Annotated in this window: 435 protein-coding genes, 17 tRNA genes, 5 rRNA genes, 1 other RNA gene, 3 pseudogenes, 2 riboswitches and 1 other annotated feature (2 of these 464 cut by a window edge); of the genes and pseudogenes, 122 read left to right on the forward strand and 339 right to left on the reverse strand. The window is 37.8% G+C overall.

Going from position 1 to position 461,373, the window contains the following annotated elements:
* The 3 genes from MHB42_RS14780 to MHB42_RS14790 form a co-directional block, all read right to left on the reverse strand.
* Nucleotides 1-520, reverse strand: a 23S ribosomal RNA gene (locus MHB42_RS14780) (it extends 2,409 nt beyond the left edge of the window).
* A gap of 364 nt (nucleotides 521-884) precedes the next feature.
* Nucleotides 885-2,435 (reverse strand): 16S ribosomal RNA (locus MHB42_RS14785).
* The 16S and 23S rRNA genes sit together here, the layout of an rRNA operon.
* 277 nt (nucleotides 2,436-2,712) lie before the next feature.
* Nucleotides 2,713-3,612: a DMT family transporter gene (locus tag MHB42_RS14790; protein WP_340807091.1), complete on the reverse strand. Its 900-nt coding sequence runs from the start codon at nucleotides 3,610-3,612 to the stop codon at nucleotides 2,713-2,715.
* Nucleotides 3,613-3,744: 132 nt separating this feature from the next.
* Here MHB42_RS14790 and MHB42_RS14795 point away from each other — a divergent pair, with 132 nt between their 5' ends.
* Both MHB42_RS14795 and MHB42_RS14800 read left to right on the forward strand, forming a co-directional pair.
* Entirely contained in the window at nucleotides 3,745-4,467 is a 723-nt protein-coding gene (locus MHB42_RS14795) for an MgtC/SapB family protein (protein ID WP_340807092.1), read from the forward strand.
* Nucleotides 4,468-4,480: 13 nt separating this feature from the next.
* Nucleotides 4,481-5,452 carry a cation diffusion facilitator family transporter gene (locus MHB42_RS14800; protein ID WP_340807094.1) on the forward strand — a complete coding sequence of 324 codons (972 nt, stop codon included), beginning with the start codon at nucleotides 4,481-4,483 and terminating at the stop codon, nucleotides 5,450-5,452.
* Nucleotides 5,453-5,498: 46 nt separating this feature from the next.
* Here the strand turns inward: MHB42_RS14800 and MHB42_RS14805 are convergent, their stop codons facing one another.
* The 13 genes from MHB42_RS14805 to pruA all read right to left on the reverse strand — a co-directional run bounded on the left by MHB42_RS14805 (nucleotide 5,499) and on the right by pruA (nucleotide 26,048).
* The gene (locus MHB42_RS14805) at nucleotides 5,499-6,239 is read right to left on the reverse strand and encodes a hypothetical protein (protein ID WP_340807096.1); all 741 of its coding nucleotides are present in this window, start codon (nucleotides 6,237-6,239) and stop codon (nucleotides 5,499-5,501) included.
* A gap of 293 nt (nucleotides 6,240-6,532) precedes the next feature.
* The gene (locus MHB42_RS14810; protein ID WP_340807097.1) at nucleotides 6,533-7,696 is read right to left on the reverse strand and encodes an iron-containing alcohol dehydrogenase; all 1,164 of its coding nucleotides are present in this window, start codon (nucleotides 7,694-7,696) and stop codon (nucleotides 6,533-6,535) included.
* Nucleotides 7,697-7,760: 64 nt separating this feature from the next.
* Entirely contained in the window at nucleotides 7,761-8,876 is a 1,116-nt protein-coding gene (locus MHB42_RS14815; protein WP_340807099.1) for a response regulator, read from the reverse strand.
* Nucleotides 8,877-8,958: 82 nt separating this feature from the next.
* On the reverse strand, nucleotides 8,959-11,934 hold the full coding sequence (locus MHB42_RS14820) for a sensor histidine kinase (protein WP_340807102.1): 2,976 nt from the start codon (nucleotides 11,932-11,934) through the stop codon (nucleotides 8,959-8,961).
* A 146-nt stretch (nucleotides 11,935-12,080) separates the two neighbouring features.
* Entirely contained in the window at nucleotides 12,081-17,000 is a 4,920-nt protein-coding gene (locus MHB42_RS14825; RefSeq protein ID WP_340807103.1) for an S-layer homology domain-containing protein, read from the reverse strand.
* Nucleotides 17,001-17,050: 50 nt separating this feature from the next.
* A complete protein-coding gene (locus MHB42_RS14830) occupies nucleotides 17,051-17,575 on the reverse strand; it encodes a phage tail protein (RefSeq protein WP_340807105.1) in 525 nt (174 codons plus the stop codon).
* 21 nt (nucleotides 17,576-17,596) lie between these two features.
* Nucleotides 17,597-18,097, reverse strand: a complete 501-nt coding sequence (locus MHB42_RS14835; protein ID WP_340807106.1) for a phage tail protein — start codon at nucleotides 18,095-18,097, stop codon at nucleotides 17,597-17,599.
* Nucleotides 18,098-18,294: 197 nt separating this feature from the next.
* Nucleotides 18,295-19,749, reverse strand: coding sequence for an IS1182 family transposase (locus MHB42_RS14840; protein WP_340805685.1), 1,455 nt, complete (start codon nucleotides 19,747-19,749; stop codon nucleotides 18,295-18,297).
* Nucleotides 19,750-19,961: 212 nt separating this feature from the next.
* The gene (locus MHB42_RS14845; RefSeq protein ID WP_340807108.1) at nucleotides 19,962-20,495 is read right to left on the reverse strand and encodes a phage tail protein; all 534 of its coding nucleotides are present in this window, start codon (nucleotides 20,493-20,495) and stop codon (nucleotides 19,962-19,964) included.
* A gap of 66 nt (nucleotides 20,496-20,561) precedes the next feature.
* Nucleotides 20,562-21,191, reverse strand: coding sequence for a hypothetical protein (locus tag MHB42_RS14850; RefSeq protein WP_340807109.1), 630 nt, complete (start codon nucleotides 21,189-21,191; stop codon nucleotides 20,562-20,564).
* Nucleotides 21,192-21,729: 538 nt separating this feature from the next.
* On the reverse strand, nucleotides 21,730-22,974 hold the full coding sequence (locus MHB42_RS14855; RefSeq protein WP_340807110.1) for a Glu/Leu/Phe/Val family dehydrogenase: 1,245 nt from the start codon (nucleotides 22,972-22,974) through the stop codon (nucleotides 21,730-21,732).
* An 83-nt stretch (nucleotides 22,975-23,057) separates the two neighbouring features.
* Nucleotides 23,058-24,251 carry an ornithine--oxo-acid transaminase gene (locus tag MHB42_RS14860; protein ID WP_340807111.1) on the reverse strand — a complete coding sequence of 398 codons (1,194 nt, stop codon included), beginning with the start codon at nucleotides 24,249-24,251 and terminating at the stop codon, nucleotides 23,058-23,060.
* A 252-nt stretch (nucleotides 24,252-24,503) separates the two neighbouring features.
* Nucleotides 24,504-26,048: an L-glutamate gamma-semialdehyde dehydrogenase gene (pruA, locus tag MHB42_RS14865; protein WP_340807112.1), complete on the reverse strand. Its 1,545-nt coding sequence runs from the start codon at nucleotides 26,046-26,048 to the stop codon at nucleotides 24,504-24,506.
* A 143-nt stretch (nucleotides 26,049-26,191) separates the two neighbouring features.
* Between pruA and MHB42_RS14870 the strand changes: the two genes are divergently transcribed.
* Nucleotides 26,192-27,514, forward strand: coding sequence for a sigma 54-interacting transcriptional regulator (locus tag MHB42_RS14870; protein ID WP_340807113.1), 1,323 nt, complete (start codon nucleotides 26,192-26,194; stop codon nucleotides 27,512-27,514).
* An 88-nt stretch (nucleotides 27,515-27,602) separates the two neighbouring features.
* On the opposite strand, the gene yugI is transcribed toward MHB42_RS14870, so the two are convergent.
* The 3 genes from yugI to MHB42_RS14885 all read right to left on the reverse strand — a co-directional run bounded on the left by yugI (nucleotide 27,603) and on the right by MHB42_RS14885 (nucleotide 30,264).
* Nucleotides 27,603-27,980, reverse strand: coding sequence for a S1 domain-containing post-transcriptional regulator GSP13 (gene yugI, locus MHB42_RS14875; RefSeq protein ID WP_340807115.1), 378 nt, complete (start codon nucleotides 27,978-27,980; stop codon nucleotides 27,603-27,605).
* A gap of 87 nt (nucleotides 27,981-28,067) precedes the next feature.
* Nucleotides 28,068-29,720, reverse strand: a complete 1,653-nt coding sequence (locus tag MHB42_RS14880; protein ID WP_340807116.1) for a hypothetical protein — start codon at nucleotides 29,718-29,720, stop codon at nucleotides 28,068-28,070.
* Nucleotides 29,713-30,264 (reverse strand): RNA polymerase sigma factor, encoded by a 552-nt coding sequence (locus MHB42_RS14885; protein WP_340807117.1) that lies wholly within the window; start codon nucleotides 30,262-30,264, stop codon nucleotides 29,713-29,715. The genes MHB42_RS14880 and MHB42_RS14885 overlap by 8 nt, the downstream gene beginning before the upstream one ends.
* Nucleotides 30,265-30,457: 193 nt before the next feature.
* On the opposite strand from MHB42_RS14885, the gene MHB42_RS14890 reads away from it, so the two are divergent.
* Nucleotides 30,458-31,798, forward strand: coding sequence for a sodium-dependent transporter (locus MHB42_RS14890; RefSeq protein ID WP_340807119.1), 1,341 nt, complete (start codon nucleotides 30,458-30,460; stop codon nucleotides 31,796-31,798).
* Between the two features lie 177 nt (nucleotides 31,799-31,975).
* Here MHB42_RS14890 and MHB42_RS14895 read toward each other — a convergent pair whose 3' ends face one another.
* On the reverse strand, nucleotides 31,976-32,236 hold the full coding sequence (locus MHB42_RS14895; protein WP_340807121.1) for a DUF1871 family protein: 261 nt from the start codon (nucleotides 32,234-32,236) through the stop codon (nucleotides 31,976-31,978).
* Between the two features lie 72 nt (nucleotides 32,237-32,308).
* Between MHB42_RS14895 and MHB42_RS14900 the strand changes: the two genes are divergently transcribed.
* Both MHB42_RS14900 and MHB42_RS14905 read left to right on the forward strand, forming a co-directional pair.
* Complete coding sequence (locus MHB42_RS14900) at nucleotides 32,309-33,481, forward strand: MalY/PatB family protein (protein ID WP_340807123.1); 1,173 nt, start codon at nucleotides 32,309-32,311, stop codon at nucleotides 33,479-33,481.
* Nucleotides 33,482-33,594: 113 nt separating this feature from the next.
* Nucleotides 33,595-35,022, forward strand: coding sequence for a hypothetical protein (locus MHB42_RS14905; RefSeq protein ID WP_340807125.1), 1,428 nt, complete (start codon nucleotides 33,595-33,597; stop codon nucleotides 35,020-35,022).
* A 45-nt stretch (nucleotides 35,023-35,067) separates the two neighbouring features.
* Here MHB42_RS14905 and MHB42_RS14910 read toward each other — a convergent pair whose 3' ends face one another.
* Entirely contained in the window at nucleotides 35,068-35,280 is a 213-nt protein-coding gene (locus MHB42_RS14910; RefSeq protein ID WP_340807127.1) for a hypothetical protein, read from the reverse strand.
* 22 nt (nucleotides 35,281-35,302) lie between these two features.
* Nucleotides 35,303-35,890 (reverse strand): peptidylprolyl isomerase, encoded by a 588-nt coding sequence (locus MHB42_RS14915; RefSeq protein WP_340807128.1) that lies wholly within the window; start codon nucleotides 35,888-35,890, stop codon nucleotides 35,303-35,305.
* Nucleotides 35,891-36,262: 372 nt separating this feature from the next.
* Here MHB42_RS14915 and MHB42_RS14920 point away from each other — a divergent pair, with 372 nt between their 5' ends.
* The 4 genes from MHB42_RS14920 (at nucleotide 36,263) to MHB42_RS14935 (ending at nucleotide 40,061) form a co-directional block, all read left to right on the forward strand.
* On the forward strand, nucleotides 36,263-38,113 hold the full coding sequence (locus MHB42_RS14920) for a transglycosylase domain-containing protein (protein ID WP_340807129.1): 1,851 nt from the start codon (nucleotides 36,263-36,265) through the stop codon (nucleotides 38,111-38,113).
* A gap of 429 nt (nucleotides 38,114-38,542) precedes the next feature.
* Nucleotides 38,543-38,698: a hypothetical protein gene (locus tag MHB42_RS14925; protein ID WP_340807130.1), complete on the forward strand. Its 156-nt coding sequence runs from the start codon at nucleotides 38,543-38,545 to the stop codon at nucleotides 38,696-38,698.
* A 17-nt stretch (nucleotides 38,699-38,715) separates the two neighbouring features.
* Complete coding sequence (locus tag MHB42_RS14930) at nucleotides 38,716-39,261, forward strand: hypothetical protein (RefSeq protein WP_340807132.1); 546 nt, start codon at nucleotides 38,716-38,718, stop codon at nucleotides 39,259-39,261.
* Between the two features lie 326 nt (nucleotides 39,262-39,587).
* Nucleotides 39,588-40,061, forward strand: coding sequence for a hypothetical protein (locus MHB42_RS14935; protein WP_340807135.1), 474 nt, complete (start codon nucleotides 39,588-39,590; stop codon nucleotides 40,059-40,061).
* 184 nt (nucleotides 40,062-40,245) lie between these two features.
* On the opposite strand, the gene MHB42_RS14940 is transcribed toward MHB42_RS14935, so the two are convergent.
* Complete coding sequence (locus tag MHB42_RS14940; protein ID WP_340807136.1) at nucleotides 40,246-40,809, reverse strand: DUF5366 family protein; 564 nt, start codon at nucleotides 40,807-40,809, stop codon at nucleotides 40,246-40,248.
* Nucleotides 40,810-40,964: 155 nt separating this feature from the next.
* Here MHB42_RS14940 and MHB42_RS14945 point away from each other — a divergent pair, with 155 nt between their 5' ends.
* The 7 genes from MHB42_RS14945 to mnhG are packed head-to-tail and all read left to right on the forward strand — an operon-like array spanning nucleotide 40,965 to nucleotide 46,724.
* Nucleotides 40,965-43,379, forward strand: a complete 2,415-nt coding sequence (locus MHB42_RS14945) for a Na+/H+ antiporter subunit A (protein ID WP_340807138.1) — start codon at nucleotides 40,965-40,967, stop codon at nucleotides 43,377-43,379.
* Nucleotides 43,366-43,788, forward strand: a complete 423-nt coding sequence (locus MHB42_RS14950) for a Na(+)/H(+) antiporter subunit B (RefSeq protein ID WP_340807139.1) — start codon at nucleotides 43,366-43,368, stop codon at nucleotides 43,786-43,788. Before MHB42_RS14945 ends, MHB42_RS14950 begins: the two co-directional genes overlap by 14 nt.
* Complete coding sequence (locus MHB42_RS14955; RefSeq protein WP_340807140.1) at nucleotides 43,788-44,129, forward strand: Na(+)/H(+) antiporter subunit C; 342 nt, start codon at nucleotides 43,788-43,790, stop codon at nucleotides 44,127-44,129. Before MHB42_RS14950 ends, MHB42_RS14955 begins: the two co-directional genes overlap by 1 nt.
* Nucleotides 44,122-45,609 (forward strand): Na+/H+ antiporter subunit D, encoded by a 1,488-nt coding sequence (locus tag MHB42_RS14960; protein WP_340807141.1) that lies wholly within the window; start codon nucleotides 44,122-44,124, stop codon nucleotides 45,607-45,609. Before MHB42_RS14955 ends, MHB42_RS14960 begins: the two co-directional genes overlap by 8 nt.
* Nucleotides 45,610-45,614: 5 nt before the next feature.
* Nucleotides 45,615-46,094, forward strand: coding sequence for a Na+/H+ antiporter subunit E (locus tag MHB42_RS14965; protein ID WP_340807142.1), 480 nt, complete (start codon nucleotides 45,615-45,617; stop codon nucleotides 46,092-46,094).
* Complete coding sequence (locus MHB42_RS14970; RefSeq protein WP_340807144.1) at nucleotides 46,091-46,372, forward strand: Na(+)/H(+) antiporter subunit F1; 282 nt, start codon at nucleotides 46,091-46,093, stop codon at nucleotides 46,370-46,372. Before MHB42_RS14965 ends, MHB42_RS14970 begins: the two co-directional genes overlap by 4 nt.
* Nucleotides 46,356-46,724 carry a monovalent cation/H(+) antiporter subunit G gene (gene mnhG / locus MHB42_RS14975; protein WP_340807145.1) on the forward strand — a complete coding sequence of 123 codons (369 nt, stop codon included), beginning with the start codon at nucleotides 46,356-46,358 and terminating at the stop codon, nucleotides 46,722-46,724. Before MHB42_RS14970 ends, mnhG begins: the two co-directional genes overlap by 17 nt.
* Nucleotides 46,725-46,769: 45 nt before the next feature.
* Here mnhG and cysC read toward each other — a convergent pair whose 3' ends face one another.
* The 4 genes from cysC to MHB42_RS14995 are packed head-to-tail and all read right to left on the reverse strand — an operon-like array spanning nucleotide 46,770 to nucleotide 50,323.
* The gene (cysC, locus tag MHB42_RS14980) at nucleotides 46,770-47,363 is read right to left on the reverse strand and encodes an adenylyl-sulfate kinase (protein WP_340807146.1); all 594 of its coding nucleotides are present in this window, start codon (nucleotides 47,361-47,363) and stop codon (nucleotides 46,770-46,772) included.
* A complete protein-coding gene (sat, locus tag MHB42_RS14985; protein WP_340807147.1) occupies nucleotides 47,360-48,499 on the reverse strand; it encodes a sulfate adenylyltransferase in 1,140 nt (379 codons plus the stop codon). The genes cysC and sat overlap by 4 nt, the downstream gene beginning before the upstream one ends.
* Before the next feature lie 45 nt (nucleotides 48,500-48,544).
* Nucleotides 48,545-49,609 carry an inorganic phosphate transporter gene (locus tag MHB42_RS14990; protein WP_340807148.1) on the reverse strand — a complete coding sequence of 355 codons (1,065 nt, stop codon included), beginning with the start codon at nucleotides 49,607-49,609 and terminating at the stop codon, nucleotides 48,545-48,547.
* A 12-nt stretch (nucleotides 49,610-49,621) separates the two neighbouring features.
* Nucleotides 49,622-50,323, reverse strand: a complete 702-nt coding sequence (locus MHB42_RS14995; protein WP_340807150.1) for a phosphoadenylyl-sulfate reductase — start codon at nucleotides 50,321-50,323, stop codon at nucleotides 49,622-49,624.
* Between the two features lie 442 nt (nucleotides 50,324-50,765).
* On the opposite strand from MHB42_RS14995, the gene MHB42_RS15000 reads away from it, so the two are divergent.
* The 4 genes from MHB42_RS15000 to MHB42_RS15015 are packed head-to-tail and all read left to right on the forward strand — an operon-like array spanning nucleotide 50,766 to nucleotide 54,596.
* Nucleotides 50,766-51,812 carry a sulfate ABC transporter substrate-binding protein gene (locus MHB42_RS15000; RefSeq protein WP_340807152.1) on the forward strand — a complete coding sequence of 349 codons (1,047 nt, stop codon included), beginning with the start codon at nucleotides 50,766-50,768 and terminating at the stop codon, nucleotides 51,810-51,812.
* A gap of 11 nt (nucleotides 51,813-51,823) precedes the next feature.
* On the forward strand, nucleotides 51,824-52,657 hold the full coding sequence (gene cysT, locus MHB42_RS15005) for a sulfate ABC transporter permease subunit CysT (protein ID WP_340807153.1): 834 nt from the start codon (nucleotides 51,824-51,826) through the stop codon (nucleotides 52,655-52,657).
* Nucleotides 52,658-52,667: 10 nt separating this feature from the next.
* Nucleotides 52,668-53,510, forward strand: coding sequence for a sulfate ABC transporter permease subunit CysW (cysW, locus tag MHB42_RS15010; RefSeq protein WP_340807154.1), 843 nt, complete (start codon nucleotides 52,668-52,670; stop codon nucleotides 53,508-53,510).
* Nucleotides 53,511-53,525: 15 nt separating this feature from the next.
* Nucleotides 53,526-54,596, forward strand: coding sequence for a sulfate/molybdate ABC transporter ATP-binding protein (locus MHB42_RS15015; protein WP_340807155.1), 1,071 nt, complete (start codon nucleotides 53,526-53,528; stop codon nucleotides 54,594-54,596).
* A 58-nt stretch (nucleotides 54,597-54,654) separates the two neighbouring features.
* Here the strand turns inward: MHB42_RS15015 and MHB42_RS15020 are convergent, their stop codons facing one another.
* From MHB42_RS15020 to MHB42_RS15045, 6 genes are all read right to left on the reverse strand, one after another.
* Nucleotides 54,655-55,293 carry a hypothetical protein gene (locus MHB42_RS15020; RefSeq protein ID WP_340807156.1) on the reverse strand — a complete coding sequence of 213 codons (639 nt, stop codon included), beginning with the start codon at nucleotides 55,291-55,293 and terminating at the stop codon, nucleotides 54,655-54,657.
* Nucleotides 55,283-56,161, reverse strand: a complete 879-nt coding sequence (locus MHB42_RS15025) for an ATP-binding cassette domain-containing protein (RefSeq protein WP_340807158.1) — start codon at nucleotides 56,159-56,161, stop codon at nucleotides 55,283-55,285. Before MHB42_RS15025 ends, MHB42_RS15020 begins: the two co-directional genes overlap by 11 nt.
* Nucleotides 56,145-58,163, reverse strand: a complete 2,019-nt coding sequence (locus MHB42_RS15030; protein WP_340807159.1) for an ABC transporter permease — start codon at nucleotides 58,161-58,163, stop codon at nucleotides 56,145-56,147. The genes MHB42_RS15025 and MHB42_RS15030 overlap by 17 nt, the downstream gene beginning before the upstream one ends.
* Nucleotides 58,164-58,229: 66 nt before the next feature.
* Nucleotides 58,230-58,628, reverse strand: coding sequence for a hypothetical protein (locus tag MHB42_RS15035; protein WP_340807160.1), 399 nt, complete (start codon nucleotides 58,626-58,628; stop codon nucleotides 58,230-58,232).
* A complete protein-coding gene (locus MHB42_RS15040) occupies nucleotides 58,615-59,241 on the reverse strand; it encodes an ABC transporter ATP-binding protein (protein ID WP_340807161.1) in 627 nt (208 codons plus the stop codon). The genes MHB42_RS15035 and MHB42_RS15040 overlap by 14 nt, the downstream gene beginning before the upstream one ends.
* Nucleotides 59,242-59,254: 13 nt before the next feature.
* On the reverse strand, nucleotides 59,255-60,985 hold the full coding sequence (locus tag MHB42_RS15045) for a hypothetical protein (protein ID WP_340807163.1): 1,731 nt from the start codon (nucleotides 60,983-60,985) through the stop codon (nucleotides 59,255-59,257).
* A 281-nt stretch (nucleotides 60,986-61,266) separates the two neighbouring features.
* On the opposite strand from MHB42_RS15045, the gene MHB42_RS15050 reads away from it, so the two are divergent.
* Together MHB42_RS15050 and MHB42_RS15055 are read left to right on the forward strand one after the other, a co-directional pair.
* On the forward strand, nucleotides 61,267-61,389 hold the full coding sequence (locus MHB42_RS15050; protein WP_340807165.1) for a hypothetical protein: 123 nt from the start codon (nucleotides 61,267-61,269) through the stop codon (nucleotides 61,387-61,389).
* A gap of 422 nt (nucleotides 61,390-61,811) precedes the next feature.
* Nucleotides 61,812-62,414, forward strand: a complete 603-nt coding sequence (locus MHB42_RS15055) for a response regulator transcription factor (RefSeq protein ID WP_340807166.1) — start codon at nucleotides 61,812-61,814, stop codon at nucleotides 62,412-62,414.
* A 47-nt stretch (nucleotides 62,415-62,461) separates the two neighbouring features.
* Here the strand turns inward: MHB42_RS15055 and cysI are convergent, their stop codons facing one another.
* The 7 genes from cysI to MHB42_RS15090 all read right to left on the reverse strand — a co-directional run bounded on the left by cysI (nucleotide 62,462) and on the right by MHB42_RS15090 (nucleotide 69,857).
* Complete coding sequence (gene cysI, locus MHB42_RS15060; protein ID WP_340807167.1) at nucleotides 62,462-64,219, reverse strand: assimilatory sulfite reductase (NADPH) hemoprotein subunit; 1,758 nt, start codon at nucleotides 64,217-64,219, stop codon at nucleotides 62,462-62,464.
* A gap of 25 nt (nucleotides 64,220-64,244) precedes the next feature.
* On the reverse strand, nucleotides 64,245-66,038 hold the full coding sequence (locus MHB42_RS15065) for an assimilatory sulfite reductase (NADPH) flavoprotein subunit (protein ID WP_340807168.1): 1,794 nt from the start codon (nucleotides 66,036-66,038) through the stop codon (nucleotides 64,245-64,247).
* Nucleotides 66,039-66,073: 35 nt separating this feature from the next.
* Nucleotides 66,074-66,223 (reverse strand): YezD family protein, encoded by a 150-nt coding sequence (locus tag MHB42_RS15070; RefSeq protein ID WP_340807169.1) that lies wholly within the window; start codon nucleotides 66,221-66,223, stop codon nucleotides 66,074-66,076.
* Nucleotides 66,223-66,963, reverse strand: coding sequence for a sirohydrochlorin chelatase (locus MHB42_RS15075; RefSeq protein WP_402896032.1), 741 nt, complete (start codon nucleotides 66,961-66,963; stop codon nucleotides 66,223-66,225). Before MHB42_RS15075 ends, MHB42_RS15070 begins: the two co-directional genes overlap by 1 nt.
* Before the next feature lie 12 nt (nucleotides 66,964-66,975).
* On the reverse strand, nucleotides 66,976-67,749 hold the full coding sequence (cobA, locus tag MHB42_RS15080; RefSeq protein WP_340807172.1) for a uroporphyrinogen-III C-methyltransferase: 774 nt from the start codon (nucleotides 67,747-67,749) through the stop codon (nucleotides 66,976-66,978).
* Between the two features lie 251 nt (nucleotides 67,750-68,000).
* Nucleotides 68,001-68,213, reverse strand: coding sequence for a uroporphyrin-III methyltransferase (locus MHB42_RS15085; RefSeq protein ID WP_340807174.1), 213 nt, complete (start codon nucleotides 68,211-68,213; stop codon nucleotides 68,001-68,003).
* A gap of 138 nt (nucleotides 68,214-68,351) precedes the next feature.
* Nucleotides 68,352-69,857 (reverse strand): leucyl aminopeptidase, encoded by a 1,506-nt coding sequence (locus MHB42_RS15090; RefSeq protein WP_340807175.1) that lies wholly within the window; start codon nucleotides 69,855-69,857, stop codon nucleotides 68,352-68,354.
* A 123-nt stretch (nucleotides 69,858-69,980) separates the two neighbouring features.
* Here MHB42_RS15090 and MHB42_RS15095 point away from each other — a divergent pair, with 123 nt between their 5' ends.
* The gene (locus MHB42_RS15095; protein WP_340808609.1) at nucleotides 69,981-70,463 is read left to right on the forward strand and encodes a divergent PAP2 family protein; all 483 of its coding nucleotides are present in this window, start codon (nucleotides 69,981-69,983) and stop codon (nucleotides 70,461-70,463) included.
* 114 nt (nucleotides 70,464-70,577) lie between these two features.
* On the opposite strand, the gene MHB42_RS15100 is transcribed toward MHB42_RS15095, so the two are convergent.
* The 6 genes from MHB42_RS15100 to MHB42_RS15125 all read right to left on the reverse strand — a co-directional run bounded on the left by MHB42_RS15100 (nucleotide 70,578) and on the right by MHB42_RS15125 (nucleotide 77,612).
* The gene (locus tag MHB42_RS15100; protein WP_340807176.1) at nucleotides 70,578-70,907 is read right to left on the reverse strand and encodes a YuiB family protein; all 330 of its coding nucleotides are present in this window, start codon (nucleotides 70,905-70,907) and stop codon (nucleotides 70,578-70,580) included.
* Nucleotides 70,908-71,671: 764 nt separating this feature from the next.
* Nucleotides 71,672-73,465 carry a carbon starvation protein CstA gene (gene cstA / locus MHB42_RS15105; protein WP_340807177.1) on the reverse strand — a complete coding sequence of 598 codons (1,794 nt, stop codon included), beginning with the start codon at nucleotides 73,463-73,465 and terminating at the stop codon, nucleotides 71,672-71,674.
* Nucleotides 73,466-73,584: 119 nt separating this feature from the next.
* Nucleotides 73,585-74,328, reverse strand: coding sequence for a LytR/AlgR family response regulator transcription factor (locus tag MHB42_RS15110; RefSeq protein ID WP_340807179.1), 744 nt, complete (start codon nucleotides 74,326-74,328; stop codon nucleotides 73,585-73,587).
* Between the two features lie 6 nt (nucleotides 74,329-74,334).
* On the reverse strand, nucleotides 74,335-76,086 hold the full coding sequence (locus MHB42_RS15115) for a sensor histidine kinase (protein WP_340808610.1): 1,752 nt from the start codon (nucleotides 76,084-76,086) through the stop codon (nucleotides 74,335-74,337).
* A gap of 24 nt (nucleotides 76,087-76,110) precedes the next feature.
* A complete protein-coding gene (locus tag MHB42_RS15120; RefSeq protein WP_340807180.1) occupies nucleotides 76,111-76,608 on the reverse strand; it encodes an NUDIX hydrolase in 498 nt (165 codons plus the stop codon).
* Between the two features lie 629 nt (nucleotides 76,609-77,237).
* Nucleotides 77,238-77,612 (reverse strand): HesB/IscA family protein, encoded by a 375-nt coding sequence (locus MHB42_RS15125; RefSeq protein ID WP_340807182.1) that lies wholly within the window; start codon nucleotides 77,610-77,612, stop codon nucleotides 77,238-77,240.
* Between the two features lie 185 nt (nucleotides 77,613-77,797).
* Here MHB42_RS15125 and MHB42_RS15130 point away from each other — a divergent pair, with 185 nt between their 5' ends.
* The gene (locus MHB42_RS15130) at nucleotides 77,798-78,490 is read left to right on the forward strand and encodes a DUF2225 domain-containing protein (RefSeq protein WP_340807183.1); all 693 of its coding nucleotides are present in this window, start codon (nucleotides 77,798-77,800) and stop codon (nucleotides 78,488-78,490) included.
* 167 nt (nucleotides 78,491-78,657) lie between these two features.
* On the opposite strand, the gene MHB42_RS15135 is transcribed toward MHB42_RS15130, so the two are convergent.
* From MHB42_RS15135 to MHB42_RS15150, 4 genes are all read right to left on the reverse strand, one after another.
* Nucleotides 78,658-79,566, reverse strand: a complete 909-nt coding sequence (locus MHB42_RS15135; RefSeq protein ID WP_340807185.1) for a diguanylate cyclase domain-containing protein — start codon at nucleotides 79,564-79,566, stop codon at nucleotides 78,658-78,660.
* Nucleotides 79,559-80,191 carry a hypothetical protein gene (locus MHB42_RS15140; RefSeq protein WP_340807186.1) on the reverse strand — a complete coding sequence of 211 codons (633 nt, stop codon included), beginning with the start codon at nucleotides 80,189-80,191 and terminating at the stop codon, nucleotides 79,559-79,561. Before MHB42_RS15140 ends, MHB42_RS15135 begins: the two co-directional genes overlap by 8 nt.
* 5 nt (nucleotides 80,192-80,196) lie before the next feature.
* Complete coding sequence (locus MHB42_RS15145) at nucleotides 80,197-80,556, reverse strand: response regulator (protein ID WP_340807187.1); 360 nt, start codon at nucleotides 80,554-80,556, stop codon at nucleotides 80,197-80,199.
* A gap of 347 nt (nucleotides 80,557-80,903) precedes the next feature.
* Nucleotides 80,904-81,140: a NifU family protein gene (locus tag MHB42_RS15150; protein ID WP_340807188.1), complete on the reverse strand. Its 237-nt coding sequence runs from the start codon at nucleotides 81,138-81,140 to the stop codon at nucleotides 80,904-80,906.
* 83 nt (nucleotides 81,141-81,223) lie between these two features.
* Between MHB42_RS15150 and MHB42_RS15155 the strand changes: the two genes are divergently transcribed.
* Entirely contained in the window at nucleotides 81,224-81,559 is a 336-nt protein-coding gene (locus MHB42_RS15155) for a YuzD family protein (RefSeq protein WP_340807189.1), read from the forward strand.
* 53 nt (nucleotides 81,560-81,612) lie between these two features.
* Here MHB42_RS15155 and MHB42_RS15160 read toward each other — a convergent pair whose 3' ends face one another.
* Nucleotides 81,613-82,677 (reverse strand): NAD(P)/FAD-dependent oxidoreductase, encoded by a 1,065-nt coding sequence (locus tag MHB42_RS15160; RefSeq protein ID WP_340807190.1) that lies wholly within the window; start codon nucleotides 82,675-82,677, stop codon nucleotides 81,613-81,615.
* Nucleotides 82,678-82,954: 277 nt separating this feature from the next.
* Between MHB42_RS15160 and MHB42_RS15165 the strand changes: the two genes are divergently transcribed.
* Nucleotides 82,955-83,191 (forward strand): YuzB family protein, encoded by a 237-nt coding sequence (locus tag MHB42_RS15165; protein WP_053995016.1) that lies wholly within the window; start codon nucleotides 82,955-82,957, stop codon nucleotides 83,189-83,191.
* A 56-nt stretch (nucleotides 83,192-83,247) separates the two neighbouring features.
* Here MHB42_RS15165 and MHB42_RS15170 read toward each other — a convergent pair whose 3' ends face one another.
* Together MHB42_RS15170 and MHB42_RS15175 are read right to left on the reverse strand one after the other, a co-directional pair.
* Nucleotides 83,248-83,997 (reverse strand): TIGR01457 family HAD-type hydrolase, encoded by a 750-nt coding sequence (locus tag MHB42_RS15170; RefSeq protein WP_340807192.1) that lies wholly within the window; start codon nucleotides 83,995-83,997, stop codon nucleotides 83,248-83,250.
* Nucleotides 83,994-84,446: a DUF86 domain-containing protein gene (locus tag MHB42_RS15175; protein WP_340807193.1), complete on the reverse strand. Its 453-nt coding sequence runs from the start codon at nucleotides 84,444-84,446 to the stop codon at nucleotides 83,994-83,996. The genes MHB42_RS15170 and MHB42_RS15175 overlap by 4 nt, the downstream gene beginning before the upstream one ends.
* An 88-nt stretch (nucleotides 84,447-84,534) precedes the next feature.
* Here MHB42_RS15175 and MHB42_RS15180 point away from each other — a divergent pair, with 88 nt between their 5' ends.
* A complete protein-coding gene (locus tag MHB42_RS15180; RefSeq protein WP_322605515.1) occupies nucleotides 84,535-84,801 on the forward strand; it encodes a DUF3055 domain-containing protein in 267 nt (88 codons plus the stop codon).
* Nucleotides 84,802-84,870: 69 nt separating this feature from the next.
* On the opposite strand, the gene MHB42_RS15185 is transcribed toward MHB42_RS15180, so the two are convergent.
* The 14 genes from MHB42_RS15185 to sufC form a co-directional block, all read right to left on the reverse strand.
* Complete coding sequence (locus MHB42_RS15185) at nucleotides 84,871-85,059, reverse strand: hypothetical protein (protein WP_340807194.1); 189 nt, start codon at nucleotides 85,057-85,059, stop codon at nucleotides 84,871-84,873.
* 32 nt (nucleotides 85,060-85,091) lie between these two features.
* Nucleotides 85,092-85,622 (reverse strand): D-glycero-alpha-D-manno-heptose-1,7-bisphosphate 7-phosphatase, encoded by a 531-nt coding sequence (locus MHB42_RS15190; protein WP_340807196.1) that lies wholly within the window; start codon nucleotides 85,620-85,622, stop codon nucleotides 85,092-85,094.
* Nucleotides 85,623-85,829: 207 nt separating this feature from the next.
* The gene (locus MHB42_RS15195) at nucleotides 85,830-86,159 is read right to left on the reverse strand and encodes a YutD family protein (protein ID WP_340807198.1); all 330 of its coding nucleotides are present in this window, start codon (nucleotides 86,157-86,159) and stop codon (nucleotides 85,830-85,832) included.
* A 20-nt stretch (nucleotides 86,160-86,179) separates the two neighbouring features.
* The gene (gene lipA / locus MHB42_RS15200; protein ID WP_340807200.1) at nucleotides 86,180-87,097 is read right to left on the reverse strand and encodes a lipoyl synthase; all 918 of its coding nucleotides are present in this window, start codon (nucleotides 87,095-87,097) and stop codon (nucleotides 86,180-86,182) included.
* Between the two features lie 107 nt (nucleotides 87,098-87,204).
* A complete protein-coding gene (yunB, locus tag MHB42_RS15205) occupies nucleotides 87,205-88,002 on the reverse strand; it encodes a sporulation protein YunB (RefSeq protein WP_340807202.1) in 798 nt (265 codons plus the stop codon).
* Between the two features lie 23 nt (nucleotides 88,003-88,025).
* Nucleotides 88,026-89,135: an HD-GYP domain-containing protein gene (locus MHB42_RS15210; RefSeq protein WP_340807204.1), complete on the reverse strand. Its 1,110-nt coding sequence runs from the start codon at nucleotides 89,133-89,135 to the stop codon at nucleotides 88,026-88,028.
* A 33-nt stretch (nucleotides 89,136-89,168) separates the two neighbouring features.
* Entirely contained in the window at nucleotides 89,169-90,536 is a 1,368-nt protein-coding gene (locus MHB42_RS15215) for a bifunctional metallophosphatase/5'-nucleotidase (protein WP_340807206.1), read from the reverse strand.
* A 19-nt stretch (nucleotides 90,537-90,555) separates the two neighbouring features.
* On the reverse strand, nucleotides 90,556-91,386 hold the full coding sequence (locus tag MHB42_RS15220; RefSeq protein WP_340807208.1) for a sulfite exporter TauE/SafE family protein: 831 nt from the start codon (nucleotides 91,384-91,386) through the stop codon (nucleotides 90,556-90,558).
* A complete protein-coding gene (locus MHB42_RS15225; protein ID WP_340807209.1) occupies nucleotides 91,386-92,243 on the reverse strand; it encodes a DUF72 domain-containing protein in 858 nt (285 codons plus the stop codon). Before MHB42_RS15225 ends, MHB42_RS15220 begins: the two co-directional genes overlap by 1 nt.
* Nucleotides 92,244-92,660: 417 nt before the next feature.
* On the reverse strand, nucleotides 92,661-94,058 hold the full coding sequence (sufB, locus tag MHB42_RS15230; RefSeq protein WP_340807211.1) for a Fe-S cluster assembly protein SufB: 1,398 nt from the start codon (nucleotides 94,056-94,058) through the stop codon (nucleotides 92,661-92,663).
* Between the two features lie 94 nt (nucleotides 94,059-94,152).
* Entirely contained in the window at nucleotides 94,153-94,578 is a 426-nt protein-coding gene (sufU, locus tag MHB42_RS15235; protein ID WP_340807212.1) for a Fe-S cluster assembly sulfur transfer protein SufU, read from the reverse strand.
* The gene (locus MHB42_RS15240) at nucleotides 94,568-95,797 is read right to left on the reverse strand and encodes a cysteine desulfurase (RefSeq protein WP_340807213.1); all 1,230 of its coding nucleotides are present in this window, start codon (nucleotides 95,795-95,797) and stop codon (nucleotides 94,568-94,570) included. Before MHB42_RS15240 ends, sufU begins: the two co-directional genes overlap by 11 nt.
* Complete coding sequence (sufD, locus tag MHB42_RS15245) at nucleotides 95,797-97,104, reverse strand: Fe-S cluster assembly protein SufD (RefSeq protein ID WP_340807215.1); 1,308 nt, start codon at nucleotides 97,102-97,104, stop codon at nucleotides 95,797-95,799. The genes MHB42_RS15240 and sufD overlap by 1 nt, the downstream gene beginning before the upstream one ends.
* A gap of 18 nt (nucleotides 97,105-97,122) precedes the next feature.
* A complete protein-coding gene (sufC, locus tag MHB42_RS15250; protein WP_053995035.1) occupies nucleotides 97,123-97,902 on the reverse strand; it encodes a Fe-S cluster assembly ATPase SufC in 780 nt (259 codons plus the stop codon).
* A 477-nt stretch (nucleotides 97,903-98,379) separates the two neighbouring features.
* Between sufC and MHB42_RS15255 the strand changes: the two genes are divergently transcribed.
* On the forward strand, nucleotides 98,380-99,282 hold the full coding sequence (locus tag MHB42_RS15255) for a LysR family transcriptional regulator (protein ID WP_340807217.1): 903 nt from the start codon (nucleotides 98,380-98,382) through the stop codon (nucleotides 99,280-99,282).
* Nucleotides 99,283-99,897: 615 nt separating this feature from the next.
* Here MHB42_RS15255 and MHB42_RS15260 read toward each other — a convergent pair.
* From MHB42_RS15260 to MHB42_RS15305, 10 genes are all read right to left on the reverse strand, one after another.
* Nucleotides 99,898-100,749, reverse strand: a complete 852-nt coding sequence (locus MHB42_RS15260) for a MetQ/NlpA family ABC transporter substrate-binding protein (protein WP_340807219.1) — start codon at nucleotides 100,747-100,749, stop codon at nucleotides 99,898-99,900.
* 61 nt (nucleotides 100,750-100,810) lie between these two features.
* Nucleotides 100,811-101,479: a methionine ABC transporter permease gene (locus MHB42_RS15265; RefSeq protein ID WP_340807221.1), complete on the reverse strand. Its 669-nt coding sequence runs from the start codon at nucleotides 101,477-101,479 to the stop codon at nucleotides 100,811-100,813.
* On the reverse strand, nucleotides 101,469-102,497 hold the full coding sequence (locus tag MHB42_RS15270) for a methionine ABC transporter ATP-binding protein (RefSeq protein WP_340807223.1): 1,029 nt from the start codon (nucleotides 102,495-102,497) through the stop codon (nucleotides 101,469-101,471). Before MHB42_RS15270 ends, MHB42_RS15265 begins: the two co-directional genes overlap by 11 nt.
* Before the next feature lie 86 nt (nucleotides 102,498-102,583).
* Nucleotides 102,584-102,687: riboswitch (SAM riboswitch) on the reverse strand.
* Nucleotides 102,688-102,743: 56 nt separating this feature from the next.
* Nucleotides 102,744-103,055: a thioredoxin family protein gene (locus MHB42_RS15275; RefSeq protein ID WP_340807224.1), complete on the reverse strand. Its 312-nt coding sequence runs from the start codon at nucleotides 103,053-103,055 to the stop codon at nucleotides 102,744-102,746.
* A 17-nt stretch (nucleotides 103,056-103,072) separates the two neighbouring features.
* On the reverse strand, nucleotides 103,073-103,414 hold the full coding sequence (locus tag MHB42_RS15280) for a hypothetical protein (RefSeq protein ID WP_004228229.1): 342 nt from the start codon (nucleotides 103,412-103,414) through the stop codon (nucleotides 103,073-103,075).
* Between the two features lie 92 nt (nucleotides 103,415-103,506).
* Nucleotides 103,507-103,887 (reverse strand): glycine cleavage system protein GcvH, encoded by a 381-nt coding sequence (gcvH, locus tag MHB42_RS15285; RefSeq protein ID WP_340807231.1) that lies wholly within the window; start codon nucleotides 103,885-103,887, stop codon nucleotides 103,507-103,509.
* 81 nt (nucleotides 103,888-103,968) lie between these two features.
* Complete coding sequence (locus tag MHB42_RS15290) at nucleotides 103,969-104,325, reverse strand: arsenate reductase family protein (RefSeq protein WP_340807233.1); 357 nt, start codon at nucleotides 104,323-104,325, stop codon at nucleotides 103,969-103,971.
* Between the two features lie 182 nt (nucleotides 104,326-104,507).
* The gene (locus MHB42_RS15295) at nucleotides 104,508-106,292 is read right to left on the reverse strand and encodes an acyl-CoA dehydrogenase family protein (RefSeq protein WP_340807234.1); all 1,785 of its coding nucleotides are present in this window, start codon (nucleotides 106,290-106,292) and stop codon (nucleotides 104,508-104,510) included.
* Between the two features lie 109 nt (nucleotides 106,293-106,401).
* Nucleotides 106,402-107,574 carry an acetyl-CoA C-acetyltransferase gene (locus tag MHB42_RS15300; protein WP_340807235.1) on the reverse strand — a complete coding sequence of 391 codons (1,173 nt, stop codon included), beginning with the start codon at nucleotides 107,572-107,574 and terminating at the stop codon, nucleotides 106,402-106,404.
* 49 nt (nucleotides 107,575-107,623) lie between these two features.
* On the reverse strand, nucleotides 107,624-110,008 hold the full coding sequence (locus MHB42_RS15305; RefSeq protein WP_340807236.1) for a 3-hydroxyacyl-CoA dehydrogenase/enoyl-CoA hydratase family protein: 2,385 nt from the start codon (nucleotides 110,006-110,008) through the stop codon (nucleotides 107,624-107,626).
* A 356-nt stretch (nucleotides 110,009-110,364) separates the two neighbouring features.
* Between MHB42_RS15305 and MHB42_RS15310 the strand changes: the two genes are divergently transcribed.
* A complete protein-coding gene (locus MHB42_RS15310; RefSeq protein WP_340807237.1) occupies nucleotides 110,365-110,682 on the forward strand; it encodes a thioredoxin family protein in 318 nt (105 codons plus the stop codon).
* A gap of 56 nt (nucleotides 110,683-110,738) precedes the next feature.
* Complete coding sequence (locus MHB42_RS15315; RefSeq protein WP_340807239.1) at nucleotides 110,739-111,266, forward strand: C39 family peptidase; 528 nt, start codon at nucleotides 110,739-110,741, stop codon at nucleotides 111,264-111,266.
* Here MHB42_RS15315 and MHB42_RS15320 read toward each other — a convergent pair.
* From MHB42_RS15320 to MHB42_RS15350, 7 genes are all read right to left on the reverse strand, one after another.
* Nucleotides 111,229-112,113 carry a 5'-3' exonuclease gene (locus MHB42_RS15320; protein ID WP_340807241.1) on the reverse strand — a complete coding sequence of 295 codons (885 nt, stop codon included), beginning with the start codon at nucleotides 112,111-112,113 and terminating at the stop codon, nucleotides 111,229-111,231. The two genes, MHB42_RS15315 and MHB42_RS15320, sit on opposite strands and share 38 nt — an antisense overlap.
* A gap of 86 nt (nucleotides 112,114-112,199) precedes the next feature.
* Nucleotides 112,200-113,186 (reverse strand): agmatinase family protein, encoded by a 987-nt coding sequence (locus MHB42_RS15325; protein ID WP_445299981.1) that lies wholly within the window; start codon nucleotides 113,184-113,186, stop codon nucleotides 112,200-112,202.
* Nucleotides 113,187-113,380: 194 nt separating this feature from the next.
* A complete protein-coding gene (locus MHB42_RS15330; RefSeq protein ID WP_340807243.1) occupies nucleotides 113,381-114,370 on the reverse strand; it encodes a polysaccharide deacetylase family protein in 990 nt (329 codons plus the stop codon).
* Nucleotides 114,371-114,374: 4 nt separating this feature from the next.
* Entirely contained in the window at nucleotides 114,375-115,079 is a 705-nt protein-coding gene (locus MHB42_RS15335; RefSeq protein WP_340807244.1) for a hypothetical protein, read from the reverse strand.
* A 22-nt stretch (nucleotides 115,080-115,101) separates the two neighbouring features.
* Nucleotides 115,102-116,742, reverse strand: a complete 1,641-nt coding sequence (locus MHB42_RS15340) for a GNAT family N-acetyltransferase (protein WP_340807246.1) — start codon at nucleotides 116,740-116,742, stop codon at nucleotides 115,102-115,104.
* Between the two features lie 133 nt (nucleotides 116,743-116,875).
* Nucleotides 116,876-117,325: an SACOL1771 family peroxiredoxin gene (locus MHB42_RS15345; RefSeq protein WP_340807247.1), complete on the reverse strand. Its 450-nt coding sequence runs from the start codon at nucleotides 117,323-117,325 to the stop codon at nucleotides 116,876-116,878.
* Between the two features lie 72 nt (nucleotides 117,326-117,397).
* On the reverse strand, nucleotides 117,398-119,002 hold the full coding sequence (locus MHB42_RS15350; protein ID WP_340808611.1) for a Na/Pi cotransporter family protein: 1,605 nt from the start codon (nucleotides 119,000-119,002) through the stop codon (nucleotides 117,398-117,400).
* 468 nt (nucleotides 119,003-119,470) lie between these two features.
* Here MHB42_RS15350 and MHB42_RS15355 point away from each other — a divergent pair, with 468 nt between their 5' ends.
* Nucleotides 119,471-120,157, forward strand: coding sequence for a zinc transporter family protein (locus MHB42_RS15355; protein ID WP_340808612.1), 687 nt, complete (start codon nucleotides 119,471-119,473; stop codon nucleotides 120,155-120,157).
* A gap of 209 nt (nucleotides 120,158-120,366) precedes the next feature.
* On the forward strand, nucleotides 120,367-121,266 hold the full coding sequence (locus MHB42_RS15360; RefSeq protein WP_340807249.1) for a 3-hydroxyacyl-CoA dehydrogenase: 900 nt from the start codon (nucleotides 120,367-120,369) through the stop codon (nucleotides 121,264-121,266).
* Between the two features lie 49 nt (nucleotides 121,267-121,315).
* Here MHB42_RS15360 and MHB42_RS15365 read toward each other — a convergent pair whose 3' ends face one another.
* The 3 genes from MHB42_RS15365 to MHB42_RS15375 form a co-directional block, all read right to left on the reverse strand.
* Nucleotides 121,316-121,813, reverse strand: coding sequence for a GNAT family N-acetyltransferase (locus MHB42_RS15365; RefSeq protein WP_340807251.1), 498 nt, complete (start codon nucleotides 121,811-121,813; stop codon nucleotides 121,316-121,318).
* 67 nt (nucleotides 121,814-121,880) lie between these two features.
* Nucleotides 121,881-122,213 carry a CHY zinc finger protein gene (locus MHB42_RS15370; protein ID WP_340807252.1) on the reverse strand — a complete coding sequence of 111 codons (333 nt, stop codon included), beginning with the start codon at nucleotides 122,211-122,213 and terminating at the stop codon, nucleotides 121,881-121,883.
* A 31-nt stretch (nucleotides 122,214-122,244) separates the two neighbouring features.
* A complete protein-coding gene (locus tag MHB42_RS15375; RefSeq protein WP_340807253.1) occupies nucleotides 122,245-123,165 on the reverse strand; it encodes a DMT family transporter in 921 nt (306 codons plus the stop codon).
* Between the two features lie 178 nt (nucleotides 123,166-123,343).
* On the opposite strand from MHB42_RS15375, the gene MHB42_RS15380 reads away from it, so the two are divergent.
* Nucleotides 123,344-123,895: a DinB family protein gene (locus MHB42_RS15380; protein ID WP_340807255.1), complete on the forward strand. Its 552-nt coding sequence runs from the start codon at nucleotides 123,344-123,346 to the stop codon at nucleotides 123,893-123,895.
* A 144-nt stretch (nucleotides 123,896-124,039) separates the two neighbouring features.
* On the opposite strand, the gene MHB42_RS15385 is transcribed toward MHB42_RS15380, so the two are convergent.
* Nucleotides 124,040-124,888, reverse strand: a complete 849-nt coding sequence (locus MHB42_RS15385) for a pyridoxamine kinase (protein WP_340807256.1) — start codon at nucleotides 124,886-124,888, stop codon at nucleotides 124,040-124,042.
* A gap of 177 nt (nucleotides 124,889-125,065) precedes the next feature.
* On the opposite strand from MHB42_RS15385, the gene MHB42_RS15390 reads away from it, so the two are divergent.
* Together MHB42_RS15390 and MHB42_RS15395 are read left to right on the forward strand one after the other, a co-directional pair.
* Nucleotides 125,066-125,617 carry an ECF transporter S component gene (locus tag MHB42_RS15390; protein ID WP_340807257.1) on the forward strand — a complete coding sequence of 184 codons (552 nt, stop codon included), beginning with the start codon at nucleotides 125,066-125,068 and terminating at the stop codon, nucleotides 125,615-125,617.
* A gap of 96 nt (nucleotides 125,618-125,713) precedes the next feature.
* Nucleotides 125,714-126,154 (forward strand): cell wall hydrolase, encoded by a 441-nt coding sequence (locus tag MHB42_RS15395; RefSeq protein ID WP_053995061.1) that lies wholly within the window; start codon nucleotides 125,714-125,716, stop codon nucleotides 126,152-126,154.
* Between the two features lie 43 nt (nucleotides 126,155-126,197).
* On the opposite strand, the gene MHB42_RS15400 is transcribed toward MHB42_RS15395, so the two are convergent.
* The 8 genes and pseudogenes from MHB42_RS15400 to MHB42_RS15435 all read right to left on the reverse strand — a co-directional run bounded on the left by MHB42_RS15400 (nucleotide 126,198) and on the right by MHB42_RS15435 (nucleotide 136,477).
* The gene (locus MHB42_RS15400) at nucleotides 126,198-126,407 is read right to left on the reverse strand and encodes a YdbC family protein (RefSeq protein WP_340807259.1); all 210 of its coding nucleotides are present in this window, start codon (nucleotides 126,405-126,407) and stop codon (nucleotides 126,198-126,200) included.
* 63 nt (nucleotides 126,408-126,470) lie between these two features.
* Nucleotides 126,471-127,256 carry an alpha/beta hydrolase gene (locus MHB42_RS15405; protein ID WP_340807260.1) on the reverse strand — a complete coding sequence of 262 codons (786 nt, stop codon included), beginning with the start codon at nucleotides 127,254-127,256 and terminating at the stop codon, nucleotides 126,471-126,473.
* Between the two features lie 446 nt (nucleotides 127,257-127,702).
* Nucleotides 127,703-128,560 (reverse strand): transglutaminase family protein, encoded by an 858-nt coding sequence (locus tag MHB42_RS15410; RefSeq protein ID WP_340807262.1) that lies wholly within the window; start codon nucleotides 128,558-128,560, stop codon nucleotides 127,703-127,705.
* 38 nt (nucleotides 128,561-128,598) lie between these two features.
* Nucleotides 128,599-129,546, reverse strand: coding sequence for an alpha-E domain-containing protein (locus MHB42_RS15415; protein ID WP_340807264.1), 948 nt, complete (start codon nucleotides 129,544-129,546; stop codon nucleotides 128,599-128,601).
* Nucleotides 129,539-130,990, reverse strand: a pseudogene (locus MHB42_RS15420) (circularly permuted type 2 ATP-grasp protein). Before MHB42_RS15420 ends, MHB42_RS15415 begins: the two are co-directional and overlap by 8 nt.
* Nucleotides 130,991-131,221: 231 nt before the next feature.
* A complete protein-coding gene (locus tag MHB42_RS15425) occupies nucleotides 131,222-133,423 on the reverse strand; it encodes a 5'-nucleotidase C-terminal domain-containing protein (protein WP_340807266.1) in 2,202 nt (733 codons plus the stop codon).
* Between the two features lie 216 nt (nucleotides 133,424-133,639).
* Nucleotides 133,640-134,893 carry an MFS transporter gene (locus tag MHB42_RS15430; RefSeq protein ID WP_340807268.1) on the reverse strand — a complete coding sequence of 418 codons (1,254 nt, stop codon included), beginning with the start codon at nucleotides 134,891-134,893 and terminating at the stop codon, nucleotides 133,640-133,642.
* A gap of 120 nt (nucleotides 134,894-135,013) precedes the next feature.
* The gene (locus MHB42_RS15435) at nucleotides 135,014-136,477 is read right to left on the reverse strand and encodes an amidase (protein ID WP_340807270.1); all 1,464 of its coding nucleotides are present in this window, start codon (nucleotides 136,475-136,477) and stop codon (nucleotides 135,014-135,016) included.
* Nucleotides 136,478-136,601: 124 nt separating this feature from the next.
* Between MHB42_RS15435 and MHB42_RS15440 the strand changes: the two genes are divergently transcribed.
* Nucleotides 136,602-137,324 (forward strand): response regulator transcription factor, encoded by a 723-nt coding sequence (locus MHB42_RS15440; RefSeq protein ID WP_340807272.1) that lies wholly within the window; start codon nucleotides 136,602-136,604, stop codon nucleotides 137,322-137,324.
* A gap of 594 nt (nucleotides 137,325-137,918) precedes the next feature.
* Here the strand turns inward: MHB42_RS15440 and MHB42_RS15445 are convergent.
* The 9 genes from MHB42_RS15445 to MHB42_RS15485 all read right to left on the reverse strand — a co-directional run bounded on the left by MHB42_RS15445 (nucleotide 137,919) and on the right by MHB42_RS15485 (nucleotide 152,098).
* The gene (locus MHB42_RS15445) at nucleotides 137,919-139,346 is read right to left on the reverse strand and encodes a reverse transcriptase domain-containing protein (protein ID WP_340807273.1); all 1,428 of its coding nucleotides are present in this window, start codon (nucleotides 139,344-139,346) and stop codon (nucleotides 137,919-137,921) included.
* Between the two features lie 350 nt (nucleotides 139,347-139,696).
* The gene (locus MHB42_RS15450; protein WP_340807275.1) at nucleotides 139,697-140,404 is read right to left on the reverse strand and encodes a TatD family hydrolase; all 708 of its coding nucleotides are present in this window, start codon (nucleotides 140,402-140,404) and stop codon (nucleotides 139,697-139,699) included.
* The gene (locus MHB42_RS15455) at nucleotides 140,394-141,614 is read right to left on the reverse strand and encodes a hypothetical protein (protein ID WP_258860371.1); all 1,221 of its coding nucleotides are present in this window, start codon (nucleotides 141,612-141,614) and stop codon (nucleotides 140,394-140,396) included. The genes MHB42_RS15450 and MHB42_RS15455 overlap by 11 nt, the downstream gene beginning before the upstream one ends.
* The gene (locus MHB42_RS15460) at nucleotides 141,614-142,255 is read right to left on the reverse strand and encodes a hypothetical protein (protein WP_258860370.1); all 642 of its coding nucleotides are present in this window, start codon (nucleotides 142,253-142,255) and stop codon (nucleotides 141,614-141,616) included. Before MHB42_RS15460 ends, MHB42_RS15455 begins: the two co-directional genes overlap by 1 nt.
* A gap of 66 nt (nucleotides 142,256-142,321) precedes the next feature.
* A complete protein-coding gene (locus MHB42_RS15465; RefSeq protein ID WP_340807279.1) occupies nucleotides 142,322-144,304 on the reverse strand; it encodes a DUF262 domain-containing protein in 1,983 nt (660 codons plus the stop codon).
* A 208-nt stretch (nucleotides 144,305-144,512) separates the two neighbouring features.
* Entirely contained in the window at nucleotides 144,513-146,936 is a 2,424-nt protein-coding gene (locus MHB42_RS15470; RefSeq protein ID WP_340807281.1) for a CFI-box-CTERM domain-containing protein, read from the reverse strand.
* Nucleotides 146,933-148,231: a dynamin family protein gene (locus MHB42_RS15475; RefSeq protein WP_340807283.1), complete on the reverse strand. Its 1,299-nt coding sequence runs from the start codon at nucleotides 148,229-148,231 to the stop codon at nucleotides 146,933-146,935. Before MHB42_RS15475 ends, MHB42_RS15470 begins: the two co-directional genes overlap by 4 nt.
* A 10-nt stretch (nucleotides 148,232-148,241) precedes the next feature.
* Complete coding sequence (locus tag MHB42_RS15480) at nucleotides 148,242-150,425, reverse strand: dynamin family protein (RefSeq protein ID WP_340807284.1); 2,184 nt, start codon at nucleotides 150,423-150,425, stop codon at nucleotides 148,242-148,244.
* Nucleotides 150,422-152,098, reverse strand: a complete 1,677-nt coding sequence (locus tag MHB42_RS15485) for a dynamin family protein (RefSeq protein ID WP_340807285.1) — start codon at nucleotides 152,096-152,098, stop codon at nucleotides 150,422-150,424. Before MHB42_RS15485 ends, MHB42_RS15480 begins: the two co-directional genes overlap by 4 nt.
* Nucleotides 152,099-152,293: 195 nt before the next feature.
* On the opposite strand from MHB42_RS15485, the gene MHB42_RS15490 reads away from it, so the two are divergent.
* Nucleotides 152,294-153,715 (forward strand): competence protein CoiA, encoded by a 1,422-nt coding sequence (locus MHB42_RS15490; protein ID WP_340807286.1) that lies wholly within the window; start codon nucleotides 152,294-152,296, stop codon nucleotides 153,713-153,715.
* A gap of 240 nt (nucleotides 153,716-153,955) precedes the next feature.
* On the opposite strand, the gene MHB42_RS15495 is transcribed toward MHB42_RS15490, so the two are convergent.
* Nucleotides 153,956-155,019 (reverse strand): IS630 family transposase gene (locus MHB42_RS15495; protein WP_340808510.1). Its coding sequence is split into 2 segments (ribosomal slippage): nucleotides 153,956-154,495 and nucleotides 154,498-155,019, totalling 1,062 coding nucleotides; the frame shifts between segments, so codons are not numbered across the junction.
* Between the two features lie 304 nt (nucleotides 155,020-155,323).
* Between MHB42_RS15495 and istA (MHB42_RS15500) the strand changes: the two genes are divergently transcribed.
* The 4 genes from istA (MHB42_RS15500) to istB (MHB42_RS15515) all read left to right on the forward strand — a co-directional run bounded on the left by istA (MHB42_RS15500) (nucleotide 155,324) and on the right by istB (MHB42_RS15515) (nucleotide 160,564).
* The gene (gene istA / locus MHB42_RS15500) at nucleotides 155,324-156,877 is read left to right on the forward strand and encodes an IS21 family transposase (RefSeq protein ID WP_340807287.1); all 1,554 of its coding nucleotides are present in this window, start codon (nucleotides 155,324-155,326) and stop codon (nucleotides 156,875-156,877) included.
* Nucleotides 156,877-157,629 (forward strand): IS21-like element helper ATPase IstB, encoded by a 753-nt coding sequence (istB, locus tag MHB42_RS15505; protein WP_340807289.1) that lies wholly within the window; start codon nucleotides 156,877-156,879, stop codon nucleotides 157,627-157,629. The genes istA (MHB42_RS15500) and istB (MHB42_RS15505) overlap by 1 nt, the downstream gene beginning before the upstream one ends.
* 789 nt (nucleotides 157,630-158,418) lie before the next feature.
* The gene (gene istA, locus MHB42_RS15510; protein WP_258860958.1) at nucleotides 158,419-159,849 is read left to right on the forward strand and encodes an IS21 family transposase; all 1,431 of its coding nucleotides are present in this window, start codon (nucleotides 158,419-158,421) and stop codon (nucleotides 159,847-159,849) included.
* Entirely contained in the window at nucleotides 159,842-160,564 is a 723-nt protein-coding gene (istB, locus tag MHB42_RS15515; RefSeq protein WP_258860959.1) for an IS21-like element helper ATPase IstB, read from the forward strand. Before istA (MHB42_RS15510) ends, istB (MHB42_RS15515) begins: the two co-directional genes overlap by 8 nt.
* Nucleotides 160,565-160,848: 284 nt before the next feature.
* On the opposite strand, the gene MHB42_RS15520 is transcribed toward istB (MHB42_RS15515), so the two are convergent.
* The 20 genes from MHB42_RS15520 to secG form a co-directional block, all read right to left on the reverse strand.
* The gene (locus MHB42_RS15520; protein WP_340807290.1) at nucleotides 160,849-162,594 is read right to left on the reverse strand and encodes an AlwI family type II restriction endonuclease; all 1,746 of its coding nucleotides are present in this window, start codon (nucleotides 162,592-162,594) and stop codon (nucleotides 160,849-160,851) included.
* 17 nt (nucleotides 162,595-162,611) lie between these two features.
* The gene (locus MHB42_RS15525; protein WP_340807292.1) at nucleotides 162,612-164,507 is read right to left on the reverse strand and encodes a Dam family site-specific DNA-(adenine-N6)-methyltransferase; all 1,896 of its coding nucleotides are present in this window, start codon (nucleotides 164,505-164,507) and stop codon (nucleotides 162,612-162,614) included.
* A gap of 352 nt (nucleotides 164,508-164,859) precedes the next feature.
* A complete protein-coding gene (locus MHB42_RS15530) occupies nucleotides 164,860-165,150 on the reverse strand; it encodes a hypothetical protein (RefSeq protein ID WP_340807294.1) in 291 nt (96 codons plus the stop codon).
* 114 nt (nucleotides 165,151-165,264) lie between these two features.
* Nucleotides 165,265-165,620, reverse strand: a transfer-messenger RNA (tmRNA) gene (gene ssrA / locus MHB42_RS15535).
* Between the two features lie 644 nt (nucleotides 165,621-166,264).
* Nucleotides 166,265-167,182 carry a DMT family transporter gene (locus MHB42_RS15540; protein WP_340807295.1) on the reverse strand — a complete coding sequence of 306 codons (918 nt, stop codon included), beginning with the start codon at nucleotides 167,180-167,182 and terminating at the stop codon, nucleotides 166,265-166,267.
* Between the two features lie 174 nt (nucleotides 167,183-167,356).
* Nucleotides 167,357-167,665: a Zn-ribbon domain-containing OB-fold protein gene (locus tag MHB42_RS15545; protein WP_340807297.1), complete on the reverse strand. Its 309-nt coding sequence runs from the start codon at nucleotides 167,663-167,665 to the stop codon at nucleotides 167,357-167,359.
* A gap of 279 nt (nucleotides 167,666-167,944) precedes the next feature.
* Complete coding sequence (locus MHB42_RS15550; RefSeq protein WP_340807299.1) at nucleotides 167,945-169,078, reverse strand: thiolase C-terminal domain-containing protein; 1,134 nt, start codon at nucleotides 169,076-169,078, stop codon at nucleotides 167,945-167,947.
* A complete protein-coding gene (locus MHB42_RS15555) occupies nucleotides 169,075-170,556 on the reverse strand; it encodes a class I adenylate-forming enzyme family protein (RefSeq protein ID WP_340807300.1) in 1,482 nt (493 codons plus the stop codon). Before MHB42_RS15555 ends, MHB42_RS15550 begins: the two co-directional genes overlap by 4 nt.
* Before the next feature lie 11 nt (nucleotides 170,557-170,567).
* Entirely contained in the window at nucleotides 170,568-171,044 is a 477-nt protein-coding gene (locus tag MHB42_RS15560; RefSeq protein ID WP_340807302.1) for a PPC domain-containing DNA-binding protein, read from the reverse strand.
* Complete coding sequence (locus tag MHB42_RS15565; protein WP_340807303.1) at nucleotides 171,037-171,783, reverse strand: SDR family NAD(P)-dependent oxidoreductase; 747 nt, start codon at nucleotides 171,781-171,783, stop codon at nucleotides 171,037-171,039. The genes MHB42_RS15560 and MHB42_RS15565 overlap by 8 nt, the downstream gene beginning before the upstream one ends.
* Nucleotides 171,784-171,800: 17 nt before the next feature.
* Nucleotides 171,801-173,126 (reverse strand): TRAP transporter large permease, encoded by a 1,326-nt coding sequence (locus MHB42_RS15570; protein WP_340807304.1) that lies wholly within the window; start codon nucleotides 173,124-173,126, stop codon nucleotides 171,801-171,803.
* Complete coding sequence (locus MHB42_RS15575; RefSeq protein ID WP_340807305.1) at nucleotides 173,123-173,623, reverse strand: TRAP transporter small permease; 501 nt, start codon at nucleotides 173,621-173,623, stop codon at nucleotides 173,123-173,125. Before MHB42_RS15575 ends, MHB42_RS15570 begins: the two co-directional genes overlap by 4 nt.
* 8 nt (nucleotides 173,624-173,631) lie before the next feature.
* Entirely contained in the window at nucleotides 173,632-174,654 is a 1,023-nt protein-coding gene (locus MHB42_RS15580) for a DctP family TRAP transporter solute-binding subunit (protein ID WP_340807306.1), read from the reverse strand.
* A 173-nt stretch (nucleotides 174,655-174,827) separates the two neighbouring features.
* Nucleotides 174,828-175,934: a CdaR family transcriptional regulator gene (locus MHB42_RS15585; protein ID WP_340807307.1), complete on the reverse strand. Its 1,107-nt coding sequence runs from the start codon at nucleotides 175,932-175,934 to the stop codon at nucleotides 174,828-174,830.
* A gap of 54 nt (nucleotides 175,935-175,988) precedes the next feature.
* Nucleotides 175,989-177,320, reverse strand: coding sequence for a (Fe-S)-binding protein (locus tag MHB42_RS15590; RefSeq protein ID WP_340807308.1), 1,332 nt, complete (start codon nucleotides 177,318-177,320; stop codon nucleotides 175,989-175,991).
* Nucleotides 177,307-178,722, reverse strand: a complete 1,416-nt coding sequence (locus MHB42_RS15595; protein WP_445299992.1) for an FAD-linked oxidase C-terminal domain-containing protein — start codon at nucleotides 178,720-178,722, stop codon at nucleotides 177,307-177,309. Before MHB42_RS15595 ends, MHB42_RS15590 begins: the two co-directional genes overlap by 14 nt.
* A gap of 177 nt (nucleotides 178,723-178,899) precedes the next feature.
* Nucleotides 178,900-179,364, reverse strand: coding sequence for an SsrA-binding protein SmpB (smpB, locus tag MHB42_RS15600; RefSeq protein ID WP_340807309.1), 465 nt, complete (start codon nucleotides 179,362-179,364; stop codon nucleotides 178,900-178,902).
* Nucleotides 179,365-179,436: 72 nt separating this feature from the next.
* Entirely contained in the window at nucleotides 179,437-181,851 is a 2,415-nt protein-coding gene (gene rnr, locus MHB42_RS15605) for a ribonuclease R (RefSeq protein ID WP_340807312.1), read from the reverse strand.
* A 36-nt stretch (nucleotides 181,852-181,887) separates the two neighbouring features.
* Complete coding sequence (locus MHB42_RS15610) at nucleotides 181,888-182,634, reverse strand: alpha/beta hydrolase (protein ID WP_340807313.1); 747 nt, start codon at nucleotides 182,632-182,634, stop codon at nucleotides 181,888-181,890.
* A gap of 261 nt (nucleotides 182,635-182,895) precedes the next feature.
* Nucleotides 182,896-183,123 (reverse strand): preprotein translocase subunit SecG, encoded by a 228-nt coding sequence (secG, locus tag MHB42_RS15615; protein WP_340807314.1) that lies wholly within the window; start codon nucleotides 183,121-183,123, stop codon nucleotides 182,896-182,898.
* Between the two features lie 199 nt (nucleotides 183,124-183,322).
* Between secG and MHB42_RS15620 the strand changes: the two genes are divergently transcribed.
* Together MHB42_RS15620 and MHB42_RS15625 are read left to right on the forward strand one after the other, a co-directional pair.
* A complete protein-coding gene (locus MHB42_RS15620) occupies nucleotides 183,323-184,570 on the forward strand; it encodes a DUF5050 domain-containing protein (protein WP_340807316.1) in 1,248 nt (415 codons plus the stop codon).
* A 104-nt stretch (nucleotides 184,571-184,674) separates the two neighbouring features.
* Nucleotides 184,675-186,357 carry an alkaline phosphatase gene (locus tag MHB42_RS15625; RefSeq protein WP_340807317.1) on the forward strand — a complete coding sequence of 561 codons (1,683 nt, stop codon included), beginning with the start codon at nucleotides 184,675-184,677 and terminating at the stop codon, nucleotides 186,355-186,357.
* An 87-nt stretch (nucleotides 186,358-186,444) separates the two neighbouring features.
* On the opposite strand, the gene MHB42_RS15630 is transcribed toward MHB42_RS15625, so the two are convergent.
* The 15 genes and pseudogenes from MHB42_RS15630 to MHB42_RS15700 all read right to left on the reverse strand — a co-directional run bounded on the left by MHB42_RS15630 (nucleotide 186,445) and on the right by MHB42_RS15700 (nucleotide 199,165).
* Nucleotides 186,445-187,266, reverse strand: a complete 822-nt coding sequence (locus MHB42_RS15630; protein ID WP_340807318.1) for a methyl-accepting chemotaxis protein — start codon at nucleotides 187,264-187,266, stop codon at nucleotides 186,445-186,447.
* 114 nt (nucleotides 187,267-187,380) lie between these two features.
* Nucleotides 187,381-187,500 (reverse strand): annotated as a pseudogene (locus MHB42_RS15635) (hypothetical protein); the annotation flags it as partial.
* Between the two features lie 500 nt (nucleotides 187,501-188,000).
* Nucleotides 188,001-188,252, reverse strand: a complete 252-nt coding sequence (locus MHB42_RS15640) for a hypothetical protein (RefSeq protein ID WP_340807320.1) — start codon at nucleotides 188,250-188,252, stop codon at nucleotides 188,001-188,003.
* Between the two features lie 108 nt (nucleotides 188,253-188,360).
* Nucleotides 188,361-188,903: a DUF6241 domain-containing protein gene (locus tag MHB42_RS15645; RefSeq protein WP_340807321.1), complete on the reverse strand. Its 543-nt coding sequence runs from the start codon at nucleotides 188,901-188,903 to the stop codon at nucleotides 188,361-188,363.
* A gap of 452 nt (nucleotides 188,904-189,355) precedes the next feature.
* Entirely contained in the window at nucleotides 189,356-189,547 is a 192-nt protein-coding gene (locus MHB42_RS15650; RefSeq protein WP_340807322.1) for a hypothetical protein, read from the reverse strand.
* Between the two features lie 20 nt (nucleotides 189,548-189,567).
* Nucleotides 189,568-189,726, reverse strand: coding sequence for a hypothetical protein (locus tag MHB42_RS15655; RefSeq protein ID WP_340807323.1), 159 nt, complete (start codon nucleotides 189,724-189,726; stop codon nucleotides 189,568-189,570).
* A 437-nt stretch (nucleotides 189,727-190,163) separates the two neighbouring features.
* Nucleotides 190,164-191,456 carry a phosphopyruvate hydratase gene (gene eno, locus MHB42_RS15660; RefSeq protein WP_340807324.1) on the reverse strand — a complete coding sequence of 431 codons (1,293 nt, stop codon included), beginning with the start codon at nucleotides 191,454-191,456 and terminating at the stop codon, nucleotides 190,164-190,166.
* Nucleotides 191,457-191,458: 2 nt separating this feature from the next.
* Entirely contained in the window at nucleotides 191,459-193,000 is a 1,542-nt protein-coding gene (gene gpmI, locus MHB42_RS15665; protein ID WP_340807325.1) for a 2,3-bisphosphoglycerate-independent phosphoglycerate mutase, read from the reverse strand.
* Complete coding sequence (gene tpiA, locus MHB42_RS15670; protein WP_340808614.1) at nucleotides 192,993-193,754, reverse strand: triose-phosphate isomerase; 762 nt, start codon at nucleotides 193,752-193,754, stop codon at nucleotides 192,993-192,995. Before tpiA ends, gpmI begins: the two co-directional genes overlap by 8 nt.
* 19 nt (nucleotides 193,755-193,773) lie before the next feature.
* Nucleotides 193,774-194,958, reverse strand: coding sequence for a phosphoglycerate kinase (locus MHB42_RS15675; RefSeq protein ID WP_340807326.1), 1,185 nt, complete (start codon nucleotides 194,956-194,958; stop codon nucleotides 193,774-193,776).
* 287 nt (nucleotides 194,959-195,245) lie between these two features.
* Nucleotides 195,246-196,262: a type I glyceraldehyde-3-phosphate dehydrogenase gene (gene gap / locus MHB42_RS15680; protein WP_340807328.1), complete on the reverse strand. Its 1,017-nt coding sequence runs from the start codon at nucleotides 196,260-196,262 to the stop codon at nucleotides 195,246-195,248.
* Nucleotides 196,263-196,380: 118 nt separating this feature from the next.
* Nucleotides 196,381-197,433, reverse strand: coding sequence for a sugar-binding transcriptional regulator (locus MHB42_RS15685; protein WP_340807329.1), 1,053 nt, complete (start codon nucleotides 197,431-197,433; stop codon nucleotides 196,381-196,383).
* A gap of 163 nt (nucleotides 197,434-197,596) precedes the next feature.
* Nucleotides 197,597-197,719 carry a hypothetical protein gene (locus MHB42_RS15690; protein WP_340807330.1) on the reverse strand — a complete coding sequence of 41 codons (123 nt, stop codon included), beginning with the start codon at nucleotides 197,717-197,719 and terminating at the stop codon, nucleotides 197,597-197,599.
* Nucleotides 197,720-197,951: 232 nt separating this feature from the next.
* Nucleotides 197,952-198,188 (reverse strand): glutaredoxin family protein, encoded by a 237-nt coding sequence (locus MHB42_RS15695; protein WP_340807331.1) that lies wholly within the window; start codon nucleotides 198,186-198,188, stop codon nucleotides 197,952-197,954.
* A gap of 95 nt (nucleotides 198,189-198,283) precedes the next feature.
* Nucleotides 198,284-199,165, reverse strand: coding sequence for a DMT family transporter (locus MHB42_RS15700; RefSeq protein WP_340807333.1), 882 nt, complete (start codon nucleotides 199,163-199,165; stop codon nucleotides 198,284-198,286).
* Nucleotides 199,166-199,290: 125 nt separating this feature from the next.
* On the opposite strand from MHB42_RS15700, the gene MHB42_RS15705 reads away from it, so the two are divergent.
* Nucleotides 199,291-200,664 (forward strand): aminotransferase-like domain-containing protein, encoded by a 1,374-nt coding sequence (locus MHB42_RS15705; RefSeq protein ID WP_340807335.1) that lies wholly within the window; start codon nucleotides 199,291-199,293, stop codon nucleotides 200,662-200,664.
* 52 nt (nucleotides 200,665-200,716) lie between these two features.
* Here the strand turns inward: MHB42_RS15705 and MHB42_RS15710 are convergent, their stop codons facing one another.
* Entirely contained in the window at nucleotides 200,717-202,990 is a 2,274-nt protein-coding gene (locus MHB42_RS15710) for a S9 family peptidase (RefSeq protein WP_340808615.1), read from the reverse strand.
* A gap of 219 nt (nucleotides 202,991-203,209) precedes the next feature.
* Here MHB42_RS15710 and MHB42_RS15715 point away from each other — a divergent pair, with 219 nt between their 5' ends.
* The gene (locus tag MHB42_RS15715; protein WP_340807336.1) at nucleotides 203,210-203,824 is read left to right on the forward strand and encodes a spore coat protein; all 615 of its coding nucleotides are present in this window, start codon (nucleotides 203,210-203,212) and stop codon (nucleotides 203,822-203,824) included.
* 303 nt (nucleotides 203,825-204,127) lie between these two features.
* Here the strand turns inward: MHB42_RS15715 and MHB42_RS15720 are convergent.
* A tRNA-Arg gene (locus MHB42_RS15720) sits at nucleotides 204,128-204,202 on the reverse strand.
* A 309-nt stretch (nucleotides 204,203-204,511) separates the two neighbouring features.
* On the opposite strand from MHB42_RS15720, the gene clpP reads away from it, so the two are divergent.
* Nucleotides 204,512-205,099 (forward strand): ATP-dependent Clp endopeptidase proteolytic subunit ClpP, encoded by a 588-nt coding sequence (gene clpP / locus MHB42_RS15725; protein WP_340807339.1) that lies wholly within the window; start codon nucleotides 204,512-204,514, stop codon nucleotides 205,097-205,099.
* A 63-nt stretch (nucleotides 205,100-205,162) separates the two neighbouring features.
* On the opposite strand, the gene MHB42_RS15730 is transcribed toward clpP, so the two are convergent.
* From MHB42_RS15730 to MHB42_RS15795, 14 genes are all read right to left on the reverse strand, one after another.
* Nucleotides 205,163-205,420, reverse strand: a complete 258-nt coding sequence (locus MHB42_RS15730) for an HPr family phosphocarrier protein (RefSeq protein ID WP_340807340.1) — start codon at nucleotides 205,418-205,420, stop codon at nucleotides 205,163-205,165.
* A 113-nt stretch (nucleotides 205,421-205,533) separates the two neighbouring features.
* Nucleotides 205,534-206,481, reverse strand: a complete 948-nt coding sequence (gene whiA, locus MHB42_RS15735) for a DNA-binding protein WhiA (RefSeq protein ID WP_340807342.1) — start codon at nucleotides 206,479-206,481, stop codon at nucleotides 205,534-205,536.
* Nucleotides 206,482-206,554: 73 nt separating this feature from the next.
* The gene (locus MHB42_RS15740; protein WP_340807343.1) at nucleotides 206,555-207,541 is read right to left on the reverse strand and encodes a gluconeogenesis factor YvcK family protein; all 987 of its coding nucleotides are present in this window, start codon (nucleotides 207,539-207,541) and stop codon (nucleotides 206,555-206,557) included.
* A 4-nt stretch (nucleotides 207,542-207,545) separates the two neighbouring features.
* Complete coding sequence (gene rapZ, locus MHB42_RS15745) at nucleotides 207,546-208,433, reverse strand: RNase adapter RapZ (RefSeq protein WP_340807344.1); 888 nt, start codon at nucleotides 208,431-208,433, stop codon at nucleotides 207,546-207,548.
* Nucleotides 208,434-208,448: 15 nt separating this feature from the next.
* Complete coding sequence (locus MHB42_RS15750; protein WP_340807346.1) at nucleotides 208,449-208,916, reverse strand: NUDIX hydrolase; 468 nt, start codon at nucleotides 208,914-208,916, stop codon at nucleotides 208,449-208,451.
* Between the two features lie 269 nt (nucleotides 208,917-209,185).
* Nucleotides 209,186-210,130 carry a thioredoxin-disulfide reductase gene (gene trxB / locus MHB42_RS15755; RefSeq protein ID WP_340807347.1) on the reverse strand — a complete coding sequence of 315 codons (945 nt, stop codon included), beginning with the start codon at nucleotides 210,128-210,130 and terminating at the stop codon, nucleotides 209,186-209,188.
* A 143-nt stretch (nucleotides 210,131-210,273) separates the two neighbouring features.
* A complete protein-coding gene (locus MHB42_RS15760) occupies nucleotides 210,274-211,806 on the reverse strand; it encodes a tetratricopeptide repeat protein (protein ID WP_340807348.1) in 1,533 nt (510 codons plus the stop codon).
* Between the two features lie 90 nt (nucleotides 211,807-211,896).
* Nucleotides 211,897-212,514 carry a bifunctional phosphoribosyl-AMP cyclohydrolase/phosphoribosyl-ATP diphosphatase HisIE gene (hisIE, locus tag MHB42_RS15765; RefSeq protein ID WP_340807349.1) on the reverse strand — a complete coding sequence of 206 codons (618 nt, stop codon included), beginning with the start codon at nucleotides 212,512-212,514 and terminating at the stop codon, nucleotides 211,897-211,899.
* Entirely contained in the window at nucleotides 212,511-213,272 is a 762-nt protein-coding gene (hisF, locus tag MHB42_RS15770) for an imidazole glycerol phosphate synthase subunit HisF (RefSeq protein ID WP_340807350.1), read from the reverse strand. Before hisF ends, hisIE begins: the two co-directional genes overlap by 4 nt.
* Nucleotides 213,266-213,901, reverse strand: coding sequence for an imidazole glycerol phosphate synthase subunit HisH (gene hisH / locus MHB42_RS15775; protein WP_340807352.1), 636 nt, complete (start codon nucleotides 213,899-213,901; stop codon nucleotides 213,266-213,268). The genes hisF and hisH overlap by 7 nt, the downstream gene beginning before the upstream one ends.
* Before the next feature lie 63 nt (nucleotides 213,902-213,964).
* Nucleotides 213,965-214,564 (reverse strand): imidazoleglycerol-phosphate dehydratase HisB, encoded by a 600-nt coding sequence (hisB, locus tag MHB42_RS15780; protein WP_340807353.1) that lies wholly within the window; start codon nucleotides 214,562-214,564, stop codon nucleotides 213,965-213,967.
* A 4-nt stretch (nucleotides 214,565-214,568) separates the two neighbouring features.
* Nucleotides 214,569-215,843 (reverse strand): histidinol dehydrogenase, encoded by a 1,275-nt coding sequence (hisD, locus tag MHB42_RS15785; RefSeq protein ID WP_340807355.1) that lies wholly within the window; start codon nucleotides 215,841-215,843, stop codon nucleotides 214,569-214,571.
* 25 nt (nucleotides 215,844-215,868) lie between these two features.
* Nucleotides 215,869-216,513 (reverse strand): ATP phosphoribosyltransferase, encoded by a 645-nt coding sequence (hisG, locus tag MHB42_RS15790; RefSeq protein ID WP_340807356.1) that lies wholly within the window; start codon nucleotides 216,511-216,513, stop codon nucleotides 215,869-215,871.
* Nucleotides 216,506-217,678, reverse strand: coding sequence for an ATP phosphoribosyltransferase regulatory subunit (locus MHB42_RS15795; RefSeq protein ID WP_340807357.1), 1,173 nt, complete (start codon nucleotides 217,676-217,678; stop codon nucleotides 216,506-216,508). The genes hisG and MHB42_RS15795 overlap by 8 nt, the downstream gene beginning before the upstream one ends.
* Before the next feature lie 643 nt (nucleotides 217,679-218,321).
* Here MHB42_RS15795 and MHB42_RS15800 point away from each other — a divergent pair.
* Nucleotides 218,322-218,525, forward strand: a complete 204-nt coding sequence (locus MHB42_RS15800; protein WP_340807358.1) for a hypothetical protein — start codon at nucleotides 218,322-218,324, stop codon at nucleotides 218,523-218,525.
* 99 nt (nucleotides 218,526-218,624) lie between these two features.
* On the opposite strand, the gene MHB42_RS15805 is transcribed toward MHB42_RS15800, so the two are convergent.
* The 7 genes from MHB42_RS15805 to MHB42_RS15835 form a co-directional block, all read right to left on the reverse strand.
* Nucleotides 218,625-219,167 (reverse strand): acyltransferase, encoded by a 543-nt coding sequence (locus MHB42_RS15805; RefSeq protein ID WP_340807360.1) that lies wholly within the window; start codon nucleotides 219,165-219,167, stop codon nucleotides 218,625-218,627.
* Between the two features lie 6 nt (nucleotides 219,168-219,173).
* Nucleotides 219,174-219,815, reverse strand: a complete 642-nt coding sequence (ppaX, locus tag MHB42_RS15810; RefSeq protein ID WP_340807361.1) for a pyrophosphatase PpaX — start codon at nucleotides 219,813-219,815, stop codon at nucleotides 219,174-219,176.
* A gap of 12 nt (nucleotides 219,816-219,827) precedes the next feature.
* Complete coding sequence (gene lgt / locus MHB42_RS15815; RefSeq protein ID WP_340807362.1) at nucleotides 219,828-220,649, reverse strand: prolipoprotein diacylglyceryl transferase; 822 nt, start codon at nucleotides 220,647-220,649, stop codon at nucleotides 219,828-219,830.
* Between the two features lie 43 nt (nucleotides 220,650-220,692).
* Nucleotides 220,693-221,628, reverse strand: coding sequence for an HPr(Ser) kinase/phosphatase (gene hprK, locus MHB42_RS15820; protein ID WP_340807364.1), 936 nt, complete (start codon nucleotides 221,626-221,628; stop codon nucleotides 220,693-220,695).
* A 135-nt stretch (nucleotides 221,629-221,763) separates the two neighbouring features.
* Complete coding sequence (cccB, locus tag MHB42_RS15825; RefSeq protein WP_340807365.1) at nucleotides 221,764-222,084, reverse strand: cytochrome c551; 321 nt, start codon at nucleotides 222,082-222,084, stop codon at nucleotides 221,764-221,766.
* A 52-nt stretch (nucleotides 222,085-222,136) separates the two neighbouring features.
* On the reverse strand, nucleotides 222,137-222,979 hold the full coding sequence (locus MHB42_RS15830) for a YitT family protein (RefSeq protein ID WP_340807367.1): 843 nt from the start codon (nucleotides 222,977-222,979) through the stop codon (nucleotides 222,137-222,139).
* 176 nt (nucleotides 222,980-223,155) lie between these two features.
* Nucleotides 223,156-224,385: an EAL and HDOD domain-containing protein gene (locus tag MHB42_RS15835; protein WP_340807369.1), complete on the reverse strand. Its 1,230-nt coding sequence runs from the start codon at nucleotides 224,383-224,385 to the stop codon at nucleotides 223,156-223,158.
* Nucleotides 224,386-224,763: 378 nt separating this feature from the next.
* On the opposite strand from MHB42_RS15835, the gene MHB42_RS15840 reads away from it, so the two are divergent.
* The 4 genes from MHB42_RS15840 to MHB42_RS15855 are packed head-to-tail and all read left to right on the forward strand — an operon-like array spanning nucleotide 224,764 to nucleotide 227,432.
* Nucleotides 224,764-225,132: a GntR family transcriptional regulator gene (locus MHB42_RS15840; RefSeq protein ID WP_340807370.1), complete on the forward strand. Its 369-nt coding sequence runs from the start codon at nucleotides 224,764-224,766 to the stop codon at nucleotides 225,130-225,132.
* 2 nt (nucleotides 225,133-225,134) lie between these two features.
* On the forward strand, nucleotides 225,135-226,028 hold the full coding sequence (locus MHB42_RS15845; RefSeq protein ID WP_340807371.1) for an ABC transporter ATP-binding protein: 894 nt from the start codon (nucleotides 225,135-225,137) through the stop codon (nucleotides 226,026-226,028).
* Nucleotides 226,012-226,737, forward strand: a complete 726-nt coding sequence (locus MHB42_RS15850) for a hypothetical protein (RefSeq protein ID WP_340807372.1) — start codon at nucleotides 226,012-226,014, stop codon at nucleotides 226,735-226,737. Before MHB42_RS15845 ends, MHB42_RS15850 begins: the two co-directional genes overlap by 17 nt.
* On the forward strand, nucleotides 226,737-227,432 hold the full coding sequence (locus tag MHB42_RS15855) for a hypothetical protein (protein ID WP_340807373.1): 696 nt from the start codon (nucleotides 226,737-226,739) through the stop codon (nucleotides 227,430-227,432). The genes MHB42_RS15850 and MHB42_RS15855 overlap by 1 nt, the downstream gene beginning before the upstream one ends.
* Before the next feature lie 49 nt (nucleotides 227,433-227,481).
* Here the strand turns inward: MHB42_RS15855 and MHB42_RS15860 are convergent, their stop codons facing one another.
* The 8 genes from MHB42_RS15860 to MHB42_RS15895 form a co-directional block, all read right to left on the reverse strand.
* Nucleotides 227,482-228,129, reverse strand: a complete 648-nt coding sequence (locus MHB42_RS15860; protein WP_402894630.1) for a VTT domain-containing protein — start codon at nucleotides 228,127-228,129, stop codon at nucleotides 227,482-227,484.
* A gap of 418 nt (nucleotides 228,130-228,547) precedes the next feature.
* Nucleotides 228,548-230,095 carry a fatty acid--CoA ligase family protein gene (locus MHB42_RS15865; RefSeq protein WP_340807375.1) on the reverse strand — a complete coding sequence of 516 codons (1,548 nt, stop codon included), beginning with the start codon at nucleotides 230,093-230,095 and terminating at the stop codon, nucleotides 228,548-228,550.
* A gap of 142 nt (nucleotides 230,096-230,237) precedes the next feature.
* Complete coding sequence (locus MHB42_RS15870) at nucleotides 230,238-232,172, reverse strand: ABC transporter permease (RefSeq protein ID WP_340807376.1); 1,935 nt, start codon at nucleotides 232,170-232,172, stop codon at nucleotides 230,238-230,240.
* A complete protein-coding gene (locus MHB42_RS15875) occupies nucleotides 232,144-232,920 on the reverse strand; it encodes an ABC transporter ATP-binding protein (RefSeq protein WP_340807377.1) in 777 nt (258 codons plus the stop codon). Before MHB42_RS15875 ends, MHB42_RS15870 begins: the two co-directional genes overlap by 29 nt.
* A 13-nt stretch (nucleotides 232,921-232,933) precedes the next feature.
* Nucleotides 232,934-233,341: a hypothetical protein gene (locus tag MHB42_RS15880; RefSeq protein ID WP_340807378.1), complete on the reverse strand. Its 408-nt coding sequence runs from the start codon at nucleotides 233,339-233,341 to the stop codon at nucleotides 232,934-232,936.
* 11 nt (nucleotides 233,342-233,352) lie between these two features.
* The gene (locus MHB42_RS15885; protein ID WP_340807379.1) at nucleotides 233,353-234,336 is read right to left on the reverse strand and encodes a sensor histidine kinase; all 984 of its coding nucleotides are present in this window, start codon (nucleotides 234,334-234,336) and stop codon (nucleotides 233,353-233,355) included.
* Complete coding sequence (locus tag MHB42_RS15890) at nucleotides 234,336-235,040, reverse strand: response regulator transcription factor (protein WP_340807380.1); 705 nt, start codon at nucleotides 235,038-235,040, stop codon at nucleotides 234,336-234,338. Before MHB42_RS15890 ends, MHB42_RS15885 begins: the two co-directional genes overlap by 1 nt.
* A gap of 91 nt (nucleotides 235,041-235,131) precedes the next feature.
* A complete protein-coding gene (locus tag MHB42_RS15895) occupies nucleotides 235,132-236,124 on the reverse strand; it encodes a lipoate--protein ligase (RefSeq protein ID WP_340807381.1) in 993 nt (330 codons plus the stop codon).
* A gap of 144 nt (nucleotides 236,125-236,268) precedes the next feature.
* Between MHB42_RS15895 and yhfH the strand changes: the two genes are divergently transcribed.
* The gene (yhfH, locus tag MHB42_RS15900) at nucleotides 236,269-236,394 is read left to right on the forward strand and encodes a protein YhfH (protein WP_340807382.1); all 126 of its coding nucleotides are present in this window, start codon (nucleotides 236,269-236,271) and stop codon (nucleotides 236,392-236,394) included.
* Between the two features lie 239 nt (nucleotides 236,395-236,633).
* Here the strand turns inward: yhfH and MHB42_RS15905 are convergent, their stop codons facing one another.
* From MHB42_RS15905 to MHB42_RS15930, 6 genes are all read right to left on the reverse strand, one after another.
* Complete coding sequence (locus MHB42_RS15905) at nucleotides 236,634-238,823, reverse strand: YhgE/Pip domain-containing protein (RefSeq protein WP_340807383.1); 2,190 nt, start codon at nucleotides 238,821-238,823, stop codon at nucleotides 236,634-236,636.
* 127 nt (nucleotides 238,824-238,950) lie between these two features.
* Entirely contained in the window at nucleotides 238,951-239,523 is a 573-nt protein-coding gene (locus MHB42_RS15910) for a TetR/AcrR family transcriptional regulator (RefSeq protein ID WP_340807385.1), read from the reverse strand.
* 121 nt (nucleotides 239,524-239,644) lie between these two features.
* Nucleotides 239,645-240,166 carry a FixH family protein gene (locus MHB42_RS15915; protein ID WP_340807386.1) on the reverse strand — a complete coding sequence of 174 codons (522 nt, stop codon included), beginning with the start codon at nucleotides 240,164-240,166 and terminating at the stop codon, nucleotides 239,645-239,647.
* A 3-nt stretch (nucleotides 240,167-240,169) separates the two neighbouring features.
* The gene (locus MHB42_RS15920; protein WP_340807388.1) at nucleotides 240,170-241,558 is read right to left on the reverse strand and encodes a sensor histidine kinase; all 1,389 of its coding nucleotides are present in this window, start codon (nucleotides 241,556-241,558) and stop codon (nucleotides 240,170-240,172) included.
* A complete protein-coding gene (locus MHB42_RS15925) occupies nucleotides 241,555-242,238 on the reverse strand; it encodes a response regulator transcription factor (protein WP_340807389.1) in 684 nt (227 codons plus the stop codon). The genes MHB42_RS15920 and MHB42_RS15925 overlap by 4 nt, the downstream gene beginning before the upstream one ends.
* Nucleotides 242,238-243,206, reverse strand: a complete 969-nt coding sequence (locus MHB42_RS15930; protein WP_402894619.1) for a YncE family protein — start codon at nucleotides 243,204-243,206, stop codon at nucleotides 242,238-242,240. The genes MHB42_RS15925 and MHB42_RS15930 overlap by 1 nt, the downstream gene beginning before the upstream one ends.
* A gap of 159 nt (nucleotides 243,207-243,365) precedes the next feature.
* Here MHB42_RS15930 and MHB42_RS15935 point away from each other — a divergent pair, with 159 nt between their 5' ends.
* Together MHB42_RS15935 and MHB42_RS15940 are read left to right on the forward strand one after the other, a co-directional pair.
* The gene (locus tag MHB42_RS15935; protein WP_340807392.1) at nucleotides 243,366-244,451 is read left to right on the forward strand and encodes a glycosyltransferase; all 1,086 of its coding nucleotides are present in this window, start codon (nucleotides 243,366-243,368) and stop codon (nucleotides 244,449-244,451) included.
* A 142-nt stretch (nucleotides 244,452-244,593) separates the two neighbouring features.
* Entirely contained in the window at nucleotides 244,594-245,934 is a 1,341-nt protein-coding gene (locus tag MHB42_RS15940; RefSeq protein ID WP_340807394.1) for a hypothetical protein, read from the forward strand.
* A gap of 114 nt (nucleotides 245,935-246,048) precedes the next feature.
* On the opposite strand, the gene MHB42_RS15945 is transcribed toward MHB42_RS15940, so the two are convergent.
* The 5 genes from MHB42_RS15945 to hemE form a co-directional block, all read right to left on the reverse strand.
* Entirely contained in the window at nucleotides 246,049-247,566 is a 1,518-nt protein-coding gene (locus MHB42_RS15945; RefSeq protein ID WP_340807396.1) for a succinate CoA transferase, read from the reverse strand.
* A gap of 188 nt (nucleotides 247,567-247,754) precedes the next feature.
* Entirely contained in the window at nucleotides 247,755-248,678 is a 924-nt protein-coding gene (locus MHB42_RS15950) for a LysR family transcriptional regulator (protein ID WP_340807397.1), read from the reverse strand.
* A gap of 245 nt (nucleotides 248,679-248,923) precedes the next feature.
* Complete coding sequence (gene hemY, locus MHB42_RS15955; protein ID WP_340808617.1) at nucleotides 248,924-250,345, reverse strand: protoporphyrinogen oxidase; 1,422 nt, start codon at nucleotides 250,343-250,345, stop codon at nucleotides 248,924-248,926.
* Between the two features lie 14 nt (nucleotides 250,346-250,359).
* Entirely contained in the window at nucleotides 250,360-251,280 is a 921-nt protein-coding gene (gene hemH / locus MHB42_RS15960) for a ferrochelatase (protein WP_340807398.1), read from the reverse strand.
* Nucleotides 251,281-251,404: 124 nt separating this feature from the next.
* On the reverse strand, nucleotides 251,405-252,454 hold the full coding sequence (gene hemE / locus MHB42_RS15965) for a uroporphyrinogen decarboxylase (RefSeq protein ID WP_340807400.1): 1,050 nt from the start codon (nucleotides 252,452-252,454) through the stop codon (nucleotides 251,405-251,407).
* 234 nt (nucleotides 252,455-252,688) lie between these two features.
* Between hemE and MHB42_RS15970 the strand changes: the two genes are divergently transcribed.
* Nucleotides 252,689-253,207 (forward strand): antibiotic biosynthesis monooxygenase family protein, encoded by a 519-nt coding sequence (locus MHB42_RS15970; RefSeq protein WP_340807401.1) that lies wholly within the window; start codon nucleotides 252,689-252,691, stop codon nucleotides 253,205-253,207.
* Nucleotides 253,208-253,357: 150 nt separating this feature from the next.
* On the opposite strand, the gene MHB42_RS15975 is transcribed toward MHB42_RS15970, so the two are convergent.
* From MHB42_RS15975 to MHB42_RS15985, 3 genes are all read right to left on the reverse strand, one after another.
* A complete protein-coding gene (locus tag MHB42_RS15975; RefSeq protein ID WP_340805685.1) occupies nucleotides 253,358-254,812 on the reverse strand; it encodes an IS1182 family transposase in 1,455 nt (484 codons plus the stop codon).
* Between the two features lie 384 nt (nucleotides 254,813-255,196).
* The gene (locus MHB42_RS15980; RefSeq protein ID WP_340807402.1) at nucleotides 255,197-256,378 is read right to left on the reverse strand and encodes an ABC transporter permease; all 1,182 of its coding nucleotides are present in this window, start codon (nucleotides 256,376-256,378) and stop codon (nucleotides 255,197-255,199) included.
* Nucleotides 256,362-257,111: an ABC transporter ATP-binding protein gene (locus tag MHB42_RS15985; RefSeq protein ID WP_340807403.1), complete on the reverse strand. Its 750-nt coding sequence runs from the start codon at nucleotides 257,109-257,111 to the stop codon at nucleotides 256,362-256,364. The genes MHB42_RS15980 and MHB42_RS15985 overlap by 17 nt, the downstream gene beginning before the upstream one ends.
* Before the next feature lie 213 nt (nucleotides 257,112-257,324).
* Between MHB42_RS15985 and MHB42_RS15990 the strand changes: the two genes are divergently transcribed.
* The 6 genes from MHB42_RS15990 (at nucleotide 257,325) to MHB42_RS16015 (ending at nucleotide 260,642) form a co-directional block, all read left to right on the forward strand.
* Nucleotides 257,325-257,738, forward strand: coding sequence for an HIT family protein (locus tag MHB42_RS15990; protein ID WP_340807405.1), 414 nt, complete (start codon nucleotides 257,325-257,327; stop codon nucleotides 257,736-257,738).
* 130 nt (nucleotides 257,739-257,868) lie between these two features.
* On the forward strand, nucleotides 257,869-258,405 hold the full coding sequence (locus MHB42_RS15995; RefSeq protein ID WP_340807407.1) for a tryptophan transporter: 537 nt from the start codon (nucleotides 257,869-257,871) through the stop codon (nucleotides 258,403-258,405).
* 191 nt (nucleotides 258,406-258,596) lie between these two features.
* Nucleotides 258,597-258,992 (forward strand): YtxH domain-containing protein, encoded by a 396-nt coding sequence (locus MHB42_RS16000; protein WP_340807409.1) that lies wholly within the window; start codon nucleotides 258,597-258,599, stop codon nucleotides 258,990-258,992.
* 156 nt (nucleotides 258,993-259,148) lie between these two features.
* Nucleotides 259,149-259,709 carry an HTH-type transcriptional regulator Hpr gene (locus tag MHB42_RS16005; protein WP_340808618.1) on the forward strand — a complete coding sequence of 187 codons (561 nt, stop codon included), beginning with the start codon at nucleotides 259,149-259,151 and terminating at the stop codon, nucleotides 259,707-259,709.
* Between the two features lie 131 nt (nucleotides 259,710-259,840).
* Complete coding sequence (locus MHB42_RS16010) at nucleotides 259,841-260,386, forward strand: DUF3267 domain-containing protein (protein ID WP_340807411.1); 546 nt, start codon at nucleotides 259,841-259,843, stop codon at nucleotides 260,384-260,386.
* Between the two features lie 70 nt (nucleotides 260,387-260,456).
* Nucleotides 260,457-260,642: a hypothetical protein gene (locus MHB42_RS16015; RefSeq protein ID WP_340807413.1), complete on the forward strand. Its 186-nt coding sequence runs from the start codon at nucleotides 260,457-260,459 to the stop codon at nucleotides 260,640-260,642.
* A 148-nt stretch (nucleotides 260,643-260,790) separates the two neighbouring features.
* Here MHB42_RS16015 and MHB42_RS16020 read toward each other — a convergent pair whose 3' ends face one another.
* Nucleotides 260,791-260,895 carry a YjcZ family sporulation protein gene (locus tag MHB42_RS16020; RefSeq protein ID WP_004230765.1) on the reverse strand — a complete coding sequence of 35 codons (105 nt, stop codon included), beginning with the start codon at nucleotides 260,893-260,895 and terminating at the stop codon, nucleotides 260,791-260,793.
* Nucleotides 260,896-261,038: 143 nt separating this feature from the next.
* On the opposite strand from MHB42_RS16020, the gene MHB42_RS16025 reads away from it, so the two are divergent.
* Nucleotides 261,039-262,013 carry a peptidylprolyl isomerase gene (locus tag MHB42_RS16025; protein WP_340807420.1) on the forward strand — a complete coding sequence of 325 codons (975 nt, stop codon included), beginning with the start codon at nucleotides 261,039-261,041 and terminating at the stop codon, nucleotides 262,011-262,013.
* Between the two features lie 64 nt (nucleotides 262,014-262,077).
* On the opposite strand, the gene MHB42_RS16030 is transcribed toward MHB42_RS16025, so the two are convergent.
* The 3 genes from MHB42_RS16030 to MHB42_RS16040 form a co-directional block, all read right to left on the reverse strand.
* Nucleotides 262,078-263,382 carry a methyl-accepting chemotaxis protein gene (locus tag MHB42_RS16030; RefSeq protein ID WP_340807421.1) on the reverse strand — a complete coding sequence of 435 codons (1,305 nt, stop codon included), beginning with the start codon at nucleotides 263,380-263,382 and terminating at the stop codon, nucleotides 262,078-262,080.
* 171 nt (nucleotides 263,383-263,553) lie between these two features.
* Nucleotides 263,554-263,847: a hypothetical protein gene (locus tag MHB42_RS16035; protein WP_445299982.1), complete on the reverse strand. Its 294-nt coding sequence runs from the start codon at nucleotides 263,845-263,847 to the stop codon at nucleotides 263,554-263,556.
* Nucleotides 263,828-264,331 carry a DeoR/GlpR family DNA-binding transcription regulator gene (locus tag MHB42_RS16040; RefSeq protein ID WP_340807424.1) on the reverse strand — a complete coding sequence of 168 codons (504 nt, stop codon included), beginning with the start codon at nucleotides 264,329-264,331 and terminating at the stop codon, nucleotides 263,828-263,830. The genes MHB42_RS16035 and MHB42_RS16040 overlap by 20 nt, the downstream gene beginning before the upstream one ends.
* A 156-nt stretch (nucleotides 264,332-264,487) precedes the next feature.
* Between MHB42_RS16040 and MHB42_RS16045 the strand changes: the two genes are divergently transcribed.
* Together MHB42_RS16045 and MHB42_RS16050 are read left to right on the forward strand one after the other, a co-directional pair.
* A complete protein-coding gene (locus MHB42_RS16045) occupies nucleotides 264,488-264,670 on the forward strand; it encodes a hypothetical protein (protein ID WP_340807425.1) in 183 nt (60 codons plus the stop codon).
* A complete protein-coding gene (locus MHB42_RS16050; RefSeq protein ID WP_340807426.1) occupies nucleotides 264,667-265,368 on the forward strand; it encodes an HAD family hydrolase in 702 nt (233 codons plus the stop codon). The genes MHB42_RS16045 and MHB42_RS16050 overlap by 4 nt, the downstream gene beginning before the upstream one ends.
* A gap of 94 nt (nucleotides 265,369-265,462) precedes the next feature.
* Here MHB42_RS16050 and yhaM read toward each other — a convergent pair whose 3' ends face one another.
* The 3 genes from yhaM to MHB42_RS16065 are packed head-to-tail and all read right to left on the reverse strand — an operon-like array spanning nucleotide 265,463 to nucleotide 270,503.
* Nucleotides 265,463-266,398 (reverse strand): 3'-5' exoribonuclease YhaM, encoded by a 936-nt coding sequence (yhaM, locus tag MHB42_RS16055; RefSeq protein WP_340807427.1) that lies wholly within the window; start codon nucleotides 266,396-266,398, stop codon nucleotides 265,463-265,465.
* Nucleotides 266,395-269,283 carry an ATP-binding protein gene (locus MHB42_RS16060; RefSeq protein WP_340807428.1) on the reverse strand — a complete coding sequence of 963 codons (2,889 nt, stop codon included), beginning with the start codon at nucleotides 269,281-269,283 and terminating at the stop codon, nucleotides 266,395-266,397. Before MHB42_RS16060 ends, yhaM begins: the two co-directional genes overlap by 4 nt.
* Nucleotides 269,284-269,288: 5 nt before the next feature.
* Nucleotides 269,289-270,503, reverse strand: a complete 1,215-nt coding sequence (locus tag MHB42_RS16065; protein WP_340807430.1) for a metallophosphoesterase family protein — start codon at nucleotides 270,501-270,503, stop codon at nucleotides 269,289-269,291.
* Nucleotides 270,504-270,758: 255 nt separating this feature from the next.
* On the opposite strand from MHB42_RS16065, the gene MHB42_RS16070 reads away from it, so the two are divergent.
* Nucleotides 270,759-270,944: a YhzD family protein gene (locus tag MHB42_RS16070; protein WP_340807432.1), complete on the forward strand. Its 186-nt coding sequence runs from the start codon at nucleotides 270,759-270,761 to the stop codon at nucleotides 270,942-270,944.
* 50 nt (nucleotides 270,945-270,994) lie between these two features.
* On the opposite strand, the gene MHB42_RS16075 is transcribed toward MHB42_RS16070, so the two are convergent.
* On the reverse strand, nucleotides 270,995-271,777 hold the full coding sequence (locus MHB42_RS16075; RefSeq protein WP_340807433.1) for an enoyl-CoA hydratase: 783 nt from the start codon (nucleotides 271,775-271,777) through the stop codon (nucleotides 270,995-270,997).
* A 140-nt stretch (nucleotides 271,778-271,917) separates the two neighbouring features.
* Between MHB42_RS16075 and trhO the strand changes: the two genes are divergently transcribed.
* The 5 genes from trhO (at nucleotide 271,918) to MHB42_RS16100 (ending at nucleotide 277,326) form a co-directional block, all read left to right on the forward strand.
* Nucleotides 271,918-272,889: an oxygen-dependent tRNA uridine(34) hydroxylase TrhO gene (gene trhO, locus MHB42_RS16080; RefSeq protein ID WP_340807434.1), complete on the forward strand. Its 972-nt coding sequence runs from the start codon at nucleotides 271,918-271,920 to the stop codon at nucleotides 272,887-272,889.
* A 425-nt stretch (nucleotides 272,890-273,314) separates the two neighbouring features.
* Nucleotides 273,315-273,558 (forward strand) — a binding site (T-box leader).
* Between the two features lie 154 nt (nucleotides 273,559-273,712).
* Nucleotides 273,713-275,320 (forward strand): phosphoglycerate dehydrogenase, encoded by a 1,608-nt coding sequence (serA, locus tag MHB42_RS16085; protein WP_340807436.1) that lies wholly within the window; start codon nucleotides 273,713-273,715, stop codon nucleotides 275,318-275,320.
* 100 nt (nucleotides 275,321-275,420) lie between these two features.
* The gene (locus MHB42_RS16090) at nucleotides 275,421-275,924 is read left to right on the forward strand and encodes an RNA polymerase sigma factor (RefSeq protein WP_340807437.1); all 504 of its coding nucleotides are present in this window, start codon (nucleotides 275,421-275,423) and stop codon (nucleotides 275,922-275,924) included.
* On the forward strand, nucleotides 275,914-276,834 hold the full coding sequence (locus tag MHB42_RS16095) for a hypothetical protein (RefSeq protein ID WP_340807438.1): 921 nt from the start codon (nucleotides 275,914-275,916) through the stop codon (nucleotides 276,832-276,834). Before MHB42_RS16090 ends, MHB42_RS16095 begins: the two co-directional genes overlap by 11 nt.
* A gap of 24 nt (nucleotides 276,835-276,858) precedes the next feature.
* On the forward strand, nucleotides 276,859-277,326 hold the full coding sequence (locus MHB42_RS16100) for an 8-oxo-dGTP diphosphatase (RefSeq protein ID WP_340807439.1): 468 nt from the start codon (nucleotides 276,859-276,861) through the stop codon (nucleotides 277,324-277,326).
* 53 nt (nucleotides 277,327-277,379) lie between these two features.
* Here MHB42_RS16100 and MHB42_RS16105 read toward each other — a convergent pair whose 3' ends face one another.
* From MHB42_RS16105 to MHB42_RS16130, 6 genes are all read right to left on the reverse strand, one after another.
* Nucleotides 277,380-278,168, reverse strand: coding sequence for an HAD family hydrolase (locus MHB42_RS16105; RefSeq protein WP_340807441.1), 789 nt, complete (start codon nucleotides 278,166-278,168; stop codon nucleotides 277,380-277,382).
* Nucleotides 278,169-278,278: 110 nt separating this feature from the next.
* A complete protein-coding gene (locus MHB42_RS16110; RefSeq protein WP_340807442.1) occupies nucleotides 278,279-279,361 on the reverse strand; it encodes an ABC transporter ATP-binding protein in 1,083 nt (360 codons plus the stop codon).
* A 49-nt stretch (nucleotides 279,362-279,410) separates the two neighbouring features.
* Nucleotides 279,411-279,665 (reverse strand): DUF3006 domain-containing protein, encoded by a 255-nt coding sequence (locus MHB42_RS16115; protein WP_340807443.1) that lies wholly within the window; start codon nucleotides 279,663-279,665, stop codon nucleotides 279,411-279,413.
* Entirely contained in the window at nucleotides 279,652-280,821 is a 1,170-nt protein-coding gene (locus MHB42_RS16120) for an MBL fold metallo-hydrolase (RefSeq protein WP_340807445.1), read from the reverse strand. The genes MHB42_RS16115 and MHB42_RS16120 overlap by 14 nt, the downstream gene beginning before the upstream one ends.
* Before the next feature lie 140 nt (nucleotides 280,822-280,961).
* Nucleotides 280,962-282,308: a GntP family permease gene (locus tag MHB42_RS16125; protein ID WP_340807447.1), complete on the reverse strand. Its 1,347-nt coding sequence runs from the start codon at nucleotides 282,306-282,308 to the stop codon at nucleotides 280,962-280,964.
* On the reverse strand, nucleotides 282,309-283,448 hold the full coding sequence (locus tag MHB42_RS16130) for a glycerate kinase (RefSeq protein ID WP_340807448.1): 1,140 nt from the start codon (nucleotides 283,446-283,448) through the stop codon (nucleotides 282,309-282,311).
* A 141-nt stretch (nucleotides 283,449-283,589) separates the two neighbouring features.
* Between MHB42_RS16130 and MHB42_RS16135 the strand changes: the two genes are divergently transcribed.
* On the forward strand, nucleotides 283,590-284,708 hold the full coding sequence (locus MHB42_RS16135; protein ID WP_340807449.1) for a CdaR family transcriptional regulator: 1,119 nt from the start codon (nucleotides 283,590-283,592) through the stop codon (nucleotides 284,706-284,708).
* Nucleotides 284,709-284,811: 103 nt separating this feature from the next.
* Here the strand turns inward: MHB42_RS16135 and MHB42_RS16140 are convergent, their stop codons facing one another.
* Nucleotides 284,812-286,317: a coproporphyrinogen III oxidase gene (locus MHB42_RS16140; RefSeq protein ID WP_340807450.1), complete on the reverse strand. Its 1,506-nt coding sequence runs from the start codon at nucleotides 286,315-286,317 to the stop codon at nucleotides 284,812-284,814.
* 163 nt (nucleotides 286,318-286,480) lie between these two features.
* Here MHB42_RS16140 and MHB42_RS16145 point away from each other — a divergent pair, with 163 nt between their 5' ends.
* Nucleotides 286,481-286,864 carry a hypothetical protein gene (locus MHB42_RS16145; RefSeq protein ID WP_340807452.1) on the forward strand — a complete coding sequence of 128 codons (384 nt, stop codon included), beginning with the start codon at nucleotides 286,481-286,483 and terminating at the stop codon, nucleotides 286,862-286,864.
* A 376-nt stretch (nucleotides 286,865-287,240) separates the two neighbouring features.
* Here MHB42_RS16145 and MHB42_RS16150 read toward each other — a convergent pair whose 3' ends face one another.
* A complete protein-coding gene (locus tag MHB42_RS16150; RefSeq protein ID WP_340807453.1) occupies nucleotides 287,241-288,146 on the reverse strand; it encodes a copper amine oxidase N-terminal domain-containing protein in 906 nt (301 codons plus the stop codon).
* Between the two features lie 171 nt (nucleotides 288,147-288,317).
* On the opposite strand from MHB42_RS16150, the gene MHB42_RS16155 reads away from it, so the two are divergent.
* Nucleotides 288,318-289,397, forward strand: coding sequence for a hypothetical protein (locus MHB42_RS16155; protein ID WP_340807454.1), 1,080 nt, complete (start codon nucleotides 288,318-288,320; stop codon nucleotides 289,395-289,397).
* A gap of 74 nt (nucleotides 289,398-289,471) precedes the next feature.
* Here the strand turns inward: MHB42_RS16155 and MHB42_RS16160 are convergent, their stop codons facing one another.
* From MHB42_RS16160 to MHB42_RS16170, 3 genes are all read right to left on the reverse strand, one after another.
* Nucleotides 289,472-290,134 (reverse strand): ribonuclease H family protein, encoded by a 663-nt coding sequence (locus MHB42_RS16160; protein WP_340807455.1) that lies wholly within the window; start codon nucleotides 290,132-290,134, stop codon nucleotides 289,472-289,474.
* 282 nt (nucleotides 290,135-290,416) lie between these two features.
* Nucleotides 290,417-290,764, reverse strand: a complete 348-nt coding sequence (locus MHB42_RS16165) for a YlbF family regulator (RefSeq protein WP_340807456.1) — start codon at nucleotides 290,762-290,764, stop codon at nucleotides 290,417-290,419.
* 16 nt (nucleotides 290,765-290,780) lie between these two features.
* Nucleotides 290,781-291,923 (reverse strand): DUF445 domain-containing protein, encoded by a 1,143-nt coding sequence (locus MHB42_RS16170; RefSeq protein WP_340807457.1) that lies wholly within the window; start codon nucleotides 291,921-291,923, stop codon nucleotides 290,781-290,783.
* 186 nt (nucleotides 291,924-292,109) lie between these two features.
* Here MHB42_RS16170 and MHB42_RS16175 point away from each other — a divergent pair, with 186 nt between their 5' ends.
* The 3 genes from MHB42_RS16175 (at nucleotide 292,110) to MHB42_RS16185 (ending at nucleotide 295,179) form a co-directional block, all read left to right on the forward strand.
* On the forward strand, nucleotides 292,110-292,313 hold the full coding sequence (locus tag MHB42_RS16175; protein ID WP_340808619.1) for a YheE family protein: 204 nt from the start codon (nucleotides 292,110-292,112) through the stop codon (nucleotides 292,311-292,313).
* A gap of 445 nt (nucleotides 292,314-292,758) precedes the next feature.
* On the forward strand, nucleotides 292,759-294,078 hold the full coding sequence (locus MHB42_RS16180) for a hemolysin family protein (RefSeq protein WP_340808620.1): 1,320 nt from the start codon (nucleotides 292,759-292,761) through the stop codon (nucleotides 294,076-294,078).
* A gap of 192 nt (nucleotides 294,079-294,270) precedes the next feature.
* Nucleotides 294,271-295,179: a cation diffusion facilitator family transporter gene (locus MHB42_RS16185; protein WP_340807458.1), complete on the forward strand. Its 909-nt coding sequence runs from the start codon at nucleotides 294,271-294,273 to the stop codon at nucleotides 295,177-295,179.
* 18 nt (nucleotides 295,180-295,197) lie between these two features.
* Here MHB42_RS16185 and MHB42_RS16190 read toward each other — a convergent pair whose 3' ends face one another.
* Both MHB42_RS16190 and MHB42_RS16195 read right to left on the reverse strand, forming a co-directional pair.
* Nucleotides 295,198-295,941: an effector binding domain-containing protein gene (locus MHB42_RS16190; protein ID WP_340807460.1), complete on the reverse strand. Its 744-nt coding sequence runs from the start codon at nucleotides 295,939-295,941 to the stop codon at nucleotides 295,198-295,200.
* 60 nt (nucleotides 295,942-296,001) lie between these two features.
* The gene (locus MHB42_RS16195; RefSeq protein ID WP_340807461.1) at nucleotides 296,002-296,931 is read right to left on the reverse strand and encodes a helix-turn-helix transcriptional regulator; all 930 of its coding nucleotides are present in this window, start codon (nucleotides 296,929-296,931) and stop codon (nucleotides 296,002-296,004) included.
* 521 nt (nucleotides 296,932-297,452) lie between these two features.
* On the opposite strand from MHB42_RS16195, the gene MHB42_RS16200 reads away from it, so the two are divergent.
* Nucleotides 297,453-298,574, forward strand: a complete 1,122-nt coding sequence (locus MHB42_RS16200) for a response regulator (protein WP_340807462.1) — start codon at nucleotides 297,453-297,455, stop codon at nucleotides 298,572-298,574.
* Nucleotides 298,575-298,629: 55 nt separating this feature from the next.
* On the opposite strand, the gene MHB42_RS16205 is transcribed toward MHB42_RS16200, so the two are convergent.
* Nucleotides 298,630-299,277, reverse strand: a complete 648-nt coding sequence (locus tag MHB42_RS16205; RefSeq protein ID WP_340807463.1) for a response regulator transcription factor — start codon at nucleotides 299,275-299,277, stop codon at nucleotides 298,630-298,632.
* A gap of 12 nt (nucleotides 299,278-299,289) precedes the next feature.
* Complete coding sequence (locus MHB42_RS16210) at nucleotides 299,290-300,405, reverse strand: GAF domain-containing sensor histidine kinase (protein WP_340807464.1); 1,116 nt, start codon at nucleotides 300,403-300,405, stop codon at nucleotides 299,290-299,292.
* Nucleotides 300,406-300,601: 196 nt separating this feature from the next.
* Here MHB42_RS16210 and MHB42_RS16215 point away from each other — a divergent pair, with 196 nt between their 5' ends.
* Together MHB42_RS16215 and MHB42_RS16220 are read left to right on the forward strand one after the other, a co-directional pair.
* Nucleotides 300,602-301,027 (forward strand): disulfide oxidoreductase, encoded by a 426-nt coding sequence (locus tag MHB42_RS16215; protein WP_340807466.1) that lies wholly within the window; start codon nucleotides 300,602-300,604, stop codon nucleotides 301,025-301,027.
* 54 nt (nucleotides 301,028-301,081) lie between these two features.
* A complete protein-coding gene (locus tag MHB42_RS16220; protein WP_340807467.1) occupies nucleotides 301,082-301,921 on the forward strand; it encodes an RluA family pseudouridine synthase in 840 nt (279 codons plus the stop codon).
* Between the two features lie 44 nt (nucleotides 301,922-301,965).
* Here the strand turns inward: MHB42_RS16220 and MHB42_RS16225 are convergent, their stop codons facing one another.
* Both MHB42_RS16225 and MHB42_RS16230 read right to left on the reverse strand, forming a co-directional pair.
* The gene (locus MHB42_RS16225) at nucleotides 301,966-302,796 is read right to left on the reverse strand and encodes an aldo/keto reductase (RefSeq protein ID WP_340807469.1); all 831 of its coding nucleotides are present in this window, start codon (nucleotides 302,794-302,796) and stop codon (nucleotides 301,966-301,968) included.
* 71 nt (nucleotides 302,797-302,867) lie between these two features.
* Nucleotides 302,868-303,047 (reverse strand): hypothetical protein, encoded by a 180-nt coding sequence (locus tag MHB42_RS16230; protein WP_340808654.1) that lies wholly within the window; start codon nucleotides 303,045-303,047, stop codon nucleotides 302,868-302,870.
* A 389-nt stretch (nucleotides 303,048-303,436) separates the two neighbouring features.
* Between MHB42_RS16230 and MHB42_RS16235 the strand changes: the two genes are divergently transcribed.
* A complete protein-coding gene (locus MHB42_RS16235; RefSeq protein ID WP_340807470.1) occupies nucleotides 303,437-304,282 on the forward strand; it encodes a VOC family protein in 846 nt (281 codons plus the stop codon).
* A gap of 39 nt (nucleotides 304,283-304,321) precedes the next feature.
* On the opposite strand, the gene trmL is transcribed toward MHB42_RS16235, so the two are convergent.
* Both trmL and queG read right to left on the reverse strand, forming a co-directional pair.
* Nucleotides 304,322-304,840: a tRNA (uridine(34)/cytosine(34)/5-carboxymethylaminomethyluridine(34)-2'-O)-methyltransferase TrmL gene (trmL, locus tag MHB42_RS16240; RefSeq protein WP_402894563.1), complete on the reverse strand. Its 519-nt coding sequence runs from the start codon at nucleotides 304,838-304,840 to the stop codon at nucleotides 304,322-304,324.
* 7 nt (nucleotides 304,841-304,847) lie between these two features.
* Nucleotides 304,848-306,020, reverse strand: coding sequence for a tRNA epoxyqueuosine(34) reductase QueG (gene queG, locus MHB42_RS16245; RefSeq protein WP_340807473.1), 1,173 nt, complete (start codon nucleotides 306,018-306,020; stop codon nucleotides 304,848-304,850).
* 58 nt (nucleotides 306,021-306,078) lie between these two features.
* Here queG and MHB42_RS16250 point away from each other — a divergent pair, with 58 nt between their 5' ends.
* The 3 genes from MHB42_RS16250 to MHB42_RS16260 all read left to right on the forward strand — a co-directional run bounded on the left by MHB42_RS16250 (nucleotide 306,079) and on the right by MHB42_RS16260 (nucleotide 309,149).
* Nucleotides 306,079-306,768, forward strand: a complete 690-nt coding sequence (locus MHB42_RS16250; protein WP_340807474.1) for a B3/B4 domain-containing protein — start codon at nucleotides 306,079-306,081, stop codon at nucleotides 306,766-306,768.
* 14 nt (nucleotides 306,769-306,782) lie between these two features.
* Nucleotides 306,783-307,292: a hypothetical protein gene (locus MHB42_RS16255; protein WP_340807475.1), complete on the forward strand. Its 510-nt coding sequence runs from the start codon at nucleotides 306,783-306,785 to the stop codon at nucleotides 307,290-307,292.
* 270 nt (nucleotides 307,293-307,562) lie between these two features.
* Nucleotides 307,563-309,149 (forward strand): catalase, encoded by a 1,587-nt coding sequence (locus tag MHB42_RS16260; RefSeq protein WP_340807476.1) that lies wholly within the window; start codon nucleotides 307,563-307,565, stop codon nucleotides 309,147-309,149.
* Nucleotides 309,150-309,268: 119 nt separating this feature from the next.
* On the opposite strand, the gene MHB42_RS16265 is transcribed toward MHB42_RS16260, so the two are convergent.
* Both MHB42_RS16265 and nagB read right to left on the reverse strand, forming a co-directional pair.
* Entirely contained in the window at nucleotides 309,269-310,174 is a 906-nt protein-coding gene (locus tag MHB42_RS16265; protein ID WP_340807477.1) for a S66 peptidase family protein, read from the reverse strand.
* A gap of 76 nt (nucleotides 310,175-310,250) precedes the next feature.
* On the reverse strand, nucleotides 310,251-310,964 hold the full coding sequence (gene nagB, locus MHB42_RS16270) for a glucosamine-6-phosphate deaminase (protein WP_340808621.1): 714 nt from the start codon (nucleotides 310,962-310,964) through the stop codon (nucleotides 310,251-310,253).
* Between the two features lie 177 nt (nucleotides 310,965-311,141).
* On the opposite strand from nagB, the gene MHB42_RS16275 reads away from it, so the two are divergent.
* On the forward strand, nucleotides 311,142-311,888 hold the full coding sequence (locus tag MHB42_RS16275; protein ID WP_340807478.1) for an arylamine N-acetyltransferase family protein: 747 nt from the start codon (nucleotides 311,142-311,144) through the stop codon (nucleotides 311,886-311,888).
* A 38-nt stretch (nucleotides 311,889-311,926) separates the two neighbouring features.
* Here the strand turns inward: MHB42_RS16275 and MHB42_RS16280 are convergent, their stop codons facing one another.
* From MHB42_RS16280 to MHB42_RS16290, 3 genes are all read right to left on the reverse strand, one after another.
* A complete protein-coding gene (locus tag MHB42_RS16280) occupies nucleotides 311,927-313,021 on the reverse strand; it encodes an S-layer homology domain-containing protein (protein WP_340807479.1) in 1,095 nt (364 codons plus the stop codon).
* Between the two features lie 90 nt (nucleotides 313,022-313,111).
* Nucleotides 313,112-313,801, reverse strand: a complete 690-nt coding sequence (locus MHB42_RS16285) for an ABC transporter ATP-binding protein (protein ID WP_340808622.1) — start codon at nucleotides 313,799-313,801, stop codon at nucleotides 313,112-313,114.
* A gap of 2 nt (nucleotides 313,802-313,803) precedes the next feature.
* The gene (locus MHB42_RS16290; protein ID WP_340807480.1) at nucleotides 313,804-314,835 is read right to left on the reverse strand and encodes an ABC transporter permease; all 1,032 of its coding nucleotides are present in this window, start codon (nucleotides 314,833-314,835) and stop codon (nucleotides 313,804-313,806) included.
* Nucleotides 314,836-315,220: 385 nt separating this feature from the next.
* On the opposite strand from MHB42_RS16290, the gene MHB42_RS16295 reads away from it, so the two are divergent.
* The 3 genes from MHB42_RS16295 (at nucleotide 315,221) to MHB42_RS16305 (ending at nucleotide 318,872) form a co-directional block, all read left to right on the forward strand.
* Complete coding sequence (locus tag MHB42_RS16295) at nucleotides 315,221-315,385, forward strand: hypothetical protein (protein ID WP_340807481.1); 165 nt, start codon at nucleotides 315,221-315,223, stop codon at nucleotides 315,383-315,385.
* 437 nt (nucleotides 315,386-315,822) lie between these two features.
* Entirely contained in the window at nucleotides 315,823-317,277 is a 1,455-nt protein-coding gene (locus MHB42_RS16300; RefSeq protein WP_340805685.1) for an IS1182 family transposase, read from the forward strand.
* A 224-nt stretch (nucleotides 317,278-317,501) separates the two neighbouring features.
* Nucleotides 317,502-318,872: a catalase gene (locus MHB42_RS16305; protein WP_340807482.1), complete on the forward strand. Its 1,371-nt coding sequence runs from the start codon at nucleotides 317,502-317,504 to the stop codon at nucleotides 318,870-318,872.
* A 333-nt stretch (nucleotides 318,873-319,205) separates the two neighbouring features.
* On the opposite strand, the gene MHB42_RS16310 is transcribed toward MHB42_RS16305, so the two are convergent.
* From MHB42_RS16310 to MHB42_RS16405, 20 genes are all read right to left on the reverse strand, one after another.
* Nucleotides 319,206-319,287: transfer RNA gene (locus MHB42_RS16310), tRNA-Leu, on the reverse strand.
* Nucleotides 319,288-319,334: 47 nt separating this feature from the next.
* A tRNA-Cys gene (locus tag MHB42_RS16315) sits at nucleotides 319,335-319,408 on the reverse strand.
* A gap of 8 nt (nucleotides 319,409-319,416) precedes the next feature.
* Nucleotides 319,417-319,491, reverse strand: a tRNA-Gly gene (locus MHB42_RS16320).
* Nucleotides 319,492-319,497: 6 nt separating this feature from the next.
* Nucleotides 319,498-319,572: transfer RNA gene (locus MHB42_RS16325), tRNA-Gln, on the reverse strand.
* A gap of 9 nt (nucleotides 319,573-319,581) precedes the next feature.
* Nucleotides 319,582-319,657 (reverse strand) — tRNA-His (locus MHB42_RS16330).
* Between the two features lie 33 nt (nucleotides 319,658-319,690).
* A tRNA-His gene (locus MHB42_RS16335) sits at nucleotides 319,691-319,766 on the reverse strand.
* Nucleotides 319,767-319,778: 12 nt separating this feature from the next.
* A tRNA-Trp gene (locus tag MHB42_RS16340) sits at nucleotides 319,779-319,852 on the reverse strand.
* 14 nt (nucleotides 319,853-319,866) lie between these two features.
* Nucleotides 319,867-319,950 (reverse strand) — tRNA-Tyr (locus MHB42_RS16345).
* A 7-nt stretch (nucleotides 319,951-319,957) separates the two neighbouring features.
* Nucleotides 319,958-320,033 (reverse strand) — tRNA-Thr (locus MHB42_RS16350).
* Nucleotides 320,034-320,043: 10 nt separating this feature from the next.
* A tRNA-Phe gene (locus MHB42_RS16355) sits at nucleotides 320,044-320,119 on the reverse strand.
* Nucleotides 320,120-320,134: 15 nt separating this feature from the next.
* A tRNA-Asp gene (locus MHB42_RS16360) sits at nucleotides 320,135-320,210 on the reverse strand.
* A gap of 27 nt (nucleotides 320,211-320,237) precedes the next feature.
* A tRNA-Met gene (locus tag MHB42_RS16365) sits at nucleotides 320,238-320,312 on the reverse strand.
* Between the two features lie 27 nt (nucleotides 320,313-320,339).
* A tRNA-Val gene (locus MHB42_RS16370) sits at nucleotides 320,340-320,415 on the reverse strand.
* Nucleotides 320,416-320,434: 19 nt separating this feature from the next.
* Nucleotides 320,435-320,509 (reverse strand) — tRNA-Glu (locus MHB42_RS16375).
* Nucleotides 320,510-320,533: 24 nt separating this feature from the next.
* Nucleotides 320,534-320,625, reverse strand: a tRNA-Ser gene (locus MHB42_RS16380).
* 5 nt (nucleotides 320,626-320,630) lie between these two features.
* A tRNA-Asn gene (locus MHB42_RS16385) sits at nucleotides 320,631-320,707 on the reverse strand.
* A gap of 16 nt (nucleotides 320,708-320,723) precedes the next feature.
* A 5S ribosomal RNA gene (gene rrf / locus MHB42_RS16390) occupies nucleotides 320,724-320,839 on the reverse strand.
* 117 nt (nucleotides 320,840-320,956) lie between these two features.
* Nucleotides 320,957-323,885: ribosomal RNA gene (locus tag MHB42_RS16395) — 23S ribosomal RNA — on the reverse strand.
* 362 nt (nucleotides 323,886-324,247) lie between these two features.
* Nucleotides 324,248-325,798, reverse strand: a 16S ribosomal RNA gene (locus MHB42_RS16400).
* Between the two features lie 357 nt (nucleotides 325,799-326,155).
* Entirely contained in the window at nucleotides 326,156-327,043 is an 888-nt protein-coding gene (locus MHB42_RS16405; RefSeq protein ID WP_340807483.1) for a nucleotidyltransferase-like protein, read from the reverse strand.
* A gap of 149 nt (nucleotides 327,044-327,192) precedes the next feature.
* Here MHB42_RS16405 and MHB42_RS16410 point away from each other — a divergent pair, with 149 nt between their 5' ends.
* Complete coding sequence (locus MHB42_RS16410) at nucleotides 327,193-327,546, forward strand: YgzB family protein (RefSeq protein ID WP_340807484.1); 354 nt, start codon at nucleotides 327,193-327,195, stop codon at nucleotides 327,544-327,546.
* A 24-nt stretch (nucleotides 327,547-327,570) separates the two neighbouring features.
* Here MHB42_RS16410 and perR read toward each other — a convergent pair whose 3' ends face one another.
* The 3 genes from perR to bcp all read right to left on the reverse strand — a co-directional run bounded on the left by perR (nucleotide 327,571) and on the right by bcp (nucleotide 329,551).
* Nucleotides 327,571-328,014, reverse strand: coding sequence for a peroxide-responsive transcriptional repressor PerR (gene perR, locus MHB42_RS16415; RefSeq protein ID WP_340807485.1), 444 nt, complete (start codon nucleotides 328,012-328,014; stop codon nucleotides 327,571-327,573).
* 119 nt (nucleotides 328,015-328,133) lie between these two features.
* Complete coding sequence (locus MHB42_RS16420) at nucleotides 328,134-329,078, reverse strand: D-2-hydroxyacid dehydrogenase (protein WP_340807486.1); 945 nt, start codon at nucleotides 329,076-329,078, stop codon at nucleotides 328,134-328,136.
* Nucleotides 329,075-329,551 (reverse strand): thioredoxin-dependent thiol peroxidase, encoded by a 477-nt coding sequence (bcp, locus tag MHB42_RS16425; RefSeq protein WP_340807487.1) that lies wholly within the window; start codon nucleotides 329,549-329,551, stop codon nucleotides 329,075-329,077. The genes MHB42_RS16420 and bcp overlap by 4 nt, the downstream gene beginning before the upstream one ends.
* A 132-nt stretch (nucleotides 329,552-329,683) precedes the next feature.
* Here bcp and MHB42_RS16430 point away from each other — a divergent pair, with 132 nt between their 5' ends.
* The 3 genes from MHB42_RS16430 to MHB42_RS16440 all read left to right on the forward strand — a co-directional run bounded on the left by MHB42_RS16430 (nucleotide 329,684) and on the right by MHB42_RS16440 (nucleotide 332,953).
* Complete coding sequence (locus MHB42_RS16430) at nucleotides 329,684-330,970, forward strand: glutamate-1-semialdehyde 2,1-aminomutase (protein WP_340807488.1); 1,287 nt, start codon at nucleotides 329,684-329,686, stop codon at nucleotides 330,968-330,970.
* Nucleotides 330,971-331,111: 141 nt separating this feature from the next.
* Nucleotides 331,112-332,200: an FUSC family protein gene (locus MHB42_RS16435; protein WP_340807489.1), complete on the forward strand. Its 1,089-nt coding sequence runs from the start codon at nucleotides 331,112-331,114 to the stop codon at nucleotides 332,198-332,200.
* A 120-nt stretch (nucleotides 332,201-332,320) separates the two neighbouring features.
* On the forward strand, nucleotides 332,321-332,953 hold the full coding sequence (locus tag MHB42_RS16440; RefSeq protein WP_340807491.1) for a TerD family protein: 633 nt from the start codon (nucleotides 332,321-332,323) through the stop codon (nucleotides 332,951-332,953).
* 66 nt (nucleotides 332,954-333,019) lie between these two features.
* Here MHB42_RS16440 and MHB42_RS16445 read toward each other — a convergent pair whose 3' ends face one another.
* The 18 genes from MHB42_RS16445 to mutY form a co-directional block, all read right to left on the reverse strand.
* Nucleotides 333,020-334,039 (reverse strand): toxic anion resistance protein, encoded by a 1,020-nt coding sequence (locus MHB42_RS16445; protein WP_340807492.1) that lies wholly within the window; start codon nucleotides 334,037-334,039, stop codon nucleotides 333,020-333,022.
* 26 nt (nucleotides 334,040-334,065) lie between these two features.
* Nucleotides 334,066-335,697, reverse strand: coding sequence for a YceG family protein (locus MHB42_RS16450; RefSeq protein ID WP_340807493.1), 1,632 nt, complete (start codon nucleotides 335,695-335,697; stop codon nucleotides 334,066-334,068).
* A gap of 71 nt (nucleotides 335,698-335,768) precedes the next feature.
* Nucleotides 335,769-336,581 (reverse strand): HAD family hydrolase, encoded by an 813-nt coding sequence (locus MHB42_RS16455; protein ID WP_340807495.1) that lies wholly within the window; start codon nucleotides 336,579-336,581, stop codon nucleotides 335,769-335,771.
* A 12-nt stretch (nucleotides 336,582-336,593) separates the two neighbouring features.
* Nucleotides 336,594-337,682 carry a cysteine protease StiP family protein gene (locus tag MHB42_RS16460; protein ID WP_340807496.1) on the reverse strand — a complete coding sequence of 363 codons (1,089 nt, stop codon included), beginning with the start codon at nucleotides 337,680-337,682 and terminating at the stop codon, nucleotides 336,594-336,596.
* Entirely contained in the window at nucleotides 337,679-339,034 is a 1,356-nt protein-coding gene (locus tag MHB42_RS16465; RefSeq protein WP_340807498.1) for a phosphoribosyltransferase family protein, read from the reverse strand. The genes MHB42_RS16460 and MHB42_RS16465 overlap by 4 nt, the downstream gene beginning before the upstream one ends.
* The gene (locus tag MHB42_RS16470; RefSeq protein WP_340807500.1) at nucleotides 339,015-340,208 is read right to left on the reverse strand and encodes an HpcH/HpaI aldolase/citrate lyase family protein; all 1,194 of its coding nucleotides are present in this window, start codon (nucleotides 340,206-340,208) and stop codon (nucleotides 339,015-339,017) included. The genes MHB42_RS16465 and MHB42_RS16470 overlap by 20 nt, the downstream gene beginning before the upstream one ends.
* Before the next feature lie 176 nt (nucleotides 340,209-340,384).
* The gene (locus MHB42_RS16475) at nucleotides 340,385-340,960 is read right to left on the reverse strand and encodes a TerD family protein (protein WP_340807502.1); all 576 of its coding nucleotides are present in this window, start codon (nucleotides 340,958-340,960) and stop codon (nucleotides 340,385-340,387) included.
* Between the two features lie 34 nt (nucleotides 340,961-340,994).
* Nucleotides 340,995-341,576 (reverse strand): TerD family protein, encoded by a 582-nt coding sequence (locus MHB42_RS16480; RefSeq protein WP_340807503.1) that lies wholly within the window; start codon nucleotides 341,574-341,576, stop codon nucleotides 340,995-340,997.
* 27 nt (nucleotides 341,577-341,603) lie between these two features.
* Nucleotides 341,604-342,221, reverse strand: coding sequence for a TerD family protein (locus MHB42_RS16485; protein ID WP_340807505.1), 618 nt, complete (start codon nucleotides 342,219-342,221; stop codon nucleotides 341,604-341,606).
* A 272-nt stretch (nucleotides 342,222-342,493) separates the two neighbouring features.
* Nucleotides 342,494-343,390 carry a nickel transporter permease gene (nikC, locus tag MHB42_RS16490; protein ID WP_340807506.1) on the reverse strand — a complete coding sequence of 299 codons (897 nt, stop codon included), beginning with the start codon at nucleotides 343,388-343,390 and terminating at the stop codon, nucleotides 342,494-342,496.
* A gap of 12 nt (nucleotides 343,391-343,402) precedes the next feature.
* A complete protein-coding gene (locus MHB42_RS16495; RefSeq protein ID WP_340808623.1) occupies nucleotides 343,403-344,407 on the reverse strand; it encodes an ABC transporter permease in 1,005 nt (334 codons plus the stop codon).
* A 224-nt stretch (nucleotides 344,408-344,631) separates the two neighbouring features.
* Nucleotides 344,632-346,248 (reverse strand): ABC transporter substrate-binding protein, encoded by a 1,617-nt coding sequence (locus tag MHB42_RS16500; RefSeq protein WP_340807507.1) that lies wholly within the window; start codon nucleotides 346,246-346,248, stop codon nucleotides 344,632-344,634.
* 30 nt (nucleotides 346,249-346,278) lie between these two features.
* The gene (locus MHB42_RS16505; protein WP_340807509.1) at nucleotides 346,279-347,259 is read right to left on the reverse strand and encodes an ABC transporter ATP-binding protein; all 981 of its coding nucleotides are present in this window, start codon (nucleotides 347,257-347,259) and stop codon (nucleotides 346,279-346,281) included.
* Nucleotides 347,234-348,247: an ABC transporter ATP-binding protein gene (locus MHB42_RS16510; protein ID WP_340807510.1), complete on the reverse strand. Its 1,014-nt coding sequence runs from the start codon at nucleotides 348,245-348,247 to the stop codon at nucleotides 347,234-347,236. Before MHB42_RS16510 ends, MHB42_RS16505 begins: the two co-directional genes overlap by 26 nt.
* A 271-nt stretch (nucleotides 348,248-348,518) precedes the next feature.
* Nucleotides 348,519-350,243 carry an ABC transporter ATP-binding protein gene (locus tag MHB42_RS16515; protein WP_402896218.1) on the reverse strand — a complete coding sequence of 575 codons (1,725 nt, stop codon included), beginning with the start codon at nucleotides 350,241-350,243 and terminating at the stop codon, nucleotides 348,519-348,521.
* A gap of 184 nt (nucleotides 350,244-350,427) precedes the next feature.
* Entirely contained in the window at nucleotides 350,428-350,976 is a 549-nt protein-coding gene (gene ntdP / locus MHB42_RS16520; protein ID WP_274794505.1) for a nucleoside tri-diphosphate phosphatase, read from the reverse strand.
* A 291-nt stretch (nucleotides 350,977-351,267) separates the two neighbouring features.
* On the reverse strand, nucleotides 351,268-351,441 hold the full coding sequence (locus MHB42_RS16525) for a gamma-type small acid-soluble spore protein (RefSeq protein ID WP_340807513.1): 174 nt from the start codon (nucleotides 351,439-351,441) through the stop codon (nucleotides 351,268-351,270).
* Between the two features lie 62 nt (nucleotides 351,442-351,503).
* Nucleotides 351,504-352,547, reverse strand: a complete 1,044-nt coding sequence (mutY, locus tag MHB42_RS16530; protein WP_340807514.1) for an A/G-specific adenine glycosylase — start codon at nucleotides 352,545-352,547, stop codon at nucleotides 351,504-351,506.
* Nucleotides 352,548-352,736: 189 nt separating this feature from the next.
* On the opposite strand from mutY, the gene MHB42_RS16535 reads away from it, so the two are divergent.
* Nucleotides 352,737-353,723 (forward strand): metal-dependent hydrolase, encoded by a 987-nt coding sequence (locus MHB42_RS16535; RefSeq protein WP_340807516.1) that lies wholly within the window; start codon nucleotides 352,737-352,739, stop codon nucleotides 353,721-353,723.
* Between the two features lie 52 nt (nucleotides 353,724-353,775).
* On the opposite strand, the gene MHB42_RS16540 is transcribed toward MHB42_RS16535, so the two are convergent.
* The 3 genes from MHB42_RS16540 to recX are packed head-to-tail and all read right to left on the reverse strand — an operon-like array spanning nucleotide 353,776 to nucleotide 355,175.
* On the reverse strand, nucleotides 353,776-354,045 hold the full coding sequence (locus tag MHB42_RS16540) for a YfhJ family protein (RefSeq protein ID WP_340807517.1): 270 nt from the start codon (nucleotides 354,043-354,045) through the stop codon (nucleotides 353,776-353,778).
* A complete protein-coding gene (locus MHB42_RS16545) occupies nucleotides 354,046-354,375 on the reverse strand; it encodes a YfhH family protein (protein ID WP_340807518.1) in 330 nt (109 codons plus the stop codon).
* Nucleotides 354,372-355,175: a recombination regulator RecX gene (recX, locus tag MHB42_RS16550; protein ID WP_340807519.1), complete on the reverse strand. Its 804-nt coding sequence runs from the start codon at nucleotides 355,173-355,175 to the stop codon at nucleotides 354,372-354,374. Before recX ends, MHB42_RS16545 begins: the two co-directional genes overlap by 4 nt.
* 243 nt (nucleotides 355,176-355,418) lie before the next feature.
* On the opposite strand from recX, the gene MHB42_RS16555 reads away from it, so the two are divergent.
* Genes MHB42_RS16555 through rlmD form a run of 3 tightly spaced genes read left to right on the forward strand, consistent with a single transcriptional unit; the run spans nucleotide 355,419 to nucleotide 358,640 of the window.
* Nucleotides 355,419-356,324, forward strand: coding sequence for a TIGR01777 family oxidoreductase (locus MHB42_RS16555; protein ID WP_340807520.1), 906 nt, complete (start codon nucleotides 355,419-355,421; stop codon nucleotides 356,322-356,324).
* Between the two features lie 56 nt (nucleotides 356,325-356,380).
* Entirely contained in the window at nucleotides 356,381-357,205 is an 825-nt protein-coding gene (locus MHB42_RS16560; RefSeq protein WP_340807522.1) for a polysaccharide deacetylase family protein, read from the forward strand.
* A 37-nt stretch (nucleotides 357,206-357,242) separates the two neighbouring features.
* Entirely contained in the window at nucleotides 357,243-358,640 is a 1,398-nt protein-coding gene (gene rlmD / locus MHB42_RS16565) for a 23S rRNA (uracil(1939)-C(5))-methyltransferase RlmD (RefSeq protein ID WP_340807523.1), read from the forward strand.
* A 274-nt stretch (nucleotides 358,641-358,914) separates the two neighbouring features.
* Here rlmD and MHB42_RS16570 read toward each other — a convergent pair whose 3' ends face one another.
* Nucleotides 358,915-359,106: a hypothetical protein gene (locus tag MHB42_RS16570; protein WP_053995525.1), complete on the reverse strand. Its 192-nt coding sequence runs from the start codon at nucleotides 359,104-359,106 to the stop codon at nucleotides 358,915-358,917.
* 412 nt (nucleotides 359,107-359,518) lie between these two features.
* Entirely contained in the window at nucleotides 359,519-360,694 is a 1,176-nt protein-coding gene (locus MHB42_RS16575; RefSeq protein ID WP_340807524.1) for an MFS transporter, read from the reverse strand.
* A gap of 370 nt (nucleotides 360,695-361,064) precedes the next feature.
* Here MHB42_RS16575 and MHB42_RS16580 point away from each other — a divergent pair, with 370 nt between their 5' ends.
* Nucleotides 361,065-361,250: an SE1561 family protein gene (locus MHB42_RS16580; protein WP_340807526.1), complete on the forward strand. Its 186-nt coding sequence runs from the start codon at nucleotides 361,065-361,067 to the stop codon at nucleotides 361,248-361,250.
* 42 nt (nucleotides 361,251-361,292) lie between these two features.
* On the opposite strand, the gene MHB42_RS16585 is transcribed toward MHB42_RS16580, so the two are convergent.
* The gene (locus MHB42_RS16585) at nucleotides 361,293-362,096 is read right to left on the reverse strand and encodes a YwqG family protein (RefSeq protein ID WP_340807527.1); all 804 of its coding nucleotides are present in this window, start codon (nucleotides 362,094-362,096) and stop codon (nucleotides 361,293-361,295) included.
* A gap of 228 nt (nucleotides 362,097-362,324) precedes the next feature.
* Between MHB42_RS16585 and MHB42_RS16590 the strand changes: the two genes are divergently transcribed.
* Both MHB42_RS16590 and MHB42_RS16595 read left to right on the forward strand, forming a co-directional pair.
* Nucleotides 362,325-363,863, forward strand: coding sequence for a fumarate hydratase (locus MHB42_RS16590; RefSeq protein WP_340807528.1), 1,539 nt, complete (start codon nucleotides 362,325-362,327; stop codon nucleotides 363,861-363,863).
* Nucleotides 363,864-364,127: 264 nt separating this feature from the next.
* Entirely contained in the window at nucleotides 364,128-366,032 is a 1,905-nt protein-coding gene (locus tag MHB42_RS16595; RefSeq protein ID WP_340807530.1) for a heavy metal translocating P-type ATPase, read from the forward strand.
* Between the two features lie 56 nt (nucleotides 366,033-366,088).
* Here the strand turns inward: MHB42_RS16595 and MHB42_RS16600 are convergent, their stop codons facing one another.
* The gene (locus tag MHB42_RS16600) at nucleotides 366,089-367,006 is read right to left on the reverse strand and encodes a YihY/virulence factor BrkB family protein (RefSeq protein ID WP_340807531.1); all 918 of its coding nucleotides are present in this window, start codon (nucleotides 367,004-367,006) and stop codon (nucleotides 366,089-366,091) included.
* Nucleotides 367,007-367,030: 24 nt separating this feature from the next.
* Nucleotides 367,031-367,357, reverse strand: coding sequence for a YtxH domain-containing protein (locus MHB42_RS16605; RefSeq protein ID WP_340807533.1), 327 nt, complete (start codon nucleotides 367,355-367,357; stop codon nucleotides 367,031-367,033).
* A gap of 177 nt (nucleotides 367,358-367,534) precedes the next feature.
* Between MHB42_RS16605 and MHB42_RS16610 the strand changes: the two genes are divergently transcribed.
* A complete protein-coding gene (locus tag MHB42_RS16610) occupies nucleotides 367,535-367,756 on the forward strand; it encodes a DUF1128 domain-containing protein (protein ID WP_340807535.1) in 222 nt (73 codons plus the stop codon).
* Between the two features lie 53 nt (nucleotides 367,757-367,809).
* On the opposite strand, the gene motB is transcribed toward MHB42_RS16610, so the two are convergent.
* Together motB and motA are read right to left on the reverse strand one after the other, a co-directional pair.
* Complete coding sequence (gene motB / locus MHB42_RS16615) at nucleotides 367,810-368,574, reverse strand: flagellar motor protein MotB (RefSeq protein ID WP_340807536.1); 765 nt, start codon at nucleotides 368,572-368,574, stop codon at nucleotides 367,810-367,812.
* Nucleotides 368,558-369,361, reverse strand: coding sequence for a flagellar motor stator protein MotA (gene motA, locus MHB42_RS16620; protein WP_340807538.1), 804 nt, complete (start codon nucleotides 369,359-369,361; stop codon nucleotides 368,558-368,560). The genes motB and motA overlap by 17 nt, the downstream gene beginning before the upstream one ends.
* 193 nt (nucleotides 369,362-369,554) lie before the next feature.
* On the opposite strand from motA, the gene MHB42_RS16625 reads away from it, so the two are divergent.
* The 3 genes from MHB42_RS16625 to MHB42_RS16635 all read left to right on the forward strand — a co-directional run bounded on the left by MHB42_RS16625 (nucleotide 369,555) and on the right by MHB42_RS16635 (nucleotide 371,878).
* Nucleotides 369,555-370,796 carry an aminopeptidase gene (locus MHB42_RS16625; protein ID WP_340807539.1) on the forward strand — a complete coding sequence of 414 codons (1,242 nt, stop codon included), beginning with the start codon at nucleotides 369,555-369,557 and terminating at the stop codon, nucleotides 370,794-370,796.
* A gap of 140 nt (nucleotides 370,797-370,936) precedes the next feature.
* Nucleotides 370,937-371,071, forward strand: a complete 135-nt coding sequence (locus tag MHB42_RS16630) for a hypothetical protein (protein ID WP_340807541.1) — start codon at nucleotides 370,937-370,939, stop codon at nucleotides 371,069-371,071.
* Between the two features lie 237 nt (nucleotides 371,072-371,308).
* Nucleotides 371,309-371,878 (forward strand): beta-class carbonic anhydrase, encoded by a 570-nt coding sequence (locus tag MHB42_RS16635; RefSeq protein WP_340807542.1) that lies wholly within the window; start codon nucleotides 371,309-371,311, stop codon nucleotides 371,876-371,878.
* Between the two features lie 50 nt (nucleotides 371,879-371,928).
* Here MHB42_RS16635 and MHB42_RS16640 read toward each other — a convergent pair whose 3' ends face one another.
* Together MHB42_RS16640 and MHB42_RS16645 are read right to left on the reverse strand one after the other, a co-directional pair.
* Nucleotides 371,929-372,516: a GNAT family N-acetyltransferase gene (locus MHB42_RS16640; RefSeq protein ID WP_340807544.1), complete on the reverse strand. Its 588-nt coding sequence runs from the start codon at nucleotides 372,514-372,516 to the stop codon at nucleotides 371,929-371,931.
* A gap of 166 nt (nucleotides 372,517-372,682) precedes the next feature.
* Nucleotides 372,683-373,498: a polyphosphate kinase 2 family protein gene (locus MHB42_RS16645; protein ID WP_340807546.1), complete on the reverse strand. Its 816-nt coding sequence runs from the start codon at nucleotides 373,496-373,498 to the stop codon at nucleotides 372,683-372,685.
* A 191-nt stretch (nucleotides 373,499-373,689) separates the two neighbouring features.
* Here MHB42_RS16645 and MHB42_RS16650 point away from each other — a divergent pair, with 191 nt between their 5' ends.
* The gene (locus MHB42_RS16650) at nucleotides 373,690-374,403 is read left to right on the forward strand and encodes a hypothetical protein (protein ID WP_340807547.1); all 714 of its coding nucleotides are present in this window, start codon (nucleotides 373,690-373,692) and stop codon (nucleotides 374,401-374,403) included.
* Nucleotides 374,404-374,431: 28 nt separating this feature from the next.
* On the opposite strand, the gene map is transcribed toward MHB42_RS16650, so the two are convergent.
* From map to thiT, 8 genes and pseudogenes are all read right to left on the reverse strand, one after another.
* The gene (map, locus tag MHB42_RS16655) at nucleotides 374,432-375,187 is read right to left on the reverse strand and encodes a type I methionyl aminopeptidase (protein WP_340807549.1); all 756 of its coding nucleotides are present in this window, start codon (nucleotides 375,185-375,187) and stop codon (nucleotides 374,432-374,434) included.
* Nucleotides 375,188-375,323: 136 nt separating this feature from the next.
* Nucleotides 375,324-375,560, reverse strand: a pseudogene (locus tag MHB42_RS16660) (DUF3169 family protein); the annotation flags it as partial.
* Between the two features lie 27 nt (nucleotides 375,561-375,587).
* Complete coding sequence (locus tag MHB42_RS16665; RefSeq protein WP_340807551.1) at nucleotides 375,588-375,773, reverse strand: hypothetical protein; 186 nt, start codon at nucleotides 375,771-375,773, stop codon at nucleotides 375,588-375,590.
* The gene (locus MHB42_RS16670; protein WP_340807553.1) at nucleotides 375,755-376,009 is read right to left on the reverse strand and encodes a hypothetical protein; all 255 of its coding nucleotides are present in this window, start codon (nucleotides 376,007-376,009) and stop codon (nucleotides 375,755-375,757) included. The genes MHB42_RS16665 and MHB42_RS16670 overlap by 19 nt, the downstream gene beginning before the upstream one ends.
* Nucleotides 376,006-376,209, reverse strand: coding sequence for a helix-turn-helix transcriptional regulator (locus MHB42_RS16675; protein WP_340807554.1), 204 nt, complete (start codon nucleotides 376,207-376,209; stop codon nucleotides 376,006-376,008). Before MHB42_RS16675 ends, MHB42_RS16670 begins: the two co-directional genes overlap by 4 nt.
* 141 nt (nucleotides 376,210-376,350) lie before the next feature.
* Nucleotides 376,351-376,782: a hypothetical protein gene (locus MHB42_RS16680; protein WP_340807556.1), complete on the reverse strand. Its 432-nt coding sequence runs from the start codon at nucleotides 376,780-376,782 to the stop codon at nucleotides 376,351-376,353.
* Between the two features lie 76 nt (nucleotides 376,783-376,858).
* Entirely contained in the window at nucleotides 376,859-377,161 is a 303-nt protein-coding gene (locus MHB42_RS16685) for a hypothetical protein (RefSeq protein ID WP_340807558.1), read from the reverse strand.
* A gap of 59 nt (nucleotides 377,162-377,220) precedes the next feature.
* The gene (gene thiT, locus MHB42_RS16690; protein WP_340807560.1) at nucleotides 377,221-377,775 is read right to left on the reverse strand and encodes an energy-coupled thiamine transporter ThiT; all 555 of its coding nucleotides are present in this window, start codon (nucleotides 377,773-377,775) and stop codon (nucleotides 377,221-377,223) included.
* Nucleotides 377,776-377,909: 134 nt separating this feature from the next.
* A riboswitch (TPP riboswitch) is annotated at nucleotides 377,910-378,017 on the reverse strand.
* Nucleotides 378,018-378,144: 127 nt separating this feature from the next.
* On the opposite strand from thiT, the gene MHB42_RS16695 reads away from it, so the two are divergent.
* The gene (locus tag MHB42_RS16695) at nucleotides 378,145-378,465 is read left to right on the forward strand and encodes a DUF4870 domain-containing protein (RefSeq protein WP_340807561.1); all 321 of its coding nucleotides are present in this window, start codon (nucleotides 378,145-378,147) and stop codon (nucleotides 378,463-378,465) included.
* A gap of 218 nt (nucleotides 378,466-378,683) precedes the next feature.
* Here the strand turns inward: MHB42_RS16695 and MHB42_RS16700 are convergent, their stop codons facing one another.
* The 9 genes from MHB42_RS16700 to MHB42_RS16740 all read right to left on the reverse strand — a co-directional run bounded on the left by MHB42_RS16700 (nucleotide 378,684) and on the right by MHB42_RS16740 (nucleotide 391,197).
* Nucleotides 378,684-381,764, reverse strand: coding sequence for an SMC family ATPase (locus MHB42_RS16700; RefSeq protein ID WP_340807563.1), 3,081 nt, complete (start codon nucleotides 381,762-381,764; stop codon nucleotides 378,684-378,686).
* On the reverse strand, nucleotides 381,761-382,918 hold the full coding sequence (locus MHB42_RS16705; RefSeq protein WP_340807564.1) for an exonuclease SbcCD subunit D: 1,158 nt from the start codon (nucleotides 382,916-382,918) through the stop codon (nucleotides 381,761-381,763). The genes MHB42_RS16700 and MHB42_RS16705 overlap by 4 nt, the downstream gene beginning before the upstream one ends.
* A gap of 150 nt (nucleotides 382,919-383,068) precedes the next feature.
* Complete coding sequence (locus tag MHB42_RS16710) at nucleotides 383,069-383,968, reverse strand: SGNH/GDSL hydrolase family protein (protein ID WP_340807565.1); 900 nt, start codon at nucleotides 383,966-383,968, stop codon at nucleotides 383,069-383,071.
* A 24-nt stretch (nucleotides 383,969-383,992) separates the two neighbouring features.
* On the reverse strand, nucleotides 383,993-385,222 hold the full coding sequence (locus MHB42_RS16715; protein WP_340807567.1) for an aminopeptidase: 1,230 nt from the start codon (nucleotides 385,220-385,222) through the stop codon (nucleotides 383,993-383,995).
* A gap of 1 nt (nucleotide 385,223) precedes the next feature.
* On the reverse strand, nucleotides 385,224-386,372 hold the full coding sequence (locus tag MHB42_RS16720; protein WP_340807569.1) for a DEAD/DEAH box helicase: 1,149 nt from the start codon (nucleotides 386,370-386,372) through the stop codon (nucleotides 385,224-385,226).
* 206 nt (nucleotides 386,373-386,578) lie between these two features.
* Nucleotides 386,579-387,283, reverse strand: a complete 705-nt coding sequence (locus tag MHB42_RS16725) for an aspartate/glutamate racemase family protein (RefSeq protein ID WP_340807571.1) — start codon at nucleotides 387,281-387,283, stop codon at nucleotides 386,579-386,581.
* Nucleotides 387,283-388,512, reverse strand: coding sequence for a carboxylate--amine ligase (locus MHB42_RS16730; RefSeq protein ID WP_340807572.1), 1,230 nt, complete (start codon nucleotides 388,510-388,512; stop codon nucleotides 387,283-387,285). The genes MHB42_RS16725 and MHB42_RS16730 overlap by 1 nt, the downstream gene beginning before the upstream one ends.
* Nucleotides 388,513-388,641: 129 nt before the next feature.
* A complete protein-coding gene (locus tag MHB42_RS16735) occupies nucleotides 388,642-389,628 on the reverse strand; it encodes a C39 family peptidase (RefSeq protein WP_340807573.1) in 987 nt (328 codons plus the stop codon).
* A gap of 72 nt (nucleotides 389,629-389,700) precedes the next feature.
* Nucleotides 389,701-391,197 carry a class I adenylate-forming enzyme family protein gene (locus MHB42_RS16740; protein WP_340807574.1) on the reverse strand — a complete coding sequence of 499 codons (1,497 nt, stop codon included), beginning with the start codon at nucleotides 391,195-391,197 and terminating at the stop codon, nucleotides 389,701-389,703.
* 212 nt (nucleotides 391,198-391,409) lie between these two features.
* Between MHB42_RS16740 and MHB42_RS16745 the strand changes: the two genes are divergently transcribed.
* Nucleotides 391,410-391,994 carry a metallophosphoesterase family protein gene (locus tag MHB42_RS16745; protein WP_340807575.1) on the forward strand — a complete coding sequence of 195 codons (585 nt, stop codon included), beginning with the start codon at nucleotides 391,410-391,412 and terminating at the stop codon, nucleotides 391,992-391,994.
* Nucleotides 391,995-392,135: 141 nt separating this feature from the next.
* On the opposite strand, the gene MHB42_RS16750 is transcribed toward MHB42_RS16745, so the two are convergent.
* The 6 genes from MHB42_RS16750 to MHB42_RS16775 all read right to left on the reverse strand — a co-directional run bounded on the left by MHB42_RS16750 (nucleotide 392,136) and on the right by MHB42_RS16775 (nucleotide 397,332).
* Complete coding sequence (locus MHB42_RS16750; RefSeq protein WP_340807576.1) at nucleotides 392,136-393,887, reverse strand: methyl-accepting chemotaxis protein; 1,752 nt, start codon at nucleotides 393,885-393,887, stop codon at nucleotides 392,136-392,138.
* 206 nt (nucleotides 393,888-394,093) lie between these two features.
* Complete coding sequence (locus MHB42_RS16755) at nucleotides 394,094-394,672, reverse strand: DUF305 domain-containing protein (protein ID WP_340807578.1); 579 nt, start codon at nucleotides 394,670-394,672, stop codon at nucleotides 394,094-394,096.
* Between the two features lie 225 nt (nucleotides 394,673-394,897).
* Complete coding sequence (locus tag MHB42_RS16760) at nucleotides 394,898-395,557, reverse strand: hypothetical protein (RefSeq protein ID WP_340807580.1); 660 nt, start codon at nucleotides 395,555-395,557, stop codon at nucleotides 394,898-394,900.
* Nucleotides 395,558-396,653: 1,096 nt separating this feature from the next.
* Nucleotides 396,654-396,833, reverse strand: a complete 180-nt coding sequence (locus MHB42_RS16765) for a cysteine-rich CWC family protein (RefSeq protein ID WP_340807582.1) — start codon at nucleotides 396,831-396,833, stop codon at nucleotides 396,654-396,656.
* Between the two features lie 83 nt (nucleotides 396,834-396,916).
* The gene (locus MHB42_RS16770; protein WP_340807584.1) at nucleotides 396,917-397,111 is read right to left on the reverse strand and encodes a gamma-type small acid-soluble spore protein; all 195 of its coding nucleotides are present in this window, start codon (nucleotides 397,109-397,111) and stop codon (nucleotides 396,917-396,919) included.
* Between the two features lie 11 nt (nucleotides 397,112-397,122).
* A complete protein-coding gene (locus MHB42_RS16775) occupies nucleotides 397,123-397,332 on the reverse strand; it encodes a hypothetical protein (RefSeq protein WP_340807586.1) in 210 nt (69 codons plus the stop codon).
* A 151-nt stretch (nucleotides 397,333-397,483) separates the two neighbouring features.
* Here MHB42_RS16775 and MHB42_RS16780 point away from each other — a divergent pair, with 151 nt between their 5' ends.
* The gene (locus MHB42_RS16780) at nucleotides 397,484-397,978 is read left to right on the forward strand and encodes a L,D-transpeptidase family protein (protein WP_340807587.1); all 495 of its coding nucleotides are present in this window, start codon (nucleotides 397,484-397,486) and stop codon (nucleotides 397,976-397,978) included.
* Nucleotides 397,979-398,054: 76 nt separating this feature from the next.
* Nucleotides 398,055-399,728, forward strand: coding sequence for a ribonuclease J (locus MHB42_RS16785; protein WP_340807589.1), 1,674 nt, complete (start codon nucleotides 398,055-398,057; stop codon nucleotides 399,726-399,728).
* A 195-nt stretch (nucleotides 399,729-399,923) separates the two neighbouring features.
* On the opposite strand, the gene MHB42_RS16790 is transcribed toward MHB42_RS16785, so the two are convergent.
* Nucleotides 399,924-400,598, reverse strand: a complete 675-nt coding sequence (locus MHB42_RS16790; protein WP_340807590.1) for a restriction endonuclease subunit S — start codon at nucleotides 400,596-400,598, stop codon at nucleotides 399,924-399,926.
* Between the two features lie 217 nt (nucleotides 400,599-400,815).
* Here MHB42_RS16790 and MHB42_RS16795 point away from each other — a divergent pair, with 217 nt between their 5' ends.
* Nucleotides 400,816-401,205 (forward strand): helix-turn-helix domain-containing protein, encoded by a 390-nt coding sequence (locus MHB42_RS16795; protein WP_340807592.1) that lies wholly within the window; start codon nucleotides 400,816-400,818, stop codon nucleotides 401,203-401,205.
* Between the two features lie 28 nt (nucleotides 401,206-401,233).
* Here the strand turns inward: MHB42_RS16795 and MHB42_RS16800 are convergent, their stop codons facing one another.
* The 4 genes from MHB42_RS16800 to MHB42_RS16815 form a co-directional block, all read right to left on the reverse strand.
* Entirely contained in the window at nucleotides 401,234-402,109 is an 876-nt protein-coding gene (locus MHB42_RS16800) for a radical SAM/SPASM domain-containing protein (RefSeq protein ID WP_340807593.1), read from the reverse strand.
* A 109-nt stretch (nucleotides 402,110-402,218) separates the two neighbouring features.
* Nucleotides 402,219-403,622: a SpoVR family protein gene (locus tag MHB42_RS16805; RefSeq protein WP_340807594.1), complete on the reverse strand. Its 1,404-nt coding sequence runs from the start codon at nucleotides 403,620-403,622 to the stop codon at nucleotides 402,219-402,221.
* 33 nt (nucleotides 403,623-403,655) lie between these two features.
* On the reverse strand, nucleotides 403,656-404,813 hold the full coding sequence (gene yhbH / locus MHB42_RS16810; protein ID WP_340807596.1) for a sporulation protein YhbH: 1,158 nt from the start codon (nucleotides 404,811-404,813) through the stop codon (nucleotides 403,656-403,658).
* 139 nt (nucleotides 404,814-404,952) lie between these two features.
* Complete coding sequence (locus MHB42_RS16815) at nucleotides 404,953-406,848, reverse strand: PrkA family serine protein kinase (protein WP_340808624.1); 1,896 nt, start codon at nucleotides 406,846-406,848, stop codon at nucleotides 404,953-404,955.
* Nucleotides 406,849-407,161: 313 nt separating this feature from the next.
* Between MHB42_RS16815 and MHB42_RS16820 the strand changes: the two genes are divergently transcribed.
* A complete protein-coding gene (locus MHB42_RS16820) occupies nucleotides 407,162-408,157 on the forward strand; it encodes a M23 family metallopeptidase (RefSeq protein ID WP_340807597.1) in 996 nt (331 codons plus the stop codon).
* Nucleotides 408,158-408,405: 248 nt separating this feature from the next.
* Entirely contained in the window at nucleotides 408,406-408,726 is a 321-nt protein-coding gene (locus MHB42_RS16825) for a hypothetical protein (protein ID WP_340807598.1), read from the forward strand.
* A 49-nt stretch (nucleotides 408,727-408,775) separates the two neighbouring features.
* Here the strand turns inward: MHB42_RS16825 and MHB42_RS16830 are convergent, their stop codons facing one another.
* The 3 genes from MHB42_RS16830 to MHB42_RS16840 all read right to left on the reverse strand — a co-directional run bounded on the left by MHB42_RS16830 (nucleotide 408,776) and on the right by MHB42_RS16840 (nucleotide 410,427).
* Nucleotides 408,776-409,438 (reverse strand): hypothetical protein, encoded by a 663-nt coding sequence (locus MHB42_RS16830; RefSeq protein ID WP_340807600.1) that lies wholly within the window; start codon nucleotides 409,436-409,438, stop codon nucleotides 408,776-408,778.
* 164 nt (nucleotides 409,439-409,602) lie between these two features.
* The gene (locus MHB42_RS16835; protein ID WP_340807601.1) at nucleotides 409,603-409,797 is read right to left on the reverse strand and encodes a hypothetical protein; all 195 of its coding nucleotides are present in this window, start codon (nucleotides 409,795-409,797) and stop codon (nucleotides 409,603-409,605) included.
* A gap of 135 nt (nucleotides 409,798-409,932) precedes the next feature.
* Nucleotides 409,933-410,427: a YehS family protein gene (locus MHB42_RS16840; protein WP_340807602.1), complete on the reverse strand. Its 495-nt coding sequence runs from the start codon at nucleotides 410,425-410,427 to the stop codon at nucleotides 409,933-409,935.
* Nucleotides 410,428-410,709: 282 nt separating this feature from the next.
* On the opposite strand from MHB42_RS16840, the gene MHB42_RS16845 reads away from it, so the two are divergent.
* The gene (locus MHB42_RS16845; RefSeq protein WP_340807604.1) at nucleotides 410,710-410,913 is read left to right on the forward strand and encodes an alpha/beta-type small acid-soluble spore protein; all 204 of its coding nucleotides are present in this window, start codon (nucleotides 410,710-410,712) and stop codon (nucleotides 410,911-410,913) included.
* A gap of 59 nt (nucleotides 410,914-410,972) precedes the next feature.
* On the opposite strand, the gene MHB42_RS16850 is transcribed toward MHB42_RS16845, so the two are convergent.
* From MHB42_RS16850 to MHB42_RS16870, 5 genes are all read right to left on the reverse strand, one after another.
* A complete protein-coding gene (locus MHB42_RS16850) occupies nucleotides 410,973-412,169 on the reverse strand; it encodes an MFS transporter (RefSeq protein ID WP_340807605.1) in 1,197 nt (398 codons plus the stop codon).
* 348 nt (nucleotides 412,170-412,517) lie between these two features.
* Nucleotides 412,518-414,014, reverse strand: a complete 1,497-nt coding sequence (glpK, locus tag MHB42_RS16855) for a glycerol kinase GlpK (RefSeq protein ID WP_340807607.1) — start codon at nucleotides 414,012-414,014, stop codon at nucleotides 412,518-412,520.
* A gap of 19 nt (nucleotides 414,015-414,033) precedes the next feature.
* The gene (locus MHB42_RS16860; RefSeq protein WP_340807608.1) at nucleotides 414,034-414,837 is read right to left on the reverse strand and encodes an MIP/aquaporin family protein; all 804 of its coding nucleotides are present in this window, start codon (nucleotides 414,835-414,837) and stop codon (nucleotides 414,034-414,036) included.
* Between the two features lie 162 nt (nucleotides 414,838-414,999).
* Entirely contained in the window at nucleotides 415,000-415,557 is a 558-nt protein-coding gene (locus MHB42_RS16865) for a glycerol-3-phosphate responsive antiterminator (RefSeq protein ID WP_340807609.1), read from the reverse strand.
* Between the two features lie 46 nt (nucleotides 415,558-415,603).
* Nucleotides 415,604-417,247: a glycerol-3-phosphate dehydrogenase/oxidase gene (locus tag MHB42_RS16870; RefSeq protein WP_340807611.1), complete on the reverse strand. Its 1,644-nt coding sequence runs from the start codon at nucleotides 417,245-417,247 to the stop codon at nucleotides 415,604-415,606.
* Nucleotides 417,248-417,548: 301 nt separating this feature from the next.
* Between MHB42_RS16870 and MHB42_RS16875 the strand changes: the two genes are divergently transcribed.
* Nucleotides 417,549-417,743, forward strand: a complete 195-nt coding sequence (locus tag MHB42_RS16875; protein ID WP_340807613.1) for a hypothetical protein — start codon at nucleotides 417,549-417,551, stop codon at nucleotides 417,741-417,743.
* 89 nt (nucleotides 417,744-417,832) lie between these two features.
* Here MHB42_RS16875 and MHB42_RS16880 read toward each other — a convergent pair whose 3' ends face one another.
* The 14 genes from MHB42_RS16880 to MHB42_RS16945 form a co-directional block, all read right to left on the reverse strand.
* Nucleotides 417,833-418,801, reverse strand: a complete 969-nt coding sequence (locus MHB42_RS16880) for a tRNA dihydrouridine synthase (protein ID WP_340807615.1) — start codon at nucleotides 418,799-418,801, stop codon at nucleotides 417,833-417,835.
* Between the two features lie 214 nt (nucleotides 418,802-419,015).
* Nucleotides 419,016-421,013, reverse strand: coding sequence for a methyl-accepting chemotaxis protein (locus MHB42_RS16885; RefSeq protein WP_340807617.1), 1,998 nt, complete (start codon nucleotides 421,011-421,013; stop codon nucleotides 419,016-419,018).
* A gap of 445 nt (nucleotides 421,014-421,458) precedes the next feature.
* A complete protein-coding gene (locus tag MHB42_RS16890; protein WP_340807618.1) occupies nucleotides 421,459-423,255 on the reverse strand; it encodes a DUF262 domain-containing protein in 1,797 nt (598 codons plus the stop codon).
* 14 nt (nucleotides 423,256-423,269) lie between these two features.
* Nucleotides 423,270-424,565 carry a DUF262 domain-containing protein gene (locus MHB42_RS16895; protein ID WP_340807620.1) on the reverse strand — a complete coding sequence of 432 codons (1,296 nt, stop codon included), beginning with the start codon at nucleotides 424,563-424,565 and terminating at the stop codon, nucleotides 423,270-423,272.
* 364 nt (nucleotides 424,566-424,929) lie between these two features.
* The gene (locus tag MHB42_RS16900; RefSeq protein ID WP_340807621.1) at nucleotides 424,930-426,822 is read right to left on the reverse strand and encodes an ABC transporter ATP-binding protein; all 1,893 of its coding nucleotides are present in this window, start codon (nucleotides 426,820-426,822) and stop codon (nucleotides 424,930-424,932) included.
* On the reverse strand, nucleotides 426,800-427,594 hold the full coding sequence (locus MHB42_RS16905; protein ID WP_340807623.1) for a MerR family transcriptional regulator: 795 nt from the start codon (nucleotides 427,592-427,594) through the stop codon (nucleotides 426,800-426,802). The genes MHB42_RS16900 and MHB42_RS16905 overlap by 23 nt, the downstream gene beginning before the upstream one ends.
* A 271-nt stretch (nucleotides 427,595-427,865) precedes the next feature.
* Entirely contained in the window at nucleotides 427,866-428,099 is a 234-nt protein-coding gene (locus MHB42_RS16910; protein ID WP_340807625.1) for a single-stranded DNA-binding protein, read from the reverse strand.
* 94 nt (nucleotides 428,100-428,193) lie between these two features.
* Complete coding sequence (locus tag MHB42_RS16915) at nucleotides 428,194-428,781, reverse strand: hypothetical protein (protein ID WP_340807626.1); 588 nt, start codon at nucleotides 428,779-428,781, stop codon at nucleotides 428,194-428,196.
* Nucleotides 428,782-428,940: 159 nt separating this feature from the next.
* Nucleotides 428,941-431,703 carry an S-layer homology domain-containing protein gene (locus MHB42_RS16920; protein WP_340807627.1) on the reverse strand — a complete coding sequence of 921 codons (2,763 nt, stop codon included), beginning with the start codon at nucleotides 431,701-431,703 and terminating at the stop codon, nucleotides 428,941-428,943.
* 153 nt (nucleotides 431,704-431,856) lie between these two features.
* Nucleotides 431,857-434,418 carry a LuxR C-terminal-related transcriptional regulator gene (locus tag MHB42_RS16925; protein WP_340807628.1) on the reverse strand — a complete coding sequence of 854 codons (2,562 nt, stop codon included), beginning with the start codon at nucleotides 434,416-434,418 and terminating at the stop codon, nucleotides 431,857-431,859.
* Between the two features lie 170 nt (nucleotides 434,419-434,588).
* A complete protein-coding gene (locus tag MHB42_RS16930; RefSeq protein ID WP_340808625.1) occupies nucleotides 434,589-434,810 on the reverse strand; it encodes an ATP-binding protein in 222 nt (73 codons plus the stop codon).
* Nucleotides 434,811-434,825: 15 nt separating this feature from the next.
* Nucleotides 434,826-435,758 (reverse strand): sensor histidine kinase, encoded by a 933-nt coding sequence (locus MHB42_RS16935; protein ID WP_340807630.1) that lies wholly within the window; start codon nucleotides 435,756-435,758, stop codon nucleotides 434,826-434,828.
* On the reverse strand, nucleotides 435,755-436,462 hold the full coding sequence (locus tag MHB42_RS16940; protein WP_340807632.1) for a response regulator transcription factor: 708 nt from the start codon (nucleotides 436,460-436,462) through the stop codon (nucleotides 435,755-435,757). Before MHB42_RS16940 ends, MHB42_RS16935 begins: the two co-directional genes overlap by 4 nt.
* A gap of 30 nt (nucleotides 436,463-436,492) precedes the next feature.
* Complete coding sequence (locus tag MHB42_RS16945; protein WP_340807633.1) at nucleotides 436,493-437,104, reverse strand: hypothetical protein; 612 nt, start codon at nucleotides 437,102-437,104, stop codon at nucleotides 436,493-436,495.
* Nucleotides 437,105-438,055: 951 nt separating this feature from the next.
* On the opposite strand from MHB42_RS16945, the gene MHB42_RS16950 reads away from it, so the two are divergent.
* From MHB42_RS16950 to MHB42_RS16965, 4 genes are read left to right on the forward strand one after another with little or no spacing between them, the layout of a single operon-like run.
* The gene (locus tag MHB42_RS16950) at nucleotides 438,056-439,522 is read left to right on the forward strand and encodes a spore germination protein (RefSeq protein ID WP_340807635.1); all 1,467 of its coding nucleotides are present in this window, start codon (nucleotides 438,056-438,058) and stop codon (nucleotides 439,520-439,522) included.
* Between the two features lie 15 nt (nucleotides 439,523-439,537).
* Nucleotides 439,538-440,722, forward strand: a complete 1,185-nt coding sequence (locus MHB42_RS16955) for a Ger(x)C family spore germination protein (protein ID WP_340807637.1) — start codon at nucleotides 439,538-439,540, stop codon at nucleotides 440,720-440,722.
* Nucleotides 440,719-441,810 carry a GerAB/ArcD/ProY family transporter gene (locus tag MHB42_RS16960; protein ID WP_340807639.1) on the forward strand — a complete coding sequence of 364 codons (1,092 nt, stop codon included), beginning with the start codon at nucleotides 440,719-440,721 and terminating at the stop codon, nucleotides 441,808-441,810. Before MHB42_RS16955 ends, MHB42_RS16960 begins: the two co-directional genes overlap by 4 nt.
* A gap of 7 nt (nucleotides 441,811-441,817) precedes the next feature.
* Complete coding sequence (locus MHB42_RS16965) at nucleotides 441,818-442,036, forward strand: hypothetical protein (RefSeq protein WP_340807641.1); 219 nt, start codon at nucleotides 441,818-441,820, stop codon at nucleotides 442,034-442,036.
* A gap of 365 nt (nucleotides 442,037-442,401) precedes the next feature.
* On the opposite strand, the gene MHB42_RS16970 is transcribed toward MHB42_RS16965, so the two are convergent.
* The 5 genes from MHB42_RS16970 to metK form a co-directional block, all read right to left on the reverse strand.
* Nucleotides 442,402-443,301 (reverse strand): amidoligase family protein, encoded by a 900-nt coding sequence (locus tag MHB42_RS16970; RefSeq protein WP_340807643.1) that lies wholly within the window; start codon nucleotides 443,299-443,301, stop codon nucleotides 442,402-442,404.
* Nucleotides 443,302-443,436: 135 nt separating this feature from the next.
* Nucleotides 443,437-443,664, reverse strand: coding sequence for a DUF4314 domain-containing protein (locus MHB42_RS16975; protein WP_019155121.1), 228 nt, complete (start codon nucleotides 443,662-443,664; stop codon nucleotides 443,437-443,439).
* A complete protein-coding gene (locus tag MHB42_RS16980) occupies nucleotides 443,664-444,452 on the reverse strand; it encodes a virulence protein (RefSeq protein WP_340807646.1) in 789 nt (262 codons plus the stop codon). Before MHB42_RS16980 ends, MHB42_RS16975 begins: the two co-directional genes overlap by 1 nt.
* 101 nt (nucleotides 444,453-444,553) lie before the next feature.
* Nucleotides 444,554-445,795, reverse strand: coding sequence for a site-specific DNA-methyltransferase (locus tag MHB42_RS16985; RefSeq protein ID WP_340807647.1), 1,242 nt, complete (start codon nucleotides 445,793-445,795; stop codon nucleotides 444,554-444,556).
* A complete protein-coding gene (gene metK / locus MHB42_RS16990) occupies nucleotides 445,776-446,654 on the reverse strand; it encodes a methionine adenosyltransferase (RefSeq protein ID WP_340807648.1) in 879 nt (292 codons plus the stop codon). Before metK ends, MHB42_RS16985 begins: the two co-directional genes overlap by 20 nt.
* 124 nt (nucleotides 446,655-446,778) lie before the next feature.
* On the opposite strand from metK, the gene MHB42_RS16995 reads away from it, so the two are divergent.
* Nucleotides 446,779-447,842 (forward strand): IS630 family transposase gene (locus MHB42_RS16995; RefSeq protein ID WP_340808510.1). Its coding sequence is split into 2 segments (ribosomal slippage): nucleotides 446,779-447,300 and nucleotides 447,303-447,842, totalling 1,062 coding nucleotides; the frame shifts between segments, so codons are not numbered across the junction.
* Here the strand turns inward: MHB42_RS16995 and MHB42_RS17000 are convergent.
* The 3 genes from MHB42_RS17000 to MHB42_RS17010 all read right to left on the reverse strand — a co-directional run bounded on the left by MHB42_RS17000 (nucleotide 447,744) and on the right by MHB42_RS17010 (nucleotide 449,190).
* Nucleotides 447,744-448,256 carry an S-adenosylmethionine synthetase N-terminal domain-containing protein gene (locus tag MHB42_RS17000; RefSeq protein WP_340807650.1) on the reverse strand — a complete coding sequence of 171 codons (513 nt, stop codon included), beginning with the start codon at nucleotides 448,254-448,256 and terminating at the stop codon, nucleotides 447,744-447,746. The two genes, MHB42_RS16995 and MHB42_RS17000, sit on opposite strands and share 99 nt — an antisense overlap.
* Nucleotides 448,145-448,696: a P27 family phage terminase small subunit gene (locus MHB42_RS17005; protein ID WP_326172803.1), complete on the reverse strand. Its 552-nt coding sequence runs from the start codon at nucleotides 448,694-448,696 to the stop codon at nucleotides 448,145-448,147. The genes MHB42_RS17000 and MHB42_RS17005 overlap by 112 nt, the downstream gene beginning before the upstream one ends.
* Nucleotides 448,697-448,809: 113 nt before the next feature.
* Nucleotides 448,810-449,190 (reverse strand): HNH endonuclease, encoded by a 381-nt coding sequence (locus tag MHB42_RS17010; RefSeq protein WP_445299983.1) that lies wholly within the window; start codon nucleotides 449,188-449,190, stop codon nucleotides 448,810-448,812.
* Between the two features lie 390 nt (nucleotides 449,191-449,580).
* Here MHB42_RS17010 and MHB42_RS17015 point away from each other — a divergent pair, with 390 nt between their 5' ends.
* The gene (locus tag MHB42_RS17015; RefSeq protein WP_340807652.1) at nucleotides 449,581-449,790 is read left to right on the forward strand and encodes a helix-turn-helix transcriptional regulator; all 210 of its coding nucleotides are present in this window, start codon (nucleotides 449,581-449,583) and stop codon (nucleotides 449,788-449,790) included.
* Complete coding sequence (locus MHB42_RS17020; RefSeq protein ID WP_340807654.1) at nucleotides 449,787-450,179, forward strand: hypothetical protein; 393 nt, start codon at nucleotides 449,787-449,789, stop codon at nucleotides 450,177-450,179. Before MHB42_RS17015 ends, MHB42_RS17020 begins: the two co-directional genes overlap by 4 nt.
* 94 nt (nucleotides 450,180-450,273) lie before the next feature.
* Here MHB42_RS17020 and MHB42_RS17025 read toward each other — a convergent pair whose 3' ends face one another.
* From MHB42_RS17025 to MHB42_RS17065, 9 genes are all read right to left on the reverse strand, one after another.
* Nucleotides 450,274-450,687 carry a DUF1492 domain-containing protein gene (locus MHB42_RS17025; RefSeq protein WP_340807655.1) on the reverse strand — a complete coding sequence of 138 codons (414 nt, stop codon included), beginning with the start codon at nucleotides 450,685-450,687 and terminating at the stop codon, nucleotides 450,274-450,276.
* The gene (locus MHB42_RS17030) at nucleotides 450,684-450,905 is read right to left on the reverse strand and encodes a hypothetical protein (RefSeq protein WP_264371224.1); all 222 of its coding nucleotides are present in this window, start codon (nucleotides 450,903-450,905) and stop codon (nucleotides 450,684-450,686) included. The genes MHB42_RS17025 and MHB42_RS17030 overlap by 4 nt, the downstream gene beginning before the upstream one ends.
* On the reverse strand, nucleotides 450,902-452,263 hold the full coding sequence (locus tag MHB42_RS17035) for a DEAD/DEAH box helicase (RefSeq protein WP_340807657.1): 1,362 nt from the start codon (nucleotides 452,261-452,263) through the stop codon (nucleotides 450,902-450,904). Before MHB42_RS17035 ends, MHB42_RS17030 begins: the two co-directional genes overlap by 4 nt.
* Complete coding sequence (locus MHB42_RS17040) at nucleotides 452,244-452,525, reverse strand: VRR-NUC domain-containing protein (RefSeq protein WP_340807659.1); 282 nt, start codon at nucleotides 452,523-452,525, stop codon at nucleotides 452,244-452,246. The genes MHB42_RS17035 and MHB42_RS17040 overlap by 20 nt, the downstream gene beginning before the upstream one ends.
* Before the next feature lie 219 nt (nucleotides 452,526-452,744).
* Nucleotides 452,745-455,111: a virulence-associated E family protein gene (locus MHB42_RS17045; RefSeq protein ID WP_340807660.1), complete on the reverse strand. Its 2,367-nt coding sequence runs from the start codon at nucleotides 455,109-455,111 to the stop codon at nucleotides 452,745-452,747.
* A complete protein-coding gene (locus tag MHB42_RS17050) occupies nucleotides 455,108-455,542 on the reverse strand; it encodes a DUF7768 domain-containing protein (protein ID WP_340807661.1) in 435 nt (144 codons plus the stop codon). Before MHB42_RS17050 ends, MHB42_RS17045 begins: the two co-directional genes overlap by 4 nt.
* Complete coding sequence (locus MHB42_RS17055; RefSeq protein WP_124763829.1) at nucleotides 455,542-456,294, reverse strand: phage antirepressor KilAC domain-containing protein; 753 nt, start codon at nucleotides 456,292-456,294, stop codon at nucleotides 455,542-455,544. Before MHB42_RS17055 ends, MHB42_RS17050 begins: the two co-directional genes overlap by 1 nt.
* Nucleotides 456,295-456,678: 384 nt before the next feature.
* On the reverse strand, nucleotides 456,679-456,897 hold the full coding sequence (locus MHB42_RS17060) for a hypothetical protein (RefSeq protein WP_000658732.1): 219 nt from the start codon (nucleotides 456,895-456,897) through the stop codon (nucleotides 456,679-456,681).
* A gap of 25 nt (nucleotides 456,898-456,922) precedes the next feature.
* Nucleotides 456,923-457,636, reverse strand: coding sequence for a GAP family protein (locus MHB42_RS17065; RefSeq protein ID WP_015926217.1), 714 nt, complete (start codon nucleotides 457,634-457,636; stop codon nucleotides 456,923-456,925).
* 103 nt (nucleotides 457,637-457,739) lie between these two features.
* On the opposite strand from MHB42_RS17065, the gene MHB42_RS17070 reads away from it, so the two are divergent.
* Entirely contained in the window at nucleotides 457,740-458,339 is a 600-nt protein-coding gene (locus MHB42_RS17070; RefSeq protein WP_340807665.1) for a TetR/AcrR family transcriptional regulator, read from the forward strand.
* Between the two features lie 284 nt (nucleotides 458,340-458,623).
* On the opposite strand, the gene MHB42_RS17075 is transcribed toward MHB42_RS17070, so the two are convergent.
* Nucleotides 458,624-460,258, reverse strand: a complete 1,635-nt coding sequence (locus tag MHB42_RS17075; protein ID WP_340807666.1) for a DNA polymerase — start codon at nucleotides 460,256-460,258, stop codon at nucleotides 458,624-458,626.
* A gap of 77 nt (nucleotides 460,259-460,335) precedes the next feature.
* Between MHB42_RS17075 and MHB42_RS17080 the strand changes: the two genes are divergently transcribed.
* Nucleotides 460,336-461,373 (forward strand): IS3 family transposase gene (locus MHB42_RS17080; protein ID WP_340804134.1). Its coding sequence is split into 2 segments (ribosomal slippage): nucleotides 460,336-460,582 and nucleotides 460,582-461,373, totalling 1,131 coding nucleotides; it runs 92 nt beyond the window's last position; the frame shifts between segments, so codons are not numbered across the junction.

A 461,373-nucleotide genomic window follows, 5' to 3' on the forward strand; every position in this document is an offset into this window, starting at 1 on the left:
CCTTTCCCTCACGGTACTGGTTCACTATCGGTCACTAGGTAGTATTTAGCCTTGGGAGATGGTCCTCCCGGATTCCGACGGAATTTCACGTGTTCCGCCGTACTCAGGATCCACTCAGGAGAGAACGAACTTTCGACTACAGGGCTATTACCTGCTCTGGCGGACCTTTCCAAGTCGCTTCATCTAACTCGCTCTTTTGTAACTCCGTATAGAGTGTCCTACAACCCCAAGAGGCAAGCCTCTTGGTTTGGGCTCTTCCCGTTTCGCTCGCCGCTACTCAGGGAATCGATTTTTCTTTCTCTTCCTCCAGGTACTTAGATGTTTCAGTTCCCTGGGTCTGCCTTCAAGACGCTATGTATTCACGTCAAGATACTACGCCATTAAACGTAGTGGGTTCCCCCATTCGGAAATCTCCGGATCAAAGCTCACTTACAGCTCCCCGAAGCATATCGGTGTTAGTGCCGTCCTTCTTCGGCTCCTAGTGCCAAGGCATTCGCCGTGCGCCCTTAATAACTTAACCGTCGGCTTTCGATATACATCGTTATCCAGCGTCAGCTTCATTCGCTCGCTCAGTCACGTACAGAGGTACGCTCCTTTACTCACTCAATCGCTTCCTTGTCTAACTCGTATCTCAAAACCCTTAAATTATTAAGCCTATAAAAAACTTAAAAAATAAATGTGTTTGTTACAATTTCAATGTCGTTTTATCCAGTTTTCAAAGAACAAAGCTACTACCTGCTTCTACTTCTTCGTAGCTTTGCGACGAAAGCGTAGCGACAGGAGCACATATATGAAGTATTTCATTCGAAAGAATGAACCTTCAAAACTGAACAGCAAAACGTAATCGTACAAACCCAAGGTTTGTATTCCGAAAATATCCTTAGAAAGGAGGTGATCCAGCCGCACCTTCCGATACGGCTACCTTGTTACGACTTCACCCCAATCATCTATCCCACCTTCGGCGGCTGGCTCCAAAAGGTTACCTCACCGACTTCGGGTGTTACAAACTCTCGTGGTGTGACGGGCGGTGTGTACAAGGCCCGGGAACGTATTCACCGCGGCATGCTGATCCGCGATTACTAGCGATTCCGGCTTCATGTAGGCGAGTTGCAGCCTACAATCCGAACTGAGAACGACTTTATCGGATTAGCTCCCTCTCGCGAGTTGGCAACCGTTTGTATCGTCCATTGTAGCACGTGTGTAGCCCAGGTCATAAGGGGCATGATGATTTGACGTCATCCCCACCTTCCTCCGGTTTGTCACCGGCAGTCACCTTAGAGTGCCCAACTAAATGATGGCAACTAAGATCAAGGGTTGCGCTCGTTGCGGGACTTAACCCAACATCTCACGACACGAGCTGACGACAACCATGCACCACCTGTCACCGTTGCCCCCGAAGGGGAAACTATATCTCTACAGTGGTCAACGGGATGTCAAGACCTGGTAAGGTTCTTCGCGTTGCTTCGAATTAAACCACATGCTCCACCGCTTGTGCGGGCCCCCGTCAATTCCTTTGAGTTTCAGTCTTGCGACCGTACTCCCCAGGCGGAGTGCTTAATGCGTTAGCTGCAGCACTAAGGGGCGGAAACCCCCTAACACTTAGCACTCATCGTTTACGGCGTGGACTACCAGGGTATCTAATCCTGTTTGCTCCCCACGCTTTCGCGCCTCAGCGTCAGTTACAGACCAGAAAGTCGCCTTCGCCACTGGTGTTCCTCCAAATCTCTACGCATTTCACCGCTACACTTGGAATTCCACTTTCCTCTTCTGCACTCAAGTCCCCCAGTTTCCAATGACCCTCCACGGTTGAGCCGTGGGCTTTCACATCAGACTTAAAGGACCGCCTGCGCGCGCTTTACGCCCAATAATTCCGGACAACGCTTGCCACCTACGTATTACCGCGGCTGCTGGCACGTAGTTAGCCGTGGCTTTCTAATAAGGTACCGTCAAGGTACAGCCAGTTACTACTGTACTTGTTCTTCCCTTACAACAGAGTTTTACGATCCGAAAACCTTCTTCACTCACGCGGCGTTGCTCCATCAGGCTTTCGCCCATTGTGGAAGATTCCCTACTGCTGCCTCCCGTAGGAGTCTGGGCCGTGTCTCAGTCCCAGTGTGGCCGATCACCCTCTCAGGTCGGCTACGCATCGTCGCCTTGGTGAGCCGTTACCTCACCAACTAGCTAATGCGCCGCGGGTCCATCCTGTAGCGATAGCAGAACCATCTTTCAACTCAGAAACATGTGTTTCCAAGTATCATTCGGTATTAGCCCCGGTTTCCCGGAGTTATCCCCAACTACAGGGTAGGTTACCCACGTGTTACTCACCCGTCCGCCGCTAACGTCAGAGGAGCAAGCTCCTCCTCTGTTCGCTCGACTTGCATGTATTAGGCACGCCGCCAGCGTTCGTCCTGAGCCAGGATCAAACTCTCCATAAAAAGAAATTTGATTTGCTCAAATTGTTTTGCTGGCATCTCATCTTCATTCGATGTCCAAAATTATTTCGTTCACTTACCAAAGTAAGCTACTAAAACTTATTGATTACGTTTTGCTTGTTCAGTTTTCAAGGTTCATAGTTTGTTTCAGTCTTTTTTAGCGACTTTATTAATATAACTTGTTTTTAACAAGAAGTCAACAACTTTTTTCAAAACTTTATTTCCAAGTGTTCCCTCTTGTTAAGGACAAGTAATAATATATAATATCGCACCTTAAAAATCAAGCATTTTTCGCAAAAAACTTAAAAATCTTTTTTATATCGATAACAAACAATAGAATACCTGCTAATACAATCATCCCACCAATGATTTGTGTTGCAATTAAATACTCTTTAAAAATAAACCATGCTAAAATAGCTGCTCCTACAGGCTCAAACAATATAGCTATTGAAACGACGTTCGTACTAACATATTTAATTGACCAATTAAACAGCGTATGGCCCAAGAAATTAGGTACTAGCGCTAATAATAAAAACCACAGCCAATCCATTGAAGAATGAGGCATTAATGATTCCCCTTTTATTAGTACATAAATCAGTAAAGTAATCGTACTAACAACATAAACAATCATTGTATAGGTCATTAAAGATAGTCGTTTACGTACATCCTGTCCCAATAAGAAATAAACTGTAACAAGCGCACAGGCAATAAGAGCCAATATATCGCCATAAAATGCAGTACCACTTACTTTAAAATCACCCCAGCTAATTAAAACACTTCCGCTAATAGCTATTGCCCCTGCTATAATTGTTTTCATCGTGATTGTTTCTTTAAAGAAAAAATATGTACCGACAAACGCAAATAATGGTTGTAATGTTACAAGCACCGTTGAGCTTGCTACTGACGTATAGTTAAGTGATTCAAACCATAAAATAAAATGAAATGCTAAAAATATTCCCGCAATTGAAGAAAAGAACCAATCACGTTTACTTAACTTTGTTAACTCCTTTGTGTACTTCCCCAAAAACAATGGTGCCATAATTAACACAGAAAATAACATTCGATAAAATGCAATAACACCAGATTCTGCTTGCGCTAATTTAACAAAAATAGCGGATAAAGATACTGAGATAACTCCTATTATAATAGGGATATATGGATGCATTTTAGGCTTATCCACTATGTCCCACCTCCATTAAAGATACTTATACTTCCTTACTTTCGTAGTGTACAATACAAAAAAGCAATGTACATATAATAATGACAGCTTACATATCTCTTAGCAATACGAAATATCTATGGAGGGTTGCGTATGAACACATTATTAGAAAATATGATTACATATGAAGTTGGCATAAAATTAGTGATTGCAGCCACATTAAGTTTAGTGATCGGTATTGAAAGGGAATTAAAAAAGAAACCTGTTGGATTAAAAACAAGCTTAGTGATTGCCACCTTTAGCTGTTTACTCACAATCATCTCTATCGAAACTGCATATTCAACCCCTGCTAGGGATGATATTAACATTACAATGGACCCTCTTCGCTTAGCTGCACAGATCGTTAGTGGAATTGGCTTTCTTGGAGCAGGCGTTATTTTAAGACGGGGCAATGATAGCATTACAGGCTTAACAACTGCTGCTATGATATGGGGAGCAGCAGGTATTGGAATTGCAGTTGGCGCAGGTTTTTATATGGATGCGACATTAGCAGTAATTATTATTGTTTTCGGCATTGAGATTTTATCACCTTTCCTTATGAAAATTGGTCCTAAACGTATTCGGATGCGAGAGATTTCATTAAAAGTTCAAATTGATGATGCCAAGAATACTGAGTCCTTTCTATTATTTTTAAAGGACAATAACATCATCATTGAAAATATTCGTATTAAAGACGTGCCTTTAAAAAATGATGATGTTTTACATGAGCTGGATTTGCGTTTGTCCTTAATTGTTTCCGATAATTTATTATCCTTTTATCATTCATTACGAGAACTATCTTATATAGAAAAAATCGAAATGGAAATTTTAAACTAGCTGGAGGATTTGTATGACAGAACTATTTAAACTACTAAAAGACGGTAACAAACCTTCCCTACTAGCAGCATGTGTAAATGCCTTTTTAGGGATTATTAAAGGCATTGCTTTTTTCTTTACAGGAAATGTTGCGATGTTTGCAGAAATGATGCACTCGCTTGGTGATGCAGCAAACCAATTATTTGTTTATATCGGCTCAGCACTTTCTAAAAAGCCACCTACCAAGCAATTCCCAAGTGGCTTTGGCCGTATTGTTAACTTAGTATGCTTATTTGCCGTTATTATTGTGGCAATTCTTTCGTATGAAACAATTAAGGAAGGATGGCATCATTTTCTACATCCTACAGGGGAATCTAGTGGGATACTAATTGCACTTGGCGTATTATTAATAGGGATTATTTTAGAAGGTGTGGTGCTTGCCAAAGCAGCTGTAGAAGTATTACATGAAGCAGGGCAAGAAAAGGCTGGTATCGCAGCGATTCCAAAAGCATTCGCTTATTTGAATCGTGCAAAGCCTGCAACAAAATTAGTTTTTATGGAAGATTTAGTAGCTACTAGCGGGAATATCCTAGCCTTTGCTGCAATTGTTATTGCTTACTTTACAGGATGGGGTAGAATAGAAGGTCTTGTGTCAATGATTATTGGAGCAATGATGTTTTATGTTGTCGGGAAAGTTTTCTTAGATAATGCTCGTGGCGTCATTGGCGAAACAGATGAAGAAATGTTAAATCATATTGCTCATCTTGTTATGGATGATCCAAATATTAAGGATATTGTGCGCCTTGAGGTGATTAAAGAAGGAGAATTTTTACATGTGGAGCTTGTCGCTGAAGCTGACCCACAGTTATCGCTAGCCTTTTTAGATGATGTTCGTGATCATTTAACAGAGGTACTATTAAGTCAAAAAGGTGTCGCCAAAGTTGCCATTTTGTTTGATGAGGATGATGGCAAAACAAGCTGGGTGCATGCTGATCGCTCTATGTAAACACGTTAAATAGCCAATTGCCATATTTCAGGCAGTTGGCTTTATTTTATACAAGTCTTAAGCGGTCTTGTTGATATGGGCTTTTCTCATTATTACTTACATATTCAGGTATATGCTCGTAGCTCATAAAAACATGATTCGTAATCATAAAAGTCAGTAATTTATGAAAAGCAATAACCTTTCTTGTACCTTGTTGCTGAATAACAATTTTTGAAAACTTTAAGGAAGCTTGTCTATTGGCTAAAGCGTATTCTTCTGCATTCTGCAGAGCTCTACCATCCACATGACACCCCAATACAAAATTTCCAGCAAAGGAATCTTTTAAAACATTCGGATGCATAGATTGATAATGCACTTCTGTAATAGCATCTTCCTCTTTCATTAAATGACGCGCTACTAAATAATGTTTTAAAGCGCCTTTCAAGTCAATAGCAATTGCCGTATCCGCTAAAATCGTACGATAATAAACAGGTATAATTTCTGTCTTTCCTAGATAAGGCTTTACTTCTACAATGATTTCTCCAGAGGGACGAACAAATAATTGTGCAATTGCCTTATTGTCACCATCTGAAAAAATAATATTTGTTTGTCCAAAATGTAAGCTTTTGAAAAATACGCTTTGATCAACAATATACCCTGCGACAATTTTATCATTTTCAATTTGTAGTGATTTCGCTTCAATTCCCAATACTTCTACACCATTTTGCATTTTATAGACATGCGGCTGAAATGGCATCTCTTTACAATTTAATGTAACAATACGGCCTTCAAGCAATTGCTTCAACATTTGACCTCTCTCCTTTGTGTTTAATCGTGTATTTATTTTAATAAAAGCCACTGAACAAATTTACAAAAAAAGCAGAAAAACGACAAAATATACTTCACATTCTATATAAGTAAAAAGAATCAATATATCATACAATTATCCCTTTTTTAAATTAACTAAATTTCTATTTATCATTATATTATAGGTCTTAAGAAACTTCTACGACAAAATACAACATAAATCGTTAATTTTTCTTAATCTTTTATCCATAAAAAAATGCGAGGCTATAGTAAATAGCCTCACATTTTTTATAATTAAAGAGAATTTTGTAGAATTGTTCGTACATCTTCATCTTGTAATTTATGAAAGTTTCCAAAAGGTCCATTTTGCATGGCATGTTCAATAATTTGCGGGAATTTTACAGCATCAATCTGATAATCAGCTAAACGATTTGGCGCACCTAATGATGTCCAAAATGCCGATAAACGATCAATGCCTTCATAAGCAATCTCTTCTACCGTCTTTCCTGTTGCATCCACACCAAACACTCGTGTGGCAATGCCAGCAAAGCGTGCTGGATTAACTGGCACATTTAAGCGCATCCAGTGTGGCTGAAGGATTGCTAAGCCTCCTGCATGCGGAATATCATAAATAGCTGATATAGCATGCTCAATATTATGAGAAGCCCAATCGCCTCGTGAACCAATTGATAGGAATCCATTTAATCCAATTGTACCTGCTAATAAAATTGTTTCACGCAATTGAATGTTTTCTAAGTCCTCTAGCAATTTCGGAGCTGTTGCTATAATTGCTCGTAATACGCCTTCACACATTTCATCCGTAACTGGTGTATTCGTTGTGTTATGGAAGTATTGTTCAAAGATATGTGACATCATATCAACAATGCCATAAACAGTGTGGTTTCTTGGTACTGTCACTGTATAGGCAGGATTTAATATTGAAAATTTTGGGAATACTGCTGGGCTGCCCCAGCTTAGCTTTTCCTCTGTAGCAGCATTTGTAATCACTGAGCCTGAGTTCATTTCAGAGCCTGTAGCAGCAAGTGTTAATACCGTACCAAGCGGCAATGCTTCTTGCACAAACACTTTACGTTGCACAATTTCCCAAGCATCAGCATCATACTTTGCACCTGCAGCGATTAATTTTGAACAATCGATTACAGAGCCTCCACCAACTGCAAGCACAAGGTCGATTCCTTCCTTTTTACAAATATCAATCCCAAGGCGTGCTGTTTCAACACGTGGATTCGGTTCAACGCCACTTAATTCAAAAATAGTTTTGTTTGCCTCTTGTAATTTCTCTATTACTGCATTATAAACACCATTTTTCTTAATGCTGCCACCGCCATATACAACTAACACCTTTTGACCATATTGCGCTAGCTCCTTTGGCAGTTTGTCTAATGCATCTTCTCCAAAGTGTAACTTTACTGGATTATAAAATGTAAATGAATCCATATTATTCGCCCCTTTCTAGTTGAATTTTCTCATAATTTTACTGTGGAACGCAAAGATTTAAGATTCATTTACTATAAACCATATAATCATTATAAATCTGCTGAATTTTCTTTGGAATTGGTACATTGATTTCTGCTAATTTTTCCTGTATATGCTTATAGTATCTAATACAATCTTGCTTTTTATTTTGCTTAATTAAAAACTCCAGTAGCAGGAACATATAATGCTCATTGAATTCATCCATTTCTAGCATCTTTTGCAAACAATTTAATTGTAAAAGTGGGTTAATAGCTGCTGTTTTTTGGACAAAGGTTTCAAGTATATGCAAGACCATTTGTTTTAAATGGAATTGAATTGATATTGCCCAAGAGTATTCCTCCTCTGCTAAAAAATCGCCCTCATAGCAATTTAAGAGCTGCTGAATAGACTGTTCATCGTGCTTTTCCCGCTCAATCAGTTGAATAAGTTCATCATAGTCACTATCAATTTCAATATTTAGTTGGTAGTGATTATTCACTAATTGAATCGGGTCCTTACCGCCATTTTCCTTTAATAGTTTACGCAGTTGATAAATGGTTGTATGTAAATGATTAGCTGCTTTCTCAAAATCTAATGTTGACCATAGCTCTTCTATAAGAATAGCATTTAGCATCGGTTTTTTATGATGAAACCATAAATATAAGAACAGCTCACGAGCTTTTTTTGTACGCCACTTCACAATCTCCTTTTGTGCATTCAATAAATAAAAACTTCCAAATGTATGAGCATATAAGAGAGATGTATGTTTCTCTGGTGTTGTGTGTGGTTGCCGTAATTGCCACTTTTGCTGTGCTTTTGTTAAAGCTTTAATAAGTCGCTTTTCATGAACAGGCTTTAATAAATAATCTGTTGCCTCTATATCAAAAGCATCCACCGCAAACTGGGTATGGGCAGTGACAAATATAATTTGTAAAGATGGTTGCTTGACCAATAATTGCTTTGCCACCTGCAAACCATGTGTATCAATCATTTCAATATCTAAAAAAACTAAATTGATAGTTTCCTTTTCAAGTAAAGCAAGCGCATCTATGACATTTGTAAATGCTCCCTGAATAGAAATTTCAAATTCCGTTAATTGTTGTAATATAATACGTAGAACATCGATCGCTATTTTTTCATCATCAATGATTATTACTTTCATGCTCCATCACCCTCTGGCAATAATATTAGTATCGTTGTTCCTTTTCCTTCCTCACTATATAAACGAAGACTTGCATTTTTCATTAATTTGAATTTTTTAATGGATTTGTAAAGCCAATACGAGAGCCCTCACCGTTCAAAAGCTGTTGTAGCTTTTCATCCGGTATTCCTACACCATTATCATAAATTTTAATGCGAACAAACTGCCCCTCTCGCTGAACACTTACCTCAATTGCTCCACCCTCCATTTTTTTAGAAATACCATGCACAACGGCATTTTCCACTAATGGCTGGATAGATAGGGCTGGAATCATTAGCTGGATGGATTCATCAATATCATATTTAACAGTTAAACGATCTACAAAGCGCATCTTTTCAATATAGAGATAAGCCTTTACAAGCTCGATCTCTTCCTCTATTGATACCATACTGTTTCGATAATGCACATTAAGCTTTGCACGGAAATAAGTGGCTAAACAATAAAGCGCCTCTCTTGTGTCATCTATATTCGTATAGCTCAAGCCAATAATCGTATTTAGTGTGTTATAAAAAAAATGCGGTGTTACTTGTGCATATAAATAATTCATTTCTACCTCAATCGCGTCAATTGATGATTGCCGAACAGCCAATAAGGATTCAATACGAATTAGTAATTCATCCATTGCTACAGGCTTTTGTAAATAATCATTAGCACCAACCTGCAATGTTAACACTAAATCAGAATGCTTCATAATAGCCGTTAATACAATAATAGGAAGCTCTAACATATCATACTGTTTACGTACCTGCTTACATAACTCATAGCCAGACATACCGTCCATCATTAAATCAATAAGCATACAATCCACTTCATTTGTTTTTAGATAAGCAACTGCATCAAAGCCATTATCTACAGCTATCACTGTATAACCTTTTAAAGCTAACACATCCGCCAATACTTTAATATTAATATGGTCATCATCGACAACAAGAATCTTTTTATCATTGCCTTTATAAAACAATGGTAAATCAAGTTGCAATACTTCATTTTCCAACTGCACAGCTGTCGTTACGAAATTCTGATCACTATTTACTAGCTCCTCTGTAGCTAACGGCATTGTAAATGTAAATGTTGTGCCTTCTCCTAGCAAGCTTGTCACATAAATAGCACCATCTAATTTTTCTACAATATTTTTAGCAATACTCAAGCCTAAACCAAGTCCCTCTTTTTGACCATGTTTCTTTACCCGATAGAAAGCAGTAAAAATATGCTCTATATCTTGAGCTGGAATACCCGCACCTGTATCATTCACTTGAATGACCATGTGTGATTGCTGAACATGTGCTGTAACAGTAATTTCACCCACTTGTGTATGTTGTAGAGCATTATGTAATAAATTATAAAGCACCTGCTTAAAGCGCAATTCATCTGTTAGCATATGTGGCAATGCCCTATCAATTTCTGCTATTAACCGCACATAACTGTTTTTAGGCATAATATTTTGGATTTCTGCTACTACTTCATTAATAATCGTTATTGGAACAGCGCGTGGTGCAACCCATATTTCTCCTGTCATATGAGTAGAGGAAAATAGTAAATCCTCCACTAAATGCCCTAAACGCTGTGTAATATTATGAATTAAAATGACCTGCTCTTGTTGGACACGCTTTAATGGTCCCTGTGCCCCCTCCATTAATGATTTGGACAAATTAACAATGCCATTTAATGGCGTACGTAATTCATGGGAGGTTTTCAGTAAAAACTCATCCTTCATTTGATTGTGTAGCATTAATTCTTCTGATAAAGCTTGTATTTTCATAAAAGCGTTATTTGTACGATAGTTTAATAATGAAGCAAAGCCGAGTAATATCATGACAAACAAGGCAATTTCACTATAATCAATCGGTATGCTTACTAAAAAATTCAGGATAAGCAAAATAGCATAACAACAAACAGCCGTAAAAACAATTAAAACATACCTCGCTCCCTCCAGCCGCTTCATCATCACCCGAATAAGCATCCATATATTGTATACAATCGCTGGCGCCGTAACAGTAATATAGAGTAAACGCCTATAAACAACCTCTGCCTTTGAAGCCGCTCTCTCATTACCAGTAAGCGGATTATAAATACTATACATTACGAAAACAATGCTCATTAAAATAATGGCAGCGTAAAGAATTCTTTTTTTCGTTAGCTGTGGATACATATAATAAATAAATAGTGTTAAACACATCAGAGCTAATGGTAAAATGCCTAGCTGCAAACGGAGCTGATTTGCTATATGTGTGATTGGCACTACTAGAAAAAACACTTTTTGATTAATAAACGACATATATAAACCTAGTAAAATTGTAAAAAGTCCAAAAAATAATTCTTCCTTACGCTTGCGGTTTTGTGCATAAGAAATAATATAAATAATGCCAATTACGATATAGCCCACACTCACTAAAACATCTGTGAACACTTTTATATGATAGTGGTATTGGACAGCCTCTGCTGTGCCAAATTCAATCGGATAGATAATGCCTGCCTTTGGTAGATGAAAATTAGCAACTTGTATAAGCACATCTATTTCTTGATGTTTGCTTTGTGTAACTACTGTATAGTTATCACTATTTTCAGATTGATAATGATTTGAAGCAGGGCTAGGATTGCCCTTTCCACCCACCTCTAAACCGTTGATAAAAATACGACTAGCATGACGAATTGTTCGAATATATAAACCATATTGCCCTTCTACTGGCACTGTCACCTTTAGATGATACGTCCCAATAGTCAGTCCCTCTTTATTAGGCTGTACATATTTTCCCCAATTTGCTGGCACTGGAATCGAAACGCGTTGTGCCTTATATGTAGCCAGCGACTCTTGCGGGGAAATTAAAATATTTGGATAGAAGGCCCACTCTCCATCTAGTTCGACCAATTGATTGTTTTGTAATTGCTCTGCCCCAATCGTTACAGCCCCATCCTCTACAATTTTAAAGTTTTGATCGAACAGATACTGCCAGTTACCAAAGAAAAACGTAATACTAAACAGCATGATAATACCAACAACTATGAAAATATTTTTCTTCATTATCATGCCTCCTTTTAAGCATACTATCATAAAACGTTTGAACAAAATCTGAACAAACAATATGGCTTCATGGATAGAGTTTCCATAAGAAAGCACATTAATTGTTGGATCATAATCTCAACAATTAATGTGCTATTCATTTTATACTATGGTTGGGCAGCAGCTTGAATGTCAAAGAAAGCCCAATGATCTGTTGGAATATCCTTAAAGATGGGTTCTGCTTGCTCAGTCGATATGGAACGATTAAAAATTCGGTTTAATACCTTTACTGCCTGAGCGCGCGTTAGCTTTTCCTCAGGCTTAAATTGTCCATTGTCAAAACCAAGCATAATTCCCATTTCACTTATGCGATCAATTTCCTGCTTCGCCCAATGCATAGAAGCTACATCACTATATTTTTTATCACTAGCCTTGCTATCGCAATAGGATGTAGTCGCAGGTTCTTTTAAGCATTGTTGATCAATCCAGCGCACAGCAATTACTGCCATCTGAGCTCTAGTCATTCCATCATTTGGTCCAAATAACTGGTTATCATACCCTTGCATCATCCCTTTTGTTCGGATATATTCAATATCATTTTTAGCCCATGAATTGGCTATATCTGTATAAAATAGCTGGGATGCTGCTGGTATATGATTATCGCTTAAATTTCTTGCCAGCATTGCTGCCATTTGTGCACGTGTAACCTTGGCATTTGGACGGAACGTACCATCGTCATAGCCTTGAATATATGGCGCGGGCTTTTTCTCTAGCTCTATTGGTTCCTGTTCTAGTTCATCTTGCTGCTTTTTATATACTAACAAAAAAGTAGAGAAATGCTGTACATCAAAGACAATACCTGCTTGTTCCCTATTAAATTCCGCTAAGTGTCCATGTAGAAATTCAGATGTATCATTACTATGCTCTACATACACTAGTATATGTTCCTGCTGTATGGATGGCAGATTTATAGGTAATGGCAGTAATAATGTAACATTACGATTTTGTAGATTTGTCGTAATTGTTATTGGTTGACCGATAAGCGCTAACTGTGAATCATTTCCTTGTTGCGCGCGTTCCTCAATAGCATTTTGTAATAGCGTATCCTTTACAGGGGTAATATAAAAATAGATAGCTTCATTAAAATCTGCTATTGAAGTAAACGGAATATCAATTTTAACCGTTCCCATCGTTATACCAAAGTTTAGTTTACCTTCAGCCAATCGTTCAACCGCTTCCTTCGCAAGAATCACTCTTGTTTCATTAGCTGATGGTTCTAAGTCTGGAATCACAATAGTAAATCTTTTATCCTCTCTGTTCATGAACTGTTGTAGCAGTTCCTCTAGATTGTTGGCAGTAACATTGATTGTATCTATCAAACTACCATTGTTATCTTCACGCGTTATGATAGCTCGTGCTAATATTTTATCTGGATTGTTTGGGTCTACGATACTCACATAAGATGGATCATTTGGTGTCATCGGGTCTGGGCTTGGAGGCGAGGTGGATGATCCACCATTATTATTTGGTACACTATTTTTCGACCATAAAGCAAACAATACTACATGCGCTTTCCCCATTTGCATTGTTTGCCCAGCTTTATACGTAGTCCCTTTACCATCCGCCTGCGTATTCCACCCTACAAAAGTATACCCTGCCTTCATCAGATTCCCTGTATTCCCTAAAACAGTAATCGTTGCTTGCGATTGATACTGTTTCGAATCAATGGGAACTGTGCCTCCCTCAGCTCCATTACCTATATACGTAATCGTGTATGTCGCCTGTGCCTTTGTCGTAAAATTCCACATCGTACGATCTACAATACCTTCATAGGCATTACCTGCTAGGTCTATAAATGCACCTGCATCAATTTCAACGCTATACATTGTCTGATGGGCAAAATCCATTGTAGGATTAATTGTTACAATATTAGCTGCTACTGAAACATTTGCCTGTGTAGCCTCAATTGTTTCAATTATTTGACTGTCTGAAGCATTGCGAATCACAATATTTTTGCCTGCTACAGGTACAACGCTCTTATCAAATGTTAATACTAGATTATCTGTAGGCTCTATATCCATTGCTTGATGTGCTGGAGAATACGTTGTTGCTTGTGGTGGATTTTTATCAATTATCACAATTGCTCCAGCAGAAACCTCTGTTACTTGTGAACCTAAATTCCCTGCCAAATCTTGAAAATCAATTGTAAAATAAACAGCACCATCAGCATCTCCTGACTGCAATGTATAGCTTGCCTGCCAAGTCTTGGCATCGCCATCATCTTGATCATGTACATTTGCAGGCTGCCCTTGAATCGTTACAAGCGGCAGTTGAATATCCTCACTTGCAACAATGTCTATTGTAATGATGTCACCTACTTTTGCAACGGCTGGATTGGCATTATTAGAGGTCATCGTTACCTGATCTAAAGCTGGCTTTGTACTATCTGCTATAACGTAGCTTCCATCCGTAACTTCTGTTACCTCTACTGCCGAATTACCGAGTAAATCTTGAAAATTCAATGTGAAAGGTACTGCTCCCTCGATATCGCCCTCTTCGATAACATATGTTGCTTGCCAATTTCGTGATGAGCCAGTGACAATTGCCGTATTTTCTGCAATCGTCACTACTGGTGCTTGGATATTTTTATCTGTTTCTACTGTTAAAGTAATTGTATCGCCTATTTTAGCCTTTGTTGGGTCTGCATGACTGGATTGAATATTGATCCCTGTTGCTTGTGGCGGTGTTTTATCAATGACAAATGTAATAGTTGTTGTGTTACCTGCGCTATCTGTTACTACTACAGTATAATTTCCAGATGTACTGATAGTCGCTCCATTTGTGAAGGTTGCTCCATTTAATGTAGCTGTTCCTTCATTAAAGCTAATTGTTACATCTGTGTTATACACACCACTATTCGTAACGCCTGTTATAACTGGTGGTGTTGTATCTAATATAATTGTATTTGATAATGTATTTGATATATTATCAGCAGTATCTTTTAGTTGCATATAAATGGTTTTACTACCATCACCATTTGTTAATGTCCAGCCTTTCGTCGATGCATATGACTCCCAACTAGACCATGTAGTACCATCATTTGAAAAGCGCATTGTAATCGCTTCTCCTTCTGTATCACTTGCCGTCATTGTTAAAATTACATTAGTAGAACTTGTATAACCTGCTCCGTTATTTATCGTAATAGAGCCTATTGGTGGATGATTTTTCGTAATTTCAATTGTCAATTCCTTCTCAAATGTATTGCCAGCCTCATCTGTTGCTCTAATCGTAATCTGATAATTATTTTTCGTATCATAGGTGAATACCGTTGTCGTTTTTAATTCATTGCCGTCAATCTCAAAGAAATTTGTATCACCTGATACTAGTGAATACGTAAAGGCTTGAGGACCTCCTGAATCCGTTGCCGTCAATGTGCCAACAGTTGTACCGATGGACTTCTTTTCCTGTACAGTGCTATTACTCAGCATAATATCTGTAGGTGGGGTACGATCAGAGATTATTTCGAACTCTATGGATGCTTGATTGAATGCACCACTGCTTGTAGTCGCAATATTTTCAGGAATCTGGATTTTTACAGTGCCATCTGCGCTCGGTACTATTTGCGCAACATATAAGGTCCCACCCCCTATAAGGGATTGAACAGTCCCATTTGTAATAACTATATCTTCCAACGTAAAACCAGTCACAGACTCACTGAAAACAATACTGATGGGAATTGGGTTGCTATTTGTTGGACTAGGTACTGCTGATGAAATTGTTACAGCAGGACGTGTACTAACAGCTAAGCTCATCGTATAAGCATCACTAGCATCCATGCCATCACTTACTGTAAATAAAAAAGATGTGGAAGAGCTGCTTTCTGTTAGATATTTTAATTTCCCCGCATCTAAATCGATTTTACTAATCGTTGCTCCATTTGCAAGAGCTTCCCCAGCATCAATTTGCTGATTGTTATTGTTATCAAGGTAAAGCTGTCCGCTATTCGGGATGGTTACAATTTGAATGTGTTGCAAAGTATCGCCAGCATCCTCATCATGAAATGCAAAGGAAGCGCTGTTAAATATATATACTTGCCCTTCGTTTACATTCACAGTTCCATTGCTGGATGTTGGCGGTCTATTTAATGGAAGCGTTGTGACCTGCTGTGTTGTATAGGCACTTTTATTGCCATCCGCATCTTGTACAATAATATTAAAATAATAGGTTGTGTTGGCTGTAAGCCCTGTCACATTAAAAGAATGAATATCTTTCGTATAGTCATTTTCTAATGGTGTCCCATTTGCTTCAATGGCCTCCACCGTATCCATATTGTTACTACTAGATTGATAGACACGATATGCTAAATTCTCTTGAGCTGTTATATCATCAAATGCCTTAGCCCAGTCCAATGTCACGCCTGTTGCAGTAATATTGGAAGCAGTAATAGCCCCTGTTGATACTGTTGGCGGATTATTAGCTGGAATATCAATCGTAAATTGTGTAAATGTTAAATCCCATAAACCCGCTTGTACAGTATCTATATATTGAACACTCACGGTAATCACAAAAGCATTAATACCTTGTAAATGAACTGGAATGTTATATACAGGACCTTGATATTTAACTGTCGAAAAGGATACTGGACTTCCCTTAGGATTTCCTGCTGTATCAAGTCCTTGAATGGATAAAGTAAAAACGCCATCTTCATTATGTTTATTTGTTGTATCAATGGTTAGCGTTTGTAAATCAAAGACACCACCCGCAAATCCTTCTCCTGCCAAAATTTTAATGGATTTTGGTGTTGCACGTTCATCTGCGTCAAAATAATAACCAGCAGGGTAATTAGGATCATTATTATAACGAAACAAACTAATACCATCATTACCATCAATTCCAGATACTTCAAATCCATTCGTTGTATCATCTTTCCAATTAGCCTGTGTTAAATCCTGCACACATACTGGATAATTAGCTGTTCCACAACTAGCTGCCTCTGCTGTTAAAGGCGAAACAAACAAGATACTTGTCAATTGGCTAGAAACAATTAATAGCAAACATAAAGTTATGATTAGTATCTTTTTTCCCATTTTTATACTGCTCCCTCTTAATGATTTCACACCTTTCATTTCAGTAATTCCTAACCTTTAGGAGGCCATTCCCCACTTAAGCAAATAATAAAGTTTAGCCCTAAATATGGCTGCATATTATTATGTGGTTGATTCCCACCAGTTACATTAATCGCTAATACATTCATTTGTGTATTTGCTTGTGTCGTATAGGCGGGAGTAGAGCCTTTCCCTTGTTGTTCTGTCCATATTGCTCCAGTGGGGTCAGTATTTGATGTCTGAGTATTGTTACAAGTAGCTAGATGGTTATGACTAGGCATTTGGGTTGTTAATAGAGTAACAGTAGCTGTACCTCCAGATGCTCCTACATTTCTTGGCGTTAGTCCTGTCCCTGCGCCTTGATGAATCGCTGCCCTACCATTTAAATTCGGTAACGCAAAGGTTGCTTTGCCATCCCCGCCGTATATTGTGCCTAAAATAGCATATAATGCCGTATTTGAGGCAATTGATAGTAGCTGACCATCACACAAAGCCCAATTTTCCGGTGCAAAATTACCACTAAATAGTCTAATTTCTCCAATATAAGCTTCTGACATTTCCTTCACCTTCTCTCTTTCTTAATTTCTTGTTGGATAAATCCCAGTAATCGCTATACAATAATTTACTACACTAAATGGCTGCATATTTTGATGTGGCTGTGAGTTACCTGTTGTTGATAAAGCTTGCATATTCATTTGTGTATTAGGCTGTGCAGCTTCATAACTATCTTTCAAAGAAGCTCCCCATACATGACCAGCAGCCGCTCTCAATGTAGCACTTTCTGAGCTACCGTTGACAACATGGGTATGAGCTGGCATTTCATGAATCGTTAATATGTGTACCTCTTCCCCAGCCTTTTGTCCAAGCGTAACGCCATTTCCTACATGGACAGGCACTCTCCCTCTTAAATCAGGTAATGCAAATGTCGAAACACCGTTCCCACCATAAGTGGCGCCTAATAATGAATACAGGGCTTGATGGGTATTAATTTGTAATATTTGTCCATCACATCTCATCCATCCACTTGGTACTCCCCCAAAGCTAAATAGTCTAATTTCTCCTAAAAATGGTTCACTCATCTGTTCCTACCTCCTATTCGATGATTGGATATATACCATAAAGCGCGATCATATAACTAATTGTCAAAAAGGGCATTACATTATTATGGAGGGCACTGAAAAACTTACATTTTTTACGATGAATTAGTTTTTCAAACAAAAATAAGGCACTTTCCATTCGTTTTTGAATGGAAGGTGCCTTATTTCTTTCTTTTTTCCTACTCTTTTTCACTCAGTAGTTTGAGTATCCGTTTCAGATTGACCGCAAAGATCGTCGTGGCTCCTTGAATTTCCATGCCAAATAAACCCGCCGATTTTGCTGTTTTAAAGCCGTGTGGGTTCTTTAATTCACTATTTTTCGCTTCGATTTTATAGCGTTTGCTGGCAAGTGCTTTGAATTCGGCTGTTTCCTGGAATGCTGCTTGTTCTTGATGTGTATCGGATTGAATCGTTACACTATACGTTTTACTTTTCGCCCCTTCCTTATAACAGCCCTCTCGCATCGGGCAAACTTTACATTTTTCAATATCAAAATGAAACGTTAAACTTTGATTCAGGGTTTTCCTGCCCGTACGTCTTTTGTGAGTTGCCATGTGCCCCGCTGGACAAACAAACATACCCGCATCCTTGTTATAATCAAATTCAATTTTCCGTTGTCCGCTGCCATTTGTGATTACTGGATTTAACTTTGAAATTAACTGAAACTGCTCCGATTTTGCATACACTAAATTCTCTTTCCAGGAATAGGCGGCATCACCAATCACCGTGTCAATTTCCATGCCGGCAGTTCTACTTTTCTCTACCAACTCTTGTAAATAGTGCCCATCACTTTTTTCACCCGTCGTCACAACCGCTGCTGTAATAATACGTTCATCACTCATCGCAATATGCGTTTTAAAACCAAAGAAAGAAGAATCTGCTGACTTATGGCCAACACGTGCATCCGGATCATTTGAATAGCTTAAATGATTCTCATAATCATCTATCACTTCTTTTAAAACATTTAATTTTTCTTTCACAGCCGGGATTTGTGCAACCTTTGATTGTGTTTCGACTGCTTCAACTACTTGACGACAGTAATCTAATTCTTCTGTGACTTCATTTGACGCAGGCTTCTCAGGGAATTTTCCGACCATGTTTTCGTCTAGTTGATACACGGCTTTACGTACATTTTTGGATTTTTCCTGTAAAAATTCTTTGGGCGTTTTCTGGTTATATCGCGCTTTTGTATGGGTAGCGTCGACAATCACCATTTTACTAAGGAGTAGTCCTTTCTCTAAAGCAATTTCAACAGTTTTCTGAATCAGTAAATCTAATAAATTCATATCTTGAAGACGGAGTCGACGGAATTTTGTCAGGGAACTGGGGTCGATCACTTCCTCTTCTGGTGCCATATCTAAAAAATATTTAAAGGACATATCGAATTTTGAACGTTCGATAAGGTCGGCATCCGACAGGTCATGAATCGCTTTTAACAGTAAATATTTAAACATGCGAATCGGTGGAATCGCGTTACGGCCATTAACTAAACAGTATTTCGATTTTAGTTCGTCTAGAATAAATGAGAAATCCACAAGTTCATTGATTTGGCGAAGCATATTGTCCTTTGGAATAATTAAATCGTACAACGCCATGTACGGGCTTAAATTGAATGTTTCCTGTTTAGAAATCATGGTCGCACCACCTTTTATTAGTCCTTTAATTATACAGGAAATTTGTGAGATTATACGAGAGGAAAACCCTTCTAGTGATGAAAGTGGTCCCAGTTGATTGGAATGGAGGCGGCGACTTCTGCGGGAACAGCACGAGCGGAAGCACCCGGACTGAGCAAAGCGAGGGAGAAGGCTGGAGCCGTGCCCGCGAAACGCGTCCGCCGCAATGGAAATCAACGGCATCGAAGAAAAAGAGAGTACAGGAACGAATATTCGTTCCTGTACTCTCTCACTTGTGCCTGAGGGACTTTTTCAGTGCCCTCATTATTATGAGGAGTATTTCCTCCAGCACTTGAAACACTAGTTGGATTCATTGTGCCAGTTGGTGGTTGAGTAGAATATTGTATACCCTTTGCCCAAACAGCATTTTCTGGACTAGGCGTTGTACCATCGAGTGAAGAAGCTGTCACTTGATGTGTGTGAGCAGGAAGTTGAGCAGATGTTACAGTGACAGTTTCTACCCCTCCTGCCTGCCCCATCACAAAATTTGTGCTAGTCGTTGGATTTTGACCTTGGTGCACCACGACCCTACTTTGAAAATTGGGCAATGCAAATGTTGTTTGTCCATTCCCACCATAAGTTGTACCAATTAAGGAATAGAGCAATTCATTTTCAGCTATCGACATTATTTGACCATTACACAAAGCCCATCCTTCTGGCGCATAATTACCTGCAAACATTCGAATTTCCCCAACATATGGCTCCATTCGTAAACCCTCCTTTAAAATGTATTGGTTTACACAGTACATTACTCCTAGAAGGTTAAAATTAGGTTAAAAATTGAAAATTTCTGCAAAATGATAAAATTTACCTACAAAAAAAAACAGGCTAAGGGTTAGCCCTAGCCTGTTCTCCTTGTAATGGTTTTGAATAGAAACGTCTTCAAGGTCAACTTTACTGCCTCCATCTATATGTATGATACTGTCGCTTACTTTAACACTCTTCCCATCAATCGTTATATTCTTTAAAGTAACTTTTGAATTACTAGTAAAATTGATTAATCTCCCAGCAAAAGCTTCATTGCGTATAAGTGACCATGTCTGTCCCTCTTTTGATGTAATCGTTATTGGTTGACCACCACTGAACATTAATGTCCCACTAATTGTAATATCGCTTAATAAAACAAGGGTTTCCGATGAACCGCTGGCATTAATACTTTCTATCACTTTTCCAATTGTTTGAAATGGGTTGGCTTCTGTTCCATCACTGATAGTATCATCTCCACTCAATGATACATAAACTGGATTTTCTTCTAACACCTGTACGTTAAGTGGAGCCCCCATAACAGTCAATGCACTGCTTATAACGAGCATCAATGATAGCAATAGCATCAATGAACGCTTCCATAAAAATAGTGGCTTACTTATCACTTCTATTTTTTTCCACCCTTTCTCATCATTCACTATATTCAGCTTCGTTATCTCCTTTTATTTCCACCATCCTTTGTCGTCTGTTGACACTTTTCAATCTACTAAAGACTGTCTAAACAAAACTTGAACATTTCTCTTAAAATGCTAATTTATTAACTAAAGTCATATATTTTATTATTTTTCACAGAAAATCAGTGCTTTTTATGGGTATTTTCATAGGAATTTTTCAAAAGAGGAAGGCTTTGAGAAGAAATATGAGTAAGGAGGATTGTTCAGATTTTGTATAGATACTATTTGTATAGTAATGCTAATACATAAAATAAAGGGATTTTGCCTATGCTTGTTTATGTCATTATTGGATGTGGAATTACCATTGGTGTATTGTGGATACTTCAAATCATTCGTATTGGAAAAAAACGACTGGAGAAAAAAAGAGCTTTGGAGCAGCGCCTCAAACAGTTAATATTTACAAATAAAAAAAGCTCCCATAAGCACCACGAAAATTAATACCATTCTTCACTAAAACAAGCCGTCCTCCCTGTTTGGAGAACGGCTTGTTGATTTTTAGTTGTTATACCCAGCCACGGAAGCGAGAAGCTTCTGCAGTGCGGCGTACACCTACCATATAAGCAGCTAAACGCATATTAATATTGCGTGTTGTTGCTGTTGTATAGACATTTTCAAATGCTTCAACCATTTTTTTGTATAAGCGTTCCTCTACTTCTTCCTCTGTCCAGTAATAACCTTGGTTATTTTGTACCCATTCAAAGTAAGAAACCGTTACACCACCAGCAGATGCTAGTACGTCTGGTACAAGTAAAATACCACGCTCTGTTAAAATCTTTGTTGCTTCAGCAGTTGTTGGACCGTTTGCTGCTTCTACAACAATGCTTGCTTTAATATTATGTGCATTATCAGCTGTAATTTGGTTTTCAATAGCAGCTGGTACTAGAATATCACAATCAAGTTCTAATAATGCTTTGTTTGAAATTGTATTTTCAAATAAAGTTGTTACTGTTCCGAAGCTATCGCGACGATCTAATAAATAGTCTATATCTAAACCTTCTGGATCATGTAGTGCACCATAAGCATCTGAAATACCGATTACCTTTGCACCTAAATCGTGCATGAATTTTGCAAGGAAGCTACCTGCGTTACCAAAGCCTTGAATAACAACACGTGCACCTTTAATATCAATGCCACGTTTTTTCGCTGCTTCTTCGATAACGATTGTAACACCTTGTGCAGTTGCACGGTCGCGACCTTGAGAACCACCAAGTACAAGTGGCTTACCAGTGATAAAGCCTGGTGAATTAAATTCATCCATACGGCTATATTCGTCCATCATCCATGCCATAATTTGTGCATTTGTAAATACATCTGGTGCAGGAATATCTTTTGTTGGTCCTACAATTTGACTCACGGCACGTACATAACCGCGACTTAAACGCTCGATTTCGCCCATGGACATTTGACGAGGGTCACAAATGACACCGCCTTTACCACCACCGTATGGTAAATCAACAATACCACATTTCAATGTCATCCACATTGAAAGCGCTTTAACCTCTTCCTCAGATACTTGAGGATGGAAGCGAACCCCACCTTTAGTTGGTCCTACAGCATCGTTATGTTGTGCACGGTAACCCGTAAATACTTTTGTTGTACCGTCATCCATTTTCACTGGAATACGTACTTGTAACATACGAAGTGGCTCTTTTAGTAATTCGTACATTGCTTCATCATAGCCTAGCTTATTTAAAGCCTCTTGAATGACGTCTTGTGTTGATGTGAATAGATTTAAGTTTTCAGACATATTAAATCGCCTCTTTGTTTTTTTTAATGATAATATATCGGCATCATTGTAACATACTTCCGAATTAAAATGTGAACATTTTGTTAATTTTTAAATACTTTTTCAATTTGTTCGATTGACCAATCTAAATCCTCTTGTGAAATAACAAGTGGTGGTGCAAAACGAATCACTGTATCATGTGTTTCTTTACATAGTAGACCTAGCTCTTTTAATTTTTCACAATATGGACGAGCTGCTTCTGTTAATTCCATACCGATAAATAAACCACGACCACGTACTTCTTTAATAACAGGATTGTTAATAGCTTGTAATTTACCTTTGAAATATTCACCAAGCTCATGTGAACGTTCAGCTAATTTTTCATCTAATAAAACTTTAAGAGATGCAATAGAAACTGCACATGCTAAAGGATTACCACCGAAAGTTGAACCATGTGAACCTGGGTTAAATACACCTAAAATATCACGGTTTGCAGCTACACAAGAAATTGGGAATACACCGCCGCCTAATGCTTTACCAAGAATATACATATCTGGCTCTACTTCTTCCCAATCACAAGCAAACATTTTACCTGTACGTGCTAAACCAGCTTGAATTTCATCCGCAATAAATAGTACGTTGTTTTCGCGACAAAGTTCACGGGCTGCTTTTAAGAAGCCTTCTGGTGGAATAACAATACCCGCTTCACCTTGAATTGGCTCCATCATAAATGCTGCTGTATTTGGTGTAATCGCTGCCTTTAATGCATCTAAATCACCGTAATCCACTAATTTGATATTTGGTAGCATCGGACCGAAGCCACGGCGATATTCTGGATCAGATGATAACGAAACCGCTAACATTGTACGACCATGGAAATTACCATTACATGCGATAAATTCAGCTTTGCCATCCTCTACGCCCTTTACATCATATGCCCAACGACGAGCTGCCTTAAATGCAGTTTCAACTGCCTCAGCACCTGTATTCATTGGTAGAACCATTTCCTTATTTGTTAATTTACCAACAAGCTCATACCATTCGCCAAGATTTTCACTGTAAAATGCACGTGAAGTTAATGTTACTTTATCCGCTTGCTCTTTTAAAGCAGCGATAATTTTTGGGTGACGGTGTCCTTGGTTAACAGCAGAGTAAGCTGATAGCATATCTAAATATTTATTGCCTTCTGGATCCTTAACCCAAGCGCCCTCAGCCTCTGAAATAACGATTGGCAGTGGATGATAGTTCGCTGCACCAAAATTTTGTGTTTGTTCAATCACTTGTTGTGTTTTTGTCATCTTCTATTCTCTCCTTCATTAAAAACATGATGAAAAAATCGCTTAAAGCAAGGACTATGTATATCTACAAGTAGAATAATTCGATATTTAGCTTCCATCAAAACAGAAGCCTGCTTACTTCTCCAAAGTAATGTACCTTGTTTGCAGTGCCTACGGTTTAGCCAGGGCAGTATTACCTGGAGAAGTCACGCAGCTTCTTGTGCTAACATTGCTTTAATTTCTACTTAATTGAATAGCCCCATCAATTGAAAATTAAAGCATTTCTGAAGTTGTTTTTGCTTGCATGTGTAATTGTAGGTAGTCTGGGCCACCTGCTTTAGAGTCTGTGCCTGACATATTGAAGCCACCGAATGGTTGGTAACCAACAATCGCACCTGTACAGCCACGGTTGAAGTACAGGTTGCCGACATGGAATTCTTCACGTGCTTTTTCGATATGCATACGGTTTTTCGTAATAACTGCACCTGTTAAGCCGTATTCTGTATCGTTTGCAATGTCAATGGCATGGTCGAAATCTTTTGCTTTCGCAATTGCCACTACTGGTCCAAAGATTTCTTCCTTCATAATGCGTGCAGAAGGGTCTACATCTGCAAATACTGTTGGTTGTACAAAGTAACCTACTGAATCGTCTGCTGTACCACCTGCTACTAGACGACCTTCACCTTTGCCGATTTCAATGTACTCTGTAATTTTATTGAACGCTGCTTGGTCGATCACTGTTGCCATAAAGTTATTGAAATCTGCTGGGTCACCTACTGTTAACGCATTTGTTAATTCGACCACACGCTCTACAACTTGGTCATAGACATCTTCAACGATCACTGCACGAGAACATGCCGAACATTTTTGACCCGAGAAGCCAAATGCTGATTTCACAATGGATTGTGCAGCTAATTCAAGGTCTGCTTCTTTATCGACAACAATTGTATCCTTACCGCCCATTTCAGCGATGACACGTTTAATCCAAATTTGTCCTTCATTGACAACAGAGGCACGTTGGTTAATGCGTAAGCCAACATCACGTGAGCCTGTGAAGCTAATGAAGCGTGTTTTTGGATGGTCTACTAGGTAGTCGCCCACTTCTGCACCAGAGCCTGGGACAAAGTTAACCACACCTGCTGGAAGACCCGCTTCCTCTAATACTTCGATAAATTTATACGCAACAATTGGTGTTGTAGAAGCAGGCTTTAATAGCACTGTGTTCCCTGTTACTAATGCTGCCACCGTTGTGCCTGCCATAATTGCAAAGGCAAAGTTCCATGGAGAAATAACGATACCAATTCCTAATGGAATATAGTCATAGCGGTTATATTCACCCGGACGGCTTTCTACTGGTTGCCCATCTTTAATGCGTAGCATTTGACGACCATAGTATTCCATAAAGTCGATCGCTTCTGCTGTATCTGCATCTGCCTCAGCCCATGGTTTTCCTGCTTCCTTTGTTAATAAAGCTGAGAATTCATGCTTACGACGACGCACAATTGCTGCTGCTTTGAAAAGTACATCTGCACGAATAGCAGGATCAACCTTTTTCCATGTTTTAAATGCTTTGTCTGCCTCTTGCATCGCTTTTTCAGCTAGCTCTTGGCTCGCTTTTGATACGCGACCCACCACTTCTGTTTTCTTAGCAGGGTTGTAGGAAACAATTTTATCCTCTGTTGTAATGCGCTCGCCACCGATAATCAGTGGGTAGTCTTGCCCTAAGTAGCCTTCTACTGTATTTAAAGCCTCTACATAAGCATTGTAGTTTGCCTCTTGTGTAAAATCTGTAAATGGTTCGTGTTTGTATGGAATCATTCTTAATCCTCCTAGTAAGATGTATTTGAGTATGCAAAAAACATTGACGCAAAATATTTTTGCGTATAAAATATTCTTACACTTATTATAATGCAAAATTTCGTTGCATATTTCAAGTAAAATTTTTCGAGGTGTTCACTTTTATGAAAAATTCTGAACCTTTACTACCTTTTTATGAGTTTATTGCAACAAATGTATCCGTTGGTATTCATGCAGTAGACTTATCTGGCAAAACGATTATTTACAATACAAAAATGAAAGAAATTGAAGGCTTCCATTTTGATGAGCTAGCGGATCGTTCCATTATCGAAATGTTTTCCTTCCGTCAGCATGAAAGTACATTAATGCGTGTTTTGCAAACAGGCAAAAAAGAAATTAACGTTAAACAAACTTATTGGAATAAAAACGGGCATGAAATCACGACCATCAATGATACTTTTCCACTCTTTGTTGAAAATAAACTTATTGGTGCGATTGAATTTGCGCGAGATATTACATCACTTGAAAAGCTTGTTTATCAACCCCTTCGCCGCTATGATGAGCCATTAACATTCGATATGATTAAAGCAGCCTCGGCATCCATGAAGCAAGTGATTGAAGATGCCAAAAAGGCAGCGGCTGTGAAATTACCTGTATTATTAATTGGCGAATCTGGCACAGGCAAGGATTTAGTTGCAGAAGGCATTCACCATGCAGCCTCTCCTGATTCTGAAGCATTTGTAACACTTGTTAGTCGACGTTCTGCTCAATCAGTGCTCGATAAATTAAAGCAGCTGTTAGAAGAAGATAAAGACTATACCTTTTTCTTTGAACGTATTGATTTTTTAAGCTTAGATATTCAGGAGCAGCTACTAGCCATGCTGCAAGCTCTGCCACAGTCCAAGTATATGCTTATTGGCAGTGTGGGCAGTGACCCTATTACATTAATTGCCGAAAAAAAGCTATCCAAGTCACTGTATTATTTCTTTGCAAAAATGGCGATTACGATTCCTAACTTAACTGATCGTAAAGAAGATATTTTACCATTTGTAGAGGATTATTTTAGCCGTCATCGAGAACGCTTTGCCTCTCAAGTGATGGAGCTTGCACCAGATGTTCAGGAATTATTTTTGCAATACGATTGGCCAGGTAATTTAAAAGAGCTTGAGCTATTGCTGGATGAAATCGTGTCATTTATGACAACTGAATCAACAGTTACATCAGATTTATTGCCATTGCATTTTCGCTTTAAAGTACAGCAGCAAAATACGAATAATCGTGAGCCAGAATTTTTTATGTTTCAACAAAATCATGATGTGATGCCACTTGATGCCTATTTACGTGAAGCCGAATCCTATTATGTGCAAAATGTCTTAAATTTATATGAGGGTAATATTACAAAAGCAGCAAATGCACTTGGAATGAGTCGTCAAAACCTACAATATCGCATTCGAAAAATCAAAAATAGTACACATCAAAAGCAATAAAGTAAACCTTCAATCAGTGGAGGTCTTACAGCCTGTTAATACGGAATAAAAATAGGGATACTTTCGTAAATGAAAGTATCCCTATCCTCTATTGCCCGGATTGTTCAATCCAGTCCTGCAATTTATCCTTTAACGAATTAAAACCATTGGCATCCGACTCATCCACACGATCCTGTAATGATTTACGTGGTGGTGCATCTTTTTTGCGTACTGTTGTTGGGCGGTCTTGAAGTGCTCTCATCGATAAACTAATTTTTTCGGCCTCTTCATCGATTTCAAGAATTTTTACTTCTACTTCTTGCCCGACAGCTAAAAACTCACTAACGTCCTTTACAAATCCGTACGTTATCTCCGAAATATGTACAAGACCCTGTGTGTTTTCATCGAGTGCAACAAATGCACCGTATGGTTGAATACCTGTCACTTTTCCGGTCAACACGTCTCCTAATTCATATTTTTTTGCCATAACCTTTGCCCACTTTCTTTTTGTTTGCTACGTATATATCGCTTAAATTATAACATACGTGTAAAATCGGGGCAAAAAATCATCTCCTTAATCCGCTATGCCAATGATTCGGTTATGACCATTATTATTTTTCATTAATTTAATAATGACTGCTTTATCATTCGAATCCTCCTTCATGCGAACAGATACTAATGGATATTTGTGAGGCGCATTAGATTCTCCTAATTGACTAATAGCTGTTAAACTGTCAAGATGGTTGAATCGACTTGTATCCATTACTGTATTGGGCATAACTAATGCTTGCTGTAAAGCTTGATCTCCAACCATAATGGCATATAAATAAAGCGCAACCATATCAATCGGGCTTAATTGATTAAGCAATGCCTCTTTGCCACCTTCTCTATATTGCTGATATAGCTTGTCAATCCGTACAGCCTCCGCTTCATCCATATAGCTAAAGTGAAACGTATCATAATTTCTAAATCCTGCTTTTTTCCCTTTTGCTTGTAAAAGGGCTTGCCAAATATCATAGGCAGCTAATCCATCTCGTGTCGTGGATGTTTGTTGCTGTGCCAGCTCCTGTAAAATCGTTGCAGCAATTTGCCTCACAACCTTGCTATGTTTACCATCTGCTACTTGCTGTAACAATGTAATATAGTCTTTGTTAATCGTGCCATCCGCTAACAATGCAGGATGCTTTGGCGTACCTCTAAGCAATGCCGCCCATGTATATTCAAATCTATCGCGCAGCATATAATAATACGTTGAACCTGAATTTTTATCCGCTAATAATGTACGTTCAAACGATGCTAATATCTCTAATGTTTCCTCAAGTGAATAGCGTACATCATCCTTATCCATTACTAAATAGCCTTTTTGTGAGTACTCAAAATAGCCTAAACTATCAGGGTGAAGATATTTAGCTTCCTCAAATGCAAATGCCCCATTAATGGGGTTCGCTTTAAAAGCATAGGAGCCATTATCATTGATAGAAAGCTCCATCCCCTGCTCGTTGGCTGTTTCGATAATAATTTGTAATTCCAATGGATACTGACTACTAGGTACTTTTTTCTTAAGTAGATGCTCATATGGTTCCAGTAAACCGCTGTAAAATGATTCCAATTGAATGGCTGGCTGCTCATATAAATCATAAATTTTATAGGATTCCTCAAACGTTAATAGTCTTTTACCGTCAATAGCCTCAAACAGTCGCTTTGGCGTTGTTAATTTTTCCAGCACGCTATCTTCCATGTGCTGTAAATTTTCTGCCATTTCCGCTGTTATTCGTTCAGCAGATTTATTGCTCGTATAACCATTAAATTCATTTTCTATGTTTTGGATATACGGAAAAGCATTGAGTTCATCTAAGGAAACCATTAATTCTTTTCTAATTTCCTCCTTTTGATGCTTATATTTCTCTGTGAGCTCCTTCACCCAATCTTGATATGTTTTCTGCTGCTCCTCCTGCTTTTCTTGCATAATTTGTTGCTCACTATTTAAAGGTTCCTCTGGTTGTTGAATTCTATAGGATGTTCCTAAAATACCTAACAAAAATACACTCGCTATGCTGACTAGCCAAACAGAAGCTTTCTTACGCTTTACAGGGATTGGTTGTGTATTGTGTACCGCATCCTCCTTATCAATTTGCTCTAGCACCTTGTTCGGGTCTAGCTGTGTGTCCAGTCGATCATAGGATTTTTTTAGCAATGCCATACGTTTCTCAAATTGTTTATCATCCATTTTCAGCACACCCCTCCTGCATTAATGCTACCTTTAGCCTTTCCTTCGCTCGTAATAATCGCACCTTCACCGTTGATAATGAAATGTTAAGCACCTCTGCAATTTCCTCGTATTTTAATTCATGAAAGTAATACAATACGAGCGGATAGCGATACTTTTCATCGAGTGCTTGAATGGCATTATGGAGCAGCCTATCCTCTTCAAATAACAGCATAAATTCTTCTGCGGAGGAAGTTGATGTGTGCTGTGGTTGCGCATGAAGCTTTTGCTCTTTTGCTTGCTGCCGTTGCTCCTTACGATAATAATCACGAGTTGCATTTAAGGTAATTTTATAGAGCCATGTTGTAAAACGATCCTGTTTAAATTGATGTAAAAAGCGATATAGCTTCACAAATACTTCCTGTGACACATCTGCTAAATCATTACTATGTACACCACATTGAAAGGCGAATTTTTCTACAGTTCGTTGATGAATTTGAATAAGCTCAATATATGCCTCTTTCTCCCCTTGCTGTGCTTTTAAGATTAGTTCAGCTTCTATCAAAATAATCCCCCCTTTTGTCTATGGAACGAGGAAACCTTTCTAATTGTTACATAATTTAATTGTTATTTATGTAAAAAGGAGGTAGATGACTCATATCTCTTTTAGAAATAGCTATCAGCAATTTTCAGATATTTGCTTGTGTTATAAAAATATTGCGGTAAAATAAAACTTTAATATAAGGAGGATTATTTTCGTGTCATCGAGAGATCAATTTACAACTAAAATTGGATTTATTTTAGCAGCCGCAGGAAGTGCCATTGGGCTAGGAGCGATTTGGAAGTTCCCCTATATGGCTGGCACAAATGGCGGTAGTGTCTTTATTTTATTATTTATTTTATGTACATTTTTTATCGGCTTACCAGTGCTCATAGCAGAGTTTATGATTGGTCGTCGAGGTCAAAAGGATGCTGTCACATCTTTTAAAGAGCAAGCGCCAGGAAAACCATGGTATCTCATCGGTTGGGGTGGGATGATTATCGCTGGTCTTATCCTATCGTTCTATAGTGTTGTAGGTGGGTGGATTTTAAGCTATCTAGGTCGTGCCATTACGTTTAAGCTTACAAATACGAATGCTGATATCAACTATGCAGATTTATTTGGCAGTATTATTTCAAGCCCCTTTGAAGCTGTTCTTGTGCAGGGTTTGTTTATGTTATTAACAGTCGTGATTGTTTCAGCAGGAATTAAAGGTGGCATTGAAAAGGCAAGCACTTGGATGATGCCTTTGCTCTTTATTTTCTTTATTGTCTTAGTTATACGCTCTTTAACATTAGATGGGGCGATGGAAGGCGTTAAATTTATGTTTGTACCTGATTGGTCTTATTTTAACGCAGAAACTTTTTTAATGGCTTTAGGACAAGCCTTTTTCTCATTAAGTGTCGGTATTGCGGTAATGATTACCTATGCTTCTTATCTCTCTAAAACAGAGAAGATTGGCAACTCAGCCATCAACGTAGCATCCATGAATATTATCATTTCACTGCTTGCAGGTCTAGTTATTTTTCCAGCGGTATTTGCGCTTGGCTATACGCCTGACCAAGGACCTGGTCTTGTCTTTATTATTTTGCCAGCTGTTTTTGAGCAGCTACCTCTTGGTGGACTATTCTTAACGATTTTCTTTATACTCCTGCTTTTTGCAACAGTCACTTCTTCCATTTCTATGCTTGAAATTGTTGTTGCCATTGCGATTGGAGAGCAGCCCGAAAAACGGAGAAAGATTGCTTGGATTGGTGGTATCATTATCTTTATCGTTGGTATTCCAAGTGCATTGTCATTCGGTATATTATCGGATGTACAAATTTTAGATCGCTCCATTTTTGACTTTGTTGATTTTCTCACTAACAGTATTGGTATGCCAATAGGCGCATTATTCATTTCGATATTTGCTGGCTATTATTACACAAAAGATATTTCGCGTAAGGAGCTTGCTGCCTCCAGTACGATGTTCAACATTTGGTATATATTAATACGCTATATCTCCCCAATTGCTATTTTTATTATTTTTATTCAGGGTGTTTTACCATTATTTAAGTAGTTTCAATAAAAAAAGAGCCGTCTGAAACGGCTCCTTTGCAACAAGGATAGTGATAGTTTATTGTGACTACTGCAGAAGCAATAATTCTAGCGAATAGCTATTATAGAAGCTAGGCTGACCAAAAAGGGATTATCTTTTTGGCCAGCCACTTTTTTATCTTAAATTATGCAAAATATATTAGATAATACATTTTGCTTCAAATTTAATGGCAATTAGTTTGTAAGAAATGGCTACACACTCTTCAAATGGTATCCATTGTTCAAACGAATGCTCATATGTTTCTTGAATAACCTTTGCAAGTGTTGATGGGTCGTCAATTCCTTGCAATGCTGCAACAACATCTGCTGTTTCTGTATCATAATGATCTGAACCTAAGTGGAATGGGTCCCACTCCTCTAATAGATGTACTGCTGCTTGATTCATTTTTATATTTTCCAAAATACTCACCTATTATCCTTTAATCATATTCGTATGATACCATAGTAAATAAAAAAGAAAAGAGTGATTTGCTTGTCTATTTTTGATCAAACGATTAAACGCCGTTACACAAACTCTATCAAATGGGATGCAATGGAAAAAGTTTATGGGCTTCAAGATGCATCAGATATTTTACCTATGTGGGTAGCCGATATGGATTTTGCTCCTCCAGCAGCCGTTACAAAGGCTTTACAGCAATATTTGGAGCACGCTGTTTTTGGCTATAGCTTGATTGGTGAAGAAGCTTTACAGTCAATCGTAGACTGGCAAAAGGCTCGTCATGATTGGCAAATTCATAAAGACTCTATTTTATTCTGTAATGGTGTTGTTGCTGCTTTAGCGAATTGCATTGTCGCATTAACAGAGCCTAATGATAAAATATTGATTTCATCACCAATCTATCCACCATTCTTTACGATACCGAAAAACAATGCTCGTGAAGTTGTTAGTTGTCCTTTGGTTGAAAAGGACGGAACATTTACCTATGATTTTGAAGCCTTTGAACAGGCTCTTGCTCAAAATATAAAAGCCTATATATTATGTAATCCTCATAATCCAGGTGGCTATGTATGGGATGAGGCAACATTAAAGGAAATTATCCGCCTTTGTGCAAAATACGATGTTTTAATTATTTCTGATGAGATTCATGCCGATCTAATGTTAAATGGTGAAAAGCATACTCCATTAGCAAAAATTGCAGGTGATGAAATAGATCGTATTATCACATGTATGGCTCCTACTAAAACGTTTAACCTAGCTGGTATTCAAGTTGCTTATATGATTGTGACAGATAAGAAAAAGCGTCTTCAATTAGAGGCAGTCAATATGGCAAGTGGACAAGGTCTATTAAATTCATTTGCCCCTGTAGCACTTCACGCGGCTTATACAGAAGGCGCTCCTTGGTTGGAGGAATTGCTTTCGTATATTTCTGCTAATATGGACTATGTAAAAGCAGAGCTAGAGAAAATTCCGGGCATTTATGTAGCAAAGCCGCAATCCACGTACTTACTATGGATTGATTATCGACAATTAGCGCTTGACGAAAAGAATGTTATGAAGCGTTTATTAGAAATTGGTAAACTGGGACTAGAGCCAGGAACAAAATACGGCGAAGAAGGTCGTGGTTTCTTACGTATGAATGTAGCTTGTTCATTTGAAACAGTTCAGGATGGCGTAGAGCGTTTTAAAAAAGCCTTTATACAATAACATATAAGGAGCTGTTAGGAATATAAAAGCTTCCTAGACAGCTCCTTGTATGTTTAAAAATATAAATTGGTGGAAAAGTTTTTAACAATTACATAATTAAAGAGGTGTTTCAAATGGATGTAGCACCATTAACGATTAAGCAATCCTATATGACATTCCTTTTTCCTTTCGCTTATCGCACAAATAATCGTCAGGAAATCTCTGCTGTCCTACTGCAAGAAGGTTTTTCCTTTTTCACATTAGACAATACAGCTCTTGAAAATGCCTTTTACGGAGATATTTCCATTGTTCATGAGGAGCTTGACCAATTTTTCTACCCCTTTCTTGAAGATAAATTATTTTCAGCCACTATAAATAGCTCAGACTTTACTCGTTTTTCAAAAGCATTTTATACACAAGGCTCCTTGCAATATCAAGAAAATCATTTGAATTATGAGGTAATGAGCATTGATATTACATTATGTCCCTTTGGCAATGGTATTTTAACAGTCCGAACAAGCATTACTGATACAGCGCACGATATAAGCGATATTCTTCATTTTATCCACTATTTTAGAGTGTTGGAGGCAAAATTAAGAGAAGAAAAAGGGGCTATTCATCACTTTCCATTTGGTGATTTTTTATCAACAAGTGAATTATTATTTAATCATTTTATTCCTTATTTACAGCCCTTCCTATTGCACCAGCAAGACGATATTTATAAAGGATTACCTTTTTTTGAAGATGAACGAATGTTTGCTGCGGCTTATTTAATTAGTGAGGAAGCTTCAGAGCTATTGCCTGAACATTTATTTCGATTAGGGCAAGTTGATGGAAGAACGCCTGAAGGTAAACCTTTTATTTCTAGCACAAATCCTAAATATATCGCTAATTACGTGCAGGAACATTCACATACACGCTGGGCACCAAATAGTTATATGGTTACTTCAGCGCAAGCACAAATAACCTTAACAAATTTGCCCATAGAAAAATGCACACATAGTATTCAAGAATTTATGGGCATTCATTATTATAATCTTTTTATTCACTACTTTTACAAAATGATGCTGCTAAAGCTTTCCTATGAATATAGTGAAATCAAATGGGGTAAGGATAAGCTAGTTGTGAATGAATTAATCGAGCTTATTACGAAGTTTTCTGCACGCTATTACTTTGAAGAAGTAGTTGTTCGCACAGAGGGCAGAGAAATTTCACAGATGCTACGCAAATTTTTTAATATTCAGGAGCATTATCTAGAAACAAAATCCACACTGGATAGTTTATATCGTATTCAAGAGGATCAATCAGATAGTCGAAGCAATAATTTATTATTTATTTTAACAGTCTTTACCGTAATATCAGGCATTTACGGGATGAATTTAGTCATTGATGGCTGGAAGGATAGCAAGGAGTTCGATAGTATTTGGAGCTATACACTATTTGAATGGATAGCCTTTATTACAGCGTTAAGCGGCATTGGCTTATCCCTTGTACTTGTCTGTTTGACTGCGTTCAAAATGCTTCAAAACAATATGCGACGTTATCGAAAGAAATATAAATAAAAAATCTGCTTCTCCTCGTGCAGAGTGAAGCAGATTCTTTTTTGGCTAAATATTTTGCTGGTGATTTGTATTGTTCTTTTCTGCTAAAATACGTGCTTCAATTTCTTTCGACTTTATTTCTTGCTTTTTAGAAATTTTACGAAGAAGCATAAAAACTCCAATACATAAAATAAGCATAATTAAAAATTCAAAAGCTGCTGGAATATAGCCTGATTTATCTTCTGGGAAATATAAAAATTGATACATTAAGTTTTCCATATACTACACGTCCTTTTGCTTATTATTCAAAGACTGTAATTGACTCAATTTTCACATCTTCTAGTGGCTTATCACGGAAGTCTTTTTCTACCTCTGCAATTTTATCCACAATATCCATACCTTCTACAACATGACCGAATACCGTATGTTTATGGTCTAACCAAGGTGTTCCTCCATTTTGTGCATAGGCTTCAATAATTTCTTCTGGGAAGCCTGCACCTTGTAATTGACGCAGCATATCGCTTGGCAGGTGCTTCATTTGTACAATAAAGAATTGAGAACCGTTTGTGTTTGGACCTGCATTTGCCATTGATAACGCACCACGTAGGTTAAATAATTCATTAGAGAACTCATCTTCAAAAGAATCGCCCCAAATAGATTCGCCACCCATACCAGTACCAGTTGGGTCACCACCTTGAATCATAAAGTCCTGAATAACACGGTGGAAAATAATGCCGTTATAATAGCCTGATTTTGCATGACCTAAAAAGTTTTCAACTGTTTTAGGCGCCTGCTCTGGAAATAATTTAATTTTGATTGTGCCTAGTGTTGTGTTCATTTCTACAAGCACTTCGCCTGCTTGTACATCTGTTGTTAATTGTGGAAACATTGAAGTCTCTCCTTTAAATGTATAATTCAGTTTCGATAAAGTGAATCTTCACTCAGTGGGGATTTTCTTTATCCCTGTTAATTGGAAGCTTCACCAACCGGGTTTTTTACAGACTATTGAACCTTTGCTTAAACGTTTTGGCTTGAACGTACATGTTGAAGCGGAGATTAGCTAGCCTGTTAATACGGGATGAAAAAGATGATGGTTCATCCTTTCTGACCTCATTTTAGTCTAACATACTTCCCGCTCGTTTTCTTCATCAAAGTATTGACGATTTTTGCACTTTTCATAATGATCGTTTAAACATGTATTTGGTGTTAAGCCAAAATATGTTATTCTATGAGGTGATTGATAGAAATTATGGAGGCACCTATGAAAAAAGCTTTTGGTTTTTTTATTATACTACTATCATTACCTGCACTATGGTGGATTAGTACAAATATTCGGGCTGAGATTCATACAGCTCAAGCACATGAGAAACAGCTTGCTCAAGCTATTCATTTACCCGAAGTGCAAACACAGCTCCCTGTAACACTAATTGATCGAGATGGACAAACATTTAGTGAGGAATATGTCGAATGGCGACAGCCACTTACATTACAAGAAATTCCACAAATTGCCCAGGAAATATTTATTGCTAGTGAGGATGCTGATTTTTATGAGCATATTGGCTTTGACTTAAGTGCCATTATTCGTGCAGTTGTAGCCAATTCTAATACAAATACAACCTCTCAAGGTGGTAGTACCATCACACAGCAACTCGTTCGTATGCGTTATTTATCAGAGGAAAAAACATATGAACGAAAATTAACAGAGCTTTTTTATGCCTATGAATTAGAAAAAGAATTTGATAAAGAAGCTATTTTAACAATGTATTTGAACGAATCCTATTTTAGCAATCAAGTGTATGGAATTGGTGGAGCAGCCACCTATTATTTTCAAAAGCCTCTCCAACAATTATCTATTGCTGAAATAGCTTTTATTGCTGCTATTCCAAACAATCCATCACTTTATAACCCATTAAAAAATTTTGACCAAACAAAAGCAAGGCAGGAACGCTTATTAGATACATTAGCAGCAAATGGCTCCATTACTAAAGAAAATGCTGAAGCATATAAGGCTGAAACAATTACATTAAACATTAAAGAGAAAATTCAAAGCTATCCTATGTACAGTACCTATGTTTTACAGGAGTTAAAATGGTTAGTAGCTGATACAGAAGGCTATACAGATCGCCTTAACTATACAAATAGTGAAGAAGAGAAGAAAACCATTAAAGCACAGCTAGATAATCGACTTCAATCATTATTGCAAAATGGACTTATTATTTACACAGCTCTCGACCCAACTAAGCAGCTTCATGATGAAAATAATATGACAGCTATCTTAGGGGCAGGTCAATTGCAAGCAGCAGGAGCTGTTATTGACAATCAATCACGAGAAGTTGTTAGCCTCTATGCGGGGAAAAGCTATGAAAAATTTGATTATCATCGTGCCTTTCAAGGTACACGTCAGCCAGGCTCTGCCTTTAAGCCACTTGCTGTTTATGCACCTTTTTTTGAAACGACAACCTATACACCTGACTCTACTGTAAATGGTGGCAATTATTGTATTGGCTCATTTTGTCCACAAAACTATGGAGGCTACACATATGGGGATGTATCTATACGCACAGCATTTCGTTATAGCTACAATACATCAGCATTACGACTGTTCCAAACAGTTGGGATTGACACAGCCTTTCATTATTTAGATCGTTTCCACTTCCGCTCCATTGTGGATAGGGATCGTAATTATGCTGCATCATTGGGTGGGCTAACATATGGAGTAACAGCATTAGAGCTAGCTGATGCTTATACAAGCTTTATTGATGGGTCTTATGCGCTTGCACATAGTATTCGAAAAGTAACAGCGCTGGATGGAACAACACTTTATAGCTGGAATACAGAGCGCGAGCAAATTTGGTCAGCAAAAACTGTCCAATATATGCATGAACTATTAGCAGATGTTGTGGCAAATGGCACAGGTCAAGGGGTTTACAGCAACAGTAGCTATATTGGGGCAAAAACAGGTACAACGAATGACTACCGAGATTACTGGCTTGCTGGTCTCAACGATCGCTACACAGCAGCAGTATGGCTAGGCTACGACAAACCCCAATCCATGCAAAGCTTAGAACAATACAAAATCCATCATCAATTATTTAATGTTTTACTAGAATAATAAATACCAGTTTTTTTATCAAGTAGAAAATCAAATAATGAAAACATTATATTAAGGAAAGCTTAGGTTATGAAATTTTAATAGACTCAAGCCCTTTAGCTTTTTTGCAATAAAAATCATAAAACACTTATACAAAAAATCTCTAGTAAGTAGTAGATGATTTTTATTTTTCATCTATCTACCTACTAGAGAACATATCATCTCTTCATAATTTTAACTTTAAAAATAATTACATTTCAAAACACCCCAACACTCTACTTTATGTATTAAAATAGCTATTAAATACAAAAAATGAAAAAATAGTAACTTATTGTTTTTTCATAAATCCCTGTTATTGTATATTTACTCGAGTAAGCTACTGGCTTAAGCCTATAAATTTATCTCCATTTCTATTAAAATACAAAAAATAAAAGGTGGTATCAATAGTTTATGAACAGTAAAGTATTAAAAGCATTTTCTGTTGGTGTATTGGCTACAAGCTTATTAGCAGGGGAATCAGTAACTACTTTTGCAGCTACCACTTTTGAAAACTCACAGCAAGAGCTAGACTCATTTTCTAAAGTAATGGATCAACAAAGAATTTAGAAAATTATATTCAGCAATTGGCTATATTTGAAGAAACTAAAAAAATTCATGCAAAATATTCAGATAAGCCTTTATACAATAACTTATTGGAAAACTCAATGACTAATACAAATAATGCAATTCCTCTAACAAATGTTGCAAACACGTATTCAGTTACACCAATAGAAACAATTGGGTCAGTAGGAACACAAGCTAATACTAATTATCTAATGCGAAAAACTGATACTGTAGTTTCAAACTATGCATATGTAACATATGGAGTAGACACAGTAATTTATAGCTCGGGATCATTTAGAGAAGTTGTATCAGTAAACTCTGGAACTGCATTTGTTTTACCAGGTGGTTCAGGCTCTTATACTTGGGCTAATGGATATCAAACAGCTTCTAAAGCTAGTAGCACTACTGTTTCCTTTAGAGCTGCTGGTAACTTAGAATATAAAGTTAACAATAGAAGCATTAGCAGTGGATTTTCAGCAGCTGGATTCAGTTTAACTGCTACAAGTGGTAATACACATACCTACAGAAAGTTCCACCAAATTAGTCATACATTTTCTTTATACTAATAAATCAATACTATATTTATAGTAAATTAATTAAAGTTTTAGAATAAAATCATATTAAAAACAGTGTCTCAGTTCACAATTTACTTGATGAACTGTAAGATACTGTTTTTCAACTTTTTTATCTTAATTATTGAGTACATCTGATAAATCTTAACTAAAACTCCCGAATATTTCGATATTTAAGCACATAACTGTACATGCGAGTTTTTGATTTTTAATACTGTACCCAATATCCAATATTCCCAAGCATATTTGTCACTCTTGCAAGATAAAAAAGACCTCTAATAGATAAGTTTAAATAGCTGTATAATAAGGAGTGCGTGATTATGAAGAGCAAGTTATCTGTCGTTTTACTTGTATTGGGGCTTTTATTAGTAGGCTGTAGTAAACAAAGCAATGAAGCGCAATTTGTAATAGAGGAAATAGCTACAATGCCTTTGGAGAATGGCAAGGATTATTTTATTGTCACACCGATTAAGTGGATAGGTAATGACAATGTCGTGATTAACGATATTACTTTCATCAACGCCGAGCCTACAATCCACTATCAATTTTATGCAGGGGCAAGTGATAAAAAGCCAGGTATTTATCAATGCAGTAAGGACGAGCTAGGTGAATTACAAAGCATTCAACAATGGGCTATTGAAAAAGAAGCAACGCTTATTTTAGCCCTTCAGCTAAATGATGTGAAGAAAAATCCTGAGCGACAACTTAAAATTTCCTATACGCTTCATGAACAACAGCAAGAACAAATCATTGATGCTGGCATGATTCAAAACCTTCATACAGTTTCACAATAAGCCTCTAAAAAACAAGGCTGGGACAAAAGAAAAAAATGTTAGACCATTTACAAGTTTGGTCTAACATTTTTTTGCGTTATTAGAACACATATACTTTAATAAATCACAAAAATAACATTCATTTTTTGATGTTTCTCAATAAAATGAGTTATGTCCCAGCCTCGTTTTTTAATAGACTACTCATCTAATGCGCAAATGGTAAGCTTGCCAAAATACCATTATATAATTTTAAGATAACATAAATCACTAATGTTAATAGGATTGCCCACATAAACAGCTCAAAAACCAACAAGCCAATTGTGCTGCCCATGGACATAAAATGGCTCATTTTGTAAATCAAATAAATAAAGTAGGCAAATATCGTTAAAATAAAGATGCCGACTAGCACATAAATAAATTGAATCGCAAAGGCTGAACACATTGCACCAATAAATAAAATAATATAGCCGCCTCTAGCTTGGTGTACTGTTGCCCCATCACTATCTTTTGAAAAGAACAGCATGCCTAGCTCATGAATCGTTTCCCCTACTAGTTTAAGCGCTGAAAAGACCATAAAAAAAGCAATGGCAAAAACAATCAATAAAAATACACGTAATTCAAAATCGGATAAAAATTCTCGCATGCCTGAATAAACACCGATTGCTTGAAAAACTTGTAACGATTTTCCCACAGCATACATGCCAAATGTTAAACTAAATAATAAAATTGTAATTAATGGTAAATAACCATAGATATATGGGTTCCTCATAAAAAATTTTTTTCCTCTATTTTTATTAATAACTTCCTATTTATAATATAGCCAAAACTCTTCTACAACTGCAAGCTAAATCCCATTCGTCCATATGCATTCGTAATGAAAGTACGTTATAATTGGTATACTTACTTGCATAAAGGAGGGTTTTTTTGTTACAAGTACTTTATATTTTCATACCAATGCTTGTTGCAATATTCGTGCCACTTTTGTATAAACGCATGAAACATATTCACACAGGCTGGTTTGTTCTTGCTGTACCTGCTACACTTGCAATTATTTATGCAACTTATATTGCTCAAGTAGCAAAAGGAGAAGTATTTACTGCAGAGCTACCTTGGATTCCATCGCTCGATATTTCAGTTATCTCTTATTTAGATGGACTTAGCTTATTATTCTCGCTGCTAATTACTGGTATTGGCTCATTAGTTGTACTTTACTCCATTTTTTACTTAGACAAGCATAAAGAAAAATTACATAATTTTTATGTTTATTTACTACTATTTATGTCTGCAATGCTAGGAGTTGTACAGTCAGACCATTTAATCACACTTTATTTCTTTTGGGAGCTAACATCAATTTCATCATTTTTACTAATTGGCTACTGGTATACACGAGATGCCTCACGCCTTGGTGCATTAAAGTCAATGATGATTACAGTTGGTGGCGGCTTAATGATGCTAGGAGGATTTGTTCTTCTTTATTTAATGGGTGGAACTTTCTCCATACGTGAGCTAATTACGATAGCACCTAATTTAGTCGAACATCCTTTCTTTACATGGTCACTAATATTATTACTATTAGGTGCGTTTACCAAATCCGCACAATTCCCATTCTACATTTGGCTGCCAGATGCAATGGAAGCGCCAACACCCGTGAGTGCCTACCTTCACTCTGCAACAATGGTGAAAGCAGGTATTTATTTAGTTGCGCGCTTTACACCAATTTTTGCTGCATCTGAGCTTTGGGTATGGCTAGTAACAGGTATCGGTATTTTAACACTTTTCTGGGGTTCCTTCTTTGCTATCAAGCAAACGGACTTAAAAGGAATTCTAGCATTTTCTACCGTCAGTCAGCTTGGGCTTATTATGTCACTGCTTGGGGCAAGTGCCGTTGCATTTCATACAAATAGCTCAGTCGATACGATTAAATATGCGGCTTTTGCTGCTATTTTCCATCTTATCAACCATGCAACATTTAAGGGTAGTCTGTTTATGATTGCAGGAATTGTGGACCATGAAACAGGTACGCGTGATATTCGAAAGCTTGGTGGCTTAATGAGCATTATGCCAATAAGCTTTACCGTTGCTGCAATTGGAAGCTTATCAATGGCTGGTCTTCCTCCATTCAATGGCTTCTTAAGTAAGGAAATGTTTTTAACAGCTATGCTGGCACTACAAAAGTTTGAATTTTTCGGCTTTGATACATGGGGAGCACTTTTCCCAATTGTCGCTTGGGTCGCTAGTATTTTCACATTTATTTATAGCTTTTATTTTGTTGCTAAAACATTTACAGGTAATTACAAACCAGAACAATTACCACACCAACCACATGAAGCACCAATTGGCATGCTTATTTCGCCAATTATTTTAGCAGTATTTGTAATCGCTATCTTTTTCGTACCAAACTTTATCGGCGATATGTTTGTAAAGCCAGCCGTGCAGGCGATTCAACCATTTTTATATACAGCACCACAAGATGTTGATATTCATGTGGCTGCTTGGCATGGACATATTACGCCTGAGCTATTAATGACGATTGGTATTGTTATTATTGGTGTTTTATTATTTGTTGCCTTACCAAAATGGCAGGGGCTCTATCAATACTTGCCACAAGCATTCACATTGAACAATGCTTATGACAAAATGATGCAAGGGTTAGATACTGGCTTAAATCGTCTATCACAACGTTATATGACAGAATCAATGCGTCACTACTTACTCTATATGTTTAGCGGCATTACGGTAATTGTGATAGGTTCTCTTTTTATCAAAGATGCCTTTCGCATTGCTTGGCAAGAAGCATCACCGATTCGACCGTATGAAATTATCATTGTGGTCGTTTTAGTAATCGGTACAGCCATTGTTATCTTAGCAAAATCACGACTTACAGCCATTATTGGGCTAGGTGCTGTAGGCTACACGGTTGCTTTATTCTTTGTTATTTTTAACGCACCTGATTTAGCCCTTACACAGCTTGTTATTGAAACCATTTCAGTAGCATTATTTTTAATGGCATTTTACCATCTACCAAGAATGGGCAAACGAGAAGAGCGTATGAAATTCCAATTACATCGTGCCATTATTTCGATTACGGTTGGTATTATGGTAACGCTTGTAGCACTATCTGCTCACTCTCAAAAGCTGATTCCATCTATTTCTAAATATTATGAGGAAACAGTTTATTCATTAGCGGGTGGAGGCAATATTGTCAATGTTATTTTAGTAGACTATCGTGGCTTTGATACATTATTTGAAATTACGGTACTAGGCATTGCTGGAATGGGTATTTTAGCTATGATTAAGTTGCGTATGAATCGAAAGGAGAAAACACATGAAAACAAATGATGTGATTATACAATTTACTGCTAAAATTGTATTCTTTATTATTTTCTTCTTCTCCATTCATATTTTTCTAGCAGGGCATTACACTCCTGGGGGTGGCTTTGTTGGTGGACTGTTAACATCAAGCGCTATTGTACTTTTAATTATAACATTTGATATTAATACAATTCGCCATATTTTACCTATCAATTATACGTATTTTACAGCTGGTGGCTTACTGCTAGCTCTTGCAACAGCAGCATACCCAATGTTTGTTGGCAAGCCGTTTTTCACACATTTCTTTGATTATTTTGATTTACCGCTGCTAGGCAAACAGTCACTCCATACGGCTATGCTGTTTGATACGGGCGTTTATTTGGTTGTTGTGGGTGTTACGATGACCATTATTCAAACGATTGGGGAGGATGAATAATGGAAATAATTATGGCCTTTGTCATTGGCTTTCTCTTTATGGCAGCAGTTTATTTAATGCTATCCAAAAGCCTATTACGTATTATTATTGGTACAGGCTTGTTAAGCCATGGGGCACATTTACTTATTTTAACAATGGGTGGTCTTGGTGGAGAGGCTCCTCCTGTTTTAAGCGATGGGGCAAAAACATTTGCTGACCCATTACCACAGGCACTTATTTTAACAGCGATTGTTATTAGCTTTGGGGTAACAGCATTTTTCCTTGTTCTTGCTTACCGCTCGTATCAGGAGCTGAAAACAGATGATATTAGTTTAATGAGAGGAAGTGATGAGGATGAATAACTTCCTACTACTACCTATTATCATCCCATTTTTCTTTGGTATTATATTAATGCTTGGTAGAAAGAATTTAACCTATCAACGAGTATTTGCATTGCTTGGTGTTGGGCTTGCTCTTATTTCAGCCATTGCCCTGCTCTTTAAAGTAAAGCATGATGGTATCCAAAAGGTAACATTTGGTGACTGGCCTGTTCCTTATGGGATTACAATGGTTTCTGATATGGTGTCTGTATTGCTTGTTACAACAACATTGCTTATTGCCTTTTTTGTTGTATGGTATGGCTTTGACTCCATTACAAAGGAGCGCGAACACTTCTTTTACTACCCAGGCATTATGTTTATTTTAACAGGAGTCAATGGGGCATTTACAACAGGTGATATTTTTAACCTTTTTGTATTCTTTGAAGTATTATTAATGGCGTCCTATTTACTCATTGTACTTGGAGGGGAAAAGGGTCAGCTCAAAGGGTCGATTAAATATATTTTAATTAATGTTATTTCATCTGCCCTGTTTGTTATTACAGTTGCCTTTTTATATTCTGTAGTTGGTACATTAAATATGGCGGATATTGCTGTTAAAATAGCAGATATTCAGCAGCCAGGCATTATTACGGTTATTGCTGTACTCTTTTTAATGGTATTTGGCTTAAAAGCAGCTATTTTCCCATTATATTTTTGGTTACCAACTTCTTATGCGGCAGCACCGATTCCTGTGCTCACACTATTTGGGGCACTACTAACAAAGGTCGGCGTTTATGCTATTACACGTACCTATACACTATTTTTTGTACATGATTTATCGTATACACATCAGTTACTAATGGTGCTAGCTATTGCCACAATTGTAGCAGGCTGCATTGGTGCACTTGCTTATTTCGATGTCAAACTTATTATTATTTATAATATTGTCATTGCAGTAGGTGTTATTTTATTTGGTGTTTCCCAAATGAACGAGGTTGCCTTAAAAGGCGCAATGTTTTATTTTATTCACGATATGCTTATTAAAGCTGCTCTCTTTATGCTAATTGGGATTGTTATGTATATTACAGGCACATCCGATTTACGTAAAATGGGTGGACTAATGAAGAAATATCCTGTTCTTGGCTGGAGCTATTTAATTGCAGCGTTTGGCTTAGCAGGTATCCCACCACTCAGTGGATTTGTTGGTAAGCTATTAATTGTTCAAGGTGGCTTTGAGGCTGGTAGTATGTGGGGCAGTATTTTTATCTTAGCTTCCTCATTGCTTGTGCTATTATCAGTGATTCGTATTTTCATCTACGCCTTTTGGGGTGAGGAAAAAGAAACAAGTGGCACTGTCAATACAAAGGTTTATAAAATGCTCTTTATCCCTACTGCCCTGTTAGTATGTATTACTGTGGCATATGGTGTTGGCTCTGAATGGATTACGCCATTTATGGATGATGCTGCAAAACTATTAAATGATCCATCTATTTATATAGATGCTGTGATGAAGGAGGAGTAACGCGGATGGCATTTCAAATTATTTTAAATGTTGTACTTGCCTTTGTCTGGATGTTCCTATCCTCTAATTACACAGCAACAGGCTTTATTATTGGATTTTTGCTAGGCATTATCTTACTGCTGATGATGCGACGCTTTTTCACTTCACGCCTTTATATTTACCGTATATGGGCAATTATCAAACTAACATTGCTATTCTTTAAAGAACTAATATTAGCCAATGTTCAGGTGTTGCGAGTTGTTTTAAAACCAGAGCTAAATATGCAGCCTGCCTTTTTTGCTTACCCTACTGTTTTAAAGGAAGAGTGGGAAATTACGCTATTATCTAGCTTAATTACATTAACACCTGGAACCGTAGTAGTACATGTATCTGATGATGCTAAAACATTGTATATCCATGCGATTGATATTAGCGATGTGGATGAAGCGATTGCTTCCATTCACGATTCATTTGAAAAAGCCATTTTGGAGGTGAGTAAATCATGACAATATTTATTATCGCTATCATTGTAGTGATTTGCTTATCAATGATTGGGGTTATTTATCGAATGATTAAAGGCCCTGCTGCATCAGACCGTGTTGTAGCACTAGATTCACTTGGTGTATCACTGATTTCACTTATCGGACTATTTTCGATCTTAGTGGAAACAAGCTTTTTCCTAGAGATTATTTTATTGTTAGCGATTTTATCGTTTATCGGCACAGTGGCTTTCTCTAAATTTATAGAGAAAGGAGATATCTTAAAACGTGACAATTCTCGCTAATAGCTTAGTTATCTTTTTTATTGCAATTGGAACACTTTTTATTGTTGTAACGGCTATTGGGCTTATTCGTTTGCCTGATTTATATACGCGCGCCCATGCCGCCTCTAAAAGTGCAACGCTTGGTGTTATGTGTGTATTGATTGGTGTATTCTTTCACTTTTGGCTAATTGAAGGTCACTTTAATCCACGCATTTTACTAGGGGTATTATTCTTGTTTATTACAGGACCTGTTGGAGGGCATATTATGACACGCTCCTCCTATATCGCTGGTGTCAAGCCATGGAAGGGAACTGTACGTGACGAGTTAGGCCCTGAAATTGAAAGAATGAAGAAGGAACAAAATATTAAGTAATCCATAAAAAAGCTGCCTGATATGTATGTATCGGGCAGCTTTTGCTTAAATATAGCCTTTATCTGTTAAAATCTGTGTAAGCTGTTGAGCACATTCTTCAATGGAATAGTGCTCTGTATCTAAAATAATTTCTGGATTTTCTGGTTCCTCATAGGGTGCACTAATCCCTGTAAAGTTAGGAATTTCTGCATTTCTCGCTTTTTTATATAAACCCTTTGGATCTCTTTGCTCACAAGTTTCCACGGAACATTTTACATACACCTCAATAAATTCACCATCCGCTACAAGCTCACGTACCACTTGACGATCCTCACGATAGGGCGAAATAAACGCTGTTAAAACGATTTGACCGCTCTCCACAAACAGCTTTGCAACTTCTCCGATACGGCGGATATTTTCCTTGCGCCCTACCTCATCAAAGCCTAAATCTTTATTTAAGCCATGGCGCACATTATCTCCATCTAATACAAAGGCCTGATTGCCGCTTTCAAATAATTGACGAGCAAATGCATTGGCTACAGATGATTTACCTGATGCCGACAAGCCCGTAAACCATAAAATAAAGCTTTGATGCTTATTTTTTGAACGGCGCTCTTCTTTTGTAACGGAGGCTTCATGCCAGACAATATTTGAACTCATTTCACTACCTCCTTACGCATGCCTTTAATTAATACATCTACTACTTCCTTACGGCTAAATGTACTTGGTGGCACTTCACCATTACGCAGCATTTCACGCACCTTTGTTCCTGATAAAATTACATGTGCAGTGCTATCATGTGGACATGTTTTTGTAGTAGCCATACCTTCACATAGCTTGCAGTAGAAGCTATGCTCAAATTTCAATGGCACAATGCCTAACTCATCCTCTGTAAATTGCTCAAAGATTTTTTGTGCATCATATGTGCCATAGTAATCACCAACACCTGCATGGTCACGACCGACAATAAAATGCGTACAGCCATAATTTTTTCGAACAAGCGCATGGAAAATGGCTTCCTTTGGTCCTGCATAGCGCATAGCGGCTGGAAATACCCCTAATTGTACACGGCTTTCAGGGTAATAGTTTTGCAGTAGCACCTCGTAACTCTCCATACGAATAGCCGCAGAAACATCATCTGATTTTGTTTCCCCAACAAGCGGATTTAAAAATAAACCATCGATTGTTTCAAGTGCTGCCTTTTGAATATATTCATGTGCACGATGCACAGGGTTACGTGTTTGGAAGCCTACAATTGTTTTCCAGCCCTTGTCTGCAAACAATTGACGTGTTTCAACTGGATCAAATGAATAGGCAGGAAACTGCTGTGCAATACGCTTTACTAATGTAATTTTTCCGCCAACATAAATTGCAGGACGATCATATAATTTTTGAACACCTGGATGTGCTAAATCCTCTGTGCCATAGACAAGTAATGCCTCTTTTCTCTTATTTGGCTCATAAATATCTGTAACTTGAATCACACCATAAACTTCATGGTTATAAACTAATTTCGCCTCATCACCTAGTTGTAGTGTTGCTGCCTTCTCCTTTGTTACAGGCAATGTAATCGGAATGCTCCAAACAACACCCGATGCTAAACGACTTTGTTCCACCACTGATTCATAGTCCTTTTGTGTTAAAAAGCCTTCAATTGGACTATAGCCACCTATTGCAATTAATTCCAAGTCACTTAATGAAATTGCATCTAGCTCAATTTCCTTATATATAGCTGTTAAATCTTTCTTAGGGTCAAATGCTTGCACAAGTAATCCGCCATGTGGTTGTAAACTCATCTTAAAATCCTCCTAATTCTAGTTAAATACTATGTTTTAATAAAATTAAATACCTTCTCCTGCATCATAAATCGATTGCTCTTCTTCACGCATAATACGCATTAAACTAATTACACCGAGTGTTCCTACAATAATGCTACCAATCAAAATAATGGCATAGAGGTCTTTCTCTAAAAATAACTGTACTAAAAAATAAGAAATCGCTAATGAAAAAATCGGTGAAACAATCCAAATTCGAAATATCTTTTTCACAATATTTTTGTTGAAAATTTGTGCTCCATTTTTCGCCATCCCCATTCCAATAATAGATGAGGATGTTACTTGTGTAAGTGGTACTGGAAGCCCAAATATTGAACTAATACCTACAAGCAGTGCACCTGTACTTGAAATTAAAATACCTTCAGCCTTCTGAAAACGCACAATTTTTTTACCATTTGTTTCAAGCACTCGCTTACCAAGCAATATTGCACCTATTGCAACAAATGCCCCACCAAGCACAATGCCTGTTGTAACATCCATCATCCCTGCACCAACAAGTGGTCCAACTGCATTGGCAACATTGTTCATCCCTGCTGAAAATGCTTCGAAAAATCCAGCTAATATTAGAAGAATGGTTAAAATTGGACGATCCTTTAATAATCCTTTGCCCTGTAATTTGTATAATAACCGACCAAATACAAGTGCAATTACAAATGCTACAATCGGAACAATTACCCAAAATGACATAATGACAAGTAAGGATTTTACAAATAACACTTTATAAGCAATTCCTACACCAACAACAGCGCCTACTGTTACTTCACTTGTTGATAATGGGATACCTAAAAGATTGGCGAAAAATAGCGAGCTTGTGGCAGAGATTAAAATAATAATAACAACCTTAACAGTAATATACTCTGTAGGCATAATACCTGAGCTAATTGTTTTCACAACTTCTCCTCCGCCTAATACAGCGCCGCTATAGACACCAATTGCGCATAATAGTAAGGCTTGCCAAGCTTTTTTAATAGCACCTGCGCCATAAGCAACCCCCATTGAAGCGGCTGCTCCACTTGCACCTATATTCATCGCAAAAAATAAGCTAATCGCTATTGCAAAATATTCAAGCATGGCATAACTCCTTTACTCATGTAATCCGCATTCTGTTTTACCAGAACCTTGCCATCTGCCTGAACGTAAATCCTCCATCGTAAAGGCTGGCTTTGTACAATGCTCACAGCCGATACTTGGATAGCCTTGATCGTGCAATGGATTGTATGGCAAATCATGCTTGGAAACATAACGCCAAACATCCTTCCAAGTCCAATGAATCAGCGGACATACTTTAATTGACTGAAATTTATCATCACGATTAAGGAAATTTGTTTTTTGGCGTGTTGGCGATTGTTCACGGCGTAAGCCTGATATCCATGCCTTTGTACCTGATAGCGCTTCATATAAAGGCTTAATTTTACGAATATCACAGCATTGATTTGGATTGGATTTCCATAGTTCATCACCATATTGAGCCGCCTGCTGTTCTAGTGTAAGTGCTGGCTTCTTCATCACAATATTTAATTGCGGATATTTTTCTTTCACACGCTGAATTGTTTCATATGTTTCTTTAAAATGAACATCTGTATCTAGAAAGACAATCGTTGCATCTGGCTTTACTTTTGAAATAAGGTCAATTAAAACAATGCCCTCAATGCCAAAGCTACATGCATAAACGATTTCATCCCCATATTCCTGATAGCTCCACCGTAAAACCTCTAGTGCAGCCTTATATGTTTCATCAATCTGAAAATCAATGGTTGGCTCCTGCCAAGTTGCATGTGTTAACATCAAATCCCCCTCATAGCGAAAAAGGCGTTCTAACATAAGACACCGCAAAACAGGTCTTTGTTAAAACGCCTCTAGTTTAACTAGTCAGCCTATTATTTGTGATTGTTCACTATTTCATGTCGCAATCACTTTTCTTATTTACAATATATAACACAGCATACCTAGTAGTCAACTAGGTTTTTTATATTTTTTGAATTTTAAAGCTTTTTTCGCTCAATTTTCTTAGTCACTCAAAATAACTATATTTTAACATTTTTCGAATAAGCATTTTTTCAAATTCCTTGTTGACTAATAAGAAATGTATGTTTAATGTATTACTAAGCGATAACGCAAACAAAAAAATGCTGATCAGAGGATCTGAAGGCCATCTATCTATGATGTTAATTCATTGTAGAAGATGGCTTTTTTGTATTCTTGAATTCAGAAAAAGGAGAGAATCAATATGAAAAAAACACATCTTTTCCGATCATTAGCACTTCTATCTGTATTCACATTAGCTTTAACAGGCTGTGGCAGTGCTTCAAATGAAACTGCAGATGCCCCAAAAACAACAAAATCTGTGGAACTATTAAATGTATCCTATGACCCTACACGTGAGCTTTACGATGAATTCAATCAAGATTTTATTAAAAAATGGAAGGATGAAACAGGTCAAGAGGTCACGATTAAGCAATCACATGGTGGCTCTGGCAAACAAGGGCGAGCAGTGATTGACGGGCTTGAAGCAGATGTTGTCACACTTGCACTAGCCTATGATATCGATGAAATTGCACAGGCTCGTGAGCTGTTAAATGAAGATTGGCAAGCAGAATTTGACCATAATTCTACCCCATACACATCAACCATTGTCTTTTTAGTACGCAAGGGCAACCCAAAAAATATTCAAGACTGGGATGATTTAACAAAGGACGATGTATCAGTCATCACACCTAATCCTAAAACATCTGGCGGGGCTCGTTGGAATTACTTAGCTGCTTGGGCTTATGCTGGGGAATTATACAATAATGACGAAGCTAAAATAAAAGAGTTTATGAATGCACTTTATAGCAATGTAGAGGTACTAGATTCTGGTGCTCGTGGTGCTACAACAACATTCGTAGAACGACAAATTGGGGATGTTCTAATTGCTTGGGAAAATGAGGCTTATCTATCGCTTCATGAGTTGGGTAAGGATGAATTTGAAATTATTACCCCTTCATTAAGTATTTTAGCAGAGCCACCTGTTGCCATTGTTGATAAAATCGTGGATAAAAAGGATACGCGTGAAGTTGCTGAGGCTTACTTACAGCATTTATATAGTGATACTGGTCAAGAAATTGCTGCAAAAAACTATTATCGACCACGTAACGAGGAGATTTTAGCTAAGTATCAGAAGCAATTCCCTCAGCTTGAGCTTGTTACCATTGATGATTTTGGCGGCTGGTCAAAAGCACAGACAACTCACTTTAAGGATGGCGGTACTTTTGATGAAATCTATGTACCACAATAAGGAGCGTTGTCATGAATAATGTAAGCTTACCGAAAAAATCACGTAGAATTATTCCCGGCTTTCATCTGTCACTTGGCTATACAATGCTCTATGTTAGTTTGCTTGTGTTGTTACCATTGTCAATGATCTTTATTCATACGATGTCCCTAAGTTGGACTGAATTTATTACGATCATTACAGACCCTCGTGCTGTTGCCTCGTATAAAATCAGCTTTGGTACAGCACTAGTCGCTGGTATTATCAATGCTATTTTCGGCACAATTATTGCTTGGGTTCTTGTACGCTATCCATTTCCATTTAAGCGAATGATTGATGGACTGGTAGACTTACCCTTTGCCTTACCTACTGCTGTAGCTGGGATTGCTTTGACTTCACTCTATGCACCAAACGGTTGGATTGGTCAATTTTTCGAGTTTAAAATTGCCTTTTCGCCTCTTGGCATTATTATCGCCTTAACATTTATTGGGCTACCATTTGTTGTTCGAACAGTACAGCCAGTCTTACAAAATATTAGCGCCGAGGTCGAGGAGGCTTCTGCAAGCCTTGGTGCAAATCGTTTACAAACCTTTCGTAAAATCATTTTGCCAGAGCTGACACCTGCTATTTTAACAGGCTTTTCTTTGGCCTTTGCCCGTGCATTAGGTGAATACGGCTCCGTTGTATTCATTGCTGGAAATATGCCGATGAAAACGGAAATTACGCCTTTAATTATTATGACAAAGCTCGAACAATATGATTATGCTGGTGCTACTGCCATTGCAGTCGTTATGCTTGTCACATCCTTTGTGTTACTATTCATGATCAATTTCATACAATGGCTAACGAATCGCCGTTTTATACATTAGGAGGTTATATATGGAATATTCAATAGCTCTATCAAAGCCTGCTGCCTTACAAGAGCCTCGCATTATTCGGTATTTATTAACGTTTATTGCTTTAGCGTTTTTAGCCTTTTTTATCGTGCTGCCTTTAGTATCTATTTTTATTACAGCATTTCAAAAAGGAGCAGAGGTATATTTTGCAGCGATTACACATCCAGATGCCTTAGCTGCTATTAAACTAACGTTAATAGTTGTTGCTATTGCTGTACCATTAAATGCTATTTTCGGTGTAATGGCTGCTTGGGTGCTTACAAAATTTAATTTTAAAGGAAAAAATCTATTGCTTACTATTGTTGATTTACCCTTTGCCGTTTCCCCTGTTATTGCTGGCTTAGTATTTATTTTATTGTTTGGCTCTCAGGGGCTATTTGGTGATTGGCTGTTCGCACATAATATTAAAATTGTTTTTGCACTGCCTGGTATTGTGCTTGCTACTATTTTTGTTACATTGCCCTTTGTAGCACGTGAGCTAATACCTTTGATGCAGGCACAGGGAACGTCTGAGGAGGAGGCATCCATTTCTCTTGGTGCTAGTGGCTTTAAAACATTTTGGTATGTCACATTACCGAATATTAAATGGGGTTTATTTTATGGGCTAATCTTATGTAATGCACGTGCCATTGGAGAATTTGGTGCTGTTTCTGTTGTGTCAGGTCATATACGTGGCATGACCAATACAATGCCGCTTCATATTGAAATTTTATATAATGAATATCAATTTTCAGCCGCCTTTGCTGTCGCCTCACTAATGAGTGTGATGGCAATCTTAACATTAGTTATAAAAGACATCATTGCATGGAAATCAAAATCCGTTTAGAAGGGGATGGTTCATATGAGTATCCACATTCACAACATATCGAAAAAATATGGCTCTTTTCAAGCATTAGAGGATATTTCAGTTAATATTCAATCTGGAGAGCTAGTAGCTTTACTTGGCCCCTCTGGCTCAGGAAAAACTTCATTATTACGTGTCATTGCAGGTCTTGAATCCTCTGATGTGGGCGACATTTTATTTGATGGGCAGTCCATGACAGATCGGCATCCAAAGGAACGCAATGTAGGCTTTGTCTTTCAACATTATGCACTTTTTCGCCATATGACTGTTTTTGATAATGTCGCTTATGGGCTAAAGGTGCGTCCTCGAAAAACGAGACCCTCTAAACAAGACATAAAAGACAAAGTAATGGAGCTGCTGCGGCTTGTTAAACTTGAAAATTTCGCGGATCGCTACCCTACACAGCTATCAGGTGGACAACGACAACGTGTAGCGCTTGCCAGAGCTCTCGCTGTAGAGCCTAAGGTGCTTTTACTGGATGAGCCCTTTGGAGCGCTGGATGCCAAAGTACGAAAGGAATTACGTCGTTGGCTACGCAAGCTGCATGATGAGTTTCATATTACAAGTATCTTTGTCACGCATGATCAGGAGGAAGCTTTAGATGTAGCAGATCGCATTGTTGTGATGAACAATGGCAAAATCGAGCAAATTGGAAGCCCTGATGAGGTCTATACAAATCCAAAAAGCCCATTTGTCTATGATTTTTTAGGCAATGTCAATCTCTTTAAGGGGCGCTTAGCGAATGGCAAGCTATTGCATGGTGCAGTTGCCCTTGATGTCCCTGATAGCCATACACATACGGAAGACAACGCCATAGGGTATGTACGTCCTCACGATATTCATATTGAGAAAACCAATATGCCGGGTACAGTCCCTGTCAAAGTCAGTCATATTCATTTACTAGGGCCGATCGTACAAATTGAGCTACGACGCGAAGACCTTGACGAATTTTTAGAGGCAGAATTATCAAAAGAACAATTTTTTCAGCTTCAGCTGACAATTGGCGATCAAGTTTATGTCAAACCAAAGCATTTAAAGGTGTTTATTCCTGAGGATTACTCTATTTAATAAAGCTGCATAAATCCCAAGCTCTAAAAATCTTAGGGTTTATGCAGTTTCTTCTCTATTAAAATAGTCGCACTTTTTTAGCTACATACATCGCCATACTAACTGTTATTAACAATAAAAATGTAAACTTCTTCGTCATCTCTGGGTCCTCTGGTAAAGGTGGAAGGAAAATAAAAATATGTGGCCATGGCAGACCCGATGTTCCTAATGTCACTACCTCAATCACGGTATAAATAAATAAAATAGCTAAGGTCACCTCAACGCTTTTCATCACAAAAAGCAGTGCAAGTCCGCCAAACAAATAAAACAACAGTAGTACAGGTAAATGGGTTAAGGTAATGCTATCAAAGACAGCAGCACCTCCCTTTATTCCGATAATTAGCAATAGCACAATTAGCAACAAACTATAGAGAATACCATAACGAGCAATATCATAAAAAAACCATTTGCGATAATAGGGAAACAATGTATCCTCGGCTCCATGCACTAATAGCTCGCTATAGCGATACACTAAATGCCAGCAGCAAAATGGCAAAAAAATACCTTGCACAATAATAAAATGGTTATAGTAATCTTTCTCCATCGAGGCATAAAATAAAATCCCTAGTAAAGCTACTCCCCACATGAAAAATGGCACATAAAATGCCCCTTTCATGCTTTTTTTATCAAATGCAAACAATAGCCTACTATTTTCCATTATCAACACCTCGTACAACTGCTAAATAGCCTTCCATTAAACGAGGAATCACCCTTGGCTGATCTAAAGCTTCCGTTGAAAAGATACGCACCTTTAAATGTTGTTCCTCTTCATTAATTTGTGTAACATCCTGTGTCATTAAAAGCTCACTTAATGCCTCTGCCTGCACATCCATATGATAGACATAACCATCCGCTCGTTGCTTTAGCTCCTCAGGTGTACCTTCAAAACGCAGCTGTCCTTGTGTCAGAATACCAATTTTAGTACAAAGAAACTCAATATCCTCCACAATATGGGAGGAGATAACAACCGTATGCTGCTTCCCTAGCTCTAATAATAAGTTACGAAAACGAATTCGTTCTTCAATATCAAGCCCTGCAGTCGGCTCATCAAACAATAAAATAGATGGCTTTCTCATTAATAATTGGGCAATACCGACTCTTCTTCGCATTCCCCCAGATAGCTCATTCATTTTTTTATGTTGCTGTCCGCTTAAATTTACAATCGCTAATGCCTCTTCTATTTGCTGCTGTCGCTCACTTTTTTTCACAATTCCCTGCAAAACAGCAATATGATCAAGCACCTCATAGACTGAAATTTCAGGATAAATCATAAAATCTTGCGGTAAATAACCGATCAAGGTATTAACAGTAATATAACTAGCATGACGATGGACATAGTGTTGATCATCAATTTTAATTGAACCAGCCGTCAACGTCTGCAATCCTGCTAATATTTTCATTAATGTTGTCTTACCTGCCCCATTTGGACCAATTAAACCATAAATCCCTTCTACTGTTAATGAAATATCATCTAATATATTGCGCTTTTTAATCGTTTTTGTTAAATTCTCAATTTCCATTCTCATGCTGAAGCACCCCCCGTACAAGTTGTTCAATTTGCTGCCAGTCATTTTGCACCTGCTCAATATTACTAAACCATGCACTTAATAGCCGATTTTGTAATGCTTCGTCTGCTTGCAACACCTGGCTATAAACAAAATCAGCCGATTGTTGATCTGTAGCTGAGAACTCGTGATAATAAAATGGGCTTGGGCGGAATAATTCAGATCCTGGTTGGTTAATTTTATGACGCGTTGCTAAAATTTGGCTTGTCAAATCCAGCCATTCCTCAGCTACTGCTGGATTGCTCAATTGCTGATTAATATGTGCAAATGCCAGCTTACTTGGCATTAAATAAGCTGTCCCATCAATAGAGTCAATAGCATAGAGAGAATCTGTTGGATATAACAGGAAATTATCATGCCATTGTACCGCTCCCCCACCTGATTGAAAAACAAGCAAATCTGGCAAAGCTCGGCTAGCAGATATTAGCTTTTGAAGGTCTTGATTAACCTGCTCCATACGTGTAATCATCACCTCAAATTGCTCTTTTGTTTCCGTCCAATCTAATGGATAAACTATTTGATAGTGCCCAATTGTTTGCTGTTGGAACGGTGCCTTGATTACTGCTAGGCCATCTACAACGCCCTCATAAATGGTTGGCTGAATTTGCGGAATATTTAAAAGCAACTCTTGCTTGCTATGCACCTGAAATTTCACTGCTGGCTCTTGAATTGGCTTCAGAATAGCTCGACCATAGCCTATAAAATCAATATACTGTATAAGCGGTTCCGCACTTCTTTTTGGATACCAGCCCACTGTAGCAGGTAATAGCCAACGATCTCGATGCACCTTAACAAAAAATTGACTCGTTAATGTATAGTCAAAAGTTAAAGCAGTTGTTGTTGGTTGAATTGTAACACTTACTGTATCTCCTTGACGTTGAAAAGACTGCTCCTTCCCATGCTCATCTACAATGCGCTGAATCGGAAAGGCATGATGGAGTTGAAAGGTCGGTGTCGTTGTTTGTACTTGCTCTAAGGCAACTGTTGTCGATAATTGATTGCCTGTATCGCTGATGTTAATTGTATAATTAGCGATATGATAACGTAAATCGGCTGGTGGTATAGTATAGTTTTTATAATAAAGACTTTCAGCTTCTTCATCTGCATAGTTAAAAACTCTTGATTCATTACGTGTCATCTGCTCAATACTTCCTATTGTTAGCCCACCTACTAGAAATATAGCAATTACAGTAGCTATACGTTGTTGACGGAACATGCTATAACGCAATAAGCTAATCAAAAGTAATAAGACCGACACCAATATCCAGCCAATTCCTTTCCACGCTGTCCCACCTGAATAACTATAGCCCATATATGATTGATAGACTTGGTAGAGACTCATTGTAGATAAATATGAAAAGCTACGCCAATCATCCGCCTGAATTTGTCGAAAATAGTTGATAAAAATTTCTGTATTTATCGGTCCTAGTAAAAACCAAATTATCAGTAAAATCACAAAACTTATCTTATGTTTGCCCACTACACTAGCAATCAACACACCAATCGCTAAACCAATCAAGGTTGGTAGCCAACAATAGAGCACAATAAATAGAGCTACTTCTAGATAAAAGTTTGACCACGGAACCGAAACAGCCCTATAAAAGCACCATACAAGCAGTGTTTGGACAATAAAAAATATACCTTGAATACTCATATGTACAACTGCCATTGCTACGATTTTCTGCCATAATATACGGTAGGCATCTGAGAAATAACGTTCCATGCCAAAAGCACGCTCTTCAGCAAATAAGCGATAAAAAAAGACCATATAAATCATAAAAAGCATTTGCCCTGGCACAAAAAGCTCCCCTAATACATTGCCATAGTCTGTTGAAGTGCCGTTATATAGTACAATATAACGAACAGAAAGCATCACTGTATAGACAAGTAAAGCCCCTACATAAAATTTACTAGTTATTAGACGTTTACTATAAAAAATGACTAAATTCATCCACCGACTCATCCGCTCCATCCTTTCCTCACATACTAGTAAAGATGCATCGCAATAAACTGCGATGCATCCTTTAGCTTACTTCACCGTAACTTTAGCGCTACCCGAAATTTGTGTTGTATTCGCCTGTGTATTTGCTTGTGCATAATACTGTTCTCCACTTGTTGTTGTAAAAGATGTGGATGTGGATGTTCCTGGATTTGCAATTAAGTTTGCCTTAATCGTATCTGGCCACCAATTTTTATATACTTTAGCATAGCCTTGTACGTAAAATACCGGACCTGATGATGTCACTGTCAAAGTTCCAGATGTTCCAGTAGCTGTTACGTTACTTCCTGTTGCACTCGAACTACCTACAGGTATGTAAGCTGTAGATGTCCCTGCTGCATAGGCTGAGCCAGCAACGCCAAGCATAACAGCCAATGCACCACATTTAAGTATTTTATTCAGCTTACCTTTTTTCTTACAAATTAGCATATTTCTCACCTCCTTTCAATGGTGTTAATGTACCATTATCTAACAAAAATGTTTGTTGTACAGATTGTGAAATATCAGGTTCCATACGATTACCTGTAATAACAAAAGATAATTTATTTTCCCATTTTTTAAGAAAATCAAAAAACTGAGATCGTTCTTCAAAATCTAGTATTTTAAAGGGTTCGTCATATAAAATAATGGGAATTCTCATCGTCATAGCAATATGTGTATAAAAGACTAACTTTAAAAACTGATTTAATTGTTGAAAATACATTCGACCATCTAATTGGTAATCTAAGCATAATCCTGATACTACAAAGGATTTTTTAGTGAACAATCTATATATCGTGTGCAATTTAAAACCATTCCATTTTAAACTAAAGTCTTCAGGGACTAAAAAAAATGCTTGTCTTTTCCCTAATACTGAATGTCCCAATGTCAGATTTTCTTGTAAGTGAATTTCACCTTCCGTCAATTTTTTCTGATAAAAAAGCATGTGGAGTAAATCTGTTTTTCCTATATTATTTCTCCCAACAATGTAGGATGTTTTTGGTATTTCAATTGTGACATCATATAAAATTTTTTTATAAGAAACATTTTGAAATATAAGCATGTTGTCTTTCTCCTTATTTATATGATTTAAGAAAATAGTGAACTTGTTCTAGCGCTCTTTCTATAGCTTCTTTAGTATCTACCCCTTGCTGTAAAAAATAATGGTAGGCAATAGATTGTAGCGATGCTTCTGTGATTCCTTCAAATAACCCCACATCGTTTATATTTTGAAATGGTGTGATCATCATATAAAGGGTATCTCCATTGATCCAAAAATCATCAATTGAGTTAGGAATATCCACTTCAAATTTAGGAACAACAACTACTTTTTTCACCTGCGAAAAGTGTTGATTCTCTAGCTGCATTCTATGGAATTGCTCTACTTGATTTAAATAGTTGCTAATTGCACTATCAGTAGCACTCCACATAATAGGCATATATACTGTATAACGCCCAACTATTTTTGTACTATATTTTCCAATAATCAATGTAGGACAGGCTGTTGATTCTATTGGTTGTAATTTAGCTAATGATGATGCCACTGTAATACTATTTTTTTCACATGTACCGTTGAAACGATTCAACGTAGGTTGCTGATTTTCATTTAACAAATAGTCGATAGGTGCTATCACTGTAGGATACCAATTAAAGTGATATGGCAAATAAATATTGCCGTCTTGAATAGGTGTTAAACCATCACCATACTTAGCTATATATTCAAATGTTATCTTATCTTGTGCTCTATCTTTTAAAACAATTAGATTACCGTGTCGTTCAAAATCGATTTCTTGATTATTAGCTGTTACTCGTTTTAAATTGAATAGCTTATTTAAAAAAAATCGAGTCTGATCAGTAGTTGATAAAAGTAACGTAGTATTAAATGCAATACTTTGATCTGGCAACTGAGATACTTCAATTTTTTCTATATTTATTTGTTGGTCATCACCTTCACTATACAACGGTGTTTTTTGCCCTAATAACTCCGTATTAAGATGAATGTACTGCTCGAAGTAAAGCTTCTGCTTTGTTGCTTGAGGAATATTTGCATATAAATATTCCACTCCTATACTCATTGCAACTACACCCAAAAGCATTATTGCTAGAAGTATTTTTGGCTGCTTTATACTCACATATACAAACCATAAAATAATAACGACTACTATACATAGTCCTTTAAACACTAATGATTCATCTGCCTGAAGTGATCCTGAGAATACAGGATAATAAGGTAGACTATTCATAATAAACAAATCATAATAGGGTCTTTTCCATTCAATTAACATACTAACTGACAAAGGAACACAAAACATTAATCCGAAGAATATTCCAAGCATTCTATGCTTTCGATAGGATATATCCGCACTAAAAATACCAAGCAATAACCCTATTAAAAACGGCATATAGTAATAATTACCATATTCTTTAATAAGATTAATCATTATTTCAACAGAAAAATCAAATAAATAGCTATAATAGCAAATAAAAAGAAATAGAAATATGCTATGTAAAGTCGTAAAGCCAATTACTATTTTCAAATACCATAGAATTAAGTTTTGGCGAAAATAATTAATGGATGTTGCGTGATAAAACATACTAGTCGAATCAACCTTCACATAAATTACCGATGCCATAACATAACCCCAATAGATGGAAGCAATAATTCCGGTTATTACCAAATATTTAGTATAAAGTAAAAATTCACCCGTATGTGGCACATATGGATTAGTAAATAGATAAATCATCGGAGCGTATAACAAGGTGATTCCTATCAATGATTTTTTGCTCAGTAGATTATTTCTAAACACGAAAAAATCACCTCTATTCTATTTTTAAGCCTCAATAAAAAATATACAATTTTTTATTTAATTTCCTAAATCATAACAAAATATAACATAAAAAAACATCCGTATATCCCGCCATTTTTTTGCAGGATATACCTATTCAATGAGATTCAATATGAATGATAATATTTTACTATCATTTATTTTTATAGTATTAATAATAGGTAAAACTTTGATTATTAGGGAGGTTTTTGAAAATAAATAAAATATTACGGAAAATCACTTAATTATTTAAAGAAAAAAGGATGTCCTTACAGGAGAGCAGGGATACGACTAGAATTAAAGGTATTTCAATTCGTCATCTAGAGGCAACAAGGGAGGAGCGTAAACAATTACCACTTTTCCTTCATGACGATGTTTTACAGTAACAATTATTAGTTGTACATAAAATACAGACTACATTTCAGCAGACATTAGTAGGTACGGTTATAACTCTTCGTGTTATATGACATGATTTGCCTCCATCATAGTGAAGGATTTTTTTAGCATCCAATCTATATGGCAAAAATATTTAATAACATGTCATTGATGTGCGAGTAACAAAGAGCTCGTCAATAATAGTAAAACATGCAGAAGCAACATAAATTTATACTGCTATTAATGATTGTAGCTGATAATGGACAAGGCTTTTATATTTTGAACATCAGATACTATTTGTACAGCAACACTTTAAATTATTCACTATTTCAGGAAAGGGTAGAGCAATTAGGAGGATAATTTACGATTGCATCTCAGCTAAGTGAGCAGACAACTATTACAATCACATTGCTATTAGAATGGAGTGAACAATATGACTATTAAGATATTATTAATAGATGACCATTTATTACTATTGGAAGGCTTGAAAGCAGTACTAGAAAACGAACCAAGTATTCATGTAGTTGGCACTATTGCTGATCCATCACAACTTTTAGAGGAACTGTTACAATTGCAGCCTGATGTGATACTAATGGATATTCGTATCAAATCTCATAATGGGCTAACCTTAACAAAATCTATCACACAACAATTTCCTCATATAAAAGTTATTATCCTATCAGGCTATGATGATGATGCCTATGTTCAAGCTGCTCAAAATGCTGGAGCTAAAGCCTTTATGACAAAGGAACAATCCAATGAAGAGCTAATTGACACAGTGAAAAAAATTTATGCGGGAGATACTGTATTTCCATCCTTTAAAAAAACACGACTTACACCAAAAGAGCTAGAAATTTTGCAGCTTATTGTAGCAGAAAAAACAAGCGAAGTGATTAGTAAAGAGCTTGCTATTAGTAAACGGACTGTAGAACATCATATTTCCTCTATTCTACGAAAACTGAGTGTTCAATCACGAGTAGGTGCTGTTGTAAAGGCACTGGAACAAGGCTTAATTCGCAACACAAAAGGGCTGTAAGGAAAAGCATCCTCTTCCTTACAGCCTCTGTTTATATAGCTACAATTCTATACATTATGAACATAGCTTTCAGTATTTTCATTTGACACAGAGTGGAATTCTCGTCCATCATAGACAGCCGTTACATAACCAGCGCGAACCACAAAATCTCCAAAATGCTCGCCCTCTAAACGATCCTTTGCAAAATGTAAAAGAATTGGGCGCAGCTCTGCTAAAATTTCCTCTTCGCCAATATTTTCACGATAAATTTTATTTAAGCGATTGCCTGTAAAACTAGCACCTAGATACATATTGTATTTACCTGGTCCTTTACCAATAAAGCCGATCTCACCCATTGCTGCACGCGAACAGCCATTTGGACAACCAGACATACGAATAACAATCTCGGTTTCATTTAAGCCTGCCTCATCAATAATAGCATCGATTTTTGTAATAAGAGAAGGTAAATAACGTTCTGCCTCAGCCATAGCTAAGCCACATGTTGGTAAAGATACGCAGGCAATTGAATTGCGACGTAATGCTGAATAGTGTGCTCCATCTGTTAGCTTGTATTGCTCGATAAGCGTATTAATTTTTCTCTTCTTCTGTGGCGTTACATTGCTAATCATTAAATTTTGATTTGGTGTTAAGCGGAAATCACCTGTATGCACCTTAGCAATTTCACGTAAGCCTGTTAATAGCTCATAATCTTCAAAGTCCTTGATACGGCCATTTTGAATAAATAATGTGTAATGCCAATTACCATCAGTGCCTTTAATCCAGCCAAACTCATCACCTGTACGCTCAAATGTATATGGGCGAGCCTCTCCGATTTCCCAGCCTAGGCGACGTGTTAGCTCCTCTTTAAACCAATCAAGCCCTCTTGCATCGATTGTATATTTAAAACGAGCATTTTTACGGACAGAACGATTACCATAATCACGCTGGATTGTAATAATTTTTTCCGCTGTTTCCAGCAGCTTATCTGGTGTAATAAAGCCAATAACACGTGCAAGCTGTGGGTAGGTAGCATTATCACCATGTGTCATACCCATTCCTCCACCAACAGCTACATTAAAGCCAACAAGCTGATTATTCTCCACAATCGCAATGAGCCCAATATCTTGTGAAAAAACATCCACATCATTGCTTGGAGGAATCGCAATACCAATTTTAAATTTACGCGGTAAATATTGTGCACCATAAATTGGCTCAATCTCTTCATCCTGACTGTCTACTACCTTTTCGCCATCCAGCCATAATTCATGATAGGCACGTGTACGAGGCAATAAATGCTCACTTAGTTTTGCGGACCAATTGTAAACCTCCTCATGCAATGCTGATTGATTAGGATTCACATTACACATTACATTACGGTTTACATCTCCACAGGCAGCAAGAGAATCTAATAGCACTTCATTAATTTCCTGCATATATTTTTTTACATTCCATTTTAAAATACCATGTACTTGGAATGCTTGACGTGTCGTTAGCTTTAAGGAACCATTACCATATTTTCTTGCCATTTCATCCATCACAAGCCATTGCGCTGGTGTTGCTGCGCCCCCAGGTGTGCGGACACGTACCATAAATTGATAAGCAGGTTCCAGTTTTTGACGCTGACGCTCATTACGAACATCACGATCATCCTGTAAGTAGCTACCGTGGAATTTCATCAGGCGGTTATCATCCTCTGGAATGCCAGAGCTTAATGGGTCATTCATTGTACGTTCAAGTGTTCCGCGAAGATAATTACTCTCAGTCTTAATACGCTCTACATCACTTGGTTTCCCAGGCTGTGGCGGTAAAACTATTTTTTCTGTCATGCTCAATCGCTCCTCTAATTAAAACTTAATAAACATCACGTTGATAACGTTTTTGCTGCTTTAATTCGTTCACAAAAGCTTTTGCTTCCTCAGGGGTTTTCTGACCCTGCTGTTCAATAATACGGTGAATGGTTGCATCTACATCAGCTGCCATTGTTTTTTCATCACCACATACATAAATAACAGCGCCCTGCTCAAGCCATTCATAAAAGCTTGCTGCATTTTCTTCCAATTTATGTTGTACATATACTTTTTTATCTGTATCGCGTGAAAAGGCTACATGCATCTGACTTAACGTACCTGCGGCAAGCCAGCGCTGCCAGTCTGTTTGATAAAGGAAATCTGTAACAAAATGCTGGTCGCCAAAAATAAGCCAAGCGTTACCCTCAATGCCTAACTCCTCTCGTTCCTCTAAAAAGGCTCGATATGGCGCAATACCTGTGCCTGCACCAATCATAATAATTGGTGTATCCTGATTTTCTGGCAATCTAAAGTTTGGATTTTTATGAACATAAATTGGCAATGTATCTCCAATTTGAAGGCGCTCCGCTACACTGCCAGAGCAAACGCCCAAACGTTGTCGTCCAGCTGTTTCATAGCTTACTTTGCCAATTGTTAAATGTACTTCATCAGGATTTGCCTTTTGACTACTCGCAATGGAATAAAGTCTAGCAGGGATTTTACGCAATATTTCAATAAATTGCTGTGCACTCCATGTAAATGGCGCAAAATCCTCTACTACATCAAGTAAATCTCTTCCCTTTGCATAGTCCTTCCATGCATTTGACTCTGCAAGAAGCCTCGAAAATTCAGGATGTTCTGTATAAACGCTAATTTTTTCAAGCAATGGCTTTGATAGTACTGTAATCTCAAGCCTTTTTTGTAATGCATCCTTCAATGACAATGTTTCATCAGCAACCGTTACCTCTGCTGCTGGATCAAGCTGCAATGCGGTTAATAATGCATCGACTAGCTTTTCATCATTCTCTGGCTGAATACCAATACTGTCACCAGGCTCAAATTGGAAATTAGCACCTTCAATTGATAATTCAAGATGGCGTGTTTCTTTATTAGAGCCACGACCATTTAGATTAATATTTTCAAGCACTTCAGCGTAAAACGGGTTTTTCTTAGAATATGTAGTAGCTGCTGGTGCTTGTGTTAGCTCATTTTGTACTACAGTTGCTGCTACCTCCGCAGGCTGTTGTAAAAACTTCTCTTGCACAGCCGAGAACCATTGTGCTGCATCATCATCATAATCCACATCACAGTCGATACGAGGAGCTATCCTTGTTGCTCCTAGTTTGGCAAATTGCTCATCAAAGTCCTTACCTGTTTTACAGAAAAATTCATAGGAGCTATCGCCTAATGCAAGCACCGAATAATGTAAATGATCTAGCTTTGGTGCTCGTTTACTATGCAAAAATTCATAAAATTGGATTGCTTGATCTGGCGGATCGCCCTCACCATGTGTACTAACAATCAGTAAAAGATTTGTTATCTTTTTTAAATTAGCCGCTTTAAATTTCCCCAATGATGCAACAGTCACATCAACATTTTGAGCTTTTAGTGTAGATGCATATTTTTCAGCTAGCCCTTGACTATTCCCTGTTTGAGAGCCATATAAAATCGTGATTGTTTGCGTAATTGGTTGTGCTGCTGGCGGTGCACTTTCAACAAGGGCATCAAGTGTTGCTTGTGGTGCGCTCAAATAGCCGTTAAGCCAAATTTTTTGTTCAACCGTTAGTTTTGGCAGAAGCTCATTCAATAGCTTTATCTGCTCTTCATTAAATGGACTGTTTATTACTTGCAGTTTCAATCTTTGCCACCTCACAAAATAATAGTTATTGATGATTATCGAAGTCTTATTTTTTCCTTTTTTTCAATTTGAACCACATAGGAATTTTGTACAATCAATGTAATAGACCCGTGGTTCACAGTATTCAACATTTGGCGGACATTTTCTAATGCTAGATTTACATTTTCAGTCTTTTTATCTACCATTACGAAACACCTTCCTCTTTAAAATGTAATAGTTCATCAATACGCTCCACTAACACCTTTTTTACATTGTCGTCATAGCCTAAGCTTTCACATAAAATAATATTCTTGCCTTCAACCCCCTGTAATCGCTTTGTAATGCTTTGCCGTAAAATACCTGTAAATAATAAATAAGGCACAATAAAAACTTGCTGCTGCTTATACTGTTCTTGTTGTAGCCATTCCTCAAAAGTTGGTCCCATTCCATATAAAAAGCATGTGTCTACAGCCTTATAGTGATATTTCGTGCGTAATCTTGTCGCAATATTAGCTAAATCTCGTTTCACCGCAGGGTCACTGCTGCCACGTCCTATCAATAAGACACGAGCATGTGGGTTAGGTTGCTGCTGTTCTAGAATTCTTGCTTGCAATGTATCAATTAGTAATTCATGAACACCAAGTGGTGCACCATATGTAAACTTTACATATGGATATTGCTTTTGAGCCTTGGCAATCTCATGTGGAATATCATGCTTAGCATGCTGAGCAGCTAACAATAAAATCGGCATCACGGCAATGGTTGTCGCACCTTTATAAATACAATTGGCAATTCCCTCCGCAATGGTTGGTGTTGCAAGCTCTAAAAAGCAGATTTCCTGAATGGGCACGTACACTTCCTGCTGTACACCCTGAAGAAATGTCACAGCTTGCTCTACTCCTGCCTTTACGCGACTGCCATGTGCAATATATAAAATGGCTTGCATCATTTCACATCCTTATTCAGAAATTTCGGCTAGCTGTGAATGACTATCCTCAAACCATTGAATAGTTTCTCTTAATGTCACAACCTTCCCGACCAATATAATGCTTGGATTTTGAATATTTTCTGTACGTACAATATCTTCTATTGTTGCTAGAGTACCTGTCACAGTTTTTTGTTGAGCAGAAAATGTGCCCCAATGAATAAGCGCAACAGGTGTTTCTGGATCACGTCCATATTTTAGTAGCTGTTGACGGACATATGGCAGATTACCAACCCCCATATAAATGGCAATCGTATCAATTCCTTTTGCAAGACTTTCCCAGCGAATTGCATCTTCCTTATCATCCTGCATATGACCTGTCACCATCGCAAAGCTTGAGCCTAAATCACGGTGTGTCACTGGAATACCCGCATAAGCTGGTGCAGCAATGCCTGATGTAATACCGGGTATAATTTCGAATGGAATATGATACTGCGCTAACACTTCAGCTTCCTCTGCACCTCTTCCAAAAACAAATGGGTCCCCCCCTTTTAATCTTGTAACAATTAACCCTTGCTGTGCGTAATTAACAAGTGTTTGGTTAATATGCTCCTGAATCATGGCATGTTGTTGAGGCAACTTACCACAAAAAATGAGCTTAGCGTCTTTTTTAGCGTAGGATAACAGCTCTTTATTAATCAGCCTGTCATATAAAATAACATCTGCACATTCAATACAGCGCAATCCTTTAACTGTAATAAGATCAATATCGCCAGGACCAGCTCCTACAATATAAACTTTTCCCATTCCACTTCACTCCTTATGTAAAGAAAAAAGGCCAATATTATCCATAGGCATACTAATGCCTAAAAACAATAAAAGCCTCTAGTTTGCTAGTCAGCTACATTATTTAATTCTTAGTAATATAATAAGAATAATATATAATCTAGGATATTCTGTCAACATAAATTTTGATACTTCATAAAATACTGATTTTTAGGCATAAAAAAACCAATTGCCGATTTGCAAATCGACAACTGGTTATGATTGTTATATTCTCACCAAGGTCTACGATATCGTGGACCCGGTCGAAAATATGGGCCTCGTGGATACGGCTGATAGCTTGGATAGTTTGGGTAATACGGATAATTTGGATATTGATTAAATTGTGAGCCAAGTAAGCTGCCTAAAAATCCACCAAAAAACGGTGCGCCAAATGGCCAAATAAAACCGCCAAAGCCTCCTCCAGGATAACCTCCAAAATTACGCATATGCTACCTCCTCTTTTTACTCTATCGTATGAAGAAGGATACATCTCTCATATGTGCAATGCCTAACCTACTGGGGTTAGCACGTATATCATAAAAAAAATCAGCGATAGCAAAGACACGCTGATTTTTTATTGTTGATTATTCCTCGCCTAAGCGTTGCACAAAATTAGCAAGTGTACGTACCATTACACCTGTACCGCCTTTAGGACCTAAATCATGTGCAGTCGTGGCATCAGATGTACCAGCAATATCTAAATGAATCCATGGTGTATCACCAACAAACTCACCAACAAAGCCTCCACCAAAAATCATATGACCATCACGTCCAGGAGAATTGTTTAAATCAGCCACATCTGATTTACGAATACGTTTTTTATCGTTTTCTGTTAAAGGCATACGCCATACAAACTCATCTGTTTCTTGTGCGGCTTCCATAAATGCGGCAAAAAATGCATCGTCGTTTGATAATGCACCTGTTTTGTCCATGCCTAGTGCAGTAATAACGCCTCCAGTTAAAGTAGCAACATCAATTAGTGCTGTAGCCCCCTGCTGTTTCGCATATGTAGTCGCATCTGCCAGCACTAAGCGCCCTTCTGCATCCGTGTTTAAGACTTCTACTGTTTTCCCGCTATAGGTTGTAATCACATCATCTGGTTTAAATGCTGTATCAGATACCATATTATCTGTAGAGCCAATCACAGCGACAACATTTTTAGCTGGACGTAACTCACCAATAATTTTCATTGCTCCCAGTACAGCAGCAGCACCGCCCATATCGCCTTTCATACCAACCATTCCATCTTTAGGTTTTAATGAATAGCCACCTGTATCATATGTTACACCTTTACCTACAAGCCCAATTGGCTCTGCAAAATCATCTGTTGCTTTGTACTTTAAGGTAATTAAACGGGGTTCTTCATAGGAGCCTTGGTTTACACTTAAAATACCACCCATACCAAGCTCCTCTAATTGGGCTTTATCTAAAATCTCTACTTCAAAATTATAGTTAACCGCAAGCGACTCTGCATAATTAGCTAAATCAGTCGCTGTTAATAAATTTGGTGGTAAATTAATTAAGCTACGTGCCTCATTCACCGCATCCGCATAAATCGCACCAACTTCAAAGCTCGCTACTACTTCATCTAAATCATCAGCTGCTGTAACAAAATGAACCGCCTCAATACGTTTATCCACCTCATTGGAAGTCGTTTTATAATGAGGAATTGAATAGTAGCCAAGCCCTGTGCCTTCACCCGCTAAAAAGGCTACATCTGCTACAGTAATGGATTCTGTTGTAAATGATTCAAGCCAAACCGAATACTCTTTCACCTTTAAAGCTCTTAGCTCTTTCCCTACTAAGCCAAATGCTGCTCGAAGATCGCCCTCTGTTAAGTTTTTACGCTCATCTAACCCAACAAACAAAAGACGTTTCAAATTGGCATGCTCTTTGACAAATGGTAATTTCGTTAGCTTTTTTAATGCAGTCGATATATCCCCTGCATTAATCCATGTATCAAGGGATTCACCGAAAAAGGATGAAAAGCTGGCCCAATCTTGCATTTGTTCACGATGTTTTGGGACTCCCACTATTAATAGCTCAGTAGAAATCGTTTCAAATGTTTTTGCTTCTTTTACAATATGCATGTAAACTCCTCCATTCCATATACTATTATAGCGAAGTTTCTGAAATGCGCGTAATATTTGCCTATAGCTTCTTTTAGAAAATAATGAATGTTATAATAAACGTAATTATTTGCAAAGGCTGTGATGAATTTGAGTTTACTTCAAAATACCCCTTTACTCGTTGCCCTCTTTGCCGTTCTCTTTGCACAATTTGTTAAAATTCCTATTCATTTTTTAATGACAAGAAAAATCAAATGGGGCCTCTTTACATCAACAGGTGGTATGCCTAGCTCCCATTCCGCTTCTGTCACTGCACTAACAACCTCTATTGCTTATGAAACGGGCTTAGACTCTCCCATTTTTGCAGTAGCTGCTATGTTCTCCTTTATCGTTATGTATGATGCAAGTGGTGTACGCTATCAAGCTGGACAACATGCGGCAGTTTTAAATCAGTTACGTAAAGATTTTCAAACATTGCTCCATGATTTAAAAAAATGGCCGCAAATGGATGGGCAAGAGAAGATGGAGGAATTAAAAACATTACTAGGTCATAAACGAAGTGAAGTATTTTTCGGAGCCCTTACAGGTATTTTTATCGCTATTATTACCTACGAGCTTTTACTATAACCATAGCAGCACATCCTCTGAACGGAGGCTGTGTTTTTTGTTTGCACAGTCGTAAGCATTCTCAGGTACTAAAAAAGTATTCCTCCCTCAGTTGAAAGAAGAATACTAAGCACATTAAAACATTCGGTATCCATTTTTTCGTAAATAAATCATCACAATCCCCGCCACAATAGCACCTGCAAAACCGCCTGATAAAATAGCAATATCAACAAATTGAAGTGCCTGCAACTTATCCATTAACGCAGGAAAGGCAGAGCCTGGATTGAAAATATAATCGAAAAAGCTTACTTCATCCACAATAAAAATCACAACAATTGGATACACAATTGCCATTAACCATGTCATGCGTAATAGCATATTTAGCAAAAAGCCGATACCAAAAAACATCACAAAAAACAGCAAAATAGAAATGATTAGCTGGACTAATGAAACTGGACCTTCCATGTATGTATAACCTCCGTTTTCCTCTCATTAGTTTACATGATTACAACAATGCTTTCAATGAACACAGCCCTGTTTTCGCCTGTTCGACATATTTAACAGCCTAAGTATTGTCTTCCCATAAGAAAAGTTCTTGCTATCATAAAAAAACTATTGAAGATAACCATATATCTTCAATAGTTTCAGACTGTAGACAAACTCAATAAATTTTGAGTTTGCCTACAGTCTTTTTTCTTTTACAATAAAATAAAGGTAAGCCGTTGATTGCCACTACGGGCGGACGCTTTCCGCGGGCGGGGTCGAGCTGCTTCCCTCGCTTCGCTCAGTCCAGGATCTCGACTTTCCCGCTTTTCCCGCAGGAGTCGCCGCCCTTCGTTCCAATCAACTTCTACATAAAGAACGCCTTATGCATATGTTGATAAAAAGTAAATTTTTGGGATGATCACCCCTGATGACAAAGCATCAAATTCATGAACCTGAACAAGTAGAAATGCTAACGATTTTTCCCAAGACCATTTAGTATGAAAATTAGAGGCTACTATTGATTTTTCATCTAACCATTAGTAGGAAATCTCTATTCATTACAAAAGAAATGATGCATCATGAACTCCTCCATGCAGACCCTCTATTTATTGATGCTACACAAAGAAATTTTTCTACAAGCATGTATATATTAAAAATAAACACTATAGAAGAAAAAATGGCAAAAGGAATCGAGAAGTTCACGCTCGATTCCTTTTGTCTACAATCTTCAATAGTTTTATAGATTATGAAGCTGATTGCGATAATAGAAATCTTGGTGATTTCCAAAGCTGTGCCCACTTTTTAAAGGCTGTAATAACAATAATTAAGCCTAATAACAACATAATAACGGATAATATACCATTTAACATATTGAAACCAGCAGCGTCTGGGTTCCAATATACATTTTTAATCATCCAATAGCCTGCAACATTAACTGTGATGTATAGATAGGCTAATGGAATAAAGCAAGTTAACGCATAGACTCGCTTGTCTGCAACCCTTAATACCATTGTCACACCACATACTAAACCAATGGCTGCCATTAGCTGATTGGACACACCGAATAATACCCAAATCGAGCTAATATCCCCTGAGTACAATAAATAACCCCACATAAAGCAAGCGAGTGCACTTGCAAAAATTGTACCTGGTATCCAATTTGTACGCTTCAATGGCTTATAGACATTGCCACCAAAATCTTGAATTAAATAACGCGCTACTCGTGTTCCTGCATCAATAGCTGTTAAAATGAACACAGCCTCAAACATAATGACAAATTGATAGAAATAAGACGATAATTCCGCAAACCAAGGAATACCTGTAAAAATATCAGTCATCCCAACGGCTAATGTTACAGCACCACCTGTTCGCCCTTCCAAATCCATGCCAATGCTTTGCGATAACGCTTGTAAATGAACAGGTTCCATTCCTAATGTTGCAAAGACAGCAGGTGCTGAGTTAATCGCAAAATAGTCTGCTGGATGAAGAGCTGTTGCAGCAATTAAAGCCATTATACCTACTAAACACTCTACTAGCATCGCGCCAAAACCAACAATACGAATATCTTCCCAACGATCAATCATTTTAGGCGTAGTTCCCGACCCTACAAATGCATGGAATCCTGAAATAGCACCGCAGGCAATTGTAATTGATACAAATGGCCATACAGGACCTGCTATAACTGGTCCACCACCATGAATAAATTCTGTAAATGGCGGGAATTGAATCGCTGGGTTGACGAAAAATACCCCAATAATTAATGCAATAAATACGCCAATTTTCATAAAGCTACTTAAATAATCACGAGGCGCTAATAGTAGCCATACAGGTAATGCAGCAGCAAAAAACGCATAAATAGGTAAAATAATTGCTAATGTATCACGATCTAACGTTAAAAAATCGCCAAATGCTGTGCCCTGAATAAGTGGTCCAATAAACACGCCAATCATTAACAATATAAAGCCTACTGTAGATGTAACAATTAAATTGCCTGTTTTTCGATAGGCAATTCCTACAAGCATGGCAATCGGAATCGTAATCCCTACCGCAAATGTTCCCCATGGATTTCGTTCTAAAGCTCCTAGCACTACCATTGATAGCCCTGCCATTGTAATGGTAATAATAAACAGCATCGCAAGTCCAGTACAAAAACCAGCAACAGGACCAAGCTCTTCCTTCATCACTTCTGATAATGACTTACCACCATGACGCATAGAGGCAAATAGCACAACTGCATCATGTACAGCCCCGCCAATAACAGCGCCGATTAGTAGCCAAAGAAGTCCTGGGAGATAACCAAATTGTGCAGCTAAAATAGGTCCAACTAAAGGTCCTGCTGCGGCAATGGCTGCAAAATGATGCCCAAAGGTTACCCATTTATTCGTTGGAACATAGTCTTTACCATCTTCCAAAGCGTGCGCTGGCGTGGGTATATCATCCTTAATTTTTAACACCTTTTTTGTAAAGAAGATACCATACAAGCGATAGCTAATCATCAATATACACATTGAGCCTATCACAATTGTAATTGCATTCATGTAAACACCCCTTTTTGCTTTTTCCACATCATAGCAAATGAATCTACTAATTATTCGTAAAATTAACTAAAATGTCAGAAATTTAAGCTGAAAGGTTATATTTTACTGTTGAAATGCAACTATTTTGATAAATCAAAGATTTTCCTTACATCCTTCATATATAATCTACTTACAGGAATTGATTGCCTATTATGCAAAATTAAATTATATTTCGAATTGCTCCAAGGCTCCAGCTCCACAATATGCTCTAAATTCACAATATACGCACGATGAACACGTACAAAGCCTTTTAAAGCAAGCTTTTTTTCCAATGCTGCCAACGACTCTGAAGCAAAAAATCTTCCTTGCTCTGTCACAATAATTGTTCTACTATCCTCAGATGTACAATATAAAATATCCTGTATTTTAATTAATAAAATTCGATCATTGGCAAAAGCTGTTAGTTTATCTAGCTTGTCTAGCTGCGAATACTTTAATTCTTCGATTGTTTTTGCCTGTGCTGCTCTTTTTTTCGCTACTAATTTTTCAACGGCTGTTTGAACCCGCTGTGCTTCAAATGGTTTTAAAATATAATCAAAAGCATTCACTTCAAATGCCTGCAGTGCATACTCGTCATAAGCCGTGGCAAAAATAATTTCTGGCCTCTGTGTATTTAACATTAGCTCCTTTGCTAAATCGACTCCATTACTTCCACCTAATTCAATATCTAAAAATATACAATCCACTTCAACAAATTTAAACTCTTGGCAAAGCTCCTCTAATCCCTCAGACTCACCACAAACTGTCACTAACCCTGTTTGCTCTAATAAATAACGTAGTTCAGCTCGTGCTAATGGTTCATCATCAACAATATAAACATTCAATTTGTTCTACTCCCATCTCGTTGCCTTTAATGGCAATTGAATCATAATTTTTGTACCTACATCCAATGTACTTGATATATGAAAATCAGCCTCTGAGCCATAAATTTCATGGATACGCTGATAAATATTCCATAAAGCTGTTCCTGTCCCTTGATCTGATTGCATAATACGTTTCCCAAGCTGTTTCACTTGCTCTTTTCTCATGCCACAGCCATTATCCTCTGTTAGCAATAATAATTTATCGTTCACGCGCTGTACCTTGACATAAATTTTGCCTTCCTTACGATTTTTGAAAGCATGAAAAATAGCATTTTCAACAAGTGGCTGTAAAGTAAATGGAGGAATCTGAATATCAAACAATGATTCATCCAGCATAAATTCAACCTTATATCGATTTGGAAATCTCGTTTGTTCAATCGCTAAATAAGCTTCAACATGGTCAATTTCATTTTTTAATGGAATTAACATTTGCCGTGCACCCTGTAAATTACTTCTAAAAAATGTACTAAGCTTAATTAATAAAGCTCTTGCCTCATCAGCATCTGTGCGAATCAAGCTTGAAATGGTATTAAGACTATTAAAAAAGAAATGCGGATGCACTTGTGCTTGCAATGCCTTAATTTCTGCATCTTTTAATAATTTCCTCTGCTGCTCAATTTCTGCATACTCAAGCTGGGAGGAAAAAAGTTTGCTTAAGCCCTCCGCAAGCTCCTTTTTCACCCCTGTTAAAGAATCTTCTTTGGTGAAATAAAGCTTTAAGCTTCCAACCGTCCGATGTTGCACTTTTAAAGGAAGGACAATTGCTGCGCATAACGGACAATCCTTATGGGGGCATTGAATCTCCTTTGCAGACGTAGCCATTAAAATTTTTCCTTCCTCCAATACCCGCTTCGTCAAAGCCGTCATAATTCCTCGATGAATTAAATGATGATCCTCACCAACCCCGACATGAGCCAAGATACCATTTCTATCAGTAATGGCAACAGCATCTACCTTTATTTCTCTTTTAATAATTTCTGCAACGGTTTGGCATGATTCCTCATTTAAGCCTTTGCGAAAATGCTCAATCGTTTGCTGAGCAATTGAAAAGGCTTGATGTGTTTGCAATGCCTTTGTTCGTTCCTCTTCATCAATAAACATTTTAATAATGATAAAAAATAAAAATATTCCAAAGGCATTCATCATAATCATTGGCATTGCAATTAACGATACTAACTGCAGTGCTTGTTCAAATGGCTTAGCAACCAACAATATTACGACCATTTGCACCGTTTCTGCACAAATGCCAATCATAACAGCCTTCTTATAGGAAAATGTTTGTCGTATTTTAAAACGTTTACTAAGCACACCTGTAATAATTCCTGCAAGAATTGTAGAAATACCGCAGGCAATTGCTGTAAAGCCCCCAAGTGTAATACGGTGAATGCCTGCAATAATGCCTACGCAAACACCAACAAACGGTCCACCAAAAATACCTGCAATGGCTACCCCAATTAATCTTGTATTGGCAATGGCTTCCTCTGCATTGATCGTACTATGTACCATCTGATTTAATGGATGAATTGTGCCACTTTCAATTTTAATACCTGTATAGCTGCTGATAATACATACACCACTGAAAATAATAATAAGCCATATTCTCTCTTTTATTCCTTGCTCATGAAACAGCTTCTCTCGAAAAAGCTTCCATCGTGACATTAAAAAGGCAAACACAATGATTAGCCCGACTCGCTCTAGCATAAATAAAAATAGCTCCATCATTGTTTTCCTCCTGAAATCCAATTACTTTTTAAAGAATAAGCGATAGGAAGTATAGCCAAAAATATCACCTGGATTGATCCCTTCTATCGCCTCTAATTGGTGCTTTTCAAATTGGTTGGACGCCATCTCCTTTAACATAACAGATGTCATTTCATCCTGTACTAGCTCCTGTGGATATAACCATTTGGCTTCTAATATTTCATTTTCCTGAACCATTATTTGCTGCTGCTCATCTTGCATATGGCAATAAAAAATAGCCATATTATCGCTAATTTCATCACGAATAACCCCTGTGCGAAAGCCGATTAATCCCGATACTTTACAGTCAATTCCCGTTTCTTCCTTTATTTCACGCATAACCGCCTCATCGACAGTTTCACCTGCTTGTACAAAACCTGCTGGCAATGACCAACGCCCTTTTAAGCCACTATACGCTTTTTTCACCACTAGCCACTGTCCACGCTGATTTACCGTCACACCTGATACACCTAGCCAAATTTTCCCTCGATCTTTTCTCATAGCTCTCACCTCTGTATAGCTATTATACCTGCTTACTTTTAGTCGCGTGAATACTCAATGGAAAAAGGAACTGCTTCAAAAGTTCTTTGAAACAGCTCCTTTTTCTATACCATCATTAAAAGTTGAACTGACCTCTAATTGCTGATCATCAGAATATCCTATAAGTATCACAATCCCAAAAATATATCTCCTTACTCTACAAATTCGTTATAAGTGGTAGAAATACCTTTTAAAGTTATAAAGAAGCATTATAGGGGAATAAATTTATAAAAAGATAGAATGGAGTTGATTGTATGAATCGTAAAGAACCGTTTGATGACGGCAATGACTTTTTAAAGCAGCATATAGGTATGCCAGACCAAGTCGATATTAAAAAGACTCCAACACCAGTGGAAATAATTAGTATTTAATGATTGGGGGAATTTGCTTATTTATCTTGTTGTTAATAGTAGCATTTTTTATATAACATTTATAAAAGCCTCTTTGATATAGCTACAAATCAAAGAGGCTTGGTATTTACAGTCCTAAATACGCTATTTAAGGGTTGTGTTTACATATTATCGGGATTGTGTACACACCTATGTTCATTGCAATTTACAATCCTTCTTCAACATTTATATCACGTTTAACTATTCACAAACCTCAGGCGTACCTTCACGTTTGGCTGTTTTAAATGACGTTCCACAGCCACATGAAGCAATGGCATTTGGATTGTCAATGGTGAAGCCTCCACCCATCAGCGATTGTTTATAGTCAATTTTTGTTCCCATTAAAATCGGCGCATCTTCACGGGAAACAAGAATTGTTAAACCGTGTTGTACATCTTCAAAGTCGTCTTCCTTTTTCTCTTTATCAAAATGCATCCCATAAGAGAGCCCGCTGCAACCACCACCATTTACAACTACACGTAAACAAGAACCTTGCTCCTCATTGTGCTCCATCATTTCTTGAATATGGAAGCCAGCAGCTTGTGTGATTTCAATTACTTGCTTTAAACTTGTCATCCCAGTCACCTTCCTTCTTATGTATTATCATATCAATTTCAGCTATTATATGACAAACATTCAGCTTCAAATCAATTTCTCATTATAATTCTTATATTTTTCACATATTTAGTATTTTTTATTCATGTTTCCATACAGGTCATTGGTATAATAGTTACAATGACTGCGATGGGGAGGCAATATCTATGGAAATTTCACCGTATTATGAAAAACAAATTCAATGTTTAAACTGTAAAAAAGAATTTTCAACATTAAAAGTGCGCTCAAAATTTATTAAAGTAGATCATACTGAAACGGACTTTCAGCCTATTTATGCAAACGATGTGAATGCTCTTTACTACAATGTTTTTGTTTGTGAGCATTGTGGCTTTTCTTTTACTGAAGACTTTAGCAAATATTTTGCGCCAGGTATTCAAGATGAAATTCGTACGCAAATTACCGAAAAATGGGTGCATCATGACTTCAAGGGAGAACGTACTATCTTCCAAGCTATTCAAGCCTATAAGCTCGCTTTTCTTTGTGGCACACTAAAAAAAGAAAAGAATGTCGCTATTGCTGGATTAGTTTTACGTCTTGCCTGGCTCTATCGTTCCCTCAGCAACAAAGGACAAGAGGAGCGATTTTTGAAACTAGCGCGCGATAAATACATGGACTCCTACTCCACAGAGGATTACAGCTCTACACAAATGTCTACAGTGCGTATTATGTATATGATTGCCGAATTATCAAGACGTATTGGCGATATTGAAAATGCTACACGTTTCTTTTCAAGAGTTATTGAAAAACAAAGTGCTGGCGGTGAAGCAAAAATTATTGATATGGCAAAAGAGCAATGGGCAATTATACGGGAAGCGAAAAAGCAAACACCTGATGCATAAATGTTAGCTTGCTATCCATTACACCACAGCGCAATTGTACCTGCTGCTAATGCTTTCGGTACATAAAACATCTGCCGCTGACGCTTCGCTTTCGATACAAAAAATTTGCTGAACAAAGATAAAATATACCCTATAGCATAGATAGCAAAATCTAGCTATAGGGTACTTTAAAATTCTTTTTTCATAGCCTTTTTTTGTACATACATTTGATAATCTGCAACATTTAATAACTGCTTTGCTGTCATTCCATCCTGTGGAAAGCGCGCATAACCAATACTTGCTGAAATGACAACTTGCTGCCCCTCAATCATAAATGGCTCCTGTAATAGCCTATTTATGTTAGCTGTACACTGTTCAACGTCATTGGTGGATATAATATTTTCAACCAATAATACAAACTCATCTCCGCCAAGTCGTGCTAGGATTCCTTGCTTTTGAACAATATGCTTGCACCGCTCCGCAAACATTTGTAATAATAAATCTCCCTGTAAGTGTCCATATTGGTCATTTACAGCCTTAAAGCCATTCAAGTCGATGAAAAATAAGGAAAATACCTTATGCTCTTCTTTAATCAAATTCTCTAAACGATCTAAGACAAATTTTCGATTCGGTAAACCTGTTAAGCTATCATAATAAACAAATCGCTCTAAGCTTCTGGAGAAATCAATAGAACTTTGTAAAGACTTATTTAAGTTTTGAATACGCTTATAATGGTTGGCTACATCATATAGCTCTATCATTAAATAGGATTGATGCTCCAATTGCAAATGCTGTATTAAAATATTTTGACGTGGCAGCCTCATATTTGCACAGTGGCTTTCGACAAAATATTGATGCATTGCTGCTGAGCAAAAGCTTTTTTGACCATCCACTAAAGCTTTCTCAAACATATAAGCATACACTTTTTTATTAAAGCGTGGAACAACTGCTGTAATTGGTAAGCCCTTCACTTCTTCCTCACTTTTACCTGTGTAGTTGACTAACCATGTATTCCATAGCTGAATATTTAATTGTTCATCCAATAAAATTATGCCATTATCTAGTTGATTGATGATTGCTGCGTATAAATCATTCATTCAAATCCCTACTAATCTCATCCACTTTTTGTATTAAAAATTCAATTGACTCTAATGAAAATTTAATTAAAATTAATCCTAGCACCTTTGAATCATCCACACCAAAGCTCACATACAGCAATAATAAATTGCTCTCCTCTGAGCTAGCAAGTGCTTTATAAAACTCCCCTGCATTGTGTAAAATTACCTGTGGTACATCGTACTCCAACTTCATTTCCATCAGGCTTCCCATACCACCCATAATGGCATTTAGGATAATGTTCCCTATTTCTTTCACAATATCGAAATCTTCATCATTAAATGAAAATTCCCCATCCTCTACAATATATTCTTCCCCTAAACAAAGCGTAGTAACATATTTAATTTGTTCAGCAGGAAAAATAAAATCCGCTCTGCCAGAAAAAACATTACCAAACTTTAAAGAAGCAGAAAGTACCGTTCCATTTAACACAGGGATGAAATTCTCTTGCTTACTAGCTTTTAATTCCTGCAATGATAGTAGCTTTATTTCTGGCACTGATAAAAAAATTCTTTTTTGAAGAATTTCTGATAATAAGTTAGCTGCCTCGCCAACAAATACATTATACAGTTCTTTTAATATATCCTCTTGTGTTGTTGTTAACAACGGAATCACCCTTCTATCAATAATTCAATCTCCTTTAGCTTTGCAGCATTTATTGGCTTATTAATAAATGCTACTGCTCCAGCAGATAAAACTTCATTACGAACTGCCAATTGTACGTCAGCTGAAAGCACGATAATTTTAGCTGTTGGGTATTGTTCGAGTATTTTTTGAACTGCCTCTTGTCCACCCATCTTGGGCATTAACAAATCCATGAATACGAGGTCAGGTTGGAAGGTTGCAAATACTTGAATACATTCAACCCCATCGTTTGCTGTTTCATAGATAGCGTCTGGATAAATGGATTTTAATGTTTTGATTGTTGTTTTTTGAGAGAACATAGAATCATCTACGACAAGTATTTTCATAAAGTTTTCCCTCCGCCTCAAAAAGCATATTTCTTGAATAAAATCATACTTGTTATTTGGTTGCAAATTGTTTTACTAGTTCTCTATAAAATGTTGTTAAAAATGATTATATTTATGGAATAACTGCCATTCATAATTTTACAAATAATATTTTATTCGTGTATCTACGGATGGATGGCTATTCTACATTATATTTTCTTAGGGTGTCCACGAATCATTATTGTTGTTTATTGACTATTCGCAGGGCAGTTACACTAAAAAAGAATGCCATCTGCAAAATACATACAGACAGCACCTTTTCTTCATTACCTATCTCCAAGGGAACAAGGATAGGCTGCTATTATCCATTAAAACACTTGCTCTACTTCTACAATACCTGGTACTTCTTCTAGCAATGCACGTTCGATACCAGCCTTTAGTGTAATTGTAGAACTTGGGCAGCTACCACATGCACCTAATAGGCGTAATTTTACAACGCCATCCTCAACATCTACTAATTCACAGTCTCCACCGTCACGTAGTAAGAATGGACGTAATTTATCTAATACCTCTTGAACTTGGTTGTTAATTGTTGCTTCTGCCATTTATCTCGACTCCTTTCCTTATAATGATTATAATGTTAGCAACAGAAAAAATCCAATATTGAATCACAAGGAGAGAAAATACAATGCTACCCTCTAAACCTGTAATTGAAATTTATGGAACAGCTGTTATCTGTGCGAGCTGTGTCAATGCCCCATCTTCCAAAGATACATACGAATGGCTACAAGCTGCCATCAATCGCAAATATCCACATCAAGCCTATGATATTCGCTATATCGATATTGAAGGCCCAATTGAGAATGAGCGAGATCAAGAATATGCAACACGTATTCAAGAAGATGAGTTTTTCTATCCACTTGTTCTTATTAATAATGAGATTGTTGGCGAAGGTTATATACAGTTAAAGCCTGTATTTACAGCGCTTGAAAAACTAGGCTTTGTGCCAGACGAAACAGTATAGCTAAGGCAAAGGGATTGTTTCAACATCATTTTGAAACAATCCCTTTCAACTAATTAATCATTTTGACGTTTGTAATACCATAATAATCCTGATTTCATTAAGCGAGCAATACGTCCTGTTACGGTTGTATCTGCTAAGTATACAAAGCCTTGTTTTTTACCAAGAGCCCCCATAAAGCCTTTTAACTTAATATCTGGCATTTTCTCTGGTAAATGCTCACCTTTCCAACGCATACGAAGCACTTTCACGATTTGCTCTGCTTGTTCCTCAGCTAACTGGGCTGTTGGAGGCAAATCTGATGCAGCACAATCCCCTACAACATAGACATGCTCATCGTCAAGTACATTAAAATACTGTGTTACAAGTGGGCGATCGTGTTTATCCTTCTCAACATCCAAGTCACGAACGATTTTGACAGGCTGCACACCTGCTGTCCATACGACAGCATCGAGTAAAATTTCATCATCATGATTAAAAATCTTACCTGGCTCCACTTTTGTAATATTAGAATTGGCAACGACATCGACATTATGCTTAACAAACCAATCCTTTACGTATTTACTTAGCTTTTCTGGAAAATCCTTTAGAATACGTGGACCACGGTCAAATAGCTTAATTTTTAAATCTGAGCGGCTTTCACGTAGCTCACTTGCAAGCTCAATACCACTTAAACCAGCCCCTACAATACCGACTGTAGAGCCTGCTGGTAAGCCACAAAGTGCTTGGTATGTTGCACGTGATTTCGCCATTGTTTGAATGCTATATGTGTGCTCTGCCGCACCTGACACACCATGATATTTATCCTCACAGCCAAGACCAATCACTAAATCATCATACTCAATACGTTGCCCATCTTCTAGAATGACTACCTTTTCTGCACGATTAATATCAACGACTTCTCCATATACAGCCGTTAAACGTTCATGCTCTGGGAAGCTTACACGAATTTCTTTATCTGTTGAAGTCCCTGCTGCTAATGCGTAAAATTCTGTTTTTAAACTATGGAAAGGGGCTCTGTCTACTAGCACGATTTCTCTGTCTAATGGAAGGTTATTTAATAGACGCAACATTACTCGCATATTGCCGTAGCCGCCACCTAAAAGTACTAATTTTCCCATAATAGTCTCCTTTATATACATCTTATAATCATTGTTCACAAAGTATCCACAAATGAGTATAACCGATTGTGAGATGTTTCACAATATAAGAATGCATTTTTGTGAAAGATTTCACAAAATAAACGAGAACTTGTTTGTTTCGATAGCTTTTAATGTGAATCATAACGACTTTCTTTAAGTTTGTCACTCAAAAATGAAAGTAATACTATTTCAAAACGTAAATTATTGACGAATATCCTAAAAGCGAGTAGCATTACTTTGGTGAGGTGACACACATATGAATCCAATGGTTGAATTTTGTATTAGCAATTTAGCAAATGGCTCTCAGGCAACCTATGAAGCGCTTGAACGTGATCCAAATATTGATGTTTTGGAGTATGGCTGCCTCAGTTATTGTACAAAGTGCTCAGAAACTTTTTATGCAATTGTCAATGGTGAATTAGTAGAGGCAGATTCTCCTGAAGCTCTAACAAAAGCTATTTATCAATTTATTGAAGAAAACCCTTTATGGTAAATTTATATGTATAAATCAAAAGGATGTTATGCTATTTTTCGCATAACATCCTTTTCTTATAATGTATCTACGATATATGTAGGCTGCTGTTCTTTCTCCAGCACAATTTTCGTTGGTGTTACACCTGTATTGACATGAATCGTATCACAGCCAAAGTTAATACCACACATAATATCCGTATCATAGTTATCACCAATCATCACCATATCCTCTTTCGAGAAGCCATGTTCTATAGCGATTACTTCTAATATGGCAGCTGATGGCTTCCCAATATAGATAGGCTCAACATCTGCAACATCACCTACTAAGCGAGCAAAAGAGCCATTGCCCGGCAAAAAGCCATATTCTGTCGGAAATTTTATATCTTGATTGGTCGCAATAAACGTCGCCCCTCGCTGAACAAAGACCGTAGCTCTTGCAAGTGCCATATAATTAAGATTACGATCAATGCCCATCACAAATACTTCAGGATTATCCTCCACAGGCTCAATTCCTTCGTCATGCAACGCCTGCCGAATACCATCCGACCCCATCATTGCTACTTTTTTGCCTGTAAAATGAAGAGCAACATATTTCGCTGTCACTAATGCACTTGAGTAAATATGGTCTAATGGCGCACTAACACCAACAGCCATTAAAGCTTCCTGCAATTGTATCCTTGTTTTAGAAGCATTATTGGTAACATAGAATGGCTCAATGCCAGCTTGCTGTAAACGATGAATAAAAGCAATGGCAGAAGGTATCCCTTCCTTACCACGATAGACTGTACCATCTAAATCAAAGCAATATGCCTTATAATCTCTCATTGATAATCCTCTGGTAAAAACGCTGAAACGGGCCCTAATTCATTTGTTAAATAATGCTGAACTGCTGGTGAGAAGTGCTTTAATGCTGTTAAATTTGTTGTTAATACATCTACAACCTCTTCACTATCTACATCGATAAATTCGCGTACAAGCATTTTACGCAAGCCAACAACTGCTTTATATGGAGCCTCCAGATCAGCAGTTATTACTTTTTCATCGATTAAAATATCAATAATATCCTCATAGCTTCCTGGGTCACGCATAATAAAACCGTCAATCATTAAATTTCCTACATCCATCATGGACTCCATAATATTATGTCCAATGCGCTCAATCGCTAATTTCTTTATATCATGTTGAAGCCAATTCTCCTCTGCTTCCAAAATAGCTAATAGCCCATCTAAATACTGTAAATTTTTTGTGATTTTATTACGATCTACAAAATACACAAGGAAAGCCCCCATTCAAATCATTAAAAGTTGATAGTTTTTTCTCTTCTATAGTACCATATCTATAGGACTGGAAGGAGATTAAAAGATGGAACGTTTTTTTTTATACGATGATGTAGAGGATACAAAAACACGCTTTGTCAGTTTTGCTGGGAAAAAGCTACGCTATGATTTAGCCATTTTACAATCAGGCCGCTTCTTTGGCAAGGTGCTTGTAATGGATATTCAATTTGGCCGCTTTGCTATTATCGGCCCTGACGATGTAGAAGAGCCTGGTTATTTAGAGCATGTCTATAATCGCACGGAAGAAGAAACTATCGAGCTTCGTGAATATTTACGTGAGCTACTGAACTAACAGCCTTTTTATATGATGCAAAAAAATTTCGCTAGCCCATAAGGAGTTGCGAAATTTTTTTGTTGCTTATTATTGATTAAGCGTTGATGGATTATCTTCATTATGTGGCTTGTCTTTATTTTCATTGTTTTGTTGCTTTTTAGCTTGCTGATTTTGCCCAATAACAGCTAAATCCTCTACGCTAATATCGTAACCATAGCCATATTCTTCACGATCTACCGTTTTTTTATTATGCTTTTCCTTTGTCAATTTTATCACCTCTGCTCATAGACTGTGCTTTTTTCAACGAACTATACAGTCTTAGCATCTTTTACAATCCAATGTGCTGCGCTTATTAAATCTGGAAACACAGCATCTGCTAATGCGTCTTGCTCACCTAAAAATACGCCCTTTGTTCCTGCTCCCTTTCCTGCCATAATATCTGTGTCTGTGTCTCCTACCATATAGGATTTCGCTAAATTCACACGATACTTCTTGCCTAAATCCACAATTAATTTACTATTTGGCTTTCTACATGCACAGCCCGACTTTGGCTTATGTGGACAATAAACAGCTTCATGGATAATAGCTCCCTTTTTCTTTAGCTCCTTGATCATATAGGCATGGATTTTTTCCAAGTCTTTTTCCTTCATAAAGCCCAAGCCAATACCACCCTGATTTGTGACAACAAAAATATAATCAAAATGTTTATTCAATATCCTAATAGCTTCAGGCACTTTCGGTAAAAAATAAAAATCCTTAGGCTTATTGACAAACTTTACACGATGGCTTAACACTTCATTAATCACACCATCGCGATCTAAAAATATAGCCCTTTTCATCAACACCACACCTTTTATCCCTAGCTTTACCCTATGTATAAAAAACAATACAGCACAGTGCTCTTTTTACTGCTATCCGTCTATTTCATGATGCTATCCGTCACTTTTCTCATTCTATCCGTCTATTCAAGCGTTCTATCCGTCACTTTTATTTATACCTATCAATAAAAACCTGATGCTTAGCACATCAGGTTTCCATCCATTTTATTATTCGGTTAATGGTTCATTATCTGTAGACTCTAACGCTTCAGGCTGCTTTGCCATTTTACCTACTTTACGCAAAACAAAATAAGCGCAGCCAAAATTGCAATACTCATATAAGTAATCCTGTAGCGTACTTATCTTTGTATCAAATGTCGATTTTTGATTTTTGTCATCAAAAAATCCTTTTAAACGTAATTGACTATAACCCCAATCACCAACAATATAATCATATCTGGCTAGTATATCAGAGTATCTTTCCTGAAAAGCTTCCGCCTGAAAGGCATCGCGATATTCTTCTATTAGCTCATATTCTATTCCGTCAACTATGATCAAAGTGACACCACCTTTTTTGCCTAAAGCTCAGCTTGTAACTGACGCTCTTTTGTGGCAGCATTTACTTGCTCATCTGCATGATAACTACTACGTACAAGCGGGCCAGCTTCGCAATGCTTAAAGCCTTTTTCCATTGCAATTTTACGTAGCTTGCCAAATTCGATTGGTGAATAATATTTTTTAACTGGTAAATGCTTTTTCGTTGGCTGTAAATATTGACCAATTGTCATAATATCCACATTATTTGCACGTAAATCATCCATTACTTCTAAAATTTCTTCATGTGTTTCGCCTAATCCAATCATTAAAGACGATTTCGTTGGAATATCTGGCTGCATCTCTTTTGCTAAACGAAGAAACTCTAAAGAGCGCTCGTATTTCGCACGCGCGCGTACTCTTGGTGTTAAACGACGTACTGTTTCAATATTATGATTTAAAATATCTGGCTTTGCATCCATTAACAATTGAAGGTTTTCCTTCACACCACCTAAATCTGATGGCAATACTTCAACAGATGTCGCTGGACTTTTGCGGCGGATGGCACGTACTGTTTCTGCTAACACTTGAGCACCGCCATCTTTTAAATCATCACGCGCTACCATTGTAATGACAACATGCTTTAAATTCATAATGGCTACTGAATCTGCTACGCGCTCTGGCTCTGCTAGGTCCAATTCATTCGGTAAACCTGTTTTTACTGCACAGAAACGGCAAGCACGTGTACAAACAGAGCCTAGAATCATCATTGTTGCTGTACGTCTTTCTCCCCAGCATTCATGGATATTTGGACAGCGAGCTTCCTCACATACTGTATGCAGGTTTTTCTCACGCATCAGCTTTTTAAGACCTTTATATTCATCATTTGTGTTTAATTTTATTTTGAGCCAGTCTGGTTTTCTTACATGTTCTTCTTTACTTGTAGGTTTACAAGATGTCATACGGATATCGCCCCTATCAAAAATATACATTTTTTTATATTAACTATCTTCACTGTTGTCAATGTAACATATTAAATGAACTCCAACAACTATCACAGCATACATTTCTACTTATAAGGAACAGGTATTTCGATGGAAGGCTGAGGCGCATCCGTGCTATTCGTATAAATATTTGGAACTGGGCCTCTTGTTAAGCCCATTGCTACAGGAATATTTTGCGATACAGTCGATGATTTACTGGCAAATGGGACAATAATTTGAACATTTACTTCCATATGAATACCAACCTCTACATAAGCACTGTTAATGCCAAATTCTTCGATAGATGCTGTAACATCACTATGGACATTCCCAATTACATGAAAGCGAATCGGAATCTTTGGTCCTAAATTACCAAGCAAAGGAATATTGGCTGCCTGACCAAGTGGTACAAAAAAGACAATACCATCTCCTTCTTGGATTCTGTTAATATCATATTCCACATTTTCTAATTCAGGTAAATGAGATAGCTCTCCTTGTTCAGCTTGCTCTAGGTACATTTTCACAAGCTCTAATGTTTCTGCTCGAACACGATTAATAATCTCTGTATTAAATTTCGTTGTCATCATATCGGAAGTACCTGGTGGAATATCTTCAATAATATCATTGACGTCTAAAACATTTGACGTACGAGAATTAATAGCTTTACTCACAACATAAGACGCAATTTTATTTGTTTGTACTTCAGCATATTGTAAGTAGGTTGGCATTAGACGTTCATTTAAATAATAGATAAATAAAATCAGACAAATAACCGTACTAACAATTAAAATCGTTAATCGATTAAGACGTGCTCCTCGTTTACCATAAGAGCGTAATTTCATTCTTTTTCGAGGGAATAACAAAAAAATCTCCTCCTGTTCCATAACGTATGAACAGGAGGAGCAATTTATTCTACTTTTGGAGGCATGATATAATCCGTTTCAACGCCTTCTATTGTCACTGTTGGGTAGTCCACTAAATTGATTTCATATGTGGCTGTTAACAATTGATTTTGCTCCTCAAAAATACGAATCCATGGCAATGCTGCATCTAATGTATTTTGCTTTGATACAATACCACGTCGGCCATCTGATAATTTTAAAATTACGCCATTTGGATAATGGACAACAGCCTTTTTTAAAGCCTTTACGATACGGGCATCGTAAAGTGTGCCGGAACCTGATTCTACAATAGCTAGCCCTTGTGAAGGCAGCATTTTTTCTCGGTACACACGATTTGTTGTCACAGCATCAAAAACATCTGCAACACCAATAATTTTCGCAAATGGGTGGATTTCAAAATCAACAAGACCTCGTGGGTAGCCACTACCATCAATACGCTCATGATGCTGGAAAGCACAGTGCGCCACAAGCAATGAAATAGAATGCAAATTTCGTAATAAATCAAAGCCATAACGGGCATGCATTTGCATTGCCTTAAACTCATCACTCGTTAAACGGCCTGGCTTTGTTAAAATTTCTTTTGGTACCATTAGCTTGCCAACATCATGCAACAAAGCGCCAATACCAATTAAGCGCAAATCCTCAGCAGAATAACCAAGCTCTTTTGCAATTGCTATTGAGTACAATGTCACTTGGAAAGAATGTTGATATAAATATTCATCAAATAAATAGGCATCTGTTAGTATCGTTAAAATTTCATCATTTCCAGCAACTACTGACAGCAGCTCATCGACAATGGACACAATTGTTTTAGACTGCTGATCTAATATATATGAAGCATTTACTGGATTACAGCCATCTAGTGACTGGAACGAACTTTTAATCGTTGAAATGGCTTTATTGCGCATAGTAGGTGGCACTGTTTCTTCAACTTCAATACCTTCAGAAATTTCATCATCAATATATAAATAATGGATATTTAACTGTTGAAGTCTTTGAATAATACGAGCATTTATAACAACATCCTTTTTTAAAAGCGGGTGACCTGCTTCATTCCAAATAGTTCTCCCTAAAACCATACCTTCTTTTAATACATCGATTGAAATTAATCGCATGACTTCTTCCCCAATCCATTCTTCCAGCTATCTTTACGGCTGAAAGAATCTTTGACCATAATCTATCATAATATTTCGTAAAAAATCAGGCAAAATATATTGTTTTTTTGCATATTTAAAACTTGGATAAAAGTAGCCAAATGTAAATAAATCTAGCGTTACAAGCTTATAAATACGATCTTGGTCTGCTGGCTTACCATTAATTAGCAGTTGCCGATTATCATTTATTGCAAAGCCATATGTTAATATTTTCCCAAAAATAACACCTCGAAAGCCTAATCCTTTTAATTCAATATAAGGCCACTCTTCATTTTTGGATTGTAGATAAATTTCCTTCATTTCAGCAACTGATAATTCAATTGTACATAAATTAATGGGATGTGGAAAAATTCGATGCAAATCTAATGCTGTCACCGTTCCTTTAGGAAGACCGTCTAAAAAAATTCCAGCGTTAAATAAAGCGCAATCTGCACCGCTTTTCTCTAAAATTGCATGTGCAAATAAATCGGAAAGCTGTGAGTAATGAAACCATTCCTTATTATAAGCTTTCGTTGTTGTAAATACTGGAGTATCCAATATTCTTTTTCCTTCATCTTCTAAAAACTGTACAATATCTTGTTCATTTTGCACAATTGGCAAATTCTTATTATGCAATAAGACATCCTTTTTTTCAACAATTTTCCTTGTTTTTTTATCGTACAAGATTGTCAAATGTCCAATATATTGCCCAAATTTGCCCCCACCTGTTAATAAGACACCATTAATATATTTACCATTTGGAAAAATATGATGTGTATGAGAACCAAATATAACATCAATTTCAGGACATTCTTCAGCAAGTAGCTCATCCTCTGTAATACCTAGATGTGATAAGCATACAACAATATCGACCTCTTTACGTAGCTGATGCGCTAGTCGTAACAGCGTACTTCGTGCCTCGTCCATTTGCCAATTTAATTCCTCATAATACACTTCAAACATAGCTGTAGCAGCAATAACTCCCAGCTTTGTTCCCTGCTCTGTTGTTAGAATAATATAAGGCTTTAACCAAGCTGGATTATTGCCATTTGTAGCATAAACATTTGCAACAATAACATCAAACTTTGCATCATCATATAGATGAAAAAGCTCTTGATGGGATAGGGTAATGCCTTCATTATTACCGATTGTTACAACATCATAACCTGCCTCATTTAGCAATTGCACATTACCCTTACCAAGCGTTGCATCTGTATAAATATTAGAGCGATCTAGATGATCTCCAATATCAAACAAATAGCTTGTTTCTCCTATTCGCTTTAGCTCTTTGCGCCGCTCTTTCACATAGCTTTGCATTCGTGGCCAATACTTAAAATGACTATGCAAATCATTTGTGTGAAAAATATGGATTTTTTCAAGCATTTAAGCCACCTCACTTCAATTAGCTACTCGCTAATATACCTTCAATAATGGAACGAATCCCTAATAATAATAAAATAATTCTCAGTGCTAGTACAAGCGTATCTGATTTAATTTTCTTATTTAATGCTGCTCCTAGCTTGGCACCAATATAAGCGCCTGGAATAACAGGAATTGTATAAAGCCATGGTACATGACCTAAATAAATATGGCTAGCAGAATTAACAATAGATGTTAAAAATACCATAAACATTGATGTTGCCACTGCAACATGTGGTGGAAATAAAAATAAAATAATCATCGCTGGCACAATCATTGAGCCACCACCTATGCCAAACAAGCCCGAAGCAAAGCCGATGCCAAATGTTAATGCAATTGCAAACCAAATAGGATAACCATATACATATGTTTTCCCTTCAGCATCTGTAAATGTTTGCTGTGTACCATTTTTAATAAACCATTTGACAGGCTTTAATTTATCTCGAATAAGTAAAATGATTGATAAAATAATTAATAAAATACCGAAATATAAATTGAATGAAGGTAAGTCTAATCCTTTATTGACCCAAGCGCCTAGAATTGTTCCCGGAATGCTGCCAATAAAAAATATAAAACCACTTTTATAATCTACCGTTTTTGATTTCATATAGCTTAATGTTGAGGCAAGCCCAGTAAAAATCATCATAATGACAGATAAACCAACGACTTTTTGTGGTGTAATATCTGGTATCATTCCTAAATTTAAGCCAATATATAATGTAGCTGGCACTAATATGGCACCGCCACCTAGCCCCACCAATGCACCCATTAGACCAGCAAGTAGTGCAATGATGATTAGTAAAATAAACTCCATTATAGTTCCCCTTCAAATATATTTAATTGCTTTGGCGCTAGCCCATCATCTTTAATATGCAAAATCTCCTGTAGCTCCTTCGCATTTTTTGCTGCATGATGCCCTGAATTATTATTAAATAAGACAAATAAATCGTCCGCCTCTGCATGAAGCTTTTCAATACTTTGTCCAAGTTGTTGTAGCTCCTCTTTATTATAATCATATAAAAAGCGAACTTTACGCCAATTTTCTGCATTTCCTGTATTGCGCCATCCATGAATATTGCGGCCATGAATACGCACAAGTGCCTTCTTGGCAGTTGCAACAGGATAAAAGGGAACTGACCCTACACCAGCCTGTGGTTCATCACAAACTGTATGAATAAATTGATGCTCTCGTAAAAAATCCATCGTCTGTTGCACTACTTTATCTGCATACCATGTTTGATTGCGAAACTCGATTGCCACCTCAAAATCCTTGAGCTGCTGTCGAATATACAATAAATATTGAACATTCTTTGCCTGACAATCAAACCATGGTGGAAATTGGGCTAAAATCATCCCTAATTTACCATAACGTTTAAATTCATTGGCACATTCAATAAATACATTAAACATATCATTTCTTGTTTCAAAAGGAATATCGCCTCGTAAATGACCTGTCATACCTTGATAGGCTTTCACAACAAAGCGGAAATGTTCTGGTGTATCCTCACACCATTTACGAACATGCTCTTTTGATGGTATGGCATAAAAAGAAGTATCCACCTCTACCGTTAAAAAATGACCTGTATAATCAAATAATTTATCTTTTGAGATAGTCACTCCACTATAAAGTGAAGGGTGATCTCCCCAACCAGTTAAGCCAACTACAATCATGTGACCCCCTCCTCTATGTACATAATCATAGCATACAGTTTCACACTACAATTAAATATCCTGTAAAAATTATCGCTTTCTTTTCATTCTAATAGGGGGAAATCATTATGTCACTTTTGACAAACAAAAAGGCATGAATTCCTCTATCATTGAACTCATACCAATCTACTTGATTTAACAAGTTTTTCTTCAATACCTTTTAAAAATTCAATACGACTATAAGCTAGTCCACCCTCCATTAATGGGTCTACAATATTGACGAATAGTTGATTATTTTACAGGCATTCATATTTTGAACAATTGGATTCTTTTTAAATCCTCAATCTACTTTAATTAACATTATTTCTTAATTAAACCTGATATTCTCGACTAAAAAACCCCTGCCACAAATTTTTATGTGACAGGGATTGAGCTTTATTAACCGATAGAACCTTCCATCTCGAATTTAATCAATCGATTCATTTCGACTGCGTATTCCATTGGTAATTCTTTTGTAAATGGCTCGATAAAGCCCATTACGATCATTTCTGTTGCTTCTTCTTCAGAAATACCACGTGACATTAAATAGAATAATTGCTCTTCAGATACTTTAGAAACTTTTGCTTCATGCTCTAAAGAAACATTATCATTAAAGATTTCATTGTATGGAATTGTATCAGACGTTGATTCATTATCCATAATGAGCGTATCACACTCAATATTGGCACGTGCACCACTTGCTTTAGGACCGAAACGAACTTGTCCCATATATGTTACCTTACCACCTTGTTTTGCAATCGATTTTGACACGATTGTTGAAGATGTATTTGGTGCCATATGGATCATTTTTGCTCCAGCATGTTGGTGTTGCCCTTTACCTGCTAATGCAATGGATAATGTCATACCACGAGCACCTTCACCTTTTAGGATACATGCTGGGTATTTCATTGTTAATTTAGAACCGATGTTACCATCAATCCATTCCATTGTTCCGTTTTCTTCAACAACTGTACGTTTTGTTACAAGGTTATAGACATTGTTTGCCCAGTTTTGAATTGTTGTGTAACGGCAATAGGCATCTTTTTTCACGATAATTTCTACAACTGCTGAGTGTAGAGAATTTGTTGTATAAACAGGCGCTGTACAGCCTTCAACATAGTGTACATGTGCACCCTCGTCCACAATAATTAAAGTACGTTCGAATTGACCCATATTTTCTGAGTTAATACGGAAGTATGCTTGTAATGGTGTTTCTACCTTTACACCTGGTGGTACATAGATAAATGAGCCACCTGACCATACTGCTGAGTTAAGTGCCGCAAATTTATTGTCAGTGTAAGGAATAACTTTACCCCAGTGTGCTTTGAAAATATCTTCGTTTTCACGTAACGCTGAGTCTGTGTCTTTAAAGACAATACCAAGGTCTTCAAGGTCTTGTTTCATATTATGATACACTACCTCTGATTCGTATTGCGCAGATACACCTGCAAGATATTTTTGTTCTGCTTCTGGAATACCTAATTTATCGAAAGTAGCTTTGATTTCATCAGGTACCTCATCCCATGATCTTTGTGTAGCTTCTGATGGTTTTACATAGTACGTAATCTCATCGAAATTTAAGTCACTAAGATCACCACCCCATTGTGGCATTGGTTTTGTATAGAATGTTTCAAGCGCTTTTAAGCGGTACTCTAACATCCACTCTGGCTCTTGCTTCATATTTGAAATTTCACGGACGATTTCTTCAGTTAAACCACGTTTTGAACGGAAAATTGATACGTCCTTGTCATGGAATCCGTATTTGTAATCGCCGATATCAGGCATTTTTTTAGCCATCGTTTCTCCTCCGTTCATTGAGTTATATTTTTCAAGATATTCAATCCTTGCTTTGAGTGAAAGTAAAGGGTACTTTCACTCAGCCACAAGGTTGTTATTTAATACCTTTCTCCATTGCTTTCCAAGCCAATGTGGCACATTTAATACGTGCAGGAAATTGTGAAACGCCTTGTAGTGCTTCAACATCCTCAAGGTCATATTTATCGCTGTATTCTTCACCCATCATCATTTTAGAAAAAATATCGGCAAGCTCCAATGCTTCCTCTACTTTTTTTCCTTTAATAAGCTGTGTCATCATGGATGCAGATGACATGGAGATAGAACAGCCTTCACCATCAAATTTTGCATCCTCTACAACGCCGTCCATCACTTTTAATGTTAAGTGAATACGATCGCCACATGTCGGATTGTTCATATCAATTGTTACGGCATCACCCTCTAAAGACCCTTTGTTACGAGGGTTTTTATAGTGATCCATAATAACAGAACGGTATAGTTGATCTAAATTATTAAAAGACATCGCCAAAATACTCCTTCGCAGAACGTAACCCTGCAACTAGACGATCAATATCTTCCTCTGTGTTATACAGGTAGAAGCTTGCACGTGCAGTTGCTACTTGCTGAAGACATTTCATTAATGGCTGTGCGCAATGATGTCCTGCACGAATAGCAATACCATTCATATCCAGAACCGTTGCTACATCATGTGGATGTACATCATCTAAGTTAAATGTTACAAGTCCACAGCGCTTCATTGGGTCACGTGGGCCGAAAATTTTCAGACCGTCAATTGTTTCAAGCTGATCCATTGCATAGCCTACAAGCTTATGCTCATGCTCTGCAATTGTATCTAGTCCAATATCCGTTAAGAAGTCGATAGCAGCACCTAAACCAATTGCACCTGCAATAATAGGTGTGCCGCCCTCAAACTTCCACGGTAATTCCTTCCACGTTGAGTCATAAAGCCCAACAAAGTCAATCATTTCGCCACCAAATTCAACTGGCTCCATTTTTTCAAGGTGTTCTTTTTTACCATATAGTACACCTATTCCAGTCGGTCCGCACATTTTATGCCCTGAGAACCCTAAAAAATCGATATCCAAATCTTGCACATCAATTTTCATATGTGGGGCTGCCTGCGCACCATCAGCTACCATAACAGCTCCATTAGCATGTGCAATTTGAGCAATTTCTTTAATTGGATTAATCGTACCAAGGACGTTTGACGCCATTGATACCGCAACAATTTTCGTTTGAGGCGTAATCGTTGCACGTACTTTTTCTAAACTAATAGTGCCATCTGCTTCTAGCTCTATATATTTCAATGTTGCATTTTTCTCTTTCGCTAGCTGCTGCCAAGGGATAATATTGGAATGGTGCTCCATTTGTGTAATAACAATTTCATCACCTTCTGCAACATTTGCACGACCATAGCTCGCTGCTACTGTATTTAAAGATGTTGTTGTACCACGTGTAAAAATAATTTCCTGTGTTGACGTTGCATTAATAAACTTACGAACCTTTTCGCGTGCACCTTCGTAGCGATCAGTAGCACGATTTCCTAATGTATGGACACCACGATGCACATTGGAATTATCAAATTCATAGTAAGATTTGATTGCTTCAATCACTTGAACAGGCTTTTGTGACGTTGCTGCGCTATCAAGATAAACAAGTCGATGACCGTTTACATCCTGATTTAAAATTGGGAAGTAGCTTTTAATATCTTTATTCATCATTAGCGCACTTTCCTTTCAATAACCTCCGTCAGTTGCTTTTGAACGCCTTCAATTGGTAATTGCGTAACAACTGGCGCAAGGAATCCATGGATAACAAGGCGCTCTGCTTCTGTTTTCGAGATACCACGACTCATTAAATAATAAAGTTGTAGTGGGTCTACTCGACCAACAGAGGCTGCGTGTCCTGCTGTTACATCATCTTCATCAATCAATAAAATAGGGTTTGCATCCCCTCGAGCTTTTTCTGATAGCATTAATACACGTGATTCTTGCTGTGCATCTGCTTTTGTTGCGCCATGCTCAATATAGCCAATACCGTTGAAAATAGATTGCGCTGCATCTTTCATAACGCCATGTTTTAGAATATGCCCGATGGAGTTTTTACCCCAATGACGAACCTCTGTAGTGAAGTTCAATTTTTGTTCGCCGCGACCAACTACTACTGTTTTTGTATCAGCATGAGAACCGTCACCAACTAAGTGTGTAATGTTTTCAGAGATTGTATCCGAGTCATTCATTAAACCAAGAGCCCAATCTACTTTTCCATCACGTGCTAGGCGTGCACGACGATTGACATATGTTGTATAGCCTTTAGCCAGTACATCCACTGCACCATATGTTACTTGTGCATTATCTTGAACAACTACCTCTGAAATAATATTCGCCTGACCTTGTGCTTCTTCAACTGTTGAAATATATGTTTCAACATATGTTACAGCAGCGTTTGCTTCTGCTACTACTAAAACATGGTTATAAAGTGAAGCTTCTGCATTATCGTTGAGGAAAATAACTTGTAATGGTTGTTCAATCACTACATTTTTTGGCACATACACAAATACGCCACCGTTAACAAGCGCTGTATGAAGTGCTGTTAATTTATGCTCATCTACTTTAACTGCCTCTGACATAAAGTACTTTTGAACAAGCTCACCATGTTCACGAACTGCTGTTAAAATATCAGTAAAAATAACACCTTTATCAGCAAGCTCTTGTGATGTTTTTAAATAAGCTGGTGTATTATTACGTTGAATATATAGGTTTTCTTGTGCTTCAAGGTCAATTAAACCTTTTGCTTCTTCAGGTAACGCATCCAATGAAGAAAATGCCTCACTCTGAACTGTATGTGTTGGGAAATTTACAAAGTCCCATTTTGTAATATTTGTTCTATCTGGTTTTGGCAAGTCTAAACCAGTTACTTTGTCTAGTGCTGCCGCACGAAGCTCTGTAAACCAAGCTGGTTCACCATTTGCTTCTGAGAACGAGCGCACGTCCTGTACTGTTACAGGCAAGTTAAGTTCCACTGTCATGCTAGTTCGTCCTCCCTCTTATGCTTCTTGTTCTTCTGTTTCTTCTTCGATGCCTAATTCTTTTTTGATCCAGTCATAGCCTTCTGCCTCTAAACGTTGTGCAAGCTCTGCACCACCTGATTTCACAATACGACCTTGCATCATTACATGTACATGATCTGGTGTAATGTAGTTTAATAGGCGTTGATAGTGTGTAATCATTAAGCAGCCAAAGCCTTCGCCACGCATTGCATTAATACCTTTTGATACAACTTTTAATGCATCAATATCAAGACCAGAGTCAATTTCATCTAAAATTGCAAATGTTGGCTTAATCATCATTAATTGAAGAATTTCATTACGTTTTTTCTCACCACCAGAAAATCCTTCATTTAAGTAACGCTGTGCCATATCTTCATCCATTTCAAGGAATTCCATGTTCTTATCTAATTCGCGAATAAATTTCATTAATGAGATTTCATCGCCTTCTTCACGTCGTGCATTAATAGCTGAACGTAAGAAATCAGCATTTGTTACACCAGCGATTTCAGATGGATATTGCATTGCTAGGAATAAACCAGCTTGAGCACGCTCGTCTACTTCCATTTCAAGCACATCTTCACCATCAAGTTCAACTGTACCTGAAGTAACTTCGTATTTTGGATGACCCATAATAGCAGATGCTAGTGTCGATTTACCAGTTCCGTTTGGTCCCATAATTGCGTGAATTTCATTTGTATTAATTGTAAGATTTACGCCTTTTAAAATCTCTTTCCCGTCGATTTCAACGTGAAGATCTTTAATTACTAAAGTTGACATGAAAATACCTCCATAGTGTTCAGTGAATGGATATCCATTCCTTAATTATCATCATTCTAATCTTAACTGAAAATTGTTCTCTATGCAAACCATTTCAATTACTTTCGGTTTTCTTAAATAAAATCTTGAAAAATAAAGACTTTGTAAGCATTTTCAGCTAGTTACTTAGCAAACTTATCAATGAGAATAACGTTTCTCCATTTTCAATAAATTACTTCTAATTGAGAATTAATTTCATCTAGCTACATAGTGGAAACCCCGTGAAAAGGGCGAATTATAGCGGTTTTCTAACAAAAATACATAGAGAGTGCTATCTATACTATAACCTTTTTCACGATAATGAAATCAATTAAGGAAACAAATATTTTAGCTATATGTTTAAAATAACCTGTAAACATTGATAGTCATTTTTCATCTTAAATACTATAATTAAAATAAAATCAATCTTATTTTTAGATTAATAGAGGTGAAAAGTTAGTGGAGTTACGTCAATTACGTTATTTTGTCGAGGTCGCTGAACGTGAACATATTTCAGAGGCTGCTGAGCATCTCCATGTTGCACAATCTGCCATTAGTCGGCAAATAGCAAATCTTGAAGATGAATTAGGCACGCCATTATTTGAACGTGTCGGTCGAAATGTAAAATTAACACCAATCGGAAAAATATTTCTTGAGCATACCATTACTGCTTTAAAAGCGATTGATTTTGCTGCCAAACAGGTAGAGGAATATCTTGATCCTGCCAAGGGCTCCATTAAAATCGGCTTTCCAACAAGTTTAGCTAGCTATGTACTGCCAACCGTTATATCTGCCTTTAAACGTGAATATCCTGATTTACAATTTCAGTTACGTCAGGGCTCCTATCGATTTTTAATCGATGCTGTTAAAAATCGAGATTTAAACCTAGCCTTTTTGGGACCACTTCCCCCAAAAGATGAATCCATTCAATCAACCATATTATTTACGGAAAATATCGCAGCCTTACTCCCAGCAAATCACCCATTAGCAAAAAGAGAAAGCATTCAACTCGCGGAATTAAGAAACGATCTCTTTGTGTTATTCCCAGACGGCTATATTTTGCATAAAGTAGCAATGGATGCTTGCCGTGCCGCAGGCTTTTTGCCAAATATCATTTCAGAGGGAGAAGACTTAGATGCATTAAAAGGTTTAGTTGCAGCAGGTATCGGCGTTAGCCTCTTGCCCGAAAGTTCACTTTATGATTCAACTGCTCGCTTTACCGTAAAGGTTCCAATTAAAGCACCTACAATCCCTAGAACTGTCGGCATTATTTCACCTGTTAATCGGGAAATTGCCCCATCTGAAATCATTTTTTTAGACTTTGTCAAAAACTTCTTCTCTCGCCTATCACAATTCCAATAAAAAAGTCGCCAATAAAGGCGATTCAGATTGTAGACAAAAGGAATCGAGCGTGAACTTCTCGATTCCTTTTGTCATTTTTTCTTCTATAGTGTTTATTTTTAATATATACATGTTTATGGGAAAATTTCTTTGTGTAGCATCAATAAATAGAGGGTCTGCATGGAGGAGTTCATGATGCATCATTTTTTTTGTGATGAATAGAGATTTCCTACTAATGGTTAGATGAAAAATCAATAGCAGCCTTTAATTTTCATACTAAATGGTCTTGGGAAAAATCGTTAGCACTTCTACTTGTTCAAGTTCATGAATTTGATGCTTTGTCATCAGGGGTGATCACCTCAAAAATTTACTTTTTATCAACATATGCATAAGGCGTTCTTTATGTAGAAGTTGATTGGAACGAAGGGCGGCGACTCCCGCGGAAAGCGTCCGCCCGTAGTGGCAATCAGCGGCTTTCCTTGATTTCATTGTAAAAGAAAAATGACTGTAGGCAAACTCAAAATTCATTGAGTTTGTCTACAGTCTGAGTCGCCAATAAAGGCGATTTTTTTATTGATTACTCACTAAAGAAAAAGAGCACATAGGTTGAAAGCCTATGTACTCTAAAATCTACTATTATTTTACGGGTACTACTGCACCTTTCCATTCCTCTAAAATAAAGTCTTGGATTTCTTGGGATGTTAGCACCTCTAATAATTTTTTAATTTCTTCTTTTGTTTCATCGCCTGCACGTACTGCAATAATATTTACATATGGAGATTCTTTATCCTCAAGAGAAATAGCATCCTCAATTGGGTTTAAGCCATTATCAATGGCAAAGTTAGAGTTAATTAAAACCGCATCTCCTTCATCGTTTTCATACATTTGTACAAGCATTTCAGGAGCTGTATTTGCATCAAATTCAAAGTTTTTAGGATTTTCTTCAATATCCTTTAATTCTGCTGCTGTTTTATCAATGCCTTCTTTTAATTTAATTAAGCCTTTAGCCTCTAATAATGATAGCATACGACCATGGTCAGATACTGAGCTAGAAAGTAAAATTGTTGCACCTTCTGGAAGCTCTTCTAAAGATTTATATTTTTTAGAGTAAATACCGATTGGCTCAATATGAACACCACCAGCATTTACAAAATCATAGCCATTATCTTTAATTTGCAACTCAAGGTAAGGAATATGTTGGAAGTAGTTTGCATCCAGCTCTTTTGATTCTAAATCTTGGTTTGGCAGTACATAATCTGTATACGTTTCAACTTCAAGATCAATACCTTGCTCAGCTAAAATCGGTTTTGCTTTTTCTAAAATGACAGCGTGTGGTGTATTAGAAGCACCTACTTTTAATGTTACATTTTCTTTACTATCTGTTTCCCCATCAGATGCTGAATTGGCATCCTCCTTTTTATCAGCACCACAAGCTGCTAAAGCTAGTACAAGTATTGATAAAAATAATCCTGCTAATAACTTCTTCATGTATAACACTCCCTTTTATTTTGTATAAAGTATGTTAGCGGTAAAAAACCGGAATAACCTGTTAACGTTTATCAATTTTTTCGGTAATCAAATCACCAATCCATTGAATAATAAATACAACCACTAATATCAAAATAGTTGCCATTAATGTCACATCTGTACGATTACGTTGGAAGCCGTCTAAGAAAGCTAAGTTACCAAGACCCCCCGCACCGATAATTCCTGCCATTGCTGTATAACCAACAAGCGCCACAGCCGTTACAGTAATACCTGAGATTAATGCTGGTAACGATTCAGGAATTAGTACCTTCCAAATAATTGTCGATGTCTTTGCACCCATTGAGCGAGCAGCTTCTATTACACCTTTATCAATTTCACGTAAAGCTATTAAAACCATGCGGGCATAAAATGGTGCTGCGCCAATAATTAATGCAGGCAATGCGGCATTGGCGCCACGAATTGTACCAAGTAAAAACTTTGTAAATGGAATTAATAAAATAATTAACACAATAAATGGAATAGAGCGGAAAATATTCACAAGTGAACCTGTTAAAAAGTTCACAATCTTATTAGCCCATAGCTGATTAGGACTTGTTAAAAAGAGCACAATTCCAATCACTAACCCTAAAACAAATGTCACAACAGTAGAGATGGCTGTCATATATAGTGTTTCATATGTAGCCTCCCACATATTTTCCCAGTCTACGTTCGGAAATAGATTAGTTAGCATTTACAATCACCTCCGTTTGTACTTCGACTGTATTTAAGTAATCAAGTGCTGCTGCTACATTTGCCTCCGAGCCATCGATTTGTACAATTAATGTACCGTATGCTCCATTTTTTGTTTGCGAAATATTACCATGAACAATACTAACTTCCACATCAAATTGTTTAACTAGATGCGAAATAACAGGCTGCTCTGTTTTTTCACCTACAAAAATCAGTTTAACAAGTTGTCCAGTTGGATAATTGGCTTTGATTTGTGCTACTGTTTCCTGTGTTTCCTTTGTATCTGTAATTTGCGCTACAAATTTTTTCGTAATAGCTGCTTGCGGTGATTGGAAAACTTGTAATACCTCGCCACGCTCTACAATTTCGCCCGCTTCCATTACAGCCACACGATGACAAATTTTACGAATTACATGCATCTCATGGGTGATGAGCACAATGGTTAAACCTAGGCGTTCATTGATATCCACAAGCAAATCTAGAATTGCATCTGTCGTTTCAGGATCAAGCGCAGATGTTGCCTCATCACATAATAGCACCTCTGGATTATTGGCTAGTGCACGCGCTATGCCAACACGTTGCTTCTGTCCACCAGAAAGCTGTGATGGGTAAGCTTTATCACGCCCTTCCAATCCTACAAGTGCAATTAATTCTTTGACACGTGCCTCACGTTGCGCCTTTGGAACACCTGCAATCTCTAATGGAAAAGCAATATTTTCTGCAACGGTTCTAGACCATAGCAAATTAAAATGCTGGAAAATCATACTTACCTTTTGTCGAGCAGCTCGAAGCTTTTGCCCTTTAATGGATGAGAACTCTTGATCGTTCACTATAACCGTTCCTGATGTCGGTTTCTCTAGTCCATTTAATAAACGAATCATCGTACTTTTACCAGCACCACTATAGCCGATAATGCCAAAAATTTCACCTTTATCGATAGAGAGGTCTACGTTTTTGACTGCCGTTAATTCGCCATTTGCTGTTTTATATTTTTTTGTAATATTATGAAGCTGGATCATCGCCAATACTCCTCTTTTCTCATATAGAAAACCCCTTCACTCACAGACAAGCAGAAGGGGTTAGCGTATTTATACGTTTAACCGTTCTCTCATCTTTCAAAGAAGAATCTTTGAGTGATTTGGCACCTTTTCACACTGTGATGGTTGCCGGGCTTCATAGGGCACTTCCCTCCGCCACTCTTTATAAGAGTTCGATATATTTAATGTTTTCGTAATCTATGTGTTACTTTACCATGCCAGCAAAGTTCAGTCAATTGCTTTTTTTAATAATTCATATAAAAATGGTACGGATTGAAATGCATAGATCTTATTTGTCACTTTTCCGTCATCACAGACAAGCAAACAAGGAACACTTTCAATTTGATGCTCACTTGCAATATGCTCTAAAAAATTAATATTCGCTTTACCTAACTGCAGCTGTGGTAGTAATTGTTCAACAATTGTCATCATTTTCGATGCCACTGCACATGTTCCACACATTGGTGTATATAAATAAAATGCAGCTTGCTCTCCCGACTGTATAGCCGCTTCCCACTGCTCTGTTGACCATTCTTTCATTATTCACGCAACCTTACTTACAAAATATATTCATTATGGATGGAGAAATGTGCACGCAATAAAATCATCGCCAACACTTTTCTAGGTGTCGTTTCCACTTCCTTATAGGTTGGCATTGTACGCAAATGCTCAGCCTCTGGATAATGTCTGTCCATTAATGCACGTAGCTTATCACCTGAAGTATCTGCATCGAAAAATGTAAAAAGCTCGCAGCCCTCATACGGATCAAGCAATTCCTCTAATTGATGTACACCAATTGTGCCATTTGTACATAGTATTGTAACATTCTCATTTAAAATAGGCTCAATCTGAAGCTTATCTGAGCGTCCTTCTACTATCAAGCATTTTCCCTCGAACATTACGCCACCTCCAGTTTAGACATCCCCACTTATAAATTATTATATAATAAAAAACGCCGGTAGTTGCCGACGTTTTTTGATTATAGCTTGTCTTATTCTGCAATCATTTCTTCGTATTGCTCTGCTGTCATAAGTTTGTCAACTTCTGATGCATCAGCAGGCTCTACAACGATCATCCATGCTTTTTCATATGGTGATTCATTTACGAATTCTGGGCTATCTTCTAAATCTGCATTCACTTCAACAACAGTGCCTGAGATTGGCGCATATAATTCAGAAACTGTTTTTACTGATTCTACGCTACCGAATGGGTCATCTGTTTTGATTTCATCGCCAACTTGTGGAAGCTCAACAAATACGATATCTCCTAGCTCAGATTGTGCAAAGTGTGTAATACCAATACGTACTTTACCGTCTTCTACTTTTACCCATTCATGCTCTTCAGAATATCGTAAATCTTTAGGTGTGCTCATGCCAAAAACCCCTCCATAAATATGTAATCGATTCACTTTCAGTGTGCCATATTTCTCCTATAAAAACAAGGAGAAATGCGGTTATTTCCAAGCTTGTTCAAAATCTGATTCTTTAAACCCTAAAGTAACGTTTTTTCCATCTGTTACAATTGGACGTTTGATTAACATGCCATCAGAAGCAAGCAATTCAAGCTGCTCCTCCTCTGTCATCTCAGCAAGCTTATCCTTTAATCCTAGCTCGCGATATTTCATGCCAGATGTATTGAAAAACTTCTTTAAAGGCAGTCCACTCGCCTGCCAAAATGCCTTGATCTCATCTTTTGTTGGCGTTTGCTCTACAATATGCACCTCTTGATAGGAAATATCATGATCATTTAACCACTTTTGTGCCTTTTTACATGTTGTACATTTTGGATAATGAATAAATTGAATCGTCATTAAAATGCTCCTCTACTGTTTTTTTATAGTATACCATCATAACTAGTTGGCTGGGCAGCTATCCGTCACCTTTACCATTCTATCCATCTATTTAGAGCTTCTATCCACCTTACCACCCTTCGCCCATAAAAAAACCTAGCTCTCCAGAAGAAATAGGAGCTAGGTTTCGCATCATCATATCATTAAACAATATATTTTTCTGCTTCAATTAATTTCACAGAAGCTTCGCGTTTTTTGGCAATTAAGTTGTATGGATTATTGCGTGTTAGCTTGCGCAATGCTGATAATGTCATACGTGCTACATCGCCATCTGCTGAAGCAAGAATTGTATCTTTTGCTTCTTTTTCGATTTCTGCGAATGCCTCCTGACAGAAAATTTGCGTATATAGCAATTTTTGATGTGCTTTTTCAGCACCATCACGAGCAATTGCCTTTTCTGTACGTAACACTGCAGATTCCATCGCAAATAATTGGTTGGCGATATTCGCAATATTCACCAAAACCTCTTGCTCTTGATCAAGCTTTGCACCAAAGCGTTGCGCTGCTAAGCCTGCTGCTAATACAGCAATTTTCTTCGCATTTTTCACTAAATATTTTTCTTGTGCTAGTGGCTCTGTGCCGATATCTTCTGGCATTAACATTAACAGCTCCTGCTGTAAGTTTTGCGCCACTTGTAATAATGGCAGCTCGCCTTTTAGTGCCTTTTTCATAAATGTGCCAGGTACAATCATACGGTTAATTTCATTTGTACCTTCGAAAATACGATTAATGCGAGAATCACGGTAAATACGCTCTACTTCATATTCAGCCATAAAGCCATAGCCACCATGTAGCTGTACCGCTTCATCCGCAATATAGTCTAAAGTTTCAGAACCAAATACTTTTGCAATGGAGCATTCAATCGCATACTCAGCAACAGCTCCTGCAATTACCTTCCCTTGCTTTTGCTCCTCAGGGCTTAGCTGGCTTAAACGATCCTCAAATAAACCTACTGTACGATAGTTTAATGATTCAGATGCATATAAATGAGAAGCCATTGTTGATAGTTTCTCTTTTGTTAAATTAAAGTCAGAAAGCTTTGTTTTAAATTGTTGACGTTGGTTGGTATATTGAATCGCAAGCTCTAATGCACGCTTAGAGCCACCAATTGTCCCAACACCTAGTTTATAACGACCAATATTTAAAATATTGAACGCAATAACATGACCACGACCAATTTCGCCTAATAGGTTTTCAACAGGTACCTCCGCATCTTCTAGCACTAATGTACGTGTAGATGAAGATTTAATCCCCATTTTCTTTTCTTCTGGTCCTACTGAAACGCCATTATAGCTTCGCTCTACGATAAATGCCGAGAATTTGTCGCCATCAATTTTCGCATAGACAACAAACACATCTGCAAAGCCTGCATTTGTAATCCATTGCTTTTCACCATTTAAAATATAATGTGTGCCTGCATCATTGAGCTTCGCAGTCGTTTTTGCACCTAACGCATCTGAACCTGAACCTGGCTCTGTTAATGCATAGGCAGCAATTAATTCACCTGAAGCAAGCTTAGGTAAGTATTTTTGCTTTTGATCTTCATTACCGAATAATACGATTGGTAATGACCCAATCCCAACGTGTGCACCGTGTGTAATAGAGAAACCGCCTGCTACAGACATTTTTTCTGCAATTAAAGCAGAGGAAACTTTGTCTAAGCCAAGCCCTTCGTATTCTTCAGGTACATCTGCTCCAAGTAAGCCTAGCTCCCCCGCGCTTTTTAGCAGTCGTACGGAGTGCTCGAATTCATGATGCTCTAAATTTTCAACGACTGGTAATACTTCGTTTGCTACATATTCTTCTGTTGTTTTTGCAATCATTTTATGCTCATCTGTGAAATCCTCAGGTGTGAATACACGATCTAATTCCACATCTTCAATAAGAAACCCGCCGCCTTTAATGAAATCCGTTGTTTTTTCTGTCATGTTATATTCCTCCCAATATATCTAATGTAGTCCCCTATTTATAGAAAAGCCTGAGGCACAATGTTCGGAGGCAACCGGAAACAGTGCACCCCAAGCTGATCTAGCAAAATTATAAAATTTCAAATACGCCAGCAGCGCCCATACCGCCACCGATACACATTGTTACAACGCCATATTTCTTCCCTTGACGCTTCAATTCATGGATCAGCTTTAATGTTAAAATCGCCCCCGTTGCGCCTAGCGGATGACCTAATGCAATCGCTCCACCATTCACATTAACCTTCTCTTGGTCGATGCCTAAATGGCGTACCACCTGTAATGATTGTGAGGCAAATGCTTCATTAATTTCCCATAAATCAATATCTTCTATTGATAGTCCTGCAATTTCTAATGCCTTCGGTACTGCCACAATTGGACCGATACCCATTACCTCAGGCGGCACACCACCTACTGCAAATCCTAGGAATTTTGCCATTGGTGTCAAACCTTGTTTTTCCGCTTCTTCACGATCCATTACTAGTACAGCTGCTGCTCCATCAGATGTTTGAGAGGCATTACCAGCTGTTACAGAGCCTTTCACATGGAAGGCTGGACGTAGCTTTGCTAAGCCCTCTACAGATGTTCCTGGACGCACACCCTCATCCATACTAAATGTAAATTTTTTCACTTGCGGTTTATTATTCTCATCTACGTAATACTGTTCCACGTCGATTGGCACAATTTCATCATTGAATTTACCTTCTTTAATTGCCTTTTCAGCAAGCTCGTGTGAGCGAACAGCAAAAGCATCTTGGTCTTCACGACTAACATTATACTGACGAGCTACTTCCTCCGCTGTATGCCCCATGCCCATATAGTATTGTGGAGCTGTTTCCGCTAACGTTGGATTTAAACGTGGTGTATTTCCCACCATCGGGACCATGCTCATCGACTCTACGCCGCCAGCAAGAATTGCCTTTGAATGACCTAGCATAATTCGCTCTGCTGCATAGGCAATGGCCTGTAAGCCTGATGAGCAAAATCTATTAATCGTTAAAGCAGGCGTTGTATCTGGTAATCCTGCAAGTGCACCAATACTGCGTGCTACATTCATCCCTTGCTCTGCTTCTGGCATCGCACAGCCTAAAATTAAATCATCAACCGGTCCTTCATAGCCCGCTCTTTTCAATGTTTCTTTGACTACGACAGCACCAAAATCATCTGGTCTTACTGTTGCTAAAGAACCTTTTTTTGCTTTTCCAATTGGAGTTCGTGCTCCTGCTACAATAACGGCTTCACGCATCGTATTAATCCCCCTTTGTTTCATGTGCAAGAATTGTCTATTCCGTCTATTAGTTACGAAGTGGTTTACCTTTTAACAGCATGTGCTGCATTCGTTGCTGAGAAAGCGGGTCTGCTACTAGGCTTAAGAATGCCTCACGCTCTAGATTTAATAAATACTGTTCATCCACTAATGTGCCGTATGGAACCTTACCACCCGCAATTACATAGGCTAGTTTTTTAGCAATTTTTAAATCATGCTCGCTAATAAAGCCTGACTCAAACAGACCTTGCGCACCAATCAGTAATGTACCGTAGCCTGATGCACCAACCACTGGCACTTTTGTTGGTACAGGTGGTTGATAGCCTGCCTCATAAAGCGCTAATGCCGCTTGCTTTGCATCATATAATTGATGATCTGGGTTCACAGAAATACCATCCGCAAAATTTAAGAAGTTATTTTCACGTGCTTCCTCACCAGAAGTTGAAACCTTTGCCATTGCAATTGTTTCAAATACTTTATTAGCAATATGCTGATAGTCTACCTCCACCCCATTTGGTAAACCTTTTAAGAACTTTTCATAAAGCGCCTTGTTGCCGCCACCGCCGGGAATTAAACCAACGCCTACTTCTACTAAGCCCATATATGTTTCCATCGTTGCCTGAATATGTGCAGCCGGTAAGCAAACCTCTGCCCCTCCACCTAATGTCATGGCAAACGGTGCTGCTACAACAGGCTTACGTGAATATTTAATTTTTTGCATAGCATCTTGGAATGCTTTAATGACGAAATCTAGCTCAAATATATTATCATCCTGTGCTTCTACTAAAATCATTCCTAGATTTGCCCCAACACAGAAGTTTTTCCCTTGATTACCGATGACTAAGCCCTTATAGTTAGCCTCTACTTCATCTACTGCAAAGTTAATCATTTGGATAATATCTAAGCCAATCGCATTTGATTGGGAATGGAATTCTAACAGCGCAATACCATCACCTAAATCTATTAAACTAGCACCTGTGTTTGATTTAATGACACCATGCTTTTTCTTATAGCGTTTTAAATTAATCTCTTTTTCATTGACTGGTACTTTTACATATTGCGAACCATTATAGTAAGCTAAATCACCATCTATTTCTGAATAGAAGGTATCAAAGCCATGTGCTAACATGTCTTTTACAAATGCTGGTACTTCTCGACCCTCTGCTTCCATTTTTGCTACAGAGTCCTTTACACCAAGAGCATCCCAAATTTCAAATGGTCCTTGCTGCCAGCCAAAGCCCCATTTCATCGCATTATCAATGGCTACGATATCATCTGCAATCTCACCATGAAGCTGTGCTGAGTAAATTAATGTTGGTGCAAAAATTCCCCATAGCAGCTCACCTGTACGATCCTTTGCATATGTTAATGCTTTTACTTTATTTGCTAATCCACGTGTTTGTTTTGCCATTTCAATAGAAGGTGTTTTTAATTTTTTTACTGGACTATATGCAAATGTTGTTGGGTCAATTTCAAGAATTTCTTTTCCTTGCTTTAAGAAGAAGCCTTGACCTGATTTCGCTCCAAGCCAACCATTTTCCACCATTTTTTGTAAAAATTCAGGTACTGCAAATACTTGCTGCTCCTCACCTGTTGTTTGATCGTAAACATTTTTCGCTACATGAATAAATGTATCTAAACCAACTACATCTAGCGTACGGAAAGTTGCAGACTTTGGACGGCCGATAAGCGGACCTGTTACAGAGTCTACCTCACCAACAGAGTAACCCCCTTTTAACATTTCCTGTAAAGTAATTAATAAACCATAAGTGCCAATGCGGTTGGCAATAAAGTTTGGTGTATCCTTTGCAAGTACAACACCTTTTCCAAGTACATCTTCACCAAATGTTTTCATAAAGCTTACAACTTCAGGTGCAGTTGTATCAGCTGGAATTACCTCTAGTAATTTTAAATAGCGAGGTGGATTGAAAAAGTGTGTTCCTAGGAAATGCTTTTTAAAATCATCTGAGCGTCCCTCTGCCATGGCATTAATGCTAATGCCTGATGTATTAGAGCTAATAATTGTGCCCGGTGTGTGAATCGCATCAATTTTTTCATACAAACTTTGTTTAATTGCTAAGTTTTCTACAACAACTTCGATAATCCAATCGACATCCTTTAATTTATCTAAATCATCCTCAAAGTTGCCGACCGTTAGTAGTGATAAATTTTTCTTAGAAGTAAGTGGTGCTGGCTTTTGCTTTAATAACTTTTGCAAGGCTCCGTTGACAATACGATTTCTAACAGCTGGATGCTCTAAAGAAAGTCCCTTTGCCTCTTCCTCTTGCGTCAGTTCCTTTGGTGCAATATCCAATAGTAGTGTCGGTATACCGATATTTGCTAAATGTGCTGCAATTCCAGAGCCCATCACTCCAGAACCTAGAACAGCTGCTTTTTGAATGTTGTAAGTCACAAGCAATTCCCCCTTATTCTCCCATCGAATGAATAGCCATTCATTTTTTGACCAAAAAAATATCAAGTGTAACCTTAGTGATTTTTTATTCTGTGTTGAATTTTTCAACCGAATACAGCTAAGGCTTATCTCCATTTGCATTAGGAAATGAAGATAAAACTACTTTTTCTGTTTTTAGTGTAGATTATTTTGTTTAATTTAGCAATCTTTTTTCACGATTTATTTTTGCACTATACAACTTTTTTCGTTTTTTACGAGCGAAAAGCACACAATAAGTAGCGAACATTACAGCGAAACAGAAAACTTTCCGACTGCACAAAAAATGTGTAGAATGGAAGGCAAGGAGCGTGAATACTATGAAAACAATTACTACTACAGAACAATTTAATGAACTAATTGCTGGTGACCAAAAGGTGCTAGTAAAATTCTATGCAGGCTGGTGTCCAGATTGCACGCGTATGAATATGTTTATCGACCCAATTATCGAGGAATACAGCCAATATGATTGGTATGAGCTAAACCGTGATGAGCTACCAGAAATCGCAGAAAAATATGATGTGATGGGCATTCCAAGCTTATTAATTTTCCAAAACGGTGAAAAGCTTGCACACTTACATAGTGCAAACGCTAAAACACCTCAGCAAGTAACTGAGTTTTTAGCTGCCCAACAATAACCAACGAGCTGCATTCTTTTCATAGAATGCAGCTCTTTTTGAAAGGACACGATAGGATGCGCCAACAATTGATTTTAACTGGAACATCACAATATGATGCATCTGTTGCACCAAGCTATCGCAACTCTGCCTGTGGGCCAGCAACAATTTATGTGATTTTAAACTACTTCAACAAATCAGCCCCTAGCATTAACGAGCTATATCAACAGCTTGGTAGCACAAAAATTGGTTTATTTAAGTGGCGGCTTATTTATTATCTTCGTCGCTTACAGCCAACTTGGGATATTCGCGGCTGTTCCTTAAAGGAAGCTTTACAGGAAATTGACGCAGGTCGTCCTGTTGCAATGCGCTTTGATCGCTATTTTAGTCTAAATTGGCGAGATCAAACCTCTACCTTTGCCTACCATTGGGTCCCCCTTATTGGCTATGAAATAAAAAATGACCAGCTATGGCTGATTTTTCATGATAATGGTGGCCCAAATCGTAATAGCAAAATTCAGCAAGCACTATTCCACAATAATGCAAAGGTGCTATCTTTTGTAAAAATTACACCGAATACAACGAACGAGCATGCTTGGCAATAAGCGTATAGCCACGCTCCTCTATCTCTTGAAACGTTTGTCGTTCATATTTTGGCAATACTAAGCTTGTAAAATCCGCTTCGATTGGTACATCTGTTTGAATGGTTGCAAGCTCATGTGATAATTGCAACATCTCTAGATTTTCTTGAATTTTTGTTCGTTGGCCAGGCTTTAATTCATCCAGTGATGCCAAAATATTATCGATAGAGCCATATGTTTGAATTAACGTAAGTGCCTGCTTAGGGCCGATGCCTTTTACACCTGGATAGCCATCACTCGTATCTCCCATAAAGGCTTTCACTTGAGCAAATTGTGCTGGCTCAATACGGTACTCCTCTTGAAAGCGCGCATGTGTATAGATATCGTATTCTGTATAGCCTTTTTTGGTAAAAGCAATCTCTGTGGATGGTCTTAAAAGCTGAAGTAAATCTTTATCGCCACTAATAACCGTAATATCCGCCTCATCCTGCCATTTGGTAATCATAGAGCCGATTAAATCATCGGCTTCCATTCCTTCTACGCCAAAATTTTGCCAGCCGATTTGCTGTGCTAAATTTTTTGCCATATCGAATTGTGGCAGCATCTCCTCTGGTGGTGCTGGACGATTTGCTTTATAGCCATCAAATAAATCATTGCGGAATGTATGTGCGCCCATATCCCAGCAAACAGCCATATGGGTTGGCTTCATAATGGATTGTGCCGTGAGTACATGGCGTACAAACCCTTGCGCACCATTTGTTGGTGTCCCATCTGCAAGTCGGATAAAATGTCCCATTGCCGCAGAGGCAAAAAAGGAGCGAAATAACAGTGCCATACCGTCAACAATTAATAGCTTTGGTTTTGTTGTCATACTAAAATCCTCTCTATTTCAATACAAGGTTTGCTCTTTCATATTATAACAAACTTTCAATTATAGGCTTTGTCCATCTAGTGCTTTTACAGCATCGCCTTTCCTTTTTTGGAAATACGATTACGATGATCCAATTGAATGCCTGTTAACCATTGTAAAAATGCTGTAACGCCTATTTTTACGGTTTCTGGTCGAAGCGTGCCTTCCTTTGGGTCTGCATAGACAAAATCAATATGCCGAACCCCTTCATTTTCGCCAATCAGCTTAAGAATATCAAATAATTCATAGGCTGTTAAACCACCTGGTGTTGCTGCTGGCACATCTCGTGCAAACATAATATCCAGTGCATCTAAATCAACAGATACATAAATTCGATCTACCTCATACATCAGCTGACGCAGCATTTCACGTATTGTTAGCTGAATGCCATCACGTCGCATTTGCTTTAAAGTAATCATATGAATACCTTGCTCTCGTGCATAATGAATCATTTCCGGGGAATTGAAAAAGCCATGTAAGCCAACATTATAGATATGCTCCCCCTTTACAATTCCTGCCGCTATTAGCTGATGAATTGGTGAATCCTGTGCTAAGCCAATCTCCTCCTGATTTCTTGCATCTAAATGTGTATCAATTTGAATCACACCAATGCGATCCTGTGGAAAAGCATTTTTTATCCCTTTTAATGAGCATGCTGTAATCGCATGGTCGCCTCCTATTAAACAAGTAAAGCTTTTTGGATAGGCGATGCTTAAATTTTCTGCTGCTGCTTCAATCGCAGACTCTGATAGCATTCTATCATTTTCATTAATTGCTACATCCCCAATATCAGCAACAGCCAGCGCACGTAAATTTATTTGCTCATCCAAATTATACGATTGAAAGCTTGGCCACACTTTCCGAAAGGCATACGGATATTGCGCTGTCATCGTCCTTTCGCTGGCATATGATAATAAAGCACCATATACAATAATATCCACATCATTTGGGTTAGGATTCGCCTGTTGCTTAATCCATTGATGTAATGCTGAACCATTTTCCTGCTTCCATTGGCATTTTGGTTGTATAAACATATTCATCTCCACCTTTATATTATTTCGCCTCAAGTCAAATTGACCTATGCCAACTTATACTCTCCTTAAAATGACCTAATAGATATTTTATTAACGTTATAGTACCATTTGTACACATATCTTCGTTATGTTTTTCTCCTACTTCTAAAAATTTTTCTTGATTGCGACTATGTATAAGCAGCAAAAAAGGCATCTCAAAGATCATTTGAGATACCTCTTTCTGAATGGAGGCATAGTGCTGCCACCTCATGCATCGAATAGCTTTTAAAATTATATTGATTGCGCAATTCCTGAAAATAACATAATAGCTCCTCTAGCATTGCTAAATTTTTATCAATATGCTTCCCAAAATTATGAGGATGCCACCATAAGTGATAAAATGCTTGTGCTTTAGCAGCCTCTAGCATCCCTTCTTTTATACGCTTGATCTTTAACCTTTCAAACACACGCAACGGACTACAGTAAGGTCGTAAAAAAGCACTTGCACGAATATTAAGCAGTGGTTCCTTTTGTATGTCTTCAAATGTCACTATATGATGACCCGTTAAATTAATATAACTATCTAACCATTGCTTTGCTCCTTGCCATCTGCTCTGTGACGCATTGTACAAGACATGATTGATTGGACCTCTATAGCAAATATAGCCCGCTTTTAAGCATGCATGAAAATAGTCTTTGTTTATTTGATGGTGTGGAAAGGTAATCGATTTTATAGGAGTAATATAGCCATCCGTAATTATTTTCATTGCATATAAATCTGCTGCAAAATCTGCTGCTGTTTGCCCTTTCTCTAAACAATAAAAATGTGAAAAGGTATGGCTTGCTATTTCCTGATAAGGTGTACGTTTAATCTCCTCGATTAAGGATTTACCAAAATGTAAAGGGTCCACTTGCTCATTATCGCCTACTTTTGCAAGCTGCGTATATGCTGCATAGCGCATTTGTTCATATTTAACGGGGATACCTCGTAAATAATGTGCCATCTCTGCCTTTGATTCTGCAAACAATAGCCCAACTGTTGCCCATGTTGCATGGATATGATAGCGCTCAAATAATGCTAATATTCGAGGCAGGGCATTGCGTACACCGTATAAGTTTTTATTGTATTGTCCATAGCGAAAAGTATCATGGACACCCCAATTTAGCTCAAAATCTAATGAAATAATCAGACCCCCGCCATTCATACTGCTACTTCCTCCATTTTTGTATGCCTAGTAGCAATGCACGTATTTTAGATGGTGCAATATAGCCCGAATACACATTGACAACCTGTCCGCCAAAGCTTTGCTTAAAGGCTTTTACATTTGGATTATCTGTTAATGCACCCATATCATATAAAATAAAACCTTGCTCTTTTAAATGAAGCAAATTGTGCCAAAGTAAAAAGCGATTGGCATAACGTAGTGGTCGTTTTAAAGCAGGTGCGATCGTTGCTGCATCACAAGTTGCTTCATAATAGGATAACGCTTTTTGGGCATGGACAATATCAAGTCGATAACATAGTGTTTGTCCACACATACTTCGAATTTCAGATAATAATAAAGCTCCCTGCTGATTTAATAAGAGGATCGTTGCCATTTGTGACTTACCAATGCCCTCAAGCTTTTTCCGTTTGGCAAACTGATTATAAAACTGTTGAAAGGCTCGTAAATTCTCCTCTGATGGCTCTTGATACAGAATCACTTGATAGCATTCCTTTTGTGCGCGTCGTAAAATTTTTCGATTGCCCTCTGACAGCGCTAAATACAATGAAAGCTCATGCTCTTGAAGTGCAATATGAACCGCCTCACTTCGTACAAGCTTGCGACTTGGTACAAGTGAATGTGTATAACCTACAACCTTCATGGATTTTCGAATATTCGCTGGCTTTTCTAACAAATAAAAATGCTGCATTGCGATATTCCATCGCTTACTTTTAATGGACAGAATGAACATCGCCCCCACTCTCTCTATATTTTTCAATACGCTGCGACTCAAAACGAGCCAATTTACAATGTTTTATTCGAGAAATAGGTTGATAGCCTAATTGTGTTAAGCGTTTTCGTTTCCGCCATTGCCAAAAGCTTGTCGCTACCCATAGCGCTTGTTCAGGTTTGATAGTGCGAAAATAAGCTGTGATAATACCAATTTGCCTAGCATCATCATAGGTTAAATAACAGGTTTCCTTTGGTAAAGCTTTGGCAATTTGCAATGTATCCATATGCCAATGTGAGGCATGTAACGCAAACGCTGGCTTATTCGTTTCTGCAAAAGAATCTTTATAAATCATATATCCCTTCTTAAAGAGAGCCATTAGCTCTTCTTGTTCTAGCTGCATCGCTTCCTGAATTGACATTTCCTCAAATAGATGACCAATGGGTTGCTGTGGAGCAACAACCGTCGATGGGGATAATTCATATAAAGTCACTTGTTGCAAACGAATAAATTTTTCTACGAATTGTTGTCCATATTCTAGCCAATCTTTTATCTTTCCATACTTTACTAAAGTTCGTGTATGTCCAAATCTAGGCTGCTGCCAATGCTGATTACCCTTTGCAAGCCTTTTTAGACGCTCCTTTAGCGCTAACAAGCCAGCCAGTAATTTTGTCCGCTTAGTAGCACTATTAGCCAGCATATCTCTTGAAAAATCAACACCAGAGCGCCACTCTAATTTATACGGCTTATAGCCAATCCCCATATCAAATAATCGATATTTGGCAGCAAGAGCTCGCTGAATCGTGTCCTGATTAGCGATGCGATCAATATGAAATAACTGAAATAAAGGTTCAATTGCTTGTGCATAAGCTATATAACGCCCACGGCAACAAAGCCCATATGTGCAGGCAATCCATTGATTTTCAAACATAAGTGCATTGACCTTTACTTGCAATGCCTCCCCTTGTAGCATTGTTAGACGCTCAAAAAAATCCCTGCTCTTGCCTCTTGTAAAGTCACTTGCGTCAAAGCCTTTACGCTGCTGACGATCAAATAATCGAAACATTTGCCAAAGCTCATCCTGCACAGGTACATGTTTTATTAATAAGCCTAAATTCCGCAGCTTGCTTTCCTGCTGATTGGTTGTTGGCAAATGACCTTGCTGCTCTGATAAAGCAAGATACGGTGTCACTACTCGAAAAATAGTAACAGGCAATTGTTTTTCCACAAAGTATTGCTCAATGACTTTAGTCGATAGCTTACTTTCTAATAAACCATGCAATGCAAAAATAATATGCTGATGCTTGGCAAGAAGCTCGTCCAATACAAAATTTGTAGCTTGCAGTAACCATTCTTTTTTAGCGATAATTTCTGTGTAATTAGCGAACTGTTCACCTGCAAAGCTATAGATTTTTATCCCCCACTGCATAGCTACAGTAAAAGGGAAAAAGGCAATAATCATCCCTTGATGTTCAACAGCATAAAGCTCTACTTGCGCTTTACGACCTAGTATTTGCCACCAATTATAAAACCAAGCAAATTCAATAAAGGGGTTATCATTGTTCTCTTGTTCTAACATATCGTCCCAAATTTCCTTGTACCACATCAGCTCATCATCTGTTCGAATACGAATTAACTGCAAGAATATCCCCTTTCCTTTCAATATTCACAATCTATTAATATTGTACATACCGTTATATATGTATATTAAAAATTTATAGAAATATGAAAAAAGAGTTATCAACACAATAGGTTGAATAACTCTTTTGATTATCTTATAGATTGGCTCCAATAATTTGCACATGACATTCAATGACTACATTGCCCTTTAATGCCTTACTAATCATACATGTTTGCTCTGCCTTTTGCGCTAAACGAGCAATTTTCCTCTCCAAACGCTCTGATAGTCCTTGAACAACAATACATGGCTTATGAACAATTTTTTCATACGTAAAAATACCATTTGTAACATCGACAAAACCCTCTGCCTGCATGGCTAGCTTATGTACAGCAATAGCTGAATTTTCGAGCAGTGCCGCCAATGTAATTAAATAGCAGGTTGCCGCAGCGCCTAACAGCATTTCATCAGGATTTGTGCCAATATCTGGTCCATTCATTTCCCGCGGAATAGAAATTTGTGTTTGTAAATGACGTGCCTTTATCGTTCCTGCTCCATTTCTTCCTTCTGCCCATGTTAAATCCATTGTAAATTTATGCTGTGTCATAGTGTGACTCCTTTCCTGAAAAAAGCTAGGGAAAATGCCCGTTCCCACGCTTTGAAGAAACGAGTATTTTTATTATTCAGCTGTAGCAGTATGTGCCTTTTCAGCTTCCGCATGACGACCTTTTTTTGTGACAGTTTGATACTCAGCTAAGCGAGCCGTTGTGCGCCAATAATGATAAACAAGACCGTCAATCCAGAGCAAGGCCTCCACCTTTGACACGGCTGTTTCTAACTCTACTACATTTTCAACAGTATGCTCGAAATAGGCATTTCGTTTATCTCGTCGTACAGCAGCCATTTCAGAGGATGTAGCTTCCAACAAATCGGCTACCTCAGGCAAGCGTTCATCTTCACCAATAATTACAAGCACCTTTTCTAGCACCTCTAGCCATTGCTGTGTTAAGGCTGCCTGCAATTGAAAGGCATTAGGGCTTTGCTCATGTAATGCCTTTGATAAGCGATACAAATGATCCAAAGCATGTAGCAAAGCAATATGCTTAGAGCGCTCCTTTTGTGAGGAGGACTGTATGGCATCCATAAACAAACGAGTCTTTTCAATCGCATCATCAATTTGAACTAATTGACCATCAATCTCAGCTGTTCGTTTTCTTCCCCGAATCAGAGAGATAATAACTGTTGTTAATTCCTTTGTAATATCCTGCAATGTATTAAAGGATACCTCTACTGCTACACCGGGTAATTTTGTGACACTATCATCTAAATTACGTGTTAAATAATTACCTTTTTCAGGAATCATTCTTTCAATAACCTTGGCAAATAGACGAACAAATGGCATAAAGATAATCGCACCAATTACGCTAAATAATGTATGGAAAATCGCAATCCCTAATGTTGCATCAAAGCTACCATTAATGGATTTTGTGATAAATTCAGTAAATGTAAAGATAAATGTTGCTCCAACTGTGACAATAAGGGCGGTTACAACATTAAATAGCACATGTGTAACAGCAGTTCGTTTTGCAGCCGTGGATGCCCCAATTGCTGCAAATAATGCCGTAGCCGTTGTACCAATGTTTTGCCCAATCACTAAATAAGCCGCCTGCTCAAAGTCAATAGCGCCCGCGTATAAAGCAGTTAACGTTGCCGCTATTGCTGCACTCGATGCCTGCATAATAACCGTCATCACAATACCTAATACAATTAAAATTAGCTTTCCACTGATCGAATTGGCATCAAATGCATCAAACGGAATTTTATCCTGTACGGCGGCCATTCCTCCCTGCAAAACATCAATGCCTAAAAATAATAGCCCGAAACCAGTAAAAAGTCCGCCCACCGCTTTATAATCACGAGGTGCAAGCAATTGTACAAAAACACCAAGTGCAATAAAGGGCAAGGACATTGTTTGCATATTGATCTTAAAGCCTATTAATGAAATAATCCATCCTGTACTGGTACTACCAATATTCGCCCCAATAATTACACCAATTGACTGTACAAATGTTAGTAGCCCTGCACTAACAAAGCCTATTGTAATCAACGTTGTAGCAGTTGAGGATTGCACAAGCATTGTCATCAATGTACCCGATAAAACAGAGCTAATGGTTCCACCAGTAAAACGATTCAACCATTTCTTTAATGCATCACCAGCAAGCTCCTTTAAACCATTTGTTAGCATTGTCATGCCAAGCAAAAATAAACCAATGCCTCCAAGCACATTAATCAATCTATAAACACACTCCCTGCTCTATTTTATTGCTGACTCACAACGAGCAAATGCCAAAATAATTATTTCTATTGTGCCTGTTCATTTACTATTGTCCTCTATAGAAAGCTAGAGTCGCCACCTTGTACATCCACCAGCTAGTAAATACCTAATATCAGCATATCTATTTTTATATAGCCCGCTCTTACTTCTTACATGAAAGTTATCATAATTATTTTTGCTCATTGAGAGTTACCTAAATATTCTTATATAGTACCATTATTGAAATTAAGAAAATAGGATGTTTTTCTTTTATGTACAAATTCAACCAATCTTTTATAAAAATACGCTATAAGCCTTAGCTCCCTTAAACAATCTGAAAGTTATAGTGCTACAAACATATTCATAGCTAGCTCGCATATATTTGATAAAACGATGTTTAATTTATTGTAGAGTGGAGGAATTTTACAGGTGAGTGCAATGATACTTGGTGGATTTTTATTTTTCAGTATAAGTGTAGGTGGCGCTATTGCCTGGGTTTTCTCAAAGCTCTTTCAGCATACAACGCAGGGACTGTCACTATTATGTGGAGGCTTTTTAATTGGCTTGCTTATATTGGATATTATCCCCTCCTCTATTTATATTTATCAATCATTAGCAATCATACTCGGCATTTTTATTGGTTATTGTATCTTTCAACTACTTGATAGCTTATTACATACATCTTCTACGAAACAGTCCTCTATTTCCTTATTAACACTTGCGATGATTATTCACACAATCCCTATTAGCCTGACTGTTGGCAATTTACTTGGCAATGCAGCATTAACGATTTCCCTTACAGCCTCTATTATCCTACATCATATTCCCGAAGGCTTTGCTTTATCAACAGCACTCATTGCTCAAGGCGAAAGACTATGGAAGCTCTTTATTTATTTCTTTATTTTCTCGATTTTCTTTAGTCTATTTATTTGGTTTGGTCAATATTGGGCATTAACAAATAAAGCGCAAGGTATTTTAATGGGCATTTCTATCGGACTAATTGCCACTGCTAGCATTTCCGAATTTATTTTACATCATCTTCGAGCGGTTAGCGCAAAATCCTTTATCATCTATCTGTTTCTAGGCTATCTATTAAGCTATAGCTTTCATATATTAGTAGAATAAAAATCCATATAGCTGTGCCGCTCCACATTATTTTTCCTTGTGATTTATAAAGAAGAGCTACTCTTCACATAGTAAACATAGCCCCTTATTTTATGCCTTAGCATCCTTATAAGGGTCATGGTTTGATTTTTAATTACTAAAAGGCGTAGTATGTAGTTGTAAACACCAAAATTATTATATCAATGTAGCATTTTAAAGGAGGAAGCTCGATGAATTATCAACATATTACAGTTGCAGGCAGTGGTGTACTAGGAAGTCAAATTGCTTATCAAACGGCTTTTAAAGGCTTTCAAGTAACTGTCTATGATATTAATGACGAAGCATTACAACATGCCCAAGACCGCATTTCAAAATTAAAGCCACTTTATCAGCAAGACTTAGGGGCAACACAAGAGGAAGTAGATGCTGCCTATGCACGGTTAACATTTAACAACGACTTAGCAGAAGCGGTTGCCAATGCAGACCTTGTAATTGAAGCTATTCCTGAGGTTGTGGCAATTAAAACAGACTTCTACACAAAGCTGGGTAAAGTAGCTCCTGCAAAAACTATTTTTGCAACGAACTCCTCTACTTTATTGCCTAGCCAATTTGCAGAGGCAACTGGCCGTCCGGCACAATTTTTAGCTTTGCATTTTGCCAATACAATTTGGAAAAACAACACGGCTGAAATTATGAAGCATGCGGATACAGATATGAAGGTATTTGATGAGGTTGTGGAATTTGCCCGTGCAATCGGTATGGTACCACTTCCATTATATAAAGAACAGCCTGGCTATATTCTAAACTCTTTATTAGTGCCATTGTTAGACGCGGCTGAATTACTGTTAATTAAAGAAGTAGCTGATCCAGAAACAATCGATAAAACATGGATGATTGGGACAGGCGCTCCACTTGGACCATTTGCCATCCTAGATGTTGTTGGCATTAACACCGCCCATAATATTGTAGAAGCTAAAGCAGCAGCAACTGATGATGAAAACATGCACAAGCTTGCCCATCTGTTAAAAACTGAGTATATTGACAAGGGCAAACTTGGCCGTGCAACAGGTGAAGGCTTCTACACATATCCAAACCCAAGCTTTGAAAAGCCGGATTTCCTAAAAGGCTAAATGATTTAACGCCAAATAGCCTCTCAAGGGCTATATTGGCGTTTATTTTTTAAAGAAATAATACCATATAATCCTCATCAAAATATTGCTGCGTTATTTTTAGTGCCTTCCGCTCTGTTCCAAATAACTCAAAGCCTAATGAAGCATATAGCCTTTTGGCAGATAGATTAGAGGATACAACTGTTAAATTAATTTGCTCAATGCCATCTAATAATTGTGCTTTATTGATGACAGCTAGCATTAAAGCTTTTCCTACACCAAGCCCTCGCTTTTGCGGAGAAACATAAACGGCAAAAACACTTGCCTTATGCTGTAGCTTTACCTTGCTTTCCCGTAGCAATGTCGCAACCCCAATCAATTCACCTTGAGCAAATGCACCTAGTGTATAGGAATACCGTGCCTCAAGTCTTTTTTCAAAAAGCTCAGGCGGCATATCCTTCTCTTCCTCAAAGCTAGAGCCAAATGCCTCTGGATTTGATTGTAGCCCCTCTAATCGTAATTTCCTATATACTACAGCATCTGCTACTGTTAAAAGCCTAATTTCCATATTTTCCACCTTCATATCACTAGCGTATGAACATACTGTTTATGAGCGTTCATTTCCTAGCCATAATTTATTGAGAACAGCTCGTTTGATCCATCTCAAAATAAATATGATAATGCTTTGCACAATTTGGATTAAACTCTGTATGGCAGTGTAGACATGTGGCATGCTGTAAATAGTCATGGATCGTTAGTTCATTTCTACATACCCCACAAAGAATAGCTTTTTTATGAAACTCTTCCTTTTGCCATACTTGTGCAGTGTGGGATTCATGCTCGCTATGACATTTATAGCAAGGATAATATTGATCACAGCACTTGAACTTGATAAGCGTTGTATCATTTTGTTGATGATAATGTTGACAACGCCCTTCATCGTCAATCGCAACATGAAGCTTTTCCATCACTTACCTCCTCCCTTGAAGAATGCTCTAACTAAGCAGCATTCCGATTTTTCTGTTCCACTATAACACTTAAAATACCAAAAATTAAAAGTAATAGCACACCTATCAATGTAATCGTTGACCATTGCAATCTTGGATCAAAAAGCTGGAAAAAGAAGGTGAAGACAGGAATAAAGCATAGCGACATCATCACTAAAAAAACCTCACAATATTGAATTCCTTTTTGTAACAGATACATTGGTATTAATACACCTATCACAGTCATCAATAAAATCCAACCAATATTTTCGAATAAATAGGCGAACAGCACATCATATGTTGCAACAAAGGATAGCCCGATAATACCGTAAAACCTTTTCGATAAAATCATCGAGCTTGTCCATCCTAGCTGACTTAGCTGTTTAGAATAGACTGTACATAGCACAGCACCAAGACCGCATAATATACTTGCGCCAACCCCTAAAATACTCGATTGATCCCATGTTTGTACGGCAGATTTTCCTGTAAAAATAGCGCCAATCAATAATAAGCTTGCTGCAAATATACCAAATGCAATACCCCATTGTGCTTTTAACACATGCCTCTTTTGCTGAATGGCTAGCACAAGTGCAAATAACGGTCCCAGTCCCATCTCCAATGAGCTAACAATTGCTGGCTCAATATACTTCAGTGCAAAGTAAAATCCCATAAAGGCTAAAATCGAAGCACCATTAAGCTTCAATAACGGCATTCTTGCTGTCTGCCAATTAGCTGTTATCTTTTGTTTACTTGCAATAAGCTGAAAAAATACCGTGGTGATAAAAAAGCTAATGCCTGTAAACAAAAATGGATGCACTGCCTGTACACGATTTGAATAATAAACCTGACTAATAGATGTTAAAATCGCTGACAGTAATAAGCTAGCTACACCTACCATATAGACATTACGTTTATGAATAATTACCGTTTCCATTGAACCCCCGCCTTTCCCTAGCTTTTTATGTCAGCTTATTTTTATGAATTCCAACTATAATACCATAAAACTATGTGAATTTTACAAATTTTTTAGTGTATGATTAAATTATCAAGCGTAATCAAAAAGTGCTAATGTATCATCTTTATAATGGCATCAATAAAGGAGTCAAAAACTTATGAAATCCCATAGTATAGCTAAGTATTTCCTCCTATTGGAGGAGCAACGGACTCGCTACCTGCCAGCTATTCGCACACTTTCGCAGGAAGAGCTATGGCATCGCCCATATGAAAACAAATGGTCTATTGGTGAGCATTTTTATCATCTTTATTTAATTTTTAAAATGCTGAATGTCGTAACGAAGTACACTTTATTTTTCACACCTATTGCCAAAATACAAAGAAACAAACCCTTCGCGACAGAAATACATGATATTTATGCAGCATATCCATTAAAAAAAGGAAAAGGTATGCCAGCCCCTAAAATATTACTACCTCCTAAAAAGATATGCTTTGTGCTTAGCGGTTGTGATATTGAACACAAACTTGTTCATGAAACCTTGACATTGCAAAAGCTGGTGAAAGATATTGAAGAGGATATTGCTGGACATATTCGCTTTCCAGACCCTGTCGCACATTATCCAAATCTTATTCAAGCGATCCAATTGCTCGCTATTCATGAGCAGCATCATTTTAACATTATGGAAAAATCGTTATCTCCTATTAAATAACTTAAAGCCAGCTTTGTGTGCAAAGACAACAAAGCTGGCTTCTATCTGCTTTTTCATTTCACATTGCGCCCTCGTCCTTCAGGTGCAATAATTTTTTATTCCTTTCAGTCATGTAACATATGAATAATTGCCGTTTCATTCTTACTACAGCAGCATATGTAAAAATTTTTCAAAATGCACGCCTGCCTCGCTCGGTATTTGTTCCTTTACTGTGGCTTCAATAGCCGTAGCTAAAAATGCTTCTGCAAGCTTCATGGACTCCACTAAATCCTGTCCACGCATCATTCCACCCATAATAATAGATGCAAATAAATCGCCTGTGCCTGAATAGCTTTGACCATTGTAGTCACGCATACTAGAAAACGAACGACTTTCATCAATATACATATTACCTACATAATGTTTATTGATAGCTGTTGCTGGTGGATGCAAGCCAGTAATCAGCACCTTTGCACCCGTTGCCTGCTGGAGCTGCTGCCCTGCCTCCTCAAGCGCCTGCATATAATCCGTTTTATTTTGATAATGCTGTAGCTTATCATAGGACACTCCTGTAAGCAAACAGCACTCCGTTACATTTGGGGTAATCAGATCAGCACTTTTCACCAGCGCCCCCATACGATCAAGCAGCTCACCTGTAAACATTTTATAAACCTCACCATGGTCGCCCATTACTGGATCAACAAGCATCGTGGTTTCTTTTGTATGAAATCTATCTAAAAAATGAAAAATATTATCAATTTGCTCCTTGCCTGTAACAAAGCCTGTATGAATGCCATCGAAGGCTGCTCCAAGCTTACTCCATTCCTCCACAAAGTAGTCCATCTTTGATGTTAAATCCTCACAATAAAAGCTAGCATATCCCGTTTGTGCTGTTAAAATCGCTGTTGGCAAAGGTACTGCCTGAACCCCCATTACAGATAGAACAGGTATTGCAGCCGTTAATGAGCACTTGCCAAACGATGACATATCCTGAATCACCGCAACTTTTTTCATTCTCCATTCCACCTAACTCATCCTATATATACTATCCTCATCGTATCACAATTACATAATTGCGAAAATAATATTCATCTGACCCCTTACTTTTTTATAAAATTGACACTTTTACAACAGTCAGTCCTTTGCTAAAGTAAAAACCACAAACTATTCATGATCGTGAGGAAGAGAAAAATGCACAGTATCCAAAGATATTCTTATACAAAACCTCGAACAAAAACATTTGACTTAGTTATTACAGCTATTTTAGCGGCACTTGTTTTTGTTGCCACAATGTTTATTAATCTCAAGCTTCCATTTGGGCAAGGCGGGCTTATTCATTTAGGGACATCCATGCTATTTATCTCCGCTATTTTATTTGGCCCTAAAAAGGGGGCACTTGCTGGCGCTATCGGGATGGGCTTATTTGATATTGTAGGCGGCTGGCTCATTTGGGCACCCACGACTATTATTTCACGTGCATTACAAGGCTTTATCGTTGGTAAAATCGCTTGGTCTAAAGGCTATAAAGGTGATAATATCGGGCTAAATATTTTAGGAGCAGTAGTATCAATGCCTATGATGATTGCGGTTTACTATGTTGGGCAAGCTATTATGTTCAATAGCTGGATTGCACCATTGGCATCGATTCCTGGAGATATTATTCAAAATATTGTTGGCTTAATCATTGCCATTCCTGTATGTATTGTACTGAAAAAAACACCATACTTTAAAAGAAACTTTTAAGAAAGCATGCCATCTCTAGTAAGGTGGCATGTTTTTATTTGCTTATTAGTGACATGAGTTCTGTCCATTTTCATACTATATGGTGGAGGTGGTAATATGCCAAGAGTAAAATATCGTGATGCTGATATTGCCTTAATGGCACGAATGATGAGAGCCGAGGCTGAGGCTGAAGGAAATCAAGGAATGCTATACGTCGGTAATGTTATCGTCAATCGTGCTATTGCGGACTGTTTAGATTTCAATGATGTGAGAACTATTGAGCAAGTAATTTTTCAAGTACAAGGTAATAATTATTCCTTTGAAGCCGTTCAAAAGGGCAATTTATTTTACCAGCGGGCTCGATCATCTGAAAAAAAGCTAGCAAAGCAAAACTTGGATTTTTGGAGAGAGCATCCAGCAAAATATGCACTTTGGTATTTCAATCCGTATGCACCATGCCCGCCAACATGGTATGGCCAGCCATTTACAGGGCAATTTAAAAATCATTGCTTTTATGAGCCTGCCGCTGGAACGTGTGAAAGTGTTTATATGGGGTAACAGTGAAAAGAGAACATCCGATAGATGGATGCTCTCTTTTCGCTTACTTTAATAGTGCTTTTAAAGCCTGTACCTCATCGTCAGACAATGTTACACCCTTGCCCATTTTCTCACGATTTGGCGCCCATTCGCGAATATCATATTTCGGTGCATGCCCATTCCAGCTAATACGATTTAGCTCCTTTTTCCAGCCCTTTGCTGATTCTGAGAGCACGCCAATATGCTCGACAATTTCGTATTTGATCTCTGCCATAATAGCCTCCATTAGTTGTTTTCATATATGTTATCATAACAGCTTATATGACAAATAGTGAAATCAATCTTCTTGATGCATGCCTATAGCATATAACCAAAGAAGCGCACGAATAAAGTGCTGACTAAAGAAACATACATCATGTGTGCCTTCAGGATTTAATTCAAATAATAGATTTCCTTCCAAATAGTCCTCCTTTGTTAATTCTTGATAAGCTTTTTTCGTAGCCTCCACCATATTCTTTTGAATGTTATCTCTATGAATGCCTTCTAACTCTCCCACATATAAATACAATTGATGATTTTGACGATTGACAGTTGGCTTTATATAGGTATTCCCTTGACGTTTTACTTCCTCTCCTCGCATATACTGTAGAACATCCTCATACCAAAAAGAAGCGGATAACACAATATATTGATGAAATACTTCTGGATAATAATATGAAGCAAAGATCGAAGCAAGCCCACCAAAGGAGCATCCTGCAATAGCTGTATAGGAAGGTGCAGAATTTGTAGCATAGTGCGTATCTATATACGGCTTTATTTGGTTCACAATCGTATCCAAATAATTTTTCACCTGCCCACCTAAATTAGATGTATTTGGCATAAGAGACGGCGCTTCCCATGGTGTATAATCATTATTCCGATCAATTGGTACAATACCAATAATAATCAGTGGCTCAATTTGCGCTGTAATGATTAAATGATCAATATAGTTCATCGCCTGTATAGCACCATTCCCACCATCATGCATATAAATGGTACGATACTTCTTTGCTGGATCATAGCCCGATGGTAAGACGATTGAAACATCATACTGATTAATTTTTTCATATTTAATTGAAATCATTTGTCTTTCTCCATCCTTTCAAATTGATAACGATAATCAATATCATTTATAATGATAGTATACTTTATCATGAAAATGAAGGTGAAATTTTTATCTTTCAAGACCTTCATGTATGTATCATTAAAGTAGCTATATTTTTAACACTGAAAATATAGTAGTATAAACTTTATTAACATTTCGTTTTTAATCCATGATTTCTTATTCACTTTTTCAAACAGTCCCATTCATACTTAGTCATGCCATGAAAAGCTGAGACATAACTCATTTGTCCATTATAAAAGCCGTATCATTCTCAAATTAACAAAATAATAGAACAAGAAAACCCGAACTATTACAAAACGCTAGATGAGCATTTGGTAATATCATTCGGGTTTTCTATTGGCTAGCATCCTTTTATGCTAACCTTATATTATCTTATTAAATTTCATAGAGTTAAACTTCACATCTTATAAATGCTCAATTTTTGTCACATCCACTTTGACGGTTAATGCGTGTGCCCCTCCTTGGTAAACACCTTCGACAGGGCTTACATCTCGATAATCACGTCCCACACATAAAATAATATGATTATCTAGCACCTCTACATTATTTGTTGGATCAAGCCCTATCCACCCGATACCAGGTACCATAATTTCTACCCAAGCATGTGTCGCCGTATCCCCAATAAGGTCATCATCTTTACCAACATATAAATAACCACTTATATAGCGTGCTGGAATACCACAATAACGCAATACTCCTAGCATAATATGTGTATAATCCTGACACACACCAGCCTTCAACTCAAATGCCTCTGTAGCTGTTGTGTTCACTGTTGTTGCATGTGGATCGTACTTAATCGCATAGTATAAGTACGTCATCACATCGCATGCTAGTTTTAATGGATTGTCCCTTTGGCCTCCAATAGCCGTTAAAATCTCCTGAATTTGCTCTTCACGTAGTGATGTCAGCTTCGATGTATTCAAATAAGGTAAATAATGACTTTTAAATAGCTGTGATTTAAAAATATTACGCATTTCTTCTGAAAAGTTAATTTGATAAACATATGGCGCTTTTTGCACACTCACTGTAGAAGTTGCAGTAATGACAAGCTCCTTATGCGGTTCTGCAATAAAAAAGCTGCCAACATTATTTAGCCAAATATCCATATATTCCTTTATCATTGACTGTGGTGAAATATTTAAATTATACGATAAAACACGCTGACATTCGCCCGCTCTAGGCTTTAAACGTATTGTATTCAGTGATTGTTCCACTTCGCTTTCGTAGAGAAAAATATTGCTGTGTGTGATATGGTACTTCATACGTTTTCTCCTTTTGTATACGTAGCGTGTTGCATGCTTTACACAGCCAGAATAGGTGGTGTTAAATAATAGGCTTGTGCTAGAATAGGACCGAAATTTGTACAATTTTGTCGAATAGCTTTTACCCTCTGCTTCTGCTCTGCTAACGTTAACGTCGCCATATCAACATTTGTCAAAGCAATCAATTCATCTAACGCACGATACATATTTTCTACATTTTGATTTGTTAATCCCTGTTCTATATCATACACTGTATCTCGAATTTTATATAGCCCATACGCCACAGAGCGAGAACATTTTACATCACTAATTAAAAAATTCGACACACTGTCTACTGTTAACACACGAGAACGATATGCATATTCCTCAGCAGTATTCGTAAGCTGTAAGCCTAATCGTATAGCACGATCTGGCTCTAATTCACCTTCTATTTCTAATAAATGATGCAAAATTAATGCTGTTTTCTCAGAACGTTCCAGCCATTTACCAATCTTTAAAAATTTATAGCCCATATCTCTAGTCATCAATGAATCAATAACGCCTGTTGCTGTCAAAGCCGTTTTCCGAATATGTGTTAAAAAATTTGTCGTATTGAGCAATGTAGATGTTTCTGGATATGCACCCTCTTGAATGTCTAAATACAAGTCATTCCATTCCTCCCACAGCTCATTCGGCAAACAATCCCTTGTGTTACGAGCATTCATGCGCACACTCGTAATGGTAGCTATTAGCGAATTTAAATTATCGCGATCATAGATTAAATAATGCATCATATCCTCTAAAGTATTTTGTGGATAACGTATTTGATAATCTTCAATATATCCACAAATTGTAGGCACAATAAGTGATTCCTTTTCATACACCGAATCCTTATGATTTGACTCTAGTGTATACTCTAATTGTGCATATAAAATATGAGCATTTGCTTGTGTACGTTCAGCATAACGTCCAATCCAATACAATGAATCCGCTACACGACTAAGCATGTTCACCAACTCCCTTCACAATCCACGTATCTTTACCGCCTCCACCTTGAGAGGAATTCACAACAAGCGAACCTTCTTTTAAAGCCACACGCGACAACCCTCCTGGCAGCACATATATGTCCTCACCACTCATCACAAAGACACGCAAATCCACATGACATGGATAAAACTGTCCATTTTGAAATGCAGGAGCACGTGATAATTTAATCGTTGGCTGTGCAATATATTGATGTGGTGACTCTACTATTTTTTCATAGAAGATTTGCCGCTCCTCCTCCGTAGAATGTGGTCCAATTAACATATCATAGCCACCAGATGCACCCACATTTTTCACCACAAGCTCCTCTAAATGTGCTAGCACCCATTCTCTTGTAGCATCATCTTCAAGTAAATATGTCTTCACATTACCAATAATAGGTTCCTCTTCCAAATAAAAGCGAATCATTTCTGGTACATATTGATACATCGCCTTATCATCTGCAACACCATTACCAATTGCATTTAAAATCGCCACATTGCCCTTATTATAAGCATCTAGTAAATGTGGTACACCAAGCATAGAGTCTTCTCTAAAATGAACAGGATCAAGAAAATCATCATCAATCCGTCGATAAATCACATCTACTCGTTTAAGACCGAGAATCGTTTTTAAATAAACAACATTCTCCTTCACTACTAAGTCGCGTCCTTCTACAAGCGGAATATTCAAATGCTTTGCTAAAAATACATGGTCATAGTAGGCAGAATTATAAATACCTGCCGTTAATAAAACCGCATGCACCTCTTCATCCACAGGCATATTTATCGGACGATGTGAAAGCACTGCCTCCTGTAGGTGCTGCAATTGCCCCTCCAATCGCGCAATAGCATAATCATCAAAAAATTCAGGGTAAATTTTACGCATCACATAGCGGTTCTGATAGACATAACTCATACCTGAGGGATTGCGTAAATTGTCTTCAAGCACACAATACTTGCCATTTTCATCTCGAATTAAATCAATACCAGCAAGAAAGATATGGTTTTGTAGCGGGATATTTGTACCAACAACCTGCTTATAGTAGTATGGATTATTCTCAATAAGCGTTTTCGGAACAATGCCTGCCTTGACAATTTCTTGCTCATGGTAAACATCATGTAAAAAATAATTTAACGCCTTGACTCGCTACTTCATACCACTCTCAATCATTTTCCATGTATCTTCTGGAATAATTATCGGAATAAAATCAAATGGCATGGTGCGTTCTGTTCCACCTTCTGCTCCATATACAGTAAATGTAATTCCTTGTCTTAAGAAGCTGGATTGTGCTGCATGATGCTTATCATATAGCTGTTGCTCGGAAAATGCTTGCAGTTTTTGATAGAACGTTTGATAATGCTTTTTAGGTTTGCTCCCATCTAGCATTTCATCATAAAATACACCAGATTCATATAATTTCCACATAATAAAATCCCTCCAATACATATCTATATTAGTTAAAATACGACATCTTCTAACAAAATTCCTTCATTTTCTGAATTTTCGTAATTCAACGAATTGCCCTATAGGATTTATATGCTTAAATGAATACTCTATCAAAAATAAAAAGAAGCAACCTACGACACCGCATCTTAAAAATTAGTTATTTTATGCTAATTTTTAAGTGCCGTATAGGATTGCTTCTTTTCTTCTTACTTACTTTTTAATTTTTACATAACGACTATAAACATAACCTGTTTTATTTTTATACGAGATTTTATACCAGCCCTGCTCTTTACCTAAAATTGTTATTTCTGTATTTTTGGCAAGTGTACCATATACTTTTCCAGCATTCGATGGCTTTGAACGAACATTTAAGTGATACGCAGTCACAATGCCTTTCGGTAATTCTGGTTGTGTTACAACAGGCTTTGATTTATCTGGTGCTGGCTTCTCTTCCTTATCCTTAGGAGTATTTAACACCTTGACAAGCTTCTGATAAAACTCTCCTGTTGTTTTCACTTTAGCAAATTGACTTGCACCTACTTCCGCCTTTGCTGCTAATGCTTCAATTTCTTCTTTCGTTATAGCATCTTTGACATTAATCGAAGCGATATTTGTATACTTACCATCCTCTGATGTAGGAATGTCTAAAATACCTTTATTCACTAGCTCCACAACAGCGGCACGAGCAGGCGATTTTGTATCGACGCCAATAATTTTCCAGTTATTTTGGATAACAGGCTCATACACGCCATTCATTTCCTCTTGCAAATAGCGAATTGCTAAATTACGGATTGTGCCTCCTGTTTCCCCGTAAGCACTTTCTTCTTTCGAAGACCAAATCATATTAAATGTACGCCCTTCAAATGCTTGACCCTTTGATACAAGGAAATCCATACGATAGGCGTTCATGCCTAGCTTTAATTGGTCATCCATGTGAATTGGTGTGCCATCTAATTTACGAAGATTTTTAATGCGATTACCATATTGCTCTGTTAAATCGATATCATATTTAACATTACCGAAATAATCATTTGTGCTATATTTAGAGGCGCGTCGTGTTGGATTAAAGCTTACTGTTACATCCCCATCACGAGTGCTATTGAAATAATCAACAGCCCACTCCATATAATCCTTTAAATCTTGACCTGTTACTTCATAAACAGATACTTCGCCACCAGCAAATTGATAATTATAGGCAATATCCTTTTTCTTAATCGGACCTATATCTAATGCTGCTTTATCATTATCAATCTGATGTGCAACTACATCTGCATTACTATAATGAAGCATTACCTCATGGAAGAAGTCTGATAAAGGTGTTTCTTGAATGTGTACAGAGGGAATGCCTTTAATTTCATTTTCTGGCACAAGGTCTGTTCCTTTTAGCTGTGCCACCTCAATATTTGCATCTGCACGTGCAAATTCATGATATGGCTTTAATAGCTCCTCTAGCTCCTTATCAGATTCAACAAAAGTTCCATCCTCATTTTTAACTGGAATTGTAGACGCATCTTTTTCCTTTAATGTTATTTGCTCCCCTTGATGAGCAAATGTTAAATCAATACGTGAAATATGTGAGCCATATTTATTAGGCTCTGTAATAAGAACCCCATTCACGTCTTCCTTATTAATAAGCACATGATTATGACCTGCAAAAATAGCTGCTAGCTCTGGAATTTCATTTGCCATTTCCTTAACGCCTGTTCCTGGAACACCATTTTCATTTTCCAAGCCCATATGCATAAGACCAATCATTACATCTACTTGACCCTCTAATTCTTTTACTGCTTTTTTCGTTTCTTCTATTGGATTTTTAACAACCAATCCGTCTAAATGATTTGTACCCTTTTCATACTCTGTAATAAGCGGTGTTACCATCCCAATAACGCCAATTTTAACACCCTCACGTTCAATAATTGTGTATGCAGGTAAATACCGCTCTCCATTTTCTTTATATACATTACCAGCAAGTCTTGCCCCATTAAATTGACTTGAAACCTTATCCAATACATCCAAGCCGAAATTAAACTCATGATTGCCATATGTCCAAGCCTCATAGCCCATTTCATTTACGGCAGCTAGCATTGGCGATTTTGGTTGATCATTGAACAATTCAGCCGAATTATCCTGTATTAAATCACCATTCTCCAATAAAATTGTATTTGGATTATCTTGACGAATAGCTTTAATAATTGTATATAGCTGCGTTAAGCTTCCTGTTAAATTCGGTCCATCCGTCGCATAATCCCATGGCATAGAGCGCCCATGAATATCTGATGTAGCAAGAAGTGTAACATGAATATCCTGCTCCTCCTCTTGTGCATTTACAGCTGTTTGGCTAAAGAAAGCACCTGCTGCAAGAACCAAGACCACTATACTAAGTATGGATATACTTTTTTTCAATCTGTTCATTTCCTAAACGGCTCCCTCTTATTCTGAATTTTAAGATTTGCTTCACTAGTGTAGCATTTAAAATAGCGCATCTCCAGACAATATATAGCATAAAAGTAATAGAGTTGTGGATTTTTTACTAAAGTTTTCATGATTCTTCTTTTACTAGATAGCAACATAGAAGGGGGATATCGAATAAGAGCCTAACTCTCCTTCAATATCCCCCTATTGTTTTTATTAAAGACTATTATTTTCCGCTTTCTGCCGCTGCTCCCTTAAACAAATAATACCAATCAAGCCGATTGCAGAAAAGATGGTTGGTATAATGAAACCATAGAAATATCCATCCTCTAAACGTCCAGTTATATCCAACACATAACCAAAAATCATTGGTAGCAATGCAGCACTTAAAAAGCCACCTGTATTCGCAAAGCCCGAAACAAGACCAGACTCTGCTAGAGGAAAAGACTGACGAACAGCCGCAAAGGTTAAAGCACTTGCCCCATAGCCAAAGCCAACGAGAAAGAAAAGTACAACAAGCAAGAAAAATGATGGCTGCCCTTTACATAACAGAAACGTCAACCAGCTTAATAAAACAGTAATATGAACAACAATATATGGCTTTTTAATCGTTGCTAGCCAGCTGGCAATCCCACTTGTTAAAGGAGCGCCAAGCAGTGCCCCGATAAGACCAATCATAATTAACTGACTTGCATCTGACCGTGTCATCCCATACATATCCAGCCCATACGGCACTGCCCATGAACTAATAAAGCCAACATATCCCCCAACAACCCCGAAATGGCAAAAAAATAAAGCCCATGCCTGCTGATTTGAACAGATTCTTCGTAATAAAACAGCCGTTTTCTCACGTTGTGCCTCCTCTGTTACCGCTACCGGCTCCTCTGGAAAAATACGTTTTGGATGTTTCACAAGCACAGCATACAGCAGCACACCACATAAACATAATAGAATTCCTGCTGCAAAAAATGTTATTCGCCAGCCAAATAAAAGGATCATTGTAGCAAAAGGCACTGTTGCTAATAAAAAGCCTAAGCTGCCTGTCATACCTGCAAAGCCAATTAACCGAACAAACTCCTTTTTCTGAAACCATTGTGCCAAAATAAGCACCATATTCACCCATATCGTCGCATCGCCTATCCCAATCAGCAGCCTCGAAAAAAATAGCACAAATTCATGTGTACCAAGACTGTAAAAAATCGTTCCTAAGCCTGTAAGAGCAGCACCAACGATAAGAAAAAAATTCGGACCAAAGCGATCCGCTAAAATCCCCATTGGAATTTGCAAGCTCGTATACACCAAAAATTGTACACTCGTCAATAACCCAATTGTCGATGCCGCCACACCGAAATCCTTCATCAATTGATCTGTAATTAATCCCGGAGCAGTTCGTTGACTCGCCATCATCAAATACGTAAACAACACAGAAACAAACACAAGCCACCTGTACTTATGATGCTGTTTGCCCAATCATCACTACTCCTATTAGCTTTTACTTTATGTATATGAACTTTAAACCTATTACTTTACTCAAGCATTCAAAACACACTAAGCCATACTTATTCTATGGCTCAGTGCGTTAATGATTTATTATACTGTTGGCTGAGGCTGTTCTACACTTACATGCACTGCTGGCTGACGGTCCTTCCAAGGCATTGCTTCCTCTAGCTGTCTTCCTAGCTGCAATAGCGTTAATTCATCTGCAAATTTAGCTGTCATTTGTAGACCAATTGGTAACCCTGATTTACTTTCTGCTAAAGGTAGCGATAATGAGGGCTGACCTGTAGCATTAAATAAATTCGTAAACGGCGCATACGTAAAAATTTGCTCTGTCCATTCAACAGCTGAAATACTAGGGTTATTCGCATTTAATTCACCAATTTTAGCAGGAAGTGTGCCGATTGTTGGGCTTACTAAAATATCATAGTCCTCAAAGAAGCCCGCTACCTGACGTGAAACGACGGCATTTGTATGAATAGCCTCTAATAAATCAGCCGCTTTTAAGGTACTGCCATATTCATAGCATTTCCAAATCGCCGCTTCAATATTTTCTGGTGAAGCTGCTTTACCAGTTCCCGCTGCTGCCCCCTGAATCATTTGATAAATATTCGCTGTCCAAATATCGACTGTTGCCTTTGTAAAGGATGCTTGCTCATATTTCGGACGCGCTTCCACTACCTCATGTCCTAGGTCCTTTAAAGTCTGAACAGTTTTATGCACAGCTTCAATACATTCTGGATCAACAAATGCGCCAGAATTTGCTTCAGTTGTCCATGCTATTTTTAAAGGGCGCACCTTTTCTTGAATTAACTGTCCATACGGCGCATGTGTTACCTCTAATTTAGAATAGCTCCCTAAGTCAGGGCCTGCTACTTGATCTAATAAAACCGCTGTATCACGAATGGTACGAGTCACAGCGAATTCAATGGCAATACCATTTAAAGGCTCACTATTAAATGGACCAGCTGGAATTCTCCCTCGCGTAGGCTTTAAGCCAACTAACCCACTGCAGGATGCAGGAATACGAATAGAGCCACCACCATCATTTGCATGAGCAATTGGTACAATACCACTTGCAACAGCTGCTGCCGAGCCACCACTCGAACCACCTGGACTATGCTGTAAATTCCACGGATTACGCGTAGCACCATAAATAACTGCTTCAGTAGCGGCATTATAGCCAAACTCAGGTGTTGTCGTAGTACCTGCTAAAATCAAACCTGCTTTTCTAAAACGAGCCATTAGCTCACTATCAACAGATAGCACTGTATTTTCAGCTAGACGACTCCCCATACTATGCGGAACCCCCTCTGCATGTAACACAAGCTCTTTAATTAAAAATGGAACACCCGCAAATGGAGCATGCTCATCAACCTGCTCAATTGCTTTATCAGCCTGCTCCTCTAGCACACTGACCACTGCATTAATAGATGGATTTACTTTTTTTATGCCTTCTAATGCTAATGCTTTTAACTCTTGCGGTGTTACTTCCTTTGATTTCACTAGCTCTGCTAATCCAATCCCATCATAGGACGCATATTCTTGTAAATTCATATCATCACCTCATATAAGTTTATAACTCCAATGTACTGAATATTCTAAAATTTTTATATTACCCGAAAGGATAATTCTCCTTTAAGCAGAATATAAGTGCTTAATAGAGAAATGAGGTGCTTGTATGTTTTGTGGAAATGACATAGATAAAATGTTTAAAGCTAGCTACCATCTTTCAAACATAAATGTAAAGCAAAGTAATGAAGGCTTTAAAAGTGAGCTTTTGCAGACATTAAGTGAACATCTCGACTATCACCATATGCTATTTTGGGAAATGTCAAACAACGAATTAAACGCACCTGTACATTTTAATATAGAGCTTAATATACTAAATGATTATTTACACACATATAAACATTTTGACCCATTACATCCTCAAAATATAAATACACAGCCTTCCATTCAGCTAATGAATAAAAATGATGCAATGTGCTTACAAAAGCAAACGCACTATAAGGAAGTGTTTTTAAGAGAAAATTGTTATAAGGATGAAATGGCAATGTACTTGAAGGTAGACAATAAGCTCGTAGCAGTTATCGGCTTTTTAAGAAAAATTGGCGAGCAGTCATTTAATGCCAAGGATGTTATGAGGCTAGTATATTTGAAAAAAAGTATCGAAAATATGTACGCCTTACATCAATATTCACAGCCTTCTATACTGTTGGAAATGACAGCACGAGAAAGAGAGGTTTTACATTTTGTTTGCAAGGGTCTGAAAAATGCTGAAATCGCCCAGCAGCTATTCGTCAGTGAAAACACAATCAAAAAACACCTACAAAACTTGTATAGAAAGTTCCAAGTAACCAATCGTACCCAGCTACTGGCGAGGTGTTGGAAGTATATGTGATCTGCTAGGTATTCAAATTCACTGAGTGGGTTTCCTCAAATAAAATAGCTATATTCGTTTTAAAGGTGTCTAGTCAGGTAGACACTGTTCATTCTGAATTACTTCTTTAATCAACTTTGCCGATAGCGGCTGGCTAGTATTTATTGTTTCTATAGCCTTCAATGCAGTTCGTTTATCAATTTAAAAGTTTTTTGACGTTAAATTTTTCCCTGCACGTTTATATGCTTCCGACTACAAACAAAGTTTTTCCGTCTAACTCTCCTTACTATTTTTTCGTTGAATAAAGAAATTCTGGCTTACCTAATTTGTACATTGTAAATTCCTAATAGTTTTTAAATAAACAAATTAAACCCTGAACTATTGTGAAACGCTAAATTAAAGTTTCTCAGGATAGTTCAGGGTTTTCTTTAACAGGAGTCTTTTTTGCTCTCTTTTTCAGCTGTATGGAAACGGCGAGTGTTCAGTCTATAAAACAGAAAAACCTTATTATATCAACGTTTGAAGGGCATTTTCGAGGGTCAAAAATGGCTCTTACAAAGGAATTAATAAGGTTTGATAAAAATGCTTACGGAGACTTAAGAATTTTTGATTAAGTTATGGATATATATTAAACAGTTCTTTATAGGGATCTTCTGTTGCGTATAAATCCTGATTCATACTTGTACACTTACAAGACGTTGTTTCTTTTTTTAACTGTTTACGATACTCATAATAAAGTTTTTCTAAAGATGGAAAATCAAATTTTTTCAAGCTGTTTTTAGGTAACCTTTTTCCCGTGGCCTGAAAATAATAATAATTAATTGATTTATATACCCAATTATCTAGCGTATTTAATTGATTATAGTCTGTAATAATTAAAAAAAATCGCATCCAATTTCTAGATTTTTCAAATTCACCACAATTTTTGCATTTATTTTTTTTGTAATCATTTCCAAAATATTTATAACTCATTCTTAACTTTAAAAGTTCCAAGGACCTCTTTTTACTAAAATCTGTCGTATTTAAAATATTTTCAATTCTTTTTTTGAACTTCAAAACATTCGATTGTTTGATACTAATATGCCTATTGGAAATTGTAAATCCAACAAAGTTTATTCCTCTCTTACAATTCACCTTACTAATCTTAGTTTTTTCAGGGTCTGGATGTAATGTTAATTTAATACTATTTAAATATTTTTCACACTCGTCTTTTACTTTAATAATATCTTTTTCGGATTTAGCTAAAATTACAAAATCGTCTGCATACCTAGTATATCTGATATTATGTTTGGATTTTAATGTCGACATTACCCAGCAGTCAAATTGATGTAAATAAATATTTGCTAGCATTCCCGAAATAATTCCACCTTGAGGAATCCCTTCATTTCTTTTTACCCTTATAACCTTATTTTTATTCTTCCTTTTATAACCCTTATCTACATGAATAAAACGATATAAAAGTTTTTGGATTTTTGGCATATCATTAAAGAAAATCTTAATCTGATCGTAAAGTTTATCATGAGGTATATTATCAAAAAAACCTTTTAAATCAGCATCCAAAGCGTATATATATCCTTCATTTAAATCATTATAAACTTTTTGAGCTGCCTTTTGGGCATTCACATTCTTACGATATGCAAAACTCACATAAGGTAATTTAGTAAATTCTCTTTCAGTAATCGGGCTTAAAAAATCATATAACATCTTTTGAGTCAGTACATCTCTTATTGTAGCAATTGATAAAACTCTTGTTTTCCCAAGCTTCTTTGCTTCTTCTATATTTAATTGAGGGTCTTTAGAAATTTCTATCTCTCTTAAAGGATAAAAAAAGTAATTTCCTCTTCTAATTCTTTTATAAATCATATCTATCTGATGAGGAAGTTTTTTTTGAAATAGGATGTAATCGATATTATCTAGACCTTCTGGGACTTTCACTTTTTTTTCCTCAGTCAAATTATCAGTCTTTTGAGCAACATATTCTTCAAATACATTTTTAATATTTTCTTTTACCACTATTTTTTCAAAAAAAATTTTTTCTTCCATAAAATATGGTATTCCTCCATTTTCTGCGGCGGTGGGCAAGGAGGAATGGGATTCAACCGCCTCCCTATCTTAATAAGATAGGTTAAAGTTCTAACAGCCTCATATGTAATATAAGACTGCTGGATAAACTGATAAGTCAATTAATAGTTGCATTAAGAGATTCATTAGCATTATCCTCCATTCAATTTCAGCGTCTATAATTATATTATAAATCGTCGAAACGAATGCCCTATACCGATTATCGGGACGCGTGTGTAATACACACGCTATAGGCTAAAACCTACGTGTTAAATTTTAACATAAAAAATATTTTCGGGATAGTCTAATATTCACGGTGCATATACACTATGTTATAAATCCTTTTCAATTAAAAGTCTTCGGAAGTTCGAAAAGCAAATTTTATCAAATCCATCTACTTCCTTATCAACAGCAGAATAAAAATTTGGAATATCTTTAGGGTAAATAGGTTTTCGATCAATTCGAGCAAATGGTCCATCCGTTTCAAAAAGTATTTGTTTAACTGGAATATGGGCAATTATATTTAATCCGTTTTTAGTCATTAACATTTTCGGATTTATAGAAAAATAATATCCTTTTTCAACCGCTTGTTTCAAAACACTAATTTTGCCTGTGTACCAATGAAAAATTGCATGTTTAACTTCATTTTCAAGCAAAATATCAAGTACTTCCCTCTCAGCGCCTTTACTATGGATAGTATATATACGCCCTTTATTAAACCTTTGACTAGAAACATATCGAAAAGCCTCTATTTGAATGCTTTTTTCTCTATCGCTTATTCCAGAAAAAAAATCTAACCCTACCTCCCCAATGTATCTAGTGGTAGCTATATATTTTTCGAAAAGGTCTTTATTTAAAAGATATTCATTTGAAACTTGTGGATGATATCCTAGGCATAGTCGAATGTATTTAAAGTTTGAAAACCTACCGAAGTACTTTTCGTATAACTCAGGTAAATTAGTTACAAATAATGTGTAGATTTTGCTTGTTTCATATTCTAAGGCCAACTCATACGGATTAGGATAGAAATCAATATGCACGTGCGTATCGATGTAAGTCATACTTTTCCATATACCTTTCAAATTCTTTAGCAAACTTATTCAGCATTTCATTCGTTTTAACTAAATAATCAGCCTCATCATAGTACTTTGACTTAATGTTTAATTCACTAAAAATTTCGTTGTTTCTTATGAGCTGCACATATTTTTGAAAGTATTGCACATTAGAAATAAATTCATAATAATATACATCTGGTTCAAAATTCTGTTCTTCATAATCAAAGTAATATAAACAATCATACTGTTCATTGTCATATGCAGCCATTGAAATTTTTCTTAATAAGCATGGAATACATACTCCACATTGCCCAACATGTACTTTTAATACGTCCGATCTTCCAGCTCCACATGTGAATGAATCTTTGATTACACCTTTAAAATCTAAATTCATTTCATTTATTGATTCACCTTTTGTTTTGAATAATAATGGATGTTTAACTTGTACATTTATGTTTAAATCCTCCAATAAATTATTGTATTCAAACAAAGTTTTGGGATGTGTTGTCTTCGTTGTAAATCTATCATAAAGGTTTGGATTTAATGTTAAAACACCATTTTCATACAGGTTAACCTGATTAGATTGATTATAATATGCCTTAGCTACTGCTAAAGAAAAATAGAGCAGTGAACGGGTTGCTTGTGTATAGTGTTGTTTCTTATCAACTGGTTTCTCTATCAAAATTATATCAGGGGTAGGATTTAGTTTTTTCTTATAAAAATCAGCAAGGAACCTCTGTTTAGTTGCTTCTTCTCGTTTATTGAGAAATCCAATATAATCGCTAGAAATGTCATTTTTGAAATTATAATACGCTCCTGTTAAAGAATCTAATCCTCCTGAAAATAAGCTTACAATTCTTTGATTTGGACCATATAACGATAATTTCATTTGTCTTTCTTTTCTTGCTATTAAATCCTTATTAAATGGCTTAAAAGAAATTTGATAGTCTTCACCAGAAACCCATTTTAGTAAAAGTCTAAGTCTATTAGTTAAACCTTGCCAAACTTCAACATGGAAAACTGGAATCTCAATAGAAAGATGGGTTTTCCTGGCAGTTACAGATACATCAACGCAATATACTGAACCCATTACTGTAATTAAATCGACAATAGTTTTATCTTTGTCCTTAAAATAATCAACCTCAAATTCCTGCATCAATTGAAGATGTAAGTTCTCGTTTACTAATCCGTTCATTAGAACTCACCAAACGTTACATTTTTAGCAGCTTCAACAACAGATTTTAGTACTTCACTAAACTCTAAGTCTTTTGCTATATATTGATCTATTTTACGCTGTGTTTCATTATCTATAATTTGATTTGAGACATTATTAACCATTAATTCAATATCATCATAATTTAATTCATCATAAACTTCTTTTAATGTATCATGTAATTCCCCTATGAGTATTTGCTTTACTACATTAAATAATAATTTTTCGATAAAACTCGTTAGAACTAAGTCTTCATTCTTCAAAAAATTTGTCATTGTAATTTTAAAGCTTCTTTCTAAAAGGGCTTTATCTGCGAATAAATTATCCTCATTATCTATTAAATCCAAGATATGATTTACAAATTGCTCGGTTGTAATGGGATCGTTTTTTATTTCTTGCTGAGTAATGCCATTAAAGCCTTCCTTACTTAAAACTTCAAATTGATTAGAAATGATACTGATACATTTGTTTAAAGTTGCTTCATCTAAAAATTCTGTATTTATTCTTTTCAAAGTAATTATTTTCTTTGTAACATCTGGTGTTTTGTCATTGATTTTTTCAACAGGTACATCTTGCAGCATTTTCTTGATTTCTTTATTAAGCTTTCTTTTTGAAGTTCCCATAAACACTCACCTTTTCTTATATGCTAAAAAACGATAATTATTTGAAAACAATTAGAACTTAATAATTTATTTCATCTCAACCTCTACACCCCATGTATCAGCATCAAAACCTGCATCAATAAATAACTTCTTACATGTCGTGTAAATACTTTTTGCACTAAAATTAACTTCTATAAAATGCCCATTCGACAATTGCTTAGCACTACGCATCTCGTTATTCTTCTTTTCTACTGAGATTAGTAATGATCTCGTCTGCAACAATTCTTGGTAGTATTCAGGATTATTTTTGTAAATGAACAGAATAGTATGTTCTAAAACTTCTCTCCAAACTTTTACCTTAGTCGTTTCATCACCTATGAATAATAAGCGTGGCGAGCTACCTGTTACATCATTGTCTTTAACACTAGCAAGTCCAAAATACGGCCATGCTAAAATGATTTTTTTATATAATTTTTCTGTTCTGTCAGTGATTGCTTGTTCATCCCAAGTATTATATTTAACGAGATCCTTATTCAATTCAAAATTGCTCTTACTATAATATTTTTTCTTAGTAGAGAATGATTCGTTCGATAGCTCTGAATTATAGCCACTTAATGTTAAGTTCCCAATAACATGCAAATATTTTTCGTGAACTTCTTCAAAATTGCTACCTAATTCAGCTTCCCAAGATTCAGTTAAAGTTTGTGGCATGATATGTTCAATGGTAGCCTTCGTTAAATCAACTTTCTCTTTATGACCAAAGCTTTCTTCAAGTACACTTAAAATAAACTTACATTTCTCTCTCTTATCACCAGCGCCATATAAAGGTGAATTGATTAATTCATGAAGAACTTCAGTATCCTTAGGGTAGCCTCTCACCTGTAAAAATGCTTTTAATTCTTGAATAGAGTCAGCTTCACTAAATGGTTTTAACTGGTTATATAGCGAACCAAACATTTTATTTAATGGTTTCGATTCGATATTGCAAACGTATCTTCTAACAATGAAATTATCGATTATCGACAAAATTTCAATGAATTGTTCCAGACTGTATTTCTTCACATCAAAATCACGATAAACATAAAGTAAAAATGGAAAAGCGGTACGTGCTTCAAACTGTTGAATACGCTTTAAGTAGTATTGAATTTTTTCATTAGACTCTTTTTCTGGATGTAGTAATTTATCATAGTAAGTTGCAAATATAGCCAGCTCCTTCAAATAATCAATGACATTCGCTTTATCTGCTTGCTGCTTTAATTTCACATAAACATCTTTCTTTTTGACATTTAAGTTTACACCCATTAAAAAATGTCTGATGAACTCAGTTAAAGAATCGCCTAAATTCGTTTGCATTGGCAGCCAATAGCCTTTATACATTTCTTCTTGCTCTGATGGTTCGATACGCATAAATAAGTAGTTTCGAATTAAGTCTGCTTCTGTTAATGGTTGTCCTTTTGCATTTAAGCTTTCAAATACTAAATACGGATTATCATCTGGAGACAGTACAATACTAACTAACGAAAGATTATGTAAAACCCCATTTTTCAACTGCTCCACATCCGTTGTTAAATCATGCAACTTATTTTTAAAGTAGTCATAGCATTTTACAAGCCCACTACTTTGATCTGATTCTAAAACTTCTTTTTTTATAATTCTTTTAAAGATATCTTTATCAACTTGCGTTGGTAACAATTTAAAATACTCTTCACCTTTTTTAAAACGATTTACAAGCATCGTTTCGTTAATTTCAGCAGCTAATTCAGGTAATCCATCTTCCTCTGCTTTGTCACGTATAACGCTTAATAGAACAAGTAATGTCGTTAATCGTTGTTGTCCATCAATTACTAAAAATTGTTGCACGCCAGTAGGATTTGCATTTACCGGTATAGATACGATTGATCCGATAAAGTGATTTTCATATTGTTGTGCCTCATCAACTAACTCCATTAAATCTTCCCATAATGTTAGCCATTGTTTTTGATCCCAACTATATGTACGTTGAAACATTGGTATGATATATTGCTTCGAGCCTTCAATTATTTCTTGTAAATTTGTTTCATTTGCTTTCACTTAGATCACTCCAAATTTATAGGGTCGATGTATATAGTTTTGCTTACTTTCAACCTTTTTTGATAAGTTCACTTTACCACATTTTTACTTTATTTATAATAAAAGCAGAAGTAAGCAATTGCGCTCTCTTCTACTCTTTAATTACAAGCTTTAATTTAAATTTCATAATAAATAGACTAGCATCAAGTGAACACAGTCCCTACTTTTATTAATATTGAAATGGCACAACATTATACTTTTCACATAAATTTTTCACCATCTCTATATAAATCTTTTTTGCATTAACTAAATCATTTTTTTGTAAGTAGTCATATCCAACTTTTATATATTGATTATATAAGTGTAAATATAACGCTTTCGGATTTGGTTCGGCATCAATTTTTTCCACAATTACAGGTGCAATGCGATAATACTCTACTATTAAGTCTCTTCCATCATCATCGAAACGTAAATGCTCATCACGATATTTTTTATAGTTTAATATTTCATCACAATTATCTTCTTTCCCTAAAGCAATACAAGTTGCTGTTGTTAAGAAACACCAAGATTTACTTGATGAGTAGCTTGAACTTGAAGAAGAAGAACTATACGATCTACTACTGCTATAACTTTGCTTCACTTCGTTTGATTGAATCCAACCGGTTACTTTATGTAGCTCTATTTCTGCATAAGAATGTGACTGCCTTACAGCTTTTTCAAAATAATTTTTGGATTTTTGTAAGTCCTGCGACAATACATTACCGTATTGATAAATTTTCCCGCACATAAAGTTACATTCTGCGTTATCTACTGTTGATAAATAATTAATCGCTTTGCGATGATCTCCGTCCCAATAATATAACTTCCCTAAACGTTCTGTTACTTCTTTTGAGCGCTCTTTTTCATGAACGTAGTGATTTAATTTTAGTGCATTCGAAAATACAACCTCTAAGCGATCATCTGGTAAATTGTTTCGACCTTTTCTAAAACGATTAAATTCTATTTCTGCTAGTTTTTGCAATGCTTGAAAATGTTCAAATGTCGCGGCAATCTTTAAAAACGTTAACGCTTTGCTATATTTGCTATTTAAATAATATTTTCCTACTAGATAGCAAGCTTCAGGAACTAATAAACGTGCAATGCTTTCTACCTCTATAATATTCTTTTTATTTATAAACGATAATAAAAGCTCGGCTGCTTCAGAATTACCGAGATTCATTGCTTTTTTAAAATAAAATTGTGCATCGACATTATTTGAAACTGAAATTGCAGCTTTACCTAAATACAGATTAACCTCTGCATCGTAGTTATTGTGATAAAACTTTTTAAGCTTGTTATAAAGAGATTTACTTTTAATAACTGAAAAATATTTAATACTAATATATGCTGTCACATCGTTTAATGGTAATTCATTTAAAATATTTATACATTTAACAATTTCTTCTTTTTTACCTTTTGAATAGGCCTGAATGATTGATGTATAAATAGAGTCAGAATTTCTCAAACGCTCAATTGCTACTTTATATCCCGTATTATCTTTTATTTCAAGTGCGACAAGTGCCTGTTTTGCGATGTAAAGCTGAGCTTTGTTAGAGAAAATGGCATCAGAAAGTATAGGACTTACAAATAATTTTTCAATCTCCATTAAATGTTTGTTGCATTGTAATAAATGTTTAACTAAATTTTTGTGGGATATTTGTTTAGCCTGTAACTGTTTCTTTAAATTATTGCGAATTGATATAATATTTGCCTCAAGCTCTTCATCGCTAACCGTTACTAAATCTTTAGAAAGCCCATTTACTAAATATTGCTCATAAGCTAACTCTTTTGTCACATTAATTAAGTAATCTTGATATGTTTCAGTAAAAATATCATAGATCGCCGGCATCATACATGGCTTATTAAGCTGCTGAAGTAATACTGGCACTTCTTCAAGTATTAAAGAAGACAACTCTGTTTCTACGTTTTCTCCAATAATAAAACGTTGTTTAGCATAGTTCGGTGCTTTATATTGATTCAATTGCTTATGAAGCGGTTCAATCATAATCGATGCTTCTGCCATATTATGTAGCATTTTATATATTTCATTTTGTCTTGAAACAAATTGTGGTAAGTAAATAAATGCAATATGCTCAAACGGACATTTTACTTCAATATAAAACACTTGAATAAATTGATCTACATCGAGCTTTTCTTTATATAATTGCTGATTCACATGTCGAAATTCATCGGGCGATAACTTTGATAAGTTTTCTAATGTATTTTGTGCAACAATCGTTGTTTTTTCTGATGCAGATAAAATCATCGGAATGTTTGCGTTTTGTCTAATAAATTTTGCATATTCCTGCATTTGATTTTGCTCAAACCATTGTGGAACGGCATGCTTTTTACCCTCTATAACAACTAGCGTTTTATTTTGCAAACGGGGTGTGCGAACGATAAATTCAATTTCTCGTATAGCCGATTTTAAATTGATTAAAAAATTAGTTTTATTTTCATAGCTGCTTTTATCAATGACTGGATAAACTTCTGTTGTTACATATTGTAAAAACGATTGAAATTGCTGATTTGCTTTGACATTGTTAAACTGTGAGGTTGTTTCCTCTGTTAATAACTTTCCTAATACTTGAAAGGTTTTTTCGATTTTTGTCATTGGAAACCTCCAGAAACAAGAGCATTGAATTGATTCAAAATTTGTTCCTTTGTTTTTGCTAAATTTTTTCTACAATTACTAATTTCTTTTATTTCTTGTTGTAGCATTGCATAAACCTTTGTTAACGTTTGAATTTCTGAAATATCGTCAGATTTAAAAATAAAGTTGCCAACATCATTACGTCTTTTTTGCTCCGCATTGAAATACTCATCAATTTGATGCTCTAGCTGATTAATGATTTTTTGAATTTCCTCTTCTAATGGTACAAATGTATTCGATTTACGGTTAATTTCCTTAAAGTACGTTTTTAAATAGTTGCGATTTAAGTACTCTTTTTCATCTTGAGCAGAATAAGCAACTACCTCATACAAAGGAATGTTTGATTTTTTCAAATATTCCTTTGTTGTATTAATAATATTTTCCACATCCGATTCTGTTTTTTTGTCGCATTTGTTAAATACAATTAGAACCGGATTTTTCATATTTAATAATTCAATAAAATCAATATCCGCTTGCTTAATAACGCCATTTTCCACATCAATTAACCAAATTAAGTAGTCGACAGATTTTAATTGCATTAATGCCTTTTCATTATCTGTAATCGCTTGCTTTTTCGTTGTATCAACTTTTGAGTACCCTGGTGTATCTAAAATCGCAATCGATTCGTAGGGAAATACCGGTGTTGAAATAACTAAGTTATTGATGAAGTGCGAAAATCCTAAATTGTACGTACTGTAAAACGCGTGACTTAGCGCTTTTACGGCATCTAAATCTAACTGTACAGATTGGTTGTTTTTTGTTAAAGCTTCGATAAACAAGTTGTCGCCTTTTACGATATACGTAGCAATCGATGTTGTTGGCACTTGGTCTTCTGGTAAAATTGCCTCACCAATAACCGAATTAATAAACTTTGATTTTCCTGCGCTAAATTGACCGCCAATACCAATCGTTTTCTTTTTTTTCAGTAAAGCTACTTTATTTTGCTCAAATAATTTATCACTTAATTTTACAAGCTCTTGATACAAATGAACTTCATTTTTCAGTTGAATTTTATTGATAGATTGCAATAGCTTGTTATCAATGAGAGTGTCCAGACGACGTATATTTCGTAATTTACTTTTCGTTTCATCAGTTACGCCTAATAAGTTTGAAATAAGGTTTAACCCTTTAGCTGAGTCCGCTAAATAAAGGTTTTCCGCCTCGTACTCTTTCTCTAAACTAAAATCAAATAAATCATCATCTGCAGCAAATAAATCGGAATCATCAAGTGAAAATAAATCCATTTTCTTCGTCATATGAATTCTCCTACTGCGCTAATTGTTTTTTAAACACATTTAATTTCAATGCAATTTCTTCCATTCGTTTCAAGTTTGCTTCTTTATCTTTTAATAGCATTTCGATTTTTTTTGCATTTACCGTAATTTGCGCTTCGATATCGTCGATGAAATTCGCTGCATACTTTTCTAATAGCAACTCAATTTCTTTAATTTTGCTGTCAATTTCAGATTTGATATCGTTTGCTACTTGTTGCAAAATACGTTCCTGCTCTAGCTGTAAGTTCGAAATTTCTTCATTATGAACAGATGGCGATGAAAAAGTGGAAGTGATTTTTGCATCATATTTACTTTGGTCAACTTCGATATCTTGGATAACAATTTGATTTAACACAATTTCTAAAGCACGCTTAATTTCAGATTCATTAAATTCATTACTTATTAATTCAAAGGCGCCTACTACTTCGTTTGCGACATCCTTTTTCATATTTTGTAAATCAAATAAGCGTTTAAATTCGTTATTAATCATTTCACGAGATCTTGTAATATATTTCCGAATACTTGCGACTACCTCTGTTACTTCAGCTGTATAGTTTGTCGTTGTAATCGTATAAGATTCACGTTTTAAGCCAAGAAATCCTGTTCGTCTTGTACCTGTATCTGATGAAGTAGAAACCGCCACTTTCACACCTGTATGATTATTGATTTCCTTTTCTACATCAATTTTAATATCAACTAGTATACGGCTAGCTTTTAAATAATTTGCTGTAAAAATATCATTCACATTTTTTCGAATAGATTGGAGCTTCGAAGAAATTTTTTCGACTTTATTTTTCAAGCCCGAAACATCGGAATGCTTCATTTCTTGAATATTATCAATCGTTTGTTCTTCCATTTGACGAATTAAACGTAAAAATTCAATATGCTGATCTTGAATAATCGTGGATGAACGTTCAGTAATAATATTGTCTTTTTCTGTTTTTACTTTCGATAAAATTTTCCCTTCTATTGTGTGTACATTTGCAAGCTTCATCAGCTCTTTAGGACTTCGGCTAAAACCCTCAAAACGCTTTTCAAACTGCTTTAAAATATGCTCTTCTGCTTTTGTTAATGGCTCATTATGATAAAGCTTCATTGCACTGCTATACATAAGTCCTGAGGTTGGGTGTGGCGGGAGATTTGCTTGAATTACCTTTACTACAGCTGGAGTATTTTGCTGTGTAATGCTCTCACCAATTGTTGTAGTTGCTTGTTGATTAAGATTAAATAACGTATGTTGCACCGCTGTTTTTAATGGAGCTTTCTTTTGTTTATAATCTAATATTGCCGAGTCAAATTTACTAGCAATTAAATATGCATGGCTAATTGAGTTTTCTGGTAACGAGCGAGTAAGTAAGCCCATTTCTTCCTGTGATAAAAATTGCCCTGCATAGCTTAAAAAGAACACTACATCACAATTCATTAAAAAATCTGAAGTTACAATCGTTCTACTTACGATTGGATCATTCATCCCCGGTGTATCGACAATTTCAATATTTTTTAAACGTTCATTATTTAGCTTAATTACCGAATATTTTACAATAGGTGTAAACTGCCCTTCTGCGCCAACATAATGATTTAATTTTTCAATATATTCATCTTGCTCATCAGCATTGATTTCAATTTTTTGACCAATATATTGTGATACATTTAAATTATTTTTTTCAGCCATTTCAATAAGCTCTTTACAAGCTGAATATTCTTTCGGCACATCATCTTTTTTAAAAACACAAAATTGTTCAAAATCCATCGCATATGCACTTTTTTCCATTTCTTGCTCGTACAGCTCTCTTAAAAATCGGTCTGCTAAATGCGCGTTATGCTGAATAATGTTCCAGTCATTTTCATCGTAAAAAACAATTTCTGCTTCAAATCTGTCACCATAGCTAATTTTCGTAAGTGCCGCAGTCATTGGCGTTGGGGCTTTTGGCAAAATATCTTTACCATCAAAAATTAGAGCATTAATAAATGAAGACTTCCCTGCTTTTACTTCACCAATAATCCCAATTTGCAAATTACGCTTTGATTTCATAATTCCTTCTAAATTATTTTTTAGTTTCAGGTAATTTGTTTGGAATAGTGCAATGCGGTCTTCGCTTAAAAACTTATTGTACTTTCTAAGTTCGTCTGATATATGTTGAATTTTATCGATAAATTGAATAGCTTCTACATTCATACTGTCACCAACTTCTCAACTTTTTGTAATTCATCACGTACTAAATCTAGTGTTGTTTTATATTGTACTAACTTTTTATCATGTTCTATCTGCATGTCATCCTGTTGATTTAACGCTGCTTGTAAAGCTTCTTCTTCAATGGAAATGATTAATCTTAAATTTTCTTCTAGTTCTTCAATCATAACATCTTCCATTTCTGCTAAAGATTCTTGAATTGCTGGACTAAGTTTTTCAATGACTTGTGGAATTACCTCTGATTCAATAGATTGCTTTACTTTGTTGACCTGAGATTGTTTCCCCCCCACACCTAATAGTTTTAAAATTTCAGGAAGGAATAAAATAATAATCTCTAACCAGGGTGCAACAGCTGTTGTTGCAATGGCTAATGCACCTGTTACCGATTTATAAACTTTGTTGAAATTGTCTGTTCCTTCGTTTTTTTGAGAAAAAATCGACTCTACTTTACGAATTTTATCCGTTACGGTGTAAACTATTTCTTCTGTTTTATCTACTAATATTTCTGATAAATTAACATCCCTTAAAAATTCTTCAAAAGAAATATTTGTATATTTCTTTGTATTTTCAAGAAGTACCGGACGTAAAATCGAATTCATACGAATGCTAAATGCATTTGAACCTGATATTGCTGCATTGGCAAGCTCTGTCGAATGAACATATAGTGCATTTTCAACTTCGGCAATAATGCTAGGCAATACTTGTGAGGTCATTCGATTAGTTAACTTCGAACGTTCCTGTTGAAGCTTGTATTCTAACTCACTTTTAGCCTTTTCCCTTTTTTGAATCTCTTCTCTTAAAGCACTATCATCAAAAGCTAAAGATTTAATCGACTGTTCTAACGCTAACTCCAAGAATTGATAAATTTCTTTTATTTTTGGCAATGTAGCTTGTTCAAAAATTTGTTGACTATTTAGTGCGTGGATAGTATCCAGTAAACCTTGCTTCGTATCGTTATCATGTTTGCTATATTTTACAACTGGAACATCATATCCAAATAAGTACGATGCTTGCGCTTTAATTTTTTGTTTAATTACTTGCACATCTTCCGCGGCTTTTTTATCTACCTTTGAAAGCACAATAATTAAATTGTGATCGTATTTACGTATTTCTTCAACAAACTCTAAAACCGAGGCTTTCATTCCACCCTCTTCGCAATCAATTACTAGTAAGTACGCATTCCCTCTCTCTACATATTGCAAAATTGCGCGGTTATGCTGTTCAATATTTGAGTTAAAGCCCGGCATATCTACAAATACATAGTCTTCAAATGTTTGTAAAAAATTATTATTTAAATTGTAACGAATATTTAAGCAAACATTCGGATTTACGGATTGAATTTGTTGTTTTTCTACATATTTACGCTCTTTATTTACATCAACTATTTCGTAGCTTTCCACTAGGCTATATTTTAATTCTGTTGCAATGGCCGTTTCAGGTGTTTGCTCTTCAGTTAGTAATTCTTCTTCAAGTAAAAAGTTCATCAAAGCACTTTTTCCAGCACTGAATGACCCAATTGCTAAAATTTTAATTGAAAATTCATCACATATACTTTTTAATTCCTCTATTCGATTGATAATTTCTTGATTAATTTTAATGTCATTACCAATTTCCCCCAAAATATTTAAATGTTGTTGTATAATTGTTTTATCAATCATATTTATCACCTTTTATCGAATTTTTACTTAATTACCATCGAAAATCTTATATTAGAATCTATTCATCTTGAAACGGACATAATATGACCCAAAAAGTAATAAAGTGTGTTTTTTATATAACTATTATACCATCCGGTGAATAAAACAGCTTTCATTTTCTATATTTATCAAATTTTAAAAATTTGAGGTGATTAGATGTTTGTAGCAATAAATCCAAATGGTGAAAAACAATTTGCCTTCCATGACGATAAAGAACGCCTATATTCTTTAGCTAAAGCCAAAGAATTATACTGTCCACACTGTCAGAAGAACGTTTTCTTTCGTGGCGGAACTAAGAAGATTCATCACTTTTATCATGAACGTCATGTCAAATGTAGTTTTGTTGGGGAGCCTGAAACGCAGGAACATCTCGGTGGTAAACTTGCGATTTATAATTGGTTAAAAGAGAAATATCCAAACGCTTACGTTGCTTTAGAAGAACGTATTGCTAAGACCAATCAAATCGCGGATGTGTATGCGGATTTTGGAAATGGTCATAAGTTTGCTTTTGAAATACAATGTGCGGAACAAACAGCTGAGAAATGGCTAGAACGACGGAAACTTTATGCAATTGCGGAGATCAAAGACATCTGGCTTTTTGGTGCGAATTATTATAAAGAAATAACAGCTAAAGATATCGAGGATGATGAGGTTGTTCTGCGCTTGAAATACCCGCAGCAATTAGTGAATGAAAAGGAACGCAGCGTTTACTTCATTGACGTTGAGAATAACCTTGTAAAACACATTGGCAAATTTTTCGGTATTAGGTATCGAACTGAAACGAGATTTGTTGTAAAGCTTCAAGAGATTGCAATACCTGAAATGACAATTGCTAAAATACAATCGCCATGCAAATTCGTTTTATATAACAAACTTTCCTATGAGAAAATTCAACATTATTTAAATGATAGAAAAATTGAAGCTGCTGAACTTTGGAAAGAACGTAAAGTGCAAAGCGCAGCACGTATGCAAATAATTCGTCAAAAACAAGAAAAGCAGAAACGGTTCCACCAATATAAAAGATATTTAAGTAATTTCAATATAGATAAAGTATTACAACGGATGTCGCATCGAGAGCAAGTATTGTTTAGGAGACTCGTGAAGGAATACGGTTTAACAGATACTAATTTCCCTGGCATTTTTAATATCCAAATGGAAAATTATAAATGCATACATACACCCTATCCTTTATGGCAATTACTCGTTTTTCACAAAGCGATCAAACACAATTACAGTAAGAAGCAACTGATTTTCTCGAATTATTTATTTCAAGATATTAAAGATCAGCTTCGATATGATATTAAGGACAGCAAGCTGGTTGCAACATTAATTCATAGCTACCTTGTTCTATTGGAGAAATGCGGATTTTTGTATAAACAAACATTATATCGTAAGTACATACACCCTTTTAAAATTGAAAACAATGTGCTACCGCTAGTAGATCATAAAGAGCTTAATACACATGTTGCTTTATATTTTTCGGAGTTTAATTTATTTGCCATTGGTTGGGGCGATTATTACGATATAGAAATATTTTCCACTGATAAGGAACAAGAACTCTTAGAACAAGATGCCTAATATTATCAAAATCTTGTGCTGCATAACATGGAGTCCCCTTTGCATATTGAAGAAGGTCTAATAAAATGGGTTCAACAAGCTGTAACAGATAAAATAATTGAAACAGAAGCCCACGAGGCAGAATTTATCGAGCATTTAATTGAATTATTACGAGAAGGGAAATTCATTTCACAAGCAATGCATGATACATTCCTGGCATTGATAGAAGAAAAATTTAACTATATATACGGTGAAAGAAAATTAGAGTTTCAAGCACAGCCTATTCACCGTATTTTCAGGTGTTTGATTAATCATTTGGATAAAGCCTTGGACAGCACGTTGAATCTTTCCGACATTTGAGTAAAAGACATTGTGGATCACCGTTGTCTTCATCCATTTCCACAGTCCTTCGATTAAATTTAAATTGGGACTGTACGGCGGAAGGAACAGAAATTCAAAGAAATCTTGATACTTTTCTAAAAATGGTTGAATCAATTTCGCATGGTGTATGCGCGCATTGTCTAATACCATCACGATGCGTTCATTCGGATAACGAGCGATGACTTTTTCTAAAAAACTTAGGAATTCAACAGCGGTATATTGTTCTTCTTGCACGCAAAATACATCGCCCGTTTCGTAATCCAATGTACCAATTAGCTTAACCCCTTGATGTCGGCCATATGTTGGAATGATTTTTTGTTGACCTTTAAGAAACCACGTGTTGGAAATCGCTTGGTAATCACGGATCATTGACTCGTCTTCAAATAAAATACGATCAATTTGACCATGAATTAGTTTTTTTTCGCCTGTTCAAATTTTTCAAGGAAAACTGCTTGTTTGAGGGGGTCTGCTTTTTCCAATGTATACGTTGGTTTCGTATAACTTAAACCAAGACGGTACAATAAATCACGTGTCCCACGTACAGAAAAAGACACACCAAATGTTCGCTCAATCCAATCGCGAAGAAGAGGCGCTGTCCAGTTCATTTCAACGGGAAAACCAGCATCTTTAGGCGTTTGGTTGACAATTGTCGCGACGACTCGTGCTTCTTGTTCAGCCGTTAAATGACGCTTTCGACCAGGTTGTTTTTTACGTCCAAGTCCAGCGATCCCTTTTTCACAATAAGCTTTGCGATAATTGAACAGCGTCGCTAAAGAAAGACCTGTATAGTCGACAATTTTTTCATACGATTCGCCGGAAAGTAACATATAAATCACTTGGTAGCGAACGAACATTTTATGATTGTTTTCTTCTTTCATGACAAGCTTTAATTCTTCTAAAGCAGCAGGAATTTGTTCTTCAGGAATTAGGACAATTTTACGCATCATTTTTCTCCGTTTCATATCTATTAAGAATAGTATACAGGAAAACGAAGAAAAAGAGTGTAAGTCTAAAAGTTAATCACCTTATATATAGCATCAATGTAGTTTTAATCATAAAATTTTTAAATTTTTTTACACGTACGAACAGACATTTTATAATTTACTTAAATTAATAATAACAAGGGAAAACCCCAACTCGTTAGGTGACTGTATTTGTTAAGCTAAAACTGAGCCATCAACGCAATTGAAAAGAGAGCCACTTTATATCAAAATAATCCTAACTGTAAAAAGTTAGGGGGATCTAGAGGTGATCAGTTTGGAGAAAAAGCAGTTAGTACTGATTGAGTACTACCAGCACAATACAAGCCAACGTCAAATTGCAGAAAAGCTCAAAATGTCTCGTAATACCGTTAAAAAATACATTGAGCAAGATTTAGCAGCTAGACAACAAGATACAAGGAATTTACCAATCACAGATAATTACGTTACGCCTCCGGCATATAAAAAGCGTAATGGAAAAAAGAGAGCTTTAACAAATACGGTGATGAAGCGTATTCGTGAAATGATGAAACAAAATGAAAATAAGCGAGAAGTAAATATGCATAAACAGCAATTAAAGATTATTGATATGCATGAAAAGCTTTTAGATGAAGGTTTTAAAGTCAGCTATACAACGGTTCGCAACTTCGTGAATCGTGAGGAAAAAAAGCAAAAAGAAGTATTCATCCGTCAAGAGCCAACAGCTGGTCGTGAAGTGGAGTTTGATTGGGGAGAAGTAAAATTATTCATTGATGGAAAGTTAAGAAGTCTTTCGATGGCTGTATTTACCCTAGCCTACAGTAATAATCATTATGCCCGACTTTATGAATCAGAAACAATGGTTTGTGTACAGGACGCACACGTAAAATGTATTGAGGTCTTAGGCTTCGTACCGAATATTTTTACATATGACAATATGCGTACCGTCGTCAAAAACTTTATTGGTTACGACCGCTTTATTACCGACGATATGAAAAGTTTATCCTTGCATTACCATTTTCAGATCCGACTTTGTCAGCCCCGTAAAGGCAATGAAAAAGGCCATGTGGAGCGAAGTGTAGGATATATACGCCGGAAAGCATTTGCGCACCAAGATACGTTTATTTCCTTAGAAGAGGCACAGAAATATTTAGTTTCGATCATCGAAAAATTAAATAATCGTCCTCATTATTTGAAAGAGAAAACACATCATGAATTGATGTTGGAAGAAAAAGCTGAACGCGCTGGTAGCTTAACAGCTGCACCATTCGATCCTGCAGAATTAGTGGAACTACGTGTGGACAAATATAGTACTGTTACCTATCGTCACAACCGCTATTCTGTACCCGAGGGGCATGTAGGAGAATATATGAAGTTAAAAGCTCGTGCTGAGGAAGTGCTTCTGTTCAGCGAAGGTGAATGCATCGCAAAGCATAAACGAAGCTGGCAAGTCCATGCCTGGGTGATGAATATCTACCACTATTTAAACACCCTGGGAAAGAAAAAAGGTGCCTTAGCCCAAAGTGAGTGTTTGAGCCAAGCACCAAAACAAATAAAAAATATCTACCACCGCTATTATATCGGAAATGAAAAAGATTTTCTAGAGCTACTTGTTTATATCAAAGAACGAGATTGTCTAGCAAGAGTAGTAGAAGTCATTACTGAACTAGAAAAGAACCCTTTGGTTCAACTAACAACTGAAAAAATCATTTTCTTAGCAGAACAGTCAGCTGAAGTACGTACGGTTCTAACTGGCCAAGATGATGTCACCAGTCAATCTTTAGATAATCTGTCTTCGTTAGCAGCGTTATTTCATTCTAAAGGAACTGGAGTGGTTCATTAATGGACAAGCAAAAAGAAATGATTGAAATGTGTAAAGAATTACGTTTACCAAGTATTCGTTCTTTACTTGAACAGGAAGCCATATTTGAACAACATACATCGTCAGCTGATTTTCTTTATTTCGCTTTAAAACAGGAAATGGAGGACCGTTACGTGCGAGCAAAAGCGAATCGAATTCGACTAGCCAACTTTCCAGAGAAAAAACTGTTAGAAGAATTAGATGTAGAGGCGCTGCCGCAAAATGCGGCGGTTCGCCTTCCTCATTTGAAAGAGCTAAAGTTTATTCAGGACAAGCAGAATGTCTTATTAATTGGCTCACCTGGTACGGGTAAAACCCATCTTGCGATTGGATTAGGAATTGAAGCCTGTTTAGCAGGCTATAAAGTGTATTTCACGAGTGTAGCCTCACTTGTGAATCAATTAAAGGAAAGCCGTTCTGCAAGAACGTTACGCTCATTTGAACTGAAATTTGAGAAGTATGATTTAGTCATCATTGATGAATTGGGTTACATTTCATTCGATAAAGAAGGAGCAGAGCTACTTTTCACGCACTTATCTTTACGTGCTGGTCGAGCAGCGACCATGATTACAAGCAATCTAACATTTGAACGCTGGGAAGAGGTCTTCCATGATCCAGTATTAACATCAGCCTTAACCGACCGACTCACGCATCGAGCGCATATCATCAACATGATTGGAGAATCCTATCGAATTTTAGAAACGAAAGAATGGATGGAACAGAGCAATTTTTAGTGGCTCACATTTTAAGTAACAATTGGCTCAAATTTAACTTGCGAAATACATACATAGAGATGGATTTAATTTTGCCATATCTTTTGCAATCTTAATATGATAATCACTAGATTCCAATTTATATGTTTCAGAAAATCGTACATTAGTTTCTAAATTATGAATTCTAATGTACAACAGACCGATTTTTGGATATTTATCAAAATATCCTTCATATCCATTTTGATTAAAGAAATTATTAGGGCTTTATTTACTTATGATACTAGCTAAATTAACCGATTTAATCCTCACTCCTTTAGAAATAAGAAAAGGGATATTGTCCAAGAGTTCAACACTCGTTCAATATCCCAAATCTCAAAAATCGTTGATATGACTATGTTTGTAGCCACTTTATGTATGGAAACAACGGAAGTCGAATCACCATCTTCTAAAAATACTGTAATAACAGTATTTTAACTGTTTTCAGCTATTCATAAAACTCTTTAACCAAGGTTCTTAAAAACTTCACAGGGGGAAAATTCCCCATTTCCTTATATTAACTTTTAGAAAATCAATTACGATATGAATGAAGTAAATATATAGTCATCCTAACCCAACTAACTGTTTTAAATGTTTACGAAAGAACAATTAAAAGGACTTTAGTTAATGTGTATTGCATAATAAAAGTGCAGACTAGTGCAGCGAATTTGTACAGAGTCTAGCACTTTTTTAGTGCAAAAAAATAGACTTGCCAGCCACCCCAAGTCACTCTACTGTTAAAGTGTCGAATTTTACCAGTGGAGGTTTGAAAGGATGCTAGCAATGTCTGAAGTTAATTGTATCAAAACATTACGAAATGAAAAAGGATTATCGATTACTGAAATCGCCAATACAATGCAAGTCAATTGGCGTACTGCCAAGAAATACGGTGATGGGGATCAGTTGCCGCAGGAGAAAACTCACCTGAAAAAAGGCATGATGTACGACGAAAAATGGGGAGAAATCGTAGTTGATTGGTTAGAAGAGGATTTAAAACTAAAGAAAAAATTACGCCGTACAAACAAGAAAATGCTTGAGGATCTAGTAAAGATGGGATTCAAAGGTTCTTACAGAACGCTTTGTAATTTTATTCAAGAATGGAAAGCAACAGAAGAAGAGGAAGCAGATAAAGGGCATGAACGTTTAAATCATCCAGGAGGAGAAGCACAGGTAGACTTCGGTGTAATGGAGGCTGTTCAAGATGGGGAAATTATTGATGTTCACGCATTAGTCATGTCATTCCCTGCAAGTAATACAGCATTTGCGGTGCCGATGCCTGGTGAAAACTTAGAATGTTTTTTAGGTGGACTTCAAATGTTGTTTAAACAGGCTGGTGGTATTCCTTTGAGCATTCGAATTGATAACCTAACACCTGCGGTGAAAAAAGTAAGAAAAGGAGATTCAGAGGCCCAATTAACCGAAGCCTTCCGACATTTCCAACAATATTACGGCTTTAAAGTGCAAGTGTGTAACCCACGCAAAGGAAATGAAAAAGGTCATGTAGAAAGAAAGGTTGGCTATGTACGCTATAATTTCTTTAGCTTGCCACCTGTCATTAAAGACCTTGAGGATTTAGGAAATCAATTAGAACAGCAGTTAGCAAATGATCGTCAACGAATTCATTATAAAAAGGAAGTACTGATTGATGAGCTATGGCAGCTTGAACAAAAGCAATTGATCAAATTACCTGAAGAACCATATCCGATATTTAAGCAGTTTCTGATAAAGTTTAATAAGTATAATGAATTCAAGCTTGATGGACATTTGATTCATGTACCAAGAGCAAGGAACTACGTCCAACTTTCTTGTGTGACATATTGGGATTCGTATAAAGTCATCACAAATGACGGTGAAATTCTATTATCTGATGCCCGTCCTTATATGAGAAAACGCCGTTTTATTCCTTGGAAGGAGATTTTAAAAGATTGGTTGAAAAAACCACGTGTTGTAGGGCATTCTCGTTATTCAAACTATTTACCAGCGCGTATTAAAGAGTATTTAACAGTGCCTTCGCTTGCCTTAAGAAAACAACGGATTAATGAATTACTGACGCTTTTACTCACACATGATATGAATGACATTGATCAAAACTTTTATAGTTATATTGGACGTGAGGTAGAAGAGACAGAACACCCTTACGGTGTGAATTGGACAGAATATGATGCCTTATCGCCAAAAGGAACGGAGGCGTTGAATCATGAATGAAGCGATTTTAACGCTCTGTAAGCAATTGAGATTGGCTTATGTGGCAGAAGCCATTAAAGTGGTACCTTTTACCGATCCAGAAGAATATATTTATCAAATTTTATTAAAAGAGCAGCTTGGCAGAGAACAAGCAAAAATAGCGCGTAATTTGAAGCAGGCACGTTTTATCGATACGAAGACGCTTGAAAGTTACCAGTGGCATAAAGATATTTGTTTACCTAGCCATTTAACAAAAGATGAATTAGAGCGACTAGATTTCATTCGAAGAAAAGAGAATATCATTTTAGTTGGAGCACCTGGAACAGGTAAAACTCATTTAGCTTCTGCACTTGGACGAAAAGCTTGTGAACAAGGATTTGAAGTGCGTTTTTATCGCGTTTCACATTTGGTTGAAGAATTAGAGCAAGCACTCCTTGTAGGGAAATTAAAGCAATTTAGAAGTAAATTAGAGAAAGTTGATTTAATGATTTTAGATGAAATGGGTTATTTGCCTTTTGGTAAAGAAGGAGCAGAATTACTGTTTCAAATTATTTCAGAGTTCTATGAACAAAAGAGCTTGATTATCACATCAAATTTAGAATTTAGTCAGTGGAACCGCATTTTCTCGGATTCACGTTTAACGGCAGCTCTGGTGGATCGTTTGATTCACCACGCCCATATTATTTCATACACGGGTCAGAGCTTCCGTTTAACCAATGCGTTGTCGAGAAAATAGAGAAAATATTGGGTGGCAATGCTCTGTATTTTTCGTTGCAATTCTCTGCACTTTTCTCTTGCAAAATACAGTTAATTTTTATTAAATAAACAACACCTATTTATTCTGATTTAAACAGTAAAAATAATACTGCTACTGATGCTGCGTTTTTAATGCTGAACGTGGAACTTTTGCTGGCTCAATACATTCATAAAGGTTTTCCGTTCATAATTATCGGGCAATAACCAATTTCCAATAAAATACTATATTTTTATTAAAAAGTATAGAGCTAGGCTTATTTTTACTTAATTTATGAAACTTTCTACAATATGTTCTATTTCTTTTTTCCAAGCTGGAGCATGAGCATTTCTTGAAATTAAACAATTATCTAAAACTCTTCGAATTTCTTTGTTGGTAAATCTTTCAGATAAGAATTTTTCCATGATTATTATAAATTGTTTTAAAGTAAGGGGAACAATATTTATAAATTCTGGTTCATCTCCATTATACCAAACTCCTATTCTAAATGTTTCAGCTGTATTATTATCAATGGTACGTGCCATAAACAACCCATAAACAGGTTTTCCACTTGATACTGCAACTTTAGCTTTTTCTCTAGCAACATGTCTACGAACAGGTTCTCCTTCAGCTGCTTCTTGTCTAGAAGAAGACGTCAAAGTTACTTCTACAACTAAAACATAATCTTCGAATTCAAAAATTAAATCTGGTCCTCCTCCTGGTGCACAGCCTAACGGATAAAAATCTTGGTCTACTTTAAAACGTCTAGCTTCATGCGGTTTATTTACTGATTGATTAATCGCTAAAAAAGCACGCCAAACTGCCCATTCAAAATAGGCAGGTTCATCATCAATATCAATATCAAAACTTTGATCTAATGGCTGTTTATCCAACTTTTTTAAATATGCTATTATTTCACTTATTTGATAGCTATCTTTTTGAACCTCCGCAAAATTTTCTTCTAATACTTGTTGATAAAGAACTTCTAAGCGAATTCGAATTTGATTTAACAGTGCTATATCGTACGTATCTGGTAATTTGGGAATAAAAAAGTCATCAACACCAGCATATAATAACAATCCTCTTAAACGAGTTATTTCATTTTTAGCTATTAGTTCATTATCAGTTGGTAAGTCAGAACCATTCCATAATTTCACAAGATATTCATTATCAGTAGTACTACCTATAATATTTGGTTCCACCTTTAAAATAGACTCTATAACAGGCATTTTTTCTTCACTTAATACTAATCGTTTCTTTTTAAACGAAACAATTCCTGTTAAACGTGGGTATCTAAAATTAACATCTGCATAATCACTTATCGAACTACTTTTAACTCCACCAAGTTCACCTAATTTATTCAATAATTCTTTTTCTACTTTACGTTTCTCTACTCTTCCTACAACAACGTTTCTTTCCTGTCGATACTTTAAAATCATTTCAACTACCTCATCGACTTTACTATGGTCACGATATGATTGGACAATTCCCATTTCAACTTTAGATAAACCCAATGGATTAGGTAACGTACTTAGCTTCTCTAATACTTGAAGTATAAATATAAATGGTTTAAATGGCATATCTCCATTTTTAGGTTCTATATTTGATGGAATTTCATAAGCTAGCAATGCTCTCAACATGCACTCTTGTTGTTCTTGAACTGTCTGAGCATTGATCATTCTTAAACCGCTTGGTGTTAACTCATAAGGTCTACCACTTAAACCTAAATCTTTATTATTCCGAGCTATTTCCAAAACAACAGGGTCTACCTCACTTGGGTTAATATTCTTTTTGAACTTATGCGTAATAAAACCTAACTGTGAAAAACAAGCTCTCCATTTTCGACCAAAAAAGTCTGGGTTTGTACTCATATTTATTACTCCAGCTCTGTCTAACTCAAGAGCAAATTGACTTTCTTGATACGTACCAATCAAATTACCATTTAATGTAGAGTTGCTCAAAACAGTTAGCCCATCCTTAATCCTTAACGGATTTCTTACTGTCGTATTACCAAAATGCCATGGAGATCCCATTTCTATCCCCCCTATATTTAATATCCTACAAACAAGTATTCTTCTACTTCATTATTATTTGTTCCAACGTTATTTCCTTTATTACCAAAGGAATATTTATGATTAACTGAAATCACTTCAACATTCCTTTTAAATTTTTTCATAATTCTTACCATTTCTTCTTTAGAAGGTAATGAATTTGAGGAATAAGACACAATCAAAATACTATTTTGATGATACTTAAATAAATTTTCAAAAGCTGCATAAGCACCCTCTAAATTTTTAAATGGAGTTGGATAGCTTTTAAATTTTTTAGTTTTTGTATTCCATTGCATCTCCACATCATTCCAATTTTTAACAAGTCCCTCTACAAAATGATATCTTCTAACATACTCATTATCACTTAAAGGGCTGTAATAAGGTGGGTCTATATATACTAAATCTGCTTGCTTTTCAAAATTCATTGAATCGCTGTTAAAAGATAAATTATTTTGTCCATTGTCAAATACTGCATTATTGAAAGATTCGATCGCCTCTATAAATTGCTCTTGTAAAGTTAATTTTAAATCTCTCCTACCATCATCATAACGTAAACCTGTATAAGTAAAAATTCCCCTAGGACGCTTTTTTAAACAAGCTCTTACTAAAGCAGCTAAAAACATTGATTTTTTCATATCATCCTTAATTAGCCCTAAATTCGTGCGTACTTTGTCAATGAATAAATTATCTTCATCATTAAAGAACAAACCTTGAAATGTTTCAGATACAAATTTATCAATATGTTCTGGCTCTTTTAAAATTTCGGCTATATCATCTTTAGTTAAGATTACATGATTATTTTCTACAAGTACTTTAGTAATATTAGATGAAAATGCCATATAATCATTACTTAAGACCTTTTTCCCTTGAGATTTAAACATGTAACTAACCACGCCACTGCCACTAAATAAATCTAAGATTGTTTCAAATTCGAACTGTGAAGCAATACCCCAGATGTACGGAAGTAACTTTTCCTTGCTTCCCATATATCTAGTAGAAGGAAATTTATACATTTGTTCTGGTAAATCTAACTTTTGAAATTTTATTTTCTTTTTAAAAGGCTCAACTTTTACCAAAACATCCTCACCAGTTCTTTTCGATGCGACACTATTAATGTTCCTTTTCGTCTTATGGACAGTAATTTCAAATTCATCATATAACTCATGAACTAATGGATGATTAGAGTTAGTCAATAGTACGTGACATCCCAAATCCCTTAATCTTTTTACTTCTTCAGCTAACTCTGATTGGTCAGCATCATAAAACTGTTCTTTAGTATATCGTTTAAAATCCGAATTTGAAGAAATTGGGATATATGGTGGATCTAAAAATATAAAATCTCCAGGTTTTGCATAAGTGCTCAACACGTCTTTATAGTCACCTTGAATTATCTCAGTATTTTTTAATACCCTACTAGCTGCACGTAGATTTTCAATATCACATATCTTAGGGTTTTTATACTTTCCAAAAGGAACATTAAATTCTCCTTTTTTATTAACACGATATAAACCATTAAAACAAGTCCTATTTAAGTAAAGCGTTCTTGCGGCTCTTTTTACATTTGATAATGTATCTGGATTTTTAGCTCGCATCATATAATAATAATCTTCTTCATTTTTCATCTCTTGAAGTTCAAGAATTAATTTTTCAACATCTTCAGCAATGACTTTATATAAATTAATTAATTCAGGATTGACATCAGCAATAACACCATTTATAGGCTCAATGTCAAAAAAGAAGGCACCTCCACCTATAAACGGCTCAATATATCGATTATACTTCAAAGGCTTATTTTCATTTAATATCTTTAACATTTGTGTTTTCCCACCTGCCCATTTCAAAACAGGTTTTGCCTTCACATAATCGTTATCATTAAACAATTTTTGTTGTGCCATTAAACCACCTCACTAGTTGACCACATCATTTCATTATACCTTATATTAGGTAGACAAAAAATAAAAGTTAATCATACACAGCTTCTTTGTAGAAATATTTCCTCTCAATGGACATTCTCTAACTGAATCTAAAATTATAATATTATAAATTGGATTCAGCTATTTTAAACTTATAACACCACTAACACTAGTACATTTAATTTGATGTGATGTAATTTACAAGTTGCGATGCCAAGCTGTTATTTCTACAGTCTACTTACTGCAAATACGTCATTTTTTCTACTTCTAAGCATATAAAAAACCTCCCAATTTTTTTAGAAGGTCTACAATCCTAAAACTTTATAAATTAATATTAAGACAAATCTATTTCCATTTTTATCTGTTCAGATAAACTTTGTAAATTTTCATTTTGAGAAAATGGTGATGGGATTAGAGTAGCCATATCATTGACAATTCTAGTTGCATAATTATCCAGCTTCAAATTATATGTCCATGAAAAATAGCGTCCTGTATCAACCTGCTTCACTTTGACTATAAGTTGCCCAATCTTCGAAAATTTTTTGAATTGCCCTTCATAACCATTCTCGTTAAAAAAATTTCCATATTCATCAGTTCTGCTTATAATTTCTACAAGATTTGTCATTTAACTATTCCTCCTTTAGAGATAAAAATAGGGATATTCAACAAGAGTTCAACTCCCGTTCAATATCCCTAATCTCGAAAAACGTTGATATGACTACATTTGTAGCCATTTTATGTATGGAGACGGCGGGAGTCGAACCCGCGTCCAAAGACTCCAATACTTCAGCTTCTACGCGTGTAGTTTGCCTACTTACGATTCACGTAGCATTATGCCGACAAACAGGCGTCCTGTACGCTAACCTGGAAATCTCTTGCCGATGACTCAGGTGGCACCATCGACCGTATCCCACTAAAGTTGGGCCCCACGTTCTCTACATGGGCGATAGAGAGGCAGAGCGCTTAAGAGCTTACGCTGCGAAAGCTAAGTTTTGTTGTTTGCCAGTTATTATATAACTGTCGTTGATGACGGAGCCGAGCCCTCCGACGCGCGACCAAAGCTTGAACCATCCCTGTCGAATCCGTAACGTCCCCGGATATAATCCAGTTCTCACTGTATACGGTCAACACTGCTTGGTGCAGGTTGTAAAATAAGCATCCAATAGTTAGATGCTCACTGGCATGTAGCATTATTATAATATAAAGTATTCAAATCATCAAGTATAGACGCTGAACATGCTTGAAATCATCATAATAAGGCAAACAATTACTGTGAAATTAAGCTATTACCTAGCATGCTGCCGCTTTTCATTATAATAAATTTTCCTTCTATATAGCTGATACCTCTCTACCTTAGATAAGTAAACAGCGCAATATCTTCCATAATCATATTGAAATACCATTAAAATTCTGCTATTTCCCTGCCAATACCTTTAATGACCAAACTATTATAGAACCTCACCTATGAAATAAACCCTCAATATTTTCCGCGAAAATTCCGCCACCTCTACTAAATTACCAATACCTTTAATAATCTCACTAATTAAAATTTAATATTTCCTCATAAAAACAGCAGAATTTCCTCCATCATCTTCTCGTTTAAGTTGCTGACGTCTTGAATCATTAAACTATCAAAGATCACCAAAAAAGACCTAAACCCCACCGCAAAAAACGCCAAATAATACTCATAAAATCCTTAAAACCCTCTGCACAGATACGGGTACTGTTTCACCTGTCTACTAGCTTTGATCGTGGCGGTGTTTTCTTTGGAGGAGCTTTTCTTCTAGGTTGCTTGTGCCGATGATGACGCCTGCGATAATAATTAGGCTGCCGATAAATTGCTGTAGTGTGATGACTTCGTGTAAAAATAGTGCTGCGCCTATTAATGCAAAGATTGTATTGAAGTTAACGAAAATGGCTGATTCTGCTGCACCGATATGCTTTATGCATAGGTTATATAGTGTGTGTCCAACTGATGTGGCTAGAACCGCTGATAGAAAGAATATAAGCCATAGGAGTGGACTAAAGGATACAAAGGCTGTGTAGCTTTGGATGTTTGTTACTAATGTGAAAATTAATAATATGGATGAGCCAATTAGTAGCATCCAGCCTGTCGTTAGCATAGGTGAAATAGTTGTAGTTGCTCGACGAATGGCGATAAAGCTAAAAGCCTGTAAAAAGAACGACATAAAGACAAGAAAGTCACCTAGCTGTAGATTTGTTAGCTCTGTTAGATCATCTACAACAGCAAAGAGTACGCCGATGCCTCCAAGCATAAAGCCGATTAATTTTGTTTTTGTCATTACGGTATCTTTAAATACAACCGCAATAAGAGCTGTGAATAGTGGGCTCAAGCCGCTAATAATAGCTGTTTTCATAGCAGTTGTTCGAACAATACCATATGCTAGAAAAGCATGGTGACAAATAACACCAAAAAAGCAACCGATTAATATGTACTTAAATGGCATGTTCTTTACATATAACTGCTGTTTCGTTAGCTTTAAAATAATAAAAATCACAATACCCGCTAGAAAAATACGGGCTGTTTGTATTGTTAATGGATCACCATTGGAAACAATTACTTTTAGCCATGTCACATTCATGCCCCATAGGAACATGACGAATATTAAAATAGAATATACTTTTGTATTTGCCAAGTCATCACCTCATGTTTTATTCACGCCAAAGGAGAACGTTATCTGCTGAAAAATCGATTAATCTTTGCAAGGAGATATTTTTAGAAATACGTTATCTAGCCTATACCTTATCACAAATCTTTCATAAGAAAGTAGGCTGTTGGGAAAGTTTGATCTTTTCCAACAGCCTACTTATTAAGCAGCATTGCTTTTTTTATAAATGTACGTTCCATCTACAATTTGATCGAGCTGAACAGGATCGCCAATTTGAACATCTCCATAAATACGCACTGTTAGCTTTGCTTTAGAATCTTTAAGCTGTACTAATGCCACAACATACGGTGCTAGCTCAGCGTATTCAGCAGGAGCAATATGAATAACAGTATAGCTATAAACTGTCCCCTCGTCTGGAACTTCTCGTTCGTTTTTGATTTCTTGACGACAGATGCTACAATATACTTTTTTTGTAACCGACTCAACACCACAGCATTCATAAACCCTCATTAGTATTCGGCACAGAATCGCCTTCTCTCCTTCCATGTAACAAAGTGCTTGCCTATGTTTATAAAGTAAAACTTCAGTCAGTGGGTGTTTTTCTCATCTCTACTGATTAGTGATAGAGGAACACAAGCTAACAACTTCACATCCTGTGAAAACGCTTGTGTGACCAACATCGTGTTGACCTCAATCGGGCTTTACAGACTGCCCGTCCCCCCACTTAAGCTAAAAATGAGGGTCTTACAGCCTGTTAATACGGTATAACCGATGCGCGAGCTTGAGCTATTATACTCTTTCTAAAATATGGACGACTGAATAGGAGCCAGTGCCACCTAAATTTTGTGCAAGAGCTAATCGTGGCTGCTTTTCTAGCTGATTTGGAGCATCTCCACGCAGTTGATGTACTAGCTGATAAAATTGTGCTACACCTGTTGCACCAATTGGATGTCCTCTTGATAAAAGACCTCCGCTTGTATTGACAGGCTTTTCCCCGTTTACGCGTGTTTTCCCTTGCTCAATGGCTAGCCAGCCTTCTAATTTCGGGAAAAAGCCAAGCTCTTCAATAGCAAGCATTTCAGTCATGGAGAAGCAATCATGAATTTCAACAACATCAATATCGTCAGGACCAACACCTGCTTTTTCATAGGCTTGCTGTCCTGATATACGTATTGCTGGTAATGATAATAAATCAATGGCATCCTGCATCATTGTTGGACCAGAAGCCTGTGCGGAAGCTAATATTTTAATATCTGATGGCTTGCGTGATAACACAACTGCTGCTGCACCATCTGTAATTGGTGAGCAATCGAATAAGCCAAGTGGGTCTGTAATAATGCGCGCATTGATAATTTCCTCAAGCGTTGCTGGCTTTTGGAATTGTGCAAGTGGGTTGTGCAACGCATTTTCACGGTTCTTTAGAGCTACTTTCGCTAAATGAGATTTATTTGCACCTGTTTCATAGAAATAGCGATTGGCAACTACACCAAAAAATCCTGGGAATGTGAGGCCAGCATAACGCTCATTTGTTGTTTGATCCATTGCAGAGTTAATAAATTGCGTAACAGTGGCTGTCGGTGCATGCTTCATTTTCTCAACACCAACAACTAAAACGCTTTCATATTCACCGCTTAAAATGCTTAAAACCCCTTGGCGTAAAGCAATGCCTCCTGATGCACAGGCACCCTCTAATTTCGCTGTTGGAATATGCCCAAGCCCTAAATCATTTGCTACAATTGCCCCTAAAATTTCTTGATTGACTAAGCTACCTCCCATGTAATTGCCGACAAAAACTGCATCAATCTTGATATCTCTTGCTTCATCGAGTGCCTCTCGGCTAGCAGTGAGCATTAAGTCTTTTAATGAAGTATTTTCGCTGTTGCCAAACTTCGTCATGCTTACACTATGCACATATACTGTCATTGCGTCACCTCCGTATGCTGTTTAACAAGCTCACGTTTTAAAATTTTCCCATAGGAGCTTTTTGGCAGTGCCTCAACAACATGGATTTCCTTCGGCTTTTTAAAGCTTGCTAAATGGTTTTGACAAAGCGTGATTAATTCATCCTTATCAATTTCTCCACGTCCATTTGGCACTACATATGCAACGATAGATTCGCCCCATTTGTCATCTGGAATGCCAATCACACATGTTTCTTTAATAAAGTCATGCTTATTTAAAACTTCCTCTACTTCACGAGGATAAATATTGACACCGCCCGAAATGATAACCTCTTTTTTACGATCAACGATATATAAATAGCCATGCTTATCTAGCCTGCCTAAGTCGCCTGTATGAAGCCAGCCATCACGCAATGTTTCTGACGTTGCTTTTTCATTGTTCCAGTAACCCTGCATAATAAGTGGACCTTTGGCAATAATTTCACCAATCTCTCCCACTGGGCATTCATTGCCCTCATCATCAACGATTTTCACATCGACAAATGGCCCAATTCTGCCACATGAATCAAGACGAGATGGCAAATCCTCACGTGGCATCATAGAAATACACATTGGTCCTTCCACCTGACCATATGTTTCTACAAATTTTGTTCCTACTTTGTCAAGTGCCTCCTGCAGCTTCGCAGCGGCAATTGGTGAGCCTGCCATATTAATCGATTTAATCGTATGCAGCTTTTGCGGGTTGAAATGCTCATGCTGAATCATTAAATTAACCATTGTTGGGACTAGGAAAATAATTGAAATACCATCCTGCTCTAATAAATGAACAAATTGCTCTGGCTCAAACTTATCGTATACAACCTGTGTTAAACCATAGAGCCATGCGACATGACTTAAAAAGTTTGCGCCATGTGTTAATGGTGCAACATGACCGATAACATCCTTATAATCTGCCTCACATGCTATTGCTAAAGAAAGCGCCCCGCTTACCATATTACGGTGTGACAGCATCACGCCTTTTGGGTTGCCTGTTGTGCCTGAAGTATACATTATTGCCATCGTATCATTCTCAGTTACTTCATTTTCATAAGCTTGTCCTTTAAATTGTTCAATGACTTGTTCATACTGCTCTCCGCAATAAACAATGGGAAAATCAATTTGTAGCTGATTGATTAGTGATTGCTCCCCAATTATCAAGCTCATACCCGAATCCTTCACCTGATAATCATGCTCTTTTGGATGCAAGCGATAGTTAAGTGGTACTTTAATAAGACCGTATAGAGAAACGGCTACATCAAGCTCAATATGCTCTAAGCGATTTGACATTAAAATACCTACACGTGCACCCTTTTGCAGATTAAGACTTTTAAAATAGGCTGTTAGTGCATAGGCACGCTCGATTAATTGTGTATATGAAATAGAACGGTCTTTAAATTTAACGGCTATTTTATCTGGATACGCATGAGCAGATTTTAGTGCTAATTGGCCGATTGTACTCATTAATCTTCCTCCTACTCTTCAAAATGAAAAATTAGAACTTGGAATTGGTCATCTTTGCGTCTTTTTGGTATAGCCTCTTTTAATGGATAGAGTATAAATTCTACTGTAATAGCAATTTCATTTTCTCCTTCAAGAAAGTGACCACCCGAAAAATTTTGATCACAATCTACAAAGGACCCATGGAAATGAATGTCTAAATCATTTGTTTCCATATCTATTCCAATAAAGCCTAAACCAGAAATAAGTTCTACTGGTGATGTAGTCTGTCGCTTTGGTGAATAAACAATGGTTCCTTCCTTTTCACCTCGTTGTACTTGGACATACGTAGCATGCTTTAAAGAGCCCATACATTGAAATTGCCCACCCATCACACCAAAGTGATGACAGACCTCCTTTATCCCAGCAAATAAATCTGTTCCTGCCTTCAATCTTCCGATAATTCTATCTGTAGGACGGTCGTATAAAGCCTGCCACCGCGCATTATCCAATACTGATCCCCCCGTCTACCTTTAGCACCTGAGCAGTTGCATAACCAGCCTCTCTAGATGCAAAATATAGCACAGCGCTTGCAATATCATCAGGCGTACCAATACGTTTAATAACCTGCTGATCTAAATTGTACGGAACCCCTGTTGTAATCCCTGTTAATGTCGCCCCCGGTGCTACAGAGTTACACGTAATATTAAGTGGTCCAAGCTCTTTTGCCACCCATTTTGTTAGCGCAATAACACCACCTTTTGATGCTGCATATGCTGGGCCTGAGCGACCTGTGCCATCCTCACCAGATGTTACACCACCATTTAAACCAGATACTGAGCTAATATTAATAATGCGACCATATTGCGCATCCTTCATATGAGGGTACACACATGCCTGTGTAAACATAAATGTCGCCTTTAAGTTTGTATCAAGATCACGTGACCAATCCTCAAATGTCATCGTTTCGATATTTTTACGGCTACATGTTCCAGCATTATTCACTAAAATATGAATCTCTCCATATTTTTCAATAGTACGATTAACAGTTGCCTTAATAAACTCTGCATCGCGAATATCACCTAAGCACTCTAAATAGCTATCATGTGCTAGTTTTTCAATTGTGTCCTCACATGAATTTAAGTCAACTAATACAACATGTACCCCCTGCTTTGAAAGCTGGATAGCAACTGCCTGTCCAATACCACTTGCTGCTCCTGTAACAATTGCTACATCATCCTTTAATGTCATAAACATGTTCCCCTTTGCTACTTAATATTTAATAAATCTGGTAAAAATGTTGATAAAGCTGGTATATACGTCACAAGTAATAAAACGATAATTGAGGCAACAATAAACGGCACAACCCCCTTAGAAATTTGGATAATATTCGTCTTTGACATACTTGCTGCAACATATAAATTTAACCCTACAGGTGGTGTAAATAAGCCGATTGCTAAGTTAATTGTCATAAATACGCCAAATACAGTTGGGTCTACGCCAAGCATTAGCATGATTGGCAGTAAAATTGGTACGAAAATATAAAATGCTGAAATCGCATCGATAAATGCACCTGCAATTAATAAAATAATATTTACTAGTAATAGAATAATAATTTTATTATCTGTCAAACCTAAAACCGCATCTGAAATTGTAGAAGCAATTTGTTCTGTTGTCACAATATAAGCAAAAACAGAGGCCGCACTAACAATAATCATCACAACGGCTGTTTGTAATGCTGATTCAATAAAAATACGATACATCATTTTTATGTAGCCCTTACGATGAATAAACAAGCCAACAATCAGTCCATAAACAACAGCAATAACCGCTGCCTCTGTTGGTGTGAAAAATCCTCCATAAATACCACCTAAAATAATAACGGGAATCATTAATCCCGGAAGCGCTTTAACAAATGCATCCCAACGTTCTTTTCCTGTACTTTTTCGCATCGTTGCTTCAACAGAGTCGTTAAAAATACCCTTTTTAATATCACGCTTACGAACATACATACCAGCGAGAAACAAACCGATACCAACTAAAATTCCTGGAATAACACCTGCCATAAATAGGCGATTAATCGTAATAGGGATTTGATCTCCTGCTACCACTGCGAAAATAATAAAGGCAATGGATGGTGGAATAATAATCCCGATAGCACCAGCACTTGCTACTAAGCCACCAGCCGTTTCTTTACGATAGCCGTTCTTCACCATGGCAGGAATTAAAATTCCTCCAATGGCAGCAACTGTTGCTGGACCAGAGCCTGAAATAGCGGCAAAGAAAATGGCTACCAAGACAGTTACAAGTACAATACCACCTTTGCGGTGCCCTACTAATGTTTGTGCAAAATCGATTAAGCGCTTAGAGATTCCGATATGATCCATAATGACGCCCGCTAAAATAAAGAACGGAATCGCTAATAATGTAAATTTCGCAACACTTGTATACATAATATCTGTTAATGCTTCAAATCCTGATAGGCCCTGTGACGTAAATAGAACAACCATGGAAGATACTGCTAAGGAGGCAGCGATAGGTACTCTTAAAAATACAAGCACTATAAATGAACCAAAAAGTAATAATGCTGTCATATCAACTCATCCCCCTTTGTTCCACTGCCTTCATTGCTCACTGCTTTAAATTCCTCAATCATCGCCTGTACTGTGCGAATTAAGCAAAGCAATGCGCCGAGTGGTAATGCTGAAGATAAAATCCATTGCGGCATTCCTAATGCTGGCGTTGTTTGATTAATTTGCATTTGGAACAATACCATATCGATTCCGTAATAGAGTAATACAGCAAACAATGCACCACTTGCTACTGATGAAATAATGACAATCACTTTCTTTGTCAGCTTATTCCCCTTGTCAAATAATAGGGTAAAACCAAGGTGTGCATACCTGCGCACACCTAAAGCTGTACCAACAAATGTTAGTAATACTAACAAATTGACTGTAATTTCCTCTGTAAAAGAAAGGGATAAATTGACTGCATTTCGAGAAACGATGTTTATAAATGTAATAAGTGTAATTGCTGCAAATGTAACACTTAATAGAATCTCTTCAAAGTAGTCTAAAAACTTCATCATATCCCCCCTTATGGCGTAAACGCTTTCAGTAAATCTTCGCCCCAAACATCTGTATATTTGGCATAGATTGGTTGAACTGCTTCTTTAAATGCCGCTAATTCTTCCTCTGTTGGTGTATAAACATTCATACCTTTTGCCTTTAAATCTTCAATTTGTGTTGCTTCCTTTTCACGCGCAATCTTTACTTGGTAAGCAGCTGCCTCTTTTCCTAAACGGTCAAATAGCTCACGATCTGCATCGCTTAAAGAATCATATAACTTCTTGTTCATCCCTAGCACTAATGGGTCATATGAGTAGTTCCATAATGTTAAGTAGTCTTGCACTTCCTCTAGCTTTGATGATGCAATCACATCAATTGGATTTTCTTGACCATCAATTGTGCCTTGCTGTAATGCTGTAAATACTTCAGAGAATGTCATTGTTGCTGGGTCTGTTCCTAGTGAGCGATATAAATCTGTATACATAGTAATACCAGGAATACGAATCTTTAAGCCATTTAAGTCTTCTGGTGCTTTAATTTCATGTTTACTGTTTGTAATTTGACGGAAACCGTTTTCACCATATCCTAAAGCGTGTACACCTTTTTCAGCTAAAAGCTCCTTCAGCTTTTCTCCACCTTCACCATTAAAGACTTTATCTACTTCAGCATGGTCTTTTAATAAAAACGGCGCACTTGTTACACCAAAGCGTTGATCTAAAATAGAGTAAATAATTGTAGAGTTAAATGTTAAATCAATTGAACCTTTTGCTAATCCTTCAACAGCCTTACCTGAATCGCCACCGGATAATTGTTCATTTGTGAAAACTTCGATTTTAATGCGGCCATCTGTTTCTTTTTCCATATCATCTGCTAATTTTTTAGCTGCCTCATACCAAGTTGAAGAGTCCGATACCGTCACAGACATTTTTAATTTGTATGACTTTTCTTCACCATCAGCTCCTCCTCCGCCATTCCCACAGGCAGCTAGTACAGTTGAAACGATCAACAACATGACAAGGAGAAGATTTCTCCCTTTTCCTAATTTCTTCATAAATTAATCCCCCTACTCTTTATGTTAGACTTGATAATTATTCTACAATTCCGAAAAATCGGAATATATATGCTTTGGGGATAAAAAAAACAAAATAATCTAGCGATTTTTGTTCTTAACATATAAAAATTCTACAAAAACCAGCATTTTTTATGTCCTCTAATATTATTGATTTATAAACTTACTCTTCTTTTTTTTCGATACAGCAAAATGGCAATCATTAACTCTAATTTATTTTCGTTATTATTAATATCAATATTTAAAAGCTTCTCAATTTTTTTTAAGCGATACTTTAATGTATTTTTATGGATATGGAGCATATCAGCAATATCCTGCAATGCTCCTTTGCTTTTTAACCATATTTCTAAATTATAAATAAGCTCTTCTTCCCCGATTAATGAACCAATTGTTCTCTCAATAAAATTATCTACCTTTTGTTCTTGCAGGTCTGATAATAGCAGCTCTAATTTTAAATCCTCTTCAAACACAATTTGCTTATTTTCAATCGCAACTGTTAATGCATTACTTGCCTCATTGTATGATTCATTCAGCTTAAAAAAGGAATGCGAATTGCCGACACCTATAAAGATATCATTGTCATATAACTTGCTAAGCTTACGATTAAATGAATAAAGTGTTTCCTCTAAATGCATGCGTGTCACCTTTGGCACAAGCAGCACTAATTTATCGAAGCTCCATTGAAAAATATGTAATTGAGGATGGATTATTTGAATTGCACGCAAATAATCCACCCCCTTTTCATCAATTCGCCTATTCAATTGAATAATAATAACGCGATTGTAAAGTGCTGTATCAATATTTAACATTTCTGCTCGTTGCTCCAATAGTGCTTGATGAACCTGTCCATTTAATAAATCCAGTAAAAATAGCTCAAACATTTTTGTTTCTCGCTCTTTTTTACGGTGCATTAAAAAATCCTCAACAAAAAACTGTGTAATTTTTTGCACAAGCTTTCCGTATTTTTCAATTTCCTCAGGCTGTCCAGTAACGCCAATAACACCAATTGGCGTATCCTCAATAATTAAGGGCATCACCATTCCTTCCAGTACACCTTTTAATTGCGCTGATAGCTCCTTTGTCATATGCATAACCTCTTTGCTTTTCATGGCAAGTAACGCACCCTCATGAAATTGGTTCATCCTAGACATATCTGTGCTAGCGATAATAAAGCCATTATGATCAATTACAACAACTTTTTGATCAATTAGCTCACCAAGCTCCCTTACAATTTTTGTTCCAATAATTTGTAAATCAAACATTATGCCACCCCCATAGAAGTCTAACATCCTGATTATACTGAAAATTTAGTATATTTAAGATATTTTACTATAGTTTGCTATGCTATTGTAGAGAAAATCAACAATATGTGCGGCTTGTATACTACTCCCCAATTGTTCCTTATGAATACCTGCTTGAATTTGCAGTAAACATCCTGGATTGGCTGTCACAACAACTGCTGGCTCTAGTGCCTTAATCGTTGTCATTTTTGTAGTTAAAATCTCTCCTGCTAATGCAGGTTGCAGTAAATTATAAATACCTGCTGATCCACAGCATGTATTAGCACTTGGTAGCTCCTTAAACTGAACATTTGGTAATGCTTGTAAAATCATTCTTGGCTCATTAAATACTTTATTGACATTGCGTAAATGGCAGGAATCCTGATAGGTCACAACGGTTTTCTTGACTTGCTGTGGCAATGTCGCTAAATACTCCAACAAGCCAGCCTTAACAAGTAAACTGGAAATATCAATCGTTTTCTCAGAAAATCGAATCGCTTTTTCATGATAGCGCTTATCACTAGATAGATGCTTTTCATATTCCTTTAAAAAAGCACCACAGCCACCTGCATTATTGACAATATAGGTATAATCATCTGAATCGAATAACTCGACATTATGAATTAGATTTTGCTTGCCACGCTTCAGCTCACCACTATGTCCATGCAAAGCACCACAGCAGCTTTGTTGATCGGGAATAACAACCTCAACACCAAGCATGCGTAGCAACGATACTGTTTTATCATTTGTTTCCCTATAAAGCGTATCCATTAAGCAGCCTGTGAAAAAAGCTACCTTCATTGTAGCGCTCTTTGCCTGCTTTAATGGCTGTACCTTTTTGGCAACTGCTGGCAAGGATGCCTCCATTGTTTTTAAATGCTTTGGGAATAAATTTAAAAAACCAATTTTTCGAACTACCTTTTGCAATCCTGTTTTTTGATAAAGATGCAATAGGCTGACTGCACGCTCCATATTTTTTTGCTCCACAAAAAGTCGATCAAATACAATATTGCGCGTTGTTTTTTCAACAAAGGATGATCGCTTTACCTCCTGTACAGCTTCACGAGTTTGCTCAATTAAAGCTCCATACTGTACCCCTGCTGGACATGCTGGTTCACACGCACGACAGCCAAGACATAAATCAAATGAGTGTTCAATAGAGGCATCAAATGGTACAAGTCCATCACGCACCGCCTTCATTAAAGCAATGCGCCCTCTTGGCGATTGTGCCTCATCCTGCTCCATATGAAGATATGTTGGACAGCTTGATAAACAAAAACCACATCTCATACAGTCAAGCAATAAATTTTCATCAACATGTGTTTGGAAAGATTGTTGCATTTGTTGCTGTACGCTAGTTACCACCATGTACCACCACCCTTTTCTTTGTTTCTTTTGCGAATAGTTTGCCAGGATTCATAATATTGTTTGGATCAAATGCTTGCTTAATATTTTTCATGACAGCAATGCCAACAGAGCCAATTTTCCATTCTAAATAAGGCGCTTTCATTTCACCTACACCATGCTCACCTGTAATTGTGCCACCTAACTCCAATGCCGCTTCAAAAATTTCCTCAAATGCCACCTCTACACGGTGCATCTCCTCCTCGTCCCGCAAGTCTGTTAGACAAGTAGGATGCAGATTACCATCACCTGCATGACCAAATGTAGCAATATTCACACGATGCTTTTCGGAAATATCATTGATTTTCTTGACCATTTTTGCAAGCTCTGAGCGTGGCACTGTTGCATCTTCTAAAATAACAGTCGGCTTTAATTTGGCTAAGGCTGATAGGGCAACACGCCTTGCTGTTTTAATTTGCTCCGCCTCCTGTTCATCCTGTGCAATTTGTGTAAAGAGAGCGCCATGCTCCTTAGCGATTCTTACCATTTCATGAATATCCTGCTCAACTTGATGCTTCTCTCCATCTTGCTCAAGCAATAGCATTGCCTCCACATCTGTTGAAAGACCGATTTTCATAAATTGCTCAACAGCAATAATTGTTTTCTTATCAAGAAACTCTAATGTCACAGGAATAATTTTGCTTGCAATAATATTAGAAACCGTGCGCGCTGCATCCTCTAATGATTGAAAGTATGCAATGCTGGTCATTTTATAGGATGGCAATGGGATAAGCTTTAGTGTAATCGCTGTCACAACACCTAATGTTCCCTCTGCGCCAACAAATAATGATGTTAAATCATAGCCTGCTACATCCTTGGCGAGCTTACCACCTGTTTCTAAAATATCTCCATTCGGTAGCACAACCTGTAGACCTTTGACATAATCTTTTGTAACACCATATTTTAAACCACGTAAACCACCTGAGTTTTCACTAACATTGCCCCCAATTGTTGATATTTTCATGGAGCTTGGATCAGGTGGGTAAAATAAGCCATGTGCTTCAACAAATTGGCAAAGATTTTCCGAAATAATACCGGGCTGCACTGTAATCGTTAAATTTTCTTTATCGAAATTTAAAATTTGATTCATTCGATTAAATAAAATAACAACACCACCATCATAAGGCACTGTTCCTGCTGCAAGATTAGTCCCTGAGCCTCGTGGAATAATCGGCACGTTATAGTTATTACATATTTTTAATACCTCTGCGATCTCCTCCGTGCTTTGTGGGGAAATCACAAGCTCTGGTAAACGCTGAAAGTTGGCTGTTGCATCATATGAATAGGCTAAAAGCTGTGCAGTGGAGCTTTTAACATATTTTTCACCAATAATTTCTGTAATTTTCTCGATTGCAATGTTATTAATAGGACTCACCTCAGCTATAGTTATTTATGTACTACCATTTTAGTAGTTTGAATTTTCTAAACATATGTCTAGTAAGATAAAAAAGCGTCGTATATTTTAATTTTTTTGTGTTATTAGACCAAAAAAGCAGAAAAAGGCCAATGAGAAAGCTTGATACTTGCTTTCTCATTGACCTTATTAACGGTGACGCTCCTTAAAGGCGCGTTCCATTTCACGTTTTGCTTCTTTTTTACGCATATCATTGCGTTTGTCGTAGTCCTTTTTCCCTTTGCCGACACCGATTAATAGCTTGGCATAGCCGTCCTTAATATACATTTTTAGTGGGACAATTGTGTAGCCATCACGCTTTACAGCCCCAACTAGCTCGCCAATTTGCTTTTTATGAAGCAATAGCTTGCGGACACGCAGTGGGTCATGATTAAAACGGTTGCCTTGGTCGAATGGGCTAATGTGCATATTGCTAATCCATGCCTCGCCATTACGGATACGAACAAAGGAGTCTTTTAGCTGCACTTTGCCTGCACGAATGGATTTAATTTCTGTGCCTGTTAGCACCATACCCGCTTCGATTGTGTCCTCAATAAAGTAGTCATGACTTGCTTTTTTATTTTGTGCTAATACTTTTCCAGTACCTTTTGCCATCTGATTCACCCTCTACTTAAAAGGTTATGTATAAGCGAAAGTGCCAGTTGCTATGGCTACTTTCACCTATGCTTATTTACGTTTAGATTTTTTCTTTTTGCTTTTTTTCGCAATGCCTTCATAAAATTTTTGCTTTTGTTTGACACGTTTTTTAGTGCCTGGGCTTGAACCATCTTTGCGACGTCCACGTGGGTCACGGTCACTTTCATGGCGCTCACCACGTTTTGAGCTGCGGCCACTCTTTTCTTCCTCTTTTCGACTACCTCTGCGACTAGTGCGTCCATCCTTATGGTCATTATAATTTTTACGTGCATGGATAACAGTTGGTGCTGCTTTACGTGTTCGTCCATATGAAGTTACCATTCCAACGATTTCAAAGTCAATGGATGACTCTTCAATAATAACATTGGCAACGCGAACTGTAACCTCATCACCAATGCGGAATTGACGATTGGTACGCTCTCCAATCATAATCATTTGACGGTCATCAAAATGATAATAATCATCTGTCATATTGCTAATATGAACAAGCCCTTCAATCGTATTTGGTAGCTCTACAAAAATACCGAAGTTTGTAATGGATGACACAATACCTTCAAATTCCTCACCAATTTTATCGGACATATATTGTGCCTTTTTCAACGCATCTGTATCGCGCTCTGCATCTACAGCACGACGCTCGCGCTCTGATGTATGGTCAGCAATTTCATCCATTGCCATACTCCATTGTGCAAGTGTTTCTCTCGACGTATCTTGATTAATTAAATACGTGCGAATTAAACGATGCACAATTAAATCTGGATAACGACGAATTGGTGATGTGAAATGTGTATAGAAATCCGTTGATAGACCAAAGTGACCAAGACTTTCTGGGTAATACTTTGCCTGCTGCATGGAGCGCAATAGCATTGTTGAAATAACAGGCTCCTCTGGCATGCCTTCAATTGCTTTTAAGACATCCTGCAATGCCTTAGGATGCACCGTATTACCTGTACCTTTAATTAAAATACCGAAATTCGTTACAAATTCAAAGAAACGCTGGAGTTTTTCTGGTTTCGGGTCCTCGTGAATACGGTATAGAAACGGTACATTCATCCAGTGGAAGTGCTCCGCTACTGTTTCATTGGCAGCAAGCATAAAGTCTTCAATTAATTTCTCTGCGACTGTGCGTTCACGTAATTCAATATCCACTGGCCAGCCTTCTTCATTGACAATGACCTTCGATTCTTTAAAGTCAAAATCAATCGCTCCTCGCATTTCACGTTTATGGCGTAAAATTTTGGATAGCTCTGCCATATGCTTAAACATCGGCACAAGTGGCTGATAGCGTTCAATTAGCTCTTCATCTTGCTCCTCTAAAATTTTATACACATCGCTATAGGTCATACGCTCTGTTGTTTTAATCACACTTTGGAAAATTTCATGGGCAATGACATTGCCATTCGCATCAATGATCATTTCACAGGATAATGTTAAACGGTCAACCTGTGGATTTAATGAGCAAATACCATTTGATAAACGGTGTGGAATCATTGGAATGACACGGTCTGTTAAATACACACTTGTTGCACGGTCATATGCCTCAATATCAATGACAGAGCCTTGCGTAACATAATAGCTAACATCTGCAATATGTACGCCAAGCTTATACGTGCCATCTACATTTTTTGTTACGGTTACTGCATCATCCAAGTCCTTTGCATCTGCACCATCAATCGTTACAATTGTTTCATGTCGTAAATCACGACGACCTACTAAATCAGCCTCAGTAATTTCATCTGGCACTCGCTGTGCAGCAGCAATGACCTCATCTGGAAACTCAGGTGGAATATCGTGCTTATATAAAATAGATAAAATATCTACTTCAGGGTCATTTTTATGCCCTAAAATTTTTGTAATATAGCCTGTAGCAGATTTTAAATCCTCAGGCCATGTCGCAATCTCCACGACAACCTTATGCCCATCGACAGCTCCTAATGTATCACCCTTGGCAATAAAAATATCCATTGGTAGCTTTTTATCGTCCAAGACAACAAAGCCAAAGCCCCTATTTGCTTGGAATGTACCAACAAAGCTTGTTTGACCACGCTCTACAACCTTTGTAACGGTTCCTTCACGACGATCCCCAAACGATTCCTTTAAAACACGAATTAACACTATATCGCCATTAATCGCACCATTTGTTTCATGCGGTGGAATAAATACATCATCCATGCCCTCAATATCAGGTGTAACAAAGCCAAAGCCCTTCGCATGACCAATGAATTTACCTCTTAGTAAATTCATGCGTTCTGGTAGACCATAACGATTGGAGCGCGAACGAACAACTAAGCCCTGCCCTTCCATGCGGACAAGTGTTTTCACAAGCTCCTTAAATTCCTCAGCATCCTCAAATCCAAACTCTTCCTCGATTTCACCAACTGTTAATGGCTGATAATCCTCTTGACTAAAAAAATCGAGTAATCGACTTTGTAATGTATCTTTCATAATTATTTCCCTCCTTCATTCAAAAATCCTCTATAATTATTGTGCCCAATTTAGGCCTTCTAAAAAGTGATAAATATCTTCATGTAATTGATCTTTTTCTTGGTCTAATGTAATAACATGCTTGGAGTTTTCATACCACTTGATATGCTTTTCAAGTGACTCCGTTTGATTATATATAATATTGGCAGATTCTATTTCTATTACTTCATCATTTGTTGATTGCACAACTAAAATAGGCGCATAAATCATATCAATTTCTTGACGTGTACGCGCAATCAATTCGCGTAGCTCCTGTAATGATGGCATGCCTTTTTCTGCAATTAGCGCAACCTCTTCTTCAATCTGTTGCTCTTGTTTACCTTGAAATTTTTTGTAATCTCTCGCGTATTTTAGCACACCTTCAAACATTACATCCGTTGTCCGCATTGTCATAGGAGCGCACATTGTTACAATGCCTATTACTGGATGATTTAATGCCACATTTAATGCCATCACGCCGCCTAATGATAAACCCGCAACGGCAATTTCCTCATAACCAGCATCTTGTAACTGTTGATAGGCGGCTACGACATCCTGCCACCAATCTGCTGGCCCTGTTGTGATAAGCTCTTCTGGTTCCACACCGTGACCTTTATAATGAGGTGCTAATGTAGTATACCCTTTTTTCTCTAAAAACCTACCAAGCATACGTACATCTGCAGAGCTACCTGTAAAGCCATGTAATAATAAAACAGCACGTGGTCCAGCTTGAAAGAAAAATGGCTGTGATAGTGATTTTTTCATTGTAAGCACCCCTTTATCCTCAATCATTCACTCTATCCTCAGTATAGCCATCTTATTTATACTTGAGCAAATGGCACTTGGCTTTTCATTGATAATCAAGAGAGAATTTTCCATTCATAAATTACGCCCCAGCGTAATTGTACCTGTCGCTAATGCTTTCGGTACATAAAGCATCTGCCGCTTGCGATACCAAAAGAATTTGCTGAACCAGGATAAAAGAAAACGCCCAACCAAGTCGGTTAGGCGATCTATTTTCAACTATTAGATTTTCGTAATAGCGATTGCTAAAATAAAGAATATGATAGCTAACACAATTGTGGCACGGTGAAGGATTAAATCCATACCACGTGCTTTTTGCTTTCCAAATAGTTGCTCAGCTCCACCCGAGATGGCACCTGATAAGCCTGCACTTTTACTAGATTGAAGTAGTACAACAACAATCAATGCTAATGATACGATTACTAATGAAACTAACACTACTGTATGCATTCACTGCACCTCCCGAACTTTGAAACATCACAACAAATTATATTATAACAAAAAATAATTCCCATGACAAACCTAGCTTTAGGAATTTTTTCACTTTAGACAATGCTGCTTGTCGATTTTTGCTACTAAATGTGGATATAAATCCTGCAAAAATCCAATTATAATGGAAATAATTACATTTATTTGGAGGATTTAAACGATGACTAAAAAAATAATGGCTATGTTTTTCATTTGCTGTATGCTGATATCGCTAGCAGGATGTTCAAAGGCACTAAATGTGCTGTTGACAGAAGAGGATGGCTCAGCAACATTTGAGGAGGATACGGCAAATGAGGATACTAAAAAGCCCGACAGTAAAGCATTATCTGCCACCTTTTCACCCTCCGATTTATTTTCAACTACATTATTTAAAGATGACCCTGCCTTATTGCAGTTTACTCAAAAAGTAGAGAAGCAAGTAGCAAAATTTGAACAGCACTTTGAAGTTCATTATACAGGAAAGCTTCATTTTGATGATTTTGAAGTACAGCTCAATGACTTAAATGGCCTGCTTACCTTTGTGAACCCATATACAGCTGGTTATTTTCTTGACTATGAATGGACAGCATGGGAAACAAATAATGGCTACCTAGTCGAGCTATCTATTGACTATTTAACAGATGCAAAGAAGGAGCAAAAGGTCGATCAATATGTTGAAGCCTTTGCCAAGCAGCATATTACAAAAAATATGACCGATTTTGAGCGCGTTAAAGTTATTAATGATTATATTGTAGAGCTGGCTACTTATACAGAAGAAGGCTCGACTGAGGGGCAAATGGTTTTTGAATTAATCAATGAGCAAACTGCAGTATGTCAGGCTTATGCATTACTTGCGTATCGTTTGCTTTTGGCATCTGATATTGATGCGAAATATGTTTATGGCTATAGCGAAGATCAGCTACATGCTTGGAATTTAGTGAGTGTTGATAGCAATTGGTATCACCTTGATACTACTTGGAATGACATCGCTCCTGATGAGCCTTACACAATTTCCTATGAATATTTTTTAGTAAATGATGACAAGCTTCGTCAAGATCATTTATGGGCTACTGAAAATTATTTTGCAGCTACTAGCAATGCCTATGACTTTATGCACGATATGTGGTATGCCGATACAGTAGATAATGTGATTTATTATAATAGTATGAATGATAGCATGGTTTACGCATATGATTTAGCTACAAATGAACGCAGACAGATTACAGAAACAGCCTGCTATTATTTAGCAGTTGAGGATGCGGCGCTTTATTGCAGCGATTATGATAATGCTGGTTATTTAACAAAAATTAATGTGGAGGATGGTTCAGAGGAAATCTTATACGAAGATGAAGTGCTTAACCTATATATTGATGGCGGTATTTTATACTATGAAACGCTAGATGGCTCCATACATCAACAAGCATTGTAGTATGCTTGTTTACAATATTACCACCTTTTATTAACAATGCTTTAACGGTAGCTTTACATTCCTCCTTTACACTTACAGATGAATTTACTTAAAGGAGGAAAATCATGAAATACACAAAAAAATGGACTTCATTGTTTTTAGCAAGTGCAGTAACTTTAACCGCGGTTAGCATTCCACAGCAGGAGGCACAGGCTGCTGAGGTTGAGAAGCCAACAAATGTTATTATGCTTGTAATGGATGGCAGTAGTAATAATGCTGTAACGCTTTCTCGTTGGTATAAAGGTGAAGGCTTAGCAATGGATGAAATTTTATCAGGTGCTGTGCGTACATACTCTGCAGAATCAGCGATTACAGACTCTGCGCCTGCTGCTACAGCATTAGCAACTGGCCATAAATCAAATGATAAATATGTGGGTGTATTACCGTCCGTAGTGAATTCACCTGGATTGGAGCAAATTGCACAAGAGGATGCTTTTAGACCTGTTGCAAATGTATTAGAAGGGGCGAAGCAGCAAGGGAAAGCAACTGGCTTAATCTCTACTTCCGAAATTCAGCATGCAACGCCAGCAGGTTTTTCAGCACATGCGACAAATAGAAGCCAATATGATAATATCGCTGAGCAACAAGTTTATCAAAACATTGATGTTGTTTTAGGTGGTGGCTTCGATTCATTAGTGCCTGGTGAATTAGATGATTCGGCGTCTTCGTTTAAGTTAGGCTCAGTGAAAAACGCTCGTAAAGATGGCGAAAACTTACTAAATGTATTAAAGCAAAAGAACTATCATTTTGTCCAAACACGTGATGAATTATTAAATACAAATGCTTCTAAAATTTGGGGTAGCTTTGCACCAAGCGACCTTGCCTATGACTTTGACCGTACAACAACAAGACCTTCTGAGCCGACATTGGCTGAAATGACAAGTAAAGCCATTAATACACTGAAAAAGGATGAGGATGGCTTCTTCCTATTTGTTGAAGGCAGCAAAGTCGACTGGGCAGCACATGCCAACGATACAATTGGTATGATTAGTGATATTTTATCGTTCGATGATGCTGTCAAGGAAGCAGTTGATTTTGCGAAGGAAGATGGCAACACACTTGTTATTGCTGTAACAGACCATGGCAATAGCGGGATTACAATGGGGAACGCTAACACGTCAGGAACGTATTCAAGCATCCCAGTGTCTGCCTATATTGATCCGTTGAAAAAGGCTAAAATGACTGTTGAAGGTGCACTAAGCCAATTAAAAGAGGATCGTTCTAATTTAGTAGAAGTGGCAGCACTTTATGGATTAGATGCATTAACAGAGGACGAGCTAGCTACATTACAATCTGCTGAAAACCTTGGCAATGCAATGGTGAAAATGCTAGCAAACCGTGCAAACATTGGCTTTACAACAGGTGGACATACTGGCGATGATGTGTTCTTATATTCATTCGGACCTTCTAAAATAACAGGGCTAGTAGAAAACACTGATTTAGCTCATGCTATGGCACAATTTATGGACTTTGACTTAAACACATTAACAAATGAGCTATATGTACCAGCAACAAAGGCTTTAACGGAAAAAGGCTTTACAACAAAAATCGATTTATCTGATAAAGAAAATCCAGTATTTGTTGCACAAAAAGCAGATATTACAGTCAAAATTCCTGTTAATAAAAATACAATGAGCTATGAGCAAGCTTCCACAAATACGGCTAAAACGCTGACATTTGACACAATCAATGTCTATAATGGCACTGAGTTTTACGTATCGAAAAAGCTTTTACAAGCAATCAACTAAAAATAAGGGCGTATCTGAAATGTGATGTTCAGATACGCTTTTTTGATCACTTGCTCTTTATTTTTGAGCGGAGTTCCTCTTTTTGATCTAACGTAATATGTTTTTAATATAATGTTCCATCTGTCCACTTATTTCACTTAATGTTTCAATCGCTTCACTAAATTGTTGGACAAGCTCAGCCTGCTCATTGGAGGCTGATTCAATTTGCTCCATACTTTCCATCAGTGCCTGTACATTACTTGTAATAGTTTTAAGAGAGGTTTCAATTTGCTCTGTCGCTGTGGCTGTTTCATTTGAAAGCTTGCGAACCTCCTGTGCAACAATATTAAACCCTGCTCCGTATTGCCCTGCACGAGCCGCTTCTATTGAGGCATTTAAGCCAAGTAAGTTCGTTTGTCTTGAAATGGTTTTAATAAAATCTGTAATCTCATTAGAGCGTGAAGAGTTTTCTAAGGCATGGCGAGATTTTTCAGTAATGGTTTCGCTTGTTGCGGATAATTCTTCTGAATGTGCCGCAATGGTATGTACTTTTAATTGTAGCTCTTGAATCGTAGCTTGCAGGTTGTCCATAAAGCTTTCTACTTTTTCCTGCGCATCGTTTGGAAAGAGCAAGCTTAAGACCGCAACAACTTTACCATTTTCACGAACAGGATATAGCTCTGTATGCATTGGAACGCCAAAATACTCTTTTGGAATATCCCGTTTTAAAATTTCGCCTTTCGTAACACTTCGGAAATCAGGTGTATCCTCAATAATTGTGCCGACCTGTAAATGAGTTTTCACTTTTGTTCCCTCTAATACAAAGAGAACCTTTCTTTCCTTCGCACTATTGATAGTTAACGCTATTTCCTTGTTAAAAATTTCATGAAAAATCGGTAAAGTTTCCTTTAATGATTGAATAATATCCATAGCCAATCTCCTTCTGTTTTTTTTCATTATACTCGAATAAATAAAGGAAACGTTAATATTTTCCTAATAAAAAATTGCCCCAAAAGCTTTGAGGCAATTTCCATCAATTATTTATTATCGAAGGTTATAGAACGATTGTAAACCAAGGTATTCTGCTGTTACACCAAGCTGATCTTTAATTCGAAGAAGTTGGTTGTATTTTGCAATACGGTCTGTACGTGATGGAGCACCTGAGCACGAACCTTGATATATTAGCATTTCTCTGAACTATAAAGTTGTGATATTGCATTGTTCACATACTATCGAATTTTAATAATTCAATCCATGTATGTGTTAATTCACATTATAACAACTATCTGAAAAATTAAAAACAGATTTCTTTTCACGATTGTTTATCATTGATAAATAAAAACATCCTCGGAAGGACGCCTGTAATTTATCTTCTACTTTTTTTGAGAAAATGGCAACATTGTTGTAAACAATATCTTTGTCTACTTGAGGAGTTAAACTATGTAGTTCTCACCCATCATTTGCTTGCTCATTTAATAATGCTTCAAATTCAGCAATTGCGCTTTCAATATATAATTCTCGTACTTTAACTGTTTTATATATAATCATATGTATTTACTTCCTTACATACAGCATACGTCATTGTCATTTTTTCAACATAATAATGGGAATATTAACCCAAAATAAAAATCGTCACTATGGTTAAACAGTGACGATTGGTGATGTTATTGATCTTGTGATTTATTTGTGGTCAATTCTATTAAGTCAGCGATGAACTCAGGAGTCTCAATAAATGCAAAAACTTGGAATTTATCATTACGTTTGTTCCCCATGGTGTGGTTCAAATCGTGTTCTCGTTTTATCAATCCAATCGTCAAACTCTTTTTGTAGATATTTTTCATTCCATATGCCTTCGCATTTAAAGCAATGCTCAAATGATGTAATTCTTTGTCCGTTAGTCGTTTTTCTTCGTTCATACGAACCTCCACCGATAATTTTTTTGCATCTTAGAAATTGGTGAATTTTGGTAATAAATATTATAATAACAAATTGAAAAATAGCGGACAAATAAAAAAATAGTGTCATTAATGAGTGCCATCATATAAATCAAATTTTAAATTGTTTTCAATATAAGCTTTCTCTTCAGCAGGAGTCATTAAACGAGTTGCTCTCCCTGAATTTCTTGAATCTTCGCCACCTTGCATCTCCCAAATTGCGTTATGATCTTCTACAGCATGAGAAAAATCACCTTTCGACCATCTTTCCAATATTGGAATGTAAAGTTCGTTAAATTTATAATCGTTCATTTTACATACAGCCAACAATCGGTCAATTTTTTCTTGCGTTATTTGCTCATGACCCCATTTTACACTAGCTTCAACTTTTTGATGAGACATGCTATGGATAGTTTCGTTTACTTTGCTTTCTACTAAATTGTCAGGATAAAGCAATTCCTCTTTTGTAACTTTTTTATCTTCAAGCGCTACTCCATCATTCTCAACAGTTACAGTTGCTTTTTCTGGCGTAGGTTTCTCCTTTTGTTCAGTAAATTTGAAGTAACCAAAAATTCCTCCAAAAGTGACCAATACTGCAATGATAACAATTGCAGACTTTGTTTTTCTTTTCATGTTATTAACTCCTCATAGTAATTTATATCATTATGTAATTAGGATAATAATAACAGAATATTGAAACAAGGTTCAATGAAAAACTATAGTACGAACACTGTTCGTAGATAATGGTATATACAATGTATATCCCATGTTAACCAAGTCAATAATGGCTTCGTTTAAGTGTCGGAGCAATGTTCCGAACTTTCTCCAATAATACTTACTGGCAAATTTGCCATAAACTCAACTTTATGACTGCAATATAACCTCAAAGGTAGACAGTTCCTCACTACCTTTGCCAAGTTGGTCGTTTGAATGTTGTCGTGCCTAGCAATTCTCAAGCAACTACATAAATCCAGTCCATTGCGTAAATTTGCTTGTATTGCATAATGACGCAGTGTATGCGGTGAACAACGAATATCTGGTCGTACTTTTGCTTTTTCTCCTGCTTCTCGTACAATTACTTCAATTTAGGCTGTGGTCAGCGGTCTACCACTGTGAGCTAAAAAATAATTGTTATTGTGAGCAGGTCTGCCTAAACTGCTCAAATATCCTTCACAAATACGTTCGTAACGAATCATATATTTCCGAAGCATTAAACTAATTGGCACATATCGCCATTTAACACCTTTGCCAAATATTTTCAATGTCGTATCTTGCACCCAATCCACCTCTAAATTTATTAATTCCGAACATCTAATGGCTGTATGGCGATAATTACTTTGTTTCGTGCGTTCAAATACGTTTTAAAATCGTATGCTTCAATTATTTTCGCAATTTCTTGGTCAGTAAATGTAGATATAACAGTTTTATCTTCTTTCAACAATTTTGTGCGTGCCATGATGTTGAACGTGACATACTCTTCTGCCACCAAATATGTATAAAACAACCTCAACTATTTAATTACAGTGTTACGTCGCCTTTTTACCAAGATTTAATTGATGTTGAATATATTTTTTTACAGGAACTGTTGAAACGTCTTCAATTTCATTCACCTTATGAAACTCGTTCAGATATTGAATGAAGTGAATTGTATTTATAAGTTTTTGTTGTTCTGCTTGAATAATTTTTAATCTGTAATTCGAATGTAAATTCTTTCAACAAATCTTTAATGAGCATGAAAAACCCCCAATCTACAAGTGTTTATCACACTTATAAATCAGAGGTTGAAACAATACACTTGTATTGCTAAATTCACTTAAGTGTATAACATAGCTCAAACCTTGCTAAAGTGACGTATATGACAAGGTTCAAGCTATTTTTCATGCAAATAAATGATTACTTCAAGTTATAGAATGAGCTTAAACCAAGGTACTCAGCTGTTACACCAAGCTGATCTTCAATGCGAAGAAGTTGGTTGTATTTTGCAACACGGTCTGTACGAGATGGCGCACCTGTTTTAATTTGTCCAGCATTTGTTGCAACTGCAATATCAGCAATTGTTGCATCCTCTGATTCACCAGAGCGGTGAGAGATAACAGCTGTATAGCCAGCACGTTTCGCCATTTCAATTGCTTCAAATGTTTCTGTTAATGTACCGATTTGGTTTACTTTAATAAGGATAGAGTTCCCTACACCCTGCTCAATACCTGCTGCTAATTTTTTTGTATTTGTTACAAATAGATCGTCGCCTACTAATTGTACGCGGCTACCGATACGCTCTGTTAATAGTTTATGTCCAGCCCAGTCATTTTCATCTAAGCCATCTTCAATTGAAATAATTGGGTATTTATTTGTTAATTCTTCATACCAATCAACCATTTCTTCAGATGTTTTGACAACACCTTCACCATCTAAGTGGTATTTGCCATCTTCTTTATTGAATAGCTCAGAAGATGCTACGTCCATTGCAAGTTTTACTTCCTCGCCTGGTTTATAGCCAGCTTTTTCAATTGCTTCTAAAATAACTGTGATTGCTTCTTCGTTAGAGCCAAGGTTTGGTGCGAAACCACCTTCATCGCCAACTGCTGTATTATAGCCTTTTTCTTTTAGAACAGCTTTTAAGTTATGGAAAATTTCAGCACCAATGCGTAATGCATGGCGGAAAGATTCTGCACCTACAGGCATCACCATAAATTCTTGGATATCTACATTATTATCTGCATGTGCGCCACCATTTAAGATGTTCATCATTGGTACTGGTAATTGCTTAGAGTTAAACCCACCAAGATATTGATAAAGAGGTACATCTAAATAATCTGCCGCAGCATGTGCAACTGCCATTGATACACCTAAAATTGCGTTAGCACCTAGCTTACCTTTATTTTCTGTGCCATCTAGCTCGATTAAAGCTTTGTCAATAACAACTTGATCAAGAACAGAGTAATTTCCTTCTAGTTCTTGTGCAATCGTTGTATTGACATTTTCAACTGCTTTTAATACACCTTTGCCTAGGTAACGAGATTTGTCACCATCGCGTAATTCTACCGCTTCGTATTCACCTGTTGATGCACCTGATGGTACGATAGCGCGACCAAAAGCGCCTGATTCTGTAAATACTTCAACCTCTACTGTTGGATTCCCACGTGAGTCTAAAACTTCGCGCGCATAAACTTGTGTAATAAATGGCATAATTAATTCTCCTCTTTCTCAATTAATGATTGTCCTGTCATTTCAATAGGCTGTGACACCTGTAATAATTCTAACATGGTTGGCGCCAAATCGGCTAAAATACCACCATTTCTTAACATACTATTTGCTTTTGTCACAATTACTGGTACAGGATTTGTTGTATGAGCTGTCATTGGCTCCCCTGCTAATGTTAACACTTCATCAGAGTTACCATGGTCAGCTGTAATAATAGCTGCGCCACCTTTTGCAAGGAGTGCATCTACTACTTTTCCTAAACATTCATCGACTGCTTCAATGGCTTTAATCGTCGGCTCTAGCATACCACTATGCCCCACCATATCAGGGTTAGCAAAGTTAAGTATAATACCATCGAATTTATCAGCCGCAATTTCTGCAAGCAAGGCTTCTGTCACCTCGTACGCAGACATCTCAGGCTTTAAGTCATATGTGGCAACCTTTGGTGAGGCAATTAAAATACGCTCTTCACCTGGGAATTTATCCTCACGACCACCACTCATAAAGAATGTTACATGTGGATATTTTTCTGTTTCGGCAATGCGTAGCTGTGTTTTACCGTTTGTGGCTAACACTTCACCAATTGTATTTTTTAGGTTGTCATTTTCATAGGCAACCTGTGCATTGACTTCATCACTATAATGCGTGAAGGATACAAATTTTAGATTTTTTGGATGGTTAGCTGATAACACAAAGCCATCAAATTGTGGATTTGTAAGCACTGTGGATAGCTGTATCGCACGATCAGGACGGAAATTAAAGAAAATGACTGCATCATTATCACCAATCGTTGCTACTGGCTCACCATGCTCTTGAATGCTAAATGGAATGACAAATTCATCTGTCGCTTCACGTTCATACGATTCAGCTACACCGCTTTTAGCACTATCTGCCGTTTGCCCAACACCATCCACAAGCACATTATACGTAAGTGCCACGCGATCCCAGCGTTTATCGCGATCCATTGCATAATAGCGCCCATGAATAGACGCAAATTGACCAACACCAATATCAGCCATTTGTTTTTCTGTTTCCTCTATATAGCCGATAGCTGTTGTTGGCCCAACATCACGACCATCTAAGAAGCCATGTACAAAAACATCCTCTACGCCCTGCTGCTTAGCAAGCCTTAACAGTGCAAACATATGCTCATAATGACTATGAACACCACCATCTGATAGCAGCCCCATAATATGCAGCTTTGATTGATGTGCCTTAACATGTGCGATTGCGTCTAAAAATGCTTGATTTGTAAAGAAGTCGCCTTCGCGAATCGACTTATTTAAGCGTGTTAAGCTTTGATAAACAATACGTCCGGCACCGATATTTAAGTGTCCTACCTCTGAATTACCCATTTGTCCTTCAGGTAGTCCAACCGCCTCACCCGCAGCTGTTAATGTTGTATGTGGGAACTCATTCCAATATCGATCAAAATTTGGCTTATGCGCCTGTGCTACTGCATTTCCAAATGTTTCATCTCGAAATGCAAAGCCATCTAAAATAATTAATGCTACTGGCTTTTTAGGCATTTGCTGCCGCCTCCAATAATGTTAAATAAGATTCTGGTTGTAAGCTTGCTCCACCAACTAGAGCACCATCAATATGCTCTTTTGTTAAAAGCTCCTGAATGTTGTCAGGCTTCACACTGCCGCCGTATTGAATGCGCACAGCATTCGCCGTTTCAGCATTATATAGCTCTTCGATTACTGCTCGAATCGCTCCACATACTTGATTGGCATCGTCTGCCGTAGCAGTTTTACCAGTGCCAATTGCCCAAATTGGTTCATAGGCAATGACCATATGCTCTACCTGCTGTGCTTCAAATCCAGCAAGTGCCGCTTTAATTTGACCCGCAACCTTTTGCTCTGTTGTGCCTGCTTCACGTTCCTCTAGCGTTTCACCACAGCAAATAATCGGTACGATATTATGTGCAAGTGCTGCTGCTACCTTTTTATTAATAGCATCATCTGTTTCATTGTAGTATTCACGGCGTTCTGAATGCCCTAAAATAACATAGTCCACTGCTACACTTGCAAGCTGTGTTGGGCTAATTTCACCAGTAAAAGCACCCTCATTTTCATAATGCATTGTTTGTGCACCAATCGCTAGCTCTGACTCACTAGCAACTTGCACAAGTGTAGGTAGGTAAAGAGCTGGTGCGCAAACAACAGCGTCCACTTTATCATTAGAAGGAAGTTTATCCTGTACTGCATCTACAAACTGAATAGCCTCTTCAAATGTTTTAAACATTTTCCAGTTACCTGCAATAATTGGTTTACGCATCATTTTGCCTCCGATTAGCTTATTTATCGTTTAGTGCTACAATCCCTGGAAGCTCTTTGCCTTCCATTAATTCTAGGGAAGCACCGCCACCTGTAGAAATGTGATCCATTTTATCTGCTACTGCAAATTTTTCAACAGCAGCGGCTGAATCACCACCACCGATTACTGTATAGCCTGCAGTTGCTGCCATTGCATCAGCAACTGTTTTTGTACCACTTGCAAATTTATCCATTTCAAAGACACCCATTGGTCCATTCCAAATAATTAACTTGGAGTTTTGAATAATGTCCGCATAGCGAGCTGCTGTTTTGGGTCCAATATCAAGTCCCATCCAATCAGCCGGAATTGCATCAATATCAACAACTTGTGTTTCAGCATCTTGCGAAAATTCATTTGCTACAACAGCATCAATTGGCATATGTAATTGCACGCCTTTTGCTTTTGCTTTATCAATAAAGGATTTAGCTAGCTCGATTTTATCTTCCTCTAATAAAGATTTACCAATATCATAGCCCTGTGCCTTAATGAACGTATAAGATAGGCCACCACCAATAATTAAGTGATCTACTTTTTCTAACAGACTTTCAATAACACCAATTTTATCTTTTACTTTGGCGCCACCAATAATAGCCGTAAATGGACGCTCAGGGTTTGACAATGCTTTGCCAAGTACATCTAATTCCTTTTGCATTAGGAATCCAGATACTGCTGGAATATGTTTAGCGATTCCTTCAGTAGAAGCATGTGCACGATGAGCTGCACCAAAAGCATCGTTGACATAAATATCAGCTAGCTGTGCAAATTGCTGCGCTAATGCTGGGTCATTTTTCTCCTCACCTGCGTGGAAGCGCACGTTTTCAAGCAACACAATATCGCCATTTTGCATAGTGGCAACAGCTTGCTCTACCTTTTCTCCAATCGACTCATCCAGCTTTGTCACAGGCTTGCCAATTAACTCAGCTAGGCGAATACCAACTGCTGTTAAACGCATATCCTCTTTTACTTCACCTTTCGGACGACCTAAGTGTGAAGCTAAAATAACTTTAGCACCTTGCTCTACTAAATATTCGATTGTTGGAATAGCTGCACGAATACGTGTTTCATCTGTAATAGCACCATCTGCCATTGGTACATTAAAATCTACACGCACAAAAACACGTTTACCTTTTACATCAATATCTGTCATTGTCTTCTTATTTAACATGAAGAAACTCCCTTCAAAGCTTGTTAGTATTTCATCAAGGTATTTTGGTACATCGTCTAGAGGTGTTGCTTATCTCCAATTTTTGATTATGAACCCTTATACTTGCTCTTATAGTAGCAAAAGTTACGTACGATGTCTTGTAATTACTAAAAAGGGAGTAAGGGTAAATTCCCTTACTCCCTTTACCCTTGTATATTATATCGATTAGATATTATAAAGGCTATACTTTTTGTCTATAAAAGCAGTATTGTGTCACACTTATTACGTAAATTGTTCAAATGTGATGCTTATTTATTGTTGAAACCTTGCTCTGCAATGTATAAAGCTAAGTCCATTAAGCGAGTAGAGTAACCAATTTCATTATCATACCAAGCAAGAACTTTTACCATTTTATTTTCTAATACCATTGTAGAAAGACCATCTACAGTTGATGAGTGATGGTTACCATTGTAATCAATTGATACTAACGGTAGCTCATTGTAGCCAAGAATACCTTTTAATTCATTTTCAGAAGCTTCTTTTAATGCTGCATTAATCGTTTCCTTCGATACATCTGCTTTTAGCTCTACAACTAAGTCTACACATGAAACGTTAGGTGTTGGGACACGCATAGAGAAGCCATCTAATTTACCTTTTAATTGTGGTAATACTTTTGAAACAGCTACAGCTGCACCTGTTGTTGTTGGAATCATAGATACCGCACCAGCACGTGCACGACGTGGGTCTGAGTGTGGGAAGTCTAGGATTCGTTGGTCATTTGTATAAGAGTGAATTGTTGTCATCATACCACGCTCAATGCCAAATTTTTCATCTAATACTTTTGCTACTGGTGCAAGACAGTTTGTTGTACAAGAAGCATTTGAAATCACATCATCAGTTGCTGGGTTGTAGTCTGTATGGTTTACACCCATTACAAATGTAGGCATTGCGCCTTTAGCTGGTGCAGAAAGAATCGCTTTTTTAGCACCTGCTTCAACATGTTTGCCTACTTCTTCCATTGAACGGAAACGACCAGTACATTCAAGCACTACATCTACGTCTAGTTCACCCCAAGGTAGTTGTGCTGGATCTTTTTCAGCATATACTTTTACGCGCTTGCCATTTACTACGAAAGAATCTTCATCTGCATTGACTTCAGCATCATAGATACCGTGGACTGAATCATATTTCAATAGATGTGCAAGTTGACCAGCATCTGTTAAATCGTTGACAGCTACTACTTCAATTTCATCATGCTCCATTGCCTCACGAAATACTAAGCGTCCAATACGTCCAAATCCATTAATCGCTAATTTTAATGCCATTGTTAATTCCTCCAATAATGTGTAATGTATGTTTCTAAAAAATAGAAACATTAAATTTATGCTCATTCAAAAAGCGCTGTAGCACTTTTTGAAGTCGAGTGACCTATGTTTATATAAGTTATTCAAAATCATTATTTTCACTAGATGATAAACGAGCAGCAATAGCTTTTGCAGCTGCCTCATCTGTGATAAATATTGTTTGCTTTGGTGCTACCTTAAAATATGAAAGCATAGCATTGACCTTTTGTTTTCCTGCTGCTACTGCAATAACCTGCTGACTTTTTTTCACCTGCTCAAGCTGAATGCCAATTGTACGTATACGATGCACGACCTCTCCTTTGGCATTAAAATAATAGCCAAAAGCCTCACTGACAGCACCCTTCTCCACTAAAATTCGTAAATCTTCAGGAGAAGAATTACGGCGAATCGCCATCTCCTCTGCGGAGCCAATCCCATGAATCACACAGTCTGCCTGCTCATAAAATGCCATCATTTCTGTTATCATCGGCTCTGTTAGCATTGCTTGATAAGCTTGCTCACTTAAATACTCAGGTAAAAATAAGGTGCGATACTGCGCCTCCATCTGCATAGCAAATGTTGCAACAAGTGTATTTGCTTGCATTTGCATTTCATGTCCGATGCCTCCACGTGCAGCAACAAATGTCATATCTTTTGTTTTTTCTAATGGGTGTAAAAATTGTGCAAGAGATGCCACTGATTTTCCACCTGTGACGGCTACTACTTGCCCTTTAAAAGCTGTTGACATAAATTGCAATGCCGCTTCTTTACCAAGCAAGGTCAATATCGTATCGTCTGCATTATAATCACCTGGCACAACAACTACACGCTGTATGCCAAAATGAGCCTCAAGCTGTTTAGCAAGCTGTGTCAGACCTGACCATTCATAAACAATTGCTCTTAACTTTTCAATTACAATCTCACCATCATCTGTACATACCATACCCGATTTTTGTGAATCTAATAACCCTTGTTCACGTAAAATATCTGTTTCTTTGCGTATTTCTCGCTCTGTCATTTTTAATGAATCCGCAAGTGTGCGTCGTCCGATGGGTTGCATAAGCTGAACGGTTTGTAAAATTCGGTATCTAGATTGCAGAAGCGGATACATTTCAGGAAGTAGTCTTTGCTGTGCCTCAGGAACAGTTAACATATTTATCTACTCCCTTTTATAACAGTGGGTTGCTTTTAGTCCCACCATTTAAAATTATGTCCCACTTATATAGCTATTATAATATGCTTTATGTAAAAGAGCAAGTAGTATCCAAAGAAAAAAGCCCCGTAACGTTGGTCATCGCTACGAGGCTTATACATTCTTATTTTGTAAAAGATAAAATTGCGTTTTTCTTAAATCCTTCTAACGCTTTTGTTGCTTCACCTTTATTTGCAAATTCAAAAATACGAACATCCTGCTTCTCAAATACTGTAATAACCCACATTGTAAAATCTCCCTTCAACATTGTTTTTGTAATATAACAACTTCCAAAATCTATAATAATTTTCACCGACTGTTTTATAACAACTTCTTGCTTGATTCCTATTCTACGCCGATTTTTTAGAAAAGGAAGCCCAATGTGAAGGTCTTCACAAACTGTTCAAATTCAAAACGCTTTCATTGAACAATTTGTGAATTGTATAGCTTATAGCGAATAACCGTGCCAAATTAACAAGTTATCTTTCACTGAAATGTTCCATTAATGTAGCATAATCTAAGTTGCCATACTGAATAATTTGACCACCCTTTTCAACTACAGGAATCATCAGCATATATTTTTCATGTATATGATCATCTGCTTCAATATCAATGATCTCAATATCGAATGGTATATCCTCCTGTACAAGCTTTAATGTGCGTAAACCGTCTACACATAGCGGACAATTTGCCCGACTAAAAAACTTCACCAGCATTGCTAGCACCCCCTTCTTCTATTATAAAGCGAAATGGCTAATCAGGTTTTACAGCATAAAGGAAAAGCTGCCTTCTTTACGTATTGAGCACTAGACTACTTTTTTGTAATCACTGCATTTTTGCCAATGATTACTGTTATCACCACAATGATGGCTACAATAATCGTAAACCAAGTGATAGATTCATGTAAAAATAATGTAGCAAAAAGAATCATTAGAAATGGCTGTAAATATTGAATTTGACTTACTCTTGCAATGCCACCTAATGCCATGCCGCTATACCATGCTACATATGCTAAAAATTGACTGACAACAGCTAAATAGAGCAAGCTTAGCCATGCTGTTACAGGAGCATGTAACATCACTGCTGTGAAATTTAAAACAACTGGAATTATAAAAAATGGTGCAGCAATTAAAATAGCCCAAGCAATAACTTGCCAGCTTCCTAATTCCTTCGCCAATTGCCCGCCCTCTGCATAGCTAAGCCCTAATATTACCACTGCTGCTAATAACGCTAAATCCGCTATATGTAATTGCCCTAGCCCAAGATAAACCGCATAAATGATAACTGCTATCGCACCAGCAATACTTGAAAGCCAAAACTTTAAGGAAGGCTTCTCTCCTGCTCTTATTATAGCAAAGCCTGCTGTTGCCAAAGGTAAAAGCGCTAATTCTACAGCGCCATGAGAAACCGGTAAGCTTATCATTGCCCACGAGGTCAATAATGGAAATCCTAACACTGCCCCAAAGGATACAAGCAATAAGCTTTTAAATTGACGAGCAGTAGGTAGCTTTTCCTTTCTTATCAGTAAAACAATCGCCACAATAATTGCCGCTATGACAACTCTTCCTAAGCCTACGATAGTTGCCCCAAAATATGGTACAGCTACACTTGTTGCTGGCAAAGTTAAACTAAAGCAAATAACCCCTAATAACCCTAACAGTAATCCCACTTTTTCTGTTTTTTGTTTCTGCATTATTCCAAACCTCCTATTTTTCATGCCATCTGTCCCTGGTATACTCAATAGTAAAAGGAGCTATATCGAAAATAAATAGAATTTTCTATCAACTGTCCTGGTACAGATAAAGGAGAGAGCTTGTATTGCAGACTAAATATTTAGAAATTATTAAGGACATTAAAGCACAGCTCACAAAGGGCATACTTACTACAGGTAGCAAGCTGCCATCCGTAAGACAATTATCTCAGCAATTTTCGTGCAGTAAAAATACAGTACTACGAGCCTATAATGAGCTAGAAAAGGAGCATATTATTTTTTCTGTCCCTAAAAGTGGCTACTATGTTGTTCATCAGGCTACACAGCCAAGTGCACCACAACAAATCATTGATTTTTTGTCTGCTGGGCCAGATAAACGTATTATGCCATATATAGAATTTCAGCACTGCATGAACCAAGCCATTGACATCTATAAGGAAGAATTATTTAGTTACAACGATCAACAAGGGCTTTATGCTCTTCGTGTTCAATTAGCAAAGTATTTGCAAAACTTACAGGTCTTTACAAGTCCAGAGCGACTTTTTATTGTATCAGGCTCTCAACAGGCACTCCATTTATTAGCGTCAATGCCCTTTCCAAACGGCAAACATAATATACTCGTTGAGCAGCCTACCTATTTTGGCTTTATTGAAGCCGTTCGTCTTCAGCAAGTTACTACGCTTGGTATTGATTTAACAATGGAGGGCATTGATTTAGAGCAGCTTGAATATATTTTTCGCAACAATGATATAAAATTTTTCTATATTGTACCGAGATTTCAAAATCCGCTTGGTCATAGTTATACAAATGAGGAGAAAAAACGCATTGTAGAGCTTGCAGAAAAATATGATGTGTATATTGTGGAGGATGATTTTTTAGGTGATTTAGATCCAAACATGAAAGCAGACCCATTATTCTCTTTTAATCCTTCTGGTCGAGTGATTTATATTAAAAGCTTTTCAAAAGTATTTTTGCCAGGCTTACGAGTAGGTGCAGTTGTACTTCCAGCTTTAATGATTCATGATTTTTCACGCTATAAATTCAGTGCCGACTTTAATAGCTCCGTGCTTTCACAGGGAGCATTAGATATTTATTTAAAAAGCGGTATGTTTGATAGTCATATTAAAACAATAAAAGAGCTATATAGCAGAAAAATGAATGCCCTACAGACAGCTTGTGAAGCATTGCTACCTAACCATATCCATTTTACAAAGCCTACTTCTGGCTTTTATCTTTCGATTATGCTGCCAGACCATATCAGCGCTAAGCAGGTTGTCCATTTATTACATGAAAAAAATATATGGATGGACGATGCCTCTAGAATGTTTTTACCAGCCTACCAGCAGGATCATCTTATTCGCTTAAGTATTTCTCAAGTGGAGGAACATCTGATTGAAGAGGGGATTAACGAGTTAGCCTATTGTCTGTCATTATTAGAGCGCAATAAAAGCCGCTACAAAAATATGCGACCTCTATTATAAAAGGCAAGGCATTGTGTGCGAATAAACGACACAGCAATGCCTTGTTTTTAAATTATTTTAAATGTGTATCAAGGAATTTTACCATGGCATTGTAAAATTCAATTCTGTTTTCTTCATTTGCAAAGCCATGTCCTTCATTATCTTTTAACATATACTCTACATCTACACCTCTAGCACGTAAAGCTTCCACAATTTGATCGGATTCTGCTTTATTCACACGTGGGTCATTTGCGCCTTGTGCAACAAATAATGGCGTTTTAATTTGATCCGCATGGAAAACAGGTGATACTGCTGTTAATAATTCCTTATCTTCCTCTGGATGACCTACGCGCTCATAAAACATATTACGCATTGTTTCCCAATATGGTGGAATTGTATCTAGTAGTGTAAAGATATTCGATACACCAACGTAATCCACTGCTGCGGCATATAAATCTGGTGTATACGTAATACCAGCTAATGTTGCATAGCCACCAAAGGATGCACCATAAATACCAATACGCTCAGGGTCTGCAATACCTTGGTCAATTACCCATTGTACGCCATCTGTAATATCATCCTGAATTTTTAAACCCCATTGCTTATTCCCAGCCTGTAGGAATTCCTTGCCATAGCCAGTTGAAGAACGGAAATTCACTTGTAGCACAGCATAGCCACGATTTGCTAATAGCTGCACCTCTGGATTAAAGCCCCACATATCACGAGCCCATGGTCCACCATGTGGATTAACAATTAATGGTAAATCTTTAGCTTCTTTATTTTTCGGCAATGTTAAATAGCCATTGATTGTTAAGCCATCTCGACTCTTATACGAAATCGGATGCATCTCAGCCAATTCCTCAGAATTTAGCCAAGGGCTTAATGTTGCTAGCTCTGTTAGCTCATCGGTTGTTGAGTCATAGTAATAGTACTTTCCATAGACTGTATCACTTGAAACACTTACAATAAATTTTGTCATTTCTTTATTGTAATCATTGATACCTAATTCACTCTCATGAACACCAAGCTTGTTTTGAATTTTACGGAAGAGCTGTTCAAAATTTTCATCAAAGAACTGATAATGAGGCTTATCCGTAATATATGCACCATATAATACTTTATCTTGCTCAGCATTATATAATATGCCTGCAACATCAACCTCTTCATTGGACATAATTACTTCTTCATTACCTTCTAAATCATACTTCACAGCCTCTATTTTATCTCTGCCTTTGTTAGATATAGCATAAATAAATTGGTTATCTTTTGAGAAAGCTAATGGCATGACTTCATCGCCTGCTTCTATTTCAATAAATGGTTTAAATTCATCTTTTTCAGAATCACGATAAAGAATCGTTCCTACTACACCATCAGAGGCTACAGCAACACGCACTTCTCCATTACGATCCGCTAACCAGCTTGTAATATTTCCAGGATTTTTAGCAACATGCGTTGTTTCACCCGTCTTAATATTTAGCTTATATACATCAAAAACAGTTGCATCCTCTTTATTCATCATAATAAGAATTTCATCTTTCACGCCTTGAAGTCCACTTAGTATCCCTACTGTTACGTTAGGATACGGCGTTAAATCCTGTTCTTTTGCACCATTAAAGGTTGTGGAATAAATATGGTAGTTTTCATCACCACCATTATCCTTTAAGTAAAGCAATGTATCGTCCTTCCAGAAGAATCCTGCAATATCGCGATCTGTTGAATTGGACACACGTACTGGCTCACTATCATCATTCATTTTTTTCACAAATACATTGGAACGATTTTCCCATGCAGCAGCAAATGTAATATAATTGCCATCAGGTGACAGTTCATAGCCAAAGCTACCAGGATTTTTCATAAAATCTTCCACAGAGATTTCTGGAACACCTTCATTATTTGTAGCATTTTTAATATTTTTAGCATTGTTTAAAATTTTATTTGCATCCTGTTTTGAAATAAATTCATTATCCACGGATACACCATTCCATAAGCCAAGCTTATTCGCTGTGTCCCAGTATGCTGTAAGTGATGCTTCTTGGTCTTCTTTATTTAAAGCTCTTACTAAAATACGAGCGGCTTCATCACGTTTAATGGCTACATCTAAATCTGTGAATTCCTCAGCCTTTACCCACTTATCCATAATTTGTTGACGCATTGATTCCGAGCCGTGCTGGAATGTTAAAGCCGTTACAGCTAAGTCTAAAAATTCCTGTGATGACAATTGCTCCTCTTGCGCAATAGCTACACTTTGCGTGTCATTAGTAGCACGCACCTCTTGCATTGTTGCAGGAACTACAGCAGACGTTGTTAAAATAATCGCCAATGATGCAGATAGAAATCTTTTTTTCAACATAACTCCTCCTTATATCAGTTTACGTTATATCGAATGTCGATATATACATAAACTATCATAACCTTTATATCACTGTCAATAATTGATAGCATTTTATGATAATTCCCTTTTTCTCCATAAAAACAATTCCAACGAATTGGTACTTATACCGTATGAAATGAACGGAAGTTGACATACTAAATACTGCAACAAAATAACATCTAGGAGGCGTTTCTTTTGTCACAATCGTTTTATAATGAATCATCCAATCAAAACAATTTTAATCAGCAGCAAAGCCTAAATCATGGCGGCCATGAAATGATGGACATGCATGAAACCATTGGTGAAGTTATGGCTGGTATGAACCAAGCAATTATTTTGCGTCCACATGTAAAAGACCCTGAATTATTAAGCATTTTAGATCGCCAATACAATTTTACATTAGGCATGTATAACACAATTGTTGAAGCTTTTAGTACAGGTCATGATCCAACTGTTCCTACAGGGCGCTACCAAATGGAAACAGGAAATGATTTCAAATATGGTATGACGGCTGGCCAACCGAAAAAGCCAATGCAAAATGCCAATGAAATCAATGATGAAATGATTTCTGGCTTCTTACTAGGTGCGCAAAAAGGAGCGGCAAAATGTATGACAACGGCTGCTCTGGAAACAACAAATCCTGTTGTACGTCGTGTTGTTGCGGATAGTATCCCTAACTGTATTGAAATGGGCTACGAATTGTCTATTTATCAAAATAAACATGGCTACTATCAAGTGCCACAATATTCTCAGCAAGATATGCAAATTATGCTGAATGCCCATACAACAACATCTAATCCACTTCATTAAAAAACAGTCCATGGCGACCTCTTATCGCCATGGACTGTTTTAGCTTTTCGAATTTATGGCAAAAAAAAGAATCCCCTCAGAAAGGATTCTTTTTTTCGACTATTACTAGTCTTCACGTACAGTATGTTCACTAAAAAATAATTTGGAGTTGTTGCTTTTTTGAAGGTTTGAAAGGAAGAAATAGGGGAATAATGCCAACTAGAGCAATATTCCCGATATTTTCCCTCTCCATCTCCACTAAGCAGGCTGCTAAACTACTTATTAGGAGATTGAGTTATAACAGTATATCAATAATCAGTAAAATGGCGCCCTCGGAGGGAATCGAACCCCCAGTGCAAGAACCGGAATCTTGCGTGTTATCCATTACACCACGAGGGCAAAAGACACAAAAAAAAAGTACACACTCTATCTAGGCTTTCGAAAAGCATGATGTAGATAACCCTCATTTTTGAAGCATACCTGCAAAATAGTGTAACGTACTTTAAACTTATGACCTTAACTATTATACAAACGTCTAACCTATAATTCAACCATAGAATGCAAAAACAATTTATTTTTTTATTAAATTAAGCAGGGTTAATATTTGACCTTCCCTGACTATAATGTGTATGATAGGGATACAGCTGAAATAACAATGGAAATTTTCAGCAAGGGTATTCGAATTTAGTTTTTTAAGGAGGATTTAACATGAATTTAATTCCTACAGTTATTGAACAAACAAGCCGTGGTGAACGTGCCTATGACATTTATTCACGACTACTAAAAGACCGCATTATTCTTTTAGGAAGCGCTATTGATGACAACGTTGCGAACTCTATTGTCGCACAGCTTCTTTTCCTACAAGCGGAAGACCCAGATAAAGATATTTCTCTTTATATTAACTCACCAGGTGGATCAATTACAGCTGGTATGGCAATTTATGATACAATGCAGCTAATTAAGCCACAGGTACAAACAATTTGTATTGGTATGGCTGCATCTATGGGTGCTTTCTTACTTGCTGCTGGTGAGCCTGGTAAACGCTTTGCATTGCCAAATGCTGAAGTAATGATTCACCAACCACTAGGTGGCGCTCAAGGGCAAGCGACAGAAATTGAAATTGCTGCAAAGCGTATTTTATTCTTACGTGAAAAATTAAATGGTATTTTATCTGAACGCACTGGTCAACCTCTTGAGGTTATTGCACGTGATACAGACCGTGATAACTTTATGACAGCTGAACGTGCAAAAGAATACGGCTTAATTGATCATATTATGCACAGTAACAATAAATAAACATAAAAAGGCATCGCAGAGTTGTTCTGTGATGCCTTTTCTATTCAAATGAAATAACAATTTTCAGTCTTCATTTTCAATAATTGCTGCTAATGCTGAAACCGCTTGCTCGGCATCGTTGCCTTCGCTACTTAACGTTACCTCAGCTCCTTTAGCAACTGCTAAACTCATAACACCCATAATGGATTTGGCATTTACTTTTTTCTCATCTTTTTCTAAAAAGATATCAGCGCTAAAACGATTTGCTTCCTGCACAAATAGCGCTGCTTGCCTTGCTTGTAGTCCTAATTTTAATTTGACTTGGACTGTTCTTTCAATCATTCTTAAAACTCCCTTTCACTACCGTTCGTCGATTAATTTTATCTTACCTTACTTACTAGCAAAAGAACAATAAACGATTACGCATGACATTCATACCTAAAAAGTATAGAAATTTAACCACCTATTTTTTCGCCACGTCGTAATGCATCAGCAATCTCATCAATTTTTCTTAAGCGATGGTTCACGCCTGATTTACTAACAGTTCCACTTGATACCATTTCACCAAGCTCTTTTAATGTCACATCTTGATATTCCACACGAAGGCGCGCTATTTCTCGCAGCTTCTCTGGTAGTTGGTCAAGACCAATTGAATTTTCAATAAATCGAATATTCTCTACTTGACGTAATGCAGCACCAATTGTTTTATTCAAATTGGCTGTTTCGCAGTTGACAATGCGATTGACACTATTACGCATATCCCGCAATATACGCACATCTTCAAATTTCATCATTGCTTGATGTGCACCTACAATATTTAGGAAATCTGAAATTTTTTCCGCTTCTTTTAAATATGTGACAAAGCCCTTTTTACGTTCAATCGTTTTAGCATTCAGGTCAAATTCATTCATTAAATCCATTAATGCCTCACCATGTTCTTTATATAAAGAATAAATTTCTAAATGATAGGCTGATGTTTCTGGATTATTAACAGAGCCGCCTGCTAAAAATGCGCCTCTTAAATACGCTCTCTTTTGACCGCTTTTTTTAATAAGTTTTCTAGAGATCGTATGATTAAATTGAAAGTCGTCTGAGATGATTGCTAAATCGATTAACAGCTCACGTGCACCTTCTCTTACGCGGCAAATATATACGTTATTTTTTTTCAGTCGCATTTTTTTACGAACAAGTAATTCTACATTGTATGGGTATAGCTTTTTCATAATTGTATATAGTCTTCTCGCAATTGCAGCATTTTCAGTTTGCACGTCTAAGCTTAGTTGTTTATTCGCAAAGGATAATGAACCATTCATACGAATTAGGGCAGATACTTCCGCTTTCATACAATGATTATCCGCTTCTACTTGGGTTAACTCTTTTTTTGTTTCAGAAGCAAAAGACATATCACGCCCCCCTTTCAATCATGATTTCTATGTATATGTGTATCTTACCATATACAATATGTGCATTATGATGCTATAACGTTCCTCTTATTTTATCATTATAAATATCAGCATAGTCGATCAGCCATTCTGCAACATTCGTTGCATTATGTCGAACCGTTCCATCTGAGCGGATTGTAGCAATATCACGTTTAATAACCTCTAATCCCATACTTTCAAGCTTTGCCACATCAAATGTCACTGGCTCTGCTCTTTCCTCTTTATATAATTCCTTTACAGGATTAGGAAGCTCTTCATTATTCACTAAAATGGAATCGATAAAGGCACTGCCAACATGTTTATAGATAGCCTTCACATGATCACCTGCTGTATAAGAAATTGTTTCACCTTTTTGCGTCATTAAATTACAAACATATATTTTTCTGCCTTTGGCTCTCACAACAGCCTCTCCAATTTCCTTTACAAGGAGATTGGGAATAATGCTTGTATACAGGCTTCCGGGGCCAATTAAAATATAATCCGCACGTTGAATAGCCCGAATTGCCTCTGGTAACGGTTGCACATTTTCAGGCACTAAAAAAACGCGGTCAATGCGTTTGGTTGCTGTCGGAACTTTAGATTCTCCTTCAATAATAGAACCGTCCTCTAACACTGCATGTAAATTTATCTTTTTATTCGCTGCTGGTATAACGCGCCCATGAACTTTTAATACCTTGCTCATCTCACTAATAGCATGGTTAAAATCACCTGTAATATCCGTTAATGCTGTTAACATAAGATTCCCTAATGAATGTCCACGTAAATCTTCTGATGCTGAAAAGCGATATTGAAACATTTGCTCGACAAGTGGTTCAACATCGGATAATGCAGCAATCACATTGCGAACATCACCAGGGGGCGGAATGTCATAATCATCCCGTAAACGCCCTGATGACCCCCCATTATCTGCAACCGTCACAATCGCAGTAATATCAAATGGATGGTGCTTTAGCCCGCGAAGTAGCGTGGAAAGACCTGTGCCTCCACCTATCACGACAAGCTTTGTTTGCTTTTTCCCCATGCACTCAATCCTTTCTACGATGAATATCACGATGCGTGATAACCGTATTTTCTTTGCTTGCTAAATATGCCCCAAAAAATTCTGCTAATGTTACTGAACGATGCTGCCCGCCAGTACAACCAAAAGCAATAACAAGCTGGGATTTTCCTTCTTGTCGATAAAGCGGAATCATAAAATCAAATAAATCGGTTAATTTTTGTATTAATATTTGCGTATCATCTAATGCCAAAACATACGAGGATACTTCTGTTTGTAAGCCTGTTTTTGAGCGTAGCTCTTCCACATAGTAAGGATTTTTAAGAAAACGCACATCAAATACTAAGTCAGCATCAATCGGCATACCATGCTTAAATCCAAAGGACATCACATTAACAGAAAAAATTGTATCTGCCTCACTAGCAAATTCTTTTACAATTTTTTCACGCAATTCCTTAGGCTTCATTTGGGATGTATTATAAACAAAATTAGCACGTCCCTTTATTTCAGCTAGAAGGGCACGCTCTTGTTTAATGCCATTCAATGGTAAGCCGCTGACTGCTAATGGGTGGGCACGTCTTGTTTCCTTATAGCGTCTAACTAGTGTTGCATCATCTGCATCTAAAAATAAAATCCGAACCATAATATCGCCTTCTTTTAGTATATGGTCTAATGCACCAATAAGAGAATCAAAAAAATCTCCTCCGCGCATATCCATTACAGCGGCAATACGTGTGCTATTTTTTCCCGAATCCCTTAGCAAGGTTAAAAAAGTTGTGAGTAATGCTGGTGGTAAATTATCGATACAGTAATACCCTAAATCCTCAAAGCTTTGAATCGCTACCGTTTTTCCAGCTCCAGACATTCCTGTAATAATAACCAATTCATGTGTACTTTGTTGGCCTTCAACCACCACTGCTATGCAACTCCTTTATTGTTCCTTTGATATTTGTATTTTCTGATGAAGTAATTCAAAATTCGTTGTATAGTCAAACGTACCATACTGAATACCTGATTGTGAAACAGCAAATTGTAAATTCGTTCGATCTCCTTCAGCCATTGGCAAATGCGCTAAATCCTCTATTGGGTGCCATGCAAGCTTGCCTTCTCGCGTTTCTTCAAGTGGTGTTCCTTCCACATCTTTTGCAACAAATGTGTAAAGCATCCATTCGTCCACTACATCATTATTTTCTTTAATCACCATTGTATAAACACCCTTTAAATGCACATGTAATGGTGTGACATTTGTTTCCTCTTGAAACTCACGTATAGCGGCCTCATAGATGGACTCGCCACTTTCCATTTTCCCACCAGGCGCCACGTACCAGCCTCGTCTTGGTTTTTGAAGTAATAATACTTTACCGTCTTTTACGGCAATTAAATTTGCAATTCTTTGCATAGGCACACCTCTAATCACTTTTGCATTCTACTCTCCATTATAACAAGACCTCGTAAGATTTGTCCTCATTTACAACTTTTCAGCTACAAACCCTTTCCACAAAAAAAGTAGGCTGCTTTCACCTACTTGAGGCGGAAACAACCTACTAAAACAAAATAAAAGGGGGATTGCTAATTACAATTCTTATCATACACCTTTTATATGTCATTCAAGTTACAGCAATATTAAAACCACATTAAAACTACTGGTTTTTCGTTAAAATAGCAAGCTTACGCATTGATTTTCTCTAATAATTCTTCAATATAATGTTGTGCAGCCTGTGCGGCAATACTACCATCACCTGTCGCTGTGACAATTTGACGCAACGATTTTTCACGTACATCTCCAGCTGCAAAGATACCTGGAATGTTTGTTTCCATCGTATCATTTGTCACAATATAGCCTGCTTCATTTAAAATGCCTAAAGATTCAAATGGCTTTGTTAATGGTAACATACCAATATAGACAAAGACACCATCTGTAGCAAATTCTGATTCACTGCCATCGATTGTCGATTGTAATGTAACACTACCAACTTTGCCATCTGCTTCATTAATTTCTTTGACAGTGGCATTCCAAATAAAATCAATTTTATCGTTAGCAAAGGCACGGTCTTGTAGAATCTTTTGTGCGCGTAATTTATCACGACGGTGAACAATTGTTACTTTCTCAGCAAAGCGTGTTAAATAAACACCCTCCTCTACAGCTGAATCGCCGCCACCTACGACAACAAGATTTTTCTGTTTAAAGAATGCACCATCACATACAGCACAATAGCTGACACCACGACCACCAAGCTCTTTTTCACCAGGCACACCCATTTTTTTATACTCTGCACCTGTTGTAATAATAATGGCACGTGTTTTATATTCTTTTGCACCTGATTTGATTGTTTTATATTCTTCGCCATCGATGATTTCCGTTACATCACCATAAGCATATTCTGCCCCAAATTTCTTTGCATGCTCAAACATCTTTGTTGACAGCTCAGGACCTAAAATTGTATCAAAGCCTGGGTAGTTTTCTACTTCCTCTGTATTAGCCATTTGCCCACCAGGAATTCCTCGTTCAATCATTAATGTTGCTAAATTAGCACGTGATGTATAAACAGCAGCAGTCATCCCAGCAGGACCTGCTCCAATAATAATCACATCATAAATTTTTTCTTCTGACATCAATACTTCCCCCTAAACATAATACTTTTTATCTTCATTCAGAAGATGAAGATAAGGCCTCTGGCAATATTACCAAAGGAAACTTATTATAGCGTCCGTATGTTCATCGTATGTGAAAGTATAAAGTTATTCAACTAAGTTGCTCACACTTGCTCATCATGACTATTTGGTAAAAACATTAAAATTTCATCAATATATTTTGTTAATGTGGACACCGCTATACCATATTGCTGAGCAATTTCCTTCTTTGTGACTTTCAGCATGTGCGAAGTTTTAAATAAATAATCATTTGCACCCGCAATCGCTGCTGGATTTGTAAAGCGATAATTTTGCCCTAGAGCTTGCTCACATAGCACAAACCACATTTGAAACATTGGTACAATTAGTGAGGAGAGCTTACCATACTGCTCTAATAAAATTTCTGGCACATGAACAGCCCGTAAAAAGCTCGCTTCTACTTTATTTTTTTTATCAAACTCATGACCAAGTGCATAGGCTAAAAACAACTTTTCAAACGTACCTAATTGCTCCACATTTATCCATTTAGGATGCGCAATAATTTCTTGCTTATACGCTGTATCCTTTAATAAAAACAAGCCAAAAATGCGCTCACTTGTATAGTTGCTTTCTAACTTTTCAACGATAAAATCACGATTATGCTCTAATGCATCAAGCGCCAATTCATTTTCCTGCTGACGCCAAGGCTCAAATCCTTCTTTATCTGGATCTAACTCCAGCAGTTGCTCCCATGCGCTTTTGGAAATTTCCTTATGCCCTGAAAAATAACCTGCATGTGATAGCCAGAAATAAAACCCTGCATCACCTGCATAGCCTCGCTTCTGCATACTACGCAGCCATTTAAAGGCTAATTCATATTGCCCGATTAACGCCAATGTCGCACCTAGTTTATAACGATGCTCCCATGTATAGGGCTGAATTTTAACAAGAATATTTAATAACTCTTGTAAATCCTCCTCGTTTTTTTCATAGTATGCAATGACTGTTAAATTACAAAGCGCATGTAAATTTCCTTTATTTTCACGTAGCACTGTATGCAAGAGAGCCTTTGCCTGCTCTTCTTCTCCAACATAAAAATACGCAAGCGCTAGGTTATTATACGCAGACCAAAACGCTGGTCGATCTTCAATTAAATCTTCTAAAATCTGAATAGCTTCTGGAAAATTCCCCTTTTCCATGCAGCGACGAGCCTGCTCCTGACGATATAAATCCTCGCCAGATCCTTCTGGCACCTCAAATTCATCCTGCTCAAAAGCAACAAACTCTAATATTTCTGCTGCTTCATCTGCATAAGCACCCTCAGGCTCTAATTGCAAATAGCGTTCTGCAAAATTTTTAGCATCATGCATCATCCCTATACAGCCCGATACCTCTGCCATATAAAAAATAATTTCTGGATTATCTGGGTCAAGCTGATAGGCACGACGAAGCAGATCATACGCTTCTTCAAAACGTTGACCTTCTAATTCAACGATGGCTAGTTGTAAAATAATCATAGAATCATCAGGGCTTAAATCTACAGCACGCTGTAAATATTTATAGGCTTTATTCATTTGTCCACTATTCATTGCCTGAATTGATTTTTTATAATAATAGTCGCCTGTTGGAATAAACGACACTATATTCGATTGCTTCTCATTTTGACGTTTCTTTTCCAATATATTTCCTCCGAAACAAGAAATAAGGAACGTATTTCACGTTCCTTGACACAGTAACACTTATTATACCATACAATTAATAATATGCTGTTATTTCTCCTCGTGACGTTTTTCCAACACATATAGAACATCATAAATACTTACTTTTTGCTCTTGCAGTAATACTAGCAGATGATAAATTAAATCTGCAGCCTCCCATTTAACTTCCTCTGCATCACGATTTTTAGCACCAATCACAACCTCTGTCGCTTCTTCTCCAACCTTTTTACAAATTTTATCGATACCTTTATCAAATAAATATGTAGTATACGCCCCTTCAGGCATTTCCTGCTCTCGCTTTTCGATAACACGGACAAGTTTAGAAAGGATGTCCACAGAGCCAACTTTTTCATTTTGCTGAATTACCTCAGTAAAGCAAGAAATTGTACCATTATGACAAGCTGGTCCGTTCGGTAAAACCTCCACCACTAATGCATCTTGATCACAATCTGCTTTGATCGACACAACTTTTTGTGTATGACCACTTGTTGCTCCTTTATGCCAAAGCTCTTGTCGTGAGCGAGAATAAAACCAAGTTTCCCCTGATTCAATTGTTTTAGCGAGTGACTCCTTATTCATATAAGCCACTGTCAGCACTTCTTTTGTATTGGCATCTTGCACAACCGCTGTCACAAGACCTTTTTCATCGAATTGAATCATGTCAATCATCTTACTGCCACTCCTTTTTCACGTAAGTATTCTTTTACTTGCGCTACGCTCGTTTCTTTATAATGGAAAATAGATGCTGCAAGTGCTGCATCTGCATCTACACCTTCTGCTAATACTTCGTAAAAATGTTCGGCATGTCCCGCTCCACCACTAGCAATTACTGGTACTGTGACAGCCTCTCTGACCGCCTTTGTTAAAGCTAAATCAAAGCCTGATTTTTCGCCATCCTGATTCATACTTGTTAATAAAATCTCGCCAGCTCCTAAGCGTACAGCCTCTTTCGCCCACTCAATAGCTGACCAAGTTGTTTTATTACGTCCACCGTGTGTATAAACCATCCACGTGCCATCCTCTTCACTATAACGTGCATCAATTGCTACAACAATACATTGTGCGCCAAAGAAGTCAGCACCCTCTTGAATAAGAGCGGGGCGCTCCAACGCAGATGTATTGACTGAAACTTTATCCGCTCCTGCACGTAAAATACGCTTCATATCATCCAATGTACGAATACCACCGCCAACCGTAAAAGGAATTGCAAGCGTGGCAGCCGTTTGCCGAACGACATCCACCATCGTTTCCCGCCCTTCATGTGAGGCAGAAATATCTAAAAATACAAGCTCATCTGCACCTTGCTCATCATAAAACTTCGCCAGTTCAACTGGATCACCTGCATCGCGTAGTGAAACAAATTGTATTCCTTTAACAACGCGACCTTCCTTTACATCAAGACATGGAATAATACGTTTTGTTAGCATGCCTTCACACCTTTCAGCCATTGCTCTAATAAATAAACACCTAGCGCACCCGATTTTTCAGGATGAAACTGCATGCCAGTGACAGAGCCATTTGCGACAATGCCTGGCACTCTTATACCATAGTAATCAGCATAAGCAACAAGCTCCGCCTCCTCAATATCTGTGGCATAAAAGGAATGAACAAAATAAACATGCTTAGCTGGTGCTTCCTGCTGCAGCCATACAGGATGGTTTGAAATTATTAGCTCATTCCAGCCCATATGTGGCACTCGGTATGCTTGTCCTTCCTCATTCATACCACTAAACTGTTGTATACGCCCTTTAAAAAAGCCTAGCCCCTTTGTTGGCGTTACTTCATTACTTTCCTCAAACAATAATTGCATCCCTAAGCAAATCCCCAGCAAAGGACGATTCTCACGTTGTGCTTTTTGTAAGTAATAATCTAATTTTGTTTCTGCTAAACGCTTGCGAGCATCAGGAAATGCACCAACCCCTGGCAATAGAAGAGCATCTGCTGTATCCAACACGCTTTCATCAGCCGTGACAATAACCTCACAGCCTTGTCGTTTCAATGCCTGCTCCACACTAAATAAATTGCCCATACCATAATCAATCACACCTATTTTCATGTTAACAATCCTTTCATTGATGGTACTAGACAGAACACGATTTTGAGTCGCGCGTTGTCCATGCTATGTTAACAGCCCCTTCGTTGATGGCACTCCTTTAACACGAGGGTCGATTGTCACCGCATCATCAATAGCACGCGCCAACGCCTTAAAAATTGCTTCAATAATATGGTGTGTATTATGCCCATATGGGACAATTACATGGACATTCATACGTGCCTCTAACGCAAATTTCCATAAAAACTCATGCACTAACTCCGTATCAAAAGTACCTACCTTTTCCGTTAGCTCTGGTACACGATATTCTAAATGTGGACGGTTTGAGCAATCGACAACAACCTGTGCCAGTGCATCATCCATCGGCACAAACGCTGTTCCGTAACGTTTAATACCCTTTTTATCGCCAAGTGCTTCACGAATCGCCTGCCCTAGCACAATTCCAATATCCTCTGTTGTATGATGATCATCAATATAAGTATCACCAGTCGCCTGTATTGTGCCATTAAATAGACCATGCTTGATAAATAAATCAAGCATATGATCCATAAAACCTACTCCTGTTTGAATCTCAGCCTTACCTTCACCATCTAAATCAATCGCTACTGCAATTTGTGTTTCATTCGTTGTCCGCTCTATTTTTGCATATCGTCTTTTTTCAGTCATTGTACTACTCCTTTTCCCACCCACGTGATTCTACTGCACGTGCATGACCCTCTAAGCCTTCCATCCGTGCTAAACGTGCTATTTTAGGTGCATTGTTTGCCCATGTTTTTTCACTGTAATAAACAATGCTTGATTTTTTAACAAAATCATCAACATTTAAGCCGCTAGCAAAGCGAGCCGTGCTATTCGTTGGTAATACATGATTTGTACCCGCAAAATAATCACCGACAGGCTCAGAGCTATAGCGACCAATAAAAATACCACCAGCATGTCGAATTTGTTGTGCTACTATCTCAGCATCATCTGTGACAATTTCTAAATGCTCTGGTGCTAATGAATTAATAGCAGCAATAGCATCTGTTAATGTTTCTGCTAAATAAATTGTTCCAAAGTTTTCAATGGAAGCGCGTGCTACATCTTGACGTGGTAACGTTACTAATTGGCGCTCTACCTGCTCTGCTACCTTTTTTGCCAATTGTTCAGAGGTTGTTATAAGTACGGCACATGCCAATGGATCATGCTCTGCCTGTGATAAAAGGTCTGCTGCAATTTCATCAGGATATGCTGTGTCATCAGCCAAAATAGCAATTTCACTTGGACCAGCAATCATATCGATCGCTACCTCACCAAAAACCTCGCGCTTTGCCAATGCTACAAAAATATTCCCTGGACCTGTAATTTTATCAACAGGTGCGATTGTTTCTGTACCGTAGGCAAGAGCCGCAATTGCTTGTGCACCACCGACCTTATAAATTTCATCAATGCCTAAAATATGTGCTGCTGCTAGAACACCTGCTGGCAACCTCCCATCACGACCAGCTGGGGATGTGATGACGATACGCTGTACACCTGCAACTTGCGCTGGAATAACATTCATCAGTACGGAGGAAGGATAGGCGGCTGTTCCACCCGGCACATACAAGCCTACCGCATCAAGCGCTGTTACTCGTTGCCCAAGCCAAGAGCCATCACCTAGCTCTAAGCGATAGCCTGAACGCTGCTGTTGTTGATGATAAAGACGAATATTATGAGCTGCCTCTGTTAAATCCTGATAGAGCTGTTGATCTAACGCATTGACGGCTTCCTGAATTTCTTCCTTTGTTACACGTAAATGCGTTGGCACATAGCCATCCCATTTTTCAGTATAGGCACGTAATGCTGCATCTCCCTGTAATTTAACATCTGATAATACTTGTCTTACTACCGCTAGTTGCTCTTCATTGCCTCCCTCAAGCGGTCTTTTTAATGAAATACCTTTTGCTAGCTTTGTTATTTTCATAGATTTAAACCCCTTTATTATGTAGCTAGATAGGATTACTCTTTTGTTCACTTACACACTTTTTTAGTCGTTTTACAAGATCGATAATACGGTCACCCTTCATACGATAACTAACTGGATTGGCAATTAGCCGTGAAGATACCGCTGCAATAAATTCATATTCTACTAAGCCATTTTCTTTTAACGTACGTCCTGTAGATACAATATCAACGATGCGATCTGCCAAGCCAATCATTGGCGCTAGCTCAATCGACCCGTTTAGCTCGATAATTTCAACTTGCTCACCAATGCCTTTATAGTATTTCATTGCTATATTTGGATATTTTGTCGCAATTCTTGGGGCAATTTCATTCATCGTTGTATTTGGTAATCCTGCTGACGCGATATAGCAGGTGCTAATTTTCAAATCAAGCAGCTCATGAACCTCTCGCTGTTGCTCTAGCAAAACATCCTTTCCAGCAATACCGATATCTGCAACACCATGCTCGACATAAACTGGCACGTCCATTGGCTTTGCTAAAATAAAACGAATTTTTTCCTCTGGGATTTCAATCATTAGCTTGCGTGACATTTCTACTTCTTCTGGTAAATTAAACCCTGCCTCTAGTAGCATCTGATATGCCTCTTCAAAGATTCGCCCCTTCGGCATCGCAATTGTTAACTCATTCACTGCCAACTTCCTCCTGTCCAACAACAACTACTTCTGTAAAGTTTGTTAAAAAGGCTGCCTCGTCAACTAAGCTACTACGCAACTGTAATGTAGCTAGCTTTCCTGCTGCTCGCAGTGCCTTGACCTTCGCTAAAGCTGTTGCATACTGTTCTTCCTCAAAAAGTACAACTGTTGCTTCTGGATGCTTGTTGGACTGTTCATTTAGCGTTTCTAATAAACGATCTACTCGAATACTAAAGCCTGTAGCACCTACTTGTGAGCCAAACACCTCTAACAAGCCATCATAGCGCCCTCCATTACCTAGCGGGAAGCCACTGCCTGAAGCAAAAATTTCAAATAACATACCTGTGTAATAGCTCATATGACTGGAAAGCGTAAAATCAAAGGCTACATAATCAGCTAAGTCCGCTATGTCAAGTAGTTGAGCAAGCTGCTGCATATATTCTAGTGCATCATTTTTACGCACATATTTTTCAATATCTCGAATTTCCTTAACATGCATGGCTTCTTCAATAAATTGCAGCAAAGCATCGGATTTTGCTTTTGGTAAATCAAATGACTCTACAGCTTCTTCAAATCCTACATAATTGCGTTGAACGAGCAATGTTCTTAAAACGGTTTGTTGCTCTACGCTTTCTGTGTAATCCTGTAAAATACAATTAAGAATACCTGCATGACCAATTGTTACTTTAAATTTTTCTAAATGGAAATGCTTTAACAGCTCCATTGCTGTGACAATCACTTCTGCATCGGCAAAAACAGATTGATCTCCAATTAATTCAATACCCATTTGTTCAAATTCTGCTGGTCGTCCACCTTCTGTTTCCTGCGCTCGAAAGACACTAGCAAAATAAGCAAGACGCAATGGTATCATTTCTTTTAATAATTTGGATGTTGCTACACGAGCAATCGGTGTTGTCATATCAGGTCGTAGCACTAATGTATTTCCTTGACTATCCACTAACTTAAATAAATGAGCATCAGCAATCGCTGAAGCCTTGCCAACTGTATCAAAATACTCTACAGCAGGTGTTTTAATAAATTCATAACCTCTTTTATATAAAAAGTTTCTGCCAGCATGTCTGACTGCCTCTACTTTTTCATATATTTGCGGAAATGTATCACGCATTCCAAGCGGTTTTTCAAACATTTTTATCGACGACATATAGACACTTCCTCGCACTTTAGTTCACTAGAGTATTAGAGAATCAGATTATGAAAGAATTCTAACGTATTTCGCTTCAACCGTCAACGTTATCTACATAAATTATCAAAATCTTAAAACACTTATTATTCTGTTAATTATACACTTTATGGAATGAAAAATTATAGCAAAGAATAACATAATTTCGTTTAAATTTAGCTCATTATTCACAATGGCTAACATTTCAAAGACTTATACCATCACTATCAGCTCTCACTAATTTTAGAGAAACACCTATACTCATGTAGGATTTGTCAAAATATTTTATTGAGAATAAGAATATGTCATTTTTATAACAAAATAATCCACCCTATAAATTTATAATTTTCAGAAAAAAGATAATGATTATCTTTTAAAGCTTAACTCGCACAAATACTGATTATTTAATAAGCTGTTCTCAATAAGGTTACGAATAAATTATAATAATATATTAAATAATCCCCTTTAAATCAAAACGATTCTCAATCTCATTATCATTTAAAACACTGTTATATCAATATTTCAGTTGTTTTTCATCTTCATTCTATTTTTTCTTTTACATTTCAAGAAACTCAATATAGAATAATATTAACACTATAAAAATTACACATTGGAGGGATGTATTATGGCATGTCCATTCGTACAACTTAGCGAGCAAATGATTGTTAGTATTTGTAAAGGGGAGTATTATCCGGGAGATAAAGTAACACTTCATGCATCAGAGGATATTGATGGCACTGCAATTAAATTAACCTTCGTTGAGTCAACTTGCTTAGGTGACCATGATAACTGTGAGTTTAAGCCTGAATACGATACAGCACATGCATAAAAAATTTTTAACTAATAAAAACTCCCCATTTGATAAACAAATTTTATTTTTAAATCTGTCTACCTAGTGGGGAGCATATCATCTTAGAGTCGCGTTTACTTATTTTTTAGGTGTACACCACTCTACAACCTCATGACGCTTACGCTCTGCCATTTGTTCAGCAGTGTAAATAATTCGCATTGGGTTCCCACCTGCCAAACAGCCGGCTGGCACATCCTTATGTACAAGAGTTGCAGCCGACACAATAGCTCCATCACCAATTGTTACTCCTGGTAAAATGGTTGTATTTGCCCCAATCATTACTTCATTGCCAATATGAACATCCCCTAAGCGATATTCCTCAATTAAATACTCATGCGCTAAAATCGTTGTATTAAAACCGATCACTGTATTTTTACCGATAAAAATACGTTCTGGAAACATAGTATCTGGCATCACCATTAAAGCTAATGAAGTTTGCTCACCTATTGTCATCTTTAAAAATGTGCGATAAAGCCAGTTTTTCACACGTAAAAAAGGTGTGAAGCGACCAATTTGAATGATAATGAAACACTTCATCACCTTCCAAAAGGACACCGTGTCATAAATATGCCAAAGCGAATTTGCACCTTCAACACGATAGCGTTCTGTTTTACGTGCCATCTAACCTTACCCCTCTTTCACAATATCCAGTAAATCTGTCATATGCTGTAGCATATAATCAGGTTTAAATTGCTGTAAATAAGCCTCACCTTTAGCAGCCCAAGCAACACCAGCTGCTCTCACCCCTGCATGGTGACCAGCTTCAATATCATGTGAATTATCTCCAATCATAATGGCATCTTCCTTGTCTACACCTAAACGTTCTAAGGCAAGCAGAACAGGCTCTGGATCAGGTTTCACATTTTTCACATCATCTGTACCAATACGCACATCAAATAGCTGTGCTGCACCAAGCACCGAAAGTCCACGATCAATCATATCATTACGCTTTGTGGACACAATGGCTAACCGAATGCCTAATTCCTTTAATTGCTCCAGTGTGGAAACAACATTCGGATATTGTGTAACCAATTCATCATGATGCTCTATATTCCAAGCACGATATTTTGCCATTAAAGCATCCTCTTCACCAGGTGCAATGTCGCTAAATGTCTGTTTAAGTGATGGACCAATAAATTTCAAGCAATCTTTTGGCGAATATTGCCCAGGAAATCGTTCATTTAATACATGCATAAATGTTTGAATAATTAAGTCATTCGTATTCAATAAAGTCCCATCAAAATCGAATAATAATGCTTTTACAGCCATCGTTACATCTCCTTATTTATCATCTAAATATTTCACAACAGGCTTGACCTTTATTCTACGGTAAATAATGGCACCAAGACCTACTACAATGCCAACTACAGATACAACCTGTGCTGAGCGTAAATCACCCACTAAATAGAGGCTATCTGTACGCAAGCCTTCTATATAAAAGCGACCAATTGAATACCAAATTAAATAACCAAAGAATATTTCCCCGCGATGTAGATTCACTTTACGTAATACTAATAAAATAATCAGACCAATTACATTCCATACAGATTCATATAAAAATGTAGGATGTACATATGTCCCTAGTTCCTCAATATACATTTGATTGATAATCCAATCAGGCAGCATCAAATTTTCTAAAAACTCTTTCGATACAGGTCCTCCATAAGCCTCTTGGTTCATAAAGTTACCCCATCGCCCAATAATTTGCCCGATTAGGATACTTGGTGCTGCAATATCCGCAACTCGTAAAAAGCTCACATTTTTAATCCTTGTAAATATGTAGGCTGTCACAAATGCGCCAATTAGCGCTCCATGGATCGCAATACCACCATTCCATATTTCAATGATTTTCCCTGGGTTTTCACTATAATAATCCCAGCGCATTGACACATAGTAAATACGTGCACAAATAATAGAGATAGGTACTGCCCATAACAATAAATCAGCAAGGAAATCTTCAGGTAGTCCTCGCTTTACAGCCTCTCGTTGCCCAACAATATATGCTAAAATAATCCCTGATACAATCAATAATCCATACCAGCGCACTGCAATAGGCCCCAAATGAAAGGCAACAGGGTTAATATCTAATAATAATAAATCCATCTTCTACTCCTCTCCATTATGTGCTGATAGTATATCGCCTTCACTAATCATCTAACACATCATTTGAGCTAATAACCTCATCTAAGCGTCTTGAAAATTCCTCTGCTGCATTCACACCCATTTTCTTCAATCGATAATTCATTGCAGCTACTTCGATAATAACTGAAACATTACGCCCTGGTCTTACTGGAATTGTTAACTTTGTTAGCTCTGTATCAATTATTTTCATTTTTTCCTCTTCTAAGCCTAAGCGATCATATACTTTTTCTGGGTCCCAAATTTCCAGCTCAATTATCAATGTAATTCGCTTATATGGACGTACTGCACTTGCGCCAAATAACGTCATAATATCAATAATGCCAATACCTCTTATTTCAAGTAAATGCTCTAATAAAGGCGGTGGATTACCAATTAGTACATTTTCAGTTTCTTGGCGAATTTCAACACAATCATCTGCTACTAAACGATGCCCCTTTTTCACAAGCTCAAGTGCTGTTTCACTTTTCCCTACGCCACTTTTGCCAATAATGAGCACGCCAATACCATACACATCAACAAGTACACCATGAGCAGCTGTCATTGGCGCTAAGCGTCCTTCTAAATAATTTGTCAATCTACTTGAAAATTTAGTGGTTGTCATATGTGTTTTAAAAACAGGGACATGCTCTTCATTTGCAGCCTGTATAAGCTCCTCAGGCACTTCTAAATCCCTTGAAATAATAATTGCTGGTGTATCCTGTGAACAAAGTAAACGCATACGCTCAAGCTTGACACTTGCTGGCAGCATTTCAAAAAAGGATAGCTCTGTTTTACCAAGTAACTGTACACGATTTGCTGGATAATGTGTAAAATAGCCAGCCATTTCAAGTCCTGGTCTTGAAATATCGCTTGTGACAATCGCTCTGCCAATCCCTTCCTCTCCAGCTAGTAACTCTAACTTAAATTTCTCCATAACATCTCTTGTTAATACTACGCCCAATGAAAAAGCCTCCAATCAATGGATAAGGTTCTCTCTATTTTAGCATGACTATGAACAAAAGAAATATATTTACGCTTAAGCGTTTACGAGCATAAAAAAACTAGCGGCTCTCCAGCCCGCTAGTTTTAAAAGCAATTATTTTTGAGTTGCTAACCATTTCGCAACAGCCTCTGCATCTTCACCTTTTACGATACCAGGAGGCATTCCATTTTGACCATTATTAATAATATCTAAAATTTCCGACTCAGATAAACGCGAGCCTACATCATTCAATGCTGGCCCACTTGCACCTTGTAGCTCGCCACCATGACAGGAAACACAGGATTTCATGGCAATCGCTTCACCATCTGGCGCTGTAGCACCTTCATTATCCTTAGCGCCGTTATCATCTCCGCCACCACATGCTGCTAAGAAGATAGCTGAGCCAAACACTAATGTTAACATTGCTTTTTTCATTCATACCCCTCCTCATTATCAACAAATACCTTACGTCGCCATTATACCAAAGTTATGCACGTTTGAAACCTTCTCCTAATACCTCATAGGCATCAGAAACGATAACAAACGCTGATGGATCAACGCTTTTAATGAGTTGTTTCAGCTTTGTGAATTCGGTTTGATACACGACAACCATTAACACTGGTCGTTCCTCTCCTGTATAGCCGCCAATTGCAGGTAATTTCGTTACACCACGATCAATTTCAGCATAAATGGCCTCACGTACCTCATCTTGTTTCAATGTAATAATATAAACCATTTTGGATTGGCTAAAGCCAAGCTGAATAATATCAATCGTTTTTGTTGTAACATAAAGCCCAATAAGCGCATACAAACCCTTTTCTAAATCAAAAACAATTGCTGCACTAATCGCAATGATGCCATCTATAAATAGTACACTTGTCCCAAGCGATAATCCTGTAAACTTTGTAATGATTTGCGCTAGTAAATCAGTGCCACCAGTAGAAGCATTCCCCTTAAAAACAAGTCCTATTCCTAAACCAACTACAATTCCACCAAAAAGTGCACCCAGCAATGGATTATTCGTCCAAGGCTCCCAGCTATTTGTTAGTAAAACGACAGATGGCAAAGTAATCGTTCCAATAAATGATTTAATGCCAAATTTTTTGCCCAGCAAGATAATCCCTGCAACAAATAATGGAATATTAAATGCATATTGCACAATTCCCGGATTCCAGCCAAATAAGCCATGTAATATGGTACTAATACCGCTTACACCACCAGAAGCAACTTGATTTGGTAATAAAAACACATTAAAGCCAATCGCAATAATCGCTGCCCCTATTATTACATACACATATTCTACAATGCTTTCCTTCATATCATGCTTCATTTCTCCACGTCCACTTCAACTATCAGAATTTTTTTAAGACGAAATGATTATAGCAAATAGTTATTGTATTGAGAACTTCATCTTGATGAAGGAAATATACGATTGAAGAAAACACAAAAATAAGCTATCTTAACAAGCGTAAGATAACTTACTAAGCAAATATTTAGTCTGCCCATTTAAAATGATTTTTCTGCCCATTCCATCGCTTCATAATATAAATGCTCCATATCTTTTAGCTCCATATGAAATTGAGGAGCTAGCTCTTCTAATTGCGCCCAATCTAATTTTCCTAACGCGATACTAAATTCTAAATAAGGCGTCATTTCTGTTTCAATTCCTAAAATTGTATTTGTAATAGCCTCTGAAAAAGGGAGCTGCTGCAAAATAGCCTCCATTGGTCGTTGTAATAATGTATCAATCAGTGAAAACATTCCTACTAAAAAATATTCCGAGAAATTCTTTCTATACGTAAGCTTTGCTAATTTTTCGCAAACTTTTGCTCGGAATAACGAGGTACATAAAATTTCCTTAAAGATATCCGAATCTGTATCCATATCAATTTCGCGCATCGCTAATAAATAAATCCATTTACGTAGGTTTGGTATGCCTAGTAAGACAATCGCCTGCTTAATGGAGCGTACCTTTGATTTAGAACGCTTAGATGAATTATTTATCATTTGTAACAATTTATACGTGAGTGAAATATCTCGTTCAATATTTTCTGCCAGTAATTGAATATTTGGCTCTTCCTCTTTTAGTAATGAGATAATATGGATATATTGAATGGTATTCGCTGGAATATCTGTTGCTTGCACAATTTGAGGCTTCTCAAAAAAGTAGCCTTGAAATAATACATAGCCAGAGGATTTAGCCACTTCAAATTGATGGCGAGTTTCCACCTTTTCAGCTAATAATTGAATATGTGGGAAGCTTTCCTTTACCTTCTGTTCAACTTCCATTCGTTTTACAATAGATGATGCTAAAAAATCTATTTTAATATAATCGACTTGCTTAAATAATTCATCATAGATTTCCACCTGCTCATCCATAATAAAATCATCTAAGGCAATTTGAAAGCCATGTTGTTTTAGCTCAATAACGCGTTCCACTAACTCTGGTGTCAGCGGCACGTTCTCTAATATCTCTATTACAACTTGAGAAGGATTTAAAAATTCATGAATAGAGCTCATTAATAGGTTTTCAGTAAAATTAACAAAGCCAGGTTTACCTTTTGTTACTTCTTCAAAACCAATTGAAAGAAATGAGTTCACCAATACATCAATCGTTGCTGCATCTGAATCAACCAATGGAAAGGCATTGATGTTGTTACCACGGTACAGTAATTCATACGCAACGATCTGTTCATGAAGATTGAAAATAGGCTGTCTGCCAATAAATACTTCCATTTCGTTGCCCCCATTTCTCCGCATTTTAGTAATTAATAGTATATCATTTTTTATTACCTGATGCTTATACTTCAATATAGTTTCCTATCAATCTAATAGGTATAGTACAAAAGCCATCCACTTTGTTTTAGAGAATACTGAAAAAGTCGATTCACAGAAAGAATATTGCTATAAATAAATTTTTTATAGCCATTTTAACAAACAAATCATAGAAAAATACTGTTATTTTGAGAAGTCTGCCCATGTTTCAGTAACCTCATTATTTTACCAAGATGACTTTTACTATCATTTTACGCTAGACATTTTCTATTCTTCGAGATATAGTACATTACAATAGCAATGCACTATATTACATAATATAGAGAGGAGGATTTTTGCTTGCATATCCAGCTAAATAATTCAACGCCTATCTACATTCAAATTGCTGAGTGGCTTCAGCATGAAATTATTGCTGATCGCTTACAGGCAGATGAAAAAGTTTACTCACAGTACCAGCTTGCTGAACTGTTCAATATTAATCCAGCAACTGCTGGTAAGGGATTAACGCTATTGCTGGAGGAGCAGCTTCTCTATAAAAAACGTGGGCTAGGAATGTTTGTCATGCCTGATGCGAAAGAAAAAATTATGATGAAGCGGCGCAATGAACTATTAACAAAAATGGCAAAAGACCTCGTATTAGAAGCCCGACGTTTACTTGTTTCAGACAAAGAATTGCTAACGCTAATTCAAAAAATTCAGGGGGAATAATTATGAACGTAATTCAATGTGAGCAGCTAAGTAAAAGCTATGGTCATCGTCAGATACTCCAGCAAGTGACCTGCACGATTGATGGTCAAAAAATTGTAGGTGTTATCGGGCGTAATGGTGCTGGTAAATCAACATTATTTCATCTTTTAGCGGGGCATCTAAAAGCAACAAGTGGGATATGTAAGCTCTTTAATCAATACCCATTTAATAATATTCAAACGGCGGCTAACACGATTTTTATTCACGATCAATTAAGCTTCTCGAATTACTTATCACTTGCAGAAATTTTAACAATGGCGGCTGATTTTTATCCTAACTGGCAAAATGATTTAGCCTACCGCTTATTACATCACGCGAACATTGATCTTGCTATGAAGCATCACCAGCTATCAAAGGGACATCGAGCTATTTTCAACCTTGTTTATGGGCTAGTTGCTCGTTGTGCTTTCACAATTTTAGATGAACCAATGAATGGTATGGATGAAGCAATACGTCAGGATTTTTACAGAGTGATTTTAAAGGAGTATATCGCCTTCCCTCGCACCATTTTAATAGCGAATCATCATTTACAGGAGATGGAACCTATTTTAGAAGAAATTATCCTGCTGCATGAAGGTAAGTTAGTTGCACATGCGCCTGTTGATACGTTCAAGGAACAGCTTATTGCCGTAACTGGACCAAGTGAAGAAATAGCAGCATTGTTCTCACAGCTAAACATTTATGCCCGTAAAGAGCTAGCAAATATAGCTACGATTATTATAGATGCTAAGCAATTAAAGATGGCAGAGGATGTGATGCAAGCCAGAGGAATCACTACAGCAGCACTATCCATAAGTGATGTTTCTCATTATTTAACCTATAAAGAAGGAAGTGATATTGATGCAATCTTTGACTAAATTATCGCCTATCTTTATCCTAAAAAAGCAAATCAAATGGAAGGCAAAGCTGTATCTTTCAGCCCTTAGCTCACTTATTATCTTACAGGCTATCTTTATTGTGCTTTCTCTCAATCAAGGATTCGCTTCAGAAGGTTATGGGCAAGCAGATTTAGATGTCCAGTTTTCTATCTATTCATTAGATATCTATTTATTAACGGCTATGCTATGGGCTATTATTACAGGGCTACTATTTTCGACAAAGGGCTATCGTCAGGATGATTTAGCGATTATTTCTAGTAGAACATCGAGTGCAATTGCTAATAGTTTTGTTATGATTTTATATAGCATTGTAGCTGTGTTGATTTTGGTTTCTTCTTACTTTATTCAAATTATATGTTTATTCATGCTACAAAAGGATGCACTAATCATTAATCAAATAATAATTTCACCTTTCATTTTACTTGTATGCTTTTGCAGTATTAGCTTCTCAGGATCTGTTGGTCTACTAATTGGCTATTGCTTTCAAGGACCACGTATTTTAAAATTTGCGATGACTTTTCTATGTATTGGATTTTCTGTTATAACCATCATCTATCCAAACTTGATTAATCTACAGCCATTTATACTTTTACCTAATCTAGTAATAAGTGCAGGTCTCTTTTTAATAGCAATTATTTGCTGTAGCCTGACAGCTTGGATCGCCCGCCACTCGGAGGTGACAAGCTGATGATTTTTATCATAGTTTCTGTTTTATCAATACTGCTCATTGCATCGTTTGTAATATTGCTTGCTAGAAAGCTCGGTAAGCTAACAGAAGGCTTTTGGTCGCCTCGAAAAATTTTCATCGGGATTATCAGCTACCTTGCACTTGGTTTATGTGCCTTTCTTTATATAAGCTTGTTCTTAGATTCACCGACCCATGTACTTTCAGCTTCTGAATTAACAGCAATCGAAAAGGATATCCATATGATTGAAACCTATGACCAAGAATATAATGGCTCTTTTTTAACAGAGCAATATCAACGAGATAGATGGGAATTCGATTTTCAAGGTACATCACTGCCTGTAACTCTCCAAGATTCTTATACGTTTAATATTCGCTATCGGTATGATGAACATATTCCAGTAGGGAAAGCAATTGTCACCTACTATCAATTTCCTTATATTATTAATGGCATTAATATTGCAGGTGAAATACCAACACCACATGTATATATAGAACAAAATGAACTCATTATTCAGCCATTACCTATACAACATATTCAATATAAGCGTGCAGAGGCAGTATTAACGTTTTTAGCGTTTAATCGTGAGCCTCATGACCATTCACCATCTACACAATCTTCTAAATTTATGGTGATTACTATATCGCCTGATGTGGAGCTTGAAGATCGTCAAGGCTTCATTCAATATTTACAATAGCTAAAAAAGACAGTCCCAGTGATAATTACTCACGTAAGGACTGTCTTACTTATTTACTCTTTTTCGATTTGATTGCTCCAACGATAGCAGGGATCACGGAAATAATAATAATTAAAATGAGTACAGTTGAGAAGTTCTCTTTAATAATAGGAATATTACCGAAGAAGTAGCCTAGCAATGTACAGCTAAATACCCATAAAAACGCACCAAAAACATTATAAAAAAGGAAATAGCTATACTTCATTTTACTTGCACCCGCTACGAATGGAATAAAGGTGCGGATAAATGGCATAAAACGAGCAATCACAATTGTTTTTCCACCATGCGTATTAAAGAATTTTTCAGCCGCCTCCATACGCTCCTTTTTAATGACCTTGCCAAGGAAACTAGTTGGAGGAATCGATGTGCCTACTTTATGGCCAATATGGTAGTTCATTGTGTCGCCTAAAATAGCTGCTGCTAAAAATACAGGAATTAATATCCACATATCAAAGGCCCCCATTGCAGCAGCTAATGTGCCACTAGCAAATAGCAATGAATCTCCCGGTAAAAATGGGAAAATAACAACTCCTGTTTCTACAAAAACAATGGCAAATAAAATAAGATAACTCCAGTTGCCAAAATCACGAATAATCTCTTCTAAATGCACATCAATATGTACAATAAAACTAATTAAATCTTGAATAAGCTCAATCATTGCATATAGGCTCTCTTTCTCTATTATCGATTTATTTTTAACTGACCTACATCGAGCTATAAGTCGCTCATTTGTCATTCCGTGAATTTTGACGTTATAGCTATCCAAAGGTTGCAATTCTACTAGCTACTATATGCTCGAATGCATGACGTTATGTTCCAAAACTGATTCTATCATTTGTCTACAAAGTCCTTCAACTGATTTCTTGTAATAGCTAAGAGCACATTTATCGCCTATATCGTAAGGATATATAGTCATTTCACAATGTAGCCTAGATGAATAAATAATAGCTAGCATAGGCTTGTCACAACTTTGACAAAAACACTTTACACAAATCAGCTATTATTGTTGAAATGATAGCTAATGGCAAATAAAAAAGTCAGCTTCCACCAAAACAGTGAAGGCTGACTGTCTAATTTTATACCTTTGCTTTAAGAGAACGACGCAATATTTTTCCTGTCGTATTTTTCGGTAACTCATCCATAATTTCAATTACTTTTGGCACTTTGTATTTCACCATATGTTTAGCACAATAAGTGAATAAGTCCTCTGTTGAAGTAGCTGCTACCTCTTTAAGCACAACATAGGCATGTACTGCTTCGCCTAAATTCGGGTCAGGGAAGCCTACAACTGCTGCCTCTACAATATTATCATGGGCAAATAACACTTCCTCAACCTCTCGTGGATAGACATTATAGCCCCCAACAATAATCATATCCTTTTTACGATCAACAATATAAAAATAACCTTCCTCATCAACCTTTGCTAAATCTCCTGTATAAAGCCAGCCGTCACGTATAGCCATTGCTGTTTCCTCTGGTAGCTTATAGTAGCCCTTCATCACATTCGGTCCACGTACAATAAGCTCTCCTACCTCACCAACGGGTACTTCCTGACCATTCACATCCACCACTTTATTTTCCACATTATTAATGGATGTGCCGATAGAGCCTGGCTTACGCTCACGGTCTAACGGGTTAAAGCATGTTACAGGTGACGCCTCCGATAAACCATAGCCCTCTGACACACGTACATTAAATTTCTGCTCGAAATTATGTAATAATGCAACAGGTAAAGAAGCTCCCCCTGAAACAGCTAAGCGAATTGTTGCGAAGTCTTCAGCATTGCCTTCTGGTAATTGATATAAGAAATTATACATTGTTGGAACACCCGCAAATACTGTTGCCTTTTGCTCCCTTGCTAATGCGAAAATTTCTGCTGGGCTAAAACGAGGTACAAGCAAAATCGTTGCTCCACTTAATAGCGGTGCATTCACCACAACTGTTAAAGCAAAGACATGAAATACTGGCAATGTAGCTATAACACGATCATCAGCTCTTATTCCTAAATAATGAGCAACATCACGAGCATTTGAATAGATATTACCATGTGTTAGCATAGCTCCCTTTGGGCTGCCAGTTGTACCAGATGTATATAAAATAATCGCGTTATCATCATCTGTCACTTCCACAGGTTGTAATGCTTCAGCAGCATTGGCAATGACCTGTGTAAATAAATGCGTTTTGTCACGCGCCTCTGGTGATAAAGCTGCAATTTTTTCAGCTATATCTGATGCTGTTTCACAAATGATAAATGCTTGCACCTGCGGAAATGCTTGTACACCCTTTTCAACTAATGGTAGTAAAGCATCCAATGCAATAACTGCTTTTACATCTCCATTATGTAAAATATAAGAAATTTCATCTGGTGTATAGATTGGATTCACAGGTATTGCTGTTGCTCCTAAACGCATTGTCGCATAGAGCGCAATTAAATAATGTGGCGTATTGCCAAGTAAAAACGCCACATGGTCCCCCTTTTCAATCCCTAAATCTTCTAACCCCTTTGCAAAGCGTCCAACAGCATGTTCAAATTCCCCGTAAGTCGTATTCTTCCCCATAAAATGATACGCAACTTTTTCCGGTTGCTCTATTGCCTGTTGACGAACACATGAAACTAAATTCAATTACACCATCCCCTTATCGTATAAAATGAATCGCTATTCAGTAATATTATATAAGAAATACATCTAAAAGACAATGAATCTTTTTATTTCGTGTTATAAATTAGCTTAAGTAATCCATTTTTTGCTCTTTTAAGCACGTTCTTTATGAGCGAATATGAGAGATGTAACGCCAACGAATTAAGTAAAAATACACTACTTGTATAACGACAAAAAAGCCAAATGCAAAGAATACCTCTTTTACAATCGAAATATTCGCAAAATCTTTTAAAACACCTTGAACCATTAAAAAGGCGAAAGCGCTATGCATCATTGCAACGCCCCATGGTAAGAAGAATTGCGGGAATAAGTGGCGATTGACAAGCTTTTTCAGCTCCGCATCTGTTAAGCCCATACGCTTTAATACATCAAATTTGCGCTTTTCTCGTTCAAGGGAAGTATGCAATTTAAAGTAGACAAAGCTTCCTGCCGCCAGTAAAAATACTGTTGCCACCAAGACACCCACTAATGTAAATAAAGAGTAGGTAGCTAATATATAAGAATAATTTAATCCTGCATTTTCAAAGTAGAAAGGACTAAATTTATCCTTTTTGCTAAAATATAAATTCGTTTCTAAATTCACTATATCCTTGCCAATTTCTTTTGTTTCCATCCATTGCGGAATGACAAACGTAAATAAATGGTAGCTTGGCTGCATAATATTTTTATCAGAAATTGGATGAACAAGGTTTGCAAAATCCTCATCACTAATAACAATTGAATTTACGCTAACAATTGATCCAGGAAATACAATTTTAGGATAGACACTATCAATTGTTATCGGTATTGAATTTTCCTCCAGCACCGTATGCACAACTCGATCTTTTAATTTTTTTAGTGCATCCTCCGAATAAGGGATAAAGACTGCTTCTCCTGCCGCAAGATTCAACAATGGGTAACTATAGGATGACAGCAATACATTCATATCAGACTCTCGAAATACTTCTACTTCATTTTTTGTAAACGAGGATGTTTGTTTTACCACAACAAAACGGGATAGCTGATAGGATAAGCCCTTGTCCTCTAATTGCAGACGTAGTGAGTTAATATGCTCCCGCTCAAATGGATTATCAACATCTCCCTTATAGACAAGCCCTAATGGATTTAAACGATCGTATTGAATAGTGTAAGAGGACATTGTTGCTAATACACCTACAGATAAAAAAGCGAGTGTTGACACCATTGTCACAACAAAAAACATTTTGACATTATCCATCATAATGTGTGTTTGCTCAGCAAGTGACAGAAGACGATAGCGTCGCCAATAAAATTTACGCTTGCCACGCGCCAAATCTAAAATATATGGCACAGAATCACTAAAAAAATAATATGTGCCAAAGGTTGCTGAAAACGGGATAATTAATGTTAAGCCAATTAATGAAGTGTGCCCCACAACAAAGGCTAAAATATACGTTGCTAAAATTAGAGCAACACCATATATAGCACGAATTTTAGAATAGGTTGCTAGGCTGCTTAAATAATCACTGCCTTTAATTAAATCTCGTAGCTGTCGTTCTCGTGTAAAATACACACTAATAAAGGAAATCACGACAAAGGCACTTGTAAAAACGCCAATTGTTAATAAAAATGGCTCCCATGAAACATATAATGGTAAATCATCTAAATGCAAAATCTCACGCACAATCATAAAGAAGAATTTTGAAAATGAAAAACCAAAAATAATCCCTACAATAATAGAGCCTGAGCCAATAATCATGGTTTCTAAAAAGACAAGCCTATTCATCTGACGCTTTTCCATGCCTAAATGCAATAAAATCGCAAATTCATGTGAACGCGCCTCTAAAAAAGCACTCATCGAATAGTATAAAAAGAATAATGTAAAAAGGACGAGTACAATTTCAGCACCCACCATCCCAATGAGCGATACTTCACCTAATATCCCATGCTCAATATCAGGATGAAACATCAGCATGGAATAGATAAAAAATACAGCCACAGAAAAAAAGCTTGCCATGAAAAAGGCACCATATACTCGGCTGTTCCGTACGACATTACGGTAAGCGAATTGTCGAAAGGTCACCTACTTGCCCTCCTCCTAGTAAGCTCAAAACATTTAATATGCGTTGGAAAAACATTTGGCGACGATTATCTCGGTAAATTTCATTGAAAAATTCGCCATCTTTAATAAATAACACACGATCACAGTAGCTTGCGGCAATTGGATCATGCGTTACCATAATAATCGTCGTTTGTTTATCCTGATTTACTTTTGTTAACAACTCTAGTACATCACGAGATGAGTTAGAATCTAAATTACCTGTTGGCTCATCCGCTAAAATCAGGCTTGGGTTATGAATCAATGCACGCCCTATTGCCGTTCTTTGTGCCTGTCCACCAGATATTTCATTTGGTCGTTTATGCAGAAAAGAGGTTAAATCTAGCTTTTCTATAATGCTTGCTAGACGCTCCTCCATCACCTCTAATGGCTGCTGGTCTAATGTTAATGGCAGCACAATATTTTCTTCTACCGTTAACATATGCAAAAGATTAAAATCCTGAAATATAAAGCCTAGCTGTCTTCTTCTAAAAAAGGCAAGCTCTGTGGCGTTCAATTTATGCGGATTCATGCCATCTACAATAATTTCACCGCTTGTTGGTTCATCAATTGTCGAAATAATATTGAGCAATGTTGTTTTACCGCTTCCTGAAGGTCCCATTACTGCTAAGAATTCGCCTTCCTCCACCTCAAAGCTTAGTTGATTTAAGGCTCGATGTGTTACCTTGCCTTCATATACTTTTGTCACATCTTTAATTTGTAAAATAGGCATACTTTTATTCACCTTATTTCTTTATTAATTCTAAGGATGCTGGTAACACTACTTCAAAACCAATATGGAAATGAGGTTCTACCAATATAGAGTCTTCCTCAATCAGGCTAAAGCAATATTTGCCAATCACCACATCCCAAGCATCCATTTCTCCCTCGATAATGTCACCACATACCGTATAATAGCCACTGTACATAATTTGCTCGCCCTCCACAGGAAAGGCATTCAATATTGTTGGCTGCTGTAAGTCTAGCCCAAGCGTATTTGAAAAATGCAGTAAATCTGCATCGAGTATTTGATTTGCCTCATGAAAGCTTTGATAATGTACATCTTCATCCATTCGGAGCTGTGTCGCATACAGAGCCTTCGTTTTCTCCTTTTCAATATTTAATAGCCAATGATTTATACGTATTTCCGCCATGCTACTTCCCCCTAATTTGTAAATGTCACTGTTACAATTGTCCCTTGACCTACTTCTGATGTAATGGTTAATTCATGCCCAAGCTTTTCGCAAATTTCTTTAGCTAGGTAAAGCCCCATCCCTGTTGATTCCCCTGTTTTACGCCCATTTTCACCAGTAAAAAAAGCCTTTGTTACACGTGAAAGATCAGAGGCGGGAATCCCAATTCCTTCATCACAAATGGCTAACTGCACGTAGTCATCCTTTTGAATAGCGGAAATCACAATTTTTTTATTTGCTTCAAATGTATATTTCACTGCATTGGTAATAAATTGACCAAGAATAAAACGAAGCCATTTTGAATCACTCGCAACAATTAGGTCATCCTCAACATGAATTTCAGGGAAAACCCTTTTCGTAATAAATAAACGTTTATTTTCATTAACAGTTGCAGTCACAATTGCCTTTAACGCAACCTGCTCTACCTGCATATCATCTTCAAAGTTTTCTAAGCGTGCATTGACAAGTACCATATCCAAGCCTCTGCGTAAGCGATCAATTTCCTCCTGCACATTCCTTTTATCAAGAGGGCGATCATCCTGCAATAATAGCTCAATAACAGAGATAGGTGTTTTCATCTGATGCACCCATTGATTCATAAATTGGTCATGCCGTTTTTGACTTGCATATAAGGAATGCAGCTCATGCTGATAAAGGCGATACAATTCATGCATATATTTTTCTGTTTGTATAGCCTCAGGTGTTTTCGCATTTTTTTGCAATACATCCTCCATTGTTGTAGGAAGCTGCGTTATTTTTAATAAATAGCGTTGACGCATTAAATAACGGACAAGTAGAAATGACGCTAATAGTACAAGGCTAATACAGAAGGAATAAATCGCTGTATTAACATTTCGAAAGCCATCCAGCGCATATAAAACCATAATAAAGCCAACTAGTAAAAGCTGGAACACAATAAATGATGCATAATCGCGTAAAAATAATTTCCAGCCCACTACAGCTCACCTGCACTTAATATAAAGCGATAGCCTGCACCACGCACAGTTTCTATCGTCGATGATATCTCATAATCCGCTAGCTTTTTACGTACGCGTGTCATATTGACATTTAATGTATTTTCATCAACAAAGGCTTGATCGTCCCAAAGCTCCTCTAGCAATTGCTCGCGTGTCACGACCTTTGGCGCATTGCCCATTAAAAGTTCTAGGATAATACACTCTTTTTTCTGTAGAGGAATGGCTAAATCATTTTTATGCAGCTCCATTCTTTCTAAATGCAGGATAAGCTGCCCCTGTTTAATTGTCCGCTCCTCTTGTCTTGCCGCATACTCACCATATGTACGACGCAAATGACTCCGAATTTTAGCCAATACAATCTCATAATTAAATGGTTTTGTAATAAAATCATCACCGCCATTTTCAAGGGCAAAAATTTGATCCATCTCCCCTGAACGGGCAGAAATAAAAATAATTGGGCATGTTGTATGCTGGCGTAGCTGGCGACACCAATAATAGCCATCATAGGCAGGTAAATTTATATCAAGCAGTACCATATGTGGATTGAATGCTGTAAATTCTTCGATAAGATGTTCAAACTTTTGAATGGTTTCAACCTCGTATTGATATTTACGAAGCGTTTCCGCTAATAATGAAGCGATTTTCACATCATCTTCAACGATAAATATTCGATGCTTTTCCATATCAACACTCCTTTCTTTCTATATTGTATCAAAAAAAGGTTCGACGACATAATTGTCAGCGAACCTTCAGCCTAAAAAACCTTTATTTTCCTTAATATATTAATTGTAAAAAGTCTTCTGTTGAAATTCCGCCAAAATATGTAGGAATATCAATATCCGCCAACGCTTTCGCAATGGCAGCTCTATCATAGTTTGTCCCAACTAGACGCTGTTCTATATCAGCTATATCGCCTACACCAAAGAAATCACCAAAAATATGTGCCTCTTCAATGATACCATGATTCACCTCAAGACGAATATCGACACCACCTGTTGGGAAACGATGTGTTTTTTGAATATTGAAGCGTGGTGATTTACCATAGTTCCATTCCCAAGTTTGATAACGCTCCGCTGATAGCTTATGAATATTCGCCCAATCTTCCTCAGTTAGCTCATAATAGCGAATATTTTCTTCTCCACCAAAAATAGATTTTAAAATTTCAAGACGGAATTCCTCAATTGTCATTTTTTCTTGCAAAAACTCAGAAATATTGGCTACTCGTGAGCGAATGGATTTAATACCCTTTGATTCAATTTTGTCCTTTTTCACCTTTAAAGCTGAAACAACCGCATCAATTTCTGTATCAAACATTAATGTACCATGACTGAACATGCGTCCTCTTGTTGAAAACTGTGCGTTGCCTGACACCTTGCGTCCCTCTGCTAAAATGTCATTGCGCCCTGAAAGCTCTGCATTCACACCCATTTTTGCTAGCGCGTCCACAACTGGCTGTGTGAATTTTTTATAATTCATAAAGCTATCGCCATCATCATTTGTAATAAAGCTAAAGTTAAGATTGCCTAAATCGTGATAAACAGCTCCACCACCCGAAAGACGTCGTACTACAATAATGCCATTATCCTCTACATAGTCTGTGTTGATTTCTTCAATTGTATTTTGGTTTTTGCCAATGATAATAGCAGGCTGATTAATGTAAAAAAGTAGCACTGGCTCCTTCTCAACATCCATTGTTTTTAATAAATATTCCTCAATCGCAAGGTTAATGCGTGGATCATGAATCCCTTTATTATCAACGAAAATCATAGTTTACGTTTCCTCCTTCACAAAATATCCATATTTATTCTACCGTAAATTAGGCATTTTGTGTTGACGAAAAGCATCTGTTATAATACACTATAAAATATCGAAACAGTAATAGTACAGATGAACTTAAAGGAGGCGTCCACAATGTTAGAAAATGTAGTTGAATTTTTCAAGAACTTACCTGCAAAGCAGTGTACTGAATGCGGTGAAAAATTGGAAGAACAAAGCGAATGCTACAGCAACACTTGTGAAAACTGCAACCACCTATAAGCATTTGCCTATTCTGTAACCGTCATATACGTGCCCCACACGTAGCAATTATGACACCCCTCATCATTTCTATGATGAATCCTTAATTAAATCTCTTACACTTACAAAACAAACAGCTGATACGCTCATATCAGCTGTTTGTTTTTATATTAATATACTTCATCTGCTTAGTTTAAAATTCACTTATCCCCAGCTAGCAAAATAAGCACTCACCATTTCTGGATGAGTGCTTATTTATTTTAGTTTTCTTCCGCTACTTTTGAATAACGTTTATTGTGAAGTAGCATGAAGTAGCCGAATGTGATGGCTAAAAATGCTACTAGGAAGCCAGCTAGCACACCATAGTTTTGCATTAAGAATGACATATCCCCTGTAGAAATACTTGATTTGAATGCTTGCACTGTATATGTCATCGGTAATAGCTTGTTAAATACTTGTAATGGTGATGGAATTAATTCTAATGGGAACGTACCTGCACTTGTTGTTAGTTGTAAAATTAACACTACAATTGCCATGAAACGTCCAGGGTCACCAAAGATCGAAACAAGCATTTGAATTAATGCTAAAAATACATAGCTTGTTAATAAAGCTGTTAAGATAAAGTAGCCCATGTTATTCACTTCAAGCCCTAGACCCCATTTAACAATAGCTACTGTTAGTAATGTTTGTACTAAACCTACAACAGCTAATACAGTCACTTTACTTGTAAACCAAGATGCCCCGTTTTTAGGACGAATAGCAGGTTCAACAAGTGGGAACACAATCGAAATTAATAATGCCCCTACGAATAAGCCAAGCGAAATAAAATATGGTGCAAAGCCTGTACCGTAGTTTGGAACATGGTTGACAGATTCTTTTTCAACTTCAACTGGGCTACCGACCATATCATACGTATCTTCATTTGCTTTTACTTCATTTGCCTTTTCACTTGCTTCATCTAGTTTACCTGATAAAGTTGCTGTACCATCTGCAAGCTCCGTAGAACCTTCTGCAAGTGTTGCTGAACCTTGTGCGAGCTCACCAGATTTTGATGCAAGTGTAGATGTACCTTGATTTAATGTTGTTGTACCATTTGTTAGCTCATTTAAACCTGACGCCAATGTTTGAGAGCCTGCCACTGCTGTATTTACACCAGCATTTAATTCTCCTAGCTTTGCAGCTAATGTTGCATTCCCTGCTTGTAAGCCTTTTGCTCCTTCTAATAGAGCACCACTTTTTGCTGTTAATGCATTTGCACCTGCTAAAACCTCTGCTTGACCTGCCGCAATTTGACCTGCACCAGAGCTTACTTGATTAGCACCAGCCTGTAATTGTTCTGTCCCTGCAGATAAAGAGCTTAAGCCATTGTGCACACTTGCACTACCTGCCTGTAATTCTGCTAAAGTTTGCTTTAAGACAGCCGCTTGCTCCTCAGGCATTGTAGCTATCATATCTTGTAGCTGGTTAGATAAAGCTGTAATTCCTGCCTCTACCTTTGCAGAGCCTTCTGTTAGTTGGCTTGCTGCACCATTTAATGCACCTGCATTTTCAGCAATAGAGGCTGCACCTGCACTAATTTGTTGCTGTTTATCATTTAAAGTTGTTAAGCCTGCGCCTACTTTTGCAACGCCTTGTGTATATTGTGTTAACCCTTGCTCAAGGCTTGCTGCGCCATTTGCAGCTTGCTGTGCACCTTGCTGTAATTGTACAGTACCGTCTTGAAGTTTCACTAAACCATTTGATAATTCATTGGCACCTTTTGCAGCTTCGCCAGCACCTTTTGTTAATTTATCTGTACCATTTGACAATTCAACTGTGCTTGATGCTAATTGCTCAAGATAGCCTTTTAAATCCTTTGCACCATCTGCTACTTTTTTAGCACCTTCATCTAGCTTCAACGAGCCATCTGCCGCCTCTGTAAAGCCCTCTCCCATTGTTGCAATCGAATCAAATAATTTTTCAGCATATGTTGCTGATACTTGTGCATTTACTTCAGCACGTACACGATCCATTGCTGTTTCACCAATTTGTGCACCTAGGAAGTTTAACCCTTCGTTAGGAATATAGTTCATCACTAATTTAGATGGTTTATCATCTAATAGTGTTGTTGCATGCTCAGAGAAATTTGTTGGAATTTCTAAAATCATATAATAATCTCTGCCGTTTAACCCTTTTTCAGCCTCTTCTTTTGATACCTCAATAAAGTTAAACTGTTCACTATCCATCAGCTTATCAACCAAGGTGTCCCCTAAATCTAATTGAACATCGTCCATTTCAGCACCAGTGTCTTCATTGACAACTGCTACTGGTAAATTAGGTAGCCCTGCATACGGGTCCCAAAATGCCCATAAAAACATGCCTGCATACATCACTGGAATAAATAAAACAGCGATAATGGAAATAAGCATTTTTTTAGTTTTCAAGATTTTCAGCCATTCAGCTTTAATCATAAATATCCTCACTCCTAAACATTTTGACCTAAAACGTCATTTGGTCATTTTAAGTTAAAAAATAAACGCTCTTTATATTTAAAAAAGAGCACTTGACTCGATACTTTAACATCTTTTTTATATCGAATCAAGTTGAAATTAATCCTTGGAAGATGGTTTCCTTAAATAAATCAAGAATTTTTTCTTCAGGAATCGTTTCGCCATGTAACTCATACCAATCGACAACAAATGCAAGATATGCCTTTAACAATAAATAGCTAACAAGCTCTGCATTGCAATCTCGAATTTCACCTGTTTTGATACGCCTTTGTATTAACTCTGTGATATATGATAGCACTTCTGTTTCGATGCGTAAAAGAACCTGTTTAACAGCTGGTGTACGTATTTCCTTTTCTTCCTCTATTAACTTTGCAAACAAAAGATGTTTTTCACGGAATTGCAGGATTTTCATTAAAGCATTATGTGCATTATCCATAAAGCTTGCTGATGCATCCAACACTGCATCTGCCTCCGCCTTCATTTCACGTACAAGTGACATAGCAATCTCTTGAAATAAAATTTCCTTGTTTGCAAAGAATGTATAAATCGTACCCTTACCAACATTCGCTATTTTTGCCACTTGCTCCATCGTTGTTGCCTTATAGCCAAACAATGTAAAAGACTTTGTAGCTGCTTCAAGAATTTCCTGCCTACGATCCATTCATAACATCCTTTCCTACTAAGTTATGTACATCTAAATAGTGTCTTTTAAAAAATGACCAGAAAACCGTTTTGGTCATCTGGTCATTATCATAGTCCTAATTTAATAAAATTGCAAGTGTTTAATGATGATTTTTTTCATGATTATTATGGTCTTCCTTATCAGATGAGTCATGATTATGCTCCATCATCTCATGATCCATACTATTATTAGCATCTTCATCCTCCGGCAAAACCTGTGTCATATCTGGACTGCCTGCAATAATTTCTTGCTTTGGCATACTATGTACACCATTCGCTGTTGTATGTGCATACATATAATAAACACCATCATGGTCAAATGTCGTTGTCGCCTTATAAACACCGTCTTTATCTAATTTCCCATCAATCATTTGCCCTTCATCACGCTTCCCTGATTCCCATACCTCAAATTCCACAATAGCATCATCCACATTTTCGCCGCCCTGTTGAACATGCGCAGACAACTCAATTGTTTCATTAGGCGCTACCGCTTCTGGTGTTAAAATTTCTACCTCTGGTACTTGTGGAACTTCTGGCTCCGATAAAGCTGCCTGTTCTTTTTTATCTCCACAACCTACTAGCAGTACAGGGACTGCAATTAATGCGTATAACCACTTTTTCATTTTTTATTCCTCCATTAATGGCAATATAACTTTAACAATTGTACCTTTATCAACAACACTGTCAATTTCTAATTTCCCTTGCAATTGCTTTACAAGCTGCTCAACAATGGATAGCCCTAATCCACTACCACCATCTGCGCGGCTTCGTGCCTTATTCACACGGTAAAATCGCTCTGTTACATGCGATAAATCCTCCTGCGGAATACCAATTCCATAATCCTTAATCGTAATAACTGCATAGCCATTATGCTCCGCTGCAATAACTTCCACATCAGAACCTTCGTATGAATAATTAATAGCATTTTCAATAATATTAATAAAAATTTGCTTAAGCTTTACTTCATCAGCTTGAATAATCAGTGCATCATCTACATCTACACATAATGTAATATTCTTTTTATGTGCTTGATGCATTAAAATTTGTTGAACCTCTCGTATTGTTTCACCAAGAGGAATTGGATAAAGCATAATATTTGTTTGTTCATTTTCTGTCCTAGCAAGCTGCAATAATTCGTTTGTTAAACGTTCCATTCGATTTGCCTCACGTACAATCAACTGAATCGTTTCCTCTTTTTGCTGCTCTGTAATCATACCATTTTGTATAGCCTCACTATAGCCCTTTACATAGCTAATTGGTGTTCGTAGCTCATGTGAAACCGTAGCTAAAAATGTTTTTCGTGCCTCGTCCTCCTGCTGAATAGCCTCCGCCATTTTATTAAAGGTGCTCGATAATTTACCGATTTCATCCCTTGAATTGACAGGCACACGCGTTTCATAATGACCAAAGGACATCTGCTCCACAGCATTTTGTAATTCACTTAATGGGCGCATAATATGTCGAATACCTTTATAAATTAAATAACTAACAACTACTAAAAATATTAAAGCACTAATAAATAATAAAATCACTTCATTATTTGCCAGCTCACTAATTTTTGCTAGTGGGAAATAAATATAAATAATCCCTTCTAGTCTATTTTGATCAACAAGTGGTATTACTACTGAAATAAGCTGCCGATCAAAACGAGGCTCATAACCAATTTTTTGAATCGTTTTACCATCTAATAGCTTTTGTCTTTCCTCAGGACCAATCAATGTTTCATAATCTATATCAAAAGGCACACAGGCACTCAACTCACGTGGATTCCTTACAGCAAAAATATTCAAATTTGAATAATCATTAAATTCCTCAATCGCTGCAATAAATTCATCCGTCACCTTTCCGCTATCATACATTGTTTGGAGCTTTAAGCCGACTTCAATCATTGTATCTTCTGTATCTTGTACATATAAACGTTGATATAAAAAATCCGTCAGTACATACATAAAGACAACTGTAATGACTAAAAAGGCAAAAATTAATAGCCAAATACGTGTTGCAATCTTTTTCATTCGCCAGGGTCAAAGCGATAGCCCACTCCCCAGACCGTTTGAATATGCGCTGCCGCATCCTTTCCAAGCTTTATACGTAACGTTTTAATATGTGTATCAACAGTTCGAGTACCACCTATATAATCAATATCCCACACACGTTCCAGCAATTGCTCTCTTGTGTAGGCATTACCTGGATTTTTCATAAATAAATGCAATAACTCAAATTCCTTTAAAGTAAGTGGAACATTTTCATCATTGACAGATACTTTCCGAGCGATTTCATCTATTTTAATAGAACCAATCACAATCGATTTTTGCTGTAGCTCTGAAACATTCGAGCCACTTCTTCTTAACACAGCATAGATTCTTGCAACAAGCTCATCGTGTGTAAAGGGCTTAACAATATAATCATCGCCACCAAGTGTAAGACCTTTCACCTTATCCTCATTTGCATCACGCGCTGTTAAAAAAATAATTGGCACATTCGATATAGCACGGATACTTTGGCAAACAACAAAGCCATCCTCATGCGGCATCATTACATCTAACAGCACTAAATCAATATGCTCACGCATAATCACATCATAAGCCTCTGTACCGCTTGCAGCTGTAAATGTTTCAATATCAGAGTTATTTAACATCATTTCGATTAAATTACGCATATCTTGCTCATCATCAATGATTAAGACAGTTGTCATTACTTTTCCTCCCTTACTAGTAGCTGAAAGGCTCCTTTTCCTACATCAACTGTTTTATCCTTCTGACCATCTTTTAAAAAATGTAATGTATGGTCATCATAGCCAGCCACTACAATATAGTCCTGAAATCGCTCAACAACAAAGGGATTGGCACCTACCTCTTGCTGCCATTTGACTGAGCCAGCAAAGTCTGCGACATATAACATATTATGACCATGACTTACTACAAAAACAGCATTTTCTGTCTTCTTTAACCCAACTGGCATTAGAGGCATATCAATCTCTCCGTGCAGCTCACCTGTCGTCAAATCATATTTTTTAACGGAATGATTTGGACTACTTCCTTCTCCATGACCACCTATCCATAGCTCATGTGTTTCTTCTAAAACTGCTATACCATGTGATGACTTTGGAATCGGCCATTCTTTTTCAATCATTAAATTTTTCGTATTTAACACTGTTAATTTTGTATCCTTAAAATTAATAACATATAGCTTGTCTTTATAGGATGCCATTGACATTGGATAATTACCAATCCGTTGTGTTGCTAGCGCATTTCCTTCCTGATCAAAGCTTGTCACTGTATTATTTTTACTATTCGTTATAAAAAATTGTTGGATGCTGTCGTCATAATATACATTCGTTGTACCAATATCTACTTTTTTAGAAAAGCGCTTTTCACCAGTTGATATTGTATAAACATCAATTGTACTTAATTGGTGTCCATACAATAGAATTTGATCGTCCCCTAGTAAAACCGCTCCTGAATAGGCTTGGTTAAATGCCCATGTCGCGAGTATATTGCCATCCTCATCAATAAAATCCAGCGACGGCTCCTGTATATTTAATGATGCTATAAAATCTTGATCACGTTCAATTGGTTCATATGATTTTTCAGCACAGCCTGCTAACCATATGATTTGTAGTAACGAAAAAATGAAGAATGCCCATTTTTTCAACTTTATCACCTCTGCCCCTTAACTATACTTCACAATTGTGAAATTGGGGTGAAACTTGAGAGGTAAATTTATGACAAACCACACAAATCATATTTCACATTTCAATCATCCAGCCATTTCTATCAGTAGTTCATATACTACAAAGATAATAGTAAGGAGGAATAAAATGTGATTTCAATTAGCTTATGTATGATTGTAAAAAATGAGGAGGAGGTCATTGGCAGATGTCTTGCATCCGTCAAAGATATAGTAGATGAAATTAATATTGTTGATACAGGCTCAACAGATAATACAAAAGAAATTGTTGCGCAATTTACAGATCGAATTTTTGATTTTGAATGGATTCAACATTTCGCAGCAGCACGAAACTTCTCCTTTCAACAGGCAACAAAGGACTATATTCTTTGGTTAGATGCTGACGATGTTTTATTAGAGGAGGATCGAGAAAAATTGAAAGCTTTAAAAAAATCGCTCTCCTCTAATATTGATGCTGTTTCAATGAATTATCATTTAAGCTTTGATCCCGAAGGTAATGTAGATGCCTTTATCAGAAGATACCGTCTTGTGAAAAGAGCGAAGCAATTTCAATGGATTGGTGCTGTTCATGAATATTTAGAAGTAGGTGGTAATTTATTTGATAGCGATATAGCAGTTAGCCATTTACCACTAACACATGACCATTCGCGCAACATTACGATTTATCAACAACTTATTAAATCTGGTGCAACACTAACACCCCGTGATACATTTTATTTTGCTAATGAGTTACTAGACCATCACCAATTTGAAGATGCCATTTATTATTACGAGCTATTTTTAACCTCAAAATTAGGCTGGGTAGAAGATAATATCCGTGCCTGCTTTAAGCTAGCCGATTGCTATGCACATTTAAACGATACAGAAAACAGTGTAAGTGCTATTTTACGAAGCTTTGAATATGATATCCCTCGCCCTGAAGCCTGCTGTCGTTTAGGCTATTATTTTATGGAGCAAGGTAGAAATCACCAAGCCATCTTTTGGTATGAACAAGCACTTAATATTAAGCAAAATCCAAACGCTCCTTTTCAACATAAAAGCTTTTCCACATGGCTCCCCCATTTACAGCTTTGTGTGCTTTATGATCGCTTACAACAATACGAACTTGCTCATGCACATAATGAATTAGCAAGCACTTTTATCCCTAACGATGCGAAAATTTTACACAATAAAAAATACTTCCAGCGTATTTTAAAGCATAAGCAAAACAATGATTAACATATTTTCGCTTCATCACCCAAGTACCTTTTTATAGTTAGGTAAAGTTTTTCAGTTCTATAATTTATAAGTAATCAATAGTTATCTGTCTTCCTCCTTTCTCCTATCGCCGAATAGGATATGTGAGAGAGGAGGTGAAATTATGCATTTTGGAAACTTCCTAAACCGTGTTTGTAGCAAATGTAATGCATTTCCTTGCTGCTGCAACACTGCCCCTACCTCATGCTCAATTTGGCCTACCAAGCCAACTGGGACAACAGGTGGCATTACAGGGCCTACTGGGAGTACAGGTCCGACTGGCGCAACGGGAGCTACCGGACCCACTGGTATAACAGGACCTACCGGGATTACTGGTGCGACGGGTATTGCTGGCGTTACTGGTCCTACTGGGGCAACAGGAATCACTGGCGTGACTGGTCCTACTGGCGCTACGGGAATCACTGGTATCACTGGTCCTACTGGGGCAACAGGAATCACTGGTATCACTGGTCCTACTGGGGCAACAGGAATCACTGGTGTTACTGGTCCTACTGGCGCTACGGGTATTGCTGGTGTTACTGGTCCTACTGGGGCAACAGGAATCACTGGTGTGACCGGACCTACTGGCGCTACGGGTATTGCTGGTGTTACTGGTCCTACTGGCGCTACGGGTATTGCTGGTGTTACTGGACCTACTGGCGCTACTGGAATCACTGGCGTTACTGGTCCTACTGGCACGACTGGAATTGTTGGAGCTACTGGACCTACTGGCGCTACTGGAATCACTGGTATTACTGGACCTACTGGGGCAACAGGAATCACTGGCGCTACGGGTATTGCTGGCGTGACTGGTCCTACTGGCGCTACGGGAATCGCTGGGGCTACTGGTCCTACTGGCGCTACGGGAATCGCTGGAGCTACTGGTCCTACTGGGGCAACAGGAATCGCTGGAGCTACTGGTCCTACTGGGGCAACAGGAATCGCTGGAGCTACTGGTCCTACTGGCGCTACGGGTGCAACTGGATCGGCATTTACTGAAGGATTCTCAGCTTTTAAAAATACATTAGCTGTAAATGCTTCTACTTCCATTACTAACTGGAATGTTTCTTCACCTTACTATACAACAGCTGCTTTCAATCCAGCAACTGGGATATTTACTGTGCCAACAACAGGTAGATATTCCTTTGAAGCAACCATTAATTACTCTACAACAGCAGCTATCTCCTTAAGTTTAGGTTCAGGTATTAACCCATCCTTTGCTATTCGTCGAAATGGTACAACAAATTTAATAAGCGGTCTATTCCCAGTATTAAATGTAGCCGTTACACTACTAACTTTACGGGCAGTTCTTGGCAATGGCACAGTTACTTTAGCAGGAGAAGTGGAATTAAATGCTGGCGATACAGTTGATCTGTATTACGAAGCGAATGGCCTGACACTTGGTCTGACGCTTGGTGGTGCAAATTCTGGTGGTATTGTATGGTCATGTCATCGAATTTTATAGGGCTATCTATAAAACAATAGGAGAATAATTGAATTTTTAAAATTTAAACAAGCATAACCTCGTTTTAAAATGGGGTTATGCTTGTTTTATTTAAATCCTTTTTAACCTTATAAATTAATTTGTTACTTCTTCTTCAATTAACATTGTCCCTTTTTCTTTTAGGTTTGTATGGAAAGAGAATGCTTTTTCAAGAATATGTGGTGTTTGACCACCCACCTTCTCTTTTGCTTCTTCAAAGTAGGCACGTAATTGTGGTCTATACTTAGGATGTGCAATTTCGATAAGCTTTTCTGCTCTCTTCACTGGTGGCAATCCGCGAAGATCAGCATATCCTTGCTCTGTCACAATAACATCTACATCATGCTCTGTATGATCAACATGTGATACAAAAGGAACAATCGTTGAAATCGCTCCATTTTTTGCTAAAGAGGATGTTACAAAAATTGTAATTCTAGCATTTCGAGCAAAATCACCAGAGCCACCAATACCATTCATAATTTTTGTTCCATTAATATGCGTCGAATTAACATTTCCATAAATGTCCACTTCGATTGCCGTATTAAATGAAATTACACCTAAACGACGAATCACTTCTGGATTGTTCGAAATTTCTTGAGGTCTAAACATAATTTTATCTTTGTATTTCTCTAAATCCTCCGCTAATGAATCAACACGCTTCTTTGAAAGTGAGAATGCAGTACCAGCCGCAAATTTAACGATACCCGCATCAATTAAATCAAAGACACCATCTTGTAATACTTCAGAAAATACTTCTATATCTTTAAACTGAGAATTTTGCATACCATTTAAAACCGCATTCGCAACAGACCCTACTCCAGATTGCAATGGCGCTAATGATTCTGGTAATTTTCCTGCTGCTACTTCACTGGCAAAGAAGTCTAATAAGTGATTAGCAATTTGCTGTGTTTCTTCATTTGGTTCAAATAATGGTGAAGGAACATCAGGCTGTTCTGATAAAACAATTCCTTTTACCTTTTCTGGATCAACTTTAATGCCCGCTTCTCCAATTCGATCCGAAACATTATAAATTGGAATTTCTCTACGCTCACCTTGTTCTTTTTGTACAAAAATATCATGAAGTCCTTCATACGCTCTAGGTGCAGTTGTGTTGATTTCAATGATAACGTTTTCAGCTTTTTCCACAAAGATTGGTGAATTTCCTACAGAGCCAGTTGGAATAATATAACCATCCTCAGTGATTCCAGCTGCTTCAATAATGGCATAATCAATATTGCCTAATGTTCCTTTTCGTACTTCTTCTGCTGTATGTGATAAATGCTGGTCAATGTAGTATATTTCCCCTTTATTGACTTGCCCACGCATTACAGCGTTTCCTTGGTAAGGAACACGTAAATTAATGATGCCAGCTTCAGCCATTGATTGGTCAGCAGTTGGCCCTAATGAAGCTCCTGTATATAGGTTGATTTTAAAGTCTTCTTGCTCACCACGCTTAGAAAGTGCAAGTGGAAATTCTTTTGGCTCACCGAACAGTGTAAAGCCACTCATGCCGAGGTTCATTCCATCTTCAATCCAAGAAGCCGCTTCTTCAGCTGAAACAACTTTGTCTAAAAACGCTTCATTTCTAATGAATTGACTTAAATCTTTTCCCATTAACAATCACCTCATATTAGTTTAGTATTTCCTTGTGACTTTATGAATTTTTAACACAAAAATTCATAAGTATTCTTACTCTCTTTGCAATATTTATTTCTGCTTTTCATAAGCTGTCTTATCTACATTGTAAGAAGGACTTTATCTCTCGTCTATTACATTATTTCTATGATAATGATAGATAAAAACTATAATACAAAACTAGACAAAGAATTAATGGCATCTTTCTCTGTGTGAAAATGAAGCTTTTCAATTTCACATACTAATAATTTAATATATTCACGTGCTGCATAATTAATAAAACAGTTCTTTTTCATCACAAGATAAACGCCTCTTGTTAAAGATGGGTCTTTAATATGTTGGAAATACAAATCTTCTGTATCATAAAATTCGTATAGTGTACGCGAAACAATACTACAACCAATACCACTCCGAACAAAATTTAAGATAGATTTAATACTAGACGTTTCCACAATAGGCTCTAATTGCTTGCCTATTTCATAGCCAACCTTATCAAGTAATTTTCTACATTGATGCATATTTGGAAATAAAATAAGAGGACTATCTAAAATAGAACAAAATGATATTTTTGATTCTTCATGATATTGATTACTAATCAGATAAAATTCTTCATCATACAGTTTTGTTACTTGCAACATATCATATTCATTAAGTTGGAAGCTAATACCGAAATCAGCTTGATTTTCTAAAACGGCCTTTTCTACCTGATCTGTCGTTTCAATAAAAACCTTAATGTTTGGATAGAGCTGATTAAATTGAATACATAACGTAGATACCAAATCTGTTATTTCTCCTGGCAACACTGCAATCTTTACTTCCCCGATTTCTACTTTCGAGAATGCTGCAATTTGAGAAGCCATATTTTGAATAGAGCCTTGAATATTCAATGCTTCCTGTTGGACAATTTCCCCTACCTTCGTCAGTTCAATTCTCTTACCAACACGATTAAATAGTGAATACCCTATCTCTTTTTCAAGTATTCTAATTTGATGGCTTAAAGTGGGCTGTGAAATTCCTAACTTTTCAGCGGCTTTTGTAAAATGTAGCTCTTTACTAACCATTAAAAAATACTCTAAATGCCGTAATTCCATACTACCCCAACCCTTTCTTATGAAATTTCCATGCACATTGTAAAAATTATCTATCTTTTATACATTATCCACTAATTCGGTTATTCTATCCACCACTTATCACTAAACAATAAAAATAGGCTGTCCAAAAAGATAATATCTTTTTGGACAGCCTTAACTTCTATAATAACTATTTGCTAAAAACTAGTGCGCTTACGCTAGTCACAAAGGAGCCGTTTTAAAAGACTTTGCAAACGACTCCTTTTCTATTTTAATAATTCCTGTAGCACTTGCTCTGCTACCTGCTTACCTTGCTGTACACACTCGGGTACAGATATGCCCTCAAAAGAGCTACCTGCTAATTTAACCGTTGGAAAGTGTTGCTGTAACTCCTGCTTAATGCGCTGTACTTTTGCCTCATGCCCAACAGTATATTGTGGCATAGCATTTTTCCAGCGTGTAACAACAGTTGTAATAGGTGCTCCATCTACACCAATTGTTTTTTGTAAATCTTGAAGAACTGTCTTTTCAATCTCAGTATCGGATAGTGCAACAATGGCTTCATCACCCACTCGTCCAATATAGCTACGCAATAAAATATAATCCTCTGGTGCAGTACCTGGCCATTTTCGATTCATCCATGTACAGGAGGTTATTGAAAAATCACTATTTCGAGAAACATAAAAAGCAAGTGCATCTAAATTTCCAAGCTGTTCTTTTTTAAAAGCCATTGTGACAGTTGCAATTGTTGCAGCCTTCATTGTCCCTAACTCATTTAACAGCTGATGCTTACTAAACATTTTTTCTACCGTATCGAATGGTGTTGCAATAATAACCGCATCAGCCTTTATATGTGAGAAGTTATTGAGCATCACCTGAACCGAGCCATCCTTGCCATGCTCAATTTCCTCAACCTTCACACCTTTCATAACAGTTCCAGGAAGTAATGAATCTTCTAAACTTTCAGTGAGTGTTTCAAGACCATTGCTAAAGGTTTGAAAGATTCCTTTATTTTCATCTACAAGATGATTATTTAAGAAGTTTGTGCCAGACTTCTTCATACCAATTAGTAAACTACGATATTTTTGCTCTAAGCTATAAAGCTGAGGGAATGTTGAGCTCATGCTTAATTGCTCAATATCCCCCGCAAATGTACCCGCTAGTAACGGTTCAACTAAATTTTCCACAATCTCTGCGCCAAACCTTCTTCTAAAAAAAGCTCCTAACGGTTGGTCATCATCTTGTTCAGAGCGAGGAATAAAAAAATCTCCTGCTGCCCGAACCTTACCACTAAGCGAGAATAAGCCTGAGGTAATAAATGATGAGATATGTGGCGTTTCTCCAGATAACAGATGACTAGGTATTGGATAAAGTGCGCTACCAACAGCAATATAGGTTGGCCCTGCATTGCTTGTTCTAATTTTTTGCTCAATACCAAGATCCTTTGCTAAAGCATTAACATAGTTTTCACGATCAAAAAAAGATTCAGGTCCACGTTCAATAATAAAACCATCTTTTCTTAATGTTTGAATTTTTCCGCCAAGACGTAATGACGACTCGACAAGTACGATATCTAATGGCAATTCTTTTGTGATTGCTTCTTTTTGCATATAGAACGCAGCTGTAAGGCCAGTAATACCACCGCCAACAACAACTACCTTTCGTCTTTTCTGAGTCACCAACATCATCACTTTCTTTTCGCTTAGCTTAATTTTTTATGAATCGCATCTACCATCGCATCAATAAATAATGGATGTGTATTTGGCATCGCTGGACGATAGTATTTTGCGCCAAGTTCATCACAAACAACTTTACATTCAAAATCATTATCATACAGCACTTCTAAATGCTCTGTTACAAAGCCTACTGGTGTATAAACAAATGAACGGAAACCTTTTTCCTCATATAAATCACGTGTTAAATCTTGCACATCAGGACCAATCCAAGGCTCTGGTGTTTGCCCTGCTGATTGCCAGCCAACCTCAACATTTTTTAAACCTGTTGCTTGCTGAATAAGTCGAGCTGTTTCAATTAATTGCTCTTCGTAAGGATCACCTAAGCTTTTAATTTTTTCAGGTAATGAATGTGCTGATACAATTAAACATGCTTTTTCACGTTCCTCGTCAGACATTGCAGCAAATGTAGCATTGACTTGTTGCTTCCAATACTCAATAAATTTTGGCTCATCATACCATGATTCTACAGAAGTAATAGCTAAACGTCCGTTAGCTGCTTCTACTGCACGCCCATTATAGGATTGAATAGAGAATGTTGAAAAATGAGGTGCTAAAACAATCGAAACCGCTTCTTTAATACCCTCTGCCACCATTTGCTCTACCGCATCCTCAATAAATGGATGGATATGTTTTAGGCCGATAAATAATTTATATTCTACCGCATCCTGTACTTCATTTAAACGTGCACATAATGCTTCAGCCTGTGCCTTTGTTGCTGCTGCTAATGGTGATAAGCCGCCAATCGCCTCATAACGACTGCGTAAATCTTCTAAATGCTCCGCAGAAGGTTTACGACCATGACGAATATGCGTATAGTAAGGTTCTATATCTTCTTCTTTGTAAGGTGTTCCGTATGCCATTACCAATAAGCCTTTAACTTCTTTCATTACCTTTTCACCTCTAAAATTATTTTTATACATTATGTGACAAAAAGAAGCTGCCCAATCTTTTTATTGGACAGCTCCTTTTCTATAATGGCATCCATCGCTCATTATAGAAAAGGACTTATTATTAAGAACGTGCTTGAATTTGTTGTGCACTATATTCATGAATTAATGTAGTAAGACGCTTTAAGACATCTGGATTAACCTCTGGAAACACACCATGTCCTAAGTTAAAAATATGTCCTGGCATTTCTAAGCCTTGATCGATAATATCTTTTGTACGCTTTTCAATTACTGACCAATCTGCTAGCAATAGGGAAGGGTCTAAGTTACCTTGTACAGGCTTTGTAATACCATGTGTACGTGCTTCTTTAATAGGTAAACGCCAGTCTAGGCCTACCACATCAATCGGTAGATCGTTCCATTCCTTCGCTAAATGGCTAGCACCAACACCAAATTGAATCAATGGCACATTTTCCTTTTGTAGCTCTGCAAAAATACGCGTCATAATCGGTTTAATGAATACACGATAATCCTCAACATTTAAGGCTCCAACCCACGAGTCAAACACTTGGATAGCTTTGGCTCCAGCTTGAATTTGAGCCGTTACATCGGCAATAATCATATCAGCTAACTTATCCATTAATGCAAACCATGCTTGTGGCTCTGATACCATAAATGATTTTGTTTTATTATAATTTTTTGAAGGACCGCCTTCAATCATGTAGCTCGCAAGTGTGAATGGCGCGCCTGCAAAGCCAATTAATGGTACATTAAGCTGTTCTTCTGTTAACAGCTTAATTGTTTCTAATACAAATGGCGTATGCTCCTTCGCATCAAATTCACCTAGATTTTCTACATCTGCAACCGAACGAATAGGATTTGCAATAACAGGACCAACGCCTGCTTTAATTTTGACATCTATCCCAATACCAGGGAGAGGTGTAACAATATCCTTATACAAAATTGCTGCATCAACATTGTAATTTTCGACAGGAAGACGTGTAACATACGCACATAGCTCAGGTTGATGTGTAATTTCTTCTAAAGAATATTTTTCTTTAATCGCACGGTATTCTGGCTGTGAACGTCCCGCTTGTCGCATATACCATACAGGCGTATGTGCTACCCTTTCTCCACGTGCCGCACGTAGAAGTGTATCATTAAAAGTTGTCATGAATAGTTCCTTCCCCTCAATAAATTCCTATTATAAAAAAAGCCTTGTTTATTCCTTTATTATTGATATCCGTTTTCAATAGTAAACGCTTCCTCTGTTATTGTATAGTTTTCCTTATGAAATGTCATAAAATTGTTCTTTCTAGACAGTTTCTTTTCACACGAGGCGTTAGACTTATGCTTAAAAGGGTATAATCACGCTATAGTTAGTAAGATTGAGAAGGAGGGTAAAATAATGCACATTTATTTAACTTCTGGCACTGGCGATTTTTTAGAGCAGGTAAAAAACAAATATCCAAATGAGCATATGATTTTAATTCATGGAGATGGTAACTCTGTACTGATACATGAAACAGCAGGAAAAACAGTGTTTGCAACACCTCGTAAATTTGAGGTGCTGGATTCAGTCAATGACTTAGAGGAACGTGGCTTCTTTGTTTTCAACAATATTCCTGTGACAGATGAAGGACGACCCGTTTTCGAACACCGCTTTTTAGAGCGTTCACGTGTTATTGAGGACGAACCGGGGTTTGTAGCATTTCGCTTGCTGCGACCTATTAAAAGCGATACTTATATCGTTATGACCCAATGGAATGGACCACATTCCTTTGAAGCATGGAAGAGCTCTAAAGCATTTGAAGCAGTACACCCTAAAAGGGATGACTCAACAGGCATACGCCAGCAAAATATTTTTTCAGCAGCTTCCTATCTAACTACTTATAGCGCGATACCAAAAGAAGAAGATACAGAGTAAAAAATAAAAGAGAGTCACCTAGAAAGAACCCCTTTCTAGGCGAGGGCACTGAAAAACTTACATTTTTTACGATGAATTAGTTTTTCAAACAAAAATAAGGCACTTTCCATTCGTTTTTGAATGGAAGGTGCCTTATTTCTTTCTTTTTTCCTACTCTTTTTCACTCAGTAGTTTGAGTATCCGTTTCAGATTGACCGCAAAGATCGTCGTGGCTCCTTGAATTTCCATGCCAAATAAACCCGCCGATTTTGCTGTTTTAAAGCCGTGTGGGTTCTTTAATTCACTATTTTTCGCTTCGATTTTATAGCGTTTGCTGGCAAGTGCTTTGAATTCGGCTGTTTCCTGGAATGCTGCTTGTTCTTGATGTGTATCGGATTGAATCGTTACACTATACGTTTTACTTTTCGCCCCTTCCTTATAACAGCCCTCTCGCATCGGGCAAACTTTACATTTTTCAATATCAAAATGAAACGTTAAACTTTGATTCAGGGTTTTCCTGCCCGTACGTCTTTTGTGAGTTGCCATGTGCCCCGCTGGACAAACAAACATACCCGCATCCTTGTTATAATCAAATTCAATTTTCCGTTGTCCGCTGCCATTTGTGATTACTGGATTTAACTTTGAAATTAACTGAAACTGCTCCGATTTTGCATACACTAAATTCTCTTTCCAGGAATAGGCGGCATCACCAATCACCGTGTCAATTTCCATGCCGGCAGTTCTACTTTTCTCTACCAACTCTTGTAAATAGTGCCCATCACTTTTTTCACCCGTCGTCACAACCGCTGCTGTAATAATACGTTCATCACTCATCGCAATATGCGTTTTAAAACCAAAGAAAGAAGAATCTGCTGACTTATGGCCAACACGTGCATCCGGATCATTTGAATAGCTTAAATGATTCTCATAATCATCTATCACTTCTTTTAAAACATTTAATTTTTCTTTCACAGCCGGGATTTGTGCAACCTTTGATTGTGTTTCGACTGCTTCAACTACTTGACGACAGTAATCTAATTCTTCTGTGACTTCATTTGACGCAGGCTTCTCAGGGAATTTTCCGACCATGTTTTCGTCTAGTTGATACACGGCTTTACGTACATTTTTGGATTTTTCCTGTAAAAATTCTTTGGGCGTTTTCTGGTTATATCGCGCTTTTGTATGGGTAGCGTCGACAATCACCATTTTACTAAGGAGTAGTCCTTTCTCTAAAGCAATTTCAACAGTTTTCTGAATCAGTAAATCTAATAAATTCATATCTTGAAGACGGAGTCGACGGAATTTTGTCAGGGAACTGGGGTCGATCACTTCCTCTTCTGGTGCCATATCTAAAAAATATTTAAAGGACATATCGAATTTTGAACGTTCGATAAGGTCGGCATCCGACAGGTCATGAATCGCTTTTAACAGTAAATATTTAAACATGCGAATCGGTGGAATCGCGTTACGGCCATTAACTAAACAGTATTTCGATTTTAGTTCGTCTAGAATAAATGAGAAATCCACAAGTTCATTGATTTGGCGAAGCATATTGTCCTTTGGAATAATTAAATCGTACAACGCCATGTACGGGCTTAAATTGAATGTTTCCTGTTTAGAAATCATGGTCGCACCACCTTTTATTAGTCCTTTAATTATACAGGAAATTTGTGAGATTATACGAGAGGAAAACCCTTCTAGTGATGAAAGTGGTCCCAGTTGATTGGAATGGAGGCGGCGACTTCTGCGGGAACAGCACGAGCGGAAGCACCCGGACTGAGCAAAGCGAGGGAGAAGGCTGGAGCCGTGCCCGCGAAACGCGTCCGCCGCAATGGAAATCAACGGCATCGAAGAAAAAGAGAGTACAGGAACGAATATTCGTTCCTGTACTCTCTCACTTGTGCCTGAGGGACTTTTTCAGTGCCCTCTTTCTAGGCGACTCTCTTTTTAAATTTATCCCGTAATTAACAGCGAGGATGAAGAACGCTTATTAATTGAAGTTTGACGTTATTATTTAGAAAGCTTTGCTGTTAATTCACTAATTACGATTATGATTGCTATGACAATATAAAACATTGGCTGGGCAATAGCACATAAGCCAACAATAACGGCTTGTATTATCATCGCTAGCCGTACAATTTGCCTTACAGCAATTTGACGAGCATTATCTGGCAATGGATATAGCATGTCCATACGGAATTCACCGCTTGACAGCAATGCTTGCTTTAATTGAATGGTTGTGGCAAAGCTTAATGCGCCTGCAACAATCCATGTTACAACAGGAATATCTACAAAGGCTGCAATAATAGCTGCAATCGCTGTCAGACGAAGCCATAAATAGAAATGGTCATCTGTACGGACAAAGGTACGAAATACTAAATATTTTTGAGCGTTATCTTTACCATATGGAATAAATTTGTATAACCAATCAAGCCAGCTACGACGACGAATACTACCACGTAGATGCGGCACATCCGTAAAATAATTAGCAAAGCGGTAAAAGCTCATCATCCGATTTTGCTCAAGCTTGACAAAATGCTCATACGGCACAGGCTCACCGCTAGACTTTTTGCGAAAAACGATCATATAAATAATGCTAATCACTGTTGCAACAATAGCTAATAGTAGCTGCCCCTGAAGAGCCATATAGATAGCTGCAATAAATATAACCGCTCGAATTAATCTGTCCACCCAAACAAGTTGTCCACGCTCACTATAACGATAGCTAAATTCACCTTGTACACTTATATACTTTAGGACAACTACAAGTAAAAATATCAACCAAATATTTGCCGTTGTTAAAGCTGTCACTGCCTTTAATAATGGAATACTCACAATATAGACAATCGCTACAATCCATACTTGAGAAAAAAATGTCCATGTTAGAGCTTTGCTAAAATACTGTGGCATTTTAGACTCCAATGGCAGGAGGTATACTTGGTCTGGCTCTCTTAAGAGCGTAGTAGGACGACTAAAAATCAATAATAACCCAATAATAATGGCTATTACGATTTCTGCTGGAAAATCTGTTTGCACCACTTTCAACCATTCGCTATATTGGTAGCCTCCCGCTCCAATCAAAAAGACAAGTACAATGGCAATATGCCCTGTAAAAATAAATTGCATATATTTCTGTACTTCCCCTATGTAGTGCATAAAGCGAGAAGACCATACATCACGCAAGTTCTTCATGGTCCCGCTCCTTTGTCATTGCAATATATAGGTCATCTAATGTGGCATTTGGCATCGCGAAGGCTTGACGTAAATCTGCCATTGTTCCCTGTGCTCGCACACTTCCTTCATGCAATAAAATAATTCGATCACAATGCTTTTCAGCAGTCGATAAAATATGCGTAGACATTAATATCGAGGCACCCTCTTTTTTCTTTTCATCCATTTGATCTAATAATGATTGAATCCCAAGTGGGTCTAGCCCGACAAATGGCTCATCAATAATATAAAGACTAGGATTCACTAAAAAGGCACACATAATCATGACCTTTTGTCGCATTCCCTTTGAAAAATGGGATGGAAACCAATTTAATCTTTTTTCCATTCGAAATTCCTTTAATAAGGTAGCTGAGCGGGCATCAAGCGTAGCCTTATCCATGCCGTAAGCCATTGCTGTTAATTCTAAGTGTTCTCTTAATGTCAGCTCATCATACAGTACAGGGGTTTCAGGAATGTAGGAAAAGGCTGTTCGATACTTGTCAGTATCCTCCTTTAACGTGACACCATTTAACCGAATATTCCCTTCCTTTGGCAACATCGTGCCGATAATATGTTTAATCGTTGTACTTTTACCAGCACCATTCAAGCCGATTAAGCCAACAAGCTCTCCCTTTTCAATTGTAAAAGATAAATCTTTAATAACAGGTTTTCTCGTATAGCCACCCGTCACATGTTGTACCTCTAATACCGGCATACCCTCACTCCTCTTCTTGTTTTATCCCGTATTAACAGGCTATAAGACCCCCACTTCAAACTAGTTAGCAGAAACGAAATGTTTAAGTAGGGAGCCAACAGCCTGTAAAAACCCGATTGGTAGTTTCACTTTATATTTTATCAAAAATTAGCAAATGATACAGGTTTGAGTATGTTAGAATATACTTACATATACGATAAGGGGGAGATTCTTATGAGCGATTGCCTATTTTGTAAAATCATTGATGGCTCTATTCCAAGTACAAAAGTTTATGAAGATGACCATGTCTATGCATTTACAGACATTTCACCTGTCGCAAAAGGTCATACATTATTAATTCCAAAGCAGCATTGTCAGGATTTATTTGAAATGCCAGAGGATGTGGCACGTAATTTATATGCTGTCGCACCAAAAATCGCCAATGCCATTAAAGCCGCATTCCAGCCAATTGGCTTAAATACGATTAATAATAATGGTGCAGCAGCCGGACAAACTGTTTTCCATTACCACTTACATTTTATTCCGCGTTATGATGAAAAAGAAGGTCTAGGCTTGATTTGGCAAACACAAAACTATACATCAGAGCAATTAGTAGAAGTGGCGGAAAGCATTAAAGCACACCTTTAAATCACGTTTTTAGCATAATTGTATTGCAATTTTCAAAATTTTAACGTACAATCACAAATAAGTTTCGCTCACGGCTATGAGGGCACGTTAGGAAACAATTAGATTAGTTGAGTTGAGGAGAGATTAGAAAATGAATACGAAAAATTTAGTATTAATGGCACTTTTAGTAGGTGTCGGTGCAGCTCTTTATGTAGTTACACCTGGAATGGTAAATGGCATGAAGCCTGATTTTATGTTAACAATGATGTTTATTGGGATTTTATTATTTCCTACTGTGAAAGAAACATTTTTACTTTCTCTAGCAACAGGGGTACTTTCAGGTTTATTTACAACGTTCCCTGCTGGTCTTGTGCCAAATATTTTAGATAAAGCTGTGACAGGCTTTGTATTTTTAGCTGCTGTATTGCTGCTTAAAAAATTAGCAAATCATCTTGCTGTAGCTACGATTTTAGTTGGATTGGGTACAATTTTATCTGGAACTGTTTTTTTATCCACAGCACTTTTTGTCTTCAATGCCAATGTGGGCGCAACGTTTGCCATGTTATTTGTAGGCGTTGTTCTTCCAGCTGTCGTATTTAACATTGTTGCCTTTGTAGTGATCTATCCAATCGTAACAAAATTAGTAAAGCGTTCTAAATTTGTAACAGCAATTTCTCAAATTTCATAAACAAACAAAAGTAAGAACTTGTAGCAATGGTGCGAAACGCCTGCTACAAGTTCTTTTATGTTAATTTTATCTACCATCAGAAAGCTAATATGTGGTCATTCATCACAATATTAGTTTCTTTTTTATTTTTGTATTCACGGATTTCATGGTTTAATAGTAGGTAATCATGATAAGAAATGAGGTAGACAAATATGAAAGCAAAACCATTTTTACTTGGACTTACAACAGGCATTATTGGCGGCACAGTTGCTGTACTTTTCTCCACACCACAATCAGGACAACAGCTACGTACTTCCTTAAAACAAAATGCAGATCAAACAAAGGGAATGCTCTTGGATGTAAAACAACAGGTAGGCACTGTTAAACAATCTGTCAATTCACTAACAAATGAAGTTAAAAATAATATTCCTCTAATAATAAATGATTTAAAACAAACTATTACTACTTTTACAGAGGAAATTGAGCCAAATAAAAATAATTTACAACAAGAAATAGAAGCATTACAGAATTCAATAAGCGAAATCGAGAAAAACATCGCACAAATCATAAAAAGCAAAGAAAAATCTCAAGAAAAAATCAACGACTAAAGACCCTTTAAATTGAATATAATTCTATATTTTTATTAAATTAAATTGTAATAATGTTATTTTTTAACCACTTTTAATTTTTTAATTTTTCGAACTTTAAACTTTTTTCCTTTACTGCTATAATATTTTTAAAAATGTGAAAGAAAGCAGTAGGTGATGGCTTTGTCAGAGGAATTATACACACAAAAAGAAGCGATGCTTTATAGTCAAAGAATCGCGCAATTATCAAAAGCTCTATGGAAAGCGGTTGAAAAAGATTGGCAGCAATGGATTAAACCCTATGACTTAAATATTAATGAACATCATATCTTATGGATTTCTTACCATTTAAAAGGGGCTTCTATTTCAGATGTAGCAAAATTTGGCGTGATGCATGTTTCAACAGCGTTTAACTTCTCTAAAAAATTAGAGGAGCGTGGACTCCTTAAATTTTCAAAGCGAGATGACGATAAGCGTAATACGTATGTTGAGCTAACAGATGCTGGCACAGACCTAATAATCGAAATGAATAAAAACTATCATAATACGTATCATTCTGTACTGGAAGGGTCACTGGCATTAAAGGACCTATATGGTCGTTTCCCAGACTTTTTAGATGTAATGGCTGTTATTCGTAATATTTATGGTGAGGATTTCATCGATATTTTCGAACGCTCCTTCCAACATTTCCGTGATTCCTTTGACACGCTTGAACAACGTACACCTGTAAAAGGATAAGATGAAGCTTCACTTATAAAAAAGGAGGTATTTCAGAAATATTTCTGAAACGCCTCCTTTTTCTTGCATTCTAACATTATTCACTTTACAGTAAATAGGACACTTCCTATTTTCGGAGTTGATAATAAACGATGCATTGTTGGAAAATTTTAAACTTAGAACATCATTACGGCACTACGCGTATTATTATAATGAGCGTTATCACGTTTCTGCTGGTCTTTTGCACTTCTTATGTAACCTTTAATTTATTCAATGAGGAGCATTATACAGATCATTTATTTTGGCTCTTTGTAATAGCTGTTATTATATTGTATCCGATTCATAAATTTTTACATTTTCTTGCACTATATGATTTACGACAGCATTTAAAGTTGCGTGTACGTGCTCAATTTTATATTATTCCTGTATTGCATATGCGTATTCGTGAGCCATTAGCAAAAAATCGTTATATTTTAGCATTATTAACGCCCTTTATTGTGCTTAATACAAGTATTTTATTGGGTACACTGCTTTTACCGCAATATACACATTATGGTACGTTACTATTTGCTTATCATTGTAGTTTATGTTTAATTGACATTCTTTACGTGAAATATTTACTACATTCACCAAAAAATTCACAAATAGAGGAAACGCCTAAGGGCTATGAAATTTTAGTGCCACCAACGGTTCACTAAATTACTTGTACTTGTGTTTTGATGACGTTCTTTGTTATGCTATTACTATTGAAAGAGGGGAGGAATAGACTTGCTATTAATGATTGTAGTTCTATTCTCGGTATTCTATTTATTTCAAATAAACCGCATGACATATACGCTATGTGTGCGACGTGAAATTCCCGAAGAAAACCAACCAAAAGTATTCCGAACGATCAATATACTTATTACGATTTTACTTGTTTCATTCTATATTGAAGTTTTATACGCTGTATAATGACAACCAAAAAGACATTCGCACCAATCATACGTATAACAATAAGTTGAGCCCCCATGCAACAACTTAGTATTCTTCGTATGCAATGCAAATGTCTGACAAGAAAAGCTAAGAGCCTTACACTCTTAGCTTTTCGCCATTTTATTAATTAGTATAGGAACGCTGCACCAACGATAATTAATAAAATAAATAACACAACTAATAAAGCAAAGCCTGAGCCGTAGCCACCGCCACCGTATCCTCCGTTGCCCATAACTTCACCCCCTTTCTTTTCTATATCCTATGCGCTTTGAATTTTGAAATATGGGCAATACTCAAGGGGGAACCATTTTGTTTTTAAATCGTTTATGTTATAGTAAAAAATGGACGAAACCATGTTAGGAGAGAATATCCATTATGAAAAAGACAGTTTTATCTTTAACATTAGCTGCTTCTGTTTTAGCGCTTGGCGCATGTAGCGGAGGAGATGATAAGGCACTTGTTACTTCTAAAGTAGGCGATATTTCAGTAGCTGATTTTAATGAAAAAGCAAAATCGTTAACAGGCTCATATGTTGTACAACAAATGCTAACTGAAAAAGTATTAGCTGATAAATATGAAGTAACAGATAAAGAAGTACAAGAAGCATATGATATGACAGCTGCGCAAATTGGCGACAATTTCGAACAAGCACTTGTGGAGAGTGGCTTAACAGAAGAAGGCTTTAAAGATTCTTTACGTGTACAGCTTCTGCAAGAAAAAGCTATAAAGGATTCATTTGATACAAAAAAATATTATGAGCAAATGAAAACCGAGCTAAACGGTCGTCATATTTTAGTAGCAGATGAAGCAACAGCAAAAGAAGTGATTGAAAAAATTAAAGGCGGCGCTAAATTTGCGGATGTAGCGAAAGAATATTCAACAGATACAAGCTCTGCTGAAAAAGGTGGCGAGCTTGGCTGGTTCTCTGTTGGGGCAATGGTCGATGAATTTAATGATGCTGCATATGCACTTGAATTAAATACATTAAGCGAGCCTGTTCAATCAGACTTTGGCTATCATATTATTGAAATTACGGACAAGCGTGATGTAGAAGGTATTGGCTCATTTGAAGATGAAGAAGAAAATATTATTAATACGATGTTTGCCAAATTAAAGCAAACAGGTACTGACCAAATCGTTGCTAAAGATATTGTGGCAAAATTAGCAAAAGATATGGATATAAAAACATCTGATAAAGAATTAGAAGAATCACTAAAATTCTTTACAACAACAAGTGAAGAGCAAGCAAAAGCGGCTGAAGAAGCAGCAAAGAAAGCTGAAGAAAAAGCTGCTAAAGAAGAAGCTGACAATAAAGACAAAGCAGAAGATACTGACAAAGAAGCTGAGTAATCAGGATAACTATACTATCAACAAAAGGGAGCATCCGAAATAACGAGATGCTCCCTTTCCTTTTCTACTTCACTTTAAATTGGCTGATTTCCGCTTGTAAGTCATTTGACATTGTTTGAAGAACATTTGCTGAGCTTGCAATTTCCTCATTTGACGCAGTTTGTTGCTCTATTGATACAGCAATATGCTGTAAACCTGAGGATGTGTCGTTCGCAATTTCTACAATCTCTTTTACGGCATCACCTGTTTGGCTTGCCTTGTCATTGACACGCAAGACAATATTTGTTACTTCATTTGTACGAAGACTAATCTGCTGCACATAATCTACAATATTTTTAAAAGCATCGCCTGTCTGTTCAACGGATTCTCGACCTTCATCTACAAATTTTGTACCACTATTAATAGCATTAACAGCACCTGATGTTTGGTTTAAAATATCGTCCACTAATGTTCGAATATTATCGGCAGCCTTTCCTGATTCCTCCGCTAGCTTTCTAACTTCATCCGCAACAACTGCAAAGCCTTTTCCTGCTTCTCCTGCTCGTGCCGCTTCAATGGATGCATTCAATGCAAGTAAATTTGTTTGATCTGTAATGCTTGTAATTAACGCGACAATCGTACTGATTTCCTTTGATTTTTCACCTAAAGCATTAACAACCTCTGTTGATTGGTGAACAGAGTCATTAATTGTATTCATCTTGTCAATGGTCTGTTCAATTAACTGTAATCCTAAATCAGCCTTTTGGTTCGTTTCATTCGCTATATCTGCAACTGCCTGTACAGCAGATGAGGCATGGTCCATATCTTTAATAATTAAATCAGCAGAACCAGATAATAAATCTAATTGCCTTAATTGTCCTTCTGCACTGGAGGCAATGCTTCCAATAGCGTCAGAAATCGTTTCCACTGTCTTACTACTTTGCTCTGTAATAGCTGTAAATTCCTTTGTATACTCCGAAACATCTGTAGATGCTTTATTTGCCTTCTCAATAACTGTACCGATTTGTGTTAGCATATGATTAAATTCAGTTGATAATTGCCCAATCTCATCTTTGAATTTATCATCAATACGTACTGTTAAATCGCCATTAGCAGCCTTTGTCATTGCCTTTAGCACACAGTTAATACGCTTTAACACAATATATCTTGTACATAATGAAATAATAACTGTCCCAATGAATAATGAAATAAATGTATTGATAGCAACACCTGCGCTACCATTTAATGCAACTACTTTTTCAACTTGATGGCTAATAAATTCTGAAACATATGAGCTAATAAATAAGCTTATTCCTATAGCCAGTATCATTTTAAAAATTAAGCTTTTCCAAAATTTAATTTTCTGCGAAAAAAGTACCTCTTTCTCCATTGTTTTTCCCCATTCTTATGTATTTCTTCTTATATTCTAAAATAAATACTAGCATTGGTACAATGGATAGCCTCTAAAACTTTCTAGTTATATATTTCAACCTATAAAAACCATACTTTAATAGCAATTAGGAAATAAAATAATTACACTTATTAACAATTTTTACTAACTTTATATTGTATGTTCTTTTGTATAAATCATTACACTCGCCTCTTCAAAGGTGTTCACTATTTCCTCTGGTATTTTACAATCTGTAATAATGCCATCCACAATTGTAACTGCACCAATTTTAAAAATAGCTGTTTTATAAAATTTAGTGTGATCTATCACAGCAAATGTTGTTGTGGCATTCTTTAGCAGCGCCTGCTTTACAGCTAACTCATCTAAACCATAATCTAGAAAGCCTTTTTCTACGGATACACCGCTGGCACTCATAAAAAATGTATCAATATGAAATTTTTCCACAAAGGCTACAGCTTCTTGCCCCTCTAGACAAAGCTCCGAGTTTTTTAATTTCCCCCCCAGGTAAAAATACCGAAAAATTAGGGTTTTGTGCTGCAATAGTTGCAATGGTTAAACAATTTGTAACGATGGATAGCTGCTGAAATGCTGTCACTAAATATTTCATTATCTCTGTATTAGTTGTGCTAACATCTAGCGCAATGCAATCGCCTTCTTCTACAAATGTTGCAGCGACCTTTGCAATTTCTGCTTTCCATTCCCTATGAATCGTTTCATGCACAATAAAATTTGTTTCTTTAATATTACGCTTTTTTAAAATTGCCCCCCCATGTACACGCCTTACCTCCCCTGCCGCTTCAAGGTATTCTAAATCTTTTCGAATGGTTTCAGGTGTTACAGCAAGCAACTCGCTTAATTCAGTTACTCGCACTGTCGCATTGGTATTTAACGCCTGGCGTATTTTTTCGATACGTTCATCTCGCAGCATATAAAGTCCTCTTTCTTTTTTTCTTTATTATATTTTTTTGTTTTACTTTGTAAAATCAAAATTACAATTTATTAAAATGTGCTTAAAAAAGTATCTCTATAATAAAAAAACGAATAAAACAAAATAAAAACAAATAAAAACGAAAGGCAGGATGTCGTGACTTCCATCAAAATTGAAATGAATCATTTATCGAAAGGCTATAACGATGTAGATAAACCAATTATTAAGGACCTTAATATGGAAATTAAGGAGGGTGAAGTTCAGCAAATTGGTACACCTGAGCAAATTTATCGTAAACCATTGGGGAGAAATTCTAAAACAACTAGAGGTGACGGATGATTAAAGGGATTTTATTTGATAAAGATGGCACATTAATTGAGTTTAATAGTCTATGGATTAATCTAACCAAAAAAATTGTACATGACATTATTAAGCAATATAATATTGATGAGAAAAATACTATCCCAATGCTGGAGGTTCTTGGTATTCAAGCTAACGATACGCTTGTGAGTAATAGTTTAATTGCGAGTGAAACTTTATACGATTCAGCGCAGGCTTTAGCTCCATTTATAAATGAAAGCACTGAAACGCTATATAAATTATTAGATGAAATGTATTATGTAGGTACATGTCAACATCCAGATGCAATTAAGCCTATAGGAGATGTAAAAAAATTATTTCAAGAATTGCATAATAAAAATATTCGCGTTGGGATTGTTACTGCTGATCAGTACAACGTCACAGCATTTACACTTCAGTATTTAGGGCTGATGCCTTATGTGGATTTTATTGCAACAGCTGATACGTATCCTAAAAAACCTTCTCCAGAGGCTTTACATGCATTTTGTAATAAATTTAACCTTCAACAAAGCGATGTTATTCATATTGGTGATACAAAAGTAGATATGTTATTTGGGCAAAATACTAAACAGCCTGTAGGTGTATTATCTGGTACGTCAGATTTAGCTACACTACAGCAATATTCAACAACTGTTTTACCAACAATTCATGATATAGTTCATCACTTCCGCTTATAGTTTCATATCTTAATTAAGCAATTAATAAACGCTCCCTTTTCTGTTGGAATGGGAGCGTTTATTTCTATTGTATTCAGTTATTGCAAGCTGCCTGCTAAATTGTTGGCTTATAGAAGGAGCGGTTATCGAGTGGGAATAGTCGCTCTGTAAATTCGCCTGGTGTTGTTTTTCCTAATGCTCTTGTTAGCATATTCATCTTCGCATCAATATTATCAATATAATGTAAGATTTCTGCTTCCTGTAGCATTGGCTTTTTCGGGCTACCCCATTCTTCCTTCCCATGATGAGATAATACCATATGTTGTAGTAGCATTACCTCTTCACCTTCAATATCTAGCTCGCTAGCAATTTTCGCAATTTCATTGACCATAATCGTAATATGACCTAATAAATTGCCTTCTACTGTATACATTGTAGCTACTGGCCCTGATAATTCAATGACTTTACCAATATCATGTAAAATAATACCTGCATATAATAAATCACGGTTTAATGTTGGATATAAATCTGCAATTGCTTTGCCAAGTCGTAGCATAGACACCATATGATCTAATAGACCTGATGCATAGTCATGATGGTTTTTAGTGGCAGCAGGAAACACTAAAATAGCCTCCTGATGCTTTTTAATTGTCGCTCTTGTAATACGTGAAATATTTGGATTTTTAATGTCAAAGAAAAATTGTGTTAATTCTTCATACAGCTGTTCTTTTGGCGTTGCAGAGGATGGCACTAAATCATGAATCGCAATACCTTCTTCTGGCTTTGCAACACGAATTGACTTAATACGCAATTGATTTTTCCCTCGATAGTCATGTATTTCTCCACCAACACGGACAATCGCTTCCGCATGATACATTTTTTCATGCTCTTCATTTGTATCCCATAGCTTTGCCTCAATATCGCCACTTTTATCTTGTAAGATAAGCGACATAAATGGCTTTCCAACTGTTGTAATTCCTTTTGTCGCTTGTTTAATTAGTAAATATTGGTCAACCGGCTCTCCTACTTGAAGTGTTGTAATGCCTTTCATGTCGACGCCACTCCCCTTTCATTTGCTAGCGCTGCTATATCAACAATTTGCTCTTTTTGCCAATGTGTAAGCATTGCATCATGGCAAGTAAAATATAAAATTTGACGTTCATATCCTACTTCTTTCATTAATTGTACCATTTTGTTTGTACGGTTTCGATCAAAATGGACAAATGGATCATCCATTATCAGTGGAAATGGCGCAGAAGCTGCCAATGTTTGTGCAAGTGCCATACGCAATGCAATATAGGCTTGCTCCTTTGTTGCCTGTGATAATTCAACCATTTGATAGCGTAATCCAGCCATATCTTGTGCCATAAAGTAACCTTCATCATTAATGGATAGCTTTTCATAACGCCCATCTGTTAATAAGCAGAATATCTTATTGACCTTTGTTAAAACATGTGGTAGTTTTTCCTCTCGAAGACGGAATAACGTTTCATGGATAGCTGTCGCCACAGCCTTTTTGGATGCCCATTGCTCCACAAGCTGCTGTAGCTGTGCTTTCTCTTGCTCAAATTGTTGAAGTAATTGTCCATAATTTTGATCATTTAATAGTTGGTCTTTTTGAATTTGTAATGTTGCACGTTGCTCAAGGCATTGATCAATTTCCTGTTGCACTAAGCTTTGCTTCTGCTCTAACACAAGCATCTCTTCCTCAACAGATGCCTCTTCTAGACCTTGTTGAGTTATAAGATTCAGTGATGCTAACTGATCTTGGATTGCTTGAAGCTCTGCTGTAATTTTTTTCTGTTGTTCAAATTGCTCATGTATCTCATAATACGCTTGCTCGTGTTGAGCATTTGCAGCATTAAATAGCTGGCTAATATTAGCTGTATAGCTCTCAATGCGCGACTGCACACCGTCCATCGTAACACTAAGACTAGCTAATTGTTCTGTTGTTTGCTGTGCTTGTTGCTGATTTTGCTGTGCTTCTAGATAGGCTGTACGTAAATACATATATATTTCTTGCTCATTATACACCCCATCTACAATCCGCTGTAGCCGTTGATAAAGTACCTGCTTTTCTGCCTGTACTGTTTGTAATAGATGATGCGTACTAGCCTTTTTAGTTGCTAGCTCCTGCACACTACGAATACGTGTAAATAATTCAGGCATTAATGTTGTAGCTATAGTGCCTTGTAATCGATAACGCTTTAAAAATTGTTGCAAGGCTTGTATGGCTTCCTCGCTTACTATTTCAGCCTGCTGAATTTTATATTCAAGTTGAGCATAGCGCTGTTCTTTTTCCTTTTGCTGTTCATTTACATGTAGCCAACGCTCCTCAAGCTGTTGCTTCTTTAGTAGCACTGTTTGCACATTTGCTTCTTCTTGCTCTAATTTGCGTATAAGCTGGCTTTGTTCCTTACTTGGCGTCTTATAGGCTTGTCTACTATATTTTATAAGCACTAGTATAATGACTGATAAAACTGCTCCAATAACCATTACCGCTATATTTTTTTCCAGCACACCATAGACAAACGATAAAAGCCCAACCATACATACAAGCCATATCACATAATGAGGCTGCTGTTGTTTGGCACGCTGCCATTTTTCAGCACGTAATTGCTCAAGCTGCCGTTTACGTTGTGGCCACTGTGCTAAAATATGTTCTTCCTCCTGTGTTAATGACTCTTGCTTTAGTTGTTGCTGTTGCTTTGCAATAGCATCTAAATCTATATGAACCTGTTCCATTGAACGCTCATAAAACTGAAGCTCTATCTTTGCCTCCTCTAGCATGCTTAATTGCTGCTGAAATTGCTCTTCTTGCTGTAAGGAAACTGTTTCGCCAAGAACAATTTCCTGTGCCTCTTGTTCCTGCACACCTAATAAACGAAATTGCCCTTCAATTTCTTGCTCCAACAAATAAAGACTATCTTGTAAATTTTGCTCTTTTACCATTAGCTGATGCCATGTTGCCTCTTGCTGTAGAAGAAAAGCCATTTCATTTAGCGTTTGTTCATCTAGTGTAGCAAGTATGTTATTTTCTAATGCTTGATATTGCTCCTGCAATTGCTTTAGCTTTTGATTTTCGTGTAATAGACGGTCTTTTAGCTGCTCATAGCGTCTAATGCCTTCTGCTGGAAACTGTATATGCTCATACTTTGTCAATGTTTGCTGCAATATCTGTTGTTGCTTCAGAAGCGGCAATGCCTGCTTTTGGACGGTGAGCTGCTGCCACTGCTGCTGCTGTAATTTTTGAGTATGATAGAGCTGCTCTAGCCTTTGTTCAAGTATCTGTAATTGCTGTAATTTATCCTCAAATGTTCGAATATTGCCTTGCTCCTGCTTAATTGTTCGTTCAAGTTGCTTTAACTGTGCAATTTTTTGGTTTATCACTGGCACTTTACCTGTTTTTTTAAAGAGCTCACCAGCTTCTTTTTCCATTCTCTTTTCAAGAGCAGATAAATGCTGAATACCTGTCGTTCCTGAGGCAAGCAATAAATGCGTGAGCTCTTCCTCTGACATTTTTTCAATCCCTTGTAGCTCATGTAATGAAAAAGAAAAGATGGATTCAAAGGATGCTTTGGAATACCCATATAATAACTTTGCTAATAATTCTTCTTGTCCAGTTGTACCATCCTCCAAATAAACTGTCACATCTCCTATTGCCTTGCCTTTCACACGTTCAATTGTGCATTGACCATACAATGGATGCGCTACTATCAATTGACCACCGTATTTTGTTGAAATTTTCGGCTCATATCTGCGCTGTGCTTGCTGTTTTGTTGGAAAGCCAAAGAGGATTTGTAAAATAAATTGCTGAATGGTTGTTTTACCTGCCTCATTCGCGCCATAAAAAATCGTGACACCGTCTTTTAAAGTAATAGTGATATTTTCATGCTTGCCAAAGCCATAAATTTGGATTTTTTGTATTGTCAGCATGTAATTCACACCCTTTGAATTTCTTCTACTAGTAATGCCTGTGCATTGTTCACTAACTGTTTTATATCTTTCTCAGTTAGAGCTTCAATCAGTCTAGCACCACCTGCATATTGGTATAAATCCTTTAAAATATCTTGCCATTCACTACTATCCCATTGCTCCATTAAGCTTATAATGGATTGCGTAGTTGTTGTATGCTTATCTAATGGCGCAGGCTTTTGCAATACCAGTTTTTGAACCCAGCACATCGGCTCTAGCCCTTCCTCAGCCTCTCGAATTGTTTCTAACCATGTATCAACTGTTGCATGCTCAAATAAAGCCTCTGCTTGTTCATCAATCTGTTGTAAGCGTAGCTCTACTACTGATGCACCGTACGTTGTGCGATTAGCAGCAATCACTTCTGCACATTTATTTAATAATTCATTAGCATGTACAATATTTGTACAATCCACCTCTAGCGTGCTATAAACAATCGCAGAAGTAGGCACAAATTCTAGCTCGGCAGTATGTTGTGCTAATGTTACATCATAAAAGCCTTTTATTCCTTGCTCATTGCGATGTCGGCTTTGAATATTGCCTGGATAAACAATTGGTGGCTCTCGATGTAAAAGTTGTCGCTTATGAATATGACCTAAAGCCCAATAATGATAATTTTTTTCAAGCAACTGTTGCTTTGTAAAAGGTGCATACATAGCATGTGATGTGTCGTTTGCCTCGCTGCCATGAAGCATCCCAATATGAATGGTTTGCTGATTCTGTGCAATGGGGTATGTTTCAACCATTGACTGATTAAGATGACGCTCTCCATAGCTAAATCCATAAATATTAACTTGCTGACCACGAATATTCAATTGCACAACCGTTGTTTCGGCCGGTAATTCATAAACATTACTTGGCAAAGCAAAGCGTGTCCATGTCCCATTTAAGTGATCATGATTACCATAGCTAATAATAACAGGAATATTATGTTGAAAAAGCCTTTCCATAGCATCTTGAAATCTTCGCTGTGCTTGCAAGCTACGATTTTCACCATCATAAATATCTCCTACAATTAGTAGAAAATCAGGCTTTTCTTCAATTGCCTTATTAATAATTTTATCAAAGGCTTCAAAGGTGCTTGACCGAATCCTTCTTAAAATATGTTCAGGTAAGCCAAATAAACCTTTAAACGGACTATCTAAATGTAAATCTGCCATATGAAAAAAACGAATTGTTGACATCCAATCACCCCAACTAATTATTGTGTTGTTAGTTGCTATAAGCCTCCAACAAGACAGCTATCCTACGGACCGAATATTTGTTCTATTTTACCATATTTTTTATGTCATGAGAAATGGTATAACTCTAAAAGTGCTTTTGTCTTATTTTTTCCACAATTTTTGTAATTTATCAAAATATTCACTAGTTTTATCGTGAAGTTTAGAAATCTTCTATGTATAATAGAGATATATTTAAGTAAAAGGGTGGGGTTTGTTATGGAGAATTATCGTTTTACAGCTTTTGAAAAAACAGGGGAAACATTATTTGATGAAACATGGACATTTGAAAACGATGAAGAAGCTAAAGTAAATGGACAGCAGCAAATTGAAGAAAAAGGTGTCGCTGATAAAACACATCGCCTTGTCAACTCTTCAGGTAAATTAATTTTGTTCCATGTTTAGTGGCTAGTAAAAGGCACGCAGTAAATTTTGCTACGTGCCTTTTGCTATAGTTATTTTCCAACAAAAGCAGGCGTCCTTTTCTCTACAAATGCCTGGATACCTTCCAGATGGTCAGCCGTTTTACGCATAGCTGATTGCCCTTCTGCCTCCATTGCTAAAATATTTTCTAGCTGTGGTAAATTTTGAGCATGCAGAATTTTTTTCGTTGTAATCATCGAGGAAATAGGTGAAGCAAGCATTTTACCTACAAGCTGATCCGCCATTGCAAATACTGTGCCATCTGGTGCAAGATAATCAATTAATCCTGCTTCTAATGCTTCTTCGGCAGTTAATACTTTCCCTTCCCAAATCATTTGTTTCGCTTTTACAGTACCTACACGTTCCTTCATAAAGAAGTGCCCGCCGCCATCTGGAATAAGCCCTATCCCAATAAAGTTCATTGCTAACTTACTATTTTCACATGCCACAACAATATCTGCCCCTAATGTTAAACTAAAGCCCAATCCTGCCGATGCACCGTGAACTGCTGCAATAATAATCATTGGTAGCTGATAATATGCCTTGACAATACGTGTAAGGTAAGTCATTGCCTCATCAATATCTAGCGGATTGTCTTTATCAAGCATTGCCTTAATATCGCCGCCTGCTGAGAAAACCTTCCCTTCCCCACGAATCACAAGCACCTGTATATCTTGCTCCTGCTGCAATGCCTCAAAGCATTCCGCAAGCTCACGCATCATTACCCCATCCATTGCATTCATCGCTTGTGGTCTGTTCAATGTTAGTGTTGCACGGCGTTCTAATTTTTCTAGTGTGATTGTTGAAAATTCCATCTCCATTACCCCCAAATATGAATAGTCATTCACTATGTAGTATTCGTGTTTTTTTAGAAAACTCCTTCTATCCTACGCAAAATTACGCTTGTTATGCTATATTAAAGGACGAATATTGTTATAAAGGTGGTTTATGTATTTTGACACAAAAAGACTATCGTGTATTGCTTTATTATAAATATGTTACGATTGAAGACCCTGTCGCATTTGCTGAAGAGCATTTAGCGCTTTGTAAAGAAATTGGGCTTCTTGGCCGTATTTTAGTAGGTCATGAAGGAATTAATGGCACGGTTTCAGGTACAATCGCACAAACCGATGCTTATATGAATCATATGCAGGCAGACCCTCGTTTTAGCGATATAATGTGGAAAATTGATGAGGCTGAGGGGCATACATTTAAAAAAATGCATGTACGCCCTCGCCGTGAAATTGTTCATTTAGGCTTAGAGCAGGATATTAATCCATTAGAAATTACAGGTGATTATTTATCACCTAAAGAATTTATGGAGCAAATGCAGGAAGAAGATACTATTATTATTGATGCACGCAATGATTATGAGTATGATTTAGGTCATTTCAAAGGTGCAATACGTCCTGATATTGAAACCTTCCGTGAGTTACCAGCTTGGATGGAAGAGCATAAAGAGGAATTTGCCGATAAAAAGATTTTAACCTATTGCACAGGTGGCATTCGCTGTGAAAAATTCTCAGGCTGGTTAAAACGTGAAGGCTATGGCAAAAGCGTAGGACAATTACATGGGGGTATCGCTACATATGCTAAAGACCCTGAAGTAAAAGGCCAGCTTTGGAATGGACAGATGTTTGTCTTTGACCGTCGTCGAAGTGTACCGATTAATCAAGTAGAGCATGTTATTGTTGGCAAGGATTATTTCACAGGAGAGCCTTCCGAACGCTATATCAACTGTGCAAATCCTGATTGTCATAAGCTCATGCTATGTGAGGAAAAGCATGAGGCCTTTTATATGCGTAGCTGTTCAGATAACTGTCGCCGTGCAGAGCGCAACTTCTTTGTTGATGAAAACGGTTGGACAAAGGAACAAGTAGAGGCTCAAATTGCTAAAATTGCCGAGGCTCAAAACACATCTTGTTGACAGGATATTCTTTTGACAAAGTGATTAATTTCTACAAAATATAATGAAAAAGAGCATCGTTCACCAAGACGATGCTCTTTTACTCTACTATATATTTTTTGTCTAAAATGTGACAACAAAAAATGTTCGTTTTCTCTATTAAAAATATCGAATATTAACATAAAACAACTATTTTCTCCCATTTAATTCCCATATATTTTTTTACTTATAAACTTCCTAAAAGCCTGATATTATCAAACTTTATAAATATTTCGAACGCCATCTTTGTACACCCCAAAAGAACGAACATTAAATCAAATTTTTATAATTAATGTTCGCATATATTTATTTTTCAGACTCTTGAAGTCAATATTTTTAAAGTTTTTTGGAAATATCATTGACAAAGATGAACAATAGGGATTATGATGTTAACAAATTTAATCACACAAAATATCGTGACGGGGACATACTAGTTGTCAGAAAATCCTCAGAGAGCTGATGGTTGGTGCAAATCAGTGATTTCTACAATAATAGTTCCACCCCTGAATAGATAGGCTGAACAACATTAAGTAAGTCTATCCGTCACATGCACGTTACGCATATAGCTAAGACTGCAAGAATGTCTATTTCTAGCAGTGATTAAGGGTGGTACCGCGAAAACCAATGTTTATTCAGCCTTTCGCCCCTTACAACACATCCCCTGTGTTTGTAAGAGGTGAAGGGCTTTTTTATATTGTTATTGATCTAGAAAGGAGATTGTTTTCATGCTGTAAGATGTTCGAATTTTCTAACTGCTGTAGATCAAAGACCATAATCTATTTTTATATAAAAGGAGCTAATTATCATGACAACTGCTACAAAAACAATTAACGTATTTATCGCTGATCCATTAAGTGAGGATGGTATTTTCCCATTACGTCAAGAGCAAGAATTAAATTTAAACATTATCATAGACACTGGCCTAGCACCAGAAGAATTAATCGCGAAAATTGCTGATGTCGATGTGTTGCTAGTACGCTCTCAAACAACTGTAACACGTGAAGTAATTGAGGCTGCGAAAAACTTAAAATTAATTGGTCGTGCAGGCGTTGGCGTGGATAATATCGACCTTGCTGCTGCAACTGAGCATGGCATTATTGTTGTCAATGCACCAGACGGTAATACAAACTCTGCTGCTGAACATACAATCGCTATGATGACATCTCTTGCTCGCCATATTCCACAAGCTTTTAATACATTAAAGAATGGAAAATGGGATCGCAAATCTTATGTTGGTGTAGAGCTGAAAAATAAAACTTTAGGTGTTGTAGGCTTCGGCCGAATCGGTGTTGAGGTTGCTTATCGTGCAAAAGGTCAACGCATGAATATTATGGCATACGATCCTTTCCTAACAGATGAACGTGCGAAAGAATTAGGTGTCACAAAGGCAACGGTTGAAGAAATTTGTGCAGCTGCAGATTTTATTACTGTACACACACCACTTCTTCCTGAAACACGTAATCTTATTAATAAAGAGAAATTTGCACTAATGAAAAACGGTGTACGCGTTATTAACTGTGCACGTGGCGGCATTATTAATGAGGATGATTTATATGATGCTATTGTTGAAGGTAAAGTAGCGGGCGCTGCTCTTGATGTATTCGTTTCTGAGCCAGCAACAGACCATAAGCTGCTTACTTTACCACAGGTTATTGCAACACCTCACTTAGGTGCATCTACAATTGAAGCACAGGAATCTGTAGCGGTTGATGTATCAAATGATATTATTAAATTTTATAAAACAGGAACTGTTACAAACCCTGTCAATATGCCATCTATTCCAAAAGAATTACTTGCACAAGTTGAGCCTTTCTTTGAACTAGCAGAAAAGCTTGGTTCATTCCTATCTCAAGTGACAACAGAGCCTGTAAAAGAAATTAACTTATCTTATGCTGGTCAAGTAGCGAACTACGATGTCCGCCCATTGACATCAAATGCATTGAAAGGTTTATTATCTAAAAATCATGGTAATCACGTTAATGATGTCAATGCCCGTTACTTATCTGAGCGAATTGGCATTAAAATTAATGAACATAAAACAACAACTGCTAAAGGCTTTACAAGCTTAATTACGATTGAAATTATTACAGCAAATGAAACACATACAGTAGCTGGTACATTATTAAATGGCTTAGGTGCACGTATTGTTAAAGTAGAGGATTATGTTGTAGACGTTATTCCTCAAGGTCACCTGCTTTATATTAAAAATACTGATAAACCAGGTGCAATCGGCCGTGTAGCAACAAAGCTTGCAGAAAAAGAAATCAATATCGCTACAATGCAGGTTGGTCGCGCACAAATTGGTGGAACAGCCGTTATGATGTTGACAGTTGATAATGTAGTAACAGAAGAAGACCTAGCATTTGTTGCACAGCTAGAAAATATTGATGAAGTAAAAGCGATTGACCTATAATATTTTTCATCTACAGCAGGGAGTTCCATACTCTCTGCTGTTTCTTTTTGGCAGCAAAACGATACTTTTTTCATGATTAATCGTCTTTAAGGGAGAGGAGGTGCGCAATTTGAAACTTGAAGAAATATTTTACTTACATAATCAAGCCATTTTTAAATACTTATACTACTTATTAAATGATGAAAAATTAGCTGAGGATTTTACACAGGAGACATTCATTCGTTATTGCAACTACCAGCAAGTCATTAAAGAAGGCGTGGAGCTAGCATGGCTACGACGTACCGCACGTAATATCGCCTATGATTATTACCGTCGGAAAAAGCTGATACAATTTGTTCCCTTTTTACAGCAGCATGAAGAACAAGCATCCCCTACTCCACATCAATGGCTAATGCAACAAGAGGATGCAAAAATGCTCTATCTCGCTATTCGTAAATTAAAAATGACCTATCGCGACGTTATTATTTTACGTAAAATTGAAGGCTTATCCATTGAGGAAACGTGCCATGTTTTAGGCTGGAATGAAGGAAAAGTAAAAAACACATTAAAGCGTGCACTCATTGCATTAAAAAAAGAGCTTGGAGGTGAATTTCATGAAGAATAAGAAGAAGGCATGGCAGCATTTACATAATTTAAAGCTATCGGAACAGCAGCAGCAACGTTTATTCTATCAAATCACAAAAACGACTACAGCAAAAAAACATTTCACTAAAAATAGCTGGAAAATTCTATCCTTGTCATTACTATTTCTCGCAGTGCTTTCAATCCTTCTACTATCCTTTGTTCAAGAGCCAATCCATCCGCCAACAACAGTAGATGCCACGAAAACAATAGATAGAGTCTATGTAAAGAAAAATAGCCATAAGGATACCTTTATAGCCAAAGCTTCCTGCCTTTATGTGCCTCAGCAATGCTATACTAATCATAAGACGTTAGTACAGCTAGAAAAGGATTTAGCGAATGCTTCACCTGTTTCCATATCCCCAAGCCCATCAAGTGCTAATTACTATGATGTATTCATTCGTTATGATAATGGAACAGAAGAAAAATGGAAGGTACTGAATAACAATACATTCTGGAATATTGAAACAGAGCAGGCGGTTCAGCTCGATGGACTCTTTTACTCCCTATGGTACTATGATGATGGGAAAAGTTCGATAAAAATTTTAATGGGCAATATTTTTATCTTCCTAGCATCTTTTCTATTATGGATTGCCAAAAAAAGAATGCCTAATACAGAGCGTCGTTTTTTTGCCGCAACCGTTGAGCATGCTATCGCCAATGTGATTATGCTTATATTATTTGGAGGGACTTTACTCTTTATATATCTTTTACAGCATATGGTTCACGCTATGATTATTTACAGCCTTTTTATGCTCTACTCGATTGCACAAATTTACTATCGCAAAAAAGCTGGAGAGCCTCAAGCTTATTTAATCGTCTATGTCCTTATCCAGCTTTGTTTAGCAATCGGCTTTACCTATTTATATGTGGGAATCAGTACCCCTTTTTAACACTTACAAACAAGGAGAGCAAATATGACAACGATTGATTTATATACAATGTGCATCGTGCAGGATGGCGATAAAATATTATTATTAAATAGACCCGTGGAAAGAGGATTTCCAGGCTATATTGGTGCTGGTGGAAAAGTAGATTTCCCTGAAAGCTTAACTGAAGCGGCTATCCGTGAAGTAAAGGAAGAAACAGGCTTAATGGTGAAAGATTTAGTTTATAAAGGGCTTGATGAATATGTTGACCCAAAGAAAAACTATCGTTATATGGTGTTTAACTATTTAGCTACATCGTTTGAAGGCACACTGCTCAAAAATCCGCCAGAAGGTGAATTAGTATGGGTTCCTCTTAACGAAGCCTACAATCTTCCTATGCAGCCTTGGTTTAAACGAAGATTACCATTATTTTTTGAGGAAGGAACATTTGAAATTTATGAGGTTTGGGATAAAGAGCAGCAGCAAACAATAAAAGAATCTATTAAAAGGTTATAATCTAGCAAAAAACCAAACTATTCAAGTCGCAATAGTTTGGTTTCTTTTATTAATTATAGTTCCTTTACAAGTTCCAATAATGCTGTTAATGAATCGACTTCATAAGTAGGTGTTACAGCACCGTTTACAACATTGTTTTCGCGGTTAATCCAAACATTTCGCATCCCTACACGAGAGGAGCCTAAAATATCTGTATTTAAATTATCACCAACCATAATCGCATCATCAGCCGTAATACCTACCTTCTCCATAACATGCTCAAAAATAGCTGCATCTGGCTTTCCTTTGCCAAAATCCCCTGAAATAATAATATGATCGAAATATGGCGCAATTTCTGGTGTAATTTCGAGCTTTAAATTTTGTAAGCTTGGTGCACCGTTTGTTAGTAATATCAATTGATATTTCCCCTTTAATGCATCAAGCACAGCAAATGTATCTTCATATAAAAATGGCGATACTTTACGCTCTGCTACAAAACGCTCCCCTAGCTCTGCTCCAAACGCAGCATCCTCAATGCCAAGAGCCGCTAAGCCATTTGTCCAAGCAGCTGCACGATAGGCTGGTGCAATTTCTTTCATTTTTTGAAACGAATCTGTTGGATCATCAAAAGACCCCCAAAGTCCCTCAAATGGATTGATGCCAATTAATACCGTATAATCATATGTTTCATAGCCTTCATATAATGTACGTGCCTCTGTGCGTACAGCTTCCTCTAGCTCATCAGCATTTACATGATGTACTGTCGCGGCATAATCACATGTTTTTTCAAATGCTGTTTTAACAGATTTCTTATCCCATAATAATGTATCATCTAAATCAAAAATAATTGTATTAATAGCCATTCTGTCCGCTCCTAGCCTTCAATTGATACAACTATTTTAACATATTTTCAAAATATTTAGAGCGCTCTCTAACAAAAAACTATAGGAAGATTTATTCATTATAAAAGCTTTTAAAAAATTCTTTGTTCTGTTTCTTTGTCAAAAAAATGAGCCTTAGCCATATTAAATTGTAAGGAAATTGCATCACCTATATTAAATTTTGAAGCAGTGTTGAGCTTGGCAATGATCTGCTCACCATATAAATCACAATAGAGAATGGCTTCAGAGCCTAGTATTTCTATGACGGTGATTATTGCTTGATACGTTTCCTTCTCCATCTGTCCATAGGAAATGTCTTCAGGACGTATACCAAGAACTAATTCTTTATGTAAGTAGCCTTTGTCCAACAGTAATGCCATATCTTCAGCATTGATGTTGACGAGGAAGCCGTTTACGTTAAAACCTTCAGTTGTTAGGATGCCATAAAAAAAATTCATTGATGGTGAGCCTATAAAATCTGCTACAAAAATATTTTGCGGTTTTTCATATACTTCATAGGGCGTTCCAATTTGCAGCATCTTTCCATCCTTCATTACAACAATTCTTGATGCCATTGTTAACGCTTCTGTTTGATCATGTGTGACATAAATTGTAGTTGTTTGTAGATGCCTATGCAGTTGAATAATCTCTGTACGCATATGCATTCTTAGCTTGGCATCTAAATTTGACAAAGGCTCGTCCAGTAAAAAAACTTTCGCATCTCTGACAATTGCTCGACCTAATGCTACTCTTTGCCGTTGCCCACCAGACAAAGATTTTGGCTTCTTATTGAGATACTTCGTTAAATCTAAAATCTCAGCAATTCGCTCAATTTTTCTTTTTATCTCATATTTATTAATCTTTTGTAATTTTAAATTAAATGCCATATTGTCATAAATACTTAAATGAGGATAAAGTGCATAATTTTGAAACACCATAGCGATATTGCGGTCTTTAGGCTTTAACTCATTGACAAGCACTCCATCTATTAAAATTTCACCTGATGAAATGCCCTCTAAGCCCGCTATCATTCTTAAAGTTGTTGATTTTCCACATCCAGATGGGCCAACAAGCACAATAAATTCCTTATCCATTACTTCTAAATTAAAATTCTCCACCGCATTTGTGCCATCGCTATATGTTTTATAAATATGCTTTAATTGTAAATGAGCCATCCAATCCCTCCAATCAATAACTATCTAAATAAAATGTGTATCGTTCTTATTAGCGATGGTTATTTTTTTTGCGTAGTTTATCCATTAAACGTTGAATATTGGCTTGTCTTTGCTCCGTTTCTTCCTTTAATATTTCAATGTTGTAGTGTCCGTCGATTTCTTCTATTTGCACACGTGCACCTACCTCTACAGGCTTGCTCATGGCTGACTGTGAAATAATAAGTTGTTCTTCTTCCGCTGGATACTTTAAAAACACCGCATAGCCATCTTCAATACGGTCTAACGTGTATTTAGTCAAGCTCACTTACAAGTTCCCCTTTCTCATTTCGTAGTTGTGCAGCATCTCCATCATTTAACCAAATTTGCCTCGTTGTCCATTTTATATAATTTTTTCCCTCTCGTGCATCTGTGCCACTTGTAATATAAATAGTTTTACCTGGCTGTAATGATACATTAGGAAACTTAAAAACTTGATTTCCTTCTATTGAAATCAGTTGCCAATCCTTTAAAGATACAGTTTGTTGCCCATTATTTTTAATTTCTACAATTTCAGCTACTAAGTCTTTGCTCACAATATCAATAGCTGTTGTTGGTGCTGATGCTTCTACCTTGTATGCTTCCTCATCATTTACGGCATAGTTTACCCCATCTGTTGATACAATAATCGTTCCTTCCTTAGCAGTGGCATAGACTTTACTACCAACTGTCTGTAAACGCTCCATCACTTCAGCGTGTGGATGACCATATTTATTATCCTGTCCATAGCTTAAGATTGTTACCTTAGGTTTAACAGCTTGAATAAAGTCTGCTGAGCTACTTGTATTAGAGCCGTGATGCCCAGCCTTTAGCACAGTTGCGCTTACATCGTATTGTAGCATTTCTTTTTCTAAGGCTATACCAGCATCCCCAGTTAATAAAAAGGATACATTGCCATATGCTATTTTTAAAACAATTGAAGCATCATTATTATCTGCGGCATTTTCGTCAGCATTAAGCACCTTGACACTTAAATCCTTATCAAAATCAAGCGTGTCACCTGTTTTTGGTATATGATAAGGAATATTTTTCTCATCAATTAGCATTAGCATTTCTTCAAAGGTTTGCGAAGTATGTACCTTACCTGAATCGTAAAACTGCTGAATTGACATAGCATTTAATACAGGTATTAGCCCGCCAATATGGTCAGCATCAGGATGTGTCGCAACGACTATATCAAGCTTATTAACACCAAGTTCCTTCAAATAAGCAACAACCTGTTGCCCTGCTCCTTTTACACCACCGTCTACAAGCATTGTTTTACCATTTGGCGACTCTAGTAAAATCGAATCTCCCTGCCCTACATCAATAAAATGAACACGCATATCGTGACCAGCCGTTACAGGAATTTTCTCTGTCTTCACTGCCTCAGTACAGCCTGCTACTAGCAAAATACAAAGTAATACTACGATTATTTTTTTCATGAACTAACTCCCTTTCTTTTTCTATTATACAAAAAAGAGAGCTAGCCATGGGGGCAGCTCCTTTATCTTAATTCAGCAAATTCCTTTTGTATCGAAAGCATTAACGACAGGTACAATTAAGCTGGGGCGTAATTGATTCTTTAAACAAATATCCACCATAGCACCATCGTAATAATAATGGTTACAAGACCTTGCAATAATGTTGCAACGGTTTGTGCTTTATAGGCTTGTGTAACTTCCATACCACTATACTGTGTAATGACCCAGAAAAAACTATCATTCACATGGCTTACTGTCATTGCCCCAGCACCAATTGCCATCACCACTAATGCTAATGGTACCGCTCCATCAATTCCCAATGTCACAAGCATTGGGGCTACTAAAGTAGAGGTAATCACAAGAGCTGTTGTGGAAGAACCTTGAGCTGTTTTCAACGCTGCTGCTACTATAAACGGCACAAGCAGGAATAATGTGCCTGATGCAAACATTCCTAAATCCATTTCCTGTAGCATTTCTCCAACACCTGCATTTTTAATAACTGTACCAAATGAACCACCAGCTCCTGTAATCAATAAAATAGGAGCCGCTTCTTTTAAGCTTTCACCAATCCAGCCTGTTAATGTTGTTTCACTAATTTCAGGTAATAATAAAAAGGCAGCCGCTACCCCTAAAAACAATGCAACTGTTGGCGAACCTAAAAATTTAAAGATAGTGTTCAATGTGGATTCTGTATCTCCAACTAATGCTGCGACAGAGCCAAGACCAATTAAAACGATTGGTAGGATGATTGGTAAAAATGCTTTAAAGGTTGATGGCATTTTCCCAAAGGATTTAATGACTTCCTCATAATCTAATGCCTCTACCTCATCTTCAGGAACTCGAATTTTTGTCGCCACTTTTACTGACCATAGATAACCTACAAATGTCGCTGGTATCGCTACTAGTAAACCAATGACAATGACTGTTCCTAAATAATCTGCTGCGCCAATATTTCCTGCTGCTGCAATAGGCCCTGGAGTTGGTGGTACTAATACATGCGTTGCAAATAAGCCAGTTGCTAGAGCTACTGCCATAGATGCAATCGTGACATTCGCTCGCTTTGCCAATGATTTTTGCAAGCTAGATAAAATAATAAAGCCTGAATCACAAAATACTGGAATAGACACGATATAACCAATTAAAGACATTGCTAATTGTGGACGTTTTGGACCAACAATCCGTAGCACTACCTCTGCCATACGATAGGCAGCACCTGATTTTTCTAAAATTAACCCTATAATCGTTCCAGCGATAATAACTAAGCCAATGCTTGTCATTAGACCGCCAAATCCTGTATTAATACTTTCTACTACCGTTAATAACGGCATACCTGAAGCAATTCCAACGAAGAAAGCACTTATTAATAAAGCTAAAAATGGATGAAGCTTTAATTTTGCTGTTCCCACTACAACAAACAATACCCCTATTAAAATAATAATGAACAACATTTAATCATCCCCTTTTTGTATGTAATGTTCAAAAATTCCCCTTGCTTTTAAAGAAATAAAATACGCAGGTTTTTGTAGTGCCTGTCGAATAGTTACCTCCTCATCTACCAATGACTCCACAATACAAAAATGCTTTTGAAGTGCAGGTTTAGCCTCTGTATCAATTCCTCCAGACAATAAAATTGCTTCTACATTTGCGAGCTTCGCAGCTTTTGCTACCCCTATTGGTGCTTTGCCATGCAATGTTTGCAAATCAGATTTTCCTTCACCTGTTATAATCATCTGTGCATCTAGTAAATGCCTTTGTAGCTGTACAGCATCCATCACAATATCAATGCCTGCATAAAAGGTTCCTTGTAAAAATGCAATTAAAGCCCCACCCATTCCACCAGCAGCTCCTGCACCTTTATAATCATGTAAACGAATGGCAAATTGCCTTTCAACAATATCCGCAAATTGCTTTAAACAGTTATCAAAATGTGCAATTTGATGTGCTATAACACCTTTTTGTGGACCAAAAACCGCTGTTGCACCCCGCTGACCAATTAAAGGATTATCCACATCACAAGCAATTGTAAATGTTGCTTCTTTTACTCTTCTATCAAGTTTGCTAATATCTATAGTGTTTAACTGTAATAAATGTGAAATACCATGCTCAAGCTCTACGCCATCCTCATTTAAAAAGCGCACACCTAAAGCCTTTAACATACCAACTCCAGCATCATTTGTTGCGCTACCACCAATACCAACAATAAATTTTCTAAAGCCTTGGTCAAGCGCTGCCTTAATTAATTGACCTGTTCCATAAGAAGAGGCATACTCAGGATTTTTTTCATTATCTTGCAACAGCATAATTCCTGAGGCCTGTGCCATTTCTATCACACATGTTTCCTGATCACCCAATACACCATATTGTGCTGGAATAGTTCTTCCTAGTGGGTCTAATACATTCACTGAAAAATATTGACCATCTGTAGAGGTAATAAGCGAGTCAAGCGTTCCCTCCCCACCATCTGCAATTGGTAGAATAATGGTTTCAATCATTGGATTTGCTTCTAAAATTCCTTTTTGCATCGCTTTAGCAACTTCAACAGCTGATAATGTGCCTTTGTAGGAATCTGGACTAATAATAACTTTCATGCTACCCCCTCCATTATTTAGATAACCCAAAAGTTAAGCGCTTACATTTTATTATAATGACAAAAAATTTAGAAAACACTATACTGAGTGTATAAATTAACTGTCCTATAACAATTTATTTTTTATATGAGGTGTATAAACATGCTAACAAAAAAATTGGCAGAGGAAATTGTCTATCAAACAATGTTGCGCTTACGCCATAATATTAATGTCATTAGTCCAACAGGGGTTATCCTTGCCTCTGGCGATAGGATGCGAGTGGAAAATATTCATGAAGGCGCACTTTATGTAGCACAAACGAAACAGACATTAATTATTAATGAAGACAATATAGCATTATATCCGAATACAAAGCCTGGCATTAATATGCCTATTCTGTATCAGGATGAGGTAGTTGGCGTCATTGGGATTACAGGGGAATCTAAGGATATGCTTGATATTGCTAACCTTGTCCAGCTAACAACAGAAATCATGACACATCAAGCACTTGTTGAGTCAAAAAGTGAATGGCAGCGGAAAAATAACGACTATATCTTTGAGGCACTTGTACATGGTAGTAAGCTAGATGCTGCTTTAAATGAGCGAATGCAAAAATTACCCTTTACACTTAAAGCTCCTTTTCAAGTTATTTTAGTAAGCTTAAATGAATCCTCCTATGCAGAAAATACAATGCCATTCTTTTTTGAGGATTTATTTTATAAGCAGCCTGTTCTCGCTGGTCATAGTCAATTGCAGGAATATTATATTCTGCTAAGCGACTATCAAGAGCAGCGTTCCCGCTCCATTTTAAAAGCGTTACGCAAGAAAAAGCAGAAACTCGCTTCCTTACAAATTGGTATCGGACCTGTTGTGCAGCATTTATCACAGCTTCCCTATAGCTATCAGGGAGCTAAAACGGCTTTAAAGTTTGCAACAATCCATAATGAACTAACCTTTTTTGAGGATGTGGAACTATTTTCACTTTTTAAAGACCATGAATTTGAAGAGGTACAAGCATTTCAGCAGCGAATACTGCAAAAGATAAATGCAAAACAACTGGAAACATTGCAGACATTTTTCGACTGTAATTTACAGCTTAAACTTTGTGCGCAACAATTAAATATTCATCGCCATACACTTACATATCGATTAAATAAAATAAGAGAACTAACAGGCTATGATCCACAATATTTTGAGGATGCAGTGATTTTAAAAATCGCATGTACATTGCGAACACTCTCAATAAGTAAAGAGCTGTCTAAAAAGGGAAGACCTTTCTAGACAGCTAAAACTGTTATCTTAAATATTTGCTAAAAACCTATGTTTCTATAGTAGTTACACTAAAGTACTATCACCCTCTGTTTCAAAAGGCATGTCCTTATTACTATGCTTTATATAGCTCATCTAAAAGCTCGATTTTTTTACCAATAGCCTCTTCAAAGGTCATAATATAGGCAGCAGGGTCTTTTGGATTGTGGAACTGTGTGATTTTCCCTGTGTCAGGATGCACAAATTTTGAGGATGCTCCGCAGCCAATTCCTAAAATCGTTTGCACTTCTTCCATAATCACAATATTATAGATACTTTCCTCACCAGCCTTGCTATAGCCAACATTCTCTAAATTACCTAAAATATTTTTTTGACGATATAAATAGTATGGTACATAGTTATTTTCCTTTGTCCATACCTGTGCCATCTGCATCATTTCGGCAACTGTATCACGATCCGCAACTTTATATTTTTCCTTATTACGTGTCATTTCAGAAGCACGTTTAAATGACAATGTATGAACCGTCAATGACTCAGGCTGCATTTTAGCAGATTCCTCTAATGAATGCTGAAATTCCTCAACACCTTCATTCGGCAAGCCAATAATCAAGTCCATATTAATATTGTTCATACCTGATTCACGTGCAAGCCAAAACTTATCGATGGTTTCTTGAACAGTATGATGGCGGCCAATTGCTTTTAATGTTTCATCTGTATAGGATTGTGGATTCACACTTATACGATCAATCCCCCATTTTTTCAGTACTGCTAATTTTTCAGGTGTAATCGTATCAGGTCTTCCAGCCTCAACAGTGACCTCTCGAATCGTTTCAGGGTTTGGGAATGAGTCATACATTGTTTGGTATAAGGCATCCATTTCATCTGCCTCAATGGACGTTGGTGTACCACCTCCCCAATAAATAGAGGTAATGGTCATATTATTGTCCTTTAACCATTTGCCCATTTCACGTAATTCTATATGCAAACCATCTAAAAATGTAGTGACACGACCCTGTTTGCGGTTACTACCAATCGCATATGCTGGGAATGTACAATATGCACATTTTGTTGGGCAAAATGGAATGCCGATATAAATACTAATTTCCTTTCCAATATCGTCTATATCAGGAATCGTTACTAATTGACGATCTACAATTTCCTTCAATAGTGCAACCTTCTCCTTTGATAGACGGAAATCTCGGATTAATAGCTCAGCAATTTCCTGCTCACTTTTACCTGCTTTTCTAAATTTATGATAGAGCTTTGTTGGGCGTACTCCTGTTAAAATCCCCCATTGCTGATGCATCCCTGTATGCTGCTCTAATACATCTAAAAATACATGTGACAATGCACGCTTTATACGAATATTGAGCTCTCGATCTGTTGCGACTGATTCATATTGAATACTGTAATGTGTTGTATATTCTTTACCATCTACTGTTAATATAGCTTTTGTCGTTATTGAAAAATCATCTCCAACCTCATAGGAAAATGATGCAGCCATCTCCGCATCCTCTGGTTCCACCTTTAGCTTGGAATCCTCAAAAAATAAATTCGCTATATGGTTTAATACGCGAATCCAATCCTCAGGGTATTTTTGATCTATGTGAATAATTTTCATAATATTATCGCTCTCTTCTTTCCTTATTCCAAATATATTGCAAACTTAAGTTTAACAAATTTTATTAACTTTAAGCAAAACAACAAAAATGACAGAATATTCTGTTATTTATAGACAAAAAAATTTTTTCTTATTATAATTTTTAAAAAGGGTGGTGTTAATAGTGAGTATTTTAAAGAATAATCGTATGCCCGTTTCGAATTTTATCCAACAAGTAGAAGTCGTATTCCACCATTTCGATGTAGAACGCTGTGATGACAAAACATTGTATATCGCTGTCTTATTAAAGTATGATATACATAAAGTTTTGTGTGACTTTATCTACATTATTGATCAACAGGACATTTATGGTGCTATTTCTATTAATAAGCATTATGAAAATGCTAGGAAATTTATCCAACAGCATTTCCAACAATTTTTATTATACTCAGATGAATTACTATTAGCTAAAAATTTTATGCACACCCATGCTTTCAAACAATGCCTTCAACAATTTATGAAAAAGTATCCTACAATTATTTCCTCGAAAATAATTTCTACAGCTTAAATAGGATACACTTAAACATCTGAAATACATCCTATTTGTGGACAATTTAATAAAGGAAATGCAGTTATCAATTAAGACACAATGAGATGACTTCGGTAAATAGCCAAAGTCATCTTTTTAATGTCCATAAAGCCCTGTTCTCCTAAACTCCAACTATATAACGGCACATTAAGCTGTTTTACACTAATAAACCCTAAGTCAAATACAACTTTTCGAAAGGTTTGGCATAGACCTTTCTCCTCAATAGCCTCATTAGATATGAAAATACTATTTGCATATTCCTGAAATATAGAAAAACCCCGTATAGGTTCACTTCACAAAGTGTCACTATTCGGGGCTTAGTTCAATTATACTGAAGTGTGCTCTTTTTTATTCACTATTTCAAATAATTGTTAATCAATTCAACGGGTACATATGTTGTTGCACCATTTAACAATGCAGGAGCTACTTGCAGTGTGTGCAGTGCTTGATTAAAATGAAATGCTTTTTCTCCACGCGTCATTGTGTATGTCGTATCTCCTTTTGTCAAGATCACCGTTTTTCCTGTTGCCACTACTTGATAGCCAAGCTTTTCAGCGATTGAGCGTAATGGGACCATTTTTATACCTGCGACCTCATAAGCTTCTGATGCAATAATAGCAGTAATTTCTGCCTCTATTGGGTCAATTACGCTTTCATCAGCATTATCTAGCACAATAATTTTTGTTGGTGTTGTTTGTGCTGGAATGCTTTTAGTTGAAGCTGTATAAAACACAACAAGATGCTTATTTGTTAAGTCTTTAGATGCTACTGTTTCTCCCTTAGCATTTAACAGCTCTGTGTCATCTCCAATATTTAACTTCAATAAATTATACGTATTTACCAAATTCTCAAAGAAATAATCAACTTCCACAAAGCCAGCGTCCTCTGACTCAACAATTACTACATCAGGATCAAACTGCGGTGGATAAATATATTTTTGTGGCTTGTTGGCAAATGTATATGCCACGACTTTGTCTCCCTCTTTTAGTTCTACTCTTTTACCAGTATTATCAAAGACAAGCGTATCTTTTGTAATTTCTAAAACATTTATTTGCTCATCGTCTTTCACTGTATAATATGTAATATTTTCACCAACACGGATATCCTCAACCATGCCACGTGTGTCATCGAAAATATATACAGGTTGAATTTGTGGAACCTCTAACTCAGTCATATGCTCATTTGCTGAAGCTGTTGGTACTACAACGCTGCCAAATAATAATGCAGTCATTGCTACAGGTGCTAATTTTTTCATCTTCATAAAGTATCTCTCCTTATTACTTGGATTCACTATAGTAGTAGCTTTTAAATGGAAAAAGTTTCATTGAACATAGAAAAATTATTAAAGGAGATAATTGGGTAATATTCCATTATATAATTCAATATGTTATAGTCTGATTTGGTGATTAATCCATAAAGGGGGGATGTTATATTGAAAAAAATAAGTATACCTTTTTTATTTTTAAGCTTTTTATTAATTGCTTGTCAGGATCAACAAGTAAATGAGCCATCTAGCGCTGATTCTTCTAAGGTTACTCAAGAGGAAGACTTATCTTTATCGACTGAAGAATGGCAGCAATTAGCATTAGACAGCACATGGTATCGTAATAGCAATATTCCTAGTGAAGATACATACTATAAAATGGTAGACTTTGAGGGAGATCAAGTACCTGAAATTTTTATTGGCTATAGTGGCACAAATTATGGCTATATTATTGGGAAATTTAATAAAGATAACAAATCATGGTCATTATGGGCTGCTCAACAATATGAAACACCTATTCATGGCGAGGTTCGTTTTAAAGATATACTAAAAAACAACAACGACCAAGAGCTTCCGCTAATAACTATTTTTTCTGCTGGAGCCTCTAATTACACGGAGGTGCTCCATTTATTGAAAGTATCGGATGATGGCGATAAAATTATTAGTGGTCAAACTTATAGCCTTTCCATGAATAGAAATTTAATTGTAGATACCTCTACCAATTCGTTTACCATTCAAGAGGAAAATTATTTAGAGCATTATGAGCTTCAAGACAATGCAATTATAAGTGAATATGGCACTGTTAAATTAAATTCTGGACTGCCTATCATTCAAAACGAAAAATTGTTGGCATTACTAAACAATAGTTTCTTTAAAACAGGTATTATTTTTGGAGATAGTTATTCAACCGCCAAAATTAAAGCTGGAACTCCAGTCAATGAGGACTATTATGAAGGTGGTTTCTGTTCTTTTTATGATGACTACTTTTTTTGTTTAGCAGAAGATGAAATTCCTCCTAGCCATTTTTATCTATCAAAATTTAAAAATGTCACAAGGGAAAATTTAGAAAAGGCTATCAATCAAACAATTCAAATTTTATCCTATGAAAGATATGGAGACCCTGATGATATTGTCTATTTTGGTGAATTTGAATTTGAAGATGTTTACTATTATGCTGAATTCAGCAATGATCAAAACAATGCAGCCCTATTAAACTTATCTTTAAGTTTAGTGGCTTCCACAAACTAAAAATAAAACCTACCAGTAGCATGTGCTGGTAGGTTTCTTCTTAAAATTAAGTAGAATGCTTAAGAACAAGCCGTCTATTTCTTTCCAATTTCACTTGTACTAGTAATATCAATGCCGTTTAAAGCTTGTGTAGCAAGTCGATCTGCCTCGTTATTGTTCTTGCGTGCAATAAGCTGATACGTTGGTTGAATGGCGAGCTGCGCTAGCTTGGCATCAATTTTATCTGCCCAGCTTGCTAGCTCCTTCTCTAATGCTGGCCATTCCCCACTTAGCTGATTAATAACTACCTGTGAATCGCCTATAAAACGGACAGGCAGATGGTGAACATTTAATAACTCCAGCTCCACTAAGCCTAAATAAAGCGCTGCATATTCCGCCTCATTATTTGATTGAAGCTCCAATGAAAAGGCATTTTTTCGTAAACGATAGGACTTACCATTTTGCTCATAATAAATGGCACAGCCTAGTCCTGCCTGTCTTGTCCCACGGTCAAAGCCACCATCAAAATAAACCGTAATGTCATGTGGCTCACTATCTATTTCCTTTAAATACGCCTTTAATTCCTTTAACGACCAACTTGTAGCCTGCCGATCTATACAATGCAATAATTTGACTCTTCCTGTTTTCTCCATATCTTCTGCTAGTAAAAGTGCTTGAGCAGCAGGCATCTCTTCTGAACGTAAAACCGTTGTAGCTCCTTTTGGTGTTTTATAAGTCCATTCAATGACAACATCCATAAACATAGCCTCCAATATCAATTACGCCTCATGGTTCAGTAGACGTTTGGACACCCACTGAGCAGAAGGGAAAAGCATTCATTCCCTCTCCACAGAACATGGGCTCTTCTGTATCTGTTGCTGTCGCTTTGCTTTCGCACAAAAATATCTGCTGCTGTCGCTTTGCTTTCGATACAAAAAGAATTTGCTGAACCAAGATAAAGTGAAAACGTGCTCCGATTATTAGCGGATACACGTTTTCTTCTTACTTGTTATATATGCATTTTTTGCAACAATTATTCCTTATTGAAGCCCCTCATATAAACTTTGAATCGGTTTGATTAAAATGCGATTTACTTCCTCAATTACTTTGCTTAATGCCATTTCTGCTTCAAGCATCGCTGAAATTTTTTCATTTTGTTGTGCAAGTTGTGCTGCTTTTTGCGCATAGACAAGCTCATCTTCCAATAAATCCTCGCCTGCTAATTGTTTTTTCTGCAGCTCCATTTGGATTTTTCGGAAGTTTTTAAAGACATTTAATGCCTCTTCATCATTCTTCACAACTTCCACTGCTGCTTGTAAAGTTTCAAACTCAGAAGTTTTACGGAAAGTTGCCTCTAATGCATTAATGTCATTATAAATATTAATCATGTATACAATCTCCTTTTTAAATAAAGTAAACGATTAAACCTTGCACAATCCCAATCAATCCACCAAGAACTGCACCTAGTACCGTAATCATTTTAAATTCACGTTTAGAAATGCCTAATACAAGCTCCTCTAATTTTTCTACTGGGAAGGAATCAACCTGCTCTCGCACAACTTCTTGTAAATTTAAACGCTTAAGTACATCCTCTAGCTTTGCTTCTGCCTTACTAAAGCCCTTTTCAATGGCTTGTGGAATAACTTGGCGCTTTACCCACTCATTACCCTCAGGCCAGTAATAGGAAATAGGATGATTTAAACGCTCTGCAATGGCTAATTGCTCTTTTACATAGACTTGTAATTTCGCTAATAACGGTTCAAATTGGATATCCTGTAAAAAGTCCATTGCTGGTCGATCTTTTAGCTTTTCCAATTCCTGTGTAAATATTTTCGTTAGCAATGTTGTTGTACCCGGAGCCTGTAAAAACTTTATAAGCTCCCGTTGAACTTTTCCAACAAGTGAAGAGGAATCTCCTAAAAACATGCTAATCATGCCGCCAAGAGAGCCTTTTGTGGAGAGAAAGTCATCAATCATCGCCTTAATTGTCATTTCGCCTTCAGGTGATAAAAAATAATCCTCACCCTTCTCTAAAATATGACCAACAACTACAGGAATTTTAGCATCAATCGTTTGTTGAATATCAGCAGATAGCAGTGTGCGAATTGATTTTGTAGATAGTGTATTCTTCACTGATGCAAATTGTCCCTCTACAATCGCTTCTACTTTTTGCTCAATCGTTGCTGGCATATGCGCAAACCCAGCTAAGTTTAACCAATCCTGAATTGTTTTATCATTTGTAAAGATCGTTTCTTCCACCTTTGTCTGTACAAGATGCTCAAGCTTATCTTGCATATCCTTGGAGAAAAATTTCTTTCTAAAAGTTTCAGGTGTTAATAAGTAATTGACAACTGTTAAACCAAGCTGCCTCGCTAATTCATCACGTCTTTTCGGGATAAGGCCCGGTGTAAATGGTACGCGCCAATTTTTAATATATATTGCTTTATATGGACGAAAAAGCATTTTAATGGCTAAGTGATTGGTTACGCCACCAATGGCAGCACCAATAATTGCCATAAAAAGTAATGTTACTAGAAAATTATCCATTTGCATCCTCTCATTTCACTTGTATTCACGCTTGACGTATTTTGTCGTCTTCTGCATACATTATAGCAGAGCAATGATTTTCAACGAAATAAATACCCCTTTTAAAATGTAAAATATGAATAGTTGCAAAATTACTATTATCCCTGAATAATATGAACTACATATCGATAGAAAAGAGGTTTGATGATGATTCAGCATTTTAGCTTTAAACCATTATTTGAAAATACGCAGCTTCCCGGATGGACAATTTCCTTTTTTTATGAGCGAGAACGTTATACAGCAGAATATTTAAAGGATGGTATGATTCAATGGACAGGACCTATTCCACCCAACGAAGAACATGTAAAAAAAATGATTCATGACCTCATGCTATACCATGTTTATGATTAACAGCATAGGATTTAATGCAATGCATATAAGTACAAAGGAGCAGCCCTATAGATTGGATAGGACTGCTCCTTATTATTAGACAAAATAGTTTATTTAAAAAATCCACACACTATAGCACTTTTGAGATTTTTGACGTGTCATTTAATATAGGATGCACATGCTTTATTTCCTAAATAAACTATTTTTACTATATTTTTAAAATCATCATATAGCTATACTATTTTCAATTTATATGATATGTAAAGGTGGACATCTATTCAAAAAAGCTACTGAAAAACAGCGAAAAAAACGTTGTCAATATTTGTGTTTTCCTTGTAAATAATTTATGATTGAAACATCCAACAATTTTTTAAATCATAGGAGGTGTACACTTTGTTTACTTCCCTCATTCGGGCGGGGACAAAGGGATTATTTGGACGGAGACATATTGGAGATAACCATTAGGTTGGCGGCATTCGCCCTACTTATTATAATGACAGGATTTTTCGTTGCAACTGAATTTGCAATCGTTAAAGTAAGAGCTACCCGCATTGATCAATTGCTCGCAGAAGGGCATAAAAAAGCGAAAAATGCAAAACGTGTTGTTTCAGATTTAGACGAGTACTTATCTGCTTGTCAGCTAGGTATTACAATTACTGCACTTGGTTTAGGTTGGCTTGGTGAACCTACATTTGAAATTATTTTACACCCGGTGTTTGAATTTCTAAATTTAAGTGGTAGTATAACGTCTATCCTTTCATTCATACTTGCATTCTCACTCGTAACGTTTATGCATGTTGTTATTGGGGAGTTGGCGCCAAAAACATTAGCCATCCAAAAAGCAGAATTTGTTACATTAAACTTTTCTGGCGCATTAATTTTATTCCACAATATTACGTATCCCATCATTAAGCTATTAAATGGCTCTGCTCGTGCCTTAACTGGTCTTTTTGGCTTAAAAATGATGTCAGAATCAGAAGTAGCCCATACAGAGGAAGAGCTGCGTATGATTTTATCGGATAGTTTAAAAGGTGGAGAAATCAATAACGCAGAATATGAATATGTGAACAGTATTTTTGAGTTCTCAGATCGTCTTGCAAAGGAAATTATGGTTCCTCGAACTGAAATTGTCGGTATTGAAAAAGAGCTGACAATTAAAGAAGTGTTCGATTTAATGGGTGTTGAGCAGTATACTCGTTATCCAATTATTGATGGTGATAAAGACCATATTATTGGCTTGGTCAATATGAAGCACTTATTAACCGCTTACATTAAAGACCCTAAAAATGGCGATAAACCTGTTATTGATTATATGCAGCCTATTATTCGTGTAATGGAAACAACGCAAATTAACGATTTATTACTAAAAATTCAACGTGAACGTATTCATATGGCTATTTTAATGGATGAATATGGTGGAACATCTGGCTTAGTAACAATCGAAGATATTATCGAGGAAATTGTCGGCGATATTCAAGATGAATTCGATGAAGATGAAGTTCCAGAAGTACAAGAAATTGCAGAAAATCATTTTATTTTAGATGCTAAAATGCTGCTTGAAAATGTAAATGATATGCTTGGTACTGACATAGAAGATGATGATATTGATACGATTGGCGGTTGGTTTATGACAAAGCGCTTTGATGCTGTCGAAGGAGATAGCATTCAGGAGCAGGGTTATAAATTTATTGCCAAAGAATTAGATGGTCACCATATTTTATACTTAGAAGTTCTGAAATTGCCTGAAAGTGATTTATTAAATAAAATTGACACAGTAATTGACTAATGTGACTTTACCTTATTACCCTTATCGTGATACGATTATAAGCACACTTAGATGATTTAGGCTATAAAAATGGTTTTTCGCTCACACTCTATAAGGGTGGGAGCAAATACTGTCATAATAAATAGAAAACGACTCCCTTTCTCAAAGGGGGTCGTTTTCTAATGTTCGAAAGTTTTGTGAGGAGGAAACAATATGGAGCTTTATACAAATTTACGTCAAGGGGAAAAAGGCGCTTGGTTATCCATTGGTACATATTTAATCTTAAGTTCCATTAAGCTTACAATTGGCTATACTGGGACCTCTGAGGCATTAAAGGCAGATGGGTTAAATAATACTACAGATATTATTGCCTCTATCGCCGTATTGGTTGGCTTACGTATTGCACAAAGACCACCTGATTCCAATCACCAATATGGACATTTACGTGCCGAAACGGTTGCATCTTTAGTAGCATCCTTTATTATGCTTATTGTTGGCCTTCAAGTATTAATTAACTCGTTACAACACCTTTGGGAGCCTACAGGGACAACACCTTCTCTGTTAACAGCCTATGTCGCTATCGGCAGTGCTGCTGTAATGTATGTAGTATATCGCTATAATTTGGCACTCTCTAAGAAAATTAAAAGTGCCGCTGTGAAAGCAGCCGCCTTTGATAATCGTTCAGATGCACTTGTTAGTATTGGTACAGCCATTGGAATTTTTGGCGCAATTTTTGGCTTCCCTATTATTGATTCTTTAACAGCGCTTATTGTTGCTTTTTTAATTATCAAAACAGCTGTTGAAATTTTTTGGGAGGCTGTTCAAAGCCTTACAGATGCCTTTGATATTGAGGAAGTTGAAACATTATCTGTTTTAATTCAAAATGTAGATGGTGTTATGGAGCTTTTAGACTTTAAAGGACGTGCACATGGTAATATGTACTTCATTGATGTAACGGTTACTGTTGACCCTTATTTAAATGTATTTGAAAGTCATCGTATTACAGAGGAAATTGAACATACCATTATGCGTGAAAACCGTTTTTGCCAGGTTCTTGTCCATATTGAACCATATATTGAAGCAATCCCTCCGCAAAACAATGATAAGTCTCCTACCCATTAAGTGGTAGGGGACTTTTTATTATTTAATCGCAATATAAATATCTACCTGTGCCTTTTGAGGATTTGTGCATCGTTCATCATAAACCTCAAAGTCGCCAGTATAAGTTCGCTCTACTTCAGCGCTTGCAAACCATGCCCAAATATCTTGCCATGTCTGAATAACAATCTCTGGTATTGTACCCGTTTGAGAAGTGAATACAGCATACTTAGCTGCCGGTATTGTTTTTAATACCATACCTGCAGGAGCCTCATTTGTATTGGACACCTCTACACCAAGTGTAATTGTATAATCCCCATTAACATCTGTTGCATAGTCTGAATATAAGCCATAAATCGTTGCATTATGCCGATTAGCAATTTGACCAATTATATTTTGCTGATAAAAGTCTGTCCATAGCTGCGAAATTTTAGCTTGTGCTGTTATTTCCTGAGCATTACTTGTTTCCTCCGCAATTCCCATAATATAAAATGCAGGTCGTTCTACTACTTTTGGCTCTGATGATTTATTTTTTCTCCAGCGCTTTAAATCTGGCAACACAGCTACTAGCATATGACGTGCTTCCTTTTCAGCCATGCCATTGTCCTTTAAATATGGTACACAAATTTCTACCATCTCTTCAATTGTTATAGTTGGCTGTGTAAACTCGCCTTCCTGATAGCAATATCGACAATAATCCTTATTGATACTGCCTCCTTTTTCAGTTCCTAATAATGCCTCAGTCGTTAATGGCATACTACAGCTTTGACAATAGCTTTGCATCATTACCTCCACCCTTCACTTTATTTATTCCTACTATAGCGAAGGAAACCTGACAGCTGTCTGTCAGCAATTATTTGGATTTTTATATAAATGGAGAATTTCTTGTGCGCGCTGTTGGATAATCTCTTGTAAATAGAGTGGCTCAATGATTTTTATACGATGACCAAAGCTAAGCAAAAAGCCATAAAGCCACTCATCCTCTGGTATCTCTATTGAGATGATGGCATGCTCATGATCGATATGCTCAGCCCCAAATGATTCCTCGACAAGTGTTGTGATAGCTCTGTCAAAAGAAATGACCAAATTAACCGTATTTTCTGGCTGATGCCATTCTGTACTCCATGGTAGCTCAGATAAATGTACTTCCTTGCGTTCAAAGGTCATCAGTTGCTGCTGTAAATTTTTTATTCTTGCAAGTTTAAATAGACGAAAATCTTGTCTTAATGTGCAATAGCCATATAAATACCATACCCGCCCCTTGTGTACTAATGTATGTGGCTCAACAAAGCGATTGGTTAGCTTACCATGTGTAGTTGAGTAGCTAAAACTTACATATTGACCATTTTTAATAGCTGCTTTTAATAATGTAAGCTGCTTCTTAAAAAGAGAATTTGGTCCCCATGGACTTAAGTCTATTAATAGATGCTCCATAGATTGTTTACTATCATCATCTGCAATGCTTGTTAATTTTTCAAGGACTGCCTCTGCATGTAAATCCTCATACCCCGTCAATGCACTTTTAATGGCTATCGATAATGATGTAAGCTCATCCTTCGTTAAAACTTGCTTATCCATACGATAGCCCTCCATTAAATAAATACCACCATTCACCCCTTGCTGGCTTATAACAGGAATCCCCGCACAACTAAGTGTGTCAATATCTCGATAGATTGTACGAACAGATACATTAAATAGCTCTGCTAACTCTTGTGCCTTAATTTTTTTACGATTTACTAAAATCATCGTCATTGTCAGCAATCGTTCTAATTTCATGGTGGAGCTCCTTTCTATATATATTTCATTATGCCTATCATTGTTCATATCTTAATTCCTAATACATTGTCCATTTAAGTATTGTTTAAGTTTTATTTAAGTCAAATGTACTATAATACGCCTAGTAAATTATTACAATATAAGATAAATAATACTTGTTATTAATACTATCTAATATGTTTTTGCTACATCCATGCTGTTTTATTTTTTATAAGAATTGTTTAATCATTATAACTGCAACTAGATGTTACATGATAGTTATACAATTCTTTCAATTCTCTTAACATAATCTATAGATTATTTTTGGCGATGCCATTCATCATACAGAATATTTTAAGACTCCCTAGAATAACTTGGCGCTCGTCTATAATAAATATCCTTTCATTGAAGTCAATTTTTTAACAAAAAAAATAAATAATTTTCTATTTTCATGCTTTTTCCTTATCTAGAAAAAGACTTCTCAACCAAAATAAGCTAGAGTTTAATAGTTTTCAATTTAATTGTAAAAAGGAGAGTTTGATATGATTCGAGCCATTTTACTAGATAATGAACCTTTAGCTTTACATTATTTTCAAAATAAACTACAAGCCTTTCAACAAATACAGGTCATTCAAGCCTTTACAAGTGTGGAGTCATTTTTGAATGAACTACCAATGATAGAGTTTGACGTTATATTTTTAGAGGTAAAGCTACAAGAACTTTCTGGACTTGAAATAGCTGATATTGTTAAAACAGATCGCCCCTATATAAGCATTGTATTTATTACTTCCTATCAGGAATTTGCATTACAAGCCTATGAAATTGGAGGTCTTGATTACTTATTAAAACCTATTAATCATACACGTTTAGCAAAAACAGTAGCCCGTATTGAACATGAATTCTCGATTCAGCAAATGCTACAGCAAAATACTCATACTATACTTAATGTACAATGCTTTGATCAATTTGCTGTTTATAGCAATAATCGCTTAGTTCCATTTAAAACAGAAAAAACAAAGGAATTATTTGCTTATTTTATTTTGCATCCTAATATACCAATTCATAGAGATTATTTAATTGAAATTTTATGGCCAGAGTTAGACTATGTACGAGCTAAATCCAATCTTCATACGGCACTCTCATATTTAAGAAAAGCTTTAAATACGATCGGCTATGATAACTGTATTATTTTTTCAAATAAATATTATATTTTTGAAAAACCAAATATTCTATGTGATTTATACGATTTCCAAAAATTTCATGAGGAATTTACAAAATTGAAATCTCCGCCTATTTCATTGATTCATCAATGTCTTGCTATTTATAAAAATGGCTTGTTTGTATATGATGATTATGAGTGGGCTACTACTTATAAAGATAAATTAACAAAATCATACATAGAGTTATTAGAAAAAGGATTTCAAATAACCGTCTTTTCTGACACGGAAAAAGCCATGGATTTTTTAAATAGATTATTAGAGTATGACCCCTATAATGAGCAAAAGCTTGAGCACTATTTATATACATTAATCCAGGCAGGGCTTCATAAGCAGGCATATGAGGTTTTTCAAACATATCGACAAAAATTAAAGGAAGATTTAGCGTTAGCACCAAGCTCTACATTATTAGAAATATCTAAAAAATTATTTGCACAGCATAAATAGCATCATATAAAAACGACGGGCTACTACACATTTGTAGAAACTCGCCGTTGCCGTGTTAAATGCCGCTACCTTCTGTTAGACCGTGCTTAACAGCATATAATGCTGCTTGTGTTCGGTCTTGTACTTGGAGCTTTGTAAAAATATTTGAAATATGTGTTTTCACCGTTTTTTCTGTTACAAACAATGAAGCCGCAATTTCACGATTACTTTTTCCTTTTGTTAGCTCAGCCAATACGTCCTGTTCACGTGGTGTCAGCGGATTTAATAAATGTGGGGCATTTTGAGATTCTTGGCGCTCCATTTCAAGCGTTGTTGTGGCGTCAGGATGTAATGTATTTTCGCCACGCATAATACGACGAATCGCTAAGACTAATTCATCAGGCTCAATATCCTTTAATTGATAGCCTGCTGCCCCAGCCTCCATTGCTGGCACTACATGATCTCGATCAGAAAAGCTTGTTAGCATTAAAATTTCAATTTGCGGAAATCTTGCTTTAATGCGTTTTGTAGCCTGAATACCATCCATTTCAGGCATCACTAAATCCATTAGAATAATATCTGGTTGAATGCTTTCTGCCAAAGCTACAGCTTCATGCCCATTTTTTGCCTCTCCCACAACTTCAATATCCTTTTGTGTCTTTAAAAAAAACAATAGTCCTCGACGCACCACATGATGATCGTCTGCAATTAATACACGTATCATGTCCTCTCCCCCTTAATACGGCAAGCGGATTAGCAGTTCCGTGCCCTTGCCAAGCTCACTTACCCAATCAGCAGTGCCACCCACTGATTTTGCACGATCTTTAATGGATTGTAAGCCCATTGATAATAACTTTATATTGTTATCAATAACAAAGCCTCGTCCCTCATCACGAATAACAAGTAAAATATCTGTTGATGTCACCGTAATATACAATGCCGCTTCTAGCACACCTGCATGACGGCGCACATTATTGAGTGCCTCTTGCGCTACACGAAATAATGTTTCTTCAATACGTGAGGGAAATTGCAGTACACCTGAAACAGTAATATGCAATTTTAAGCCAAGCATCTCAGCATATACTTTAATCGCTTCCAATAAGCCATTTTCTAAGCCCTTTGGTCGCAGTTGCCAAATAAGTGCACGCATTTCTGTTAGGGCATCCTGTGTCAATTGCTGTATTTCCTTAAATGTTTCTTTAATATCGCTATCCTCTGTCATTTCAATTCCTGCTCTTGCGGTTAATGTTACAGAAAATAATAGCTGATTAACAGAATCATGTAAGTCACGTGCTAGACGGTTACGCTCCTTAACAAGTGCCATTTCCTGCTCTTGCTTTGTCAGTAAAATACGCTTAATGGCAGAGCCCATTTGAAACGCCACTGATTCCAATAAGGCTAGCTCCTCCTCTGAAAAGCGCACCGTATCCTTCGATGCAACATTTAAGACACCAAAACGCTCTTGTCCAGATTGCAAAGGCACTGTTGCGTGATGGGTAATGCCTGCATGATCCCCAACCTTTGCAGCTATAGCACTTTCAATACGCTGACATTCAATAATATTAGAAGCTTTTTTCAGCTCCTCATTTCGATAGCGGGATACACACCAGCAGCCACCCTTTTTTAAATAATGACAATGATTATATTCCAATGCCTCTGGTAGATTTTCATGAACAACTAGCTCTGAGCGTCCCTTTGCATCAATAAAAAATATCCAGCCTGTTTCAAAATTTGTACCATTTAAAAATTTAATAAGTGCACCTTTCAGCATTGTCACAATTTCAGTTTCTTCATTTAATAGCTCAGCAATTTCCTTTAAAATACTAATATTGGAATGCTCATTTTCTTTCACGAAAACACCTCTTCTTTAGCATGACTACTATTTATCATACCATTAAGAGATTTGAAACGTCTGTATCAGCCATTCATACTTTAGACTGAAATTCACCTTTTAAGGCTATAACTTATTTTACGTAAGTTCATTTACATCTAAAACTGGAACAACTATAATCATACAAGTACATAGTTTGATGAAGGGGAGAACTTATATGTCCAAAAAAGAGGAAAATGGCTTATTATTTATTTGGATTGTTTCAGTTGTAGCGACACTTGGCTCACTATATTTTTCTGAAATTCGCCATTATGAGCCCTGTAAAATGTGTTGGATACAGCGCATTTTTATGTATCCTATTGTCATTATCTCAACGGTGGCATTAATCCAGAAAAATGCTCGTATTGCTGTAACAACAGCTATTTTTTCTGTAATTGGTGGTTGTATTTCACTCTACCATTACGGCATTCAAAAGCTTAGTTTTTTAGCTGAAAATGCCCCTTCCTGCGGTGCTGTTTCTTGTACTGGTCAATATATTAACTGGCTCGGCTTTATTACTATTCCATTTTTAGCATTAGCTGCATTTATTTTAATTGCAGGTGCAAGCTTCTATTTAATCAAGGCTTCAAAAGCTACAAAATAATTAAAAGACCGTGTTCTACCAATGGAATGCGGTCTTTTCTATGGAGGTAAATCAATGTTTCTTTATGAAATTGTTGAAGATAACGTAAGTATTGAAGAACTGCTACGTAATCATTGGCGACTTGGCAAAAAGCTTGTCCATGAATTACGCATGGCTAAGACGGTCACATTAGCAAATGATGAGCTTATTCAATGGCAAGCACCTTTACCAAAAGGAACGATGCTTAAATTTACATTTCCTATGACAGCATCTAACTATAAGCCAACGCCTGTTTGTGCAATTGATATCGTCTATGAGGACGACCATTGTTTAATCGTATCGAAGCCAAAGGGCATGTCAACACATCCTAACGATGCCCATGATACACATACTTGTATGAACCATGTTATGGCACATATTAAGGAGCAAGGTGGTATTTATGCAGAGCATGTCCATCGTCTTGATAAAGGAACACAGGGCTTATTACTTGTTGCAAAGCATCCACTAGCAAAATCTATTTTTGACAGAATGATTGAGGAAAAATCCATTATTCGTATGTACGCAGCAGAGGTACAAGGAAATATACGTGGGGCATCTGGCACAATTGCTGAGCCTATTGGGAAGGATCGTCATCATGCTACAAGACGTGTTGTATCTAAAAATGGGCAGCACGCTGTAACACATTACGAAGTTGTTGCACGCTATAAAAATTCCTGTGTTGTCCACCTTATTTTAGAAACAGGTCGAACACATCAAATTCGTGTTCACTTATCCTATATTGGTCATCCAATTATTGGTGATACAATGTATGGCGCAAGAGAAACAGCAAGCAGTGATTATGAACTTCATGCGATTCAATTAGAATTTGAGCATCCATTTTTAAATAAACGGATTATTGTTAAAGATAAGCAATAAGCAAACAATCCCGCTTCTCAGTTAGAGAGCGGGATTATTTATCACTAAAAATCAAATTTAAAATGATCTGGATGTTGCCCAAAACGTTGATCACGATTTAATGTAGCTATTTTAGCCATCTGCGCTTCGGTTAATGCAAAGTCAAAGATTTGTGCATTTTCCTCGATTCGGCTAGGTGTCACTGATTTAGGTATAACAAGGGTATCATTTTGTAAATGCCAGCGGAGTACGACTTGTGCAGCAGTTTTTCTTAGTTCCTGCCCTATTTCCACAATTGTAGGGTCATTTAGTACACCACCACGACCAAGCGGTGACCATGCTGTCACTGCAATTTGCTGCTCCTTGCAAAATGCACTTAATGCTTGCTGCTGTAAATAAGGGTGTAATTCCACTTGATTAACCATTGGCGCTGTATTTGCCTTTGCCAATATTTTTTCTAAATGATGCTCATGATGATTTGATACACCTGTTGCACGAATTAATTTCTCGTCGTATAGACGTTCAATCGCTCGATATGTTTCTTCAAATGTTTCTGGAACAGCCCAATGTGTTAAATATAAATCCAAATAATCCATATTTAATTTTTTCAGTGATACCTCAAAAGCATGTAATGTTGCATCATAGCCTTGGTCACTATTCCATACTTTTGTTGTCACAAAAATATCCTCGCGTGGAATGCCTGAATAGCGAATCGCTTCTCCTACCTCTGCTTCGTTGCCATATAAAGATGCTGTATCAATAGCACGATAACCAAATTTTAATGCTGTATCAATTGCCTGTAATGTTTCCTCACGCTCTGTCATTTTATATACACCTAAGCCAAATCGAGGCATTTCTACACCATTTGCTAATGTTTTTGTCGATTGTAAATGCAAAAATCACAACCCCTTTCTTTTCCTAGTACCATTATACAAAAAATTGGATTTAAGAAAAATAAAGAAGTTTTTTACTTATCTTTTTTCAGTTCAGCATCATCCAATTGAATAGGGTCAGCAATTCGCTCATCCTCAGCAAGCTCTAAGCCATCTCGTAAATGCTCCATTTGTTTACCTAAATCTTTTAATTCCTTCATATCCCTTGCCATTGTTCCATTCTCAATATTTGGTACCTTTTTCTCCATCATCATCACCTCATTGCTAGTTTTCCCGTTATCGCTACGTTTGAACCATTTCCGCCATATTTTATTCAGCTATGTCGTTTCATTTTTATAGTAGATAGGCTATACTAAAAAGAGATTTCTTTATAACATGAGGAGGGTACTTCCATGAAATTAATATTAATTATTGGTGTAACATTTGCTTTCTTATCAGCTATCTTCACTGCCGGCTACGAAGGCGACTACAAAGCTGACAAATAAGAGCACAAGAAACTCACTAAGCCTACGATAAGGTTTAGTGAGTTTCTTATTTTTTATGAAACAATAGCGCTCCTTGACTTTCTTTTATTTTTCTATTAATATAACTTACATAAAGTAACTAAATAAACAAAGATAACTTAAGTCTGGAGGCTTACTCTATGCATTTTCATCAAAAACCTAACATATATGTTACAAACGTTGAAATAAAGGTAAGTGATCTACAACGCTCCTTACAGTATTATCAAGAAGTAATCGGCTTTCAAATTTTGCAACAAGAAGCCTATCAAGCAACTTTAACAGCAGATGGACAAACAGCATTATTAACACTTATTCAGCCTGAAATAGTAGAAGAAAAAGTAGGTCAAACCACTGGCTTATATCACTTTGCTCTACTATTACCGAGCCGCCGTGATTTAGCCAACATTATTAATCATTTTCATCAAAAGAGCGTATACTTTGGAGCTTCTGATCATCATGTCAGTGAAGCACTTTACTTAAATGATCCTGATGGTAATGGTATTGAAGTATATGCAGATCGTTCTGAGCATGAATGGCTATGGCATTTTAATGAGGTGTATATGGTAACGGAGCCGCTTCATATTCGTTCTATCTTAGCAGAAGGTGATGGTCACTGGAATGGGCTACCTGCTAACACCGTAATGGGGCATATTCATTTATCTGTTGCTAATTTAATGGAAGCTGAACAGTTTTATACAAAGGGATTAGGGTTTACTATTGTAGCACGCTATGGCACACAAGCATTGTTTATTTCTACGGGACGCTATCACCACCATATTGGCTTAAATACTTGGCAATCAGCAAATGCACCAAAGCTCGGTGTAAATCAGATCGGTTTAAAAACATTTTCATTGCAGTTAACTAATGAGGAGCAAGCCGCAACAATAAAAGCAAATCTTCAGACACTTGGCGCACCTGTTATAGAGCTAGAAAAAGGGCTCCAAACAGAGGACCCTGCTGGTAATGTAGTGTTATTAAAATTCTAAATTAAAAGCCGTCCTCCCATGATGGAGAACGGCTTTCGTTTAGTGTAATCCTGGATAACCTTGTTGACGCAATGCCTCATAAATAACGATTGCTGCCGTATTGGATAGATTCAATGAACGCACATGCTCACTTTGCGGAATACGCAAGCACATATCTCGGCGTTCATAGGCAAAGTCCTTTGGCAAGCCTGTTGTTTCCTTTCCAAACATAAAGTAAATATCACGATGCTGGTTGCTAAAATCATGTGTGGTAAATGGTTCCTCGCTATATGTTTCAATTAAATAAACATCACCATTTTTCGAGAATTCGATAAAGTCCTCTAATGAGTCATGATAGACAACATTGACACTATGCCAGTAATCTAACCCTGCACGCTTTAGCATTTTATCGTCTGTGGAAAAACCAAGTGGACGAATTAAATGCAATGATGTATTTGTACCAGCACAAGTACGGGCAATATTTCCTGTATTTGCGGGGATTTCTGGTTGATATAAAACGATATGCAATGGCATAACGGTACACTTCCTTATTAAAAATTTCTTTGAATGGCATTTCATTTTGGTTTTATGAGCGATTCTCCCCAGACTTGAGCGATTCCACTCCAACATTAACAAAAAACTGTAAGCCTTTATGAATTTCTGCAAGTACCTCTTCATCTTGCTCTGTCGCTTCTGCTTCAAACAGGGCAGCTTGTGCTTGTTCCCCACCTATTTTGCCTAAAGCCCATGCTGCTGTACCTCGAATAACGGGCCGTTCATCTTTTTGAAGCAAGGCAATTAAATCTGGCACGGCAGCCTCCTCTTTAAAATGAGCAAGTGCTAGAATCGCATTGCGTTGAATAGGCTTTTTCCCCCGCCATGAGCCTGAAACATGACCAAAGCTTTCCTTAAATGCTCGATTAGAAATTGTTAAAAGGGGCGTTAGCAATGGCTTTGCAAGCTCTGGATCTGGCTGAAATTCCTCATGAATCCAGTTAACCTTTCCTTTATTTTTAGGACATACCGTTTGACATGTATCACAGCCATATAAACGATTACCAATATGACTCCGAAACTCATCTGGAAGCATTCCCTTCGTCTGCGTTAAAAAGGCAATACAGCGCTGGGCATCTAGCTGTCCTCCCTCAATTAATGCTCCTGTTGGACATACATCTAAGCATAAACGGCAATCCCCACATTCATCCTCCATCGGCTGATCTGGTGCAAAAGGAATATTTGTAATAAGCTCTCCTAAATAGACGTAGGAGCCGAATTCAGGGGTAATAATCGAGCAGTTTTTGCCGCTCCAGCCTATTCCTGCTCGTTCTGCTACTGCTCTATCTACAAGAGCACCCGTATCTACCATTGATTGAATGCGTACACCTTCAACGCGGTCCTCAAGCCATGCAGATAATAGCGCCAAGCGCTCACGTAATGCTGTATGATAATCGACACCCCAAGAAGCACGGCAAAATATCCCACGTCTTGCACCCTTTTTACCTCTAGGTGCATTTTGCATACGTGAAGGATAGGCAACAGCTATCGCCACAATGCTCTCTGCTTCATCTAATAATTGAAGGGGTTCGGTACGTTTTTCAATATCACTTTCCTCAAAACCTGATTGATAGCCAAGCTCTTGCTGACGACGCAATCGATTTTTTAATTCTGTAAAGGGAGCTGCTGTCGTAAAACCTATTTTATCAACGCCAATGGACATCGCATATGCCACAAAATCACGTTGTAGGTCATGTATGTTCATTTTATTTCCAACTCCTTACATGGTACAATAGTAAAAATAGATAAAGTAGGTGATGTTTTTGGAAATTTCGATTAATCAAGCTCTTTTAGCACAACATCCTGAGCTAAAAATCGGCATTATCCATTATACCAAAATTGTTGTGGCAGAATCGCCTCAAATGATTAAAGGTCGTATACAATTGTATCAGGAAAATCTCTTTCTAGAAATGCAGAACCAGCCTGTAACTCAGCGTGAAGGGATTGCAGAATGGCGACAGCTATGGAAAAAGCTTGGGGCTGATCCAAATCGCTATCGTCACTCAGCAGAAAGCTTAATGCGCCGAGTTAGTAAACAAAATTATTTAACACCTTTTCATTCAGGTGTTGATATCAATAATTTCTTCTCATTACAATACGAGATTCCTATTGGTCTCTATGATATAGCACAACTAAAAGGGAATGTGGAAATAGCTCTAGGTGATGAAGAAACTGGCTATGAAGGCTTAAATGGTCGCTTTAATTCATTAAAAAACATTCTCTACAGTCATGATGACATCGGAGCATTTGGCTCACCTTTTGTTGATTCTAAACGTACAGCCGTTTCAGAGGGCACAACTGAGGCATTACATATTTTTTACTTACGACCATCCTTGTCAGCTGAAGCAGCGAATGAGCTTCTTGCAGTGGCAGGTAAAATGTTTCGTCAAATTCATGGCGGTGATTATCAAATCGCCCTCTTATCAAATGATGCACCATCCACAACACTATAAAAGGACGTGTTTTCATGATTAATCTTGCAGAAGCTGTAAAACTAAAAAGTATTTTAGGCAAGAAAATTCAAGAGCTTGTTGAGGAATTACATCGCAGCGCTTTTGTTACAGTAGAAAAAGGACAAGCACCTAAAACAAGTAATCGTGCCCTAGCCATTATTGAAGCGGAGTTAGCACAAGTTCGCCGAGATGCCCGTACATTAGATCGTTTAGTCTATGAAGCAAATATTCAAAACTTTGTAGATTTTAAGGGCGAGCAGCTAGCATTAGTGGAAGCCATTGAGCTAGCAACACAGCTACGTGCTGAGGCAGAGCTCTGTAAAGGCTTTAGCATGCGCGAAAAAGAAAGCGTACGACTTGGCTATGGTGAAAATACGGTGCTTTATGACATCGCCATGTATGAGCCTGACGTATATCGGGAGCGTGCAATTCAGCTTGAAAAAGATGCACATAAGCTATCTAATCTAATTAATGCTAAAAACTATAGTATACAGCTTAGCTTTGATGATTCTCGTTATTTCTAAGCTCGGGGCGGTGAGACTCCAAACCGAGTTGGATGTGCTGTTTTCAACCTTAGCTATGGAAAACCAATAACAAGTGACCTGTTACTGTATGACCAATGACTACTCACCAACCATAGGCAATGGCCATACTCAACCAACTTGGAAAATTATTTGAAAACGCCATCCAAAGGCTCTCTTACATCTTGCATGTAGGAGAGCTTTTTATTTTATGTCTAATTTGCCCCAATAACGGACAATATAGAATTATCTATAAAGAAAGAGGGGCATATTATGACAAAGCACAATGATTCAGCACATGAGCAAGATACAACATTGACAAACAGACAAGGGCATCCCGTCACAAACAATCAAAATCTACGAACAGTGGGTAATCGTGGCCCTGCAACACTTGAAAATTATGATTTCCTAGAAAAAATGAGTCATTTTGACCGTGAAAGAATTCCAGAGCGAGTCGTGCATGCTCGTGGTGCTGGCGCACATGGTTATTTTGAAACCTATGGCACTGTGGGCGATGAGCCAATTTCTAAATATACACGTGCAAAGGTTTTTCAGGATAAAGGAAAGCAAACACCTGTCTTTGTGCGCTTTTCTACGGTTATTCATGGTGGTCATTCCCCCGAAACATTACGGGACCCACGAGGCTTTGCTGTAAAGTTTTATACAGAGGATGGCAACTGGGATTTAGTCGGCAATAATTTAAAAATCTTCTTTATTCGTGATGCGCTCAAATTCCCAGATATGATTCATGCCTTTAAGCCTGACCCTATTACAAATATCCAAAATGTGGAACGCTTTTTTGATTTTTGTGCCAGCTCACCAGAAACCTTCCATATGGTAACATTCGTCTACTCGCCTTGGGGCATTCCAGCAAATTATCGCATGATGCAGGGCTCTGGTGTTAATACGTACAAATGGGTGAATCATGAAGGAAAAGCCGTTCTTGTGAAATATCATTGGGAGCCGCTTCAAGGTATTAAAAATTTAACACAAAAAGAAGCAGAAGAAATTCAACAAAAAAACTTTAATCATGCTACACAGGATTTATATGATGCCATTGAACGTGGAGAATATCCTGAATGGGAGCTATATGTGCAAATTATGGAGGATGGTCCACATCCTGAGCTTGATTTCGATCCATTGGATGATACAAAGCTTTGGCCAAATGATCAATTCCCATGGTATCCTGTTGGCAAAATGGTGTTGAATAAAAACCCTGAAGATTATTTCGCTGAGGTAGAGCAGGCAACTTTCGGCACTGGTGTACTTGTCGATGGCTTGGATTTTTCAGATGATAAAATGCTGCAAGGTCGCACGTTTTCTTATTCAGATACACAGCGTCATCGCGTAGGCGCAAACTATTTACAGCTACCAATTAATGCACCGAAAAAGCGTGTCGCAACAAATCAAAGCGGTGGACAAATGATGTATAAACGCGATCTAGCACCTGGGCAAAATCCACATATTAATTATGAGCCTTCGATGTTAAATGGCTTAAAAGAAGCTACACAAGCTGGGAAAGAATATACACCATATGTAGAAGGAAACCTTGTGCGTGAGTCCATTGATCGTCAAAGCAATACAAAGCAAGCTGGGGAAACTTATCGCAACTTTGAGCAATGGGAGCGCGATGAGCTACTCGCAAATTTAATACGTGATTTATCGGTTTGCCATGAGAACATTCAAAATGCCATGATTGCTCTGGCAGAAGAAGCCGATGAAGAATACGGTCGCCTATTGAAGGAAGGATTGCATAAAGCTCGCAAAAATTCCAGCGCTTCAAAGCCACTTGGCAATACGAATGGTAATCAAGCCCCCCAAGACGCTGTTAATAAAGGGCATGATGCTGAGCCTTATTAAAGATAATGAATACTATCCGCTAATTGAAGGTGTTCTCCTTTGATTAGCGGATTTTATATTGATTAATTTCAATGTTGCATTGATTTCTATCCGTCACTTTTAAGATTCTATCCACCAATTTAGCCATAAACCCCAGGTAAAATTTTCAATACTTTCTCCTGCGTGTCTAAAATAGCATCTGCTCCTAATGGAATGGCGATATTTGTTGTTTCATGTCCAATTTTAAACCCTGCCATCACTGGAATAGTCAAATCTCCAAAGTATTCTTGCATTACTATATGTAATGCTGCTTTATCTGCATCTGTCTGTGTAAAGGAGCCAATTACAACACCTGCTAGCTGTTCTAGCTTCCTTGCTTGTTTTAATTGCTGCAGCATTGCATCGATTTTAGGAATTGTTTCTCCGCTCTCCTCCAGCAATAAAATTTTGCCATCCGTGCATACCTCAAATTTAGTCCCTAATGTGTTAACAAGTCGTTGCAGATTCCCACCAATTAGTTCTCCACGTGCAATACCCTCTGCAATTACTGTTAAAGGGGAAATTGCCTCTGTATACTGAATTTCCATTGGTGAAAATAGCTGGAAAAACATTTTCTTTGATAAGTCATCCAGCTTACTAGCTGTTATTAGCATAGGTCCATGGAATGTTACTAAATTGGCGTACTCATTAATTGCACAATGCAAATATGTTACATCCGAAAATCCCCAGAAAATTTTAGGATTTTCCTCTAATAGAGCATAATCAATTTTTTCAGCAATTCGTGCGCAGCCGTAGCCTCCAGCTATACAAAAGATCGCCTTCACCTGTGGATTTTTCACCATCTCATGGAAATCTGCTAATCTCATGTCATCATTACCTGCTAAATAATGGTGCTGTGTATAAATAGTATCACCGACAATATAGCGAAGACCTAACTCATCTAAAAAAGATAGTGCGTTTCCTAGTTTTTCGGGCTCTACAGCGCTAGATAGAGCAACAACACCTACTAAATCGCCCTTTTGTAAATGTGGTACGGTCGTTTTCATATAAACTCCTCCTACTGTTCTCCCTACAATAAATAAGCAAAGACTTCAGCGATAAGAAGCCTTTGCCCTTTTATAGTTATTTTGTTCCCCCATAAATAACCGTAACATTTGGATGCGTTACTAATTGGCTTGCTGGGAAATCTTCTGTAATCACGCCGCTTTTCAATTTTTCAATAGCATCTAGCTTTTTCTCACCAAAGGCAATTAAAACAATTTCCTTTGCCTTCATAATGGATTGAATACCCATTGTAATGGCATGTGTTGGCACTTCAGAAGGATCATCAAAGTAAATCGCATTTTCTGTTTTTGTGGATTCTGTCAATTCAACAATATTAGTCATAGAATCAAACGGAGTGCCTGGTTCATTAAAGCCAATATGACCATTCACGCCTATCCCAAGAAGCTGTAAATCAATGCCTCCTGCTGCTTCAATACTAGCATCATAAGCCGCACATTCAGCAGCTAAATCCTTTGCCTTACCATTCGGTAAATGGATATTTTGAGGCTGAATATCTACTAAATTAAATAAATTCTTATGCATAAATGTCCAATAGCTCGCTGGACTTGTATGATCAAGCCCCACATACTCATCTAAATTAAAAGTTTGTACATCCTTAAAGGATAATTGTCCTGCTTGATGCTGTGATACTAGCTCTTTATACATGCCTACAGGTGAACCGCCCGTTGCTAACCCTAAAACACTGTTTGGCTTCGCCTGAATTTGCTTAGAAAAAATATTTGCAGCAACTTCACTCATTTCCTCATATGTATTAACTTCTATCCATTTCATATTATTTCTCATATATACCTTCCTGACGTTTATTGTTTTAACTAAAATAGGTAACAATAGCTAATATATTAATTTTACAAGTTATTTAATTATTTTTCTATTATTTACTTTCAAATATTATGCGTGTATTCTCAAGTTATTTCGGTTATGTTATTAATAAGGAAGTGAGGCGATTTGATGAATACACAGATTCAACAATATTTACAGCATATTCGATTTCAAGGAACTTTAGAGCCAACAATACAATTACTTGGACAATTGCAAACTCGACATTTGCTGACGATTCCTTATGAAAATTTAGATGTTGTGTTAAAACATAGTATCTCCTTCGCCATTCCTGATTTATTTCAAAAAATTATTATTGAACGACGTGGCGGTAATTGTTTCGAGCTGAATATTTTATTTAGCTGGCTTTTGCGGGAGCTTGGCTTTTCGGTAACGAATCGCTATGCACAATTTTGGCGTAATGTAACAGAAAATACACCTCCTGAAGAAATCCCAATGCATCAGCTATTACTAGTAAAGAATGCTGGACAATCTTATATTTCAGATGTAGGTGTTGGTGCTTTAGCGCCATGTAAGCCTGTACCATTAGTTGCTGGCTATCAGCACCGAGAAGGCAGAGAACTCTATAAAATTGAGTATGATGAGGCAAATGGCTGGATGCTTTTTGAGCAAATGAAGCATCATTGGCGTTTACTGTACAGCTTTCATAATGATGCAAATGATGCGAAATTCGCACCACGACTATCCAAACAAAAAAATAAAATTGCGATGATTCGAACACCTTATGGCCGTCATACAATGTTCAACAATGAATTTAGAATCTATGAAGGGCAATCCCTTACAACCTATACAACACAAACCGATCAAGAATGGCTCCAAGCGCTTCAGCGTTTTTTTCATATCTCCTTACAGCAATAAAAAAGGGGCTCCAATAATTTTGAAGCCCTCTAAAAATATTACTTTAGCGTGCGATCAAGCAGCTCATAAACGACCTTGTCATTATGTAGCATCTTCACTAAACCGACATTATCTACATAATAATAAGTATCCACACCATCCGTATAAATTGATGTTATTTCAAAAGCGATTGCACCTGTATATTGCACTTCACCAGCTTGCACTGTATCATTCGTTGATTTAACCGTTATGCGTGAACCCATAGTAACTTTCGGTTCATCCTCATGTTCAATAACCCCTATTCTAAGTGGTGTTTGAATGTATAAATCATAATGTGAAGCATAATCATCATCAGTAACCAAAGCTTCACCATATACGTCAATACCATTATATAAAAGCTCATCATAAACGCGTTTTCCCGTATTTGCATCAATAACTGTCCAAACATCATTTTTGCCATCAAAATGATCGTATTCATAATTTAACGTATGGCGTTTATGATCACCTAGCGAATAGTAATTATACGTGTAAATAAAGCGACGATCTTTTGCTAGGTTTGGCTTCGCCAGCGTCATCGCTCGCGCTAAAAAGGCTGAAAAATGCGCACGTGTTAACGGTTGATTTGGTTTAAATGACCTATCACTATAGCCCTTGACGATATGATTATGAGCGACTACTAAAATCGCCTGATAGCCTGGCGTCTGCTTCGTCACATCTGTAAAATAATAATGCGAGTCATTCCCCTTTAACTGAAAGGCTCTTTGCAATACAATCGCCATTTCTCCTCTCGAAAGTGTTGCATTCGGTTTAAAATTTGGAGCTGCTTTAAAAATGCCCGCATTTTGTACTGCCGCAATTTCTTTATAATATTTATGAGTAGTTGGTACATCCCGATAATTTGGATTTTCTATCTCCACTGTATTTAACCCTAATGCACGTGTTAACATAACCGCAACCTGTGCTCTCGTGACATAGTCATTTGGCTTAAATATATTATTTGGATAGCCCTCTATAATACCTTGCTCCACTAAATAGTCAATTTCTGTCGACAATGTTTCATCTGTTAAATCTCGAAAACTTGCTGCCTGTGCTTCCTTTGGTAGAAAAACAACCAGTAGTACAAGCAAACAAGCCACCTTCAAAATATTCTTCATATTCTCCCTCCTCTACAATTACTCTTTACCCCAATGACATAGAAAATACTACAATTATAAAAGATATAATTGTAGTATTTATGGTTAAGACTAGTATAGGCTATTTGATAATACAGCACCATCACTTATTTTAATAATACGATCTGCATAAGCTAACATTTCTTCGTCATGCGTCACCATTAGTGTTGTAATTTGTAATGTTGCTGTTAATTCTCTTAGCAATAACATAATTTCTATAGAACGCTGTGAATCTAAGCTGGCTGTTGGCTCATCTGCAAATAATATTTTGGGTTGATGTATAATAGCACGTGCAATAGCAACACGCTGCTTTTCACCACCCGATAATACAGCAGGATATGCTGCTGTGCGATGTGACATGCCTACTAATTGCAAAAGGCGATGTACTTCTGATTTTTGTTGATGCTTGTTTAATGGTGATTCGGCAATATCTAGCATTAATAGTAGCTGCTCCTCCACTGTCAGAAATGGCACAAGATAGGAAAACTGAAACACAAAGCCAAATTTGCTGGCACGTAATTTTCGCATCTGCTCCGCATTCATTGCTGTAAGATTTTGATCTTCAAATAACACTTGCCCATCTGTTGCGGATTGTAGCCCAGCAGCTATTGTTAAAAGCGTGCTTTTTCCTGAACCTGATGCACCCACTAATGCTGTAATTTCTCCTTGTTTTAAAGTAAGGTTAATGCCCTTTAAAATTTCCTCCTCAACTTCACCATTTTTAAATGTTTTTCTTACATTATCCATTGCAAATAATGTCATCATTAAGCCTCCCCTTGCTTTATTGCTTGTAATGGTTCAATCTTTTTAATTTGCAACCCTGACAGTGTAGCTCCAATAAAGCCGATTATTAAAAACACGAGTGATAATTGAAACGTTGTGCCAATTGTTAATGTAAATGGCATTCCTTTTGGGGAAATAATACTGAATAGTTGACTCAAACTACTCGATAGCACTAGTGAAATAACTGTAATAATCATCATCTGCATCCAAATCATTTTAAATAATTTACTTGTCTTTAAACCAATTGCTTTTAAAATGCCATACAAACCAATTTTTTGTACATTCATCATATAGAAGAAAATTGCAAATAGCATACCGCTAATTACTACTAAAAACCATATAATCATATTTAACGATAGCTGTTCCGCACTATAGCTTGGAATTGTGTGAAGAAATTCTTTATTGCTATACGCTTGTAACCCTTGAAATTCTTTAGATTTGCTGTTTGGTAAATAAATCAATTGCATCTCTTGTACACGATACATTTCTTCATATGCCTCTTTACTTATATAAGCAACAGGCGCATGGCTATATTTCTTTTGCTCAATAAAACCTTTTACAATAAATTGACCACTATATTGCTGACTTGTTACTATTTCTCCAACTTGAATGCCTTTATCCCGTAATGAGCTATCTAAAAATATTTCATTTTGCTGTACATGCTGAAAGAATGGTGATTCTGTAGAGGTTACAAAAGCAACACTTTGCTGTTTATCATCTTCATTGTTTAAAAAGCCCATTTGAATTGAAAAAGCTACTGCCTCTTGTTCCTTACTAATAATTTCCCGTTGAAGTTCCTGATCAATTTTTGACAGGCTAAATGTGTCATCTGCATCATCAGTCATATAAAATTGCCCCTTCGGTAAATCTTTAATAAAAGCTGCATTATCTTGTGACAGACCATTTGCCAAACCTGAAATAATAAATGTTAAAAAACTAACTAAGAAAATAATGGAGCCTAAAATTAAAAACCGTATTTTATTCTTCTTAATGTCTTTCCAAGCAAGATTCATTACTAATCCCTCCACTTTTAAACTACTCACAGCTTAAAACTGTTACATGAACAGAACATGAACTCCTTATTAAAAAATAAAAACCACTCTAAAGAATAAAACTATTCTTATCAAGTGGTTCTTATACTAAAGCCTTTCTTATTTTTGTGAAGTGGGCTTATAAATAAAAGATACTTTCCTTTATTCGGATCAATACCCTTAATTTTCCTATTTACATTCGCAAATGGAAGCTTGTCAATTGCTTCCTCTATCATTTTGCTTAATTTCCGAACTTTTATTCCTCTGCCCTTCCTTAGTAGATAAGATGTTGTTTTGTTAACTCGGTAGCATCTTATAATCAGGGCAACAGGTATGCTTCTAAAGATGTAAAGGAGGAATTAAGTATATGGAAAAAATTGAACGAAAACAGCAAGTAAAGAACATTATCTACATCATTAAACACAATCTGGCAAAAAATGATGATGAAACAGAGCAATTTAACAATGAAAATCAACAAATATCTCTTATATGCTTTATATCTTATCGTAGCGAAACACCTACTCACGGCTAAATTGTGAAGGACTTTCATAGCTGACTCTAAATGCCACATTAGCGTCAGCTACTGGCTCAGGTATTTATAGTTGTCATTCTTGAAAGTGGCAACGTTACTCATATTTGCGATAACGAAGAAGGTCCTGCTCCTATGGAGGGCACTGAAAAAGTCCCTCAGGCACAAGTGAGAGAGTACAGGAACGAATATTCGTTCCTGTACTCTCTTTTTCTTCGATGCCGTTGATTTCCATTGCGGCGGACGCGTTTCGCGGGCACGGCTCCAGCCTTCTCCCTCGCTTTGCTCAGTCCGGGTGCTTCCGCTCGTGCTGTTCCCGCAGAAGTCGCCGCCTCCATTCCAATCAACTGGGACCACTTTCATCACTAGAAGGGTTTTCCTCTCGTATAATCTCACAAATTTCCTGTATAATTAAAGGACTAATAAAAGGTGGTGCGACCATGATTTCTAAACAGGAAACATTCAATTTAAGCCCGTACATGGCGTTGTACGATTTAATTATTCCAAAGGACAATATGCTTCGCCAAATCAATGAACTTGTGGATTTCTCATTTATTCTAGACGAACTAAAATCGAAATACTGTTTAGTTAATGGCCGTAACGCGATTCCACCGATTCGCATGTTTAAATATTTACTGTTAAAAGCGATTCATGACCTGTCGGATGCCGACCTTATCGAACGTTCAAAATTCGATATGTCCTTTAAATATTTTTTAGATATGGCACCAGAAGAGGAAGTGATCGACCCCAGTTCCCTGACAAAATTCCGTCGACTCCGTCTTCAAGATATGAATTTATTAGATTTACTGATTCAGAAAACTGTTGAAATTGCTTTAGAGAAAGGACTACTCCTTAGTAAAATGGTGATTGTCGACGCTACCCATACAAAAGCGCGATATAACCAGAAAACGCCCAAAGAATTTTTACAGGAAAAATCCAAAAATGTACGTAAAGCCGTGTATCAACTAGACGAAAACATGGTCGGAAAATTCCCTGAGAAGCCTGCGTCAAATGAAGTCACAGAAGAATTAGATTACTGTCGTCAAGTAGTTGAAGCAGTCGAAACACAATCAAAGGTTGCACAAATCCCGGCTGTGAAAGAAAAATTAAATGTTTTAAAAGAAGTGATAGATGATTATGAGAATCATTTAAGCTATTCAAATGATCCGGATGCACGTGTTGGCCATAAGTCAGCAGATTCTTCTTTCTTTGGTTTTAAAACGCATATTGCGATGAGTGATGAACGTATTATTACAGCAGCGGTTGTGACGACGGGTGAAAAAAGTGATGGGCACTATTTACAAGAGTTGGTAGAGAAAAGTAGAACTGCCGGCATGGAAATTGACACGGTGATTGGTGATGCCGCCTATTCCTGGAAAGAGAATTTAGTGTATGCAAAATCGGAGCAGTTTCAGTTAATTTCAAAGTTAAATCCAGTAATCACAAATGGCAGCGGACAACGGAAAATTGAATTTGATTATAACAAGGATGCGGGTATGTTTGTTTGTCCAGCGGGGCACATGGCAACTCACAAAAGACGTACGGGCAGGAAAACCCTGAATCAAAGTTTAACGTTTCATTTTGATATTGAAAAATGTAAAGTTTGCCCGATGCGAGAGGGCTGTTATAAGGAAGGGGCGAAAAGTAAAACGTATAGTGTAACGATTCAATCCGATACACATCAAGAACAAGCAGCATTCCAGGAAACAGCCGAATTCAAAGCACTTGCCAGCAAACGCTATAAAATCGAAGCGAAAAATAGTGAATTAAAGAACCCACACGGCTTTAAAACAGCAAAATCGGCGGGTTTATTTGGCATGGAAATTCAAGGAGCCACGACGATCTTTGCGGTCAATCTGAAACGGATACTCAAACTACTGAGTGAAAAAGAGTAGGAAAAAAGAAAGAAATAAGGCACCTTCCATTCAAAAACGAATGGAAAGTGCCTTATTTTTGTTTGAAAAACTAATTCATCGTAAAAAATGTAAGTTTTTCAGTGCCCTCGCTCCTATGCAGGCTTTTACTACGGTGACAATTGCTCGCTGTGTTGGGGGCACAGTCATAACAACCTACAACAATACATATACATTGGGAGAATATAGATATGGGAGGTAGAGGAATGGACGACAAGAACGCTCATGATCAGACGAACAATCAAAGTTGGCAAGGCGGCTCACATTCGTCGCGCTACTCGCAGACGGTAGGGGAGCGTGGTCCGATTCTGGAACAAGATACCATGCTACATGAAAAAAATGAAACCTTTATCCATGAAACAATTTTAGAGCGCCCCTTGCATGTGAAAGGCTTTGGAGCCTTTGGCTATTTCGAAACATTTAACTCGATGGCAGCCTATACAAAGCTTTGTTTTTTGCAGCAGCCAGGTCAGAAAGTTCCTGTTGCCGTCCGATTCTCACTGGCGGCAAGCAACAAGGGAACGCCAGACACTTCACGCAATGTGCGGGGCTTCTCGACTAAATTTTATACCGAGCAAGGTATCTTCGACTTAATATGCAACCATCTTCCCGTGTTTACGGTGCGTGACCCAATGCGGTTTGTAGAAACCGTCAGCGCCTTCAACCCATCGCCTGTCAACAACTTGATGGATCCCAATCGGTTCTGGAGCTTCTATGCGAACAATCCCGAGGCGACGCATTTCGTGCTGCAACTGTACTCCGATCTAGGGACGATCAAGAGCCTCCGCCACATTCCGGGTTACAGCGTAAGTACCTATGTTTGGAAGAATGAGCAGGGAGCTCGTACTTATGTAAAATACAACTGGATTCCGCTAGCCGGCGTGCAATATATCGATAGTCAGGAGGCAGCGCGACTTGCCTGCGAAAATCCAGATTACGCTGGTAAGGATCTCTATGACACAATTGCTCAAGGAGTACCAGTCGAATATGGGTTGTACGTACAGCTTATGAATCCACAAGACGAAGCCTCACTGCCATTCGATCCGCTAGACGATACAAAGGTATGGGATGCACAGCAGTACCCGCTGCTACCAGTCGGCAAGATGGTATTGAACCAAAATCCCAATAATTATAAAGAACAGGTGGAAAAGCTGGCCTTTTCCCCGTCTAATATGCTGGAGGGCGTCGAGTTTTCCTTCGATAGAGTGCTTCAAGGTCGTTCCAATATCTATACGGATTCACAACGTTATCGATTAGGACCGAATTTCCGTAGCATACCGATCAACCATCAGGCGAACTGGAAGCCATCAGACGAGGTAACGAGCAGCATGGGCAGCTATGTGGCAGGCCGGCTCGAACGCACTGCACCTCCAAAAGGTGATGATTTCACGCAGCCAGGGCAATTTTACAACTCGCTAGCGCCTGTGCTTCAGGAGCATTTAGTCCACAACATTGCCTCTGATCTTGGGGCTGCCTCTCCAAAGCTGCAACAGATTGTGTTAGGTTATCTAACCCAAGCAAGCCCAGAGCTGGGAGAACGTGTTGCCCGACAAATTGGGACTAAAGGAAAGAGGTAGTACCTGTCTAATCGTCAAACAATAGAGAAACCCAAACGTCCTGAAACAAAACGCTAGCCTTTCTCGAATTCCGACTGCCCTCCGTTTATAAAACTGAGGGCATATTTTTATACAATCAGCTACTTAAAAACATTTATCGAAGAAACCTACTACTTAAGCAACATATTCTAGTTTGCATACGAGTAACTCCCTTTCATACATATATTGAGCGTGAGTGGATGTTAAGCTTATCTATAGCATCTAGCATCTTCAGTCAATACCGTGAGTGTAATAAACAAAATAAAAAAAGTTCATCAGAGATAATCTCTAATGAACCATTATTAGTTAATTTGATACCGGTGGTCGGGGTCGAACCGACACTCCAGAAGGAACACGATTTTGAGTCGTGCGCGTCTGCCAATTCCGCCACACCGGCATAATAAAGATAAAAAAAATCGGATAATCCGATTAGCAGTAAAAATATGGAGGCGGCAACCGGATTTGAACCGGTGATAAGGGTGTTGCAGACCCGTGCCTTACCACTTGGCTATGCCGCCATCATATTTGGAGCGGAAGACGAGGTTCGAACTCGCGACCCCCACCTTGGCAAGGTGGTGTTCTACCACTGAACTACTTCCGCATAAAATGGCTGGGGTACTAGGATTCGAACCTAGGCATGACGGAATCAAAATCCGTTGCCTTACCGCTTGGCTATACCCCAACGTTAAAATGGGGCGACTGATGGGAATCGAACCCACGAATGTCGGAACCACAATCCGATGCGTTAACCACTTCGCCACAATCGCCATTATTATAATTGCTATTAATTTTATATTTGATGGGGCGACTGATGGGAATCGAACCCACGAATGCCGGAACCACAATCCGGTGCGTTAACCACTTCGCCACAATCGCCATAAAATTAATTGGCAGGGGCAGTAGGAATCGAACCCACACCAAAGGTTTTGGAGACCTCTATTCTACCGTTGAACTATGCCCCTATAATCAATAAAGCTGGTGGAGGGGGACGGATTCGAACCGCCGAACCCTAAGGAGCGGATTTACAGTCCGCCGCGTTTAGCCACTTCGCTACCCCTCCGGTAAGATGGTGCCGGCTATAGGAATCGAACCCACGACCTACTGATTACAAGTCAGTTGCTCTACCTGCTGAGCTAAACCGGCATAATAAATATGGTGGGTCAGGACGGAATCGAACCGCCGACACTTAGAGCTTCAATCTAATGCTCTACCAACTGAGCTACTGACCCACATGTTAAAATAAATGGCGGTCCCGACCGGGATCGAACCGGCGATCTCCTGCGTGACAGGCAGGCATGTTAACCGCTACACCACGGGACCATTTGATTGCTTTCATCCATAAAAAATTGGTTGCGGGGGCCGGATTTGAACCAACGACCTTCGGGTTATGAGCCCGACGAGCTACCACTGCTCCACCCCGCGACAATAATATGCATTTAGTAAAAATAATGGTGGAGGATGACGGGCTCGAACCGCCGACCCCCTGCTTGTAAGGCAGGTGCTCTCCCAGCTGAGCTAATCCTCCATCTGGGTATTAAATAAAATGGTGACCCCTACGGGATTCGAACCCGTGTTACCGCCGTGAAAGGGCGGTGTCTTAACCACTTGACCAAGGGGCCTTCGTTTGGAATAAATCAAAGTGCTGGCGGAGAGTAAGGGATTTGAACCCTTGAGACAGTGTTAACCGCCTACACGATTTCCAATCGTGCTCCTTCGGCCACTCGGACAACTCTCCAAGAATGGCTCCGAAGGCAGGACTCGAACCTGCGACAACCTGATTAACAGTCAGGTGCTACTACCAACTGAGCTACTTCGGAATAATTTTAATATACAGCCTAGCGACGTCCTACTCTCACAGGGGGAAGCCCCCAACTACCATCGGCGCGAAAGAGCTTAACTTCCGTGTTCGGGATGGGAACGGGTGTGACCTCTTTGCCATTATCACTAGACTATTTAAAAGACAAGATTTATTATAACAGGTTTTGTTATTATTGCAAGCTTTTTTTAAAACTTTCTTGTTCTTTCAAAACTGGATAAACGGTGCATTGAATTGCGTCAAACTGGTTTTGGTTAAGTCCTCGATCGATTAGTATTCGTCAGCTCCATGTGTCACCACACTTCCACCTCGAACCTATCTACCTCATCGTCTTTGAGGGATCTTACTTACTTGCGTAATGGGAAATCTCATCTTGAGGGGGGCTTCATGCTTAGATGCTTTCAGCACTTATCCCGTCCACACATAGCTACCCAGCGATGCCTTTGGCAAGACAACTGGTACACCAGCGGTGTGTCCATCCCGGTCCTCTCGTACTAAGGACAGCTCCTCTCAAATTTCCTACGCCCACGACGGATAGGGACCGAACTGTCTCACGACGTTCTGAACCCAGCTCGCGTACCGCTTTAATGGGCGAACAGCCCAACCCTTGGGACCGACTACAGCCCCAGGATGCGATGAGCCGACATCGAGGTGCCAAACCTCCCCGTCGATGTGGACTCTTGGGGGAGATAAGCCTGTTATCCCCGGGGTAGCTTTTATCCGTTGAGCGATGGCCCTTCCATGCGGAACCACCGGATCACTAAGCCCGTCTTTCGACCCTGCTCGACTTGTCGGTCTCGCAGTCAAGCTCCCTTGTGCCTTTACACTCTACGAATGATTTCCAACCATTCTGAGGGAACCTTTGGGCGCCTCCGTTACCTTTTAGGAGGCGACCGCCCCAGTCAAACTGTCCGCCTGACACTGTCTCCTGCCCCGCTAAGGGGCATGGGTTAGAATTTCAATACAACCAGGGTAGTATCCCACCGACGCCTCCTTCGAAGCTGGCGCTCCGAGATCTCTGGCTCCTACCTATCCTGTACAAGTTGTACCAAAATTCAATATCAGGCTACAGTAAAGCTCCACGGGGTCTTTCCGTCCTGTCGCGGGTAACCTGCATCTTCACAGGTACTATAATTTCACCGAGTCTCTCGTTGAGACAGTGCCCAGATCGTTACGCCTTTCGTGCGGGTCGGAACTTACCCGACAAGGAATTTCGCTACCTTAGGACCGTTATAGTTACGGCCGCCGTTTACTGGGGCTTCAATTCGTAGCTTCGCTTGCGCTAACCACTCCTCTTAACCTTCCAGCACCGGGCAGGCGTCAGCCCCTATACGTCACCTTACGGTTTTGCAGAGACCTGTGTTTTTGCTAAACAGTCGCCTGGGCCTATTCACTGCGGCTCTCTCGGGCTTTCACCCTAACAGAGCACCCCTTCTCCCGAAGTTACGGGGTCATTTTGCCGAGTTCCTTAACGAGAGTTCTCTCGCACACCTTAGGATTCTCTCCTCGACTACCTGTGTCGGTTTGCGGTACGGGCACCTCTCACCTCGATAGAGGCTTTTCTTGGCAGTGTGAAATCAGGAACTTCGTCCATACGGACTCGCCATCACAGCTTGGCGTTACAGTGTGCGGATTTGCCTACACACACGCCTTACTGCTTGGACGCGCATTTCCAACAGCGCGCTTACCCTATCCTCCTGCGTCCCCCCATTTCTCAAACGGTGAGGAGGTGGTACAGGAATATCAACCTGTTGTCCATCGCCTACGCCTATCGGCCTCGGCTTAGGTCCCGACTAACCCTGAGCGGACGAGCCTTCCTCAGGAAACCTTAGTCATACGGTGGACGGGATTCTCACCCGTCTTTCGCTACTCATACCGGCATTCTCACTTCTAAGCGCTCCACCAGTCCTTCCGGTCTGACTTCAACGCCCTTAGAACGCTCTCCTACCACTGACATCGTAGATGTCAATCCACAGCTTCGGTGAATCGTTTAGCCCCGATACATTTTCGGCGCAGCGTCACTCGACCAGTGAGCTATTACGCACTCTTTAAATGATGGCTGCTTCTAAGCCAACATCCTGGTTGTCTGTGCAACGCCACATCCTTTTCCACTTAACGATTACTTTGGGACCTTAGCTGGTGGTCTGGGCTGTTTCCCTTTTGACTACGGATCTTATCACTCGCAGTCTGACTCCCGTGTATAAATATCTGGCATTCGGAGTTTGTCTGAATTCGGTAAACCGGGATGGCCCCCTAGTCCAAACAGTGCTCTACCTCCAGTATTCTCATCACGAGGCTAGCCCTAAAGCTATTTCGGAGAGAACCAGCTATCTCCAAGTTCGATTGGAATTTCTCCGCTACCCACACCTCATCCCCGCACTTTTCAACGTGCGTGGGTTCGGGCCTCCAGTAAGTGTTACCTTACCTTCACCCTGGACATGGGTAGATCACCTGGTTTCGGGTCTACGACCACGTACTACTTCGCCCTATTCAGACTCGCTTTCGCTGCGGCTCCGCCTTCTACAGCTTAACCTTGCACGTAATCGTAACTCGCCGGTTCATTCTACAAAAGGCACGCTATCACCCATGAACGGGCTCTAACTACTTGTAGGCACACGGTTTCAGGTTCTCTTTCACTCCCCTCCCGGGGTGCTTTTCACCTTTCCCTCACGGTACTGGTTCACTATCGGTCACTAGGTAGTATTTAGCCTTGGGAGATGGTCCTCCCGGATTCCGACGGAATTTCACGTGTTCCGCCGTACTCAGGATCCACTCAGGAGAGAACGAACTTTCGACTACAGGGCTATTACCTGCTCTGGCGGACCTTTCCAAGTCGCTTCATCTAACTCGCTCTTTTGTAACTCCGTATAGAGTGTCCTACAACCCCAAGAGGCAAGCCTCTTGGTTTGGGCTCTTCCCGTTTCGCTCGCCGCTACTCAGGGAATCGATTTTTCTTTCTCTTCCTCCAGGTACTTAGATGTTTCAGTTCCCTGGGTCTGCCTTCAAGACGCTATGTATTCACGTCAAGATACTACGCCATTAAACGTAGTGGGTTCCCCCATTCGGAAATCTCCGGATCAAAGCTCACTTACAGCTCCCCGAAGCATATCGGTGTTAGTGCCGTCCTTCTTCGGCTCCTAGTGCCAAGGCATTCGCCGTGCGCCCTTAATAACTTAACCGTCGGCTTTCGATATACGTCGTTATCCAGCGTCAGCTTCATTCGCTCGCTCAGTCACGTACAGAGGTACGCTCCTTTACTCACTCAATCGCTTCCTTGTCTAACTCGTATCTCAAAACCCTTAAATTATTAAGCCTAAAAAACTTAAAAAATAAATGTGTTTGTTACAATTTCAATGTCGTTTTATCCAGTTTTCAAAGAACAAAGCTACTACCTGCTTCTACTTCTTCGCAGCTTTGCGACGAAAGCGTAGCGACAGGAGCGCATATATGAAGTCTTTCATTCAGAAGAATGAACCTTCAAAACTGAACAGCAAAACGTAATCGTACAAACCCAAGGTTTGTATTCCGAAAATATCCTTAGAAAGGAGGTGATCCAGCCGCACCTTCCGATACGGCTACCTTGTTACGACTTCACCCCAATCATCTATCCCACCTTCGGCGGCTGGCTCCAAAAGGTTACCTCACCGACTTCGGGTGTTACAAACTCTCGTGGTGTGACGGGCGGTGTGTACAAGGCCCGGGAACGTATTCACCGCGGCATGCTGATCCGCGATTACTAGCGATTCCGGCTTCATGTAGGCGAGTTGCAGCCTACAATCCGAACTGAGAACGACTTTATCGGATTAGCTCCCTCTCGCGAGTTGGCAACCGTTTGTATCGTCCATTGTAGCACGTGTGTAGCCCAGGTCATAAGGGGCATGATGATTTGACGTCATCCCCACCTTCCTCCGGTTTGTCACCGGCAGTCACCTTAGAGTGCCCAACTAAATGATGGCAACTAAGATCAAGGGTTGCGCTCGTTGCGGGACTTAACCCAACATCTCACGACACGAGCTGACGACAACCATGCACCACCTGTCACCGTTGCCCCCGAAGGGGAAACTATATCTCTACAGTGGTCAACGGGATGTCAAGACCTGGTAAGGTTCTTCGCGTTGCTTCGAATTAAACCACATGCTCCACCGCTTGTGCGGGCCCCCGTCAATTCCTTTGAGTTTCAGTCTTGCGACCGTACTCCCCAGGCGGAGTGCTTAATGCGTTAGCTGCAGCACTAAGGGGCGGAAACCCCCTAACACTTAGCACTCATCGTTTACGGCGTGGACTACCAGGGTATCTAATCCTGTTTGCTCCCCACGCTTTCGCGCCTCAGCGTCAGTTACAGACCAGAAAGTCGCCTTCGCCACTGGTGTTCCTCCAAATCTCTACGCATTTCACCGCTACACTTGGAATTCCACTTTCCTCTTCTGCACTCAAGTCCCCCAGTTTCCAATGACCCTCCACGGTTGAGCCGTGGGCTTTCACATCAGACTTAAAGGACCGCCTGCGCGCGCTTTACGCCCAATAATTCCGGACAACGCTTGCCACCTACGTATTACCGCGGCTGCTGGCACGTAGTTAGCCGTGGCTTTCTAATAAGGTACCGTCAAGGTACAGCCAGTTACTACTGTACTTGTTCTTCCCTTACAACAGAGTTTTACGATCCGAAAACCTTCTTCACTCACGCGGCGTTGCTCCATCAGGCTTTCGCCCATTGTGGAAGATTCCCTACTGCTGCCTCCCGTAGGAGTCTGGGCCGTGTCTCAGTCCCAGTGTGGCCGATCACCCTCTCAGGTCGGCTACGCATCGTCGCCTTGGTGAGCCGTTACCTCACCAACTAGCTAATGCGCCGCGGGTCCATCCTGTAGCGATAGCAGAACCATCTTTCAACTCAAAAACATGTGTTTCCAAGTATCATTCGGTATTAGCCCCGGTTTCCCGGAGTTATCCCCAACTACAGGGTAGGTTACCCACGTGTTACTCACCCGTCCGCCGCTAACGTCAGAGGAGCAAGCTCCTCCTCTGTTCGCTCGACTTGCATGTATTAGGCACGCCGCCAGCGTTCGTCCTGAGCCAGGATCAAACTCTCCATAAAAAGAAATTTGATTTGCTCAAATTGTTTTGCTGGCATCTCATCTTCATTCGATGTCCAAATTTATTTCGTTCACTTACCAAAGTAAGCTACTAAAATTTATTGATTACGTTTTGCTTGTTCAGTTTTCAAGGTTCATATTTTGCTTCAGTCGTTTTTCAGCGACTTCTTCATATTAACATTTCACTCAAATCATGTCAATCACTTTTTTTAAAAAAGTTATTTGCATTTTATTATTGAGTTTTCCGTTATGTCTTAGCGACAATTAATATAATACAATACCAAGATAGTATTCGTCAACTATTTTTCTAAAAAAATATCGAGGCATTTTTTTATACCTCGATTACAAGCATACTACAATCATTGCCCTATTTCTAGAGCATCTTTATTTACCTTGTAGTGACGATGAAAAATCATATCATTTTTCGCAACAACTGGTTCTACTTGAATATAGCCTTTATCCACCAAATACTCTACAAACACTTCTAAATCTACTGAATAATTTACAAGCTCATGATGATCATGTAGCTCTTGAATTGACCATGTTTCCTTCGATTGCATAACCTCTAGTATATGTTGTGCACCATCTCTTGTGCGAGAGTGAATTAAAAACTCACTTGCTAAAAATAATAGCTCTAGTCGCTTTTCAATTGGTTCATTACTCGTTATAAGCTCCTCGTACAGCTTATAGATCGCTGGCTCAATTTTTTTTACCTGTGCCCAAACAGTTACTTCTGGATAAAGTCCACTATCAATGATTGATAAACGCCCTAAATGATGTAAGGAATCAACTACATGATTATAAGCATCTAAGTAGCTTCCTTTATCAAAGTATTCTTTCCCCTCTAAATAACGTCGAATAAGCTTTGAGAATTGAATACCTGTTTTTATTTTACGACCATTGAAAGGGAATTCCTGTAACTCTATTTTTAACTTATGCAAAAATTCATTGCGATCAAATAATACTCTGCCAAAGAATATCCAATCGACTACCTTCTTATTAGAACCAATGAGTAACCATTTTCTTATCAATTTCTCCGTAACAGTATGTAGAGCGACTTTATTTCCTTCATATAAGTAATGTTTCGAAAAAACTGGCTGCTCTGCTTCTTTTACAATAATCAGCAAAACTGTATCGAATGTATCTGTAACATTACTTTGCTCTTCACGCTTTTCCACTAAAATAACGCCTAACGTATTCGACTGACTTGCACGCTCTTGATAGATTGGACGCAATACTTGTTCCACGCTCAGCCCTCCTTTATTTCTTTAGCTCCCTGTGTTCCGTTAAAAATTCGACATACTCTAAAAGTATTCCTGCTTTCATCCATCTCAAAGCTAAAATACTTTGTCCTTATATGTTATAGTAGATTTTAGATTGGGAGGCAAGATGAAAAATGAAACCTTATAAAAGTAAAATTAATAAAATTCGTTCATTCGCATTAGCGTTAATCTTCATCGGCTTTGTTGTGATGTATGGGGGCATTTTCTTTAAAAATAGCCCAATACTCGTGCTAATTTTCATGACATTAGGGGTACTATGCATTATTGGTAGTACAGTTGTTTACGCTTGGATTGGCTTGCTATCAACAAGAGCTGTGCAAGTTGAGTGCCCTAATTGTCATAAACATACAAAAGTTTTAGGTCGCGTAGATATGTGCATGTACTGCAATGAACCGTTAACGCTTGATCCTACTCTCGAAGGTAAAGAGTTTGACCAATCCTATAATAATAAAACAAAAAAATCCTAGCCCTTTTTTAGGAGCTAGGATTTTTTATTGTACCTTAGCAATAGCACCTTTACATGATGGACAAGTGCCGTATATCTCTAAACGATGCGAATGCACATCAAAGCCTGTAACCTGTGATGCAAATTGCTCAATTTCGTCGAGTCCAGGATAATGGAAATCAACAATCTTACCGCAACATTCACAGATCATATGGTAATGATCATTTGTTACAAAATCAAAGCGGCTTGAGGCATCTCCATAAGTAAGCTCTTTTACAAGACCTACCTCACGAAATACACGTAGGTTGTTATAAACAGTTGCTACACTCATATTAGGAAACTTTCCTTCAAGTGCTTTATAAATTTCATCGGCAGTAGGATGTGCCATTGATTGAATCAAATATTCCAAAATAGCATGACGTTGAGGGGTAATACGTACACCAGTTGTTTTTAACGTGTCAAGTGCATCTTGTAAATGCGTTGCAGACATCGTCATGCACCTCTTCCATAAGTATTATTAATTTATAATTGTTATAAATAGTGTATCGAATTCCCCCTGCTTCGTCAACAATCATACATTTCTTCTTCCCACTCAATCTTAAAAATTTCTTAGTATCCTCTTGATAAATCCATGACATTTTCTAAATCGGTTTCTCCCTTTAACCATTTAGCTAAGCTTGGTTTAAAAATCTCTAAACTGCGCTCCACATAACGAGATGAATGGCTTGATATATGTGGGGATACAACAACATTTGGGAATGTCCATAATGGATGATCCGCTGGCAAAGGTTCTTCCTCAAAAACATCTAACACAGCATAGCCAATTTCTTCCGCCTGAATAGCTTGAATCAATACCTTTTCATCAACTAAGTTACCTCGGCCAAAATTCATAAAAATAGCATTGTTTTTCATAGCTACAAAATGCTCTTCTTTTAATAAATGTGTCGTTCCCTCTGTTTTCGGTAGTACCGAAATAACAATATCCGCACTTGGCAATGCTTCGATTAATTGTACAAAGCTAACCATTTTATCCATATAAGGCGCTTCTTTACCGGAACGATTACAGCCCACTGTTGCTACACCAAAGGCTTGCAATAAGCGACCAACCTCTGAACCAATCGCACCTGGTCCTAAAATAAGCGCTGTGCTATCACGTAATTCTGTTTGTTTTGCTTTTTTTGACCATTCACTCATTTTTTGTTGCTCATATATCCAAGGCAATGCACGCTTAATAGCTAAAATATGTGCTAGCATCGATTCTGCCATTGGTGTTTTATGAATACCACGAACATTCGATACTAAAATTCCTCGCTCCATAATGGCTTGCGCAGGCATTTTTTCAATGCCTGCGGATGCTACAAAAATCCACTTTAAGTTAGTTGCATATTGGATATTATTTTCTGTTAAATCTTCACCATATGTAACTAACACATCTGCTTTAGCTAGCTCTTCATTCGATAAACCATTTTCAAAAATAAAGTCCACCTGTGGAAATTGTGCTAGCAATGGCTCACGTAAATCAGGTCTTGGTTCAAACGTAAAATAAATTCTCATGTTGTCGCCTCCTGCTCTGCTAAATAAGCATACACTTCTTCAATATGATTTTTCACGCGTACTTTGCGCCAAGCTTTCTCTAGCTTTCCTTCCGGATCAATCAAAAATGTTGAGCGCTCAACCCCCATAAATTCACGTCCATACATTTTCTTGAGCACCCAGACACCATAAGCTTCAGCCACCTTATGATCCTCATCTACCAACAATGAAAATGGTAGCTTATGCTTATCAATAAACTTTGTATGTTTGTTAGCATCATCTGGACTTACGCCGAGAATAACAGCATTCAACTGGCTGAAATCCTCAAATTTATCACGAAAATCACATGCCTCTGTTGTACAGCCTGGTGTCATATCCTTTGGATAAAAATATAAAATCACATATTGTCCTATGAAATCTGCTAAATGCACTAACTCCCCTTTTTCATTTATTAAAGAAAAGTCTGGTGCTTTTTGTCCTTCTATTACAGTCATGTTCATCTCCTCCTTTGTAGGTTCTATTTTACTCTAAGTCATAAATCAAGTCATATCTCTTCATTTTTTTTGGATTTCTTACACTGATAGGTCTACAATAGATAGCAGATAAAATTTTAGGAGGCAATACTTATGAATCATGCAAAATCCGAAGCACTACATGCAGAGGCACTACAACATATCGTTGGTGGGGTAAACAGCCCCTCACGTTCATATAAGGCAGTAGGTGGCGGTTCTCCTGTGGCAATGGCTCGCGGGAAAGGCGCTTATTTTTGGGATGTAGATGGCAATCGTTATATTGACTATCTTGCAGCATATGGACCTCTTGTAACTGGACATGGTCATCCACATATCGCCAAAGCAATTGCACATGCAGCCGAAAATGGTACATTGTTTGGAACACCAACTGAATATGAAGTGACATTTGCTAAAATGCTGAAAGAGGCAATTCCCTCAATGGATAAAGTGCGCTTTAACAACTCAGGTACAGAGGCTGTTATGACAACTATTCGTGTTGCGCGTGCCTATACAGGACGTACGAAAATTATGAAATTTGCGGGCTGCTACCATGGGCACTTTGATTTAGTATTAGTAGCTGCGGGCTCTGGACCTGCTACATTAGGAACACCAGATTCAGCAGGTGTTACAACTTCTACTGCGGAAGAAGTAATTACTGTGCCTTTCAATAATCCTGAAGCCTTTATAGAGGCAATGGATACATGGGGAGAGCAAATTGCGGCGATCCTAATAGAGCCAATTGTAGGGAACTTTGGTATTGTTGAGCCAAAGCTAGGCTTCCTAGAGCTTGTTCATGCGACTGCAAAGGAAAAAGGTGCTTTAACAATTTACGATGAGGTGATTACAGCATTCCGCTTCCATTATGGCGGTGCTCAAAATTTACTTGGCCTAACACCTGACCTGACAGCACTTGGAAAAGTTATTGGTGGCGGGTTGCCAATCGGTGCATATGGCGGTCGTAAAGATATTATGGAAACAGTTGCTCCACTCGGTCCAGCATACCAAGCCGGGACAATGGCTGGAAACCCTGCATCTATGCAAGCTGGTATCGCCTGCCTTGAAGTGCTACAAACACCGGGTATTTATGATGAAATGGATCGCCTTGGCGGTATTTTGGAGCAAGGCATTTTAGCTGCGGCAAAAAAGCATAATATCACAATAACGGTTAATCGTCTGAAAGGAGCATTGACTGTTTACTTTACCGATGTGCAGGTAGAAAACTATGAGCAGGCAGAAAATACGGATGGTGAAGTATTTGGCCGCTTCTTTAAATTAATGCTTGAACAGGGTATTAATTTAGCACCTTCCAAATATGAGGCATGGTTCTTAACAACTGAACATACAGAGGCAGATATTCTTGAAACGATTAAGGCTGTAGATCACGCTTTTTCCCAATTGTAATTAGGTGACAGTTTAAAGGCGGCTTGCTAACGGAAGTCGCCTTTTTTCATTCCCGCATGCAAATCTATGTATTTTATAAGCACTTCCTTCTATAATGTAAAGAAGCTTAAAAATTTTAGACAGAAAGGACATCCATTTTCTATGAAATTAGGTGCCCGCGTATTTAAAACTGGTGTAGCTATTGTATTAGCACTGTTTATTGCAGAATTGTTAAATCTACCTTCACCTGTTTTTGCTGGGATTGCAGCAATTTTTGCGATTCAGCCTTCTATTTATCGCTCTTATCAAACCATTGTAGAACAAGTACAAGCAAATATTATAGGCGCTGCTATTGCTGTTGTATTTGGTCTACTTTTTGGTCATCACGTTGTTGCTATTGGTATAGCTGTTATTATAACAATTGGTGTCATGTTAAAGTTTAAACTTGAAAAATCGTTGTCACTGGCACTCGTATCTGTTGTTGCTATTATGGAGTTTCAAAGGGATGACTTTCTAACCTTTGGATTGATACGCTTTTGCACAATATTAATTGGAGTATTGGCAGCATTTGTTGTCAATCTTGTGTTTTTACCACCAAAATATGAGGTAAAGCTATTCCGTAAAATTTATATTTTACAGGATGATATTATTCGCTGGACACGACTTGCTGTACGCCAAGCTTCTGAGCATACATCCACAAAGGGAGCATTAAGTAAATTTAAAAGTCGTATGCTGCGAGTGGATGCACTTTATGAATTATATAAAGAAGAGCGAAACTACTTTAAAAATAAAAAATATGTAAAAGCACGCAAGCTAGTTGTTTATCGCCAAATGATTTTAACCTCTAAACGAAGCTTAGAGCTGCTACAACGCTTGCATAAACATGAAAATGAATTAGCTCAACTACCAACGCAATTTCATTTAATGATTCAGGAGCGGCTTGATTCCTTGCTCACATACCATGAGCAACTGCTGTTAAAATATACAGGAAAATTAAAGCCTGAGCATTCGGAGTGGAGTAAAAGCATTGACTATGTCCAAAGAAATGAACTGATGGAGATTTTTATTAAGCAAATTAACTTTGCGCGCGAGGAAGGCGATACAGAGTTTTCAAGCTACCACTTGCTCTATATTTTATCGCGAATTTTAGATTACGAGGAAAACTTAGAGCATCTTGATACGCTCATTGTATCTTATCAAAATCATCACGGACATGAAATTAATGTGGAGTTTGAGGAAGAATTTATCTAATTATAGAAAACGACAGATTGGGAAAATCCAATTTGTCGTTTTTTTATATTTTATCTATAAAATTGTGAATATTTCATCAATTAAGTATAATGTATATAACAATAGGAGGCGATATAGAATATGGTGAATTTAGGGAAAATAGAGTTAACGAAAAAAGGGCAATCAGTAAACTTAACAAAATCACAACAGCAGGAAATTGGGGAAATTCTAATTAACTTAAATTGGAATCAGCAAGCAGCAAAACCCTCTGGCGGGTTTTTATCTTCTTTATTTGGCGCAAAATCAAATGGTCAGATTGATTTAGATTTAGGCTGTTTATATGAATTAACGGATGGTAGCAAAAGCTGTGTACAAGCTCTTGGTAATTTATTTGGTAGCTTGCATACCCCGCCTTTTATTGAATTAGACGGTGATGATCGTACGGGTATGGTAAGTGGTGGAGAAAATTTACGCATTAATGGAAATAAGGTAAGCGATATTAAGCGTGTGCTAGTCTATGCCTTTATTTATGAAGGGGTAGCAAATTGGTCTGAAGCAGATGGCGTTGTAACCGTCAATTACGGAGCAGGCCCTAATATTGAAGTGCGTTTAAATGAACATCGGAATGGCAAAAATATGTGTGCGATTGCTATGATTGAAAATGTCAATAATGAAACCTTTAAAGTGGAACGTCTTGTTGATTATTTTAGTGGACATCAGGATATGGACAAAGCCTATAATTGGGGGCTTTCTTGGCAGGCTGGTAGAAAATAATAAGTGATTTATATATAAAAGCCAGCATCATTTAGGAAAAGCCGATGCTGGCTTGGTGGATAGTGGTTAATGACGTAATGCTATTAGCTGCTGTTCTGCCTGCTGACGCTGGGCTACCTGCTTATCGCGCAATTTACGATAGTTAGTAATACCTGAAATAATTGTATCCCATACTTCTTCAAGTGTTTGTGTTGTAGCTGGCTGCTGTGCCAAAGAAGTGCTTAATTGAACTGCATCATTATTTGCGCCTCCATATTGCTTCATCCGATTTTCAAAGGCCGCTGCTGATTGATTTTGTAATTGCTGACGTTTTTCATTCATAGCATTGATAATACTCATTTTAAAAACAGGGATAGTCTTTACAAAGGCTCCATTAATTTGCTCAATCAGCTCACTATTCCCATTACGCAGCATCTCAATTTGTGGAGCCGCTAAAATTGCAACCATACGTGACTTCTCCAGCTCATCTATCTTCTGTGCCAGCATTTCAGCAATGGCTTGTAGATTATTTAACTCCATCTTAGCCATCTGGTTGCCTGCTGTGCTCTGCTTTTCATACATTGGTATAAGCGTAGTTGTTACTTCCTGTAACTTTAGCTCTGCTGCTACAATATATTTCTCAAGCTCCAGATAAAACGTTAAATCCTCATTATATAAGCGAGCAAGCATCCGATTATCCTTCGCCAATTCCTCTTCCATCAGCACAAATTGATAATGAATCTTTTCAATATCTCTACCAAGTGTATTATATTTTGCAAACAAATCTTCGTCGTTTTTAGGTTTCTGTTTAAATAGCTTTCTAAAAAAGCCTCTCTGCTCAATCACTTCTTTTTTATCGAATTTTGCCATTAAGGCTTCAAGCTGCTTTAATAATTCACCTGACTCATTCACTTTCGAATTTCCTATCATCTTTAAAATTTGATCTGAGAAATGGGATAGCTTCGTTGCAGGCGCTTTTCCTAGTTCCATTAGCTCTAGCTGGTTTTTTATATTAATGCCATTAGCAATTTGCTGTACTTCAGCACTCTCTTTTAATTGCTGCTTCACGGTTGCTGCAGTTTCTGCTGTTAGCTGCTCCAACATCATTATTTTGTAAGCCTCCTTTCTATCTATTAAAAAAATCGATTAAAGAGCTTTTTAATAATAGTATCAGGTGCATTTTTATCTTGCTTTGGCTCTTCATATTGCAGATCAAATAGCATATGCTCTAGTCGATGTATATCGTAGCAATCCTCCTGTAAATGCTTTTCTAAATCAAGCTTGCCTGTTGGATTATAAAAAATAATATCCACACCGAAACGATTTAAAAATGCTAGTAATACAATATCCTCACGTGACAAGGCTGGCTGTTGCGGTGCTTGGTATAAGACAAGTTTAGGTACTTCCTGTGCGTAGTCAAAGCCTTGCAGTAGGCGCAAGATCTCCTGTGGAATCATCGTTAATTGTTTAAAGATAAATAGCTGTAAATGATACAATGTTTCATTTGGCTCTTGCTTGAGCATCGGCTGTTCACACGAAGTTTTGATTGTATGGGCAATGGCACGCTGTAACTCCAATGTTAACTCATCATACTGCCACCAATCACTTTGCATAATACGCTCTATCGATAGCTCACCATTTACTAAGCAGTGTTGATAATGAAAATGGTAATTGGCTTTGCTTGTTTTTGTATATGGAAATTCCTTGATAAAAACAGTTTGTGGATTCGCTAGTAGCTGATGCATATAATACCAGTATTCTTCACGTTGACTTGAAACGCCACTAACCTTTGCAAAGATAACAGGAATCACAACTTCATTCCCTATCACTTCAAATTGTGGACGAACAAGTGCCTTTTCCTTTGCATAGATAAAAATATCATCATAGGTCATTCTTAATGTCAATGAACGTGGCATAAAATCTTTAAATTGCCAAGGCTTATAAACACCTGATTGCTGATCGTGCATCAATTGTTCAAAATGCTGACTAGAACGATAGCCAACAGTTGCTTGCCGATCACGCAGCTTATCAGGGAATGGCTGTAACGTTGTGTGATTTGCATATGAGTATGTAATCGAAAATGTATCTGTTGCATCAATTTCTGCAAATTCATCTATTTTCGCTGGATGGAAAATTAACACATCACATCCAAGCTCCATTAATAATAATAAAAAATAACGTTGACTAATGGTCGTTTCACCATACCAAACCACTTTAGGAAAGTCATCTGTTGGCTTCATTGATTTTGTCCATTGAATCCAATGGTTTTTCAGCCATTTCACCATATCAATTAAAAAGCGGCGAAATTCATTGGCAAGTAGCCCCAATGCCTGCTGCTGTTGAAAAAGCTCCACAACTTTAATGGTTGCTAGCTGTAAATGTCGATTCATGGTACTATCATCATGCTTAGGAATTAACTGATAGCCATACATCATCGCAACTAAACGATTAATTGACAGCCCTTTAGGTGCTTGCTGATGTTGCGCTAAAATCGCTTGGATAGCCTGAAAGTCTTTTTGCTCAATATATTTATTTAATTCTTCACTTAAAATATGGATATGCTCGTTTTGTGATAAATTAAATAATGAATTAAAATAGTCATCTTCTTCGATAGGTACACCTAAAACGCGCACAGCAATTCGGCTAAAGCTTATTTGCTGAGCTGTTTCCTCATAAAATGCACGATTCTTTGGTGAATCTTGAAATGCCTGCAGCCAATCATCAGGATGACGCTCCAACACTGGTTTAATTGTGATTGCTTGCATACAAACGCCACCTCCTCAAAAATCATCCTTCACATCGTTCTTGTGCTATTAAGCAGCTGTTTTTTAATGATCTATACAATCGTTTGTTTTACTGCTAGTTGTAACACGGTTTCTAGTAAATTCTTTGTAAATGCTTCACCAGTATATGTGGAATACGTTGTATTTGCTAGTACAGCTGGCTGCTTATCCTTTAAATCACCATGATATGGCGTAAATGCTACATCAGCCATTGCTAGCATTCCATAATCCATCATTGAATCGCCCGCTGCTATATGCATATCATATGTACAAAATTGTTTGATATATTCTATTGCCGCTTCCTTTGTCAGCACCTTTGGCATTATATATAATTTTGTCCCTTGCAGTAGCACAGACCAACCATATGCATCAAACTCTTGAATCATTGCTTGTAGTTCATCCTGCTGAAAAACATCAATATCTACATGATGTACATAGAAAAGATTATCAATATACAATGAACGCTGCAGCCAAATATCGGATTTTACCGCATCGAAATGCTTTAACATATCCTCACGCGGTATGGAAGAATCCTCAATACGCTGTGCTAACAATGCAGCCCATTTTTCACTCGGCTGACCCTTTTCTAATATTGTACCCCCATTACTTGTAATAGCAAAGGCAGGACATAGCTCGGCAATAAAATGAATTCTCTTATATTGATGCAATGCTCTTGTTGTCACTGGTACAAATAATGTTTGCTGATGTACTTGCTGTAATAGGGGGACCGTGGCATCGGTCATCCTACTCTTCGCTTCATTCCCCTTATGTTCAACAATAACAGGTGCTGTTGCTGGTGGAAACATTTCCAGCATGCGTTGAGAATAAATCAATGTTCGATCTAAATCTGATGTAAATAGTATCATAATTGGACTCCTCTATAATTCTTTGATTAAGCCACAGCATGCATAAGACATATTTGTATATTCTTCAATGGCTACATTTTTTTCCTGTGCTAATAATAAAATATGTTCCAGTTCAACCGTATGCTGCGGATTAATTAAAATTTTCCAAGGTATGCGTCGCAGTAAAACTCTTGTCGTTTCTCCAACACCAGGCTTAATAAAATGAATATTTTCAATATCGAAATCTTGTTGAATTCTTTCAACCGATTGCATGCCCTCCCATGTAATTGGTAAGGGTGGTGGTAATGTAATGTTTTCCTGTACTGCCTCAAAGCAGGCTACAATACGCTCTATATATAAATTTGAAACATCTACAGCCTCTAATTCCTTATAGTATTTTGCACCATGAAAATCATCCTTATCCATAAACTGCAAATTTAATACTGTTCTGCTCACTAATCCAGATACCGTTGAATTTAAACATGCCGATGGAATGAGAAAATCCTCACGCGTACCATAGATGGACGCACAATGTCCAGGGTCAGCTAAGACAGCTAAATCAGCATTTAGCTGTGTGTTATATAGGGCATTAAATTTTTTGCAAGATTGTTGTAATTCATTGGTAATAGCACCTTTACCTGTCCAGCCATCAATAAATTGAAGATAGCCTAAAGGATGCTTTGCTAATATATAACGAATCGCTACTGTATCAAAACCACGACCACGCAAAATCGAAATAGAATAATGAGGTATCTGCACCTGATAGCGCTTTTCAATATAGCGTTTTATTAAAATTCCAATCGGTGTACCTGCTCTTGCTAAGCTTACAAGCACTAAATTTTCTAATCCTCTGCTTTGCACAATTTGCTCTGCCACTACACCAACAGCTAGCGCTATTCTTGCTGCATAAGCATCTAGCGCTTTGTAAAAAAGATTCATATATGTGGCTGATGGCTGCACTTCCACTGGTAGCATTTCAGAATAATGTGTGCCTGATTGAATAAGTTGCTCTCGTCGATCATTCTCTAGCTCAAGTAGTCGATGACCAATATCACGCAATAAAAAAACAACATCCTCTTGTGCATAGCTGCCCATTTGATCTGGCTGTAAAGTTGATATCATTGTGCTACTACCTCCCACTCATGCATACAAATTACATAAATCTTTGCAGTGCTGACTGCTTGCAATGCTGCTACTGCTTGCGCCACAACCTCTTTCTTTGCTATACGTTCCACCATCACGAAAAGTTCCGAATATGGCTGACTTTGCACATTGTATAAATAATTCGTTACACCGTTATTTTCCAGACTATCAAAGGCTAGTTTTTCTGTAATTGTATAGCTATCTTCACCTGTACAATAAATTGGACTACGTGTTGTTGATTGAACATAAACATCCTCACCTAAGTAGGTGGCTATTTGCATAGGAATATACATAAACTCACCTGTTCCAATAACAAGTGCTGGGCCACCTGTTCGCAAGCTTGTTAATTGCTGACCAATTGCCTGCAAAGCTTCCTTTTGTTGAAAATGCTGCTCTGATGTTAGCATAAACCTTCCTGTAGCTGCTAGATAAGGTTGCTGATTCACAAGACCATTTTCAGCAATCGAACGATAAAGCTTCTGCTCCATAGTTTGCTGAATAGGTAACAATGTTATCTCTTGCGCCATATCTGTTGCTATTTCAGGCTGCCTTTTTGTTAAAGATGGTGTGCCATTGCAGCTAAAATGCCCACACATAATTGCTAGAAAATCAATCGTAATGCCCCATTGCTGCTCTAATTGCTGAAAGACCATTTGCTGCTGCTCAGACCGCCAATCTAAAATAGCTAGCACGGCATAGTGCTTGACGGAAGGGAATTTCTTGCGTAACGTATCAATAATATTAATGACCGTGTTGCCAGTCGTAAGCTCATCATCAATGAGCACAATACGCTGTGCCTGCATAAAAGCTTCAGGCTGCTCTGTATAGATTCGGTGGCTTGTCGCATGTGAATGCTCTTCCTCAAATGTTACAAATGGCTCCAAATCAGGCAGCACCTCACGTGTTGTATGAATATATATAGCATTTGATTGGAATGTATTAAATACGGCATGCCCTAGCGCAGTCGCTGTTTCAGCAAAGCCAATAAATAATGTTGTTTCATCTAGCTTTACATAACCATCCATTCTATTTTCCAGCCTCGTGCCTTCTTTTAAAGCTGCCACAACGTTTGGTGTAGCATCTGCTTGTTGACCTGTAAGATGCTGATGATACATAAGAGCTAACAGACTACCTGTTAATAACGGCACCTGTGGACGGACAGCTAGATGCTTACCAAGAACGGTACTAACAAATAAAAATTGTCTTTTTTTATTGATACGAGCTGCCATTTTAAATAAATCTGTAAGAGCAAAATTATAAGGATTATGGCTGATTGCAATATCGATTGTATAATTTGGTAAAATATTAAGCCTACTCATTAGTTGTTGCATACATACTACCACCTATTTCAGAATTTAATAATAATGAGGCAAAATCAACAGTTTCATGATAAACACCATAGACATGTGCCTGTTGTAAAATTCGCTTTGCCCATCTCATATGTGGTTTAAATTCATTCATTTTATTGGCATAATGACTTTTCATCACACCTTTATGACCATCATTATTTTCAACAATACTTAGTGCATCTAAATACTCCTCATATGAAATGGCATAAAGTGCATGGACAACTCGAATATGACTAGGATGAATAATCGTTTTCCCCATAATGCCATTTTGTTTATCCATTAACACTTCCTTTATTAAGCCATCTAAGCATTCATCGAGCAATGCTTTTCGAGTATTGAGCGCTCCCTTCTCACTAAACGGTGTCACTCTTAACGCAGGCTTTAAAACGCGTGGATGACTAAAATATTCCCACACAGGTCCAGATATAATAAATCCGTCCTCCTCACGTCCTAAAATATTAACAATATCGGCAATACAATCTCGAATAACACTAATATCATAAATGGTCGAATCTATTCTTCGACGAATCCCATATATCCCGCAGAAATCCGTTGCACCTATACGCACATTTAAGACACGCGTCTGGTATTGCTGCAAAATAGCTTTAATCGCTAATAATGCAGCCAGGCGAGATTCTTTATATAATATTTCACGGCTTTCTAAAATGGGCATACCGTATAAAGTTACATTATGTTCTAAAATTGTTTGTTCTAGCAGCTCAAAATAACGTGCTCCCTCCGTGGCTGTAAATTTTGGAAACACATAGCCTGTTAGTATTTCTTGCTTTTTACCTAATGTCGTTGTTAAATGCCTTAATTGCTCTGGATGACGCACCCGTATAAAAATTAATGGTAAGTTTTGTGGCAATAGCTGTTGATCGCTATAGAGTGTATATAATTCACTAATATCATCAATTAGCTTTGCTTCACAAGCTTGCAATTCTGCATCTCCTACAGCGTCCTCTAAATCAATGACAAGCGAAGTTAGCTCTTTATATTTTTGAGATTGGATTAAGCTCACAATATTTGGCTTGGAAGCAGGCATATACAATGTTGCCCCTAAGGCATACGCCAAAATATCAGATGTTTCCCATTTCGTAAATGGCTGCGGTTTCTTATAAAAAATTGCCTTGGTGTCTGTTGCAAAATGTTGCATTAAACCCTCTCCTCAGTGGTAGTATGCCTTCTTTGAAAAAAGCACTGTATCAGTCTGTTTTTCCACAGACCAATACAGTGCCTTGTTTACACTGCTGTTTTCTTATTTATTTTGTATACAACAAATATCAATAAGAATGCAGCAATTAAAATCCTAAAAACTATGTCATGTAATAGTTATTGCAGACCGTATGCATTAACCAATGCCCCTAGCCCACCTTGATAGCCTGAGCCTACTGCTGCAAATTTCCATTCGCCATTATGACGGTACAGCTCACAAAATACAACGGCTGTTTCAATGCTAAAATCTTCACCTAAATCATAGCGTAATACCTCTGCTCCTGACTCCTCATTTGTCAGACGAACATAAGCATTTAGCACTTGTCCAAAGTTTTGATGACGACCCTCTGCATCATAGATTGTAACTGTTACAACAATTTTTTCAATTTGAGGAGATACTTGCTTTAAGTTGACAAGAATTTTTTCATCGTCCCCATCGCCTTCTCCTGTACGGTTATCACCCGTATGTACAACAGATTGGTCAGCGCTTGATAAATTATTATAGAAGATAAAATCTTGCTCATTACGACATTTGCCTGATGCATCTAGTAAAAACACAGAGGCATCAAGGTCAAAGTCTTGTCCGCCATCAAATTGCTTAACATCCCAGCCTAAGCCAATTCCAACACTATTGAGGCTTGGATCCTGCTTTGTTAAATCAATACGTTGCCCTTTACTTAATTGTATAGCCATTCAAAATCTCCCTTTCTATGTCAAAGATGAAATTTTAGTTTACACTTAAGCCATAATCATTACATAAAGCAGCTAAGCCACCTTGGTAGCCAGCACCAATTGCATTAAATTTCCATTCTCCATTATGACGGTATAATTCACCTACAACGATCGCTGTTTCAATACTGAAATCTTCACCTAAGTCGTAGCGAATTAATTCTTCATTGGAGGAAGCATTCACAATACGAATGTAGGCATTTGAAACCATACCAAAGTTTTGATTGCGTGTTTCTGCATCATGAATTGTTACCGTAAATGCTAATCGTTGAACATGCGCAGGTACTTGTGATAATGCAACCTTTACAACTTCATCATCGCCTTCTCCTACACCTGTTAAATTGTCACCTGAGTGTTCTACTGAACCGTTGCCGCCTACTGTATTATTGTAGAAAATAAAGTCATTTTGATCTGCTACTTTACCTGTATCTGCAAGTAAAAATACAGATGAGTCTAAATCAAAATCATTTCCGCCATCATATTTATTTGTATCCCAACCTAAACCTACAATTACATTTGTTAACCCTGGATTTGTTTTTGTTAAATCTACCTTTTGCCCTTTTTGTAATGAAATAGCCATTATCTTTATTCCTCCTAGTAATTTTATTTATTGATATCTTCGAACAACGTCGCCAAGCTTCATATCATTTGTGCCTGTACCAACTGCTGCAAATTTCCAATCATTATTATGACGGTAAATTTCACCACAGATTAACGTCGTTAAGTTCGAATAGTTATCTGTTAAATTATAGCGAATTAATTCATTGCCAGTTCTGTCATCATATACGCGAATATATGCATTTTGAATCATGCCAAAATGTTGATTGCGTCCTGCTGCGTCATATATATTTACAACAAACGCAAGCTTATTATATTGTGCTGGCACAGACGATAGCTCAATTGTAATTACTTCATCATCACCATCGCCATCCCCTGTCAAATTATCGCCTGAATGCTGAACAGAGCCACAATTACTTTTTAGCTTACCAAAATAGATAACATCATCACCAGCTAAAATCTTATCATTTTGTAGCATTAATACAGAGGCATCACAGTCAATGTTTCTACTGCTGCCACTATTTCTATTAGAAAATAAACCGCCTAAGAAGCCACCGCTTTTTTCTTGGCTAACAGGGTCCCAGCCTAAGCCTACCTTGATTTTATTTAACCCTGCATTTCCTTTTGTTAAATCGACACGCTGTCCTTTTTGTAAATTAATCCCCAATTAAATCCCTCCTAAATTATGTGTTATCAACTGAAAGATTATATGTACAGAAATAATCTACTAGTAATGTCGAACCTTTTTTAATTTTCGAACTATAAAAAGATAATGGTTTTATCAACATTATATTAAGTCTAAAATAATGTTACATAAAATTCAATAAATGGCTCCGAAAAGGTTTTCACTATTTTTATAAGACGTTTTCTCTTGAAAAGTGTTCCTTTATCTTTATCGTAAAAAAACCTTCTAACTTGTAGAAGGCTATTGGTTGTATACTAGCTTTTCATCTTTGGATCAAGCGCATCACGTAGTCCATCACCCATTAGGTTAAAGCCTAGAACTGTCAGCATAATTGCCAAGCCTGGGAAAATCATTGTCCACGGAGCATTTAATAAAAACTGGCGAGCATCTGCTAGCATTTTCCCCCACTCTGGTGCTGGTGCCTGAGCGCCTAGCCCAAGGAAGCCAAGTGCCGCTGCTTCAATAATCGCTGTTGCAATAGCAAGTGTGCCCTGTACAATAATCGGTGTGATGGAATTCGGCAAAATATGTGAAAATAAAATCCTTGAATCGCGCATACCGATTGCTTTAGCTGCAACAATATATTCTTCTTCTTTTACACTTAATACTTTAGAGCGAATGAGTCGCCCAAAGTTTGGGATATTAATAATCGCTATTGCAATTAATGCATTTTGCAATGATGGGCCTAGCACCGCTACTACTGCAATTGCTAATAAAATACTAGGGAAGGCAAGCATAATATCAAAGATACGTGAAATAATTGTATCTGCCCACTTACCATAATAACCCGCGATAATTCCAAGTAAGCTACCTATAACAACAGATAAAATAACTGCAAAAAATCCTACCCATAGCGATATTCGTGCACCATGGATAACTCTGGAGAAAATATCTCGTCCAAAATCATCTGTACCAAACCAATGCTCTTTAGATGGTGCCAATAAGCGTTTAGTTAAATCTTGCTCATTAATACCTTGCGGTGCAATTAATGGGCCAAATATAGCAAGTAAAATAAAAAATATAACAATCCCTGCACCTAATAGAGAGATTTTGCTTTTTTTGAAGCTACGCCACCCTTCTAGCCATGGGCCTGCCACACGCTCACGACTTGGCGCTGTTTCCTTTTTTACATCCATTGCTCCAGTCATCATTGCAACTCCCTTCTATTTGTATTTAATGCGCGGATCAATCACTGTATAAAGTAAATCCACGATTAAGTTAATCATGATGAAAATAAATGCAACGACAAGAATACCTGATTGAATAACAGGATAATCCCTGAAGCCAATCGCGTCATAAATATAGCGGCCAATTCCCGGCCAACTAAAAATAGTTTCTGTTAAAATAGCGCCACCTAGCAGCAATCCCGTTTGCAAACCGATAATCGTTAATACTGGAATTACTGCATTTTTTAGTGCGTGTTTATAAACAACAATAAACATTTTTTGTCCTTTTGCGCGTGCTGTTCGAACATAATCAGAGCGCATTACTTCTAGCATTGAAGACCTTGTAATTCTCGCAATAATCGCCATTGGAATTGTTGCAAGCGCCATTCCTGGCAAGATAAGCCTTTTTAATACTTCAAAAAATTGGTCAAAGCGCCCTTGTATAAGGGTATCCAGTAAATAAAAATGGGTTATCGAATTGATCGGATTTCGAACATCCTCTCGTCCAGAGGTTGGGAACCAGCCAAGCTGATTTCCAAATACCCACTGCTCCATTAAACCTAGCCAAAATACTGGCACCGATACACCGATTAAAGCAATAATCATCGCTGTATAATCAAACCAAGAATTTTGGAACCATGCAGAAATAATCCCTGCATTCACGCCAATAATAATGGCAATAATCATAGCAAATAGTGCAAGCTCTGCTGTAGCAGCTAAATAAGGAAAAATTTCTTCTGCTACAGGCAGCCTTGTTCGTAAAGATACGCCTAAATCCCCCTGAAAAATACCTGCTAAATAACTAAAATATTGTGTATACCAAGGCTTATCTAATCCTAAACTTGCGTTTAATGCCTCGACCGCCTCTTTCGTTGCCTGTTGTCCTAAAATTACTTGTGCTGGATTTCCAGGAATAGCACGGATCAACATAAAGACGATAAAAGTCATTCCAAGCAAAACTGGGATTAATTGTAGTAAACGTCTTCCCATATAGTGAAGCATTGTTGTCACCTCTCTATTATTTTCATAATATACTTTGAAGTCTTTCATCTACTGTTGAAAGGTTGAGCCTTCACCAAACGGTTTTCATGGTTAAATGATCGTTCTTTCATACAGAAATTCTTTGAAAAATACGGATACTTGAAAAGAATCTGCAAGATTTCTACGGCTTACCCGCAGAAAAGCAAGCAGATTCTTTCAATTTTCACTCATAAATTAATGTAAAACTATTGTATATCTACCTCTACTAAACGATCTGAGCCTTTAGGGTGTGCACTATAGTTAATAACCTTCGCACTAGCACCTAAGATTGGTGTTGAGTGAGCAAGTGGAACCCATGGTGCGTCTTCAGAGATGATAACTTGAGCTTGCTTATAAAGCTCATTACGCTTGTCCTCATCAATTTCTGTTTGAGCAGCTACTAAAATTTTGTGTAGCTCTGGATTATCATAGAATGTATAGTTGTTTGAACCAATATTATCTGCATCTAATAATGTGTATAGGAAGTTATCTGCATCTCCGTTATCGCCTGTCCAGCCAAGTAAGAATGCATCAGCTTCACCATTCTGTGCTTTTTCTAAATAAGTAGCCCATTCAAATGATACAATCTCAGACTTGATACCAACATCTTCTAAGTTCTTTTGAATGGCCTCTGCAATTTTACGACCATCTGGCATATATGGACGTGGCACAGGCATTGCCCATAGCTCAATTTCCTTACCATCATAGCCCGCTTCAGCAAGTAATGCTTTCGCCTTTTCTGGATCATACTCATAGCCTGTAACTTCATCGTTATAGCCAGCAATTACTGGTGGCATTGGGTTTTTCGCAGGCTCTGCTAGCCCTTCATAAAATGCATCAACAATTGCTTGTTTATCAATTGCATAGTTTACTGCTTGACGAACCTTAACATTATCAAATGGAGGGCGTGTCACTGTTAAACCAAGATAACCAATATTCATAGAAGGACGTTCGATTAATTGTAAATTTGCATCGCCTTCAATTGTTGCTCTATCAGACGGATTAATACCATCAGCAACATCAATATTACCTGCTACTAATTCATTTAAGCGTGCTGAGTTTTCTGGAATTGAACGATAAATAACTTTATCTAATTTTGGTAAGCCCTCAATATGGTAATCTGGGTTTTTCTCAATTGTGATCGCATCATTACGCACCCAGCTTACAAACTTAAATGGACCTGTTCCTACAGGATTTGTTGATAAACCTTCGTCATCTGCTTCAAATGCTTTTGGAGAAGCAATCGCAAATGGAGACATTGCAATATTTTTTAAGAAAGGTGCTTGCGGCTGGCTTAGCTTGAAGACAACTGTATAATCATCTTCAGCCGTTACAGATTCAATAATTTGCTCTCCACCAACTGTAAATTGAGAGCTAAAGTATGGGAATTTATCAGTGCTTGATTTCCAGCGTTCAACGTTCTTTACAACAGCTTCAGCATTGAAATCTGTGCCATCATGGAACTTCACGCCTTCTTTTAGCTTAAATGTATAAGTTAGCCCATCCTCTGATGGCTCCCATGATTCTGCTAAACCAGGGTTGATTGTCATATCCTCTTTACCAAAGCTTACTAATGTTTCATAGATATTGCCTGTAATCGAGAACGATTCACCATCTGTTACAACGGCAGGATCTAGTGCTACAGAGTCACCTCCGCGACCATATACTAATGTCTTTTCTCCACCGCTGCTAGCTGAATCGCCACCAGACGAGCTATCCTTGCTGCCTGAATCTCCACTCTCTGAGCCACCGCATGCAGCTAAGACTGTGGAAAGAATAAGGAGCAGCATAACGCCTAAAGTTAAAAACTTCTTGTTCTTCATTGAATTTCCCCCTATATGTTTTTATATCATTTAATGTTGCATTGCCTCATAAAGGTGGCAGGCAACATAATGACCCGGTTTCACTTCTTGCATTTTTGGTACAACCTGTGAACATTGCTCCTTTTTAAAAGGACATCTTGGATGGAATGCACACCCGCTTGGCGGATTTGATGCACTTGGAATATCTCCGGAAATAATAATTTGTTCTCGTTCAAACGTAGGGTCTGGAACAGGAACAGAGGCTAAAAGCGCCTGTGTATATGGATGCAGCGGTTCAGCATACAAATCCTCACTCGCTGTCAACTCTACTAATTTACCTAAATACATCACACCAACACGATTACTAATATGACGTACTACACCCAAATCATGAGAAATAAAAATATATGTGAGCTTTAAATCTTTTTGCAGCTCCTGTAATAAATTCAATACTTGTGATTGAATAGATACATCTAATGCAGATACTGGCTCGTCCGCAATAATTAAACGTGGATTAGTCATTAAAGCTCGGGCAATTCCAATACGCTGTCTTTGGCCACCACTAAACTGATGTGGATAGCGCTTAATATGATATTCATTTAAGCCAACAATCTCCAGTAGCTCCAATACCTTTTGCTTACGCTCTTTTGCACTCCCCATTCCATGCACAATAAGAGGCTCCTCTAGTATTTTGCCAATGCTATGTCTTGGATTTAGAGAAGCGTAAGGGTCTTGGAAAATCATTTGAATATCTCTACGTGCCTTCCTCATCTCATCTTTAGATAATTCTGAAATTTGTTGCCCTGCGAATTCTACTTTACCTTCAGTTGGCTCTAGTAAGCGCATTAATAAACGACCTGTTGTTGATTTACCACACCCTGACTCACCAACAATTCCTAATGTTTCTCCTTCAAATACTTCAAAGGAAACATCATCTACTGCCTTTACATAGCCAACTTGCTTATTAAGAACACCTTTCCGAATCGGAAAATATTTTTTTAAGCCTTCAACTTTCAATAACACTTTCGACACATTGCTCTACCCCCTGCTCCTCTAGTAAAAAACATCTTGATTTATGCTGCTCTGTTGCTACAAATAAAGGAGGTGTTTCCTGTAAACAACGTTCCATTGCATATTCACAGCGTGCCGCAAAACGACAACCGACTTTAATGCTTCCTGGCTTTGGTACGGTTCCAGGAATTGAATATAAATTTTCTTTTTTATACCGTATATCAGGCACTGATTGGATAAGCCCTTGTGTATACGGATGCTTTGGATTGGAAAATATCTCTTGCACAGGAGCCTCTTCTACAATTTGTCCAGCATACATCACAATCACGCGCTCACACGTTTCTGCTACAACGCCTAAGTCATGTGTAATAAGCAATACAGCCGTGTTTAAGCGTTTGTTCAAATCTTTCATCAGCTGTAAAATTTGGGCTTGAATTGTTACATCCAATGCAGTTGTAGGTTCATCGGCAATTAACACTTGAGGATCACAGACAAGTGCCATCGCAATCATTACCCGTTGACGCATTCCACCTGATAGCTGATGTGGATAGTCTTTTAATAATTCCTCAGCACGTGGTAACCCTACTAGTTTCATAATTTCTACCGCTCTTGTAAACGCTTCCTTTTTTGACCACTTTGGATTATGAATTAAAATAGCTTCCTTCAGCTGATCCCCAATTGTAAACAAAGGGTTTAGGGAAGTCATCGGCTCTTGGAAAATCATTGCAATATCTTTTCCGCGTACTTTTTGCATTTGCTTATCTGTATATTTCGCTAAATTTTTCCCATCTAGTAGAATCTCTCCACCTGTTATTTTCCCTGGTGGTGATGGAATAAGTCCCATAATAGATAATGATGTAACACTTTTCCCACTTCCCGATTCCCCTACTATCCCTAATATTTCCCCTTCATGAACAGAAAAATCAATATTGTCTACAGCAGGAATTTGGCCATTATCTGTGAAAAAGGTTGTTTCTAAACCTTTTATTTCTAGTAGCTTTTTCCTCATGTGCAACTTCCCACCCTACCTATTTTTTACTTAAAATATATAATTTATTGATATGATAACATAACTTTCGTTCAATTCCCTATTTTCAAATAATTCTAACAAATTACTATAACTCTTTCAATCACTAATATTCTGTAATTTTCATGTATTTTCTACATGTATCGACTTTGGTATGCATTATATCTTATTAAGCAATACCTTTTATAAATATCAAAAAAATAGCCTTTCATTTAGTACTAAATGAAAGACTTTTGTTAAATAATTAATATTTTTAATCTAAATGCTGTACTTGGAATAAATTATGATAGGTTCCTTGCTTATCCATTAATTGCTCATGTGTACCACTTTCAATTAGTTGTCCATGGTCAATGACAAAAATCTTATCAGCATGTGTAATCGTTGACAGACGGTGTGCAATAATAATCGTTGTACGCTCATGGGCAAGGATATCCAAGGATTCTTGAATCAATGCTTCACTTTCTAAGTCTAATGCAGAAGTAGCTTCATCCAGAATTAAAATCGGTGGATTCTTTAAAAATACACGTGCAATGGCAACACGTTGTTTTTGTCCACCCGATAGCTTCACACCTCGTTCTCCCACTTTGGTGTCATAGCCATTTGGTAGGCTCATAATAAAGTCATGGGCATTTGCTGCTTTGGCAGCCGCTATGATTTCCTCATCTGTTGCATCTGGTTTCCCCATTAAAATATTCTCTTTTACAGAATCGCTAAAAAGAATATTATCTTGCAGTACAATACCAATTTGTGCACGCAATGAATGCAATGTTACATCGCGTACATCATAGCCATCAATTGCGACAGTTCCGCTTGTTGTATCATAAAAACGGGGAATTAAACTAATAATGGTTGATTTGCCGCCACCACTCATTCCAACAAAGGCAACCGTTTCTCCAGGGTTAATGGTGAAATCCATATTATTTAAAATAGCTGAACCGTCTGCTTCATACTGGAAGGAAACATTTTGAAAACGAACCTCTCCATTGACACGAGGCAACTCCTGTGCATGCTCTTTGTTTTTTACTTCATAGGGCTCATCTATTAAATCAAACATTCGATCCATGGAGGCAATCGATTGCGTCAATGTAGTAGAGGAGCTAACAAGGCGGCGAAGTGGACCATATAATCGTTCAATATAGGCGATAAAGGCAACCATTGTTCCCACCGAAAGCGATCCATTAATCACCTGATAGCCTGCATAGGCAATCACTAATAGCGGAGCTATATCTGTAATTGTATTGACGACTGCAAAGGATTTCGCATTCCATTTCGTTTGGTCAAGTGCCTTCTCTAAAAATTCACCATTCGCTTCATCAAATAGTTTTTGCTCCCGCTTTTCCAATGTAAAGCTTTTAATAATGCTCATCCCCGCTACTCGCTCATGCAAATAGCTTTGTACACCAGCAAGTGCCTGTGAGCGTTTGCGTGTTAAAGACCTTAATTTGCCAAAAAAGTATCTCACGCTTAATGCATAAAGTGGAAATGCTATTAAAGCTACTAACGTAAGCTTAACATCCATGGTAAACATAATCCCAACGGCAATAACAATTGTTGCAAGATCAAGCCAAACATTCATTAACCCCGTCATCACAAAGTTTTTTGTTTGCTCTACATCATTAATAACCCTTGAAATCACATCGCCAGCACGTGTATTAGCATAGTAGCGTAAGCTCAGACGCTGTAAATGTGCATAAATTTCCTTACGAATATCAAACAGCACTTTATTACTGACATGCTGTGCAAAATATTGGCGATAATACTCAACTGGTGGACGAATAATAAAGAACACAATAATCGTTCCACCTAGCCAATAAAATAGCTCTTTTGTTTTTTCCGCATCTGTTAGACTCTCCGCTGCAATAATATCATCCAATACGATTTTAATAAGCAGTGGAATAAAGAGTGGAATCGCAAATTTTACAACCCCAATAATAATCGTTAAAACAATTTCCCATGTATATGGTTTAACAAAGCCCATATACCGCTTAATACTTCCCAATGTTATCACTTCCTTAAAAAAGAAACGGGCATTCAAGCATGAATACCCTAATAACGGATTATAGCAATATTTCGGTTAAATTACAGTTAAGATGACTTTAGCGCGCACTATTTCCCAGCATCTTTAAAATAAAAACACCTATTAGTTGAACTAATAGGCGTTTTTAACAATCATCTGACTGCATATCGAGCTGGAACTTATAGCGATTTGTCCAGACATCAATAAAGTCTGGTGCAAAGGGCCCTCTTTTTTGCTGAATCCAGCTAATTAACTTATCGACATTGCGCTTTAAAATTTTATCAATGACATCAGGATAAGACATTTCCTTGCGATGAAGCTCGTACTCATCCTCATCTAACAGCGTATAAGACATATCAGGAAACACTTTAATGTCTAAATCATAGTCGATATATTTAATGGCATTATTATCGAATACAAATGGTGAGCTGAGATTACAATAATAATACACACCATCCTCACGCAGCATACAGATGATGTTAAACCAGTGTTCCGCATGGAAATAGCAAATAGAAGGCTCTCTTGTTAGCCATGTGCGACCATCAGATTCTGTTACAAGTGTCCGTTCATTCGCACCAATCATAATATTTTTAGTACCTTTTAAAACCATTGTTTCTTGCCAAACACGGTGGATGCGGCCATTGTGTTTATAACTATGTATTTGTATTGTTTCTCCTTCTACTGGTAATGCCATTTTGAAGCCCACCTTTTCGTCTATGCTACCTAAATCTAGCAGTCTCTAGTATATTATAGCAATGTGTACGCGAAAGGTGTAGTTAGAAAACCACAAATTTCACTACGCTATTAACAATTTATATGAAATTTCTCATATTACAAACGAATTTTATAATAATATTCGCGCAATTGGTATTTATTGCTTTAGATTAATTCCAATTTTAAACAATTGAAAAGGAGCTGTCTTTGTCATCTTTTCGGATTTTAGACAGCTCCTTAGAGGTAAATGCGATTATGCAATTACAAAGTGTTATTCACCTAGGTCTTGGTTTGTTTTAGAGAAACGACCTGAAGCTGAAGCTTTTTTCTGCTCTGCTTTCGCATTTTGCTTTTGCACTTCATTTACGTCCGTTTCATAACCAAACTCTTCACTTTGACGTTGCATGTTTTTATTCGGTTGGTTTTGGTTGTTTTGTTTTTTCATCCTTCATTCACCTCCACGCTAGTTATTGTGTACAGAGGTGATATCTTTTATGCTTATTATTTTTATTTAATTTGTTTTTTGATTGCTTCCCATATTTTTAACATAGGGACAGGCATTGGCAGCAGCTCGATTTGCTCCTTTGTAAACCAATCGCCCATAGCGGCTGTATCGCATTTTATATAATAGCTATTTAGATGCCATGTTAAATGCGAAAAAACATGCTTAAAGGCAAGTAGCTCCTGCTGTGCTTTACTATTTAGTGCATACTCCTTTACAAAGGCTTCTACTGATTCATGGCTAGTATCAATCATTGGAAATTGCCATAAATTCGCAAGTAGCCCTTCTTGAGGACGCTGCTGCATTAAAAATCGCCCTTGATCATCTTCACAAACAAGCACCTCATATGTAAGATGCTTCATTTTTATTTTTTTAGATTTAACAGGTAGTTTTTCTGGCTCTCCTTCATTGAACGCTAAACAATATTCACGCACTGGGCACAACAAACATTTAGGAGAGGTAGGTGTACAAATAAGTGCCCCAAGCTCCATTAAGCCTTGGTTAAAAGCAGACGCATTCTCAGGATCAATTAATTCCTCTACTGCTGCCTCAAAAATCTTCTTTGTTTTTGGTATGGCTATATCATCATGAATATGAAGCACTCTGCTTAAAACTCGCATAACATTGCCATCCACCGCATGTTCAGGCTTATTATAGGCAATACTTAAAATAGCCCCTGCAGTATAAGGGCCAACACCTTTTAACTTTGATATTTCATGGCGATTATTAGGTACAACGCCACCATAATTTTCGATAACTTCACGAGCCCCTGCTTGTAAATTGCGAGCACGGGAATAATAGCCAAGACCTTCCCAATGCTTTAATAAATATTCCTGTGGCGCTTCTGCCAGCAATTCGATTGTTGGAAAGCTTTCCATAAAACGGTTGTAATAAGGAATAACTGTGTCGACACGTGTCTGCTGTAGCATAACTTCAGACACCCAAATTTTATAAGGGTCTGTAGTGTGTCTCCACGGCAAATCACGTTTCTCAGCGTTAAACCATTCGACTAAAGATTGTCGAAATTCTGTTACATATGGGTAATTCACAGTGACCTCCGATGTTTTTACGATTTAATTTATAATAAAAAGGGTATACAATTAAGAAAGAACATTCGTGTCTAGCTCATAAACATGATCGAATGTCGAAGCATAAAATTTAATACTGCTTTTTACGTATAGAAATAAAGATGTATGCATATTGTACTCGATTTGAATGCATACTAGGAGTGGATATTTTTGGATTCAGGTACACATTTCGTTATGGGTATAGCCCTTGGCGGTCTTGCATTAGCCGACCCTATTGTAGCCAACCATTCAATGACTTTTACAGCCGTAATGGCAGGTACAATTATTGGTTCACAAGCACCTGATGTCGATACAGTGCTAAAACTGCGCAACAACGCTATTTATATTCGACATCATCGCGGAATTACACACTCACTACCTGCAGTAGCTATTTGGCCTATTTTAATTACAGCTGTTTTATCACTTATTTTGCAAGATGTAAATGTGTTGCATTTATGGCTTTGGACATTTCTAGCTGTTGCACTACATGTTTTTGTTGATATTTTTAATGCCTATGGTACGCAAGCAATCCGCCCATTCTCTCGAAAATGGGTAGCATTAGGCGTTATTAATACCTTCGATCCAATTATCTTTTCATTACACTGTCTTGGTATTGTGTTATGGGCATTTGGTACAAATCCAGTTTGGACATTTAGCATCATGTATATTGTTATTGTGCTATACTACGTTTTGCGTTTTGCTGTTCAAAAAGCTGTAAAAAACGCTGTACATCATACATTACAAGATGAAGAATATGTCATTGTCGCACCAACAATGCGCTTTTTCCATTGGCGAATTGCAGCCAAGTCTAAAACACATTATTATGTTGGGCGAGCATACGGGCGAACTGTTAATATTTACGATAAGTTTGAAATTAAACCTTTGCCAAAAACGCCCCTTATTGACGCAGCAATGCAAGATCCGAATTTAGCTGCCTTTGTATCCTTCTCACCAATGTATCGATGGGAAATCTCCGAACTTGAAAATGGCTTAACAGAGGTAAGGCTAATTGACCTGCGCTACCGTAGTGATAATCGTTATCCTTTTGTGGCAGTCGCACATTTAAACGATGATTATAACATCGTTACATCTTACACAGGATGGATTTTTACAGAAGATAAATTGCAAAAAAAATTACAAATTGGTGCAAGCAATTAAATAGCGTAGGGCTGTTGAAAATAATTTTATTATTCTCAACAGCCCTTACTTATTATTGTAACATATCGTCACTAGCATCTAGTAAATGGGCGTATTTTGGGTTGCGCCCTGCAAAGGCATGTAATTTATCGCCATAGCTTGCGATTAATTGACGCACAAGCTTTTCTGTATAATCTGCTCCTCGATAATCATAGCCTGCTTTTGCGGCTGTTGCTTCAAAGTCACTCCACAATAGCTCTACCCAGACACGCGCACGCCCCACTGACATTTGTGGATTTTTGGCAAGTAACTCTGCTGTTAATTGTTCGATTTTTTCTTTCATTTACTTACCCACCTTTACAGGGGATAGCATAGATACTGGTAAAGCCTCTTGGTATCTGTTACCACCTAAACGATAGCCCCAAGCAAAACGTCCCTTTAAATAATCGACTTGGAAAAATTCATTGTCTGAGCCATCGATACGATACATTTCTCCTGGAACAATTGTATCCAAATCCACTAAATAGGCAGCAGCCATTAAAGCCTTACGCTCATAAACAGCAAATTCATTGATGATGCCTAATTGTTCTGCCTTTCGTGCCTTTTCTTTTAGCATAGCGATTTCCTCGCGTAGCTCATGCTCAGACATTGCAGCATAATTTTTTTCGTTCATTCCTCATTCTCCTTCTCTTCGATAAAACGATCTATAACCTCTATCGGAAAACCCTTTTGATAGAGCGCTTGCTTTATTTTCATTTTTAGCTCATAACCAGTATACTTTGATGCGTACTTTTTCCAAATCTTTTCGCCTTGTACATCGAGTAACTGCTGCCAATTATCTTCATCTTGTTCGATCTCTACTTGACTAAGCACCTCTTCCACAATAGAAAATGCATAGCCTTTTCTTAGCAGAAAATCTTGAATTTTTGCCTTTATTTGTGCTGGCGTTTTCTTTTTTTCTGAACGTACAATTTTTTCAGCAAGCTGTGTTGCTAATGTTACCTGCTCCTCAAAGCTATATGTAGCAAGCACTTCATCCTGCAAGCCTTTATCGATGCCTTTTTTGATAAGGTCTTGTCGAATAGCCCTTGGACCTTTTTTCATGGTCGCCTTTTTTGTATCAAGCAAGGCTTTCGAATAATTTTCATCATTAATAAAGCCATAAGATTTTAATTTTTGAATTGCCTCTAACACAACCGCTTCACCAAATTCTAAGGCGAGAAGCTTTTTTTTCACCTCATGCTCACTACGCATTTGATAGGACAGGAAATTTAATCCTTTATTAAAGGCTTTGCGAATCTCATCCTCATAGGCAATTTCCTGAATTTCAAACTCATCCAGTACCTTCCCCTTTGTTAAGCCAAATTGAATAAGAACGGCCTCATCCACAGGAAAAGCATATTCTTCGTTTAAATAAATATTATAACGCTCAGGATTATTTTTTTGACGTGCAATTTTCGTAATGATACGCATAGCAAACACCTCATTGTATATTATAGCATTTCTTTATTTATTACGGTGTTCGCTCTGCTTCGCGAGCATTCTCATCGTTTCCGCGGGTATTCGTTCTGTTTTCGCGCGTATTTACCCTCGCTTCGCGGGTATTCATCCTGCCCTATCTATTTTATAGTCAATATAAGCCAGATGTTTATATTTTAGTTAAATGGTAAACTTAACTATAAAGTGTTTTATTTGATTGGAAAAGAGGTGCTTCTTATGAAAATCGTTATTGCAGGTGGTACAGGCTTTGTTGGCAGTGCACTTATTCAACTATTGCGGGAAAATGGGCATGAGCTGTTTATTTTAACGCGTCAGCCATCAAGCATTAAAAACGGCATTCACTATATCCAATGGCTGCATCCTGAATCGCAACCAGCACAAGCATTAGAGAGTGCTGATGCATTTATTAATTTAGCAGGCGTTTCATTAAACAGCGGACGTTGGACAAACAAGAAAAAGAAGGCAATCTATTGGAGCCGAATGAATACAACACTTGAAATTGTTCGTATAATGGAAATGCTTACAGCAAAGCCTAAAGTTCTGATCAATGCAAGTGCAGTAGGGATTTATCCTGCTTCTACAGATGCTGTTTATAATGAAAATTGTAATAATTATGCAACTGATTTTTTAGGTACAACCGTTTATGATTGGGAACGTCATGCAATGCGTGCACATTCATTAGGTGTTCGTGTAGCACTTGCTCGCTTTGGTGTTATTTTAGGGCGCGATAGTGGTGCACTTCCCCCTATGCTTCTACCTTATAAAATGCATATAGGTGGCACAGTTGGCTCAGGCCAACAATGGCTATCATGGATACATATTGACGATGTCGCTCGCGCTATTGATTTCGCACTGTCAACTGACAGTATTCGTGGACCCTTTAATGTCACAGCTCCTCACGCAGTCAACATGGAAGAATTTGGACAAACGATTGCAGCGGTAATGGATAGACGCCATTGGCTACCTGTCCCAAGTATTGCAATGCGTTTAGCACTTGGTGAACAAAGCACACTTATATTAGAGGGACAGCATGTACTGCCAACTGTTTTAGAAAAGCATCATTTTACATTTACGTTCCCTTATTTGAAGCAAGCACTGGAAGACCTCATTATAAAAAATTAATTGGATAATTTATATAGATATGACGCATCCTAACGAAAAAGAAAGGATGCGTTTTTATGTGGAAACAACATATTGTTGGTGCGGTAATTGCTACTTTTATTATTGCCGCAGGAATTAGCTTTAATCCATTTTTTGCTGCTGGTTCTGATGAACACCATTGGGGCTTTAAACGTGCAAAAAATGGAGAGCAGGCAGAGGCAGGAGCACAGCTCGATCAGTTACTCGACAAATATGGTGCTATTTATAAGGGGAAGCCTGATAAAAAAATTGCCTATTTAACATTTGATAATGGCTATGAAAACGGCTTTACTGAAAGTATTTTGGATACATTAAAAAAAGAAAATGTGCCAGCAACTTTCTTTTTAACAGGTCATTATTTAGAAAGTGCTAGTGATTTAGTGAAGCGTATGGTCAACGATGGTCATACGATTGGCAATCATTCATATGGTCACCCTAATATGGCTCGCCTTTCACCAGATGGTATGCGTGCAGAATGGCGCAAATTTGATGGGAAATTACGAGAATTAACAGGGATTGATCGCACAACATATGCTCGTCCACCTGAAGGCATTTTTAATGCCAAAGTATTAGAGGTTGGGAATGCAGAAGGCTACCGCCATATTTTTTGGTCTGTTGCCTTCAAGGATTGGATGAAGGATGAACGTCGTGGTGCAGACTATGCCTACAATGCGCTGATGGAGCAATTGCACCCAGGTGCTGTTATTTTAATGCATACTGTTGCACAAGATAATGCTGAAGCTTTGCCAATGTTTATTGCAGAGGCGAAGAAGCAAGGCTATACATTCCTATCTCTTGATGATTTAGTATTGGAATACGAAGATTTCCCTGTTGCTTTGCAATCGTCTGCTCCTTCGTTATAATGGGGAGATGACATTATAAAGCAGGGACGTGGAATGTTTGACACAACAAACAATAATGACCGTGGGGCAAAAATTCCCACTGACAATAAAGAGGCTTGGCATTAATGGTGAAGGTGTAGGCTTTTATAAACGCAATGTCGTATTTGTCAAAGGCGCTATTCCTGGAGAAGAAATTACGGCTCAAGTTACAAAAACAGAGCGAAATTTTGCTGAGGCAGAAATTTTAACGATTCGTAAAGCTTCCAAATATCGTCAGGAAGCACCTTGCCCGGTATACAATGAATGTGGTGGCTGTCAGCTTCAGCATATGACCTATGATAAGCAGCTTATTGAAAAGCGTGATATTGTGATACAAGCATTAGAGCGTTATGCTAAGCCTTTAGCTGCAACAGTTGAGGTGCGTAAAACGCTTGGTATGGAGAATCCTTGGCATTACCGTAATAAAAGCCAATTCCAAGTGCGTAAGGAAGGCAAGCGTGTGTATGCTGGTTTATTTGCAGAAGGCAGTAATAAGCTGCTCAATATTAACGATTGTCTTGTTCAGCATCCTGTTACTTCTAAAATAACAGTTGCTACACGAAAAATTTTACAAAAGCTCAATATTACAATTTATGATGGTCGTACGCTAAATGGTTTAGTGCGTACAATTGTTGTTCGTACAGGTATTCGTACTGGTGAAACACAGGCTGTCCTTGTGACGACACGCAAGGAAATTCCTCATGTAGCGGAGCTAATTGCGCGCATCAAAAAAATTGACCCAAGCATTGTATCGATTGCGCAAAATATTAATCGTGAGAAAACATCTTTAATTTTTGGTGATGAAACGATTGTGCTTGATGGGAAGGAAACAATTCATGAGGAGCTTGGCGAATTAGCCTTTGATTTATCAGCTCGTGCCTTCTTCCAGCTTAATCCAACGCAAACTGTACATCTTTACAATGAGATTAAAAAGGCTGCTGCATTAACAGGAAAGGAAACTGTTGTTGACGCATATTGCGGTGTCGGTACAATTGGCTTATGGCTAGCAGACCAAGCAAAAGAAGTGCGTGGCATGGATGTTGTTCCTGAAAGTATTCAAGATGCTCGCAAAAATGCTCGTAATCATGGCTTTAAGCATACAAAATATGCAGTGGGTACTGCGGAAAGTGTGCTGGCGAAATGGCGCAAGGAAGGTTTTACACCAGATGTTATAACGGTAGACCCACCACGTACAGGTTTAGCACCAGAATTTATCCGCACAGTCTTGAAATTAAAGCCAAAACGCTTTGTCTATACATCCTGTAACCCATCCACTTTAGCAAAGGACTTAAACGAATTAGCGAAGCTTTATGAGGTAGAGTACATTCAACCAGTGGATATGTTTGCACAAACGGCGCAGGTAGAATGCGTTTGCGCCTTAGTTCTAAAAAATAATACTTTGGACCACCTGTTATAGGGTGGTCTGAGAATTATTGCTATATTTATGTTTATTTGCACTATATTAAACATTATCATCTGAATATATGAAATTTCAAAATTAAAAGTACATTAATCTCCATTTATCATATAGATGTCCAGATTCTTTGCATTATTGCTATTGTTAGCTTTAAACTATCTATTCTAAAAAATGAATATTATAAAATCAACAAGGCGCTGCTCCAAATAATAATGGTTGAGCAGCGCCTTTAGTCAAATGTGTCTTGATCTTCGTATGGTTCAATTTTTTCCAATTACTGTGCCTCCTGTAAGAATGTCTTATTATTCTCAAGAAGCTGAATCATCGACTGAAGAATCTTTTCCTCCAATCTTGGTGATGAATTAACCTCTTTCGCAATAATCCTCTTTAAATCTAAAATCGTTTGAACTTCGAGCATATGCTTTTCAGCTAATTTGAAAGCCTGCTCTAACTGACCGGTCACCATGGGCAACACTCCTTTTAAAATGTATTCCTTATTATTATATCAAAAGTCCATAAGAAAATTCACTTTTTTAATCAAAATTTTCTTACAACTTTCGATTTTTTCTGCAATTCCAATATCCAGCAGGAACAATAAATTTTACTCTTCGCTAAAAGTCCAGCATAATTATTACGCTTCTACAATGATAGGCTCTGGCGATAGGGCTTCATTTACTATCGTCTTTTGCTTAAATAGACTAGTAAACTCTTTCTCTAAAATAATATCTATTTCACAAATAGCATGCTATAATAGCAATTAGGTGCCAAACCTATGTAACTTGGACGGAACATCCTTGTTACGCAAAAAACGCCATAACAGCACGGATTTGCTGGGCGTTTTTTTATTTTATGAGCGGGAAGATGAGCCCCGCTCTTTTTTATTTTGCTTGTAATTGTTTCGCTCGCCCAAATACGAGTAACACTATTGCAACGGCTAGTAAAAGCAGTGCTACAAGTAAAAGAAAGCTATAACTTTTAACAACTTCTAAGTAAACTCCACCTAAAAATGGCCCTGTTAGGCTGCCAATGCTTAAGGCAATACCGCATAGCAAATTTCCTGTAGGCAGCAATTCCTTTGGTGTTAAATCAGCCATATAGGTAATCCCCAAAGAAAACATGGAGCCGACCAATGTCCCCGCAAAGAAAAATGCTATAGCCACAGCGATTTGTGAATGCTCTAAAAAGCTAGCAACACCAAAAATCAATGCCGCTCCAAATGAGCCAAGCATTAAAATATTGCGTCTTCCTATCTTATCTCCCAGTGCACCGAGTGGTACTTGCGTCACAATGCCGCCAAATGTAAAGACCGATAGAATAATTGGAATTATCCCTACTTCAAAGCCTTTACGCAATGCATAGACAGGGAATAAGGCATTTAATGAGGATTCAAGAAAGCCGTAAACAAATGGGCCTAAAAAGGCAAGCCAGCCAAATAATATAGCCATTTTATAGCGTTGCCAGCCTCTGGCATTTAAGTCACCTGTTAAACGCTCTGGCTTTTCATTTTTTAGGAAAAAGACAAAAGACCATGCAAATAAACATAGTATAGACGATGCAATAAATGGTAGCGCCTCTGAAATTTCAATAAGCCTTACCATTAGTGGTCCAATTGCAAAGCCTGTACTAAATGACAAGCCATAGATTGCCATTCCTTTTCCTAGACTTTTATGATCGGCTGTACTCGTAATCCATGTTTGTGTGGCAAAATGCAGAGCATTATCCCCTACACCAATTAGTAAACGCAAAATAAACCAAAAGGTCACATTTTGCCACAATGGAAAGGCAAATAATGAAATAAACACAAGTGCACCGCCAATTAAGATAATTGGTTTATAACCCCATTTTCGTAAAGGCTGCTCAATAAATGGTGAGATTAGTAGCGTTCCTATGTATAAACCCGTTGCGTGTAAGCCATTTAACGCCGAGGATACACCATCATGTTCAAAAATAATTGATATTAGTGGTAAAAGCATTCCCTGTGAAAGACCTGAGATAGATACAATTAACACTAGAATGGTAAATCTTTTTTTGCTGTAATCTGAGAAGTACGTCATTATTTCCTCCAACATCCAGTCATTCTTCCAAATAACAGCATACCAAAAAGCCTTAGCGCTCACCACATGTGATTTTACGCTAAGGCCTAACTAATACTTATATTCATTTAATTGTATAAACACGAATTTCGGCTTTTGGCTATTACCGATTACTTGTTTAAACTCCCTCCTTTTCACATTAGAATGATTATGATTTTTTCCAATCAGCTCCTTTACTTTATCTTAAAACAACTTTAACATACGACTTTAATTTTGTAAATATTCTGTTTATTTATTTTTAAAATTAATCGCTTAGTCCTAGATGTTTACCTAATCATTGAAAACTCAGCTTAAATCAGCTACGATAAAAGGGATGAAACGAGGTGTACGAATGTCAAAACCAATTACTGATAAACAGCAGCAAGTAACCTATTTAAAAGAGCGTCTTGAAATATTTTTAGAGGTATTAGATGCCCTTGATCCTGAAACAGCTGAATTAGAGGATATTGATCGCTTAATTCAAATGATGGATGACTTAGAAGACAAGATGGAGCAATTTAATGCTCGTGAACAATAATGAATAAAAACAAGCGAGCATACAATGTGCTCGCTTGTTTCCTTAAAAGCAATCCCAGTTATAAAGTACATTACTAAAATCTTTATTTTTTAGCTCCCTCTCTGTAATAAAGAAGTTGCCAACACCACAATCACCCCAAAGGATATCATCCCCTACACTATCAATTTGTAACAATAAAATAGTAGCGTCTTGATAATCACCATACGCTCGTGGGTCTTCCTGTGTGAAAAATGGATAGCCACCTATTTTATGACCAGTACTAGACAAAGCCTCGTAAAAGGCATTCTCTACTTGACTGTTCCCCTCTAAAGTTTTTAAAATAGCTCCATAAGCCTCTCGCCCTCTAAAATCTCTGATGGATAAAGGCTCCATCCCTACTTTAAAAGCTAATGCCATTTCGCGCTCTACAGGAAAATACAATTCTTCATCCTTATTTTCTATAAATGAAAAGTCCTGTATAAGCTGTGTTTCGTCCTGCACAATCGTATCATGGAAAATTACACGAAAACCATCTTGGTTTTGTCCATTATCAAAGTCCATTCCTAATACATCGTCATATCCATCGATATAAAATTGCAGTATTCCCTCTTCTGGGAAGTTTGAGAGATGCTTAGGTAGCTCTGCAAAGTTAATTTGGGCAAGAAGTTTCAATGGCTGTCCATCAGTGCTGCTTTTAGGATATTCCATTGATAGTGGAAAATATGGGTCACCTGCAAACTTACTTTCAAATAACGTTGTTTTTCGTACATCCGTATCAATCCATACAACAGGCTTTAGCGCTTCTTCTACTATTGATCTGTATTGCTCCAACTCTTTTGGTAATTCAATTAAATTTTTAGCAGACATACAAATTCCTCCTAATAGTGGATTTCCTTCATTATAGAACATTTGTTCTCAAACTTCAACTTTCTACTATAAATTCAGCACATTATTTATCACAATAACTATCAAATCAAAATTATATTAAAATATGCTTTAATTTAGTGCGTACAGAGAAGGACTCTTTTTTTCATTAGTTGAAAAGAGTATAATGTAACGTGGAAATAATCAAATTTTTTATGGGGGGCAATACGAATGAATCTACAAAACTTGGAGAAAAGTCTTTACAATTTAATTACTGAAACATCTACGAATTTACCTAAAGATGTACGCCGTGCTATTAAAAAAGCAAAAGAGGCTGAAAATGCTGGTACGCGTGCAGCAATGAGCTTAGACACAATCTCAAATAATATTATTATGGCGGAAGATAATGTGTCACCAATTTGTCAAGATACTGGTTTACCAACTTTTAAAGTATATACTCCTGTTGGCGTTAACCAATTAGAAATTAAGGCTGCCATTAAAAAAGCAATTGCAGCTACAACAGCAGATGCTAAATTACGTCCAAACTCTGTAGACTCTTTAACAGGACAAAATAGCGGAGATAACTTAGGCGATGGTGTACCTGTTATGAAATTTGAACAATGGGAAAACGACTACATTACAATTAAGCTAATTTTAAAAGGTGGCGGCTGTGAAAATAAAAATATTCAATACAGTCTTCCTTGTGAATTAGATGGACTTGGTCGTGCTGGTCGTGACTTAGATGGTATCCGCAAATGTATCTTACACTCTGTATACCAAGCACAAGGACAAGGCTGTTCAGCTGGCTTTATCGGTGTAGGTGTTGGTGGGGATCGCTCTTCTGGCTATGATTTAGCAAAAGAGCAATTATTCCGCCATATCGAAGATACAAATCCAAATCCTGACCTTGCAAAATTAGAAGAATATGTTGTGAAAACAGCTAACACATTTGGTATTGGTACAATGGGCTTCGGTGGTGAAGCAACATTACTAGGCTGTAAAATTGGTGTTATGCATCGTATTCCTGCCTCCTTCTATGTATCTGTAGCATATAACTGCTGGGCATACCGTCGTATGGCAGTAGATATTGATCCACAAACAGGTGAAATTATTAACTGGCACTATCAAGAGGGCGAAAAAATTACATTTAAAGAAGACGAAGTAGCTGCAACAACAGAAGATACTACTACAGATGTAGTGGAGCTTACTGCACCAATTACAGAAGAACAAATTCGCGCACTAAAAGTTGGAGATGTTGTATCCATTACTGGTCGTATGTATACTGGTCGTGATGCTATCCACCATCATTTAATGAGCCATGATGCACCAGTAGACCTAAATGGACAAGTCATTTATCACTGTGGACCTGTTATGGCAAAGGATGAAGCAGGCAATTGGACAGTAAAAGCGGCTGGTCCAACTACTTCTATTCGTGAGGAGCCATACCAAGGCGATATTATGAAGAAATTTGGTATTCGCGCTGTTATCGGTAAAGGCGGCATGGGACCAAAAACATTAAAAGCACTTAATGAACATGGTGGCGTGTACTTAAATGCTATCGGTGGCGCAGCTCAATACTATGCAGACTGTATTAAAGGTGTAGATGGTGTTGATTTAATGGAATTTGGTATTCCAGAAGCTATGTGGCACTTAAATGTTGAAAACTTTACAGCAGTTGTAACAATGGACTCACACGGTAACTCACTCCATGCAGATGTTGATAAATCATCATTAGAAAAACTTGCGTTACATGCAGAAAGAGTTTTCTAAGCTAACTTCATAAATAGCGGGACTTATCCGCACAATTTTTATAGGCACAGAATATTCTACATGAATAGACTGTGCCTTTTTGCTATTGTTATTTTCTCTAAATAATTTCATTCAAACTTGATACTTTATTTTTATAAATTCCTTTGTTATAATAATTCTAAATAAAGGAGATGGTAATTGAAATCCATTTTCAATTAAACATCACATATAAATACTAATTTATAGATATTTTGATATTGATTTTCATTATCAGGAGGGAAATGAATGGAATACTCTAATCGAGAAAATATAAATTTAATTGAGAAAATAAAAGAACATGCAGAATTAATTGCGGCTCTTATAGCTGGAATATTTATTTTATTAGCTTGGCGTTTAGATATAAATGAGCAAACAACTGCTTCTGTTCTTCTATACATTATCGCATTTTGTGTAGGTGGCTTTGCAAAAGCAAAGGAAGGCATTGAAGAAACAATAGAAGAGCGAAAGTTAAACGTTGAGCTACTAATGGTACTAGCGGCTATTGGCTCAGCAGCAATCGGCTATTGGACAGAGGGTGCGATTCTTATTTTTATTTTTGCAGTAAGTGGTGCTCTTGAAACATATGCGATGAATAAAAGTCAGCGCGAAATCTCAGCACTTATGAAATTACAGCCTGAAGAGGCATGGCTAGTTCGTGGTGGCTTTGAGCCTATGAAAGTAGCTGTTTCTACACTACAAATCGGCGATCATTTACTGATTAAACCAGGAGAGCGTATTCCAGCAGATGGTGTTATTTTTAAAGGGCAGTCCTCTATTGATGAATCGGCTATTAGTGGCGAATCATTACCGATTTCAAAACAACAGGGTGATGAAGTATTCGCAGGCACAGTGAACCTAAATGGCGCGATTACCATTGAAATGACGAAACCCAATTCAGAAACATTGTTCCAAAAAATTATTCAGCTTGTGCAAAGCGCACAAAGTGAAAAATCACCCTCACAACAATTTATTGAAAAATTTGAAGGTACGTATGTAAAATTTGTTTTACTTGCTGTTGCTATTATGATGTTTCTTCCCCACTTCTTACTTGGCTGGGACTGGACAACAACGTTTTATCGGGCAATGGTGCTATTAGTTGTGGCATCTCCTTGTGCTCTTGTTGCATCCATTATGCCTGCTACGCTTGCAACGATTTCAAACGGTGCAAAAAATGGCTTGCTATTTAAAGGTGGCTTACACTTAGAGCATCTTAGTGTGTTACGTGCATTAGCTGTTGATAAAACAGGGACATTAACACAAGGAAAACCTGTTGTAACAGATTTTATTGTTCGTAATGGAGCAGATCGTCAAGCAACTTTAGCCATTATCGCAGGAATTGAAGCACAATCAAATCATCCATTAGCACAAGCTATTACTGCCTATGCCAAAGCAGAGGGACTTACAGCATTCCCACAAACAGCCATTGAGGATATTCCCGGCTGGGGCATTAAAGGGATAATTGATAATAAGGAATACCAAATTGGCAAACCTGATTTTGTTGGTGCACAGCTTGCCAATGATTTTGCAGATGGTGCTGCAGCGGCCCTAGCAGCAGAAGGTAAAACAATTATTTTTCTGCGTGATTCGAATGGCATTGTCGCATTAATCGCCTTAAAGGATATTGTACGCAATGAAGCTAAAAAAGCTGTGTCTTTATTAAAAGAGCTTGGTATTCAAGTTGTGATGCTAACAGGTGATAATGAAAAAACAGCAAAGGCGGTCGCTAAAGAGGCTGGCGTAACAGAGTATGTTGCAGAATGTCTTCCTGAAACAAAAGTAACAGAGGTAAAACGTCTACTTACACAGCATCAATTTGTAGGAATGGTTGGTGACGGTATTAATGATGCTCCTGCGTTAGCTACTGCAACAACTGGTATTGCGATGGGTGAAGGGACAGATGTTGCCCTAGAAACAGCCGATATTGTCTTAATGAAAAATGATCTATCAAAAATCGCCTATGCTGTACGTCTATCTCGCAAAATGCAGCGTATTGTTAAGCAAAATATTTTCTTTTCTATAGGTGTAATTATTTTATTAATAGCTTCTAACTTCCTACAAGTTGTAGATTTACCTTTAGGTGTTATTGGACATGAAGGTAGCACAATTCTCGTTATTTTAAATGGTTTGCGTATGCTTAATAAAAACATCTAGTTCCATAAAAACAACCTTGCTTCTCTATATAAAAGAGAAAAGCAAGGTTATTTTAGTTAGTCTTTTATATCCTTTTGTAGTGCTCTTTTTTGCATGGTAGCATTTAGCACTCCACCAAAGATTAAAATAATACCTGTAAAATATAGCCATAGCATTAAAATAATTACGCCACCAATACTGCCATATGTCGCAGAATAGTTTCCAAAGTTACTAATATAAAAAGAGAAACCGTATGTGACTGCTAGCCACGCAAGCGTAGCAAACATTGCGCCAGGCCATACACCCATTATTTTTAAACGAGGACTTGTATTTGGCACAAACCAATACATCCCCATTAAGACAGTAAAAATCAATAACGGTGGCATTGACCATCGTAATTTATGCCAAATGGAGGCAAATTGTTCCTCTATCCCAACGATTGAAAATAAAAAATTTCCAATTTGTTGTCCAAAAACAGGTAATAAAAGAGCCACCGCAATAACAATCACAAGCGCTATTGTAAAAACAAGAGATAAGCCCCTATCAAATATACCTGCTCTACTCTCTGTATCATAGGCTTTATTCAAGGCTCTAATTAATGCATTAATGCCTTTAGAAGCAGACCAAATCGTACCCAAAACCCCAATTGACAATAGACTACTATTACGATTTGTTAAAATCTCATTTAACGTATTTTCAATAAGACGATAAACCTCATCTGGCAACACATTCACTAAAAATGCATATACCTGTGTTGTTTGTAAGTTCAAATATGGCAATAGCGTAACTAAAAAGATGAGTAATGGGAAGAATGATAGCAAAAAGAAATAGGCTAATTGTGCGGCAAGCGCAGATATTTCCACTCGCTTTAGCCTACTAATTAAATCTTGGACAAACCCTTTAGAGGTCATAACATCAATCGCTTCCTCGTCTGGTGAAACAAATGATTTAACAAGTCCAAGCGTATCATGCATTTTTGCCTTTTTCTTTTCCATACAATTTTCCTCCTAAAGCTGCCATTACTCCTTTTCTGGTAATGTAAAGGCTGATTTCGTGTCTTCAATCATCTCCTGTACTGTAGAAGGTACATCTTTAAACTCCTCTACTTTTTCAACAATCATATTAACATTATCTGACACATTTTCATAAAGCCCCTTCGCAGCTGATAGCTTTTCCTCAATAAGCATTTGCAATTCCTCACGATTTGCAGCATAGTACGAAATGGCTTCTTTCATTTTTTTAGTTGTAGCAACTGTGTGTTCACGAGTAGTACGATCAAGCATACTTAATGCCGCACCAACTGTTGCTCCTGCTATAATCGAAATAAATAATTTACTTTGACCCATAGTAAAACCTCCTGCTTGTATAATTATGTATTCCCTGCTATTTCATAAATAAACAACTTCCTGCATTTATTCTACCCAATAACAGTGTATTTTTAAAGCAATGCTCAAATACATAATTGACATTTTTTATATTCAATGAAATGATATGTACGATAAGTGCGAAAGGTAGGGTAAAAAATGAATTTATCAGTTCCGTCTAAAGAAAATGTTATTTATATGGTTGAGCAAATGAAGGATAAGCTTCGTATGGTAAATGTGGATGCAATGAAATCGGAAAATTTTGATGAAACAAACTATGAAGATTTAGTGTACTTATATGAAATGGTCATGAAAAGAGAGTCCTTTAGCCCAAGTGAAATGCAGGCGATCGTTGCTGAATTAGGCTCTTTACGTAAATAAGCAATGAAAAGCTATTAGCAAAAGACTGGTGTCTAGTGCTAATAGCTTTTCTATTATTGTGTATTTGTTGCTTCTGAGCCATCTTCAGTTACTAATGGCTGAATTAAAACTTCCACGCGGCGGTTCTTTGCACGACCTTCTGCTGTATCATTTGGTGCAATTGCACGGTTTTCACCATACCCTTTAGCACTAAAGTTTTCAGACTTTAATTCAGGATTACTATTTAATAAAACCATATAAAAATTCGATGCACGCATTAATGAAAGCTCTAAGTTCGATGAAAAATTAGGACCTGCTGGAACATTATCTGTATGCCCTGTTATAACAATATTACGTGGTGGATTAGACACTAATACATCCGCTAGCTCTTTTGCGATAGGAAGATATTCTGGTTTAATTGTCGCTTGTCCAGAATCAAATAAAATGCTATCACGAATTGTCACAAGCAAACCTTCATCCGTCATTTCTGTCGCAAATTGATCCTCCATTTCATTAACAGCAATAAAATTATCTACGCTATCTTTAATAGCTGCTAGCTCCTGCTGGTCTTTTAAATAGGCAGAGTTTTGCTGTGGCGGATTGCTACTATCGGCATTAGGATTTGAGATAGGAGCTGGCTGGTCTAAAAAGCCTGTTCCACCATCAAATACTTGATTAAAAACTTCTGACATTCTCTCTAGCTTTTCTTGGTCAACAGAGCTAGATGCGAAGAGTACGATAAACAATGCTAGTAAAAGTGTTAAAATATCCGCATAAGGAACAAGCCAGGATTCATCCACATGATCTTCATGCTTATGCTTTTTACGCCTCTTTGCCACCGATATCACCCTCATTTCCGCCTATAACTTTACGACGCTCCTCCATCGTTAAGTAAGAAGCTAGTTTTTGTTCAATCACACGTGGAGCTTCTCCTTCTAAAACGGATAAAATACCTTCAATCATCAACCTTTTCTGCTTCACTTCTATCACGGATTTACGTTTAAGTTTATTTGCGAATGGATGCCATAAAACATATCCTGTAAAAATCCCTAATAATGTCGCCATAAAGGCAGCAGAAATAGCATGACCTAATTTTTCAATATCATTCATATCAGCTAATGCAGCAATTAGTCCTACTACCGCGCCAAGTACCCCTAAAGTTGGTGCATATGAACCAGCTTGTGTAAAAATAGCTGCACCACCTGCATGGCGCTCTTCCATTGCCTCAACTTCCTCTGTTAAAACATCTCGAATATAGTCTGCATTTTGCCCGTCAATGGCTAAAGTCAATCCATTTTTCAAAAATGGGTCTTCAATCTCTGAAGATTTACTTTCTAACGCTAGTAAACCTTCACGACGCGCTAAATCCGCCCATTGCGAGAACATTTTAATAAGTTCAACATCATCGACTAATTTTGTTTCTTGCATTAAAATTTTAAACAGTTTGGGTACACGCTTTAGCTCTTTCATAGGAACCGCGATTGTTACTGCTGCAATTGTACCAACAATAATGATAAGAATGGCCGCTGGATTATAAAAGGCAGCTAAACTTACTCCCTTCAAGTACATTCCGGTTAATAATGCTACAAATGCTAATATTAACCCTACAACTGTTGATATATCCATTTTAGAAACCTCCAAATCTACTACTAATCTTAATTTCGCCTATATTTCCATATTTTAAAATATATATAACACTAGTATAAATGTATTTGCTTAATTTTTCGATGAAATAAATACTTTTTATTCACATTTCGACCATATTTGATTATATTGAATTAAGAATATTACACTAAACTTTCTTAATTTGAAGGGAGATATGATTTTGTTATTATCATTTGATACAAAATTATTAAAATATGCCGAATTGGCTGTAAAAGTAGGAGTAAATATCCAAAAAGATCAGTACCTTTATATAAGCTGTTCGACCGACAACATAAAACTAGCACAAATAATTACTAAAACAGCATATAAAAATGGCGCGAAACAAGTATTTGTGGACCTATCTGATGATGAGCTTGTACGTGCTCGCTATGAATATGCTTCTGAAGACTCATTCGATTTTTTCCCTCCTTGGAAAGTACAGGAACGAGAATGGTTGGCGGAGCATGGTGCAGCATTTTTGAGTATTACCTCACAAAACCCAGATTTATTAAAAGGAATTGAGCGCGACAGAATTATGACATTCCAAAAAGCATCTGGTAAAGCATTGGCAAACTATTATCAATGGCTACAGGCAGATAAATTTAGCTGGTCTGTTATTGCCGCACCTTCCAAAGCATGGGCAGCAAAGGTGTTCCCTCACCTGCCTGAAGAGCAGCAAATCGATGCATTATGGGATGCTATCTTTGCAGCAACACGTATCGATATTGAACATTCCGTTGAGGCTTGGCATGCACATGATAAAGAATTACATAGCAAAGCTGATTATCTCAATCATCAGCAATATAAAGCATTACACTATACAGCTCCGGGTACAGACCTTACAATCGACCTACCAGCACAGCATATATGGACAGGTGGTAGTAGTGTAAATATGCAGGGGCAATCGTTTATGGCAAATATGCCAACAGAAGAAATTTTTACAGCACCATTAAAAACAGGTGTGAATGGTTATGTCACAAGCACAAAACCATTAAGCTATGGTGGCAATATTATCAACAATTTTACATTAACTTTTAAGGATGGCCGTATTGTTGATATAAAGGCAGAGCAAGGACAGGAAATTTTAACTGCTCTTATTGAAACAGATGAAGGGGCTCATTACCTAGGTGAAGTTGCCTTAGTACCACATCAATCACCTATCTCACAAGCTAATTTATTATTTTACAATACATTATTTGATGAAAATGCTTCAAATCATTTAGCAATTGGTAGCGCTTATGCATTTTGTATTGAAGGCGGCAAGAACATGTCCACCGAAGAATTAAGTGCACATGGTCTTAATCGAAGTTTAACACATGTAGACTTTATGATTGGATCAAGCCAAATGAATATAGATGGTATTACTCACAATAATCAAAAAGACCCAATCTTCCGGAATGGTAATTGGGCATTCTAAATCATCCATTTTTACTAGTAATATTCTAGGCTAGGTATGTTATGGTTGTCATAAATTATCCTTAGATTTTCCTAATAACCTATTGTATAATTAAATCAGGTAATTTAGTAGATCATTTAAGTAAGAGAGGGGCTCTAATCATGTTTATTACAACTGTTCTTGGTTTTTCAGCAGTTTTATTAATTTCTACAGGATTCTTCATTCATTACCTACAAGTAGGTTTAGATGGTAAATCTTCAGTAACTGTAGACCCAAAACCAGAAAATGAATATTAATCTATAAAAAACAGCTACCAAAAAGTAGCTGTTTTTTTATTTTGTACTATCACTTCACAAATCGAAGGGTGAAACAGCTATTTCATACAAGGAGGCGTATCAGGTTGGGCTAGATGCATAAGTAAATATGCATCAAGATACTTGTTTCGTGTAAAAATTTATATAAATAACGTCTTTATTGTTTGCATATTGAACTTTTTCCTCTACAATATTTTTGTAAGGAAGGGAGCAATTTTCATGACAATGTTACAAGATATTTTAGAGTTTAACAAAGACTTTGTACAAGAAAAAAAATATGAACCATTTATTACAACGAAATATCCTGATAAACATATTGTTGTTTTATCTTGTATGGATACTCGTCTTGTAGAGCTTTTACCTAAAGCAATGAATTTGCGTAATGGCGATGTCAAAATTGTTAAAAGTGCTGGGGCATTAGTCAGCCATCCTTTTGGTGCAGTTATGCGTAGTTTATTAGTTGCTGTCTATGGTCTACAAGCTGATGAGGTATATGTAGTAGGACACTATGACTGCGGTATGAGTGCAGTTGACCCTGAAGCAATGCTTAGTGAAATGGTTGCTAGAGGTGTTGATCCAGAAACAATTAAGATGTTAGAATATTCCGGTTTCGACTTAAAAGACTTTTTACGTGGCTTTGGTGATGTGGCGACAAGTGTTAAGAAAAGCGTTGATACAATTCGTAATCACCCATTAATGGTTAAAAATGTACCTGTTCATGGCTTAATCATTGACCCTAATACAGGTCGACTTGATGTAATTGAAGATGGTACAAAAGAATTAAAATAATGAATAAAATAGTGCCTATCCTTCGCCCTGAAGGATAGGCACTTAACCTGCTATGCATCCTCTAAACGTGCATACATATAATGGTCTACCCATTGACCATTAATATACAAAAGCTTTCTTAAAAGACCTTCTTGTTGAAATCCTGCCTTTTCTAAGACACGCATAGAAGCCATATTTTGTGTTGATACATAAGCTTCTACCCGATGTAGACCGATTTGATCAAATGCAAATCGAACGACCATATTCACCGCCTCTGTTACGATGCCTTTTCCTATATACAATTCATCCATAGCATATCCAATAAATGCACTTGAATATGGTAAACGCTTCACAGCATAAAGTGCAATATGTCCTATTAAATTATTTGTGCCATGCTCAAAGATACCAAAGGTAAACTCCCGCTTTGATTCCATTAAATATAAGCTTTCTTGTATTTTTTTATACTGCGCCTCAATTGTATAGTATTCAGGTCTTTGTAGCGGCTCATATATCGACCAAAAATATTTATTGCGACTGACAAGCCCCGCTAAACTTTGTGCATCTTTTTCTTGGAATGTGCGGATGTAGCATTTTTCCCCCTGAATTGTGACCACATTCCCACCCTTTTTTCTTAATAAGTTCCAAATTTTAAGCACCATTTCTCCACACTAGCCTTCCAATCAATATCTATATAGCTTACGCTTTTACTGGCAGTTACTATGCCTATCTATTGCCAGCCAGTATTAGTTATTTTATTGTATGTAAAAAAAGATGCTGCTACAACTAAAACAACCTATGTCTTATTGCCACAGCATCATTATTGTATTATTTTGCTTGTTGTTTTTCTTTTTTTTCATCCACTGTTTCTTGAGTGGATGATTCGGCTTGTTCGTTCTGTAAGACATTTGTTAAATGCAGACCACGCTTTTGTGCCTCTCGCTCAATATGGGCAATTGTTTCTTGTAGTACATGTACACGTGCATATTTTTTATCGTCCCCAGCTACTAAAATCCAAGGTGCATTTTCCTTATCTGTTTTTTCGAACATATCATTTGCTGCTTCAATATACTGCGGTGTTTTATCACGATTTCGCCAATCCTCATCTGTTAGCTTCCAAGCTTTATAAGGATTCTGTTCACGCTCTGTAAAACGCTTTAATTGCTCTTCATCTGAAACATGTAGCCAAAACTTAATAATTATGTAATCCCCTGCAGTTAAAATTTTCTCAAAATTATTAATTTCTTCATATGCACGAGACCATTCATCCTTTGTGGCAAACCCTTCAATACGCTCTACTAGCACACGTCCATACCAAGAACGGTCAAAAATTGCTACTTGTCCATGCTGCGGTAATTTTCGCCAAAAACGTTGTAAATAATTGTAGCGCAGTTCATGGGGCTGTGGAGCGGCAATAGGATGTACAACATAGCCTCGCGGGTCAATGCGTTCAACTAAGCGTTTAATAGCGCCTCCTTTGCCGGCTGCATCTAAGCCTTCAAATACTAGAATTAAACCAATTTTATTTTTTAATAAAAATTGTTGTGCATTCAGCATTTCATATTGTAAAACCTTTAATTTCTTTTTATACATCTTTTTGTCTAGCTCAATTGATAAATCAAGATTTTTCAAGTTTTTTGCCATGTCAGCTTCCACTCCTTTTATTTGGATAATTTTATTGTACTAAAGAAATATATGGATGCCTATCAACATGTGAAATATAAAGAAAACAACACAATACATCGTTGGAAATTTCCGCTATAATAGAAAAAGTGACAGTAGCTATACATATTTGTCTTTTCCCTATACAATCTAACACGAAGGGAGAGGAAAGCATGCCTCAGTTTATATTGATGACAATGTCCTATATTGTGTCACTTATCCTAACCTTTTCATCCTTTTTTATGCATATAAACGGTCAATCTTCACTCGAAATTGCTAATCGCTTTTCTGTTGTATTTGCACCTATTAATATAAGTTATGTAATATGGATCGTTATTTACGTATTCCTTGGTTATTGGTTAGCTATGAACATTAAAAAGACATCTATGAAGCAAACTGCGCTCTTTAGCTGCATAAATATATTGCAAGCATTAACGATATATGTATGGCATCATGAGCTATTTATTGTTTCTCTTGGTATTACATTATTATTAGTGTTGTATTTATTTATGCTTTACAGTACGTATCCTCTGTACGATCAATCGCCATCTGGTCGACTGCCTTTTGCCTTTTATTTCGCATGGGCAACATTTACACTTATCACAAATATTAGTTTTACATTAACAGCTTATGGCTGGAACGGCTTTGGTCTTAGCATCCCTCTTTGGGCAGTAATATTATTGACATTGGGAGGAGCTATTGCACTACATATCCGCTTCCATCACTTTGATAGAGTATATCCAAGTGTTTTTATTTGGGCTTATATAGGAATCGCCTTACATAATGGTTTTGATGAGTTACTTGTCACAACAGCTGCGCTATTTTTATGTGGCGTCCTCTTTGTCGGTATTTTATTTATGAAAAAAAATCCTGCCCACCAAAAATAATTGGTTAGCAGGATTTTTTGTATTTCTATTATTCCTCATCTAATGAAGTTAAAATAATTGGTTTGTCTTTTGTTACAATGATGGAATGTTCAATTTGAGCAACAAGTGATTTATCAGGTGTTACAAATGTCCAGCCATCGCCAGCTTCTACAACATGCTCTGCCTTTGCGGAAATAAACGGCTCCACCGCAAGCACCATGCCTTCCTTCATAATGGTAGAATCCCATGCATCATAATAGTTTAAAATATGATTTGGCTCATCATGTAAAGATTGCCCTAAGCCATGACCTGTTAAATTCATAATAACCGTTAAGCCATTAGCATTTGCCTCACGCTCAACTGCTTTCCCAATTTGATTTAATTTGGAGCCAGCTTTTACCTTTGTCATTGCTCGATCAAAAGCACTTTTGGCAACGCGACATAGCTTTTCTTTATCCTCGTAGCCTTCACCTACTACAAATGAAATACCAGTATCCGCAAAGTAACCGTTTAAAGAGCCAGATACATCAATATTCACAATATCCCCTTCTTTAATAACACGTTTCCCTGGAATACCGTGTGCCACTTCCTCATTAACGCTAATACAAGTATAGCCTGGGAAATCATATTCTCCCTTTGGCCCAGAAATAGCGCCAGCCTCTGCAAACATACGACCTGCCATTTCATCTAGCTCAAGCGTTGTGACACCTGGTTTTGTAGCTGCCTTCATCGCCTCGCGAATCTCAGCACAGATACGGCCAATTTTTTTAAAAGCTTCAAGCTCCTCTTGTGTTTTTACAATCATCTTTAACGATCCTTTCCTGTTAAATGTCTACCCTTAACTATAACATAACTTCCCAAGCATAGAACTCAAAACGCTTGAAATATTGTATGCTTGGCACAATGTGCAAATAAGGGCATATACATCACTTTCAGTAGGTCTATTTATTACGAATCGTTAGCATATATTGTGTATTCGTAATAACTAATATAAAGACAATCAGGAAAATAGCCATTAGCTGAGATACACCTGAAATCACAGAATATGCAATTAGGAAAAGTATAGCTAGTAGCAATAGCACATTTAAGCTACGAAAAGAGCCGTACAAGCCGTTAAGTATAATATGATGTCCACCTTCATCACTAATTGTCATTATACTTTTAGCATAGTCTTTATCATTGAGAGACGACCAATTACGCTCTGGCTAAACCACTTTCGCTAGCTCTAAAAAAATCATATCCAGTATAAAACTAAGTAATACACATCCTATGCCAATAAAAATAAAAATCGTTGGTACATCTGTTAAACTAGCAATTGCTAACATCAAAATAGAAAAATAAATAGCTATATTTGACGCAAGCATGATGTCCCCTAAACGTCTATATTGCAACAGCTCGAACTCATCCTATTCATCACCAACCATATTTTCCCATAATATACTTTTATCCTGTTATATCCAATCAAGCTTATAATCATCAATAAAATGGAAATAACCGTAAAAATGACTGTTAACTCAAGTTTCATTGATGGAATATTTATATCAAACGCTAGTCGTCCAAGCAATAAATACACTACTGTAAAGCCGACTAATACACTAATCAACATTCCGCCTATATGTTTTTTCATAGTTCACCCTCCTCAAAAAAGAAAATATTTTCAATAGGCTCCTTAAATATTTTTGCAATACGTATAGCGATTAATAATGATGGAATAAGTTCTTCTCTCTCAATTAAACTAATTGTTTGGCGCGAAACCTGTGCCAATTTTGCTAACTCTGTTTGATTCAAGCCATCACGTGCCCGAAGCTCCTTTAATCGAGTTCTCATTCGTCCACCACCTAGCTATTGTTCATCATTTTGACAATTATATTTTACAAAATGATTTATTTATTAGTCAAAATGCAATTTATTTTATTCAAAAAAAGCATGTATGCCTATTGTTGGCTACATGCTTTAGTTTAATTTTATTTACCATGTCTTAATAGCTACTGTACTAGTATATGCCTGATTGTTAAATGTAACTTTCGTAGTTGCTGTCTTTTCTAACAATATAACAGAGGTACGGACTTTCTCCACGGCAAAGCAATCCAAAGGTTCATTCTTTTCCTGTTTATAGTCCAGATTTATTTGCATAACTTTATTAGATTGCGTAATCGTTGTAATATCTAATTGGCAGCCTGCCTCAACATATTTAAAAAAATAAACATCATTGATGGCAAAATCAACGGTTGGTAGATCATCCTGTACCTGGAAATATGCCCATAGATTTTGCATTTCCTCCATTGTAGAAGCCTTATAGCTTAACCAGTTATTCTGATGATCCTTAGGTCCTGTATTCACTGAGAGTAATGTTGTAAAGGCTATTTGTTCCTGAGGCGGCTCTTTTGCGCTACAACCCATTAATAGTGCAAGTATCAAAAAAGGTAGCTATATGCTCTCATAAAATCACTCCTAATCTGTATACTACTCTTGAATTTCAATTAACTTTAACATTACTACTCGATTTATGCAAAGATATTCCGTAATATGGTTGTACATCCTGATATTTAGTAACCCATCCTCCAATAATGGCATTACCAATAATACGGTTACCTGTAACAACACCAGCAAAATTAACATTAGTATTAAGACCATCTAATACATAAACAGCACCACCACTGTCACCTCCTAAGGAGAAATTATCACCTTTAACATATGCTAACTTATACGATATATTATCACCAAAATTTTTATTAGTTGTATTAGCATATAGGACTTCACCACATGTAACATGTGTCAACCTTTAACACACTGATCGTATAGTAACGACCTTTGTATAAAATAACTTTTTTTGAGAAATTAATATTGTATCAATTGTGGTCTTGCTGTAAATACTAATACACTGACAATTGCTGTTAAAATGGTTGCAGGCAGCATGTACGTACCATTATAAATAATGGCATAAAGCCATGCATTTTGATCGCCCGCATATTCTGCAAAAAATACTGCACCTGCACAAGTATGTGCTACATAGCGTAAAAAGCCAGCAAACACAGTGCCTATTATAATATAACGTACCATTTTTGCCTTATCATTATGTTTAGCAGCCTCTAATAATGGCTGACGTACAATTGCTGCTAGTCCAACAACTGTAAAGGCAACACCATAATCCAATAGTCCCTGAAGCCAATGTACAATATAAGCACCAAACATTGTTTGGATAACACCTACAAGTAAACCAGTTGTAAGCCCAGCGGTTAATCCCCAACGAAATGCCATTAGTACAATGGGAACCATCACAAGACTAACAGAGCCGCCTTGTGCCCATACTTTAAAGGAGATTTGATCGAGTACAAGACCAATCGCAGCAAATATTGCAATCTCCGTAAGCATTAGTAATCTTTTTTTGTCCATAGATATTCTCTCCTTTGTTCCGATGTAGGATACAAGAGCAGGAATAGAAATGCACGCGTGTATCTGCTACTGACATTTTTTCATTTAAAAAAATGAAAAAACGATGTCAGGACAGAGCCTCACATCGTACGAGTGTTGGTTTCTATCCACATCCCTACGCAAGCGTTAACTTACAGGTTCAAAGAGTCAAGGCATTACGTGCCCATTCTCAGCTGACATCATCAGCTCCCCTTGTGGTCATTACATCTGAAATTTTTTGAACATCTCCATTGTAAGCAAATACAGCTAGGATAACAACCTCTTTCACTTATAATTTTTTTGAAACTTTGCTGTTTTTGATGCGTAAATATTAAAAAAGGAGGTACAACTATGGAGAACCCTAAAATTTTATCTGCCTTTAGCTATCTCAGTATTTTCTTTGCCCCTTTTATCGTGCCATTAATTGTTTATTTTGTTGTAAAAGATAGCGATGTCAAAAGACATTCTATTCGTGCCCTTGTTTCACATTTAATTCCTTTTGTTTTTGGCATTTTATTTATGATTGTCTTTATTTTTTCTACATTTAGTTTGGACTCAACATCTGGCAATACATTTCTTATCGTCTGGATTGTATCGTTCGCTCTTTATGCCATCGTATCACTTGGCATTGTAGTTTGGAATATTATTCAGGCAATTCGTGTTGCTCGTTAATGTTTTAAACGTAACACAAACAGGTAGTAGTAAATGTAAAAGGAGCTGTTTTTTAAATGAAAGTATCGAACGTTGTGAAAACTGCTGTAAAGTTAGCGCCTATTATCATACCTATTGTAAAAAAGGTCATGGCCTCAAAGAAAGGAACAACTCCTAAAGCGCCTCCACGTACGAAATAAAGGAGCGGCTCAATATTATTTGAGCCACTCCCTTTCATCTTACTTCACTTCAAAATATGTTTGACTATAGCCATTCAATGTTTTTTCCACATGTAATACGGCTGGCATTGCCGTTTTTAATTCGGGAACATGCGAAATAACACCGATCATCCGCCCTGAATTCTGTAAATCAATTAATGTATCAATCGCTTTATTTAATGACTCCTCATCAAGTGAGCCAAAGCCCTCATCAATAAACATCGTTTCAATATGAACATTGCCTTGGAAGCTTTGAATCACATCAGCCATCCCTAAAGCAAGGCTTAAGGAGGCATTAAACTTCTCCCCACCTGATAATGTTTTAACATCTCGAAGCTGGTCTGTATAAGCATCATAAACATCTAGACCAAGACCGCTTTGCTTCGCATGCTTTTCAAGTCTATCTGAGCGCCTTAGCTCAAATTGACCATTCGATAAATGATAAAGGCGCATATTTGCAGCTTCTGTAATTTTATCTAAATAATTAATTTGAATATAACGCTCAAAGGATAGCTTTTTCGAGTTTTGTCCATTTAATAGCCCATAAAGCTCCTTTATTCGACCTGCCTCTTGTTCCAGTGAACGAAGCTCCTTTGCTGTTTCCTCTACTTTCTCTATAAAGGCTTGGCATGCTTGTGCAACATCATTTAACTGCTGTAAGCGTTTAAAGGCTTCCTCATAAATAATACGCAGATTTTCTAGCTTTGCTTCCATAGCTGCTAAATCCTGCTGCTCTTTTCCTTGAAGATGTTTAGCACCTTCCGCAATCTGAATTTTTAAGGTATGAACTTGTAACGTATAATCACTACATGCCTTGCGAAGTGCCTCTAGCTCCATACTGCTTCTTTTAGCAGCTTGGTAATCCTTATCATCTACAAAGCCCGCATCCTTTATGCTAACTGCCAATTGCTCCTGCTTCGTCGTTATTTTTTGCTTTACTTCCTCAATAGCTTGCCATGCCATTTCTACAGCCATATTTGCGTTACTTCTTGCTTGCTGTGCTGTCTGTAAATATTGCTGACTCTCCTGCCATTGTTGTTGAAGTTGAATTTTTTCCTGGCTAATATCCGTCAGCGCTTGCTTCAATCGCTGTAATGTTGGTAAATCTGCTGGGATTTGCTTGCGTTGCTCCTCTACAACTGCCTGTAGCTTTGTCCATTTTTGCATCTGCTCTGTTAAATATTGCTCTAATTCTACTTGCTTATGCTGTAGCTGTTCAATTTTAGGACGTTGATTTTTCAGCTCTAATCGCATATCTACTAGCTGGTGATTAACAATTTTTAACCTTGTAATCTCCTGCTCAGCTTGCTGTAAGGACGCCTCTATAGCTGCTTGCTCTTCTTGCTTAATAGCATGCGCTGTCAATTGCTGGTGCGCCTCTTGAAGTAGCTGCTGTGTAGAGGTAACCAGCGCTTTTTTCTCTACATATATACGCTCAGCTGAAGAAGCTTTTACTCTTAATGCTTCCACCTGTGCTAGGTCAACCGTTGCCAATTGCTGGTGGTCTGTTTTAGGATGCGTTGTACTACCGCAAACAGGGCAAGGCTCCCCATCCTTTAATTGCTTGGCCAGTATACTAGCCTGATTGGTTAGCCATTGTTGCTCCATCTGCTGCAACGTTTGTTTACTTGCTTGATAAGCAGCATTTAAAGTATCAACATCCTGCTGCGCTAGCTCGACTGCCTTTGTATATTTTTCAACCTGTTTTAATAAAGATACCTGCTCACGTAGCCTTGGTAACTCCTCTAAATACCCTTCATATGGTTCAACCTGCTGTTCAAGCCGTTCAATTGTTTGTGAAAGCTGCTGTAATTGTAATTGCTCCTGTTCTACTAGTGTAAGATTATCTGCTACTGCTTGCTTGGCTGTTTCAACATATTGCTCTATTATTTGTAGCTGCTGTACATTGTTCTCGTAAGCCTCGAATTTCGGCAGCAATGCCTGTAGCTGTAATTCCTGCTGAGCAACTTGCTGACGCTCAGCCTCCTTCGCTTGTTCTAATTCATACGTTTGCTGTGCCTGCTGCAATTGCTCAATAGCCTGCTGTTGCTTAGTTTGTGCTTGCTGATGTGCTTGTACCTTGACATCATATTCAGCACGCAAATCCAGACATTGTTGTTCAAGCAGCACGAGTCGCTCTGCTTGTTCTGCTAAAGCAATCTCCTGCTCCTTTGCACGATAATTCTCCTGCTCCTGTAACAATATTTCTAAACGTTGCTGACGATTCTCCTGTTCAGCAAACTGCTCATTAAGTGTTTTTGCTAAACGATAGGATTCCTGCTCCTGCTGATGTTGTTTATACGCTTTCTGATAGTGCTGCTGTTCTGTTGCTATACATTGTGTATAGTAAATATGCTCCTCCTCAAGTGCCTGCTTAAGCTGATGCATATTTTCCGTATTGTTTGCTAGCTGTGTAAATAAAGTAGATGTACGCTGTGGCAGTGCTCCTGCAATTTGACCAAGTAAATGCTTTTTTAATTGCTTGGCACGCTCAAGATTACCTTCTGCCTCTTTCCGCTTAGCATCAAGCTTTTTCGTGATAACACCAAAGCGGTCTGTTTTAAAGATTTTTCGTAAAATAACTTCTTTATTGCTAGAATCAGAGGTAAGTAGCTTGCGAAATTCTCCTTGTGGCAGCATGACAATTTGGCTAAATTGATCTTTTGTTAAACCAATAATTTCTTGTAGCTTTTTATCTACCTCAAGCGTTTGCTGCTTCTCAACAATACTATAATCGAGCTTGCCATCTTTTATTTCTGCTAGCTCTATTTTCTTCCCTGTCACTGTTTTATTTTTTTGCTTAATATGCCCTGGCTGGCGTAATATTTGATAGGTCTTGCCATGCATTTCAAATACCAGTTCTACGGCTGTATAAATTTCATCATTCGCAAAGCCGCTTCGTAGCAAAGTGGTATCTTGGCGGTCTTCCCCACTGCCAGCCCCATAAAGCGCGTAGCAAATCGCATCAAAAATAGTGGTTTTCCCAGCACCTGTTTTACCAGAAATCGCAAATAAGCGATGCTCGCCTAGCTGTTGAAAATCAATAACCTCTGTGTTTTTATATGGACCGAATGCAGTAATCGTTAACTTTAATGGCTTCATTCTACTGTTTCTCGCTCCTCATCTAGTAATTCCTGTAGCATCTCATTAAATAAACGTTCCGTATCTTCATCAGGCTGTATACCTATAACATCTGTAAAAAATGACCGGAATAAATCAATATCCTGCTGCTGTTCACTTTCGATAGCCTGTATTGCATGCGTTATTTCTTGACGTGTTATTTTACGTTCAATATGCATTGCATAAGGAAAAACTGTACGAATACGCTCCATTGGAGATGTTACGGGTGCTGTATCTGTCAATCTTACAAATATATAGTCCTCACTTGGCGGTAGCTTTAGCAAATCCTCTAATTGTCCCTCCACTACACGTAAATCTCTTCGTGGCACAAGCTTTCTTTTCATTACTGTGCAATTTCCTTGCCCGTCTAAATCAATAACTAAAAAGCCCTTTTCATGCAAATGCTCTGATAATGAATATTTTAATAGTGAGCCCGCATAGCGAATTGTTTCATTTAATACAAAGTGCGCCTTATGTAAATGACCGAGAGCTGTATAATGAAATGGCTTAAATAAAGCTGCATCTACGCAATCTGAGCCTCCAATGGACAATGGTCGCTCCGAATCACTTGTATTCGCTTCCTCTGCACCATATTTTGTGACAAAGGCATGCCCAATAAAAACATGACGTTTACTTGTATCCATTTCCTGCGTTATATGCTCAATGATTTTTTGCATCGCGTCTTGATGGGAGCGAATTGTGTCATCTCCTAAAATACTACGAATTGCTGCTGGCTCTGCATATGGTACAAGGTGAAAATGCACTTCTCCATAGTCATCATGGATAATAATAGGTGCATGCTCCTTTGTAAATTGCCCCTTGATATATAGACCACTATCTTGCATTAAGCGACTACCAAAATTTAAGCGCCCTGCACTATCATGATTCCCTGCAACAGCGAGCACAGGAATTTTTTTCTCTAAAACAATTTCTGCTAACACATCATTTAGCAAGTTTACCGCTTCAATTGGAGGCATGGAACGGTCATATAAATCACCTGCTATGATAATCACATCTGGCTGCTCCTCATCTATTGCTTGTATAAATTGCTGTAAAATATACTGTTGATCCTCTGTCATATAGACACCTTGAACAAGCTTTCCTAAATGCCAATCAGCTGTATGAAAGATTTTCATTGCTTGCAACCTCCTGTTCTCCTATTATTATAATTTTTGGGAGCTATCCACCGCTTTGTGTGCGCTATCCGTCACCTTTGAAGCTCTATCCACCACTTTGCCCATTCTATCCGTCATATAAAAAAAGCATCCTAAAAGTAAGATGCTAATTTATATATGTTCTATAAAAGCTGTGTAGCCCGGGAAGCCCTGCATACTATATGCGATACGAGCATGCTGCTGTGGTGCTGTTGCTTCCTCTGATTTTACCGATGCTTGTTGCCTTAAAATTTCCTCAAAGGATAAAGGATTCGGTTTCGGTAATTCAGATGGAGCGATATTGAAGGCATGACCACCACTATATGCTTGTAAAAAAGCATTAGCCATTTGTCGATAGCCTTCCATATTAGGATGCACATCCGCATTATTTGGTAAATAGTTTGTAGCATTTAATCCAAAGGCATCATAAACATCTACATAAATCGCTACAGCCTGCTCTGCCTGTTGCTGCAAAATCGCATTTAACTTTACCAACTGTGCATTTGTGCCCTCTTTTTGTGTAGCATGAACGGCTGGATAGGCAAAATAATAGCCCATCACATAAACCTTTGCTTTTGGCGCACGCACTGCTAGCTCCTCTAAAATGGCTACCCAATTTTTTCTTGCCATATTTAAAGCATAATCTGTTTGAAGCTGAGAATAGGCTAATGTCCCAGCATTTGGATTCACTTGTACTAAACGTAATAAATCATTCGCACCTGCTGACACTGTAATCAATGTGGCATCTGCTAATAGCTCCTGTGCCTCTTCCGTTTGAATACGCTCCAACACATCCGCCGTTGTAAAGCCCGGAAAAGCAAGCTTCTTTGTATAGGATGTTAATTGTCCTGTCAGCCTTAATTTCATCGCAATCAAATCACTATAGCCCGTGTCAATTTGCTGATAAGGCGTTTGCCCAGCGGCTAAGGAATCACCAAGCGCTACATAGCTTTCTGCTTGGGCAGAAACAGATGGAGCCCAATACATGATGGACAATAACATAACTCCTATTAAGCTCCATAGTCGCTTCATCTGCTTCCCCTCCAGTTCTTCCTACTAAAAAGCCCAGCTACCTTTACGGAAAATCGGCTCAACAGTACCATCTGGTAAAATACCATCAATATCCATATCACCGCTACCAATCATAAAGTCTTCATGTGTAACAGAAATATTTGCACCTAATGCTTCCAATTGACCATTTTCTAAGTCCCTGCCACCCTCTAAACAAGTTGGGTATGCCTCACCAATTGCTAAATGGTTTGACGCATTTTCATCGAATAATGTATTAAAATATAAAATTTCCGATGCTGAAATTGGTGATTCATGCGGAACAAGTGCAACTTCGCCTAGATAGCCTGAGCCTTCATCTACTTGGATAAGCTCTTGCAATAAATCATGCCCTACCTGTGCTTCAGCTTTAATAATTTTCCCTTCTTCAAATGTTAGCTTAAAGCCATCAATAATATTTCCTTGATAGACAAGTGGCTTTGTATTCGTAACATAGCCATTTACACCTTGCTTCATTGGCAGTGTATACACTTCTTCTGTTGGCATATTAGCAATAAAAACATTACCCTCAGGCGTTTTGCTACCGCCAGTAAGCCATTTATGCTGCGGTGCTAGAGCAATTGTTAAATCTGTGCCTGGTGCTGTATAGTGTAGCTTTGCGTATTTTTTACTATTTAACAACTTGGCACGTGCTTCTAAAGTAGCTACATGCTCACGCCAGTTATCCACGGCATTACCCTCTCCAATATGCACCGTTTTAAAAATAGCTTCCCATAATGCAGGTACTTGCTCTTCTGCTGTTAAATTTGGAAATACCTTTGCTGCCCACTTTGGTGAAGGTACTGCCACAATTGACCAAGCTATTAAATCCTTCATCACCGCATTGCGATAGTTTTTCAATGCCGCTCCTGATACTTTTTGATGTGTCGCTAATCGATCAGCAGGAATTCCCGTTAATTTATCAGGGTCTGCAGCATCAATCCATAATAGAGCCCCTTTTCGCTCAATCAGCTCGTCACGCATTTTCACAACCCATTCAGGGAAACGATTAAACTCCTCATCAGAAGCATGTTCAAAATAAGCACGATCTATTTCGTCATCGGAAAAATTAACATGGACACGCCCTGCACCTGCCTTATATGCTTCTTTCACGACTAATCGAGCAAAATCTAGTGCATCCACTGATGTATTTACTAATAAATATTGACCTGGTTGAATATTAACGCCAACTTTTACTGCAAGCTCTGCATAGGCTTGTAATTTTTCTGCAAATGTCATACTATTTCCCTCGCTTCTGTCCAATTGTTTTTGAGTTCCCCTCTACTAGCTTGCCGTCATGCCATACTTTTTGCATTGACTTGCCTGGGATTTCCCTTGTCCATTTTTTATACGTTTTTTCATCACGATATGATAATAACGTTAATACTTCACCATCTGCCCCAGCACGGCCTGTACGACCTGAGCGATGTAAATATTGCTCCATTGTTCGTGGGACATCAACATGAATAACATGTGTTAAACCTGCAATATCTAAACCACGAGCAGCAATATCCGTGGCAATTAAAATTCGTGCATCCCCTTTACGGAATGCATCTAAAGCTTTTTTACGCTCTTCTTTTTTCATATCAGAATGCAGCGTTACAATTGGTGCTGAGCGATATTGTAGCTTTGTTTCCTTCATTAATAATTGGTCGATATTATTAACAAAGGCTAATGCTCTTAGCCCTTCTGTATGGGATAATCGACGCAGGAAGTCTGTTTTATCGCGCTCCTCTACCTTTACAAAGGAGTGAATAACTTTGCCGACCTTTAGCATGTCCTCTGGCTTAATTTTAAAACGAACAGGCTCAAACATCATACGACTTGCCACTAATTCAATTTCCTCTGTAATTGTCGCTGACACAACAACGACTTGTCGCCCATAGGCAGAGCCTTCAATAAAGGATTTAATGACAACACGGTATTCACGGCTTAGTAATTGATCACATTCATCTAAAATAACCGTTTCAACTTCTTTCAGCTTTAATTTGCCTGCGCGTGCTAATTCATTTAAACGACCAGGTGTCCCAACAACAATTGTTGGCTTTTTCTTTAGCTTTTCAATTTGACGTGCAGCATTTGCACCACCAATAAGCTGTTGAACTGTAATATCTGTGCCTGCTGTCCACTCACGGATAACTTCCACAATTTGCATGGCTAATTCCTGTGAAGGAGCAACAATGAGCCCTTGTGTTTGCTTTTTTGCGCCATTTACCTTATTCAATAATGGCAAAACATATGCCAATGTTTTCCCTGACCCTGTTGGCGACTCGGCTACAATATCCTTCCCTTCAAGCATTGCGGGTATCATTTCCTCTTGGATTTTCATCGTTGTTTCAAACTTCCATTTTGCTTGTAATTCTTCTTTTAATAAATTAATCACTGACATGTTAGTTCCCACCTTCTATCTGCTTGACATTAGTTTAACACACTAAGCACATTCCTACTTTATCTATACGCAAACAAGTGTCCTCTCGTTTCAAGAAACCATTGAAAAAATCTGCCTAACTTTAACACGGAAAAGTAAGTCTATCCATAATTCTTTAAAGACTTATAGCTTACCCGTGACAAGCAAGCAGATTTTTATTCATTCAATTACGATTCAACAAGCTCATAACCACAAGCTAAAATCGCACATTCCGCTAAAACAATTAAAGAATCAATATAAATATTGCTGAGCTTTAAATCTCTGTTCACAATCGAAAGCTCTGTACAGCCTAAAACAATACGATCACACTGTAATGCTAGCATTGCTTCCTCTATTGGCTGCCAATCCTCTAATGTCACATCCTTGCCAGCCTTCACATAATCATAAATAATGGACATGACATATGTTTTCATCTCATTATCTGGAACAACTGGTGTAATGCCATATACCTCTAAAGCTTCTTGATACATACGTGAAGTTAATGTGCCTGTAGTGGCTAAAATGCCAACACGCTTTGCTCCTAAGTCAGCTGCACGTTTCGCTGTTTCACGAATCATATGCAATACTGGAATGGGTGAGCCTTCCTCAATTTCTTGATAGAAAGTATGGGCGGTATTACATGGAATAGCAATCATATCTGCTCCAACTGATGCCAATTTTTTAGCATCCTCAATAATTACTGGAACTGGATTATCCTTTGTAGAGTCTAAAATAAAAGCTGTACGATCAGGGATATTTGTATCATTATCGATAATGGTATGTAAATGCTCCTGATCCTTTTGTGCCTTTGTACGTCTTACAATCGTTTCACCGATAAACATTGTTGCAAGTGGACCAACGCCACCAATTATACCTAAAGTTTGTTTTTTCATTAGTTAGACAGACCTTTGTTATTAAAATATTTCTTATATTTGCGATAAAAACTTAAATTATCTAGCGTTATATTTAGCCAACGCTTAGCATTCATATCCTTATAATTAAAAATAGAATCTGTAGCCATCCCTTGGCGAATTAGACTTTTGGCTTCAATAACAAGCTGTTCATTTTGTACATATTTAAACAAAACACCATTTGGTACAATTGTCCAAAGATGCTTATTTTGTACATATGTTAATGACTGCTTGCTGCCACGAATAAAGTCATCCGCCACATATTGCATTAAATTATAGCCACTCGCTGTCACATAATAGTTAGAAAGCTCATTATGTAATTCAATACTTAATAATTTATATTGACCATCACGATCATCATATTTCATATCAAATGTAGCAAAGCCTTGGAATTGTATCGCCTCTAAAAATGACTTAACCGTATCCATTAGCTCCTGATGATAGGTTGTGATAATAGCCACATAACGACCAATGCCCTCTGGAGAATGCTCCTCTAAAATAGGATTGCCAATAGCTAGTAGCTTTGTCTTACTATCCTGCCCAACATAGGCATTAATAACCCGCATATTCGCATCCTCACCAGGGACGTATTGCTGAATCATTAAGTCATCACGATACGCCGATTCCTTATAAATAGTATGGAATATATGATCTTTTTCCTCTTTATCATATGCAATATAGACATTTTTCTTACCAGGAAAAATACATGTGGTATACTTTGTCATATTCATCGGCTTTATCACAACTGGATAATCAAATGGCATCTCATATTCTTCATAATCATTTACAGTACATACATGCATAGTAGGATAATGAAAACCAAACTGCTCACATAGCCTGTACATGCTTTCGCGTGTTAATAGCTGATTAGCCAGCGCTGCATCCACATAAGGAACAATAAAATCCTCTGTTAGCTCCTCTTTATGTGCGACAATTTTTTTTACATAAAACTCATCACAGGCTAATAGCAATAGTTTTTTCTCTGCAAACTCCTGCGCAATTGCCTTTAATGCTGTTACAAAGCGCTCCTCTACATGAAGCCTTGGTACTTCATGGAAGATCATTAAATCACTTTGTTGAATCTTTTCCATATTTGTATGATTTAGTACAAGTGGCTTTACTCCATAGGCTTCGTAAAACGCTCGAGCCATGCCATATGCATTCATTTCATTCCCTAGTAGAACTGGTAAAAAAGTGTGCTCAATGGCCATGCTACTCAACTCACCTTTGCTTTTTTTCTTAGTGTAACATACTTCAAATAAGTTTATCCCGCATCGCGGACAGGAAGCTGTACTGCAATAACAGGCGCACAAGGCGAGGTGGAAGATGAAGCAGTCATTTTATTTATGAACAGCTACTGCTTGTGAGCCTAGTTCCTTATAGCTTTTAAAAAATTGGTCTACATCATATGTGACATAGCCTTTTAACGGGTTCATGACAACTACTTTATCTCCTAAATGCCCTGTTAACACAACAGCATGTAGGTTCATATAAGCAGCATGTGATGTTGTTTCTCCCTCATATATCCAGCCTCTCGATGCATTTGTTTTTGGTTCTGATAAATCAAGCGTTACCCATGTTACAACAGGTACTCCCTCTCGCACAAGCTGTAAAAGCTCCTCCTGTGAGGAATTACTTTTATTTGTTACACGTAAATCTGCTTGCTTATCCGCAATAACAGCCTCTGCTGCCTTGACAATAGGCGCAGCAAAAACATACATTCCGTTAGCTTTGTCACGCGGATTACCCGCAAAAGCATGATGCGGATTTGGCCCAAAGCGCTGATTGCCTTCAGATTGTATTTTCTGCTTTGGTAAATAATTATCAGCCATTTCTAGCTTTGATACATGTAAGCCATAATAATTTAATACGGCTGTGAGCGATGTAATTTCACAGCCATGTGGAAGCTCAGGATTTTGCATAACAACAGGCACACCCAACTCTTGCTCATCTCTTGAAAAATGTGTTTGTAATCTATAGTAGGGCTTTGTTGTATCATACGTAAAATGCTCAATCGTTGTGTAGCCGTTATTGGTTGTGCTATTTTCAAGCGTCGTTGCAGCTATCGCATATTCTCGCCCTTCTTTTAGCTGTGAAAATCTCGCTTCTCCCTCTTCTGAACCAATCGCTTCCTCTACTACTTCTCCAGTTTTTACATCTGTCACAGTAAGATAAAGATTCGGAATGGGTGCTCCGCTAGTAAATTCCACTGTTAAAACCGTTAATTGATTTTTACTTGCTTCCTGCTGCGAATTTGGCTGACAGCTAGCTAGTAGCATTAGCGTTAAAATACCTATCAATATATAGCGTTTACTTCTTGTCCACAAGACAAATTCCGCCCCTATTCATTTTGTCGTAGACTTTTATTATACGATAATTTTATAGATGTTCCTATCATCTTAACGATTACTTACTTGTGGTCGCAATGTATGCTTTAAGACCTTACCAGAGGCATTGCGTGGCAGCTCTGTTATAAATTCAATTTCATATGGTACTTTATATTTTGCAAGCTGTGTATGACAATACGCCAAAATTGTCGCTTCATCAGTGGATTGTCCCTCCTTTAACACAACATATGCTTTTGGCACTTCACCATACACTTCATGCGGTAAGCCAACGACTGCTGCCTCTAAAACCTCAGGGATTTGATATAATACTTCCTCCACTTCAATAGGATAAATATTTTCACCACCACGAATAATCAAATCCTTTTTCCGATCCACAATATATAAGTAGCCTTCCGTATCAAAGCGTCCTAAATCACCTGAATAAAGCCAACCCTCTTTAATCGTTCTAGCTGTTTCCTCTGGATTGTGCAAATAGCCCTTCATTACCTGTGGTCCTTTGACACAAATTTCGCCTACCTCACCAGCTGGTACTGGCTTGCCCTCACTATCAACTACACACACCTCTGTCTGTGCTAATGGCTTGCCGACTGAACCAATTTTCGTTAATGCATCACTATCCAGTAAAGAGGTAGCTGCTGGTGAATTTTCTGTTTGACCATATAAATTTTGTACTTTTACATTTGGAAATGCCTCTTTCACCTGCTTGACAAGCTCATAGGGCATTGGAGCTGCTCCATAGCATAATAAACGCAAATGCTGAAGGCTATGTTCCTTGAATTGTGGTGTATTTAAAATAATGGTATACATGGCTGGCACGCCAAAGAAAATCGTTGCCTCTGTTGCAGCAATTTGTGCTAATGTTTTAGCTGGCGAAAAGGCTTCTTCAATAATAACTGTCCCGCCTTGATAAAACATTGGCATTGCAAAAACATGAAGTCCCGCACAATGAAATAAAGGTGTACAAATAAACATTTTATCGCTCTTAGACATTTGCATCGACGCTGACCAAATTTGTGCTGTTGCAGCAATATTTTCATGTGTCAGCATAACGCCCTTTGGCTTGCCAGTTGTCCCAGACGTATACATCACTACTGCTGTATCGTGTGATTCCCATTGTACAGCCTTTCTCACACCATGATCTTGCTCAACAATAGCTGTCATTTCCTGCAAACTAACTACATGCTGAAATTCATAAGAAATATCCTTGAATGTTTCCTCTATTCTTTCATCATAAATAAGCCCCTTTGCCTCTGAATGATTGATAATAAATTCAACCTCAGGAGCGGCTAATTTAGTATTAATCGGCATGACAATAAAGCCAGCTAGCTGCACACCAAGGTAAGCGATTAAAAATAAATCTGAGTTGAGTGTATATAATGCAATTACATCATCTTTTTTATAGTCTTGCTCTTGTAAATACGCTGCAAATCTTTCTACACGTTCGTAAAAATCTTGATAGCTTAGCTTTTTGCCATTGTATGATGTTGCTATTGCTTCAGGTTGTTGCATCGCATAGTTTTCAAGAATATCTGTCATGTACATCGTCATTATAAACCCTCCAAAAATTTATTTTTGTGCATGCTAATAGTAAATCTTTAAACTGCTAAAAATTCAGAAAATTACGATTATATTTTATCAAGTAATCAATTTCTTAGCAATTTTCCCACTCAATTAAAATATTCTTAGACATTTTCCTTTTCTCATAATTTCTCTTAGGTGTATGATACCTTTATGATTATGTTAAGAAAGGCCTGATTTACATGCTTTATGCACTTTTAGGAGATTTACATTCTAATATAGAAGATACAAAAGCTGTGCTAGCACATATTCAAGAAACAGCTGGAGAAGCAACAATTATTGGGCTAGGTGATTTATATGAATGTACCGTTAGCAAGAAAAAGGCACAAAAGCTCTCTGATTTACCTTTACACAAAGCAGCCATTGTAGAAAACGAATTTGAGCAATTGCTAACTTTTCCTTCTATACGAGGTAATCAGGAAGAGCGTATTACACAAGTAACTGGCATTAGCCGCTTTCAAGCATTGCCTGAAACAATGGAGATTGAAGGTGCAATATTGATGCATGGGCATCAGTTTAAGTGGAGTGTTAGTTGGCAGCCGACATTCCCACCATTTCAAAAATCACTACTGTTCTTTGGGCATAGCCATGAGTCAGGTCTTTATCACCAGCAAAAAAAGCTCCCCATTCGTATTCGATATGGGGAGCCAATCTCACTACAAGATAAGCAATACGGTGTAAACGTAGGCTCTGTTGTCGATCATCATGAATGGTGTCTTTACGATAGCCATGCACGAACAATTACATTTATGCGTGCTCTGCCCTAACATAATGTTACTATTATATTTTAAAACAGAAAAGGAGCCGTTCAAAAAATCATGTTGAAACGGCTCCTTTGTGACTACCACAGATAGAAGCTAGGGCTGTCCAATTATTTTTTGGGACAGCCTTTTTACTTCCACAAGTCATTAATGAATATATTGTTTTTTCTCGTTTAATAAAATCTCTTTTAACGTTTTTAATTTATCAATTACAATATATGATTGTTCTGTAATTACCTCAAGATATTTTTCTGCCTCTGCTCTATTGCCTAAATTATATTCGTGTACAGCTTTTTTAGCGATATCATGAATGCGAATAAACGGCTGTTCTAATTCTAAATAGGCACGCTCTTGACCTAGTAGTTTTTTGCCTGTACCGTAATACCATTCGCCGAGTCGTGATTCCTGTGGTGTGCCCACATCCTGCTCAGTCATTGTTTCAAAACCTAACAATAAATTATAAATTTTCCAACGCCATAATAAATGATCTGTAATCGCTAGCTCAATAATATCCTCTTGACTAAGAATAAAGTTTTTCGAAATCGTAGTAGAACGATATCCATCAATCATTTTACTTAATTTATAAATAGCTGATCCCATATCAAAAGCAATTACTTTACTTTTTTGCATACTTTCTGTAATAGTACGATTTCGTTCGGAAATAATTGTAGCAGATTGCGCTTGTACTTTCGTTGTTGTAGCAATTTCTTCAAAGTGTGCGCCCTGCTGTTGTAGGCTTTTATTTAATTCGCTAAGCGTTTGTGAAATGTGGAGGGTATCTGTTACACCTTGGTGTAAATCTTGGGAAAACTGATTGGTCATTGAGCTAATATTATTTGTAATTTGAAGTAGCTGCTGTATATCTGTATGAATAGATTTTACGGATGTGCTTGTATCATCTGCAAGCTTACGAACCTCCTCTGCCACAACAGCAAAGCCTTTCCCCGCTTCTCCTGCACGAGCAGCCTCAATCGATGCATTTAACGCTAATAAATTCGTTTGATCTGCAATTCTCTTAATCAGCTCCATTAGCTGTGCTACGCTATTGACACGCTCCACTAAACGATGAATATCCTCCTGCATGGATTTATGACCCTCGTCTGTTGTTTGCAAAATTGTTGATACTTGTTGAAGCGACTCCAAATCTTGATTTAATTTGTGTAGTACATCTTTTGTCTGCGAAGAAATATCCCCAACAGAGGAGGCAATATTTTCAATACTTTCATCTAGCTCATGCATCAATTGATCTGCTGCTACAATTTCCTCCTGCTGTATTTCTTGGAATTCAATCAGCTCTTTAATCGTATCTAATTGGGTATTATAGGTAATAATTTCACCTAAGCCATTCACAACAGAGCCTGCTTGAATTTCAATATAGGTTTCTACAATAATCTGTTGATCAATCGTTACTAAACTATCATAGGACAGCAAAACATCCAGCATTTTCTCTTGATCGCGTGAGAATTCCTTAACAATAAGCGGAATAATTAACTGATTAATCAATGTATAAGCAGAAATCATCCAGTTTGGCAGCACACCAATTTGGGCATGCACATAAGCAATTTTGCGTCGTTTAAATACATAATCTAAATCTAATTCATCATTAAACAGACTAATAAAATGCGAATCAAACAACCCTTTTAAGCGTTCTACGGATGAATGCGTATAAATAACATGATTAAACTCTGGTATTTCCAGTAAACGGTCATAAAAGTTATCGAGAATGTATTGACGATTATCCTCATAAATTTTGTGTAAAAATCTAACCGATTCCCTTCTAATTCGAGATAATGCTAAGAAGTCCAATTTTTCTTTAAAACGCTCATTAGCTTCAATATCTGAATTTCTTGTAGCTGAGAAATAATCATAATTTTGATTAACCTTCTTCCTCTTGAACATCACACCACTCCCATTTTAAATTTTAATGCAAAAATCCTAATATTGTAAATCCAAATAACTATCTTTCGTCACTGCCTTCAACCAATAAACACTTATATTTTACCAGTAATAGAAAAACAAAAATAGTTTCGAAAAAATCTTTATATAGAAAAACGCTAAAATCCTATAAGACTTTAGCGTTGGAAAGTATACTATTATTTACGATGCTAGCAATCGCAATCTTGCAGACTATCCAGTAGCTTTTCCATAAGAGCCAACTGTTCACATAGCGTTTGAATCATACATTGCAAAACAGGTATTAACTCTTGGCAAATACAAAATCTCAGTACATTTTGTGCAAGACGAATACCCCCTTGATGATGCACAATCATTTCTCGCAAATAGTTAATATTAATGCTATTAGATACTGGTGGCGCACACATTGCTTGGAACATTGCTTCAGTAATTTGCTGGTAAGCACACATATATTCATAGAGCTCACACTCTGAATTTTGGACAATACAGCATCGATTTTGTAGTGCCTCTAGACTATCAACTATTTCTTGATGTGTTTTAATAATATCTAATGCAAGATTTTGTACAGAAATATTTGTTGTATATCGCAAAACATTTTCTGACATTTTAATTGCCGCTATTTGATGTGGGATAATTTGCTTAATAAAGTTTTCTGAAATACTACATGTAATGGTTACATAGGTCATACCCTGCATCATTTTATTGAGGATTTGCTGGTATTCCTCTAAATATGCCTTTGTAACATTACTCAGCTCAATTGACTTAGCCATTATTAGACACACTCCTTTCAGAGTAATATATGCCTACTAGGTTGTTATGCGATAGACAGTTGTACCAATTTTTTCTACGGATAGCAATGTTTTGTGTACCGAAGAAACCTTCTTTATAAAAAACACTTATTGCAGAGTTATCATCATTTCACCATATAAAATAATTCATAATAAAAATGCTTTAAATGGGAGTAATTAATGATCCATCTAAAGCATTTTTATTTATTATAATTTTTTGTTTAATTGGGCCTCTAAAAAATGTTTACGCTCAAATGCTCGCTCTAAAAGCAATTGTTGTTCCTTCGCTTTCTTTTTTGCAAATAGTTTATGCATATCCTCAAGGGACATGAAGCCTTTATCCTTCGATACCATCCCTAAATCCATAACCATACGCATAATATCCAACTGACGCTTATTATCCTCTACATCCCTAACGCCATATCTTTCTGTTAATAGTACCGAAAAATCCCAATTTCGATCTTTAATAATAGCTTCTGTTAATCCTACATTTTGTTCATTTACGACTTCCCCTTGTTCTAGTAAATAGCAAAAGTCGAAATAGTGTATCGAAAATGAAACAGCCTCTTGACTTCGCTCTCCTGCATCAGCTATAAAATGTAAAAAAGCACGGTGTGTAGCATCAACTTTATCCGCAGATTGTTGCCAGCGTTCAATCTGTTCTTTTGTGAAGTTTTCTGAAAATACTGCATTCCTTCCTATTCGCAACCCAAATTTCCACTGAGCGCCATATTTATCTACTATAATTTCGCTCTCATCATTCTCTAATTGTATTTTAAAATTTTCATCTGTTTTTTCTACTGATTTCTTTGGTGCTGCCTGTATAGTTTGCTGTGCTGGATTAATGGATTGAATCATTATAATCACCCTTTCCTTAATTCTACCAAATTTATAATTTTCGGCTTATATTAAGCGCTCTATCAAAACTTATAGTTGATCTCCATTCTGCTATAAACACTTAAATCTTTAGAAGTTATACGGACGCCTTTCCAATTAATCGGTATCAAAACTAGAAATATTAAACAATATTTTATAATAAAAGGTGAATAATGTAAAACATCCATTAACTTTCATTGATATAAAGTTAAAATCATGCGTGTTGATTAACCTTTATTTTACAGAGAATCGCTTAGAATTCGTTGATTTCTGTTACAGGTGGACGCTTTCTGCGGGTGCGGCTTCAACTCATTTATTTCGGCAAATGCCGAAATAAATGGATTTTCAGCTCGCACTTTTTCCGCTAGAGTCGCCACCTTTCACGCCAATCAACGAGAGAATGCTTTAGACAAAGCGTTTTCCTTCTAACAACACGCAAATGAATAGCCAATATTTAGATAATCAACACGCTTGAGTTAAAATATTCCTAATAAAGAGTTATTACGAATGAATTATTAATTGCAATACTATTTGTAACAAGTATCACTTTTATTAATATTGGAAGTGCTGTTGCTACATCTGACCCAATTAAACCCACTCCAACTGCTTCTGCACCAGGTTTAATATAAATTGATATTAATGGGATTTCAAGCGATGGTATCAATTGGGAAATTTTTTATAATCAAGTAATTTACCGCGCTAATACAATATTCTCAACAGATGATGATGTTTATATCAGAGTAAGATATACTGGCTACTCAAATACTAATATTATCTATAATGGTACTCAGTCATTTAATAACAAAACAGCCGTAAACTATAACACTACATATATAACTTCTGGGAACATTGTTGTTGGTTTTGTACGTTATTATAAAATTCCTGTATCTGCTTTCACTGGTGGTTATTCTTTAAAGGTTTTAGGATTCAGCGTAAATGCTGGTCAACAAATTTGGAGTAATACTGTATCATTTTCAGTAGAGTAAGCAAAAATGCTTTAGATCGGTTATTATACCAATCTAAAGCATTTTTATTATATGTAATCGATTTCTTACAATGTTTACCTTTTATATAAAGCTCTGGCTAATTATTTTTTATAGTTAGCCAAACATTTTTGACAAATGCATTTCTGTCGTTCTCCCTCTACCTTCGTTAATAATTGCTGTGGAAAGTTCACCGTCATACACCAGCAATGCTCCTTCCCTTTTGCCACACCACAATGGTTTTCCTCTCCACATAATGGGCAGCCTTTTTCTTCACCTGACATTATGTCACCTCTTTCTATATTTTCTAACATTGTAACAGCCAAAAGGAGGAGCACTCCAGATGCATACTCCTCCTAATCGTTTATTACTGATGCTTGTGTATATCCTGCTTTACTTCCTCAATATCTGTATCACTATAAATAGCTGTTCCATGTCCGCCACTTTGAGCTAGCAGTGCTTTTACTTCATTATAGGATAAGCCGGCCTCTGCATTTTTTCGCTTTACTTCATCAATATTAGTACCCGCAGCAGTCAATCGTACTTCTTTATCCTGATTCATAGCATTTCCTCCTAGAGTTCATCTGGCTGCATTTCAATTAACTCATCGCCTTCTCGTTTGACTCGTTTATTGAGTTCTTCAATTGGAATGGCATCTACTGTTTGCATATCTTCATGTAAATCGAAAAGACTAATGGTATCAGATTCAACCATATCAGGCTTATCCTTACTGTTTAAATGCATAAATTGTTTCTTATCATCAGGCACTTTTTCTATATCCATTATATCACCCTCCTTTTCCTTTAATGTGTGTTATACGCCATAAATCATGTGTCTTTTCCTCATAAGCGCTAAAAATCCTGTATTTCGAAAGCCATTAAAGCCATTTTTCGCATATAGTAGAACAATCATCTTTTTACAGGAGGGAAAAACATTGATTCATACCGTTAAGGCTGGAGAAACTTTGTCCCAAATTGCACGAGATTATCGCACGCCATTGCAGTCCATTATTGCTGCCAATCCGGGAATTCAGCCTGATATTCTTTATATTGGTCAGCAAATTGTGATACCTGGTTTCCCGAATCCTGCCAGCATTCCTTATCACATTGAAATTTCTACTAATAATCGCTGGCTGCGTTTATATCACCATCATACACTGCAAAAGCAGTACCCTATTGCCGTTGGCCGTATGCTACATGAAACACCAATAGGCAGCTTTATTATTATCAATAAAGCGACAAATCCAGGTGGTCCATTTGGAACGATGTGGATGAGTTTATCAAAGGAGCATTATGGCATTCATGGCACCAATGATCCTAGCTCCATCGGCCATGCCGTATCACATGGCTGTATTCGCATGCAAAATAGAGATGTTGAAGAGCTCGCAAGCATTGTGCCGATTGGTACTGAAGTTATTATTCATCCATAGCATCTTTTCGTATAGGATAAAACATTCCAAGCTATACTACATAATGGCATTAGTTAGACATTTAGGAGGGAATGCAGTGTCCACAAAAAAGCAGCAATTATCCATATTCGCCCTAGGTGGCATTAATGAAATCGGTAAAAATATGTACGTCGTACAGTATTCAGATAGCATCATCATTATTGATTGTGGTGCAAAATTTCCAGATGAAACTTTACTTGGCATTGATTTAATTATTCCTGATATTAGTTATTTACTTGAGAATCAAGAAAAAATTAAAGCCTTAATCGTGACACATGGGCATGAGGATCATATTGGCGGTATTCCATATCTTTTAAAGAAAATCAATGTACCTGTTTACGCTACTCGCTTCACATTAGGACTAATTGAGCTAAAACTAAAAGAGCATAAGCTTTTAAGAGAAACCGATTTAATAGAAATTCATGCAGATATTACACTACAATTTGACCAAATGGCAGCTAGTTTCTTTAAAACCAGCCATAGTATACCTGATTGCTTAGGCATTGTTTTATCTACACCTGAAGGAAATGTTGTGCATACAGGTGATTTCAAATTTGATTTAACACCTGTTAATAATCAGTTTGCAGATATTCATAAAATGGCTGAAATTGGCTCGAAGGGAGTGCTTGTGTTAATTTCAGAAAGCACGAATGCAGAAAGATCAGGCTTAACTCCCTCTGAACAACTTGTTGGACAGCATATTGAGGAGGCCTTTTTACATGCAGAGCGTAAAATTATTATTTCCACCTTTGCCTCAAATGTGAATCGTATTCAGCAAATTGTCAACGCAGCTATACTCACTAATCGAAAGCTAGCCTTATTAGGCCGCAGTATGGTCAATGTTGTGGATGTTGCAATTGAACGTGGCTACTTAGATGTTCCAGATGATCTGCTAATTGATGCTCGCGAGGTAAAGTATCTCCCCCCTGAAGAAGTAGTAGTGCTCTGCACAGGGAGTCAAGGGGAGCCTTTAGCTGCACTTGCTCGCTTAGCGAATGGTAGTCATCGCGAGGTGAAAATTTTGCCAGATGATACGGTAATTTTAGCCGCATCCCCTATTCCGGGCAATGAAAAGGGTGTTTCTCGTATTGTCGATCATTTATTCCAGCTTGGGGCCAAAGTGATTTATGGCTCTTCTAGTCATACTGGAATGCATGTGTCAGGACATGGCTATCAAGAGGATTTAAAACTTATGCTAACATTTATGAAGCCTAAATTTTTTATTCCGATTCACGGTGAATTCCGTATGCTGCATCAGCATCGTTTATTGGCAGAAGCTATTGGTGTTGAAAAAGGGCATACATTTATCTTGAAAAATGGCGATGTCGTCGATATTGAACATTCAGAGGCTCGGCAAACACGTAAAATTCCAGCCGGGGATACTTATGTGGATGGTATAGGAATCGGTGAGGTTGAAGGCATTGTACTACGTGACCGCAAGCAGCTTTCAGAGGATGGCATGCTTGTTATTGTCTTAACATTAAATAAAGCAGATGGCACTGTTATTTCAGAGCCAGATACTATTTCACGGGGCTTTGTATATGCAAAGGATTTTGAGGAGCTATTAACAAAGGTCAACATGCTGACAAAGGAAGTTATTCATAAGCTACAAACAGAAAGCCGACCACAAATACATGTGTTGCGCCGAGAAATAAAAAAAGCTGTAGGACAATATTTATTTACTCAAACAAAACGCAAGCCCATGATATTGCCAATTATTATTGAAATTTAATAAGTCAGTGCGAAGAGTTTTTCCTTTGCTTGCGGGTATTCGCTCTGCTCGTGAGTATTCGCTCCAGCTTCGCGGGTATTCACTACAGCTCCGCGAGTATCTATTCTGCTCGCAGATTTTCGCTCCAGCTCTGCGGGCATTTACTCCCGCTTTGCTTCAGATAACTCTGCACTGACGTTATTTGCTTTATGTTTGCTATAGATTATTAAGTTTTTGACAAAAATTATGTTCATGTACATCTGCTAAAAATTGGTCATTAAAAATTTTATGTAGTATTTCCATATATAAATATTGTAGCTGCTCAAATCCTTGATGTAAGTTTCTAGATTGCTGATTTGCTTGTTGCGAAATATTGCTAAAATACCGTGGAAGCCCTTCGACTGCTGTTATTAAAAAATCCCGATTTGCTAGTAATTGTTGAATCCTATTTAACAGATGAACAACCTGATACTGAATTGCAATTGTTGGTAAATCAATGACGATCTGATAAATATTTTTCCCTTCTTTATTGAGCTGATACCACTTAAAAAAATGAAATAAATAATCACTTACAACAATCGATTCATTTGGTATGATGGCGATAATGCCACGACCAATACATAGCTCTGTTTCACATTGGTATATATTTGTGTCCTTTAAGTTTAGCTTAGTCACCAGTATGCTTTTAGCAGGTACTTGTAAAAATGAGTATTGCTCTTGTATAGAACGACTAACTTTCGGCAATGAATGAATACGACCTTTTCTAAATAATTGATTAAATGTTTCTTTCGTTATGAAAGGAGTTCCATCCCTAGTTAAATATTTGTCATTCATCATCATCTCGCCCATTTTAATTTCTGCTACCTCTTCTAATGAATAGCACTCCATCATATTTTCATCCCCCAATCTTATGTTGTAGTTGCTGACCATCAGCATAATGCTGTTTTCAAAATGCTTATTTAGTTGTTTCAATTAGGTCATTTGGCTAAGAAAAAGTATTACTCTAAAGATTGTACCATTTTAATGTAACATTTTCTCTATTATACCACTATAATAGTATAGTCATTTTAGTTGTTTTTCACTAGCTTTTAACATAGAGGTGAATCATATGTCAGATTTTTTAAAGCTAGTAGGTGAACAACTCCGTATTATTCGATTATCTAAAGGGCTAAGTCAGGAAGAAGTAGCTGAAAGAACAGGGAAATTAGGCTTTAGTAAAGGACGTATTTCCAATATTGAACATGGGCAATCCAATATAACGTTAAGTACATTGGAAACACTTATGAAGGCATTAGATATTTCCCCTGAAGAGCTTTTTAATTTTCAAAAATTATCTGGCGTTACTGATATTGAGGAAAAAAACCTCATGCTAGACATTCATCGCTCATTACTACGGGAACGTAACTTAGACGAGGTAAAATATGTAGTACGCATTACAAAGGATTTTTTAGATACGATTGATTCACAAACAAAGAAAAACAGCTCCAATGGTCAATAGCCTTGGAGCTGTTTCTTCCTATTCAACATTACATACCAAATTTCTGACGATAGCCACATTTTTTGCATAGCTCTTCTACAGCCTCTCTCCGTGAGAAGCCGTCTACAATACGATTAGCACGCTCCCCCTCTACAATTTCCGCAAAGGGTTTTTCATGGACATTGCCTAAATTAATAACACCTTCCCCATCTAGACAGCAAGGTACAACTGTACCATCTACTAAAATGGCTGCCTGACTACGCAATGCATGGCAAAAGCCTTTTCCCTCATCCTCAGGCGCTAATAGGCTTGGCCATCTAAATTCATGGTCTTGATTCAAATAAATATGAGGACCGATTTTAACCCCTTTACCGGGCTCTACCTTTTCTTCAATATGGTAATCCAAGCCATACTCGTTCTCTAAAATTTCTAATGTTTCCCGATTGCGACGTGCTGCAATGTCAGAAACATGATCCTTTTGTAAATTCCATAAACGATAAGAAATAATTGTGTTATATTCTCTAGAGTCACGTACAAAATCCAAAATATCCCCTAAATATTTCTCACGGTTTTCTGAACCTTCATGACCGTCAAAGCTATGTAAGGAGAAATTAATTTGACGTAATGCTGGCTTGCCTAATAATTTTTCACGATTCTTTTTAATAAGTGTACCATTTGTTGTAATATTGACTTTAAAGCCTTTTTCATGAGCAGCATCTAGCAGTTGGTCAATGCGTGGGTGTAAAAGTGGCTCCCCCTTTACATGCAAATAAATATATTTTGTATGTGGACGAATTTCATCTAATATATTATTAAATTGCTCCACTTTTATAAGCCCCTTTGCACGAGCTGTTGGTGGGCAGAAGCTACATGCTAAATTACAAACACTCGTTATTTCTATATATACCTTTTTAAATGTTTTCAACGTTTTTTCACCGTTCCAGTTCCGTAATTATTCAACTCTATTTTAACAAATTCGTAGATAAAAAACTTCTATCTGTTCAAATATCCTTTTAACAGATAGAAGCTTTTAGCTATATATGCCGTTTCGTGTTTTTGGTGCCATCATATGAGTATAGCATAGGTTTATTATCTACATAGGTTTCCAAATGCACAGGACGTCCCCATAGCTGATAAATATAAGGCAGTACATTTTCTAAATAACGAGGGTCCAGCTCCATGCCTTCATAGCCATGTACTAAATATAGCTCACCATTGCGTAAATAATCGCCATTTTTCACAACAATATATGGGAAGCCGCCATTCACGCGCATCGATACAAGCTGATCTCGTACTATTTCATGGTCTTTATCTGTAATACGATAGTCATTGCCCTTTTTTTGGAATAAATATAAATCTTCTCGTTTTGCCAAATCTTTTGTTAAATAGTTGCGGATAAAGGAAATATCAGATTCAATTTCCCGCACCTCAAATATTTTATCGCGCCCAGAGTTTGGCTTTACCCCTAGCTCCTTCATCTCCTCAGTAGGGTGATCGTAGCGATATTCAATATCCTCAAAAATTTTAATGCCCAGATAATATGGGTTAATGGATGTTTTTGATGGTTGCACGACCCCTGCATTTAATTTAGCATACTCAATCGTTTCTGCAGTTGTTAGATGCAACTCACGCATAATTCGTTGATGCCAAAAGGATGCCCAGCCCTCATTCATAATTTTCGTTTCTAGCTGGGGCCAAAAATAAAGCATTTCCTCACGCATCATTGTTAAAATATCTCGCTGCCATTCCTCCAGCTCGCGACTATACTCCTCTAAAAATAATAATAAATCCTTTTCGGGCTTTGGCGGAAAATGCTTTAAACGTCGCTTTGCTGGCTTATAGACCTTTTCTTTTTCCTCGATGCTCCATAAATCATCATATAAGGAGCGTGTTGGCAGCTTTTCCTCCTCCTGCTCATCCTCATCGCTCCAAGATAGCTTTGGTCGTACAAGTGAGGGGTCAATATGCTCTTGAATGGCTAAGACTGCATCCAAAAAACGCTCAACCTCATCCTTGCCATACTCCCTTTCATAGCTAGCAATGCGTTCAGCCGTGGCAGTCATGCTCTCCACCATATCTCTTCGTGTATTTGAAAAACGAACATTATTTTTGAAAAAATCACAATGCGCTAATACATGGGCAATAATTAATTTATTTTGTGTTAATGTATTTGTATCCAGTAAAAATGCGTAGCACGGATTGGAATTAATAACAAGCTCATAAATTTGACTAAGCCCTAAATCATATTGAAGCTTCATTTTATGAAACTGCTTACCAAAGCTCCAATGTGAAAAACGTGTAGGCATGCCATAGGCTCCAAATGTATAAATAATATCTGCTGGACAAATTTCGTAACGCATCGGATAAAAATCTAAGCCAAAGCCTGAGGCAATTTCAGTAATTTCATCAATGGCTCGATGAAGCGCTTTTGTATCCATTGTACGCCTCCTCCTTTGAACGTGATACTGACCTTACTCTTCATTTTTTTTAAAAAAGCTTTTTAACGCATCATAGACATCACCTTTTTTACGCAAAATATGGTATCTAAACTTGGGATCATCTATTTTTTTATACGTATACATTAATGTTGAAAAACGATTATGCTGATTGACCTCCCCATAGCCAAACATACTGGACACATCCATTAGCTCTCCAACAAGCTTTAAACACTTCTCATTATCCATTGAAATATTTTCACCATCTGAAAAATGCACAGGATAAATATTGTAGCGTGAAGGGTGATACTTCTCCTGAATTAACTCTAATGCCTTTTTATAAGCAGATGAGCAGATTGTTCCGCCACTTTCACCCTTTGTAAAAAACGCCTCCTCTGTTACGACCTTTGCCTCTGTATGGTGTGCAATAAATTCTATTTCAACGGTTTCATATTTTGAACGTAAAAACTTTGTCATCCAAAAGAAAAAGCTGCGTGCACAATATTTTTCAAAAGCTCCCATCGAGCCACTTGTATCCATCATCGCCAGCACAACTGCTTTAGATTCTGGCTTCTCAATCTCATCCCATGTTTTAAAACGCAAATCATCATTATGAATAGGTGTTATTTGTGGCTTGCCCTGCATCGCATTGCGCTTTAATGCATTTAAAATTGTGCGCTTTTTATCAACATTGCCCATTAAGCCTTTTTTGCGAATATCATTAAATTCTATTTTTTCCGTTTTAATATCTGCCTTTTCTTTCTGCTGCAAATTCGGTAGCTCTAATTCGTGAAATAACACATTTTGAATTTCCTCAATGCTTACTTCCGCTTCATAGTAATCTTGACCAGGCTTGTCACCGGCTTCTTTGCCATTGCCCTGCCCCTGATTGCCCTTGCTGCCATCACGCGCCACAACATCCCCAATATTACTATCACCTTGTCCTTGCCCTACATGCTTAGAGTTATCATAGTTATAACGAATTTTATATTCATCTAGGGAACGTATTGGGATTTTAATAACCTCACGACCATTGGACATTACAATGCTTTCTTCACTGACTAAATCAGGTAAATTATTTTTTATCGCATCTTTTACTTTCTCCATATGTCGCTGTTGGTCTTGGTGCCCTTTACGATGGAGGGACCAATTTTCCTGAGAGATAACAAACCCCTTATTTTCGTGTTCAGTCATTTTTATCCTCACCCATCTATTAAATTCACTTTTTCTATCCTATGCTTGAAAGCCACGTTCTTGAACTTTTTTCGTAAAATCAATTCTGATAATAAAAGGAGTGCCCTTAAAATCGGACACTCCTATCTAGCTTAGGTCTTTAGCGATTAAGCAAGCTGCCTACATATTGCAGCAATTCATTGGCAGATGTTGTGTTGTAGCCATGCTCATCCACAAGCCTTGCCACAACCTCATTAATTTTCTTAAGCTGTGATTCATCAGGCATTTTTGAAGAGGTTGTAATTTTCACAACATCTTTTAAATCAGCAAATAATTTCTTTTGAATCGCTTCTCGTAATCTTTCATGAGAATTATAGTCAAAACGCTTGCCTTTTCGTGCATAGGCAGAAATGCGAATAAGAATCTCCTCACGAAATGCCTTTTTAGCATTTTCTGAGATGCCAATTTGCTCCTCAATCGAGCGCATTAATTTTTCATCAGGATTCATTTCCTCACCAGTGAGTGGATCGTAAAGTTTATGCTTATTACAAAATGCCTCTACATTATCGAGATAATTATTCATCAATGTTTTAGCCGATTCCTCATATGAGTAGACAAATGCCTTCTGCACCTCATTTTTAGCAATTTCATCATACTCTTTCCGTGCCACTGCAATATAATTCATATATTTTTCGCGATCCTCTTGAGAAATGGAAGCATGCTGATCCAGGCCATCCTTTAGTGCTCGTAAAACATCTAATGCATTAATGGATGGTACTTCTTTACGAATAATCGCAGAAGAAATACGGTTAATAATATAGCGTGGATCAATGCCGTTCATGCCTTCGTTCGGAAACTCTTTTTTCAGCTCCTCCAAGTCAACGGAATTAAATCCCTCCACATTTTCTCCGTCGTACAAGCGCATTTTCTTAATTAAATCCACACCTTGCTTTTTCGGTACTTCCAATCGAGTGAGAACCGAAAAGATTGCTGCGGCCTTTAAAGCATGCGGTGCAATATGGACATGGGACATATCGCTCTCTTTAATCATCTTTTCATAAATATGCTCTTCCTGACTCACCTTTAAGTTATACGGAATTGGCATCACAATAATACGAGAATGCAATGCTTCATTCTTTTTATTAGAAATAAACGAGCGATATTCTGTTTCATTTGTATGAGCAACAATTAACTCATCTGCGCTAATTAACGCAAATCTGCCTGCTTTAAAGTTCCCCTCCTGTGTTAAGGATAATAAATTCCATAAGAATTTTTCATCCAGCTTCAGCATTTCTTGGAATTCCATCATACCTCGATTCGCCTTATTCAGCTCTCCATCAAAGCGATATGCACGAGGGTCAGACTCTGAACCAAATTCACCAATCGTTGAAAAATCAATGCTTCCTGTTAAATCTGCAATATCCTGTGATTTAGGGTCTGATGGTGTAAATGTTCCAATGCCTACACGTTTATCCTCTGAAAAAGTAATACGTTCAATCATCACATTTTCAATACGTCCATCATATTCCTTTTCAAGACGCATCGTATTTAAAGGTGATAAGCTCCCCTCAATTCGTATACCGTATTCTTCAAAAAAGTCGTTACGCAAATGATGTGGAATTAAATGCAACGGGTCTTCATGCATTGGACATCCTTTAATGGCATAAACTGCGCCCTCATCTGTGCGCGAATATTGCTCTAACCCTCGCTTTAACAAGGTAACAATTGTTGATTTACCACCACTAACAGGTCCCATTAATAATAAAATACGCTTTCTAACATCTAACCTGCGTGCTGCTGGATGGAAATATTCCTCCACCAACCTTTCAATTGCTGATTCAAGCCCAAAAATTTCATGTCCGAAAAATTTGTACATTTTTTGCCCATCGCGTTCCTCTACACCAGCACTTTTTATCATATTGTAGACGCGTGAATGGGCTGTTTGAGCAACTTCAGGTCTTTCCCTAATAATGTTTAAATACTCTGCAAATGTTCCTTCCCACTTCAGCCTATTTTCTTCTTCGCGATAGTTTTTCACTTTATCTAAAATGTTAATAGCCTTCCCTCCATTCAGGGCTTGATTTATAACATACTATGAAGGAAATGACATGATGATACCCATTACTTTTTCTTTCCTACAGTTTCTTCTTATCCATTCTTGTTTAAAGTTGTCCCAAACACTTGTGAAATCAGGCTAAAACTACATTTATAATTAATTAAGGGAATATTTTTGCTTAGCAAAAGTGACATACTTTATTCATTCATGCACATAGGCAGCACGTCTGTTAGTATGTATTTTTTCCACTAATAAGCTTGCTGAATGAAGATAAAAATTTCGGTTATTCTAACGTTAGAAAGGAGGTCCATCATTGTATCGCCATTGTCAATTTCTTTTATTGTTCATGCTGTTAGGGGCGTTTTTGTGCCCAATTCCCTCTTTCGCAAAGGAGGAGCTTACAGAAGCAGAACTTTTACAGCAGCGTATGTCCTATTATGTACAATTTGATGAATTACTCATTCCTTGGCATTTTTTAGCCGCTATCGACCAATATGAAAGAAATCTACAATCCGTTCGTAAAGATATTCCAACAAGAGATGGCTATTTGGCTATCCAATTTTCAGATGAATATTGGTCAGGAGCATTAAACCCTATAAAAGAAGATACAAATCCTGAAACCATTAGCTACTTTGGAGGAATGGGCTTAGATGGAAATAATGATGGTATTGCAAGCCCACAAGATGATGAAGATGTTATTTTCTCGATGGCTAGCTATTTAGGCAAATTTGGCAACACAGATGAAGACTTTAAATTAGCGTTATGGGAATATTACGGCAGCGAAGAAGCTGTTAATCAAATTGTGACGATTTCGACATTATACAGGCACTTTAAAACAACAGAGCTGGATGACCATACCTTTCCAGTTAGCATTCAGTCTAATTATAGCTACAGGGGCACATGGGGAGCAAATAGAGGCTGGGGTGGACGTCGTATCCATGAAGGCACAGATATTTTTGCAAACTATGGAACACCTGTCTTATCTACCTCATATGGCATTGTTGAGATAAAAGGCTGGAATCAATTTGGTGGCTGGCGTATTGGTATTCGTGACAATCATAATTCCTATCATTATTATGCCCATCTTGGTAGCTATCATAAGGATATTGAAGTAGGTACAATTGTAAAGCCAGGCACTGTTCTTGGCTATGTTGGCAGCTCTGGCTATGGTAAAGAAGGAACATCTGGTAAATTCCCTCCACATCTGCACTATGGTATTTACAAATTTAATGGCAGAACCGAATGGGCATTTGACCCATATCCTTCCTTATTACAATGGGAGCGTCAGGCAAAAAATCAAAAACAATAAATGGATTTTATTAAGAGCACTTCAAGCATTTTGCTGAAAGTGCTTTTTTAATAAACATATCTCAAAAAGGTATCAAATAGTTGTTATACTACTATATATTTTTGATTATTTATGGAATTGTATAAGCGAAACTATTATACTAAAAAACTATTTTCAATAAAGTTCTTAAGTATTCATAAAAATAGGTATAAAATAATAATTATTATTGATCAATATGCTCTATATGGAATAAGTAATGAGGTGGGAACATGAAAAGGATTTTCCAATTTAAAACACTGAAAGCTCGCATTTTAAGTGCATTTATACTTTTATTAACAATTGTCATTAGCTTTACAAGCTACACTTATATTTCCAATACAAATATGGAAAAACAAGCGGAAAGCTTAGTACAGGAAGATTTAATTGTCTTAAATGCAAGTAAGAACTTAGCACTTTCTATGAGTGTTCGTTTATCAGCAGCCTTTAACTTTATCTCAACAGGTGATATAGCTCATAAAGAAACATTTAATGATTATCGTGCAATGGCTGGTGAGGAGCTAAATAACCAGCTACAGCAATTTAAAGTTTAATGAAAAATAGCAAGCGGGTGTTTCAAAAGTCGTTTGAAACACCCACTTGCTATTGCCATTGTCGAATAGGAACCCTTTCCAATTCATGGCGCTTAATAATAACGCTAATCTTTTGAAACCATTGCTCACATAGTTCCAATGCTTCCTCATATTCATCTGTATCCCTTTCAATTGGATGGTCACTATTTTCCATAAATATATATTCAACAATAGGGGCTGCTAGATGATCCACAACTAGCTTTAATGATAGCTGTGAAACTGTATCTTCCTCCTCAAGCTCCTCCATTTCATCTAATAATGAGCTACCTATTAAATAGTTTTTCGCTTTTCGTATAGTTGCTTCATCCTCCACCACTGCTACCTCATATATTTTATTAAATGGAATTTCTATTACTTTGAGCGGGTCATCCAATGCTTCTCGCTGTGCTACAATCAGCATATTCGTTTGCTCATTTAACAATAAAGCATGTAAAACATCCTGTGATATTGTGCATTGTGTATGAGGAATAGCTGTTATCTCTGCCTCACTTGCCTCCCGCATATTCGCTAAATGCTGCATTTCACTATAACGCGCTTTTATATAACGCACGCTGCCTATACCAACTAAAGCTATACCAATGATAAAAAAGAGCTGCTGAATAATCATCAGCTCAATAGCATTTGCTAGAACAAGATAGATAATCCCCAATAAAATGAAAAAAATAATTTTCATTGCTCTCCCGCCCTTAAGTAAGATAATTGCTAGAAAAAATCCTGTGATATACTAGCAATCATATTCTTAAGACTATCTTTTCATACTTCTTTGCTACAAAAAAAGACATCGAGATTGAATTTCTCGATGTCTTTCACTCACTTACCCCTAAGTGTTTGAATATATTATACGTTTTGTGTTACAAGGAGCACTGATGGTATAAAGGATAGCGCAAACATCGCTACATACCATAGTGACGTACGACGTAATGAAAAACGAACTTTTTTACGTTCTGCATAAAAAATATCTAACATAATTGCAACAATAAAAGGCATTGTAATACATGCAATAGCTACTAATAAGATGTCAAAATAAATCATACAAGCACCCCTTTATTTGTGAACACTTTTCATCTTTTTTGTGAACATTTTGTGATAAGTCAATTGTACATAATTCCGTCACAAATTGTCAACAATTTTTAAAGAAAAAAGGATGCTTTTAGATTGACAAGTATATTAGTCTCTATATTTATATGTTAAGCCTCTTAAAAAATTGCGTACAAAGCGATCACCGCATTCTTTATAATTGCGATGGCTCGGGTTTCTTAAAATAGCCCCTAGCTCGCTTTTCGAAACATTCACACCACCCTCATATAAAATATCAAGCATATCTTCACTTGTTAAAGCTAAAGCAATTTTTACTTTCTTTAACAGCATATTATTTGGGCTTTCTTTTCCTGTAACAGGTGCTGGCCCTTCAGCCTGTCCTTCTGCTGTTTTTTGAGGTCCACGTTTAAATGTAATAAAGCCATTTAAAAAGGCCTCAAGCATTTTATTATTACATTTAATGTATACTTCTGGTGCTTCTTCCTCATCATTTACTTTAATCAGCATATTTAACACATCTTCTTTTGTGTAGTCCAGACCACCTAGCTTAAAAATTTTCACCATCTCTGTATTTTTTATATCGAATGCATAGCGTAAACGAATTAATATATCATTATTCGTCATAAATTAGTTCCTCCTTTTATTCAATCAATTACGCCCTAGCGTAATTGTACCTGTCGCTAATGCTTTCAGTACATAAAGCATCTGCCGCCAGGGCTTTTATCTTGGTTCAGTGGACATTTGGACATCCACTGAGCCAAGATAAAGAATCAGGCTTAATTATAACAGAGAGCTTCATGCTTTCCACAAGTTGTTGTGATTAACAATTAGCGTGTGTCTTTCCTTCTTTTTAAATGTATGAAAAGTATCACATCGTCCATTCTAAATTTGAAGGAGGTGACAATCATGGCTAATACGAACCGTAGTTCCAACAAACTGCAAGTACCTGGTGTTCAAGAAGCTGTCGATCAAATGAAATATGAAATTGCTCAAGAATTTGGTGTACAGCTTGGTCCTGAAGCATCTTCTCGCGCAAATGGCTCCGTTGGGGGAGAAATTACAAAACGCCTTGTAGAAATGGCTGAAAAACGCTCAAAAGGTTTATTATAAAAATAACAAGAACGAATCCCAACGGTAATGTGGAATTCGTTCTTTTATCATTTATCAGATTATGCGATTTGCATCGCCTTGTCTGAGCTTTTCAATGTCAACATCACAACAAAGGAAGTGCAATATAGCGCCGCTAAGTAAATCATTGCTATTGTCATATCGTAGTTTTGTAAAATATAGCCGACGAAAATTGGAGAAAAACCACCTATTGCTCGGCCAAAGTTAAAGATTGTATTGGTTGCTGTACTGCGAATTTGTACAGGATAGAAGCTACTAATTAATGCACCATATCCGGCAAACATCCCATTCGAGAAGAAGCCTACAATAGCGCCTCCCATTAATATAGCAATTGCTCCTGTTGCAAAGGAGTACAGAAATACTGCACAGGCAGAAGCAAGTAAAAAGACACCAAAGGCACGCTTTGCACCAAATTTATCCATAAATCTACCGAATGTCAGCATCCCAATAATCATGCCAACTGCGGTACTAATTGTCCACAATGCTGAGCTTGATACAGATAACCCTTGTGATTGCTGTAGCATAGACGGCAACCAAATCATTAAGCCATTGTAGCCTGCAATTTGAACAGTAGCCATTAAAATAAGCGAAAGTGTCGTTACTGCTATACGAGGTGTGGCGAATAGCTGTGTTAATTTTCCTTGCTCTTGCTTTTTATGTTGCTTGCTCTGTGCTGCTAACCATTCTGGTGATTCTTCAAGATTTCTACGTACAATAAAGGCAAAAATAACAGGGAATACACCAATAAAGAATAATGCTCTCCATCCTAAATGCGGTAAAATAATCGCACTTAATAATGCCGCTAAAATAACGCCATATTGTGCTCCTACACTTACATAAGAGGAAGCTCGTCCCTGCTTATTCTTTGGCCAAGCCTCAGCAACAAGTGCCATACCAATACCATACTCTCCACCAGCACCTAAACCAGCAATAAATCTATAGATATAAACTTGTTCAATATTTGTGGCTAGTCCTGTTAAAGCCGTACCAATGGCAAATAATATAATCGTATATGTAAATACTTTTACTCGTCCATATTTATCTGCTAGTATACCGAAAATAATACCGCCTAATAGCATACCAATATTTGTAACTGAAGAAATCATTCCTCCTGTTGCAAGGTCGATATTAAACTCTGCAATAATCATTGTCATCGCAAAGGAAATAAACATAATGTCCATTCCTTCTAAGGTTAATCCCGCTACTGAAGCGACAACCGTTTTCTTACGATAATCCATTCCTTCTAGCCTCCCATTTTCTAGTTGTCTATCTCTTTTAGTGAATGGATTATAGCTGTCTTGTCCATTCTCTTTTGGAGCCTCACTGGACCTCCATTAAAAGAGTAACAATATAAAAGCCCTTCTGTCACAGAGGACAAAAGGGCATGCCAAAGCAAAGATATTCATTCGTCTAGAAAATACCAATTAGCCCTTTTCAGCCTCTCTGGACCGTCTTAAAGGAAATTTTATATCGTTCAATTATACCGTTCTACATTCTATAAGATTACGAATGAAAAAGCAATGGTTGAATAGTGGAAATTAACTTTGTTCTTCAATAAAAAGGCAAATCTCTATCAATTAATTTGCTTACTTAAATGCTTGCGCTGCGGCAACAGCCTTTTTCCAGCCTGCATAAATATTGTCACGATGCTCATCACTCATATTTGGTGTAAATTGATGATCTAAATTCCAATACTTACCGATTTCCTCTGTCGAATGCCAATAGCCTACTGCTAAGCCTGCTAAATAGGCTGCACCTAAAGCTGTTGTTTCATTGATAACTGGACGATCAACAGGAACATTTAATAAATCTGCTTGGAATTGCATTAAAAAATTATTTGCTACAGCTCCACCATCTACACGCAATTTTGCTAATGGAATATTAGCATCTGCCTCCATCGCTGCTAATACATCCTTTGTTTGATAGGCTAATGATTCTAGTGTCGCACGTACAAAATGCTCCTTTGATGTCCCGCGTGTTAAGCCAAAGACAGCTCCTCGCACATCAGAATCCCAATACGGTGTTCCTAAACCAACAAATGCTGGGACAACATACACACCATCTGTTGACTCTACACGTGCTGCATATTGCTCCGATTCACTGGCATTACGGAACATACGCAAGCCATCACGCAGCCATTGAATCGCTGAGCCTGCCACAAAAATACTACCCTCTAAAGCATAAGTTACTTTACCATCTAAGCCCCAAGCTAATGTTGTCAATAAGCCATTGTTTGACTTCACTGCCTTTTCACCTGTGTTCATTAACATAAAGCAGCCTGTGCCATATGTGTTCTTCACCATACCTTCCTCAAAGCAAGCCTGACCGAATAATGCAGCTTGTTGGTCACCAGCAGCACCTGCAATTGGAACAGCAGAGCCAAAGAACAATGCCTCCTCTGTATAGCCATAAATTTCAGAGGAAGGACGTACTTCTGGTAGCATGGAGGCAGGAACAGTTAAAATTTCTAATAGTTCCTCATCCCACTTTAAATCGTAAATATTGTACATTAATGTACGAGAAGCATTGGAATAGTCTGTTACATGTGCTTTACCACCTGATAGCTTCCAAATTAACCATGTATCAATTGTCCCGAATAATAGCTCTCCTGCCTCAGCTTTTTCACGCGCTCCCTCAACATGATCTAAAATCCATTTCACTTTTGTACCAGAGAAGTAGGCATCGATTAATAAGCCTGTTTTATCACGAAACAAATCATTGTAACCGCTTTCCTTTAATTGCTCACAAATATCATTCGTTTGACGTGATTGCCAGACAATTGCATTATAAATAGGCTTACCAGTATTTTTATCCCAGACTACTGTTGTTTCACGTTGGTTTGTAATACCAATACCTGCAATTTTGCTTGAATCCACATCTTTTTCTGATAACACGGTTGCAATACAAGATAGGATAGATGACCAAATTTCCTCTGCATGGTGCTCTACCCAGCCTGCCTGCGGAAAATACTGCTGGAATTCTTGCTGTGCTGTGTGTACGATTTTGCCATTTTCATCAAATAAAATAGCTCTTGAGCTTGTTGTACCTTGGTCTAACGCTAAAATATATTTTTTCTCTGACATAGAAATCCCTCCAAATAAATTAATTTTCAACTTGAACATTCTTTACAGTTATTTGTGCCCCTATAAAAATAGTAACAACAATCACTGCAACAATCCAAAATGCTATACTATTTTTTCCCTCAAATATTTGTTGGAAAAATAAAGCACCAAATGTACCACCAATAATCGGACCGACCACTGGAACCCATGCGTATCTCCAGCCTGAGTCACCTTTACCCGAAATCGGTAACAGGAAATGGGCAATACGTGGACCTAAATCACGAGCTGGGTTAATTGCATAGCCTGTCGGACCACCTAAAGCCATTCCAATCACAACAATTAACATACCAACTAAAAACGGATTTAAACCATCTGTAATCGTGTTTGTACCTAACGCTAAAATACCTAATACTAAAATAAATGTTCCTATCATTTCTGATAATAGATTTGATAACGGATGCTTAATAGCCGGCATTGTAGAAAATGGTGCTAATTTTGTATCTGCATCTGCTGTTGCCTGCCAATGTGGTAAATACATAAAGTAAACAAGTGTTGCCCCTAAAAATGCACCAATCATTTGTGCTGCAATATATGCTGGTACATCTGCCCATGGAAAATTACCAATCGTAGCAAGGGCAATTGTTAGTGCAGGGTTTAGGTGAGCACCACTGACTCCTCCTACTGCATAGGCTGCCATTGCAACAGCAAGACCCCATGCAAAGGTAATCACAATCCATCCACCACCAAAGCCCTTCGATTTATTGAGCACTGCTCCTGCTACAACACCACCGCCAAATAAAATAAGAATCATTGTGCCGACCAGCTCAGCTGTAAACGTAGACATAGTTAAGTCCCCCTTTGTGATAATAGCCTATGGAAAACAAAAAGGAACCCACATTTAATCAAACTACACGTAAACATGTAGATGAACAAATGTGGGTTCCTTTTCCTAACCACGCGCTTATGAACTTATGTTCATTTTAGAGATAAAAACATACATAGTCAACTATTTTTTGAAATTTTCCCATAATTTTTTATTAGATGTTGTAACAGCGATAGCACCTCCAGCTAGTGCTTCTTCAATATTGTCCACTGTACGTACTAAACCACCTGTAATGACAGGAATTTGTGTGCGCTCATAGATTTCTTGAATCATAGACGGAATAATGCCTGGTAATAGCTCAATATAATCTGGCTGTGCTGTTTCAATCATTGAATAGCTTTTTTCAAGTGCAATCGTATCAATCAAAAACACACGTTGAATCGCCATAATTCCACGAGCCTTGGCTTTCATTAGCATATTGGAGCGCGTTGAAATAATACCAGCAGGACGAATATCATTACATAAAAAATCTGCTGCAAAATTATCTGTTTTTAAACCATGAATTAAATCAGCATGAATAATTAATTTTTTGCCATGCCGAGTTGCCTCACGCTTTAAAGACATCAATAGGCTAATATGCACCTCTAATAAAACAATATACGTGAATGGGCTTGCTATTATTTCGTCAAACTGCTTAACTGTACGTGCAGCTGGAATTACCTGTTGATTATCAAAATGCATACCGTTCCCTCCTCCCTTACTCGTGGTCATCCTATATAATGTTTCATTATAGCGCAGTTGTCGCCCGTCTGATTTCTTTATTGACATCTTCTTCATATTGTTTACGTTGCACTGCTGTCCAGTTGAGTTGCTTTGCCATCTCATCTAAAATACCCTCTTTATATTTTTGAACGATGGCAATTTGAAAGAACATATATCCTGTACGGCGAATGATAAAATCATTCGGATGAATAACCATTTCATGATAAATACCATACATTAATTGTGCATACAGCCATGATGGTAAAATTGAATGTCCTTCCTTTACATAATTAAAGACAATATCTACATTGCTTCCATAATGCTGTGTTAAAAATTTCGCCTCTTTCTCAGATAACCCTATTTTCTTGCCTAATCTTGTACGGTCATATAAGAAGGCATATAATTTCTTTGAACCGCCAATATTACCACCAGAAATCGGAATTTTTTTTGTTGTACATGGTGAAGATTTAATGCCAAACCGTTGCTCTAGTTCTTGTGTAATCGTATTTAATACCGTTTCAGCCATTTTACGATAGCCTGTTAATTTCCCACCTGCAATTGTTACAAGACCTGATGGCGATACCCATACCTCATCCTTACGAGAAATTTCAGACGGGCTTTTTCCGTCCTCATGAATCAATGGGCGAACACCTGCCCAGCTCGATTCAATATCTGCATCTGTCACCTTTACATTTGGAAACATATAATGAATGGCATTCATAAGATAATCACGATCCTCTTGGTAAACATCCATATTGCGAGCATCGCCCTCATAAAATGTATCCGTTGTTCCCACATATGTTTTTCCTTGACGAGGAATAGCAAATACCATGCGACCATCTGGTGTATCAAAATAAACAGCTTGTTTTAATGGGAATTTTAATTCATCAAAAACAATATGCACACCTTTCGATAAAATTAAATGCTTACCAGCTTGCTCACCTTCAATTGTACGCACTTCATCCACCCATGGCCCAGCAGCATTCACCACTGCCTTTGCACGAATATCAATTGTCTGATCTGTTATAATATCCCTTGCTACAATGCCATTGATTTTTCGCTGTTCATTATATAAAAATTTTTCAGCTTTCATATAATTCATACATGTTGCGCCTTTCTCTATCGCTGCCTTTGCCACCTCAATCGTTAAACGCGCATCATCGGTACGATATTCCACATACATTCCACCGCCAAGTAAGCCCCTTGTTTTTACTAATGGCTCCTTCTCAATGGTTTGCACTGCATTTAACATATAACGACGCTCAGCACGTTTGACGCCTGCTAAAAAGTCATAGACACGCAGACCAAGATTTGTAGAATATTTACCAAATGTTCCACCCTTATGAAAAGGTAGCAGCATCCAAACAGGTGTTGTCACATGTGGACCATTTTCATAAACAATGGCACGTTCCTTTCCTAACTCTGCTACCTCTTTTATTTCAAATTGCTTTAAATAGCGTAAACCGCCATGTACTAATTTTGTTGAACGGCTAGATGTACCTGCTGCAAAATCCTGCATCTCTACTAATGCTACGGAAAGACCACGAGCAACAGCATCCAGTGCAATACCGCAGCCTGTAATACCGCCACCAATTACTAATAAATCATATTCTCTCCCCTGTAGCTCCTCTATTATTTGTTGTCGTTGTAACGCTGAAGCTGTACTCATACGTTATTTCCTCCTTCATCATTTTTAAAGATAAAAAAAGACCATCAAAAGCATATGCACACTAGGCACATATGTTTTTAATGGTCTCTCAGTTACTCAAACCTGCTATTAACTTACTTTTTATTGTAATATGCATATTTAAAAAAGGCAAGTTGCTATTTAAGCAATGGAGGAAATATGCCCGCTTACTAACTTCCGAAAGTAGCTAACAAAGTCGTTTTTTCAATAATTTGAAACTAAATACATATTGGAACGTAAACTTACTTAACAAATCATAACTATGTAAAGAAGGATGAGTTAGATGAAGGAATGGTGGCAAAGAAGAAAAAATAAAACACGAAAAAGCAAAAAGAATGCTAGCGATTCTACATTTTTTGATTTCGTTTTTGATGTACTATTTTGGCTACCAGAACTCATTTTCTTGCCTTTTAGAATCATCTTCTGGTTACTTAGAGCCTTAGGTAGATCACTTTGTAGTATTTTTGATTTTTTCTAACATAAAAATACAGCTTTTATAGCAGAGAAAAGGAGTGGTTAATGCTTATCTCCACCCCTTTCCTATTAATTATGCTTCATTTTTACTAGTCATTCAGCATTATCGGCTTCAAAGCTATCCAGCAATGCACGCACTTCATCTGTTGATTTGGTGTGCATTAATTGATTTCTTAATTCACCAGCGCCGCGAAAGCCTTTGACATAAATTTTAAAGAAACGATGCAGCCCAGAGATGGAACGTGGTAGCTCTTCTGCATACTGATCTTGGAGATCAAGCTGCAGTCTTAAAAGATCAAGATACTCTTTTCTGCTATGCTCTTTTGGTTCCTTTTCAAAGGCAAAAGGATTTTTAAAAATACCTCGTCCAATCATCACACCATCAATGCCATATTGCTCTGCAAGCTGTAGCCCTATTTGACGGTCAGAAATATCCCCATTAATTGTTAATAGTGTATTTGGTGCGATACGGTCACGTAGTTTTTTAATTTCTGGAATTAACTCCCAATGGGCATCAACCTGGCTCATTTCCTTTCTCGTCCGCAAATGAATCGACAGGTTGGCAATATCCTGCTTGAAAATATGTGTGAGCCACTCCTCCCACTCATCCACATTTGTGTAACCCAGCCGTGTTTTTACGCTAACAGGCAGCCCGCCTGCTTTTGCTGCTTGAATAAGCTCTGCTGCAACATCTGGACGTAGAATCAGACCACTGCCTTTCCCTCTCGACGCCACATTTGGTACAGGGCAGCCCATATTAATATCAATGCCCTTAAACCCTAGCTCTGCCATGCCAATGCTCATTTGACGGAAATAGTCGGGGTTATCTCCCCAAATATGTGCCACCATTGGCTGTTCATCTTCTGTAAAAGCTAAACGTCCACGCACACTTTTCATTCCCTCTGGATGACAATAGCTATCTGAGTTTGTAAACTCTGTGAAAAATACATCTGGTCGTCCAGCAGCACTGACTACATGACGAAAAACAACATCTGTTACATCCTCCATCGGTGCTAATACAAAAAATGGTCGTGGCAAATCACGCCAAAAATTATCTATCATTGTCAATTCCAATCCTTTCACTATGGGTACGAGGTCAAAAATACCCATCTTCTTTTACTCTTATATCATGCTTCATCACTTCTTATCAAATATAAGTATATGGGATATTTATAATTTGAGAAAATTGCATGAAAAATAGCCCTCTGATCAATTGCTTGATCAAAGAGCTAAGCTTTTCACATATTAAAGTAGCGTCGGTTGTCGGATTTGACTACTATTGTGATACCTTAAATTGATTAACAGCCTCACTTAATTTATCACTTAATTCTACTAGCGTTCCAGCTGCATCTGTTACAGATTGGATGGCACGAAGCTGTTCATCTGTTGAAGCACTCACCTCTTCACAGGCTGCTGCTGTTTCTTGTGAAGTTGCTGCCATTGCTTGAATTGTTTCAGTAACATCATCCTTGTGTACCGCTACTTTTTGAATTTCTTCATACACTGAGTCGATAGAATCCTGCATTTCTGACATAAGCATCGAGATTTCACCAAAGGTTGTTTCAGTGGCATTGACAACGTTGCCTTGTCGTAGGAAGTTTTCACGCGTTTCGCTCATCTGCTGTGTAACAAGTTGGGATTCCACTTGCAGCTCTTGAACTGTCATTTTCACTTCTTCTGTCGAGCGTGCCGATTGCTCAGCAAGTTTACGTACCTCTTCAGCAACAACTGCAAAGCCTTTACCATGCTCCCCTGCACGTGCCGCTTCAATACTTGCATTCAGGGCAAGCAAATTCGTTTGTGAGGAGATTTCCGTAATAGTTTCCATAACCCCACCAATCGCCTTCACTTTATTTTCCAATGTGCTGATCACTTCAAACATCGATCGCAAGCTTTGCTCCCAATCATTGAAGGATAATTTCAGCTCTTGCATTCTACCTTGCCCATCCTTGTTCATGTCGCCAGTTTTTGTAGCAATATCTGACATAGTTCTAGCCTTCACTGTAATTTCGTTAATTTGCTGACTAAGTAAGTCAACACGTTCCGTAGCAGTTTCTGCGTCTTCAGCCGATTTAGCAGCACCCTGTGCAATTTCACCAACTGCGTGAGAAACTTCGGTGCTTGAAGCGCTTGTTTCTTCGGCAACCGCACTTAAACTTTCTGAGTTCGCACGGACATTTTCCGCAGAATCATTTACAACTGCAATAATAGTATTCATATTATCAATCATGACATTAAAATTATCACCAAGTTCACCAATCTCATCTTTTGTTTTGATGTCAGAACGAACCGTCAAATCACCTTGAGATACAGAATTCATCAGTGTTTTTAGCGTTTCAATCGGTTTAATTGTGCGACTAATTACGATATAAAGCATGATAAATAGAATAACTAAAGTGGCTAAGGATACAAGCAATATCGTATTTCGTAGCTCAATTGCCGCTGCGTTTATATTTTTACTATCATAAAATGTGGCAACCTTCCAATTAAGCTCTGGCAGAGTTGTAAATAGCAGTAACTTGTCAGTACCTTCATCATTATAATAAATGTGTCCACTATCCTTGCCATCCGTATACATTTTCTTGATAAAAGGCTGTTCCATCATGTTTTCACCACTCAATGTTGGATGAACAATGGCACTTCCCTCTGGGTCTAATAGGACAGGATATCCATCATAGCCAAGTTCAATTTCAAGAATGGTATCAGTAAGCGCAGATAGCTCAATACTAATTCCAACAACCCCTAAAAGTTGCCCATTGCGTTGCACAGCCTTAGCTGCGGTAATTGCATAATCTCCAGTTGCAGCATCAATGTATGGATTCGTCCAATACACGGAATCAGGATTACTAACAGCTTCTTTGTACCACTCACGGCTTGTTGGATCAAAATCCGCCCCTAAATCTACATGCGGAATATGAATCATTTCCTTAGTTGGAAAGGCAAAATAAATAAATGCAGCATCCTCGTATGTATCTAAAAACTGAGATAGCTCATTCTCAAGAGTTGGAAAAGTTTGAGCTCCTGGATTTTCTACCTCCATGAGATTCTCAAAATTACGAGAATTTGATAACTGATCAAGCCCTTTTTCATATTGCTGTAGATAATTATTGATGGAGTCAGACATTTGATTAACAAAGATAGTGCTTTGCGCAATCACGCTGTCCTCTGTTTTATTTTTCATTTCAGTGATACTGATAATGCTCATTGTTAAAACACCAATAATGAACAGCACCATCACAATGAAAATAATTTTTGTTTTAATAGACTTATACAAACTGAATCATCTCTCTTTACTTTCATTTTAGTCAGTAGAACACAATTTTTAGTTAGTCTAATTTACTAATTTCCTCCTTAAATTACGGCATTAAATGATTCATTTTACACACACTTTTTAGAATACCATATTTTCTAAAAATTCGAATATAAAATATTCTGAGAGGCTGTTTATTTTTATAAATTAAGAAAGCACCAAATTCAGTAATGCCATCTGAACTTGATGCTCTAAAGCTCTATTCTGCTGTTCATATAAGCTGTGCAACCATTTTACATGTGGGGACAACGCAGGAGGTGTACTGTGCTGGGTTTCTGGACCTGACCATTACTTTTTTATGTCTTCACAGTTTTTTCACTTAAATACCAACTAATTAAGACCATTCCTTCACAAACTTTATTGATTTTACATTATTAATATCAGCTAAAGTTCATTAATAGCTATTCATTTATAGACTACATTCTGCTTTTAACAGCGCAAACATTTCTTCTTTATGATTATCGGCAATGCTTTCATTCCATACACCGCCATTATAATTGATTAAAGCGTTCATAATGAGTAACTTTAAACTTTGTTCAATAATACTCGGATAAGAACTTACCTTTCCGTTAGGTGGCAAATTCGAAAATTTAGAATTCCCGGATACCGTAATTAGTGCTAAATTACCAAAACTATTCAAGTCCTCGTCTGCCCATTTGTTTAGCAATTCACTATTAGAAGGGTTCTGTGGATAAAAATGCTCAATGGAGTTTCTAAATTGGAATTGCCAGTTATCTTTCATTGGTGATATAACTAGCATTTGATTATACCGATAGCCATCTCTATATAAGATATAATCGAGATAAGTAAAAACAATACGCTCGATAGCAAATCCTTTTGCCTCTAAGAATTTTGATTGTTTCACCTTCTCTTTGCAATAGTCTTCTAAAATAGATAAAACGTTAACATCTTCATTTTCCATCAAATACTTTAAAACAATTGAAATCCAATGCATCGTTTTTGGTGATGTATATGTAATACGTAAACAGGATTGAAGTGTCCTCAATGTCTTATTATCATTTATGTCACTACCATCGTCATAAGTTCCAACATATTTTGGTTTTAAGTTTCCTTTTTTCCTATCTTCGTATGCTTCAATACGCTGTAAAGACCATTTTCCAATTTCCTTATAATCTTTTGCAAACTCTCTTTTTAAAATATATTGATCAAACAAAACTCTACATTTTAATAAGTTAAATAAAAAGTTTTTGCAGCTTTCTTCACTTTCCCAATGGTGCTGTATATTTCGTAAAAAGTTTTTATCGTCTAACAAGGACTCATTTTCATTGGACTGAGATAGGGTCTTATTAACCTGTAAAATGAAATTAGGAAAAGATATAATAGACTCGAATCTTTCATTTTCTTCAATGTCAGCACGAGTTTCTATTTTCACCTTTTTTCTTTCCTTCAATATATCTAATAATGTTTTCGGAGCTGTATCTTCTTCGTTTTGTTGAATATTTGTTATTTTTTCTTTGACCTCATTAAAATCCCTTACACTTGAGCGTAATTTATTCCAATCACTTGAAAAAATCTTCTTTCTAATATGTATATTAAAATTCATTTGAACATACGTATCCATTTTTGAGCAAGCTTCCCAAATAAGTGCACCTACTTTTTTATCTTCTATACTAGACAGTGGACTTAATAATTTCGCTTTAGCTATTTCATGAAATTCTAACTGCTCACCTCGTGTATTCATAATTTCAAAATAGTGATTTAAGTCAATTTTAGAAGGAACCTGTATACGAATTAACTGTACGTTATCTAATCTTTCGATAAATTTACTTTTATCGATTTCTTTATTATAAAAATAAGTTTCAATTATTTTATAGCCTTGCATAATTTCTTGGGATAATAATTCTTCCGGTAAATTATTTTTTCCTAGCATAGCAAGTGTGTGATTTGATTTTTCTCTCGCCTCAAAATACAAGGAACCTTGTAAAACGCTCATTTTTAAATATTTTTGAAGCAAGAATAATGTAGTTAAACGCTGTTGACCATCTATTACTTCATAAGAATCGAGGTCCTTTTGATTAACAATTAAAGTTCCTAAAAAATAATTATGTGAAGACGTATTTATATCATCCAACAATTGCTGAATCTGTTCTTCTCTCCATGCATAATTTCGCTGATAAATAGGTATTTCATAATTCGCCTGAAAAAATAAGTTTGAAACTTGTAAAATTTCTGGTTGAGTATTCATAGTTCACCATCCATTCATCCGTATAAAAAATTCCATATTTCTGAGTATTTTTTTAGATTAGCACTAACATCCTCTTTATTTATACTTTCAAAAATTACAAAGGCTAATTCTTCAGGTTCATTCATTTCACTAAGCTTTGTAAATAAGTCTAATCCATAATTTATTCTCTCGTGATTGCCGCAAGCATATTTGTTAATGGTTTGTGGATATACGGCTGTCATCACTAATCGAAGCGAGTAACACCATGTATATAATTGTTTAATAACTGTATCTGTAATAAATTCCAGACCAAATCGGTCAGCAAAAAATAATAATGCACTTTCATAGAGTTGCTTAATATAAATGTCTCCCGACCGAACGTCTGGTATTTGATCCTTATTATGAAAATCCATTATTTTATTTTGAACCTTTTCGAGCAATTCAGCGTAATGCAGCGTATAGTTGAAAAACCGTTTACCAGCTAAAACGGGTTGTGTTAATTGAAATTGATTTAGTGGCTGATTTGCTAACAGCTCTATACTACCATTCGTATTCGTTTGCTCAATGAAGAGATTTGATGCCTTTTGATAAATTGCATAATTGTATGGACTACGCAGCTTAATTCCCTTAAATGTGGCAATTTTATCGCTAGAATAACCTAGACCATCTTTCTTCTTATACCATTGCGTCACTGGAAATAAATAATTTTTAAATAAATCTTCTAATGCTTGCTGATTTTTATTTTCCCAACTATTAATGATTTTTATTTTGGTATGCTCGTCCTCTAAGTTCATTTCTCTTAAATGATAGGATTTCAGTAAATCATGGGGCGCTAATTCCTTCCCCCTGCAATTTTGAGAATCAAAAAATTGAAATGCTTCTTGCTCATTATCCGTGACAATTTTTACAACTGTACACTTTTCAAGTAAATATGATTTATATGCTAAACGCTCTTTCGGTTCAAGCTCAGATATCTTTTTGGATAGCAATTCAAAATTATAAATAATTGCGTTTGTTGAAAGCGAGCTATACTGTTCATTTAATAAACCATCATTCGTATCTCCAAGACAGTACAGTAAAATAGACAATGTAGTAATTCTCTGCTGGCCATCAACAATATAGTAATGTTGTTTTTTCTTATGAAGAATGACAGAACCAATTCTATATTCAGCCAGCCCTTTTCGATAAGCTTCATAAGTATCCATAAATAAAGTATTCGTTGAACTTACATGCCAACGATAAGGTCTTTGATATTCTGGAATAGATAACTGCAAACCAAGTAAATTTTCTAATGAAACAACTGAAAGTTCTTCTTCAATTAAACCCATCATTCCATTCCTTCCATTTATTTAGCTAATGCTATGATTGAACTGCTAAAAAGACATTTTATCAATGTTTTTTAGATACACTAAAAAAATTCTACAATATTTGAGAGCTTTAATCTCCTAATATCAATAAAAAACAGACAACTATGGAATTGAAATTACTTCCTTAATCGTCTGCTGATTTTGATATTTACTGCCTTAGCTCCAACCATGTAACTGCTTCACAGTGGGACGAGCGGGGTGGATTGATGTCTTTTACATTGTCGGTAGTTGGAAACACGTCATCGCCACTTTTTGCACTATCGGTAGGCGGGAATATATCGATTAATTTTTACATATCGAAAAAATGAATACATCGCCGATTGCGTCCCTAGGATGTATAGACGCTGAAGTTGGATTCTTGCTTCATCTGCTGATGAACGAACTTACGGTACAATGCATGTCCATCCATCAATTGAGCATGCGTTCCTTGGCCAGTCAAGATGCCATTCTCCAGGAAGATGATTTGGTCTGCATCGACGACGGTTGACAAGCGATGCGCGATGATAAGCGTCGTGCGACCATGCATCAAGTTTTGCAGTGCTTCCTGGACAAGTGCTTCCGATTCGCTATCCAGATTCGACGTCGCTTCGTCCAGAAGTAGCAGCTTTGGATCGCGCATCAGAGCGCGAGCAATGGCGATGCGCTGGCGCTGACCACCGGACAGCTTGATGCCCCGTTCGCCAACCTCGGTGTCGTAGCCTGCCGGCAATTGCTCGATAAATGCCGCGGCATTAGCCAGACGCGCAGCCTCGCGCACTTCGTCGTCGGTAACCGGACGCGTGAGCCCGTACGTGATGTTGCTTTTAATCGAACCTGACATGAGCGGGCTTTCTTGCAGGACGTAGCCGATCCCTTCCCGCCAAGCGTGAAGCGGAATTTGTTCGATGTTCTGCTCTCCGAGCATGATGCTGCCCGCCGACGTTTCATAAAACCGCTCCAACAAGGAGAAGATCGTTGTCTTACCGGCACCGCTCGGCCCGACGAAGGCGACAGTTTGCCCCGGCTCAATCGTGAAGTTTAAGCTGCGCAGCACCTCGTCCTCTTGCCCATAGCCAAAGGATACGTCCTGGAAGTGGATGGGCTGATTCCAATCGACTTGGTATGACGCATCTTCCGATTTCTCCCAGTCCGCAGACAGCGTTAACGCGGTTGCGAAATCAGGCTTCGATTGACGGTCTGGCTCCTGATGGTCAGGATCATCATTTTGCTGATTTTGCTGTAAGCGTCCTGTTGACTGCTCTGGATCAGTGCATAGCAACTCTTGGATGCGCTCGGTCGCTCCCATCGCTTTTTGAAAGGCGGTGAAAAACTGTGCCAGCATGCTGAATGGCACTACGACCTGGAACATATAAATAATGACAGCAACCAGTGTTCCGGCAGACAGATCACCGGCGGAAACGCGCGCTCCACCGTATCCGATGATGACGACCAGCACGACCATGATCACGGTTGTCATTAGTGGTGAGACGAATGCTTGGATGCGTGCTTCTCTCATGCCGAAGTGAAACAAGCTGGCAATCTCTCGCTCGCCCCGTTCGCGCTCAACGGACTGGGCATTGTGCGATTTCACAAGACGGATGTCGCTGAGCACGCGACCGAGTCCCGCGCTGAAAGCGGCAAGCTCATCTTGCATTTGCAAGGAAATTTTGTACACCAGTCTGCCTAATGGAGCCAAAATCAGCATGGACACTGGCACTGCGGAAAGCATAATGAGCGTCATTTTCCAGTCGATGACAAACAGGATCACTAATGCTCCGATGATCGAAAGAATGCCGGAGATGGAGGTGACGAGATGGTTCGTTATTAGTGTCTTAAGCGTGTTCGTATCCTGCGTAACACGGCTGATCAGCTCGCCGGATTCGTGCTTGTCAAAGTAGGAAACTTTGAGTTTGAGAATGTGATCCCACAAGCGCAATCGGATGTTTCTCACGAACATCTCGCCAATATACGTCATGAAATAGTAGGAAAATCCGCCCGCAGCCGCCTGCACAAAAAACGCCGCTATGAGCCAAATGATGACGCCGATATCGAGACCACTAGTCGCAAATTGATCAATCAAATCACGGGTGAAAAGCGGCACAATCACGCCGCCTGCAGCTTCCAATACACTTAGGATGATGGCAACGGCAAACAGCCCTCTCCTGGGAACGGCACTGCGCAACATTCGCAAAAACTTCCGCCATTGTCCCTGGTCATGATTATTCACTCTCTCTGTGTCCATCTGACAACAGTCCTTTCTTTATGGAATAGTACTCGAACGCTTCTGCAAACCATTTCTCTTCCTCTTCTGTAAACGGGGTACCGATCGCAGCGGGCAGTTCTATATTTTCTAAGTGATCCGCATATTCATGCATAAAGTACCAATTGTCGCCCATCAGTTCGTTAGCGAGAGCCATAAATTGCTCGATGAGCTGCTGGACTTCTTCGGAGTCTGGACGATGGTTGCACAATGCTTGTTTGAGGTCCTGAAGGAGCAATGTCGAGCGCATGTTCCAGTCCCGCTCTTTGCTTTCGTCCGCGAAATTTTCCTTTATTCTCTGAATCAACGGCTCTGGAAACCAATCAGACATCCATTCCATCTGTTGCTGCTCCGTCACGATGCTGTGAATCAAGAAGGAGATCACTTGCGGATCTATCCTATGCTCGGCTTCAAGTACCGCGGCAGCATGATCAATCGCTTTCAATATTTGCTGAATGTGTTGCTGTTTATGCTCCAAAGCCTGTTTCTGCATTCGCAAAGATCGTAGCAAGGCGTTGCTGTCCCCCGCTTGTCCGGACATGATCGCTTTAATGTCTTTCAATGAAAAACCAAGATATTTGTATGCAATGATTTGCTGTAGCGGAATTAGATCGTCCGGGCGATAATACCTTCTCCCGGAATCACTAATATAGCTTGGCTTGAGCAAGCCTTGCTCTTCATAAAATCGCAGCGTGCGTGGACTGACACGGGCTATACGGGAGAATTCTCCAATGGACATTTGCTCTTTCATCATCTCAATCAACCTCCGAATTCATTGTACAACTTTACGTAACGTAAGAATCAAGCGTTTCTTTATTTGCATAATTTCGTTTGTAAGCTTTTCACGTAGGAATATCCCCAGCTCATGCTGGAGGCTAAACTCATTATAAATTTCAATGCTCTTAGACTGAACAAACAAGAAAAAGTCATCTACTAATTGCCTTAAATTAAGCAAAGATCCACCTCATACACCCTAATATAATTTATAGTTTTTTATTGCCCTTCATAATAGTTTTGCTATATCCTCAAACCTTCTGATACCTCTGCTGGTTAGATGAAGTTTTTTCAATAGCCTTTATATTACCTTCCATTTTATTTATGTAGTTTAAAAATAAAGTCCCAAGCAGAAGCCGATCCTTTCTAGGTATTCTATTCCATACATAACCCTTGAATAGATCTTTTACAAGAAAGACTTCACCTTCATTCAAGTTTTCAGTTTCCTTAATAGCTTCTTCTAGTAGCTCATTAACATCACTCATGTTGTCATCTCCTTATCAATAACAATATCAACAACATTGTTAATAAGATTATATGCCTTTTACCAATTCCAGTAAATAAAAAGAAAACCACCAATCAAGAGAATATATCTCCTGAATGGTGGTCATTCATGTAGGTTATGTTTATACTGTAGCTATACCCTACTAACCCGCCGATGTAATCATACCCCTTGATCTCCACGACCTCGAGATGGACATTCCGGATGACAGCCGTTTCTGACGTTACTCCAAACAAAGATTGGTAGTTCTCATCTTCACGGTTGATCTTTAAACCTGTAATTTGATAGCCGTTGCCATTAAATGTTCCGGTAAAAGGAGAAGAGTATTCCGTTGCGATTGGCAACCATCCTTCTCCGGAACTGTAAGTTGAAAGATTAATATCGGCTCCCAATTTGAAATGGGCATCCAGATAATCTCTCACTTTGTTCAGCTGTTCAGCGGTTTCGATAATATACGGGGCTTCTTCCGTGCCTGAGCCGCCGGCAAAATCACTGCTTAACGGCGCGAATGCACCGTCATCGGCGGCCTGAACCGATATGCCGACATTCCCAAACAGTTGTGTCCAGGTCCATCCGAAAAAAAGAACTAACGCCGCCAACAGAACGGATGATTTAAACGGTCTCATTTTCTTTCTAATGTGCGGAGACCGCAAGTTCCACATCATTGTCCGTCATAAAGTCCACTCCTCGCCTTCTCCAAGGCTTCCAGATCAATTCTTTCCATCGCAAGCATGGCCTTGTTCACGCACTGCTGTTGTTCCCCGGATTCGTCGGAACTGATCGCTTCCCAATCGGAGGGAAATACTTGTCAGCACGATGCTCTATCATCTATCCAACAATCTTAGCAGCATCACCGTCGCTTCTGCACGGGTAGCTGTTTCGTTTGGCACAAAACGGTTTCCGCCGCGGCCATCGACAATGCCAAGTTTGCGGATGGCTTCGACCGCACCTTTCGCCCACTGCGGAATCGCTTCATCATCAGCAAAACCAGTTGTCGTATTTGCGTTAAGTTGCAATTTCAGCGCTCGGGCGATCATGACCGCTATTTCTACGCGTGTGATCTGCGCATTTGGCCGGAAGCTGCCATCGTTGTATCCATCCACGATGCCCGCTTGTACGGCCTGCGCAACGGCTTGCTTCGCCCATCCGCCAATCTGGTCATGATCCGTGAAAGTTAGCGCAGCACCTTGCCCTTCCAGTTTCAAAGCGCCTGCCAGCATCACGGTAAACTCGGCGCGTGTGACTGGATGATTCGGTTTAAATGTGCCATCTGGATAACCGCTGACGATGCCTTTCGCTGCGGCGCGCATGATGTAGTCCTCCGCCCAGTGTCCAGCGATGTCGGTAAATGCAATAACCGGTTCATTTGGCTTTGGCATTTCACGATAAATGGTCAGCGTATAGGTTTTCTTCGTGCCATTCTCCGCTTGTACCGTTAGCTCAATCGTATTGTCGCCTTCCTCCAAATCGACTTTCACCCTGTCGGTTATGACTTTTTTATCGTGTAGAATTACTTTGGCTGCGGAATGCGCCTCTTTTACTACAAGTTCCACTTGTTCGGCTTCTGTACGTGCCGTATATTCTGTTGTTCCCGAAGCAAAGGATGGGCTGAGCTTCAACGGTTTGCCTCCCGCCCATACTTGCAGGTCCGCAAGATCCGCATTGTTGGATAACATACGACCGCCCCCGCCACCACCGGAACCGCTGTTACCTCCTGGTGCTCTTGGGGTCGCTATCGCTACATTAGAGAAATCGCTGGCCCCCTTCACAGTGATAGCCTTCACTACAAATGCATACGTTGTTCCGTTCGTCAATCCCGTGACATTGTAGGAGTTCGCTGTAACATTCGATTGAATGAGCTTCCAGTTCGCCGGATCGACAGGAGCTGATGTGCCTTCCGCTTGGTAAACGGCGTAAGTCACGCTGCCTGTTCCCGTGACCGCATCCCACTTTAATGTAACGGAACGATCAGCCGCAGAAGCTGTTAAATTCGCCGGTGCAGGTATCGTTGCAATCGTATAATGCTCCTCCAGCACTTCGCTGTCGAGCATGCCGTCCTTCACCGCAATGGCCTTAAGCGTCATTCCCCCAGTCACTTCGATGGGCGCGGTATATTCCATACTGCTGCGGCTCGGCATACTGCCGTCCGTCGTGTAGTAAACCGTTGCTCCTTCCGTTGTCGTGCTCAATGTTACCATTGTACCTGCCGGGACTGCACCGCCCGCAGGACTGGCGACTGGTTTCGATACTTGCTCTGGCTCTGCTTCTCGTAAGAGCTTGATCGTATACGTTTTACTTTCTTGCAAATAAGGGGATACTTTCACTTGAACAACTGTTTGTTCACCTTCAACTTCGACCTTGACTCCTTCGACCTGATCGGATTGTCGCTTACCATTCACATACACATCGGCATACTCCGGGTTTTCCAATGTAGCCAGCACATTCACTGAAGTGACGCTATTATCAATTAGAACAGTGTATTCCTGCTCCGAAACATCAAACAAGAACTCCAATTCTCCACCACTTTGATCGGTCAGTTTGATCGTTTCGAGATCACTTGTGGGAATGTTGAGCTGACCTGAACGATTATCACCCCAGGCTACGATCGTCCCATCCTCTTTCAAGGCAAGCGAATGATGGAATCCCGCTGCAATCGCGATCACGCCGCTTTTCGCTGCATCAGGTACAACCGTTTGTCCGTGGTCGTCCGATTCTGTGTTGTCTGAAATGCCCCAGGCAATGACAGATCCGTCAGACTTCAAGGCAAGAGAATGTGCATACCCTGCCGCAATGGCGACAACATCACTTTTCGCTTCCTCCGGCACATCAGATTCTCCGAATTCGTTTCTCCCCCAAGCAAACACCTTCCCCGATTCAGTTAATGCCAAAGAATGATGAACTCCTGCACTAATGGCTACTGCATTGCCCTGCACCTCTTCAGGCACATTGAGTTTTCCCCGACTCTTATCTCCCCACGCAATCACATCTCCGTCTTCATTTAGCGCTAAAGAATGCCAATATCCCGCTGCAATCGCTTTCACGCCGCTTTTCGCTGTATCAGGTACATTCGCTTGTCCGTAGTCGTTTCTCCCCCAGGCAATGACTTCTCCCGAAGATGTGAGGGCTAACGAATGGAAGGCACCAGGACCCGCAGCAATGGCTGCGATACCGCTCTTCGCTTCCTCCGGCACTTCGGTTCTCTCTGCTCCCTCCCAGGCGATGACCTCGCCGCTTGCTGTGAGAGCCAGGGAGTGATTATCTCCTGCGCTCACCGAGACAATATTGGACTGCGCTTCATCGGGGATTTCAATGGGGATCATGGTTTCGTCAATTTTATTCTTCCCCCAGGCGAACACTTTCCCGTCCGCTGTTAAAGCCAAAGAATGGTCACGCCCCCCTGCAATCTGCTGGACCCCGCCCCAACGATCACTCAAGGCTGGATGAAAACTCCCTTGAGCAGACACGTTGTCATAGGGTACCGTGATCAGAAACGACTGGATGAGCAACAAAGCGATGCACAACCTCACCAAGCCGTTCCTCCTATTGCTTTTATATGATTGTTTCATGCTTTTTCCCCATGGATTCATCTCTTACAAATCCTCCTTCAGGTTAATCTCTTTATAGCTTCATCTGATTTATTATACAAACTTCCAATCCCTTTGTGATCAACCCTGCCTGTCACAAAAATCACAAAGGTTGAAGAAGGGGGTGGAGTTTATTTGGATAAAAAAAGGAACGAATCAGAACAACTGCAGTGTTCTGGCACGTTCCAACGCTTGTAATCGATTTTTGGATTGCAATTTGCCGTAGATATTGTTAATGTGTGTTTTTACGGTCGCCAGGGAAACATTCAGTTTGAGCGCTATTTCTTTATTAGACATTCCCGTTTCCATCAACCGAAGCACGCTTTGTTCTCTGTCTGTTAAAACGACCACCGTTCCTTCATGGGGAGTACCGGCTTCCCTTTCGACTTGCGGAATCAGTCTTCGCAGCCGTTTCACATAGGATAAAGGCACCTTATGACTGGGGCGGCGATGCTGTTTTTGACGCAATCGAATATATTGGTCCAACAATTGCCCAAGGGGTGCTCCTTCGTCAACAAAGGTTCGAATATACCCTTCTGGCCACGCCAATGCAAGCGCTTCCTCCAGTACGTCCATGGAGTCCGAAATCCTTCCTTGTAAGGACAGGATCATACTCTTATGAACGAGCAGACGAATTCGGTCGCTTTGCCGTCCTTCTTCTATTGACAGCTGGAGTAGACGCTCCGTCAATGCTGCGGCTTCTTCCATTTTTCCTTGCTCCGCCAATATAGAGGCCAGTAAATCGTATTCCTTGATCATGGATACTGGAATTTCATCATGGAATCGGAGGCCGCTCTTTTTCAGCCATCGTTTCACCGGTTTCTCTTCCCCACGCATCCAGCCTTGCATGGCGCGGAACAAGGCAATTTTTCCGGACAAATGGGGATTCGCCATCTTGGACGTTTGTTGGGTTAATTCTTGTAATATTTGATTTGACGTCGCCTCGTCTCCTTGTACGGCGGCAATGCGGGCAAGCCATAGCGCTGCGATGGTCGCCAGGCTTCGATTATCATGCAATCTTCCAATATCATAGGCTTGGCGCATCAGCTTTTCCGCTTCGACCAAGCGATTTCGTTCGTACTGCATTTTGCCTAAGTCGATATAAAGATGAGCAACAAAATAGACATTTCGGGTTTCAGACCAAATCGACAGCAAGGACGTTAACACCTGCTCCGCCAATCGAAGGCTGTCATCCGACACGTAGATATCCCACACCGGATGATAGCCATCCTCGTCGCTCCCAAACTCAATGAAGAAGTCGCCTTCCGGATGCTTCTCGACATATTCCTTTGAAAATTGAACGGCATATTCAAAATCCCGATCCAAAAACGTGCGAAATGCGGCCAGAAAAGCGAGCCCGGCTTGCAATGTTTCGGCTTCGAAAGGATGAAGGGAAGCGGTGTCCTCTTCTAGCCAGCGAACCGCTTGCCAATACCCATCTGTGGCCGCTTCGACATGCCCGGACATGTACTGGGAAGCGAGTTTTATCAAAAGCATCATCGGTCTGGCAAATAACAGCGTGTCGGGAATTGCGTTTAACCACTTGCAAAGCGTCGTCCATTCATTGGTCATCAGCTCCGGTGTCATCTCCTCTATCAATGATAGCGCATGTTCATAATCGGCAGCCGCAAGGTAATGATCTACCGCTTCATGCGGATAACCTTTCTCTTCCAACCATTTTCCCGCTGTCATGTGAAGTGTTTGCCATTGCCGCGGCTCGCGCATTTTCAACTGCGCCGTCAAAAATTGCCGGAATAAATGATGATACCTGTACCACTCCCGCCACTCGTCCAAAGCTACAAGAAACAAGCTTTCCTTGTCTAATTGTTGCAGATACGCATGACTTTCGGCTATACCGGTTACCGCTTGACAAAGTTCGCCCTTCATCCGGTCCAAAATGGAAGTATAGAGTAAAAATTGCTGCATCGTTGCGGATTGTCGGGCTAACACCTCATCAAAGAAGTAATCCGATATATCACGTTCCGTCCCCGCCATCTTCCGGATTAGAGATACGGGATCGGTATGTTCGTGCATTGACAAGACCGCCAGTCGCATCGCCACTGCCCAACCCTCTGTCTTTTTTTGTACGGTCGCCACATCTTCATTGGATAATTGTATACCACCGCACTTCGCAAAAAATTCAGTCGTTTCGTCCGGCACAAACCGGAGATCGCTCGCCTCCAACGAGATCAGCCTATTTTCTGCTCGTAGTCTGGAAAGAGGAAGCGCTGGAGAATTTCGGCTTGCAAGATAGAGATGGACATGTAGTGGTAAACGTTCCAGCAGATAAGTGACGCCCTGCAAGATGGACGTTTCTTCGATATGATGAAAGTCATCCCATACGAGCACCATCGTGTGTGAAATGCGATGTAGCCCGTTGATGAGCGCAGCAATCAGTGACACACCCGATGGATCTTCTGCGACATGACGAAGGACGTCCTGTTGGTCAAAAGACGGATAAGCTTGTTTTAACGCTGCAATGGTATGTGCCCAGAAGCGCGTGCGATCATTATCCCCTTGATCAAGCGAGACCCAGGCGACGGGATTTTCCAGCGTCATCACCCATTCGCCGAGCAATGTCGTTTTGCCATACCCGGCTGGTGCTGTGATCAAAGTAAGTGTGCGCTCCAAACCTTCATGTAAACGATGAATGAGGCGTGAACGCACGACCAGCTCGCTTCGTGATTGGGGAATATGAAGTTTCGTGGCTATGATCATGGTTTGACCCCTCCCTTATTTGACAATCGTCATGAGATATGAACATTTTTTCTATTATTTTACCAAAAAACTTTTATTTAGGTAGGGCCTTATCGGAGCATGTCAAATCACTTCGATCGACAATGCTGGGGGTACTATTAACTTGAAATAGAATGGAGTACATCTTTCCGCTAGTCGATGACAGGAAGGCGGACGATAAAGCCTTTCATCGTTTGCTCACGACTGTATTCAATCGTTCCCTCATGCTTTTTAATAATGGATAACGCTATGGATAGACCTAGCCCTGTGCCTGCCTTGTTCTTCGTTCTACCTTCCGAAGTTCTGTAAAACGGTTCAAAGATAAACGGAATGTGTTTTTCATCTATGCCATCTCCGGTGTCCATGATAGAAATGAAACACTCTCCTTCTTAACTTGCACACGTGATGATCACTTTTCCTTGTGGCTTGTTGTACATAATAGCGTTCTCGACCAGATTGCTGATGGCTCTCTGGATTAAAATATCGTTCCCATATATCTCAACATCAGGATGGATGTGGATTTCAATAGAAATTGTCTGTGTTGAAGCTAAATCGTTTAATTCACTCACGACTTTACGGATCATTGAACCCACTTCAATCACATCCTTATCCGGGTCATTATTTTTAGCCAGAACGAGCAGTTCATTGACCATATGATTCATTCGTTTTAACGTCTTTTCAAAAATGTCCGAGAGCTGCCGATAATCTGCCAAAGTTGCGGATGGATCACTCCTCAAGACTTCCAGATTCGTCTTCAAAATCGTCAAGGGAGTTCTAAATTCATGAGCGGCATTGGCCATAAAACGTTCTTGCTGCTGGAAGGCATGTTCTAATTTTTTCAGCATGGTATTGAACGATTCCGTTAATTCTTTCAATTCATCATTGGGCAGTTCCTTAACAGGAAGCTGCACGGACAAATCATTGGCATTGATTTTCATAAGTCGTTCACTCAATAAACGCACCGGCCACAGACTTCTTTTGGAGAGATAAAACGCCCCGACCCCACCTAATATAATCATGATGAGCAGGCAGATCAGCGAAAAAAGGAGAACTTGTCCTTTAAATGCAATCAATTCAGATGAAAAGCTTACATCCGATCTGAGCATCCCCTCTTCGTTTACCTGATTCACTTCAATGGTGGGTACGATCACTTCATGATCTTGTTGAAGTAGCATATCATTTGGCTTCACATGAACAGCAGGAAGCATAATTTGAACAAAAACATTGAGCGAAACCAACAGAAACACGCCTGTCAATATGATTAAACCCAGGTTCCACAACACGATTCTTCCAGCCAATGTGAGCCGCTTGCTTTTCATCATTTTGATAACCTCTCAATTTGTTTGTTCAGTCGATAGCCGTACCCTGGCACCGTATTCAAAAAGTTTGCATGGATAACGGATCTTATCTTACTACGCAAAGTCGTAATATGTACCCTGACGGAATTGGAAAAAGGGTCCGCATGCTGATCCCACACATGTTCAACCAATTCTTCGGACGAGACAACTCGATCAGGATGAGATAAAAAATACTGTAATAAGGCAAACTCCTTACGAGTAAGGGTCAGCTGTTGCCCAGCACAAGTTACTGTCATCGTGATCGGATTCAACTCGATAGGGCCATAGGTGAGCAGCGGGCTTTCTCGTAAAAGATCACGTCTCAATAAGGCGCGTATTCTTGCTTTCAGTTCTTCAAAATCAAATGGTTTACCAAGATAATCGTCCGCTCCCAAATTCAATCCTTTCACACGAGAAGATGTATCAGAAAGCGCTGTTAGAATCAGCACTCTGATTTGTTTGGACAGATGTCGTATGTGTTGCAGCACGTCTAACCCATTCCTATCTGGCAAGTTTAAATCCAAGATGATGATATCGTAGGCATGGATTTCCGCCAGGTGACAGCCTTCTTCTCCATCTAATGCAATATCTACCGCAAATCCTTCCATTTCCAATCCTTTTTTAATCGCATTGGCCAAATCTTGCTCATCTTCAATTACCAGCATCCGCATCTTTTGCTCACCTCTCATAAAACAATGTAGTCGGGGAATGGTTTTTGTTTAGATCGTGATATTTCCGGTGACTGTCACTTGATGGGTATCCGTATTGTAAATCCCCACTCGATAGTTGTCAGCGACATTCACTACAAAGGTTCGACTATCGGCACCGCCTGTAAAGTTCACATAAAAAAATGTATTGTCCGAGTCGATTAAACCAACTCGAAGTGTAGCGTCCCGAGGCAGCCATGTCAATGATATGGTTACCTCTTCGTTCCGAGTCAAATACCACGGGTTTCCAGACCCATCACTTATTGTGGCAAGTGATGATCCCGGCAAGTTGAAGTTAACCGGATAAGTAGCCTGTACACCAACATCGTCAGAATCCCCAAGATTCAATTCAATGATGTTTTCCTCTGATAGTTGAATTTTGTGTACCGGCTGCCCGTCCACAGTGACATCACTTGAAGTTGGGTTTGTGTCATTCACTTGAGAAATTGCTTGTTGATTTACTGTAACAGCTCCAGAAGACTGACCCGAAATATCCTCTGACTTCGAAACAACATCACTCGTTTGAACCGTTACTGGCAGCGCATCATTTGCCAAGGCAAATGCGGTCATGGGCAACACGGTTATCAACAAAACAGCCGTAATTAAAAAACGTTTCATTCTCATTTTTTTCACCTCATTTTTTCTTTTCCCCGACTACTTTACCACAGTGTATTTGATCTGTTGTTAAATTTTTGTTAAGACAGCTGTATTTCAGAAAAAGAGGAAGTCAGCTGAGGAACTTCTGGGGCTAGAACGATGCTTACGGTTATCGAGGCAGTCACGAGCCCCATCAAACATGATACTGTCCACCCAAACCTGCCAGTAAAACCGGTAGCTTTTCCGATGACAACCGGCAGTCGATCCGTTAAATCCACGACGATCTGACAGAGTCACCGCCGTAGATGGCGGGGAAGCAGATAGAGAAGAGTCAGTACATGATCGCAAGGCCCAAATAAAATTCGCGCGAGTGTGCGCCCATGTTGAGGGATACGATCAAATTCGCCTTGCCGATCCGATTGTTAACGCCGGAGCGCCCGCGGGCGTTAGACCGACGGAAACAGCCGCCTCGGGTTGTCCACGCGCACACCTTCCTGTCTTCAGATCGGCCCCGTACCACCACCCCATTTTCGTTCTCGACGGACTAGGGGAGTTCGTTTACAAACAGAATAGTCACGCGATCCGCAAAGCCGAATTGTTCTGCCTGATTTTGCAGACGGTGTACAAATATGAGGTCAACGGGCTACCCTCTTTTTTTTCTAATCGATAATCTATAAATCATGAATAAGAGAGTCGTATTTACGTTAGATCATCCAACTTTGGCGAATGCTGCGAGCGAATCTATAATAGCCTGCTTCTTCCTTCATGCCAGCAAGTACGAAAAGTTTGTTCAAGAATACTGCAGCAGTTGCGGTCATGTACTAGATATCTTCATTGATCGAATAACTTAGTAATGTCGTAACCGAATCTTGATTTCACCTCACGATAATTTGCAACAGCATAACTGCCAATGGAATAAGAATCCACCCAATAGGAAATAATGATAATGATGAGATGTGAGAATCTGGAGGTTCGTCGATGGCAAGAAAAAAACAAAATCAATCGATCAAGAATGATTTTTTCGGAGACATTCAATCAGCCCTTGGGTTACCCCCGGACTTGGTCTGCCGATCCTTGTTTGTCCAAGGGGAACAAACCGTGCAGTGCGTATATCTGGAATCGATGGTCAATAAAAAAACGATTGACGAATATATTTTGAAATCGTTCACGGAAAATACGTTTTCCGAAGGGGAAGCGCCTCTTTCCGCCGAAAGCGGTTTTTTGCGCGAATTTTCCTTTTCCGATCCATATGAACAGTTGCGGGAACATGCCGTAAAAGCTCTCCTGGCAGGCCATTGCGCACTAACCGATTTTTCAAGGGAGCGCGTTTGTCTCATCAATGTGACCGAATCCAAACAACGCTCCATTGAAGAACCGAAGTCGGAATCGACCATTCGCGGGCCGCACGAAGGCTTTACGGAAAGCATTCTGACCAATGTGGGGCTTGTCCGCAAAAGAATCCGCAACCCATTCCTCCGGTTTGATAAAATGAACATCGGCAATCAAACCGGGACGACTTTGCTTATGGTGTACATGGAGAACCTCGCCCCGGAATCGCTGGTCCGGGAAGTGCGCGGCAGATTGTCAGCCATCCGGACGGACAGTGTGCTGGAAAGCGCTTATGTGGAGGAATTCATCCAGGACCGGATTTGGTCTCCTTTTCCGACGCTTACCAACACCGAGCGCCCAGATATGGTAGCTGCCCAGTTGCTGGATGGTAAAGTGGCCGTAATGGTGGACGGAACGCCCAACGTCCTGCTTGCCCCCATGACGTTTTTCGAGTTTTTCAGTTCTCCTGAAGATTATTATCAGCGGGCGGACATCGCCACGTTTATTCGCTGGATTCGGTTGATTTCCTTTTTTACGGCCGTGTTCGTCCCTTCCTTGTATGTCGCGGCCACGACGTTCCACCAGGAACTGATCCCGACCCAACTTCTGATCAGTTTGTCCGCCCAGCGGGAAGGGGTTCCCTTCCCCGCCATCTTCGAAGTGTTGTTAATGGAAGTCGTGTTTGAAATTATCCGGGAAGCGGGGCTGCGCATGCCGCGGGCGGTCGGACAGGCGCTTTCGATCGTGGGGGCGATTGTACTGGGGCAGGCGGCGGTGGAAGCCGGTCTTATTTCCGCCGCGATTGTCATTGTCGTAGCCATAACCGGCATCACCAATTTTGTCGTTCCGGTTTACAGCTTCGGCATATCACAACGCCTGCTTCGCTTTTCGTTCGTGCTGTTGGCCGGCTTTATGGGCCTTTTTGGCATTTTATGCGGTGCCCTGTTTCTGGTTGCCCATCTGGTGTCGCTTAAGTCATTTGGCGTTCCTTACTTCACTCCCGCTTCCCCGTCCATAGGAACCGATTGGAAAGATGTGTTGGTGCGGCTGCCCCGGCCCTGGCTGGATCCGAACGGTCTGCCCGGATATATTCGGAATATGAAGAGAAAAAGGTAATCTGGAGGAACAAACATGACCAACCGGTATGCAACGGGTCTGTTCACTCTGATGATGTTTACCGCCCTGCTTACGGCTTGCTGGGACAAATCGGAGATGAACGAACTGGCCCTGGTCAGTATGGTGGGGGTGGACAGCGACCCGGAGAGCGACAAAATAACCGTGTATTACCAGATCATCAACCCGCTCAGCGGCACTTCCGCCAAAGGTACGCCGGGAGGCGAACAAGCCCCTGTGTACACTTACGAAATCAGTGGATCGTCTTTTGGAGAAATCAAATCTACGATTTACAAAATGTTGCCGCGCAAGTTATTTATGGCCCACTGCAAGGTGCTGCTCGTTTCCCAGCGGGCCGCCAAACAAGACATACTCGATATTGTCAACTTTATCGAAATGCAACTCAACGGCCGCTCGTCGGTCCCGATGCTGATCGTCGACGGACCGTTATCTCAGGTCATGAGAACATTAACTCCCCTGGAGCGGGTGCCGTCTGACACGATCGATTCCAGGATCGACCTGCTGATCCGGAATTCGCTCCTGGTGGGAAAACAGATCAAGGTCAGTGATGTGATTGAACGAATGGAAAAGTCGGATACGATCGTATTACCGTTGATCACCGGAATGGCAGAGGCACCTTCTACCAACAGCGGGGAAACATCGGCGGATATCGACGCCAATCAAAATAACTTTATCATTGGAAGTGGAGCGGTTTTCCATGATTATCGCATGGCGGGCAAACTGAATGATACGCAGCTGGTCTGGTACCATTTGCTAAATGGCGATCGAGGTCGCCACGTGCGACAGTTTCAGATGGAAGGAAAACAGGTATCCGTGGAATTGAGACTGGTTCGCATAAAACGTGAGGTCTTCTGGAAATCCGACCAACCTGTCGTTCGGATCCACTTGGATCTCGAACTATCCACTGCCTATACAATCGAGTTCGTCCCGAAGTCTCGGAACGAAGTGAAGAGACTTGAGAACAGACTGAATCAGATCATAGCAGACGAGTCGCTTGCTTTCTATCAAATGATAAGGGAGCGTGGCTGGGATCTGCTAAGCATCAAGGACTTGTTGCGCAAACAAACGCCAAATCATCCGGATATCGACCAAGCGGCGAAAAATGCACAAATTGAGATTCGTGCAAATACCCGGCTGCTCCGAACGGGAAGCATGAGTCAACCTTATGGAGGGACAAGATGAAGCCAATGATTTCCCGATTCCAGTTTTATCTGCTGACAATCAATTATATCCTCGGAACCACCCTTTTCGTGCTGATCGGGCGGCTGGTCGTACAGGCGGGACAGGATGCCTGGCTCATGCCCTTGTGGGCAGGAAGTTTTGGCATACTCGTCGGTCTGTTCTGGATTTTTCTTTTCCGATATTACCCGGGCAAAAGTCTGGTGCAAATCCCGCTGGAAGCTTGGGGACGTTATCTGGGAACACTAGTTTCCGTCCTGTATTTTCTTTATTTCTGTATTTTGGCTGGATGGGCTCTTCGAAATTTAAGCGATTTTTTAAATGGAACCATCATGCCGGAGACGCCGAAAACCGTTTTTCACGTCATGTTTTTGCTTGTCGCCTTTTACACGGTCGCTCAGGGGACGGAAGCCATCGGACGATTAAATCAAATCATTACTCCGTTTTTGTTCTTCCCGTTCTGGTTTGTTCTGTTGCTGGCAATGGTGAACTGGGATTGGGGAAGACTTCAGCCAGCTTTCCATTCCGGCCTGGGTACCATTTTGCAATACCATTCCTTTTTGGGCTTTCCCTATATGGAAACTATTGTGCTCACGATATTGTTTCCGCTGGTCAAACAGGGGGCAACACGCCCCTTTTTGCTTGGGTTGATAACCGCTTCCGTTTCTCTTAGCATGACCTTGTTTATGATTATCGGTTTATTAGGAGTGGAGAGGGCGTCACAACTTACCTTTCCAGTGTATACGACCGTGCAGGAAATTTCCATCGGAGAGGTGATCGTCAACATCCATTCCATTATCTCCGTTATTTTACTGATTCTGATTTTTATCAAGCTGTTGGTACTCGTTTACGGATCTTCCGAAACGCTGCGTCAAGTATTTCGTCCAAAAACCCGGTGGCCTCATTTTCTGGGTTTGACGATTTTGTTGTCGGCAACCGCTCTGTCCATCTATGAAAACCCGATCCAAAACGAGGAATGGGATGAAAAATATACATTCATATATGACAGTTTCTTTGTTCTACTGATCCCCTTTTTGTTGCTAGTGACAACATGGGTCAAACGCACGTTCGAGAAGCGAAAAGGAGGGTGAATTGAACATGTTGATGCTTCACATCCTGCTGGCGCCTTTGATAGGTTTACCGATGTTGGGATTGCTTCGAAAGAGACTTTATCGGGATGCAGCAGTTTTTGGGGCTGTATCTGTTATTGGATACGGATTATGGATTTGTATCGTGAATCATCGTCCTTTTATCATTACGATTTTTATTGAAAGAATGATTGAAATGTTAAAATCCATTTCAACGATGATGATATAAACGTAGAATGGGAAGTTTTCCGGGTTCTTCCCAGTTTAGTACCACTATGATCCGCCAATCCTTGTGATAGGAACTTAGCAGGAGATATGAAGGATGACTGAAAACAAATGATTACTAGCGGCAAAATTAATGCTTATAATAAACCGTTCCTTCATACCAGCCTTGTAGCCAGATTCTAGGGTACTGATTTTGAACGGGTTGATCTCGTGCGGAATAACCATTTCATAGATTTCCCTATCAAATAATACTTCTGTCGGAGGAAAGCAAGAAGTGAAGTCACTATAATCATAATTAAATAACCAAGCATTAAACTATTTTCAAAATCATTGTAATCCTCCTTCTTAGCTTTGTGGGTTAGGGGCAGTTCAGGCCGCCCGAAACCGCCATGCAGCTGAACCCGAAAGTGCTGCAGTCAAATGCTCTCTGCAGTTTGCAAATTCATCTCCAATGAAACCAATCCGGTTTAGGGAGGTCCTCATAGCAAACTTCTCATTTTCAACCTGTAGTTTCTTGCTGGAAGCACATTTTTGGGTTAAAGCCTGATGGTTTAACGCAAGGGCAAGCACTATGTAGCTTCTAATTTTTCCCGCATGAAGTTCGCTGTTAAAGCCTCGAAGCTCAATTGTCCCATTGCCGTTAAAAAAGCTGTGCAGGTTGAGGAAATGGTAGCGGCTGTTGTGATAATGAGTGCTTCTACTCTCGCTGTAACCTTCGTACCAAATGTCCTCAATTTGTCTCATGGTTTTAGGCTTTTTACGGTTCATCTTCTCAACCAAAATGCTGTCCATCTTTTTGCAGTAATTCATTCTCTGCGGTGCAATCTGAAGTGCTTTATAAAATAAGTCATTTTTGCTTGCAATGATATTTACAAAGTTTCGAATGCTTCGTGGGGTATGTTCAGCACCGTCTAGATGAATGTGAATTCCGCAAGATGTATTTGTAAAGGCTCCAGCTTTGCGAAGCTTTCTTACTAGCTCTTGCAAAGTTTCAATGTCCTTCCGGTAGGTTAGGATTGGGCTAACCAGCTCAACACTATAATCTCTACCTGCAGCTACTTTTCTTCTACCTTCTTTTCTTTGGCAGTTGATGCTCCCATCGTACATAAACTTCCACACTCGACCATCTGAAGTTTTTACCTTCTTGGTGTCGTAGTAAGTCCCGCCTTCACTGTAAATGCCTTGCAAAAACTCTGCAGCGACTCTAGCCGCCCTTTCCCTTGTAATCCCTGTAAATTCAATCTCAATCCCGAATTTTGCACTTAACATCGTGTCTCGCTCCTTTTAAAGTGTGTTTGTCCTTTCGGCATGTACATATATCACTCTAAAAGGCTTATATAGCAAGACAATTCTGCAATACAAATCTACATATTTACTGCCATATTGGGCTTAAAATGTGTATTTTTATTCTTCGATTTTCTTGCATAAATCCTCTCCAAAAACCACTCCAAGGGAACTGCCTGAATCCCAACTGACGTGGATAGTTCCCATATCATCAACACTAGTAACCGTACCTTTATCTCCTGGCTGAAGCTTGGTATAAGGGTCATTCATCTTAAGTAGCATGACACGAGTTCCTGGAGTGTAATAACTTCTTAGTTGCTTTAGCATTTCTGGGTGAATGATATTCATTATTCACTCACCTCCTCATGCTTGGCACTTCCGCTTTTGAAGGCAGAGCTACCCGACAGTTTGGAGAGGAGAATTTTTCGTTCTGTTTTGTATTCTGGACCGATAAAGCCAAGTCTTAGAAGGAAACAACGGAAAGCGTACTTTTCATTCTCCACTGATTTCTCGGTCGAGTTGACGCGGGTCTGTTTCTTTGCCATTTCACAAAGTGCTGTTACAAAGTGGGTATAAGCCTTAACCTCCTCTGCTGAGCACTCACTTTGGAACCAAGGGAAGGTTATAAATTCCTCATTTACGATAATGGGAATAGAGTCAGTATCAAGTGCTTTCTTTATAAGGGTTTCTTTGCTTTCTACCAATCCTTTTAGGTTACCAAGTGCAGTTTCGCTAAAACCCTCCCTCGGCATTTGAATAATCAAACTAATAGCTTCTTCGGTTTCATTTGATTCGCTGTATACGGGAGGTTCTTCGCAATCACTATTTGGACTTACCCTACCCCCAAGAGCCGCTTCATTGGGAACTTGAATATTTTCAAGAACAGGCTCTGCTGCTGGAAGTGGTGTGTCAAATTCTACTGTAACCGCCTTAAAGTCATGAAGGCCTAATAGATCATTAACCAGTTCAGAATTATCTGGTCCTCTGACTACCCCGTTTTTGTCAATGTTGTAGTCTGCCACTTCATATGCAAATGTAGGTGCTCCAAGATATCTTGCAGGAGCATTCAGTTTTTGGCTGATTGCGTTGACTAGCTCTTTTCTTTTTGCTCCTGTGACATTATAGTTTATCTGCATTTTTTATACCGCCTTTCTATTTTCAGTACATACATATATCACTCTAAAGGCTGTTAATATCAAGTCATTTAGAGCATCTTTCTGTAGAAAAGACTCTTCCATTAATCGGCGGTAGCAACGTCTGGCAGGTCACAATATCTTATTTTCGAACCATCTCTTAAAAGAAACACACCATCAGAATTTCCGACTTGCTCAATATACCTTTTCACGATGACATCGCAGTACTTTTCATCCAGTTCAATGGTGTAACAAATTCTATCTGTCTGCTCACAGGCAATCAGTGTACTTCCTGAACCTCCAAAGGGATCAAGCACAATACAGTTACTAAGGCTCGAATTCATAATGGGGTATGCCACAAGTGCCACTGGTTTCATGGTTGGGTGGTCGCTATTTTTCTTTGGTTTCTCAAACTCCCAGATGGTGGTCTGCTTGCGGTCTGAATACCAGAGATGCTTGCCTTTCTTTTTCCATCCAAAGAGTACCGGTTCATGTTGCCATTGATAAGGAGAGCGATCGAGAACAAGGGACTGCTTTTTCCATATACAAGTACCAGAAAGATAAAATCCTGCATCGGAGAATGCTCTTCTGAAATTGAGTCCTTCCGTATCAGCATGGAATACATAAATAGAAGCGTCCTTTGCCATCGCTGCTTCGGTGTTTTGAAATGCCGCAAGCAGAAAATCATAGAACGCTTCATTAGCCATATTGTCATTTTTGATTTTTCCAGCAGTGCCTTCATAGTTGACGTTATATGGAGGGTCCGTAACTACCAGATTGGCAGCTTTCCCATCCATCAAGACATCAAAGGTGTCTTTCTTTGTACTGTCTCCACAGACTAATCGATGCTGTCCAAGTAGCCAAACATCCCCTAAATGCGAAACAGCGGGCTTTTTCAGCTCACTGTCTACATCAAAATCATCTTCTTTTATATTATCCTTAAGGGAATCCTTGAAAAGATCGTCCAACTCTCCCGGGTCAAAACCTGTCAAAGACACATCAAAGTCTGAAGCATTTAGGTCCGTGATGAGAAGTGCTAATTTGTCTTTATCCCAATCACCACTAATTTTATTTAGTGCAATGTTCAGCGCCTTCTCCTTTTGCTCATCCATTTCAACTACTACGCATTCTATTTCATCCATGCCCATACTCAGCAGGACTTTCAAGCGTTGATGCCCTCCGATAACTCTGCCTGTGGTCTTATTCCATATTACGGGTTCTACATATCCAAACTCCTCAAGGGAGCGTTTAAGTTTCTCATATTCCGGATCACCTGGTTTTAAATCTTTCCTTGGGTTATATTCAGCGGGGATGAGTTGTTTCGTTTTAATCTTCTCTATCAACATACTTTTCCACCGCCTTTCTAAATTCACTGTATTTATTTACATCCTCCCACGGGAACAGACAACTGTTAAAGTGACCATAAGCCGCGGTGTCAGAGTAAATGACATTTCTAAGACGTAGCTTTTCAATGATGGCCGCGGGTCTTAAGTTGAAAGTCTCCTGGGCAGCAAGAGTTAATATTTCATCAGAAACAGTGCCAGTACCAAGGGTATTTACAGTAAAAGCTACTGGATTTGCCTTACCAATGGCATAGGAAATACTCACTTCACATTTCTTTGCATAACCACACCAAACGATATGCTTGGCAATATAGCGAGCCATGTAAGCACCGCTTCGGTCAACTTTGGTTGGGTCTTTACCACAAAGAGCACCACCTCCATGAGATGTAAGCCCTCCGTAGGTATCGACCATGATTTTTCTACCGGTCAAACCCGTATCAGCAGCGGGACCACCAAGAACAAACTGACCAGATGGATTGACGAGAAGTTCTGTTTCATCATCAAAAGGGAAATCCTCAAAGCATTGCCATAAGACATTGTTAAGAATATCTGTCTTAAGTTCTTCCTGCGTTTTATTCTTATCATGCTGCACAGAAATCACAATCGTCTTTATTCTCACTGGAGTGTCATCCTCATATTCTACTGTTACCTGTGCTTTACCATCGGGAAGAATCCCTTTGATCAGCTTTCCTTTGCGACAATCATCCAGTCTCTTTACTATTCTGTGAGACAGTACAAGAGGGAGAGGAAGCATTTCTCTTGTTTCCTTTGTAGCATAACCATACATAGTTCCCTGGTCTCCGGCACCTATTGAACCGTACTGTTCATTTATTCCATTTCGTGCTTCTAGTGCGGTATTCACACCAGCCGCAATATCTACACTTTGATTATGTACATATATATAAGGTGATTAACTTTTAGACTTACACTCTTTTTCTTCGTTTTCCTGTATACTATTCTTAATAGATATGAAACGGAGAAAAATGATGCGTAAAATTGTCCTAATTCCTGAAGAACAAATTCCTGCTGCTTTAGAAGAATTAAAGCTTGTCATGAAAGAAGAAAACAATCATAAAATGTTCGTTCGCTACCAAGTGATTTATATGTTACTTTCCGGCGAATCGTATGAAAAAATTGTCGACTATACAGGTCTTTCTTTAGCGACGCTGTTCAATTATCGCAAAGCTTATTGTGAAAAAGGGATCGCTGGACTTGGACGTAAAAAACAACCTGGTCGAAAGCGTCATTTAACGGCTGAACAAGAAGCACGAGTCGTCGCGACAATTGTCAACCAAACGCCTAAAGATGCTGGTTTTCCCGTTGAAATGAACTGGACAGCGCCTCTTCTTCGCGATTGGATTGAGCGAACATTTGGTGTGTCTTTTTCTGTACGTGGGACACGTGATTTATTGTACCGTCTTGGTTTAAGTTATACGAAACCAACGTATACATTGGAAAAAGCAGACCCCCTCAAACAAGCAGTTTTCCTTGAAAAATTTGAACAGGCGAAAAAAAACTAATTCATGGTCAAATTGATCGTATTTTATTTGAAGACGAGTCAATGATCCGTGATTACCAAGCGATTTCCAACACGTGGTTTCTTAAAGGTCAACAAAAAATCATTCCAACATATGGCCGACATCAAGGGGTTAAGCTAATTGGTACATTGGATTACGAAACGGGCGATGTATTTTGCGTGCAAGAAGAACAATATACCGCTGTTGAATTCCTAAGTTTTTTAGAAAAAGTCATCGCTCGTTATCCGAATGAACGCATCGTGATGGTATTAGACAATGCGCGCATACACCATGCGAAATTGATTCAACCATTTTTAGAAAAGTATCAAGATTTCTTTGAATTTCTGTTCCTTCCGCCGTACAGTCCCAATTTAAATTTAATCGAAGGACTGTGGAAATGGATGAAGACAACGGTGATCCACAATGTCTTTTACTCAAATGTCGGAAAGATTCAACGTGCTGTCCAAGGCTTTATCCAAATGATTAATCAAACACCTGAAAATACGGTGAATAGGCTGTGCTTGAAACTCTAATTTTCTTTCACCGTATATATATACATAAATCAAAAATTTTAGAGGATTGTATCCCACATCTTTCAGTACAGTTTTTACAATGTCTCTAATGTTCACTTTCTCGCTGCAGGAGATCTCGCCCGCCACGATAATTTTCCCCTTGGTTGCCATTACCTCACAAGCGACACGTGATGCCCTATCTTTACGTAGGCAAGCTTCCAAAATGCTATCTGCTATGATGTCGCATAGTTTGTCAGGATGTCCAGCACATACACTTTCGGCTGTTAAATATCTTTTACTCATTACATCATATCTCCTCATCTTTATTTTCCTCTGCGGGCAGATAGCAGTCGCTCCATCACGTCGTCCTGTGGATTTAAACCTGAATACTCTGTAGCACAATTCTCTCGAACGATTTGATATATCTCCATCCATAGCCTATTTGTCTGACTCATAAAGTTCTGACTCATCGCTACATAGGGACTTTGAATAGCATTGCCGGTGGTTGGGTGCTTGGCTAGAAAGCCAAACTCAGTTACTGCTTCCTCACACTGTATCCATCTGGCCGCACTCATGGCATATCGCTCTAGAAGCTGTGGAAGTACCAAATGGGCACAGCCACGTTCCTCAAGCCATTTCCATGTAATTTCATAGATTTCACTTGCTACTAGGGTTTTCCCATCCTTTTGCACTGCGGAGAGCATGGCCATTGGCTTTGGCATTTCTTGCCCCTTCAGGTCAGCGGTATTTTGGAACTCAACGACTTCAATTTTTCTCTTACCGGGATTTCCCTCTGCAATTTTGTCAGCAAGCGGTTTCTTCTTTTGACCGGAGCCTATACGGGCACCTCCACGATTTGTTCCGTCTTTGGCCATTCACTCACCTCTTTTCATCGATGGGCGCCTATTACCCTGTTTGAAACCGCGAATTTTCACGCGTTGCCCCACGCCCGTTACACAAAGAAAAAGCTGTAGAGATTTGACTCCCCCTACCGGTTTCCCCAACGGTCTCCATCTCTTGCTGTGATAGCAGAGTGGCAAGGAGTACAAAGAGCCATCAGATTACTCCTATCGTGAGTCCCTCCTCTTGCAAGAGGAAGAATGTGATGGACTTCATTTGCTGGGGTCAGCTTTCCTTGTCGATGGCATTCCTCACAAAGAGGATGAGCTGCAATGTAACGGTCACGAATTCTTTTCCAAGCACGACCATAACGCTTACGGGTTGCTGGGTCACGGTCATACTTCTCATACCGTGCAGCTTCCTTCTTGCCATGCTCTTCACAAAAGCGCTTGTCGGTTAGCTCTGGGCAACCAGGGTAAGAGCACGGTCGCTTAGGTTTCTTTGGCATACGGCACCTCCTTTTACCCATAGAAAAAGCCCTCGCAGGAGAAATGCTCCCGTGAAGGCTTCTGTTTATTAATATTCCATACTACCATTATATAACTTTCACTACGGACAAACAGTGTCACCGTATGCCAAACTATGCCAAAGTGTGCCAACTTTTTATAATTATCGCGATTGACTTGTGGAACTCTTGCTTTAAACGTGTGTTAAAATAGAATTGAGAATAATAAATTTATGAAGTTGGTTTTCAACAATCAGGCCAGATTGTGGAGGAAGGATTAGATATTTATTCTAATGAATAAGACTATAAGACAAATGAAGTGTAAAATATGTTTGACATCTCATTTGTCTTTTTTTTATAATTAAGATGTAAAAAACCTTTTACACCTTATTAAATCTAAAGGTGGCTTAGTAAATGGAAAATAGAATTAAGGAGTACAGAGAAAAAAGCAGTCTTTCACAAGGGAAATTAGCAGAATTATGCAATGTAAGTAGACAAACGATTAACGCTATTGAGAACAATAAATATGACCCAAGTTTGCAGTTAGCATTTGATATAGCAAGGACTTTGGGAGTCACTATGGAAGATTTATTTATCTCTGAGAATGGGGGAGGAACGGAATGAATAAAACTAAAAGTATTGTAGCTATTTTAGTCTTTATTGCCTTTCTATCAATTGTAGGGTTTTCCTTATACAAATGGGTTAGTTTTGGAACTATAGATGCAGCTGGTATATTCTTTAGTTTTCTAGCTTTAAGCTATTTTTTTAATTGGCTTAATTGGGGGCATCATGAAGGCGGTGGCGAGAAAGATGAATTAGATAGACATATTGAAACTCAAAGTGCCAAAATAGGTTATTATGTACTGATGATTCTATCTGGTTTAATATTATTTATTTCTGAAGGAACCGGTAATTTCAATAATATTGATAATTATCCACTGGTTATAGTGGTAGGTCTAACATTTGTTACGGTCCCAATTACAGAATTTATTTATTCAAAGAAGTACAAGTAATAATAATGTTTATATTAAACAATCGGGCGCAATTGTTTAAACAAAAAAGGCATTACATGGTAGCAGAAATATGTAATGCCTTTTCATTTTCCGATTATTTTGGAACCTTTAGATGTTGCAAAGCGGATGAATGGAGTCTATGCACGGTTCTCATAGAAACATTAAGGTTGACACAGATTTCTTCCCAGTTAAGAAAGTTAATGTATCGGTAGCGAAGAATCAGCTTCTCATCTACGTTTTCCATCTGGTTAATTGCTTCACGGATATCTGATTTAAGCTTTACTAGCCGTTCAACCTCTTGTTGTATCTGTTGCTCCAAATCTACTATTCTAATCACATACTTTTCAAAGGGTGGGTCAGTACTCTTGGTTCGACTGACTTTCTCATCAAGCACAGGGGATGAAACACTTCTTGATAAATCCCTTAAGTTTTGCAACTCTTCAAGGTCGGAGTTAATCAATTCATTCAAACGGTAAGCCTGTTTTAAGAATTCCTTAGCTGTCATCATCGCACCACCTCCTCTTGTAGTTGTTGAATTAACATGTCAGGGTTTAGAGAGGTGAGGACATTGAACAATTCAGAATGAAAGAAGCACTCAACCTCACGTTTTGTATATAAAGCAGAATCATTGCGAGGGTGTTTTGCTAGTCTTTTCAGTGCAAAACGATAATCTTTAACTGCCTGTAGAATAATGGCATTCGCCAGTTTTTCAAATGCATCCATCATACAGCATCCCTCTCTTTCCCAAGATTTGCTTTGACAGCATTGATAAGGTCGGACTGTGTCTTTTCCTTTTTCTTCAAAGCATTCATAACATCTTCATCAATCGTGCCTTTAGTAATAATGTGATGGATAACCACGGTTTCATTTTGTCCTTGTCTCCAAAGTCTCGCATTGGTTTGCTGATAGAGTTCCAGACTCCAAGTAAGTCCAAACCAGATAAGCGTTGAACCACCACTTTGTAAGTTAAGGCCGTGTCCCGCTGATGCAGGATGGATAACCGCTACAGAAATATCGCCGTTGTTCCAATCCTTAATATCCTTGGAAGTCTTAATTTCTCGTACATTGAATTTTGCCTTAATACGCTCTAAATCGTGATTATACCAATAGGCAATAAGCACAGGTTTTCCGTTAGTACCTTCAATTAAATCCTCAAGAGCATCTAGCTTGCGGTCGTGGATAATATGAGGATTTTTATCATCATCATAGATCGCACCATTTGCCATTTGCAGGAGTTTGCCTGAAAGGACGGCTGCATTCATGGCATCTATTTCTTCATCAGCAAATTCAATAACCATCTCTTCACGAAAGTGATCATATACGGATTGTTCTTTGTCATTTAGATATACTGGTACTTCATTGATCACGCACTCTGGCATTTTCAGAAAATCGACTGATTTCATGGAAATGGTAATATCCGAAATGAGCTGATAAATGGCATCTTCAGCACCTGGCAATGGTTTATATGAAAATACGATTTGCTGATTACGTTTATCCGGTGTAAAAAAGGAATTGCGGTAGTGAGTTATGTATCTGCCGAGTCTTTTACCCATGTCGAGAATACGAAACTCTGCCCACAAATCCATTAACCCATTACTGGATGGTGTACCCGTAAGACCCACGATCCGTTTTGCCCTCGGCCTTACTTTTAGTAAACTTTTAAATCTTTTGGCACCATAGGACTTAAAAGATGATAGCTCATCGATTACCACCATGTCATAATCAAAAGGGATGCCACTTTTATTTACTAACCAGTCAACATTTTCTCTGTTTATAAGATAGACACTTGCAGGTTTTCTAAGAGCCGCCAATCGCTCCTGTTCTGTTCCGATGGCTACTGAAAACTCCAGTCCTTTTAAATGCTCCCACTTATTTATCTCAGCTGGCCAAGTATCCCTTGCTACTCGAAGTGGAGCAATGACCAGAACCTTTCCAATTTCAAAACGATCAAGACATAGGTCAAATATAGCCGTTAGAGTAATGACACTTTTGCCAAGACCCATTTCTAGAAACACCGCAGCAATGGGATGGTCTAGAATGAAGTTCGTTGCATAGGTCTGATATTTATGAGGATTGTATTTCACTCAGTATCCCTCCAATCTGCTGAACATCATCAATGACATAGCAGGTAAAGCCTAACTTCTGTAATTGCCTTATTCTTCTAATCTGTAACGGACGAGGTTTCTTTCCGGGAGCCTTTAATTCTATAAAAGCCATCTTCCCATATGGTAAAAGCACTAGGCGGTCTGGCATTCCATCTAAACCTGGACTAACAAACTTCGCCGCAATGCCTCCCATCTTTTTTACCTCCGCCACCAGTTTCTTTTCGATATATTTTTCAAGCATAAAAACCTCCCACTATAAAAAGCTCGGAACAAGAAAACAACTTTGAACCATTTTTCCTATACGCGCGCGTATGCGTGTATGCACAGGCTACTATTACTTCTTTTTACTATTTATAAATAAATAGGATACTTCTTGTTCCACTTGTTCCGAACCGTTGATTTTCCTTATCGTTACTAGCTTTAGGGAAAGAACCAGTATGGGAACAAGGTAAGGTACAACTTAGCGTTGTTCCTCGACTCGGGAATAAGCTCGTTGCTTTCCGTAGACAGGAAACGTCACAACACCATTCTTGTTCCCAGTGTACTTGTTCCACTCACTGATCTTTCTCATAATGGCACCGATGGCATAGGAATCTGATGGTTTTAGCATTGATGCCTCTTTACCGAAACACTCACACCAAATTTCCATATTGCAAACAAGAATTCTTTTTACTGTTCCAACACGGGTGCCGCCGCCAAATTCGCTACCGCCGAGGAAATTTCTACGCTCGTACAAAGACATTGTGTCCCAATCATCCGGTAAGAGCGTATCCAAGTAGGTACGAACCAGTCCTTCTCGTTCATCTGTTTCCATAGCATCTGCCTGTTCACTGGTTGCCATGGTTACATCATCACCTTCAAGGTAGAGTTTTTCGCCCTTCTCATAAAGAACTAGAGCCTCTGCCCAAATCTGCTGTACTTCCTCTTTGGTCATCTGCCAAGCTTTCTTTCTACTGTTACCGCTAATGCGGACTGGCCAAAATCTGCGGTTACCCGTAATATCCCGAAGAAATCCGCTTTCTGCATTGGTAGAACCCACAATTACGCATTGACGGGGATGGCTTTCGACGTTGACCCCATAACTGGCACGGTACTTATCATCCGCCCTCGAAATAAAGGACTTCACAATCTCCACATCCGTCTTACGCATTCCTGCAAGCTCACCGAGTTCCAACAACCAATATCCCTGAAGTTTTTCAGCCCCAGATTTATCTTTCATGTCCGTGAGAGTTAAACTGTCTGAAAACCAATCTCCGGCAAGCTTGGCAAAGAAAGTTGATTTACCGATGCCTTGAGGACCATTTAAGATAAGAACACTATCAAACTTTGTGCCTGGTCTATAAATACGGGCTACCGCTGCAACCATCGTTTTGCGAATAATTGCCTTTGTGTAGGAATTATCTGTTGCACCGAAATAATCAATGAGTAGATTTTCTACTCGACTAATACCATCCCATTTTGGCAGTGAGTCGAGATACTCCTTAACAGGGTGGTAGGCTCGTTCTGACGCTACAGCTAACACAGCATCTTTGGTCTTGGTAGGAGAATAGACTCCGTATTTACTGCTTAAGTACACCTTAAGAAGCGCGTTATCCGAATCATTCCAACCAGCCTTGATCTGTTCCCAAGGCAGACCACCTTTGGCATCAATCCCATCACGGTGGCAATTGAAAGCGATATGTTGTAATTCCTCATCATGCCGAATAATCAAGACAATGTTGTCTAAAGTGTCTTTTATCCGACCTTGCTTATCCAGTTCCAAACCTGTCTGCCAATCCTCATCACTAAACTCCTCTTCAGCCTGAGCCTGTCTCTCCTTTGCGAACTCAGCTTTTACCGCTTCATCTTTTATAGCAAACTCGCACATTGCCACAAAAGACGGCATCTTTCCAGGAGCTATAGTAGTGGAAGCTCTATCATCTAAAGTACCGAATTTATGAATACGAACGAGATCAAAAGCATTAAGAAGCAGGCCGCTTGCTGGGTCAGTAGCATGGTGGCTGTATGCAAATTTATCATCATAGATAATCACACCCGCACTACTGTCAGCTGGAATATAGTCATAGCGTCCTTCCATAGCAGAGGGTTCATAAACTGCGCCTAAAAATTTATCAATTGCTTCACGAACGGAGTAGGCACGACAGAATGTTCCTACCACACCTTCCTTTAAAAGCGGGTCTGCTTGCTCTTTAAGACTGCGATTAATAACCTCAGACTGCCTGCTTGATACAGGCCAAGTTGATGTATCTCGCCAGTTTTCATATTTTGCAAGATAAATATCCGGGTCAAGTAATACTCCATCCTGCTCTTCATAGACAAATTCACCGTTAGATGAAGTGGATGGCCAATACATTAGGCGATGCGCTTCATATGTCGTATCATCAAAAAGGTCAATACCGATTTCTTTTGCCACCATACGTCCAACGGCTGCGTATTCTTCTTCGCTGATCTCACGAGCAAGTGGAACGATAAGTCTAAGTCTTGGATTTTCCGGTGTGTGCTTATGGGTGGAGTAAACGCAGCATTTGAAATCGAAAAGCATACTGATTTGCTCCCAAATATCGGGCCTACCGTAATCCATATCAAGGGTAAGTAAAGAGCGGCAGAGAACATTGCCCTTCTTTCGCCTTCCTTCTTTTAAATGCCCTCCGACAAAGCCACCGACATCTTTGATATCATCTTGTTGACCTTTTTTAAGTTTTCGATATTCTTCTACCGTTTCTGTAGTACGTTGGGTTGTCTTTACACGGGAACAAAAATCCTCCCAGGAGATATCTTTGTTTTTCCATTTCCTGTCCATCCGGCTATTGCCCACTGCAATTTTCATAAGCTATCAACCTCCTCATGCTCCGGACTAAAATATCTGACTGTTTGTCTGCGTTTCTTGGCTACTTCAATTTCCCTCGCCATACCTTTTGAGATGGTATTGCCCAGCACCCACACCTCGGAGCATTTGCCCATGAGCACGATGTCCATAAATATGGCAAGCTCCCGTTCCTCTGGATTTTCATCATCCATAAACTGTGGAAACATAAGATGGGGAGCAATCGGAATACAGTTTTGGTCTAAGGCAAACCTGCAAAAACTACGAGCCTTTTTAATGTTTCCTTCTACATCACCGGAATAGGGAGAACAGATATATACAAGCGGCTTAAAGGCAGATTTTTTCTCTGCCTTTTCCTTTTTCATTATGTTGGTCAGTGCTTCATGGGGAGTTGGGTCATGGTATCCTTCGTGATTGAATTTGTTGATTCCCATTACACACCCTCCATTTCTATCTGAGGCAAAATACCGTCTGCCTTCATCAGTTCGTAAATGAAGAGTCTGCCTTTTTGAGTCCAATATGTATGGACCTTTGTATGCTGTTCACCGTTACTGCCAAGGTAGCTATGTGTCTTAGTACTGGTGTAGCCTTTTTCCGCATACTTCTGATATAAGAGCCAAATGCCTCCTTGTTTAAATTGGATGCCCTTTTTATTAAGATAGCGGTTCATCCAAATAGCTGACTTACCGTAATCTTTGGCGATTGCTGATGTGGAAATGAGGTCTTTGCAATTTAAAACCACATCGTAATAAGACACTTTCGGTTTCATTTCTGCAATTTGCTGATTCTGAACAGCAACCGTACCTTCAAGCACTTTATTTTGATTCCTTACTTGAGTTAGTTGTTGATTGGCAAACTGTAATGCCCTTGCCATGATCGCCTCAGGGGAATTCCATCGTCTTTCTATTTCAAGAAAGTATTGACGGCATTGTTTTCCTTTTGGAGTACGCTGTATCATACATAGCTCTTTTGCCATATCAATTGTTAACTGATGGTCTATGCTTGGTCTGCCTCCAGTACTTTCGCTCAAAAATGAGCTAAAGTCTGACCCTTCCTCAAATCCGTACTCACACATTCTTGGAAACCAATCTTTATAAGCGGTCTTTACTTCCAAGGCTTCATGTAAATCACGACCGAGTACGGTTGGTCGTTGATTTTCATAATTGATTTTTACTAATTCGTCCATACGAATTACCTCCTGCAATATAGTCAGAGGAAAGTTCCTCTACCTAATAGCCACAGGAGGTAATGATTGTTGAGGATTTTGAAAAAATAAATTATACATCCGGATTTTTGTTCGAAATTTGTGTATGTAAAATAGATTTAAAAGCTGATTCAGTAATTTTCTACTTTTACAAACGGACTAGATTGATGAACAAAAAATGGTAACGTAAACTGTAATAGGCCTATAGGATTTGGAGCTAATAAGAGAAGAGGAAAACAATCATTTTGGTATCATATTTTATCTATGACCTGGATGAGTAAGGTTGGTAGAGCCTCGAGGAGAATCAATTAAAATAAAAAATACAGAGCGAGAAATTCTCACTCTGTATTTTTTATTTTACATCATTCACTTATTGCTTTTACTTGATGTTATTTTACGAGTGGCTAAAGCTATGATTCCACCAACTGCAATAAATACAATGTCCAAAACGATTTCAAACCCTTGAAACGCATCAATATAATTTACTAAAAACCAACTTTTTCCCCCATTAGTCAAATGATTGATTAATCCGCCTATTCCCTGAATAATAAAAAGTAGACTGAGACCACTGATAATTTCTTTCATGATGAACACCTCTTTAATATTTTTTCTAATTTAATATGCCTCTAAGACCGATATTAAAAAAAACTGCACCTATGACTCCTGTCGCTACCAAGAGTGAAGAGATTGGAGCTTCATTTAATTTTGACCTGATTTTAATAAGAAATTGTTGCAATCTTTCTTTAAATATAATATTAACCCCTAACAGTAATAGAGAAGGAAGCACCATTACTAGATTGTATCCAATTATTATTAAGATAGCAGGTGTAGTCTCAATTGTTTGATGATTCATTAAAAAGATTGAATAAAAGTAAGGCAATGCCGTTACAAATTCAATTAGGAAAACAATGATTCCTAGTATAATCATCCCTTTAATTGTTGTATTTTTGGGGATAAATGAAATTAAACGTTTTTTTGTAGTCTCTTTTGGTTTACTGAAGCTTATTAGAACAAGAACTGCTCCAAGTAGGATATAAAACCAATTGATAAAGTCAAACTGAGACAATTGTTCTATTCTCTTCAATAATGAATTTCCACCAAAGTAGAGTAATAAACCCGTGATGAAATAGCCTAACTGCGTGATGAATAAAAACACAAATAAACGAGAAGATAACTGATTCGGTTGTGTCAGTAATAAATAGGCTGTTACAGTCAGTACACCGGGACTTAAAATATCAATTAAAGCACACAAAGAAATAATCATTAATGCTGAAGAAATGTCTAATGATGAAGAAGGCATCAATGCTTCAATAGTTTCGATCAAACAAACTAGTCCTCCTTTAAATGTTGTGGTATTATCTATTTAACACACCGTGCTATAAAAAGATAATAACACACTGTGCTAAATAAAGGAAGTGATTTTTATAATGCCAAAAATTGTTGATCATGATGAAAAGCGCAAACAAATTGCTGAGGCTGCATGGAATATTATTAGGGAAGAAGGGGTTGAGAAAGCGTCTATACGAAGAGTTGCAGCTGAGGCAGGGATGTCTTCTGGTGCGTTAAGACATTATTTTTCAACTCAAGATGAAATGTTATTATTTATTATGAATTACTACTTAGAAGAAGGGAAAAAACGTTCTCAAAATAAAGAATGGTCAGAAAACCCAGTGCAGGCAGTAGAAGAAGTTTTATTAGAGCTAGTACCAATAGATGAAGAAAAGAAAATTGAAACGAGTGTTTGGTGGATTCTTGCATTACGTTCACTTACAAGTGATACAATAAAGGACAAAAAAGATGAAATGACGGACGGTACATATGAATTAGCAAATTCAATGATTGAAATCTTAGCTCTAAAAGGCGTATTATCAGATTCAATGAATGCAGAATTAGAAAAGAGTAGGTTAACGGCATTAATAGAGGGATTGTCAATTCATGCTTTATTAAGACCTGATGTATACTCTCCAGAAAAGGTGAAGGAAGTTATTCGTTATCATTTAGAGACACTCTGCAATAAAATCAATTAAGCTAATCGGTCGATGTATCAATTATTGTCCCATGTGTTTTTAATAGATTTAGTCTTACGCCTTGATTTATTATTAACTTTATAGAGAGAGGAGTCAAAATCGGTTCTTTCACTATATTTCTTCAAGATTCGAATTTTAACCCTTTATTCCACAAAAATGGAGCGTTTATTAAACAAACAAGATAGCACGTACCGGTCATAAAATAAGTGCTATCCTGTTTTCATTATTTAAAAATTGAAGGTCTTTTAACCTCCTCCCACACGATAATCCGAATACTAATTAATTTAATCTTTTTGATAAAACTGACACTCGTAGCCGTCAGCACTGAGTAACAGGCCATTTGCCCATGTTGGTGTCCTAGCCATCTGTTCACAAATAGCGGAAAGTGACATTCCCATATCCGCCTCGATGATAATTTCATCGTGTACATGAGCCACAATGGAACAATTCTTTAATGTCTGCATGGCATGACACAAAATGTCACGACTGATTGCCTGAACAATATTCTCTACAAATTTGGGTCCATAGCTTTCGATTCTTTCCCATTTCTTCGTCCCACCGACCCCTTCGTAAGTAACCGACTCACCGCCGAACATATTCTCTCCCATACGAGGTTTCACATAGGCAAGCCGTCTACCAGAAGGAAGGACAATAAAGAGCATTCCACTTTGATATATAAATTTAATGCCATGTGTCGCTGTGGGAGTCTTTTGCTTAACACAAGTTTTTACAGCACGGTCAACATCCCACCAAAGTTTTGTGATATTGGGATTAGATTGTCTCCAAGCCGTTACAAGGGGCTGAAGTTCCTCTTCTTCTATTCCCATCTCCAAAGCACCCATTGATTTTAATGCTCCAACAGATCCACCATAACCGAGGGCAAGTTCGGCTATTTTCCCTTTCTGACGAAGGTGACCGTTTACACCATGCTTTTCAACAGGTACATTAAACATTTGAGACGCACTGGCACAGTAGATGTCACCGCCGTTTTGGAATACATCTATTCTCCATTTTTCACCTGCAAGCCAAGCAATGACGCGAGCCTCAATCGCCGAAAAATCTGCCACAATGAACTTCATACCTTCTCGTGGTATAAAAGCAGTACGGATAAGTTCCGACAGTACCTCTGGGATTGAATCATATAGTAAAGTAAGAGCATCAAAGTTTCCGCTTCGAACTAAAGCACGAGCCTGTTCCAAATCGGACATATGGTTTTGGGGTAGATTTTGCAACTGAATCAGCCTGCCAGAGAATCTGCCGGTTCTGTTGGCTCCGTAAAACTGAAACATTCCTCTTGCACGACCGTCACTACATACCGCATTCTCCATTGCTGTGTATTTTTTCACCGATGATTTTGCAAGCTGCTGGCGAAGTTCCAAAACAGTGCCTAGTGGTTCAGGAGCCGTCTTTAACATCTCAGCAACCGCTTTTTTACCAAGGGTATCTGTTTCTAGCCCATTGTCGGCAAGCCAGTCTTTCATTTGTTGTACAGAGTTTGGATTCTCCAAATTAGTTATATCTTGCATCGTAGCCATTAGCTTTTCACGAGAATTTTCATCCATCTCTACAGCCTGTTTTACGAAAGTCATGTCAATGGCAATGCCACGATCATTGATTACCTGGTCGAGATGATATTCCTCCCAGATGTTCTCTGGTACTTGAAACTTGGATAATTTCTGTTGTATTGACATCTCGGATTCCACATCGCGAATGTTATATACTTTAAACCGCTCCCATTTATCCATGTCGTGTTCTGGTAAATTACGAACTCGATCACCATTAGATTTTGTAGGGGAGCAAGGTGTACAGAAATATTTGATGAGGTCTTTACCCTCTGTTAGCTTTTGTTTCTCCAAACCTAGAACTGCACCGACTCCCTCCAAAGAAAGAGGTAATCCCATATATGCCGACCATATCATGGATAGGCTACACTAAGTTAGACAGAATAAATGAGGGGTTGTAAACTTAGACTAATAACTTAAGGGAGCGTGCTTTTATGACACGTCAACGTCGAACATTTACACCTGAATTTAAACTGCAAATGGTGAAGCTTTATGAAAACGGAAAGTCTCGTGCAGATATTGTCCGTGAATACGATTTAACTGCTTCAGCTCTTGATAAATGGATTAAAAATCATCAAGCAACTGGTTCTTTCGCTGCGAAGGATAACCGGACAGAAGAAGAAACTGAGCTAGATCGCTTACGCAAAGAAAACCAACGCTTATTGATGGAGAACGATATTTTAAAGCAAGCGGCGCTGATCATGGGACGAAAATAAATGTGATTCGTAACAACGCTCACAAGTATTCGGTATCAGCAATGTGTGCCGTCCTCGACATTAAAAGAAGTACGTATTATTACCATGCGGACCTTTCTGGTGAGCGTGCAAGAAAAGCTGAAGACGCCGCACTTTCAAAAGAAATCGAACGCATATTCAAAGCCAGTCGTAACAACTATGGAACACGTAAAATCAAAAAAGAACTGATGAAATTAGCAGAGCCGAAACAAGTATCAAGACGCCGAATTGGTCGTTTAATGAGCGAAATGGGCTTAGTTTCAAACTATACAGTAGCGCAATTTAAGCCTCATCAAGCCAACTGTAACGAAGCACCTGTAAAAAATGAATTACAACGTGAATTCAATCAGAACAAGCAATTAGCTGTTATTGTCAGCGATTTAACATACGTCCGTGTCGGAAAAAAGTGGCACTATGTATGCTTATTTGTCGACCTTTTCAATCGAGAAATCATCGGTCATAGTGCAGGTGAAAATAAAACCGCAGACCTTGTGTATAAAGCGTTAGCAAGTATTGAAGCCAATTTGAATGACGTGAAAATGTTTCATACAGATCGAGGCAAAGAGTTCGATAACAAGCTGATTTCAGAAGCACTCGAGACGTTCGGCATCCAACGATCACTCAGCATGAAGGGTTGCCCTTACGATAACGCCGTGGCCGAAGCGACATTTAAGGTATTTAAAACCGAATTCGCAAATCAAGCCCACTTCACTTCCCTTGAACAGCTCGCTCTTGAAC

The organism is Lysinibacillus sp. FSL K6-0232 (genome assembly GCF_038008325.1).
Taxonomy (GTDB): domain Bacteria; phylum Bacillota; class Bacilli; order Bacillales_A; family Planococcaceae; genus Lysinibacillus.

Excerpts from the sequence above, each read along its gene's own strand:
- MHB42_RS14795 (WP_340807092.1), top strand. The coding sequence starts at position 3,745 with ATGAACACATTATTAGAAAATATGATTACATATGAAGTTGGCATAAAA.
- MHB42_RS14800 (WP_340807094.1), top strand. The coding sequence starts at position 4,481 with ATGACAGAACTATTTAAACTACTAAAAGACGGTAACAAACCTTCCCTA.
- MHB42_RS14805 (WP_340807096.1), bottom strand. The coding sequence starts at position 6,239 with ATGTTGAAGCAATTGCTTGAAGGCCGTATTGTTACATTAAATTGTAAA.
- MHB42_RS14810 (WP_340807097.1), bottom strand. The coding sequence starts at position 7,696 with ATGGATTCATTTACATTTTATAATCCAGTAAAGTTACACTTTGGAGAA.
- MHB42_RS14815 (WP_340807099.1), bottom strand. The coding sequence starts at position 8,876 with ATGAAAGTAATAATCATTGATGATGAAAAAATAGCGATCGATGTTCTA.
- MHB42_RS14820 (WP_340807102.1), bottom strand. The coding sequence starts at position 11,934 with ATGAAGAAAAATATTTTCATAGTTGTTGGTATTATCATGCTGTTTAGT.
- MHB42_RS14825 (WP_340807103.1), bottom strand. The coding sequence starts at position 17,000 with ATGGGAAAAAAGATACTAATCATAACTTTATGTTTGCTATTAATTGTT.
- MHB42_RS14830 (WP_340807105.1), bottom strand. The coding sequence starts at position 17,575 with ATGTCAGAAGCTTATATTGGAGAAATTAGACTATTTAGTGGTAATTTT.
- MHB42_RS14835 (WP_340807106.1), bottom strand. The coding sequence starts at position 18,097 with ATGAGTGAACCATTTTTAGGAGAAATTAGACTATTTAGCTTTGGGGGA.
- MHB42_RS14840 (WP_340805685.1), bottom strand. The coding sequence starts at position 19,749 with ATGATTTCTAAACAGGAAACATTCAATTTAAGCCCGTACATGGCGTTG.
- MHB42_RS14845 (WP_340807108.1), bottom strand. The coding sequence starts at position 20,495 with ATGGAGCCATATGTTGGGGAAATTCGAATGTTTGCAGGTAATTATGCG.
- MHB42_RS14855 (WP_340807110.1), bottom strand. The coding sequence starts at position 22,974 with ATGTCTGAAAACTTAAATCTATTCACATCAACACAAGACGTCATTCAA.
- MHB42_RS14860 (WP_340807111.1), bottom strand. The coding sequence starts at position 24,251 with ATGACAAAAACACAACAAGTGATTGAACAAACACAAAATTTTGGTGCA.
- pruA (WP_340807112.1), bottom strand. The coding sequence starts at position 26,048 with ATGATTCCATACAAACACGAACCATTTACAGATTTTACACAAGAGGCA.
- MHB42_RS14870 (WP_340807113.1), top strand. The coding sequence starts at position 26,192 with ATGAAAAATTCTGAACCTTTACTACCTTTTTATGAGTTTATTGCAACA.
- yugI (WP_340807115.1), bottom strand. The coding sequence starts at position 27,980 with ATGGCAAAAAAATATGAATTAGGAGACGTGTTGACCGGAAAAGTGACA.
- MHB42_RS14880 (WP_340807116.1), bottom strand. The coding sequence starts at position 29,720 with ATGGATGATAAACAATTTGAGAAACGTATGGCATTGCTAAAAAAATCC.
- MHB42_RS14905 (WP_340807125.1), top strand. The coding sequence starts at position 33,595 with ATGGATGTAGCACCATTAACGATTAAGCAATCCTATATGACATTCCTT.
- MHB42_RS14910 (WP_340807127.1), bottom strand. The coding sequence starts at position 35,280 with ATGGAAAACTTAATGTATCAATTTTTATATTTCCCAGAAGATAAATCA.
- MHB42_RS14915 (WP_340807128.1), bottom strand. The coding sequence starts at position 35,890 with ATGTTTCCACAATTAACAACAGATGTACAAGCAGGCGAAGTGCTTGTA.
- MHB42_RS14920 (WP_340807129.1), top strand. The coding sequence starts at position 36,263 with ATGAAAAAAGCTTTTGGTTTTTTTATTATACTACTATCATTACCTGCA.
- MHB42_RS14925 (WP_340807130.1), top strand. The coding sequence starts at position 38,543 with ATGAACAGTAAAGTATTAAAAGCATTTTCTGTTGGTGTATTGGCTACA.
- MHB42_RS14935 (WP_340807135.1), top strand. The coding sequence starts at position 39,588 with ATGAAGAGCAAGTTATCTGTCGTTTTACTTGTATTGGGGCTTTTATTA.
- MHB42_RS14940 (WP_340807136.1), bottom strand. The coding sequence starts at position 40,809 with ATGAGGAACCCATATATCTATGGTTATTTACCATTAATTACAATTTTA.
- MHB42_RS14950 (WP_340807139.1), top strand. The coding sequence starts at position 43,366 with ATGAAAACAAATGATGTGATTATACAATTTACTGCTAAAATTGTATTC.
- MHB42_RS14955 (WP_340807140.1), top strand. The coding sequence starts at position 43,788 with ATGGAAATAATTATGGCCTTTGTCATTGGCTTTCTCTTTATGGCAGCA.
- MHB42_RS14960 (WP_340807141.1), top strand. The coding sequence starts at position 44,122 with ATGAATAACTTCCTACTACTACCTATTATCATCCCATTTTTCTTTGGT.
- MHB42_RS14965 (WP_340807142.1), top strand. The coding sequence starts at position 45,615 with ATGGCATTTCAAATTATTTTAAATGTTGTACTTGCCTTTGTCTGGATG.
- MHB42_RS14970 (WP_340807144.1), top strand. The coding sequence starts at position 46,091 with ATGACAATATTTATTATCGCTATCATTGTAGTGATTTGCTTATCAATG.
- cysC (WP_340807146.1), bottom strand. The coding sequence starts at position 47,363 with ATGAGTTCAAATATTGTCTGGCATGAAGCCTCCGTTACAAAAGAAGAG.
- sat (WP_340807147.1), bottom strand. The coding sequence starts at position 48,499 with ATGAGTTTACAACCACATGGCGGATTACTTGTGCAAGCATTTGACCCT.
- MHB42_RS14990 (WP_340807148.1), bottom strand. The coding sequence starts at position 49,609 with ATGCTTGAATATTTTGCAATAGCGATTAGCTTATTTTTTGCGATGAAT.
- MHB42_RS14995 (WP_340807150.1), bottom strand. The coding sequence starts at position 50,323 with ATGTTAACACATGCAACTTGGCAGGAGCCAACCATTGATTTTCAGATT.
- MHB42_RS15000 (WP_340807152.1), top strand. The coding sequence starts at position 50,766 with ATGAAAAAAACACATCTTTTCCGATCATTAGCACTTCTATCTGTATTC.
- cysT (WP_340807153.1), top strand. The coding sequence starts at position 51,824 with ATGAATAATGTAAGCTTACCGAAAAAATCACGTAGAATTATTCCCGGC.
- cysW (WP_340807154.1), top strand. The coding sequence starts at position 52,668 with ATGGAATATTCAATAGCTCTATCAAAGCCTGCTGCCTTACAAGAGCCT.
- MHB42_RS15015 (WP_340807155.1), top strand. The coding sequence starts at position 53,526 with ATGAGTATCCACATTCACAACATATCGAAAAAATATGGCTCTTTTCAA.
- MHB42_RS15020 (WP_340807156.1), bottom strand. The coding sequence starts at position 55,293 with ATGGAAAATAGTAGGCTATTGTTTGCATTTGATAAAAAAAGCATGAAA.
- MHB42_RS15025 (WP_340807158.1), bottom strand. The coding sequence starts at position 56,161 with ATGAGAATGGAAATTGAGAATTTAACAAAAACGATTAAAAAGCGCAAT.
- MHB42_RS15030 (WP_340807159.1), bottom strand. The coding sequence starts at position 58,163 with ATGAGTCGGTGGATGAATTTAGTCATTTTTTATAGTAAACGTCTAATA.
- MHB42_RS15035 (WP_340807160.1), bottom strand. The coding sequence starts at position 58,628 with ATGCTAATTTGTAAGAAAAAAGGTAAGCTGAATAAAATACTTAAATGT.
- MHB42_RS15040 (WP_340807161.1), bottom strand. The coding sequence starts at position 59,241 with ATGCTTATATTTCAAAATGTTTCTTATAAAAAAATTTTATATGATGTC.
- MHB42_RS15050 (WP_340807165.1), top strand. The coding sequence starts at position 61,267 with ATGTCCTTACAGGAGAGCAGGGATACGACTAGAATTAAAGGTATTTCA.
- MHB42_RS15055 (WP_340807166.1), top strand. The coding sequence starts at position 61,812 with ATGACTATTAAGATATTATTAATAGATGACCATTTATTACTATTGGAA.
- cysI (WP_340807167.1), bottom strand. The coding sequence starts at position 64,219 with ATGACAGAAAAAATAGTTTTACCGCCACAGCCTGGGAAACCAAGTGAT.
- MHB42_RS15070 (WP_340807169.1), bottom strand. The coding sequence starts at position 66,223 with ATGGTAGATAAAAAGACTGAAAATGTAAATCTAGCATTAGAAAATGTC.
- MHB42_RS15075 (WP_402896032.1), bottom strand. The coding sequence starts at position 66,963 with ATGCAAGCCATTTTATATATTGCACATGGCAGTCGCGTAAAGGCAGGA.
- cobA (WP_340807172.1), bottom strand. The coding sequence starts at position 67,749 with ATGGGAAAAGTTTATATTGTAGGAGCTGGTCCTGGCGATATTGATCTT.
- MHB42_RS15085 (WP_340807174.1), bottom strand. The coding sequence starts at position 68,213 with ATGCGTAATTTTGGAGGTTATCCTGGAGGAGGCTTTGGCGGTTTTATT.
- MHB42_RS15090 (WP_340807175.1), bottom strand. The coding sequence starts at position 69,857 with ATGCATATTGTAAAAGAAGCAAAAACATTTGAAACGATTTCTACTGAG.
- MHB42_RS15095 (WP_340808609.1), top strand. The coding sequence starts at position 69,981 with ATGAATTTGAGTTTACTTCAAAATACCCCTTTACTCGTTGCCCTCTTT.
- MHB42_RS15100 (WP_340807176.1), bottom strand. The coding sequence starts at position 70,907 with ATGGAAGGTCCAGTTTCATTAGTCCAGCTAATCATTTCTATTTTGCTG.
- cstA (WP_340807177.1), bottom strand. The coding sequence starts at position 73,465 with ATGAATGCAATTACAATTGTGATAGGCTCAATGTGTATATTGATGATT.
- MHB42_RS15115 (WP_340808610.1), bottom strand. The coding sequence starts at position 76,086 with ATGGAGCTATTTTTATTTATGCTAGAGCGAGTCGGGCTAATCATTGTG.
- MHB42_RS15120 (WP_340807180.1), bottom strand. The coding sequence starts at position 76,608 with ATGAGAAAAGATCGAGGGAAAATTTGGCTAGGTGTATCAGGTGTGACG.
- MHB42_RS15125 (WP_340807182.1), bottom strand. The coding sequence starts at position 77,612 with ATGACAAGTTTAAAGCAAGTAATTGAAATCACACAAGCTGCTGGCTTC.
- MHB42_RS15130 (WP_340807183.1), top strand. The coding sequence starts at position 77,798 with ATGGAAATTTCACCGTATTATGAAAAACAAATTCAATGTTTAAACTGT.
- MHB42_RS15135 (WP_340807185.1), bottom strand. The coding sequence starts at position 79,566 with ATGAATGATTTATACGCAGCAATCATCAATCAACTAGATAATGGCATA.
- MHB42_RS15145 (WP_340807187.1), bottom strand. The coding sequence starts at position 80,556 with ATGAAAATACTTGTCGTAGATGATTCTATGTTCTCTCAAAAAACAACA.
- MHB42_RS15150 (WP_340807188.1), bottom strand. The coding sequence starts at position 81,140 with ATGGCAGAAGCAACAATTAACAACCAAGTTCAAGAGGTATTAGATAAA.
- MHB42_RS15155 (WP_340807189.1), top strand. The coding sequence starts at position 81,224 with ATGCTACCCTCTAAACCTGTAATTGAAATTTATGGAACAGCTGTTATC.
- MHB42_RS15160 (WP_340807190.1), bottom strand. The coding sequence starts at position 82,677 with ATGGGAAAATTAGTACTTTTAGGTGGCGGCTACGGCAATATGCGAGTA.
- MHB42_RS15165 (WP_053995016.1), top strand. The coding sequence starts at position 82,955 with ATGAATCCAATGGTTGAATTTTGTATTAGCAATTTAGCAAATGGCTCT.
- MHB42_RS15170 (WP_340807192.1), bottom strand. The coding sequence starts at position 83,997 with ATGAGAGATTATAAGGCATATTGCTTTGATTTAGATGGTACAGTCTAT.
- MHB42_RS15180 (WP_322605515.1), top strand. The coding sequence starts at position 84,535 with ATGGAACGTTTTTTTTTATACGATGATGTAGAGGATACAAAAACACGC.
- MHB42_RS15190 (WP_340807196.1), bottom strand. The coding sequence starts at position 85,622 with ATGAAAAGGGCTATATTTTTAGATCGCGATGGTGTGATTAATGAAGTG.
- lipA (WP_340807200.1), bottom strand. The coding sequence starts at position 87,097 with ATGACATCTTGTAAACCTACAAGTAAAGAAGAACATGTAAGAAAACCA.
- yunB (WP_340807202.1), bottom strand. The coding sequence starts at position 88,002 with ATGGAACAGGAGGAGATTTTTTTGTTATTCCCTCGAAAAAGAATGAAA.
- MHB42_RS15210 (WP_340807204.1), bottom strand. The coding sequence starts at position 89,135 with ATGCGATTAATTTCAATCGATGTATTAAAAGAAGGTATGGTTTTAGGG.
- MHB42_RS15215 (WP_340807206.1), bottom strand. The coding sequence starts at position 90,536 with ATGCTTGAAAAAATCCATATTTTTCACACAAATGATTTGCATAGTCAT.
- MHB42_RS15220 (WP_340807208.1), bottom strand. The coding sequence starts at position 91,386 with ATGGAGTTTATTTTACTAATCATCATTGCACTACTTGCTGGTCTAATG.
- MHB42_RS15225 (WP_340807209.1), bottom strand. The coding sequence starts at position 92,243 with ATGATTGTAGTTGGCTTAACTGGTTGGGGAGATCACCCTTCACTTTAT.
- sufB (WP_340807211.1), bottom strand. The coding sequence starts at position 94,058 with ATGGCTAAAAAAATGCCTGATATCGGCGATTACAAATACGGATTCCAT.
- sufU (WP_340807212.1), bottom strand. The coding sequence starts at position 94,578 with ATGTCTTTTAATAATTTAGATCAACTATACCGTTCTGTTATTATGGAT.
- MHB42_RS15240 (WP_340807213.1), bottom strand. The coding sequence starts at position 95,797 with ATGATGAATAAAGATATTAAAAGCTACTTCCCAATTTTAAATCAGGAT.
- sufD (WP_340807215.1), bottom strand. The coding sequence starts at position 97,104 with ATGACAGTGGAACTTAACTTGCCTGTAACAGTACAGGACGTGCGCTCG.
- sufC (WP_053995035.1), bottom strand. The coding sequence starts at position 97,902 with ATGTCAACTTTAGTAATTAAAGATCTTCACGTTGAAATCGACGGGAAA.
- MHB42_RS15260 (WP_340807219.1), bottom strand. The coding sequence starts at position 100,749 with ATGAAGAAGTTATTAGCAGGATTATTTTTATCAATACTTGTACTAGCT.
- MHB42_RS15265 (WP_340807221.1), bottom strand. The coding sequence starts at position 101,479 with ATGCTAACTAATCTATTTCCGAACGTAGACTGGGAAAATATGTGGGAG.
- MHB42_RS15270 (WP_340807223.1), bottom strand. The coding sequence starts at position 102,497 with ATGATCCAGCTTCATAATATTACAAAAAAATATAAAACAGCAAATGGC.
- MHB42_RS15275 (WP_340807224.1), bottom strand. The coding sequence starts at position 103,055 with ATGAAAGAATGGTCAACAGAGCAGTGGGAAGCGGCTATACAGTCGGGA.
- MHB42_RS15280 (WP_004228229.1), bottom strand. The coding sequence starts at position 103,414 with ATGTTCGAGGGAAAATGCTTGATAGTAGAAGGACGCTCAGATAAGCTT.
- gcvH (WP_340807231.1), bottom strand. The coding sequence starts at position 103,887 with ATGAGCACACCTAAAGATTTACGATATTCTGAAGAGCATGAATGGGTA.
- MHB42_RS15290 (WP_340807233.1), bottom strand. The coding sequence starts at position 104,325 with ATGACGATTCAATTTATTCATTATCCAAAATGTACAACATGTAAAAAG.
- MHB42_RS15295 (WP_340807234.1), bottom strand. The coding sequence starts at position 106,292 with ATGACAGAAAAAACAACGGATTTCATTAAAGGCGGCGGGTTTCTTATT.
- MHB42_RS15300 (WP_340807235.1), bottom strand. The coding sequence starts at position 107,574 with ATGCGTGAAGCCGTTATTGTAGCAGGAGCACGAACTCCAATTGGAAAA.
- MHB42_RS15310 (WP_340807237.1), top strand. The coding sequence starts at position 110,365 with ATGAAAACAATTACTACTACAGAACAATTTAATGAACTAATTGCTGGT.
- MHB42_RS15315 (WP_340807239.1), top strand. The coding sequence starts at position 110,739 with ATGCGCCAACAATTGATTTTAACTGGAACATCACAATATGATGCATCT.
- MHB42_RS15320 (WP_340807241.1), bottom strand. The coding sequence starts at position 112,113 with ATGACAACAAAACCAAAGCTATTAATTGTTGACGGTATGGCACTGTTA.
- MHB42_RS15325 (WP_445299981.1), bottom strand. The coding sequence starts at position 113,186 with ATGTTTATACAACCAAAATGCCAATGGAAGCAGGAAAATGGTTCAGCA.
- MHB42_RS15330 (WP_340807243.1), bottom strand. The coding sequence starts at position 114,370 with ATGAATGGCGGGGGTCTGATTATTTCATTAGATTTTGAGCTAAATTGG.
- MHB42_RS15335 (WP_340807244.1), bottom strand. The coding sequence starts at position 115,079 with ATGCAGCATTTTTATTTGTTAGAAAAGCCAGCGAATATTCGAAAATCC.
- MHB42_RS15345 (WP_340807247.1), bottom strand. The coding sequence starts at position 117,325 with ATGACACAGCATAAATTTACAATGGATTTAACATGGGCAGAAGGAAGA.
- MHB42_RS15355 (WP_340808612.1), top strand. The coding sequence starts at position 119,471 with ATGATACTTGGTGGATTTTTATTTTTCAGTATAAGTGTAGGTGGCGCT.
- MHB42_RS15360 (WP_340807249.1), top strand. The coding sequence starts at position 120,367 with ATGAATTATCAACATATTACAGTTGCAGGCAGTGGTGTACTAGGAAGT.
- MHB42_RS15365 (WP_340807251.1), bottom strand. The coding sequence starts at position 121,813 with ATGGAAATTAGGCTTTTAACAGTAGCAGATGCTGTAGTATATAGGAAA.
- MHB42_RS15370 (WP_340807252.1), bottom strand. The coding sequence starts at position 122,213 with ATGGAAAAGCTTCATGTTGCGATTGACGATGAAGGGCGTTGTCAACAT.
- MHB42_RS15375 (WP_340807253.1), bottom strand. The coding sequence starts at position 123,165 with ATGGAAACGGTAATTATTCATAAACGTAATGTCTATATGGTAGGTGTA.
- MHB42_RS15380 (WP_340807255.1), top strand. The coding sequence starts at position 123,344 with ATGAAATCCCATAGTATAGCTAAGTATTTCCTCCTATTGGAGGAGCAA.
- MHB42_RS15385 (WP_340807256.1), bottom strand. The coding sequence starts at position 124,888 with ATGAAAAAAGTTGCGGTGATTCAGGATATGTCATCGTTTGGCAAGTGC.
- MHB42_RS15390 (WP_340807257.1), top strand. The coding sequence starts at position 125,066 with ATGCACAGTATCCAAAGATATTCTTATACAAAACCTCGAACAAAAACA.
- MHB42_RS15395 (WP_053995061.1), top strand. The coding sequence starts at position 125,714 with ATGCCAAGAGTAAAATATCGTGATGCTGATATTGCCTTAATGGCACGA.
- MHB42_RS15400 (WP_340807259.1), bottom strand. The coding sequence starts at position 126,407 with ATGGCAGAGATCAAATACGAAATTGTCGAGCATATTGGCGTGCTCTCA.
- MHB42_RS15405 (WP_340807260.1), bottom strand. The coding sequence starts at position 127,256 with ATGATTTCAATTAAATATGAAAAAATTAATCAGTATGATGTTTCAATC.
- MHB42_RS15410 (WP_340807262.1), bottom strand. The coding sequence starts at position 128,560 with ATGAAGTACCATATCACACACAGCAATATTTTTCTCTACGAAAGCGAA.
- MHB42_RS15415 (WP_340807264.1), bottom strand. The coding sequence starts at position 129,546 with ATGCTTAGTCGTGTAGCGGATTCATTGTATTGGATTGGACGTTATGCT.
- MHB42_RS15425 (WP_340807266.1), bottom strand. The coding sequence starts at position 133,423 with ATGAACAGATTGAAAAAAAGTATATCCATACTTAGTATAGTGGTCTTG.
- MHB42_RS15435 (WP_340807270.1), bottom strand. The coding sequence starts at position 136,477 with ATGAATTTACAAGAATATGCGTCCTATGATGGGATTGGATTAGCAGAG.
- MHB42_RS15440 (WP_340807272.1), top strand. The coding sequence starts at position 136,602 with ATGTTTTGTGGAAATGACATAGATAAAATGTTTAAAGCTAGCTACCAT.
- MHB42_RS15445 (WP_340807273.1), bottom strand. The coding sequence starts at position 139,346 with ATGGAAGAAAAAATTTTTTTTGAAAAAATAGTGGTAAAAGAAAATATT.
- MHB42_RS15455 (WP_258860371.1), bottom strand. The coding sequence starts at position 141,614 with ATGAACGGATTAGTAAACGAGAACTTACATCTTCAATTGATGCAGGAA.
- MHB42_RS15460 (WP_258860370.1), bottom strand. The coding sequence starts at position 142,255 with ATGGGAACTTCAAAAAGAAAGCTTAATAAAGAAATCAAGAAAATGCTG.
- MHB42_RS15470 (WP_340807281.1), bottom strand. The coding sequence starts at position 146,936 with ATGACAAAAATCGAAAAAACCTTTCAAGTATTAGGAAAGTTATTAACA.
- MHB42_RS15475 (WP_340807283.1), bottom strand. The coding sequence starts at position 148,231 with ATGACGAAGAAAATGGATTTATTTTCACTTGATGATTCCGATTTATTT.
- MHB42_RS15480 (WP_340807284.1), bottom strand. The coding sequence starts at position 150,425 with ATGAATGTAGAAGCTATTCAATTTATCGATAAAATTCAACATATATCA.
- MHB42_RS15485 (WP_340807285.1), bottom strand. The coding sequence starts at position 152,098 with ATGATTGATAAAACAATTATACAACAACATTTAAATATTTTGGGGGAA.
- MHB42_RS15490 (WP_340807286.1), top strand. The coding sequence starts at position 152,294 with ATGTTTGTAGCAATAAATCCAAATGGTGAAAAACAATTTGCCTTCCAT.
- istB (WP_340807289.1), top strand. The coding sequence starts at position 156,877 with ATGGACAAGCAAAAAGAAATGATTGAAATGTGTAAAGAATTACGTTTA.
- istA (WP_258860958.1), top strand. The coding sequence starts at position 158,419 with ATGCTAGCAATGTCTGAAGTTAATTGTATCAAAACATTACGAAATGAA.
- istB (WP_258860959.1), top strand. The coding sequence starts at position 159,842 with ATGAATGAAGCGATTTTAACGCTCTGTAAGCAATTGAGATTGGCTTAT.
- MHB42_RS15520 (WP_340807290.1), bottom strand. The coding sequence starts at position 162,594 with ATGGGATCTCCATGGCATTTTGGTAATACGACAGTAAGAAATCCGTTA.
- MHB42_RS15525 (WP_340807292.1), bottom strand. The coding sequence starts at position 164,507 with ATGGCACAACAAAAATTGTTTAATGATAACGATTATGTGAAGGCAAAA.
- MHB42_RS15530 (WP_340807294.1), bottom strand. The coding sequence starts at position 165,150 with ATGACAAATCTTGTAGAAATTATAAGCAGAACTGATGAATATGGAAAT.
- MHB42_RS15545 (WP_340807297.1), bottom strand. The coding sequence starts at position 167,665 with ATGAGGGTTTATGAATGCTGTGGTGTTGAGTCGGTTACAAAAAAAGTA.
- MHB42_RS15550 (WP_340807299.1), bottom strand. The coding sequence starts at position 169,078 with ATGACAGTATATGTGCATAGTGTAAGCATGACGAAGTTTGGCAACAGC.
- MHB42_RS15555 (WP_340807300.1), bottom strand. The coding sequence starts at position 170,556 with ATGAGTACAATCGGCCAATTAGCACTAAAATCTGCTCATGCGTATCCA.
- MHB42_RS15565 (WP_340807303.1), bottom strand. The coding sequence starts at position 171,783 with ATGACATTAAAGGATGATGTAGCAATTGTTACAGGAGCAGCAAGTGGT.
- MHB42_RS15570 (WP_340807304.1), bottom strand. The coding sequence starts at position 173,126 with ATGACAGCATTATTACTTTTTGGTTCATTTATAGTGCTTGTATTTTTA.
- MHB42_RS15575 (WP_340807305.1), bottom strand. The coding sequence starts at position 173,623 with ATGATGAAGTTTTTAGACTACTTTGAAGAGATTCTATTAAGTGTTACA.
- MHB42_RS15580 (WP_340807306.1), bottom strand. The coding sequence starts at position 174,654 with ATGAAGAAATTAGGAAAAGGGAGAAATCTTCTCCTTGTCATGTTGTTG.
- MHB42_RS15585 (WP_340807307.1), bottom strand. The coding sequence starts at position 175,934 with ATGTTTGATTTACAAATTATTGGAACAAAAATTGTAAGGGAGCTTGGT.
- MHB42_RS15590 (WP_340807308.1), bottom strand. The coding sequence starts at position 177,320 with ATGGTGGTAACTAGCGTACAGCAACAAATGCAACAATCTTTCCAAACA.
- smpB (WP_340807309.1), bottom strand. The coding sequence starts at position 179,364 with ATGGCAAAAGGTACTGGAAAAGTATTAGCACAAAATAAAAAAGCAAGT.
- rnr (WP_340807312.1), bottom strand. The coding sequence starts at position 181,851 with ATGAAAGATACATTACAAAGTCGATTACTCGATTTTTTTAGTCAAGAG.
- MHB42_RS15610 (WP_340807313.1), bottom strand. The coding sequence starts at position 182,634 with ATGAAAAAATCACTATCACAGCCATTTTTCTTTCAAGCTGGACCACGT.
- secG (WP_340807314.1), bottom strand. The coding sequence starts at position 183,123 with ATGCATACAGTAGTGTTAGTTTCATTAGTAATCGTATCATTAGCATTG.
- MHB42_RS15620 (WP_340807316.1), top strand. The coding sequence starts at position 183,323 with ATGACTAAAAAAATAATGGCTATGTTTTTCATTTGCTGTATGCTGATA.
- MHB42_RS15625 (WP_340807317.1), top strand. The coding sequence starts at position 184,675 with ATGAAATACACAAAAAAATGGACTTCATTGTTTTTAGCAAGTGCAGTA.
- MHB42_RS15630 (WP_340807318.1), bottom strand. The coding sequence starts at position 187,266 with ATGGATATTATTCAATCATTAAAGGAAACTTTACCGATTTTTCATGAA.
- MHB42_RS15640 (WP_340807320.1), bottom strand. The coding sequence starts at position 188,252 with ATGAACGAAGAAAAACGACTAACGGACAAAGAATTACATCATTTGAGC.
- MHB42_RS15645 (WP_340807321.1), bottom strand. The coding sequence starts at position 188,903 with ATGAAAAGAAAAACAAAGTCTGCAATTGTTATCATTGCAGTATTGGTC.
- MHB42_RS15655 (WP_340807323.1), bottom strand. The coding sequence starts at position 189,726 with ATGGCACGCACAAAATTGTTGAAAGAAGATAAAACTGTTATATCTACA.
- eno (WP_340807324.1), bottom strand. The coding sequence starts at position 191,456 with ATGCCATTTATTACACAAGTTTATGCGCGCGAAGTTTTAGACTCACGT.
- gpmI (WP_340807325.1), bottom strand. The coding sequence starts at position 193,000 with ATGCCTAAAAAGCCAGTAGCATTAATTATTTTAGATGGCTTTGCATTT.
- tpiA (WP_340808614.1), bottom strand. The coding sequence starts at position 193,754 with ATGCGTAAACCAATTATTGCAGGTAACTGGAAAATGTTTAAAACATTT.
- MHB42_RS15675 (WP_340807326.1), bottom strand. The coding sequence starts at position 194,958 with ATGTTAAATAAGAAGACAATGACAGATATTGATGTAAAAGGTAAACGT.
- gap (WP_340807328.1), bottom strand. The coding sequence starts at position 196,262 with ATGGCATTAAAATTAGCGATTAATGGATTTGGACGTATTGGACGCTTA.
- MHB42_RS15685 (WP_340807329.1), bottom strand. The coding sequence starts at position 197,433 with ATGTTAACTGTTCCTGAGGCACAGCAAAGACTACTTCCTGAAATGTAT.
- MHB42_RS15690 (WP_340807330.1), bottom strand. The coding sequence starts at position 197,719 with ATGTGGGTTATTACAGTATTTGAGAAGCAGGATGTTCGTATTTTTGAA.
- MHB42_RS15695 (WP_340807331.1), bottom strand. The coding sequence starts at position 198,188 with ATGCTGGTGAAGTTTTTTAGTCGGGCAAATTGTCCGCTATGTGTAGAC.
- MHB42_RS15700 (WP_340807333.1), bottom strand. The coding sequence starts at position 199,165 with ATGCAGAAACAAAAAACAGAAAAAGTGGGATTACTGTTAGGGTTATTA.
- clpP (WP_340807339.1), top strand. The coding sequence starts at position 204,512 with ATGAATTTAATTCCTACAGTTATTGAACAAACAAGCCGTGGTGAACGT.
- MHB42_RS15730 (WP_340807340.1), bottom strand. The coding sequence starts at position 205,420 with ATGATTGAAAGAACAGTCCAAGTCAAATTAAAATTAGGACTACAAGCA.
- whiA (WP_340807342.1), bottom strand. The coding sequence starts at position 206,481 with ATGTCTTTTGCTTCTGAAACAAAAAAAGAGTTAACCCAAGTAGAAGCG.
- MHB42_RS15740 (WP_340807343.1), bottom strand. The coding sequence starts at position 207,541 with ATGGGGAAAAAGCAAACAAAGCTTGTCGTGATAGGTGGAGGCACAGGT.
- MHB42_RS15750 (WP_340807346.1), bottom strand. The coding sequence starts at position 208,916 with ATGCAAAGAATTGCAAATTTAATTGCCGTAAAAGACGGTAAAGTATTA.
- trxB (WP_340807347.1), bottom strand. The coding sequence starts at position 210,130 with ATGTCAGAAGAAAAAATTTATGATGTGATTATTATTGGAGCAGGTCCT.
- hisIE (WP_340807349.1), bottom strand. The coding sequence starts at position 212,514 with ATGATTGACATGATTCAATTCGATGAAAAAGGTCTTGTGACAGCGGTT.
- hisF (WP_340807350.1), bottom strand. The coding sequence starts at position 213,272 with ATGCTAACAAAACGTATTATTCCATGTCTTGATGTAAAGGAAGGTCGC.
- hisH (WP_340807352.1), bottom strand. The coding sequence starts at position 213,901 with ATGAAAATAGGTGTGATTGATTATGGTATGGGCAATTTATTTAGTGTG.
- hisB (WP_340807353.1), bottom strand. The coding sequence starts at position 214,564 with ATGACTGAAAAAAGACGATATGCAAAAATAGAGCGGACAACGAATGAA.
- hisD (WP_340807355.1), bottom strand. The coding sequence starts at position 215,843 with ATGAAAATAACAAAGCTAGCAAAAGGTATTTCATTAAAAAGACCGCTT.
- MHB42_RS15795 (WP_340807357.1), bottom strand. The coding sequence starts at position 217,678 with ATGTCGTCGATAAAAATGTTTGAAAAACCGCTTGGAATGCGTGATACA.
- MHB42_RS15800 (WP_340807358.1), top strand. The coding sequence starts at position 218,322 with ATGGCATGTCCATTCGTACAACTTAGCGAGCAAATGATTGTTAGTATT.
- MHB42_RS15805 (WP_340807360.1), bottom strand. The coding sequence starts at position 219,167 with ATGGCACGTAAAACAGAACGCTATCGTGTTGAAGGTGCAAATTCGCTT.
- ppaX (WP_340807361.1), bottom strand. The coding sequence starts at position 219,815 with ATGGCTGTAAAAGCATTATTATTCGATTTTGATGGGACTTTATTGAAT.
- lgt (WP_340807362.1), bottom strand. The coding sequence starts at position 220,649 with ATGGATTTATTATTATTAGATATTAACCCTGTTGCCTTTCATTTGGGG.
- cccB (WP_340807365.1), bottom strand. The coding sequence starts at position 222,084 with ATGAAAAAAGCAATGTTAACATTAGTGTTTGGCTCAGCTATCTTCTTA.
- MHB42_RS15830 (WP_340807367.1), bottom strand. The coding sequence starts at position 222,979 with ATGAAGCATGATATGAAGGAAAGCATTGTAGAATATGTGTATGTAATA.
- MHB42_RS15835 (WP_340807369.1), bottom strand. The coding sequence starts at position 224,385 with ATGGAAGTATTTATTGGCAGACAGCCTATTTTCAATCTTCATGAACAG.
- MHB42_RS15845 (WP_340807371.1), top strand. The coding sequence starts at position 225,135 with ATGAACGTAATTCAATGTGAGCAGCTAAGTAAAAGCTATGGTCATCGT.
- MHB42_RS15850 (WP_340807372.1), top strand. The coding sequence starts at position 226,012 with ATGCAATCTTTGACTAAATTATCGCCTATCTTTATCCTAAAAAAGCAA.
- MHB42_RS15855 (WP_340807373.1), top strand. The coding sequence starts at position 226,737 with ATGATTTTTATCATAGTTTCTGTTTTATCAATACTGCTCATTGCATCG.
- MHB42_RS15860 (WP_402894630.1), bottom strand. The coding sequence starts at position 228,129 with ATGATTGAGCTTATTCAAGATTTAATTAGTTTTATTGTACATATTGAT.
- MHB42_RS15875 (WP_340807377.1), bottom strand. The coding sequence starts at position 232,920 with ATGCCTATTTTACAAATTAAAGATGTGACAAAAGTATATGAAGGCAAG.
- MHB42_RS15880 (WP_340807378.1), bottom strand. The coding sequence starts at position 233,341 with ATGGCGGAAATACGTATAAATCATTGGCTATTAAATATTGAAAAGGAG.
- MHB42_RS15890 (WP_340807380.1), bottom strand. The coding sequence starts at position 235,040 with ATGGAAAAGCATCGAATATTTATCGTTGAAGATGATGTGAAAATCGCT.
- MHB42_RS15895 (WP_340807381.1), bottom strand. The coding sequence starts at position 236,124 with ATGATTTTCGTTGATAATAAAGGGATTCATGATCCACGCATTAACCTT.
- yhfH (WP_340807382.1), top strand. The coding sequence starts at position 236,269 with ATGTTAGAAAATGTAGTTGAATTTTTCAAGAACTTACCTGCAAAGCAG.
- MHB42_RS15905 (WP_340807383.1), bottom strand. The coding sequence starts at position 238,823 with ATGATTAAAGCTGAATGGCTGAAAATCTTGAAAACTAAAAAAATGCTT.
- MHB42_RS15910 (WP_340807385.1), bottom strand. The coding sequence starts at position 239,523 with ATGGATCGTAGGCAGGAAATTCTTGAAGCAGCTACAAAGTCTTTTACA.
- MHB42_RS15915 (WP_340807386.1), bottom strand. The coding sequence starts at position 240,166 with ATGAAAAAGTGGTTATACGCATTAATTGCAGTCCCTGTACTGCTAGTA.
- MHB42_RS15920 (WP_340807388.1), bottom strand. The coding sequence starts at position 241,558 with ATGAAAAAGATTGCAACACGTATTTGGCTATTAATTTTTGCCTTTTTA.
- MHB42_RS15925 (WP_340807389.1), bottom strand. The coding sequence starts at position 242,238 with ATGACAACTGTCTTAATCATTGATGATGAGCAAGATATGCGTAATTTA.
- MHB42_RS15940 (WP_340807394.1), top strand. The coding sequence starts at position 244,594 with ATGCATTTTGGAAACTTCCTAAACCGTGTTTGTAGCAAATGTAATGCA.
- MHB42_RS15945 (WP_340807396.1), bottom strand. The coding sequence starts at position 247,566 with ATGGGAAAAGATTTAAGTCAATTCATTAGAAATGAAGCGTTTTTAGAC.
- MHB42_RS15950 (WP_340807397.1), bottom strand. The coding sequence starts at position 248,678 with ATGGAATTACGGCATTTAGAGTATTTTTTAATGGTTAGTAAAGAGCTA.
- hemY (WP_340808617.1), bottom strand. The coding sequence starts at position 250,345 with ATGATGTTGGTGACTCAGAAAAGACGAAAGGTAGTTGTTGTTGGCGGT.
- hemH (WP_340807398.1), bottom strand. The coding sequence starts at position 251,280 with ATGAAAGAAGTTAAAGGCTTATTGGTAATGGCATACGGAACACCTTAC.
- hemE (WP_340807400.1), bottom strand. The coding sequence starts at position 252,454 with ATGACAACTTTTAATGATACACTTCTACGTGCGGCACGTGGAGAAAGG.
- MHB42_RS15970 (WP_340807401.1), top strand. The coding sequence starts at position 252,689 with ATGCACATTTATTTAACTTCTGGCACTGGCGATTTTTTAGAGCAGGTA.
- MHB42_RS15975 (WP_340805685.1), bottom strand. The coding sequence starts at position 254,812 with ATGATTTCTAAACAGGAAACATTCAATTTAAGCCCGTACATGGCGTTG.
- MHB42_RS15980 (WP_340807402.1), bottom strand. The coding sequence starts at position 256,378 with ATGAAGAACTTGCGTGATGTATGGTCTTCTCGCTTTATGCACTACATA.
- MHB42_RS15985 (WP_340807403.1), bottom strand. The coding sequence starts at position 257,111 with ATGCCGGTATTAGAGGTACAACATGTGACGGGTGGCTATACGAGAAAA.
- MHB42_RS15990 (WP_340807405.1), top strand. The coding sequence starts at position 257,325 with ATGAGCGATTGCCTATTTTGTAAAATCATTGATGGCTCTATTCCAAGT.
- MHB42_RS15995 (WP_340807407.1), top strand. The coding sequence starts at position 257,869 with ATGAATACGAAAAATTTAGTATTAATGGCACTTTTAGTAGGTGTCGGT.
- MHB42_RS16000 (WP_340807409.1), top strand. The coding sequence starts at position 258,597 with ATGAAAGCAAAACCATTTTTACTTGGACTTACAACAGGCATTATTGGC.
- MHB42_RS16005 (WP_340808618.1), top strand. The coding sequence starts at position 259,149 with ATGGCTTTGTCAGAGGAATTATACACACAAAAAGAAGCGATGCTTTAT.
- MHB42_RS16010 (WP_340807411.1), top strand. The coding sequence starts at position 259,841 with ATGCATTGTTGGAAAATTTTAAACTTAGAACATCATTACGGCACTACG.
- MHB42_RS16020 (WP_004230765.1), bottom strand. The coding sequence starts at position 260,895 with ATGGGCAACGGAGGATACGGTGGCGGTGGCTACGGCTCAGGCTTTGCT.
- MHB42_RS16025 (WP_340807420.1), top strand. The coding sequence starts at position 261,039 with ATGAAAAAGACAGTTTTATCTTTAACATTAGCTGCTTCTGTTTTAGCG.
- MHB42_RS16030 (WP_340807421.1), bottom strand. The coding sequence starts at position 263,382 with ATGGAGAAAGAGGTACTTTTTTCGCAGAAAATTAAATTTTGGAAAAGC.
- MHB42_RS16040 (WP_340807424.1), bottom strand. The coding sequence starts at position 264,331 with ATGCTGCGAGATGAACGTATCGAAAAAATACGCCAGGCGTTAAATACC.
- MHB42_RS16050 (WP_340807426.1), top strand. The coding sequence starts at position 264,667 with ATGATTAAAGGGATTTTATTTGATAAAGATGGCACATTAATTGAGTTT.
- yhaM (WP_340807427.1), bottom strand. The coding sequence starts at position 266,398 with ATGAAAGGCATTACAACACTTCAAGTAGGAGAGCCGGTTGACCAATAT.
- MHB42_RS16060 (WP_340807428.1), bottom strand. The coding sequence starts at position 269,283 with ATGCTGACAATACAAAAAATCCAAATTTATGGCTTTGGCAAGCATGAA.
- MHB42_RS16065 (WP_340807430.1), bottom strand. The coding sequence starts at position 270,503 with ATGTCAACAATTCGTTTTTTTCATATGGCAGATTTACATTTAGATAGT.
- MHB42_RS16070 (WP_340807432.1), top strand. The coding sequence starts at position 270,759 with ATGGAGAATTATCGTTTTACAGCTTTTGAAAAAACAGGGGAAACATTA.
- MHB42_RS16075 (WP_340807433.1), bottom strand. The coding sequence starts at position 271,777 with ATGGAATTTTCAACAATCACACTAGAAAAATTAGAACGCCGTGCAACA.
- serA (WP_340807436.1), top strand. The coding sequence starts at position 273,713 with ATGACAACTGCTACAAAAACAATTAACGTATTTATCGCTGATCCATTA.
- MHB42_RS16095 (WP_340807438.1), top strand. The coding sequence starts at position 275,914 with ATGAAGAATAAGAAGAAGGCATGGCAGCATTTACATAATTTAAAGCTA.
- MHB42_RS16100 (WP_340807439.1), top strand. The coding sequence starts at position 276,859 with ATGACAACGATTGATTTATATACAATGTGCATCGTGCAGGATGGCGAT.
- MHB42_RS16105 (WP_340807441.1), bottom strand. The coding sequence starts at position 278,168 with ATGGCTATTAATACAATTATTTTTGATTTAGATGATACATTATTATGG.
- MHB42_RS16110 (WP_340807442.1), bottom strand. The coding sequence starts at position 279,361 with ATGGCTCATTTACAATTAAAGCATATTTATAAAACATATAGCGATGGC.
- MHB42_RS16120 (WP_340807445.1), bottom strand. The coding sequence starts at position 280,821 with ATGAAAAAAATAATCGTAGTATTACTTTGTATTTTGCTAGTAGCAGGC.
- MHB42_RS16125 (WP_340807447.1), bottom strand. The coding sequence starts at position 282,308 with ATGTTGTTCATTATTATTTTAATAGGGGTATTGTTTGTTGTAGTGGGA.
- MHB42_RS16130 (WP_340807448.1), bottom strand. The coding sequence starts at position 283,448 with ATGAAAGTTATTATTAGTCCAGATTCCTACAAAGGCACATTATCAGCT.
- MHB42_RS16135 (WP_340807449.1), top strand. The coding sequence starts at position 283,590 with ATGCTAACAAAAAAATTGGCAGAGGAAATTGTCTATCAAACAATGTTG.
- MHB42_RS16140 (WP_340807450.1), bottom strand. The coding sequence starts at position 286,317 with ATGAAAATTATTCACATAGATCAAAAATACCCTGAGGATTGGATTCGC.
- MHB42_RS16150 (WP_340807453.1), bottom strand. The coding sequence starts at position 288,146 with ATGAAGATGAAAAAATTAGCACCTGTAGCAATGACTGCATTATTATTT.
- MHB42_RS16160 (WP_340807455.1), bottom strand. The coding sequence starts at position 290,134 with ATGGATGTTGTCATTGAATGGACTTATAAAACACCAAAAGGAGCTACA.
- MHB42_RS16165 (WP_340807456.1), bottom strand. The coding sequence starts at position 290,764 with ATGATTAATATTTATAATGACATTAATGCATTAGAGGCAACTTTCCGT.
- MHB42_RS16170 (WP_340807457.1), bottom strand. The coding sequence starts at position 291,923 with ATGGATAATTTTCTAGTAACATTACTTTTTATGGCAATTATTGGTGCT.
- MHB42_RS16175 (WP_340808619.1), top strand. The coding sequence starts at position 292,110 with ATGATTCAGCATTTTAGCTTTAAACCATTATTTGAAAATACGCAGCTT.
- MHB42_RS16185 (WP_340807458.1), top strand. The coding sequence starts at position 294,271 with ATGGAGCTTTATACAAATTTACGTCAAGGGGAAAAAGGCGCTTGGTTA.
- MHB42_RS16190 (WP_340807460.1), bottom strand. The coding sequence starts at position 295,941 with ATGATGCAAAGCTATTGTCAAAGCTGTAGTATGCCATTAACGACTGAG.
- MHB42_RS16195 (WP_340807461.1), bottom strand. The coding sequence starts at position 296,931 with ATGAAATTAGAACGATTGCTGACAATGACGATGATTTTAGTAAATCGT.
- MHB42_RS16200 (WP_340807462.1), top strand. The coding sequence starts at position 297,453 with ATGATTCGAGCCATTTTACTAGATAATGAACCTTTAGCTTTACATTAT.
- MHB42_RS16205 (WP_340807463.1), bottom strand. The coding sequence starts at position 299,277 with ATGATACGTGTATTAATTGCAGACGATCATCATGTGGTGCGTCGAGGA.
- MHB42_RS16215 (WP_340807466.1), top strand. The coding sequence starts at position 300,602 with ATGTCCAAAAAAGAGGAAAATGGCTTATTATTTATTTGGATTGTTTCA.
- MHB42_RS16220 (WP_340807467.1), top strand. The coding sequence starts at position 301,082 with ATGTTTCTTTATGAAATTGTTGAAGATAACGTAAGTATTGAAGAACTG.
- MHB42_RS16230 (WP_340808654.1), bottom strand. The coding sequence starts at position 303,047 with ATGATGATGGAGAAAAAGGTACCAAATATTGAGAATGGAACAATGGCA.
- MHB42_RS16235 (WP_340807470.1), top strand. The coding sequence starts at position 303,437 with ATGCATTTTCATCAAAAACCTAACATATATGTTACAAACGTTGAAATA.
- trmL (WP_402894563.1), bottom strand. The coding sequence starts at position 304,840 with ATGAAATGCCATTCAAAGAAATTTTTAATAAGGAAGTGTACCGTTATG.
- queG (WP_340807473.1), bottom strand. The coding sequence starts at position 306,020 with ATGAACATACATGACCTACAACGTGATTTTGTGGCATATGCGATGTCC.
- MHB42_RS16255 (WP_340807475.1), top strand. The coding sequence starts at position 306,783 with ATGATTAATCTTGCAGAAGCTGTAAAACTAAAAAGTATTTTAGGCAAG.
- MHB42_RS16260 (WP_340807476.1), top strand. The coding sequence starts at position 307,563 with ATGACAAAGCACAATGATTCAGCACATGAGCAAGATACAACATTGACA.
- MHB42_RS16265 (WP_340807477.1), bottom strand. The coding sequence starts at position 310,174 with ATGAAAACGACCGTACCACATTTACAAAAGGGCGATTTAGTAGGTGTT.
- nagB (WP_340808621.1), bottom strand. The coding sequence starts at position 310,964 with ATGAAATGGATAGAAGTTAATACATATGAGGAAATGAGTGAAGTTGCT.
- MHB42_RS16275 (WP_340807478.1), top strand. The coding sequence starts at position 311,142 with ATGAATACACAGATTCAACAATATTTACAGCATATTCGATTTCAAGGA.
- MHB42_RS16280 (WP_340807479.1), bottom strand. The coding sequence starts at position 313,021 with ATGAAGAATATTTTGAAGGTGGCTTGTTTGCTTGTACTACTGGTTGTT.
- MHB42_RS16285 (WP_340808622.1), bottom strand. The coding sequence starts at position 313,801 with ATGACATTATTTGCAATGGATAATGTAAGAAAAACATTTAAAAATGGT.
- MHB42_RS16290 (WP_340807480.1), bottom strand. The coding sequence starts at position 314,835 with ATGAATCTTGCTTGGAAAGACATTAAGAAGAATAAAATACGGTTTTTA.
- MHB42_RS16295 (WP_340807481.1), top strand. The coding sequence starts at position 315,221 with ATGGAAAAAATTGAACGAAAACAGCAAGTAAAGAACATTATCTACATC.
- MHB42_RS16300 (WP_340805685.1), top strand. The coding sequence starts at position 315,823 with ATGATTTCTAAACAGGAAACATTCAATTTAAGCCCGTACATGGCGTTG.
- MHB42_RS16305 (WP_340807482.1), top strand. The coding sequence starts at position 317,502 with ATGGACGACAAGAACGCTCATGATCAGACGAACAATCAAAGTTGGCAA.
- MHB42_RS16410 (WP_340807484.1), top strand. The coding sequence starts at position 327,193 with ATGAAACCTTATAAAAGTAAAATTAATAAAATTCGTTCATTCGCATTA.
- perR (WP_340807485.1), bottom strand. The coding sequence starts at position 328,014 with ATGTCTGCAACGCATTTACAAGATGCACTTGACACGTTAAAAACAACT.
- MHB42_RS16420 (WP_340807486.1), bottom strand. The coding sequence starts at position 329,078 with ATGAGAATTTATTTTACGTTTGAACCAAGACCTGATTTACGTGAGCCA.
- bcp (WP_340807487.1), bottom strand. The coding sequence starts at position 329,551 with ATGACTGTAATAGAAGGACAAAAAGCACCAGACTTTTCTTTAATAAAT.
- MHB42_RS16430 (WP_340807488.1), top strand. The coding sequence starts at position 329,684 with ATGAATCATGCAAAATCCGAAGCACTACATGCAGAGGCACTACAACAT.
- MHB42_RS16435 (WP_340807489.1), top strand. The coding sequence starts at position 331,112 with ATGAAATTAGGTGCCCGCGTATTTAAAACTGGTGTAGCTATTGTATTA.
- MHB42_RS16440 (WP_340807491.1), top strand. The coding sequence starts at position 332,321 with ATGGTGAATTTAGGGAAAATAGAGTTAACGAAAAAAGGGCAATCAGTA.
- MHB42_RS16445 (WP_340807492.1), bottom strand. The coding sequence starts at position 334,039 with ATGATGTTGGAGCAGCTAACAGCAGAAACTGCAGCAACCGTGAAGCAG.
- MHB42_RS16450 (WP_340807493.1), bottom strand. The coding sequence starts at position 335,697 with ATGCAAGCAATCACAATTAAACCAGTGTTGGAGCGTCATCCTGATGAT.
- MHB42_RS16455 (WP_340807495.1), bottom strand. The coding sequence starts at position 336,581 with ATGATACTATTTACATCAGATTTAGATCGAACATTGATTTATTCTCAA.
- MHB42_RS16460 (WP_340807496.1), bottom strand. The coding sequence starts at position 337,682 with ATGATATCAACTTTACAGCCAGATCAAATGGGCAGCTATGCACAAGAG.
- MHB42_RS16465 (WP_340807498.1), bottom strand. The coding sequence starts at position 339,034 with ATGCAACAACTAATGAGTAGGCTTAATATTTTACCAAATTATACAATC.
- MHB42_RS16470 (WP_340807500.1), bottom strand. The coding sequence starts at position 340,208 with ATGCAACATTTTGCAACAGACACCAAGGCAATTTTTTATAAGAAACCG.
- MHB42_RS16475 (WP_340807502.1), bottom strand. The coding sequence starts at position 340,960 with ATGGCTATACAATTAAGTAAAGGGCAACGTATTGATTTAACAAAGCAG.
- MHB42_RS16480 (WP_340807503.1), bottom strand. The coding sequence starts at position 341,576 with ATGGCTATTTCATTACAAAAAGGGCAAAAGGTAGATTTAACAAAAACA.
- nikC (WP_340807506.1), bottom strand. The coding sequence starts at position 343,390 with ATGATGACTGGAGCAATGGATGTAAAAAAGGAAACAGCGCCAAGTCGT.
- MHB42_RS16495 (WP_340808623.1), bottom strand. The coding sequence starts at position 344,407 with ATGCTTCACTATATGGGAAGACGTTTACTACAATTAATCCCAGTTTTG.
- MHB42_RS16500 (WP_340807507.1), bottom strand. The coding sequence starts at position 346,248 with ATGAAGAACAAGAAGTTTTTAACTTTAGGCGTTATGCTGCTCCTTATT.
- MHB42_RS16510 (WP_340807510.1), bottom strand. The coding sequence starts at position 348,247 with ATGAGGAAAAAGCTACTAGAAATAAAAGGTTTAGAAACAACCTTTTTC.
- MHB42_RS16515 (WP_402896218.1), bottom strand. The coding sequence starts at position 350,243 with ATGGGCTTTGTTAAACCATATACATGGGAAATTGTTTTAACGATTATT.
- ntdP (WP_274794505.1), bottom strand. The coding sequence starts at position 350,976 with ATGGCATTACCAGTAGAAGGAGAAACAATACAAATACATAGTTATAAA.
- MHB42_RS16525 (WP_340807513.1), bottom strand. The coding sequence starts at position 351,441 with ATGAAAAAACAAAACAACCAAAACCAACCGAATAAAAACATGCAACGT.
- MHB42_RS16540 (WP_340807517.1), bottom strand. The coding sequence starts at position 354,045 with ATGAAAGAAAAAATCGAACAATTAACAGCAGAGTTACTTGCCAAAAAT.
- MHB42_RS16545 (WP_340807518.1), bottom strand. The coding sequence starts at position 354,375 with ATGAACGAAAAAAATTATGCTGCAATGTCTGAGCATGAGCTACGCGAG.
- recX (WP_340807519.1), bottom strand. The coding sequence starts at position 355,175 with ATGCGTATCATTACGAAAATTGCACGTCAAAAAAATAATCCTGAGCGT.
- MHB42_RS16555 (WP_340807520.1), top strand. The coding sequence starts at position 355,419 with ATGAAAATCGTTATTGCAGGTGGTACAGGCTTTGTTGGCAGTGCACTT.
- MHB42_RS16560 (WP_340807522.1), top strand. The coding sequence starts at position 356,381 with ATGTGGAAACAACATATTGTTGGTGCGGTAATTGCTACTTTTATTATT.
- MHB42_RS16570 (WP_053995525.1), bottom strand. The coding sequence starts at position 359,106 with ATGGTGACCGGTCAGTTAGAGCAGGCTTTCAAATTAGCTGAAAAGCAT.
- MHB42_RS16575 (WP_340807524.1), bottom strand. The coding sequence starts at position 360,694 with ATGACGTACTTCTCAGATTACAGCAAAAAAAGATTTACCATTCTAGTG.
- MHB42_RS16580 (WP_340807526.1), top strand. The coding sequence starts at position 361,065 with ATGTCAAAACCAATTACTGATAAACAGCAGCAAGTAACCTATTTAAAA.
- MHB42_RS16585 (WP_340807527.1), bottom strand. The coding sequence starts at position 362,096 with ATGTCTGCTAAAAATTTAATTGAATTACCAAAAGAGTTGGAGCAATAC.
- MHB42_RS16590 (WP_340807528.1), top strand. The coding sequence starts at position 362,325 with ATGAATCTACAAAACTTGGAGAAAAGTCTTTACAATTTAATTACTGAA.
- MHB42_RS16595 (WP_340807530.1), top strand. The coding sequence starts at position 364,128 with ATGGAATACTCTAATCGAGAAAATATAAATTTAATTGAGAAAATAAAA.
- MHB42_RS16600 (WP_340807531.1), bottom strand. The coding sequence starts at position 367,006 with ATGGAAAAGAAAAAGGCAAAAATGCATGATACGCTTGGACTTGTTAAA.
- MHB42_RS16605 (WP_340807533.1), bottom strand. The coding sequence starts at position 367,357 with ATGGGTCAAAGTAAATTATTTATTTCGATTATAGCAGGAGCAACAGTT.
- MHB42_RS16610 (WP_340807535.1), top strand. The coding sequence starts at position 367,535 with ATGAATTTATCAGTTCCGTCTAAAGAAAATGTTATTTATATGGTTGAG.
- motA (WP_340807538.1), bottom strand. The coding sequence starts at position 369,361 with ATGGATATATCAACAGTTGTAGGGTTAATATTAGCATTTGTAGCATTA.
- MHB42_RS16625 (WP_340807539.1), top strand. The coding sequence starts at position 369,555 with ATGATTTTGTTATTATCATTTGATACAAAATTATTAAAATATGCCGAA.
- MHB42_RS16630 (WP_340807541.1), top strand. The coding sequence starts at position 370,937 with ATGTTTATTACAACTGTTCTTGGTTTTTCAGCAGTTTTATTAATTTCT.
- MHB42_RS16635 (WP_340807542.1), top strand. The coding sequence starts at position 371,309 with ATGACAATGTTACAAGATATTTTAGAGTTTAACAAAGACTTTGTACAA.
- MHB42_RS16640 (WP_340807544.1), bottom strand. The coding sequence starts at position 372,516 with ATGGTGCTTAAAATTTGGAACTTATTAAGAAAAAAGGGTGGGAATGTG.
- MHB42_RS16645 (WP_340807546.1), bottom strand. The coding sequence starts at position 373,498 with ATGGCAAAAAACTTGAAAAATCTTGATTTATCAATTGAGCTAGACAAA.
- MHB42_RS16650 (WP_340807547.1), top strand. The coding sequence starts at position 373,690 with ATGCCTCAGTTTATATTGATGACAATGTCCTATATTGTGTCACTTATC.
- map (WP_340807549.1), bottom strand. The coding sequence starts at position 375,187 with ATGATTGTAAAAACACAAGAGGAGCTTGAAGCTTTTAAAAAAATTGGC.
- MHB42_RS16670 (WP_340807553.1), bottom strand. The coding sequence starts at position 376,009 with ATGAAAAAACATATAGGCGGAATGTTGATTAGTGTATTAGTCGGCTTT.
- MHB42_RS16675 (WP_340807554.1), bottom strand. The coding sequence starts at position 376,209 with ATGAGAACTCGATTAAAGGAGCTTCGGGCACGTGATGGCTTGAATCAA.
- MHB42_RS16680 (WP_340807556.1), bottom strand. The coding sequence starts at position 376,782 with ATGGGTTGTAGCGCAAAAGAGCCGCCTCAGGAACAAATAGCCTTTACA.
- thiT (WP_340807560.1), bottom strand. The coding sequence starts at position 377,775 with ATGGACAAAAAAAGATTACTAATGCTTACGGAGATTGCAATATTTGCT.
- MHB42_RS16695 (WP_340807561.1), top strand. The coding sequence starts at position 378,145 with ATGGAGAACCCTAAAATTTTATCTGCCTTTAGCTATCTCAGTATTTTC.
- MHB42_RS16700 (WP_340807563.1), bottom strand. The coding sequence starts at position 381,764 with ATGAAGCCATTAAAGTTAACGATTACTGCATTCGGTCCATATAAAAAC.
- MHB42_RS16705 (WP_340807564.1), bottom strand. The coding sequence starts at position 382,918 with ATGAAAATCTTTCATACAGCTGATTGGCATTTAGGAAAGCTTGTTCAA.
- MHB42_RS16710 (WP_340807565.1), bottom strand. The coding sequence starts at position 383,968 with ATGAAGCGACTATGGAGCTTAATAGGAGTTATGTTATTGTCCATCATG.
- MHB42_RS16715 (WP_340807567.1), bottom strand. The coding sequence starts at position 385,222 with ATGACATTTGCAGAAAAATTACAAGCCTATGCAGAGCTTGCAGTAAAA.
- MHB42_RS16720 (WP_340807569.1), bottom strand. The coding sequence starts at position 386,372 with ATGTCAGTGATTAATTTATTAAAAGAAGAATTACAAGCAAAATGGAAG.
- MHB42_RS16725 (WP_340807571.1), bottom strand. The coding sequence starts at position 387,283 with ATGAAAAAACAAACTTTAGGTATAATTGGTGGCGTTGGTCCACTTGCA.
- MHB42_RS16730 (WP_340807572.1), bottom strand. The coding sequence starts at position 388,512 with ATGGCCATTGAGCACACTTTTTTACCAGTTCTACTAGGGAATGAAATG.
- MHB42_RS16740 (WP_340807574.1), bottom strand. The coding sequence starts at position 391,197 with ATGACGATGTACATGACAGATATTCTTGAAAACTATGCGATGCAACAA.
- MHB42_RS16745 (WP_340807575.1), top strand. The coding sequence starts at position 391,410 with ATGCTTTATGCACTTTTAGGAGATTTACATTCTAATATAGAAGATACA.
- MHB42_RS16750 (WP_340807576.1), bottom strand. The coding sequence starts at position 393,887 with ATGTTCAAGAGGAAGAAGGTTAATCAAAATTATGATTATTTCTCAGCT.
- MHB42_RS16755 (WP_340807578.1), bottom strand. The coding sequence starts at position 394,672 with ATGGCTAAGTCAATTGAGCTGAGTAATGTTACAAAGGCATATTTAGAG.
- MHB42_RS16765 (WP_340807582.1), bottom strand. The coding sequence starts at position 396,833 with ATGTCAGGTGAAGAAAAAGGCTGCCCATTATGTGGAGAGGAAAACCAT.
- MHB42_RS16770 (WP_340807584.1), bottom strand. The coding sequence starts at position 397,111 with ATGAATCAGGATAAAGAAGTACGATTGACTGCTGCGGGTACTAATATT.
- MHB42_RS16775 (WP_340807586.1), bottom strand. The coding sequence starts at position 397,332 with ATGGATATAGAAAAAGTGCCTGATGATAAGAAACAATTTATGCATTTA.
- MHB42_RS16790 (WP_340807590.1), bottom strand. The coding sequence starts at position 400,598 with ATGATGGAGTGCTATTCATTAGAAGAGGTAGCAGAAATTAAAATGGGC.
- MHB42_RS16795 (WP_340807592.1), top strand. The coding sequence starts at position 400,816 with ATGTCAGATTTTTTAAAGCTAGTAGGTGAACAACTCCGTATTATTCGA.
- MHB42_RS16805 (WP_340807594.1), bottom strand. The coding sequence starts at position 403,622 with ATGGATACAAAAGCGCTTCATCGAGCCATTGATGAAATTACTGAAATT.
- yhbH (WP_340807596.1), bottom strand. The coding sequence starts at position 404,813 with ATGACTGAACACGAAAATAAGGGGTTTGTTATCTCTCAGGAAAATTGG.
- MHB42_RS16825 (WP_340807598.1), top strand. The coding sequence starts at position 408,406 with ATGAAAAGGATTTTCCAATTTAAAACACTGAAAGCTCGCATTTTAAGT.
- MHB42_RS16830 (WP_340807600.1), bottom strand. The coding sequence starts at position 409,438 with ATGAAAATTATTTTTTTCATTTTATTGGGGATTATCTATCTTGTTCTA.
- MHB42_RS16835 (WP_340807601.1), bottom strand. The coding sequence starts at position 409,797 with ATGATTTATTTTGACATCTTATTAGTAGCTATTGCATGTATTACAATG.
- MHB42_RS16840 (WP_340807602.1), bottom strand. The coding sequence starts at position 410,427 with ATGACGAATAATGATATATTAATTCGTTTACGCTATGCATTCGATATA.
- MHB42_RS16845 (WP_340807604.1), top strand. The coding sequence starts at position 410,710 with ATGGCTAATACGAACCGTAGTTCCAACAAACTGCAAGTACCTGGTGTT.
- MHB42_RS16850 (WP_340807605.1), bottom strand. The coding sequence starts at position 412,169 with ATGGATTATCGTAAGAAAACGGTTGTCGCTTCAGTAGCGGGATTAACC.
- glpK (WP_340807607.1), bottom strand. The coding sequence starts at position 414,014 with ATGTCAGAGAAAAAATATATTTTAGCGTTAGACCAAGGTACAACAAGC.
- MHB42_RS16860 (WP_340807608.1), bottom strand. The coding sequence starts at position 414,837 with ATGTCTACGTTTACAGCTGAGCTGGTCGGCACAATGATTCTTATTTTA.
- MHB42_RS16865 (WP_340807609.1), bottom strand. The coding sequence starts at position 415,557 with ATGCATTTTGATAATCAACAGGTAATTCCAGCTGCACGTACAGTTAAG.
- MHB42_RS16870 (WP_340807611.1), bottom strand. The coding sequence starts at position 417,247 with ATGAGTACAGCTTCAGCGTTACAACGACAACAAATAATAGAGGAGCTA.
- MHB42_RS16875 (WP_340807613.1), top strand. The coding sequence starts at position 417,549 with ATGAAGGAATGGTGGCAAAGAAGAAAAAATAAAACACGAAAAAGCAAA.
- MHB42_RS16880 (WP_340807615.1), bottom strand. The coding sequence starts at position 418,801 with ATGATAGATAATTTTTGGCGTGATTTGCCACGACCATTTTTTGTATTA.
- MHB42_RS16890 (WP_340807618.1), bottom strand. The coding sequence starts at position 423,255 with ATGAATACTCAACCAGAAATTTTACAAGTTTCAAACTTATTTTTTCAG.
- MHB42_RS16895 (WP_340807620.1), bottom strand. The coding sequence starts at position 424,565 with ATGATGGGTTTAATTGAAGAAGAACTTTCAGTTGTTTCATTAGAAAAT.
- MHB42_RS16900 (WP_340807621.1), bottom strand. The coding sequence starts at position 426,822 with ATGGACACAGAGAGAGTGAATAATCATGACCAGGGACAATGGCGGAAG.
- MHB42_RS16905 (WP_340807623.1), bottom strand. The coding sequence starts at position 427,594 with ATGATGAAAGAGCAAATGTCCATTGGAGAATTCTCCCGTATAGCCCGT.
- MHB42_RS16910 (WP_340807625.1), bottom strand. The coding sequence starts at position 428,099 with ATGAGTGATGTTAATGAGCTACTAGAAGAAGCTATTAAGGAAACTGAA.
- MHB42_RS16915 (WP_340807626.1), bottom strand. The coding sequence starts at position 428,781 with ATGATGTGGAACTTGCGGTCTCCGCACATTAGAAAGAAAATGAGACCG.
- MHB42_RS16920 (WP_340807627.1), bottom strand. The coding sequence starts at position 431,703 with ATGAATCCATGGGGAAAAAGCATGAAACAATCATATAAAAGCAATAGG.
- MHB42_RS16925 (WP_340807628.1), bottom strand. The coding sequence starts at position 434,418 with ATGATCATAGCCACGAAACTTCATATTCCCCAATCACGAAGCGAGCTG.
- MHB42_RS16935 (WP_340807630.1), bottom strand. The coding sequence starts at position 435,758 with ATGATGAAAAGCAAGCGGCTCACATTGGCTGGAAGAATCGTGTTGTGG.
- MHB42_RS16940 (WP_340807632.1), bottom strand. The coding sequence starts at position 436,462 with ATGAGAGGTGAGCAAAAGATGCGGATGCTGGTAATTGAAGATGAGCAA.
- MHB42_RS16945 (WP_340807633.1), bottom strand. The coding sequence starts at position 437,104 with ATGAGAATGAAACGTTTTTTAATTACGGCTGTTTTGTTGATAACCGTG.
- MHB42_RS16950 (WP_340807635.1), top strand. The coding sequence starts at position 438,056 with ATGGCAAGAAAAAAACAAAATCAATCGATCAAGAATGATTTTTTCGGA.
- MHB42_RS16955 (WP_340807637.1), top strand. The coding sequence starts at position 439,538 with ATGACCAACCGGTATGCAACGGGTCTGTTCACTCTGATGATGTTTACC.
- MHB42_RS16960 (WP_340807639.1), top strand. The coding sequence starts at position 440,719 with ATGAAGCCAATGATTTCCCGATTCCAGTTTTATCTGCTGACAATCAAT.
- MHB42_RS16965 (WP_340807641.1), top strand. The coding sequence starts at position 441,818 with ATGTTGATGCTTCACATCCTGCTGGCGCCTTTGATAGGTTTACCGATG.
- MHB42_RS16970 (WP_340807643.1), bottom strand. The coding sequence starts at position 443,301 with ATGTTAAGTGCAAAATTCGGGATTGAGATTGAATTTACAGGGATTACA.
- MHB42_RS16975 (WP_019155121.1), bottom strand. The coding sequence starts at position 443,664 with ATGAATATCATTCACCCAGAAATGCTAAAGCAACTAAGAAGTTATTAC.
- MHB42_RS16980 (WP_340807646.1), bottom strand. The coding sequence starts at position 444,452 with ATGCAGATAAACTATAATGTCACAGGAGCAAAAAGAAAAGAGCTAGTC.
- MHB42_RS16985 (WP_340807647.1), bottom strand. The coding sequence starts at position 445,795 with ATGTTGATAGAGAAGATTAAAACGAAACAACTCATCCCCGCTGAATAT.
- MHB42_RS17000 (WP_340807650.1), bottom strand. The coding sequence starts at position 448,256 with ATGGATGGAGATATATCAAATCGTTCGAGAGAATTGTGCTACAGAGTA.
- MHB42_RS17005 (WP_326172803.1), bottom strand. The coding sequence starts at position 448,696 with ATGGCCAAAGACGGAACAAATCGTGGAGGTGCCCGTATAGGCTCCGGT.
- MHB42_RS17010 (WP_445299983.1), bottom strand. The coding sequence starts at position 449,190 with ATGGGTAAAAGGAGGTGCCGTATGCCAAAGAAACCTAAGCGACCGTGC.
- MHB42_RS17015 (WP_340807652.1), top strand. The coding sequence starts at position 449,581 with ATGGAAAATAGAATTAAGGAGTACAGAGAAAAAAGCAGTCTTTCACAA.
- MHB42_RS17020 (WP_340807654.1), top strand. The coding sequence starts at position 449,787 with ATGAATAAAACTAAAAGTATTGTAGCTATTTTAGTCTTTATTGCCTTT.
- MHB42_RS17025 (WP_340807655.1), bottom strand. The coding sequence starts at position 450,687 with ATGATGACAGCTAAGGAATTCTTAAAACAGGCTTACCGTTTGAATGAA.
- MHB42_RS17030 (WP_264371224.1), bottom strand. The coding sequence starts at position 450,905 with ATGATGGATGCATTTGAAAAACTGGCGAATGCCATTATTCTACAGGCA.
- MHB42_RS17040 (WP_340807659.1), bottom strand. The coding sequence starts at position 452,525 with ATGCTTGAAAAATATATCGAAAAGAAACTGGTGGCGGAGGTAAAAAAG.
- MHB42_RS17045 (WP_340807660.1), bottom strand. The coding sequence starts at position 455,111 with ATGAAAATTGCAGTGGGCAATAGCCGGATGGACAGGAAATGGAAAAAC.
- MHB42_RS17050 (WP_340807661.1), bottom strand. The coding sequence starts at position 455,542 with ATGGGAATCAACAAATTCAATCACGAAGGATACCATGACCCAACTCCC.
- MHB42_RS17055 (WP_124763829.1), bottom strand. The coding sequence starts at position 456,294 with ATGGACGAATTAGTAAAAATCAATTATGAAAATCAACGACCAACCGTA.
- MHB42_RS17060 (WP_000658732.1), bottom strand. The coding sequence starts at position 456,897 with ATGAAAGAAATTATCAGTGGTCTCAGTCTACTTTTTATTATTCAGGGA.
- MHB42_RS17070 (WP_340807665.1), top strand. The coding sequence starts at position 457,740 with ATGCCAAAAATTGTTGATCATGATGAAAAGCGCAAACAAATTGCTGAG.
- MHB42_RS17075 (WP_340807666.1), bottom strand. The coding sequence starts at position 460,258 with ATGATATGGTCGGCATATATGGGATTACCTCTTTCTTTGGAGGGAGTC.